The organism is Novosphingobium sp. 9U (assembly GCF_902506425.1).
Classification (GTDB): Bacteria; Pseudomonadota; Alphaproteobacteria; order Sphingomonadales; family Sphingomonadaceae; genus Novosphingobium.
In genome coordinates, this window is the sequence record NZ_LR732469.1 from 995,001 (window position 1) to 1,449,176 (window position 454,176).

General features: G+C 65.4%; 419 protein-coding genes, 7 tRNA genes, 1 other RNA gene, 3 pseudogenes and 1 riboswitch (2 of these 431 running past the window's edge). Of the genes and pseudogenes, 196 read left to right on the top strand and 234 right to left on the bottom strand.

Features of this window, described 5'->3' with window-relative positions; genetic code table 11:
- The 4 genes in view from GV044_RS04525 to GV044_RS04540 are tightly spaced (at most 11 nt apart) and all read left to right on the top strand, a layout consistent with a single transcriptional unit that may run on beyond the window.
- Positions 1–1,023: the 3' portion of an acetyl/propionyl/methylcrotonyl-CoA carboxylase subunit alpha gene (locus GV044_RS04525; RefSeq protein ID WP_159866015.1), read on the top strand. Its footprint begins 999 nt before the window's first position; 1,023 of the gene's 2,022 nt are visible here — the last part of the coding sequence; its start codon lies beyond the left edge, outside the window; its stop codon occupies positions 1,021–1,023.
- 1 nt (position 1,024) lies between these two features.
- On the top strand, positions 1,025–1,396 hold the full coding sequence (locus tag GV044_RS04530) for a tRNA-binding protein (protein ID WP_159866018.1): 372 nt from the start codon (positions 1,025–1,027) through the stop codon (positions 1,394–1,396).
- 11 nt (positions 1,397–1,407) lie between these two features.
- Entirely contained in the window at positions 1,408–1,833 is a 426-nt protein-coding gene (locus GV044_RS04535; RefSeq protein ID WP_159866021.1) for a molybdopterin-dependent oxidoreductase, read from the top strand.
- On the top strand, positions 1,830–2,597 hold the full coding sequence (locus GV044_RS04540; protein ID WP_159866024.1) for a thioesterase family protein: 768 nt from the start codon (positions 1,830–1,832) through the stop codon (positions 2,595–2,597). Before GV044_RS04535 ends, GV044_RS04540 begins: the two co-directional genes overlap by 4 nt.
- Positions 2,598–2,604: 7 nt before the next feature.
- On the opposite strand, the gene GV044_RS04545 is transcribed toward GV044_RS04540, so the two are convergent.
- The 4 genes from GV044_RS04545 to GV044_RS04560 form a co-directional block, all read right to left on the bottom strand.
- Positions 2,605–3,972 (bottom strand): peptide MFS transporter, encoded by a 1,368-nt coding sequence (locus GV044_RS04545; protein ID WP_159866027.1) that lies wholly within the window; start codon positions 3,970–3,972, stop codon positions 2,605–2,607.
- Positions 3,973–4,188: 216 nt separating this feature from the next.
- The gene (locus tag GV044_RS04550; RefSeq protein ID WP_159866030.1) at positions 4,189–4,557 is read right to left on the bottom strand and encodes a PRC-barrel domain-containing protein; all 369 of its coding nucleotides are present in this window, start codon (positions 4,555–4,557) and stop codon (positions 4,189–4,191) included.
- A gap of 92 nt (positions 4,558–4,649) precedes the next feature.
- Positions 4,650–5,756, bottom strand: a complete 1,107-nt coding sequence (gene aroB / locus GV044_RS04555; protein ID WP_159866033.1) for a 3-dehydroquinate synthase — start codon at positions 5,754–5,756, stop codon at positions 4,650–4,652.
- Positions 5,747–6,325, bottom strand: coding sequence for a shikimate kinase (locus tag GV044_RS04560; protein WP_159866036.1), 579 nt, complete (start codon positions 6,323–6,325; stop codon positions 5,747–5,749). The genes aroB and GV044_RS04560 overlap by 10 nt, the downstream gene beginning before the upstream one ends.
- Positions 6,326–6,382: 57 nt before the next feature.
- Here GV044_RS04560 and GV044_RS04565 point away from each other — a divergent pair, with 57 nt between their 5' ends.
- The 4 genes from GV044_RS04565 to GV044_RS04580 all read left to right on the top strand — a co-directional run bounded on the left by GV044_RS04565 (position 6,383) and on the right by GV044_RS04580 (position 10,884).
- Positions 6,383–6,541 (top strand): hypothetical protein, encoded by a 159-nt coding sequence (locus tag GV044_RS04565; protein WP_159866039.1) that lies wholly within the window; start codon positions 6,383–6,385, stop codon positions 6,539–6,541.
- Entirely contained in the window at positions 6,538–8,406 is a 1,869-nt protein-coding gene (locus GV044_RS04570) for a hypothetical protein (protein ID WP_159866042.1), read from the top strand. The genes GV044_RS04565 and GV044_RS04570 overlap by 4 nt, the downstream gene beginning before the upstream one ends.
- 2 nt (positions 8,407–8,408) lie before the next feature.
- The gene (locus tag GV044_RS04575; protein ID WP_159866045.1) at positions 8,409–9,326 is read left to right on the top strand and encodes a tyrosine recombinase; all 918 of its coding nucleotides are present in this window, start codon (positions 8,409–8,411) and stop codon (positions 9,324–9,326) included.
- A gap of 64 nt (positions 9,327–9,390) precedes the next feature.
- Positions 9,391–10,884, top strand: coding sequence for a M48 family metalloprotease (locus GV044_RS04580; protein ID WP_159866048.1), 1,494 nt, complete (start codon positions 9,391–9,393; stop codon positions 10,882–10,884).
- Between the two features lie 70 nt (positions 10,885–10,954).
- On the opposite strand, the gene GV044_RS04585 is transcribed toward GV044_RS04580, so the two are convergent.
- On the bottom strand, positions 10,955–11,128 hold the full coding sequence (locus GV044_RS04585; protein WP_159866052.1) for a Flp family type IVb pilin: 174 nt from the start codon (positions 11,126–11,128) through the stop codon (positions 10,955–10,957).
- A gap of 434 nt (positions 11,129–11,562) precedes the next feature.
- On the opposite strand from GV044_RS04585, the pseudogene GV044_RS22695 reads away from it, so the two are divergent.
- From GV044_RS22695 to GV044_RS04595, 3 genes and pseudogenes are all read left to right on the top strand, one after another.
- Positions 11,563–11,637: pseudogene (locus tag GV044_RS22695) on the top strand (DNA mismatch repair protein MutT); the annotation flags it as partial.
- Between the two features lie 158 nt (positions 11,638–11,795).
- Entirely contained in the window at positions 11,796–11,936 is a 141-nt protein-coding gene (locus tag GV044_RS22700) for a hypothetical protein (protein ID WP_236554961.1), read from the top strand.
- 347 nt (positions 11,937–12,283) lie between these two features.
- The gene (locus GV044_RS04595) at positions 12,284–14,695 is read left to right on the top strand and encodes a TonB-dependent siderophore receptor (RefSeq protein ID WP_159866059.1); all 2,412 of its coding nucleotides are present in this window, start codon (positions 12,284–12,286) and stop codon (positions 14,693–14,695) included.
- 97 nt (positions 14,696–14,792) lie between these two features.
- Here GV044_RS04595 and GV044_RS04600 read toward each other — a convergent pair whose 3' ends face one another.
- The gene (locus GV044_RS04600) at positions 14,793–15,434 is read right to left on the bottom strand and encodes a hypothetical protein (RefSeq protein WP_159866062.1); all 642 of its coding nucleotides are present in this window, start codon (positions 15,432–15,434) and stop codon (positions 14,793–14,795) included.
- A gap of 414 nt (positions 15,435–15,848) precedes the next feature.
- On the opposite strand from GV044_RS04600, the gene GV044_RS04605 reads away from it, so the two are divergent.
- The 3 genes from GV044_RS04605 to GV044_RS04615 all read left to right on the top strand — a co-directional run bounded on the left by GV044_RS04605 (position 15,849) and on the right by GV044_RS04615 (position 19,516).
- Positions 15,849–17,390, top strand: a complete 1,542-nt coding sequence (locus tag GV044_RS04605; RefSeq protein WP_159866065.1) for a phospholipase D-like domain-containing protein — start codon at positions 15,849–15,851, stop codon at positions 17,388–17,390.
- Positions 17,387–17,995 carry a GTP cyclohydrolase I FolE gene (gene folE, locus GV044_RS04610; RefSeq protein ID WP_159866068.1) on the top strand — a complete coding sequence of 203 codons (609 nt, stop codon included), beginning with the start codon at positions 17,387–17,389 and terminating at the stop codon, positions 17,993–17,995. The genes GV044_RS04605 and folE overlap by 4 nt, the downstream gene beginning before the upstream one ends.
- Before the next feature lie 102 nt (positions 17,996–18,097).
- The gene (locus tag GV044_RS04615) at positions 18,098–19,516 is read left to right on the top strand and encodes a hypothetical protein (protein WP_159866071.1); all 1,419 of its coding nucleotides are present in this window, start codon (positions 18,098–18,100) and stop codon (positions 19,514–19,516) included.
- A gap of 31 nt (positions 19,517–19,547) precedes the next feature.
- On the opposite strand, the gene GV044_RS04620 is transcribed toward GV044_RS04615, so the two are convergent.
- From GV044_RS04620 to GV044_RS04630, 3 genes are all read right to left on the bottom strand, one after another.
- Positions 19,548–20,228 carry an SDR family NAD(P)-dependent oxidoreductase gene (locus GV044_RS04620; RefSeq protein ID WP_159866074.1) on the bottom strand — a complete coding sequence of 227 codons (681 nt, stop codon included), beginning with the start codon at positions 20,226–20,228 and terminating at the stop codon, positions 19,548–19,550.
- Positions 20,229–20,297: 69 nt separating this feature from the next.
- Positions 20,298–20,777 carry a peroxiredoxin gene (locus GV044_RS04625; RefSeq protein ID WP_159866077.1) on the bottom strand — a complete coding sequence of 160 codons (480 nt, stop codon included), beginning with the start codon at positions 20,775–20,777 and terminating at the stop codon, positions 20,298–20,300.
- Positions 20,778–20,858: 81 nt separating this feature from the next.
- The gene (locus GV044_RS04630; protein WP_159866080.1) at positions 20,859–21,050 is read right to left on the bottom strand and encodes a hypothetical protein; all 192 of its coding nucleotides are present in this window, start codon (positions 21,048–21,050) and stop codon (positions 20,859–20,861) included.
- Between GV044_RS04630 and GV044_RS04635 the strand changes: the two genes are divergently transcribed.
- From GV044_RS04635 to trxA, 9 genes are all read left to right on the top strand, one after another.
- The gene (locus GV044_RS04635; protein WP_159866083.1) at positions 21,049–21,441 is read left to right on the top strand and encodes an S-adenosyl-L-homocysteine hydrolase; all 393 of its coding nucleotides are present in this window, start codon (positions 21,049–21,051) and stop codon (positions 21,439–21,441) included. The two genes, GV044_RS04630 and GV044_RS04635, sit on opposite strands and share 2 nt — an antisense overlap.
- A gap of 130 nt (positions 21,442–21,571) precedes the next feature.
- Positions 21,572–22,990 (top strand): adenosylhomocysteinase, encoded by a 1,419-nt coding sequence (gene ahcY / locus GV044_RS04640; protein WP_371741569.1) that lies wholly within the window; start codon positions 21,572–21,574, stop codon positions 22,988–22,990.
- Between the two features lie 125 nt (positions 22,991–23,115).
- A complete protein-coding gene (locus GV044_RS04645; RefSeq protein WP_159866089.1) occupies positions 23,116–25,470 on the top strand; it encodes a PAS domain-containing sensor histidine kinase in 2,355 nt (784 codons plus the stop codon).
- Positions 25,467–25,937 (top strand): tRNA (adenosine(37)-N6)-threonylcarbamoyltransferase complex ATPase subunit type 1 TsaE, encoded by a 471-nt coding sequence (gene tsaE / locus GV044_RS04650; RefSeq protein WP_159866092.1) that lies wholly within the window; start codon positions 25,467–25,469, stop codon positions 25,935–25,937. Before GV044_RS04645 ends, tsaE begins: the two co-directional genes overlap by 4 nt.
- On the top strand, positions 25,919–26,917 hold the full coding sequence (locus tag GV044_RS04655) for an aminoglycoside phosphotransferase family protein (protein WP_201299012.1): 999 nt from the start codon (positions 25,919–25,921) through the stop codon (positions 26,915–26,917). The genes tsaE and GV044_RS04655 overlap by 19 nt, the downstream gene beginning before the upstream one ends.
- Positions 26,914–27,630: a nucleotidyltransferase family protein gene (locus GV044_RS04660; RefSeq protein ID WP_159866095.1), complete on the top strand. Its 717-nt coding sequence runs from the start codon at positions 26,914–26,916 to the stop codon at positions 27,628–27,630. The genes GV044_RS04655 and GV044_RS04660 overlap by 4 nt, the downstream gene beginning before the upstream one ends.
- Positions 27,631–27,647: 17 nt before the next feature.
- Entirely contained in the window at positions 27,648–30,629 is a 2,982-nt protein-coding gene (gene addB / locus GV044_RS04665) for a double-strand break repair protein AddB (protein WP_159866098.1), read from the top strand.
- Complete coding sequence (gene addA / locus GV044_RS04670; RefSeq protein ID WP_159866102.1) at positions 30,626–34,108, top strand: double-strand break repair helicase AddA; 3,483 nt, start codon at positions 30,626–30,628, stop codon at positions 34,106–34,108. The genes addB and addA overlap by 4 nt, the downstream gene beginning before the upstream one ends.
- A 77-nt stretch (positions 34,109–34,185) precedes the next feature.
- Positions 34,186–34,506 (top strand): thioredoxin, encoded by a 321-nt coding sequence (gene trxA / locus GV044_RS04675; RefSeq protein ID WP_159866104.1) that lies wholly within the window; start codon positions 34,186–34,188, stop codon positions 34,504–34,506.
- A gap of 115 nt (positions 34,507–34,621) precedes the next feature.
- Here the strand turns inward: trxA and GV044_RS04680 are convergent, their stop codons facing one another.
- The 5 genes from GV044_RS04680 to GV044_RS04700 all read right to left on the bottom strand — a co-directional run bounded on the left by GV044_RS04680 (position 34,622) and on the right by GV044_RS04700 (position 38,452).
- On the bottom strand, positions 34,622–35,446 hold the full coding sequence (locus tag GV044_RS04680) for an inositol monophosphatase family protein (RefSeq protein ID WP_159866106.1): 825 nt from the start codon (positions 35,444–35,446) through the stop codon (positions 34,622–34,624).
- Positions 35,443–36,054 (bottom strand): glutathione S-transferase family protein, encoded by a 612-nt coding sequence (locus GV044_RS04685; protein ID WP_159866108.1) that lies wholly within the window; start codon positions 36,052–36,054, stop codon positions 35,443–35,445. Before GV044_RS04685 ends, GV044_RS04680 begins: the two co-directional genes overlap by 4 nt.
- A 4-nt stretch (positions 36,055–36,058) precedes the next feature.
- Positions 36,059–36,475 (bottom strand): GFA family protein, encoded by a 417-nt coding sequence (locus tag GV044_RS04690; RefSeq protein WP_159866110.1) that lies wholly within the window; start codon positions 36,473–36,475, stop codon positions 36,059–36,061.
- Between the two features lie 4 nt (positions 36,476–36,479).
- Positions 36,480–37,706: a bifunctional glutamate N-acetyltransferase/amino-acid acetyltransferase ArgJ gene (gene argJ, locus GV044_RS04695; RefSeq protein ID WP_159866112.1), complete on the bottom strand. Its 1,227-nt coding sequence runs from the start codon at positions 37,704–37,706 to the stop codon at positions 36,480–36,482.
- An 89-nt stretch (positions 37,707–37,795) separates the two neighbouring features.
- Positions 37,796–38,452 (bottom strand): alpha/beta hydrolase, encoded by a 657-nt coding sequence (locus GV044_RS04700; RefSeq protein WP_159866114.1) that lies wholly within the window; start codon positions 38,450–38,452, stop codon positions 37,796–37,798.
- Between the two features lie 125 nt (positions 38,453–38,577).
- On the opposite strand from GV044_RS04700, the gene GV044_RS04705 reads away from it, so the two are divergent.
- Genes GV044_RS04705 through GV044_RS04715 form a run of 3 tightly spaced genes read left to right on the top strand, consistent with a single transcriptional unit; the run spans position 38,578 to position 41,028 of the window.
- Positions 38,578–39,621, top strand: coding sequence for a cysteine desulfurase family protein (locus GV044_RS04705; RefSeq protein WP_159866116.1), 1,044 nt, complete (start codon positions 38,578–38,580; stop codon positions 39,619–39,621).
- Complete coding sequence (locus GV044_RS04710; RefSeq protein ID WP_159870867.1) at positions 39,618–40,694, top strand: cysteine desulfurase family protein; 1,077 nt, start codon at positions 39,618–39,620, stop codon at positions 40,692–40,694. Before GV044_RS04705 ends, GV044_RS04710 begins: the two co-directional genes overlap by 4 nt.
- Positions 40,695–40,698: 4 nt before the next feature.
- A complete protein-coding gene (locus tag GV044_RS04715; protein ID WP_159866118.1) occupies positions 40,699–41,028 on the top strand; it encodes a 2Fe-2S iron-sulfur cluster-binding protein in 330 nt (109 codons plus the stop codon).
- A 64-nt stretch (positions 41,029–41,092) separates the two neighbouring features.
- Here the strand turns inward: GV044_RS04715 and GV044_RS04720 are convergent, their stop codons facing one another.
- Positions 41,093–41,641 (bottom strand): type 1 glutamine amidotransferase domain-containing protein, encoded by a 549-nt coding sequence (locus GV044_RS04720; RefSeq protein WP_159866120.1) that lies wholly within the window; start codon positions 41,639–41,641, stop codon positions 41,093–41,095.
- 101 nt (positions 41,642–41,742) lie between these two features.
- On the opposite strand from GV044_RS04720, the gene parC reads away from it, so the two are divergent.
- Positions 41,743–44,025 (top strand): DNA topoisomerase IV subunit A, encoded by a 2,283-nt coding sequence (gene parC, locus GV044_RS04725; RefSeq protein WP_159866122.1) that lies wholly within the window; start codon positions 41,743–41,745, stop codon positions 44,023–44,025.
- A gap of 42 nt (positions 44,026–44,067) precedes the next feature.
- Here the strand turns inward: parC and GV044_RS04730 are convergent, their stop codons facing one another.
- The 3 genes from GV044_RS04730 to GV044_RS04740 are packed head-to-tail and all read right to left on the bottom strand — an operon-like array spanning position 44,068 to position 47,956.
- Entirely contained in the window at positions 44,068–45,639 is a 1,572-nt protein-coding gene (locus GV044_RS04730) for a HAMP domain-containing sensor histidine kinase (RefSeq protein WP_236554701.1), read from the bottom strand.
- Positions 45,636–46,343, bottom strand: a complete 708-nt coding sequence (locus GV044_RS04735; protein WP_159866124.1) for a response regulator transcription factor — start codon at positions 46,341–46,343, stop codon at positions 45,636–45,638. The genes GV044_RS04730 and GV044_RS04735 overlap by 4 nt, the downstream gene beginning before the upstream one ends.
- 14 nt (positions 46,344–46,357) lie before the next feature.
- Complete coding sequence (locus GV044_RS04740) at positions 46,358–47,956, bottom strand: DUF4153 domain-containing protein (protein ID WP_159866127.1); 1,599 nt, start codon at positions 47,954–47,956, stop codon at positions 46,358–46,360.
- Between the two features lie 253 nt (positions 47,957–48,209).
- Here GV044_RS04740 and GV044_RS04745 point away from each other — a divergent pair, with 253 nt between their 5' ends.
- Complete coding sequence (locus GV044_RS04745) at positions 48,210–49,748, top strand: VWA domain-containing protein (RefSeq protein WP_236554703.1); 1,539 nt, start codon at positions 48,210–48,212, stop codon at positions 49,746–49,748.
- A gap of 34 nt (positions 49,749–49,782) precedes the next feature.
- Here the strand turns inward: GV044_RS04745 and GV044_RS04750 are convergent, their stop codons facing one another.
- From GV044_RS04750 to GV044_RS04785, 8 genes are all read right to left on the bottom strand, one after another.
- A complete protein-coding gene (locus tag GV044_RS04750) occupies positions 49,783–49,965 on the bottom strand; it encodes a hypothetical protein (protein ID WP_159866131.1) in 183 nt (60 codons plus the stop codon).
- 119 nt (positions 49,966–50,084) lie between these two features.
- Positions 50,085–51,236: a lysozyme inhibitor LprI family protein gene (locus tag GV044_RS04755; RefSeq protein WP_159866133.1), complete on the bottom strand. Its 1,152-nt coding sequence runs from the start codon at positions 51,234–51,236 to the stop codon at positions 50,085–50,087.
- A gap of 68 nt (positions 51,237–51,304) precedes the next feature.
- The gene (locus tag GV044_RS04760) at positions 51,305–51,925 is read right to left on the bottom strand and encodes a TIGR02281 family clan AA aspartic protease (protein ID WP_159870873.1); all 621 of its coding nucleotides are present in this window, start codon (positions 51,923–51,925) and stop codon (positions 51,305–51,307) included.
- 180 nt (positions 51,926–52,105) lie between these two features.
- The gene (locus GV044_RS04765; protein ID WP_159866135.1) at positions 52,106–53,281 is read right to left on the bottom strand and encodes a CCA tRNA nucleotidyltransferase; all 1,176 of its coding nucleotides are present in this window, start codon (positions 53,279–53,281) and stop codon (positions 52,106–52,108) included.
- The gene (locus GV044_RS04770; protein ID WP_159866137.1) at positions 53,274–53,867 is read right to left on the bottom strand and encodes a CoA pyrophosphatase; all 594 of its coding nucleotides are present in this window, start codon (positions 53,865–53,867) and stop codon (positions 53,274–53,276) included. The genes GV044_RS04765 and GV044_RS04770 overlap by 8 nt, the downstream gene beginning before the upstream one ends.
- The gene (locus tag GV044_RS04775; protein WP_159866139.1) at positions 53,864–54,409 is read right to left on the bottom strand and encodes a DUF1285 domain-containing protein; all 546 of its coding nucleotides are present in this window, start codon (positions 54,407–54,409) and stop codon (positions 53,864–53,866) included. The genes GV044_RS04770 and GV044_RS04775 overlap by 4 nt, the downstream gene beginning before the upstream one ends.
- Positions 54,410–54,637: 228 nt before the next feature.
- Complete coding sequence (locus tag GV044_RS04780) at positions 54,638–55,153, bottom strand: GNAT family N-acetyltransferase (RefSeq protein WP_159866141.1); 516 nt, start codon at positions 55,151–55,153, stop codon at positions 54,638–54,640.
- Between the two features lie 41 nt (positions 55,154–55,194).
- Entirely contained in the window at positions 55,195–56,373 is a 1,179-nt protein-coding gene (locus GV044_RS04785; protein ID WP_371741570.1) for a PQQ-dependent sugar dehydrogenase, read from the bottom strand.
- A gap of 62 nt (positions 56,374–56,435) precedes the next feature.
- On the opposite strand from GV044_RS04785, the gene GV044_RS04790 reads away from it, so the two are divergent.
- The 5 genes from GV044_RS04790 (at position 56,436) to GV044_RS04810 (ending at position 61,225) form a co-directional block, all read left to right on the top strand.
- Positions 56,436–57,029, top strand: coding sequence for a ribonuclease HII (locus GV044_RS04790; protein ID WP_159866143.1), 594 nt, complete (start codon positions 56,436–56,438; stop codon positions 57,027–57,029).
- Positions 57,026–57,937 carry an oxidoreductase gene (locus tag GV044_RS04795; RefSeq protein WP_159866145.1) on the top strand — a complete coding sequence of 304 codons (912 nt, stop codon included), beginning with the start codon at positions 57,026–57,028 and terminating at the stop codon, positions 57,935–57,937. The genes GV044_RS04790 and GV044_RS04795 overlap by 4 nt, the downstream gene beginning before the upstream one ends.
- Before the next feature lie 165 nt (positions 57,938–58,102).
- On the top strand, positions 58,103–59,236 hold the full coding sequence (locus GV044_RS04800) for a site-specific DNA-methyltransferase (RefSeq protein WP_159866147.1): 1,134 nt from the start codon (positions 58,103–58,105) through the stop codon (positions 59,234–59,236).
- 343 nt (positions 59,237–59,579) lie between these two features.
- Positions 59,580–60,686 carry a dihydropteroate synthase gene (folP, locus tag GV044_RS04805; protein ID WP_159866149.1) on the top strand — a complete coding sequence of 369 codons (1,107 nt, stop codon included), beginning with the start codon at positions 59,580–59,582 and terminating at the stop codon, positions 60,684–60,686.
- Between the two features lie 194 nt (positions 60,687–60,880).
- On the top strand, positions 60,881–61,225 hold the full coding sequence (locus tag GV044_RS04810; RefSeq protein WP_159866151.1) for a hypothetical protein: 345 nt from the start codon (positions 60,881–60,883) through the stop codon (positions 61,223–61,225).
- A gap of 145 nt (positions 61,226–61,370) precedes the next feature.
- On the opposite strand, the gene GV044_RS04815 is transcribed toward GV044_RS04810, so the two are convergent.
- The 3 genes from GV044_RS04815 to GV044_RS04825 are packed head-to-tail and all read right to left on the bottom strand — an operon-like array spanning position 61,371 to position 64,064.
- Complete coding sequence (locus GV044_RS04815; protein WP_159866153.1) at positions 61,371–62,147, bottom strand: SDR family NAD(P)-dependent oxidoreductase; 777 nt, start codon at positions 62,145–62,147, stop codon at positions 61,371–61,373.
- Positions 62,144–62,605, bottom strand: coding sequence for a nuclear transport factor 2 family protein (locus GV044_RS04820; RefSeq protein ID WP_159866155.1), 462 nt, complete (start codon positions 62,603–62,605; stop codon positions 62,144–62,146). Before GV044_RS04820 ends, GV044_RS04815 begins: the two co-directional genes overlap by 4 nt.
- 34 nt (positions 62,606–62,639) lie before the next feature.
- Complete coding sequence (locus tag GV044_RS04825; protein ID WP_159866157.1) at positions 62,640–64,064, bottom strand: sigma-54 dependent transcriptional regulator; 1,425 nt, start codon at positions 64,062–64,064, stop codon at positions 62,640–62,642.
- Between the two features lie 200 nt (positions 64,065–64,264).
- Between GV044_RS04825 and GV044_RS04830 the strand changes: the two genes are divergently transcribed.
- The 7 genes from GV044_RS04830 to GV044_RS04860 all read left to right on the top strand — a co-directional run bounded on the left by GV044_RS04830 (position 64,265) and on the right by GV044_RS04860 (position 69,945).
- Positions 64,265–64,390 carry an aa3-type cytochrome c oxidase subunit IV gene (locus GV044_RS04830; RefSeq protein ID WP_159866159.1) on the top strand — a complete coding sequence of 42 codons (126 nt, stop codon included), beginning with the start codon at positions 64,265–64,267 and terminating at the stop codon, positions 64,388–64,390.
- 5 nt (positions 64,391–64,395) lie between these two features.
- Positions 64,396–65,529 (top strand): NAD(P) transhydrogenase subunit alpha, encoded by a 1,134-nt coding sequence (locus GV044_RS04835; protein ID WP_159866162.1) that lies wholly within the window; start codon positions 64,396–64,398, stop codon positions 65,527–65,529.
- 93 nt (positions 65,530–65,622) lie between these two features.
- Entirely contained in the window at positions 65,623–66,039 is a 417-nt protein-coding gene (locus tag GV044_RS04840; RefSeq protein WP_159866165.1) for an endonuclease domain-containing protein, read from the top strand.
- Positions 66,040–66,324 carry an NAD(P) transhydrogenase subunit alpha gene (locus GV044_RS04845; protein WP_159866168.1) on the top strand — a complete coding sequence of 95 codons (285 nt, stop codon included), beginning with the start codon at positions 66,040–66,042 and terminating at the stop codon, positions 66,322–66,324.
- A gap of 32 nt (positions 66,325–66,356) precedes the next feature.
- Positions 66,357–67,853, top strand: a complete 1,497-nt coding sequence (locus GV044_RS04850; RefSeq protein WP_201299074.1) for an NAD(P)(+) transhydrogenase (Re/Si-specific) subunit beta — start codon at positions 66,357–66,359, stop codon at positions 67,851–67,853.
- Positions 67,854–67,937: 84 nt separating this feature from the next.
- On the top strand, positions 67,938–68,627 hold the full coding sequence (locus tag GV044_RS04855; protein ID WP_159866171.1) for an aspartate/glutamate racemase family protein: 690 nt from the start codon (positions 67,938–67,940) through the stop codon (positions 68,625–68,627).
- A 157-nt stretch (positions 68,628–68,784) separates the two neighbouring features.
- Complete coding sequence (locus GV044_RS04860) at positions 68,785–69,945, top strand: deoxyguanosinetriphosphate triphosphohydrolase (protein WP_159866174.1); 1,161 nt, start codon at positions 68,785–68,787, stop codon at positions 69,943–69,945.
- 15 nt (positions 69,946–69,960) lie between these two features.
- Here the strand turns inward: GV044_RS04860 and GV044_RS04865 are convergent, their stop codons facing one another.
- Positions 69,961–70,572, bottom strand: coding sequence for a TetR/AcrR family transcriptional regulator (locus GV044_RS04865; RefSeq protein WP_159866177.1), 612 nt, complete (start codon positions 70,570–70,572; stop codon positions 69,961–69,963).
- A 184-nt stretch (positions 70,573–70,756) separates the two neighbouring features.
- On the opposite strand from GV044_RS04865, the gene GV044_RS04870 reads away from it, so the two are divergent.
- Positions 70,757–74,404 carry a PAS domain S-box protein gene (locus GV044_RS04870; RefSeq protein WP_159866180.1) on the top strand — a complete coding sequence of 1,216 codons (3,648 nt, stop codon included), beginning with the start codon at positions 70,757–70,759 and terminating at the stop codon, positions 74,402–74,404.
- Positions 74,405–74,530: 126 nt separating this feature from the next.
- Here GV044_RS04870 and GV044_RS04875 read toward each other — a convergent pair whose 3' ends face one another.
- The gene (locus GV044_RS04875; protein WP_159866183.1) at positions 74,531–74,887 is read right to left on the bottom strand and encodes a response regulator; all 357 of its coding nucleotides are present in this window, start codon (positions 74,885–74,887) and stop codon (positions 74,531–74,533) included.
- A 121-nt stretch (positions 74,888–75,008) separates the two neighbouring features.
- Positions 75,009–75,554 carry a sugar transporter gene (locus tag GV044_RS04880; protein ID WP_371741571.1) on the bottom strand — a complete coding sequence of 182 codons (546 nt, stop codon included), beginning with the start codon at positions 75,552–75,554 and terminating at the stop codon, positions 75,009–75,011.
- On the opposite strand from GV044_RS04880, the gene GV044_RS04885 reads away from it, so the two are divergent.
- Positions 75,553–76,089 carry a peroxiredoxin gene (locus GV044_RS04885; RefSeq protein WP_159866186.1) on the top strand — a complete coding sequence of 179 codons (537 nt, stop codon included), beginning with the start codon at positions 75,553–75,555 and terminating at the stop codon, positions 76,087–76,089. The two genes, GV044_RS04880 and GV044_RS04885, sit on opposite strands and share 2 nt — an antisense overlap.
- Positions 76,086–76,640: a 2'-5' RNA ligase family protein gene (locus GV044_RS04890; protein ID WP_159866189.1), complete on the top strand. Its 555-nt coding sequence runs from the start codon at positions 76,086–76,088 to the stop codon at positions 76,638–76,640. The genes GV044_RS04885 and GV044_RS04890 overlap by 4 nt, the downstream gene beginning before the upstream one ends.
- Positions 76,641–76,653: 13 nt before the next feature.
- On the opposite strand, the gene GV044_RS04895 is transcribed toward GV044_RS04890, so the two are convergent.
- The 6 genes from GV044_RS04895 to GV044_RS04920 form a co-directional block, all read right to left on the bottom strand.
- A tRNA-Met gene (locus tag GV044_RS04895) sits at positions 76,654–76,730 on the bottom strand.
- Between the two features lie 156 nt (positions 76,731–76,886).
- Positions 76,887–77,165, bottom strand: coding sequence for a hypothetical protein (locus GV044_RS04900; protein ID WP_236554707.1), 279 nt, complete (start codon positions 77,163–77,165; stop codon positions 76,887–76,889).
- A gap of 85 nt (positions 77,166–77,250) precedes the next feature.
- On the bottom strand, positions 77,251–78,720 hold the full coding sequence (dacB, locus tag GV044_RS04905) for a D-alanyl-D-alanine carboxypeptidase/D-alanyl-D-alanine-endopeptidase (protein ID WP_159866192.1): 1,470 nt from the start codon (positions 78,718–78,720) through the stop codon (positions 77,251–77,253).
- A gap of 57 nt (positions 78,721–78,777) precedes the next feature.
- On the bottom strand, positions 78,778–80,178 hold the full coding sequence (locus tag GV044_RS04910) for an efflux transporter outer membrane subunit (RefSeq protein ID WP_159866195.1): 1,401 nt from the start codon (positions 80,176–80,178) through the stop codon (positions 78,778–78,780).
- Entirely contained in the window at positions 80,171–81,379 is a 1,209-nt protein-coding gene (locus GV044_RS04915) for an efflux RND transporter periplasmic adaptor subunit (RefSeq protein ID WP_159866198.1), read from the bottom strand. Before GV044_RS04915 ends, GV044_RS04910 begins: the two co-directional genes overlap by 8 nt.
- Positions 81,372–84,578, bottom strand: a complete 3,207-nt coding sequence (locus GV044_RS04920) for an efflux RND transporter permease subunit (protein WP_159866201.1) — start codon at positions 84,576–84,578, stop codon at positions 81,372–81,374. Before GV044_RS04920 ends, GV044_RS04915 begins: the two co-directional genes overlap by 8 nt.
- Before the next feature lie 281 nt (positions 84,579–84,859).
- Here GV044_RS04920 and GV044_RS04925 point away from each other — a divergent pair, with 281 nt between their 5' ends.
- The 3 genes from GV044_RS04925 (at position 84,860) to acs (ending at position 88,330) form a co-directional block, all read left to right on the top strand.
- Positions 84,860–85,750 (top strand): LysR family transcriptional regulator, encoded by an 891-nt coding sequence (locus GV044_RS04925; protein ID WP_159866204.1) that lies wholly within the window; start codon positions 84,860–84,862, stop codon positions 85,748–85,750.
- 96 nt (positions 85,751–85,846) lie between these two features.
- The gene (locus GV044_RS04930) at positions 85,847–86,275 is read left to right on the top strand and encodes a heme-binding protein (protein WP_159866207.1); all 429 of its coding nucleotides are present in this window, start codon (positions 85,847–85,849) and stop codon (positions 86,273–86,275) included.
- A 108-nt stretch (positions 86,276–86,383) separates the two neighbouring features.
- The gene (acs, locus tag GV044_RS04935; RefSeq protein WP_159866210.1) at positions 86,384–88,330 is read left to right on the top strand and encodes an acetate--CoA ligase; all 1,947 of its coding nucleotides are present in this window, start codon (positions 86,384–86,386) and stop codon (positions 88,328–88,330) included.
- 246 nt (positions 88,331–88,576) lie between these two features.
- Here acs and GV044_RS04940 read toward each other — a convergent pair.
- Positions 88,577–88,653, bottom strand: a tRNA-Pro gene (locus tag GV044_RS04940).
- Between the two features lie 325 nt (positions 88,654–88,978).
- Between GV044_RS04940 and yajC the strand changes: the two genes are divergently transcribed.
- From yajC to secF, 3 genes are read left to right on the top strand one after another with little or no spacing between them, the layout of a single operon-like run.
- On the top strand, positions 88,979–89,320 hold the full coding sequence (gene yajC, locus GV044_RS04945) for a preprotein translocase subunit YajC (RefSeq protein WP_159866213.1): 342 nt from the start codon (positions 88,979–88,981) through the stop codon (positions 89,318–89,320).
- Positions 89,321–89,337: 17 nt separating this feature from the next.
- Positions 89,338–90,945: a protein translocase subunit SecD gene (secD, locus tag GV044_RS04950; protein ID WP_159866216.1), complete on the top strand. Its 1,608-nt coding sequence runs from the start codon at positions 89,338–89,340 to the stop codon at positions 90,943–90,945.
- A gap of 12 nt (positions 90,946–90,957) precedes the next feature.
- Positions 90,958–91,935, top strand: a complete 978-nt coding sequence (gene secF, locus GV044_RS04955) for a protein translocase subunit SecF (protein WP_159866219.1) — start codon at positions 90,958–90,960, stop codon at positions 91,933–91,935.
- 50 nt (positions 91,936–91,985) lie between these two features.
- On the opposite strand, the gene GV044_RS04960 is transcribed toward secF, so the two are convergent.
- Both GV044_RS04960 and GV044_RS04965 read right to left on the bottom strand, forming a co-directional pair.
- Positions 91,986–93,185 carry a glycosyltransferase gene (locus GV044_RS04960; RefSeq protein WP_159866222.1) on the bottom strand — a complete coding sequence of 400 codons (1,200 nt, stop codon included), beginning with the start codon at positions 93,183–93,185 and terminating at the stop codon, positions 91,986–91,988.
- A 7-nt stretch (positions 93,186–93,192) separates the two neighbouring features.
- The gene (locus tag GV044_RS04965) at positions 93,193–93,762 is read right to left on the bottom strand and encodes a helix-turn-helix transcriptional regulator (protein WP_159866225.1); all 570 of its coding nucleotides are present in this window, start codon (positions 93,760–93,762) and stop codon (positions 93,193–93,195) included.
- A 142-nt stretch (positions 93,763–93,904) separates the two neighbouring features.
- Here GV044_RS04965 and GV044_RS04970 point away from each other — a divergent pair, with 142 nt between their 5' ends.
- Positions 93,905–95,710, top strand: coding sequence for a DUF885 family protein (locus GV044_RS04970; protein ID WP_159866228.1), 1,806 nt, complete (start codon positions 93,905–93,907; stop codon positions 95,708–95,710).
- 42 nt (positions 95,711–95,752) lie between these two features.
- Here GV044_RS04970 and GV044_RS04975 read toward each other — a convergent pair whose 3' ends face one another.
- Positions 95,753–97,555: an ABC-F family ATP-binding cassette domain-containing protein gene (locus tag GV044_RS04975; protein ID WP_159866231.1), complete on the bottom strand. Its 1,803-nt coding sequence runs from the start codon at positions 97,553–97,555 to the stop codon at positions 95,753–95,755.
- A gap of 123 nt (positions 97,556–97,678) precedes the next feature.
- Between GV044_RS04975 and GV044_RS04980 the strand changes: the two genes are divergently transcribed.
- The 3 genes from GV044_RS04980 to GV044_RS04990 all read left to right on the top strand — a co-directional run bounded on the left by GV044_RS04980 (position 97,679) and on the right by GV044_RS04990 (position 100,158).
- On the top strand, positions 97,679–97,987 hold the full coding sequence (locus tag GV044_RS04980; RefSeq protein WP_159866234.1) for a PepSY domain-containing protein: 309 nt from the start codon (positions 97,679–97,681) through the stop codon (positions 97,985–97,987).
- Between the two features lie 91 nt (positions 97,988–98,078).
- Positions 98,079–98,756: a response regulator transcription factor gene (locus GV044_RS04985; protein WP_159870888.1), complete on the top strand. Its 678-nt coding sequence runs from the start codon at positions 98,079–98,081 to the stop codon at positions 98,754–98,756.
- An 85-nt stretch (positions 98,757–98,841) separates the two neighbouring features.
- Positions 98,842–100,158 (top strand): HAMP domain-containing sensor histidine kinase, encoded by a 1,317-nt coding sequence (locus GV044_RS04990; RefSeq protein ID WP_159866237.1) that lies wholly within the window; start codon positions 98,842–98,844, stop codon positions 100,156–100,158.
- Positions 100,159–100,201: 43 nt separating this feature from the next.
- Here the strand turns inward: GV044_RS04990 and GV044_RS04995 are convergent, their stop codons facing one another.
- The gene (locus GV044_RS04995; protein ID WP_159866240.1) at positions 100,202–100,528 is read right to left on the bottom strand and encodes a chorismate mutase; all 327 of its coding nucleotides are present in this window, start codon (positions 100,526–100,528) and stop codon (positions 100,202–100,204) included.
- Positions 100,529–100,618: 90 nt separating this feature from the next.
- Between GV044_RS04995 and GV044_RS05000 the strand changes: the two genes are divergently transcribed.
- Positions 100,619–101,635 carry a polyprenyl synthetase family protein gene (locus tag GV044_RS05000; RefSeq protein ID WP_159866242.1) on the top strand — a complete coding sequence of 339 codons (1,017 nt, stop codon included), beginning with the start codon at positions 100,619–100,621 and terminating at the stop codon, positions 101,633–101,635.
- A 206-nt stretch (positions 101,636–101,841) separates the two neighbouring features.
- On the opposite strand, the gene GV044_RS05005 is transcribed toward GV044_RS05000, so the two are convergent.
- The gene (locus tag GV044_RS05005; RefSeq protein ID WP_159866245.1) at positions 101,842–102,048 is read right to left on the bottom strand and encodes a hypothetical protein; all 207 of its coding nucleotides are present in this window, start codon (positions 102,046–102,048) and stop codon (positions 101,842–101,844) included.
- Between the two features lie 156 nt (positions 102,049–102,204).
- Between GV044_RS05005 and hrpB the strand changes: the two genes are divergently transcribed.
- The 8 genes from hrpB to GV044_RS05045 all read left to right on the top strand — a co-directional run bounded on the left by hrpB (position 102,205) and on the right by GV044_RS05045 (position 111,614).
- The gene (gene hrpB / locus GV044_RS05010) at positions 102,205–104,670 is read left to right on the top strand and encodes an ATP-dependent helicase HrpB (RefSeq protein ID WP_159866248.1); all 2,466 of its coding nucleotides are present in this window, start codon (positions 102,205–102,207) and stop codon (positions 104,668–104,670) included.
- A gap of 32 nt (positions 104,671–104,702) precedes the next feature.
- Positions 104,703–104,981, top strand: a complete 279-nt coding sequence (locus GV044_RS05015) for an ETC complex I subunit (protein ID WP_159866251.1) — start codon at positions 104,703–104,705, stop codon at positions 104,979–104,981.
- A gap of 54 nt (positions 104,982–105,035) precedes the next feature.
- Positions 105,036–105,130: signal recognition particle sRNA small type (gene ffs / locus GV044_RS05020), an RNA gene on the top strand.
- A 36-nt stretch (positions 105,131–105,166) separates the two neighbouring features.
- Positions 105,167–106,990: a DNA polymerase III subunit gamma/tau gene (locus GV044_RS05025; protein ID WP_159866254.1), complete on the top strand. Its 1,824-nt coding sequence runs from the start codon at positions 105,167–105,169 to the stop codon at positions 106,988–106,990.
- Position 106,991: 1 nt separating this feature from the next.
- Entirely contained in the window at positions 106,992–107,327 is a 336-nt protein-coding gene (locus tag GV044_RS05030; protein ID WP_159866257.1) for a YbaB/EbfC family nucleoid-associated protein, read from the top strand.
- Between the two features lie 14 nt (positions 107,328–107,341).
- The gene (locus GV044_RS05035) at positions 107,342–107,899 is read left to right on the top strand and encodes an MAPEG family protein (RefSeq protein WP_159866260.1); all 558 of its coding nucleotides are present in this window, start codon (positions 107,342–107,344) and stop codon (positions 107,897–107,899) included.
- 130 nt (positions 107,900–108,029) lie between these two features.
- Complete coding sequence (gene lon / locus GV044_RS05040; protein ID WP_159866263.1) at positions 108,030–110,438, top strand: endopeptidase La; 2,409 nt, start codon at positions 108,030–108,032, stop codon at positions 110,436–110,438.
- A 150-nt stretch (positions 110,439–110,588) separates the two neighbouring features.
- Complete coding sequence (locus GV044_RS05045; protein WP_159866266.1) at positions 110,589–111,614, top strand: aspartate-semialdehyde dehydrogenase; 1,026 nt, start codon at positions 110,589–110,591, stop codon at positions 111,612–111,614.
- An 84-nt stretch (positions 111,615–111,698) separates the two neighbouring features.
- Here the strand turns inward: GV044_RS05045 and GV044_RS05050 are convergent, their stop codons facing one another.
- From GV044_RS05050 to GV044_RS05085, 8 genes are all read right to left on the bottom strand, one after another.
- Entirely contained in the window at positions 111,699–112,337 is a 639-nt protein-coding gene (locus GV044_RS05050) for a hypothetical protein (RefSeq protein ID WP_159866269.1), read from the bottom strand.
- Positions 112,338–112,487: 150 nt separating this feature from the next.
- Positions 112,488–113,885 (bottom strand): dihydrolipoyl dehydrogenase, encoded by a 1,398-nt coding sequence (lpdA, locus tag GV044_RS05055; protein WP_159866272.1) that lies wholly within the window; start codon positions 113,883–113,885, stop codon positions 112,488–112,490.
- Positions 113,886–113,943: 58 nt separating this feature from the next.
- The gene (gene odhB / locus GV044_RS05060; RefSeq protein WP_159866275.1) at positions 113,944–115,191 is read right to left on the bottom strand and encodes a 2-oxoglutarate dehydrogenase complex dihydrolipoyllysine-residue succinyltransferase; all 1,248 of its coding nucleotides are present in this window, start codon (positions 115,189–115,191) and stop codon (positions 113,944–113,946) included.
- A gap of 8 nt (positions 115,192–115,199) precedes the next feature.
- Positions 115,200–118,040 carry a 2-oxoglutarate dehydrogenase E1 component gene (locus GV044_RS05065; protein WP_159870891.1) on the bottom strand — a complete coding sequence of 947 codons (2,841 nt, stop codon included), beginning with the start codon at positions 118,038–118,040 and terminating at the stop codon, positions 115,200–115,202.
- A 138-nt stretch (positions 118,041–118,178) separates the two neighbouring features.
- Complete coding sequence (sucD, locus tag GV044_RS05070) at positions 118,179–119,069, bottom strand: succinate--CoA ligase subunit alpha (protein ID WP_159866278.1); 891 nt, start codon at positions 119,067–119,069, stop codon at positions 118,179–118,181.
- A 106-nt stretch (positions 119,070–119,175) separates the two neighbouring features.
- Positions 119,176–120,138 carry a malate dehydrogenase gene (mdh, locus tag GV044_RS05075; RefSeq protein WP_159866281.1) on the bottom strand — a complete coding sequence of 321 codons (963 nt, stop codon included), beginning with the start codon at positions 120,136–120,138 and terminating at the stop codon, positions 119,176–119,178.
- 196 nt (positions 120,139–120,334) lie between these two features.
- A complete protein-coding gene (locus tag GV044_RS05080; protein ID WP_159866284.1) occupies positions 120,335–120,649 on the bottom strand; it encodes a hypothetical protein in 315 nt (104 codons plus the stop codon).
- Between the two features lie 116 nt (positions 120,650–120,765).
- Positions 120,766–121,920 carry a cell wall hydrolase gene (locus GV044_RS05085; RefSeq protein WP_159866287.1) on the bottom strand — a complete coding sequence of 385 codons (1,155 nt, stop codon included), beginning with the start codon at positions 121,918–121,920 and terminating at the stop codon, positions 120,766–120,768.
- Positions 121,921–122,091: 171 nt separating this feature from the next.
- Positions 122,092–122,284: riboswitch (cobalamin riboswitch) on the top strand.
- Between the two features lie 103 nt (positions 122,285–122,387).
- Here GV044_RS05085 and GV044_RS05090 point away from each other — a divergent pair.
- From GV044_RS05090 to GV044_RS05110, 5 genes are all read left to right on the top strand, one after another.
- On the top strand, positions 122,388–124,328 hold the full coding sequence (locus GV044_RS05090) for a TonB-dependent siderophore receptor (RefSeq protein WP_159866290.1): 1,941 nt from the start codon (positions 122,388–122,390) through the stop codon (positions 124,326–124,328).
- A 5-nt stretch (positions 124,329–124,333) separates the two neighbouring features.
- Positions 124,334–125,407: an ABC transporter substrate-binding protein gene (locus tag GV044_RS05095; protein ID WP_159866293.1), complete on the top strand. Its 1,074-nt coding sequence runs from the start codon at positions 124,334–124,336 to the stop codon at positions 125,405–125,407.
- On the top strand, positions 125,404–126,369 hold the full coding sequence (locus GV044_RS05100) for an iron ABC transporter permease (RefSeq protein ID WP_159866296.1): 966 nt from the start codon (positions 125,404–125,406) through the stop codon (positions 126,367–126,369). The genes GV044_RS05095 and GV044_RS05100 overlap by 4 nt, the downstream gene beginning before the upstream one ends.
- Entirely contained in the window at positions 126,366–127,112 is a 747-nt protein-coding gene (locus tag GV044_RS05105) for an ABC transporter ATP-binding protein (RefSeq protein ID WP_159866299.1), read from the top strand. The genes GV044_RS05100 and GV044_RS05105 overlap by 4 nt, the downstream gene beginning before the upstream one ends.
- A gap of 98 nt (positions 127,113–127,210) precedes the next feature.
- Complete coding sequence (locus tag GV044_RS05110; protein WP_159866302.1) at positions 127,211–128,260, top strand: N-acetylmuramidase domain-containing protein; 1,050 nt, start codon at positions 127,211–127,213, stop codon at positions 128,258–128,260.
- Between the two features lie 21 nt (positions 128,261–128,281).
- Here the strand turns inward: GV044_RS05110 and GV044_RS05115 are convergent, their stop codons facing one another.
- The 4 genes from GV044_RS05115 to GV044_RS05130 all read right to left on the bottom strand — a co-directional run bounded on the left by GV044_RS05115 (position 128,282) and on the right by GV044_RS05130 (position 131,596).
- Positions 128,282–128,476, bottom strand: coding sequence for a hypothetical protein (locus tag GV044_RS05115; RefSeq protein ID WP_159866305.1), 195 nt, complete (start codon positions 128,474–128,476; stop codon positions 128,282–128,284).
- 62 nt (positions 128,477–128,538) lie between these two features.
- The gene (locus GV044_RS05120; RefSeq protein WP_159870894.1) at positions 128,539–129,090 is read right to left on the bottom strand and encodes a septal ring lytic transglycosylase RlpA family protein; all 552 of its coding nucleotides are present in this window, start codon (positions 129,088–129,090) and stop codon (positions 128,539–128,541) included.
- Positions 129,091–129,236: 146 nt separating this feature from the next.
- Positions 129,237–130,877 (bottom strand): M28 family metallopeptidase, encoded by a 1,641-nt coding sequence (locus GV044_RS05125; RefSeq protein WP_159866308.1) that lies wholly within the window; start codon positions 130,875–130,877, stop codon positions 129,237–129,239.
- A 338-nt stretch (positions 130,878–131,215) separates the two neighbouring features.
- A complete protein-coding gene (locus GV044_RS05130; RefSeq protein WP_201299013.1) occupies positions 131,216–131,596 on the bottom strand; it encodes a hypothetical protein in 381 nt (126 codons plus the stop codon).
- 156 nt (positions 131,597–131,752) lie between these two features.
- Between GV044_RS05130 and uvrA the strand changes: the two genes are divergently transcribed.
- Entirely contained in the window at positions 131,753–134,662 is a 2,910-nt protein-coding gene (gene uvrA / locus GV044_RS05135; protein WP_159866311.1) for an excinuclease ABC subunit UvrA, read from the top strand.
- A gap of 185 nt (positions 134,663–134,847) precedes the next feature.
- On the opposite strand, the gene GV044_RS05140 is transcribed toward uvrA, so the two are convergent.
- The 10 genes from GV044_RS05140 to hisG all read right to left on the bottom strand — a co-directional run bounded on the left by GV044_RS05140 (position 134,848) and on the right by hisG (position 146,148).
- Entirely contained in the window at positions 134,848–135,516 is a 669-nt protein-coding gene (locus GV044_RS05140; protein ID WP_159866314.1) for a hypothetical protein, read from the bottom strand.
- 27 nt (positions 135,517–135,543) lie between these two features.
- A complete protein-coding gene (locus tag GV044_RS05145; RefSeq protein ID WP_159866317.1) occupies positions 135,544–136,170 on the bottom strand; it encodes a hypothetical protein in 627 nt (208 codons plus the stop codon).
- Between the two features lie 137 nt (positions 136,171–136,307).
- Complete coding sequence (locus GV044_RS05150) at positions 136,308–136,838, bottom strand: Panacea domain-containing protein (protein WP_159866320.1); 531 nt, start codon at positions 136,836–136,838, stop codon at positions 136,308–136,310.
- 1,539 nt (positions 136,839–138,377) lie between these two features.
- A complete protein-coding gene (locus GV044_RS05155) occupies positions 138,378–139,214 on the bottom strand; it encodes a transcriptional regulator (RefSeq protein WP_159866323.1) in 837 nt (278 codons plus the stop codon).
- Complete coding sequence (locus GV044_RS05160) at positions 139,211–140,353, bottom strand: GNAT family N-acetyltransferase (protein ID WP_159866326.1); 1,143 nt, start codon at positions 140,351–140,353, stop codon at positions 139,211–139,213. Before GV044_RS05160 ends, GV044_RS05155 begins: the two co-directional genes overlap by 4 nt.
- 135 nt (positions 140,354–140,488) lie before the next feature.
- Positions 140,489–142,654 (bottom strand): sodium-translocating pyrophosphatase, encoded by a 2,166-nt coding sequence (locus GV044_RS05165; protein ID WP_159866330.1) that lies wholly within the window; start codon positions 142,652–142,654, stop codon positions 140,489–140,491.
- A gap of 119 nt (positions 142,655–142,773) precedes the next feature.
- Entirely contained in the window at positions 142,774–143,742 is a 969-nt protein-coding gene (thiL, locus tag GV044_RS05170) for a thiamine-phosphate kinase (protein WP_159866333.1), read from the bottom strand.
- Positions 143,743–143,762: 20 nt separating this feature from the next.
- Positions 143,763–144,206, bottom strand: a complete 444-nt coding sequence (nusB, locus tag GV044_RS05175; protein WP_159866336.1) for a transcription antitermination factor NusB — start codon at positions 144,204–144,206, stop codon at positions 143,763–143,765.
- Positions 144,203–145,495 carry a histidinol dehydrogenase gene (hisD, locus tag GV044_RS05180; protein WP_159866339.1) on the bottom strand — a complete coding sequence of 431 codons (1,293 nt, stop codon included), beginning with the start codon at positions 145,493–145,495 and terminating at the stop codon, positions 144,203–144,205. The genes nusB and hisD overlap by 4 nt, the downstream gene beginning before the upstream one ends.
- Positions 145,495–146,148 (bottom strand): ATP phosphoribosyltransferase, encoded by a 654-nt coding sequence (gene hisG, locus GV044_RS05185; protein WP_159866342.1) that lies wholly within the window; start codon positions 146,146–146,148, stop codon positions 145,495–145,497. The genes hisD and hisG overlap by 1 nt, the downstream gene beginning before the upstream one ends.
- 53 nt (positions 146,149–146,201) lie before the next feature.
- Here hisG and GV044_RS05190 point away from each other — a divergent pair, with 53 nt between their 5' ends.
- Complete coding sequence (locus GV044_RS05190; RefSeq protein ID WP_159866345.1) at positions 146,202–147,263, top strand: DUF2332 domain-containing protein; 1,062 nt, start codon at positions 146,202–146,204, stop codon at positions 147,261–147,263.
- Here GV044_RS05190 and GV044_RS05195 read toward each other — a convergent pair.
- Entirely contained in the window at positions 147,260–147,535 is a 276-nt protein-coding gene (locus tag GV044_RS05195; RefSeq protein ID WP_371741573.1) for a BolA family protein, read from the bottom strand. The genes GV044_RS05190 and GV044_RS05195 overlap by 4 nt on opposite strands.
- Before the next feature lie 39 nt (positions 147,536–147,574).
- On the opposite strand from GV044_RS05195, the gene GV044_RS05200 reads away from it, so the two are divergent.
- A complete protein-coding gene (locus GV044_RS05200; RefSeq protein WP_159866351.1) occupies positions 147,575–148,165 on the top strand; it encodes a J domain-containing protein in 591 nt (196 codons plus the stop codon).
- Positions 148,166–148,226: 61 nt separating this feature from the next.
- Here the strand turns inward: GV044_RS05200 and GV044_RS05205 are convergent, their stop codons facing one another.
- The 10 genes from GV044_RS05205 to GV044_RS05250 form a co-directional block, all read right to left on the bottom strand.
- Complete coding sequence (locus GV044_RS05205; protein ID WP_159866354.1) at positions 148,227–149,201, bottom strand: RcnB family protein; 975 nt, start codon at positions 149,199–149,201, stop codon at positions 148,227–148,229.
- A gap of 150 nt (positions 149,202–149,351) precedes the next feature.
- On the bottom strand, positions 149,352–151,031 hold the full coding sequence (ettA, locus tag GV044_RS05210; protein ID WP_159866357.1) for an energy-dependent translational throttle protein EttA: 1,680 nt from the start codon (positions 151,029–151,031) through the stop codon (positions 149,352–149,354).
- 345 nt (positions 151,032–151,376) lie between these two features.
- Positions 151,377–151,931 (bottom strand): MarR family transcriptional regulator, encoded by a 555-nt coding sequence (locus GV044_RS05215; protein ID WP_159870900.1) that lies wholly within the window; start codon positions 151,929–151,931, stop codon positions 151,377–151,379.
- 188 nt (positions 151,932–152,119) lie between these two features.
- Positions 152,120–152,284 (bottom strand): hypothetical protein, encoded by a 165-nt coding sequence (locus GV044_RS05220; protein ID WP_236554710.1) that lies wholly within the window; start codon positions 152,282–152,284, stop codon positions 152,120–152,122.
- Between the two features lie 254 nt (positions 152,285–152,538).
- The gene (locus tag GV044_RS05225) at positions 152,539–153,504 is read right to left on the bottom strand and encodes an aldo/keto reductase (protein WP_159866363.1); all 966 of its coding nucleotides are present in this window, start codon (positions 153,502–153,504) and stop codon (positions 152,539–152,541) included.
- Positions 153,497–153,919, bottom strand: coding sequence for a 6,7-dimethyl-8-ribityllumazine synthase (gene ribH / locus GV044_RS05230; protein ID WP_159866366.1), 423 nt, complete (start codon positions 153,917–153,919; stop codon positions 153,497–153,499). The genes GV044_RS05225 and ribH overlap by 8 nt, the downstream gene beginning before the upstream one ends.
- On the bottom strand, positions 153,912–155,225 hold the full coding sequence (ribB, locus tag GV044_RS05235; protein ID WP_159866369.1) for a 3,4-dihydroxy-2-butanone-4-phosphate synthase: 1,314 nt from the start codon (positions 155,223–155,225) through the stop codon (positions 153,912–153,914). The genes ribH and ribB overlap by 8 nt, the downstream gene beginning before the upstream one ends.
- Before the next feature lie 399 nt (positions 155,226–155,624).
- Positions 155,625–156,458, bottom strand: coding sequence for a coniferyl-alcohol dehydrogenase (locus tag GV044_RS05240; protein WP_159866372.1), 834 nt, complete (start codon positions 156,456–156,458; stop codon positions 155,625–155,627).
- Between the two features lie 134 nt (positions 156,459–156,592).
- The gene (locus GV044_RS05245) at positions 156,593–158,638 is read right to left on the bottom strand and encodes a PQQ-dependent dehydrogenase, methanol/ethanol family (protein WP_236554712.1); all 2,046 of its coding nucleotides are present in this window, start codon (positions 158,636–158,638) and stop codon (positions 156,593–156,595) included.
- Positions 158,639–158,790: 152 nt separating this feature from the next.
- Entirely contained in the window at positions 158,791–159,870 is a 1,080-nt protein-coding gene (locus GV044_RS05250; RefSeq protein ID WP_236554713.1) for a YhjD/YihY/BrkB family envelope integrity protein, read from the bottom strand.
- A gap of 110 nt (positions 159,871–159,980) precedes the next feature.
- On the opposite strand from GV044_RS05250, the gene GV044_RS05255 reads away from it, so the two are divergent.
- From GV044_RS05255 to GV044_RS05265, 3 genes are read left to right on the top strand one after another with little or no spacing between them, the layout of a single operon-like run.
- Entirely contained in the window at positions 159,981–162,308 is a 2,328-nt protein-coding gene (locus GV044_RS05255) for an autotransporter assembly complex family protein (protein ID WP_159866379.1), read from the top strand.
- The gene (locus GV044_RS05260) at positions 162,308–166,561 is read left to right on the top strand and encodes a translocation/assembly module TamB domain-containing protein (protein ID WP_159866382.1); all 4,254 of its coding nucleotides are present in this window, start codon (positions 162,308–162,310) and stop codon (positions 166,559–166,561) included. The genes GV044_RS05255 and GV044_RS05260 overlap by 1 nt, the downstream gene beginning before the upstream one ends.
- Entirely contained in the window at positions 166,561–166,779 is a 219-nt protein-coding gene (locus GV044_RS05265; RefSeq protein ID WP_159866385.1) for a hypothetical protein, read from the top strand. Before GV044_RS05260 ends, GV044_RS05265 begins: the two co-directional genes overlap by 1 nt.
- Before the next feature lie 19 nt (positions 166,780–166,798).
- Here GV044_RS05265 and GV044_RS05270 read toward each other — a convergent pair whose 3' ends face one another.
- Together GV044_RS05270 and GV044_RS05275 are read right to left on the bottom strand one after the other, a co-directional pair.
- Entirely contained in the window at positions 166,799–167,536 is a 738-nt protein-coding gene (locus GV044_RS05270; protein WP_159866388.1) for a DUF72 domain-containing protein, read from the bottom strand.
- Between the two features lie 32 nt (positions 167,537–167,568).
- On the bottom strand, positions 167,569–168,933 hold the full coding sequence (locus tag GV044_RS05275; RefSeq protein WP_236554714.1) for an amidohydrolase family protein: 1,365 nt from the start codon (positions 168,931–168,933) through the stop codon (positions 167,569–167,571).
- 86 nt (positions 168,934–169,019) lie between these two features.
- On the opposite strand from GV044_RS05275, the gene GV044_RS05280 reads away from it, so the two are divergent.
- The 3 genes from GV044_RS05280 to GV044_RS05290 all read left to right on the top strand — a co-directional run bounded on the left by GV044_RS05280 (position 169,020) and on the right by GV044_RS05290 (position 172,587).
- Complete coding sequence (locus tag GV044_RS05280; RefSeq protein WP_159866390.1) at positions 169,020–169,916, top strand: LysR family transcriptional regulator; 897 nt, start codon at positions 169,020–169,022, stop codon at positions 169,914–169,916.
- A 127-nt stretch (positions 169,917–170,043) separates the two neighbouring features.
- Complete coding sequence (locus tag GV044_RS05285; protein ID WP_159866393.1) at positions 170,044–171,324, top strand: amidohydrolase family protein; 1,281 nt, start codon at positions 170,044–170,046, stop codon at positions 171,322–171,324.
- A gap of 42 nt (positions 171,325–171,366) precedes the next feature.
- Positions 171,367–172,587, top strand: coding sequence for a CaiB/BaiF CoA-transferase family protein (locus GV044_RS05290; RefSeq protein WP_159866396.1), 1,221 nt, complete (start codon positions 171,367–171,369; stop codon positions 172,585–172,587).
- 51 nt (positions 172,588–172,638) lie between these two features.
- On the opposite strand, the gene GV044_RS05295 is transcribed toward GV044_RS05290, so the two are convergent.
- Together GV044_RS05295 and GV044_RS05300 are read right to left on the bottom strand one after the other, a co-directional pair.
- Entirely contained in the window at positions 172,639–174,447 is a 1,809-nt protein-coding gene (locus tag GV044_RS05295; RefSeq protein WP_159866399.1) for an IlvD/Edd family dehydratase, read from the bottom strand.
- 20 nt (positions 174,448–174,467) lie between these two features.
- Entirely contained in the window at positions 174,468–175,634 is a 1,167-nt protein-coding gene (locus GV044_RS05300; protein WP_159866402.1) for an aldose epimerase family protein, read from the bottom strand.
- A gap of 158 nt (positions 175,635–175,792) precedes the next feature.
- On the opposite strand from GV044_RS05300, the gene GV044_RS05305 reads away from it, so the two are divergent.
- Positions 175,793–177,130 (top strand): sugar MFS transporter, encoded by a 1,338-nt coding sequence (locus tag GV044_RS05305; protein WP_159866405.1) that lies wholly within the window; start codon positions 175,793–175,795, stop codon positions 177,128–177,130.
- 183 nt (positions 177,131–177,313) lie between these two features.
- On the opposite strand, the gene GV044_RS05310 is transcribed toward GV044_RS05305, so the two are convergent.
- On the bottom strand, positions 177,314–178,054 hold the full coding sequence (locus GV044_RS05310; protein ID WP_201299076.1) for a FadR/GntR family transcriptional regulator: 741 nt from the start codon (positions 178,052–178,054) through the stop codon (positions 177,314–177,316).
- A 130-nt stretch (positions 178,055–178,184) separates the two neighbouring features.
- Between GV044_RS05310 and GV044_RS05315 the strand changes: the two genes are divergently transcribed.
- The 9 genes from GV044_RS05315 (at position 178,185) to GV044_RS05355 (ending at position 192,759) form a co-directional block, all read left to right on the top strand.
- Positions 178,185–179,711, top strand: a complete 1,527-nt coding sequence (locus GV044_RS05315; RefSeq protein WP_159866408.1) for an aldehyde dehydrogenase (NADP(+)) — start codon at positions 178,185–178,187, stop codon at positions 179,709–179,711.
- A 60-nt stretch (positions 179,712–179,771) separates the two neighbouring features.
- Entirely contained in the window at positions 179,772–180,767 is a 996-nt protein-coding gene (araD1, locus tag GV044_RS05320; protein ID WP_159866411.1) for an AraD1 family protein, read from the top strand.
- A gap of 3 nt (positions 180,768–180,770) precedes the next feature.
- A complete protein-coding gene (locus tag GV044_RS05325) occupies positions 180,771–181,697 on the top strand; it encodes a Gfo/Idh/MocA family protein (RefSeq protein ID WP_159866414.1) in 927 nt (308 codons plus the stop codon).
- A gap of 24 nt (positions 181,698–181,721) precedes the next feature.
- A complete protein-coding gene (locus GV044_RS05330) occupies positions 181,722–183,287 on the top strand; it encodes an alpha-N-arabinofuranosidase (protein WP_159866417.1) in 1,566 nt (521 codons plus the stop codon).
- On the top strand, positions 183,284–184,285 hold the full coding sequence (locus tag GV044_RS05335; RefSeq protein ID WP_159866420.1) for an arabinan endo-1,5-alpha-L-arabinosidase: 1,002 nt from the start codon (positions 183,284–183,286) through the stop codon (positions 184,283–184,285). Before GV044_RS05330 ends, GV044_RS05335 begins: the two co-directional genes overlap by 4 nt.
- A gap of 35 nt (positions 184,286–184,320) precedes the next feature.
- Entirely contained in the window at positions 184,321–185,760 is a 1,440-nt protein-coding gene (locus tag GV044_RS05340; protein ID WP_159866423.1) for a family 43 glycosylhydrolase, read from the top strand.
- 195 nt (positions 185,761–185,955) lie between these two features.
- Entirely contained in the window at positions 185,956–188,814 is a 2,859-nt protein-coding gene (locus GV044_RS05345) for a TonB-dependent receptor (RefSeq protein WP_159866426.1), read from the top strand.
- Positions 188,815–188,958: 144 nt separating this feature from the next.
- Positions 188,959–190,977 (top strand): glycosyl hydrolase family 65 protein, encoded by a 2,019-nt coding sequence (locus GV044_RS05350; protein ID WP_159866429.1) that lies wholly within the window; start codon positions 188,959–188,961, stop codon positions 190,975–190,977.
- Between the two features lie 183 nt (positions 190,978–191,160).
- The gene (locus GV044_RS05355; RefSeq protein ID WP_159866433.1) at positions 191,161–192,759 is read left to right on the top strand and encodes an MDR family MFS transporter; all 1,599 of its coding nucleotides are present in this window, start codon (positions 191,161–191,163) and stop codon (positions 192,757–192,759) included.
- A gap of 69 nt (positions 192,760–192,828) precedes the next feature.
- Here the strand turns inward: GV044_RS05355 and GV044_RS05360 are convergent.
- The 6 genes from GV044_RS05360 to GV044_RS05385 all read right to left on the bottom strand — a co-directional run bounded on the left by GV044_RS05360 (position 192,829) and on the right by GV044_RS05385 (position 198,752).
- Positions 192,829–192,904: transfer RNA gene (locus GV044_RS05360), tRNA-Lys, on the bottom strand.
- Between the two features lie 111 nt (positions 192,905–193,015).
- On the bottom strand, positions 193,016–194,128 hold the full coding sequence (gene rodA / locus GV044_RS05365) for a rod shape-determining protein RodA (protein WP_159866436.1): 1,113 nt from the start codon (positions 194,126–194,128) through the stop codon (positions 193,016–193,018).
- The gene (mrdA, locus tag GV044_RS05370; protein WP_236554715.1) at positions 194,128–196,203 is read right to left on the bottom strand and encodes a penicillin-binding protein 2; all 2,076 of its coding nucleotides are present in this window, start codon (positions 196,201–196,203) and stop codon (positions 194,128–194,130) included. The genes rodA and mrdA overlap by 1 nt, the downstream gene beginning before the upstream one ends.
- A complete protein-coding gene (mreD, locus tag GV044_RS05375; RefSeq protein ID WP_236554717.1) occupies positions 196,200–196,748 on the bottom strand; it encodes a rod shape-determining protein MreD in 549 nt (182 codons plus the stop codon). The genes mrdA and mreD overlap by 4 nt, the downstream gene beginning before the upstream one ends.
- Before the next feature lie 10 nt (positions 196,749–196,758).
- A complete protein-coding gene (mreC, locus tag GV044_RS05380; RefSeq protein ID WP_159866439.1) occupies positions 196,759–197,640 on the bottom strand; it encodes a rod shape-determining protein MreC in 882 nt (293 codons plus the stop codon).
- 65 nt (positions 197,641–197,705) lie between these two features.
- A complete protein-coding gene (locus GV044_RS05385) occupies positions 197,706–198,752 on the bottom strand; it encodes a rod shape-determining protein (protein ID WP_159866442.1) in 1,047 nt (348 codons plus the stop codon).
- Between the two features lie 184 nt (positions 198,753–198,936).
- Here GV044_RS05385 and mutL point away from each other — a divergent pair, with 184 nt between their 5' ends.
- From mutL to GV044_RS05400, 3 genes are all read left to right on the top strand, one after another.
- The gene (mutL, locus tag GV044_RS05390; RefSeq protein WP_159866445.1) at positions 198,937–200,730 is read left to right on the top strand and encodes a DNA mismatch repair endonuclease MutL; all 1,794 of its coding nucleotides are present in this window, start codon (positions 198,937–198,939) and stop codon (positions 200,728–200,730) included.
- Positions 200,731–200,801: 71 nt separating this feature from the next.
- On the top strand, positions 200,802–201,200 hold the full coding sequence (locus tag GV044_RS05395) for a hypothetical protein (RefSeq protein ID WP_236554719.1): 399 nt from the start codon (positions 200,802–200,804) through the stop codon (positions 201,198–201,200).
- A gap of 178 nt (positions 201,201–201,378) precedes the next feature.
- A complete protein-coding gene (locus GV044_RS05400; RefSeq protein ID WP_159866451.1) occupies positions 201,379–201,900 on the top strand; it encodes a hypothetical protein in 522 nt (173 codons plus the stop codon).
- Between the two features lie 171 nt (positions 201,901–202,071).
- Here GV044_RS05400 and GV044_RS05405 read toward each other — a convergent pair whose 3' ends face one another.
- From GV044_RS05405 to GV044_RS05440, 8 genes are all read right to left on the bottom strand, one after another.
- Positions 202,072–203,400 carry a hypothetical protein gene (locus tag GV044_RS05405; protein WP_159866454.1) on the bottom strand — a complete coding sequence of 443 codons (1,329 nt, stop codon included), beginning with the start codon at positions 203,398–203,400 and terminating at the stop codon, positions 202,072–202,074.
- 51 nt (positions 203,401–203,451) lie between these two features.
- Complete coding sequence (locus tag GV044_RS05410) at positions 203,452–203,757, bottom strand: hypothetical protein (protein ID WP_159866457.1); 306 nt, start codon at positions 203,755–203,757, stop codon at positions 203,452–203,454.
- Positions 203,758–203,833: 76 nt separating this feature from the next.
- Positions 203,834–204,643, bottom strand: coding sequence for a DUF1206 domain-containing protein (locus tag GV044_RS05415; RefSeq protein WP_159866460.1), 810 nt, complete (start codon positions 204,641–204,643; stop codon positions 203,834–203,836).
- Between the two features lie 99 nt (positions 204,644–204,742).
- Positions 204,743–205,843, bottom strand: a complete 1,101-nt coding sequence (gene ychF / locus GV044_RS05420; protein ID WP_159866463.1) for a redox-regulated ATPase YchF — start codon at positions 205,841–205,843, stop codon at positions 204,743–204,745.
- A 221-nt stretch (positions 205,844–206,064) separates the two neighbouring features.
- Positions 206,065–206,634, bottom strand: a complete 570-nt coding sequence (gene pth, locus GV044_RS05425) for an aminoacyl-tRNA hydrolase (RefSeq protein ID WP_201299014.1) — start codon at positions 206,632–206,634, stop codon at positions 206,065–206,067.
- A gap of 123 nt (positions 206,635–206,757) precedes the next feature.
- Positions 206,758–207,372, bottom strand: a complete 615-nt coding sequence (locus GV044_RS05430; protein ID WP_159866469.1) for a 50S ribosomal protein L25/general stress protein Ctc — start codon at positions 207,370–207,372, stop codon at positions 206,758–206,760.
- Positions 207,373–207,506: 134 nt separating this feature from the next.
- On the bottom strand, positions 207,507–208,367 hold the full coding sequence (locus GV044_RS05435) for a TraB/GumN family protein (RefSeq protein ID WP_159866472.1): 861 nt from the start codon (positions 208,365–208,367) through the stop codon (positions 207,507–207,509).
- A gap of 110 nt (positions 208,368–208,477) precedes the next feature.
- The gene (locus GV044_RS05440; protein ID WP_236554721.1) at positions 208,478–209,410 is read right to left on the bottom strand and encodes a TraB/GumN family protein; all 933 of its coding nucleotides are present in this window, start codon (positions 209,408–209,410) and stop codon (positions 208,478–208,480) included.
- A gap of 108 nt (positions 209,411–209,518) precedes the next feature.
- Between GV044_RS05440 and GV044_RS05445 the strand changes: the two genes are divergently transcribed.
- The 3 genes from GV044_RS05445 (at position 209,519) to ppdK (ending at position 215,448) form a co-directional block, all read left to right on the top strand.
- A complete protein-coding gene (locus GV044_RS05445) occupies positions 209,519–210,421 on the top strand; it encodes a glycine--tRNA ligase subunit alpha (protein ID WP_159866475.1) in 903 nt (300 codons plus the stop codon).
- The gene (gene glyS / locus GV044_RS05450; RefSeq protein ID WP_159866478.1) at positions 210,418–212,667 is read left to right on the top strand and encodes a glycine--tRNA ligase subunit beta; all 2,250 of its coding nucleotides are present in this window, start codon (positions 210,418–210,420) and stop codon (positions 212,665–212,667) included. The genes GV044_RS05445 and glyS overlap by 4 nt, the downstream gene beginning before the upstream one ends.
- Before the next feature lie 117 nt (positions 212,668–212,784).
- Complete coding sequence (ppdK, locus tag GV044_RS05455; protein WP_159870921.1) at positions 212,785–215,448, top strand: pyruvate, phosphate dikinase; 2,664 nt, start codon at positions 212,785–212,787, stop codon at positions 215,446–215,448.
- Positions 215,449–215,451: 3 nt separating this feature from the next.
- Here ppdK and GV044_RS05460 read toward each other — a convergent pair whose 3' ends face one another.
- Complete coding sequence (locus tag GV044_RS05460; protein ID WP_159866481.1) at positions 215,452–216,210, bottom strand: methyltransferase domain-containing protein; 759 nt, start codon at positions 216,208–216,210, stop codon at positions 215,452–215,454.
- Positions 216,211–216,303: 93 nt separating this feature from the next.
- Here GV044_RS05460 and GV044_RS05465 point away from each other — a divergent pair, with 93 nt between their 5' ends.
- On the top strand, positions 216,304–217,032 hold the full coding sequence (locus GV044_RS05465) for a ComF family protein (protein WP_371741574.1): 729 nt from the start codon (positions 216,304–216,306) through the stop codon (positions 217,030–217,032).
- Positions 217,033–217,393: 361 nt separating this feature from the next.
- Complete coding sequence (gene hisI / locus GV044_RS05470) at positions 217,394–217,765, top strand: phosphoribosyl-AMP cyclohydrolase (RefSeq protein WP_159866487.1); 372 nt, start codon at positions 217,394–217,396, stop codon at positions 217,763–217,765.
- On the opposite strand, the gene GV044_RS05475 is transcribed toward hisI, so the two are convergent.
- From GV044_RS05475 to tyrS, 5 genes are all read right to left on the bottom strand, one after another.
- Positions 217,762–218,469 carry a dienelactone hydrolase family protein gene (locus GV044_RS05475; protein ID WP_159866490.1) on the bottom strand — a complete coding sequence of 236 codons (708 nt, stop codon included), beginning with the start codon at positions 218,467–218,469 and terminating at the stop codon, positions 217,762–217,764. The two genes, hisI and GV044_RS05475, sit on opposite strands and share 4 nt — an antisense overlap.
- Complete coding sequence (gene cysK, locus GV044_RS05480) at positions 218,466–219,383, bottom strand: cysteine synthase A (protein ID WP_159866493.1); 918 nt, start codon at positions 219,381–219,383, stop codon at positions 218,466–218,468. Before cysK ends, GV044_RS05475 begins: the two co-directional genes overlap by 4 nt.
- The gene (locus GV044_RS05485; RefSeq protein ID WP_236554723.1) at positions 219,380–220,675 is read right to left on the bottom strand and encodes an MFS transporter; all 1,296 of its coding nucleotides are present in this window, start codon (positions 220,673–220,675) and stop codon (positions 219,380–219,382) included. The genes cysK and GV044_RS05485 overlap by 4 nt, the downstream gene beginning before the upstream one ends.
- A gap of 100 nt (positions 220,676–220,775) precedes the next feature.
- Positions 220,776–221,114, bottom strand: a complete 339-nt coding sequence (locus tag GV044_RS05490) for a PilZ domain-containing protein (RefSeq protein WP_159866499.1) — start codon at positions 221,112–221,114, stop codon at positions 220,776–220,778.
- An 88-nt stretch (positions 221,115–221,202) separates the two neighbouring features.
- Positions 221,203–222,432, bottom strand: a complete 1,230-nt coding sequence (gene tyrS / locus GV044_RS05495; protein WP_159866502.1) for a tyrosine--tRNA ligase — start codon at positions 222,430–222,432, stop codon at positions 221,203–221,205.
- Between the two features lie 46 nt (positions 222,433–222,478).
- Here tyrS and GV044_RS05500 point away from each other — a divergent pair, with 46 nt between their 5' ends.
- Positions 222,479–223,018 (top strand): DOMON-like domain-containing protein, encoded by a 540-nt coding sequence (locus tag GV044_RS05500; protein ID WP_201299015.1) that lies wholly within the window; start codon positions 222,479–222,481, stop codon positions 223,016–223,018.
- Entirely contained in the window at positions 223,015–224,214 is a 1,200-nt protein-coding gene (locus GV044_RS05505; RefSeq protein ID WP_159866505.1) for an exo-beta-N-acetylmuramidase NamZ domain-containing protein, read from the top strand. The genes GV044_RS05500 and GV044_RS05505 overlap by 4 nt, the downstream gene beginning before the upstream one ends.
- Positions 224,215–224,245: 31 nt before the next feature.
- On the opposite strand, the gene GV044_RS05510 is transcribed toward GV044_RS05505, so the two are convergent.
- Genes GV044_RS05510 through GV044_RS05525 form a run of 4 tightly spaced genes read right to left on the bottom strand, consistent with a single transcriptional unit; the run spans position 224,246 to position 227,555 of the window.
- Positions 224,246–225,049, bottom strand: coding sequence for a lipid II flippase Amj family protein (locus GV044_RS05510; protein ID WP_159866508.1), 804 nt, complete (start codon positions 225,047–225,049; stop codon positions 224,246–224,248).
- Between the two features lie 46 nt (positions 225,050–225,095).
- A complete protein-coding gene (locus tag GV044_RS05515) occupies positions 225,096–226,277 on the bottom strand; it encodes a VWA domain-containing protein (protein ID WP_159866511.1) in 1,182 nt (393 codons plus the stop codon).
- 4 nt (positions 226,278–226,281) lie between these two features.
- Positions 226,282–226,710, bottom strand: a complete 429-nt coding sequence (locus GV044_RS05520) for a GFA family protein (RefSeq protein ID WP_159866514.1) — start codon at positions 226,708–226,710, stop codon at positions 226,282–226,284.
- Complete coding sequence (locus tag GV044_RS05525) at positions 226,710–227,555, bottom strand: MoxR family ATPase (protein ID WP_159866517.1); 846 nt, start codon at positions 227,553–227,555, stop codon at positions 226,710–226,712. Before GV044_RS05525 ends, GV044_RS05520 begins: the two co-directional genes overlap by 1 nt.
- 162 nt (positions 227,556–227,717) lie before the next feature.
- On the opposite strand from GV044_RS05525, the gene GV044_RS05530 reads away from it, so the two are divergent.
- The 3 genes from GV044_RS05530 (at position 227,718) to GV044_RS05540 (ending at position 230,496) form a co-directional block, all read left to right on the top strand.
- Positions 227,718–228,920 (top strand): glycosyltransferase family 87 protein, encoded by a 1,203-nt coding sequence (locus GV044_RS05530; RefSeq protein WP_159866520.1) that lies wholly within the window; start codon positions 227,718–227,720, stop codon positions 228,918–228,920.
- A complete protein-coding gene (locus tag GV044_RS05535) occupies positions 228,913–229,728 on the top strand; it encodes an NYN domain-containing protein (RefSeq protein WP_159866523.1) in 816 nt (271 codons plus the stop codon). Before GV044_RS05530 ends, GV044_RS05535 begins: the two co-directional genes overlap by 8 nt.
- A gap of 90 nt (positions 229,729–229,818) precedes the next feature.
- Positions 229,819–230,496: a hypothetical protein gene (locus tag GV044_RS05540; protein ID WP_236554725.1), complete on the top strand. Its 678-nt coding sequence runs from the start codon at positions 229,819–229,821 to the stop codon at positions 230,494–230,496.
- A 45-nt stretch (positions 230,497–230,541) separates the two neighbouring features.
- Here GV044_RS05540 and parE read toward each other — a convergent pair whose 3' ends face one another.
- Both parE and GV044_RS05550 read right to left on the bottom strand, forming a co-directional pair.
- Entirely contained in the window at positions 230,542–232,536 is a 1,995-nt protein-coding gene (gene parE, locus GV044_RS05545) for a DNA topoisomerase IV subunit B (RefSeq protein WP_159866526.1), read from the bottom strand.
- A gap of 65 nt (positions 232,537–232,601) precedes the next feature.
- Entirely contained in the window at positions 232,602–233,777 is a 1,176-nt protein-coding gene (locus tag GV044_RS05550; protein ID WP_236554726.1) for a penicillin-binding protein activator, read from the bottom strand.
- A 40-nt stretch (positions 233,778–233,817) separates the two neighbouring features.
- On the opposite strand from GV044_RS05550, the gene rsmI reads away from it, so the two are divergent.
- From rsmI to GV044_RS05570, 4 genes are all read left to right on the top strand, one after another.
- On the top strand, positions 233,818–234,645 hold the full coding sequence (rsmI, locus tag GV044_RS05555) for a 16S rRNA (cytidine(1402)-2'-O)-methyltransferase (RefSeq protein ID WP_159866529.1): 828 nt from the start codon (positions 233,818–233,820) through the stop codon (positions 234,643–234,645).
- Positions 234,642–235,004, top strand: a complete 363-nt coding sequence (locus GV044_RS05560) for a YraN family protein (RefSeq protein ID WP_159866532.1) — start codon at positions 234,642–234,644, stop codon at positions 235,002–235,004. Before rsmI ends, GV044_RS05560 begins: the two co-directional genes overlap by 4 nt.
- A 140-nt stretch (positions 235,005–235,144) precedes the next feature.
- Complete coding sequence (gene gshB / locus GV044_RS05565) at positions 235,145–236,116, top strand: glutathione synthase (protein WP_159866535.1); 972 nt, start codon at positions 235,145–235,147, stop codon at positions 236,114–236,116.
- 19 nt (positions 236,117–236,135) lie between these two features.
- Entirely contained in the window at positions 236,136–236,753 is a 618-nt protein-coding gene (locus GV044_RS05570; protein WP_201299016.1) for a DedA family protein, read from the top strand.
- A gap of 12 nt (positions 236,754–236,765) precedes the next feature.
- Here GV044_RS05570 and GV044_RS05575 read toward each other — a convergent pair whose 3' ends face one another.
- The 4 genes from GV044_RS05575 to rph form a co-directional block, all read right to left on the bottom strand.
- Positions 236,766–237,674: a tyrosine recombinase XerC gene (locus GV044_RS05575; RefSeq protein ID WP_159866537.1), complete on the bottom strand. Its 909-nt coding sequence runs from the start codon at positions 237,672–237,674 to the stop codon at positions 236,766–236,768.
- Between the two features lie 24 nt (positions 237,675–237,698).
- Positions 237,699–238,850 (bottom strand): radical SAM family heme chaperone HemW, encoded by a 1,152-nt coding sequence (hemW, locus tag GV044_RS05580; RefSeq protein ID WP_159866540.1) that lies wholly within the window; start codon positions 238,848–238,850, stop codon positions 237,699–237,701.
- A 144-nt stretch (positions 238,851–238,994) separates the two neighbouring features.
- The gene (rdgB, locus tag GV044_RS05585; RefSeq protein ID WP_159866543.1) at positions 238,995–239,624 is read right to left on the bottom strand and encodes an RdgB/HAM1 family non-canonical purine NTP pyrophosphatase; all 630 of its coding nucleotides are present in this window, start codon (positions 239,622–239,624) and stop codon (positions 238,995–238,997) included.
- A gap of 116 nt (positions 239,625–239,740) precedes the next feature.
- The gene (gene rph / locus GV044_RS05590; RefSeq protein ID WP_159866546.1) at positions 239,741–240,457 is read right to left on the bottom strand and encodes a ribonuclease PH; all 717 of its coding nucleotides are present in this window, start codon (positions 240,455–240,457) and stop codon (positions 239,741–239,743) included.
- Between the two features lie 95 nt (positions 240,458–240,552).
- Between rph and hrcA the strand changes: the two genes are divergently transcribed.
- The 4 genes from hrcA (at position 240,553) to GV044_RS05610 (ending at position 243,746) form a co-directional block, all read left to right on the top strand.
- On the top strand, positions 240,553–241,608 hold the full coding sequence (hrcA, locus tag GV044_RS05595) for a heat-inducible transcriptional repressor HrcA (protein WP_159866549.1): 1,056 nt from the start codon (positions 240,553–240,555) through the stop codon (positions 241,606–241,608).
- A 16-nt stretch (positions 241,609–241,624) separates the two neighbouring features.
- Entirely contained in the window at positions 241,625–242,200 is a 576-nt protein-coding gene (gene grpE, locus GV044_RS05600; RefSeq protein WP_159866552.1) for a nucleotide exchange factor GrpE, read from the top strand.
- A gap of 125 nt (positions 242,201–242,325) precedes the next feature.
- Entirely contained in the window at positions 242,326–242,586 is a 261-nt protein-coding gene (locus GV044_RS05605) for a hypothetical protein (protein WP_159866555.1), read from the top strand.
- A gap of 767 nt (positions 242,587–243,353) precedes the next feature.
- Positions 243,354–243,746: a VOC family protein gene (locus GV044_RS05610; RefSeq protein WP_159866558.1), complete on the top strand. Its 393-nt coding sequence runs from the start codon at positions 243,354–243,356 to the stop codon at positions 243,744–243,746.
- A 161-nt stretch (positions 243,747–243,907) separates the two neighbouring features.
- On the opposite strand, the gene GV044_RS05615 is transcribed toward GV044_RS05610, so the two are convergent.
- Together GV044_RS05615 and GV044_RS05620 are read right to left on the bottom strand one after the other, a co-directional pair.
- The gene (locus tag GV044_RS05615) at positions 243,908–244,333 is read right to left on the bottom strand and encodes a vgr related protein (RefSeq protein WP_236554727.1); all 426 of its coding nucleotides are present in this window, start codon (positions 244,331–244,333) and stop codon (positions 243,908–243,910) included.
- Between the two features lie 68 nt (positions 244,334–244,401).
- Entirely contained in the window at positions 244,402–244,926 is a 525-nt protein-coding gene (locus tag GV044_RS05620; RefSeq protein WP_159866561.1) for a copper chaperone PCu(A)C, read from the bottom strand.
- A gap of 203 nt (positions 244,927–245,129) precedes the next feature.
- Between GV044_RS05620 and dnaK the strand changes: the two genes are divergently transcribed.
- The 10 genes from dnaK to GV044_RS05670 all read left to right on the top strand — a co-directional run bounded on the left by dnaK (position 245,130) and on the right by GV044_RS05670 (position 259,186).
- Positions 245,130–247,052, top strand: coding sequence for a molecular chaperone DnaK (gene dnaK / locus GV044_RS05625; RefSeq protein WP_159866564.1), 1,923 nt, complete (start codon positions 245,130–245,132; stop codon positions 247,050–247,052).
- A gap of 78 nt (positions 247,053–247,130) precedes the next feature.
- Positions 247,131–248,255 carry a molecular chaperone DnaJ gene (gene dnaJ, locus GV044_RS05630; RefSeq protein WP_159866567.1) on the top strand — a complete coding sequence of 375 codons (1,125 nt, stop codon included), beginning with the start codon at positions 247,131–247,133 and terminating at the stop codon, positions 248,253–248,255.
- Positions 248,256–248,508: 253 nt separating this feature from the next.
- Positions 248,509–252,183: an error-prone DNA polymerase gene (locus tag GV044_RS05635; RefSeq protein WP_159866570.1), complete on the top strand. Its 3,675-nt coding sequence runs from the start codon at positions 248,509–248,511 to the stop codon at positions 252,181–252,183.
- Between the two features lie 58 nt (positions 252,184–252,241).
- Complete coding sequence (locus tag GV044_RS05640) at positions 252,242–252,982, top strand: extensin family protein (RefSeq protein WP_159866573.1); 741 nt, start codon at positions 252,242–252,244, stop codon at positions 252,980–252,982.
- A gap of 179 nt (positions 252,983–253,161) precedes the next feature.
- A complete protein-coding gene (locus tag GV044_RS05645; protein WP_159866576.1) occupies positions 253,162–253,446 on the top strand; it encodes a hypothetical protein in 285 nt (94 codons plus the stop codon).
- A gap of 158 nt (positions 253,447–253,604) precedes the next feature.
- Positions 253,605–254,339, top strand: coding sequence for a response regulator transcription factor (locus GV044_RS05650; protein WP_159866579.1), 735 nt, complete (start codon positions 253,605–253,607; stop codon positions 254,337–254,339).
- The gene (locus GV044_RS05655; RefSeq protein WP_159866582.1) at positions 254,339–255,664 is read left to right on the top strand and encodes an ATP-binding protein; all 1,326 of its coding nucleotides are present in this window, start codon (positions 254,339–254,341) and stop codon (positions 255,662–255,664) included. Before GV044_RS05650 ends, GV044_RS05655 begins: the two co-directional genes overlap by 1 nt.
- 156 nt (positions 255,665–255,820) lie before the next feature.
- Positions 255,821–256,510, top strand: coding sequence for a carbonic anhydrase (locus GV044_RS05660; protein ID WP_159866585.1), 690 nt, complete (start codon positions 255,821–255,823; stop codon positions 256,508–256,510).
- Positions 256,507–258,066, top strand: a complete 1,560-nt coding sequence (locus GV044_RS05665) for a SulP family inorganic anion transporter (protein ID WP_159866588.1) — start codon at positions 256,507–256,509, stop codon at positions 258,064–258,066. The genes GV044_RS05660 and GV044_RS05665 overlap by 4 nt, the downstream gene beginning before the upstream one ends.
- Before the next feature lie 259 nt (positions 258,067–258,325).
- On the top strand, positions 258,326–259,186 hold the full coding sequence (locus GV044_RS05670) for a TorF family putative porin (RefSeq protein WP_159866591.1): 861 nt from the start codon (positions 258,326–258,328) through the stop codon (positions 259,184–259,186).
- A gap of 158 nt (positions 259,187–259,344) precedes the next feature.
- Here GV044_RS05670 and GV044_RS05675 read toward each other — a convergent pair whose 3' ends face one another.
- Together GV044_RS05675 and GV044_RS05680 are read right to left on the bottom strand one after the other, a co-directional pair.
- The gene (locus GV044_RS05675) at positions 259,345–260,049 is read right to left on the bottom strand and encodes a hypothetical protein (protein ID WP_201299018.1); all 705 of its coding nucleotides are present in this window, start codon (positions 260,047–260,049) and stop codon (positions 259,345–259,347) included.
- 6 nt (positions 260,050–260,055) lie between these two features.
- Positions 260,056–261,273, bottom strand: a complete 1,218-nt coding sequence (locus tag GV044_RS05680; protein WP_159866593.1) for a toxic anion resistance protein — start codon at positions 261,271–261,273, stop codon at positions 260,056–260,058.
- Between the two features lie 280 nt (positions 261,274–261,553).
- Between GV044_RS05680 and GV044_RS05685 the strand changes: the two genes are divergently transcribed.
- The 5 genes from GV044_RS05685 to GV044_RS05705 all read left to right on the top strand — a co-directional run bounded on the left by GV044_RS05685 (position 261,554) and on the right by GV044_RS05705 (position 265,679).
- Complete coding sequence (locus GV044_RS05685; protein WP_371741575.1) at positions 261,554–261,829, top strand: septum formation initiator family protein; 276 nt, start codon at positions 261,554–261,556, stop codon at positions 261,827–261,829.
- A gap of 121 nt (positions 261,830–261,950) precedes the next feature.
- Entirely contained in the window at positions 261,951–263,018 is a 1,068-nt protein-coding gene (gene pdhA, locus GV044_RS05690; RefSeq protein ID WP_159866596.1) for a pyruvate dehydrogenase (acetyl-transferring) E1 component subunit alpha, read from the top strand.
- Complete coding sequence (locus GV044_RS05695; protein ID WP_159866599.1) at positions 263,018–264,460, top strand: pyruvate dehydrogenase complex E1 component subunit beta; 1,443 nt, start codon at positions 263,018–263,020, stop codon at positions 264,458–264,460. The genes pdhA and GV044_RS05695 overlap by 1 nt, the downstream gene beginning before the upstream one ends.
- 40 nt (positions 264,461–264,500) lie before the next feature.
- Positions 264,501–265,181, top strand: a complete 681-nt coding sequence (locus GV044_RS05700) for a hypothetical protein (protein ID WP_236554729.1) — start codon at positions 264,501–264,503, stop codon at positions 265,179–265,181.
- A gap of 36 nt (positions 265,182–265,217) precedes the next feature.
- Positions 265,218–265,679, top strand: a complete 462-nt coding sequence (locus tag GV044_RS05705) for an EF-hand domain-containing protein (RefSeq protein WP_236554731.1) — start codon at positions 265,218–265,220, stop codon at positions 265,677–265,679.
- Positions 265,680–265,773: 94 nt separating this feature from the next.
- On the opposite strand, the gene trmFO is transcribed toward GV044_RS05705, so the two are convergent.
- From trmFO to gyrA, 3 genes are read right to left on the bottom strand one after another with little or no spacing between them, the layout of a single operon-like run.
- A complete protein-coding gene (gene trmFO, locus GV044_RS05710) occupies positions 265,774–267,096 on the bottom strand; it encodes a methylenetetrahydrofolate--tRNA-(uracil(54)-C(5))-methyltransferase (FADH(2)-oxidizing) TrmFO (protein ID WP_159866602.1) in 1,323 nt (440 codons plus the stop codon).
- 57 nt (positions 267,097–267,153) lie between these two features.
- Positions 267,154–267,504 (bottom strand): DUF952 domain-containing protein, encoded by a 351-nt coding sequence (locus GV044_RS05715; RefSeq protein WP_159866605.1) that lies wholly within the window; start codon positions 267,502–267,504, stop codon positions 267,154–267,156.
- Positions 267,501–270,314 (bottom strand): DNA gyrase subunit A, encoded by a 2,814-nt coding sequence (gene gyrA / locus GV044_RS05720; RefSeq protein ID WP_159866608.1) that lies wholly within the window; start codon positions 270,312–270,314, stop codon positions 267,501–267,503. The genes GV044_RS05715 and gyrA overlap by 4 nt, the downstream gene beginning before the upstream one ends.
- Before the next feature lie 331 nt (positions 270,315–270,645).
- Here gyrA and GV044_RS05725 point away from each other — a divergent pair, with 331 nt between their 5' ends.
- Complete coding sequence (locus GV044_RS05725; protein WP_159866611.1) at positions 270,646–272,025, top strand: hypothetical protein; 1,380 nt, start codon at positions 270,646–270,648, stop codon at positions 272,023–272,025.
- 75 nt (positions 272,026–272,100) lie between these two features.
- On the opposite strand, the gene GV044_RS05730 is transcribed toward GV044_RS05725, so the two are convergent.
- Positions 272,101–272,763, bottom strand: coding sequence for a carbonic anhydrase (locus GV044_RS05730; RefSeq protein ID WP_159866614.1), 663 nt, complete (start codon positions 272,761–272,763; stop codon positions 272,101–272,103).
- A 65-nt stretch (positions 272,764–272,828) separates the two neighbouring features.
- On the opposite strand from GV044_RS05730, the gene lipA reads away from it, so the two are divergent.
- A complete protein-coding gene (lipA, locus tag GV044_RS05735; protein WP_159866617.1) occupies positions 272,829–273,782 on the top strand; it encodes a lipoyl synthase in 954 nt (317 codons plus the stop codon).
- Positions 273,782–274,240, top strand: a complete 459-nt coding sequence (locus GV044_RS05740; RefSeq protein WP_159866620.1) for a type II toxin-antitoxin system RatA family toxin — start codon at positions 273,782–273,784, stop codon at positions 274,238–274,240. The genes lipA and GV044_RS05740 overlap by 1 nt, the downstream gene beginning before the upstream one ends.
- Here GV044_RS05740 and GV044_RS05745 read toward each other — a convergent pair.
- Genes GV044_RS05745 through GV044_RS05755 form a run of 3 tightly spaced genes read right to left on the bottom strand, consistent with a single transcriptional unit; the run spans position 274,201 to position 276,413 of the window.
- A complete protein-coding gene (locus GV044_RS05745; protein WP_159866623.1) occupies positions 274,201–274,704 on the bottom strand; it encodes a CinA family protein in 504 nt (167 codons plus the stop codon). The genes GV044_RS05740 and GV044_RS05745 overlap by 40 nt on opposite strands.
- A gap of 3 nt (positions 274,705–274,707) precedes the next feature.
- Positions 274,708–275,235, bottom strand: coding sequence for a hypothetical protein (locus tag GV044_RS05750; protein WP_159866626.1), 528 nt, complete (start codon positions 275,233–275,235; stop codon positions 274,708–274,710).
- An 11-nt stretch (positions 275,236–275,246) separates the two neighbouring features.
- Positions 275,247–276,413: a bifunctional 2-C-methyl-D-erythritol 4-phosphate cytidylyltransferase/2-C-methyl-D-erythritol 2,4-cyclodiphosphate synthase gene (locus tag GV044_RS05755; RefSeq protein WP_159866629.1), complete on the bottom strand. Its 1,167-nt coding sequence runs from the start codon at positions 276,411–276,413 to the stop codon at positions 275,247–275,249.
- A 76-nt stretch (positions 276,414–276,489) separates the two neighbouring features.
- On the opposite strand from GV044_RS05755, the gene dusB reads away from it, so the two are divergent.
- The 7 genes from dusB to hflX all read left to right on the top strand — a co-directional run bounded on the left by dusB (position 276,490) and on the right by hflX (position 285,854).
- Positions 276,490–277,506: a tRNA dihydrouridine synthase DusB gene (gene dusB, locus GV044_RS05760; RefSeq protein WP_159866632.1), complete on the top strand. Its 1,017-nt coding sequence runs from the start codon at positions 276,490–276,492 to the stop codon at positions 277,504–277,506.
- Positions 277,507–277,530: 24 nt separating this feature from the next.
- Positions 277,531–278,658: a nitrogen regulation protein NR(II) gene (locus tag GV044_RS05765; RefSeq protein WP_159866635.1), complete on the top strand. Its 1,128-nt coding sequence runs from the start codon at positions 277,531–277,533 to the stop codon at positions 278,656–278,658.
- Positions 278,655–280,070, top strand: a complete 1,416-nt coding sequence (locus GV044_RS05770; protein WP_159866638.1) for a sigma-54 dependent transcriptional regulator — start codon at positions 278,655–278,657, stop codon at positions 280,068–280,070. The genes GV044_RS05765 and GV044_RS05770 overlap by 4 nt, the downstream gene beginning before the upstream one ends.
- Positions 280,071–280,181: 111 nt before the next feature.
- Positions 280,182–282,389 carry an ATP-binding protein gene (locus GV044_RS05775; protein ID WP_159866641.1) on the top strand — a complete coding sequence of 736 codons (2,208 nt, stop codon included), beginning with the start codon at positions 280,182–280,184 and terminating at the stop codon, positions 282,387–282,389.
- Positions 282,390–282,411: 22 nt separating this feature from the next.
- On the top strand, positions 282,412–283,806 hold the full coding sequence (locus tag GV044_RS05780; protein ID WP_159866644.1) for a sigma-54 dependent transcriptional regulator: 1,395 nt from the start codon (positions 282,412–282,414) through the stop codon (positions 283,804–283,806).
- A 128-nt stretch (positions 283,807–283,934) separates the two neighbouring features.
- Positions 283,935–284,489: an RNA chaperone Hfq gene (gene hfq / locus GV044_RS05785; RefSeq protein WP_159866647.1), complete on the top strand. Its 555-nt coding sequence runs from the start codon at positions 283,935–283,937 to the stop codon at positions 284,487–284,489.
- 42 nt (positions 284,490–284,531) lie between these two features.
- Complete coding sequence (gene hflX / locus GV044_RS05790; RefSeq protein ID WP_159866650.1) at positions 284,532–285,854, top strand: GTPase HflX; 1,323 nt, start codon at positions 284,532–284,534, stop codon at positions 285,852–285,854.
- On the opposite strand, the gene mazG is transcribed toward hflX, so the two are convergent.
- The 10 genes from mazG to GV044_RS05840 form a co-directional block, all read right to left on the bottom strand.
- Positions 285,831–286,622, bottom strand: coding sequence for a nucleoside triphosphate pyrophosphohydrolase (gene mazG, locus GV044_RS05795; protein ID WP_159866653.1), 792 nt, complete (start codon positions 286,620–286,622; stop codon positions 285,831–285,833). The genes hflX and mazG overlap by 24 nt on opposite strands.
- A 61-nt stretch (positions 286,623–286,683) precedes the next feature.
- Positions 286,684–286,866 (bottom strand): hypothetical protein, encoded by a 183-nt coding sequence (locus GV044_RS05800; protein ID WP_159866656.1) that lies wholly within the window; start codon positions 286,864–286,866, stop codon positions 286,684–286,686.
- On the bottom strand, positions 286,863–287,642 hold the full coding sequence (locus tag GV044_RS05805) for an MBL fold metallo-hydrolase (RefSeq protein ID WP_159866659.1): 780 nt from the start codon (positions 287,640–287,642) through the stop codon (positions 286,863–286,865). Before GV044_RS05805 ends, GV044_RS05800 begins: the two co-directional genes overlap by 4 nt.
- Positions 287,639–288,415: a TatD family hydrolase gene (locus GV044_RS05810; protein ID WP_159866662.1), complete on the bottom strand. Its 777-nt coding sequence runs from the start codon at positions 288,413–288,415 to the stop codon at positions 287,639–287,641. The genes GV044_RS05805 and GV044_RS05810 overlap by 4 nt, the downstream gene beginning before the upstream one ends.
- Entirely contained in the window at positions 288,415–289,983 is a 1,569-nt protein-coding gene (metG, locus tag GV044_RS05815) for a methionine--tRNA ligase (protein WP_159866665.1), read from the bottom strand. The genes GV044_RS05810 and metG overlap by 1 nt, the downstream gene beginning before the upstream one ends.
- Before the next feature lie 26 nt (positions 289,984–290,009).
- Positions 290,010–290,987: a DNA polymerase III subunit delta' gene (locus GV044_RS05820; protein ID WP_159866668.1), complete on the bottom strand. Its 978-nt coding sequence runs from the start codon at positions 290,985–290,987 to the stop codon at positions 290,010–290,012.
- On the bottom strand, positions 290,984–291,622 hold the full coding sequence (gene tmk, locus GV044_RS05825) for a dTMP kinase (protein WP_159866670.1): 639 nt from the start codon (positions 291,620–291,622) through the stop codon (positions 290,984–290,986). The genes GV044_RS05820 and tmk overlap by 4 nt, the downstream gene beginning before the upstream one ends.
- Positions 291,619–292,752, bottom strand: coding sequence for a D-alanyl-D-alanine carboxypeptidase family protein (locus GV044_RS05830; RefSeq protein WP_236554733.1), 1,134 nt, complete (start codon positions 292,750–292,752; stop codon positions 291,619–291,621). Before GV044_RS05830 ends, tmk begins: the two co-directional genes overlap by 4 nt.
- Before the next feature lie 77 nt (positions 292,753–292,829).
- Positions 292,830–293,792, bottom strand: a complete 963-nt coding sequence (locus tag GV044_RS05835; protein WP_159866673.1) for an SPOR domain-containing protein — start codon at positions 293,790–293,792, stop codon at positions 292,830–292,832.
- Entirely contained in the window at positions 293,776–294,828 is a 1,053-nt protein-coding gene (locus GV044_RS05840; RefSeq protein WP_159866676.1) for a lytic transglycosylase domain-containing protein, read from the bottom strand. Before GV044_RS05840 ends, GV044_RS05835 begins: the two co-directional genes overlap by 17 nt.
- A 155-nt stretch (positions 294,829–294,983) precedes the next feature.
- Between GV044_RS05840 and GV044_RS05845 the strand changes: the two genes are divergently transcribed.
- Positions 294,984–295,073: transfer RNA gene (locus tag GV044_RS05845), tRNA-Ser, on the top strand.
- A gap of 181 nt (positions 295,074–295,254) precedes the next feature.
- Complete coding sequence (locus tag GV044_RS05850; RefSeq protein ID WP_159866679.1) at positions 295,255–295,584, top strand: SWIB/MDM2 domain-containing protein; 330 nt, start codon at positions 295,255–295,257, stop codon at positions 295,582–295,584.
- Between the two features lie 64 nt (positions 295,585–295,648).
- Here the strand turns inward: GV044_RS05850 and GV044_RS05855 are convergent, their stop codons facing one another.
- The 5 genes from GV044_RS05855 to GV044_RS05875 form a co-directional block, all read right to left on the bottom strand.
- Entirely contained in the window at positions 295,649–296,188 is a 540-nt protein-coding gene (locus GV044_RS05855) for a PRC-barrel domain-containing protein (protein WP_159870956.1), read from the bottom strand.
- 72 nt (positions 296,189–296,260) lie between these two features.
- Positions 296,261–297,391 carry a glycosidase gene (locus GV044_RS05860; protein WP_159866682.1) on the bottom strand — a complete coding sequence of 377 codons (1,131 nt, stop codon included), beginning with the start codon at positions 297,389–297,391 and terminating at the stop codon, positions 296,261–296,263.
- 106 nt (positions 297,392–297,497) lie between these two features.
- Positions 297,498–298,514: a YihY/virulence factor BrkB family protein gene (locus GV044_RS05865; protein ID WP_236554734.1), complete on the bottom strand. Its 1,017-nt coding sequence runs from the start codon at positions 298,512–298,514 to the stop codon at positions 297,498–297,500.
- Positions 298,515–298,539: 25 nt separating this feature from the next.
- Positions 298,540–301,590, bottom strand: coding sequence for a helicase-related protein (locus tag GV044_RS05870; RefSeq protein WP_236554736.1), 3,051 nt, complete (start codon positions 301,588–301,590; stop codon positions 298,540–298,542).
- Positions 301,591–301,829: 239 nt separating this feature from the next.
- A complete protein-coding gene (locus GV044_RS05875) occupies positions 301,830–302,024 on the bottom strand; it encodes a hypothetical protein (RefSeq protein ID WP_159866691.1) in 195 nt (64 codons plus the stop codon).
- 206 nt (positions 302,025–302,230) lie between these two features.
- On the opposite strand from GV044_RS05875, the gene GV044_RS05880 reads away from it, so the two are divergent.
- Positions 302,231–302,548, top strand: a complete 318-nt coding sequence (locus GV044_RS05880; protein WP_159866694.1) for a PilZ domain-containing protein — start codon at positions 302,231–302,233, stop codon at positions 302,546–302,548.
- Between the two features lie 21 nt (positions 302,549–302,569).
- Here the strand turns inward: GV044_RS05880 and lpdA (GV044_RS05885) are convergent, their stop codons facing one another.
- Genes lpdA (GV044_RS05885) through GV044_RS05900 form a run of 4 tightly spaced genes read right to left on the bottom strand, consistent with a single transcriptional unit; the run spans position 302,570 to position 306,139 of the window.
- Complete coding sequence (gene lpdA, locus GV044_RS05885; RefSeq protein ID WP_159866697.1) at positions 302,570–303,985, bottom strand: dihydrolipoyl dehydrogenase; 1,416 nt, start codon at positions 303,983–303,985, stop codon at positions 302,570–302,572.
- A 6-nt stretch (positions 303,986–303,991) separates the two neighbouring features.
- The gene (locus GV044_RS05890) at positions 303,992–304,405 is read right to left on the bottom strand and encodes an acyl-CoA thioesterase (protein ID WP_201299020.1); all 414 of its coding nucleotides are present in this window, start codon (positions 304,403–304,405) and stop codon (positions 303,992–303,994) included.
- On the bottom strand, positions 304,383–304,769 hold the full coding sequence (locus tag GV044_RS05895) for an acyl-CoA thioesterase (protein WP_159866703.1): 387 nt from the start codon (positions 304,767–304,769) through the stop codon (positions 304,383–304,385). Before GV044_RS05895 ends, GV044_RS05890 begins: the two co-directional genes overlap by 23 nt.
- A gap of 2 nt (positions 304,770–304,771) precedes the next feature.
- Positions 304,772–306,139, bottom strand: coding sequence for a pyruvate dehydrogenase complex dihydrolipoamide acetyltransferase (locus tag GV044_RS05900; RefSeq protein ID WP_159870959.1), 1,368 nt, complete (start codon positions 306,137–306,139; stop codon positions 304,772–304,774).
- A gap of 161 nt (positions 306,140–306,300) precedes the next feature.
- On the opposite strand from GV044_RS05900, the gene GV044_RS05905 reads away from it, so the two are divergent.
- A complete protein-coding gene (locus tag GV044_RS05905; protein WP_159866706.1) occupies positions 306,301–306,753 on the top strand; it encodes a universal stress protein in 453 nt (150 codons plus the stop codon).
- Positions 306,754–306,900: 147 nt separating this feature from the next.
- On the opposite strand, the gene rnr is transcribed toward GV044_RS05905, so the two are convergent.
- The 14 genes from rnr to GV044_RS05975 form a co-directional block, all read right to left on the bottom strand.
- Positions 306,901–309,189 (bottom strand): ribonuclease R, encoded by a 2,289-nt coding sequence (rnr, locus tag GV044_RS05910; RefSeq protein ID WP_159866746.1) that lies wholly within the window; start codon positions 309,187–309,189, stop codon positions 306,901–306,903.
- Positions 309,190–309,235: 46 nt separating this feature from the next.
- A complete protein-coding gene (locus GV044_RS05915) occupies positions 309,236–310,552 on the bottom strand; it encodes a M20/M25/M40 family metallo-hydrolase (RefSeq protein WP_159866749.1) in 1,317 nt (438 codons plus the stop codon).
- Between the two features lie 84 nt (positions 310,553–310,636).
- The gene (gene proS / locus GV044_RS05920) at positions 310,637–312,184 is read right to left on the bottom strand and encodes a proline--tRNA ligase (protein WP_159866752.1); all 1,548 of its coding nucleotides are present in this window, start codon (positions 312,182–312,184) and stop codon (positions 310,637–310,639) included.
- Positions 312,185–312,269: 85 nt separating this feature from the next.
- Positions 312,270–312,932 carry a twin-arginine translocation pathway signal protein gene (locus tag GV044_RS05925; RefSeq protein WP_159866755.1) on the bottom strand — a complete coding sequence of 221 codons (663 nt, stop codon included), beginning with the start codon at positions 312,930–312,932 and terminating at the stop codon, positions 312,270–312,272.
- Between the two features lie 52 nt (positions 312,933–312,984).
- Positions 312,985–313,440 carry an NUDIX hydrolase gene (locus tag GV044_RS05930; RefSeq protein WP_159866758.1) on the bottom strand — a complete coding sequence of 152 codons (456 nt, stop codon included), beginning with the start codon at positions 313,438–313,440 and terminating at the stop codon, positions 312,985–312,987.
- 3 nt (positions 313,441–313,443) lie between these two features.
- Complete coding sequence (gene phaR, locus GV044_RS05935; protein ID WP_159866761.1) at positions 313,444–314,001, bottom strand: polyhydroxyalkanoate synthesis repressor PhaR; 558 nt, start codon at positions 313,999–314,001, stop codon at positions 313,444–313,446.
- 98 nt (positions 314,002–314,099) lie between these two features.
- Positions 314,100–315,152 carry an alanine racemase gene (alr, locus tag GV044_RS05940; protein WP_159866764.1) on the bottom strand — a complete coding sequence of 351 codons (1,053 nt, stop codon included), beginning with the start codon at positions 315,150–315,152 and terminating at the stop codon, positions 314,100–314,102.
- Complete coding sequence (locus tag GV044_RS05945) at positions 315,145–316,803, bottom strand: MFS transporter (protein WP_159866767.1); 1,659 nt, start codon at positions 316,801–316,803, stop codon at positions 315,145–315,147. The genes alr and GV044_RS05945 overlap by 8 nt, the downstream gene beginning before the upstream one ends.
- Positions 316,804–316,842: 39 nt before the next feature.
- Positions 316,843–317,277, bottom strand: coding sequence for an iron-sulfur cluster assembly scaffold protein (locus GV044_RS05950; RefSeq protein WP_159866770.1), 435 nt, complete (start codon positions 317,275–317,277; stop codon positions 316,843–316,845).
- Between the two features lie 4 nt (positions 317,278–317,281).
- Entirely contained in the window at positions 317,282–317,833 is a 552-nt protein-coding gene (locus tag GV044_RS05955) for a CvpA family protein (RefSeq protein WP_159866773.1), read from the bottom strand.
- A 10-nt stretch (positions 317,834–317,843) separates the two neighbouring features.
- Positions 317,844–319,214 (bottom strand): DNA repair protein RadA, encoded by a 1,371-nt coding sequence (gene radA / locus GV044_RS05960; RefSeq protein ID WP_159866776.1) that lies wholly within the window; start codon positions 319,212–319,214, stop codon positions 317,844–317,846.
- Positions 319,215–319,292: 78 nt separating this feature from the next.
- Positions 319,293–320,870, bottom strand: a complete 1,578-nt coding sequence (locus GV044_RS05965) for a DNA polymerase Y family protein (RefSeq protein WP_159866779.1) — start codon at positions 320,868–320,870, stop codon at positions 319,293–319,295.
- A gap of 54 nt (positions 320,871–320,924) precedes the next feature.
- Positions 320,925–321,701 carry a hypothetical protein gene (locus GV044_RS22080; protein ID WP_236554738.1) on the bottom strand — a complete coding sequence of 259 codons (777 nt, stop codon included), beginning with the start codon at positions 321,699–321,701 and terminating at the stop codon, positions 320,925–320,927.
- Between the two features lie 152 nt (positions 321,702–321,853).
- Positions 321,854–323,416, bottom strand: a complete 1,563-nt coding sequence (locus GV044_RS05975) for an amino acid permease (RefSeq protein ID WP_159866782.1) — start codon at positions 323,414–323,416, stop codon at positions 321,854–321,856.
- A gap of 155 nt (positions 323,417–323,571) precedes the next feature.
- Between GV044_RS05975 and panB the strand changes: the two genes are divergently transcribed.
- Positions 323,572–324,441 carry a 3-methyl-2-oxobutanoate hydroxymethyltransferase gene (gene panB / locus GV044_RS05980; RefSeq protein ID WP_159866785.1) on the top strand — a complete coding sequence of 290 codons (870 nt, stop codon included), beginning with the start codon at positions 323,572–323,574 and terminating at the stop codon, positions 324,439–324,441.
- Positions 324,442–324,561: 120 nt separating this feature from the next.
- On the opposite strand, the gene GV044_RS05985 is transcribed toward panB, so the two are convergent.
- From GV044_RS05985 to efp, 9 genes are all read right to left on the bottom strand, one after another.
- Complete coding sequence (locus tag GV044_RS05985; RefSeq protein WP_236554740.1) at positions 324,562–326,280, bottom strand: tetratricopeptide repeat protein; 1,719 nt, start codon at positions 326,278–326,280, stop codon at positions 324,562–324,564.
- Positions 326,281–326,347: 67 nt separating this feature from the next.
- On the bottom strand, positions 326,348–327,724 hold the full coding sequence (gene prsR, locus GV044_RS05990) for a PEP-CTERM-box response regulator transcription factor (protein ID WP_159866788.1): 1,377 nt from the start codon (positions 327,722–327,724) through the stop codon (positions 326,348–326,350).
- Positions 327,721–329,832: an XrtA/PEP-CTERM system histidine kinase PrsK gene (prsK, locus tag GV044_RS05995; RefSeq protein ID WP_159866791.1), complete on the bottom strand. Its 2,112-nt coding sequence runs from the start codon at positions 329,830–329,832 to the stop codon at positions 327,721–327,723. Before prsK ends, prsR begins: the two co-directional genes overlap by 4 nt.
- Positions 329,832–331,217: a TIGR03013 family XrtA/PEP-CTERM system glycosyltransferase gene (locus GV044_RS06000; RefSeq protein ID WP_159866794.1), complete on the bottom strand. Its 1,386-nt coding sequence runs from the start codon at positions 331,215–331,217 to the stop codon at positions 329,832–329,834. The genes prsK and GV044_RS06000 overlap by 1 nt, the downstream gene beginning before the upstream one ends.
- 281 nt (positions 331,218–331,498) lie before the next feature.
- A tRNA-Leu gene (locus tag GV044_RS06005) sits at positions 331,499–331,582 on the bottom strand.
- A gap of 51 nt (positions 331,583–331,633) precedes the next feature.
- Positions 331,634–331,957 (bottom strand): hypothetical protein, encoded by a 324-nt coding sequence (locus GV044_RS06010; RefSeq protein WP_159866797.1) that lies wholly within the window; start codon positions 331,955–331,957, stop codon positions 331,634–331,636.
- A gap of 77 nt (positions 331,958–332,034) precedes the next feature.
- Positions 332,035–332,853, bottom strand: coding sequence for an inositol monophosphatase family protein (locus GV044_RS06015; protein WP_159866800.1), 819 nt, complete (start codon positions 332,851–332,853; stop codon positions 332,035–332,037).
- 42 nt (positions 332,854–332,895) lie between these two features.
- On the bottom strand, positions 332,896–333,324 hold the full coding sequence (locus GV044_RS06020; protein WP_159866803.1) for a hypothetical protein: 429 nt from the start codon (positions 333,322–333,324) through the stop codon (positions 332,896–332,898).
- Entirely contained in the window at positions 333,324–333,887 is a 564-nt protein-coding gene (efp, locus tag GV044_RS06025) for an elongation factor P (RefSeq protein ID WP_159866806.1), read from the bottom strand. The genes GV044_RS06020 and efp overlap by 1 nt, the downstream gene beginning before the upstream one ends.
- Positions 333,888–333,996: 109 nt before the next feature.
- Between efp and GV044_RS06030 the strand changes: the two genes are divergently transcribed.
- The 4 genes from GV044_RS06030 to GV044_RS06045 all read left to right on the top strand — a co-directional run bounded on the left by GV044_RS06030 (position 333,997) and on the right by GV044_RS06045 (position 337,048).
- Positions 333,997–334,404: a hypothetical protein gene (locus GV044_RS06030; protein ID WP_201299021.1), complete on the top strand. Its 408-nt coding sequence runs from the start codon at positions 333,997–333,999 to the stop codon at positions 334,402–334,404.
- 95 nt (positions 334,405–334,499) lie between these two features.
- A complete protein-coding gene (locus GV044_RS06035; RefSeq protein ID WP_159866809.1) occupies positions 334,500–335,312 on the top strand; it encodes an SDR family NAD(P)-dependent oxidoreductase in 813 nt (270 codons plus the stop codon).
- Positions 335,313–335,366: 54 nt separating this feature from the next.
- Complete coding sequence (locus GV044_RS06040) at positions 335,367–335,894, top strand: nuclear transport factor 2 family protein (RefSeq protein WP_236554741.1); 528 nt, start codon at positions 335,367–335,369, stop codon at positions 335,892–335,894.
- Positions 335,895–335,998: 104 nt separating this feature from the next.
- A complete protein-coding gene (locus tag GV044_RS06045; protein WP_159866812.1) occupies positions 335,999–337,048 on the top strand; it encodes an ABC transporter substrate-binding protein in 1,050 nt (349 codons plus the stop codon).
- A 167-nt stretch (positions 337,049–337,215) separates the two neighbouring features.
- Here the strand turns inward: GV044_RS06045 and GV044_RS06050 are convergent, their stop codons facing one another.
- The 3 genes from GV044_RS06050 to GV044_RS06060 form a co-directional block, all read right to left on the bottom strand.
- Positions 337,216–338,019, bottom strand: a complete 804-nt coding sequence (locus tag GV044_RS06050; protein WP_159866815.1) for a TauD/TfdA family dioxygenase — start codon at positions 338,017–338,019, stop codon at positions 337,216–337,218.
- A 448-nt stretch (positions 338,020–338,467) separates the two neighbouring features.
- Entirely contained in the window at positions 338,468–339,493 is a 1,026-nt protein-coding gene (locus GV044_RS06055) for a glycosyltransferase family 2 protein (protein WP_159866817.1), read from the bottom strand.
- 171 nt (positions 339,494–339,664) lie between these two features.
- On the bottom strand, positions 339,665–340,468 hold the full coding sequence (locus tag GV044_RS06060; protein ID WP_159866820.1) for an SDR family NAD(P)-dependent oxidoreductase: 804 nt from the start codon (positions 340,466–340,468) through the stop codon (positions 339,665–339,667).
- A gap of 96 nt (positions 340,469–340,564) precedes the next feature.
- Between GV044_RS06060 and GV044_RS06065 the strand changes: the two genes are divergently transcribed.
- Positions 340,565–340,780, top strand: a complete 216-nt coding sequence (locus GV044_RS06065) for a hypothetical protein (RefSeq protein ID WP_159866823.1) — start codon at positions 340,565–340,567, stop codon at positions 340,778–340,780.
- Positions 340,764–341,552, top strand: coding sequence for an SDR family NAD(P)-dependent oxidoreductase (locus GV044_RS06070; RefSeq protein ID WP_159866826.1), 789 nt, complete (start codon positions 340,764–340,766; stop codon positions 341,550–341,552). The genes GV044_RS06065 and GV044_RS06070 overlap by 17 nt, the downstream gene beginning before the upstream one ends.
- A gap of 6 nt (positions 341,553–341,558) precedes the next feature.
- On the opposite strand, the gene GV044_RS06075 is transcribed toward GV044_RS06070, so the two are convergent.
- The 4 genes from GV044_RS06075 to GV044_RS06090 form a co-directional block, all read right to left on the bottom strand.
- Entirely contained in the window at positions 341,559–342,503 is a 945-nt protein-coding gene (locus GV044_RS06075) for a cation diffusion facilitator family transporter (protein WP_159866829.1), read from the bottom strand.
- Positions 342,504–342,635: 132 nt separating this feature from the next.
- The gene (locus GV044_RS06080; protein WP_159866832.1) at positions 342,636–343,652 is read right to left on the bottom strand and encodes an acyl-CoA dehydrogenase family protein; all 1,017 of its coding nucleotides are present in this window, start codon (positions 343,650–343,652) and stop codon (positions 342,636–342,638) included.
- Positions 343,649–344,854: an acyl-CoA dehydrogenase family protein gene (locus tag GV044_RS06085; RefSeq protein WP_159866835.1), complete on the bottom strand. Its 1,206-nt coding sequence runs from the start codon at positions 344,852–344,854 to the stop codon at positions 343,649–343,651. Before GV044_RS06085 ends, GV044_RS06080 begins: the two co-directional genes overlap by 4 nt.
- A gap of 295 nt (positions 344,855–345,149) precedes the next feature.
- The gene (locus tag GV044_RS06090; protein ID WP_159866838.1) at positions 345,150–345,464 is read right to left on the bottom strand and encodes a non-heme iron oxygenase ferredoxin subunit; all 315 of its coding nucleotides are present in this window, start codon (positions 345,462–345,464) and stop codon (positions 345,150–345,152) included.
- 217 nt (positions 345,465–345,681) lie between these two features.
- Here GV044_RS06090 and GV044_RS06095 point away from each other — a divergent pair, with 217 nt between their 5' ends.
- Together GV044_RS06095 and GV044_RS06100 are read left to right on the top strand one after the other, a co-directional pair.
- A complete protein-coding gene (locus GV044_RS06095; RefSeq protein WP_159866841.1) occupies positions 345,682–346,839 on the top strand; it encodes an acyl-CoA dehydrogenase family protein in 1,158 nt (385 codons plus the stop codon).
- A complete protein-coding gene (locus GV044_RS06100) occupies positions 346,839–347,756 on the top strand; it encodes an acyl-CoA dehydrogenase family protein (protein ID WP_159866844.1) in 918 nt (305 codons plus the stop codon). The genes GV044_RS06095 and GV044_RS06100 overlap by 1 nt, the downstream gene beginning before the upstream one ends.
- A 239-nt stretch (positions 347,757–347,995) precedes the next feature.
- On the opposite strand, the gene GV044_RS06105 is transcribed toward GV044_RS06100, so the two are convergent.
- The 12 genes from GV044_RS06105 to GV044_RS06160 form a co-directional block, all read right to left on the bottom strand.
- On the bottom strand, positions 347,996–349,018 hold the full coding sequence (locus GV044_RS06105) for an alpha-ketoacid dehydrogenase subunit beta (RefSeq protein WP_159866847.1): 1,023 nt from the start codon (positions 349,016–349,018) through the stop codon (positions 347,996–347,998).
- Positions 349,015–350,013, bottom strand: coding sequence for a thiamine pyrophosphate-dependent dehydrogenase E1 component subunit alpha (locus tag GV044_RS06110; protein ID WP_159866850.1), 999 nt, complete (start codon positions 350,011–350,013; stop codon positions 349,015–349,017). Before GV044_RS06110 ends, GV044_RS06105 begins: the two co-directional genes overlap by 4 nt.
- A 389-nt stretch (positions 350,014–350,402) precedes the next feature.
- Positions 350,403–350,675 carry an HU family DNA-binding protein gene (locus tag GV044_RS06115; RefSeq protein ID WP_159866853.1) on the bottom strand — a complete coding sequence of 91 codons (273 nt, stop codon included), beginning with the start codon at positions 350,673–350,675 and terminating at the stop codon, positions 350,403–350,405.
- Between the two features lie 335 nt (positions 350,676–351,010).
- A complete protein-coding gene (gene rplS / locus GV044_RS06120; protein ID WP_159866856.1) occupies positions 351,011–351,382 on the bottom strand; it encodes a 50S ribosomal protein L19 in 372 nt (123 codons plus the stop codon).
- Positions 351,379–352,125 carry a tRNA (guanosine(37)-N1)-methyltransferase TrmD gene (gene trmD, locus GV044_RS06125; RefSeq protein ID WP_159866859.1) on the bottom strand — a complete coding sequence of 249 codons (747 nt, stop codon included), beginning with the start codon at positions 352,123–352,125 and terminating at the stop codon, positions 351,379–351,381. The genes rplS and trmD overlap by 4 nt, the downstream gene beginning before the upstream one ends.
- 7 nt (positions 352,126–352,132) lie before the next feature.
- Positions 352,133–352,516: a type II toxin-antitoxin system VapC family toxin gene (locus GV044_RS06130; protein WP_159866862.1), complete on the bottom strand. Its 384-nt coding sequence runs from the start codon at positions 352,514–352,516 to the stop codon at positions 352,133–352,135.
- A complete protein-coding gene (locus GV044_RS06135) occupies positions 352,513–352,788 on the bottom strand; it encodes a hypothetical protein (RefSeq protein ID WP_159866865.1) in 276 nt (91 codons plus the stop codon). Before GV044_RS06135 ends, GV044_RS06130 begins: the two co-directional genes overlap by 4 nt.
- A 122-nt stretch (positions 352,789–352,910) precedes the next feature.
- A complete protein-coding gene (gene rimM, locus GV044_RS06140; protein WP_159870971.1) occupies positions 352,911–353,417 on the bottom strand; it encodes a ribosome maturation factor RimM in 507 nt (168 codons plus the stop codon).
- An 8-nt stretch (positions 353,418–353,425) separates the two neighbouring features.
- Positions 353,426–353,896 (bottom strand): 30S ribosomal protein S16, encoded by a 471-nt coding sequence (gene rpsP, locus GV044_RS06145; protein WP_159866868.1) that lies wholly within the window; start codon positions 353,894–353,896, stop codon positions 353,426–353,428.
- Positions 353,897–353,926: 30 nt separating this feature from the next.
- Complete coding sequence (ffh, locus tag GV044_RS06150) at positions 353,927–355,363, bottom strand: signal recognition particle protein (protein WP_159866871.1); 1,437 nt, start codon at positions 355,361–355,363, stop codon at positions 353,927–353,929.
- Between the two features lie 270 nt (positions 355,364–355,633).
- Positions 355,634–355,709, bottom strand: a tRNA-Ala gene (locus GV044_RS06155).
- A gap of 143 nt (positions 355,710–355,852) precedes the next feature.
- Positions 355,853–356,173 carry a TIGR02300 family protein gene (locus tag GV044_RS06160; protein WP_159866874.1) on the bottom strand — a complete coding sequence of 107 codons (321 nt, stop codon included), beginning with the start codon at positions 356,171–356,173 and terminating at the stop codon, positions 355,853–355,855.
- Between the two features lie 222 nt (positions 356,174–356,395).
- On the opposite strand from GV044_RS06160, the gene aroA reads away from it, so the two are divergent.
- From aroA to gloB, 4 genes are all read left to right on the top strand, one after another.
- Entirely contained in the window at positions 356,396–357,730 is a 1,335-nt protein-coding gene (aroA, locus tag GV044_RS06165; RefSeq protein WP_159870974.1) for a 3-phosphoshikimate 1-carboxyvinyltransferase, read from the top strand.
- The gene (locus tag GV044_RS06170) at positions 357,727–358,341 is read left to right on the top strand and encodes a d(CMP) kinase (RefSeq protein ID WP_159866877.1); all 615 of its coding nucleotides are present in this window, start codon (positions 357,727–357,729) and stop codon (positions 358,339–358,341) included. The genes aroA and GV044_RS06170 overlap by 4 nt, the downstream gene beginning before the upstream one ends.
- A gap of 251 nt (positions 358,342–358,592) precedes the next feature.
- Entirely contained in the window at positions 358,593–360,323 is a 1,731-nt protein-coding gene (gene rpsA / locus GV044_RS06175) for a 30S ribosomal protein S1 (RefSeq protein ID WP_159866880.1), read from the top strand.
- Between the two features lie 250 nt (positions 360,324–360,573).
- On the top strand, positions 360,574–361,332 hold the full coding sequence (gloB, locus tag GV044_RS06180) for a hydroxyacylglutathione hydrolase (RefSeq protein WP_159866883.1): 759 nt from the start codon (positions 360,574–360,576) through the stop codon (positions 361,330–361,332).
- Between the two features lie 256 nt (positions 361,333–361,588).
- Here gloB and GV044_RS06185 read toward each other — a convergent pair whose 3' ends face one another.
- From GV044_RS06185 to GV044_RS06220, 8 genes are all read right to left on the bottom strand, one after another.
- Positions 361,589–362,179 carry a hypothetical protein gene (locus tag GV044_RS06185; protein WP_371741577.1) on the bottom strand — a complete coding sequence of 197 codons (591 nt, stop codon included), beginning with the start codon at positions 362,177–362,179 and terminating at the stop codon, positions 361,589–361,591.
- Positions 362,172–362,666, bottom strand: coding sequence for an ATPase (locus tag GV044_RS06190; protein WP_159866886.1), 495 nt, complete (start codon positions 362,664–362,666; stop codon positions 362,172–362,174). The genes GV044_RS06185 and GV044_RS06190 overlap by 8 nt, the downstream gene beginning before the upstream one ends.
- 101 nt (positions 362,667–362,767) lie before the next feature.
- Positions 362,768–362,992, bottom strand: a complete 225-nt coding sequence (locus GV044_RS06195) for a F0F1 ATP synthase subunit C (RefSeq protein ID WP_058735464.1) — start codon at positions 362,990–362,992, stop codon at positions 362,768–362,770.
- 44 nt (positions 362,993–363,036) lie between these two features.
- On the bottom strand, positions 363,037–363,825 hold the full coding sequence (locus GV044_RS06200; protein ID WP_159866889.1) for a F0F1 ATP synthase subunit A: 789 nt from the start codon (positions 363,823–363,825) through the stop codon (positions 363,037–363,039).
- Positions 363,826–363,899: 74 nt separating this feature from the next.
- The gene (locus GV044_RS06205) at positions 363,900–364,223 is read right to left on the bottom strand and encodes an AtpZ/AtpI family protein (RefSeq protein WP_159866892.1); all 324 of its coding nucleotides are present in this window, start codon (positions 364,221–364,223) and stop codon (positions 363,900–363,902) included.
- 139 nt (positions 364,224–364,362) lie between these two features.
- On the bottom strand, positions 364,363–364,764 hold the full coding sequence (locus tag GV044_RS06210) for a YdbL family protein (protein ID WP_236554743.1): 402 nt from the start codon (positions 364,762–364,764) through the stop codon (positions 364,363–364,365).
- Positions 364,764–364,919 carry a YnbE family lipoprotein gene (locus GV044_RS06215; RefSeq protein WP_236554745.1) on the bottom strand — a complete coding sequence of 52 codons (156 nt, stop codon included), beginning with the start codon at positions 364,917–364,919 and terminating at the stop codon, positions 364,764–364,766. The genes GV044_RS06210 and GV044_RS06215 overlap by 1 nt, the downstream gene beginning before the upstream one ends.
- 110 nt (positions 364,920–365,029) lie before the next feature.
- A complete protein-coding gene (locus GV044_RS06220) occupies positions 365,030–368,218 on the bottom strand; it encodes a YdbH domain-containing protein (protein ID WP_236554747.1) in 3,189 nt (1,062 codons plus the stop codon).
- 53 nt (positions 368,219–368,271) lie between these two features.
- Between GV044_RS06220 and GV044_RS06225 the strand changes: the two are divergent.
- Both GV044_RS06225 and GV044_RS06230 read left to right on the top strand, forming a co-directional pair.
- A pseudogene (locus GV044_RS06225) lies at positions 368,272–368,721 on the top strand (RadC family protein); the annotation flags it as partial.
- Between the two features lie 47 nt (positions 368,722–368,768).
- Complete coding sequence (locus GV044_RS06230) at positions 368,769–370,418, top strand: recombinase family protein (RefSeq protein WP_159866901.1); 1,650 nt, start codon at positions 368,769–368,771, stop codon at positions 370,416–370,418.
- On the opposite strand, the gene GV044_RS06235 is transcribed toward GV044_RS06230, so the two are convergent.
- From GV044_RS06235 to GV044_RS06260, 6 genes are all read right to left on the bottom strand, one after another.
- Complete coding sequence (locus tag GV044_RS06235; RefSeq protein ID WP_159866904.1) at positions 370,378–370,644, bottom strand: DUF6771 family protein; 267 nt, start codon at positions 370,642–370,644, stop codon at positions 370,378–370,380. The genes GV044_RS06230 and GV044_RS06235 overlap by 41 nt on opposite strands.
- Before the next feature lie 335 nt (positions 370,645–370,979).
- The gene (locus tag GV044_RS06240) at positions 370,980–371,312 is read right to left on the bottom strand and encodes a hypothetical protein (RefSeq protein WP_159866907.1); all 333 of its coding nucleotides are present in this window, start codon (positions 371,310–371,312) and stop codon (positions 370,980–370,982) included.
- A 203-nt stretch (positions 371,313–371,515) separates the two neighbouring features.
- Positions 371,516–375,340, bottom strand: coding sequence for a hypothetical protein (locus GV044_RS06245; RefSeq protein ID WP_159866910.1), 3,825 nt, complete (start codon positions 375,338–375,340; stop codon positions 371,516–371,518).
- Position 375,341: 1 nt separating this feature from the next.
- Complete coding sequence (locus tag GV044_RS06250; RefSeq protein ID WP_159866913.1) at positions 375,342–375,809, bottom strand: hypothetical protein; 468 nt, start codon at positions 375,807–375,809, stop codon at positions 375,342–375,344.
- Between the two features lie 26 nt (positions 375,810–375,835).
- On the bottom strand, positions 375,836–376,489 hold the full coding sequence (locus tag GV044_RS06255; protein ID WP_159866916.1) for a hypothetical protein: 654 nt from the start codon (positions 376,487–376,489) through the stop codon (positions 375,836–375,838).
- Positions 376,489–376,920: a hypothetical protein gene (locus GV044_RS06260; protein ID WP_159866919.1), complete on the bottom strand. Its 432-nt coding sequence runs from the start codon at positions 376,918–376,920 to the stop codon at positions 376,489–376,491. The genes GV044_RS06255 and GV044_RS06260 overlap by 1 nt, the downstream gene beginning before the upstream one ends.
- A 992-nt stretch (positions 376,921–377,912) precedes the next feature.
- Here GV044_RS06260 and GV044_RS06265 point away from each other — a divergent pair.
- Positions 377,913–378,788 (top strand): hypothetical protein, encoded by an 876-nt coding sequence (locus GV044_RS06265; RefSeq protein ID WP_159866922.1) that lies wholly within the window; start codon positions 377,913–377,915, stop codon positions 378,786–378,788.
- Positions 378,789–378,819: 31 nt separating this feature from the next.
- Here GV044_RS06265 and GV044_RS06270 read toward each other — a convergent pair whose 3' ends face one another.
- From GV044_RS06270 to GV044_RS06320, 11 genes are all read right to left on the bottom strand, one after another.
- Positions 378,820–381,147: a phage tail tape measure C-terminal domain-containing protein gene (locus GV044_RS06270; protein WP_159866926.1), complete on the bottom strand. Its 2,328-nt coding sequence runs from the start codon at positions 381,145–381,147 to the stop codon at positions 378,820–378,822.
- Between the two features lie 20 nt (positions 381,148–381,167).
- On the bottom strand, positions 381,168–381,458 hold the full coding sequence (locus tag GV044_RS06275; protein WP_159866929.1) for a hypothetical protein: 291 nt from the start codon (positions 381,456–381,458) through the stop codon (positions 381,168–381,170).
- Between the two features lie 14 nt (positions 381,459–381,472).
- On the bottom strand, positions 381,473–381,916 hold the full coding sequence (locus tag GV044_RS06280; protein WP_159866932.1) for a hypothetical protein: 444 nt from the start codon (positions 381,914–381,916) through the stop codon (positions 381,473–381,475).
- The gene (locus GV044_RS06285) at positions 381,916–382,212 is read right to left on the bottom strand and encodes a phage tail tube protein (protein ID WP_236554749.1); all 297 of its coding nucleotides are present in this window, start codon (positions 382,210–382,212) and stop codon (positions 381,916–381,918) included. Before GV044_RS06285 ends, GV044_RS06280 begins: the two co-directional genes overlap by 1 nt.
- 169 nt (positions 382,213–382,381) lie before the next feature.
- Positions 382,382–382,744, bottom strand: a complete 363-nt coding sequence (locus tag GV044_RS06290; RefSeq protein ID WP_159866938.1) for a hypothetical protein — start codon at positions 382,742–382,744, stop codon at positions 382,382–382,384.
- The gene (locus GV044_RS06295; RefSeq protein WP_256377245.1) at positions 382,744–383,190 is read right to left on the bottom strand and encodes an HK97-gp10 family putative phage morphogenesis protein; all 447 of its coding nucleotides are present in this window, start codon (positions 383,188–383,190) and stop codon (positions 382,744–382,746) included. Before GV044_RS06295 ends, GV044_RS06290 begins: the two co-directional genes overlap by 1 nt.
- Positions 383,190–383,507, bottom strand: a complete 318-nt coding sequence (locus GV044_RS06300) for a phage head closure protein (protein WP_236554751.1) — start codon at positions 383,505–383,507, stop codon at positions 383,190–383,192. Before GV044_RS06300 ends, GV044_RS06295 begins: the two co-directional genes overlap by 1 nt.
- Positions 383,504–384,004, bottom strand: a complete 501-nt coding sequence (locus GV044_RS06305) for a hypothetical protein (RefSeq protein ID WP_236554752.1) — start codon at positions 384,002–384,004, stop codon at positions 383,504–383,506. The genes GV044_RS06300 and GV044_RS06305 overlap by 4 nt, the downstream gene beginning before the upstream one ends.
- Positions 384,005–384,738: 734 nt before the next feature.
- Positions 384,739–385,866, bottom strand: a complete 1,128-nt coding sequence (locus GV044_RS06310; protein WP_159866947.1) for a phage major capsid protein — start codon at positions 385,864–385,866, stop codon at positions 384,739–384,741.
- On the bottom strand, positions 385,856–386,596 hold the full coding sequence (locus GV044_RS06315) for an HK97 family phage prohead protease (RefSeq protein ID WP_236554754.1): 741 nt from the start codon (positions 386,594–386,596) through the stop codon (positions 385,856–385,858). Before GV044_RS06315 ends, GV044_RS06310 begins: the two co-directional genes overlap by 11 nt.
- An 8-nt stretch (positions 386,597–386,604) precedes the next feature.
- Positions 386,605–387,825, bottom strand: coding sequence for a phage portal protein (locus tag GV044_RS06320; protein ID WP_159866950.1), 1,221 nt, complete (start codon positions 387,823–387,825; stop codon positions 386,605–386,607).
- A gap of 181 nt (positions 387,826–388,006) precedes the next feature.
- Between GV044_RS06320 and GV044_RS06325 the strand changes: the two genes are divergently transcribed.
- Positions 388,007–388,837, top strand: a complete 831-nt coding sequence (locus GV044_RS06325; RefSeq protein WP_159866953.1) for a hypothetical protein — start codon at positions 388,007–388,009, stop codon at positions 388,835–388,837.
- On the opposite strand, the gene GV044_RS06330 is transcribed toward GV044_RS06325, so the two are convergent.
- The 3 genes from GV044_RS06330 to GV044_RS06340 form a co-directional block, all read right to left on the bottom strand.
- On the bottom strand, positions 388,821–390,380 hold the full coding sequence (locus GV044_RS06330; protein ID WP_236554756.1) for a terminase large subunit: 1,560 nt from the start codon (positions 390,378–390,380) through the stop codon (positions 388,821–388,823). The two genes, GV044_RS06325 and GV044_RS06330, sit on opposite strands and share 17 nt — an antisense overlap.
- A 132-nt stretch (positions 390,381–390,512) precedes the next feature.
- Positions 390,513–390,827: a hypothetical protein gene (locus GV044_RS06335; RefSeq protein WP_201299022.1), complete on the bottom strand. Its 315-nt coding sequence runs from the start codon at positions 390,825–390,827 to the stop codon at positions 390,513–390,515.
- The gene (locus GV044_RS06340) at positions 390,824–391,240 is read right to left on the bottom strand and encodes a hypothetical protein (RefSeq protein WP_236554758.1); all 417 of its coding nucleotides are present in this window, start codon (positions 391,238–391,240) and stop codon (positions 390,824–390,826) included. The genes GV044_RS06335 and GV044_RS06340 overlap by 4 nt, the downstream gene beginning before the upstream one ends.
- Before the next feature lie 25 nt (positions 391,241–391,265).
- Between GV044_RS06340 and GV044_RS06345 the strand changes: the two genes are divergently transcribed.
- The 5 genes from GV044_RS06345 (at position 391,266) to GV044_RS06365 (ending at position 395,490) form a co-directional block, all read left to right on the top strand.
- The gene (locus GV044_RS06345; protein ID WP_159866959.1) at positions 391,266–391,778 is read left to right on the top strand and encodes a Pycsar system effector family protein; all 513 of its coding nucleotides are present in this window, start codon (positions 391,266–391,268) and stop codon (positions 391,776–391,778) included.
- 11 nt (positions 391,779–391,789) lie between these two features.
- On the top strand, positions 391,790–392,494 hold the full coding sequence (locus GV044_RS06350) for an adenylate/guanylate cyclase domain-containing protein (RefSeq protein ID WP_159866962.1): 705 nt from the start codon (positions 391,790–391,792) through the stop codon (positions 392,492–392,494).
- Between the two features lie 96 nt (positions 392,495–392,590).
- Positions 392,591–393,196: a hypothetical protein gene (locus tag GV044_RS06355; RefSeq protein WP_159866965.1), complete on the top strand. Its 606-nt coding sequence runs from the start codon at positions 392,591–392,593 to the stop codon at positions 393,194–393,196.
- Between the two features lie 156 nt (positions 393,197–393,352).
- Positions 393,353–394,471, top strand: a complete 1,119-nt coding sequence (locus GV044_RS06360; protein WP_159866968.1) for a hypothetical protein — start codon at positions 393,353–393,355, stop codon at positions 394,469–394,471.
- Positions 394,472–394,557: 86 nt separating this feature from the next.
- Positions 394,558–395,490, top strand: a complete 933-nt coding sequence (locus tag GV044_RS06365) for a glycoside hydrolase family 75 protein (RefSeq protein WP_159866971.1) — start codon at positions 394,558–394,560, stop codon at positions 395,488–395,490.
- On the opposite strand, the gene GV044_RS22705 is transcribed toward GV044_RS06365, so the two are convergent.
- Positions 395,475–395,846: an HNH endonuclease gene (locus GV044_RS22705; protein WP_159866974.1), complete on the bottom strand. Its 372-nt coding sequence runs from the start codon at positions 395,844–395,846 to the stop codon at positions 395,475–395,477. The genes GV044_RS06365 and GV044_RS22705 overlap by 16 nt on opposite strands.
- 140 nt (positions 395,847–395,986) lie before the next feature.
- Between GV044_RS22705 and GV044_RS06375 the strand changes: the two genes are divergently transcribed.
- Together GV044_RS06375 and GV044_RS06380 are read left to right on the top strand one after the other, a co-directional pair.
- On the top strand, positions 395,987–396,469 hold the full coding sequence (locus tag GV044_RS06375; protein WP_159866977.1) for a hypothetical protein: 483 nt from the start codon (positions 395,987–395,989) through the stop codon (positions 396,467–396,469).
- A 33-nt stretch (positions 396,470–396,502) separates the two neighbouring features.
- A complete protein-coding gene (locus GV044_RS06380) occupies positions 396,503–397,261 on the top strand; it encodes a hypothetical protein (protein WP_159866980.1) in 759 nt (252 codons plus the stop codon).
- On the opposite strand, the gene GV044_RS06385 is transcribed toward GV044_RS06380, so the two are convergent.
- On the bottom strand, positions 397,224–397,874 hold the full coding sequence (locus GV044_RS06385; RefSeq protein WP_159866982.1) for a hypothetical protein: 651 nt from the start codon (positions 397,872–397,874) through the stop codon (positions 397,224–397,226). The two genes, GV044_RS06380 and GV044_RS06385, sit on opposite strands and share 38 nt — an antisense overlap.
- 63 nt (positions 397,875–397,937) lie before the next feature.
- Here GV044_RS06385 and GV044_RS06390 point away from each other — a divergent pair, with 63 nt between their 5' ends.
- Positions 397,938–398,210, top strand: a complete 273-nt coding sequence (locus tag GV044_RS06390) for a hypothetical protein (protein ID WP_159866985.1) — start codon at positions 397,938–397,940, stop codon at positions 398,208–398,210.
- Positions 398,211–398,317: 107 nt separating this feature from the next.
- Here GV044_RS06390 and GV044_RS06395 read toward each other — a convergent pair whose 3' ends face one another.
- Positions 398,318–399,709: a HEPN domain-containing protein gene (locus GV044_RS06395; protein ID WP_159866988.1), complete on the bottom strand. Its 1,392-nt coding sequence runs from the start codon at positions 399,707–399,709 to the stop codon at positions 398,318–398,320.
- A 270-nt stretch (positions 399,710–399,979) separates the two neighbouring features.
- Here GV044_RS06395 and GV044_RS06400 point away from each other — a divergent pair, with 270 nt between their 5' ends.
- The 5 genes from GV044_RS06400 (at position 399,980) to GV044_RS06420 (ending at position 404,041) form a co-directional block, all read left to right on the top strand.
- A complete protein-coding gene (locus tag GV044_RS06400) occupies positions 399,980–400,270 on the top strand; it encodes a hypothetical protein (protein ID WP_159866991.1) in 291 nt (96 codons plus the stop codon).
- Between the two features lie 841 nt (positions 400,271–401,111).
- Positions 401,112–401,774 carry a hypothetical protein gene (locus tag GV044_RS06405; RefSeq protein WP_159866994.1) on the top strand — a complete coding sequence of 221 codons (663 nt, stop codon included), beginning with the start codon at positions 401,112–401,114 and terminating at the stop codon, positions 401,772–401,774.
- Positions 401,775–401,944: 170 nt separating this feature from the next.
- Positions 401,945–402,475, top strand: coding sequence for an HNH endonuclease (locus GV044_RS06410; protein WP_159866997.1), 531 nt, complete (start codon positions 401,945–401,947; stop codon positions 402,473–402,475).
- A gap of 414 nt (positions 402,476–402,889) precedes the next feature.
- Positions 402,890–403,348 (top strand): hypothetical protein, encoded by a 459-nt coding sequence (locus tag GV044_RS06415; RefSeq protein ID WP_236554759.1) that lies wholly within the window; start codon positions 402,890–402,892, stop codon positions 403,346–403,348.
- Positions 403,349–403,585: 237 nt separating this feature from the next.
- Positions 403,586–404,041, top strand: coding sequence for a hypothetical protein (locus tag GV044_RS06420; RefSeq protein WP_159867003.1), 456 nt, complete (start codon positions 403,586–403,588; stop codon positions 404,039–404,041).
- Positions 404,042–404,054: 13 nt separating this feature from the next.
- Here GV044_RS06420 and GV044_RS06425 read toward each other — a convergent pair whose 3' ends face one another.
- Positions 404,055–404,756, bottom strand: coding sequence for a hypothetical protein (locus GV044_RS06425; RefSeq protein WP_159867006.1), 702 nt, complete (start codon positions 404,754–404,756; stop codon positions 404,055–404,057).
- 24 nt (positions 404,757–404,780) lie between these two features.
- On the opposite strand from GV044_RS06425, the gene GV044_RS06430 reads away from it, so the two are divergent.
- The 8 genes and pseudogenes from GV044_RS06430 (at position 404,781) to GV044_RS06465 (ending at position 411,004) form a co-directional block, all read left to right on the top strand.
- Complete coding sequence (locus GV044_RS06430; protein ID WP_159867009.1) at positions 404,781–406,019, top strand: site-specific DNA-methyltransferase; 1,239 nt, start codon at positions 404,781–404,783, stop codon at positions 406,017–406,019.
- A 37-nt stretch (positions 406,020–406,056) separates the two neighbouring features.
- Entirely contained in the window at positions 406,057–406,482 is a 426-nt protein-coding gene (locus tag GV044_RS06435; RefSeq protein ID WP_159867012.1) for a hypothetical protein, read from the top strand.
- Between the two features lie 95 nt (positions 406,483–406,577).
- A pseudogene (locus GV044_RS06440) lies at positions 406,578–406,874 on the top strand (RadC family protein); the annotation flags it as partial.
- A gap of 1 nt (position 406,875) precedes the next feature.
- Entirely contained in the window at positions 406,876–407,604 is a 729-nt protein-coding gene (locus GV044_RS06445) for an NRDE family protein (protein ID WP_159867015.1), read from the top strand.
- Between the two features lie 30 nt (positions 407,605–407,634).
- Positions 407,635–408,951 (top strand): adenylosuccinate lyase, encoded by a 1,317-nt coding sequence (gene purB / locus GV044_RS06450; protein ID WP_159867018.1) that lies wholly within the window; start codon positions 407,635–407,637, stop codon positions 408,949–408,951.
- A 113-nt stretch (positions 408,952–409,064) separates the two neighbouring features.
- A complete protein-coding gene (locus GV044_RS06455) occupies positions 409,065–409,427 on the top strand; it encodes a lipopolysaccharide assembly protein LapA domain-containing protein (protein ID WP_159867021.1) in 363 nt (120 codons plus the stop codon).
- Positions 409,428–409,445: 18 nt separating this feature from the next.
- Positions 409,446–410,126, top strand: coding sequence for an orotidine-5'-phosphate decarboxylase (pyrF, locus tag GV044_RS06460; protein WP_159867024.1), 681 nt, complete (start codon positions 409,446–409,448; stop codon positions 410,124–410,126).
- A 125-nt stretch (positions 410,127–410,251) separates the two neighbouring features.
- The gene (locus GV044_RS06465) at positions 410,252–411,004 is read left to right on the top strand and encodes an SIMPL domain-containing protein (RefSeq protein ID WP_159867027.1); all 753 of its coding nucleotides are present in this window, start codon (positions 410,252–410,254) and stop codon (positions 411,002–411,004) included.
- A gap of 19 nt (positions 411,005–411,023) precedes the next feature.
- Here the strand turns inward: GV044_RS06465 and GV044_RS06470 are convergent, their stop codons facing one another.
- Positions 411,024–411,446, bottom strand: a complete 423-nt coding sequence (locus tag GV044_RS06470) for a DUF4019 domain-containing protein (RefSeq protein WP_159867030.1) — start codon at positions 411,444–411,446, stop codon at positions 411,024–411,026.
- A 48-nt stretch (positions 411,447–411,494) separates the two neighbouring features.
- On the opposite strand from GV044_RS06470, the gene GV044_RS06475 reads away from it, so the two are divergent.
- On the top strand, positions 411,495–412,136 hold the full coding sequence (locus tag GV044_RS06475; protein WP_159867033.1) for a phosphoribosylanthranilate isomerase: 642 nt from the start codon (positions 411,495–411,497) through the stop codon (positions 412,134–412,136).
- Between the two features lie 53 nt (positions 412,137–412,189).
- Here the strand turns inward: GV044_RS06475 and GV044_RS06480 are convergent, their stop codons facing one another.
- On the bottom strand, positions 412,190–412,672 hold the full coding sequence (locus GV044_RS06480; RefSeq protein ID WP_236554760.1) for a hypothetical protein: 483 nt from the start codon (positions 412,670–412,672) through the stop codon (positions 412,190–412,192).
- A 221-nt stretch (positions 412,673–412,893) separates the two neighbouring features.
- Here GV044_RS06480 and trpB point away from each other — a divergent pair, with 221 nt between their 5' ends.
- The 4 genes from trpB to GV044_RS06500 are packed head-to-tail and all read left to right on the top strand — an operon-like array spanning position 412,894 to position 416,458.
- On the top strand, positions 412,894–414,138 hold the full coding sequence (gene trpB, locus GV044_RS06485; protein WP_159867036.1) for a tryptophan synthase subunit beta: 1,245 nt from the start codon (positions 412,894–412,896) through the stop codon (positions 414,136–414,138).
- The gene (locus GV044_RS06490; RefSeq protein ID WP_159867039.1) at positions 414,135–414,374 is read left to right on the top strand and encodes a hypothetical protein; all 240 of its coding nucleotides are present in this window, start codon (positions 414,135–414,137) and stop codon (positions 414,372–414,374) included. The genes trpB and GV044_RS06490 overlap by 4 nt, the downstream gene beginning before the upstream one ends.
- A complete protein-coding gene (trpA, locus tag GV044_RS06495; RefSeq protein ID WP_159867042.1) occupies positions 414,371–415,156 on the top strand; it encodes a tryptophan synthase subunit alpha in 786 nt (261 codons plus the stop codon). Before GV044_RS06490 ends, trpA begins: the two co-directional genes overlap by 4 nt.
- A gap of 6 nt (positions 415,157–415,162) precedes the next feature.
- Positions 415,163–416,458: a folylpolyglutamate synthase/dihydrofolate synthase family protein gene (locus GV044_RS06500; RefSeq protein ID WP_159867045.1), complete on the top strand. Its 1,296-nt coding sequence runs from the start codon at positions 415,163–415,165 to the stop codon at positions 416,456–416,458.
- Between the two features lie 109 nt (positions 416,459–416,567).
- On the opposite strand, the gene GV044_RS06505 is transcribed toward GV044_RS06500, so the two are convergent.
- A complete protein-coding gene (locus tag GV044_RS06505; RefSeq protein ID WP_159867048.1) occupies positions 416,568–417,932 on the bottom strand; it encodes an MFS transporter in 1,365 nt (454 codons plus the stop codon).
- Positions 417,933–417,998: 66 nt separating this feature from the next.
- Between GV044_RS06505 and GV044_RS06510 the strand changes: the two genes are divergently transcribed.
- Both GV044_RS06510 and rsmD read left to right on the top strand, forming a co-directional pair.
- Complete coding sequence (locus tag GV044_RS06510; RefSeq protein ID WP_159867051.1) at positions 417,999–418,934, top strand: pseudouridine synthase; 936 nt, start codon at positions 417,999–418,001, stop codon at positions 418,932–418,934.
- 11 nt (positions 418,935–418,945) lie between these two features.
- The gene (gene rsmD / locus GV044_RS06515; RefSeq protein ID WP_159867054.1) at positions 418,946–419,494 is read left to right on the top strand and encodes a 16S rRNA (guanine(966)-N(2))-methyltransferase RsmD; all 549 of its coding nucleotides are present in this window, start codon (positions 418,946–418,948) and stop codon (positions 419,492–419,494) included.
- A gap of 190 nt (positions 419,495–419,684) precedes the next feature.
- Here the strand turns inward: rsmD and GV044_RS06520 are convergent, their stop codons facing one another.
- Positions 419,685–420,422: a hypothetical protein gene (locus GV044_RS06520; RefSeq protein ID WP_159867057.1), complete on the bottom strand. Its 738-nt coding sequence runs from the start codon at positions 420,420–420,422 to the stop codon at positions 419,685–419,687.
- A 112-nt stretch (positions 420,423–420,534) separates the two neighbouring features.
- Between GV044_RS06520 and GV044_RS06525 the strand changes: the two genes are divergently transcribed.
- Entirely contained in the window at positions 420,535–422,841 is a 2,307-nt protein-coding gene (locus GV044_RS06525; RefSeq protein ID WP_201299023.1) for an ATP-dependent helicase, read from the top strand.
- A gap of 165 nt (positions 422,842–423,006) precedes the next feature.
- Here the strand turns inward: GV044_RS06525 and GV044_RS06530 are convergent, their stop codons facing one another.
- From GV044_RS06530 to GV044_RS06545, 4 genes are all read right to left on the bottom strand, one after another.
- A complete protein-coding gene (locus GV044_RS06530) occupies positions 423,007–424,005 on the bottom strand; it encodes an SDR family oxidoreductase (protein WP_159867060.1) in 999 nt (332 codons plus the stop codon).
- A gap of 134 nt (positions 424,006–424,139) precedes the next feature.
- Positions 424,140–424,946 (bottom strand): sugar phosphate isomerase/epimerase, encoded by an 807-nt coding sequence (locus GV044_RS06535; RefSeq protein WP_159867063.1) that lies wholly within the window; start codon positions 424,944–424,946, stop codon positions 424,140–424,142.
- A gap of 41 nt (positions 424,947–424,987) precedes the next feature.
- Positions 424,988–426,370, bottom strand: coding sequence for a DEAD/DEAH box helicase (locus GV044_RS06540; protein ID WP_159867066.1), 1,383 nt, complete (start codon positions 426,368–426,370; stop codon positions 424,988–424,990).
- 158 nt (positions 426,371–426,528) lie between these two features.
- Complete coding sequence (locus GV044_RS06545; protein ID WP_159867069.1) at positions 426,529–427,098, bottom strand: hypothetical protein; 570 nt, start codon at positions 427,096–427,098, stop codon at positions 426,529–426,531.
- Between the two features lie 168 nt (positions 427,099–427,266).
- Here GV044_RS06545 and GV044_RS06550 point away from each other — a divergent pair, with 168 nt between their 5' ends.
- Positions 427,267–428,688, top strand: a complete 1,422-nt coding sequence (locus tag GV044_RS06550; RefSeq protein WP_159867072.1) for an FAD-binding oxidoreductase — start codon at positions 427,267–427,269, stop codon at positions 428,686–428,688.
- A gap of 131 nt (positions 428,689–428,819) precedes the next feature.
- On the top strand, positions 428,820–429,596 hold the full coding sequence (locus GV044_RS06555; RefSeq protein ID WP_159867075.1) for a SapC family protein: 777 nt from the start codon (positions 428,820–428,822) through the stop codon (positions 429,594–429,596).
- 193 nt (positions 429,597–429,789) lie between these two features.
- On the opposite strand, the gene GV044_RS06560 is transcribed toward GV044_RS06555, so the two are convergent.
- Complete coding sequence (locus GV044_RS06560) at positions 429,790–430,743, bottom strand: N-formylglutamate amidohydrolase (RefSeq protein WP_201299024.1); 954 nt, start codon at positions 430,741–430,743, stop codon at positions 429,790–429,792.
- Between the two features lie 183 nt (positions 430,744–430,926).
- Between GV044_RS06560 and cpdR the strand changes: the two genes are divergently transcribed.
- Both cpdR and GV044_RS06570 read left to right on the top strand, forming a co-directional pair.
- The gene (gene cpdR, locus GV044_RS06565; protein ID WP_159867081.1) at positions 430,927–431,301 is read left to right on the top strand and encodes a cell cycle two-component system response regulator CpdR; all 375 of its coding nucleotides are present in this window, start codon (positions 430,927–430,929) and stop codon (positions 431,299–431,301) included.
- An 87-nt stretch (positions 431,302–431,388) separates the two neighbouring features.
- Positions 431,389–431,463 (top strand) — tRNA-Val (locus tag GV044_RS06570).
- Positions 431,464–431,626: 163 nt separating this feature from the next.
- Here GV044_RS06570 and GV044_RS06575 read toward each other — a convergent pair.
- Positions 431,627–432,388, bottom strand: a complete 762-nt coding sequence (locus tag GV044_RS06575) for a crotonase/enoyl-CoA hydratase family protein (protein WP_159867084.1) — start codon at positions 432,386–432,388, stop codon at positions 431,627–431,629.
- Between the two features lie 134 nt (positions 432,389–432,522).
- Here GV044_RS06575 and GV044_RS06580 point away from each other — a divergent pair, with 134 nt between their 5' ends.
- The 3 genes from GV044_RS06580 (at position 432,523) to GV044_RS06590 (ending at position 436,100) form a co-directional block, all read left to right on the top strand.
- Entirely contained in the window at positions 432,523–433,746 is a 1,224-nt protein-coding gene (locus GV044_RS06580; protein ID WP_159867087.1) for an NADP-dependent isocitrate dehydrogenase, read from the top strand.
- A 199-nt stretch (positions 433,747–433,945) separates the two neighbouring features.
- A complete protein-coding gene (locus GV044_RS06585; protein WP_159871001.1) occupies positions 433,946–435,718 on the top strand; it encodes a cation:proton antiporter in 1,773 nt (590 codons plus the stop codon).
- Between the two features lie 217 nt (positions 435,719–435,935).
- The gene (locus GV044_RS06590) at positions 435,936–436,100 is read left to right on the top strand and encodes a hypothetical protein (RefSeq protein WP_159867090.1); all 165 of its coding nucleotides are present in this window, start codon (positions 435,936–435,938) and stop codon (positions 436,098–436,100) included.
- Positions 436,101–436,368: 268 nt separating this feature from the next.
- Here GV044_RS06590 and alaS read toward each other — a convergent pair whose 3' ends face one another.
- From alaS to smpB, 6 genes are all read right to left on the bottom strand, one after another.
- The gene (gene alaS, locus GV044_RS06595) at positions 436,369–439,035 is read right to left on the bottom strand and encodes an alanine--tRNA ligase (protein ID WP_159867093.1); all 2,667 of its coding nucleotides are present in this window, start codon (positions 439,033–439,035) and stop codon (positions 436,369–436,371) included.
- Between the two features lie 414 nt (positions 439,036–439,449).
- Positions 439,450–440,523: a recombinase RecA gene (gene recA / locus GV044_RS06600; protein ID WP_159867096.1), complete on the bottom strand. Its 1,074-nt coding sequence runs from the start codon at positions 440,521–440,523 to the stop codon at positions 439,450–439,452.
- A gap of 108 nt (positions 440,524–440,631) precedes the next feature.
- Entirely contained in the window at positions 440,632–441,309 is a 678-nt protein-coding gene (locus GV044_RS21800) for a transglycosylase domain-containing protein (RefSeq protein ID WP_201299025.1), read from the bottom strand.
- Positions 441,306–443,771, bottom strand: a complete 2,466-nt coding sequence (locus tag GV044_RS06610; RefSeq protein WP_159867099.1) for an ATP-binding protein — start codon at positions 443,769–443,771, stop codon at positions 441,306–441,308. The genes GV044_RS21800 and GV044_RS06610 overlap by 4 nt, the downstream gene beginning before the upstream one ends.
- Positions 443,768–444,358 carry a DUF2062 domain-containing protein gene (locus GV044_RS06615; RefSeq protein WP_159867102.1) on the bottom strand — a complete coding sequence of 197 codons (591 nt, stop codon included), beginning with the start codon at positions 444,356–444,358 and terminating at the stop codon, positions 443,768–443,770. The genes GV044_RS06610 and GV044_RS06615 overlap by 4 nt, the downstream gene beginning before the upstream one ends.
- The gene (smpB, locus tag GV044_RS06620; protein ID WP_159867105.1) at positions 444,355–444,837 is read right to left on the bottom strand and encodes an SsrA-binding protein SmpB; all 483 of its coding nucleotides are present in this window, start codon (positions 444,835–444,837) and stop codon (positions 444,355–444,357) included. Before smpB ends, GV044_RS06615 begins: the two co-directional genes overlap by 4 nt.
- Before the next feature lie 221 nt (positions 444,838–445,058).
- On the opposite strand from smpB, the gene GV044_RS06625 reads away from it, so the two are divergent.
- Positions 445,059–446,969: a S9 family peptidase gene (locus tag GV044_RS06625; RefSeq protein ID WP_159867108.1), complete on the top strand. Its 1,911-nt coding sequence runs from the start codon at positions 445,059–445,061 to the stop codon at positions 446,967–446,969.
- A gap of 21 nt (positions 446,970–446,990) precedes the next feature.
- Here the strand turns inward: GV044_RS06625 and dapA are convergent, their stop codons facing one another.
- A complete protein-coding gene (gene dapA / locus GV044_RS06630) occupies positions 446,991–447,872 on the bottom strand; it encodes a 4-hydroxy-tetrahydrodipicolinate synthase (protein ID WP_159867111.1) in 882 nt (293 codons plus the stop codon).
- 112 nt (positions 447,873–447,984) lie between these two features.
- Between dapA and GV044_RS06635 the strand changes: the two genes are divergently transcribed.
- The 5 genes from GV044_RS06635 to GV044_RS06655 all read left to right on the top strand — a co-directional run bounded on the left by GV044_RS06635 (position 447,985) and on the right by GV044_RS06655 (position 452,777).
- The gene (locus GV044_RS06635; RefSeq protein ID WP_159867114.1) at positions 447,985–450,015 is read left to right on the top strand and encodes a lytic transglycosylase domain-containing protein; all 2,031 of its coding nucleotides are present in this window, start codon (positions 447,985–447,987) and stop codon (positions 450,013–450,015) included.
- A 158-nt stretch (positions 450,016–450,173) separates the two neighbouring features.
- Entirely contained in the window at positions 450,174–450,659 is a 486-nt protein-coding gene (gene greB / locus GV044_RS06640; protein WP_159867117.1) for a transcription elongation factor GreB, read from the top strand.
- 70 nt (positions 450,660–450,729) lie between these two features.
- Positions 450,730–450,972, top strand: a complete 243-nt coding sequence (locus tag GV044_RS06645) for a hypothetical protein (protein WP_159867120.1) — start codon at positions 450,730–450,732, stop codon at positions 450,970–450,972.
- Between the two features lie 252 nt (positions 450,973–451,224).
- Positions 451,225–452,208, top strand: a complete 984-nt coding sequence (locus GV044_RS06650; RefSeq protein WP_159867123.1) for a TauD/TfdA family dioxygenase — start codon at positions 451,225–451,227, stop codon at positions 452,206–452,208.
- Between the two features lie 59 nt (positions 452,209–452,267).
- Positions 452,268–452,777, top strand: a complete 510-nt coding sequence (locus tag GV044_RS06655; protein WP_236554761.1) for a hypothetical protein — start codon at positions 452,268–452,270, stop codon at positions 452,775–452,777.
- Positions 452,778–453,003: 226 nt separating this feature from the next.
- Here the strand turns inward: GV044_RS06655 and GV044_RS06660 are convergent, their stop codons facing one another.
- A complete protein-coding gene (locus GV044_RS06660) occupies positions 453,004–453,666 on the bottom strand; it encodes an outer membrane protein (RefSeq protein ID WP_159867126.1) in 663 nt (220 codons plus the stop codon).
- A gap of 239 nt (positions 453,667–453,905) precedes the next feature.
- Between GV044_RS06660 and rlmN the strand changes: the two genes are divergently transcribed.
- Positions 453,906–454,176, top strand: the 5' portion of a protein-coding gene (gene rlmN / locus GV044_RS06665) for a 23S rRNA (adenine(2503)-C(2))-methyltransferase RlmN (protein WP_159867129.1). It continues 1,010 nt past the right edge of the window; 271 of the gene's 1,281 nt are visible here — the first part of the coding sequence; the start codon lies at positions 453,906–453,908; its stop codon lies beyond the right edge, outside the window.

Sequence of the window (454,176 nt, forward strand, 5' to 3'; positions counted from 1 at the left end):
ATCGATGGCTGGGCCATCGAGAACCGCGTCTACGCCGAAGACCCCTATCGCGGCTTTCTGCCCTCGACCGGGCGCCTGGTGCGCTACCAGCCGCCGGTGGAGGGCTGGACCGACGACGGCGAGGCCAACGGCCGTCGCGGCATCGATGGCGTGCGCGTCGACGACGGCGTCTACGAAGGCGGCGAAGTCTCGATGTTCTACGATCCCATGATCGCCAAGCTGATCACCTGGGGGCAGACCCGCGACGAGGCGGCTGACAAGCAGATCGCTGCGCTCGATACCTTCGAGATCGAGGGCCTGGGCCACAACATCGATTTCGTCTCGGCCATCATGCAACACCCGCGCTTCCGCTCGGGCGAGCTGACCACCGGCTTCATCGCCGAGGAGTACCCGGAAGGCTTCACGGGCGCTGCGGCTTCGCAGGAGACCAAGGTGAAGATCGCCGCGGTGGCTGGCTTCGTCGCCACGGCTCGCGCTGATCGCTCGCGCCGGGTCGACGGCCAGCTCGCGACCCCGCTCGCGCCGCCATCGCAGTGGACGGTGATGATCGACAAGGCCGTTTACGAGGTCGAGATCGACGAGGACGAAGTGCTGGTGAACGGCCAGAGTGTCGAACTCGCCATGGAGTACACGCCCGGCGATCGCCTGATCGAGGCGGAAGTGGATGGTGAACTGCTGGGCGTCCGGATCGAAACTACCCGCAGCGGCTTCAAGCTGACCACGCGGGGCGCGATCCACAAGGTCGGCGTGCTTCCCACCCGCCTCGCTCCGCTGTCCGCACACATGATCGAGAAGGTCGCGCCGGACCTATCGCGCTTCCTGATCTGTCCAATGCCCGGATTGCTCGTATCGCTGAACGTGGCAGAGGGCGACAAGGTCGAGCTCGGCCAGCCGCTCGCGGTGATCGAAGCGATGAAGATGGAGAACATCCTGCGCGCCGAGAAGTCGGGCGTTGTAAAGTCAGTCAACGCCGAGGCAGGCCAGAGCCTGGCCGTGGACGCGGTGATCCTCGAGCTGGAATAGAATGCACCTCTATCACGATCCGGAGGCGCAGGCGGCGGAGGAGATTGCCTTTGCCGACTTCCTCCGGGTCGACATCCGGGTCGGTACGGTCGTCGCGGCGGACGTCTACGAAGGTGCGCGCAAGCCCAGCTTTAAGCTGCGGATCGACTTCGGCCCCGGCATCGGCGAGCGCCGGAGCGTGGGCCAAGTCGCGGCACTCTATACACCCGAGGAGCTGATCGGGCGGCAGGTGGCCGCTGTCGTCAACTTCCCGCCGCGCCAGATCGGCAAGGCGCTATCCGAGGCCCTGACACTCGGGTTCGCCGACGAGGAGGGCAGGGTGGTGCTGTTCTCGCCCGACAAGCCGGTGCCCAACGGCTCACGCCTGTTCTGAGGAGTTTGCCCATGCCGTTCGCCTTGATCCTTGCCGCAGCCGCAGTGACGCCGCCCGCAGGGCCGGTCACCGTGACTCTCAAGTTGCTCGCCGATCTGCCGGTCACGACCGCCACGATCGACGCTCATGGCACCAAGCTGACCTGCAAGGGGCCGGCTCTGTCCGACGTGCTTGCGCGGATCGGCGCGCCGCAGGGCAAGGCCTTGCACGGCAAGGCGCTGACCAAGGCTCTGGTGGCTCATGCCAGCGACGGATACGAGGTCCTATTCTCGCTCGGTGAACTCGACGCGACGCTCGGCAACGAGCCGGCGATCGTCGCGACCGAGTGTAATGGCGAGAAGTTAACGGTCAAGGACGGACCGTATCGTCTCTTGCTGCCCGGCGACAAACGCCCTGCGCGATCGGTGCGACAGCTTCAGACGCTCGAGCTCCGGTGAGCTTTGCCCAAGTTCTGGCGAGCGGGCGCGACGGTTCGGTCGTTATCCCCGAAACCTGGCACCAGGGCCGGACGGCATATGGAGGCTTCTCATCGGCACTCGCGCTGGCCGAGGCGATGCGGGTCGGGGGCGACCTGCCTCCACTGCGCTCCGCCCAGATCGCGATGATGGCGCCGCTGTTCGGCGAAGTGCGGGTGAGCGCCAAGGTCATGCGCGTGGGCCGCAACGCCACCTGGATCGCCGCGGAGATCGCGAATGACAGAGGCGTGGGCACCAGCGCGAACTTCGTCTTCATGCGCCCGGTCGAGAGTGGCGTCAGCGTGCATGACGCTGCGCCGGCTGCCGACCTGATCCCGGTCGATCAGGCGCGCGAGTTCGTCAATCCGAACGCGCCTGCGTTTCTGCGCAACCATTTTGAGGTGCGCTTCGCGTTGCCGCGCACCCAAGATCGCACGGCCGACGTGTGCTGGTGGGTGCGCCTCAGCGACACCGAGGGTCTCGATCCCGCGGTGGCATTGCTGCTGACCGCCGATGGCCTGCCGCCCGCGGTCATGCCCCTGCTGACCGCCTTCATACCGGTGAGCACGATGCATTGGCAGGTCAACCTGCTGACCGCTACACCGCACACGCAGAACGGGTGGTGGCTGCTGCGCTCCACGGCGGACTTCGCGGAGCAGGGGTGCTCCAGCCAGCGCATGCAGTTGTGGAACAGCGCGGGAGAGCCGGTGCTGGCGGGCACGCAGTCCATCGCGTTGTTCGGCTGACCCTCGCTTAGTCCGCAAGCACGCGCCCGAGGGTCAGCTTCAGCACGGCGAACGCGACGAGGCCGATCGCAGCGGCGCCGACGTGGAGCAGCCAGAACTGCACCGTGTCCATGGTCGAGTACCAGCCACCGACGGTGCCGACGATCTTGTTGCACGCGAAAAAGGCCAGATAGTAGAGGCCGACGACCGTGCCGGTGAGCGCCTTAGGCGCGACCTTGGTGAACAGCGCCAGGCTGACCGGCAGCGTATGCGCGAAGCCGATCGAGTTGAGGATGTGGAACATGACCGGCCAGAACAGGCCGATCTTGCCTGTTCCCTGCGTCGCGGCGGCAGCCACGAGGCAGAGCGCGCCGGCGACGGAAAAGGCGCTGCCGATGATCATCTTGCCCAATTCGTCGGGCTCACGGCCAGTGCGATTGGCGTACCACTTCCAGGAGGCCGTAACCGCGACAAGCAGCGTGAAGCTGGCAGTTGCATCCAGGGTGATCATCCAGCTTGTCGGGACCGTGTGGCCGAAGAAGGTCAGCTGGAACTTCTCGTCCGCCCAGACAAGGTAGGCGTTGAAGATCTCCTGGTTGACCATCAGCGCCAGCGCCAGAATTGGGATCAGGACCAGCAGCACCAAGAGACGGGGAGCGTCGGCGCGCTGCAGCTTGTCCGCGGGTGACTTGGCCCTGGAGCTGGAGCGGCTTTCCGCTGGCAGCCATGGCTTGGCGTAGATGTAGAGCAGCAAGCCCGCGACCATTACTACGCCGGCGCAACCGAAGCCGTAGTGCCAGCCCGCTTCCTCGCCCAAGGTGCCGGAGACCAGCGGCGCGGCGATCACGCTGACCTGGATCGCGATGTAGAAGATCTGGAACGCCATGGCCCGGCGTGAGTCGTTGGGGCCGTAAAGCTCACCCACCTGGCTGGCGATGTTGCCCTTGAACAGCCCGACGCCGACCACCAGCGAGAGCAGCGCGAACAGGAACGCGCCTTCGAACGCCATCAGGAAGTGTCCGAGCGCCATAACGGCACCGCCCAGGATCAGCGTGGCGCGCCGGCCGAGCCAGCGGTCGGCGATGATCCCGCCCAGGATCGGCGTCAGGTAGACCAGCGCGGTGTAGTCACCGAATATTGCCGAGGCGAGAGGCTGGCCTTGCAGCCCGCCGTACCAGCCGTTCTGCAGCGCCTGCAGCCCGGCGACGTTGCCGATGTTCTGCGGCAGCAGCAGGTACTTGACCATGTAGAGCACCAGCAGCGTCTGCATGGAATAGTAGGAGAAGCGCTCGCAACCTTCGACGAAGGCGAGATAGCCCAGACCCTTGGGATGACCGAGGAAGGCACGGTCCGCTTTGTTCAGGTCGATTTCGGGCGTGGCTTCGGCTGCGGTCATGTCGGGTCCGGGTGATGGTCGAAGCGAGCAGGTCTAGGCCGGTGAGAGTGCGCTGTCATCATCGCAGGACCCGTTCGATTTAAGCCGCCAGCCCGCCTCGCCATCCAGCCCGGTCCATCAAAAAAGGCGGCAGGCCCGATGAACCTGCCGCCCCGTGCGCCTCCGGTCCGGAGGCACAACGGCCGCCCCCCGGTGGCAACTCTTGCCACGCTGCCGTCAGAACAGCGGGTATGTCATTCCATAATAACCATAAACCTGCTGTCCGTAGATCTCGTCCCACAGCGGATCGCGGTCGCGATAGCGTGGTGCGCCTTCCAGTCGGCTCTTGTCGAGATCGACGCAGTAGCCGCCCTGCTGCTCGTCATAGGCCAGCAGTTCCCACGGCAGCGGGTAGTATTCGTTGCCGACGCCGAGGATGCCGCCAAACTCCATCACCGCGTACTCGACACGGCCGCTGCGCTTGTTGACCATGAAGTTGCGGATGGAGCCAAGCCGCTCGCCCTGTCGATTGTAGACGCGCGTGCCCTCGACCTTGTCGGAGGAGATTAGCCGTTCGGTCTCGCTGATCGCGACGGGTTCGGTCATGGCGTGTTCCCAGGCGCTGCTTACACCGGGAAAACGTGCAGACTTGATGTGAGTTGCAAAGAGCTCGCGCCCCGCCGCGCCTTTGACACGCCTTAGCGGGCGAGTTCCTCGTCCATGAACACCGTCACGTCGGCAAGGTCGACCTGCCGATCGAGGAAAGCCTGGCCGATGCCGCGCATCAGCACGAAGGGCAGGGTGCCCGCGTCCATCTTCTTGTCGTGCAGCATGTGGCCGACGAGCACCCGGCCGTCGCAGTTCAGCCCCAGCGACGGCAATCGCGCCTGCAGGCCCATGCTCTCGATGTGACGCGCCGCACGCTCGGCTTCCTCGGGGGGCATCAGCCCCTTGCGCGCCGAGTAGCGTGCGGCGAGCACCATGCCGAGGGCCACCGCCTCACCATGCAGCAGGCGGTCGGAGAAACCGGTCTGCGCTTCGAGCGCGTGGCCGAACGTATGGCCCAGGTTCAGCAGCGCGCGGGTTCCGGTGCGCTCGAACTCGTCGTCGGCCACCACGCGGGCCTTGGCGGACACGCTATGCGCGACCGCGTATTCGCGTAGAGCCGCGTCGCCTGCAAGCATGGCGGCGCCGTTCTGCTCGCACCAGTCGAAGAACGCGGCATCGCCCAGCAAGCCGTACTTCACCACTTCGGCGTAACCTGCCCGCAACTCTCGCTCCGGCAGGGTGCCGAGCACGTCTAGGTCGGCCAGTACCAGCGAAGGCTGATGGAAGGCGCCGACCAGGTTCTTGCCCGCAGCTGTGTTGATCGCGGTCTTGCCACCGACGCTCGAATCCACCTGCGCCAGCAGCGAAGTCGGGATCTGGATGAAGTTGCAGCCCCGCTTGAGGATCGCGGCACAGAAGCCGGTGAGGTCGCCGATGACGCCGCCGCCGAGCGCCAGGACATGATCACCGCGTTCGACTTCGAGCCCCAGCAGCCAGTCGACGGTGGCGGCCAGCTCCTGCCAGCTCTTGGTCTGTTCGCCGGCCGGAAGAATACGCCAGTGCGGCTCGTGACCTGCGGCGCGCAAGGCCGTGTCGACCACCGCGCCCCATTGCGCATGAACGTTGACGTCGGTGACGATCGGCACCGCAGCCTTGCGCAAACGAGCCCCGCATTGAGCGACCAAGTCAGGCAGCAAGCCGGCGCCGACGCGAACCTCATACGGTCGGCCGGCAATGTCGACGGGGATCACAGCCATTGCGAGATCCCTTGCAGCACGCGGTTGACGGTCTGGGTGTGCGGCCCATTGGCGCTGACCACATGGACTGGGGCGTGCGAGTAATGCGGCTCTCGCTCGTCGCGCAAACGTGCCAGGATCTCGCGAGGATTGCCGTCGCGCAGCAGCGGCCGGTTGTCCTTGCGCGCTGTGCGCTCGACCAGAGTGTCAACATCGCTGTCGAGCCAGACGGCCAGGGCACGATCAAGGATCAGCGCGCGCGTCGCTTCGTTGCAGAACGCGCCGCCGCCGGTGGCGATCACCGTGCGCTTCCTCTTGTCGTCGGACAGCAGGCGCGCGATGACCCGCCGCTCGCCATCGCGGAAATAATCCTCTCCGAAGGTCGAAAAGATTTCAGGAATGGTCATCCGCGCGGACGCCTCGATCTCATCATCGGCGTCGACGAAAGGCCAATGCAGCATGGCGCCCAGGCGCTTGCCGACGCTGGACTTGCCTACTCCCATCATCCCCACCAGCACGACGGGACGATTGATGCGCCGGCTGAGCTGGGCGATCTCCGTCTCGGAAAAGCGGGGCTGTGGATGGTCCATTGCAGCGGCCCCTATAGTTGCGCTAGGTCGGCGCGCAAGCATCCTTGAGGAAGTCGAGTGAAGGGTCGCGCGGGTAAGCGGAAGGTGAAGCGAGTGGTGTTCCTGGTCGTGGCCGTCCCGGTTTTGGCGCTGCTCGGCTATGCCTGGACCGACGGGGGCCGCCAGCCGATGCGCGACATCGTCGAGACGGTTCCCGTCCCGGAGCACGCCAAGTGAGGGCGTCCTTGCTCGTCGCGGGCGCGGCGCTGGCGCTCACCTCCGCACTGGCGCTGGCGCAGGGTGCGCCGGAATCCTTGCTGCCGCCCGGGTTCAACGAACCGGCCGCCGCGCCGTCGCCGTCTCCTTCCCCGCGTGCGAGTTCCTCGTCGGCGCCTTCGCGTCCGCCCACGCCGGCGACAGCCACCCCGGTGATCCAGGCGCTGCCCGGCGAACCAAGCTTCTCCTCGCCGCTCGCCTCTGCAGCGAACGAGCCTGATCAAGAGGGCAAGCTCAAGCGCCTGCCGTCTCTCGACGAACTGGCGCACATGACGCCGGAGGACTTCCAGGAGCTGCTGGGCCTGAAGCCGGACTTCGATATGCCGGCCGGCGCTCGCCGCGCGATGTCGCAAGTCGGCCTGATCGACGCGCAGGAAGGTGGCCTCGATGGCAGCGCCATGGCCGGTCAGAACGGGCGGCTGATCCGCTTGGCGCTGGCCGCCAACCGCGGGCCGCTGGTCTCGCGTTGGGGGCACATCCTGTTGCGCCGCGCGCTCGCGACCCGGCTCGATGCGCCCCGAGGCATGACCCCTCAGGACTTCCTGGCGCTGCGGGTCGCACTGCTGCTGCGGATGGGCGAGCCGGAAGCCGCGCGCGCCATCCTGCAGGACATCGACGCTGGCAACTACACGCCCGACCTGGATGGCGTGGCGCTGGACACATACGCGGCCAACGGCGACTTCACCGGTATCTGTCCGGCACTGGCCACCCAGGGCGTTGCTCGCGACGACCCGCAATGGAACGTCGCCCGCCAGATCTGCAGTGCTTTCAAGGGCAATGGCGCAGCGGCGATCTCACAGCTGGACCGGTATCGCTATCGCGGCACCATGCCGCGGATCGACTTGCTGCTGGCGCAGAAGTACGCCGGTGCGGCAGGCAAGTCGCGCCGCGCGGTGACGATCGAGTGGGACGATGTCGATGACATGCCGGCGTGGCGCTATGGCCTCGCGAACGCCGTCGGCCTCAATCCGCCCGACCGCCTGATCGAAGCCAATCCGCAGCTGGCGCCGCTCACCGCCACTGCACCGATGGTGGGCCTGACCCGTCGCGCCGCCGCGGCCGATCGCGCGGCAGCCCTGGGCGTGCTCTCCAGCGCGGCGATGGTCGACCTCTATGGCCAGCTCTTCGCCGAGCCCGATGTCACCGGCGAATGGTCCGACAGGGCCGAGAAGCTGCGTGACGCCTATGTTCTGGAAGACCCAGCTGGCCGGCTGTCCGCAATCCGCTCGCTGTGGGACGGGGTGAAGACCGCGCCCCAGGACTATTCGCGCAAGGTGCTGACCGCCTATGCGGCCGCGCGCCTGCCCGTGAGCGAGAACATGGCCGACAGCGCCGCGCCGCTGATCGCCTCGATGCTCTCAGCGGGACTCGATGCCAACGCGATGCGCTGGGCCAATGTCGTCAACGCCGGCAGCCAGGGTTGGGCGCTGCTCGTACTCGCCGCGCCGTCGCGATCGTCAGAGGTCAGCAACTCCGACATCGACACCTTCGTGGATGGAGACACCAGCGAAGACCAGCGCAAGTCCGCCTTCCTCGTGGCGGGCCTTGCCGGCCTCGGCCGCATCGACACGGGCACTGCCGGCAGCTACTCGGCGAACATGAAGCTGGGCCTCGGCAGCAGCACTCGGTTCACGCAGGTGATCGACGGCGCTGCGCGCAACCGCGACGTGACCACCGTGGCGATCCTGGCCGGGCTCGGCATGCAGGGCACGCAATGGTCGCAGATGTCGCCGCGCTACCTCTATCACATCGTCTCGGCCTTGCGCGCGGTGGGCCTGGACGCCGAAGCCCGGATGATTGCCGCCGAGGCCGTGGCTCGGGCCTGAGCATGCGCGAGCCGGGGCCGCGCGGAGTGCAACGAACTACGGCAGATCCCCTCGAAACCTTCTTGAACATGCTGTCGGCCGAGCGTGGGGCCTCGCGCAACACCCTCGACGCTTACCGCCGCGATCTCGCCGCGGCACGCGAGGCGATCGGCGACCCGGCTCTGGCCGACGGCACAGCCTTGGCGACATTGGGTGAAGCATGGTCGAACCTCGCCGCGTCCAGCCTGGCACGGCGATGCTCGGCGCTGCGACAGTTCTACGGGTTCCTGGTCGACGAGGGTCTGCGGGAGGACGATCCCTCCAGTGCGCTGCCGCGGCCAAGCACGCGACGCCCGCTGCCGCGGCTGCTCGGCCATGAGGAAGTCGCGCGGTTCTTCGCGCGCTCGGAGCTGGAGGCCGAGGGAGATCGGCCCGATGCAGTGCGCCTGCTGTGCCAGCTGGAACTGCTCTATGGCTCAGGCCTGCGCGCCAGCGAACTGGTATCCTTGCCGTTGAATGCCGTCCCGCGCGACGCGCCGTTCCTGCATGTCAGCGGGAAGGGAGGCCAGCAGCGGATGGTGCCGGTGAGCACGCGCGCGCGCCAGGCGCTCAGCCGCTGGCTGCCCTTGCGCCTGGGCGACTCCCGCTTCGTATTTCCGTCGCGAGGTGCGGCGGGCCACATGACGCGTGTTCGCCTATTCCAGCTCTTGCGCGATCTCGCCGTGCGGGCGGACATCGACCCGACCCGCGTCTCGCCTCACGTGCTGCGCCATGCCTTCGCGACGCATCTGCTGGAAGGTGGCGCTGACTTGCGCGTGCTGCAAACGTTGCTCGGGCATGCGGACATCGCCACGACCCAGATCTACACGCATGTGGAGAGCTCGCGCCTGGTGGCGCTGGTCAACAGCCGTCATCCCCTGGCGAGACCTGCCTCCTCCTAGCCGAACGGGAACAAGGCACGCGCGGTGCCGTTCACCCGCGCAAGGCTTCGCGAAAGGGAGAAAGATGGCCGCCAAGCGCCACAGGATTGCACTCAAGTCTGCCGCCGCCGTGGCGGGCGCGTTGGTTGCCGGCGTAGCGGGCTTCGGGATTGAACCCGTCCGGGCCGCGGTGGAGAGTGCCGCCCAAGCCATCTCGCCGGCCGACAAGGCGCAGGGCGCCAAGGCGCACCCGGAGCTGGTGGCAGAATTCGGCGGCAAGCTCTCGGGCCCGCAGGCGAGTTATGTCGAGGGCGTCGGCAAGACTATCGCGCTGCAATCGGGACTGGGCAACGCCCGCAGCGACTTCACAGTCACTCTGCTGAACTCATCGGTGAACAACGCTTTCGCGATCCCCGGCGGCTACGTCTACGTGACGCGGCAGCTCACCGCGCTGATGAACAACGAAGCGGAATTGGCCGGAGTTCTAGGCCACGAAGTCGGCCACGTCGCTGCGCGACACTCGGCCAAGCGCCAGCAGGCCGCGACTCGCAACTCAGTCCTGGGCGCGCTCGGGTCGGTTCTGGCCGGGGCCGTTTTGGGCGACAGCGGCTTCGGGCGCCTGGGTCAGCAGGTCTTCTCCCAAGGCTCTCAGCTGCTGACACTCAAGTTTTCGCGCACTCAGGAACTGGAGGCGGACAATCTCGGCATCACGTATTTGCGCCGAGCCGGCTATGATCCGCGCGCGATGGCGACGGTGCTGGAGAGCCTGGCGCGGCAGAACGCGCTCGATTCGCAGCTGCGTGGCAGCGGAGCGGAAGTGCCGCAATGGGCTTCGACGCACCCCGATCCGGCCTCTCGCGTGCGCACGGCCCTGACACGCGCGGGCGCCGGCGCCACCGGGCTAACTAATCGCGACAAGTTCCTCGCCGGGATCGACGGGCTCACCTACGACGACGATCCGCATCAGGGCCTCGTCGAAGGCCGCAAGTTCACGCACCCCGACTTGCGTGTCAGCTTCGAGGCGCCGGACGGCTTCTATCTGGTGAACAGCACGAAGTCGGTCTCGATCAGCGGACAATCGGGCAAGGCGGAGTTCGGTTCGGCCGCGTTCGATGGTAATCTCGACCGCTATGTGGCCAGCGTCTTTGCCGGACTGACGAGTTCTAACTCGGCGCAAGTCAGCCCGCAGACGCTGGAGAGTGCGACCGTCAACGGCATACCGGCGCGCTATGGCGTCGCTCGCGCGCAGACGAGTAGCGGAACAGTCGACGTCACCGTGTTCGCCTACGACTTCGGCGGCGGCAAGGCGTACCACTTTTCGGCCATCACCCAGGCGGGCAATGCCGGCGTGTTCAATTCCATGTTCCGCTCGGTCAGGCGCATATCGACGGCCGAGGCGGGAGCCGTGAAGCCGCGGCGCCTGGCCGTGGTGACTGTGAAGGCTGGCGACACTGTCCAGTCGCTCGCCGCGCGCATGGCGTATCGTGACGCTCCGGTCGACCGGTTCCTGGTCCTGAACGGCTTGCAGCCCGATGCGCGGCTTACGCCGGGGCAGAAGATCAAGATCGTGACGTATTGATCTGCGTTGGACACAAGAAAAGGGCGGCGAGATTCCCCGCCGCCCTTTATCTTTTCAACTAAGCTGAAGCTTAGCCGTTCTTCGCCTGCAGCGTCGACGAGGTCTTCGTGAACGTCGAGGTCAGCGACGAACCGAGGCCAGCCATCGCGGTGATCGCGGCAACGGCGATGAGAGCGGCGATCAGGCCGTACTCGATGGCGGTCGCACCCTTTTCGTCGCGGCGGAACTTGTTGATGAACTTCATGTGCAGTCTCCTGGGATCTGATGTCTCTAGTGTACCCGGTCCGTTCAGCGCCTGCCCCCCGGACGACTTACTGATTACGAGTGAAACCTGAAAATATGTTTAATTGGTCTGCTGAGCTTTGGCGGCTTCTGTATTTACATGCGTCCACATTTTCAGTGTCTCACTGGCCACTCCGCTGATCGCCAACATGATGCCAAAGACGATGATGCCCAGGATAATGCCATACTCGACGGCCGAAGTGCCCCGTCGGTCACGAAGCAAGCGCTTGTAAAACCCTGATTTCCGCATTGCCCGCCTCGAAACTTCCCCAATTTGCCACAGGATGCCATGGCAGCGTGAAGACTCCCTTAAGGACTTTCTCCGCCTCTGAGGCCGGCCCAGCGCCGATCTGGGTTGTTGCGGTCGCTTTGGTTAATTCCGAGTGTAAGGTGCTGATGCAGCGGCGCCCTGGCGAGAGCGCGCACGGAGGTCTTTGGGAGTTTCCAGGCGGCAAGCTGGAAGCCGGTGAATCGCCTCAGATTGCAGGCGTGCGCGAACTGGCCGAAGAACTGGGCGTGATCGTCTCGCCTGGGGACTTGGTGCCGATCAGCTTCGCTGTGGGAGAGACGGCAGGCTCAGGGGCAGGGGCCAAGCGCCCACTGACCATCCTGCTCCATGCTTGCCGCACGTGGCAGGCACCCCGCAACCGTATGCTGCCAGTGAATTGGGCTGGTACGATATCGATGCGCTGCCGAGCCTGGACATGCCGCCGCTCGATTACCCGCTGGCAGACGCCTTGCGCAGGTTCTTCGGCTCCGCCGCGATCTGATCCGGGCCTGCCCGGCGCGCCGGACGGGCAGCGCTACCATGTCCCGGTCGGGAAAGCAGTGGGAAGCGGGTACACGACCGCCAGCGACGCGCTGCCTGACGGCATCGCTCCCCCGCCTTCCCAATCCCTACCCGCCGGGGAGGGGAGATGCGTGCGCCTTCCAACAGGTGACAGCTTGGTTGCGGAGGGGCGAACTGATCGTCAACGCCACGACACGCAGCCTGCCGCTTTTCGCAACCACGCTGCTCAGCATGGCCTCAAACGGCATAAGCCACAAACCTGTTGCTAATGAAAACGAGTCGCAATATCAGTTGCGGCGTTCATTTGGAACTTAGGGGCTTATCGTCATGGCATCGTCTGCAGCGGCCGCGCGCCGCACATTCCTCGCGCTCTCCTGCATCGCACCGGCATTCGCGAGCCCGGCTCATGCGCAGCAAGCAGAGCGTGCGCTCGGCGGCGTAACCGTGACGGACAGCGCGATCGTCGAGGAGCCGGGCCGAAAGCTCGAAAGTCCAAAGCGGACCCGCCCAGTGCGCGACACGCCGCAGACGATCACCGTACTCTCCAGCCAGGTTATCGAGCAGCAGAACCTGTTGACCTTGCGAGACGTGCTGTCGACGGTGCCCGGCATCACCTTCGGCGCGGGCGAGGGCGGTACCGGGCCGGGCGACAACATCACCTTTCGCGGCTACAGCGCCAGCAACGACATCACCATCGATGGCGTGCGCGATAGCGCGCAGATCACCCGCACCGACTCCTTCAACCTGGATCAGGTCGAAGTGACGAACGGCGCCAATTCGGTGATCTCCGGCTCCGGCTCCACGGGGGGCAACATCAACATCGTCACCAAGCGACCGAAGGCCGCCGACGCTTATGTCGCGTCGGCAGGCGTGGGCACCGACAACTATTACCGGGCTACGGTGGACCTCAACAGGCGGGTCAGCGACCTGGTCGCGTTTCGCCTCAATGCCATGTGGCACCGCAACGACGTGCCCGGCCGCGATGTCGAGGACTACAAGCGCTGGGGCGTCGCGCCGTCAGTCACCATCGGGATCGACAGCCCGACGCAACTGACCCTGCAGTACTGGCACCAGGAAGATGACAATATCCCTCAGTATGGCGTGCCATACTATGGCGGAACCGTGCCCGGCGTGCACCGCAGCGACTACTTCGGCTACCGCAACGTCGACAAGCAGAGGATCAACGTCGACCAGTTCACCGGTATCTTCGAGCATGCCTTTAGCGACGCGGTCTCGGTCCGCAATCTTGCGCGCTGGCAGGATACCCGTCAGCTCACGCAAGTGGATCCGCCGCAGGGGACCTACTGCCTGGCGTCGACCAGCCTTACGCCAACCGGAGCCGCTTGTACGGTCAACCTGGGCACGACTGCCGCGCCGATCAACGCGACCGTGCCGGCCGGCTATTACTACCCTACCGGTCCGCGCGGGACGACACGTGATACCCGCAACCAGTTGCTGTTCGACCAAGTGGACCTGAAGGCCGTGTTCAACACCAGCGCGGTGGAGCACACCATCGATCTGGGTGGCGCGGTGACCTGGGAGAAGTACAACCTCGACAACGGCAACGTGCTTCGCAATCCGGATGGCACCGCCGCCTTCGCGCGCTTGCCGCTGATCAATATCGATAATCCCGGCGGAGTGATCATCGGCCCGGCAAGCGCCTTCTTCACGTACGGCAGCAATGTCTACACTGGCCCGATCAACTTTATCCGTACCGGCCACACCGTAGGCGAGCAGACCAACGTCGCTGGCTATCTGTTCGATACGATGAAGCTGGGCAAGTTCGAGCTGAGCGCCGGCGCGCGGGTGGAGCGTAACGTCGGCACCAGCCGCGCCGACACGATCTCCGCCACACCCGCGACCCTGGGCCAGGTCACCACCGGTATCGTAGCCCGCAACGCCGACACGCTGTTCTCGTACCGTGTGGGGCTGAACTACAAGCCCATCGAGGCGGTCAGCCTCTACGTCGCCTATGGCAACTCGCAGACGCCCTCGAAGAACTCTGTCAACGGATCGTGCACCGCTGACACGCCGGGCGTGGTGAACACGACTTGCAACATCAACCCGGAGACGGCGAAGAATTACGAAGTCGGCGCCAAGGCGGAGCTGTTCAACGGTGGCCTGCTGCTCACCGCATCGGCCTTCCGCAACGAGCGCGACAAGTATGCGGTCGTGTCGGGAGATCCGACCGTGCCGAACCAGCAACTGGACGGCAAGTCACGCGTCGACGGCATCGCGCTGGGTGCTTCGGGCACGATCACGTCGGCCTGGACGATCACGGCCAATTACACGTACCTGAAGGCCAAGCTGATCCAGTCGGTGTCGGACTTCTGCCTCGCCAACCCCGGCGCGCAGACGACCAATCCGGTGCGCACCTGCACCAACACGGCCGCCAATCCGAACCCGGGAGCAGGACAGTTCCTTCCGCAGACGCCGAAGCATTCGGGAAGCCTGTTCACCACCTATCGCCTGCCGTTCGGCCTGACGGTCGGATACGGGCTGACGTATCAAGGTGGCTTCCTGCTCAGCGCCGCGACACCGACGACGGAAGCGATCCGGTCGGAGGACTTCCTGATCCACCAAGGTTATTTGGCTTACGACTTCAGCCCGAACTTCTCGGCGCAGCTCAACGTGAAGAACATCGGCGACAAGCTGTACTACACGCGCATCCGCAACAACGGTTGGGCGACCCCCGGCGACGCGCGCTCGGCGGTGCTGACGCTGACTGCGCGTATGTAACTAGAACTAGCGTGCAGATCGCTGGGTAACGCGCGCAAACGAAAAGGGCCGGGCGGTCGATGCCGCGCCGGCCCTTTCACGTGATCAGGCGTTAGCCTTAGTTGCCGGCGGGCGCGTCCGTGGCAGCCGCCTGCGTGTTGGTGTTCGCCTTGGCATCCGCGCCAGCCGGGGCCGTGGCGGCGCTCTGCGAGGCTGCAGCCACGGCCGACTTGAACTCAGCTGCGTTCATCGTCAGCGTGAGACTGCCGTCCGCGCCTGCGGTCAGGTACTGCTTGGTGACGGTCACCGGATTGCCATCTGCCAACGCCACGGTGACGTTCTCGCCCTCGACCTTCTGCACGGTGCCGACCGCCTGGCCGTCCTTGCTCTTGATCTTGGCATCAGCCACCAGCGCAGTGTCCAGGGCGCCGGCCGTCTTCGTCTCGGCAGCCGCAACGGCCGCTTCGAGCTGGGCCTTGGTCATGCTGATGACGAGGCCCTTGTCGCTCTTGGCGATGGCGGAGACGGGCAGGGTCGCGCGCTTGGTGCCGGTGAACACGACCGCGTTCGTACCATCGAGCTTCTCGATCGAACCCACTTCGCCGCCCTGCGTGTCGAATACCTTGGCGCCCACGGTAGGCGCAGCAGCGGCGGCCGGAGCGGCAGCGGGTGCAGCGCCGGCGGGCGCAGCCTGGGCGTGAGCGGCCAACGGGGTCATCGACACGGCTGCGAGCGAAGCGACGATCAGCGATTTCTTCATTGCGAACTCCTTGGTGAGACGGAAAACTTGGGATCAGTAACGCCGCACCCCGGATGGTGTTCCGATCGCGTCAGATCCAGGTGGCGCTGGAGTGGTGCCAGTTGCACTCAGATGTACCCCGGAACGCTTGAGCCTACATGAACAGCTCGTTGTGACGTGCGCAGGATAAGTGGAACTGAGTACTTCATCCCGATCACAGGATCTCGAACCAAGCCGCGTGATCATCAGCCAACTTGCACTTAGTTCGCGGACATAGAACCGCTTGAGGTTTTCTGAGCAAGCAGAATGGCCCGCTTACTCAGATCATCCAAGTTAGGCATTGTCCCATCGGTTGTCCTGGTGTCCCCTCCGCCTTAGGGAGGGAACATAGCTGCTGCTCATTGCTTGTAGCCGCGAGGACCGGGGTGGGATTTTATGGACGACACGGTGAGCGAAGAGGAGTCCACTCGCTCGGTGTGGCGCTATGCCATGGCCACCAAGGCGCACGTCGTGATCGACGCCGCCGACTATTTCGAGCTGATGCGCGATGCCATGTGCAAGGCGAAGCAGCGCGTCTTCCTCATCGGCTGGGACTTCGACACGCGCATTCTGCTCTCGTCTGGGCGCCGCTGGTGGAGCCTGAACAAGCGGGAGCGCTATCCGGCACGTCTCGGCTCCTTCATGCTCTGGCTGGCGCACCATACGCCGGAGCTGGAGATAAGGCTGCTCAAGTGGAACGTCGCGCTACTCAAGTCGGTGCTGCGCGGAACCATGGTCATCGACCTCGTGCGCTGGGCGATGAGCCGGTCGATCGACTTCAAGTTCGATTCCGCGCATCCGATCGGCTGCAGCCATCACCAAAAGATCGTCGTGATTGATGACAAGCTGGCGGTCTGCGGCGGCATCGACATGACCACCGATCGCTGGGACACGCGCGAGCACATCCACCACGACAAGCGCCGTCGCCGCCCGACCGGTCGCAGCTACGGCCCTTGGCATGACGTGACGATGATGATGGAAGGCGATGTCGCCGGGGCTTTGGGAGAGCTCGGCCGCGACCGCTGGAAGGTTGCGGGCGGCGAGGAGATGGCGCCATGCAAGCCGCAGGACGAGAGCGCCTGGCCCGACAAGCTCCATGCCGAGTTCGAGAATGTCGAGATCGGCATCGCTCGTACCCGCGCCGAATGGGGCGACTGCGCGCAAGTGTCCGAGATCGAGAATCTGTTCGTCGAGCAGATCGCCCGCGCCAAGCGCTTCATCTATGCGGAGACGCAGTACTTCGCATCGCGCCGGATCGCCGAGGCCATCTGCCAGCGCCTGACCGAGCCGGACCCTCCGGAGATCCTGATCGTCAATCCGATCACCGCCGATGGCTGGCTGGAGCAAGTGGCGATGGACTCCGCGCGTGCTCGCCTGGTTAGGGCAGTCGGCGAGGTCGATCATGCCGGGCGGTTCCAGATCGTCGTGCCGCATACCTCCGGCGGCACGCCGATCTACGTCCATGCCAAGCTCACCATCATCGACGACGAAGTCTTGCGCGTCGGCTCGGCCAACATGAACAACCGCTCGATGGGTCTCGACAGCGAGTGCGACGTGTTCATCGACACCGCGCGGCCTGCCAACCGCGATGTCGGGCCCAAGATCACCGCCTTGCGCCACTCGCTGATTGCGGAGCACTGCGGCATCGATGAGGACCAGGTCGCAGCGCTGATTGAGGAGCACGGCTCCATGGCGGCGATGATGCTGGCCATGCCGCGCGACGGCAAGCATGTGCGTCCGCTCGAACTGCCCGAGCTGAACGATGCCGAGAAGGCCCTGGCAGACAGCACGCTGCTCGATCCGGAACGCCCCGGCGAACTCTTCGAGCCGATCGACCGAAAAGGTTTGTTCCGTCGGCGCGGGGTGTTGCAGAAACCCGGTTTGCGTAAGCGCATCTCTGCCGTGAGGAAGCGCGTGACAAGGAGGAGAGTGGCATGAGCAGCCTGGCCGGGCCCGATGAAGACAATCCCACCGGCAAGCCGCCGGTGCCCGAGAACGTGCAGGACGCGATCCGCACGCTGATCGAATGGGCGGGCGACGACCCGAACCGTGAGGGCCTGCTCGATACGCCCAAGCGCGTCGCGCGTGCCTGGCGCGAGTACTGCCAGGGCTACGCCGAGGATCCGGCGGTCCACCTCGAGCGCATCTTCGAGGAAGTCGGTGGCTACGATGAGGTCGTGCTGCTGAAGGACATCCCGTTTCAGTCGCACTGCGAGCACCACATGGCGCCGATCATCGGCAAGGCGGCGATCGCGTATCTGCCACGCAACCACGTGGTCGGCATCTCCAAGCTCGCGCGCGTGCTGCATGGCTATGCGCGACGCTTGCAGATCCAGGAGCGGCTGACGGCAGAGGTGGCTCAGTGCATCTGGGAGAACCTGAAGCCCCATGGCGTTGCCGTCGTGATCGAGGCGAGCCATGCCTGCATGACCGCGCGCGGCGTTCGCACACCGGGCGTCGGAATGATCACCAGCCGAATGATGGGCACGTTCCTGGACGACACGCGCAGCCGCACCGAAGTGCTCAAGCTGATGGGCTACTGATCGAATCGCCTCCGGGCCCTTGAGCCCGGAGGCGCGATCCGGCAAGCGCGTCCCATGGCGCCGACCTTGCGACAGGATGACGATGCAAAGCAACCAGCGTCCGTGCCGGTTCAGCGCTCGGCGTCGCGCTGGTCGGGCTGGCTTCTGGCGCTGGTGCCGGCCGCGTGCTTGTGCGTCCTGCTTCTGCGTCCGGTGTGGGACGTAGACATCTTCTGGCAGCTCAAGCTGGGCGAGCTGATCCTGGCGAAGGGCGGCCCGGTTCACAGCGAGCCATTTGCAGTGACCCACCTCGGCCAGGCACTGCCTTCGGTTGCGTGGCTCGGCCAGGCGGTGTTCGCCTGGGTGCGACAGCTGGGCGGATGGACCGGTCTGCGGCTGTTCGATGCGCTGTGCTGGTGCGGCGGGTTCTGGGCCGTCGCCGCCGTATGCCGCCGCAGCGGAGCGCGGGCGGGCGGCGTGGCGCTCGCCCTGGCACTCAGCTTCTTGGCGGCCCTTCCCGCGGCGAGCATCAGGCCGCAGACCTTCGGCGCGTTGTGCTTCGGGCTGTTGCTGGCGCTCCTCAAGCTGCAACTCCGGACCTGGCAGACGCTTGCCCTTGGCACCGGGCTGCTGCTGGTCTGGCAGAACCTGCATCCTTCGGTGAGCATCGGCGCCCTCGCGTTGGCAGCGCATGCGGCGGGTGGCTGGACGGCCTGGCTGCGCCAGCCCTCCAGCCAGGATCGGAGCGCACCGCCGTGGTCGTCGACATGGCTGACGCCGATCGCGCTCGCCACCATGTTCGCGACACCCGATGGCCTTGCCATTCTTGCGGTCTCTGCCCGCAATGCGCAGGCTAGCATTGCCGTCGGCGCCAGCGAGTGGCTGCCTTTGTGGACCCCGGCGAACTTCAGCAATGCCGTGCCGGTCCTGGTCCTCACGCTGGTCGCGCTGAGGCTGGCCTGGCGCAACAAGGAGCGCGTGATCTGGAGCGATCTGGCGGTCATGCTGGCGCTGCTCGCCGCCACGGTCACTGCGTATCGCTTCGTCCTGTTCTGGGCAATCGCGACCATACCGCTCGTCGCCATGCGAGCGGCGCGCCGGGACGCTCCGCGCCCGCAGCGGTGGGCGGCCCTGCTCGGAGTGGCGCTGGTGAGCGTGTTGACCCCACTGATCCGCCCGACGCACTTCTCGGACAACCTGCCCCTTGCTGCCGTAGCGCGCTTGCAGGCGGCCCACGTGCGCGGAACGATCTTCACCGAGCCCGAGTTCGGCGGCGTGCTGATCGATGCCGGTTACCCTCGCTGGCGCGTCACGCTGGACGGGCGCTACTACCGCTACACCGACGGCGAGTGGAGCCGATACGGCGACGTTCTCGCGGGCACTTATACGCTTCGGCAGATCGAGCGGCGCTACCGCCCCGCTGCCTTTCTCCTGCGTCCCAGCCACACCACCGCGCTGTGCAATGCGCTGGACCGGCCCGGCAGCGGGTGGCGGCGGATCTGGCGAGACGATGGTGCAGCGGTGTGGGTGCCGCAAGAGTAAGAGGCGAGGGGGCCTGACCGCGCGTCCAGACTCAGCCGCCGCGCGACACCGGCACCAAGGCGCCACTGATCGCGCCCGCGTCCGCGGAGGCCAGCAGTACGATCACCTTGGCAACCGCCTCCGGGCTTACCCAGGTCGAGTTGTCGGCATCGGGCATGTCGGCGCGGTTGGTGGGTGTGTCGATGATGCTGGGCAAGATCGCGTTGGCCGTCACGCTTGTACCTGCGAGTTCCTCGGCCAGCGCTTCGGTGAGACGGTGCACGCCCGACTTGGAAGCCGCATAGGGCGCCATGCCCATCCCGCCCTTGACCGCGCCACCGGCACCGATGTTGACGATCCGGCCCGCACTGGATTTCTTGAGTTCGGGCAGGGCGAGCTGTGTGATTGTCGCGTTGGTAAGCAGGTTCATGGCATGCATGCGCGAGAACGAGGCGATCGAGCCGCCTTCCAGCGTCTCCCACGTGAACCCACCGGCGACGTTGACCAGCACGTCCAAGCCGCCTTGCGCTGCCGTGACCTGCTCCAGCGCAGCCTTGGTCGCGTCGGCATCCGTCAGGTCGACGCTGCCGATGTCCAAGGCGCCGGTCAGAGGCTTTGCGGCTTGAGGCGCGAAGTCGATCCGCGCCACCTTGTCGCCCAGCGCGGCAAATGCCTCCGCCACGGCCTGACCCAGCACTCCGAAGCCGCCCGTCACGATGATCGACCGCGCCATACCACTCACCCCCGTTATAATGTCGTTGAAGCGTGGGGTGCGACCCTTCGCCGCCCCCCACACTGATCCTCAGAGCTGGCCCAGCATGTAGTCGGCCGAGCTGACCTCGAACTGACCCGGCTGCTCGACGTTCAGCTGCTCGACCACGCCGTCGTTGACGACCATCGAGAAGCGCTGGCCGCGCTTGCCCATGCCGAAGCCCGAGCCGTCCATGACCAGGCCGACCGCTTCGGCGAGGTCGCCATTGCCGTCTGCCAGCATGGTCACGTCGTCGCTGCCCGAAGCCTTGTTCCACGCGCCCATCACGAACGCGTCGTTGACGGCGGTGCAGGCGATCTCGTCGATGCCTTTGGCCTTCAGTTCGCCCGCCTTCTCGACGAAGCCGGGCAGGTGCTTGGCGGAGCAGGTGGGCGTGAACGCACCCGGGACCGAGAACAGCGCGACCTTCTTGCCCGCGAAGTATTCCGAAGCCTGGACCTGCTCGGGACCGCTCTCGGTCACCTTGGTCAGCTTCACGTCGGGCAGCTTGTCTCCAACGGCGATGGTCATGGCATGTGTCCTTTTGCAAAAGTGAATCGCTTGGGGCGCAGATATACGGCGCTGTTGCCGGGCGGCAACGCCTGCTGGTGGTTAAAGCGGATTAGTTGCAGGCATTAAACTCCTGGTAACCATGTGCGGGTGATCGTGCAGCGCGAGCAGTAAGTTGTGCGGGAGCTTGAGGGAAATGCGAAAGAGGCCACGGGGGAAGAAGTTGCCGAGGCTGGCCGCGGCCCTCGCCTGCGGATTGTTCATCGCCACGAGGATGAGCCAGGCGGCGGCCATGCCCTCCGACGATGCAGCTGACCAGTTGCACCGGCTCGACGTGATGCTCCAGACTACCGGCAAGCATTGCAGCAAGACGCGCAGCGATTTCCGCCGCGACTATGCGGCCTTCTCGCAAGCGCATCGTGCCGCGCTGACGCAAGCCGCGCGGGAGATCCGCGGTGAGTTGGCGCAGCGCTACGGACGCGATCGCGCTACCAACGCCTTCGAGCGCATGAACATGCGGATCGCCACGCAATACCGCGGCGGTCACCCCTGGCTCGATTGCGAGGAACTGCAGACGGTTACGCGAGGGCTCGTGATGGTGCAGGGATCGGCGACCCTGGTCGAAGCTGCCGATCAGATCCTTCCGAAGCGGCGCGTTGTCAGGTTCGCCATGGCACGCAATTGAGCGGCTCACCCGGCAAAGGATATAAAGAAACCTTTATATTTGCCTCGCACTCTCGGCGTCGCTAAAGGGACGGTCATCCAAGGTGCGCCTCTCGTGCGTGCCGTCCCGACGACGTACCAGGAGTGTGCCCGTGGCTATTGCCGAGCTGACCAAGGACTATGCCATCGCCGACATCGGCCTGGCTGAATATGGCCGCGCCGAGATCGCGATCGCCGAAACCGAGATGCCCGGCCTGATGGCGCTCCGCCAGGAGTTCGGCGCTTCGCAGCCGCTCAAAGGCGCGCGCATCACCGGCTCGCTGCACATGACGATCCAGACCGCGGTGCTGATCGAGACGCTGGTTGCGCTCGGCGCCGACGTGCGCTGGGCGACCTGCAACATCTTCTCGACCCAAGACCACGCTGCTGCCGCCATCGCTGCTGCCGGCATTCCCGTTTACGCGATCAAGGGCGAGAGCCTCTCGGACTACTGGGACTACGTCGGCAAGATCTTCGACTGGTCGACTGAAGATGATGCGGATCTCACCGCCAACCTGATCCTCGACGATGGCGGCGATGCCACCATGTTCGCCCTCTGGGGCGCGCGCGTCGAAGCGGGTGAGGCGCTGTTCGAGCCTGGCAATGCCGAGGAGATCGAGTTCGTCCGCGCGCTAAACGCCTTCCTCAAGGCGAAGCCCGGCTACCTGACCGCCTCGGTCAAGGCGATCAAGGGCGTTTCGGAAGAGACCACCACCGGCGTCCACCGCCTCTATCACCTCGCCAAGGAAGGCAAGCTGCCGTTCCCGGCGATCAACGTGAACGACAGCGTCACCAAGTCGAAGTTCGACAACCTGTACGGCTGTAAGGAGTCGCTGGTCGACGCGATCCGCCGCGCCACCGACGTGATGCTGGCCGGCAAGGTCGCCTGCGTCGCCGGCTTCGGCGATGTCGGCAAGGGCTCGGCCGCGTCGCTGCGCAACGGCGGCGCCCGTGTCATGGTCACCGAGATCGATCCGATCTGCGCGCTGCAGGCGGCGATGGAGGGCTATGAGGTCGTCACCATGGAGGAGGCGGTGCAGCGCGCCGACATCTTCGTGACCGCGACCGGCAACGAAGCCGTGATCACCGCCGAGCACATGAAGGCGATGAAGCCCATGAGCATCGTGTGCAACATCGGCCACTTCGACAGCGAGATCGCGATCAGCGCGCTCGACAACTACAAGTGGACCGAAGTGAAGCCGGGCACCGACCTTGTCGAGTTCCCCGACGGCAAGCAGATCATCATCCTTGCCAAGGGTCGCCTGGTGAACCTGGGCTGCGCGACCGGTCACCCCAGCTTCGTAATGTCCGCCAGCTTCACCAACCAGACGCTGGCGCAGATCGAACTGTGGACCAAGTCCGAGCAGTACCAGAACAGCGTCTACGTGCTGCCCAAGCATCTCGACGAGAAGGTCGCCGCGCTGCACTTGGAAAAGCTGGGTGTGAAGCTGACGCAGCTTTCGCAGAAGCAGGCCGACTACATCGGCGTGCCGCAGCAGGGTCCGTTCAAGGCGGATCACTACCGGTACTGAGCGGAGTGGGAGCAGGATAGGAGATCCTATCCTGCTCCCTCGCGCGACACCTTTGGGGAAGCGTTGAGCATCCTTCTGCTCCGCCCCATTGTCTTAGCCGGCCACCCGCCGCATAGCCCGACAGAATGGATCAGGACCGCATCGTACCCGTTCTGCTCGGCCTGCTGCTTGCAAGCTGGACGATCGCGGCTGCCTGGACGATTGTCGCCGCGCGGCTGCGTCAAGGGCGAGCCGAGGCGATCCAGCTCTCCGGCCGCCGCCTCGCGCGCATGGTCGAGGAATCGCCAGCGCTACCGCTGCTGGTGCGCACCGATGGGCGGATCGAAGCATCACCGCGGCTTGCGCAATGGCTCGGCCTCGATGGTGTTCCCCAGTACCTCAGCGAGCTGGACAGCGGTTCGAGAGGCCTGACGGCAGACGCGCTTGCAGAACTCACGCAAGCGGTCCTGCGCACGCAGAAGACAGCCGCGCCCTTCCGCATGGTGGCGACGCCGCGGGGCTCGGACCGCAGCCTTGCGCTGCGCGGTCACCTGGCCGATCCACAAGTCTCGCCTGGCGGCGCGGCGCTGGTTTGGGTGTTCGACTTCAGCGACAGCGAGAGCGAGCTTGTCACGTTGCGCCAGGAAGCGGCGCAAGCGCGCGGCGACTTCACCGCGCTCGTTTCGCTGATCGAGGCGGCGCCGATGCCGATGTGGTTTCGCCGTCCCAACGGCGCACTGCGTCTTGTGAACTCCGCCTACGTCGCCGCAGTCGGAGGCGAGAGCGGGCCGCAAGTAGTCGAGGATGGAGTCGAACTGGTCGAGACCGTCGACGGCCTCACGGCGGCCCAGGTCGCACTCCAGGCCGCCGTCAAGGGCACGCCGATCGAGCGGCTCGTCTCGGTCACCATCGACAACCAGCGCCGCGGCTATCGCGTCCACGACCTGCCGCTCGGCACGGAAGGGATCGCCGGTTACGCCGTCGACGTCGAGGATCTGGAGGAGATGGCGCGCGCCTTCCGCGCCTTCCGCGAGGCGCAACGCGCGATGCTGGACCAGCTCTCCGCCGGCGTGGCCCAGTTCGACGCCAAGCGCCGCCTGACCTTCGCCAATCGCCCTTTCCAGAGCCTGTTCAAGCTCTCGCCGCAATCGATGATCGATCCGCCCGCGTTCGAGCGCCTGCTCGACGCTGCACGCGACATGGGCCGGGTGCCCGAAGTGCGCGACTTCCCGGCCTGGCGCCGCGAACGGGCCGGCTGGTTCGCCGCCAACGAGACCCAGGAGGAAGCCTGGCCCTTGGCTGACGGCACCCACTTGCGCATCGTCGCGCAGCCCGTCCCAGATGGTGGACTGCTGCTGATCGCAGAAGACCGGACGGAGCAACTCCGCCTCTCCGCCATGCGCGACACGCTGCTGCGCACCCGCACCGCGACGTTCGACAGCCTGTTCGAATCGGTGGCGGTATTTGCTCCCGACGGCCGTCTGCAGTTGTGGAATCGCCGCTTTGCCGCCGATTGGGGCCTCGACACCGACTTCCTCGATACCCACCCGCATATCGAGGCGCTGCTCGGCAAAGTGTCGCCGCGGCTGCGTGTGCCGGCTCAGGCCAAGACTGTGGGCGATGTGGTGCGCGCCGCCACGCTCGACCGGGCGCAGACGACGGGGCGCATCGCGCTCGCCGACAGCCGCGTGCTGGAATTTGCCGGCGTCCCGTTGCCCGACGGTAACGGCTTGCTGACGGTGCTCGACATCACCGCCTCGCAGAACGCCGAAGCCGCGCTGCGCGAGCGCAATGCCGCGCTGGAGGAAGCCGACGCGATCAAGACCCGCTTCCTCGCCAACATGAGCTACGAACTGCGCACGCCGCTGACCTCGATCGGCGGTTTCGCAGAGCTGCTGCAGGCGGGTGTAGGTGGCGAACTCAGCGAAGCGGGCACCGAGTACATCAAGGCGATCCTCGACTCCGCCGAACGTCTGGGCGAGCAGATCGAGACCATCCTCGATCTCTCGCAGAGCGAGGCAGGGCTGCTGCCGTTGGCCAATGACGACATCGAGCTGATGCCGCTGATCCGGTCGGTGGTGGAGGAACGCTCATCGCGGATCACCCGCGCCGGCCTCTCGCTAGACCTGCAGGGCAGCAACCTGATGGGCACGATCAAGGGTGACCGCCGTCGGTTGGCCCGCGCGATCGGGCATCTGCTCGACAATGCCATCGCCGCCACTCCGCGCGGAGGCCGCGTCCTGGTCCAGGTCGCGCGCCAGAAGCAGGGTGGGCGCAGCGTGGCGCAGATCGTCGTGTCTGACAACGGGCCCGGCATGGACCCTGAAGCGCTCGCCAGGGCGCTGGATGGGCTGAAGATCGGTGTGGATGGGGCCACCGTCGAGCGGCGCCAGGGATTGGGCCTTCCTCTCGCGCGCCAGCTAATCCAGGCGCATGGCGGCACGCTGCGGCTGCTCTCGGAGCCTGGACAGGGCACGGCCGCCATCGTCGAGCTTCCGTGAAGCTGGACCTGCCCGACCTCGCCGCTATGGCCCATCTGGGTGAGGTGATTGCCGGTAAGCTGCGCGCCGGTGACGTGGTCGCTCTGACAGGTGGCCTGGGCGCAGGCAAAACCACCCTGGCTCGTGCGATCATCGCCGGGCTCGGGCACACCGGCGAGGTGCCGTCGCCCAGCTTTGCCATCATCGAACTCTACGAGCCGCCGATGGTCCGCCTGCCGCTCGTCCATGCCGACTTCTACCGCTTGTCCCGTCCCGAGGAAGTCGAGGAGATCGGCCTCGACGATTACCGCGACGGCGCCGCGATGATCGCCGAGTGGCCCGAGCAGGCCGGCGGCTTCGCGCATGAGCCTGCCTGCCTCTCGATCCGCCTTGAACCAGGCTCGGAACCTGGGGGTGGGGGGCGGATCGCCATTGTCGAAGCGGGTGCCGATTGGCTAGGGCGGCTGCCATGTCCGACGCCTCTCTGAACGCGACGCTGCCTGCCGGCGTCGACACCTTCCTCGCCACGGCTGGCTGGCGCGATGCAGCGATCGAGCCGCTGCCCGGCGATGCCTCGTTCCGCCGCTACTTCCGCGTCCGTCGCGGTGAGGAAACCGCGTTGCTGATGGACGCGCCGCCGCCGAACGAAGACCCGCAGCCGTTCCTGCGCGCCGCACGCTGGCTTGATGCCAACGGCATGAGAGCGCCGCGCATTCTGGCCGATGAGGCGGAGAAGGGCCTCGTCCTGCTCGAGGACTTCGGCACCGCCCGCATGCGCGATTATCTCGACGAGTATCCGGCTGACGAGATGGACGTGTACAAGGGCGCCATCGATGCGCTGGTCGCGTTGCGCGCGCTGCCCGCCGGACCATTTCTCGATTATTCCATGAGCGAGTACATGCGCGAGGTGCGGCTGTTCACCGAATGGTACTGCCCGGCGCAGAACCTCTACGCCGATGCCGCCGGCTACACCGCGGCGTGGGAGCAGGTGCTCGCGCCGATGCTGCCGCGCCAGCGCCCGGGCGTGACCGTGCTGCGCGACTACCATGCGGAGAACATCATGCTGCTGGGCGCGCTGCACAAGCAAGGCTTGCTTGACTTCCAGGACGCGCTGGTCGGCCACCCCGCTTACGACCTCGTCTCGCTGCTTCAGGATGCCCGCCGCGATGTGTCGCCCGAAGTCGAGGCGGCGATGATCGACCGCTATGTATCCGCGACGGGCGAAGATCGCGAGACGTTCCTGGCCGACTACGCGCGGCTCGGCGCGCAGCGGAATGCCAAGATCGTCGGCATCTTCGTGCGGCTGTGGAAGCGCGACGGCAAGCCGCGCTACCTCGACCTGATCCCGCGTGTCTGGCGCCAGATGGAGCGCGATCTCGCGCACCCGGTGCTCGCCCCGGTCGCCGCTTGGTTCGACGCCAATGTGCCCGCGCGCTTGCGCGAGACTGCCGGAGGAACCTTCGCATGACGCTCGCCAGCGATACCGCAATGGTGCTCGCCGCAGGGCTGGGCAAGCGCATGCGCCCGCTCACCGCGACACAGCCCAAGCCGCTGGTCCGCGTCGCAGGCAAGCCGCTGATCGACTATGCGCTCGATCAGCTGGAGTCGGCCGGCGTCGCCAAGGCGGTGGTCAACGTCCACTACCTTGCCGATGCGCTGGAGGCGCACTTGCGCAAGCGGGCTCACGGGCCCGAGGTGACGATCTCCAGCGAGCGTGATCTGCTGCTCGAAACGGGCGGCGGCATGGCCAAGGCGCTGGACCTGTTGCCTGATCCGTTCTTCGCGCTGAACAGCGACAACGTCTGGCTGGAGGGCCCGCGGAACGCCTTTGCCGAGCTTTCCAGCGCATGGGACCCGGCGCGGATGGACGCGCTGCTGCTTCTGGTGCCGCATGCCCGCGCCCTCAACTACAAAGGGAAGGGCGACTTCCACCTCGATGGCCTGGGGCGCGTCTCGCGCCGCCGTTCCGGCCGCATTGCCCCGTTCATCTACTCAGGGATCCAGTTGGTTTCCCACCGTTTGATGCGTGGGGCACCGGAAGGTGCGTTCTCCACCAACGTCTTGTGGAACCGCGCGATCGAGGAAGGCCGCCTTTACGGTATTTCGCATACCGGCGTGTGGTTCGAGGTCGGCGATCCCCAGGCGGTGCGCGCGACCGAGGACTGGCTGACGCGTGTGTGAGGTAGGCGCGGCCCGACATGCCTGACCGTCCCGGCCCGCAAGTCTACTCCATCGCTGCCCACCGCGGCTTTGCCGACGCGCTCGTGGCCGGATTGCTGCCGCGCTATGCCGAGCCGGACTTCGGCCTTGCTCGATTGACCCTGCTGCTGCCGAGCCGTCGGACCGTGCGCACGATGACCGAGGCGCTGGTTCGGATCGGCGGCGCCGGCATGCTGCTTCCGCGCATGAGCGTGGTCGGCGATCTCGACCTGGACGAGACGCTCGGGCCGCTGCTCGATCCACTGGGTGCGGCCGACATCCCGCCCGCCGCCGATCTGACCCGCCGCTGGCTGCGTCTTGCCGAACACTTGCGCACCGTCGAGGGCGACGCCGCTGGCGAGGGCGCCGTGCTGCTGCGCCGCGCGTTTGAGATCGGGCGCACCATGGACCGGCTCGCGGTCGAAGGCATCGCCCCTGTCGATCTGATGTCCGAAGAGGTCATCGGCCTCGTCGGGGAACTTGCCGAACACTGGCGCGAAGCCACTCGTACGTTCCTGATGGTGCAGCAATACTGGATCGCCGACCTTGCCGCCCGAGGTGAAGTTGACGCGCCTGAGCGCCGGAATCGCCTCTTCGCCCATGCCACCGCGCGTTGGACTGAGGCGCCGCCCGAGCATCCGATCGTCGCGGCCGGCGTGACCAGCGCCTCGCCTGCGCTCGCGCAGATGCTGCGCGTGGTTGCCGGGTTGCCGCGTGGCGGCGTCATCCTGCCCGATCTCGATCTCAGCCTCGACAAAGAGGTGTGGGAGGCGCTCGGCACCGCGGGTGTTCCGGTCGAACCCGGCGATCCGCCGTTCGGTGGCGGCGATGCCGTCACCCACCCGCAGTATCACCTCAAGCTGCTGCTCAACCGCATGGGCGTGTCCCGCGATGAGGTGCAGCCCTGGCACCGTGCAGGCCTTGCCGCCTCGCCGCCCGAGCGCAGCCGCGCAATCTCGAACCTGTTCCTGCCACCCAAGCCCTCGGCGCGCTGGTCGCAGCTGCCCGCGAAGGAGCGGCACCTCGCGGGCGTGCGGCTGATGGAATCGCCTGCTCCCGCCGCGGAGGCGCAGGCGATCGCGGTGCTGATCCGCCAAGCGCTCGAAGTGCCGGAGCGGCGCGTGGCGCTGGTCACGCCCGATCGCGGGCTGGCCGGCCGCGTCGTCGCGCAGCTCGGGCGCTGGGGCATCGTCGCCGACGATTCCGCGGGGCGGCCCCTCCCGCAGACCGCTGCGGCGCGGGTTATGCTGCTCCTGGCCGAACTGATCGCCGAGTCCGCAGCACCCGTGCCGCTGATCGCCTTGCTCACCCATCCGCTGGTAGCTGCTGGCGAGGACCGCGCGCGCTGGCTGGAGCAGGCCCGTGCTCTTGACATCGCGCTACGCGGACCAAGGCCGGGGCCCGGGTTGGAACCGCTGCGCGCGAAAGCGGATGAGGCGCGGGTACTGGAGTGGTGGAATGGCGTCGAGGCCACCCTCTCACCGCTGCTGGCGCAAGGGGACGAGGCGCCGCTCGCCGCTCTGATCGATGCGGTTGCTGCGGCAGCCGAGGCGCTGTGCGAGGAGGGCCTGTGGAGCCGGCCCGATGGCCGTGCCTTGGCGCAGTTCGTCGAGGACCTACGTGAGGCAGCGCGCGAGACCGGCACGCGCCTGGCACCGACCGAGCTCCACGCGGTGCTGCGCGATGCGATGGAGCGCGTGTCGGTCCGCCCCCCCTGGGGCGGGCACCCGCGTGTCGCGATCTACGGCCTGCTCGAAGCGCGGATGAGCCGTGCGGACCTGGTCATCTGCGGTGGCCTGGTCGAAGGTGTCTGGCCAGCCAGCCCCACGCCTGATGCGCTGCTGCCGCCTGCCTTGTTGCGCGCGCTTGGCGTTCCGGGCGCGGACTTCCGCATCGGCCTTTCTGCGCACGATCTCGCCGCCGCGCTCGGCGCCCCAGAGGTGGTGCTCAGCTGGTCGCGCCGTGACGAAAGCTCCCCGGTGATCCCATCCCGCTTCGTGCTGCGGGTCAAGGCCATGCTGGGCGACAAGGCAGCCGAAGAGATGGTCGAGCACGATGCGCCGCGTCTTGCCCGCCTGCTCGACGACGGGGCACCGGCGCCGGCTTATCCAAGACCCAAGCCGATGCCCAGCGCCGAGCAGCGGCAGGTCGCGCTATCGGTCACCGGGCTCGATCGGCTGCGCGGCGATCCTTACCAGTTCTACGCGAATGCCATTCTGCGGCTGCGCAGCCTCGATCCGCTCGATGCCGAGCCGAGCGCCGCGTGGAAGGGCACGGCGGTGCACGCGATCCTCGATCGCTGGCACAAGGCCGCCGAGCCGCCCGCGATGCTGCGCAGCATTGCCGAGACGGTGATGGACGAGATGAGCGCGCACCCGCTGATGCGCGCGCTGTGGCGACCACGTCTGCTGGCGGCGCTCGACTGGGTGGGTGAGGAGATTGCCGGGCAGCGCGCGGCCGGTCGGCGGGTGCTGGCGACAGAGGCGCCGGGCTCGATTGAGTGGCGCGGCGTGAAGCTGCACGGCCGCGCCGACCGCATCGATCGCACATCCGAAGGCGCACTCGCGGTAATCGACTACAAGACCGGCCAGCCCCCATCGGCGCGCCGCGTGGAGGAAGGCTTCGCGTTGCAACTGGGTCTGATCGGCCTGATCGCCAGTCGCGGCGGCTTCGACGGCATTTCAGGCGAGGCGCAGCATTTCGAATATTGGTCGCTCGCCAAGCAGGCCGGCAAGGACCAGTTCGGCTACTGGAACGAGCCGATCTTGGAGGACAAGAAGAAGTCCGGCATCCCGCGCGATCGCTTCCTGGCCGAGACCGCGCGCTACCTCGATGACGCGCTCGATCGCTGGATCCTCGGCGCCGAGCCGTTCACCGCGAGGCTCAATCCCGACCTTCCCGGCTATGCCGATTACGACCAGCTGATGCGGCTCGATGAGTGGATTGTCCAGTTGGGCGGCCAGGCGGAGGATGCAGCATGAGCGGGCCGCACAAGCTGCACGGCAGCCAGATGCTCGCCGTCGCGCCGCACGACACGGTGTGGCTCTCGGCCTCGGCCGGCACGGGCAAGACGCAAGTGCTGTCCAGTCGCGTGCTGCGGCTTTTGCTGCGGCTTGAGGTCGACCCCTCGCAAATCCTGTGCCTGACGTTCACCAAGGCCGGCGCGACCGAGATGGCGGCGCGCATCAACGACAAGCTCGCGAGCTGGGTGAGGCTTGACGACGTGGCATTGACTGCGGAATTGCAGGCGATCGGTGCCGACTTTGGGCCCGCCGAGCGGGCGCATGCGCGCACGCTGTTCGCCTGCGTGCTCGATTGCCCGGGCGGCGGCTTGCGGATCGATACCATCCACGCCTTTTCGCAGTGGTTGCTCGCTGCCTTCCCGCTCGAGTCCGGACTGCTGCCCGGCACCCGGCCGATGGAGGATCGCGAGCGAACGTTGCTGGCCCGCCAGGTACTGGCCGACTTGCTGGTCGCTGCCGAGCAGGACCCGCTCGGCGATCCGCAGCTCCTCAACGCCGTGGCCGACCTGTCGCTGCGCCTGGGTCCGGACGCGGTGCAAGGCTTCCTGCTGCGCTGCGCATCGGCGCGTGAAGCTTGGTTCGGGCCGGGCGGATGGCAGGAGCCGATGCGCCCGAACGTGCTGCGCCTACTCGGCCTGCCGAGCGATGCCGACGAGGACTGGCTGGCGCAGATGCTGCATGACGAGGCGTTTGACGTCACCTCGCTGCGGCGCTGCCTGGAGGTCAACCGCGGCTGGAAGGCGGCGACCGGGCAGAAGGCGGCCGAAGCGATCGGCGCCTGGCTTGCCGGCAGCACTAGCGAGCGGCGCGAGGGGCTGGCGGCACTCGCAAATGTATTTCTGACGAAAAAGGGCGAGCCGCGCTCGACTACGTCGCTCGAGAAGCTCGATCCCGAGTACCCCACGCACTGCTCGCGGGTCGTCGCCGGGCTGTCGCAAGTGGGCCAAGCAGCGGCAATGCTTGATCTGGCCCATCGGCTGCTCCCCGCGCTGCGGCTCGGCCGCGCGTTCGCGCTCGCGTGGGAGGATGCGAAGCGGCGCGAGGGGCTCATCGACTTCGACGACCAGATCCGCCAAGCAGCCGCCTTGCTGGGCAGGGCGGAACTGTCCGACTGGATCCGCTACAAGCTCGACCGGCAGTTCGACCATATCCTGGTCGACGAGGCGCAGGACACCAACGCGGCTCAGTGGGACATCGTCTTCGCCATGGCGGAGGAGTTCTGGGCCGGCGAGGGCCAGCGCGAGAACCGGCTGCGCACGCTGTTCGTGGTGGGTGACTACAAGCAGGCGATCTTCCGCTTCCAGGGCACTAGCCCGGAGAACTTCCGCCGCGCTGCGGATCGCGTGCGCGAGACCATGCGGCAGGCGGCTGCTGGTGCGCAGTGGAAGCGCGAGGCCGAGCGCCCGCGCGAGTTGCAGGACCTAGGCCTCGATCGCAGCTTTCGCACCGCGCAATCGGTGCTCGATTTTGTTGACCGTGCGCTTATCGAGATCGGGCATGAAGGTGTGGGTCTGGACCGACCTGCCGAGCCACATGTCGGGCAGGAGCGCCCTGGATACGTGGCGTTGTGGCAGCCGATCGGCGCTGCCTCCGACGAGCCGGAGGATGAGGCGGAGGAGGGTGCCGAGACCTGGCTGTCGCGACCCGATCGCCAGCTGGCCGAGCGGATCGCGCAGCAGGTCAAGGCCTGGGTCGATCCGCACGGGCCCGGCTTTCGGCTGCACAAGGGCGGCGCGCGCCGGGCGGGGCCGGGCGACGTCATGGTGCTGGTGCGCAAGCGCAAGGAGCTGGCCGGTCTGATCGTGGCTCGGCTGCATGCGCTGGGCGTACCAGTCGCGGGTGTCGACCGGCTGCGGCTGGGCGCCCCGCTGGCGGTGAAGGATCTGGTTGCTGCGCTACGGTTTGCTGCGCAGCCGCTGGACGATCTCAACCTCGGCAACCTGCTGGTCTCGCCGTTGCTGGGCTGGAGCCAGCAGGCGCTGCTGGAGCACGGCTATCGCGAGCCCGGACCCAAGCGCGCCTTGTGGCAACACTTGCGCGCCTCGTCCGATCCTTTCGTGCGTGAGAGCGTGGCGCAGCTCTTCGCCGTGCTGGATCTCGCCGATTTCGATCCGCCGCATGTCCTGCTGCAGTGGGTGCTGTCGGGGCCATGGCAAGGGCGCCGCAAGCTGGTCGCGCGGCTGGGACGCGAGGCGAACGACCCGATCGACGAGCTGGTCAACGCCGCGATGGCCTATTCCGCCACTGGCACGCCCAGCCTCGCGGGCTTCCTCGCCTGGTTCGATGCCGGGGAGGGCGAGCTGAAGCGCGAGGCGGACAATGCCGCCGGGCTCGTCCGGGTGATGACCGTGCATGGCTCGAAAGGACTGCAGGCGCCGATCGTGATCCTCGCCGATGCGACCGGCAACCCCGACGAGAGCCGTGACCGCGGGCTCGACTTGCCCGACCCGGCCAACCCCGAGCGCCGCATTCCGCTGCCACCGTTGCGCAAGGAGGAGAAGTCCGGCCGCATCGCGCAGGAGATCGAGCGGGTGAAGCTCGCCGAGATGCAGGAGCATTGGCGGCTGCTCTACGTGGCGATGACGCGTGCGGAGGAGGCGCTGTTCGTCGGCGGTGCGCTCGGGCCCAAGGACAAGGGGCAGCCGGCGCCCAACAGCTGGTACGCGCGGCTGGAGGCGCTGTTTCCCGCCGACGCGGGTGTCGCCGATGCGATCTGGGACAGCCGCCGCGACTGGGGCTCGCCGCCGGAGCCGATGGCTTCAGAGGCGCCATCGCACGCGGCCGAGCTGCCGCTGCCCGATCCGCTGCCGGCACTGCTGCTGCGCGCGCCACCGGCCGAGCCGCTGCCACCGCGTCCGCTCGCGCCCTCGGCGCTGGGCGAGGAAACTGCACCCGATCCGCCGCTTCCAGCAGGTGCCGCGCTGGACGCGGCACGTCGCGGCACGCTGATGCACCGCCTGCTGGAGCGGCTTCCCGCAGTGCCGGGCGACATGCGTGAGGAGGCGGCGCGGCAATGGCTTGCCCGCAATGCCGCCGACTTCGACGAGGCGGAGCGCGCGGTCATGACCGGCGCCACGCTCGCCATCGTCGGCGACCCTGCTTGGGCGGAGCTGTTCGCACCGGGCAGCCTTGCCGAGGTCCCATTCTCCGCCATCGTCGGTGGGCAGGTGGTGGCGGGCACCGTCGACCGCCTCGTGATCGGCCCTGAACGCGTGCGCATCGTCGATTTCAAGACCGCGCGGCGCCCGCCTGCCACGCTGGCCGACATGCCGCTTGCGACCTTGCGGCAAATGGCGGCCTATGCCGCGGCGCTCGGGGCGATCTATCCTGGCCGTACAGTCGAGGCCGCGGTTCTCTACACCGCGACACCGCAGCTCATCGCCTTGCCGCAGGACGTGCTGGACCGCCACAAGCCCGCCTTGCGCGCTTCGGAGTAAACCTTTCGCAGGTGCGGCGTTGCTTGGCGCTCGATCGTGCCTAGATTGCTGTCCGACAATCCTTTGGAGAACCCCCAATGCCCACCGTAGCCGTGACCGACGCCAGCTTCGAGGCCGATGTCCTCAAGTCCGACAAGCCCGTGCTGGTCGATTTCTGGGCGGACTGGTGCGGCCCGTGCAAGATGATCGGCCCCTCGCTCGAAGAGATCGCCGAGGAACTGGGCGACAAGGTGACCATCGCCAAGATGGACATCATGGCGAACACCGATGTCCCCGGCCAGATCGGCGTCAAGTCGATCCCGCTTATGGTGCTGTTTAAGGACGGCAAGCCGGTCGCGCAGAAGCTCGGCGCGGCGCCCAAGTCGGCACTGAAGGGCTGGCTGGAAAGCGAGCTCTAAGTTGGCATCATTCGACTAGGCTGGGCGGCCTCCGGCGCGTTGGTGTCGGGGGTCGTGCTGGTTTTGGCTTAAATCTGGCGGTTGCGGGCGGGCACCGCGCCGTTGCCCGAGCCAATCACCTTGGCAATCGCGCTATCCGCTCGGCCAGTTCGTCCCACAGGCGAGGGGTTGAGGCGCCGACCATGCCGCGGCGATCCCACTCGTCCACACGGTACGCGCTGCCGTCCATACGAGCCGCGCGGCCGCCGGCTTCGTTGAGAAACAACACACCGGCGGCGTGGTCCCAAGGCAAGGTGCGGTTGAATATCGAGACGTCGTTCTGTCCCAGCACCAGCCGCGGGTATTGCTCGGCAGCGCAGCGCGGGATGTCCACGAGACAGTACTGCGGCGCGATGTGCTCGAGGACGGCGTCTCGCTCCTCGGGTTGCATGTAGCCAGTGGCGAGCGCTGCGATCGCCGGCTCCTGACCGGAAGGTCGCGCCATCACGCGCTCGCCACCGATGAATGCACCGCCGGCCGTGCTTGCGTGGCAGAACCGCCCGGTGAGGCAATCGAGGATCCAGCCGCCGATCGTCTCGCCGCTATCCGCCAGCGCCACCAGCACGCCGAACGGTGCCTTGCCCTGCGCAAAGTTGTTGGTGCCGTCGAGCGGGTCGACGATCCAGCACAACCCCTCTCGCAGTCGATCGAAGATGGCGGGATCGGCGGAGGCGGCTTCCTCGCCGACGATGGCCGCTTCGGGCAAGAGGTCTTCCAGAGCGGCGGCAAGGATCTCCTCACTGTCCTTGTCGGCTACGGTGACGACATCGTCCGGCGCCTTGCTGACGATCTCGGACGCGGCGAGTGTTTGATAGCGTGGCAGGATGGCATCTTGCGAGGCCTTGCGCATGATCGCCTCGATCTGCGCCGTGAAGCTGGCGTTCAAGTCCGGTCGGCTCATGACAGCGGGATCGCGACTTGCTCGGCAAAGCCGGGGCGCGTGCGGATGCGCTCGAACCAGGCTTCGACCACGGGAAAGGAAGGCCGTTCGATCGGCAGCGCGAACCAGGTGTTGACGTAGACGCCCATGGGAATGTCGCCGATGCCGAACGCGTCACCCGAGAGCCACGGCTTCTTATCGAGGTACCGCTCCATGACTGCGAGGTGCTTGGCACAAGCGTCGATCGAGGCGGCGATCAGGTCCGGGCGGCGTTCGGCGGCAGGCTTGCGCACGTTGTGCAGGAAGGCATCGCGCTGCGCATCGGCATAGGCGAACTGCCAATCCATCCACCGGTCCGCCGTCGCACGTTGCGCCGGATTGCTGGGCCACCAGCGCTCACCGCCGTGGCGGGCCGCCAGGTAGCGCAAGATCGCGTTCGATTCCCAGAGCGTGACCTCACCATCCTCGATCGTCGGGATCAGCGCGTTGGGGTTCTTGGCAAGGTAGGCGGCGTCCATGCCGAACTGGCCGCCGGTGTCGATCCGCTCGAACTCCAGCCCGAGCTCGACGGCGAGCCAGGCAACCTTCTTGACGTTGTGTGAGTTCAGTCGGCCCCAGATCGTCAGCATCGCCTCAGTTCTCCTTGCCGCGGGTGTCAGGCCGCCAGCCTTCGTGGCGAGGCAGGCGCGGGCTGTCCTTTTCCCAGCTGATCGCGCTGGCCGTGAAAATGTGGAAGCCGGGCTCCAGCGCATCCGGGTCGTCGAGCGAGGCTACGGTGACGTCGATGGTTTCCGGTTGAAAATCCACGGCGATCGTCAGCGGCGTGCCGCAGGTGCCGCAGAACTGCCGCTGGCCGAACTCGGTAGGGCGCGTGGTGCGGATCGCCTCGACGCCTTGCTCGACCACGAAGTCTTCGACCGGCACGGTGGTGAAGACCAGCGCGGGCGCACCGGAGATCTTCTGGCATACGCGGCAGTGACACCAGCCTGTGTCGAACGGTGCGCTGGCGAGGCGATAGCGCACTGCGCCGCAGGAACAGCCGCCTTCCATTCGCCTAGCTCCGATAGTCCGCGTTGATCGAGATGTAGCCGTGGGTGAGGTCGCAGGTCCAGACTTGCGCGCGGCCCTCACCCAAGCCGAGATCGACCTCGATCGTCACGTCCTGGCCCTTGAGGTGAGCGGCAACGGGTGCCTCGTCGTAGTCAGCGAGCGGCAGGCCGTCGCGCGCAGCCCAGGTGCCGCCGAAACCGATGGAGAGCTTGTCGCGATCGGCGGGCTCTCCCGCCTTGCCGACAGCCATGACCACGCGGCCCCAATTGGCGTCTTCTCCGGCAATGGCGGTCTTCACCAGGGGCGAGTTGGCGATGGCCAGGCCGACACGGTGGGCGCTCTCGTCCGAGACGGCGCCGGTAACGGTCACGGCGATGAACTTGCTAGCTCCTTCGCCGTCGCGCACTACCGCGTGCGCAAGCTGGCGGCACACGTCATGGATCGCGGCGGCAAAGGCATCAGCACCCGAATCGTCGAATGAGGTCAGCGCGGCATTGCCGGCCTTGCCGGTAGCAAAGGCCAGCACGGTGTCGCTGGTGGAGGTGTCGCTATCGACGGTCATGCACGAGAACGTGCGCGTGTTAGCGGCGCTCAGGCACTCCTGAAGGAACGCCGGCGCGACCGCCGCGTCGGTGAACAGGTAACCCAGCATGGTCGCCATGTCGGGCGCGATCATGCCCGATCCCTTGATCACGGCGGCGATCGTGACCTTGGTGCCGCCGATCATGGCTGTGGCGGTTGCGCCCTTGGGAAAGGTGTCGGTGGTGGAGATCGTGCGGGCGACCTCCTCCCAGCTGCATGCGGACGCGGTGAGCGCCGCGGTGACGCCGTCGCGGGCCTTGTCCTTCGGCAAGGGCACGCCGATCACGCCGGTGGAGGACACGAATACTTGCTCGGCCGGGCAGTCCAGGTGCTGCGCCACCTGTCCCATGATCTGCTCCACCGCCTCACGTCCGCGGTAGCCGGTGAAAGCATTGGAGTTGCCGGCGTTGACCACCAGAGCCCGCGCTTGACCCCGTGCGATGTTGGCGCGGCCGAGTTCGACCTCGCTGGAGCAGCAGACGTTCCGGGTGAACACACCGGCTACGGCCGTGCCCTCCACCAGCTCGACGTAGGTCAGGTCGCAACGTCCCCAGTTCTTGTACCCGGCGCGCGCGACGCGCGGGGTGACGCCGGCGATGGCGGGCAAGTCGGGGAAGGGCGTGGCGAGCGGGGAGACGGCATCGGACATGCGTCGCGCGATAGGCCGCGATGCGGCGCGGCGCAACGTATGGTGCGGGTAGACGATCCTCTCCCGGCGGGGAGAGGATGATCATGCACTCACTTGATCGGGCAGTCCGGCGCCAGGCGCATGTCGAGGTAGTTGTCGACCGAGCGCATCATGTCTTCGATCTCGTTCTCGAAGAAGTGATTGGCGCGCGGCACTTCGTCGTGATGGATTGTGATGTGCTTTTGCGTGCGCAGCTTGTCGACCAGCTTCTGGACCGCGTTGGGCGTCACCACCGTGTCGGAGGTGCCCTGGATGATGATGCCCGAGGCCGGGCAGGGCGCCAGGAAGCTGAAGTCGTACATGTTGGCCGGCGGCGCGATCGAGATGAAGCCACGAATCTCAGGACGGCGCATCAGCAGCTGCATGCCGATCAGGGCGCCGAAGCTGTAGCCGGCGATCCAGGTGGTCGACGCTTCGGGATGGATCGACTGCACCCAGTCAAGCGCGGCGGCCGCGTCCGAAAGCTCGCCGATGCCGTTGTCAAAGCTGCCCTGGCTGCGACCAACACCGCGGAAGTTGAACCGGAGCGTCGCGAAGCCGCGGTTCACGAACGTCTTGTAGAGGTGCTGCGTGATCCGGTCGTTCATCGTCCCGCCCGCTTGGGGGTGGGGATGGAGGATCATGGCGACGGGCGCGCGCGGACGGGTTGCGGGCTGGAAACGGCCTTCGAGACGTCCTTCGGGACCAGGGAAAATGACTGCTGGCATGTGATTCGCGAACCTGACTTGATGACCGGAGCGGCGCCTTAGCAGCGCGGAACGCTCCGGGGGTGCCAAATGATGGGTGTTCGCTATATAGAACTCACGCTCCCGAAAACAACTTAGTCGCTTGGATGCCACCGGAACCACTTTATTTCGATCATGCCGCGACGACGCCGCTGCTTCCGCAGGCGCGTGAGGCATGGTTGGAAGGCGTGGCGCGGTGGGCCAATCCGTCGAGCCCGCATGCAGCCGGACGGGCCGCGCGCGCGGCATTGGAGGATGCGCGCGACCGGGTGCGCACGGCGCTTGGCTGGACCGGCGAGGTACTTTTCACCTCCGGCGCGAGCGAAGCACTGGCGATCGGCTTAGGCCGTGCGAAGGTGGAACGGCGGATCGTTTCGGCCGTGGAGCACGACGCGGTGTGGCGCGCGGCGCCAGGTGCGGAGGTGATCGGCACCCGTGCGGGGGAGGTCGAGAGAGATGCCTTGGCCACATTGCTGGCGCAACCGGGGCGCGCGGTCGTGGCGGTGCAGTCGATCAACTCGGAGACGGGGACCTGCCTCACTTCTCGGGACTTGGGCGAGCAGGTTCGTGCAGCGGGCGGGCTGTTCCTCTCGGATTGCTCGCAATCAGCCGGCAAGATGCCGCTGCCGGACGCGGATCTGGCGGTCGTGTCGGCGCACAAGTTGGGTGGTCCGCCGGGTATTGGCGCGCTGCTGGTGCGTGACTTCGCCATGCTCGAACCTTCGGGCGGACAGGAGCGCGGCTATCGAGCGGGGACCGAGAACCTGCCGGGCGCGCTGGGCGTCGCCGCGGCATTGGAGGCTGGCGACATTGTCAGCTGGGCGACCACCACCGAGCAGCGGCTGGCGTTCCGCGAGGCACTGGCGCGGTGTGGCGAGATAATCGAACCCGGTCGCCAGTGCTCGCATATCTTCGCAGTCGCCGGACGCAGCGCGGCCAATACCATGCTGATCCGGATGGATTCCGCCGGTTTTGCGATCTCGGCCGGGAGCGCCTGTTCGTCGGGCACGCTCAAGCCCAGCCGGGTTCTGCAGGGCTTCGATCTCGACCCCGACGTGATCCGGCGCACCGTACGCGTCAGCCTGGGTTGGAGCACGACGCCTGCCGAGCTGGACGCCTTTGCCGACGCATGGGATCGCGCGAACCGATGATCTACCTCGACTATCAGGCGACCACCCCGCTCGCTCCGGAAGCGCGTGAAGCGATGCTGCCGTGGCTGGGTGGGCCCGAGACGATCGGCTTCGCCAATCCGCATAGCCCGCATCGGCCTGGTCGTGCGGCGGCGGCTGCGGTGGAACTGGCGCGCGAGCAGGTTGCGGCGCTCATGCCTCCGGGCGGCCGCGTGATCTTCACCGGCAGCGCGACCGAGGCGCTCAACCTTGCAATCCTCGGCAGCGGCGCCAGGCGGCTGGCGGTCTCTGCGATCGAACACGCGGCCGTGCTCGACACAGCGCGGGCGGCAGCAGGCGAGCTGCGTGTGCTGCCGGTCGATGCCGACGGCCTGGTCAACCCGGCAACGCGCTTCGACGACGTCGATCTCGTCTCGGTCATGCAAGTCAACAATGAGATCGGCACCATCCAGCCCGTCGAGCAACTGGCGCAGGCGGCGCACGCGGCGGGTGCGCTGTTCGTGTGCGACGCGGTGCAAGGGGCGGGTAAGCTGGCGCCGCCGGCGAACGCGGACATGATCGCCGTTTCGGCGCACAAGCTGTACGGTCCCAAGGGTATCGGCGCCCTGTGGGTGCGTGATGGCGTGGAGCTCAGCCCCCAGATGCACGGCGGCGGCCAGGAAGCCGCCCTGCGCTCGGGCACGCTGAGCCCGATGCTGTGCGCAGGCTTCGGCGCGGCGGCGCGCTTGGCTGGCGAGCGGAGGGAGGAAGACGCGGCGCATGTCGGAAGGCTCTGGCAGGCTGCGCGAGCCATCCTCTCGCGCTGGACGTTGAATGGCTCGCCGACAGAGCGCTGGCATGGTAATATCAACCTGCGGCTCGAAGGCTTGGACGTCGCGCGATTGATGTCCGAGGTGCGCGATGTGGCGTTTTCGGCGGGATCAGCCTGCGCCAGCGGCTCGGGGCGGACCAGTCATGTGCTCACCGCCATCGGATTGGACGCGCGGCAAGCGAAAGGCTCTATCCGTCTCGGCTTTGGAAGATATACTGGCAGCCGGGAATGTGAGGATGCCTGCGCACGCTTAGAGACCGCAGCCGCGGCGCAGGGAGTTTAATCGGTTGAACGTCCGCTTCGTTACGCCTCAAGGTGAGATCGTCACCACCGATGTCGAGCCAGGCTCGCGCCTGCTGGAGGCGGGCCAGGCTGTCGGTATGCCGTTGGAAGGCACGTGCGAAGGGCAGATGGCTTGTTCCACCTGCCACGTCATCGTCTTTCCAGAATGGTTCGAGAAGCTTGCGCCTGCTTCGGCGGACGAAGAGGATATGCTGGACCTCGCCGCCGGGGTGGCGCGCACCAGCCGGCTTTCGTGTCAGATCGAGCTCTCGGGTGAACTCGATGGCCTGACCGTCAAAGTACCGGGTGTCGCGCGCGATATGCAGTTCGGGTGAAGCACAACGTCGTCCCGGGCTCGACCCGGGACCACGCTGATATCGAGCGCTTACGCCCTGAGCATCAGGCCGGCACCGTCGCGTCCACGGCCTCGATCACAGCCTTGCTGAACGCCGGAATGTCGTCGGGCTTGCGGCTGGTGATGAACTGGCCATCCACCGCAACCTCCTGATCCACCACATTCGCGCCCGCGTTGCGCAAGTCGGTGCGGATCGAGGGCCAGCTGGTCACCGTCTTGCCCTTGACCACGTCCGCCTCGACCAGCAGCCACGGCCCGTGGCAGATCGCCGCGACCGGCTTGCCGCTCTCGACGAACTGCTTCACGAGGCTGACGGCCTTCTCCTCGAGGCGCAGCTTGTCCGGATTGATCTGGCCGCCGGGCAGCAGCAGCGCATCGAAGTCCGCGGCGTTCACCTCGTCGAGCGTCTGGTCGACCTTCACGCTGTCGCCCCAGTCCGTGAACTTCCATCCCTTGATCTCGCCGGGCTTTGTGGTCTCTTTCGGGCTGGCGACGGTGGTCTCGATGCCTGCGTCCTCCAGCGCCTTCTTCGGATCGGTCAACTCGACTTGCTCGAAGCCGTCGGTCGCGAGGATGAGGACCTTCTTGGCCATGCGTGTATCTCCTGTGTGGGGTTTGCATGAGGAATGAACGGCGCAAAACATCGGTTCCGCGCCTTCCGCTCGGCTCACGGTGTTGCTAGGGCGTTCCGGCCATGGTGAGCCCCACAGACGAGAAAGATCCCTTCGACGCGATCGTCGATGCGCCGTTCGATGCCGCGCTGTCCGAGCGGTACCTGGTCTACGCGCTCTCCACGATCACCGCACGATCGCTTCCCGATCTGCGCGACGGGCTGAAGCCGGTGCACCGCCGCCTGCTGTGGGCCATGCGTCAGCTGAAGCTCGATCCCGGCCAGGCCTACAAGAAGTCGGCCCGTGTCGTCGGCGACGTGATCGGTAAGTACCACCCGCATGGCGATGCTTCTGTCTACGATGCGATGGTGCGCCTCGCGCAGGATTGGTCGCTTCGCTATCCGCTGGTCGAAGGGCAGGGCAACTTCGGCAACATCGATGGCGATAACGCCGCCGCCTACCGCTATACCGAAGCGCGGCTGACCAAGACCGCGATCCAGCTGATGGCCGGGCTGGACGAGGGAACCGTCAACTTCATCCCCACCTACAACGGCGAGGACGAAGAGCCCGAGATCTTTCCGGGCCTGTTCCCCAACCTGCTCGCCAACGGTGCCACCGGCATTGCGGTGGGCATGGCGACCTCGATCCCCAGCCACAACGTCGCCGAGATCATCGATGCCACGCTGATGCTGATCGAGAATCCGGAGAGCACGCATGCCGAGCTGATGCAGGTGTTCAAGGGCCCGGACTTCGCCACCGGCGGTCTTGTGGTCGACAGTCCGGAAGCGATCAGCCACGCTTACGAGACCGGCAAGGGCGCCTTCCGCGTGCGGGGGCGTTTCTCGACCGGGCGCGTCGGAGCCGATTGGGAAAGCACGGGCATCGAGAAGCTGGGGAGCGGCCAGTGGCAGCTTGTCATTTCCGAAATCCCTTACATGGTCCCCAAGAGCAAGCTGATTGAGCAGATCGCTGCACTGATAGGCGACCGCAAGCTGCCGATCCTTGAGGACGTGCGCGACGAGAGCGATGAGGCGATCCGCATCGTCCTGATCCCCAAGAGCCGCAACGTCGACCCTGAGCTGCTAAAGGAAAGCCTCTATCGGCTGACCGACCTGGAGAGCCGCTTCACGCTGAACCTCAACGTGCTCGACGCACACCGCACGCCGGGCGTGCTGGGCCTGAAGCTGCTGCTGCAAGAGTGGGTCTACAGCCAGATCGACATCCTGCTGCGCCGCACCCGGCATCGGTTGGAGAAGATCGCGTCGCGGCTGGAGCTCGTCGCCGGGTACATCATCGCCTACCTCAACCTCGATCGCATCATCGAGATCATCCGCACCGAGGATGAGCCCAAGCCGGTGATGATGGCCGAGTTCGAGCTGACCGACCGCCAGGCCGAAGCCATCCTCAACATGCGGCTGCGCTCCTTGCGCAAGCTGGAAGAGATGGAGCTGCGGCGTGAGCATGAGGACCTGCTGAAGGAGCAGGACGAACTCAACAAACTGCTGGAAAGCCCCGCTCGCCAGCGCACCCGGATCAAGCGCGACCTGGCCGCGCTGCGCAAGGACTACGCCGAGGACACCCCGCTCGGCCGGCGCCGCACGACGATCGCGCAGGCGACGCCGACGGTCGCCTTCAGCATGGACGCGATGATCGAGAAGGAGCCGGTGACGGTGGTGCTCTCGCAGCGCGGTTGGGTGCGCGCCGCAAAGGGCCACGTCCCGCTCGACAGCGACTTCAAGTACAAGGAGGGTGACGGCCCCGCCTTCGCGCTCCACGCGCAGACCACCGACAAGCTGTTGATCGCTTTGGATAATGGCAGGTTCTATACACTCGGCGCCGACAAGCTGCCTGGCGCAAGGGGCTTCGGCGAGCCGATCCGCACGATGCTCGACATCGATGCCGAGGCGCATGTGGTGGCGGTGATCGTGCACCGGCCCAAGACGCAGTTGCTGCTGGCTGCCAATACCGGGCGGGGCTTTGCGGCCGAGACGGACGAGATCCTGGCCGAGACCCGCAAGGGCCGCGGCGTGATGAGCACGAAGCCGGGCGTGCGCCTCGCGGTGGTGCGCGAGATCCCGCCCGAGCACGACCACCTCGCGGTGGTGGGCGAGAACCGCAAGCTGCTGGTGTTCAGCCTGGAGGAGCTGCCGGTGCTGGCGAAGGGCCAGGGCGTCACCTTGCAGCGCTACCGCGACGGTGGGCTGTCCGATGCCGTGACGCTGAAGCTGGAGGACGGCCTGACCTGGACCATGGGCGGCGAGAGCGGCCGTACGCGGGTGGAAAAGGACCTGATGCCCTGGAAGGTCGCGCGGGGGGCGGCCGGTCGGCTGCCGCCTCAGGGTTTCCCGCGGGACAACAAGTTCTGAAGTCGCGGAATAACGGGTAAACTAAGACTTCGCCTGGCGGATTTACGCAGCCGGACAGAGCAACCGAAAGTGTGCCCCACGCTCTGACGGCACCAGCAGCAACTCGCCTCGATAAGCATCCAGCAGAGATCGCGCGATGGCGAGGCCGAGCCCGGTGCCGCCTTGCTCGCGCTTGCTGGTGAAGAATGGATCGAAGATCCGCGTGACATCGCCGGCCGGCACTCCCCGCCCATCGTCGACCAGATCGATCCGGACCATTTCACCCTCGACAGCAACCGCAATGTCGAGCCGGGTCGCCCCGGCCTGCCGCGCATTCTCTGCAAGGGTCGAAAGCACCGCTTCCAAGGCGCCTGCATCGATCGCAACCATGAGCGGCGTTTCGGCGGGATAATGCAGCACGGGGAAAGTCTCGCCCGAGAACGCGTCCGTCACCGAGGCCAGCACCTTGCCGGCGTCAGCGGTAGCGTCCGCTTCACCGACGAGCACGTCCGCCCGCGCCAGTTCCATGAGCCGGCGTACCAGGCGCGACAAGCGCTCGGCATCCACCGCCATGTTGGCGAGGAAGCGCCCGCGGTCCGCTGGCGCCATCGTCTCGCCGTGGTCCTGCAGCAACTCGATCGCACCCGCCATGGCGGCCAGCGGCGTCTTGAACTCGTGGCTGACCGAGGCGGCGAAGTCGCGCAAGTAGCGCGAACGCTTGCCGATGCTGTCGGCCATCTGCTCGAAGTCCTCGAACAGCGCCTGGATCTCGACCACGCGAAGCGAGGGTTGCTGTACCACCAGGCGCCGGCCGGACGAGAGCGCGCGCGTCGCCTCGCTCAACCGCTCGATCGGGCGCACGATGGCGCGGCTGAGCACTGCGGTGAGCACCACCAGCATCACGAAGATGATCACGACGCCGACCGCGATCTTGCCGCGGTCCTCGTAGATGCCGCGGAACAGCGCGCGGGGCGAGCGTGACACCAGCAGCAGGCCGACGACGTTTCCGTCGACGCTGATCGGTCTGGCATGATGCAACCGGATGTTTGCGGCGCGGCTCAGCCATTCAAACAGATGCCCGCTCGCGTAACCGCTGTTCTCCCGGAGCACCGTCACCGCGCGTCCGGCTTGTGCTGCCTGAACCTCCGGCAGGCGTGCGAGACTGCGGCCGGCATCCGGACCGTTGAGCACCACGCCGTGCTGGTCCAGCATCAGGATGGAGGCGAGCGTCGCAGCCTTGGTCTCCCGAAAGGCGGACATCATCTGCCGCGCCAGCACCAGCGCCGCATGATCCGGCGACTGGCGGGTGACGAGGGCCGCCGGCCGCGGCGGCAGGATCGGCGAGGATCGCAAGTCGACCTCCGTCACTGGGTCGTAGTAGCGATCTGGCGGCGGCGGAGCGGGACGATCGGGTATGCCGCGCGCGACGATCGCGGCACTGGCGGCGAGGGCGGCGCCTTGGGCCAGCAGTTCGGCCTCGGTGCGCCGCACCAGCGCATTCTCGTAGACGCGCAGACAGATCGCACCGAAGCCCGGCAGTGCTGCCACGAACAACAGCGTGCCCAGCAGGATCGTGCGCAGCCGCAGGATCGGCCAGTGCCGCGCCACCCGGGCCTTGGCGGCAGCGATCGTCAAGCGGCAGGTGCTCCGGAGCAGGCGCCCAGGCGATAGCCGATGCCGGCGCGCGTCTCGATCACGTCGCTGCCGCCGACTTCCGCGAACTTGCGCCGCAAGTTGCGCACGTGGCTGTCGACCGTGCGGTCGGTCAGCGCGAAGCCGGGGCCGCGGAACCGGTCGATGATGTTGTCGCGCGAGAAGATGCGCGATGGCATCGCCAACAGGGTGCGCAGGATGGTGAACTCGGTAACGGTGAGCGCCACCTCCTGTTCGCCCCAGCGCACTGTCCAGCTCTCCGGATCGAGCGTGACGCGGCCGTGGCGCAGGACCGCAATGGCCTCAGACTCGGGCGGCCGACTGGCGGTGCGACGCAGGATCGCCATCGAACGCGCGACGACCTCGCGAGGAGAGAAGGGCTTCACCACGTAATCGTCGCCGCCCAGCTCGATGCCGAGCACCCGGTCGATCTCATCATCCCGCGAGGAGAGGAAGAAGATCGGCACCTGGCTGGCCGCGCGCAGGCGGCGGCACACTTCCAGGCCATCCATGCGCGGCATGTTGATGTCCAGGACGACGAGGTTGGGCGCATGCCGCTCGACCTGTGCCAGCGCCTCTTCGCCATCCGCGGCCTCGATCGTGTCGAGCCCGGCCTTGCCGAACGCGAAGACGAGGAGCTGGCGAATGTGCGGATCGTCATCGACGACCAGGATCGTGCTGGGCATGGGGCACAAGACCATCAGCGGCTCCTGCCTGTCAACGCAGGGGTGGGTGTGGTTGTCGGGTGTGGGATGGGCGGTGCAGCCACCACCGGCGGCGGGGGGAGCAAAGCGCCGTCACAGCCGCGTGGTCCGGTACCGAGTTGGCGTGCCGGAAGTGACTGGACGCGTTCCCGGGCTTCGCTCAGCCGCCATTGCCGCAGCAGCGACCAATCCTTGGCTTGATGGCGATCGAGGTCAACGTACACCCTCGTGCGCACGCTCCGCACGCGATTGGCGAACTCCGTCGGCAGGCCGGGCCGTCTCTCTAGAGCCAGCATCGATAGCAACGCCGAGTCCTGCAGCTCGCCAAGGTAGCACAAGTCCAGCGCCGCGCCTTGGCCGCCGACCTCGCGGGCATGGGTCACGTTCCACCGTGCCGCGATGGCGCCAAGGTCGACGAAGCAGCACACGGTCAGCACCAGCGCGGCCGCACCCAGGTTGACGTTGATCAGCCACGGTGCGCTGCGACCGCGCAGCGTGCGCCAGCAGATCGCCGCAAGACCGAAGGCGACCAGTCCCATCCAGAGCAGCGCGGCGATCCTCAGCCGAGTGAGCGAGTAGGCCTCCACATAGTCGATGGTGCGCAGCATGGAGGAGCCGACGAGAAAGATGTTCTGCGCGATCCACAGCGTGACCAATCGCCGGATCGCTGCCGCTTGCGCCGTCGTCGAGCCGGGACGCAGCGCGACGAGCACGAACAGCGCCGCCAGCAGCGCAGTGACGATCAGCGGGTAGGCGCCGCGGTGCGCATACTGCGCCATCGTCATCCGCTGTGGCATCGGCGCGATGCCCCACAAGTAGGCGATGTCGAGCAGGTTTTGCGCGGCGAAGATCAGGTTGAACAGCACCAGCGATACGGTGACCGACGCCACAGACACACCGGGCAGACCTTGCTCGCCAATAGCCGGAACGCTCGACAGCAGACGGCGCGCGAGGCTCGGTCGCAGCAGGCTCCAGGCCATGATGAAGCAGACGCTCCACAGCATCGAGCGGGCGATGGCGGTGCCCAGGTTCCAGTCGTGCGGCACCAGAGTGGAAAGCGCGCTCTCGATCAGCGGATTGGCCGCGGCGAACAGCGCCAGGATCACCGCGCTTCCCGCCAGCGGCAGTGCGAGCACCGAGAAGGCGATACGCGCGCTCGTGCGGCGTGTCCTCCCCGCCGAGCGAAGTTTGGCGAGCCGCACTGCGTCGAGCAACGGACCGAAGGGCGCGCGCAGGGCTTGCCAGATCAGGCGCTGCGCCCAGCGCCAGCCATCGTCGAAGCGGGCGGTGGCCGGAAGCAGCGTGGCCATGCCGGCAGCGATCCAGAACAGAGCCCAGGCCAGCAGGCTCGGATCGTAGAGGAGCGCGATGCCGAACAGCGCTGCCCCAGCGGTTGCCGCCAAAGAGGGGCCCGCACGCAGGATGGCGCGGCGTCCCGCCACCAGTGCGGCGAGCAGGCCGAGCGCGAAGAGGCCGAAGCCGCCGGCGTAGAAATCGCGCTGGTAGAACAGCCAATCGCCCAGCGCGGCGACGAGGACGGCGGGCAGCAGTTTCCAGCGGAAACGGGCTGTCAGCGGCATGGCAGCGAGGCGCATCGTGATATCTCCCTGTTCGATGGAGAGACATTGCACCTGGGCCAGACCAGGCCGCTAAGTAGAGCGCGTGAATTGCTTGCGTGGATTCAGTGCAGATCTTGTGCAGATCGCTTCACATGCCGCAGTATTCGGCCAATCGCACGAGAGAGACTTACATAATTTGACAGCGACTGTCTGCATGAGCTTCGCAAGCGACTTGCTCAGACCGAAAGCATGGCTGTATCTAACTCTACTCACCAAGTGGAGGAACGAGATGAACTTGCGCGCCATGGTACCCGTTTCGCTGAGCGTCTGCCTCATGCTGGCGGCGTGCAGCTCCGAGCAGGCCTATGAAGCGTCGGCGGCAGACGAGGCAGCGGCTCCGGCCGAAGCCGGCGAGCGCTATGACGGCAAGGAGGTCAGCCCCATCCATCAGGTCTCCGCCGAGCCCGTCTCAACCTTTGCGGTCGATGTGGATACCGGCGCTTACGCGAACGTACGGCGCATGCTGCTGGGCGGCCAGAGCGTGCCGGCCGCAGCGGTGCGCACCGAGGAGATGATCAACTACTTCCGCTACGACTATCCCGCGCCCGCGACGCGCGATGCGCCGTTCAGCGTCTTTACCGACTTGGCCGCTACGCCCTGGAACCCTGGCACGCGGCTGCTGCGCGTGGGCTTGCGCGGCTACGATGTTGCGGGGGCAGAGCGGCCGCCGGCGAACCTGGTGTTCATGGTCGATGTCTCGGGCTCCATGAAGGACCCGGACAAGCTGCCGCTGGTCAAGCAGGCACTCTCGATCTTGGCCGACAACCTGGGTCCGCAGGACAGCGTCTCGATCATCACGTATGCTGGCTGGGTCGAGACGCTGGTGGAAGGCAGCCACGATTCCGCCGAGATCAAGGCGGCGCTGAGCGGGCTGGAGGCGGAGGGATCAACGGCGGGCGGTCCGGCGCTCGCGCTCGCTTACGATCTGGCGCGTGCACACCGGATACCTGGCGGGATCAACCGGATCGTCATGGCCACCGACGGCGACTTCAACGTCGGTCTGTCCGACCAGAAGGGGCTTGAGGACATGGTGCGCCAGAACCGCGATGATGGCATCACCCTCACTACGTTGGGCTTCGGGCAAGGGAACTACAACGACGCCATAATGGAGGCGATGGCGGACCTGGGCAATGGCAACCATGCCTACATCGACAGCGCCATGGAAGCCCGGAAGGTGCTGGACGAGGAGCTTTCCTCCACGCTGTTCACCATCGCCAAGGACGTGAAGGTACAAGTGGAGTTCAACCCGGCCGAAGTCAGCCAGTACCGCCTGATCGGCTACGAGAACCGCACGTTGCGCGAGGAGGATTTCGCCGACGACCGCGTCGATGCCGGGGAGATCGGGGCGGGGCACCAGGTGACGGCGCTTTACGAGATTGTGCCTGCAGGCCAGCCCGACTGGGTCGCGCCGCGCAAGTATGGCGCTTCGACGCCTGCGCCGGTCTCGGTGAGCGGAGAACTCGCCACCGTGCGCCTGCGGTACAAGCTGCCCGATGGCGAGAGCAGTCGACTGATCGAGACGCCAGTGGTGGGGCCGCTCGGCGCAGCAGGCGCACCGCAGGGTGACATGGCCTTCGCTGCCGCCGTCGCCGCCTTTGGACAGAAGCTGCGCGGCGATACCAAGCTCGGCAGCTTCGGCTACTCCGACATCGCGCGGCTGGCTGGGCCGCAGTCGGATTACTGGCGGCAGGAGTTCGTCAAGCTGACGACGCTCGCTGAAGCTGGGGGCGGCGGGGCAAGAGAGGGTACGCTAGGGCTGCGCCGCTGACGCGATCACTTCAGTTGACTAGCGCCCTCTCCTCTCAAGGTAGGAGGGCGACCTGCCGCCCCAGGGGCAACCGCATTTCGATCATCTCGCCGCCCTTGCGGGTAATGCCCCAGAAGTGGCCGGGCCCGCTCTCGTCCCAGTCTACGGCCTGACCCTCTGCCGCCATCGCGTATGTGCCGACGTGTTCGAGCGTCGCGCCAGCCTTGGGCAGGGTCACGGCGTGGAGCTCGGGCCTGTGGGCTCCTCTAAGTTCGATCGAGGATGACGCTGCGTCAGGATCGTTGCAGGACGGTGACAGGCTTAGCTGGCAGGGAACGCGAGGAAGCCTTTGAAGCTTCACCCGCCACACTCGTGCGCGTCGTCCAGGATCATCGCGATAGCAGAACGCGCCAGCGCTTGCGCCGTACTGACCGACTGGCCGAGGTAGCTCCGGTAATACGCTGCCAGTTCGACGCGCGCAGCTTCGATCTCGGCTGCACTCACGCCCGTGCGTTTTGGGACCGACTTGCGATTGGAACCCTCCACTCGCCCGAGCCTTGCCATCTGCATCGAAGTCTCGAACCCGCGATATGCGGCGAAGCGGATCGTGCCGTCGCACTCGGGCCAGGCCTTCAGCAGCTTGTCCGAGAGCGCGGTCAGCGCAGGCGTGGGCGGCAGGGTCTGCTCGCAATCGGCATCAAGGACGAAGTTGTCCATGGTCGAGCCGAACACCGGTCCGGTTGCCTGCAGCAAGGCGGGATGGCGGACGATGGCAGCGCAGGGCAGGGTGCGACGATCGTTGGTCAGCAGCGACCCGGCATCGAGTTCCGGAAGGTACGGGCCGAGCACGTTGAGGAAGTTCGCGAAGTGGCGGTCGGACACGAACAGGTCGTCGACGCTGCGCACGGCGACGCCGTCCGCGCCGGGTTCGGTCAGGATCGAGCGGCCGAACGACTGGTTTTCGTCATTCTGCATCGCGGCCATGTAGGGGCGCAGCAATCGGGTGATCGTGGCCCGCGCGCCACGGCGTGTCGCCGCCGACCAGTCCGCATCCACCGGCTCGGCCGCCCAGAGCGCCGTCGCCTCCAGCAGGGGCGCGGCGCCGGGATCGAGCTGCCGCAGCACGGGCAAGGCGGTATCGGGCGAAGCGACGAGAACGGCGACGGCGAGCTCGGCATTGCGCGTGGCATAAGCCGCGGCGATGCAGCGTTTCAGCGGTATGCTTTTGCCTGCCGTGCCACACGCGCGGATCGTGCGCAAAGCCTCACGCTGCGCAGGAAGCTGGTTCGACGGTCCGCGCCCGAAGGCACTCGTCTTCGCCAGCGCGAACAGCTCGGCCATCTTGCGGTCCGCGGCGGCGAGGTCTGCATCTTCGCAGATTGCCTGCTCGACTTGCGTGCGCGCCGCCGTGCACGCGAAGCTGGGCTGTTGCGGGGCAGCTGCCGTGGCGTGTGTTGGGGATAGCACGGCAGACACAAGAAGCGCCGCGGCGGCACCAAATTTCAGCATGTCGACACCTGCTCCTCGATCCGGTCCGGGCTTCTCGCATGCCTGCACCGGCCATCCAAGCGGCGAGGCTAACCGGTTTCGCCGCCATCTTGAGGATGGTGCGGCACCAGGATCAGCGTGCGGCCCTCCACTCGCCAGCTCGCCAGGCGCGAGAGCAGGTTCATGCCGATGACGTTCGCGTCACCCAGGCCGGGGGCGACGACAGCGTCGAGATCGCGCGCGACGACGTTGCCGAAGCGCAGCTCGTCCACCGTGGTGAGCTGGGCCTGGATGGTGCCGTTGGCCGTGCGCATCATCACCGCCTGCGGCAGCGGCTTGGGCTTGAGCCCTGCGGCTTCGGCGATGGCGGGCGAGATCGCGGTGAGGGTGGCGCCCGTGTCGATCAGGAAGCGTCCCTCGACGCCGTTCAGGCGCGCGGTAAGCCAAAAGTGCCCATCGCCGTCCATCGGCACGCGCGTCTCTCCACCCTCGACCGACTGTGCGGGCAAGCCAAGCTGTGGCAGCGCGAGATCGTTGCCGGTGGTGAAGCGCGTCACTTGCGCGATCGTCAGCAGCAAAGCCGCGACGAGCCCGAGATTGCCGACACCGCGCACGAAGCCGCCGAGGATCGGCAGCGGACGCCGCAGCATGCCGCCCACCGTCCCCACCAGAATCGAGACGATCGCTAGCGCGAGCAGCGGCTGCTGCATGAGGAATTGGATGAGGCCGGGGAAATCCACTGGTTTGCTCTAGCACGGGCAAGCTGACTGCTTGCTGTAGGGGTGATGTAGGATGCCAGGCCCAAAATTGCACCTGCGGGCAGCATGCCGCCGACCTCCGCACCTTCACCATTCCCGCTCTCGCGGGGCTGACGAGGTGAGGGTACGGCCCTAGCGCTCGCTTGTGCCTACCGTCTCATCCAGCATCGACAGCACCCGCTCGCGATCCGGGAACCCTTCCGCGATCCAGCGCTCCTCTATCGCGCGAAGGGTGCGGGCGACCTCTGGCCCAGCCTTGATCCCGCGCTCGACGATCTCGCCGCCTTTCAGCGGGAACTGAGGGATGTCCCAGCCCTCAAGCGGCGCGGCCGATCTACCCGCGATGAGCAGCCGGTCCAGCGCTTCGCTGCGGCCGAGGCGATAGGCGATGGCTCGCGGCTCATCGTCCGGCTCTGTCCGCGACGCCGCGGTGACCACGCGCTTCTTCTGCGCGGCGGAGAGCCGGAAGCGGGCGGCGACATGCTCTGCCAGCACCGGCTCGGGCGGGAGCAGCGCGGCGAGGCGGCGCAGGGGATCGGGCGCGATGCCCTCGGCCTGCTCTTGCGCGATGAGGTCTGCCAGCGCCTCGGCTCGCGCTTCGGGGAGGATCTGTGCCAGTACGCCGAGGTCCGCCATGCGCGCGATCGTGGGCGCCGGATCGGGCAGACCAAGGAGGTTCATCGTCTCCATGCCGATCCGCTCGCGCGAGAGGCCCTTCAGCGTCGAGGCGAGTTCGCTGCACGCGGCTTCCGCCTCTTTATCCGCAGGGAGGCTGCCGAAGCGCGCCTGGAAGCGGAAGTAGCGCAGAATGCGCAAGTGATCCTCGCGGATGCGCTCGCGTGCATCGCCGATGAAGCGCACGCGCCGAGCCGAGAGGTCGACCAGGCCGTCGAACCAATCCGAGATCTCGTGGGTGAGCGGGTCGGCATAGAGCGCGTTGATGGTAAAGTCGCGCCGGGCCGCATCCTCGCGCCAATCTGAGGCGAAGGCGACCGTGGCGCGGCGCCCGTCGGTGCTGACGTCGCGCCGCAAGGTGGTGATCTCGACCGAACCATCGGCGAGCACGGCCGTAATGGTGCCGTGCTCGATCCCTGTGGGCACGCTGCGGATGCCGGCCGCAGTCAGCCGCTCGACGACCTGCTCGGGCAGGAGCGGCGTGGCGATGTCGATGTCCTTGACAGCTACACCCAGCAGCGTGTCACGCACCGCCCCACCGACATAGCGCGCGTGACCCGGGCCGAGTGCCTCCACCAGCGCGAGCAGCGCCGGCCGCTGGGTCCATGGCGCAGCAGGCAGCCGTTCAGCCATGCCAGTGCAGCCGCCCCGCCAGGTTGTGCAGGATCGCGCCGGTGACGCCCCAGATCGCGTGGCCACGCCAGCCGACCTCGATGAACGCGTGCGTTCGGCCCTCGTGCTCCAGGCTCTTCTGCTTCTGGTTGGCGCGGTCCAGCACGAAGTCGACCGGCGCCTCGAACCAGCTGGCGACCTCAGCCGGGTTGGGCACGATCTCCACGTCTGCCGGGATGACGCCGAGAACGGGTGTGATCTCATATCCCGAGCCCGTCCGGTAGAGATCGCTGGTGCCGATTACCTGTACGACCTCGGGCGGGATGCCGAGTTCCTCCCATGCCTCGCGCAGGGCCGCCTCGACCGGCGTCTCGCCAGGATCGATCCGTCCACCGGGAAAAGCGATCTGGCCGGCATGCGCGCGCATGGTCGAGGGGCGGTGGAGGAACAGCATGCCCGGCCGTTCGCGCTCGGTGATGGCGATCAGCACGGCGGCGGGGGTGAAGCGCTCGATCTCGTGGATGCGCGGGTCCACCCACAGCTGCGGGGGGCTGGCGGCGTGGCCGGCCTCGAACAAGTCCGACACGCGATCGAACAAGGCGCTCATTCCGGCACCAGCGTGAAGGTCATGCCCATGCTCGCGACGCTGGTGCCATCGCCGGCAATGGCGATCTCGGCCAGTTGCGCCCAGGTGCTGCGGTTCAGGCGCGCCTCGGTGCCATGGCGGACGGAGAGGTAGACGGCGGGGTTGTCCGCATCGCCAGTGACGCGCAGCGGGTGGTCGGGTCCGGCGATCACGAGGTCGTCGGTGTTGAGCAGGAAGGCCAGCGCATCGCCGTCCTGCCGCACGTCGATGGCGATGAAGGCTGCGTCCTCGACCTCGATCGACAGTTTCTGCACGGGCGTGACCAGCCAATGCTGCCCTTGCTCATCGCGCATGAGCAACGAGGCGAACGCGCGCACTATGGCCGGACGGTTGATCGCGCCGCCTTGATGCGTCCAGCGCCCATCGGCGGCAATGCGCATCTCGCTGTCGCCGGTCTCCTCGGGCGACCACTTGTCGAGCGGTGGGAGTTTTCGCGCCTCCACCAGTTCGGCGATCTGGGCGAGGGACAGGCTGGCGAGTTCGGGAGGCGGTTCGTAGGGCATCGATCGGGCGATGCCAGATCGGGCGGCGGGCAACAATGGGGCGCGCGGGTGATCTGGCGAACCTGACAGCGAACGGGAAGCTCTACCGGTCCTCCCCTGCAAGGGGAGGTGGCAGACGCGAAGCGGCTGACGGAGGGGTGTCACCGCTCGCGGAGTGCTCGATCGAAAGGGTTACACCCTTCCGTCAGTCCTGCGGGCTGACACCTCCCCTTCCAGGGGAGGATCAAGTCATCGCAACCACGGACCCAGCGTACCTCGTTCCGGCAGTACCGCGGGATTGTCGCATCGCACCAACAGGCGGCTCTGGTCAAACGGACCGGGCAAGGTCCAGCCACCTGTCCGCTCGTTCGAAAAGCCCCAGAAGCGGCCGTAGTATTCCGCATCGCCGATCATCACCTGGGGCAAGGGTGCGCGGGCGTCGATGCCGGCGAGGCTGGCGGTGACCAGCGCCTTGCCGAAGCCGCTGCCTTGCTGCTCGGGCAGCACCGCGACCGGGCCGACCATGATCATCGGATGCGCGCGACCGTCCTCGGCATTCAGCGCCACGGGCCAGCACTGGATCGTGCCGACCAGCATCTCACGCGCATCCAGCGCGGCGAAGCTGAGCGCCGGGAGCCAATCCATGCCCTCGCGCACCTTGTAGGCAGTACGCTGATGGCGCGCGGGCTCGAACGCACGGTCGAGCAGCTCCTCGACGAGGGCGGGATCGACGTTGTCGAGCGGGATGATAGCGGCTTCGGACATGGCCGCGCGCCGATAGGGTCAGCGGTCGCGAATGTCGATGTTTATTGCGGCGTCAGCTTCAGCAGGCGCCCGGCTCCGGACTCCTGGCCATCCTCCAGCAGCCACACCGCGCCATCGGGACCTTGCTCGATCTCGCGGATGCGGTGCTCGACGGGGGTGCGGGCCACCTCGCGAGCGCTCTCGCCATCGATGGCGACGCGCACCAGCACGTTGGGCTTCATGCCGCCGATCAGCGCCTGTCCGCGCCAGCTGGGGAACACCGTCCCTGAGTAGAAGATGAAATCGCCCGGCGCGATCACCGGATTCCAACTGATCGCGGGCTGCGCAAGGTCAGGCCGGGTCTTGTTGCGCGGGATCGGCGTGCCGTCGTAATTGTCGCCGTCCGAAACCAGCGGCCAGCCATAGTTCTGCCCCGGCTTGACCAGGTTCAGCTCGTCGCCGCCCTTGGGCCCATGCTCCAGATCCCAGAGACGCCCCTGCGCATCGAACGCCAGGCCAAGCACGTTGCGGTGGCCGTAGCTCCAGATCTGGTTGGAGGGCGATCCCTTGGCGCCAAAGGGGTTGCCGGTCGCCGGCGTCCCATCGAGGTTGAGGCGCAGCACCTTGCCCAGATTGACCGAGAGATCCTGCGCAGGCGTGAACTTCTGCCGCTCACCCGAGGAGACGAACATGTACCGTCCATCGGGCGAAAACGCGATGCGGTGCGAGTAGTGGCCGTTGCCTTCCACCTTGGGCGTTTGCCGCCAGATGACCTTGAGATCCTGCAGCGAACAGGCAAGGGGCGTCGCGCAAGCCAGCGTGCCGCGACCGGCCACCGCGCCGCGCGTGGCGCCGGAGCCAGCCTCCGCCCAGCTGAGATAGATCGTGCGGCCATCGAGCGAGGTGCCGGGCCGGTGCTGGCCGGGCGCGAACACCACATCACCCAGGCCGCCCTGTCCGGCGTATGCGACCTTCGGGATGCCGCTGACCGCGCCGATCTTGCCGTCCGTAATGCGGAACTTGAGCGCGCCCTTGCGTTCGGTGACGAGCAGGATGCCGGTGCCGTCATCGAAGTCCATCGCCCATGGCTCGTCGAACTGCCCCATGACCTCGGTCCTGAACCCATCCGCAGGAGCAGACACCGCCTTTTCCCCCGAGGACGAAGCGCCACAGCTTGCGAGGCCGATCACGAGGGGCGATACTAGGGCGAGATAGCGGCCAGTGCCGTGCATGTCGGTCATAGTCCTTGGTAACGCACAACTCACCATCGGTTCCCGCTCCCTGGTACCCCGGTGCCGATTATGTGATCGGCGTCGATGAAGCAGGGCGTGGACCGCTGGCCGGACCAGTGGTCGCAGCCGCCGTCGTGCTGTGCAAGCCGCGCCCTGCGGGGCTCGATGATTCCAAGAAGCTCACGCGCGATCGCCGCGCCGTGCTGGAGGCGAGCATCAAGCGCCGCTGCCGTTGGGCGGTGGGTGTGGTCGAAGTGGACCAGATCGACGAACTGAACATCTTTGGCGCGACCATGCTGGCGATGACGCTGGCGGTGCAGGGCTTGTGCGAGCAACTCGGCACCACGCCGCGCGAGGTGCTGATCGACGGCAACCTGACGCCTGCCGGCCGCCGTCCCGAGTGGTGCTGGCAGGCACGCCCGATCGTCGGTGGTGATGGAATCGAGCCGTGTATCTCGGCCGCCTCCATCATCGCCAAGGAGCACCGCGACCGCCTGATGCGCGAGCTTGCAGAGGCGCATCCGCACTATGGCTGGGAGCGCAACGCCGGCTACGGAACGCCCGAGCATCTCACCGCGCTGCGCCGCCACGGCCCCACACCCCACCATCGCCGCAGCTTCGCGCCGGTGTCGCAGCTGAGCCTGGAACTGGAGACATTGTCATGAGCGGCTTCACGGCGAAGGACGTCCCCAGCCAGCGCGGCAAGTGCGTGGTGGTGACCGGTGCGAACACCGGCATCGGCTTTGCCGCCGCGCACGTCCTGGCAGAGCGCGGCGCACGCGTGCTGCTCGCCTGCCGTGACCGGGACAAGGCGCAGAACGCCATGGCGCGCATCCGCAATGCAGTACCCAGCGCCGACCTCGCCTTCGTGCCGCTCGATCAGGCGGACCTTGGCAGCGTGCGCGATGCGGCAGAGATCATCGGCTGGGAGCCGCGCGTCGACGTGCTCCTCAACAACGCGGGCGTCATGTTCCCGCCGCTCCAGCGCACGGTGCAAGGACATGAGCTGCAGTTCGGGGTGAACCATCTGGGCACCTTCGCCCTGACCGGGCTGTTGCTCGGCAAGCTGGCGCAGACGCCCGGCAGCCGGGTCGTGGTAACCTCCAGTTTGGCGCATGGCGGCGGCAAGATCGACTGGGACGACATCGACGCGTACCGCTCCTACAGCCGCACTCAGCGCTATTCAGATAGCAAGCTGATGAACCTGCTGTTCGCCTTCGAGCTCGATCGGCGGTTGCGCGCGGCGGGCTCTCCGCTCAAGGCGATCGCCTGCCATCCGGGCATCGCCGCGACCGAGCTGGTGCGGCACTTGCCGGCGATCGCACGCCTGAGCTGGCCGGTGATGACCATGGTCCTCAACTCGGCCGAGCAGGGGGCCTGGCCGGCTTTGCAAGCGGCCACGGCGTCCGGAGTCCAGGGCGGAGAGTACTATGGTCCGCAGCGGCTGCGCGGGGCGGCGGGTCCCTCCGGCCTTGCACGATGCAAGGACAAGGCACGCGACACCATTGCAGCGGAGCGGTTGTGGAACTTGTCGGTCGAGCTGACCGGGGTGGATCCGCTCAGCGGCAAATAAATTTCACCGCTACATCTAGCGCTGCAAACCCGCACAAAGACTCGACATCTTGCGTCGGACTCGTTCCGTTCGCATCCAAACTCCAGCTTTTCCGGCGAGTCGCCGCTTGACGGCGAGTCCATGAGGACTCATCCTAGGCGCTCAACCAGACGAGTGGAGCCAAGCATGGGACAGGTTCTGACAAGGGAGCGCATTCGGGCAAAAGCGCCCGCGCCGATCCCGCGCGAACTGCTGCCGCTAGGCCAAATCCTGGACGGCGACTGCATCGAAGCAATGCGCTCACTGCCCGATGCCTGCGTCGACATGGTCTTCGCCGACCCGCCCTACAACCTGCAGCTCGGCGGCGATCTGGCGCGGCCCGACGGCAGCCATGTCGATGCGGTGACGCAGGCCTGGGACAAGTTCGACAGCTTTGCCGCCTACGACCGCTTCACGCGCGAGTGGCTGATGGAGGCGCGCCGCGTGCTGAAGCCGAACGGCTCGCTGTGGGTGATCGGATCGTACCACAACATCTTCCGCGTCGGCGCAATGCTGCAGGACATCGGCTTCTGGATCCTGAACGACATCGTCTGGCGCAAGGCCAACCCGATGCCCAACTTCAAGGGCACGCGCTTCACCAACGCGCACGAGACGCTGATCTGGGCTTCGATGGGCGAGAAGGCGAAGTACACCTTCAACTATCGTGCGATGAAGACGCTGAATGACGAGCTGCAGATGCGCTCGGACTGGGTGCTGCCGATCTGCGGCGGGCCTGAGCGGCTGCGCAAGGACGGGCACAAGGTGCATCCGACGCAGAAGCCCGAGGCGTTACTCTACCGCGTGATGCTGGCGACGACCGAGAAGGGCGACGTGGTGCTCGATCCGTTCTTCGGCACCGGCACCAGTGGCGCGGTCGCCAAGCGCCTGGGGCGCGAATGGATCGGCTGCGAGCGTGAGGGCACCTACCGCGAAGCCGCGCTGGAACGTATCGAGATGGCGCTGCCTCTGGACGAGAGCGCGCTCAAGACGATGCAGAGCAAGCGCACCGCGCCGAAGGTCGCCTTCGGCACGCTGATCGAGACGGGCTGGATCGCGCCCGGCACGGTGCTGACCGACCGCACGGGCCGGTACTCGGCAACGGTGCGCGCCGATGGCTCGCTGGTGAGCGGCACGCAAGGTGGGTCGATCCACGGCCTGGGCTCGGCGCTGCAGGGCGCGCCATCGTGCAATGGCTGGACCTTCTGGCACTTGCAGCATGAGGGCGAGTTGAAGCCGATCGACGCGATCCGGCAGCTCTACATCCTGGCGACGGAGCCTTGAGGCCAGAGCTTTCCAATCAGGTCCTCCAAGAGCTGATGGCTATTGAGCTGCAGCTGGCGGCCGCACGTGATCGTGATCTCGAGTTCCTGGAGCGCCTAGATCGATTACTCGCGATGGTGAAAAGCATCGATCCGTTCGGTAAGTTTTTCTGAGTCACACCCGATGCGCGGCTGTGCAAGCTCTGGCAGCTTGATAGGCATGATGCTCGTTGCTCGCGCTCGTAAATGATATTCGTCATTCCCGCGAACGCGGGATTCCATCTCCGATCGTTGCGGAACAGGATAGGGCTCGAGATGGATCCCCGCGTTTGCGGGGATGACGAGTCCTTGTGGGAGCCGTTGTCTTGCGCCGTTTGTACATCCGTCCGATCGCATTCGCCGAGAGCCCGCAGAGCGAGCATGGCGAAGCGGTGCGTCTGGGCGGGTCGCTCGTCTGGGCGAGCCGCTTCGCACTGATCGTGCGCGAGAATGGCTGTGTCATATCGCACGAGCGGGTCTCGGCGAGCGACTTGGTCTCCGCGCTCGCCGCCTTGCCAGACGACTTGGCCGAGCAAGGCGAGGCGCAATACGCAGCTTTCCGCAAGGTCCATGCGCCGCTAGCGCTGGGAGCGCGGACGGTGCGGCTCGACCAGCCACAAGTGCTCGGCATCCTCAATGTCACGCCGGACAGCTTCTCCGATGGCGGGCAGTTCCTCGACAGTCCCGAAGCATCGGGTGAGCACGCCGCCGCGATGCTGGAGGCTGGCGCCGCGATCATCGACGTCGGCGGGGAATCCACTCGTCCGGGCGCCGCCGCGGTCTGGGAAGGCGACGAGATCAAGCGCGTCGTTCCCGCCGTCGAGCGGCTTGCCGCCATGGGCGCCGCGATCAGCGTCGACACGCGACGTCCTGCCGTGATGGAAGCAGCGCTGGCGGCCGGTGCGCACATGATCAACGACGTTTCGGCCCTGCGCCACGATCCGCGCAGCCTGGAGTTCGCCGCGCGGTCCGGCGCACCGGTCGTGCTGATGCATGCGCCGGGTGAGGGCGAAGACTTGCACGGTGGAGGCGACTACGCCGATGTCGTGCTCGACGTGTTCGATTGGCTTGAGGCGCAGCGCGACGCCGCTCTGGCTGCCGGCATCGCGCGCGATCGCATCATCCTCGATCCCGGCATCGGGTTCGGCAAGTCGATTGCCGGCAACCTCGCGCTGATGAACGCGCTGCCGCTGTTCCATGCCCTAGGCCAACCCGTGCTGGTCGGCGCGAGCCGCAAGCGGATGATCGGCGCTCTCTCCAACGAAGCGGCGGCGCATCAGCGACTGGGCGGGTCGCTGACCCTGGCGCTCAGGGCGCTCGATGCCGGAGTGCACCTGTTGCGCGTCCATGACGTGTTCGAGACGGTGCAGGCCATCCGGGTTTGGCGTGGCCTGCGCGATGCAGCCCTGACGGACTTCGCCCAGCTACCCTGATGCTAAACCTCGGGTGAACCACCGATTTCTCCCGGATGAACATGGCACCTGCCTTGTGTCCACCAGGTGACACAAGGCTCGGCCCGCCGCCTTGTCGGCGCCGTTCGTCTTTTCGCCGGGAGGGATTTGCCCGGTCGACACGTTGCTTGCTCGATGACCGGGTTCACTCCCGGCAAGCGAGAAGGAGATCGACCATGAACAAGAACCATCTGCTCGCCGCGCTGGCCCTCGTTGCCGCGCCGACCACCGCCATCGCGCTGCCGATGATGTACGAAGAGCAAGCCGCGCATGAGGAGGAGGGTCGCATCATCCGCGCCCCGATCGGCGGCGTGCAGAACAGCCGCTGGTTCGACTATCGCACCAACGTCAACGAGACGCGCAAGGAACTCGCCAGCGACTTGCGCCATGCGACCGATACCGAGGACCGCCGCGACGCCTGGGACGAATACGGCACGGAACTGCGCCACGAGCGCGTGACCTACATCTCGCACATGGCGAAGAAGGGTTACCGCATCCCGCAGGTCTACGTCGGCGGCTGAACCGAGTTGTCACGCGCTGCCCCTCCCGGGACGGCGAAGCGAGGGGGAGCGCCGTTGGCGCTCCCCCTTGTTCTGTGCAAAAGCCTTATCTCTAAACGCCCGAATGAAGCAAGGGGACGTGATGCAGGGCGGCTTGGCCGCACCATCACAGGCTGTATCCGCCATCGCTGACCAGCACCGTGCCGGTCACGTTCCACGCCGCATCGGACAGCAGGAACAGGATCTGCCCCGCCATCTCCTCGGCCGTTGCAAAGCGACCGAGCGGCGTGGTCTCCGCCGCCAACACGTCCAGTGCCGCCTGCCGGCTGCCGAGTTCCTCCACCATCTGCGCGAAATGTGCGTTGCGCGTCCAGATCGGAGTGTCGACTCGGCCGGGCGCGACGGCGTTGATGCGGATGCCGTCCTTGGCATGCTCGGCCGCGGCGATGCGGGCGAGATGCGCCACCGCCGCCTTGCTCGCGCCGTAAGCAGCCGTGCCTGCAACCGGCTTCACGCCCGCAACCGAGCTGGTCAGCACCGCACTGCGGCCTCGCGCCTGCCCATCTGCCGTCATGGCGCGCAGGGCGGAGCGCAGGCTTAGGAACATGCCGTCGAGATTGGCCGAGAGGATGCGGCGCCACTCGGCATGCGAAAGCCCCACGATCGGTGCGCCGTCCGCGACACCGGCATTAAGCACGGCGTGGTCGATCGTGCCGAGCTTGGCCTCGATGCTGTTCCAAAGCGCTTCGTCTGCGACATCGCCGGCCCAGCGCTCGACGGTGCAAGAGAGCGTCAGTCGCTCCATACCGTCAGCGTCCTGGTCGACGAGGAGGAGCCGTTCGATGCCCGCCGCGTCGAGCGCTAGGGCGACGGCCGCCCCGATCCCAGAAGCCGCGCCGGTCACCAGTGCCGTGCGGCCGGCAAAGCCGGCGAGATTCCTCATGCAACTTCGACCCGCAGCCGTTCGATGCGGGTAGTCTGCAGCAGCCAGCCCGTACCGGTGTTCGAATAGGTCTCGTGGTAGCGACCCCAGCCCGTCAACCGCTCGAACGCACCACCGGGCGGAATGAAGAAGCGGTCCGTGAACGACCAGATCGCGCTGGCATGCTGCGTATCCTCGATGGTGATGTCGGGGTCGTGCCCCTGGTGCACGGAGACGACCTGCACGCCGACCGGCTCGCGAATGGGCCAGCTTTCGCGCCCACGCATCACGATGTTCATCGCCGGCATGTGGTCGATGCCCGTCACCGGGTCGGTGCAGCAGCCCATGTAGTCGAGCACACAATCTTCGGCGAGGATGGAGCGGACCAGCGCTCCGTCACCGCTGTCCACGCCGCGAAAATAGCGAGACTTCACCTGCCGGATCGCCTCGATCGCCGCCAGCCGCTCCACCATGTCCATCCGCCTCTCCTCTCTTGCGTAGAGTCTGGATGGTTCAGGCGGCGTTGTCGATCCCGAGTTCGCTGAGCTTGCGGTACAGGGTCGACCGGCCGATCCCCAGCCTGCGCGCGACCTCGGTCATGCGACCGCGATAGAGGCCGATCGCCAGGCGGATCACGTCCGCCTCGATCTCCTCGAGCGGGCGCAGGTTGCCGTCGGCGGTGTAGAGCATGACGCCCGAGCTGCTCTGCGCCGGTGTGGATAACGCTGTGGATTGCGTGGGGCCAAGGATGTTGAAGAGCTGTGGAAAGTCGTCGGCGGTCAGCGCGTCGCCGTCGCAGAACACCGCGGCACGGAACAGCACGGCTTGTAGTTGCCGCACGTTGCCTGGCCAGTCGTAGGCGGCGAGCAGCGACAGTGCGCCATCGGTGATGCCCAGTTCGCGCAAGCCCGGCTGCTCACCGATGCGTGTGAGGAAATGGCGTGAGAGTGAAGGGATGTCGCCGATCCGCTCGCGCAGGGGCGAGAGAGTGACGGTCACTTGCGACAGCGCCTCGTGCAGCTCGGGCAGGAACAGGCCCTCTTCGACGAGTTCCTTCAGCGGCACGTTGCTGGCAGCGATCAGACGCACGTCGATGCGGAAACTGTGCCGCACGCCGATCGGTCGGACGTCGCCGCGCTTGACCGATTCCAGCAGCCGCTCCTGCACGGAGAGCGGCATACGATCGATCTCATCGAGCGCCAGGGTGGCGCCGTCGCAGTGCTGCAAGGCGCCGATCTGCCGGTCGAAGGCGCCGGGGAAGGCGCCTTTCTCATGCCCGAACAGCGCGGACTCTATGGTGTTGGCAGGCGTCCCGCCGATGTTGACGATGCGCAGCGGCATCTTCGCGCGCGGGCTGGCCGCGTGCATCGCGCGGATCAGCATTTCCTTGCCCGACCCGCTCTCGCCCTCAATCAGCACCGGACCGTGGCCCCGCGCAGCCTTTGCCGCCACCGCAAGCGCCTTGCGGAACGTCGGCGCCGCGCCGATCATGGATTCGAAGTCGGGCGTGGAGGGCATCTTCTCGGTGAGCGGAGCCAGTTCGTCGCGCGGGACCTCCTGCGTGGTCGCGACCCGCAGCGCCTGCATCAGCCGGTCGGGCGCGACGGGCTTCACCAGGTAATCCGTCGCCCCCGAGCGCATCGCCTCGACTGCCAGCAGCGGCGAGGTGCTGGCCGTGAGCATCAGGATCGGCAGCGCGGGCCGGCGAGACTTGAGTTCCGCGATCAGGGCGCAGGCATCGTCTCCCGGTACCCACTGATCGAGGATGATGGCATTGAGCTGCATGCCCTGACGCGTGCCCAGCGTGGCGATTGCCGTCTCCGCATCCCGCGCGATGATCGTGCGCCAGCCCTCGCGCGCGGCGAGTGCCGAGATGAGGCGGCTCTGCGCCGGCTCGTCGTCGATCAGCATCAGGAGGCGTGGTTCGAATTCGGCCATTGTCGTGTGCAGTGTCGCCCTCGCCCCTGACTGGGACGCCCACCGGCTTAGAGAGCCCGAGTAAAAACCGGATTAAGCGGGCCGATCTTTCTCGCCGACCTTCCGATTGCCCTTTAGTGCGCAGCGGGTCTTGAGCCGAACGGTAGGCGCGGCTAGAGCCGAAGCGACTTCAATTTAGCAAGCACAGGAATATCTCTCCCATGGCATCAGGCAACGACATGAAGGCCGCCACGCAGACTTACGGCGGCTTCCTGACGCTGGTGAAGATCGGAACCATCGCTTCGGTGATCGTCGCAGCCTTCGTCGTTCTGCTGATCGCGTCCTGACCGCCGTGGCCTCGGGCCGGCGGATCGCGGTTCTCCAGGAGCGCGCGCCCGGGGAAACCCGGGTCGCCGCCACGCCTGAGACGGTCAGGAAGCTGATCGCGCTAGGTGCTGCGGTCGCGGTGGAAGCCGGCGCCGGGGCTGCTGCCTCGATCGGCGACGAGGATTACCGCGCAGCCGGTGCCGAGGTCGGCCCTCTTGGCCAGGTCCTTGCAGGCGCGCAGATCGTGCTTGCCGTGCAGGCACCGCAAGCCCCGCTGCTAACCGGAGCCGCGCAGGGCGCCTGGGTGGTCGCGATCCATGATCCGTTCGTTCAGCGCGAGCGGGTCGATGCGCTCGCGGGCGCCGGGTTCGAGGCATTGGCGATGGAGCTGATGCCGCGCATTACCCGCGCGCAATCGATGGACGTGCTCTCCAGCCAGTCCAACCTCGCGGGCTACAAGGCGGTGATCGCGGCGGCCGACGTCTACGGCCGCGCTTTTCCCATGATGATGACCGCCGCCGGCACGATCAGCGCCGCCAAGGTATTCGTGATGGGTGTCGGCGTCGCCGGACTGCAGGCGATCGCCACCGCGCGGCGCCTGGGCGCGCAAGTCTCCGCCACCGACGTGCGAGCCGCCACCAAGGAGCAGATCCAGTCGCTCGGCGCCAAGCCGATCTTCGTCGAGAGCGTCGCCGGGATCGAGGGCGAAGGTAGCGGCGGCTACGCGACCGAGATGTCGCCAGAGTACCAGCGCGCGCAGGCGGAGCTGGTCTCCAGCCACATCGCCAAGCAGGACATCGTCATCACCACCGCGCTGATCCCCGGCCGCGCCGCCCCGCGCCTGGTCACCGACGCGCAGATCGCGACCATGAAGACCGGCAGCGTGATCTTCGACCTGGCGGCGCCACAAGGTGGCAATGTCGAGGGTACGATCGCGGATCAGGTGGTGGAGCGGCACGGCGTCAAGCTGATCGGCTTTGCCAACACGCCCGCGCACCTGCCGGCGGACGCCTCGGCCTTGTATGCGCGCAACTTGCTGAACTTCCTCACGGCGTTCTGGGACAAGGAGCAGGGCGGTCCGGTGCTCGATGCCGAGATCGGGGATGCGATCCGGCTGACGCAGGGCGGCAAGGTCGTGCACACGAGGTTGCTGGGGTGATTGAATTCGCCCTGCCGATCCTCCCCTTCGGGGGAGGGGAACCGCCGCGAAGCGGTGGTGGAGGGGGCGCGGCAGAGCGCAAGGGCGGCCGTGATGCGTGATCACACGGACAAAGCGCTGATCGCCGCCAAACGCCTGCGAACTGCTCTGTCGCTACCTGAAGTGCTTCTCTGGCGCTTGCTGAAGGAGAGCCCCCTCGGGCTCAAGTTCCGGCGGCAGCATCCCATCGGCGACTTCGTAGCGGACTTCTACTGCCATCAAGCGTTGACCATTATCGAGATCGACGGGCGAAGCCACGATATGGGCGATCGGCCTGCGCGCGATAAGCGGCGGGATGCTTGGCTGGTCGAACGTGGTCTCAAGGTGGTCCGTATTCCAGCGACCGAGGTCTTGCGTGATCCGCAGTCGGTCGCTCAGTCTGTCTCTATCCTGTGCTCTGCCGCACCCCCTCCGTCAGCGCTGCGCGCTGCCACCTCCCCCGAGGGGGGAGGATCTATGGATATCTCCTAAATGGACTTCATCTCCATCCTGTCGATCTTCGTCATGGCCTGCTTCGTAGGCTATTACGTCGTCTGGTCGGTCACCCCGGCACTCCACACGCCGTTGATGGCGGTGACCAATGCGATCTCCTCGGTCATCATTGTCGGCGCACTGGTCGCGGCTGCGGCGGAGGGGTCGCCGGTGGCCAAGTGGCTGGGCCTTGCGGCCGTGGTGCTCGCCAGCGTGAACATATTCGGTGGCTTCGCCGTGACGGAGCGGATGCTGGCGATGTACAAGAAGAAGGATCGCAAGTGAGCTTCGTCGGTCCGCTCGAAACCACGCCGTCAATGGCGCAAGTCGGCCTGGCTGAGCATGCGGTGAACCCTTGGGTCGCGTTCGCCTATCTGGTCTCGGGCGTGCTGTTCATCCTGGCGCTGCGCGGGCTCTCGTCGCCCGCGACCTCGCGCAAGGGCAATCGCTTCGGCATGGCGGGCATGCTGATCGCGGTGGTCACCACCTTGCTCACGCATCTGCCCTATTCCGCGCAGAACCCGCCGTGTCCCATTCTCGGCGACTGCACCGTCGTCAAGCATGTTTTCGGAACGGTCACGTTCGTCGAGATCCTGGCGGCGATCGCCATAGGCGCGGTCATCGGCCTGAGCACGGCCCGGCGCATCCAGATGACGGCGATGCCGCAGCTCGTCGCGGCTTTCCACTCGCTGGTGGGGCTTGCTGCGGTGCTGGTCGGGGTCGCGGCCTACTTCAATCCCGAGGCGTTCGGCATCCTGGACGCGTCGGGGCTCGACATCCTGACGCAGAGCCGGATCGAGATGGGGCTGGGCGTCGCGATCGGCGCGATCACCTTTTCCGGCAGCGTGATCGCCTTCGCCAAGCTCAACGGCAACATGAGCGGCTCGCCGATCCTGCTGCCCGGCCGCCACGTGATCAACCTGGGCGTGCTGGCGCTGATTCTGGTGCTGATCGGCCTGTTCCACTGGGACACGCCGGCGCTGTTCTGGGCCATCGTGCTGCTCAGCTTTGCGATCGGCTTCCTGCTGATCATCCCGATCGGCGGGGCGGACATGCCGGTCGTCGTCTCGATGCTCAACAGCTACTCGGGCTGGGCCGCGGCGGCGATGGGCTTCACGCTGCACAACACCGCCATGATCATCACCGGCGCGCTGGTGGGCTCTTCGGGCGCGATCCTCTCCTACATCATGTGCAAGGCCATGAACCGCAGCTTCCTGTCGGTGATCGCCGGCGGCTTCGGAGCCGAGGCGGGCGCAGGAGCAGGAGCGGCGAAGACCGACCGTCCATGGAAGCGCGGTTCGGCAGAGGACGCGGCGTTCCTGATGAAGGAGGCCGAAAGCGTCATCATCATCCCGGGATACGGCATGGCCGTTGCGCAGGCGCAGCACGTGCTGCGTGAGATGGGCGACCAGCTCAAGAAGCATGGCGTCTCGGTCAAGTACGCGATCCACCCCGTCGCCGGCCGCATGCCGGGCCACATGAACGTGCTGCTGGCCGAGGCCAACGTGCCCTATGACGAAGTGTTCGAGCTGGAGGACATCAACGGCGAGTTCGCGCAGGCCGATGTCGCCTTCATTATCGGCGCCAACGACGTGGTGAACCCCGCCGCCAAGACCGACAAGTCCAGCCCGATCTACGGCATGCCGGTGTTCGACGTCGACAAGGCCAAGACCATCTTCTTCATCAAGCGCTCGATGGGCGGGCAGGGCTATGCCGGCGTCGACAACGACGTGTTCTACATGGACCAGACGATGATGCTGCTCGCCGATGCCAAAAAGATGGTTGAGGACATCAACAAGGCATTGGCGGATTAAGGCGCCTACTTACGCTCAGCGTGCTGGACGGGGATCGTCCGGCCACGCTAGGCAGCACACCACGGCAACGGACAAGGACACCCTGTGCGCAAGATCGGCCTGATCGGTGGCCTCACCTGGTATTCGACGAAGACCTACTACGATCACATCCAGCGCGGCGTGCAGGCCCGCATGGGCAACCAGGCCAGTGCGCCGATGGTGATCGACAGCCTCGACAGCTCCAGCCTCATGCGGCTTTCCAGCGCCGAGGACTGGTCCCGAGCCGCCGGCGAGCTGTCGGACTCCGCGCGCAGGCTCGAAGGCGCCGGAGCGACCGCAATCCTGATCGGCGCGAACTCCATGCACAAGGTCTACGACGAGGTTGCGTCGGCCGTATCGGTGCCGATCTTCCACATCGCCGAGTGCGTTGCCGAGCGCATGGTGGAGAAGGGCGTCAAGCGCGCCGCGTTGCTGGGCACGCGCAACGTGATGCTGGAAAGCTTCTATCGCCAGAAGCTGATCGCGCGCGATATCGAGCTGCTGCCGCCGAACATGGGCCGCGTCGAGACGCTGGACCACATCATCTACGACGAACTCATGCTCGGCAAGGCGACCCGCCAAGCCGAGCGCGAGCTGAAGTCGATGATCACCGTGCTCGAGCAGGAGGGCGCCGAAGCCATCGTGCTGGGCTCCACCGAGCTGGAGATGGTGGTGGACGTCGATGCCAACGTGCTGCCGATCTTCGATTGCACCGCGATCCACGCGCAGAAGGCGGTCGAGTGGATCTGTTCGTGAGAGTGGGCGTGAGGATCCTCCCCTGCAAGGGGAGGGGGACCGCCGCGAAGCGGTGGTGGAAGGGTGTAACCCTTTCGGTCGTGCAATCCTTCCACGGTGACACCCCCCCGTCAGTCCTTTGGACTGCCACCTCCCCTTGCAGGGGAGGATCTGCCGCATGACCCTGGCCCCGTACGCTACCGACTGGACCCGCTCGCGTGGACGCGAGTTCGGGCTGGAGAACGCGCTCGCTCGCGGTCCGCGCAGCCCGTACCAGCGCGACCGGGACCGTATCATCCACTCGATCGCGTTCCGGCGGCTCCGCTACAAGACCCAGGTCTTTATCGCCCCCGATGGCGACCACTACCGCGTCCGCCTGACCCACAGCCTGGAGGTGGCGCAGATCGCGCGCGTGATCGCCCGCACGCTGGGCCTCGACGAGGACCTGACCGAAGCGCTGTCGCTGGCGCACGACATCGGCCACGCGCCATTCGGCCATGCCGGCGAGGAAGCGCTCCAAGGCGCGCTGCACAGCCACGGCGGCTTCGACCACAATGCCCAGACCTTGCGCACGCTGATGCGCATCGAATCTCCGTATTGCGAGCACGACGGCCTCAACCTGACCTGGGAGACGCTGGAGGGCCTCGCCAAGCACAACGGTCCGGTGAGCGAGCCAGGCTGGGCGCTGGCAGAGCTGGACGCGGCGTTCCCGATGGAACTGTCCACCTGGCCCTCGCTGGAGGCGCAAGTCGCCTCGCTTTCGGACGACATCGCTTACGACAACCACGACATCGACGATGGCCTGCGCGCCGGCTTCCTCGATCTCGACGAAGTGCTCGCTCACCCGTTCGTCGCCGATCACTGGCGCGAGGTGGAGCGCCGCTATCCCTCGGCGCCACGGGATCGGCAGGTCTCGGAACTGATCCGCAGCCAGATCGGCTTCATGGTCAACGACCTGCTGGCCGAAACCGCCAAGCGCCTCGACTCCATCGGCAGCCTCGCCGAGATCCGCAGCGCCAGCCGGGCGACCGCGGCCTTCTCCGACGAGCTTGCGGTGGCGGAGCGCGCATTCAAGCGCTTCATGTACGAGAAGCTTTACTACCATCCCGAACAGCTGGAGACGTCGAGGCGTGCGAAGGCGGTCGTGGCCGAACTGTTCAGCGCCTACTCGCAGCAGCCGGTGCTGATGGACGAGGAGTGGATCGACGGCCTGCCGCGACATGAGCCCGAGCGCAGCCGCCACATCGCCGACTACATCGCTGGAATGACCGATCGCTTCGCCATTGCGCGCCACGCCGACATCTACGGCGTCACGCCGGAAGGCTTGCGCAACGTCTAAGCTGTTAGTGGCGCCTCAGCGGCCCGGCCACATTGATAGGAAAGCGTCGACAGTGGCCTCCAGCTCCGGACGGGTCGTGCCATCCTGCGCCTTGATCGACAGCCCGCCCAGCACCGTGGTCAGGCAGCTGGCGAGCGCCTTCGGATCGACGCTTTCGGGCAGGTCGCCCTCCGCCTTGGCACGGGCAAAGCGCTCAACCATGGCAGCTTGCGAGGAGGCGCGGCGGGCACAGACATGCTCCCGGATCGACTCGGCTTCCGAGCATCCCACGACCGTGGCGATCACGCCCAGACAACCTTGCGGATCGCTGCCGCCGCAATGGGTTGCGAGCGCGCCCCGCAGCAGCTTTTCCGCAACCGCGCGAGCGGTCGGTTCCTGAAGTGCCTGACCGACATAGGCCAGCTTGTCACGCTCGTAGAGGTCCAGCGCCTTGCGAAACAGCGCTTCCTTGTTGCCGAAACAGGCGTAGAGGCTGGGCTTGGTGATGCCCATGGCCTCTGTCAGGTCCGCCATGGAGGCGCCTTCGTAGCCTTGCTGCCAGAACACCCGCAGCGCCGCCGCGAGTGCATCGTCAGGGTCGAATTCGCGAGGACGTCCGCGGACCGCAGTGGAGGCCGAACATTTCATACCGTCCGGTATCTAGTGATGGTAGGCCGCCACGTCCAGCACTCAGCGCGTGTCACTTTGTCGCAACATCCGCAAGTCTCGCCATAGGAACTTACTACGTCTAAGTGCGTTAGAGCGCAGCGGATTGGGGGAGCCGCTGTGTGCGCAAGAGCGGATCATGACGCCCCCGGAGAAACGGTGACAGATGCAGCCGCACCCGGGCTACGATATCCCGTTCGATTTTCTGAAGCGCGGTGGCGAGCTTGCCGGACGCATAGCAAGCTATGACTGGTCATCGACGCCCATCGGCGCGATCGACGGGTGGCCCGTCAGCCTGAAGCAAACCGTCGGCTTCATGCTCGCCAGCCCTGTGCCACTGGTGCTGCTCTGGGGTGAGCAGGGCGTGATGATCTACAACGACGCGTACTCGGGCTTTGCAGGCGGGCGTGACTCCAGCCTGCTTGGCTCGAACGTGCGCGAAGGATGGGGCGAGATCGCCGAGTTCAACGACAATGTCATGCGCGTCGGATTAGCCGGAGGCACCCTCAGCTACAAGGACCACGAACTCACGCTGGTACGCCATGGCCGTCCGGAGCCGGTATGGATGAACCTCGATTATTCCCCGGTGCTGGGTGATGATGGTCAACCAGGCGGTGTGATCGCGGTTGTCGTCGAGACGACCGAGATCGTCAGGACACGCATGGCGCTGGAGGAGAGCGAGGCACAACTGCGTTTCCTGGACGAGCTGAACCGGGCCAGCGCCGCCAGCCGCCAAGCCGACGATATCCTTGCGATCACCACCCGCATGACCGCGCAGCACCTGAAGCTCAGTAATTGTGCCTATGCTGACGTGGATGAGGATGGCGATGGTTTCACCATCCGCGGCAACTGGCACGCACCGACCGCGCCATCGATCGTCGGCCATTACAGCCTTGCCGATTTCGGGCCGCTCGCCGTGCAGGAACTGAACGCCGGCCGTCCCTTGGTCGTGCCAGATGTCATCGAGCTGGAGCCCACGGCCGCCAAGACCTTCCAAGACATCGGCATAGGTGCGACGATCTGCATGCCGCTGGTGAAGGATGGGCGGCTCACCGCCCTGATGGCGATCCATGACAACGCGCCTCATGCCTGGTCCGATTACGAACTCGGCGTCATTCGCGAGGTTACGGAGCGTTCCTGGGCCCACGTACAGCGAGTTGGTGCCGAAGGCGCGCTGCGCGAGCGAGAGGCTTACAACCGCCAGATCCTCGACAGCGCGATCGACTATGGCATCGTCGCCACTGACCTGGCGGGCCGCGTCACCTTGTGGAACCGAGGCGCCGCCGAGATGCTCGGGTGGAGCGAGCTTGAAATGGCGGGGCAGCCGATCGACACGTTCTTCACGCCGGAGGACCGCGCACTCGGCCGTCCGGAAGCCAAGCGGCGCGAGGCGCTAGACACGGGCCGTGCGCACGATGCGCGCTGGCACTTGCGCAAGACTGGCGAGCGCTTCTGGGGCTTGAGCGAGATGACGCCGCTGCGCGACGCGAACGGCGTCGCCATCGGCCTGGTCAAGCTGATGCGTGATCGGACCGCCGAGTACGAGGCTGAAGCCGCACTGCGTCAGAGCGAGGAGCGCTTGCGCCGGGCCCAAGCGGCCGGCGGCGTCGGCTTGTTCTCGATCGACATGACGACGGACCTTATCACACCGACCGAGGAGTTCTGCCGGATCTTCGGGCTCGAACCGAGCGAGAAGCTGCCGGCCGAGGCGGTGCAGAGCCTGGTGATCGACGAGGACCGCGCGCTCGTGTCCACCAGCGCGAGCCGTGCTGCGAAAGTCGCGCCACTCGACGTGGAGTACCGCATCCGCCGGGCCGACACCGGCGAAGAGCGCACCATCGCCCGAAAGGCGGACTACGAGTATGATGCGCGGGGCAAGCCGATCCGGCTCGACGGCGTGGTGCAGGACGTCACCGACCGCCTGCGCATCCAGCGCGCACTGGAGAAGAGCGAGGCGCAGTTCAGCGCGCTGGCGCAGAACATGCCCAACCAGGTCTGGACCGCGCGCGCCGATGGCTGGCTCGACTGGTTCAATGACCAGGTCTACGCCTACAGCCAGGCATCGCGCGGCAGCCTCGATGGCGACCGCTGGGTCAGGTTTGTCCACGCGGATGATCGCGAGGCGATGCAGGAACGCTGGCAGACGTCGCTGTCCACCGGCGTGCCGTTCGAGGCCGAGTTCCGCCTGCGCGACGCGGCGGGTGGCTATCGCTGGCACCTGGCGCGCGCGCAGCCGCTCACCGATGCGCGTGGGGAGATCACCGCGTGGGTCGGTACCAACACCGAAATCGAAGCACAAAAGCAGGCCGAAGCCGCCTCGGCGCAGGATCGCGAACGGCTCTGGACGATCAGCCAGGACCTGATGCTGGTGTGCGATTTCGACGGGCTCATCACGGCGGTGAATCCGTCGGGCGAACGACTTCTGGGCTGGAGTGAGGAAGAGATGGTGGGTGCCACACTCGCCGACTTCCTGCACCCCGACGACTTGCGCAGCACCGACGGCGAGGTCGGCAGGCTCTCAGAAGGGCAGACCACTTTTGCCTTCGAGAACCGCTATCGTACCCGTGAAGGCGCTTATCGCCTGATTGCGTGGACCGCCGTGCCCGACAACGGCCGCATCCACGCCATCGGCCGCGACATCACCGATCAGCGCGAGATCGAGGAGGCACTCCGCCAAAGCCAGAAGATGGAGGCGGTGGGCCAGCTGACCGGCGGCATCGCCCACGATTTCAACAACCTGCTGCAAGGCATCACCGGCAGCCTGGATATCATGCAGAACCGCATCGCGCGGGGCCGCACCGATGACCTCGGGCGTTGGCTCGAGGGCGCGCGCGGCTCGGCCGAGCGGGCCGCTGCGCTGACCCATCGGCTGCTCGCGTTCTCACGCCGTCAGCCGCTCGATCCGCGGCCGGTGCGCGCCAACCCGCTGGTTGCCTCGATGGAGGACCTGCTGCGGCGTACGCTGGGCGAGAACGTCGAACTGGCCATGGCGCTCGACGACAAGCTGTGGCTGACCCGGTGCGATCCCAATCAGCTGGAAAGCGCCATCCTGAACCTGGCGATCAACGCCCGTGACGCCATGCCCGATGGGGGCAGACTGACGATCGAGACCTGCAACACGCGGCTCGACAGCGGCTTTGCGGCGCAGCAGCACGATGTCAAACCGGGCCAGTACGTGTGCATCTCGGTCACCGATACCGGCACCGGCATGACCCGCGACACGATGGGCCGCGCTTTCGAGCCGTTCTTCACCACCAAGCCGACCGGGCAGGGCACGGGGCTGGGGCTGTCGATGATCTATGGCTTCACCCGCCAGTCGGAAGGTCATGCGCTGATCTATTCTGAAGTGGGCACAGGCACCACGATCAAGCTGTACCTGCCGCGCCATCGCGGCGAGGACGAGGGTGACTCCCTAGGCGACCAGCCGCAGGAGGCACCCGCCACTGACGCTGGCGAAGTGGTTTTGGTGGTCGAGGATGAGCCGGTCGTGCGCGGCCTCATCGTCGAGGTGCTGAGCGAACTGGGCTACCAAGCGATCGAGGCGGTGGATGGGCCCCAGGGCCTCGCCGTGCTCCAGGCGCCGGGCAAGATCGACCTGCTGGTGACCGACATCGGCCTGCCGGGGCTCAACGGGCGGCAAGTCGCCGATGCGGCAAGGCTCACGCGCAAGGATCTGAAGGTGCTGTTCATGACCGGCTATGCCGAGAATGCAGCGCTCGCTTCGGGCTTCCTTGAACCGGGCATGGCACTGATCACCAAGCCGTTCGCGATGGATGTGCTCGCCACCCGCATTCGCGAGATCATCGAGGGTTGATCTCGCACGCCCTCGTCCCAGGCGAGGAGAGGATACGTAAGCTTCGAAGCTCGCTTCCTAGCCGGAGTTGGCGAGGGGTTTGTGCCCGCCCAAGGTTCGGAAACCCCTCTCCTTATTTCAGCGTGCTCAGCCCAGCGTCGCCTTGAGCGCGTTCTCGACATCGCTGGTGGAAAACGGTTTGCCCAGCAGCCCGGCATGACCCAACCGGTCGGTCTCCGCACTCGCGCCGTACCCGGTCGCCAGCAGGAACGGCACGCCGCGCTCGCGCAGCAGTTCGGCCACCGGCGTGGAGACCACGCCTTGGCCCAGGTTCAGGTCGAGAATGGCGCAATCTAGTGCTTCGCTCTGCGCCAAGTCCATTGCTTGCTTGAGCGACGCGGCGGGGCCGACCACCTGGTATCCCAGATCGTCGAGCATGTCCTCCAGCATCATCGCCACTAGCATCTCGTCGTCGACGACGAGGACGCGCTTGCGCTCGCTCATGGGCGCACCTGCATGGTTGCGGTCTCGTCTGGCGATGTGTGTGAGCCGTTCAGCATGGCGCTCGATTAGGCTGCAATGTGCGCTTTGGGAAGAGCATGCGGCCGTGCCTGTCGCCGTTCGTTCACCGCCAAGCGCCTCTCGCCGTCTGCCGCCATGCATAGACCGCTGAGGCGATCGCGATCACCACGATCAACGCCGGAAAGATCAACGCATTCAGGCCCTTGTAGGACAGCAACCCGAAACCGAAAATCGTCCAACTGAACTGGAGGATCACCGCCACCGCCGAGACCGCGAACAGGATCCAGGCAACGCGCCGCCGCATCAGCAAGGCGACTGCACCGGCGGTGCCCGAGATCACGGCCAGCGCATAAGCGGCCCAGGCCCAAGCCGGCATGGTCGCAAAGGCGCGGGCCGTAGCCGGGTCACCCAAGCTTGCAGGGTCGGCCGTCGCCTGCATCACGAAGGCTGCGTCCCCGGCCAGGTTCCACAGCAGGATCAATACTGCCACCCACAGCGCGCGCTTCATCGTCCGTCCCCTCCCACCCGAGCGCTGGCAGCCATACACGCCGAACGCCAACCGGAACTTTGCCGCGCCCGGCGCCTTCTGACAATCGCTTGCCGCGCTGCGCCCGCGCGCTGCCACGGCCCATGCAGGAGATCCGTTCATGCTCGACAAACAGGTGCCCGACGTCACTCTCAAGACCCGCGTTCGCGACGAGAGCGTAGGCGGCCCCAACCCGTTCCGCTGGCAGGACCTGCCCATTCATGAGGCGTTCGCAGGCAAGAAGGTGGTGGTGTTCTCGCTCCCCGGTGCGTTCACGCCGACTTGCTCGAACGAGCAGTGCCCTGCGTTCGAGCGTCTCTACGACGATTTCCGCGCAGCGGGCGTGGACGAGATCTACTGCATCGCTGTGAACGACGCCTTCGTCATGTACCAGTGGGGCAAGAACCTCGGCCTCAACAAGGTCAAGCTGCTGCCCGACGGATCGGGCACCTTCACCCGCCGCATGGGCATGCTGATCAACAAGGACCACCTGGGCTTCGGCTTGCGCTCCTGGCGCTATGCCATGGTGGTCGAGGACAACAAGGTGACCGCCTGGTTCGAGGAGCCCGGCATCAACGACAGCGGCGAGGATGACGACCCCTACGGCGAGACCGCGCCCGAGAAGGTGCTGGAGGCCCTGCAGGCCGGCAAGGTTTGAGCGAGCCCCCGGCAACGGCACAGGGCGGCGGCGAGGCGGCTCCGGTCCGCCGCCCGCCGCTGCTGGTCACCGGCGAGCTGCCGCCGGACATCCTTGCCTGGGCCGATGGCTTGCGCCGCGCGCACTTCCCGCCCGAGCGCAATCGGCTGCGCGCGCATGTCACGCTGTTCCACGCGCTGCCCAATGGCGTGGAAGCGGAACTGCGCCAGGTGCTGGGCGAGTTGGCTGGCGCTCCACCGCCCGCGGCACAGATCTCCGGGCTGATGAAGCTGGGCGGCGGTACGGCGCTTGCGATCGACTGCCCTGACCTCGTGACGCTGCACGGCCGCATTGCCGATCGCATGCACGGCCTGCTGACGCGGCAGGATGCGCAGCCGCTCAAGCTGCACATCACGATCCAGAACAAGGTGACCTCGGAAGCCGCGCGCAAGTTGCAGGCGGAGCTTGGCCCGACGCTGGAGCCGCGCGCGTTCCGGTTCCACGGCTTCGGCCTCTACGCCTACGAGGACGGGCTCTGGCGACCCATCCGCAACTTCGCTTTTCGCGGCTGAAAGGGGGTTGGTCTGGTAGCGGAGGAGGGACTCGAACCCCCGACACGCGGATTATGATTCCGCTGCTCTAACCGGCTGAGCTACTCCGCCAGACCATGTGCAAGCCGCCGGGGCGGTGCAGGCCGCGTCCCTTAGGTCGAGCGTCGCGGCAGGTCAACTGCAAGTTGCAGGGTTCGGGTGCGCTTTTGCGTCCGGCCTATGCCGTCGAGGGTGCGGCCGATGTCGGCCGCACCCGCAGTGCAGCCCTCAGCCCTTCTTGGTGGCCGAGTTCAGGTTCTCCTGGCTCTTGACGTCCGTCTCGCCCAGCTGACCGGTGCCGTGGTACGCCGCCTCGCTCTGGCCGCCATGGAAGCCGCGCGACTTGCCGGCCTCTTCCTTGCCGGTGTGCGGGTTGGGGTAGGCGCCGCCCTGGCTTTCGCTCTCGGTACGACCGTGGGTGCCGGGGGCGCCGACGCCCTCGGCCTGTGGCTTGGGTCGGCCTTCGCCGCTGGCCTGCAGCGGGGTCTTGCCTTTTTCGTCGCTCATCTGCCTTGCTCCGTGTCCGTAGCGGGTTCTCCTGGGGACAACCGACGGGAGCCGCGATCCGTTCCGCCGAGCGGCTGCGAGCTGCTCAGGAGTGATCCGCGAGGTAGACCAGCGCCCGGTCCATCAGCGGCGTAGCGGCAATGCCGTCGGGCACGTCGTTGGCATAGATCGCGAAGGTCAGCCGCTTTCCGCTGCGTGCAGTAAAATAGCCGGCGAGGGCATTGCTGGCGTTGAGCGTGCCGGTTTTCGCCGTGATCTTCCCGTCCGCGAGCGAAGTGCCAAGGAAACGGCGCGAGAGCGTACCGTCCTGCCCGCCGATCGGCAGCGACGCGCGCCACTGCGCACCCCAGCTCTGGTGCGCGATCCAGCCTAGCAGCCGCACCATGCCGCGCGGCGCCACGCGGTTGTAGGTCGACATGCCCGATCCGTCCGACGCGCTGGCCTGCAACGGCGTGACGCCCGCTTGCGCCAGCATGGCCTTGACCACCAGCAGCCCGTCGCCGACCGAGCCCGACCCTTTTACCGCGCCCAGCTGCCGTAGCAGCAGCTCTGCATGCAGGTTCTGGCTGACCTTGTTGGTCAGCACGATGTCCTCGCTCGTAGGCGGCGGGCTGAGCGTTGCGAGGGCCGGCGGTTCGGCCCGCGCGGCGGGTGGCGGCGCGACGCCGCGGAGCTCCGGATCGTCCTGCGGCAAGGCGGCACGATGGCGGGCCGTGACTTTCCCGGTCACCTGCACGCCTGCTGCGTGAAGCAAGGCAGCGAAGCGCCAGGCGGTGAACTCGGCAGGATCGTCGATGCCCACGCGGATGTTGGCGACGCGGCCCGGGCCGACGGCTCCGGTCACCACCAACGTGCGCGAGCCGAGCAGGCGGTCGATGCCGATGGTGCTCGTCGGTTCCGCGACGGTGAGGGTGCGGTTGTCGATGGTGAAGTAAGCCGGCGCGTTGATGGCGGCCAGTTGTCCCGGCGTGGTGGCGGAGGCGGAGAGCCACTGCTCGTTGTTGTCAAGGGTGAGTGCGGAGACGCCGGTTCCGGAGCTGGTCTGGATGTTGTTCCAGCTCATGCCCGCACTCCAGCGCTGGTCGGGGAAGGCAGTGTCGTCGCCGATCACGTCGCGGACCTTGCGCACGCCAGTGGCGGCCACCTGCGTGGCGAGCTCGGCCAGGCAGTCCACCCGGCAATCGGGCGCGCTCGACATCTGCGCGTCACCGTGGCCGACCAGTACGACGTCGGGGGGCTGGTCGTCGGAAGCCTTGTCGAGGCGGACCGAGGTGCCTCGGGCACTCGCGGGCAAGCGCACCGGAGCCTCACCGGAGAGCGCCCAAGCCGCCGCCGCAGTGGTCAGCACCTTGGTGTTGGACGCGGGCAGGTATCGCCCCTCGGGATCGAGGGCGATCAGTTCGCGCCCACCCTCGTCCGCCACGACCATGCCCCAGCGTGTGCCGGGGCCAGCCTCAGCCAGGATCGCGGCGACGCCTTCGCTCAACGGATCGGCGCGCGCAGGCGAGGGCAGGAGGGCGAACCCGATCAGGACCTGCAAGGCGAGGCGCGGCATCGCTTCTTGCTAGCTCACTGAGCGGCGCGGACAAGGCGCGCACCCGCGTGGCAGACTTCAGCTTGCTCCGCCCATTGCACGGACCAGTGCCACGCTCGTCTGCATGCGCCGGGTCTGCACAGAGAGGTAGGCGCGCTGCGCGTCGAGCGCGTCGGTCTGCGCGGTGACCACGTCGAGGTAATCGGAAGCCCCGTCGCGATAGCGCACCATGGCGATCTCGCTGGTGCGCTGTGCGGCCTGTGCGGCCTGCAACTGCGCGGCCGCCTCTGACGAGAGATGATGGCTGGCGGCGATCGCATCTTCCACCTCGCGGAAGGCGGTCAGCACGGTGCTGCGGTAGTCCGCCGAGATCTCGTCGTACCGAGCGCGGGAGATGCGGACTTCGGCGCGGCGGCGGCCACCGTCGAACAGGTTCAGCACCGTCGAGATCGGGCCGAGCGCCCAGAAGCTGCTGGGAGAGCTGAGGAAGTCGCCTCCGGTCGACTGCCAGCCGCCCGTGGCGCCGAGCGTCAGCGACGGGAAGTAGGCGGCGCGCGCTACGCCGATCTGAGCATTAGCAGCGAACACCCGGCGCTCGGCGGCTGCGATGTCGGGCCGGCGCTGCAGCAGCTCGGAAGGAGTACCGATGGGCAGCGTCGGCGCGTCGAACGGCTGCACCCGCGGCTCGACCGCGAACTCGCTCGCGACCGCGCCGGTGAGCGCCGCCAACTCATGCTCGGTCGCGGCGCGCTGGTTGGCGATCGCCGCGACTTGCGCCTGCGCGTTGCCGAGGACTGTTCGGGCCCGGTTGACGTCAATGCCGGACACGATGCCGCCGCGATGACGCGTGTCGATCAGGTTGCGCGCACGGGTGAACGCGGCAACGGAGCGGTCGAGCAACTGCGCTTCGGCATCAAGGCCCCGCAAGCGGAAGTAGGCATCGGCGACTGCGGCCTGGAGGCTCAAGCGGGCGGAGGCGAAGTCGGCCTGGCTCGCTTGTGCCTCGGCGCGGTTGGCTGCGACCGTGTTGCGTATGCGGCCCCATAAATCGAGCTCGTAGCTGATGTCGCCACTCAGGACATATTCGTTGTACTTGGGCGCACTGCCCGTGCTCAGCGGCCGCTCGCGCGAGAGCCGGTTGCGCGAAGCATCGGCGCCGACATCGACTTGCGGGTAAAGGTCGGCCTGGCTTGACCGCACGGCCGCACGCGCCTGGTCGTAGCGGGCGAGCGCCGCCGCCAGCGTCGGGCTAGCCGCCTCGGCGCGCGATTCCAGATCGGTGAGGATCGGATCGTCGTAGGCCTGCCACCAGCTTCCGCGCGCCTCGGCATCGCGCGGGGTTGCAGCCGACCAGCCCGCGACCTCCTTGAACTGCGCGGGAGCAGTGGTCTGCGGCGGCGTGTAGTCGGGCGCCATCGAGCAGGCGGCGAGCGAGGCTGCCAGCGCGGCGATCGCGACCGAGCGGATGAGCCTAGCCATTGGCCTTGTCCGGCTTGGCGGGCGGGGCGATCTGAACGCGATCGCCGGTGCGGATCGAGTCCGGCGGCGAGTCGATGATCTTCTCGCCGGCGCGCAGGCCGACCGAGACGAGCACGGTCTTGCCCTCGTCACGCGCGATCTTGACGGGCCGCAGGGTGACGCGGTTGCCGGCGCCGACCACGGCCACGGTCGGCCCGCTGCCGCCGTAGATGACTGCGCTGCCGGGCAGGCGCATGCCGCTGGCGGCGCCCTGGAAGGCGAAGCGCACGTGGGTGTAGGCGCCGGGCTTGAGCGCACCGTCGGGATTGTCCGCCTGCAGCTCGACCAGCATCGCGCCCGAGGTCGCGTCGACGGCGTCGGCGCTGCGGGTGAGGGTGGCGGTGACTTCGCGGTCCGGGAACTCGGGCAGGCTGAGCCTGGCCTCCATGCCGGGGTGCACTTGCGAGGAGTAGACCTGCGGCACCCGCACGAAAATGCGGACGCGGTGCACGTCCGAGATCGTGAACAGCGGCTGCGTGGCGATGTTGCCTGCGACCACCAGGGCGCCGATCTGCGCCGAGCGGCTGGTGACGATGCCGGCGAACGGTGCCTTGAGCTGGGTAAAGCCGCGCAAGGCGTTCAGCTCGCGCACATTGGCGAGAGCGGCATTGGCGAGTGCGTTCTTGGCTGCAAGATCACCCGCCTTCTCGTCAGCCTCCTGGCGCGACACCGCGTCCTCGGCAAGCATCGACTGCCAGCGCCGGGAGGTGGTGGCGGCAAGCTGGCGGTTGGCGAGCGCAGTCTGATAATCGGCGCGCGCCGAGGCGAGCCGCTGGTCGAGTTCGGGCGCATCGAGGATCGCCAGCGTCTGGCCGGCTTGCACCCGGTCGCCGATATCGGCGAGCCACTTGCGCACATAGCCAGTCGTCCGGGCGTTGATCGCGGCGCTGTTGTAGGCCTGCACGTTGCCGGGGAGCACCAATCCGTCGCCGCCCTGGTTCGCGGTCGGGGTCACCACGGCCACCGTCGGGATCGCCGCTTCCTGCGACACGGCTTCGAGCTGATTGGTGGCGTTGATGCGCGAGGTGATCCCCACGCCCACGACGACAAGTGCGACCACGGTGGCGCCGATACCCACGCGCTTCAGGGTACGGCTGTCGGGGCCGTCGCTGGTGCCGGTGCTGGTGGAGGTGTCGATCTCGGGTGAGTGCTGGTCAGACATGGCTGGGCTGCAGTTCCATCGCGGGAGTTCCTTCGCGGCCGGTGTCCTGAGATGTCCGGCGGCGGTGCACGAAGCTGAAGATGGTGGGGACGAAGAAAAGCGTTGCTATCGTAGCGCAGATGAGGCCGCCGATCACCGCGCGGCCAAGCGGCGCGTTCTGCTCGCCGCCCTCGCCCAGGCCGAGCGCCATCGGCGCCATGCCGATGATCATGGCGAGTGCGGTCATCAGCACCGGGCGGAAGCGGACCATGCCCGCGCGCATCGCGGCTTCGAAGGCGTCGCCGGTCTCGGCCAGCTGCTCGCGCGCGAAGCTGACGACCAGGATCGAGTTCGCCGTCGCCACGCCCATGCACATGATCGCGCCGGTGAGCGCCGGAACCGAGAGCGTGGTGCCGGTCATGAACAGCATCCAGACGATCCCGGCAAGCGCGGCGGGCAGGGCGGTGATGATGACGAAGGGATCGACCCAGCTCTGGAAGTTCACCACGATCAGCAGGTAGATCAGGAAGATCGCCCCGACGAGGCCGAAGCCGAGCCCCGAGAAAGCGGTGTTCATGGTCTGGTACTGGCCGCGGATCGCCACGGAGGTGCCCTTGGGCAGCTCCTTGGCGAGAGAGTCGATCGCGTCCTGTGCCGCACCCGCCACCGCGCCGAGGTCACGCCCGCGCGTGGTCGCGTAGATGTCGATCACCGGCTGGATGTTGTAGTGCGACACTACCGGCGTCGTGCTGGAGAGCGAAATGTTCGCCAGCGCGCCCAGCGGCTGCGTGGAGGCCCCGCCGGCCGAGATCGGGATGTCCGACAGCGCATCGACCGAGCCGACCTGGTACTCGGGCGCCTGCGCCACCACGGGGTAGGAAACGCCGTTGTCGGGGTTCACGAAGAACACCGGCGCGGTCTGCGAGGTGCCGGCGAGCGAAGCGGCGAGGCCGCCGGTCACGTCGCGTTCGGTGAGGCCATATTGGCCGATGCGCGAGCGATCTACATCGACGTCGATCTGCGGCGCGCGCGCGGGCTGCTGGATGCGCAAGTCGGCGATGCCGGGGATCAGCGCCAGCTTGGTCATCAGCTTGTGCGTGTACTCGCGCACGGCTTCGGGATCCTTGCCGCTGACCTGGATATCGAGCGGCGAAGGTGAGCCGAAGTTCAGGATCTGGCTGGTAATGTCGGCAGGCAGGAACGCGAAGGTGGCGCCCGGGAAACGGCGTGGCAGCTCTGCGCGCAGCTTTTCGACGAACTCGTCGGTCGGCGCATGGCCTTCCTTCAGCTTAATCGAAACGTCGCCGTCCTGAGGGCCCAGGGTGCCGCTATTGTTGTAGATCGTGTTGATCGAGCTGGAGGACAGGCCGATGTTGTCGATCGTGGTGTCCAGCTGGTCCGCCGGGATGATCTCGCGCACGGCGGCGCTGATCCGCTCGAACTCGGCCGCCGAAGCCTCGATCCGGCTGCCGATGGGCAGGCGCACGTGCATGGCGATCTGGCCGGAATCGATTGCGGGGAAGAAGTTGCTGCCCAGGAACGGCAGCAGCCCGAACGAGAGCACGACGATCGCCAGGAAGCCGATCATGAACGCCTTGCGGGCCACCAATGCGCGGCGGAGCAGGCCGATGTAGCCGCTGCGCACCTTCTCGAAGCGCGCCTCGAACCCGCGTTGGAAGCGGACCAGGGGATTACGCGAGCCGGCGTGACCCGCGGCATGTTCGTCCTCGCCGGCCTGGTGTGGCTTGAGGAGGTACATCGCCATGGTCGGCACCAGCGTGCGCGAAAGGATGAACGACGCGATTATGGCGAAGACGACCGAGAGCGCCATTGGCACGAACAGGTAGCCCGCGACGCCCGGCAGGAAGAACATCGGCACGAACACGATACAGATGCAGAGCAGCGAGACGAACGCCGGCGTCACGATCTGCGCAGCGCCGTCGAGGATCGCCTCGATCACGCCTTTGCCTTGCTCGAGATGCCAATTGATGTTCTCGATGGTGACAGTCGCGTCGTCCACCAGGATGCCGACGGCAAGCGCCAGTCCGCCCAGCGTCATGACGTTGAGCGTCTGCCCGAACATGGCCAGCGCGGCGATGGCGGCCAGGATCGCCAGCGGAATGGAGAGGGCGATGATCACCGTCGAGCGCCAGGAGCCCAGGAACAGCAGGATCATCAGCGAGGTCAGTGCCGCCGCGATTGCGCCTTCATGGATGACCCCGTTCACCGCTGCCTTCACGAACAGCGATTGATCACCCACCGGCACGATCTTGAGCGTGGAAGGCAGCGTCGCCGCAATCTTGGGCAGCGCTTCCTTGACCCCGTCGACCACGGAGAGTGTCGAGGCCGCGCCGTTCTTCAGCACGGTGAGCAGCACCGAGCGCTTGCCCTCCACGTGGACGACGTTCTGCTGCGGCGCGCTGCCGTCACGCACGAAGGCGACATCGCGCATGTAGATCGTCGCGCCGTTGACAACCTTCACCGGCAGGTTGTTCAGCGCCTCGATCGAGTTGGGCGCGTTGTTCAGGCGCACGCTGTACTCGGTTTCGCCAATGCGCGCAAAGCCGGCCGGGTTGATCTGGTTCTGCGCGGCGATGGCGTTGCCGACATCCTGCGCCGACAGCCCGCGTGCCTGCAACGCTTGCGGGTTGAGATCGATCTGCACCTGGCGGCTCTTACCGCCGAACGGATAGGGCATCGCCAAGCCGGGGATCGTGACCAACCCCGTACGCACCTGCTGTTGGCCGATGTCCGCAAGCTGCTGCTCAGACAAGCCTTGGCCGGAAAGCGCCAGCTGCAGGATCGGCACGGTCGAGGCCGAGTAGTTGAGGATGAAAGGCGGGTTGATGCCCGGTGGCATCTGCTTGAGCACCGTCTGCGAGATCGAGGTCACCTGCGCGGTCGCGGTGCGGATGTCGACACCTGGCTGGAAGTAGATCTTGACCACGCCGATGCCCTGAAAGGACTGGCTCTCGATGTGCTCGATATCGTTGACGGTGGTCGTCAGCACGCGTTCGAACGGCGTGATGATGCGATCGCCCATGTCCCTTGGCGGCAGGCCGGAATAGGTCCAGGCGACTGCGATCACCGGCACCTTGATGTCAGGGAAGATGTCCACGGGAGTGCGCAGAGCCGCCAGCATGCCGCCGATGGCGATCAGGATCGCCATGACGATAAACGTCAGTGGGCGGTGCAGGGCGACTTTGACGATACCGATCATCGACTTCTCCGACCCTCTCGCCACGCTCGGGAGCCATCCCTTGCGATGCTGAAGACGATCCTTGCTCCAATTTCCTGATCGACGTTCCTGCAGTGCAGACCTGCGCAGCATGACGTCGGAACAACGAACAGGCCAAGCGCTTTCTAAAAGGAGCGTCGTAGGGCCGAGCCGTTGCGAGGGAACCCTCGTGCATTGCCGTTGCGCTGCTGGATCGTTTCAGTCCAATACATTATTCCGCTGGATCGATAGCTTTCGCGTCTTGATCATGGCAGAAGCTTCGCATGGACCTGCGACATCTGCGCTACTTCACTTGCCTTGCCGAGGAGTTGCACTTCGGTCGCGCCGCGGGGCGCCTGGGTATATCGCAGCCACCGCTCAGCCAGCAGATCCGCGCCTTGGAAGAGGAGCTGGGAGTGCAGCTGTTCGAGCGTACCAGCCGGCGGGTGCGGCTTACCGAGGCGGGGTGCCAGTTCCTCCCGGCCGCCCGAGCCACGCTGGCTCAGGCCGATGAGGCAGTGCAGATCGCACGCCAGGCGCATCGCGGCGACATCGGCCGCTTGCGTCTGGGCTTCTCGACATCGGTGCCCTTCATCCCGCACGTGATGGACGCGCTCTCCCGCTTTCGCGAAGCCTATCCGCACGTCAGCCTGGAACTGGACGAACTGCCGCGCGACGAGCAGCTTTCACGCCTTGAGCGCGGGCTGGTAGACATTGCCATCATGCGCAGCTTCTCGCCGTTGCAGTTGCCCGCACATGTGCAGCGGGTGTGCCTGCAGCGCGAGGGTGTCATGCTGGCGATGCGCAAGGACCACCCGCTCACCCGGCGCGAGGCTCCGCTGACGTTCGGCGATATTGAGGGCGAGCCGCTCATCATGTTCGGTGCAATCAACGGCGCTGGCTTCAACGAACGCATCATGGAGGAGTTCGCCGTGTTGGGCTTTCGCCCCAAGGTGGCGATGGAGGCCGGAAGCTTTGCCACGCTGCTGGGCCTGACAGCAGCCGGACTGGGCATCACGGTGCTCTCGCGTTCGCTGGCTCGCCTGAATGTCGATACGCTCGCATTCCGGCCGCTAGATGTGCCGTTCACCAGTGAGCTGCAGATGCTGCACATCGAACCGTCAAGCGCCCCCGCCACGAACTTTCGTCGGATCATCTCTGAGGCGCCCGCTTGAGATAAGGGCGAAGATCAATGCACAATGTATACAACGCTGCCCAATTGCGGCAGGCGCTCTGGCACACTTGCGTCATCATCGAATAGGATATCCCGCATGAGCCGTATCACCCTGAACCAAGCCAATGCTTGCATCGCCGCTGCACTCGTCAAAGGTGAGGAACTCGGCCTGAAGCCGCTGAGCGTGGCAGTCGTGGATGCCGGCGGCCATATGATCGCGTTTCAGCGGCAGGATGGCGCATCGTTCGGACGCATGCAGATCGCCCAAGGCAAGGCCGTCGGCGCGCTGGCCTTGGGTGTATCCTCACGCAAGGTTGGAGACATGGCGGTTGAACGGCCTTGGTTCGTCGGAGCACTCGCGGCATCGGCGCCGCATGCGGTGATCCCTGCCGCGGGCGGGATCATCGTCGTCGATGGGGCGGGCGAGGTAATCGGCGCAGTGGGTGTTACCGGCGATACCAGCGACAATGATGAGCTCGCCGCGCTGGCGGGTCTCGCCGCGGCGGGGCTCCAGGCTCAGGGTTGACGGCTCAATCCAAGCTCTCGCTTGCGCGATCCCGCCCCGGGCGTGCTAAGCCGCCGTGACGGAATCGCCCGGGCGATCTCCGCGACAAGAGTGCCAAGGAGAGAGCGCATGAGCCAGTCCGTCTATCCCGTTCCTGCGAACTGGGCAGCCGATGCGCTGATCGACGAGGCCAAGTACCATGCGCTCTACCGCCGCTCGGTGGATGATCCCGACGGTTTCTGGCGCGACGAGGCCGCGCGCTTGGACTGGATCAAGCCCTTCACCAAGGTGAAGGAGACCAGCTTCCACGAGGCGGATTTCGGCATCCGCTGGTATGGCGACGGCTCGCTGAACCTCTCGGCCAATTGCCTGGATCGCCACTTGGCCGAGCACGGGGATCAGGTCGCGATCCTGTGGGAGCCCGACAGCCCCAGCAATCCTGAGCGGCGCATCACCTACCGCGAACTGCACGAGGCGGTCTGCCGCTTCGCCAACCTGCTGCGCAGCCGCGGGGTCGGCAAGGGCGACCGGGTCACGATCTACCTGCCGATGGTGCCCGAGGCAGCGGTGGCGATGCTCGCCTGTGCGCGGATCGGCGCGATCCACTCGATTGTCTTCGCCGGCTTCTCGCCCGAGGCGCTCGCGGGCCGCATCCAGGACTGCGACAGCCGCGTCGTGCTCACCGCCGATGAGGGCCTGCGCGGCGGCAAGGCGATCCCGCTGAAGGCGAACGTCGACGCTGCTCTCCCGCACGCGCCGGGCGTGGATACGGTCATCGTCCTTGCGCATACCGGCGCCCAAGTGCCCATGCATGAAGGCCGTGACATCGATTGGGCCAGCGGCGTCGCCGACCAGCCGGCGGACTGCGCGCCCGAAGAGATGAACGCCGAGGACCCGCTGTTCATCCTCTACACGTCCGGCTCCACCGGCAAGCCCAAGGGCGTGCTGCACACCACCGGTGGCTATTCCGTCTGGGCGAGCATGACGCACGAGTACGTGTTCGACTATCGCCCCGGCCAGATCTTCTGGTGCGCCGCGGACGTGGGCTGGGTCACCGGGCATACGTATGTCGTCTACGGCCCGCTGCTGAACGGCGGGACGACCGTAATGTTCGAGGGCGTTCCCAACTATCCCGATCCCAGCCGCTTCTGGCAGATCGTCGACAAGTTCCAGGTCGAGATCTTCTACGGTGCGCCGACGGCCTTGCGCGCGCTGATGCGCGAAGGCGACGAGTGGGTGGCGAAGACGAGCCGCAAGTCGCTGCGCCTGCTGGGCTCGGTGGGTGAGCCGATCAACCCCGAGGCTTGGGAATGGTACTACCGCGTGGTGGGCGAGGAGCGCTGCCCGATCGTCGACACCTGGTGGCAGACCGAGACCGGCGGCGCGACGATGACGCCGCTGCCCGGCGCCACCGCGCTCAAACCCGGCGCGGCGAGCTGGCCCATGTTCGGGGTGCAGCCGCTGTTGCTCGACGCCGATGGCCAGGTGCTCGAAGGCGCGGCCGAGGGCAGCCTGGTGATCGCGGACTCCTGGCCGGGCCAGATGCGCACGGTATGGGGCGATCACGAGCGGTTCTTCCAGACCTACTTCACCACCTACAAGGGCTACTACTTCACTGGCGACGGCTGCCGCCGCGACGAGGATGGCTACTACTGGATCACCGGCCGCATCGATGACGTCATCAACGTCTCGGGCCACCGAATGGGCACGGCCGAGATCGAGAGCGCGCTCGTCGCCCACAGCAAGGTGGCCGAGGCCGCTGTCGTGGGCATGCCGCACCCGATCAAGGGGCAGGGCATCTACGCCTACGTGACCACCAACGCCGAAGTAGAGCCCGACGAAGCCCTGCGCGCCGAGCTGGTCAAGTGGGTCCGCACCGAGATCGGCCCGATCGCCACTCCGGACGTGGTCCAGTTCACGCCCGCCTTGCCCAAGACCCGCTCGGGCAAGATCATGCGCCGCATCCTGCGCAAGATCGCGGAGAACGACACGGGAAACTTGGGCGATACGTCGACCTTGGCGGACCCAGGTGTGGTAGACAACTTGCTCGCGAACCGCCCACAAGTGGAAGCCTGAGGCAATGAGCTAACGCAAACCCTGCTTCGCAACTATCCCTACTGGCCGCCCCCGCTGAGGCGGGGGGCCGCTTCTTTGTGTGAGCTCAAAAGAACAAGCGGGATCCCCGCCTTCGCGAGGATGACGTATTGTGGCATGTTGTGATGCGTTAAGAGCTGGCCCGATGCACCGGGCTTTAGAGCCGAGCATCTGCGCGCCGCACCTCTTGTAGAGGCGGGCAATCCATCCAGCATGTCAGAAGAAATTTGGTCGGGACGAGAGGATTCGAACCTCCGACCCCCACACCCCCAGTGTGATGCGCTACCAGGCTGCGCTACGTCCCGACCGGAGGCGCGCCTATAGGCAAGCCTTCGCCGGAGTGCAAGCACGCTTCGTCACCTCGGACGAAAGTGCGCCTTTGCAATCGTGGAGCGGGCGGCCACCGGGACAAGGAACATCCTCACCTCGCCACCGCCCACGCTGAGCCTGTCGCAGCATGCCACCCGATAGTGAGACCCACTCCATCGCCCCACCACTCGTTCGGCCCCACGCGTTGCACGCCTCGCGCGATGCTGCTAACCGCGCGCGCTGATCGAATATGTTCGCACCGGTCCGGCCCATGCGCCGCCACGGCGCGAGACCACAGTTTCAGAAAGCGTGCCTTCGCCCATGCCTACCACCGTCCTCTCGATGCTCGCCGCCGCTGGTGCAGGCGCCAATGCCGCGCCGCCTGCCTGGCTGAGCTACCTGCCGTTCGTGGCGATGGGCCTGATCTTCTGGTTTCTCATCATGCGCCCGCAGATGAAGCAGCAGAAGGAGCAGAAGGCCAAGCTGGAAGGCATCAAGAAGGGTGACGAAGTGCTCACCGGCGGCGGCTTCGTCGGTAGGGTGATCAGCGTCGACGAGAACTACGTCAACGTCGAGATCGCCCAGGGCGTGCGCGTAAAGGCGGTCAAGTCGACGATCGCCGACGTGATCCCGCCGGCCGGTTCGAAGCCGGCGAACGACTGAGCGAAGGCGCTGAACTGATGCTCGATTTTCCGACCTGGAAGAAGGCCTGGTACTGGGCGATCACCGCTTTCGCGATCGCCTGTGCGCTTCCTTCGCTGTTTTCCATCGCCAACGTGCGCTGGCCCTCAGCGCTGCCCAGCCCGATGGTGAACCTCGGCCTCGACCTTGCGGGCGGCAGCCATATCCTGCTCGAAGCCGACAAGCGCCAGGTCGCCAAGCAGCGGCTCGAGACCATGGAAGAGCAGGTGCGCACCAAGCTCAAGGCCGCGCAGCCTGCGATTCAGATCGGCGATATCTCGAGCCAGGGCGGCCGTCTTTCCTTCATGCTCCAGAATCCGGGGCAGGTGGACGCCGCGCGTGAGGCGATCGTGCCGCTGACCACCGGTGCCGGCCTCACCGGAGCGCGCGATTGGGACATTCAGGTCGTCGATGGCAGCCGCTTTGTCGTCACGCCGACGCAGCAGGGCATCGACCAGGCCGTCACCAACGCGATGGACACCGCGGTCGAAGTGGTCCGCAAGCGCATCGACGCGCTCGGCACCCGCGAACCGACGATCCTGCGCCAGGGTGACGAACGCATCGTCGTCCAGGTGCCCGGCCTGCAGGACCCTAGCGCGCTCAAGAAGCTGCTGGGCCAGACCGCCAAGCTGGAATTCAAGCTGGTCGACGTCAGCGCTCTGCCGGATGATGTCGCGAAGGGCATTGCGCCTCCGGGTTCCGAGATCCTGCCGTTCGCGGATGCCAAGGAGGGCAGGGGCCAGGCCGGCCTCGCCGTCAAGCGCCTGGGCGGCATCAAGGGCGACCAGCTCACCGACGCCAAGCAGGCCTTCGATCCCAAGTCGAACGCGCCGGTGGTGTCGATCACCTTCAACTCGGCGGGCGGCGCGAAGTTCGCGCAGCTCACCAGCGAGAACGTGAACCGTCCGTTCGCGATCGTCCTCGACAACAAGGTGCTTTCGGCGCCCAACATCAACGAGCCGATCCTGGGCGGCAGCGCGCAGATCTCGGGCAGCTTCACCGTGCCCGAGGCGACGCAGCTGGCGATCGCACTACGCTCGGGCGCGCTGCCGGTCGACCTCGCCGTGGTGGAGGAGCGCACCGTCGGGCCTGACCTCGGCGCCGATTCGATCCACAAGGGCCTCGTCGCAATGGCGGTCGGCTCGCTGGGTGTCGTGCTGGTGATGATCCTGGTCTACGGCCGCTTCGGCATATATGCGACGATCGCGCTAGTCATCAACGTGCTGATGATCCTGGGCATCATGGCGCTGATCAACACCACGCTGACGCTGCCTGGCATCGCCGGCTTCGTGCTGACCATCGGTGCCGCGGTCGACGCCAACGTGCTGATCTACGAACGCATGCGCGAGGAGCGCAAAAAGGGCCGACGCGTAGTCGCCTCGGTCGAGAACGGCTACAAGGAAGCCAGCCGCGCCATCTACGACGCGAACGTCACCAACGCGATCGCCGGCATCCTGCTGTTCATCTTCGGCACCGGCCCGGTGCGCGGCTTCGCGGTCGTGCTGATCATCGGCCTGTTCACCAGCGTCTTCACCGGCGTCACCTTGACCCGCATGTGGGTTGCCGACTGGCTGCGCAAAGAGCGGCCGACCGAGCTGAACGTCTGAGGGACGAGTCACATGAAACTGCTCAAGCTCGTTCCCGAGAACACCAACATCCACTTCCTGAAGTGGCGCGTGCCGTTCTACGTCATCAGCGCGCTGCTGGTGATCGCCAGCTGGACGCTCGTGTTCACGCGCGGCCTGAACTACGGCGTCGACTTTGCCGGCGGCCAGGAGATCAGCGCCACCTTCACCAAGGAGAGCGAGGCCCCGGTCAGCGAGTTGCGCGATCTGGTCGGCACGCTCGGCTATGGCGATCCGGTGATCCAGCGCTTCGGCAAGCCCAACGAAGTCTCGATCCGCACCAAGCTGCCCGAAAGCGCCGAGGGCAACCCCGCCGCCGCCGAGCAGATCAGCAACCGCATCATCGGTGCGGTGCGTAAGGCCTATCCGGACGTGCGCATCGACGGCATCGATACCGTCTCCGGCAAGGTTTCGGGCGAGTTCCGCGACAAGGCGATCTACGCGCTGCTCGCGGCGATGGCGGCGATCGCGATCTACATCTGGATCCGCTTCGAATGGCAGTTCGGCGTCGGCGCGCTGCTCTCGCTGGTGCACGACGTGTCGCTGACGATGGGCATGTTCGCCCTGTTCCAGATGGAGTTCAGCTTGCAGATCATCGCCGCGATCCTGGCGCTGATCGGCTACTCGCTGAACGACACCATCGTCGTCTACGACCGCATCCGCGAGGACTTGAAGAAGTACCGCAAGATGCCGCTGCCAGAGCTGCTCGACCTTTCGGTGAACGAGACGCTGGCGCGCACCTTGATGACCTCGGTCACGCTGCTGATCGCGCTGATCCCGCTGCTGCTGTTCGGGCCGGAGAGCCTGTTCGGCATGACCGCGGCGATCACGCTCGGCATCTTCGTGGGCACCTACAGCTCGATCTACATGGCCGCGCCGATCCTGATCTGGCTGGGCGTGAGCTCCAACAGCTTCGTCGCCAACGAGAGCGCGACAGATCGCCAAGAGCGCCTGGCGCGCGAGCGAGGGTGAATACCATGTCGACCCGGGTCAAGCCCGGGTCGACGCTGGATTTCGAACCTTCAGCGCACCGGCCGACCAGCCAGCACATCGCTCCAGAACCGCACGAGGTTCTCGGCATTAGCCTCCCAGCTGAACTTCTCTGCATTCGCCGCAACTTCGGCCTGAGAAGGTGGCTCAGCCAGGATAGAGCGCACGCCTTCGGCAATCGCCGCAGCGTCGCGCGCCACGATCCGGCCCGCTGAAGCTCCGTGCACCACCTCGCGCGCACCGCCGATGTCGGGTATCACGATCGGCGTGCCGCAGCCAAGCGCTTCGACCCAGGCGTTGGCCAGGCCCTCGCTGGCGGATGGCAGCACCAGCACATCTGCTGCACTGAGCAACGTCGGCAGCACCTCGTGCCCGACCTGACCAAGGAAATGCACGCGATCCGCCAAACCGCGTTGTCGCGCAAAGATGCGCAGCGCTGCCTCGTCCTCGCCCCCGCCGGCCAGCGCGAGCCGGGCGCCGGGCAGCTGTCCCAAGGCCTCGATCACCAGGCGCTGCCCCTTGCGTGCGATCAGCGCCCCGGTGGTGACCAGCAGCGCTCCCTCCTGCGGAACACCCAGGTCCGGTAGCGTCGCGATCTGGGCGCGCGCAGCTGCCCGCTCGGTCGGCCGAAAGCGGGCGCGATCAAGGCCGGTGTAGTGGACCCGAATGCGCTCTCCGGCCATTCCGAGCGCAATCATGTCCTGGCGCAGCGCCTTGCTGACCGCCAGGAGGCCGGCAGCCTGGTCCGCCGCCGCCAGGATTTGCGTCCGCGCTTTCGGGCGACCGGTCCAGTAGTGGATGTCGGCACCACGCGACTTGATCGTCAGCGGCAACCCGAGTTCCCGCGCAATGATCGCCGCCGCCGGACCATCCGGGAAGAAGAATTGCGCATCGACCAGCTCGAATGGCTGCTCGGCATGGAGCCGCCGCACTAGCGGCAGCACGGCACGGGCGATCCGGCCTGGGTTGCTGTCTCCCCCGAGCTTCGGGATCAGCGTGAAGCGCGGGTAGTGCACCGGCAGCCCCGCCGCGTCAGACACCTCCGGGATCGACCGCAGCCGCGCGTAGGGCTCCCGCACTGACAGCGGCCAGGGCGGCATGCCGATCGCGCTGACCACCGTCAGGTCGACATCGCCGCGCGCCCGTACCGCGCGCATCTGGTTGCCGACGAAGATGCCGAAGCCTGGCCGCACCGGGTTCGGGAACAGCGTCGCGATCGAGAGGACGCGCATCGCTGGGCTACAGCTTGCGCACCAACATCTCGGCCACCGCGATCCAGGCCGGATCCTTGACGGTGACGTGCTTCTGCCCGCTCGGCGGCAGCAGGGTCAGCGTGCCGCCCTCATGCTGGAGCAGGCGGCCGAAAGCAAAGCGCCCCGCAGGTTGCGGAGCGAGCACATCGCGGTTGAGGCCGCGGTTGACCTGGTCGAGCGGCAGCTCGCGCAGCCAGATCTGATCGCCGCTGCGGTACTCGCCGCTAGGCGCTTCGACGGCCACCACCCGCAGTGCGCCTTCGCTCGCAAGAGCAGTAGGCAGCAGCGCGTCTCCCCCCTTGCGCGGAGCATCGGCGCCATCGCTGGTCAGCACGGCGGTGACTTGCGGGTCACCAGCCGTCTCGCTGCGCAGCAGGACCTCCGGCTCGACGTCGAGCGCAGCCGCGATCTTGTTCATCCAAACCAGCGAGAGGTTGCGCATGCCCGTCTCCAGGCGCCCGATCGTCTGCGCGGTGGTCGGCGGCGTGCATGCGGCGGCGACTTGCGCCAGCGTCATGCCCTTTTGCGCGCGAATGTCGCGGATGCGGTTGATCATGGCGGCGCTCCTCTAACCATTGTGGTGCACGCGCTCTCTACCAAGCGCCGCCGGATGGCAAGAGGGTGTCCCGCAACCACGCGTGTTGCGCCCGAGTTGGCGAGGTGGCACCTCTCTCGTGGCAACTATGGCGGAGAACACAATGAAGCGGCGCGATTTCATGGCCACCGGCAGCGCGGCATTGGCGCTTGCGACCTTTCGTCCCGGCGCGCTCATGGCGCAGACGGCGGGCGACGCCAAGCTCGTCGCTGCGCTCGACCGCATCTTCTACTCCGACATCGACCTCCAGCCCGAGACTGCGACCGAGCGCGGCTATGACAAGGGTAGCCGCGCTGCGCTCAAGTCGCAGCTGGACGACAACAGCCCCGCCGGACGGGCCAAGCGCATGGCGCAGGACAAGAAATCGCTGGCCGAGCTGAAGGCGATCGCACCGTCTGGGCTCAGCCAAGCGGGCAAGCTGCAGCGCGAGGTGGCGCTCTACGTCGTCGGCCAGCGGCTCGTGCCTGAGAGCTTCCAGTTGGAATCGATCCGCCGTCCCTATCCGATCTTCCAGCAGGGCGGCGCCTACTTCAGCGTGCCCGACTTCCTTGACAGCCGCCACACGATCGAGACCAAGGCGGATGCGGAGGCTTACCTCTCCCGCCTCTCGGCGTTCGGCAAGGTGCTGGACGAGGATACCGCGTATCAGCGCGCGCTCGCTCCCCGCGGGGTGGTTGCGCCGGCCTGGTCGCTGGACCTGACGCTGGGGCAGATGCGCAAGCTGCGCGACGTTCCGGCGGCGCAGAGCACGCTGGTAGGCTCGCTGGAGCGGCGCGCCAAGGCGAAGGGCATCGACGGCGACTGGTCCGCGCGCGCAGCGAAGATCATGGAGAGCGAAGTCTATCCGGCGCTCGACCGCCAGATGGCGCTGATCACGCAGCTGCGCGGAACCACGCCGGCCGGCGACGGCGTGTGGCGCTTGAAGGGCGGCGACGCCATCTACGCCGCCGCGCTCAAGGACAGCATCACGACTTCGCTGTCGCCCGAGGAAGTGCACCAGATCGGCCTGCGCCAAGTGGCAGAGATCGGCGCGCAGCTGACCGAAATGCTCGACAAGGCTGGGTACAAGGGTGCGACGTTCGGTCAGCGTCTGGTCGCGCTGAACTCCGCGCCCGAGCAGCTCTACGCCAACACCGATGCGGGCCGCGCGGCGATGATCGAGAGCCTGAACGCAGGCGTTGCTCAGATGAAAGGCTTGCTGCCCAAGGCCTTCAGCCAGATTCCTGACGAGCCGCTAGAGATCCGCCGCGTGCCGCCCGAGATCCAGGATGGTGCGTCGAACGGCTACTACTATCGCGCGCCGCTCGATGGTTCGCGGCCGGCGATCTACTGGATCAACCTCAAGGACACGGCCGACTGGCCCAAGTACCAGCTGCCTTCGCTGACGTACCATGAGGGCATTCCGGGCCACCATTTGCAGCTGAGCTATGCGGGCAAGAGCGGCGAAGTGCCGCTGATGCTGCGCACGCTGTTCATCTCTGCCTATGGCGAGGGCTGGGCGCTCTATGCCGAGCAGCTGGCGGATGAGCTGGGCGGATACACCGGGCTGGAAAAGGCGGGTTACCTGCAATCATTCCTGTTCCGGGCCGCGCGTCTGGTGGTCGATACCGGCATCCACTCCAAACGCTGGAGCCGCGAGCAGGCGACGCAGTACCTGGTCGAAACCGTCGGGTTCTCCCAAGGGCGCAGCCAGCGCGAGGTGGAACGGTACTGCACGCAGCCCGGCCAGGCCTGCAGCTACAAGATCGGTCACAACAAGTGGACCGAACTGCGCCAGCGCGCACAAGGCAAGCTGGGTGACAAGTTCAGCCTGGCATGGTTCCACGATGTGCTGAAGGAAGGCCTGATGCCGCTGGAACTGCTCGAGCGCCGCGTGGACGAGCGGATCGCCGAGCGGATGCGAGCTTGACGGACCCGTCGTCCCGGACGCGATCCGGGACGACGCCTGTCTTCAGCCTTCGACCAGGCTCGCCAGGTCCAGCCAGCGCTCCTCGGCCGCATCCTTGTCGGCGCGCGCCTTGGCGATCGCCTCGGTCAAAGCCGCGAACTTCGCCGGATCTCGCGTGTAGAGCGCTGGATCGGCCATCGCCGCTTCGTCGCGTGCGATCGCCGCATCCAGCTCTTCGATCCGCTTGGGCAGCAGCTCGTAGTCACGCTGGTCCTTGTACGATAGCTTGACCTTGCCTGCGGGCGGCGGCGGAACGGCGGAGGCAGTTTCCTCCTTAGCCTTTGCCACCTTGCCTGGCGGCGTACGCTGGCGACGCTTGGCCTCCCAATCGGCATAGCCCCCGGCGATCACGTCGACATGGCCCGAACCATCGAGCCCCAGCGTCACCGTCACCGTCCGATCAAGGAAGTCACGATCGTGGCTGACGATCAGGACGGTGCCGTCGTAGTCGGCAATGACCTCCTGCAGCAGGTCGAGCGTTTCCAGATCCAGGTCGTTGGTTGGCTCGTCGAGCACCAGCAGGTTCGACAGCCGCGCGAACTCGCGGGCGAGCAACAGCCGCGAACGCTCGCCGCCCGAAAGTGTGCCGACTTTCGCCTCGATCATGTTCGGATCGAAAAGGAAATCCTTCAGATATCCCTGGATATGCTTGCGCACCCCACGCACGTCGATCCAGTCGCCGCCCTCGGCCACCACCTCCCGGATCGTCTTGTCGGGTGACATACGGCTGCGCTGCTGATCGATGACCGTCGCCTGCAGCGTATTGGCAAGCACCACCTTACCTTGGTCCGGCTGCAACTCGCCAGTCAGGATCTTGAGCAGCGTCGTTTTGCCCGAGCCATTCGCGCCGACAAGACCGATGCGATCACGGCGCTGCACGCGCAAGTTGAAGTCCTTGATGATCGTTCGGGTGCCGCCATCCTCCGTGTCGAAGCGCTTGGTGACGTGTTCGGCGACGATCACCGATTTGCTCTTGGCATCGTCCGAGCCGATCGCGAGCTTGGCGGTACCTTGTGGGCCCATCATCTGAGCGCGGGCGGCGCGCATCTCCCACAGCTTGGCAAGACGGCCCTGGTTGCGCTTGCGGCGGGCGGTGACGCCGCGCTCCAGCCAGTGCGCCTCGATCTTAAGCTTGGCGTCCATCTTCTCGGCCGCGCGCGCTTCCTCGGCGTAGACCTGCTCTTCCCAGGCATCATAGCCGCCGAAGCCCACGTCCTTGCGCCGTAGCGAGCCGCGATCGAGCCAGAAGGTCGCGCGAGTCAGGCGGGTGAGGAAGGTGCGGTCGTGGCTGATCACCACGAAGGCGCCGTTGTAGCGCTGCAGCCAGCCTTCGAGCCACTCGATCGCCGCCAAGTCGAGGTGGTTGGTCGGCTCGTCCAGCAGCAACAGGTCAGGTTCCGAAGCCAGCGCCCGACACAAAGCGGCGCGGCGCCGCTCGCCGCCCGAGGCGCTGTCGGCAGTTCGCGACAGGTCGATGCCGAGTTGCCCCGCGATCGCCTCGACCTCATGGCGCGGCGGCGCATCCTCGCCGTGGATCGCGAAGTCGAGCAGGGTGTCGAAGCCGGTGAAGAACGGGTCCTGCTCCAGCGTCACGATGCGGGTGCCGGGCTGGACCGAGCGCGTGCCCTTGTCCCCCTCCACTTGGCCCGAGATCAGCTTGAGCAGCGTTGTCTTGCCGGCGCCATTGCGCCCGATCAGAGCCAGCCGGTCGCGCGGCTGAATATTGAGGTCGAGGTCTTTGAAGAGCCAGCCGGAACCCTGGATCAAGCCCAGGCCTTCCCAGCTCAAAATCGGTGCAGTTGCCATGGTGGGCGCCCTACAAGGCTGGGTGCAGCCATGGCAAGCGCTGTGGCGCAGGGGCCACAGCTCGCCACCTTTCTGCCGTATTCACGGGCTGTTCAAGGGCTTGGCTCCACAAGCCGGAGCGTGATGAACAGCCAGACCCTGTCGCGAGCCGTTGCTCTTGCCCTCTGTGTCGCCGGTGTCGCGGCGGTGCCCGTCCATGCCGACCAGGTCAGCGAGCAAGGGCAATTGCGCAAGGAGCGTAAGGCCGGAACGGTGCGCTCGACCCGCGAGATCGAGCAGATCGTGCTGCCGCAGATGTCGGGCATGCAATACCTCGGCCCTGAATATGACGCTGCAGCAATGGCCTATCGCCTGAAGTTCATCCACAACGGCAAGGTCGTGTTCGTGGATGTGGACGCCCGTACCGGCCGCGTGATCGGCCGCAGCCGCTAGGAGTACCTTTCGAGGAGACGGAACCGTGGGCTTTCTTGACCATTCTGCGCATTCGGCCCATTTCAGCCCGGTACCTGAGGGAGAGACCGATTTGCGCATCCTGATCGTCGAGGATGAACCCACGCTCGGCAACCAGCTGAAGAACACGCTGGAGCAGAACGGCTATGCCGTCGATCTGTCCGTCGATGGCGAGGACGGCCACTTCATGGGGTCGACCGAGGAATACGATGCGGTGATCCTCGATCTGGGTTTGCCCGAGATCGATGGGCTCACCGTGCTGGGCATGTGGCGCAAGGAAGGCCGCAACTTTCCGGTGCTGGTGCTCACCGCGCGCGACAGCTGGTCGGACAAGGTGGCCGGCCTCGATGCCGGGGCCGACGATTACCTCGCCAAGCCGTTCCAGACCGAGGAGCTGATCGCTCGCCTTCGCGCGCTGATCCGCCGCGCATCCGGCAATACGTCGAGCGAGCTGACGGCGGGACCGGTGCGGCTCGACACCCGCTCCGGACGCGTCACCCTTGCCGGAGAGCCGGTGAAGATGACGGCCCAGGAGTACAAGCTGCTGGCTTACCTGATGCACCACAAAGGCAAGGTAGTCAGCCGCACCGAACTGATCGAGCACATCTACGATCAGGATTTCGACCGCGATTCCAATACGATCGAGGTGTTTGTTACGCGCATCCGCAAGAAGCTGGGTGCCGACGTGATCACCACCATCCGCGGCCTCGGCTACAGCCTCGACGATCCCGCCGACCAGCCGAGAGGCTAGTACGGAACCTGCGGCGACCATAACGCCAGACGCGGGCTCGCAGCGGAGGCGGCGGCCCCGTGGAACGGGTTCGCTCGCGCGGCGCATGATGCTGATCGCGGCCGGGTGGATATCGATCCTGCTGTTGATCGGCGGCGTCTTCCTCGATCGCACCCTGACTTCGCAGGTCACCCGCAGTTTCGACGAGCAGCTGGGCTACATGCTCACAGGCATGATCGGGTCGGCCGAGATCGGGCCGGATGGCGAAGTGTTCTTCAACCGGCCGCTTGGAGATCAGCGCTTCCTGGAGCCGAATAGCGGCCTCTACTGGCAGATCCGCGGCAAGGGGCACGAGGACTTCCCCTCCCGATCGCTGTGGGATCGCAGCCTGCAAGTGCCCGCCAATCACTTCGACACGCAGCCGCACACTTACGACAGCAAACAGTTCGCGGGTGAGCCGCTGCGCGTCATGGAGCGGTCGATCATCCTGCCCGGCAGCCAAACCGAGTGGATGTTCACCGTCGCCGCCAGCCGCGAGCAACTGGACGAGCAGTTGAAGTCGATCCGCTCGATCCTGTTCTACAGCTTCCTGGGGCTGGGCCTGGGTCTGATGGCGATGGCAGGGATCCAGACCTGGTACGGCCTGTTCCCGTTGCGCCATGTCCGGCGCGCGATCCGGCGCCTGCGCACCACTGGCGCCTCCAAGGTCACTGAGCCCTTGCCGCAGGAAGTGCAGCCCCTCGTCGAGGAACTCAACGCGCTGCTCGAACACACCGATCGCCAGGCCGAGGAGGCGCGCACGCACGCCGGCAATCTGGCGCATGCGCTGAAGACGCCGCTCACCGTCGTGATGAACGCGGCCACCGCGCGTGCGCCGGACCTTGGAGATACGGTGATCCGCGAGGCCGCCGTGATGCGCCGTCAGGTCGACCACCACCTCGCACGGGCGAGGGCGGTCGGGCGCCGTGCCGCCGGGCTCTCGCGCGCAGGTGTGTGGTCCAGCCTGGAGGCGGTGCTGCGCGCGGTCGAGCGTCTCCATGCCGGAACCCGCTTCGACCTTGCCGGCAACCATGACGCCATGGTCGGGCTGGAGAAGCAGGACTTGGAAGAACTGCTCGGCAACGTGATCGAGAACGCGGCCAAGTATGGGGGCGGCAGCGTCTTCGTCACCGTCGACGAGACCAAGGACCCGCGCTGGTGCGAAATCTGGATCGAAGACGACGGGATGGGTATCCCCGAAGCCGAGCGCACGCGGATCTTCGATCGGGGTGCCAGGCTGGACACGGGTAAGCCAGGGACGGGCCTCGGCCTTGCGATTGTGCGCGATGTGGCGGAAATCTACGGCGGCAGCGTCGAACTGGACGAGAGCGAGGATCTGGGCGGGCTGCTGGTAAAGCTTAAGCTGCCGCGGGCGGTGGGTTAGCGCTCGGTGGATCGGGGCTGACAGCTAGCCGACAACCCGAGCCTCAAACCCCAGCCTTGGCCCGTTCATGATGCCGGATCACCTCGTCGATGATGAACCGCAGGAACTTCTCGCCGAAATCGGGATCGAGTTGCGCTTCCTCGGCCAGCTTGCGCAGACGTGCGATCTGGCGTTCCTCGCGCCCCGGATCGGACGCGGGCAGGCTGGTCTGTGCCTTGTAGGCACCCACCGCCTGGGTGATGCGGAAGCGCTCGGCCAACATGTGGATCAGCGCGGCGTCGATGTTGTCGATGCTGGCGCGATAGCCGGCGAGCACCGGATCTGCTGCTGACTTCAGGGCGGGTTCGGGGCTGGACGCGGGCTCGCTCATGGGGCGAGCCGCTAGCATGGTCGCACGTGCAATTCCACTGGCGGCTTTCGCGCTTGCCATGCGCCCCTGTAGCCTCCATGTCGCACCGCAATGAGCGCTGAAGTCGTACCGCTGCGCACGCGCGGAGCCGAACCCTCGCTGTCGCCCATGCTTGCGCTGACCGCGCAAGGCATGAACAGCGTCAATGCCGTGATCCTCGACCGGATGCAGAGCGAGGTGCCGTTGATCCCGGCGCTCGCCGGGCACCTGATCTCGGGCGGAGGGAAACGGCTGCGCCCGATGCTGACCGTTGCCGGCGCAGAGCTGTGCGGCTACCAGGGCACGCGCCACCACAAGCTGGCCGCTGCGGTGGAGTTCATCCACACCGCCACGCTGCTGCACGACGACGTGGTTGACGGGTCCGACTTGCGCCGCGGCAAGGCGGCCGCCAACATCGTATTCGGCAACCCCGCCACGGTGCTGGTCGGCGATTTCCTGTTCACCCGCTCGTTCGAGCTGATGGTGGAGGACGGCAGCCTCAAGGTCCTCAAAATCCTGTCCAAGGCCGCTTCGATCATCGCCGAGGGCGAGGTCGACCAACTCGTCGCCCAGCGCCATGTCGAGACCAGCGAGGAGCGCTATCTCTCGATCATCGGCTCCAAGACGGCGGCACTGTTCGCTGCGGCCACCCGCATCGCAGCCGTCGTCGCGGAGAAGAGCGAGGCGGAGGAGAAGGCGCTCGACGCCTACGGCCGCAACCTGGGCATCGCGTTCCAGCTGGTAGACGACGCGATCGATTACGATTCTCACGCCGAGGAGAGCGGCAAGAGCAAGGGCGACGACTTCCGCGAGGGCAAGATGACCCTGCCGGTGATCCTCGCCTACGCGCGGGGTGATGCCGAGGAGCGCAAGTTCTGGCAGGACGCGATCGCCGGCTTCCGCACTGATGACGACGATCTCGCGCACGCGGTCAAGCTAATCAACCGCCATGACTGCGTGGAAGCCACGCGCGAGCGGGCTCGGCATTTCGCGCAGCGCGCGATCGATGCGATCGCGGGCTTTCCCGCGGGAGCGGCGAGGAACGCGATGGCGCAGGCAGCGTTGTTCGCGGTGGCGCGGCGGTATTGAGCGGGCGTTGCGGGCGGGCTTCGACGAGCTCAGCCCAGGCGGTGTGGGGGTAAACCGCTAGCAGGTTAAGACAAGCGCCTGCCTTCAACACCGCCAGGGCTGAGCCTGTCGAAGCCCGCCAGCCAACCCCTCGAACAGCGCCCAAGAAAAAAGGGAGCGGCAACACACCGCTCCCTCCTGAATTCCGAACCCGGATCAGCTCCGGCTCAGTCCTCTTCTTCTTCCTCTTCGTCGACTTCCAGCGCCTCTTCCTCGTCGCTGTCGAGGGCCTCGTCAATGGCTTCCGAGATGAGATCCAGCGCGTCGTAATCGGCGGTGTATTCGGCGGTGTCGCCGTTCGCATCCTCGATGGTGATGCGGTAATCCTCGCCCTTGCGGACGATGTTGAATGTCGCCAGTTCCTTGATGGCCATGCCTGCTCTCCGTGAAGGTGTCGTCCGGGAGCGTGAACCGTGGCGGGCGCGATTGGTTGCAGGCCGGCACGCGCAAATCGATGAAAGATCACGCATGTCCGTCCGGCTCGGCGCGGGCCTTGGCCGCGAGCGCATGCCTGTACTAGAGGCTGTCGCGTGAGCGACCTGCCGATCCATGCCGTGCTGCCCGATCTCCTCGCCGCCCTGGCCGAGCCCGGCGCGGCCGTGCTGGTGGCCCCGCCGGGTGCGGGCAAGACGACCGCGGTTGCACCTGCGTTGCTCGCGCAGCCCTGGTGTGCCGGGCAGGTCATCCTGCTCTCGCCGCGCCGGGTCGCCGCGCGCGCCGCGGCAGAGCGCATGGCGGAGGCTTTGGGAGAGAAGGCGGGCGAGACCATCGGCTACCTCACCCGCCTCGACAGCAAACGATCGGCGCGCACGCGCGTGCTCGTGATGACCGAGGCGATCTTCGTGGCGACGATCCTCGACGATCCGGAGCTCGCCGGCACTTCGGCAGTGCTGTTCGACGAAGCGCACGAACGCCATCTCGACTCAGATCTCGGCCTTGCGCTCGCCATCGAGTGTCGCGAGGTGCTGCGGCCCGACTTGCGGCTCTGCGTCATGTCGGCAACGATCGACGGCGCGCGGTTTGCCAGTCTGCTCGGCGGCGCTCCTGTGGTGGAAAGCGAGGGCAGGGCGCACCCGCTTGCGATCCGCTGGCTGGGGTCCGCGCCCGAGAAGCGCATCGACGACGCCGTGACCTCAGCGATCCTCGCCGCCTGGCGCGAGGAGCGAGGCGATATCCTCGCCTTCCTGCCCGGCGTCGGCGAGATCGGGCGGGTGCAGACGCAGCTTGGCGAGAAGCTGCCGTCGGCCTTGGTCCTGCCGCTCCACGGGCAATGCGAACCTGCCGCGCAACGCGCTGCAATCCGCCGCGATCCGGAAGGTCGGCGGCGGATCGTGCTGGCGACCGCAATCGCCGAGACATCCCTGACCCTGGACGGCGTGAGCGTGGTGGTCGACGCGGGCCTGTCCCGGCGTGCCGAATTCGACCGCGCGGCCGGCGTGACCCGTCTCGTCACCCATCGCGCCAGCCGGGCCGCCGCTGCCCAGCGTGCCGGTCGCGCAGCCCGCCAGGGTTCGGGCGTCGCGTACCGCCTGTGGGAGGAAGCGGCGCATCCGGGCCGGCCGGAGTTCGATCCGCCAGAGATCCAGACTTCCGACCTGGCCCCGCTCACGCTCTCGCTCGCGCAATGGGGCAGCGAGGATCCGGCGGCGCTCGCCTGGCTCGATCCGCCACCGCAGCCCTCGATCACCGCGGCCCGAGCGAAGCTGGAGGCGCTTGGCGCGCTGGAGCGGCGTACCGGTGGCGCCGGCTGGCAGATCACCGCCTTCGGGCGTGCGGTCGCCAGCCTGCCGATGGATCCCTCGCAAGCGGCCATGGTGCTGCGCGGTGCGGCGCTGGGCGAGGCGGACACCGCCGCGCGCCTCGCGCTGCTGCTACAGGAGAAGGGCCTGGGTGGTCGTAGCGACGACCTGGCTCAACGCCTCTCCCGCTGGAACGGCGAGCGACATGCGCGCGCCGATGCCTCGCGGAAATTGGCGGCAGGCTGGGCTCGTCGTGCGCGCGCGCTCGTGCAGCCCACCGCCCGCCAGGGCGAGGTGTCGCCTGCGATCCTGTTGGCGCTCGGCTATCCCGATATGCTGGCACGACGGCGCGATGCCGCTGGGGAGAACTGGCTTTCCGCGGGCGGGCGGGGCTACATCCTCGACCCTGTTTCCCCACTCGCGACGAGCGAGTGGCTGGTGATCGGCGATGCGCAGGGGCAGGCCAAAGGCGCGCGGATCCTGGCCGGCTTGCCGCTGACGACCGCCGACATCGAAGCCTGGCTGGCCGACCGCATCGAGCGGCGCTCCGTCCTGCGCTGGATCGACGAGGAGGGCCGGGTAGAGGCGCGGCTCGAGCGGCGGATCGGCGCCATCACGCTGGCCACCGGGCCCGATCCTGCACCCGATCCCGCAGCCATCCGCGATTTCCTGCTCGACCGCGTGCGCGAAGGCGGCCTGTCGCTGGTGCCGCTGGGCAAGGGCGCGCGGGCCTTGCTCGACCGTGCGCGCTACGCCGGGATCGAGGCGCTATCGACAGAGGCCCTGCTTCGTGACCTTCCGGAGTGGCTCGGCCCCTTGCTGGCCCGGCGGCTCGACGCCGTGGACGCCGGCGCCTTGCACCAGGCCTTGCGCGATCGGCTCACGTGGGAGGACCAGCAGCGCCTCGAGCGGCTCGCCCCGCCCGAGTTCGTCAGCCCGGCAGGCGCGCATCACGCGATCGATTACGAGGATGACGGCGGTCCGTCGGTCGAGGTGCGGGTGCAGGCGCTGTTCGGGCTCGATCGCCACCCCAATTTCGGCAGCCCCCCGCAACCTTTGCTGCTCAAGCTGACCTCACCTGCCGGGCGTCCCTTGCAGACGACGCGAGACCTGCCCGGCTTCTGGCGCGGCTCGTGGCGCGACGTCCAGCGGGACATGAAGGGCCGCTACCCCCGCCACCGGTGGCCCGACGAACCCTGGCGCGAAGACCCCAGCCTGAAGACGCGCAACGCGTTCGAGGCATCCAAGCGCTCTTGATTTGATCAGCGATTCCGGGGCAAAGCGGATGCATGAGTGCAAGCATCTACCAGCGCCCGAAGAACGCCATGCAGTCCGGCAAGGCCTTGATCGACCAGTGGGTCCTCGAGTTCGCGCCCGCCGAGGCGAAGAAGCCCGATCCCTTGATGGGCTGGGCCGGCTCTGGCGACACCCAGCAGCAGGTCACGCTTCGCTTCCCGACCAAGGAAGACGCGCTCGCCTATGCAGAGCGCTACGGCATCGAGGTGATCGTGCACGCAACCCCGCCGCGCCGCCTGAAGCTTCAAGCATATGCGGATAACTTCCGCTGAGGTCTTTCGGCTTGGCGCTCTGGACAAGCGCCGGCTGAGCCGCCATATGCGCCGCCGGGAGTCGGGTGGACGTTTGCGTTCGCCAACTTGGTCAGGTCCGGAAGGAAGCAGCCACAACGGATTGCGACGGGTCGCTCGGCTCCTTTTCCCCTGACAAGTCGGCCTCCAGGCCCTACCTTCCAGCGATGGACGAATCCCGCGACATGTTCGGCGACACGCCTCCCTGGGACACGGGCTCGGGACAGCCGGACGGTGACGCTGGCCCTAGTGCAGCCGAGTTGGAGGCAGCTGGACAGTCCTCGTTGTTTGGTGGCCCGGCACCAGCCGCTGCGCCTTCTCGGGTGGCCGAAAGCCCCACTTCGGTAGATCCAACGCCGCCTGCAACTTCGGCACCTGCTCAGCCCTACCGCGTGCTCGCGCGCAAATACCGGCCGCAGACCTTTGCCGAGTTGATCGGGCAAGAGGCCATGGTCCGCACCCTCGCCAACGCGATCAAGCGCGACCGGCTTGCCCACGCCTTCCTGATGACCGGCGTGCGCGGGGTCGGCAAGACTTCCACCGCGCGGCTGATCGCCAAGGCGCTCAATTGCATCGGTACGGACGGAAAGGGCGGTCCCACGATCGACCCGTGCGGCCAGTGCGAGCTGTGCACTGCCATCGCCGAAGGGCGGCATATCGATGTGATCGAGATGGACGCCGCCAGCCACACCGGCGTCGACGACGTGCGAGAGATCATCGAGGCGGTGCGCTACGCTGCCGTCTCGGCGCGCTACAAGATCTACATCATCGACGAAGTCCACATGCTGTCGCGCAATGCATTCAATGCCTTGCTTAAGACACTTGAGGAACCGCCCGCGCACGTGAAGTTCCTCTTCGCTACGACCGAGGTGGACAAGCTGCCGGTTACCGTCCTGTCGCGCTGCCAGCGCTTCGACTTGCGTCGGATCCCTTCACCGCTGCTGGCCGAACATTTCGCACATGTTTGCCGCAGCGAAGGCGTCAGCGCCGAGGACGAGGCGCTGGCGATGGTCGCGGCCGCTGCTGAAGGCTCTGTTCGCGACGGCCTGTCGATTCTCGACCAGGCGATCGCACACGCCGATCTTGATGGTGAAGGCCTGGTCCAGGCCGCGCGCGTGCGCGACATGCTGGGCCTCGCCGACAAGAGCGCACAACGCAGCCTGCTCGATGCCGTGCTGCAGGGTGACGGGCCGGGATTGCTCGAGCGCGTGGCGCAGCAGTTCGCGCTCGGAGTGGAACCGATCGCGCTGGTGCGCGGCGTGATGAACCTCGTGCACCGCATCACCGTGGCGCAAGTCAGCGGCAATGCCGCCGATGCGCCATCGGCGGAGGAACGCGAAGCGATCGAGGCCTGGGCGAAGGCGCTGGCCGCCGGGCAGCTTCATCGCCTGTGGCAGCTGCTGCTCAAGGGCCACGAAGAGGTCAAGTCCGCGCCCGACCCGCTGATCGCCGCCCAGATGGCGCTGCTCCGCGTCATGCACGCGGCCGACTTGCCCGATCCGGGCATGCTGGCGCGCAAGCTGGAGGAGATCGCCAGTCGTCCGGCTTTGGCCGCGCCGTCCGGAGAGAGCGGCGCCGCGCCCGCATCCCTGCAGCCGGCGATGGCCTGGGAGCCGCTAGTCGAACTCGTCGAACGCGAGATCGGCCTTGGCATGGCGACGACGATGCGCCTGCAGGTCCGCGTGGTCGAGCTTGGCCACGGTATACTCCGCTTCGCGCAGCCCCCCGGCTTCAATGAGGACATCGCCGGGATGCTCAAGAGCGCGCTGGCGAAAGCGACGGGTGCGCCATGGCAGGTCGAGCGCTGCGCCGAGGGCGGCGCCCCGACGCTGGAGGAGCAGAAGGACGCGCACAAGGCCGCTGCCGGAGAGGCGAGGCGCCGCGCGCCGATCGTCGCGGCGGCGCTGGCCGCCTTCCCCGAAGCCGAACTGATCGAACCGGATGACCGCCAGGCCGCAAGCGGCGGCGGCTTCCGCAATTGGAGACGTTGAAATGAAATCTATGGAAGAGATGATCAAGGCCGCGCAAGCCGCCGCCGAGACCATCCAAAAGCAAATGACCGAAACGCAAGGCAAGCTCGACGGCATCGAGGTCGAGGGCTTGTCGGGTGGCGGTCTGGTCAAGATCCGCTGCTCCGCCAAGGGTCGCGTGATCGGCGTGGCCATCGACGACAGCCTGATGCAGGCGAGCGAGAAGCCGATCCTCGAAGACCTGATCGCCGCCGCTTACAACGACGCCCGCGTGAAGGCGGACAGCGTCGCGGGCGAGGAAATGGCGAAGGCGCAGCAGGGCATGGGCTTGCCGCCGGGCTTCAACCTGCCGTTTTGATCACGCCATAGGCGATGCCGGGCGAAGGCTTGGAGCCGGCGGCGACCACGTCGTCGTTCAGGCGAGAGCAGCGCGGCGTCGCTATCGGCATGGGCGCAGCGCTGGGCATTGCGGTGATCGCCCTGGGCCTGGCGGTCTGGGCTGGCAAGGGCACTGCGGTCGATCCCTTCGCCGAACGGCTGCAATGGACGCTGCGCGCCGATGGCTTTGTCGTGATCTGGTTGGTCGCGACCGTTGCCAATGTCGCTCGCCAGCGCTTCTTCTCCGAGCAGGATATCGCCGGCAGCGGTTCGACCGATGCCTCAGACCGGGTGCGCATGGCAAGCGCGATCACGCAGAACAGTCTCGAACAGACCGTGATTGCAATCGGCGCTCATCTGGTGGTGACGGCCACGTTCGATGCGTCCCAGACGATTGTCGCGACCTTGGTGGCCTTGTTCTGCTTGGGCCGGCTCTTGTTCTGGGCCGGGTACAGCCGAGGCGCCCATGGAAGGGCGCTGGGTTTCGCGCTTACCTTCTATCCCAGCGTGCTCGCGCTGGTAGCAAGCCTCGGCGCTTTGACCTTCACCTAGATCAGCCGGATGGACGGCCGTGCCATCCACAACATGACGCACTGCGGCATTGCGTCATGTACCGCACCACACCATATCTTGCACGAACGCCGGATCCTGCCGGCAAGGTCCCGTCAAGGTACCTCCAGATATGGACAAGCCCGTGAACTTACTTCCCCTTCTTCCGCTTCGCGACATCGTGGTGTTCCCCGGCATGGTCGTGCCGCTGTTCGTCGGCCGCGAGAAATCGGTCGCGGCGCTCGAGGCGGCCATGGCCGGCGGCAAGGACATCTTCCTGCTCGCGCAGCTCGATCCTGGCACCGATGATCCGGATCGCGACGACCTCTACGACACCGGCGTGATCGCCAGCGTGCTGCAACTGCTCAAGCTGCCGGACGGCACCGTGCGTGTGCTGGTCGAAGGCCAGGAGCGCGCTCGCATTGAAAGCCTGCGCACCGAAACGACCGCCGAGGGCGAGATGCTGGTCGCGCAAGTCGACAAGGTCGAGCCGGTCGGCGCTTCGGGCACTGAAGTTGCCGCGATGATGCGCCAGGTGGTCGAGCAGTTCGGCGAATATGCCAAGCTCAACAAGAAGCTCTCGACCGACGCAGGCGAGACGCTGGGCGACATCGACGATCCGGCCAAGCTGTCCGACACGGTCGCCGCGCAGCTCTCCGCCAAGGTGGGCGACAAGCAGGCCGTGCTGGCCGAGCCCGACCCCTTGAAGCGCCTGGAGATGGTCTACGCCTTCATGGAGGGCGAACTCGGCGTGCTGCAGGTCGAGCGCAAGATCCGTGGCCGCGTGAAGCGCCAGATGGAGAAGACCCAGCGCGAGTATTACCTCAACGAACAGCTCAAGGCGATCCAGTCCGAGCTGGGCGGCGGCGACGGCGAAGAAGGCAACGAGATCGCCGAGCTTGCCGAGAAGATCGAAAAGACCAAGCTTTCGCGCGAGGCCAAGGAAAAGGCCACCACAGAGCTGAAGAAGCTCAAGGGCATGCAGCCCATGAGCGCCGAGGCGACGGTGATCCGCAACTACCTCGACGTGCTGCTGGGCCTGCCCTGGGGCAAGAAGAGCAAGCTGAAGCGCGACATCTCCGAAGCACAGGCGGTGCTCGATGAGGATCACTACGCTCTCGACAAGGTCAAGGACCGCATCATCGAGTACCTGGCGGTGCAAGCGCGCACCAACCGGCTCAAGGGTCCGATCCTGTGCCTCGTCGGCCCGCCGGGCGTCGGCAAGACCTCACTGGGCAAGTCGATCGCTAAGGCGACCGGGCGCGAGTTCATCCGCCAGTCGCTGGGTGGCGTACGCGACGAGGCCGAGATCCGCGGCCATCGCCGCACCTACATCGGCTCGCTGCCGGGCAAGATCATCACCAACCTGAAGAAGGCTGGCCGGTCGAACCCGCTGTTCCTGCTCGACGAGATCGACAAGCTGGGCCAGGATTTCCGCGGCGATCCGGCGTCGGCGCTGCTGGAAGTGCTCGACCCCGAACAGAACGCCAAGTTCCAGGATCACTACCTGGAGCTCGACTACGACCTGTCGGACGTGATGTTCGTGTGCACCGCGAACTCGCTGAACCTGCCGCAGGCGCTGCTCGACCGCATGGAGATCATCCGTCTGGAGGGTTACACCGAGGACGAGAAGGTCGAGATCGCCGAGCGTCACCTGGTCGCCAAGCAGATTGAGGCGCACGGTCTGAAGGCGGGCGAGTTCGTGCTGGAGCAGGGCGCTCTGCGCGACCTGATCCGCTACTACACCCGCGAAGCCGGTGTCCGCACGCTGGAGCGCGAGATCGCGCGTCTGGCCCGCAAGTCGCTGCGCCAGATCCTGGAAGGCAAGGCCACCACGGTCACGATCACGCCGGAAAACCTCCACGAGTTCTCGGGCGTGCGCAAGTTCCGCCATGGGGTCGGCGAGGAGGAGAACCAGGTCGGCGCGGTCACCGGTCTCGCCTGGACCGAAGTCGGCGGCGAGCTGCTGACGATCGAGGCAGTGACGGTGCCCGGCAAGGGCCAGATCAAGGCCACCGGTAAGCTGGGCGAGGTGATGAGCGAGTCGATCCAGGCCGCCTTCAGCTTCGTCAAGGCGCGCTCACCGGCCTATGGCGTGAAGCCCTCGCTGATCAACAAGCGCGACATCCACATCCACTTGCCCGAGGGCGCGGTGCCCAAGGACGGGCCGAGCGCGGGCATCGGCATGGTCACTTCGATCATCTCGACGCTCACCGGCATTCCGGTGCGCAAGGACGTGGCGATGACCGGCGAGGTCACGCTGCGCGGCCGCGTGCTGCCGATCGGCGGCTTGAAGGAAAAGCTCCTGGCGGCCTTGCGCGGTGGCATCACGACGGTGCTGATCCCGGAGGAGAACCGCAAGGACCTCGCCGAGATCCCTGCCAACGTGAAGGAAGGGCTGGAGATCATCCCGGTCAGCCACGTCGACGAAGTGCTCGCGCATGCGCTGACCGACAAAATCGAGGCGATCGAGTGGACCGAGGCGGACGAACTCGCCGCCGCGCCGCCGCACACTCCGGCTCCGAGCGCCACTGCGCATTGATCCTGCGGAGGTAGGTGAACAAACCACCTGCCTCCGAACGGAGTTCTCGGAACGCGAATTAGGCGGGTTCGCTTGCCATCATCGCCCCTCGCCGCTAACGCGCGCGCTCACGCGGCGTGATCGCGTGACATCGTTATAAAGGACCAAGAGATGGGTTACCGGGTAGCCGTCGTCGGTGCGACGGGCAACGTCGGCCGCGAAATGCTCAACATCCTCGCCGAACGCGAGTTCCCCTGCGACGAGATCGCGGCGGTGGCCTCCTCGCGCTCGACCGGGAGCGAGATCGAGTTCGGCGAGACCGGTAAAATGCTCAAGGTCAAGAACATCGAGCATTTCGACTTCACCGGATGGGACATCGCCCTGTTCGCGGCCGGGTCGGAGCCGACCAAGATCCACGCGCCGCGCGCGGCTGCTGCGGGCTGCGTGGTGATCGACAACTCGTCCCTCTACCGCATGGACCCGGACGTACCGCTGGTCGTGCCGGAGGTGAATCCCGATGCAGTAGCCGGATACACCGCGCGCAACATCATCGCTAATCCGAACTGCTCGACCGCACAGATGGTGGTCGCGCTCAAGCCGCTGCACGATGCCGCGACGATCAAGCGCGTGGTCGTCTCGACCTATCAGTCGACCTCCGGCGCCGGCAAGGCGGGCATGGACGAGCTGTTCACACAAAGTCGCGGCATCTTCGTCGGCGACTCCGTGGAACCGCAGAAATTCACCAAGCAGATCGCCTTCAACGTGATCCCACATATCGACAGCTTCCTGGATGACGGGTTCACCAAGGAAGAGTGGAAGATGGTGGTCGAGACCAAGAAGATCCTCGATCCCAAGATCAAGGTCGTCGCCACTTGCGTGCGCGTACCGGTCTTCGTCGGCCACTCCGAAGCGATCAACATCGAGTTCGAGAACGAGCTGTCGGCCGAAGCAGCACAGGACATCCTGCGCGAGGCGCCGGGTGTCATGCTCGTCGATAAGCGCGAGGACGGCGGCTACGTCACTCCGGTCGAGTGCGTGGGCGACGGCGCGACTTACGTCAGCCGCGTGCGCGACGATCCGACGGTCGACAATGGCCTGGTGCTGTGGTGCGTGTCCGACAACCTGCGCAAGGGTGCGGCGCTCAATGCGGTGCAGATCGCCGAATTGCTCGGGCGCCGGCACCTCAAGAAGGGTTGATCTGCGACCGCAGTCTGAATGCAAAAGAAAAAGCCCGGGAGGTCGCGCTGACCTTCCGGGCTTTTCTATCTTGAGGCGCCAGCGTCAGTTGGTGCCGGTGCTGACCGTCGTCGTGGTGGTCACCTTGCCGCTCGTCGAAGAGGTGGCCGGGCGGCTCACCTTACGGCGTACGACCTTGTGCGTGGTCTTCCGCGGTGCGCTGGTCGCCTGCTGGGTGGTCACTGTGGTCTCGACCTGAGCCGGCGGAGTGGCTGCGGCCAGCTGCGCTGCGTTGCGCGCCTCGGCGGCGGACTGCGCGGCCTGCTGGGCACGGGCGTTGGCGTCGGCGGCCTGCTGTTGGGCCTGCGCGATCTGGTCCTGCGCAACCGCAGCGGTGGTGGCCTGCTGATCACGCGCCGCGGCGAGCGCTGCGTCCTTGTCCTGCTGCATCAATCCGATCGCGGTGCTCGCCAGCGCTTCGGCGTGCGTCGCCTCCTCGATCGCCTTGTCCTTCTCGCCGTGCTTGAAGTCGTTCTGCGCCAACTTCAGCGCCTCGTCGGCTTGCGCGGACTCGGCGGGCAGGGCGCGTCCGGCACCGAGCGTATGCGCCGTCTCGATCTTGGCTTGCGCGGCCGCGATTGCTTTGCGGGCATCGTTGGCCTTGCCGGCGAAAGCGGGGCTGGCCATCGTCAGCGACAGTGCGCCCAGGGCGATGGCAGTGGCGATACCTGTCTTGTTCTTCATGTCCGTTACTCCTCGTTGGTGGCCACGGCGATAGTGGCGACGAAACGAGGGTCGGGAGCGCTACGTTCCTCCGGTGCGAACGCTTCGTCGCCCGAAGCAACTCAGGTCATCGTGTGTGAACGGCTAGAAAGGTTGCCTGCATCGCGTCGATCAGACGTGGATCGGCTTGCCGGTCACCGCCATTGCCGCTTCCTTGATCGCCTCCGAGTGCGTCGGGTGCGCATGGCAGGTGTAGGCGATGTCTTCGCTGGTGGCGCCGAATTCCATGGCCTGTGCAGCCTGCGCGATCATGGTGCCGGCGACCGAGGCGATGCACCACACGCCCAGCACGCGGTCGGTCTCGGCATCGGCAATGATCTTCACGAAGCCGTCGGGTTCGTGGTTGGTTTTGGCGCGCGAGTTGGCCAGCATCGGGAACTTGCCGACCTTTACCGCGCCGCGCTCTTTCGCCTGCTCTTCGGTCAAGCCGACGCCGGCGAACTCGGGCGCGGTGTAGACGACACCGGGGATCACGTCGTGGTTCACGATGCCGGTCAGGCCGGCGATATTCTCGGCGACGGCGATGCCTTCGTCCTCAGCCTTGTGCGCCAGCATCGGGCCGGGGATCACGTCGCCGATCGCCCACACGCCATCGACCTTGGTGGCGAAGTCGTGGTCGGTCTCGATCTGACCGCGCCCGTTCAGCTCCAGCCCGATCTTGTCGAGGCCCAGACCTTCGGTGTTGGCGCGGCGTCCGATCGAGACGAGCACGACATCGGCCTCCAGCGTCTCGGCGTTACCGCCCGCAGCCGGTTCGACGGTCACGCTGGCCGTGTTGCCCGCGACGGCCACACCCGTGACCTTGGTCGAGAGCTTGAGCGCCATGCCTTGCTTCTTGAAGATCTTGCCCGCTTCCTTGCGGACCTCTCCATCCATGCCGGGCAGCAGCTGATCGAGGAATTCGACGACGGTGACTTCGGCGCCCAAGCGCCGCCACACAGAACCCAGCTCCAACCCGATTACGCCGCCGCCGATGACGACCATCTTCTTGGGAACGGCCTTCAGCTCCAGCGCGCCGGTGCTGTCGACCACGACGCCCTTGTCATTGTCGATGACGATGCCGGGCAGCGGAGTGACGGTCGAGCCGGTGGCGATCACGATGTTCTTGGCAGTGACCTGCTTGTCACCAACCTGGACGGTGTGCGCATCCTGGAAGCTGGCATAGCCCTTAATCCAGTCGATCTTGTTCTTCTTGAACAGGAACTCGATACCGCCGGTGAGGCCCTTCACCGCATCGCGGCGCTGCGCGTGCATGGTGTCGAGGTCGAGCTCGGGCGTGACCTTGATGCCCATCTTCGCCATCGCGCCATTGGCGGCGGCGTCGAAATACTCCGACGCATGCAGCATGGCCTTGGACGGGATGCAGCCGACGTTGAGGCAGGTGCCGCCCAGCGTCTCACGGCCCTCGGCGCATGCCGTCTTCAAGCCGAGCTGCGCGGCGCGGATCGCAGCGACGTACCCGCCAGGGCCGGCACCGATGACGAGGACGTCGTAGTCGTATTCAGCCATGATTGGCTCCAGCTTCTTGTGCCCTGATCCCGGGTCTGCGGGATGGGGAGGGTAGGTCTTAGAGGTCGATCAGCAGGCGCGTCGGATCCTCGATCGCTTCCTTGATGGTCTTGAGCGCGGTCACCGCCTCGCGGCCGTCGATCAGGCGGTGATCGTAGCTGAGCGCGATGTACATCATCGGGCGGATCACGATCTCGCCATTGCGGACGACCGGGCGGTCCTCGATGCGGTGGAGGCCCAGCACCGCTGACTGCGGCGGGTTGATGATCGGGGTCGACATCAGACCGCCGAAGACGCCGCCGTTGGAGATGGTGAAGGTGCCGCCCTTCATGTCTTCCATGGTCAGCGTGCCGTCCTTGGCGCGCTTGCCGTAGTCGGCGATTGCCTGCTCGATGCCGGCGAAAGACAGCTTGTCGACGTCGCGCACCACCGGCACGACCAGGCCGTTCGGCGCCGAGACCGCAATAGAGATGTCGACGTAGTCGAAGTAGACGATCTCATCGCCGTCGATCTGCGCGTTGACGCTGGGGATCGACTTCAACGCCAGCACCGAAGCCTTCGAGAAGAAGCTCATGAAGCCCAGCTTGATGCCATGCTTCTTCTGGAACACGTCCTTGTACTTGTCGCGCGCCTCGATGACGGCGCTCATGTCGACGTCGTTGAACGTGGTCAGCAGCGCGGCCGTGTCCTGCGCGCTCTTGAGGCGCTTGGCGACCGTCTGGCGCAGGCGGGTCATGCGGACGCGCTCTTCGCGGCGTTCGCCACCCGAAGAGGCCGGAGCAGCGGCGGGCGCGGTGGCCGCCGGCTGAGCCTGCGCGGTCTTGGCCTGGGCCGCGGCGAGCACGTCGTCCTTGGTGATGCGGCCGTCCTTGCCGGTGCCCTTCACCTTGCTCGGGTCGATGCCATGCTCCAGCACCGCGCGGCGCACCGCCGGCGAGAGCACCGAGGAACCGCCGCTGATGTCATCCGCCGCAGCGGGAGCCGGAACCGCGGCCGCGGACGTCGCGGCCGGGGCAGCGCTCGGGGCCGGCGCAGGAACGGCCGCCTTGGGCGCCGCAGCCGCGCCGGTGCCGTCCTCTATCGTCGTGATCAATGCGCCGACGACCACCGTGTCGCCTTCCTTGGCGATGTGCTGGCCCATAACACCGGCTTGCGGCGCCATGACATCGATCGCGACCTTGTCGGTCTCGAGGCTGGCAATGGGCTCATCGGCGGACACCGCTTCGCCGGGCTGCTTGAGCCACTGGCCGATTGTGGCTTCCGAAACGGACTCGCCGAGTGTGGGAACTTTGACTTCGCTGGACATCGTGGATCTCAAGCCTTCTGCTTGCGACGGATTTCGGAACGGACCGAGAGGCCCAGGGCATCGGCAACGAGGGCGGCCTGCTCGGAGGCATGGCGCTTGGCGAGGCCGGTCGCCGGCGAGGCCGAGGAGGCCCGGCCAGCATAGCGCGGACGACCGATCTTGAGGTTCGACTGCTCGATCGCATCCTCGATCTGCGAGCCGACGAAGAACCACGCGCCGTTGTTGCGCGGCTCTTCCTGACACCACACCACCTCTTCGAGGTTCGGCATGCGCGACAGGCGTGCGGCCAGCGGCTCACCCGGGAAGGGGTAAAGCTGTTCGACGCGGATGATCTGGACGTCGTCGATCTCGGCGGCGTCGCGCGCCTCCATCAGATCGTAGGCGACCTTGCCGGAGCACAGCACGACCTTCTTGGTGGCTGTATCGGTGGGTGCCTTGGGGTCCGACAGCATGCGACGGAAGTGCCCTTCGCCCACGAACTCGCTCGCCGGCGACTTCGCCAGCGGATGACGCAGCAGCGACTTGGGCGTCATGATGATCAGCGGCTTGCGGAACGGGCGGTGCATCTGCCGGCGCAGGACGTGGAAGTAGTTGGCCGGCGTGGTGATGTTGCAGACCTGGATGTTGTCCTGCGCGCACAGCTGCAGGTAGCGCTCCAGGCGGGCCGACGAGTGCTCCGGCCCCTGGCCTTCGTAGCCGTGGGGCAGCAGCATGACCAAGCCATTCGCGCGCAGCCACTTGGCTTCGGCGGCGGCGACGTACTGGTCGATGATGATCTGCGCCCCGTTGGCGAAGTCACCGAATTGCGCTTCCCACAAGACCAGGGTCTTGGGATCGGCGCTGGCGTAGCCGTACTCGAAGCCGAGCACGCCATATTCGCTGAGCGTTGAGTCCAGGACCTCGAACCGGCCATGGGGCAGCGTGGTGAGCGGCACGTACTTGTGCTCGTCGGTCTGGTCGACCCACACCGCGTGGCGCTGGCTGAAGGTGCCGCGTCCCGAGTCCTGGCCCGAGAGGCGGACCGAGTATCCTTCGGAGACGAGGCTGCCGAACGCCAGGGCTTCCGCGGTCGCCCAGTCGAAGCCGTCGGCAGACTTGAACATCTCGCGCTTGGCATCGAGCACGCGGCCGAGCGTCTTGTGGATCGTCAGATCCTCAGGGACAGTGGTGAGCGTGCGGCCCAGGCTGTCGAACAGCTTGGCGTCGATCCCGGTGTCGACGTTGCGGCGCGAAGTCTCCGGGTCGGCCGGCTTGTTGAAGCCGCTCCATTGCCCGGCAAACCAATCAGCCTCGTTGGCCTTGTAGCTCTTGGCCGCCTCGAACTGCTCTTCCAGATGCTGAACGAACGTCGCTTCGGTCTCGGGCAGGAAGCTGTCGTCGATCACCCCCTCGCGCTTCAGGCGCTCGGCATAGATCGCGCTGACCGGCGGGTGCTGGCGGATCTTGGCGTACATCAGCGGCTGCGTGAAGCTGGGTTCGTCGCCTTCGTTGTGGCCGAAGCGGCGATAGCACCACATGTCGATCACAACATCGCGCCCGAACTTCTGGCGAAAGTCGATCGCCAGCTTGCAGACGAAGGTCACCGCCGCCGGATCGTCACCGTTGACGTGCAGGATCGGCACCTGAATGCCCTTGGCGACATCCGACGGATACGGCGAATTGCGCGCGAACTGCGGACTGGTGGTGAAGCCGATCTGGTTGTTGATGACGAAGTGGATGCAACCGCCGGTGTTGTAACCCTTCACGCCCGAAAGGCCGAAGCATTCCCAGACGATGCCCTGACCGGCAAAGGCGGCGTCGCCGTGGATCAGCACCGGCAGCACTTGCTTGTGCTTCGCGCCAGCTCCGATGTCGTCGCCGATGTCGTCCTGGATGACCTGATAGGCGCGCACCTTGCCCAGCACGATCGGGTCTACCGTCTCGAGGTGCGAAGGATTGGCCATCAGGCTCATGTGAACCTTGACGCCATCGAAGTCGCGATCGGTCGAGGTGCCGAGGTGATACTTGACGTCGCCCGAGCCGCCCACGTCCTCGGGATTGGCGCTGCCGCCGGAGAACTCGTGGAAGATGACCTTGTAGGGCTTGGCCATGACGTTCGCGAGCACGTTCAGGCGGCCGCGGTGAGCCATGCCGTAGACGATCTCGCGCACGCCGAGCTGGCCGCCGTACTTGATCACGGCTTCGAGCGCCGGGATCATGGACTCGCCGCCATCGAGGCCGAAGCGCTTGGTGCCGACGTACTTCTTGCCGAGGAACTTCTCGTACTGCTCGCCGCGGATCACCGCCTGCAGGATCGCCTTCTGGCCTTCCGGCGTGAACTCGATCTGCTTGTTGGGGCCCTCCATGCGATCCTGGAGGAAGCGGCGCTCCTCGGTGTCGCTGAGGTGCATGTACTCCAGGCCGACCTTACCGCAGTAGTTCGCCCGCACGATATCGACGATCTCGCCGACCGTGGCCCACTGCAGGTCTAGGAAGCCGCCGAGAAAGATCTTACGCTTCAGAGCGTCGCCGGTGAACCCATGGTATTCTGGCGTCAGGTCGGCCGGCAGCTCACGGGTGGAGACGCCCAGCGGGTCGAGATCGGCCGCGAGGTGACCGCGCACGCGGTAGGTGCGGATCAGGTTCATCGCGCGCAGCGAGTCCGATGCGGCCTGTTCGATGCGGGCTTCGTCGACCGGTGCGCCGGCAGTCTTGGCCGCCTTCTCGATCTTCGCCTTGAGCGTGGTCGGGTCCAGCGCCTGGGTCAGGTCGTCTTCGTAGTCGCCTCCGACCGGCGGCCAATTGCTCCGCTGCCAGCTGGGACCCGGTTGCGGGTCATCAGGGAAGAAGTCGAACGTTTCGTTGCCCATGGCATAGACCTTATCCGCGCCGGGACGCTGTCCCGGCGCTTGCATCAAGTATTCATGGCCTTGGCACGTTCCCGGGGAGGGAAGCCCATGCGTCGGCTGATGTTCCCGCCCCGACGCTTTGCAGGGCGGGGAACGGGATCAGGCGAGTTCCTTCAGCACGGCCTGAAGGGTCGTACCCAGTTCGGACGGCGAGGGCGAGACGCGGATGCCGGCCTCCTCCATCGCCGCGATCTTGTCTTCCGCGCCGCCTTGGCCGCCCGACACGATCGCGCCGGCGTGGCCCATGCGGCGGCCCGGAGGCGCCGTGCGTCCAGCGATAAAGCCGGCCATCGGCTTTTTGCGGCCGCGCTTCGCCTCGTCCTTGAGGAACTGCGCCGCTTCTTCTTCGGCCGAGCCGCCGATCTCGCCGATCATGATGATCGACTCGGTCTCGTCGTCGGCCAGGAACAGTTCGAGCACGTCGATGAAGTTCGTGCCGTTGACCGGATCGCCGCCGATGCCGACAGCCGTCGTCTGGCCGAGTCCTGCATTCGTCGTCTGGAACACGGCTTCATAGGTAAGCGTGCCCGAGCGCGATACAACGCCCACTGAGCCCTTCGAGAAGATGTTGCCGGGCATGATGCCGATCTTGCACTCGTTCGGCGTCAGCACGCCGGGGCAGTTCGGGCCGATCAGGCGCGACTTGGAACCGGTCAGCGCGCGCTTAACCGGGATCATGTCGAGCACCGGGATACCCTCGGTAATGCAGATGATCAGCTCCATCTGCGCGTCGATCGCTTCCAGGATCGCGTCCGCGGCGCCGGCGGGCGGCACATAGACGCACGAGGCGGTGGCGCCCGTCGCAGCCTTCGCCTCATGAACCGAGTTGAACTGCGGCAGCCCCAGGTGCTCGGTACCGCCACGGCCCGGAGTCACGCCGCCGACCATCTTGGTGCCGTAGGCGAGCGCCGTCTCGGTGTGGAAGCTGCCGGTCTTGCCGGTCATGCCCTGGGTGATGACCTTGGTGTTCTTGTCTACGAGAATGGACATAAGTCGATCCTATCCTTCATCACCCCGGGGAGGCTGGGGCCGCATCCATGATGCATGCGTGAAAATCATGTCGCCCCGCATCAGCGGGGCGACGGTATGCGGGAAATCAGGCCAGGCTCTCGTCGATGCCCTTGCACGCGACCAGCAGTTCCTTGACCGCGTCGATAGAGACCTGCAGGCCTGCCTTGGCCTTGTCGTTCAGTTCGATCTCGATGATCTCTTCCACGCCCTCGGCGCCGATCTTCACCGGCACGCCGACGTAGAGGCCATCCACACCGTACTGGCCTTCGAGGTAAGCGGCGCAAGGCAGGATGCGCTTCTGGTCCAGCAAGAAGCTCTCAGCCATGGCGATCGCCGAGGCGGCGGGAGCGTAGAACGCAGAGCCGGTCTTCAGCAGGCCGACGATCTCGCCGCCGCCGTTCGCGGTGCGCTTGACGATCTCGTCGATGCGCTCCTGCGTCGACTTGCCCATCTTGATGAGGTCGGGAACGGGGATGCCCTTGACGGTCGAGTATTCGACCACCGGCACCATGGTGTCGCCGTGGCCGCCCAGCACGAAGCTGGTGACGTCACGCACCGAGACGCCGAACTCCCAGGCGAGGAAGGTCGAGAAGCGCGCCGAGTCCAGCACGCCGGCCATGCCGACGACCTTGTTGTGCGGGAGCCCCGAGAACTCGCGCAGCGCCCAGACCATCGCGTCCAACGGGTTCGTGATGCAGATCACGAAGGCGTCGGGGGCGTTGGCCTTGATGCCTTCGCCGACGGCCTTCATCACTTTGAGGTTGATGCCGAGCAGGTCGTCGCGGCTCATGCCGGGCTTGCGCGGCACGCCGGCGGTGACGATCACCACGTCGGCGCCGGCGATCGCGGCATAGTCGCTCGAACCGGTGATCTGGGCGTCGAAGCCTTCAACCGGGCCGCACTGCGCAAGATCGAGCGCCTTGCCCTGGGGAACGCCGTCGGCGATGTCGAACAGGACGATGTCGCCCAGTTCCTTTTGCGCGGCGAGGTGAGCCAGGGTGCCGCCGATGTTGCCGGCGCCGATAAGGGCGATCTTCTTGCGAGCCATAGAGCCTGTCAGTCCTCTTCACACGAGCGGGGCAGCGGACGATGTGGCGGCCTGCTATGCCCCGTCGACGGCAGGCTCCGATAAGTTCCGCGCGTGCCTAGGCCTGTGAGGGGGCGATTGCAACCGCCAAAAGGCAAAAACAACCTCCGATCCAGCTGCTTAGATGATAACGGTTCGCAGTAGCAACAAGCGTGGATCAGCGCTCCGCAGCATGGCGCAGCCGGGCCGCGACCCGCTCCGCAAGCCGGCGGTCGAACTGCCGGCACACCGACAACCAGTGCTGCGAAGCGGCCGGATCGCCATGGTCGCGCGCAGCGGCGGCGTAGGCTCCGGCCTGCTCCGCCGCCGCCAGGCCGTGGTCCGCGAAGTGGCGCAAGGCGGAGACCAGCGCGGCGCTGTCGGTAAAGGTGCGCGTGTTGTCGTTGGCAGCGCAGAGCGGTGCCGATCGGCACCGCCACGCCCGTATCTGGCAATTGCCGCGGGTTCGGGCACCGGCAAAGCGGATGGTCATGATCGAAGCGGCCCTTGTGTCGTTATCGCGTGAGCCACGGATAACGGAACGCTCCTAAGCCTTTGATGATAGGCTATGGTTTCAGAGGCGTTGAGGATTGCCGCTCGTCGCGCCGATCAACCGGTCGGGCTCTGGATCCACTGCCCGGAGTTGCGATACTCGTCCTTCACGCCCGTGCCCTCAGGCAAGTTGCTGCCTTGGTAGAGGCCATCGCCGCCACGCTCCTTGAGCTCGCTGGTGTAGGCAGGCGGCGGAGCAGAGGCGGCCGTCGCGGTCAGCCCGCCGGGGTTCGCCACCAGACCGGCGGCGCGCGCGCGCTGCAGACCCTCGTCGTAGGCCTTCTGGATCGCCAGGGGATCGAGCGCTGCGCTGGCGGCAACGGCCACGGAAGAGTCATCATGGCGATGCGGCGCCGGCAGCGGCTCGCCGCCAAGATAGGCATAGCGGAACATGCGCGGCTGCCCGGCTTGCCCGTTGAAGCTGTAGAACCGGTGCGCCCCGATCGTCAGCAGGTAGTGCAGGCTGGGCGCCCAGTACGGGTGGACGGCCACCGTATGATAATGCGTCGCCAGGCCGACCGGTGCGTAGACGTATCCGGCCAGCGCCTGCCGCGCCACGCCGGCCGCGCGTTCCCAGAACAGCCGATTGGGCCGGCGCGCCAGCGAACCGTCGCAGGTGAAAGAGAACTGGCACCCGCTCGACCGCTCGGACCCTTGGTAGACGACACCGCACACCGTCTTGGGATAAGCCGGATGCGCCACACGGTTGAGCACCACTTGCGCGACCGCCTGCTGACCCGCGTCGGCCTCGCTCGCGGCTTCATAGTATATGGCCGCGGTCAGGCACTGTTCGGCGCGGGTGCGGTCGACGCCGCTGTTGTCGATCCGAAGCGATTGCGCGACCGGCGGAGGGACGATGCTGGAGCCCGGTGTGCCTTCCGCGTCCGAATGGATGCCCTCGCCAAGCCCGGGCTCGCGCTTGTCGAGCTCCAGGTAATAGAAGGCCGATCCCGGAAAGCTGTCGCCTGCCCGCTCGAACGGCAGGGGTTCGACAGCGACGCCCTGCGCCGTAGCATCGCCGACCGAAAACGCATCCCAGCTGCCGGGCGCGGCGAAGGCGGGGAGCGCGATCGCGCCTGCCACTGCCAAGGCCAGGCGCGCGCGATAGCGTCCGCGCGCCGCCCTCAGCCGCGCGCCGCCGTGTCCCACGCGCGCCACGAAGTCCCGCGGGCGCAGTTCGTCGAGGCAGATCGGAGCGAGGCGAGAGGTCATGCAGTCCTGGTCAGAGCCATGTCGATCTTGCGCCTACGCGCCCGCGTATGGCTTGGCAGCAGGGGAATGGCGTGCGTCCCGATTCGGTACATCGCTGCCCCATAGCCTTAATCGGTTAAGGACTTGCGTTGTCGATCGCGTGCCCTTGCCAGCGCCGGCGCGGGCGACTAGGGGCGCGCTCACGTCACGGGTTGACCGGGAAACCGGACCCAAGAGGGAATTCGGTGCAAAACCGAAGCTGCGCCCGCAACTGTGACCGGGGAGCCCTTCCTCAACCAAGCCACTGGCGCCTCAGGGTGCTGGGAAGGCGGGGAAGGGCAGCGATCCGGGAGCCAGGAGACCTGCCCGAAAAGACGGTCGTTCCGCATCGGGCGGGTGAACCGGTGCAGCGTGGTGCGTGCTTCCATGAGGGGAAGCGCGGGCCTCTCGCCATGAACGGCGCTTCGTTCAAGGTTGGAGGTTTGCACATGAAGTACCTGTTTTTGCTCACATCGGCGCTCGCGATCGCCACTCCGGCGCTGGCGCAACAGGCCGATACGGACGCCACCAACGAAGCGGGCTTCTACGACCCGACGTTGACCCGCGACCCTGACACCATCACGGTCCTCGCCACCGGCAGCCAGCTTCCGATCGACCGCACCGGTCAGCCGATCAGCGTCATCGGCACGCAAGAGATTGCCTCCATTCAAGGCCCGGACATCACCCGCGTGCTGGAGCGGCTCCCCGGTGTCACCTTCGCCCGCAACGGCGGCCTTGGTTCGACCACCAGCTTGTTCGTGCGCGGCGCCAACTCACAGCAGCTGCTGGTGCTGGTCGACGGCTTGCGCGTGGCGGACGTGGCGGCTCCGGGCGGCGGCTATGACTTCGGCAACCTGACCACCGGCGGCCTCGGCCGCGTCGAGCTGCTGCGCGGTTCCAATTCGGTCGTCTGGGGCTCGGAAGCGATCGGCGGCGTGCTGGCGCTCACCTCGCGTGACCTGAACGGCCTGGAAGCCTCGGCCGAGTACGGCGCGCGCGACACCTTCGACGGCCAGGTCACCGGCGGCGTCTCGGGCGACAACTACGGCGTGACCCTGAACGGCGGCTACCTCACCACCGACGGCCTGAGCCAGGCCGCGAACGGCGCCGAGCGCGACGGGTTTCGCCAGTACCGCGCCGGCGGCCGCGCCCATGTCGAACTGACCCCCGGCCTGACCGCCAGCCTCGTCGGCCGCTACACCCGCGGCAAGCTCGACATCGACGGGTATCCCGCGCCTCTGTTCGAATTCGCGGATACGCCCGAGTACCAGAAGACGCGCGAGATCGGCGGCCGCGCCGGGCTCGCCTGGACTTCCGATGCGCTGGACCTCAACGCCGGCTACCAGGTGTCCGACACCCGCCGCCGCTATTATGACCCGACCTTCGGCGACACCGACTTCAACTCGGAGACGCAAGGGCAGAGCCGCCGCGCGGAACTGGCCGGCACCTATCGCGCCAACCAGGAGCTGCGGCTCGACTTTGGCGCGGACCACGAATGGTCGCGCATCGATACCGTGTCCGCCTTCAGCCCGGCGGCGCGCTACAAGGCCAATCTGTCGAGCGGCCACGCGTTGCTGGGCTGGTACGGCGATCGCTTCACGCTTGCCGGTGGCCTGCGCTACGACGATCACTCGCGCTTCGGTGATCGCTGGACCTTCGGCGCCAACGGCAGCTTTGTCGTGACGGATCAATGGCGTGTGCGTGCCTCTTACGGCGAAGGGTTTAAGGTTCCGACGCTCTATCAACTCTTCTCCGAGTACAGCAATCCCACGACGACCCTGAACCCCGAGAAGAGCCGCAGCTACGACGCCGGGATCGAGTACGGCGACCGCAACGGCGATCTTCATCTCGCGCTCACCGGCTTCCGCCGCGACAGCCGAGATCTGATCGGCTTCACCTCGTGCTCGGGCGCGATCTGCGCCACGCGGCCGTTCGGCTACTACATCAACGTCGGCCGTGCGCGTGCGACCGGCTTCGAGCTCGAACTGGGCGCGCGCGTCAGCGAGACGCTGCGGGCGCAGGCGTCCTACACCTACGTGAAGTCCACCGACCGCACGCCGGGTAGCTTCGACGAGGGCACCGATCTTGCCCGCCGCCCGCGCCATGCGCTGACCGTCTCGACCGACTGGACGCCGGTGAAGTCGGGGCCGCTGAGCGGCTTTGCCCTGGGCGGCGACATCCGCCTGGTGAGCGACAGCTATGACTTTGCGGGCGAGTTCGGCCGTATCAAGGGCTACGTGCTCGGCACCGTGCGCGCGAGCGTGCCCGTGGGCGAGCACCTGGAAGTGTTCGGCCGGGTCGAGAACGTGACCGACGAGAAGTACGAGACGGCAGGCGGCTATGGTACGGCCGGGCGCTCGGGCTTTGTCGGCATCCGGGCAAAGATGTGAGATCGATGACGTTCCTGCCCCGGCTATGCCGGGGCGGAACACCGCTCGCTCGATATGGGGCGAGCGGATTGGCCGCTGTCGTGCTGGCGCTCGGTGGGTGCCAGGACGGCACGGCGCCGCCGGTCATCCGATCGGCGCGTCCGAGCGTGGTGTCGCTCAATCCGTGTAGCGACGCGATCCTGGCGCAAGTGGCTGCTCCCGGACAGCTGCGGGCGGTCTCGCACTACAGCCACGAACCGGGGTCCAGTTCGATGGGTGTGGCTGCGGCGCGGCGCTACCCCGCCGTCTCGGGCTCGGTCGAGGAGATCACCAAGCTGGCGCCTGACCTCGTCGTTGCCGACGTGTTCCTGCCCGCACCGACGGTTCAGGCGCTTCGTGACCTCGGCATTCGGGTGGTCACTATCGGCAGCGTGAACAGCGTGGCTTCCAGCGAGGCGCAAGTGCGGGAGCTGGCCGCCGCTACCGGGAATTCCGAGGCTGGTGAGGGACTTGTTCGCCGGATCGAGCAAGCGCTGAGAAGCGCTGCGCCCTCGAACGGCACGAAGCCGGCATCGGCGCTCGTCTGGGAGAGCGGCGGCATCGTCGCGGGCGACACCACTCTGATTGCCGACCTCATGCGGCGCACGGGCCTCGTCAACGCCGCGGCGGCACGGGGCATGCGCCAGGCGGATTACCTGCCGCTGGAAAGCATGCTGGCCGATCCGCCGGACGTGATCCTCGCCACGGGAACGCGGCAGTCGCAGGAAGATCGGCTTCTCTCGCATCCGGCCTTGGCAGCGCTGACAGGCACGCGCCGCGTGCATTTCGACAGCACTCTGCTGTGGTGTGGAGGGCCGACGATCGTGCGGGCGGCGGGTGAGCTGGCTCGAGTTCGGCGTGAGGTTCAAGCGGGTAAACCGCCGGTGGTGGGGGAGGGCTTCGACAAGCTCAGCCTGGGCGGTGTGGGGGCAATGTCCGCGCAACGCCGCGCCTCAGATAAGCAAGATCAACAAGTTACCTCCCTTATCAAAGAGTTTACCCCAACACCGCCCAGGCTGAGCTTGTCGGAGCCCGCCCGCAACACTCGCGACTTCGCATGACCCGCCGCCTCATCCTTATCCTGGTCCTAGCGCTAATCCTCGCAGTGCCGTTATCCCTGCTCGCCGGGCGCGTATGGATTGACCCGCTCGACCCGCACACCCGCAACGCCACCGTCATCCTGTTCCAGCTCCGCCTTCCGCGTGCCGTGCTCGCGCTGATCGTTGGCGGCGGGCTCGGCACCGCAGGCGCGGCGATGCAGGGTTTTCTGCGCAACCCGCTCGCCGATCCTGGCTTGTTCGGCGTGTCGTCCGGAGCGGCGCTGGGTGCGGTGCTGAGTTTCTGGACGGGCTACGCCGCCTCGGTCTACCTGCTGCCGGTGTTCGCCCTCGTCGGCGCCGGCGGGGCAATGGCGTTGCTCGCCCTCATCGCAGGCCGCGACGGCGGGGTGGCGCTGTTCACGCTGGCCGGGCTGATGATCGCCAGCCTGGCAGGCGCGCTGATGAGCCTGGCGATCAGTCTATCGCCCACGCCCTTCGCCATGAGCGAGATCGTCACCTGGCTGATGGGCGCGCTGGCCGACCGGTCCTGGCGCGAAGTGTGGATCGCCGCGCCGCTGACGCTCGCCGGCATTGCCGTTCTGGCGCTCGCCGCGCGCAGCCTCGATGCGCTCACCCTGGGCGAAGCCGCTGCGCGCTCGCTCGGCGTGGAGCCGCGCCGGCTTCAGGCGGTGATGATCGTCGGCGTGGGGCTGACGGTCGGCGCGAGCGTGGCGGTGGCTGGGATCATCGGCTTCGTCGGCCTGATCGTGCCGCACCTCGTGCGCCCGCTGACCGACCGCCGCCCATCCTCGCTGATGCTCCCGAGCGCCCTGGCCGGCGCGCTGCTGCTGTTGCTGGCGGACGTGCTGTGCCGCATCCTCCCGCTCGCGGGTGGCGAGTTGCGCCTCGGCATCGCGCTCAGCCTGATCGGCGCGCCGTTCTTCCTGCATCTGTTGCTCAAGATGCGGCGGGGCCTGGCATGAACAACAGCCTGGCGCTCGATCAAGTGACGGTGACCGGCCGCCTCGAAGCAGTGACGGCCAAGCTAAACCGCGGCGGCGTGAAAGCGATTTGCGGGCCGAACGGTGCCGGCAAGTCTACGCTGCTGTCGGTGCTCGCCGGGCTGCTGGTGCCGGACAGCGGCTGCGTACGCCTGGGCGGCACGCAGATCGACCGGCTGCCCGCGGCCGAGCGCGCACGCTTGCTCGGCTACCTTCCGCAGGCCCCCGAGGTCGCGTGGGACGTCTCGGTCGAGACCCTGGTTTCGCTCGGCCGGCTGCCTTGGCGCGGGGCTCCGGCGAGCGAGGCGCAAGCGGCGGTCGATGCCGCCATCACCGCCATGGACCTCGACCGTTATCGCGATCGCCCGGTTTCGCGTCTTTCGGGCGGTGAGCGGGCGCGAGCGTTGATGGCGCGTGTACTGGCGACGCGGCCCGATTGGCTGCTGGCCGACGAGCCACTCGCCAACTTGGACCTCGCGCACGCGGCCACGTTGATGCGCCGCTTCCGCGAGCAGGCGGGCGAGGGCAGGGGCGTGGTTCTGGTGCTGCACGATCTGGCGACGGCTATGAACCATGCCGACCGCGTGCTGGTGCTCGATCGTGGCCGTCTTGTCGCCGACGGACCACCGGGCCAGGCGCTCTCCGAAGCCGTGATCCGCGACGTCTGGGGCGTCGAGGCGCGCTGGCTTGGCGAGCCGGGCGCACGGGCGCTCGCGATCGGCTGAGCATTCGTCAGCCGCCACGGGGGTGGCGCAGAATAGACTTTCCTACAACCGGGATCTCACGATACTCTTCCACCTTCCTGAGGGGGAAGGCCACAAGCATGTCAGACGAATTCATCGGCGATCCGACGCCGCTGCGCGATGCCGACTACGAAAAGGCGGCGCGTGACTTGGGCTGTACTGTCGCGGCTGTGCGCGCAGTGGCGCAAGTCGAGAGCGCGGGCGGCGGCTTCCTGGCTGACGGCCGGCCCAAGATCCTGTTCGAGCGGCATATCTTCCACAATCGAACGGGCGGCAGGTACAGCGCCGCGCACTCCGACGTTTCGTGGCCCACGCGCGGCGGGTACCTGGGCGGAGCGCGCGAGTACGAGCGGCTCACCGCGGCATTGAAGCTCGACCGCAAGGCGGCGCTCGAGTCGGCCAGCTGGGGCAAGTTCCAGGTGATGGGGTTCAACTGCTCGAGCGCCGGGCACGCCAAAGTGGAGAGCTTCGTCAAGGCGATGGTCTCGGGCGAGCCGGCGCAGCTGGCCGGGTTCGTCGCGTTCATCAAGACCTGCAAGCTGGACGACGAGCTGATCCGGCGTGACTGGGCCGGCTTTGCGCGCGGATACAACGGCGCTTCCTACGCCGCGAACGCCTACGACCGGAAGATGGCGGACGCTTATGCGCTGTTCGCCAGCGGCGGCGCGCGGACCGAGAACCCGATGCCGCTGCTCAAGATCGGCGACACCGGGCAGGACGTCATGCACCTCCAGGAACTGCTGGGGCAGGTGCCCGACGGCGACTTCGGGCCGGGCACCAAGTCCAAGGTCATGGCGGCGCAGAAGAAGGCGGGCATGTACGCGGACGGCATCGTCGGGCGGCAGACCTGGGAGCTGCTGCTCTCTGCACCGGCGGCCAAGCCTGCCGATAAGCACGCTGCAAAGCCGGGCAAGTCACCTGCGGTAACGCCTGCCGAGCGCAGCCGCCCGCCGCTGCGTCAAGGTAATAAGGGCGAGGACGTAAAGCTGCTGCAGATCCTGCTCAAGCTGGAGCCGGATGGCGAGTTCGGACCCGGAACCAAGGCCGCGGTGGCCGCCTTCCAGAAGTCGCGCAGGCTCACGCCCGATGGCGTGGTGAGCGCCGGCACCTGGAAGGCGCTGCTGGCCTGAGACCCGGCGCCGGCGCGTGCGTCAGGTCACCTGGCCGCGCTTGAGCGGGTTGTCGCCCTTAGGCATGTCGTCGGTGGGGGACTGTTCGGGCACGCTCGCGGTTGCCTCGTCCAGATGGCGGTCGAACACCAGCGATCCGGTCTTCTTGTCGATCTGGTCGCGGCGAAACGGGATCTCGGCGCCGATCGAGGGCTTTTGCTGGTCGGTCTGGCTCATGGTTCTCTCCTCGTGTTTCCACATCCAACACACGAGCTCGAGCGGGAGTTCCGGCCTGCGCGTCAGAGCGCGCCGACGCCTGAGACGAACCGATCGCGCAGGGCCTGCAGCACCCGCGGCGGCAGCGGATCGAGCGCGCGGGCCGGTTTGCCCTTGCGCAGAGCGGCGCGGTCGGCCTGCGAGGGATCGGCGACGCGCACCCGCACCGCCGCCTGCCCCTTGGCCCGCATGCCGAGAAGTTCGGCTGCTCCGCGCGACAAGTCCAAGATGCGCCCGCGCGCCACGAACGGTCCGCGGTCGTTGACGCGCACCAGGATGCGACGTCCAGTGTCGAGCGAGGTCACTTCGACATAGCTGGGCAGGGGCAGGGTGGTGTGGGCCCCCGTGATCCAGGCGGGCCGGAACTTCTCGCCGTTTGCTACGCGGTTGCCGCTTTCGCTGCCGTACCATGAGGCATAGCCGAGCATGTCGTAGCCCGGCTGCGCCGCGGGCGTGTAGGTCGTGCCGCGCACCTTGTAAGGCGCGCCGATGCGAACCGGGGTGTCACTGACGGGGCGGTAGTGACCGCCGCAGGCGGAGAGGGCGAGGGCGGTCAGGATGGCGAGGGTGCGCAGTGCCCCTCCACCACCAGCCTGCGGCTGGCGCTCCCCCTCCGCGATACTAGCTGGGGGAGGATCAAGCGAGTGCCTATCCAAATCCTCCCCGAGCCCGCTCGGGGTGGGGGACCGCTCGCGCAGCGAGTGGTGGAGGGGCAGGACCCTCACCGCCGCACGCCGGCACTCCGGTCCCGCACCGCCTTGAACTCTGACCCTGCCTTCCACTCGGGCCAGCCGGTCGAGTTCGACAGCTCCTGCGCCATGGTCCCGACCAGCTCGATGTCCTGCACCGCGCCGGCGAGGTTCCAGCTGGCGTCCCAGGCGTCGCAAGCCTGGTGGTAGCACTGGCCGGTGTAGCGATCGATCCACGCCTGCCCCGCCGCCCGGCCGCCTTGCTTGAGGTCGGAGGCGCCGGCGATGCCCATCTGCAGCAGCACCGGCACGCCGCGCTTGGCAAAGGAGAAGTGGTCCGCACGGTAGAACAGCCCGCGCTCGGGCAGGCTCTCGGGCGTGACGGTGCGCCCTTGTGCCTTGGCGATGCGCGCCATGTCGTCTTCCAGCGTGTCCTGACCCTGGCCGACCAGCACCACGTCGTTCGCCGCGCCCGCCGTCTGCAGGATGTCGATGGCGAGGTTGGCGACCGTCTTTTCCATCGGATAGATCGGATTAGCGGCATAGAACTCGCTGCCGAGCAGCCCGCGCTCTTCCGCCGTCCAGAACGCGAAGACGACGCTGCGATCCGGCGCGGGCCCGGCCTTCAGGGCGCGGGCGATCTCCAGCAAGCCGCCGATGCCGAGCGCGTCGTCGTTGGCGCCGGCCCGGTACACGCGGCCTTGCGCATCGGGCGCGCCCTTGCCGTAAGCGTCCCAATGCGCGCCGAGCGAGACTACTTCGTCGGCCCGCTTGGCGCCGGGGATACGCCCGAGCACGTTGTGGCTGGCGATCTCTTCGTGGGTGACGGGCACGTCAGCGCTGAAGGTGACGCCCTTGAGTTCGACCGGCCGGAAGTCGGCGCGGCCTGCGGCCTTGCGCAGCGTCGTCAGGTCGAGCCCGGCGCGCGTGAACAGCGCCTGCGCCGCGCCGCCCTCGATCCAGCCTTGCAGGCGCAGGCTGGTCAGGTCCTCGGGCTTGCGGACGATGTCGTAGTTCTCACCGCGCGGGCTGGTTACGACGTTCCAGCCATAGCCGGCACCGGGCGTGTCGTGGACGATCAGCGCGCCGATCGCGCCGCGGCGGGCGGCTTCCTCGAACTTGTAGGTCCAGCGGCCGTAGTAGGTCATCGTCCGCCCGCCGAACTTGCCGGCGACGGCGTCGCCCGGCGTGGCGGCGAAGTCGGGGTCGTTGATCAGGATGACCGCGACCTTGCCTTTCAGGTCCTGGCCCTTGAAGTCGTCCCACTGGCGCTCAGGCGCAGAGACTCCGTAGCCGACGAAGACCAGCGGTGCCTTGTCGATCCGCGCGGCATCGTCAGGGCGCAGGGTGGAGACATAGATTTCCTTGCCAGGCGTGACCGGCGTGCCGCCGAAGCGCATCGTCCCCTGGCCCAACGTGGTGTGCAGCAGCGGCACGGTCTGCAGCCACTGGCCGTCGGGTCCGCCGGGCTCCAGCCCCGCCTCTTGCATGCGCGCGATCAGGTAGCCGATCGTGCGCTCCTCGCCCTTGGTGCCGGGCGCGCGGCCTTCGAACGCATCGGATGCGAGCGTCTTCACATCGCGCGTGATGCGCGCAGGATCGACGGTGACCTTGGCGTGTGCGGGCAGGGAGGTGGCAAGAAGGGCGGCGGCGAGAAGCAACTTGTGGTTCATGGGGTCATCCTAGCTGCGTGTGGGATGGCAGGACAACCTTGCTTACCTCGTCCCAGAGCGATTGCTGCTCGGAAGGCGGAGGCGATGTCGTCCAATTGGCCGATGCCGGGTCGGCGGCAAGTAAAGCCGCGCGATCGCTGGAGCCCTTGACAGGCTTGCGCTTTTGGCATGGAAGGGATCGCGCCCGATTGGTCCGTACAGGTCCAGCTCGCACTGGCTCAGCCGCAAACAAGCGGCCTCAATCCACACCGCTAGGGCTCAGCTTGTGGAAGCGCACCAACCAAGACCGCAGGTCACCTGAGTACTTACGAGTCGCTACGAGCGCACCTCAACCACGCTCAGTACCCGCAGTCGTACCCCGTCGGGCAGGCTGCGCGATCCTGCTCCCACTGCGCCATCTCACGATCATAGCGCCGGCGTTCTTCGCGATAACGGGCTAAGTCCTGCGCATAGGCCTGGCTGCGCGCACCATAATCGTCTGCTTCCTTAAGGCGCCGCTCAGGCCGTGCTTCAGCATAATCTTGCCAGCCACCCGCATAGCGCGCGTCCCGTTGCCGGACGTAGGCGAGCTGATCGAGGTTCATCTTGCGGATCGTCTCACGGTCGCGCGCGATCGCCTCGGGGGTCATCGTCGGATCATGCGGATTGTCCGCCAGCGCGCCTTGCGGCAGCATCGTCGCTGCGGCGCTTGCCGCGCAGAGCCAGGCCCCGATCCTCATGTCTTTTCCCCGCGATCCCCGTTGGTTGTGGCAGGAACATGCCTGCAAACGGGGCGCTCCGCAAAGCCATTGCGATGAGCCGAACGCACCCCATCTACTGCCCCGGACCGCCGCCCCGCTTGATCGGCGCGAACAAATCTGGAACAGACTTCCCGCATGAGCTTGACCCACATCACCGTGCGCGGCGCGCGCGAGCATAACCTCAAGGGCGTGGACATCGCGCTGCCGCGCGACAAGCTGATCGTCATCACCGGGCTGTCGGGCTCGGGCAAGTCGAGCCTGGCGTTCGACACGATCTATGCGGAAGGTCAGCGTCGCTATGTCGAGAGCTTGAGCGCCTATGCGCGCCAGTTCCTCGAGATGATGCAGAAGCCCGATGTCGAGCACATCGACGGCTTGAGCCCCGCGATCTCGATCGAGCAGAAGACCACCAGCCGCAACCCGCGCTCGACCGTCGCCACGGTGACCGAGATCTGGGACTATATGCGCCTGCTGTGGGCGCGGGTGGGAGTTCCGTATTCGCCCGCGACCGGCCTGCCGATCGAGGCGCAGACGGTCTCCAACATGGTGGATCGCGTGATGGCGCTGCCCGAGGGCACGCGCGCCTACCTGCTGGCGCCGGTCGTGCGCGGTCGCAAGGGTGAGTACCGCAAGGAACTGCTCGAATGGCAGCGCGCCGGCTACGCCCGCGTCCGCGTTGATGGCGAAATGTACCAGATCGAGGACGCGCCCGCGCTCGACAAGAAGTACAAGCACGACATCGAAGTGGTGATCGACCGCATTGCCGTGAAGGACGGGATACAGACGCGCTTGGCGGACTCGTTCGAGCAGGCGCTCAAGCTGGCCGAGGGGCTGGCCTACATCGACCTGGCCGACGGCAACGTGCCCGGCCGCGAAGGGGGCGAGGGCACTGCGCTGAAAGGCGCCGGCCTCCCCCCCAACCGCATCGTCTTCTCCGAGAAGTTCGCCTGCCCCGTCAGCGGCTTCACCATCGAGGAGATCGAGCCGCGCCTGTTCTCCTTCAACGCCCCGCAAGGCGCGTGTCCGGCCTGCGACGGCCTGGGCGAGAAGCTGCTGTTCGATCCCCAGCTGGTGGTCCCCAACGAAGGCCTCAGCCTCAAGCAGGGCGCGGTGGTGCCCTGGGCCAAGTCGAACCCGCCTAGCCCCTACTACATGCAGGTCCTCACCAGTCTCGCCGAGCATTTCGGCTTCAAGCTGGAGACCAAGTGGGAGGACCTGCCCGAGGAACACCGCGACGCCATCCTGTTCGGCACCAAGGGCAAGGCCGTCCCGCTCACCTTCAAGGACGGGCGCAAGAGCTACACCGTCAACAAGGCGTTCGAGGGCGTGATCGGCAACCTCAACCGCCGCATGCTCCAGACCGACAGCGCCTGGATGCGCGAGGAGCTGGGCAAGTTCCAGACCGCGCAGCCGTGCGAGACCTGCCACGGCAAGCGCCTCAAGCCCGAGGCGCTGTCGGTGAAGATCGCGCAGAGCGACATCGCCACCGCCGCGCGCCTCTCGGTGTCGGACGCGCACGCCTGGTTCGGCGAACTGGACGCCAAGCTCACCCCGCAGCAGAGCCAGATCGCCAAGGCCATCCTCAAGGAGATCAACGAGCGGCTGGGCTTCCTCAACAACGTCGGGCTGGACTACCTGAACCTCGACCGCACCAGCGGCACTCTCAGTGGCGGCGAGAGCCAGCGCATCCGCCTCGCCAGCCAGATCGGCTCGGGGCTCTCGGGCGTGCTCTACGTGCTCGACGAACCCTCGATCGGCCTGCACCAGCGCGACAACGACATGCTGCTCGCCACCCTCAAGCGCCTGCGCGACCTGGGCAACACCGTCATCGTCGTCGAGCATGACGAGGACGCGATCCGCGCCGCCGACTACATCGTCGACCTCGGCCCCGGCGCCGGCGTCCACGGCGGCGAGGTGGTGGCCGAAGGCACGCTCAAGCAGGTGCTGAAAAGCAAGACCAGCCTCACCGCCGCCTACCTCAACGGCACGCGCGAGATCGAGGTCCCGGCCAAGCGCCGCAAGGGCAACAAGAAGTTCGTCACCGTCGAGAACGCGCGCGCCAACAACCTCAAGGGGGTGACCGCCAAGTTCCCGCTCGGCACCTTCTGCTGCGTCACCGGCGTGTCGGGCTCTGGCAAGAGCTCGCTCACCATCGACACGCTGCAGGCCGGCGCCTCGCGTCAGCTCAACGGCGCGCGGGTGATCGCGGGCGCGCACGACAGGATCACCGGGCTGGAGAACTGCGACAAGGTCATCGAGATCGACCAGTCGCCGATCGGCCGTACCCCGCGCTCCAACCCGGCGACTTACACCGGCGCCTTCACCATCATCCGCGACTGGTTCGCCGGCCTGCCCGAAAGCGCCGCGCGCGGCTACAAGCCGGGGCGCTTCAGCTTCAACGTCAAGGGCGGCCGCTGCGAGGCGTGCCAGGGCGACGGCCTGATCAAGATCGAGATGCACTTCCTGCCCGACGTCTACGTCACGTGCGAGGAGTGCCACGGAAAGCGCTACAACCGCGAGACGCTGGAGGTGAAGTTCAAGGACAAGTCCATCGCCGACGTGCTCGACATGACGATCGAGGATGCCGAGGAGTTCTTCAAGGCCGTCCCCCCGATCCGCGACCGCATGCACATGCTGAACGAAGTGGGCCTGGGCTACGTCAAGGTCGGCCAGCAGGCGACCACGCTGTCGGGCGGCGAGGCGCAGCGCGTGAAGCTCGCCAAGGAGCTCGCCCGCCGCTCCACCGGGCAGACGCTCTACATCCTCGACGAGCCGACCACCGGCCTGCACTTCGAGGACGTGCGCAAGCTCCTCGAAGTGCTCCAGCGCCTCGTGGACCAAGGCAACTCGGTGGTGGTGATCGAGCACAACCTCGACGTCATCAAGGTGGCCGACTGGATCATCGACCTCGGCCCCGAAGGCGGCGTCCGCGGCGGCGAGATCGTCGCCACCGGCACGCCCGAGCAGGTCGCGGCCAACCCGGCAAGCTTTACCGGGCGGTATTTGAAGCCGTTGTTGGAGAAGGGCAGAGTGAACGCGGACTAGCCGAGCCCGTCGTCCCGGACTTGATCCGGGACCGGTTCCGCCATGCCGCGCCCTCTCGTGCGAACGCCGGAGAAGGACGGTTCACGTAGACGCGGAGACAAACAGGAAGATGCGAGGGCCATCGCCCTCGCGCTCCCAGAAATCGAAGCGAGCGACGCTCCGTGTGATCGCCGCAGCGCAGAGCTCTACGCCATCCCCTTGGGCGCAAGCCACAGGCTGAGCGCGGCGATCAGCAGGCGCTGGCCGACGAGGGTGCCGAGCAGCACCGCATTGGTGCGCCGGTTGCGCGCGCGATAAGTCGCGATCAGCAGCGGGAAGGTGGCGAAGACCAGCACCAGCATGAACGCCAGCAGCGCCGGCGGTGTCGGTGCGGTGTCGAGCACGCCCTTTTCGGCGCGGGGCACCAGCGCGTTCATCAGCAGCTGCGCCCCTTGCGTGAACAGCGCGAAGCCCAGCACCACGCGATTGTGCTCGTCGTAGTAGCGGTCAAAGTCGGGCCAGTCGCCCGGCTCCTCGGGAAAGATCAGCGTGGCAACGACGTAGTAGCCGCCCACCACCAGGGTGATCGCCAGCAGCCAGAACATGTTGGCCGGGATCGCGTTGCGATAGGCATAGGCGGCGGTGAAGAACGAGAGCTGGTCGAGCAGCACGAAGGCCCCGAGCAGCGGAACCAGCAGCCCCACCCGCACCGGCGGCGGCGCATCGTCGGCATCGTTGACCCTGAGCGCCCCCTTCGCCGCCGCCCGCTGCCGCGCCTGCAGCCGCAGGATGCGCGCAAAACCACTCAGCAGCTCGGCGATCGAGAGGCCGAGCAGCAGGCTGAGCAGGGCGAAGATGAGGTCGAAGTCAGTCATTGTTGACGATTCAACTAGTCATCAAGCTCATTCTGCAGGGGGGAACAAATCTCCCATGCCTCGATCCTTGGGCTTTTTCGGGCGTTCGACCTTGACCGCGTCAGCCATCTTCTTCGCAGCGACATAGGTCCTCACGTACTCTCCAAGGAGTTCATCAGAAATGTGAGGTAAATCGTCTTCAGACGTCACAACCGCCTGAACTTCGTTGCGGCCTTCAGAAGACAGATCAATCAATTCTGTACGAGCAGCGATCCAGTCCCCCTTGCAGTGCGCTTGTCGTCCTAAGGCTAGGTATACAGCACGTTTCTCTATGCTTAGTGGAGCTTTTCGGGGTTGAAGTAGCGGTATGACTGGCTGCCCTCGGTCATTGACATACCAGCAAGCTGCCTTGACTCGAACAAGGATATTAGGTCCCCATTCGATCATGCTGATGCTACGCAGCCCGGCGTCAGGAAAATCAGCAAAGGATCTACCTTCCACCGGACGTGAGATACCGAGTTCGAAAAGCGCGACGACGCAATCTATGATCCGGCGTGGGCGAGCCAAAATCATCTGTCGGATCGCAGCCGGCTCGAAGATACCTCGAAGTGCTTTCGGCATTAGATCCCAGGTGAAGTCGTGACTAAAGCCGAACCCGCCCTTGTCGAGTTCCATAATTTTGGAGGCTGTAGCTTCAACGTCACCAGGCTCTGTCACATTCGCAACAGACAATGCCAGGGGCGCATTCGAGCGGGACATAAACACACTCTCCGATCTGCCTACAGAAAACAGATCGGGAACGGATTTGTCAATCAGCTGAGCGGGCCCCGCTGGTGATAACGAATAATTAACTTTGCTGACATTCGCCGATCTGCATTCCGGCCTTCGTTAAACAAGTGGCGGGCCACAGCCCAAGGACCACGCGTTTCATGTGAAAGATCCGATAGAGCGGTCGCACTCGCGTGCTTGTAGATGTTGTATAATGACCGTAGTAACTTAAGGTCGCTATCATCAACCTTCGGCTCAGCAAGAACTCGTTCGCCAGTAGCCGGAACGAACTGCATGGCGCGGGTCTTTATCGGCGACTTGCTGCTACTCTTAAATTCGGCGAAGACGCTAGGTTCAACCGGTCCGTAATCCCAGGCTTCGAAATCTTGACGGACCAGAGGTTTCCCCATCGCCCGCAAATAGTCTGCATGACAGAAATATAGAAGCTTCTGGAGCTTCATAGGGGTCATTGTGATGCTCTCGGCGTCTGCCCAGTCGAGAAGCAAGTTCGCCAAGCCCTTGATATCATAAGGGGCTGAGGTCACGGGCGCTTGAATACTCCGTTGATCATCCATCCTATATAATCTCACAAATCCTCGCGCCCGCGTACGCCAAACTTGGAGTGCCAACGAGCGTTGACCTTTCACTATCCACAGAACGGCGGGACTACTTGTCCACAGTTGGCAAGCGCTTTTGCGTCAAGACTACGGAACAAGGCAAGAACATAGTCGCACTTGGAACGTCTGCCGCTTGTACAAAAACCATTTTCCTACAGCCCCTGATGTAATATAACCAACCTGGTTCACCTCGGCGCGCCGTTGGGCGGCGAGTCGAGGTCGCTCTTGCTCGCGAGGTGAACCATGTTCGACACATTCAATCCGCAGGGCCTCGGCGCTCGGGCGTCCGGTGGCTCCGGGGTGCATGAGGCTGGGGACGGCACTCCGGCGCGAGGTCCTACCTCATTCGGGCGGGGGTGGATCCCCGCCGATCGGGATATCGGGTTGCCGGGGGATGACTGCGCACCATCGCGCGCAGGAGGCTCCGGCGCTGCGCCTGGGGAGAGCCCCAACCCCAGCCCCTCCCCCGAAGAGGAGGGGCTCGCCACCGCTCCGCCTGCTCGCAATCACAACTCCTGGACGCCGGCGCGCAAGGCGGCGTTTTTGCATCATCTGGCCGAGACGGGGAACGTGCGCGCCTCGGCGGCGCGGGTGGGGATGACGCACCAGTCGGCCTATCTCGTGCGGCGGCGGGAGCGGCCGTTCCGGGCGGCCTGGGCGGCGGCGCTGGTGCTCGCGCGCGAAGTCGCAGCGCAAGTGCTCGCCACGCAGGCAATCGACGGGATCGAGGAACAGGTGTGGTTCCGGGGCGAGCGGGTCGGCGTGAAGACGCGGTATGACGCGCGCCTGCTGCTCGCCCACCTTGCGCGGCTCGACAAGGCGGCGGAGGCGGAGGACGCGGGCTTGCACGCCGAGCGCTTCGACGAACTGCTCGCCACCGTCGCGGGCGAGGGGCCGGAGGAGGGCTTGCGCGATCACGGCGAGACCTGGGCCGATCCCGACCCGCTGCTCCCCCATGCGCGCGAGGTCTGGGCCAACCGGACGGCCGATCGCGCCTACAACGACGCGCACCGGCAATGGCGCGAGGAGTTCGACGCCGCACTCGCCACGAAGGCGGATGAGCCTGAAACGCTCTACACGTCCTGGTTCGACGCCCCGCTCGCCGAGTGGGACGCCTGGCACCCACGCGCCTGCGCCGCCGTCGACACCGCAGTCGCCGCCGAGAGCCGGGAGGTGTTCCCCGACTGGGTCGAGGTGGTCGACGAGGCGGAGGAATGGGGCTGCGAGGACGAGCGCGACGAATGGGACCGGGTGCCGGACTGGAACGACCCGGTCTACCGCAACGATCCGCCGATGGAGTACAAGTCGATGGAGCTGGGGTTGCAAGGTCCTCCCCCTGTGGGGGAGGTGGCAGGCGCGTCAGCGGCTGACGGAGGGGTGTCACCGCTGGCGAAGTGCTCGGACGAGGGGGTTACACCCCTCCACCGCCTGCGGCGGTCCCCCTCCCCTTGCAGGGGAGGATCTGAGTTTCCTCAGGACACCGGCAATTGCGGCAACTCAGCCCGCTCCGAGCTTCCTCGCAACGCGCCAGCCCAGCGCCTTGGCGCGGTTGCTGGCGGGCCAGCGGGCGGGGCGGGCGGGGGACATGCCCCACTTGCGCATGAGGCCGTTGAAGGCGCGCGCATCGGCTTCGGCGAAGCTCCACTCCGAGCGCCAGGTGATCGAGAGCGAGACCGACGGCTCGGGTCCGTTGCGCACGAAGTGCGGCGCCATCACCGGCACGTAGACCGCCTCGCCGGGGCCGATCGGGTATTCGCGGCCGCCGGATAGCAGCTCCTCGCGCCAGGTCAGCTCGCGGCCGCCGCCGGTGTGGTAGGTCTCGTGCACCCGGTCCGGCGCGTAGCGCGGCTCGCCGGCGGGGAACTGGGTCATCACCTTGGACCCGCGGACCTGGAGCAGGATGTTGTGCTCGGGGTCGAAGTGGTAGGGTGTCATGCTGCCGGGCGAGCTGATGAAGACGAAGGCCTGCGTCTTGAGCATGCGGCCGGTGCGGCGCTCGATCGCCGGGGTCAGCTCGGCCAGCAGCTCGGCCAGCAGCGCGGCGTAGGGGGTGTGTTGCTCGACGTTCTTGAGCACCGCCCACGAGGCGCTGGTCTCGATCCGGCGGATGGTCTCGCCGATGGGAATGCCGGTGGGCGCGGGCTTGCCGTCGATGCCGATGGGCTGGTCGGCGGCGTTGTACTCGACGGAAGGTTCGGGGAGGGCTTCGGCGAGCTGCGCCAGCGCCTCGCGCTCCAGCAGCGGGTGGTGGTCGAGGCTGTGGGCGAGGATGTGCGGCACCTCGGGATAGGAGGCGGCGAAAGTCTCGCGGGAGGTTGGGGGGAAGACGGTCATCGCTTGACCTCGTGACGGACGATCTGGCGGAAGGCGAACCGGCGCGCCGCCCCGCCGATGGCGATGGAGATCCGTCCGACCTCACGCCGCTCGCGCCAGATGTGGTCGATCATCGGGTGGTCGGCTGCCGCGCAGCTGTCGGTCCAGGCGATCTCCGGGTTGCTCAGGATCGCCAGGTTCTCGCGCTGAAGCAGGACGCCGGGGGAGAAGCGGGCGAACCCCTCGTCGAACGCGGTCTTGAAGGAGAACGCGCCGGGCGGGCTGAGGAAGGTGGCGAGCATGGCGATCGGCCTGCCGTCCAGGGTTAGGGTGAGGCGTTCGAGGCGGCCGCGCTCTGCCGCGCCGGCGAGGCTTTCGGTGAACAGCGCGGCGGTGGCAGGGCTGCAGGCGAGGGCGGAGCCGGCATGGCCCTTCCAGCCGGCCTGTTCGAGGGCGAGGAACTGCGCGGTCCACAGCTCCAGCCCGGCGGCATCGGTGCAGCGGTGGAACTGCACGGCGCCCTCGTCGGCGAGACGGTTGGCCTGGCGGCGCAGTTCCTTGCGCTTCTTGCCCGACAGCGAAGCATCCCAGTACGCCTCGGGCGTGAGCTCGGAGGCGAGCAAGGCCCGCTCCTCGCGGTGCACGATCTCGGCCTGCCGGTTGGACGTGGCGAGCACGGCCTGGAGCGCAGCATGCAACGGACCGCCGAGCGGCAGGTCGCGCAAGTGGAGGAACAGCGCGGCACCGGCATTCTCGTCCGCCCAGCGCAGCACGGCCTGCCAGAACGGCACTTCCGCTCCGGCTGAGACGAGTGGCGCGCCGCAGAACGCGTTGGGGTGGAGCCAGTTGGCGAGGTTGGGGAACGGGTGGCGGTAGTAGCGGCTCTGGCGGACGATCGGCAGCAGCCCGGCGAGTTGGCCGGCGACGTCGACGCGGAGGACCTGGACCTGGCTTTCGGTGCCGAGGTGGCGGAGCGAGGGGAGGAGGTACCAGCTCTCGAAGAAGGGGTTAGGCTCGCTGGTCTGGGTTGCCAGCGTGTCCCAAGCGGCGACCTGCTCCGGTTCGGCAAGGGACTGCCAGGGCACGCAAGCGAGCGTGCCGGGGCCGCCGGTGAGCGGAGCCGGCTCGGCAGGGTGCTGGGTCTTCGGCCTTGTCGCCACGGTTAACCTTCGCCTGGCGCGCAGAGCGGTCGCGCGAAGTTCAGCTAGCAGGACGCAGTCAAGGAGGAGCTAAGGACGATGGTTAAAGAAAAGCCCCGCGCGGCGGACCGGCGGGGCTTGAGGCAGTCGAAGCGCTCAGGCGTGGCTGGCGAGTACGGCCAGGAGCAGCAGAGCGACGATGTTGGTGATCTTGATCATCGGATTGACGGCGGGGCCGGCGGTGTCCTTGTACGGATCGCCGACGGTGTCGCCGGTGACCGCGGCCTTGTGGGCGTCCGAGCCCTTGCCGCCGTGGTTGCCGTCCTCGATGTACTTCTTGGCATTGTCCCAGGCGCCGCCACCCGAGGTCATCGAGATGGCGACGAACAGGCCCGAGACGATGACGCCCAGCAGCATCGCGCCGAGCGAGGCGAAGCCCTGGCCTTGCCCTGCGACGGCGGTGATGATGAAGTACACCGCGACCGGCGAGAGCACCGGCAACAGCGAGGGGACGATCATCTCCTTGATCGCGGCGCGAGTGACGATGTCAACGGTGCGGGCGTAGTTGGGCCGGCTCGTCCCTTCCATGATGCCGGGGTTGGAGCGGAACTGCTCGCGCACATCCTCGACTACAGAGCCAGCCGCGCGTCCGACCGCAGTCATGCCGAAGGCTCCGAAGAGGTACGGCAGCAGCGCGCCAAGCAGCAGGCCGACGATGACGAAGGGGTTCGAAAGCGAGAAGTCCACCACGACGTCGGGGAAGAACTCCTTGAGGTCGGTCGTGTAGGCGCCGAACAGAACCAGCGCGGCGAGTGCTGCAGAGCCGATGGCGTAGCCCTTGGTCACGGCCTTGGTAGTGTTGCCGACGGCGTCGAGCGCGTCCGTCCTCTCGCGCACTGCGTCGTCGAGCCCGGCCATTTCGGCGATGCCTCCGGCGTTGTCGGTGACCGGGCCGTATGCGTCGAGTGCCACCACCATGCCGGCGAGGGCGAGCAGTGCTGTCGCGGCAAAGGCAACGCCGATGATCCCCGCGAGCTGGTAGGTCGCGATCACTGCGACGACGATCACCAGCGTCGGCAGGGCGGTAGACTCGAGGCTGATGGCGAGGCCCTGGATGACGTTCGTGCCGTGTCCCGTCTCGCTGGCTTTGGCGATCGAGCGGACCGGGCGGTAGTTGGTGCCCGTGTAGTATTCGGTGATCCAGACGAGCAGCCCGGTCACCGCAAGCCCGATCATCATGCACCAAAACAAGTCCAGGGCGGTGAACTCGGCCCCATCGCGGGCCGCGGTGCCGAGCGCGGCTTCGGTGGTCAGCGTGTCGGTGGCGGGTTGGAGGAAACCAGCACCGCCGATGACGGCGTTGAGGTCATGGAAGGCGTACTGGAACACGCCGTAGATGAAGAAGACCGAGAGGATGACGGTGACCCAGAAACCTTTGTACAGCGCGCCCATGATCGACGCTTTGGAGCCGAGCCGGACAAAGTAGGTGCCGATGATGGAAGCGACGATGCACACGCCGCCGACGATCAGCGGCACGGACATCAACGTCAGCAGGTCTGCGGTGGGCGCCTTCACCAGCAAAGCGATGGAGACCATCGTCAGGCCGATCGTAACGACGTAGGTCTCGAACAAGTCAGCGGCCATGCCGGCGCAGTCGCCCACATTGTCGCCCACATTATCGGCGATCACGGCGGGGTTGCGCGGGTCGTCCTCGGGGATGCCGGCCTCGACCTTGCCGACGAGGTCGGCGCCGACGTCCGCCGCCTTGGTGAAGATGCCGCCGCCAAGACGTGCGAAGATCGAGATCAGCGAGGCGCCGAAGGCGAGTGCCGTCAAGGCGTCGACGATCGGCCGGGCATTGGGCGTAAGGCCGGCAGGTCCCGTCAGATACCAGAACAGCCCGGCGATCGAGAGCAGGCCGAGCCCTGCCACCAGCATGCCGGTGATGGCTCCGGATCGGAACGCCAGCGTGAGGCCGCCCTGCAGCGAACCCCGCGCAGCCTCGGCCGTGCGTACATTTGCGCGCACCGAAATGTTCATGCCCACGAAACCGGCGACACCCGAGAGGATCGCGCCGATCAGGAAGGCTACTGTCGAAAGCGTGCCGAGTGTCAGGAACAGCACCACAGCTACGATTAAGCCGACGATGGCGATGGCGGTGTATTGGCGGCCGAGGTAAGCCTTGGCGCCTTCCTGAATGGCGGCGGCGATATCCTGCATCTTTTCGTTGCCGGCAGGTGCGCCGAGCACTTGTCTACTGGTGATGATGCCGTACAGCACGGCGACCAACCCCAGGACGATTGCGAACGTGATCAAGTCCACGCAACATCCCCTTTTCCCATTGTTATCTTTTATTAGGCAGCGTTGTTCGCTGCTCTAAAGACAAGGGCTATAGGGTGGTCGCGGTACTGGCAAGCCGGGATTGCGGAACTGTTCGGGAGTCAGTTCTGATGCTCGTAGCCGAGACTTGCAGGCGCGGGTACCGCCTGATCGTCGTAGGTAAGCTGTAAACCCTGTCCCACTGCCAGGCGCCCCACCCGGTAGAAGGAGCGGCCATGCTTCGCCGGCAACGCCGAGAGCGAATGTTCCTGCTCGGCTGGGGCAGCGAACAGGAGATGGTAATCGTCGCCCGCAGTCGAGGCGAACAGCCTGGCTTCGAGTGCCTCTCCCATTACCTGACAGAAGGCCGGAGATAGAGGCACTTGGCTCAAATCGATCTCGACGGCCAACCTGCTCGCCGCAGCGAGCCGCTTGGCATCGATCAGTAGACCGTCCGACACATCCATCATGGCACTGACGAGAGGTGCGATCGCAACTCCAAGTGGAGCACAGGGCTGCGGCTGGCGATAGGCTGAGATCAGGTTTGCCCGACTGGCAACGTCCGCGTCCCGCTCTCCACGCAGAATGGCGAGACCTGCACCCGCGTCACCGATCGGTCCGCTGACCCACAGGTGATCGCCAGCGCTGGCACCGGCGCGCGAGGGCACCGGCACACCGTCGTGCGGCTCGCCCAGCGCGACCAACGCGAAGCTACGGGCTGCCCCAGGAGGCTGCCGCACAGTGTCCCCGCCAAGGAGGGGGATGGCAAAGTGTTCACAGGCCGTTGCAAGTCCGGCGAGGAAGGCGGTGTCCCAGCCATCCTCCTGTGCCAGTGGATAGCTGAGCAGGCAGCCGCGCGGCTCTGCGCCCTTTGCCGAAAGATCGGAGACGTTGGTGGCGACCAGCTTCCACGCGACCGTTTCCGCAGGGTCATCGGGCAGAAAGTGTACTCCCTCGACGATGGTGTCCATGGTCAGGACAAGGCGCGTCTCGCCAAGTTGAAGCATCGCCGCATCGTCGGCAAGGCCGCGTGCTGCCGGGGACGTGGCGATGGCTCTCAGTGCCGCGATGAAAGCGGCTTCAGTGGTCATCACGCCGCATGTCGTTCACCTCAGCGAACCTGCTTGCCCACCGCGTCGAGCACACCGTTGACGAACTTGGCTTCGCGCGCATCGAAGAAGGCATGTGCGACATCGAGGTATTCGCTGATGGCACTGCCGGTCGGCACGTCCGCACGCGCCATCAGTTCCCAGGCGCCCGCGCGCAGGATCTGCAGCATCGTCCGGTCGAGTCGGGTAAGAGACCAGCCCTGTGCCAACTTGCTCGCCAGCAGATCATCGATCTCGTCACGACGTGCGAGCACGCCTTTGACCACATCGTCGAAGAATGTGACCTCGGCCTCGGCGTACTGGTCCTCGTCGATTTGCGCCCCGAGGCGGTGGCGGTGGAACTCATCAAGGAGCTGCGCCTGCGGCGTGTTCTCCATCTCATGCTGATAGAGGGCCTGCACGGCAGCAAGCCGCGCGGCCGAGCGCTCTCTCGGTTTGGCGGTCATATCCCCAGTCTCGTTTCGATCGAGCGCGCATGGGCCGGCAGGCCTTCGGCCTCGGCAAGCGCGATGGCGGCAGGCCCAATGGCGGCGAGCGCGCGCTCGTCCAGTTGGATGAAGCTGGTGCGCTTCATGAAGTCGAGCACCGACAAGCCCGACGCGAAACGCGCCCGGCGTCCGGTCGGCAGCACGTGGTTGGGACCTGCGACGTAGTCGCCCACCGCTTCCGGCGTGTGGCGGCCCAGGAACACGCTACCGGCGTGGCGGATACGGGAGAACAGCGCCTCAGGGTCTTCCGTGGCGATCTCGACGTGCTCGGCTGCCAGAGCATTGGCTAGCGCAGGCGCTTCGTCGAGGCTTTCGACCTCGATGATAACGCCGTGCTTCTGCCAGCTCTGGTCGGCCACGCGCGCGGTCTGCAACATGGCGATCTCGACCCCTACACGGTCGGCAACAGTGTCGGCAAACAGCGGATCGTCGGTGATGAGGATCGACTGCGAGGAAGGGTCGTGCTCGGCCTGACTGAGCAGGTCGGCGGCGATCCACTCGGGATTGTTGCGCCCATCAGCGATCACCAGGATCTCGCTGGGCCCGGCGACCATGTCGATGCCGACCACGCCGAAGAGCTGGCGCTTGGCTTCAGCGACCCAGGCGTTACCCGGTCCGGTCACGACATCGACGGGCCGAATGCGCTTCGTACCATAAGCCAGCGCGCTGATCGCCTGCGCGCCACCGACGCGCCAGACTTCATCCACGCCCGCCAGATAAGCGGCGGCGAGGACGAGCGGGTTGACCACGCCCTTGGGTGTTGGCGTCACGACCACCAGGCGCTCGACACCCGCAACCTTGGCCGGGATGGCGTTCATCAGCAGCGAGGAGGGGTAAGCCGCGCGTCCGCCAGGAACATACAGACCGGCTGCATCGACCGGCAGCCACTTGGCGCCTAGCCGCACCCCGGCATCGTCCGTGTAGTCCCGATCTTCGGGCTTCTGTGCCTCGTGGTAGGTCCGGATGCGCTCGGCAGCGAGTTCGAGTGCTGCGCGCAGTTCTGGCTTCAGCGTGTCGAAGGCATCGCGGCAGGCGGCAGGCTCGATCCGCCAGGATGCCTCATCGCCCAGGACATGGCTGTCGAACCGGCGCGTGTAGTCGACGAGAGCCTCGTCGCCACGGCTGCGCACTTGCGCCAGGATCAGGGCGACATCGCGCGCGACATCATCGTCGCTCTCGCGCCGCTCACGCACGAGGCGACCGAACGCGGCTTCGAAGCCGGGATCGCGGGTAGACAGGCGCAGCATCAGGCGGCCTCGCGCTCGCTGACGAGGGCACGGAACCGTTCCACCAATGCACCTACGCGCTCATCGGTCTTGAGCGCCGCGCGGTTGACGATAAGACGCGCCGAAATGTCGAGGATGCGGCTTGTCTCAACCAGGCCGTTCTCGTGCAGCGTGCGCCCCGTCGAGACCAGGTCGACGATGCGGCTTGCCAGACCCAGGCTGGGTGCCAATTCCATGGCGCCGTTAAGCTTCACGACTTCGGCCTGGATGCCCAGGCGCTCGTAGTGGCGACGGGTAAGGCTCGGGTACTTGCTCGCGACGCGCAAGTGCGAAGGCATCGCACCGGCCGCTTGGCCCTCCGGCTCGGCAACTGAGAGGCGGCAGTGGCCGATGTCGAGATCCACGGGCGCATAAAGATCGGGGTAGGCGAACTCTTCGACAACATCTGATCCGACGATCCCCGCCTGCGCGGCACCATGCGCGACGAAAGTGGCGACGTCGAAAGCGCGCACGCGGATCAGCCGCATCTGCGCATCCTCGCACGCAAACGACAGCGCGCGAGACTTCTTGTCATGGAATTCGGCTTCGGGCACCACTCCGGCACGCGCCATCAGCGGCAGCGCCTCGTCAAGGATGCGGCCCTTCGGCACGGCAAAGATCAGCGGAGCAGGCATGGCCGCGGGCCTTACGCGGCAAGCCGGCGAAGGGCAACACGGGAGCGCGCATTATGGACGCCGGTACCAGCTTCGATGGAGATGTGCAGAACGCTTTCGACAACCAGCTCGAGTACTGCAAGCGCAACGACGCCCCCATCACCGCGCGGATCGTACGCGCGCTGCGCGACGCCCTGGCTGCGGACGAAGGCGCGCCATTCCTGAACCGGATCCGCGACTGGCAAGGCGTGGCCCTTGCCGATGGCCTGCCGTTGCGAGCGGCGGGAGCACTGCACGGGCTGCACATGAGCGGCCGGGCTCCTGAGCTTGATGCGATATACGCCGGCGAACCGGCTGACGACGTCACCATCGTTCGCGCTGTCGCGAAGGCTCACTCGGACTGGCTGCTGCCGTGGCTGGAAGGGCCGCCACAGACCAACGAGGCAGGGCGCTCGTCGGGCTTTGCGGCCGGTATGCTATGGCTTGCGGATCAGGGCCTGCCCATCCGTTTCGAGCCCTTCGAGATCGGCTCCAGCGCCGGGATCAATTTGATGATGGATCGTTTCGCCTGGGGCCTGGGCGGTGTGCATGTCGGCGCGCGCGAGCCGCTGCTGTCGTTCACGCCCGAGTGGCGTGGTCCACCGCCGCCGCAGCATGCGCTCTCGATCGCGACGCCAGTTGGGTGCGACGTCGCGCCGGTTGATCTTACCAGCGCTGAACAGGCCTTGCGGCTCAAGGCCTACATTTGGCCGGAGCACACGGAGCGGTTCGCTCGGCTTGAAGCCGCCATCGCCGAAGCGGCGGTTCACCCCCCGCTGTTGACGCGTATGCACGCGGCCGATTTCGTGGAGCAGCACCTCGCGAGCCCGCAGGCCGAGGGGACGACGCGCGTGCTTGTCCACTCCATCGTGTGGCAGTACCTGCCAGCGAACGAGAAGGAGCGCATCACTGCAGCCATGGAAGCTGCGGGCGCGCGAGCGACGCAAGACCGAGCACTCGCCTGGATCGCGCTGGAAGCGGACCGCGTGGCGATGGCTCACGGATTGCAGGTGCGCTCCTGGCCCGGCGACGGCAAGGCTCACCGCCTAGCCGCCGCGCACGCACACGGTGCCTGGCTGGAGTGGCTGGGGGCTTAGCTCTCGCCAGGCGCCCGCAGCCGCAAGGCGAGGGCATGGACGCGCTGGCCCGGAATGTCGCCCAGTGCCGCATTGACCATCCGCTGCCGCTGCAAGCGCGACTGGCCGGTGAAGTGGGCACTTTCGATCTCGACGGTGAAGTGCGATTCGCCGCTGCCGTCATCGCCGGCATGGCCGTGATGCCGTGCGCTGTCGTTGGCGACATCGAGGTAGGTGGGGGCGAAGGCGTCGGTCAAAAGCCGTCGCATTTCCTGAGCAATCGGTCCGGTCATGCCTTCCATTTAGGGCATTGCTGTCCCATCTGAAAGCCGGTGAGCAGGGACAGATTTCACGGAAGATTCGAGGCCACGGGGCGCGAGTGCAACTGGCCAGGGTGCGATGATGCAGGCGAGTTTCGCGCGCCCGGCGGTCGGCCTTCAGGGTTCGACGGGCCGGGTGACTACCGCTGGTTTTGCCTGGAGCACGTGCGCCAGTTCAACTCCGGCTACGATTACTTCGACGGGATGAGCTCGGAGGAGATCTTCGAGGCGCAGTCGCCGCTGCATGGCTGGGCAGGCGCAACGCGCGCGTTCCGGCCCGACGCCGGAGTGGATGACGTGCCGCGCTGGGCCGACTTCTCCGATCCTCTGGAGGCGATCGGCGCCAGGGCTCGCGCGCATGTACGTGAGCGGCGCGAGCAGATGCGCGCAGAGGCGAGCGGCTTCAATCCGGCCGAGCAGCGCGCGCTGAACACCTTGGGCTTGGCGCTCGACGCCGACCGCAAGGGGCTGCGGCGGCGCTATACGGAACTGGTCCGACGCTTCCACCCCGATCACAACGGCGGCGACCGGTCGCACGAAGGCCGCCTGCAGCAGGTGGTCGATGCCTACCAGTTGCTACGGCGTGCGGCCGCGTTCGCTTAAAGAAAGAGCCTCAGCGAAGGGGTACCCTGAGGCTCCATTCTTCAGTCAGGCCGTCTTGGTATTACCAGAAGAAGTCGTAGATCGCGTCGACCACTTCGCCTGTGTACGTGTCGACGAGCAGCACATCGTCATAGTACCGGACCCAGCGATAGGGTCCATAGACCTCCGGCAGGCGGTACGCGTAGGGATCGTCGATCCAATAGCGCGAGCCATAGAACAGCGAGCCGAGCGACAGGCCTATGCCGACACGGCGATAGCTGTAGTTCTGATAGGGCGAGTAATAGCGTCCCGCCTGGAACACGCTGCGATTACGCGAGCGGTAGGACGACCAATCGTACCGGTTGTTGCTGCGCCAGCCACGATCCCAAGCGCGATTGTCACCGCCCCGCCAGTTGCCGTTGTCGCCGCGCCACTGACCATTGTTGCGCCAGGATTCGCGACCATAGTTGCCCTGGCGATCGTTCTGCCAGCGAGCCCGAGCGTCACGTCGGTTGTCATCGCGGCGACCCTGCCACTGCGCCTGGTCCCGGCGCTCCTCACGCTGGACCTGCCTATTGCCGCCACGATTATCCCCATTGCGGAAGGCATCGGTGTCCCGGCCCTCGAGCACTGCACCGCGGTAAGCTTCCCATTGTTGCGGGGTCCAGCCACGGGTATCGGGGCCATTGCGGTTGCCACGTGCGGCCTGCTGTCCTTCGCCGCGCCAACCACCATTGCGATTGCCGTTCCAGCCCTGCTGACGAGCCGCGGGCGCACTTGGGGCGTGCTGCTGCGCCACGGCAGGCGCCTGAGCTTGCGCTTGGGGGCGTTGTTGCCACTGACGCTCACCCTGACCTTGCGGCCGCGCTTTCACGCGATCGCCGCGGTTCTGCCAGCCTTGGCCGCCGCGACCGTCGCCACGTCCGCCGCGTTGACCTTGACCCTGGCTTTGGCCCTGATCCTGTGCCGATGCAATCGTCGGTGCGGCCAGCGCCATCATCACGACGGCGAGCGCACCGACACTGGTGGCATATCTCTTGATGAATGTCCTTGCCATCTGTCCCGTTCTCCAAAGGGACGGGTCGCACAGCGATCGTGGCCTGTCCTTGCAGACCTTCTATGACTTGCGCGCTGTCGCAAGTCTGAATTGGCATTGCGCCTTCCGTTCAGCTTTCGCGAAGTGCAGCTGAACGGAAGGCGGCAAGGCTTAGCGAGTCAACTTCTTGTAAGCGAGCGCGGTTGGACGGTCTGCCGCATCACCAAGGCGACGGCGCTTGTCCTCTTCGTAGGCCGCGAAGTTGCCCTCGAACCACTCGACATGGCTGTTACCCTCGAACGCCAGGATGTGCGTGGCGAGACGGTCGAGGAAGAAGCGATCGTGGCTGATGACCACGGCGCAACCGGCGAAGTTCTCGATCGCATCTTCCAGCGCGGCCAGCGTCTCAACGTCGAGATCGTTGGTCGGCTCGTCGAGCAGGAGGACGTTGCCACCCTCCTTCAGCATCTTGGCCATGTGAACGCGGTTGCGCTCACCGCCCGACAGCTTGCCGACGTTCTTCTGCTGGTCCGCGCCCTTGAAGTTGAACGCGCCGACGTAAGCGCGCGTCGACATGTCGTGGCCGTTGACCTTCATGTAGTCGAGCCCGTCCGAGACTTCTTCCCAGACGTTCTTCGCCGGATCGAGGTGGTCGCGGCTTTGATCGACGAAGCCGAGGTGCACGGTGCTGCCGATGTCGATCTCGCCCTCATCCGGCTGCTCCTTGCCGGTGATCAGCTTGAATAGGGTCGACTTGCCCGCGCCATTCGGCCCGATCACGCCGACGATGCCGCCGGGCGGCAGCATGAACGACAGGTTCTCGAACAGCAGCTTGTCGCCATAGGCCTTGGTAACGCCCTTGGCCTCGATCACCTTGCCGCCCAGGCGCTCGGGCACCTGGATCACGATCTGCGCCTTGCCTGGCTTGCGGTTGTTCTGCGCTTCTTGAAGCTGCTCAAACTTGCGGATACGCGCCTTGGACTTGGTCTGGCGCGCGGCCGGCGTCTGCCGGATCCACTCGAGCTCTTCGCGCAGGGCCTTGGAGCGGCCGCTCTCTTCGCGCTCTTCCTGGGCGAGGCGCTTGGCCTTCTTCTCCAGGTAAGTCGAGTAGTTGCCCTCGTAAGGGAAGTACTTGCCGCGATCGAGCTCCAGGATCCAGCTGACCACGTTGTCGAGGAAGTAGCGGTCGTGGGTGATCATCAGCACCGCCCCGGCGTATTCCTTGAGGTGGTTCTCCAGCCACTCCACGCTTTCCGCGTCGAGGTGGTTGGTGGGCTCGTCGAGCAGCAGGATCGACGGCTTCTGGATCAGCAGGCGGGTGAGGGCGACACGGCGCTTTTCACCGCCCGACAGGCTGGTCACCGGCCAGTCGCCGGGAGGGCAGCGCAGCGCTTCCATCGCCAGTTCGAGCTGGCTGTCGAGCGACCAGCCATCGACCGCGTCGATCTTCTCCTGCAGCGTGCCCATTTCTTCCATGAGCGCATCGAAGTCCGCGTCCTCCGGGGGGTCGGCCATGAGGTTGGAGATCTCGTTGAAACGATCAACCAGGTCGGCGACGTCGCGCGCACCGTCCTTGACGTTCTCAAGCACGGTCTTGCTGGCGTCTAGCTCGGGCTCCTGCTCAAGGTAGCCGACCGTGATGTTCTCACCGGCCCAGGCTTCGCCGGTGATATCGGTGTCGATGCCGGCCATGATCTTGATCAGCGTCGACTTGCCGGCGCCGTTCGGGCCGACGATGCCAATCTTGGAGCCTTGATAGAACTGCAGATTGATGTTCGAGAGCACCGGCTTTTGCGCACCGGGGAAGGTCTTAGTCATGCCCTTCATGACGTAGGCGTACTGGGCGGCCATCTAAAATCCTCTGGGATCTGGCGTGTAGGGGGAGTTGCCGGGTCCTCTACTAGCGCAGGCCGGTCACCGCAAGGCTCAGGGCGGCCGAGGGCAAGTGCGAGAGGCCGTCGCTTCGATTGGTTGGTCTCAGATGGGCTTATCTCTTGCTCGTGAACAGAGCGCGCTGCGACGAGTTGTCATACCAGCGCGCGGTGCCAAGCCCATTTCTATCCGGCAAAGACGATCTCGTATAAGGTAACCCGTCCAACACCGCATTAATCCAGATGGTACGCGACCGGAACTGATGCAGCCACCCACAGATAGTGTCGCACCACCCCAGACATCCGCGCTGAGCCACCCCCGTGATCAGCGCCGCTTGGCGACGTCAGGCGCACCCTCGTCGAGCAGGACGACGGATCGGCTCGACGCCGAGAAGTACTCGAGCATGGCCTCGTACCCACGCGGGCTCAGTCGAACGTAGACGCGCCGCGCGTCCCCGGGGTCGGCCTCGCGGCTGAGAAAGCCCTGGCGTTCCAGGATCGATATCCAGCGCAGCGCCGTGGTCGACGGGACCGCAGAACCGATGCAGGCGCTGGTCACTGACACCCTGCGCCGTTCCTTGGCCGCGATGAAAAGGTCCAGCATGATGTCCCAGGCCGGCTCACCGAACAATTCGTCCGATTGGAATATCTTGTTGCGCCGCCGTCGATCGTCGTACGTCTGACGCGCGAGTTCGACCCATACGGGGTGGTCCTGACCGGCCGTGGGCGTGGCATTTGGCGCGCCACCACCAGTTGAAGGCGAGCCATCGTCATGGTTCGTCATCTCGAGTTCGCGTGCCATGGCAAGGAGTTCGTTCGCGATCCCGATCAGGCGCATGGCCTTCGCGCGATTTCGCATAACCTGTTGCGATATTCCCATGAAGACAAAGCCCCCGCCCGCCGCCGTGCAGGCGTGGGATGCGATCAAAAACGCGGCAAGGTCGCGCACCCTTCCGGATACCCTTTACGACTGGGCGGACCGCTCCCCGTGCGATCCGCGGTCGCCGAAATGGCCGATCCGGTCTGGAGCAACTATAAGCGGGCAAGACGCGCGGCGTCTTCGACAGCTTAGTCCGTTGTGGAGATTTCCTCGGGAAGATTAAACTGGCGCCGCAACGCGTTAAGGGCGGCATCGAGGTGCGCAGCAGCTATGTTTGCACCAAGCTCATCAAGAGCGACGAGGCACGCTGCGAGGTCATCGGCAAGGTTCTTGGCACGATCGGAGTCGGACACTGGACTTGTCTCCACAACGCGAGGGGAAACCCTCGCGAACGTCCGCTGAAGCGGACCTATTTTTTCTTTGCGACCCGGATTCTTCCGGAGACTGTTCTTTGCGGCTTTGTATCCGAAATCGATGTTTATCGGAATACACCGTCTCCGTGGCATGATCCCGCAGCTTTGGGAACAACCTTCTCACCTTTGTTCTACAAGGACACAGTTCGGACCGGCTCGTTAATTCCGCAATATTGCCGACAACGTGTAAATACCTATCTTTGCTGCAAGCCAAGTGCGGTATTTCGCTCGCTTAGTTGCGCGAGCTGCGCAGGACTGAGGTTAATTGCCGTTGCGCCCACCAGTTCGCCCAATTGCTCTGGAGACGTCGAACTGGCGAGCGGAGCGGCGATGCCGGGCTGCGCGTTCACCCACGCGAGCGCGACCTGCGACGGCTTTGCGCCGATCTCTGCGGCTATCGACCGCAAGGTATCGAGAATTTCCCATCCGCCATTCGCCGCGGCATCATCGAGTGAACTGGCGCGCGCGTTGTCCTGCCACTGTGCTGCGCGCTCGTACTTGCCGCTCAGGAAACCGGCCGCGAGACCATAATACGGCAAGACCGCAATGCCTTGCGCAACGCAAAGGTCCTGCAAAGCGCCTTCGTAGCTATCGCGCGCAACGAGATTGTAGAGCGGTTGCGCGACCGTGAAGGGCTGGGCGCCGCGTGCGGATGCGGCCGCGTTAAGCTGCGTCAAACGCACGGGCTCGTAATTCGAAACACCGAGTTCCCGCACTTTGCCGGCGCGGAACGGCACGTCGAAGGCGGTGACGACTTGGTCGAGCGGCGTGACGCGATCGTCGCGGTGAATGTAGTAGAGGTCGACATAGTCGGTCCGCAGCCGCTCCAGCGAACCTTCAAGCGCAGACGCAACCGCCTCGGGCTGGAGCGCACCGGGAGGACCGCCCATGCCGGTCTTGGTACCGATCCGCATCTCCGACCGATTGCCGCGGCTCTCCATCCAGGCGCCGATTATGGTCTCGGACTCGCCGCCCTTGTTGCCGGGCACCCAGGAAGAGTAGCCTTCCGCGGTGTCGATCATGCGCCCGCCCGCCTCGTAGAAGGCGTCCAGCACGGCAAAGCTCTGGTCCTGGTCGATCGTCCATCCGAACACGTTGCCGCCCAGAACCAGGCGGATGCCGGCGATGGAAGGATGATCGACCGAACCGTTGCTAGCCACCAAATCGTTCCTTCAGTTCCAGCAGAGCGATCGCCGCCTTGGCAGCCTCACCGCCCTTATCCTTCTGCGCGGGGTCGGCGCGCACCAGCGCCTGTGCCTCGTTCTCGACCGTAAGGATGCCATTGCCGATGGCAAGGCCGTCCATGGTCATGGCCATGATGCCGCGCGCGCTCTCGCCAGCGACGATCTCGAAGTGGTAGGTCTCGCCTCGGATCACGACACCGATGGCGACAAAGCCGTCGTAGTCGCCGGATGCTTCGGCAAGGGCGATGGCGGCCGGGATTTCCAACGCGCCGGGCACGGTGATCGTCTCGCTCTTGTGACCCGCCGCCTTGAGCGCGGCGCGCGCACCCTCAACAAGCATGTCGTTGAGGTGATCGTAAAAACGCGCCTCGACGATGAGGAACTTAGCCATTGTGTTCGTCTCCGGCGCCGTCGATCGCATGCTCGCCGACGATGTTGATACCATAGCCTTCCAAGGCCACGAGCGAATGGTGTGTGTTGGTCAGCAGCACCATGTCGTGCACGCCCAGTTCGGCAAGTATCTGAGCGCCGACGCCATAGTCACGCAGCTCGTTCAGGTCCGGCTCCTCGCCAGCACGAACGCGCTGCTTGATGTCGAAGGTGCGCGACATCAGGGTACCCATTGGCCGGTTGATGAGGACGATGACGCCTGTCCCGGCCTCACCGATGATCTCCATCGAACGATGCAGCAGATCGCCGCGCGCGCCATGCGTCTCGCCCAGGATGTCGGCGAAGATCGAGAGGGTGTGCATGCGCACGAGGGTTGGCTTAGTCGGATCAATCCGCCCCTTGACCAGAGCCATGGTTTCGTCGCCGGTGGCCTTGTTGTAGTAAGTGCGGGCGGTCCAGTGGCCGCCGAACTTGCTTTCGAACGTAAGGTCCGCCTTCTTCTCGATCATGCGATCGTGACGTCGGCGATAGGCGATGAGATCGCGGATGGTGCCGATCTTGAGGTCGTGCATGCGGGCGAAGCTGACGAGGTCGTCCATGCGCGCCATGGTACCGTCGTCGCGCATGATCTCGCAGATCACGCCCGAGGGGTTGAGACCTGCCAGGCGCGAGATGTCGACGGCAGCTTCGGTGTGGCCCGCGCGGACCAGGACGCCGCCGGGACGCGCGCGCAGAGGGAACACGTGACCGGGAGTGACGAGGTCATCGGCGCCTTTGGTGCCGTCGATCGCGACCGAGATGGTGCGAGCGCGGTCGCCCGCGGAAATGCCGGTGGTGACGCCTTCGCGTGCTTCGATCGAGACGGTGAAGGCTGTCTCGTGCCGCGTGCCGTTCTTGGGGCTCATGGCTTCGAGGCCGAGGAGATCGCAGCGCTCGGACGTCAGCGACAGGCAGATCAGGCCGCGGCCATGCGTAGCCATGAAGTTGACCGCAGCAGGCGTCGCCATTTGCGCAGGGATGACGAGGTCGCCCTCGTTTTCGCGATCCTCGTCATCGACCAGGATGAACATGCGGCCATTGCGAGCCTCGTCGATGATCTCCTCGATGGGCACCAGGACGGGGCGTTCGTCGTTGGCGAAGAGGACGCGCTCCAACTTGTTGAGCGTGTCGGCGGTGGGGTTCCAGTCGGACTCGGTCAGGTCGCGCAGGGTATTGGCGTGGAGACCGGCAGCACGAGCGAGACCCGAGCGGCTCATGCCGCCGTCGGTCACCAGCTTGCGGACTTTCTCGATAAGGTCGGTAGCCATTCGGGTGTGCTCACATCACATTGGAGTGTGGGCGATGTAGGCGGCGATCACATTGCAGGCAAGCGCGTTTGTTGTTGCGAGTGGATCGCATCTGACTTGCCGCAGTTGCCGGTGTCCTAATGGTGAAGAGAGAAGGGCGTGCAAGTGGCAGAATTCGCGGGGCAAACCCATGGACTAACGACGCTATGCTGACATCGGAGTTGGCGCGGAGCATGCCTCGACTGAAGCATAAGTCGCGCTTGTAGGACAGCCGTCTTTGCCGATCTGGTTCGTTCAGGCAGCGTCGGCCCAGGCTTGACCCGGGACCGGTTACGCCATGCAGCAAGGTTGCCGGCCTGCGCGGCCAGGTTCAGCGATGCCGACACGAGTCCCGAGTCGAGCTCGGGACGCCGTGTATTTCTACGCCTGCTGCTTGGCGCCGCCCATCATCTTGCTGATGTCGACCTGCCCGGTGGCGAGGCCGCCCATGAAGCCGCCGTCGACCGGCAGGACGATGCCGTTCACCACGCCGGCCAAGTCCGAGTTGATCAGCACCAGCGGGCCGGCCTGCTCCGCGGGCGTGGTGTAGCGGCCGAGCGGCTCGGCGGCCGCGTCGACCACGTCCTTGCCGGAGGTAGCATGGAAGGTTGCCATCATCGGGGTTTGCGTGGGCGAAGGCAGCGAGCAGTTGATGCGAATGCCCTTCTTGATCAGGTGCGCGCCCATGAACTGGGTCCAGACGATCACCGCTTCCTTGGAGAACGCGTAACCTTCGGCAACTTGGTCGAGGTTGGCCTCGCACCATTCGAGACCGGCCTGGAAACCCTGGGTCTGCAGTAGCTGCATGTGTACGGGAATGCGGCGGCTCCAGCCCAATCCGCCGGTCGAGGCGATCGAGATGATCGCACCCTTGTCGCCCATCAGCGGCACGACTCGCTCGGTCAGGTGCCGCGTGCCGAGGAAGTTGACCTTCATGGTGTCGAGCGGCGGGAAGCCACCGCCTCCCGGCAGGCCTGCGCAGTTGAACAGCGCGTCGATCTTGCCGCCCACGGCAGCCACGCCCGCTTCGATCGTCGCCGGATCGCGCAGATCGACCTTGTTGAAGGATGCGAGCGGCAGGTCGACGTCCTTGAAGTCGAACCCGTGAACTTCGGCGCCGAGCGAGAGGAGCAGCTTGGCCGTCGCCTCGCCCATGCCCGAGAAGCAGCCGCTGACGATGACGCGCTTGCCCTTGTAGCCCAGAACGTCGCTCATGATCGTGATCCTTCCTCTCTGTCGCGGGTCGCGGCAATTTGTGCGTGGTAGCTACGCCGGGGCAGGGCGGGGCATCAACCGGGGTCCAGCGTGATCGCGCAGGCGATGTGGATGGGTCTCAAACGGGAGGGGGACTAAAGCTTCGGCATGGGCGCGGTCTTGTCCGCCGTGCGGGTGCCCAGAGCCTCCCGTGCCTTTGCCCGGATGTACGCATGCAACTGCCGGATCTGCTCGTCGGTCAGGTTCTCGAACCGCGGCATGCCTTGCTCCATCAGCGCGCCGGACTTCAGCAGCTGCGCGAAGCTGTCGAGCTTGAGCGCAATGCCGGACTCGCGAAGGTCGGGGCCAGGCGTGCCGGTCGCCTGCAGCCCGACACCGTGGCACGCGGCGCACTGGATCGACAGTCCGCGGCCTGCCGCAACGTCGGCTTCGTTCAGCTTGAGCTGCGGATCGTCGAGCGCGGCAACCTTGAACGTGGGCGGCGGGCTGGCGGGGAGGGTGGCTTTGCCACCCAGCGCAAAGGTCAGCAGCCGGCGCGGCTGGGCGCCAAACTTCCAGCCCATGTCCATGTACTTGCCGTAAGCCGCGGTGGTGCCGCCGTAGCCGACCAGGATCGAGACATACTGCTTGTCGTTCAGCCGATAGCTGATCGGCGCGCCGATGATGCCCAGACCTGCGTTGAACGACCAGACCTCCTTGCCGTCGGTGGCGTCGAAGGCCTTGAGGAAGCCATCGGCCGTGCCCTGGAAGACCAGGTTCCCGGCAGTCGCCAAGGTACCGCCGTTCCACAGCCCCTTGTGCTGGACGCGCCAGGCCTGCTTCTGCCTGACCGGGTCCCAGGCAACGAGGTAGCCGTGCCCGTCGCCCGCCTTCTCGACGATCGGCTCGAGCGTCAGCCCCATGACGTTGAAGGCATTCTCCGAGCCGCCCTTGCGCGAGAAGCGGGCGCCGATCTGCTGCTGCGGTATGTAGACCAGGCCAGTTCGCGGGCTGTAGCTCATCGGCTGCCAGTTGTGCCCGCCCACCGTTCCGGGCCAGATCTTGGTGAGCCCGGTCTCATACCGAATGTCGCGGTTCTCGATCGGCCGCCCCGTCTTGAGGTCGACGCCCTTGGCCCAGTTCATCTCGGCCGAGGCACCCGCAGAGATGACCTTCCCGGTTTCGCGATCGATGACATAGAGGAAGCCGTTCGTCGGCGCGTGCAGGATCACGTCGCGCGGTTTGCCGTCGAGGTTAAGCGTGGCGGTGACGATGTTGGGCGTGGCCTTGTAATCCCAACTGTCGCGCGGGTTCTCCTGGTAATGCCACAGGTACTTGCCGGTGCCGGCATCGAGCGCGACGATGCTGGAGGTGTAGAGGTCGTCACCACCGCCCGGATCGCGGACCTCGGGATCGTAGGGTCCGGCATTGCCCACGCCGATGTAGACACGGTTGCGGGCCGGGTCGAAGGTCATGCCGTTCCACACGGTGCCGCCTCCGCCGCCGGCTTTCAGGTGAGCAGGCCCCCAGGTCGCGGCCGCTTTCTCGAGCTCGGGCTGGTTGTTGTTGTCGCCCGGCTTGCTTGGCGTGGTGTAGAACTTCCACGCCAGCTTGCCCGTGGCAGCATCGACTGCAGTGACGTACCCGCGCGCGCCGAAGTCGGCGCCGCCGTTGCCGATGATGACCTTGCCATTCATCACCCGCGGTGCACCGGTGCTGATGTTGTAGGCGCCTTCCGACACCGTCTCAGTCACCCACAGCTGCTTGCCGGTCTTCGCGTCGAGGCCGAACAGCCGACCGTCGAGCGAAGCGAAGAACACGCGCCCGTTCTCGTAGGCCATGCCGCGGTTGGCGCCGAACGAGAAGTGCATGGCGGCCGGGTCGTGCTGCCAGGTCTTCGGATCAAAGGTCCACTTGATCTTGCCCGTGGCCGCATCGACGGCATAGGCCTTGGCGTAGCTGCCGGTGAAGTAGATCGTACCGGCGACTTCCAGCGGCGTCGCCTCCAACGTCACCTCACCGGGCAAGTCGAGCGACCAGGCCAGGCCGAGCTTGTCGACCGATCCGGTGTCGATCTCGGTCAGCTTGGAATACTGCGCTTCGTCGGCGCCGCCGCCCACGCCCGACCAGTCGTCGGTCGCGCCGAGGTTGGTGTCCGGCTGCTTGGGACCTTGGTGGCCACAGGCGGCGAGGGATGCCATCGCGAGAGCGAGCAGGGCACTCGCTGTCGGCTTTCGCAAGCGGAGCATGGTTGGCAATCGTCTCCCGATCTTATCGCTAATCGGCCGCTTAGATACCGTGATTCGATCCAATGTAAATCACAGCTGCAGCTAGTCGCGCGATCGGGAGAGTGTCAGGCAGGCTCGGGGCTTCCCGCTGCTCGTTCGGCCTTGCGCCGGACGTGCTCGGCGTGGCGACGCTTGCGCTTTTCCAGCGCTTCGAGAGAGGGGGCGCGCTCCTCGATCTGATCGGCCAGCACGGCGCCGCGCTCCCCAGGCGGCCGGGCGGGGCCGATCGTGGTGTCGCAATTGGTCTGCCGCTCGATCTCGGCATTGAGCAATGCGCCTAGCAGCACGCCATAGGCTGAGAGGAACAGCCACATCAAGAAGACGACGATCGCCGAGAGCGAGCCGTACGTCGCATTGTAGTCGCTGATGTAGGCCACGTAGAGCGAGAAGCCGAAAGAGACGAGGATCCACAGCACGGTCGCAAGCAGCGAGCCGGGCGTGAGCCAGCGCCACTTGGCCGGCCTACGATCCGGCCCATACCGCATGATGAGCGCAAAGCCGCAGGTGCCCAGTGCAACGGCGGCGGCCCAGGTCAGCAGCTTGAATAGCAGCGCCGTCGCGCCTCCCAGGAACACGCCGGTCTGCGTCTGCAGCCACGCGAACACGCCGCCCGAGAGAAGGCCGGTGAGCGCGATCAGCACCGCGGCCATAGTAAGGCCAGCGGCGCGCAAGGTCAGCTTCACGAACGAGCGCGTTTCGTGCTCCTCGTTGATGATGTTGAGCGCGCTAATCATGCCGCTGGCCGCGCGCATGCCACCATAGACGGCGAAGAACAGCGCGATCAGCAGCGCGAACCCGGTCACGCCGGTGCTGGTGGTGACGATTTGGAGCAGTTGTTCCTCGATCAGGCGGGCGGCGTCGGCCGGGACCACGCGCACGATCGCCTCCATTTGCGCCTGCACGCCCGCAGGGTCGCCGATCAGGCCGTAAATCATCACGGTGGCCGCAATCAGCGGAGTGAGCGCCAGGAACACGAAGAAGGCGAGACCTGCGGCCAGCAGCCCGAGCTCATGAAAGCCGATCATCACGTAGACGCGCTTGACGACTTGTACCCAGGCCGCGCGCGGCAACGACCAAGGCGAGGACGCGTGCGTCCCGGGCGGAGCTTCGGCCGTGATCGCAACGTCGGGCATGGCGTCGGTCACGCAGAAACCTCCATGTTCGGTGGAACTTTGTTGCTTGTCATGCGATTAGGGGGCGGACTTGGCTCGTGGACGCCTCGTTGTCGATCGGGGGGTTAAGCATTCCACTGCGCATGTCACAGCAAAGCTTCGAACACGGGCATGGTTCCCCGTGGCAGCTGAGGAATGCCCGGCTGGCTGGCGCGGCGACGATCGCGGTGACTTTGGCTCTGCTGAGCAGCCCGGCGCTGGCGCAGCAAGGTGGCACCACCACGACCGCGACTTCGCAGCAGGAAGCAGTGGCCGCTCCAACGTCTCAGGCGAGCGAGGACGCGATTCGCGCAGGTACCATTCCGGTGCCGCCGCCACCGCCGGGAGCCGCACTCCCGCAAGTCGATTCGATCATCCCCGATGCCGAATTCAACAGCGCCATCCCCTCGCTGGATCCTTCCGACGATCCGGCGATGAACCAGCCTCTGGAGTCAATCCAGAGCTTCGAGCGCCGCATCGCCACGCAGCAGAGCGGCGCCAAGCCGACCGAAGGTCAGGCTCCACCCGCGAATGATCCCGCCCTGGCGGATGGCGATGCTGTGGAGGAAGTCGGCGACGCGCCCGTGGCCGATGCCGAACTCGCCGCGCCGCTGCCGCCGCTCGACCATTTCGAAGTCGCGCCGGTCCAGTTCGCCGAGGATGAGGAGGCCGCCACCCGCGACTTGCGCGTGACGTATGCGGTGCGGCTGAACGGCCTCGATGCGGCGGACAAGGAGACCGCCGTCAGCCTCAAGAGCCAGTTCAAGGGGCTCTCGGCGCTCGAGAAGGGCGATGGTAAGGCTGACAACGTGGCGATGGCCTCGGCCCGCCTGACCGAGGATAGCGAGTTGGTGAAGACCATCCTCGCCTCCGAAGGCTGGTACGACCCCCAGGTGCGGACGCATCTCGACCGGACGGACGGCCCCAGTGGCCTACCGCTCAACGCAGTCATCGATGTGCAGCCGGGCAAGCGCTTCACCTTCTCCGAGATCAAGGTCGAAGCCGACCCGACCGTCCCGCCTACGCTCATCGCCGACAACCTCGCATTGAAGATTGGCGAGCCGATCGTCGCCGAGCGCGTGCAGGGTGCCGAGGCGCAAGTGGCGCTGGCACTGCCGGAGAACGGCTATCCTTTCGCCGCCGTGGGCGATCGCGATATCCTGCTCGACCAGGACACCGGCAGCGGCGCCTATACTTTGCCGGTCACCGTCGGTCCGCGCGGCAAGTTCGGCGGCTTCAAGACCGAAGGCGATCTCGCGTTCGACGTCGACCATGTCGAGACACTGGCCCGCTTCAAGCGCGGCGAACTCTACGATAGCCGCAAGGTCGACGATTTGCGCAAGGCGCTGGTCGCGACCGGCCTGTTCTCCACCGTCTCGGCCGAACCGCAGCGCACCAACGAGCCCGCGGGTGACGGCACCGAATACGTGACCATGCTCGTCAAGCAGGACGCCGGACCGCCGCGCACGATCGCCGGCAGCGCCGGCTATGCAGCTGGGCAGGGCTTCACGGTCGAGGGTACCTGGACCCATCGCAACATGTTCCCGCCCGAGGGCGCGCTGATCGTCCACGGCATCGCCGGCACCCAGGAGCAGGGCGCGGGCGTCACTTTCCGCCGCGCCAATGCCGGGCAGCGCGACCGCACGTTCGAGGCTGTGGCCGAGGGCCTGCGGAGCGACTACGACGCGTACAATGCCATTACCGGCCGCCTCGCGGCGCGCGTCAGCTACGATTCCACGCAGATTTGGCAGAAGCGGCTGACGTACGCCTACGGTGTCGAACTCCTGGGCACTGCCGAGCGGGCCTTCGACTTCGACGCGGGTGAGCGGCGCCGCCGCACTTACTACGTGGCCTCGCTGAACGGGCAAGTCGGTCTGGATACCTCGGACGATCTACTCAATCCCACCAAAGGCTTTCGGGTCACCGCACTGGTGCAGCCGGAAGGCTCGCTGGGCAACGGCTTCAACCCCTACATCCGCGCCCGCCTGGACGGATCGGCGTACTATCCGTTCGGCGACTTCGTACTCGCCGGCCGCGTCCGCTTCGGCACCATTCAGGGCGCAGCGCGTGACGACATAGCCCCTTCTCGCCGGCTCTACTCGGGCGGCGGCGGCTCCGTGCGCGGCTTCGGCTACCAGAAGCTCGGCCCGCTGGATCCGAACGGCGATCCGATCGGCGGGCGCAGCCTGAACGAAGGCGCGATCGAGGGGCGTTATCGCTTCGGCAACTATGGCGTGGTTGCCTTCCTCGACGCTGGCCAGTCGTACGAGTCCACCACGCCCAAGTTCTCCGACATGCGATACGGCGTCGGTATCGGCGGGCGCTTCTACACCAACTTCGGCCCGCTTCGCGTGGACGTCGCCACGCCGCTGGGACGCCGCAAGGGTGAATCGCGCCTCAATATCTATGTCTCGATCGGGCAGGCATTCTGATGGCTGATCCGCAAGACACACCGCCTGTGACGGCCGCCGAAGAGACGGTCATCATCAAGCGCCCGCGCCGCCGTTGGGGCTTGCGCATCGCCAAGACGCTGGCAGCGCTGGTCATCGGCGTGATCGTGCTGGCGCTGGCGATCGTACTGGGTCTCAACACCAGCCCCGGTCATCGCTTCGTCGCCGACCAGATTGCCGCCCTTGAATTCCAGAACGGCATGAAGATCCATGTCGGCCGGATCGAAGGCTCGCTCTATGGCAAGATGACCTTGCGCAACCTGTCGGTGCGCGATCCCAAGGGCGAGTTCCTGTTCTCGCCCGAGATCGACGTCGACTGGCGGCCGTTCGCCTATCTCAGCAACCATGTCGACGTCCGCTCGGCGACGGCGCAGCGCATGATCCTGCGGCGCACGCCCAAGTTCAACGTCACGCCACCATCCGATCCCAACGAGCCGTTGCTGCCCGATCTCGACATCGACATCGGCCGCCTGAAGGTCGATCGCTTCGTCATCGAGAAGCCGGTCACCGGCGCGCGCCGGATCGCGACCATCGACGCGCGCACGCACATCGCCGACGGCCGCGCGCAGATCGACGCCACCGGCGGCACTGTCGCTGCACAAGGTGTGCTCGGCGGCGACCGCTTCAAGATCAAGCTCGACGCGGTGCCCGCGAACAACAAGCTCGACATCGATCTGGATCTCAACGCACCGCGTGGTGGCGTCATCGCCAGCCTCGCAGGGTTCACAGAGCCGCTGGCGATCAAGGTCGGTGGCAAGGGTAGCTGGGCCAACTGGAACGGCCAGCTCGCCGCAAACCTGGGCGGCGGCGAACTGGCGCGGCTTGGCGTGACCGCACGCGACGGCACCTTCACCTTGCGCGGCCCGACCCGCATCGCCCGTCTGGTGACGGGACCAACAGCGAACCTCCTCGGGCCGATCACCAATCTCGACCTGACCGCCGCACTGGCGAACCGCCGCGCGACCGTCAGCGGCCGTGTGTGGAGCGATGCCTTCACCGCGACGCCAAACGGTGTCATCGACCTCTCCGACAACTCGTTCGAAGGCATGAAGCTGGCCTTCGTTCTGCTGAAGCCCTCAGCTCTGGCTGAGAACCTGAGCGGCGCCGGCCTGCGCGCCGCTCTGACGCTCGATGGGGCTTTCGCGACCCCTAAGGTCCAGTACGCCATCAACGCAAGCCGCATCGTCATGAACGACATGGGGCTGGAGAACTTCGCGGCCACGGGCGCCGCCACCGTCAACTCCGACCGTATCATGATCCCGGTCAGCGCCACTGTCCGCCGTATTACCGGCCTCGACACGGTGGCCGGCGGTACGCTCACCAACGTGCGGCTAAACGGCGACGTCGCCATCGATGGTCCGCGCATCCTTTCGGACAACATGCGAATCCGCTCGGATCGCATCGACGCCAAGCTGATCCTGCTCGCGGACATGAGTACCGGCCTCTATACCGGCGCCGTTGACGGGCGGATCGACAACTACCGGGTCGAGAGCGTCGGCGTATTCAACATCACGACCGACATGGACCTTAAGGCCAGGCGCGACGGCTATGCGCTCGAAGGCACGGTCCGCGCCCGCTCTACGCGGCTGCTGAACGACAGCCTGAAGACGTACCTGGGAGGCAACTTCGTCGCCTCGTCGCGCGTGAGCTATGGCTCGGACGGCATGGCGCGGTTCTCCGGCGTGCGGCTCGCAGCGCCCGACCTGCGGGTGACCGGCGGTAGCGGCTCCTACTCGACCAAGAGCGGCCAGATCGTCCTCAACGCCAACGGCACTTCGCGCCGTTACGGCAAGATCGGCGTGCGCGTCGCAGGCACCGTCGCCGATCCCAATGCGCATATCACAGCCGAGCGGCCGGACGTCGGCATCGGCCTCGCCAACGTCGATGCGCGCATCGACGGCGTGCGCGGTGGTTATAACCTGAACCTCACCAGCGACAGCGACTATGGCCCATTGCGCGCCGACGTGACGTTGGAGATGGGCAAGGCGCTGGCGATCCAGATCAACAGTGCGAACTTGTCAGGCGTCGATTTCGCAGGGCGCATCGTCCAAACCCCCGCCGGCCCGTTCAGCGGCCAGCTGACGGCGAACGGAAATGGGCTGGGCGGACTGGTTCGGCTCGGCGCTCAAGGCAAGTATCAGGCCGTCGATTTCAACCTGCGCGCCAAGGACACCGTGTTCCAAGGGCCGGCGAACCTGGCGATCGGCTCTGCCATCGTTGATGGGCGCGCTGTACTCTATGATCAGCCGCTGATCATCGCGGATGCGCAGCTTGCCGGCACCCAGTACGGCAGCCTCAACATCGCCGCCGCTCGCGTGCTGGTCGATTACCAGAACGGCCGCGGCAAGGCGAAGGCGCTGATCGAAGGCACAAGCGGCGTGCCGTTCCGGGTCAGTGCGAACGCCGATCTACAGCCCGAGCTGTGGCGCGTCGCCCTCGCTGGACGCGTGCGCGGGCTCGATCTAAAGACCACCACGCCCGCGCGGATCATACCGAAGAACGGCACCTACGAACTGCTGCCCACCAACCTCAATTTTGGTGGCGGTAACGTGAAGCTCGCCGGAACTTACGGCAACGGCATGAAGATCCAGAGCCGGCTCGAGAACATCGACATGGCGGTGATCAACGCGTTCATGCCCGGCCTGGGTATAGGTGGGCGCGCCAGCGGCAGCTTGGACTTCGCACAAGCGTCGTCAGATGCCTTCCCGCGCGCCGACGCTCGCCTCCACCTCGACGATTTCACCCGCACCACGGCCGCTTCGCAGAGCCAGCCCCTCGACGTGAACTTCGTCGGCAAGCTGCTGCCCGATGGTGGTGAGGCGCGTGCCGTGATGCGGCGCCGCGGCACCGTGATTGGTCGGCTGGTCGCCACGCTGCGCCCGCTTGGGCCGGGCGCGGGCTCGTGGACCGAGCGCTTGATGAGCGCGCCGCTGGGCGGAGGCATCCGCTACAACGGTCCGGCCGACACGCTGTTCTCGTTCGCGGGCCTGACCGACCAGCGTCTGACCGGACCGATCGGCGTTGCCGCGGACTTCTCGTGCCGCGTGCAGGAGCCGTGTCTCAACGGCGTGATCCGCGGTCAGAACCTTACTTACGAGAACCTGACATACGGCACCAAGCTGACGCAGATGAACATGGCCGGACGTTTCACCGGCAGCAGCCTGCAACTCGAAAGCCTGACCGCCAAGGCCGGCGACGGCACGATTTCGGCCAAGGGTCAGGTCAGCCTCGCAGCAGAGCAGGGCTATCCAATGGATCTGTCGGTGGATCTGAACCAGGCGCGTCTGGCTCGCAGTGATGCCCTGTCGGCGACTGCCACCGGGCAGATCCGCCTGACCAAGTCGGGCCCGCAACCACCTCTGCTCTCGGGAACGATCCGCCTGCCGGAGACACGCTACCAGATCGTTCGCGAAGGTGCGGCGCAAGTGCCACGGCTCACCGGCGTGCGCTTCAAGCCGCCGCGGGGTCCGCAGCGCATCACGGGTGACGAGCCCGCGCAGCCTGCGGGAAATGCGTTCTCCTCGGTGCGCCTCGACCTGCACCTGATCGCTCCGGAGAAGCTCTACGTCTCGGGCATGGGCCTGGAATCCGAGTGGCGCGCCGACTTCACCGTCAGCGGCACCAGCTCGGCACCGAGCCTAGCTGGTGAGGTTGAGCTGATCCGTGGCACGCTGGGCTTTGCCGGCCGCTCGTTCGAGTTGAGCGAAGGCTTGGTGTCGTTCACCGGCGGCAAGACGATCGACCCCACCGTGCGCATCGTCGCCACCGAGGACGTCGACGACGTGACCGTCAACGTGAACGTCAGTGGCCGGGCGATGAACCCGCAGATCACTTTCACCTCGACGCCGTCGCTGCCGCAGGACGAGGTCATGTCGCGCATCCTCTTCGGCAGTTCGGTGGCGAACCTCTCGGCGATCCAGGCGGTGCAGCTCGCCTCCTCGCTGAACTCGCTGCGCGGGACTGGTGGCGGGCTCAACCCGCTCGGCAAGCTGCGCTCCGCCGCCGGCATTGACCGCCTGCGCATCCTCGGCCCCGACGAGACCACCGGGCGCGGCACCTCGCTGGCCGCGGGGCAGTACCTGACCGACGACATCTACGTCGAGCTCATCACCGACGCGCGCGGCTTCACCGCCACGCAGCTGGAAGTCAGCCTCAACAAGTGGCTGTCGGTGCTCAGCCAAGCCGGCGGCTCGGGCGTCAACAGCGTCAACGTCCGGATCAAGAAGAACTATTGATGCGCGCGAGTGTCGCCCTTGCTCTGGCGGCGCTCGCGGCGCTGTCGGCATGCAAACGCGAGCCGAGCTTCGACGAGCGCTACGCCAGCGCGCAGAAGGCAATCCGGGACAAGGCCGGCGAACTCGACCGCGACATGGCGACCCGGGCAGCGGAGGCCAGCGAGGCAGCGCCAGATGCCGGCGGAGTGGTCGTCGATACGGTGGCCGGGCAGACGTAGGCCGGGGGCCGCGGCCGCTTCAGTTCGTCGGCTTGAGCATGCCCATCAGTTCCAGCGCGTCGACGGCGGCGGCTGATGACGCCGTGTTGTCGAACATGCACCAGACTTCCCGGCCTGACGTGAGATCGTGCTCGATCGCACTGGCATAGTCCACCAGACGATCCGCCTCGTAAGGTGAGCGGTACATGACAGGCGAGCCATGAAGCCGCCAGTAGCTCAAAGAGCGCCAACCTCCCGGCACGGCGGCTTGCGGTACGCGCGCGGGGTCCGCGGCGACCCGGGCCACGCGGCATTGGCGCAGCAGATCGTCCGCCTCAGCCTCGAACCATGATGCGTGACGTGGCTCGCAGGCGATCCTGGCATCAGATTGCGAGTGGAGCATGGTGAAGAACGTCTCGGCTACCGACGGATCCAACGCAAGGCTCGGCGGCAGCTGGACGAGCAGCACGCTCAGCTTGCTTCCAAGCGCATGTGCATCCTGGAGGAAGGCGGCCGCTAGGTCCTCACAGTCGACCAGCCTGCGCTCATGTGTGATCGCCTTGGGCACCTTCGCCGAAAACCGGAAATCCTCCGGCACGCTCGCGGCCCAGCGCTCCCAGGTCGAGCGGCGGTGCGGGCGGTAGAACGACGAGTTGATCTCCACCCCGGCAAAGCGCGCCGCATAGCGCTGCAGACCGCTGCCAGCGTCAGGCAAGGGGAAAGCCGTCGCATGTTGCCGCGGGATGGCCCACCCGGCCGTGCCGATGATCGCGCCCATGCCGGTGCAATGCATGGGCGCGGGCTCGGTGCCTAATTATACGCCTTGTGCACTACGCCGTGGCGCATGACCAAGTCGACCTTCTCCATGCGGGTGACGTCGTGGAGCGGGGAGCCGGACAGCGCGATGATGTCGGCCTCCTTGCCCGCTGCAAGCGTGCCGATCGTGGCGGATTGGCCGAGAGCCTCGGCCGCATTGACGGTCGCGGTCTTAAGCGCCTCGGCCGGGGTCATGCCGGCTTTCACCAGGAGGGCGAACTCCTGCGCGTTGTCGCCGTGCTTCGAGACGCCGGTATCGGTACCGAACGCGACCTTGACCCCGGCGGCGATCGCCTTCTGGTGGCTGGCGAAGGCGGCGGCGGCCGCTTCCTCGGCTTTGGGGATCACGGCAGGCGGCAGCATGCCGGCCCGCGCCTGCGCCACGGCGGCGAGGGGCGCCATCATCGTCGGCACCAGCCAGGTGCCATGCGACTTGAACAGCTTGATCGCCTCATCATCCAGGAACGAACCATGCTCGACGGTGTCGACCCCTGCCACGATCGCCGCCTTGGTGCCGGCGGCGGCGTGGCTGTGCGTCGCCACCTTGCGGCCCAGACCGTGCGCGGTGTCGATGATCGCCTTCATCTCCTCGTCGGTCATCGCGCGGCCTAGCCCGCCCGAGACGTTGGAGAGCACGCCACCGGTCGACATGTACTTGATGACCTGCGCACCCAGCGCGACCTGCTCGCGAACGGCGCGGCGGCAGTCGTCGGCTCCGTCGCATGTGCTCACCGTGTGCTGGTGCACGGCTTCGGCGTAGATCTCGCCCAGGCCGTTTGCCGGATCGGCATGGCCGCCGGTAACCGAGATTGCGGCGCCGGCGTTGACGATCGAGGGCCCTTCGATGTCGCCGCGCTCCACGCCTTCGCGAAGGGCGCGCATGCCGCGGGCATTGCCGCCCAGGTCGCGAACAGTTGTGAAGCCCGCCTCCAACGTCGTGCGGGCGTTGGATACGGCATACATCATGTCGTCCGCATCGTCCCGATTCAGCGCGGTGAGCCGGTCCTTCAGCGGGTCGCCGCCGATGCCCCACAAGTGCACGTGCATGTCGATCAGGCCGGGCATGACGAAGGCGTTCCTGAGATCGACCAGTTGCGCGCCGGCCGGCGGATCGACGAACCCATCGCGGATCTCGGCGATCTTGTCGCCCCGGATGATGACCGTGCTGTTGCCCCGCGGAGGCTTGCCCGGCTCTGCCAGGAGCGTGCCGGCGTGGATCACTACGACTTTCTCAGGCTCGGGAGCCTGCGCCAGCGCCGGCGTGGCTAGAGCGAGTGCGATGGCGGCGGCAACGGCGTGGCGCATGATGATTTCCCCCTTGTGTGCCATGATGTTGCCGGCGACTGCGGCCCGGTGCAAGCGCGATCGGGTGGGTAGCTCGTTTGCATGCCGCAACGTCATTCTCTAAGCTCGTACGACCGCATGCTCGGCCCTGAAAGGCACGAATGGACACCCGCAAGCTGCGCCACGCCGTCACGCTCTCGCGCGTGCTCAATTTCACGCGCGCCGCGCAGCAGCTGAACATCACGCAATCGGCGTTGTCGCGCAGCATTCAGGCGCTGGAGAGCGAGTGCCGATTGCAACTGTTCGACCGCACGCGGGGCATGGTCGCGCTGACACAAGCCGGTCACGAGTTCATCCGCCATGCCGAAGCCTTGCTGCGCAATGAGAATGCGTTGCGCAACATTCTGGAGCACGCGGCGGACGGCGAGGGGGGCGCGGTCACGCTGGGCGTCACCCCGCTGGTCGCGCGCATCTTCCTGGGACCGGTGCTGGCTGCACGCGTTCAGCGGCCGCACTTCCATGCCGAAGTGGTGCTGGGCGGCAGCAAGCAGATCCTCTCGATGGTGGCGCGCGAGACGATCGATCTCGGCATCTGCCGCGGTGACCCGCTGCTAGAGAACACCCACTTCGCGACCGTGCCGCTCGCACAGCTGCCGCTGTCGATCATCGTGCGACGCGGCCACCCGCTGACGGCAATGGCCGAATTCACCGCCCGGGATGTCGAAGAGTTCCCGCTGATCAGGTCGTCTCACCACAGCTTCGACCAGAGCGATGCCTCGTTCCTGGGCATGGTGCGCAATCTCCCGCCTGCAGTGACCATGGAGGATTATGGCCTGCTCAACCGCATCGTCGCGACCAGCGACGCTGTGTGGGTCACTTCCGCACTGGCGGCCGAGCCGAGCCTGCAGAATGGCGAACTCGCGCGATTGCCGATCGGGTGGCTGCCTGACGCCAGCATCTCGCTCTCCGCCTACGCGCTGGCAGGTCGAACATTGTCGCCGCTCGCGCAATCGATGCTGGACGAGTTCAGGGCGATCGGGGCGACGCTCAGCGCCTGACAATCCTCATTCCCTGTTTTCATAACTGAGCTGCAGAACTTGCATTGGACGTATGGTCCGGCGCGCGCCTAGTCTCAACGCAATAAGGCAGCCGGCGTCAGACCGGCAGAAGCGAGAGGCAGCGATCATGACGAGCGTAATCAAGGCCCGGGCCGACGACGCGAAGAGCTATTGGCTGGACGAAGGCCGCGGCTCCAAGGGCGGCTACGTGCGCGAGGTGGACTTCCAGGCCAACTCGCGCGGGGTCGATCCGCTGTTCGAAGGCATCAAGATCGTTGACTGCGACACGCACTTCACCGAGCCCGCGAACCTGTGGGTCGATAACGCCCCGGCGGGCATGAAGGACAAGATGCCGCATGTGCGCCGCATCGACGATGCCGACCAGTGGTACGTCATGGACAAGCACTTCGGCTCGCTGGGCGGCAACGTCATCGCCAAGGACAAGAACAAGCTGCTCGGCAAGCTATCGTACAGCACATACGACGAGATCGATCCCGGCTCGTTCAACCTCGACGCCAGGCTCGAGGCGATGGACGCCATGGGTGTGTGGGCGCAGATCTGCTATCAGAACGGGGGCGTCACGCAGGCGGGATCGCTGGTGGCGCTCAACGACGAACCGCTCGCCATTGCGATTACCCAGATATTCAACGATGCCTGCGCGGATCGCATGCAGGCGACGGGCGGCCGCATCAACTGCATGGGCACGCTGCCCTATTGGGACAAGGCGCTGACCACCAGCGAGATGCGCCGCATCATCGACCTCGGCGTCAAAGGCGTGGTGCTGCCCGACCGGCCTGAGCGCTTGTCGGAAGGCTACATCGCTCCCGGCGGCGGCATCAATCCGTTCTGGGAAGAAGTGTTCGAGATGTGCGAAGCCACCGGCACGCCGCTCAACTTCCACCTCAACGCCTCGCTCGATGCGAACAGCGCGATCTGGGACAACTTGGGCTTCGACCAGCGCCTGCCGATCCACGCCCTGATTCATCACATCGGCTGCGCAGCGACGATGTCGAACTTCATGGTTTCGGGTATCCTCGACAAGTACCCCAAGCTGAAGATCGGCCTCATCGAAAGCGGCGCGGGCTGGGTGCCGTTCTGGCTGGAGGGCATGGAACACCAGTTGTCCGAATTCCGCACCCAGCAGAACCGTAAGCTGCAGAAGACGCCCAAGGAGTACTTCCGCGACAACTTCTGGGTCACCTTCTGGTTCGAGGATGTCGCGCCGACCAAGCTGCTGAACGAGATCGGTGCCGACAAGCTGCTGTTCGAGACCGACTACCCGCATCCGACTTCGCTTTACCCGGGCGTGCAGGACAAGCTGGTCAGCGTGCTGGGCCAGTACGACTACGCCACGCGCAAGCAGGTGCTGCAGGACAACGCGGCCAAGCTGTGGAACCTGCCGCTCTAGGGCAGGACCTCCACCCTTCGACATTCACATCAGGGAGGACATATGTCCGCTCCGCTCTCCGGCGTTCGCGTCCTCGAGATCGCCAGTCATGTTTTCGTGCCAATCGCCGGGGGCGTCCTTACCGAATGGGGCGCCGAGGTGATCAAGATCGAGCATCCCGTGACCGGCGATCCCTATCGCGGGCTCGTCACCGCGGGGCTGCACAAGAGCTACAACGGCGTCGATCCCAGCTTCCAGTTCACCAACCGCGGCAAGCAGTCGGTGACCATCGACATCAAGCAGCCGGAGGGCCGTAATCTGGTTTACCGCCTAGCGCGTGAGTGCGACGTTTTCCTGACCAACTTCCGTCCCGACGCGCGCACCCGGCTCGGGATCGAGTACGAAGACATTCGCGAGCACAATCCCGGGATCGTCTACTTGCGTGGCTCGGGGTACGGCGCGCGTGGGCCCGACCGGCAACGCGGTGGCTACGATGCCGCAGCTTACTGGGCGCGGTCGGGCTTTGCGGAGATGTTCACGCCGCAGGGTGCCGAGTTCCCGGTTATGCAGCGGCCGGCGTTCGGCGACGTCGTGGGGGGGCTGACCATCGCCGGGGCCATCGCCGCGGCGCTCTACAAGCGGACGCAGAGCGGCGAGGGCTCCGTCGTTGACGTTTCGCTGCTGGGCATGGGCATGTGGCAGCTGCAGCCTGATATCACGCACGCGCCGCTCGAACCCGGCCATGATGCGCGCGGCGCGGTGCGCGATCGCAAGGCGACATGGAACCCGCTCTCCGGCACATTCCGGACCAGCGACGGGCGCTTCATCATTCTCGTGATGCTCGATGCGGACCGGTACTGGGCCGACTTCTGCCGGGTGGTCGGCCTGACCGAGCTCATCGACGATCCTCGCTTCGTCGATATGGACGCACGCAAGGCGAATGCGCGCGCCTGCGTTGAGATCCTCGACGATCTGTTCGCATCGCGGGACTATGGCGAGTGGTGCGAGATCCTCTCGCACCTGAAAGGCGTTTGGGCGCCGATGCAGGCACCCCGCGAGCTGCACGACGATCCTCAGGTGGCTGCGAACGGCTACCTGGCCGACGTCGAGATGGCGAACGGATCGCACCTCAAGCTGGTGACCTCGCCGGTGCAGTTTGATGAGGTCAGCGCCCGCCCGATGCGCGCACCCGAGCATGGCGAGCATACTGAGAGCACGCTCTTGAGTCTGGGGTTGAATTGGGAGGAGATCGCCGAGCTGAAGACGAGCGGCGCGATCGGCTAGGCTGTAGTATCTTAGGATGGCCGCTCCGGAACAAGCCGGGAGCGGCCAGCCTCAGTGGTTGTCGCGCGGCAAGCCCATGGTCTGGGCAATGCGCTGGTACTTCTCCGCACCCTCCAAGATGGCGCCGGTATCCATCTGGCCCACGACCGCGCGCTGGATTTCCTGCCAGGGCGTCTGCGAGGCCGGGTACTTGTACCCGCCTTGCGCCTCGAGAGCCGCGCGGCGCCGCGCAAGCTCCTCGTCCGAGACGAGCACGTCGACGCGGCCAGCCTTCAGGTCCATGCGCACCCTGTCGCCGGTCTTGAGCAGCGCCAGGCCGCCCATTGCCGCCGCTTCGGGGGAGGCATTGAGGATCGAGGGGCTCCCGGAGGTGCCCGACTGCCGGCCATCGCCGATGCACGGGAGGGCGTGCACCCCTTCGGTGATGAGGTAGGCAGGCGGCCGCATGTTCACGACCTCGGCCGCGCCAGGATAGCCGATCGGGCCGGCGCCGCGCATGAACAGCAGCGTTTCGGGCGTGATGCCGAGCGCCGGATCGTCGATCCTGTGGTGGTAGTCCTCAGGACCGTCAAACACCACGGCCGCGCCTTCGAACGCTTCCGGATCGTTAGGGTTGGACAAGTAGCGCTGGCGGAACTCGTCCGAGATGACGCTGGTCTTCATGATCGCGGCATCGAACAGGTTGCCGGTGAGCACCAGGAAGCCGGCTTCCTCGACCAAGGGCTGGTCGAAGGTCTTGATGACCTTGTCGTCCTCGATCGTCGCGTCGCGGCAGTTCTCGCCGATGGTGCGGCCGTTGACGGTCATGGCGCCTTCGTGGATCAGCCCCTGGCCGATCAGCTGGGCGACCACCGCGGGTACGCCACCGGCACGGTAGTAGTCCTCGCCCAGGTACTCGCCTGCGGGCTGCAGATTCACCAGCAGCGGGATCTTGTGGCCATACGTCTCCCAGTCCTTCAGCGGCAGTTCGACCCCGATATGGCGGGCGATTGCAGCCAGATGGATCGGCGCGTTGGTCGAGCCGCCGATCGCCGCGTTGACGACGATCGCATTGCGGAAGGCTTCCAGCGTCAGGATGTCCGAGGGCTTGAGGTCTTCGTGCACCATGTCGACGATGCGCTTGCCCGTACGCCACGCGCACTCCTGCCGGTCGCGGTAAGGCGCCGGGATCGCCGCCGAGCCGGGCAGCATCATGCCCAGCGCTTCGGCGAGCGAGTTCATTGTCGTCGCGGTGCCCATGGTATTGCAGTAGCCGGTCGACGGGGCCGAGGAAGCAACGAGCTTGATGAAGCCTTCCTCGTCCAGTTCGCCCGCCGCCATCAACTGGCGACCCTTCCACACGATCGTGCCCGAACCGGTGCGCTCGCCCTTGTGCCAGCCATTCAGCATCGGCCCGACCGACAGCGCGATCGCCGGGATGTTCACCGTGGCCGCCGCCATCAGCAGCGCCGGCGTCGTCTTGTCGCAGCCGGTGGTCAGCACCACGCCATCGAGCGGGTAACCGTATATCGCTTCGACCAGGCCCAGATAAGCCAGGTTACGGTCCAACCCTGCGGTTGGGCGCTTGCCGGTCTCCTGGATCGGGTGGACCGGAAACTCGAGCGCGATGCCGCCTGCCTCGCGGATGCCCTCACGGATGCGCTCGGCGAGAACCAGGTGGTGGCGATTGCAGGGTGACAAGTCGCTGCCGGTCTGGGCGATGCCGATGATCGGCTTGCCCGAGCGCAACTCCTCCAGGCTGATACCGAAGTTCAGGTACCGCTCCAGGTAGAGCGACGTCATGTCGATGTTGTCGGGATTGTCGAACCAGGCGCGCGAGCGCAGCTTGAACCCCGGGTTGGGCACGGTCTTGTCGGTCATGGTCTGTTCGTTTCGTTGGTTCAGCGCGGCGAGGTGGTGACGCGGTAGATCATCACATGGCGATATGGCTTGTCCGGATCGACGCGAGTGGACGCGAAGTTCGCATGGTGAGGGGCATCGGGAAACTTCTGCGGCTCCAGCGCGATGCCATCTCCCATGCGGTAGAGGTGACCCTGCTTGCCGACGTAAGTCCCGTCGAGGAAGTTGCCAGAGTAGAACTGGACGCCCGGCTCGGTGGTCAGCAGTTCGAGCACGCGGCCGGACACCGGGTCTTCCAGGCGAGCGGCGAGCTCCGGCGTCTTGGTCACGCCTTTGTCGAGCGCGAAGTTGTGATCGAAGCCGCGACCGTAGACGATCTGCTGGTCGCGTCCGTCGCGGATGCCCATGGCCACGCGCTTTGCCTGGCGGAAGTCGAACGGCGTGCCCGCGACCGCGCGCAACTCGCCGGTGGGGATCAGCTTGTCATCGACCGGCGTGTAGCGCGATGCGGGGATCGTCAGCACGTTGGTCGTCGCGTCGCGATCCGAGCCTTCGCCCGCCATGTTGAAGATCGCGTGGTTGGTGAGGTTGAGGACGGTTGGCTTGTCGGTCGTGGCGTCGAACACGATTTGCAGGTTGCCGGACTCGTCGAGCGAGTAGGTGACCTTGGCCTTGACCGTCCCGGGATAGCCTGCGTCGCCGTCGGGGCTGACGAGCGAGAACACCGCCGTTGCGACCTTGCCCGACTTGACCGATTCCAGCTTCCAGTTCTGCACGTCGAAGCCCTTGCCACCGCCGTGGAGCGACTGGCCATGATCATTTTGCGGCAGCGTGTAGGTCGTGCCATCCAGCTCGAACTTGCCGCCCGCGATCCGGTTGCCGTAGCGGCCGATGGTGCCGCCCCAAAAGTTCGGGCGGCTCTCGAAGTCGGACAGCTTGTCGTAGGCGAGCAGGACGTCGGCGACCTTGCCGTCACGGTCCGGCGCCTCGAGCTTCCATAAGGTGGCGCCGAACGTCAGGATCGTGGCCGAAACGCCGTTGTCAGCCTTCAAGGTCACCGCCGTCACCGCGCGCCCGTCCGAGAGCGTGCCGGCGCTGGCTTGCGTCGCTTGTGCAGCCTGCGCCGGAGCCGTGCCTGCGCAAGCCAGCGCCCAGATCGCCGCGGCAGATGCCGCCGTGGTCGCGAAAGTTCTGGCCGAGTTCCTCATTCCCTTGATCCCGCTCTTGTGTCTGGGCTGCGGCTCGCTCATCGTCTGGAAGGCTGCGCCCCATTGACGGAGCCGCTTCGCACATATAGTCCGACAAATAGAAAGAGTGCAAGCCGGTTCGCCGGGCATTGTGCAAGAGCTGAACTGAGAGGATCTCCATGCCCCCTGCGGTATCGACTTCGGCTACACCCATCGTGCAGGGCTCGTCGGGCGAAGTGCGCTATGGCCCCGCACTGACGCTGCTTGCCAGCTTGTTCTTCATGTGGGGCTTCATCACCGTCATCAACGGTACGCTGCTGCCGCACCTGCGCAGCGTGTTCGAGCTCAGTTACTTCCAGGCCGCGCTGATCGAGTCCGTCTGGTTCATCGCCTATTTCTTCGCCTCGATCCCCTCGGCGCTGCTGATCGAGCGGATCGGGTACAAGAAGTCGCTCGTCACCGGGCTGCTGATCATGGCCGCAGGCGCGGTCGGCATGACAATCGCGGCGATCATCCCATCTTACGGCGTGACGCTGCTGATGCTGTTCGTGATCGCCAGCGGTATCACCCTGCTGCAAGTGGCGGCCAACCCCTACGTGGCGGTGATCGGCAAGCCCGAGACCGCGTCGGCACGCCTCAATTTGGTGCAGGCGATGAACTCGGCCGGCACGATGCTGGCGCCGCTGTTCGGCGGCTACCTGATCCTGGGCCGCAGCCGCGGCGGCACGGCGGAAGCCGGTACGGTACTGACCCAGGCCGAGCGGCTGGCGGACTCGCAGTCGGTGATCCTTCCTTACCTGCTGGTCGCGGCGGTGCTGGTGGTTCTGGCCGTCGTAATCGGCCGCTTCCCGCTTCCGGCCCTCGGCGCGGCAACCCAGAAGGCCGCGAAGCACGCGAAGACAGGCTCGGCCGTCTCACGGTTCTGGAACCACCCCTTGTGGCAGCACCGCAACCTGACCCTCGGCGTGGTGGCGATCTTCATCTACCTGCTGGCTGAAATCGGCGTCGGCAACTTGTTCGTCAACTTCGTGGTCCGCCCCGAGATCGGCAACATGAGCGCCGCGCAGGCGAGCCGCTACCTGACGCTGCTCTGGGGCGGCATGATGGTGGGCCGTTTCGTAGGCTCAGCGATCATGGCGAAGGTCGATGCTGCGAAGGTCCTGGCGGTCTCTGCCATCGGCGCCTTCGTGGTTATGGCCATCACGATCTTCTCGACTGGTCACCTGGCGATGTGGTCGCTGATCGCGGTGGGGCTGTTCCACTCGATCATGTTCCCGACCATCTTCACGCTTGGAATCAAGGGACTGGGTCCGCTCACCGAGGAGGGTTCCGGCCTGCTGGTCATGGCGATCGCCGGCGGCGCGCTGGTGGCGGTGCAGGGCTGGATCGCCGACCACTACGGGCTGCAGACGTCGTTCCTGCTGACCGCGGCGTGCGAGCTGTACATTCTGTTCTACGCACTGTGGGGCAGCAAGCCGACCCATGCCGAGCCGGACGTCGTGCCTGTTGCCGAGTGAGGGACCGTCCAGTCGTCCGACATCCTCGCCCCGCCGGGGAGAGGATGGCGAAGCTTGCTCCGCAAGGAGCTAGCGCAACTTGGAGAGCGGTGCGTCCGCGCGCTGCCCTCTCCAACTGCGGCTAGCCAGCAAGCTGGCAAGCCTCCGTATCGTCTCCTCCGGCGGGGAGAGGATGGGCGCTCATCAGCCCTCCATCGACTCCCGCATGTCTTCCAGCGCGAGGTCGACCAGCACGTTCATCGCTTCTGCCGCCGCGGCGGGATCGCCAGCGGCAATGGCATCATAGACGCGCACGTGGTCGGGGATGGGATTGCGGGGCAAGGCGCGAGCGCGCTGCTTGAACAGCGTGGTCCAGTTGACCGCCGCACCGATCGATGCGCTCAGCACCAGCAGCGCGTCGTTGCGCGTGGCCTGCAAAATCGCCTTGTGGAAGTCGCGATCGGCGGCGCGGCCTGCCTCTGTGGTCAGCGTGTGCCGTCGCATGGCGGCAAGCGCATCCTTCATCTCGCGAATGTCGGCCTTGTCGCGGCGCTGCGCCGCAAGCCGCGCGGCTGCGGGTTCTACGATTGCGCGCAGTTCGAACAGGCTGCGGATGAACTCGCGATCGGGCTCGCCGCTGAAGGCCCATCCGAGCACTTCCGGGTCGAGCAAGTTCCACCGATCGCGTGGCAACACGCGGGTACCCGCCTTGGGGCGGCTGGCCACCAAGCCCTTGGCCGTGAGCACCTGGATCGCCTCGCGATAGGCGCTGCGCGAGACGTTGAGTTCTTCGGCAAAAGCGACTTCACCCGACAGGATGTCGCCAGGCGCATATTTGCCTGACAAGATCGCCGTTCCGAGCTTGTGAGCGATAGCCCCATGCAACCGCCGTCCCGGTCCACGTCCCCCGTCGCCCGCCTTAGCAGTGTTCTCTTCGGTCGACAGGCTGGTCTCGTATTCCGTCACGTTTGGCGGGTCCTCCTGCAAGGAACCTAACAGTCCTTCTCTGGAGAAGGAATACAAACGTTGCCTTTCTCCTGCAGGCGAAATATGTCGGAGTAAATAGGAGATACCGATGACCGAGTTCCGATCCGTCGTGGCTGCCACGGGCGAGTTCCATGGAGAGCCGATCGCCGTCAGCACCCAAGCCGATGTCGCCGCTGCCTGCGCCGCGGCCGCGGCCGCTTTCGACATCTACCGCGCTACTGATCGCGAGACCCGGGCCGCATTTCTCGAGCGAATCGCCGAAGAGATCCTCGCTATCGGCGAGCCGCTGGTCGACGCCTACATGGCCGAGAGCGGCCTGCCGCGCGCTCGCGGCGAAGGTGAGCGGGGCCGCACCGTCGGCCAGCTGCGCCTCTTCGCCGATGTCGTGCGCAAGGGCCAATGGCAGCAGCTGCGCATCGACCCGGCTCTGCCTGAGCGCGCGGTACCTCGCCCAGACCTGCGCCTGCGCATGATCCCGGTCGGCCCGGTCGCGGTGTTCGGCGCCTCGAACTTCCCGCTGGCGTTCTCGACCGCCGGCGGTGACACCGCCTCGGCACTTGCCGCGGGTTGCCCCGTCGTGGTCAAGGGCCATCCCGCGCACCCGATCACGGGATCGCTGGTCGCCGCCGCAATCATCAAGGCCGTCCGCGATGCAGGCCTGCCCGCGGGCGTGTTCGGCCACCTCGTCGGTCCATCGAACGAACTCGGCGCCGCGCTGGTTCAGGATCCGCGCATCATGGCGGTCGGCTTCACCGGGTCGCGTGCGGGCGGCCTTGCCCTGGTGAAGCTGGCGCAGGCCCGCGAAGTGCCAATTCCCGTCTATGCCGAGATGTCGAGCATCAATCCCGTCGTGCTGCTGCCCGAAGCGCTCAAGGCGCGTGGCGAGGCTTTGGGCGAGGCGTTCGTCGGCTCGCTGACGATGGGTGCCGGCCAGTTCTGCACCAACCCGGGTCTGGTCCTGGCGATCGAAGGTGAGGGGCTCGACGCCTTCGTCGCGGCGGCTTCGACCGGCGTCAGCGCGGCCAAGCGCCAGATCATGCTGACCGCAAACATTGCTGCCGCCTACACCAAGGGCGTCGCGGCGTTGGCGGCTCTGCCAAGCGTCGAGAAGCTGGCAGAGGGCGAGATCGGTTCGACCACGTGCGGCGGCGCGGTGCTGTTCCAGACCACGGCGGCCCAGTTCCTGGCCGACAAGGCACTGGGCGACGAAGTTTTTGGCGCCTCCTCGGTGATCGTGCGCTGCAAGGACGAGGCCGAGCTGCTGCAAGTGCTCGAAGGCATCGAGGGCCAGCTCACCGCGACGTTGCACCTGGACGCTGCGGACGAGCCGGTCGCCGCCAAGGTGCTGCCGGTGCTGGAGCGCAAGGTTGGCCGCATCCTCGCCAATGGCTGGCCGACAGGCGTCGAGGTCACTCACGCCATGGTCCACGGCGGGCCGTTCCCCTCGACTTCGGACGCGCGCACCACGTCCGTCGGCAGCCTGGCGATCGACCGCTTCCTGCGACCGGTCAGCTACCAGAACCTCTCGCAAGGTCTGCTGCCGCCCGAGCTGCGCGACGACGCCAGCTCCGACGGCACCCCGCGCCTGATCGACGGCGTGCTCACCATCAACTGAACCGCATCACGTTCCCGCGTCGCATCCCGCAAGAGGGTGCGTCGCGGCAGGGAGAGACCCATGACTTACCTTCGCCTGCTTCAGCATCTGAGTGCCGACAACACGCGCTCGGTGATCCTTGCCGAGGGTGATGCCGCCCACATCCTGCCGGGCGTTCGCACCGTGCGCGAGCTCGCGCTGCGGGCGATCGCCGCCGGCATCTCGTTAACGGATGCTGGGCGCGCGTGCGGGCAGGGCCCCTCCATCGACATCGCCGCCGAGTTCGCGGCGGGTCGTCTGCTCGCGCCGATCGACCATGAAGATACGGCGCACCTGCTGATGACCGGCACCGGCCTGACCCACCTGGGTTCGGCCGAGGGGCGGGACAAGATGCACAAGGCCGCCGCGTCCGGCGAGCATGTGACGGACTCGATGCGCATGTTCCTGGAAGGCCTCGAAGGCGGCAAGCCCGAGGCCGGCCAGGAAGGGCAGCAGCCCGAGTGGTTCTACAAGGGCGATGGCTCGCAGCTGGTTGGGCCCACCGATCCGCTCATCATGCCCGGTTTCGCCAAGGACGGTGGCGAGGAGCCCGAGGTCGCGGGCGTCTACCTGATCGACGAGGACGGCACGCCCTATCGACTGGGCTTCGCGCTGGCGAACGAGTTCTCCGATCACGTCACCGAGCGCCACAACTACCTCTGGCTGGCGCATTCCAAGCTGCGCCAGGCCGCGCTCGGACCCGAGTTGCTGCTGGGTGAGCCGCCCGCGCACATCGAGGGCACGAGCCGCATCCTGCGGGGCGGGGCCACACTGTGGGAGAAGCCTTTCCTCTCGGGCGAGGCGAACATGTCGCACAGCTTCCACAATCTCGAGCAGCACCACTTCAAGTACGACCTGTTTCGCCGCGGTGGCGACGTGCACGTGCACTTCTTCGGCACCGCGACGCTTTCGTTCGCCGACACGGTGCAGACGCAGGAAGGTGACGTGTTCGAGATCTCGGCCGCACCCTTCACACTGCCTCTCGCCAATCCGCTGGCGCGTGCCGCGGTGCCGGCCGTCACCGTCAAGGCGCTCTGAGCTGTGGACCCGATCCGCATAGCGGTGGTCGGCGTCGGCAAGATCGCGCGCGACCAGCATCTGCCGGCGATTGCCGGAAACAAGGCGTTCAGCCTCGCGGCCACGGTCAGCCCGCATGATCCCGGCGTCGAAGGCGTACCGCATGCCCGCAGCCTGGAAGAACTGATCGAGAGCGGGCCGGCTGTCGATGCCGTCGCGCTCTGCACGCCGCCGCAGGTCCGCTATGACCTGGCGGTGCAAGCGCTGCGTAAGGGCATGCACGTGTTCCTGGAAAAGCCGCCCGGCGCGACGCTCAGCGAGGTCGCCGCCCTTTCGAGCCGCGCCGAGCGAGTGGGGGTGACCCTGTTCGCCTCGTGGCACTCGCGCTTCGCCGGCGGCGTTGCGCCGGCGCGGGCCTGGCTTGCCGAGCGCAAGATCGAGCGAGTCTCGGTGATCTGGCGCGAGGACGTGCGCGTATGGCACCCAGGCCAGGCCTGGATTTGGGAGCCGGGTGGCCTTGGCGTGTTCGATCCCGGCATCAACGCGCTCTCGATTGTCACGCACATCCTGCCGCGCCCGGTGTTCCTCACCTCGGCGACCTTGGAGATACCCTCCAACCGCGCAGCGCCGATCGCGGCTGACATCCAGTTCCGCGACACCTCGGGCGCTCCGATCCACATGGACCTGGACTGGCGCCAAACCGGTCCGCAATCGTGGGACATCGTCGTGGAGACCGACGCCGGCACGCTCAAGCTGTCGAACGGCGGCGCGGTACTGACCTTGCCGACCGGCGCGGAGCACAGCGAGGACATGGAATACCCCGGCCTCTACGCGCGCTTCGCCAGCCTGATCCGCGGCGGTCGCAGCGATGTGGACGTGGCGCCGCTCCGTTTGGTGGCCGACGCGTTCCTGCGCGGCCATCGCAAAGCCGTCGAAGAATTTCACGACTAAGAACGCCCAGGGAGAGGGAAAACAATGATCACCATCCTGCGCCGCGCCGCACTGTCCACCCTGCTGGCGGCGACGGCGCTGTCCGCGCCTGCTTTAGCCGACACCGACGGCCAGCCCACGACTGCCACGATCCAGGCCGACAAGCCCGGTCCGGTCTACCACAAGGAAGTCTTCACCCAGTTTGCCGAGCACCTGGGCAACGGCATCTACGGTGGGCTTTGGGTGGGCAAGGGGAGCAAGATCCCCAACACCAACGGCTTTCGCAACGACGTGGTCAGCGCACTGCGAGACCTGTCGGTGCCCGTGATCCGCTGGCCGGGCGGCTGCTTCGCGGACGAGTACAACTGGCGCGAGGGCATCGGCCCGCAGAAGAACCGCCCGGTGAAGATCAACACCCACTGGGGCGGCGTTACCGAGCCCAACACGGTGGGAACGCACGAGTTCTTCGAACTGATCCGCCAGATCGGCGCAGAGGCCTATATCGCCGGCAACGTCGGCAACGGCACACCGCGCGAAATGGCCGAGTGGGTGGAGTACATGACCTCTCCGGCCGGTTCGCTGGCGGACCAGCGCGCGAAGAACGGCCACAAGGAGCCGTGGAAGGTCGCTTACTTCGGAGTCGGCAACGAGCTGTGGGGCTGCGGCGGCAACATGCGCCCTGAGTTCGCGGCGGACGAGACGCGCCGATATGCCACCTTCATCAAGGCGCCGGCCGGCACCAAAATCCTGAAGGTCGCCGCCGGGGCCAACGTCGACGACTATAACTGGACCGAGACGATGATGCGCGTCGCGGCGCCGCAGCTCGACGGTCTCTCGCTGCACTACTACGTCCACCCTGCGGGCGGCTGGCCGCCGCGTGCCCCCGCCATCGACTTCGACGAGAACGGCTGGGCCGATGCGCTCGCCGGCGCCCGCCGGATGGACGAGCTGATCACCAAGCACACCGCCATTATGGACAAGTACGATCCGGAGAAGCGAGTCTTCCTGGCGGTCGACGAATGGGGCGCCTGGTACGCTCAGGACCCGGGCACGCATCCAGGCTTCCTGCGCCAGCAGAACACCCTGCGTGATGCGCTGATCGCCTCGGTACACCTCGACATCTTTGCCAAGCACGCCGACCGCGTGCGCATGACCGCCATCGCGCAGATGGTGAACGTGCTGCAGGCGATGATCCTGACCGACGGCAGCAACATGGTACTGACGCCGACGTACCACGTCTTCGAAATGTACAAGCCTTGGCAGGACGCCACGGTTCTGCCGATCGAGATCAAGTCGCCCTGGTACTCGAAGGACCAGTTTACGATGCCCGCCGTCAGCGGCTCGGCGGTGCGCGGCAAGGACGGCAAAGTGCACGTCGCGCTCTCCAACCTCGATCCGAACCAGTCGAACTCGGTGACGATCAACCTGGCCGGCGTGAGCGCAACCAGCGTGAGCGGGCGCGTGCTGACGGCGCCGGCGATCAACTCGCACAACACGTTCGATGCGCCCGACGCTGTTCGGCCGACGGCGTTCACCGGCGCGAGCGTGCAAGGAGGGCAGCTCTCGGTGACGTTGCCGGCGAAGTCCGTCGTCGTGCTCGAACTGCAATGAAGGCGCTCAAGACCATATGCCTCGCCGCGCTGGCTGTCGCTGGCGCGTGCGAGGCACAGGTGCCGAACGCGCCGGCGACTTTGAATGCGCAGCTTACCGGCGACCTGACCGTACACGATCCGGTGATCATCCGCGAGGGTGGCACCTACTACGTGTTCAGCACCGTGGGTCGCTACGTCGGCATCCGCACCTCCAAGGACCTGAAAACCTGGAAGGATGCCGGCGCCGTGTTCAGCGAAATCCCGGCTTGGGCCAAGCAGGCGATCCCCGGCACAGAGGGCATCTGGGCGCCCGACATCTCGTACGTCGATGGCGAGTACCGGCTGTATTACTCCGTCTCTACCTTCGGCTCCAACCGCTCGGCGATCGGCTTGGCGACCAGCCCGACGCTGGGCGCCGGCGCCAAGTGGACCGACCACGGCTTGGTCGTCATGTCGACCAAGCAAAGCGACTTCAACGCGATCGATCCCAACTTCGTGGTCGATGCGCAAGGGCGGCACTGGCTTGCGCTTGGCAGCTTCTGGAGCGGCATCAAGCTGTTCCCGCTCGACAAGAACACAGGCAAGGTTGCGGACGGCACCAAGTTTTACTCGATCGCACGCCGGCCAGCGCCCGCAGGTGGGCCCGCTCCGGTCGAGGCGCCTTTCGTTATCCGGCACGGCGGTTGGTACTTCCTGATCGTTTCCTACGACTACTGCTGCAAGGGCGTGAACAGCACCTACTACACGGTCGTCGGCCGCTCGAAGGAGATCACGGGCCCTTACCTCGGCCGCGACGGCAGCGCTCTGATGCAGGGCGGCGGCTCGATCCTGCTGCGCGCCGACCTGCAGGAGCAGCAGCGCTTCCGCGGGCCGGGACACGCCGGCGCCTTCACCGACAAGGACGGCACCACTTACCTGGTGTATCACGCCTACGACAAGCAGGCGGACGGCAAGCCGACGCTACGGATCGCGCCGCTTCGCTGGGATGCCCAAGGCTGGCCAGCGGCGCAGTACTGATCGACCAGAACACAAGATAACTTCGGGAGAGGACCATGACCCTTCGCCTATCGCGCCGCAGCTTCGCAGCTGCCGGATCCTTGCTGCCGCTCGCCTGCACCGCACCGGGACGGAGCGCGGTCGAGAGCGCGCTCGCTCCAGCAGAGGGCAACGCCGTCCCGCTGGCGACAAACCCGCTGGTGAAGCAGCGCGCCGATGCGCAGATCTTCCGGCACGAGGACGGCTGGTACTACATGACCGGCTCGGTGCCCGAGTACGACCGATTGGTGCTGCGCCGGTCCAGGACTCTCGCGGGCCTCACGACGGCCGAGGAGCGCGTGCTGTGGCGGCATCAGGCTAGCGGACCAATGTCGGGTTTCCTCTGGGCGCCGGAACTGCACCTCGTCGACGGGCGCTGGGTCATGTACTTTGCCGCGGGCCCCAGCGGCGGCGGCGAGGACGTGTTCCGCATCCGCACCTACGCCGTGGTTTGCGACGGCGCAGACCCGATGACCGGCAACTGGGCCGTATTCGGCCAATTTCAGGCGCCGTGGGACAGCTTCAATCTCGACTCCACGATCTTCACGCATCGCGGCGTGCGGTACTTCGCCTGGGCACAGCGGGAGGCGGGGATCGACACCAACTCCAACGTCTACATTGCACCGATGAAGGATGCGCTGACACTGTCGGCCGCCCCGGCCCGACTGACAGTGCCGACGCTGGACTGGGAAGTGCGCGGCTTCAAGGTGAACGAGGCGCCGGCCTTCCTGGTCAAGAACGGCCAGGTCTTCATGACCTACTCGGCCAGTGCCACCGATGCGCGCTATTGCTTGGGCCTGCTCTCGATCGACGAGAACGCGAACCTCATGGACGCGCGCGCGTGGACCAAGTCGCCGCAGCCGGTGTTCGTCACCTGCCCCGAAACGTCGGTCTACGGGCCGGGCCACAACAGCTTCACGGTCGACGAACAGGGCCGGGATATTCTGGTCTATCATGGCCGTGACTACGAGGCGATCGAGGGCGACCCGCTGTTCAACCCGGATCGGCACACTCGCATCCAGCGCCTCTACACCGACAGTCGCGGCAACCCGGATTTCGGAGTACCGGTCGGCAATGGCCCTCTGCCTGAGCGGTTCAGCCCGGCCGTACATCGCAGTGCCAAGCTGGCGCACGAAGGCGATCGCCTGCTCGTCGGCGATGCACCCCTACCGCAGACGCAGTTCCGGTCACTCGGGCAAGAAGACGGCACCGTCCGGCTCTCGCCGATCCTAAAGCCCGCGCACCGCCTGGTCGCGAATAGCGATGGATCGATCCGCCTCCTCAACGCTGACGCACCGGCACCCGCAGGCGCGGATCGCTTCAGGCGCGAGGCTGGGCCCGGAGGAAGCGTTCGCTTCATCTCACAAGCCTTTGCGGGTAGAGCGCTGGCGCATTCCTCAGACAAGGTAACGCTCGCGCCGGTGGGCCAGCCCGAAAGCGCTTGGATGCTCGACTAGGCTTCGAGGCTGCAGAGCGTGGTGGCTCCGGCTCGGAATCTCCGATCCGCGCCATTTACGCGACGGTAGTCTGGCAATTCGACGATCTTTGACAGTGCGCCAGCTTTTCGCTTGCGTTCTAATTGTCCGACTAATAAGCAGGCGCGATACGACGGGGCATGGTAAGGGGCCAGCCTCACTTGGGAGGGTTGAACGATGGCCACGAAGCCATTTGCTCTTTGCACTGCATCCATTTTCGCACTTACCTTGGCCGGCGCTGCGCACGCACAGGACGTGCCGCTGAACACCAGCGGTGACGCCGCTGCTTCGGAGGACACCGCGGCGGATGCCGCCGAGGCTCCGGGTGATGCGATCGTCGTCACCGGCGTGCGTGCGTCGATCGTCGGCGCCATCAACAGCCGTAAGCAGAACGTTCAGATCGTCGACTCGATCGTGGCGGAGGACGTCGGCAAGTTGCCGGACAATAACGTCGTCGAGGCGCTGCAGCGCGTCACCGGCATCCAGGTCACCGATCGTGGCGGCGGCGAGGCTGGCGCCATCAGCATCCGTGGCCTCACCGATCCGCTGACCACCCTCAACGGTCGCAACATCTTCACCGCGGCGGGCACTTCGTTTGCGCTGCAGGATATCTCCGCCAACCTCGTCAAGAAGGTCGACGTCTACAAGACCCGCTCGGCCGACCAGATCGAGACCGGCCTTGCCGGCCAGATCGATGTTCAGACCCGCCGCCCGCTCGACTTTGACGGGTTCACAATCTCGGGCTTGGCGCGCGGCGTCTACAGCGAGTTGGCGGACAAGTATAATCCCAATGCCGCGCTGCTCGTCAGCGATCGGTGGGAGACCGGCATCGGCGACATCGGCTTCCTGATCAATGCCAGCTATACGCGCACCCAGTTCCGCAACCAGGTGCTGCAGTCGGGCGCGATGGTGCCGTTCGCGACGGAGAACCCGCCTGCGGGTTCGGGTCTTACGCCGCTGCAGCGTATTTTCCCTGGTGACCGCAACCAGAACTGGACGCCCGGCCTTGACGCCGGCCTGCCGACCGCGCCGGGCTCCACGCTCAACATCAACGGCGTGGCGACGCCTTACTATCTGTCGCGCGATGCCGTCATCAGCTCGGACTTGTACGGCAAGCGCACGCGCCCGGCGATCAACGCCGCGCTGCAATGGGCGCCGAACGAGGACTCGGTCTACACTGCTGAATTCTTCTACACTGGGTTCAAGCAAAAGACCTTCAACAGCCTCCACTTCAGCTTTGTCGATTGGTGGGGCAACCTCGGCGCCAACCCGGGTTCGACCTTCGAGCTGTATGACGGCACCAACATCATCAAGTCGCGCCAGGTGGGCGCCGTCGCCGGCTTCAACAGCGGCGACACTGCCACCAGCAAGACCGACAGCTTCGTCTACGCCTTCAACGCCAAGTGGAACGTGGGCGAGCATGGCAAGATTTCGGCCGACGTCGCGTACCAGGACAGCACAAACAAGACCTCGTTCTTCGCCATCCGCACCGACCGCGGACCGCTTGATATCGATGTCGATTTCAACGCTGGCGGTGGCTTGCCGTCCTTCAGCTTCGCCAACCAGGGCGTGCTGACCGACCCGTCAGCCTGGACCGTCGGCAACCTGTTCGACAGCGGCACCAAGAACACCGGCAGCGCGCTGACCATGATGCTCGACGGCGAGTATACCTGGGACGATGGCTTCCTGCGCCGGATCAAGGCGGGCTTCCGCTATGACGATCGTAAGGCCGCCAACTACGTGCGCGATCAGGGCGCCGGTGGCTTGGGCGTGACTCTTGCCTCGCTGGGCGCCGACGCAACCTTCACCAACAAGGGCTTCTTCGACGGCCAGGCTGATATTCCGACCAGTTGGGTTCTGGCCGACACGCGCAACATGGATCGTGACGAGATCCGCTCGCTCTACCGCTCGGTCGCGCCGGGGCTGCTGCTTTCGGATCAGCTCTCGTTCGGCCAGGTGTTCGGCATCAACGAGATCAACATGGCCGCCTATCTGATGGCCGATGGCGAGATCTCAATCTTCGGCCGTCCCTTGCAGCTGCAGGGCGGCGCCCGCTTCGTGACGATCGACACCAACTACAACTACTTCGATCGCGGCGCCGGCTTCGCGCAGACCCGCGTCGGCACGTCGTCGTCCAAGCTGCTGCCGGCGTTCACCGCCCGGTACGACATCACCGACAACCTGCGCATCCGGTTCAACTATGGCGAGACGCTGCGCCGCCCGGCCTTCGGTGACCTGAACCCGAACCCGATCCTGACCGGTGACCTCTCGCGCATCGGCTTCGGCAGCGCGAGCGCGGGCAACGCCAACCTGGGCGTGACGCACTCGAAGAACATGGACCTGGCCCTCGAGTGGTACTTCGAGCGGAATAGCGCGATCTACGTGACCGGCTTCCGTCGTGAGATCGACGGCCTCGTCGTGCCGCTGACCATCCGCGAGTTCATCCCGAACAACTACCTGCCGCGCAACGAGACCTACACCGAATTCTTCAACGTCACCCGGCCCGTCAACGCGTCGGACGGCGTGCTGAAGGGCGTGGAACTGGGCCTCACCTACTTCCCGACGTATCTGCCCGGTCCGCTGGACGGCCTCGGCTTCACAGGCAGCGCTACGGTGCTCGATTCCGAGCAGACGATCCCGGTGACCGACGCGGTCGGCAACATCACCGGCAACACCAAGTCGGCGTTCTTCGGCGTGTCGAAGCTGTCGTACAACGCGACGCTGGCGTACGATAACGGCCCGATCGGCGCTCGCTTGTCCTACGTGTGGCGCAAGGGCTTCCTGCGGCAGAACGAGGCGCGAGCGTTCGCAAACCCGATCGGCATCTGGCGCAAGCCCGAGAAGAGCCTGGACCTGCAGCTCACCTGGAACGTCAACGACGACATCGGCGTGACCTTCGACGCGGTGAACCTCACCAAGGCGAAGCAGCAGGAGTACTACAAGTTCGGCGACGCGGGGAACGCGCAGCAGTTCAACACCACCAACCTGCTGATCGACCGGACATTCGCCGTCGGCGTACGCTTCAAGTTCGACTGATCCGGTGCGACACCGGGCCTTGGCACAGAGCCAGGCCCGGTGTCGCGCTGAGGGCGGCCGCGCCTCTTCGCTCTTCCCCCTCCCTCCGGCGGAAGGCGCGGCCGCCTTGATTTTCCAGATAGCCTGCACAGCGGCGAGATAGCGATGCGCAAGAGCCTGCGAGCCTTCCTGGTTTCGGCCGCTCTGCTGATGCAGGCGCCAGCGGCAGTTGCTCATTCCGAGCCCGCACTCGATCGCGCCAGGATTGCGCACGAACGGTTCGGCAATGACGCCCCGTGGTTTGTCGAGCGCATTCCCTTCATCGAGACGGCCGATCCGCGGATTGACGCCGTCTACTACTACCGCTGGGGCTTGTTTCGCGCTCACCAGCGCGATCTGGGTGCGCAGGGATACATCACCACCGAGTTCGCGGACGACGTGGACTGGCAGCGCCAGCCTTACGCCAGCCTCAACGATGCCAGCGGTTTCCACATCGCGGAAGGGCGCTGGCTGAACGACCGCCGCTTTACCGCGGACTACGTCGACTTCATGTACACCGGCGGCAACGATCGCCATTTCACCGACTACATGGCAGACTCGGTGTGGGGCCGATATCTGGTCGACGGCGACCGTCAGGCCGTGCTCAAGCACCTGCCGGTCATGCGCCACATCTACCGGTTGTGGGACGAGAAGTTCGACTTCGACAAGGGCCTTTACTTCGTGGAGCCGCTGCTGGACGCGACCGAATACACCGTGTCCTCTATCGATGCGTCGGGCGGCAAGGACGGCTTCCGCGGCGGCGACGCGTTCAGGCCGTCGATCAACAGCTACATGTTCGCCAATGCGCGAGCCCTGGCGGAAATGGCGGCGCTTGCAGGCGACCAGGCCATGGCGCGCGAGTATGCCGATCGGACCGAGGCCATCCGCGCGAAAGTGCTGGCGGCGCTGTGGAACCCCAAGCTGGAGCACTTCGCAGACAGGCACCAGCTCACCAACGAACACGTCAAGTATTGGGACCCGATCCGCAATCGTGAGCTGGTGGGCTACGTGCCGTGGATGTTCGATCTGGTCCCGGACGATGCCGGGTATGCGAAGGCTTGGGCGCACCTTCTCGATCCGGCATCGCTGGCCGGCAAGGCGGGCATGCGAACGGTCGAGAACAACTACCCGTACTACATGCGCCAGTACCGCTATCTTGGCCCTCAGCCGGAGTGTCAGTGGAATGGGCCGATCTGGCCGTACCAGACCACGCAAGTGCTGACGGCAATGGCCAACCTGCTCGACCACTACCGGCAGCAAGGCCCCATCACGCGCGCCGACTGGATGCGGCTGCTGCGCCAGTACACCCAGCTTCACTACCAGGGCGACAAGCTCGACTTGGAGGAAGACTACGATCCAGAGACCGGCGCACCGATCGTCGGCCTGGATCGCAGCCATCATTATTTCCACTCCGGCTACGTCGACTTAATCCTCACCGGGCTCGTCGGCATTCGTCCCCGCGCGGACGACGTGCTGGAGGTTAATCCGCTGCTGCCACCGCAAGGCGATCAGGCGCTGCCGTGGTTCCGCATCGAGCGGGTGCCCTATCACGGGCACGAAATCGCGGTTCGATGGGACGCCGACGGCAGCCACTTTGGAGAGGGCAGGGGCCTCGCCATCATGGTCGACGGTCGTGAGGTCGCGAGCCGCGGCGACCTTGGCCGCTTACAGGTCCCTCTCGCCCGCAAGCGCAATGTCCCGATCATGCGCGAAGAGAACCTGGCGGTGCAGCTGGTGCGCGCTGGCTATCCGCGGCCCAGCGCGTCTTCCGGTGCAGACCCGGAGAAATTGCACGACGCGGTCGACGGGCGGGTGTGGTTCTATCCGGAACTGCCGAACGGATGGGACTCGGACGCCACGCCCAAGCAGCAGTGGTACGCGCTCGATTTCGCAAAGGCGGTCTCTGTGGGCCGCGTCGGACTGGCCTTCTACGAGGACGGCAAGCGCTTTTCCGCCCCCAAGCGGGTCTCGATCGAGCTGTGGCAGGGCGGCCAATGGCGGTCGGTTGATGAGGCCAAGCCAGTCGCCAACGGCGTGACCTCGCTGCGCTGGCCAGTTACGAGCACGACGCGGCTTCGCGTGCGCATGCTGCCAAGTGGCCGGGACGCGATCCGACTGGTCGAGCTGAAGGCGTTCGCCAGCTAGGCAGACCTAAACGGCTCGGACGTCGTATGCAGCGCCGATGGTCGCCACCGGAATCTACAAACATCGTGTCGAGCACTTTGCGACGACATGCTCGGGCATGATCGAGCCCAGAGAGCGGTCGCCAGAAGGTCAAACGTCCGTGCGTGCCTTGTAACTCTGCGATCGAGGACCAAGACGATCGGCATGGACTCTTTTTCCTCTCGTTTCAGGCCGCACCTGCTACGCCCGCGGCGCCGCGGCATCGCATCAGTCAACTCCGAAGTGCGCGACGGCATCGTGCCGGCCGCCGACCGGATCGCGCAAACTCCCCACACGGAAGATCGGGAGCCGCGAGGGGCCAACTACCGTACGGTGGCGCTCATCATTGCCTGCGCCATGTTCATGGAGAACTTGGACGCGACCGTGCTGGCGACGGCCTTGCCGACGATGGCCCGCGATCTGGGCGTCAAGGCACCGGAGATGAGCGTCACGCTCACCTCCTACCTTCTTGCGCTCGCCGTCTTCATCCCGGCATCCGGGGCTGCTGCGGATCGCTTCGGCGCAAAGAACGTGTTCCGCGCGGCGATCGCGCTGTTCGTAGCCGGCTCGATTGCCTGCGGGCTGGCGCCCAGCCTTGAGGGCATGACGATCGCCCGCTTCGTGCAGGGCATGGGGGGTGCCATGATGATGCCCGTCGGCCGCCTGGTGCTGCTGCGGTCCGTCGCCAAGCGCGACATGGTCTCCGCAATGTCCTGGCTGATCATGCCGGCACTGATCGGGCCTATCATGGGGCCACCGCTGGGCGGCTTCATCGTCACCTATCTGGACTGGCGCTGGATCTTCTGGCTGAACCTGCCGATCGGCTTCGCCGGCATTCTTCTGGTCGGCCGCTTCATCGCCGACGTGCGCGAGCCGCTGCAGCATACCTTCGACCGCGGCGGCTTCGCGCTTTCAGCTGTGGCTCTGGGCTGCCTGCTTGCCGGCTTTGAGATGGCGAGCCGGTCCGGCAGTGGTCGCCTAGCTGCATCGCTGATCACTGTGGGAGCAGTCGCAGGCGCGCTTTACCTACGCCACGCCAGGCGCGTCGATCATCCGGTCCTCGATACCTCGCTGATGGCAGTACCGACGTTCCGACTGTCCGTGATCGGCGGGTCGTTCACGCGGATCACCCAAGGTGCGCAACCGTTCCTGCTCCCTTTGATGATGCAGCTGGCATTCGGCCTCTCGGCTGCCGAGAGCGGGGCTATGACACTAGCGACGGCGATAGGTTCCTTCGGCATGAAGGGCATCGCACCGCGCCTGCTGCGACGGTTCGGCTTTCGGTCGAGCCTGATCTGGATGGGGCTTTTCGGCACGGCCGCCTATGCGGCCTGCGGGCTGTTCCGTCCCGAATGGCCGCTGCCCGCCGTGTTCGCGGTGATGCTCGTCTCAGGGTTCCTGCTGTCGTTCCAGTTCACGGCCTACAACACCATCGCCTACGACGAGATCGGCAAGGAGCGGATGAGCGCCGCGACGAGCTTCTACGCCACGTTCCAGCAGCTCATGCTATCCCTGGGCATCTGCATGGGAGCCACCGCGCTTCACGCCTCGATGACCCTGCGAGGCCATGCCAGGCCCGAGTTCAGCGACTTCTCCGCCGCGTTCTGGGTCGTGACGATGATGTCCATGCTCGCGCTGTTCGCGAACTTGCGCTTCGATGAGAAGCGCCGGAGCAGAGATCAGCGGACAAGGCGGGTGAACGTGCGTGATCAAGAGCCCGCAAGCGGAGAGCGCAGAGGCTCAGCGACTACTCAGGCTGCATAGCAGCAGCCGTGCCGAAGTTGGCCGAGGTGGCGAAATGCCGCCACTTTGATGACCTGAGAAGGGATAAGGTGGTGGACGCACTTGGGCTCGAACCAAGGACCCGCTGATTAAGAGTCAGCTGCTCTACCAACTGAGCTATGCGTCCACACTGCCGTTTCGCTGCGGCCTTTCGGCCACCCCGTTGCGGCGGGAGCGGTCCCTTTAGCGAGTTTGCCGCGGTTGGGAAGAGCTTTTTTGGCTCTCTCGCAAATTGTTTTCAGCTCAGCCCGCTGGGGCGGCGCTGCCAGCGGCTGACAGCCATGATCGTGCCCACGCAGATCATGTTCGTCATCATTGAGGAGCCGCCGTGGCTCATGAACGGCAGGGGAATGCCGACCACCGGCGCGAGGCCCATGACCATCATGAGGTTGATCGCGACGTAGAAGAAGATCGTCAGCGCCATGCCCGCGGCCAGCAGTCTTGAAAATCGGTCCGTGCTGTTGCGCGCCACCCTCAGGCCCCAACTGAGGAGGATGGCGAAGACAGTGAGCACGAACAACCCGCCCAGCATGCCCCACTCCTCCGACATCGTCGCGAACACGAAGTCGGTGTGGGATTCTGGCAGGTAGTCCAGGTGGCTCTGCGACCCGTTGCCGAAGCCCTTGCCGAAGAACCCGCCCGAACCGATTGCGATTTTGGACTGGGTGATGTGGTAGCCGGTGCCCAGGGGATCGCTTTCGGGGTCGAGGAAAACCAGCACGCGGTTGCGCTGGTAGTCGTGGAGCAGGGTGAAGAAGGCAATCGGGGCCACGACCGCCGCCGCGCCCACCGCGCTGAGGAACCACCAGAGCGGCAGTCCGGCCAGGAACATGGTGACCACTCCGCCGAAGCAGATCGCCAGCGCGGTGCCGAGGTCGGGCTGGATCATCACCAGCACCGCAGGCAAGCCGATCAGCGCTCCGGCCGGTACCAGGCCGCGCCAGCTGGCGGTGATCGAAGCGGGAAGGGTGTCGTAAAAGCGGGCGAGGACAAGGACGATGCCGGGCTTCATCAGCTCGGACGGTTGAAGCGTCATGAAGCCCAGGTTCAACCACCGCTGGCTGCCGCCTCCGACCGCGCCGAGCAACTCGACCAGCACCAGCAGGAACAGGATCGCGCCGTAGATCGGATAAGCGGCCAGCTTGAACAGATCGCGCGGCACCCGGCTGAGCATAACGGCGGCGAACAGAAACACGCAGAAGCGCAGGACGTGGTTCAGCGAGTACGGCTGCAAGTGCCCACCGGCTGCGGAATAGAGCACCGCCGAGCCGAGCGAGACGAGAGCGGCGAGCGGGATCAACACCTGCCAAGGCTGGCGGGCGATCGTATCGGGCACGATCGAGCGGCTCATCAGTCGGCTCCGGCTGGGGGTGCGATGTTGATGGCGGGTGCCGCGGCTTCGGTGTTCGGTGGCGTCGGGGGCAGCGCCACCGGCTCGGGCGGCGGCGTCTGCGCATCGTGGAGGATGGGCTGATTGGGATTGGGCGCCTGGTCCGCGGCCTGGACATTGGCGTCGGAGGGGGCTGCCGGTGCTCCACCGCCATAGGCTGCCGAGTAGGCGCGGTACTTGGCGTCGAGCCGCTGCTGCGCGGTGCCGCCCCACTGCTTCTCGTAGTCGTGCAGCACTTCTACCGCTTTGCCGGGATCGAAGAGGTAGGTCATGACATCGCGTGCAATCGGGTAGGCGGCGCCGGAGCCGCCGCCATGCTCGACCAGGGCCGCGACTGCATAGCGGGGCTTGTCGGCGGGGGCGAAGCAGATGAAGTGGCCGTGATCACGGTGCTTCCACAGGCCGCCCTTGCCGTTGCCGATGTTCAGGCCAACGACCTGGGCGGTACCGGTCTTGCCGGCGAGAAGGATGTCTTTCATCGGCAGCGCCGCCTTGTGCGCGGTGCCTGGCCCATTGACCACGTCCGACATCGCCTTGTGGATCAGGTCCAGGTGCTCTTGCGGGATGCCGAGTGACTGTGCCTGCGGCGGATGATCGGAGTGCAGCATGCGAGGCATCAGCTTGCGGCCCGAAGCAATGCGCGATGCCATGACCGCCTGCTGCAATGGATTGACCAGAAAGTACCCCTGGCCGATCGTCGCATTCACGGTGTCGTAGATTGCCCAATCACGATCGTACTTGCGCTTCTTCCAGGCCGGGTCCGGAACGGTACCATAGGACTGACCGACGACCGGCAACTCGAACTCCTGTCCGAGCCCTAAGCGCCTCGCCATGGCCGCGATCGGGTCCATGCCGATGCGCTGGGCGAAGTGGTAGAAGTAGACGTCGCAGCTCTGGTAGATGCCCTTCGACATGTTGACCATGCCGTGGCCGCGCCGGTTCCAGCAGTGGAACACGCGGTTGCCGACGCGCAAGCCGCCGCCGCAGAACACGCTCTCCTCTGGGTGGAGCCCGGCTTCCAAGAACGAGAGCGCCACCATCGGCTTCACCGTCGAGCCAGGCGGATAGAGCCCGCGCAGGACCTTGTTGCGCAAGGGCACGTGATCGTCGTCCGCCAGCATCTTCCACTCGATCCGGCCGATGCCATCGGAGAAGCTGTTGGGATCGTAGCTGGGCATCGATGCCATCGCCAGCACGTCGCCCGTGTGGCAGTCCATCGCCACCACCGCGCCGGACTCGAGACCGATCCGGCGCGAGGCATAGTCCTGCAGCGGGCCGTCGATGGTCAGCTTGATCGGCTTGCCCGGGATGTCCTCTCGCGTTTCAAGATCTCGCACTACGCGACCGCCGGCGGTCACTTCGACACGCCGTGCGCCGGGATAACCGCGCACTTCCTTCTCGAAGATCTTCTCCAAGCCGTCCTTGCCGACCTTGTAGCCGGGCGTGACGAGGAGCGGGTCCTTCTCCTTCTCGTACTCTTCCGCCGAGGCCGCGCCGACGTAGCCGACCAGATGCCCGACGCTGGGACCGGTGGGATAGAACCGTGAAAAGCCGCGCTGTGTCACGACGCCGGGCAGGTCGGGCAGGCGCACGCTGACGGCGGCGAAGCGGTCCCAATCGAGACCGGTCTTCACCTCGACCGGGGCGAAGCCGTGCGACTTCTCCAGCTTGTCCTTCAGGTCCTGGATGTCGACGGGTGTCAGTTGCAGAAGGCGCGACAGCTCGCCGATCGTCTGCGCCTCGTCGGTCATTCGATCGGGAATGACGTCGACGCGGAAGTCGGCGCGATTGGAGGCAAGTGGCGAACCATGGCGGTCGAGGATCCACCCCCGCCGCGGCGGGATCAGCGACAGGTTGACGCGGTTGCTCTCGGACTCAAGCTTGTACTTCTCGTTCTGCGCAATGGCGAGATAGCCGAGCCGGCTTGCGAGCAGGACGCCGATCCCGCCCTGGATGCCGCCCACGACCAAGCTGCGCCGGTCGAAACTGTTGCGCAGCGTCGCCATGCTCACATGGCGCGATCGGAAGAGGCTCATCGGATTTCCAGGAAGGGAGTCAGGCGCAAGCGGTCGGCCAGCGCCACGAAGCGGCCGACAAGAGGATATGCGAGGATGGAGATCACGATCTGCGGCCAGGTCACACGAAGGGGGGTGTGGGCGCCGTCCAGGTTCGCCAGCGCCAATCCGAACGCGGTATAGACGATGATCAGCCCGATCGCCACCAGCCATTCGGTGAGGAAGTTGCGCCAGGGCAGGCGCGCCTCGATCACATCCAGGGCTATCGCGGCGGCGGAAAACAGCAGCACTGCCGAGCCGAAGGGCTGGCCGGAGTAGAGATCGTCGAACCCGCCGAGCGGCAAGCCTGCCCACACCGGAAGCAGCCCAGGCCTCAGCTGCCGCCACGAGATGAACACCAGGAACCCGAATGGCGGCAGTACCGGCGCCGATGCGATCAGCGACAAGCCGGGCAGCAGCGAGGCGAGCATGACCGTCAGCCACGGCGTGCCGCGTGCGATCAGCGATGAGGGCTCGCGGTTGATCCGCGGCGCACGCTCGCGTCCGAAGCTGGGCCAAAGCCTCACTGCCAGCCTCTCACTGGCTATCCGGGATGGGGGCTATCGCGGGAGGCGGCACCGGCGCGAAGGGCTGGTCGACGAGCACGTAATCGGCATCGGACGGGTTCGCGAGCACTTGCGCGATCGCGCCGTCACGGGTCAGCCGCGCGGCGATCGCGATGGGCGTGCCCGGTCGATACAGCCCGCCCGACCCGGAGGTGACGAAAACGTCGCCTTTCTTGAGCGGATTGAGGCCCAGGCTGATCAACTTGATGCGGATGGTGCCATCACCCGTTCCTTGGGCAAAGGCCGGCACGCCATCGCTGGCGCGGCGAACGGGGACCAGGCTCTCGGTGTCGGTGATGAGCAGCACGCGCGCGCTGCTCTGCCCGACCTCCAGCACGCGCCCGAGCAGGCCCAGTTCCGAGCGGACCGGCATGCCCTTCTGCACACCGCTGTCGATCCCCGCGGCAAGCGTGGCGAAGCGGCGCGTGCTGGCGGCCGTGGAGCTGGTCAGGCGCGTGACGACGACAGGGGCAGGGTTCTGCCGCGACAGACCGAGCAGGGCTTTCAGCCGCCGGTTCTCAACCTGCGTCGCACGTGCCTCTACCAAGCGCGTCTTGGCGAGCGCGAGTTCGTGTTCCAGTCTGGCATGCTGGCTGCCTGCCTTGATGAAGCCGGCCACCGTGGCGAAAACGCCCTTGCTGGCGGCACGACCCGTCGCGGCGACATGGCCGGCAGGTTCGGTGACGTCGGCCGCCAGCGCGCGCATGCCGGTAAAGGCCTCGGGCTGCACGAACGAGACGACCAGCAGCACCACTCCCAGCAGCACGCCAGCGACGCCCGCGAAGTAGCTGATGAAGATCGTGTACTGCGCCCTGCGGGAAAAGCCCGTGCGCCGGTTCGCAGGCGGCGCCATGCGACGGTCCCTCCTTGTCGAGCGCGCGCCAGCCCCCTTGCGCGCGCTTGCCCCCGACTATGAGCTCAGGCGGTCATCAGAACGCCGCGGTAGATCGGATCTTCCATGGCCCGGCCAGTGCCCAGCGCCACGCACGACAGCGGATCCTCGGCGACGCTGACCGGCAGGCCGGTCTCCTCGCGCAAGTACTCGTCCAGCCCTTGAATAAGCGCGCCGCCGCCGGTGAGGACAATGCCCTGGTCGACGATGTCGGCCGCGAGTTCGGGCGCGGTGTTCTCCAGCGCGATGCGCACGCCTTCGATGATCGCGCCGATCGGCTCGCTCAGCGCTTCGGCGACATTGGCCTGGCTGATGGTGATTTCCTTGGGCACGCCATTGACCAGGTCGCGGCCCTTGATGTGGATCGTCTCGCCGATGCCGTCGGCCGGCATGACCGCGATGCCGTAGTCCTTCTTGATGCGCTCTGCAGTGGACTCGCCGATCAGCAGGTTGTGGTGGCGGCGCACGTAGGAGACGATCGCCTCGTCCATCTTGTCACCGCCCACGCGAACCGAAGTGGTGTAGGCGAGACCGCGCAGCGAGAGCACGGCGACTTCGGTGGTGCCGCCGCCGATATCGACCACCATCGAGCCGACCGGCTCGGTGACGGGCATGTCGGCACCGATCGCGGCGGCCATGGGCTCGAGGATTAGGTAGACCTGGCTGGCGCCGGCATTGCTGGCCGCGTCGCGGATCGCGCGGCGTTCCACGGACGTGGAACCTGACGGCACGCAGATCACGATCTCGGGGTAGCGGAACAGGCTCTTCTTGCCGTGGACCTTGCGGATGAAGTGCTTGATCATCTCTTCCGCGATCTCGATGTCGGCGATCACGCCGTCTCGAAGCGGGCGGATCGCCTCGATGTTATCGGGCGTCTTGCCCATCATCATCTTGGCGTCGTCGCCCACCGCCTTGACCTTCTTGACGCCGTGCAGCGTCTCGATCGCGACCACTGAGGGTTCATTCAAAACGATGCCGCGATCCTGCACGTAGACCAGCGTGTTTGCCGTACCCAGATCGATGGCCATGTTCTGCGAACCGAACTTGAAGAATCGCGACATCAACGTGGCCATCAGGAAATCCGTAGGTATTCTGCCGCTTGCCCGCAGCCCAAGATACGGGAAGCAATCAGGGGGTGACTGAGAAGGCGGTCCCTTAGCCTAGTTTGCAACAAAGGCCAAAATTTTGTGTCGACAGCCGTCCATGTTTTGGCGGCTCCGTCTCGAAATCGCGGCGCTTCGTCGCTAGAGATTGGTGATGCCCGAAATACGCCGCCTTCCCGACGATCTCGTCAACCGCATTGCGGCGGGAGAAGTGGTCGAACGTCCGGCATCGGCGCTGAAGGAACTGGTCGAGAACGCAATCGACGCGGGATCGCGCACGATCGCGGTGCGCCTTGCCTCAGGCGGGCTCGACCTGATCGAAGTGACCGACGATGGCTGCGGCATGGGCTCCGCCGAAATCGCGCTGGCGCTCGAACGCCACGCCACCTCCAAGCTGCCTGACGAGCGGATCGAGATGGTCGCCACGCTGGGCTTTCGCGGCGAGGCGCTGCCCTCGATCGCCAGCGTCGCGCGGCTCACGATCGAGAGCCGGGCGCGGGGCAGCGAGGAAGGCTGGCGGCGGGCCGTCGATCATGGCTCGGTCAGCGGCGATGGCCCGGCCGCCTTGCCCCCGGGCACCCGTATTCGTGTGGAAGACCTGTTCGGGCGCGTGCCCGCGCGGCGCAAGTTCCTGCGCAGCCCACGCGCGGAATACGCCGCCTGCCTCGATGTCGTACGCCGGCTGGCGATGGCACGGCCCGAGATCGGCTTCACGTTGGAGCACGATGGCCGCCGTGCTCTCGCAACGCAGCCGGAGGAGGCGCTGGCGGCTCGCGTGGCTCGACTGGTCGCGCGCGAACTGGCCGAGGACGGCATCGTCATCGAAGCCGAGCGTGGAGCGGCCAGGCTCACCGGCGTGGCGGGCCTGCCGACGTTCAACCGCGGCGTGGCCGACCACCAGTACCTCTTCGTCAACGGTCGGCCGGTGAAGGATCGGCTGCTGATCGGTGCGGTGCGCGGCGCCTATGCCGACATGCTGGCGCGCGATCGTCATGCCGTGCTCGCGCTGTTCCTCGACGTCCCGCCCGAGGAGGTCGACGTCAACGTCCACCCGGCCAAGACCGAGGTGCGCTTCCGCGACCCCGCCTTTGTCCGCGGCTTCGTGGTCGGCGCGCTCCGCCACGCGCTGGAGGGCCAGGGCCAGCGCAGCGCGCAGGCACCGGCTGCGGACGCCATGGCGGCCTGGCAGGTCGAGCCGTTCGTTCCGCCCACACCGTCGCTGCAGTCGCTGTTTGCTCGCGAACATGCTGCGACTGGCAACGCCGTGCGCGAGGAGAGCGCGGCCTGGCGCGGGTTCGAGCCGGCGGTCACGGCCCCGCCTGCCGCGCGCGCCGAAGCTGCCGCCCCCGAAGCTCCAGCGGCTGAGTACCCGCTCGGCGTAGCACGCGGGCAGGTGGCCGGCACCTACATCGTCGCTGAGGCTCAGGACGGCCTTGTCATCGTCGACCAGCATGCCGCGCACGAGCGGCTCGTGCTCGAACGGCTCAAGGCCGCGGGTGCCGAAGAGGCAATGCAGCGCAGCCAGGCGCTGCTGCTACCCGAGGTTGTCGAACTGGAAGAACCCGATTGCGACCGCCTGGAGGACAAGGCCACCGATCTCGCCCGCTTCGGGCTGGTCGTCGAACGCTTCGGACCTGGGGCGATGCTGGTGCGGGCGGTGCCCTCTGTGCTCGGGAAGGCCGATGCCGCTTCGCTCGTGCGCGACATCGCCGACGACCTTGCCCGCCACGGCGACGCGTTGCTGCTGGGCGAAAAGCTCGACCTCGTCCTGGCGACCATGGCCTGCCACGGCTCGGTGCGGGCGGGACGGGCTCTGTCGGTGGCGGAGATGAACGCCCTGCTGCGCGAAATGGAGCGCACGCCACGATCTGGCCAATGCAACCATGGCCGCCCCACATGGGTGAAATTACAACATTCGGATATCGAGAAACTCTTTGGGCGCAAGTGACGGCATTTTTCTAGCGGCGGCAGCTATCGCCCAATAGCAGACATCGCTGCTACCGCGTAGGAAAGACGATGTTGTCCGACAGCCTCCGTGCGCTACCTTATCTCGTTCATACGAATCGCGAGCTTGGCCTGATGCTGAAAGGCGTCAAGCCGATGGCGATGTTCAGCGACATCGTAGGGAGAGAGCCGGAATGCGCAATCCGGTATCTTCGATTGTTCGACCGCCATGTTGATGCAGGTCGCTTTGAGCGACGGATCGTGGACAAGCATGTCCCGCTTCGACCAGATTGGTTGTCGCGCCGCATCTTTTACACCCTGCCGGACGAGGCGTGGCGCATCGATGCCATGCTGGAGTTGGTTGTTCACTATGGCAGATGGACTAACGAGCATGAGCGCCGCTTCGGCACGCTCCTCGGCTATGAGGACTGGCAGAACGACATCTTGCTGGTCATCCGGTCGCAGGATGAGTGAACAGCAGCTATCCACCAATAGCAGACATCCTTCTCAAGCTGCTCGGTTTGGAGCCTCTTCGTGCCGACCGCGTTAAGCGGATCATGGGCACGAACAACCATACGCTTTGGCTTGCGTCTTATGCTGCTAGGTTGGTTAAGCTTGCCCATCAGGACATAGAGAAGCTGTTCGGGCGAAAATGATGAGAGCGTGGCTGGCGGTGCTGGGTGTGGCGGTCTTGGCGGGCTGCGATGGCAACGACGATCCCCAGCACAAGGCGGCCGACGACGCCCACGACGTCGCGCTGGTCGAGCGGCTGAACCAGCCTCCATTCAAGCCGGTGCTGCCGCAGGCGTTCACAACCGAGGACATTGCGCGCTACGACCTGGCGCGTGCCGGGTGCATGTTCCGGCCCGGCAACAAGGCCGACGAGGCCCCGCTGTTCGTGGCGCAGGAAGACCGCGGCTACCTGAAGATCGACGGCAAGCTGCGCCCTCTGGCGGTGAAGAGCGGCAGCGCCGAACTGCCCTCCGGCGCGCACAGCACCTATATCGGCACCTCCAATTGGATCGAACTGGTCGCGCAGGCCGGCGGCGAGGGCAGCGGACCGGGAGGTGCCAAGGCCTGGCCGAGCCGCCTGGTGATCCACGACGCGAACGAGCGCGTGGCCTTCGACTCGCTAGGTCAGGTGAGTTGCGCGGGATCAGCCGAGAAGGGTTGAGCGGAGGCCTCTAACCTCCACCAGCTTCCGTCCTCCCGGACTTGATCGGGGATCCCGCTTCTTGCCGCGAGCGCTCACCGGCGCGACGAAAAGCGGGGTCCCGGATCAAGTGCGGGACGACGGCTAGGGTTAAGTTGCAGCTGAACGTTAGGCCGGAACCCAGGGCGGCCATCAGCCGCCGAGCGTCAGCCTTGCAAACAGCGTATAGCCCCAGGGCTTGTCGCCATACTCCGCGTCTAGCGCGTCGGGTTTGAGATAGCCCGCCAACGATCCGCCCAGAGCCAACTCGAACGGCTCCAGCTGGAAGCGACGGGCATAGCCCGCCTGCAGCTTGGTCACGCGGAACTTGCGATCGTGAAGCGGGTCGTCGTGGTCCGGGAAGAGCTCATCGTTAGCGACGTTTTCCACGCGTCCAAAGAGGGTGTTGCCGCGGTCCAGGTCCCAATTCGCTTCGCCCAGCCAGGCGGTGAGGGTACCGCCTGGCACACGGTCCTTGGCGCTGAACGCTGCCATGGCAGAGAGCCCACCGCCATTGTCGTAATGCGCCGAGGCGGTGAAGCGCTTCTCGTTCTCGCCGGGGTGCAGTTCCTCGGGTTCCTTGATCCGGCCATAGCTTGCCTGCACCGCCCATTGCGGCTGCGGCGTCCAGGTCGCGCGCACGGACCATGAGTCCAGCTTGGGCGTCTCGATATTCCAGCGGTGCTCGTCGGGTTCGGCGCCGCGGAAGGCCGAGGCTTCCAGCTGCCAGTGCGACGCCGACAAGCCGCCCGTCACGACGCCGTATGTTATGTGCGTGGAGTCGAACCAGTGATGGGTGATCGGTGGCTCGGGATTGAGCCGGGCAGAGCGGCGCATCATGAACGCGCTGGGTCCCAGCGCAGGCTCTCCGACCGGGCCGCCGTAGAGGAACGCCGTGGTGCCTTCCCCCACGTTGAAGTCGACGCGCGCGGCGAGTTCCATGAAGAGGTCGTGCGGATGCTGGCGGTCCACCAGCGGCTGCCCGTCAGCCGTCTCGCCGGTGGCGAACAGATTGGGATAGCCGCGCGCGTCCATGGCCGGCTCCAGGCTGAACATGGAACGCAGCTGCACGCGGCCAAAGCCTGTCTCGCGCTCGGCCATGACCATCGCCATGGATGTCGAGTAGAGCTTGTCATCGCCGCGTGGGCCCGAGTGATCGGTGTACTGCGTGGTGACGAAGCCGTGGGCCATGAGCATCCACTCGTCGGCCATGAAGTGGAGGCCGGGCATGGCAAGCGCCGCACCGGGCAGGCGCGCAGTTCCCGAGCCGACCACGAAGGGCGCGGCCGCTTCGCTGTCGGTCGTGCCGTGGTTCATGCCGGCATGGTCCATGGAGCCGTGGTTCATAGTGCTGTCCGGCGGGCTGTCTGCCGGCATCGGCATGGCGTGCTCCATACCGGCGTGATCGTGCATCTGCGCGCGTGCGTGCACGGGTATCAGGGCCGCGCTTGCGAGCGCGACCGCAAGGGTCATCCTGGTCATCGTTGGTTCCTGAAGAGAGGGACACTCCACCGGATCGGTGGAACAGCATCTTCAGGCGCGGGGAGGCGGAACTTCAGGGCCTTCGCGCGGCAGGATCAGCGTCGTGCGCGACGGCGCGGCACCAACCATGCTCAGCAGCGGTGCGGATCGCGCGGGTGCGATCAGGCCGAGGTCGGGTAGGACGCAACCGATGCAGTCCCGCCGTTCCTGTTGGGGCGCGGGCGAGTGGTCGCCGCCGTGATGCGCCATGCCATGCATCTGAGGCGAGCGGGGCGGCTGTGCGCAATGCCCGCTCATGGCGAGTGCCGGCGCGGAGAGCGCGAGAAGCAAGAGCATGGCGAGCAAGCGGCGGAGCATGGCCCGCCTATAGCCTACACCGTGCGGACCGCGCCAGTGTCTGGTGCCAGTGTCTGGTGCATGTCTCCTGTTCGCCTCAGGCACGCCGCAGGGGAGAGCGCATGTTCAGCTTGGGATCGGGGTCGGGAATGATGCGGTAACGAGCGGTGATCAGGCTGAACACGCCGAACAGCGCGATACCCGCAGCGATGATCGAGAAGCCAAGTCCCATCTCACGCAGATCCAGCATGGCCTGGCCGAGCGAGCGGACTTCGCCGCTGCTGGCGAACCAGGCGGAGCGCAGCAGCGACCAGCCCATCAGCAGGAACACGATAGCGCGGGTCGCAAGACCGATGCGTCCGATCCAGCAGGTCGCAGGCGGCGCGTCGGACGAGATGTGCCGCATGAAGCTGCGGTCGTAAGCGCTCTTCGCCTGCGCGCCCGCGCCGATCAGCAGCGCCACGCCGGCGAGGCCGACCGCGGCCGGACCAAGATCGAAGGTGAGGGCAGTGGCAGCCAGTTCCTGGTTCTGGTTGCCGCTGCTCTGCCTGGTCCCTTGCGCCAGCTGAATCGCGGTCCACGACAAGGCTCCGTAGACCACGGCGCTGACGACGTAGGCGGCTCGCTTGGCAAGACCCTTCGCATCCGAGCCGATGTTCTCGGTATCGAACAGGCCGACGATCAGCTTGTAGACCGCGTATCCGATCAGCCCGAGCGCCGAGATGGTGAGGATCGCCGTGCCGCCTGGGATCGAGCGGATGTATTCGAGAGCACCCGTCGTTCCGCGGCGTACGTTGTCCTGCCCGGTGCTCGAGAGCGCCAGGTAGCCCAGGAGCAGGTAAACCAGACCCCGCACCGCGTAGCCCAGGCGGGCCAGCCAGACGATCTTCTCGGACTTGTCGACCATGCGCTGCGCTCCCCGTCTTTTGCGAGGTTCAATGCGCGAACAGGAAATATGTGCCGCTCAGCGACGTTCCGGAGGCACCGAACCTGGCAACCCGGCTGTTCAGACGTTGAACTTGAAGTGCATCACGTCGCCGTCATGCACCACGTACTCCTTGCCTTCCTGGCGCAGCTTGCCGGCGTCTCGTGCCGCAGCCTCGCCGCCGAGCGCGACGAAGTCGTCGTACGCGATAGTCTCGGCGCGGATGAAGCCACGCTGCATGTCGGAGTGGATCTCGCCCGCCGCTTCGGGAGCCTTGGCACCCTTGTGCACGGTCCAGGCGCGCGCTTCCTTGGGGCCGACCGTGAAGAAGGTCAGCAGGTCGAGCAGGCCGTAACCGGCGCGGATGATGCGGGCGAGGCCGGTCTCGTGCAGGCCCATCTCCTCCAGGAACGCCAGGCGCTCCTCGATGTCCATGCCGGTCAGCTCGGCTTCGATCGCAGCGGAGACGATCACCACGCTGGCGCCTTCGGCCGCCGCCTTCTCGAACACGCGCGCCGAGAAGGCGTTGCCCTCGGCTGCGGCCTCTTCCTCGACGTTGCAGACGTAGAGCACCGGCTTGGCGGTGATGAGCTGCGCCTGGCGGAACACCCGCGCCTCTTCCTCGTCGGCGGGCTTGGTCAGGCGGGCGGGCTTGCCCTGTCGCAGCAGTTCGAGTGCCTGGCCGAGCACGGCGGCAATGATCTTGCTTTCCTTGTCGCCCTGCGCCGCCTTCTTCTGGGCGGCGGGGACGCGCTTCTCCAGGCTTTCGAGGTCGGAGAGCAGCAGCTCGGTCTCGACTGTTTCGGCGTCCGCGATCGGGTCGACCTTGTTCTCGACGTGCTGGATGTCATCGTTCTCAAAGCAGCGCAGCACGTGGACGACGGCGTCGACCTCGCGGATGTTGCCGAGGAACTGGTTACCCAGGCCTTCTCCCTTCGACGCGCCGCGCACCAGGCCGGCGATGTCGACGAACGAGAGCTGCGTCGGCACGACCTTGGCCGAGCTGGCGATCTTGGCCAGCGTATCGAGCCGCGGATCGGGTACGCCGACTTGGCCGACGTTGGGCTCGATGGTGCAGAACGGATAGTTCGCCGCCTGCGCCGCCTGCGTCTCGGTCAGCGCGTTGAACAGGGTCGACTTGCCGACATTGGGAAGGCCGACGATGCCGCAACGAAAACCCATGGTATGCTCCGAATGTGTGTTGTGGCGCGCCATAGCGAGGAACGCGGCGGGTGCCATCAATTGATTTCTGCAGATTCTCCCCTTTGAGGGGGGGGACCGCCAGCGTAGCTGGTGGTGGAAGGGTGTAACCCTCTCGTCCGAGCACTCCGCGAGCGGTGACACCCCTCCGTCAGCCGCTGCGGGCCTGCCGCCTCCCCTTACAGGGGAGGATCAAGCGCTGCTCAACCCTGCTGTCGCAGGGCCACATCGTTCATGAAGCGGGTGCCGTCGCCCTTCGCCAACCACTCCGCCTCGGCGGCAATGGCCCCGAGCATGTCAGCAAGATCGTCCGTCTCGCTCTTCGCATAGTTGCCGAGCACATAGCCCGTCACTCGGTCCTTGTGCCCGGGATGCCCGATCCCGAGGCGTACCCGACGAAAGTCGGCACCCAGATGCTGATCGATCGATCGCAAGCCATTGTGACCGGCGGTGCCGCCGCCTTGCTTCACCTTCACCTTGAAAGGAGCAAGATCGAGTTCGTCATGAAAGACGGTCAGCGCATCCAAGTCGAGCTTGTAGAAGCGCATTGCCTCGCCCACCGCGCGGCCGCTCTCGTTCATGAAGGTGGCAGGCTTGAGCAGCAGCACCTTGTTGTTGCCGATGCGGCCTTCCTGCAGCCAGCCCTGGAACTTCTTCTGCACCGGGCCGAAGCCGTACACTTCGGCGAGGGTGTCGACGGCCATGAAGCCGACGTTGTGCCGGTGCATCGCGTACTGCGCACCCGGATTGCCGAGGCCGACCCAGAGCTGCATGGCCATCTCCCTATTCGCGGTGCTACGCCCAAGCCCCATGGCTCAGGCAACAAAAAACCTCGCCACCGCCGCTGAGAAGCAGAGATAGCGAGGTTTTGCTGTTCGACGGTGAACCGAAGCGGATTACTCCGCGGTCGCTTCCTCTTCCTCGCCGCCCTCGGAGCTCTTGAGCGCCGAAGGAGCGACGATGGTCGCGATGGTGAGGTCAGCGTCGTGCGAGCCGTCCTGCGCGCCCTGGGGCAGCTTCACCTGGCTGATGTGGATCGAGTCGCCGACTTCCAGGCCGGTCACGTCGATCGTGATCTCGTCGGGGATGTTGTTGGCGTCGACGATCAGGTCGAGCTCATGCGCCACGACGTTCAGCACGCCGCCGCGCTTCAGGCCCGGCGATGCGTCCTCGTTGGCGAACACCACCGGTACCTTCACGTGCACGGTCGCGTTGGCGGCCAGGCGCAGGAAGTCGACGTGGAGCGGACGGTCGTTGACCGGGTGGAAGGCAACGTCCTTGGGGAGCGTGCGCAGCTTCTGGCCGCCGACTTCGACTTCGACGATCGAGTTCATGAAGTGGCCGGTGCCCAGCAGGCGGACCAGTTCCTTCGCCTCGACGTGGATCGAGAGGGGCTCTTGCTTGTCGCCGTAGATAACGGCGGGGACGCGGCCATCGCGACGCAGTGCACGGGAGGCTCCCTTGCCAACCCCTTCACGCGTCTCGGCCGGCAGGTTCAGCGTATCGCTCATGGGTACGTGCCTTTCGGATGTCTCTTAAGTACAGGCCGCGACGCTCGTCGCCACGACCTCTCCCGCCACGCCTCCAGGGATGACCATGGCCGGGAAGCGCGCGCCCTTAGCGGCAGACGCGCCCAAACGCAAGCTTAGTCGAGGCGCGTCACGGTGTAGCCGGCCCGCGTCAGCATGGCGGCGAGCCCGTCGGGGCCGGCCATGTGCGCGGCGCCGACCGCTACGAAAGGTCGATGTCCGGATCGCACTTCTGCGACGATGCGTGTCGTCCAGCGCCGATTGCGGTCGGTGAAGAGGGCGGCGCGCACCGCGGGATCGGCAAGCAGCCCGGTACGCGTCTCCGCCTCGATCCGCGTCATGTCGCCCCGGCGCCAAACTTCCACCAAGTCCGCTTCGTCATCGAGCGCACCGGCGTCGGACAGCACGGCGCTGAGGAGAAAGCGTTGCTGGACTTCGGGCAGTCGATCGAAGATCGAGAGCTGCGCCGTCGCGCCTTCCAGCTCGATCACGCGCTTGTTCGGAGCGGCGGCAAGCACGGCACGATCGACGCCGTTCCGGCCATCCGATCCGTCCTCGGGCCGAGCGAGCATCAGTGCCACCGTCCAGGTCTCAACATCGCGCAAGTCTGACTCGGAGATGCCGCGCGCAGCCAGCATGCTGGCCAGGCTCGCTCGCCGGTCTGCGGGGACACGGGCGGCGACCGGCGGCAGGCCAGGTGTGCGCGACAAGGCGGTGAAGGCCTGGGCGACGGCAGCATCGTCGGAGATGTTGGCAACTTCGACCATGACCTCATCCGATCGGGCGAGTGCCTGTGCCACTGGCGGCGTGTTCCATGCGAGCGGGGCAGGGGCGGCGTGGATCGTGCCGAACAGCCACGCCTCCTGTTCACCGTGGCCGGTGACATGCCAGATCGCAGGCTGCGCTGGCTCTGGCTTGCCGCTGCAGCCGGCGACACTGAGGACGAGGCCGAAAAGCGCAGGCCAGATGCTCGTCATACCTGCGACATTGGAGACCCTGCTTCGAGCAACATGGCGCGCCCATTGAAGAACAAGCGGGGCTCCCGCTTGCGCGTGGGCGGAGCGATATGCCTTGGGTCGAGCCGCGCTCACCGCACGCGCGTGGTCTTGACCCGGTCGGCGGCGAGCTGCGCCTGGACACTGTCCTTGCCGGCGAGGTGCCCCGCTCCGACGGCAACGAACACGGTGCCTGGCTGCTTCAGGCGCTCTTCGATCCACTTGGCCCAGGCCTTGTTCCGGTCAACCAGCAGGACCTTCATCAGCGCCGCATCGCTCTCGTCCTCGTTCATCAAGCGCGCCAGTTCGTCGGCTTTGCCTGCCTTCCATGCCTCGACCATGGCCTTGATCTCGTCGCGGACCGTGGGGAAGCTTTCCAGCACTTCGCCCAGGTACTTGACCTGTGTGTCCTGCGGCAGGCTGTCGAACAGGCCGAGCTGCATCTCGGCCGTCTCCAGACCCAAGTGCTGCTTGCCCGCCGACTTCGCAATCAGCAGCGCCTCCGCGCCGTTCATGGTGCCGAAGCCGTCCTTCATCAGCGGCAGAGTCGAGAGCGCAACCGCCGCGTACCACGGATCGTTCGCATCGAAGGCAGACATGGGCAGCTGCAACGAGGTGAGCGCCGCCTCATACTGCTTGCGCACGTCGGAGGGCAGTTGCTCGCGCAAGTTGCGCGGCGGGTTGGCGAGCGCGATCTGGCCAATCTTGGCCTGGACTGCTGGATCGTTCGGCTCGACGATCTCGGTCACCAGAGTGTCGGAGCTTTCCAGCGCCTTGGCGATCGGCCCTGAGTACCACTCGATCCCGGCAGGCAGGATGTGGATCGTCCCGAACAGCCAGATCGTGGTATCCTTGTCCGAGACCTTCCACAGCGCCGGCTTGGCGACTTGCGCCTTCGTGACCTGCCCCGTCGGGGCCGGGGTCGGCTTGGCCGTCTGCGCCTCCTTGGCCGACCCGCAAGCCGGCGTCAGAAGCAGCATCAACGGGGCAAGCAGGGCGAGCGGCGAACGGCGCGGGAAGGTCATGCAGGGCCTTATAGGGGGCATTTCCCAAGCGTCGATGAACGATTGCGCGGCGCGGAACGCAGACTGCAATGTTGACCCGTTCCCGACCCTGCGCCAAAGCGCCGGACCATGCCAGATCCCGCCGCACCGCTCAGTTTCCAGGACATGATCCTCACGCTCCATTCGTTCTGGAGCCAGCAGGGATGCCTCATCCTGCAGCCCTACGACATGCGCATGGGAGCGGGCACGTTTCACCCGGCGACGACGCTGCGCGCGCTCGGCCCCGAGCCGTGGAAAGCGGCCTACGTCCAGCCCTCGCGCCGGCCGACCGACGGCCGCTATGGCGAGAACCCCAACCGTCTGCAGCATTATTACCAGTACCAGGTGATCCTGAAACCGAACCCGGCCAACCTGCAGGAGCTCTACCTGCAGAGCCTGGCGGCGATCGGCGTCGACCCGCTGGCGCACGACATCCGCTTCGTGGAGGACGACTGGGAGAGCCCCACGCTCGGCGCCTGGGGCCTGGGCTGGGAAGTCTGGTGCGACGGCATGGAGGTGACGCAGTTCACCTATTTCCAGCAAGTCGGCGGGTTTGACTGCAAGCCGGTCGCCGGCGAGTTGACCTACGGTCTGGAGCGTCTGGCGATGTACATCCAGGGCGTCGATCGCGTCTATGACTTGCGCTTCAACGACCAGGGCGTGTCGTATGGCGACGTGTTCCTGGCCAACGAGCAGGAACTGTCGAAGTACAACTTCGAGATCGCCGACACCGATCAGCTCTTCACCGGCTTCCGCCACGCCGAGGCCGAGGCGATGCGCTGCATCGAGGCAGGCATACCCCTGGCGGCCTATGACCAGGCTATCGAGGCGAGCCACTTGTTCAACCTGCTGCAGGCGCGCGGCGTCATCTCCGTCCAGGAACGCGCGAGCTACATCGGCCGAGTTCGTGACCTCGCCAAGGGCAGTTGCGAGGCCTGGATAGCGAAGAACGCCGATCGCTGGGCCAGCGAGTACGCGGGGTGGAGCGCATGACCGACTTTCTGCTCGAACTCCGCTCCGAGGAAATCCCGGCTCGCATGCAGGCCGGTGCGCGTGCCGACCTGGAAACGCTGTTCCGCAAGGAACTCGCCGCTGCCGGCGTCGAGCCTGGCGCGATCACCGTCTGGTCGACGCCGCGCCGCCTGGCGCTGATCGCTCGTGACTTGCCCGAAGCAACGCGGGCCGTGCGCGAGGAGACCAAGGGCCCGGCGCTCGGGGCTCCGACGCAGGCGCTCGAAGGCTTCCTGCGCAAGTCGGGGCTGACTCAGGACCAGCTCGAAGTGCGCGATCTGAAGGGCAAGGCGACCTACTTCGCCGTGGTCGAGAAGCCCGGCCGCGCGGTGTCGCAAGTGCTGGCGGAGGCGATCCCGGCGATCGTACGTGCGTTCCCCTGGCCCAAGTCGATGCGCTGGGGCGCAGCCTCGATCAGCACGGAGAGCACGCGCTGGGTGCGCCCGCTCTCCGGCATCGTCGCCATCTTCGGTGAGGAACTGGTGCCGTGCGAGGCAGGCGGCGTACAGAGCGGCTACGCAACCGTGGGGCACCGCTTCCACCATCCGAGACCGATCACGATCGGCGGCGCACACGACTACGCCGACAAGATGCGCGCCTGCCACGTCATCGTCAGCCACGAAGAGCGCCAGGACATCGTCCGCATGGGCGCCGCCGAAGTGGCGACGCTCGGCGGCCTGACGCTGGTCGAGGACGAGGGCCTGGTAGTCGAGAACGCCGGCTTGACCGAGTGGCCGGTGCCGCTGCTCGGGCGCTTCGACGAGGCGTTCCTGGAAGTGCCGCCCGAGGTCATCCAGCTGACCGCGCGCGTGAACCAGAAGTACTTCGTGTGCGAGAATGACGGCAAGCTCGCCAACGCCTTCGTGTGCACCGCCAACATCGAAGCGAACGACGGCGGCGAGGCGATTGTCGCTGGCAACCGCAAGGTCCTCGCCGCGCGCCTGTCCGACGCGCGCTTCTTCTGGGACACCGACCGCAAGACCACGCTGGCCGAACAGGCGGAGAAGCTAAAGCGCATCACCTTCCACGAAAAGCTCGGCACCGTCGCCGACAAGGTCGAGCGTGTCGCCAGGCTGGCTGAGTGGCTGGCGAGCGAAGGCATCGTACCCAACTGCGATCCCGCGCTCGCACGGCAGGCGGCAGAGCTGTGCAAGGCCGACCTCGTCACCGAAATGGTCGGCGAGTTCCCCGAACTCCAGGGCCTCATGGGCGGCTACTACGCCCGCGCCGAGGGCCTGCCCGACGCCGTCGCCGACGCCATCCGCGACCACTACAAGCCCGTTGGGCAGGGCGACGAGGTGCCGACTGCGCCGATCACCGTGGCGGTGTCGCTGGCGGACAAGCTGGATACGCTAGTCTGCTTCTTTGTAGAGCGGATGCCACCAACTGGCTCGCGCGACCCATTCGCTTTAAGACGTGCCGCCTTGGGTACGCTCCAGTTGATCCAGTCGAATAATCTACGCCTTAATCTCTTGGACGCGATCCTTTTTTCCGTTTCGATGAGGTGGGCTGACATGAGCGGTGAGCCATTCTCTCACTTCGCAGAAGATGTCAGATCGACGATCTTCAATGATCGGCTCTCGACGCGCGGAGAACTTACAGAGCAGCTAGCGGCACAGGCTGTTTTCGATCTTGTCGACTTCTTCGCCGACCGCCTGAAAGTCCAGCAGCGTGAAGCCGGCGTCCGCCATGATCTGATCGACGCCGTGTTCGCGCTCGGCGAGGAGGACGATCTCGTGCGCCTGCTCGCCCGCGTCCATGCACTCCAGGCGTTCGTCGGAACCGAGGACGGCGCCAACTTGCTCGCCGGCTACAAGCGCGCCGCCAACATCCTCAAGAAGGAGGACTGGCACGGCATCGAAGGCGAGATCGCCCGCACCGGCGAAGAGGACCCGCTCGCCGGCGTCGACGATCCGGATCTCGCGCCCGTCATCGCCGCGAAGATGGCCGAGCGCCACTCGTTGTCGTACGAGGCCGAGCCGGCCGAGCAGGCGCTGATCGACGCGCTCGCCACCGCCGCACCTCAGGCCGAGCGGGCCGTCGCGGCGGAGGATTTTGCCCGCGCCATGGCAGCGCTCGCCTCGCTTCGGGCACCGATCGATGCCTTTTTCGAGAGCGTGACCGTCAACGATCCCGACCCGGCAAAGCGCAACTCGCGTTTGGCCCTGCTTGATCAATTCCGTGCTGCAGTGCACAATGTTGCTGACTTCTCGCGCATCGAGGGGTGATCATCCGCACGAGTCCGTAAGCGCGATGATCTGATACGCGGGAAGACATAAGGCTTGTCCGAGGGCGACAAACCTCGCACGTGAGCAGAAGGGCACCAACCGATGAGCACCGATACTATGGTCAAGCAGGTCTACACCTTCGGCGGCGGCGTGAAGCACTCCGATCCTCGCTCACGTGACAAGGTCATCTGCGGCGGCAAGGGCGCGAACCTGGCCGAGATGGCCGGTATCGGCCTGCCGGTGCCCCCGGGCTTCACCATCACCACCGAAGAATGCGTGAAGTACCTGGCCGAGGGCGCTAACTTCTCCGACCAGCTGCGCGCCGATGTGGCCGAAGCGCTGACGCATATCGAGAAGACTGTCGGCAAGACGTTCGGCGATGCCGCCGATCCGCTGCTGGTCTCGGTCCGCTCGGGCGCGCGCGTGTCGATGCCCGGCATGATGGATACGGTGCTCAACTTGGGCCTCAACGACGAGACGGTGCAGGGACTGGTCGCTACGTCCGGCGACGAGCGCTTTGCCTGGGACAGCTACCGCCGCTTCATCCAGATGTACTCGGACGTCGTTCTGGGCGTCGAGCATCACCTGTTCGAGGAAGCGCTGGAGATCGCCAAGGAAGACAACGGCTACGAGAACGACACCGAGCTGTCGGCGGCCGACTGGCAGAAGATCGTCAAGGAGTACAAGGGCATCGTCGAGAGCGAGCTGGGCAAGCCGTTCCCGCTCGATGTCAATGAGCAGCTCTGGGGCGCCATCCAGGCGGTGTTCGACAGCTGGGATTCGGACCGTGCCAAGGTCTACCGCCGCCTGAACGACATCCCGGGCGACTGGGGCACCGCCGTGAACGTGCAGGCCATGGTGTTCGGCAACATGGGCGAGACATCCGCCACCGGCGTCGCCTTCACCCGCGACCCCGCGACGGGCGAGAAGGCCTACTATGGCGAGTGGCTCGTCAACGCGCAGGGCGAGGACGTCGTCGCCGGCATTCGCACTCCGCAATACTTGACCAAGGCCGCGCGCGAGCGTGCCGGGGCCAAGCCGCTCTCGATGGAAGAGGCGATGCCAGCGGCTTACGGCGAGTTGGCTGCCGTGTTCGAGCTGCTCGAGAAGCACTACAAGGACATGCAGGACATCGAGTTCACCGTTGAGCGTGGCAAGCTGTGGATGCTGCAGACCCGCTCGGGCAAGCGCACCGCAAAAGCCGCGCTAAAGATGGCAGTCGACATGGTGGCCGAAGGCCTCGTCGACGAGAAGACCGCGATCCTCCGCGTCGATCCCATGGCGCTCGACCAGCTGCTGCACCCCACGCTCGATCCCAAGGCCAAGCGCGATGTGCTGGGCAAGGGGCTGCCGGCATCGCCGGGCGCGGCTTCGGGCGCGATCGTGCTCGATGCCGACACCGCCGAGAAGCGCGCCGAGTTGGGCGAGAGCGTGATCCTCGTGCGCGTCGAGACTTCGCCAGAGGACATCCACGGCATGCACGCCGCCAAGGGTATTCTCACCGCACGCGGGGGCATGACGAGCCACGCCGCAGTGGTGGCGCGCGGCATGGGTCGCTGCTGCGTCTCGGGTGCTTCGGGCGTGTCGATCGACATGAAGAGCCGCACGCTCAAGATCGGCAATCGCGACCTCAAGGAAGGCGACGTCATCACGCTCGACGGCTCGACCGGCGACATCATGGCGGGCGAAGTGCCGACGGTGGAACCGGAGCTCGCTGGCGATTTCGCCGAGCTGATGACCTGGGCCGACAAGCACCGCCGCATGAAGGTGCGTACCAACGCCGAGACGCCGGCCGACTGCAAGATGGCCCGCCAGTTCGGCGCCGAGGGCATCGGCCTGTGCCGCACCGAGCACATGTTCTTCGACGCAAGCCGCATCTCGGCCGTGCGCCAGATGATCCTAGCCGAAGACGAGGCCGGCCGCCGCGCCGCGCTGGAGAAGCTGCTGCCCGAGCAGCGCGACGACTTCGCGCAGATCTTCATGGTCATGGCCGGCCTGCCGGTCACCATCCGCCTGCTCGACCCGCCGCTGCACGAGTTCCTGCCGCAAGGCGATGCCGAGTTCGCCGACTTGTCCGAGACGATCGGCATCTCCGTGGACACTCTCAAGCGCCGCGCCGACGAGCTGCACGAGGCCAACCCGATGCTCGGCCACCGTGGCTGTCGTCTCGGCATAACCTTCCCCGAGATTTACGAGATGCAGGCGCGCGCGATCTTCGAGGCGGCGTGCGACGTGATCGACAAGGTCGGCGACGCACCGGTGCCCGAAGTCATGATCCCGCTGGTCGCCACCAAGCGCGAACTCGCTATCCTGAAGAAGCTGGTCGATGAAACCGCCGCCAAGGTCTTCGCCGAGAAGGGCAAGTCGGTGGACTACATGGTCGGCACCATGATCGAGCTGCCGCGCGCCGCGCTGATGGCGGGTGAGATCGCCGAGGAAGCGAAGTTCTTCTCGTTCGGCACCAACGACTTGACTCAAACCACGCTGGGCGTCTCGCGTGACGACGCTGCGCGGTTCCTCTCGCCTTACGTCGACAAAGGCATCTACGCGCGCGATCCTTTCGTCAGCCTCGACATCGAGGGCGTGGGCCAGCTGGTGCAACTCGGCGCCGAGCGTGGACGCGCGACCCGCGCCGACCTCAAGCTCGGCATCTGCGGCGAGCATGGCGGCGATCCCGCGTCCATCGCGTTCTGCGAGAAGGTCGGCCTCGATTACGTCAGCGCCTCCCCTTATCGCGTGCCGATCGCCCGGTTGGCGGCGGCTCAGGCGGCTCTGGCGTAACGCTCAGCCACGCCAGCCCGAAAGGGTGAGAATCTCGAAGCGCTCCACCGTGCGGCCGTCCACAGCGGCTGCACGGTAGGCCTGCTCCGCTTGAGCCCGCGCGGCCTTGCCGAGGGGCTCGCCCCGGTCGACCAGGACGTTGCTGTGCCCTTGCGCGCGCAGGTCCGCCACCGCGCGTGAGAAGGAGCGGAACGCCACATCAAGGTGGCGTGAGTCGGCGACCGGGTTCGCGAAGCCCGTTCGCTGCACCAGCTGAGCACCTGCACGAACGTCTACAAGGGGATGAATGCGCGCCGCTGGCCGCTCGCCATCCGCTGCGAGCATGGCGGAACGCAGAACGGGCAGGCTGCCCGCGCCGGGAAAGCTGGCGATCATCAGGCCCCCCGTCTTCAGGGCGTTCCGGATGTGTACCAGTGCACCCGGCAGGTCGTTGACCGTGTCGAGTGTGCTCAGGCTCGCGATGAAGTCGAAATCGCCGACGGGGAAGGGTGCTTCCTCGTCGAACCCGCGGGCGGGCTCCACGCTGATGACATGCGTACCGCGACTCTCGAGCTGAGCGCCTAGCACGCCGGCAGTGTCGCCGATCAGCAAGGCGCGCTCGGGCTGGTGGCGCAGGAACGCCAGGCGCTCGAGTACGTCCTCGATCATATCGTCAAGCAGATATCGCGGCGCATCCGGCGCCTCTTGCGCGCGCAGCATGCGCCGGCGAGCAGCGATGCGACGGGCAGGATCGAAGATGCGGGGAGGGGTGGGGGAAGCCATAGCGCTCTCCTGCCGGAGCAGGACCGATGCCGCAATCTTCAAGGCGCTTGCCGATCCTGCCCTGCGGGCTACCGTCCGCTCGTGGTCTCCGCCGTGCTCGAACCTTTGATCGACTTCGTCTTCCCGCCTCGGTGCCCCCTGTGCGGCGCGGGCGTGAGCTCGCAGACGGGTCTCTGCGCCGATTGCTGGAGCGAGCTGGCGATCCCGGGCGAACCATGCTGCGACCTATGCAGCCGTCCGTTCGGCGAGGATGTGGCGACGGGATCGACCTGCGCGCCATGCCTGGCCGATCCGCCTCGCCATGACGGCATCGCCGCCGCCACACTCTACAACGACGCTTCGCGCAAGCTGGTCCTGGCGTTCAAGCACGGCAGCCGCCTGGGGCTGGCCAAGTTGATGGCGCGGCTGATGGCCGCGCGGCTCGCCAGTGAACCGCGGGGCGACTGGGTGATCGTGCCAGTCCCGCTGCATCGCTGGCGCTTGTGGCGGCGCGGCTACAACCAGGCGGCCATCCTGGCGCAGGAGCTGGCGCAGATCACCGGTGGCACGGTGTCGATCGACGCATTGGAGCGCCGCAAATCCACGGCCGCGCTGGGTGGCTTGGGCCGACTTGCACGTCGACGAGAGCTCAGCGGCGCGATTCGGCTCGCCGAGCGGCGCAGGCAGAGTATCCGCGGCAAGAGCGTGCTACTCGTCGATGACGTGCTGACCAGCGGGGCGACGAGCGATGTATGCGTGTCCGCCTTGAAGCGCGGCGGTGCATCACGCGTCGTCGTGACTTGCTTCGCCCGCGTCCTCGACGAAGCATTGGATCTAAGGTGACAAGTACAGTCGCCTGAACGACAAAGAAAAACGCCCGAGGCGGGCGCCTCGGGCGTTCTCGTGACGAAACTACTTGGACCCTGCAGAGCAGTTCGGCGACGCCCCTGTTCGTCGCCTGGTCCGATCCCTCATCTTCACCGGCCAACTCGCGTACTCGCGGATGCTGGCCTCTTCCCTGAACCGTTGGCGCTTGAACGTCAGCACCTGTCCGGTGTGTTTGCAGCCCCCCAGCTGCGAGTTACGTGTTCTCTCAAAGTGAGGTTCTTGAAAAGGGCGTTTGCAAGCTTGGCCGGATTTTGGTCTAGGCATGTGGTTATCGTGCAACATAGCGCAACATAGCGCGCAGCAGAGAAACCGAGCGATGAGCCACGACCACGAGCGCGAGACCGGAAGCGCCTTCATGCCGCGCTACGATGCGCAAGGATTGGTCACCGGCATCGCCATGGATGCGCGCACGCGTGAGGTGCTGATGGTGGCCTTCATGGATGCCGAAGCGGTCGCCCGCACGCGCGAGACCGGGCTGGCGCACTTCCACTCGCGCTCACGCGGGCGGCTGTGGCTGAAGGGTGAAAGTTCGGGGCACTTCCTGAAGGTTCAGGAAATCCTGGTCGATTGTGACCAGGATGCGCTCGTCATGCTGGTGGAGCCGCAAGGCCCCGCTTGCCACACCGGTGCGCGCAGCTGCTTCTACCGGCGCCTCGTCGACGATCGCCTGGAACCCGTTTCGGGTTAGGCGAGGATCTCGTCGAACAGGCTGCGCATCGCGGCCCAGCTCTGGCGATCGGCGCTGGTGTCGTAGCCTATCGCAGGAACGCCGCGCGCGTCGCTGCCCGGGTCAGTGAAGCCGTGCTTGACGCCCGAGTAGGCGTGGAAATGCCAGTCGGCGCCGGCCGCGTCCATCTCCTCCCAGAAGCGCAGGACCTGCTCGCGTGGCACGAGCGGGTCCGCATCGCCATGGCACACCAGCAAGCGCGCGTGGATCTGACCCGGTTCGGCGGGGCGATCGGTGGTCAGGATGCCGTGGAAGCTGACGGCGGCGAACAGGTCATGGCCATCGCGAGCAGCTTCCAGAGCGGCTTGTCCGCCCATGCAGTAGCCAATGGCGGCAACCGGCGACCCAACGGCTTCCGGCAAGCTCCGCAGAGCGTCGAGCGCCACGCCGATGCGGCCGCGATAATGCGCGACATCGGCGCGCAGCTTCTGCGCCAGCGGACCCGACGCCGCGAAGTCAGCCACGGGCTCGCCATAGAAGTCGGCAATCAGCGCCAGGTAGCCCAGATCCGCGAGCATCGCCGCGCGTCGCTCGACGGCCGGTGTGACGTTGGCGATAGTAGGTAATACCAGGATGGCCGCGCGGGGCACGCCTTGCGGACGCGCGAGCCAGCCTGTCAGTTCCACATCGCCGTGGCGGTAGGCGAGCGCCTCGAGCTGGCTCATTCGGGCAGGAAGTCCGGCACCGAGAGGTAACGCTCGCCCGTGTCGTAGTTGAAGCCCAGCACGCGCGAGCCCGCGGGCAGCTCGGGCAGCTTGGCTGCGATGGCCGCCAGCGTGGCGCCCGAGCTGATGCCGACCAGGATGCCTTCCTCACGCGCGCAGCGCCGGGCGAACTCCTTGGCATCGGCGGGATCGACCTGGATCGCACCGTCGATTGCCTGCGTGTGCAGGTTGGACGGGATGAAGCCCGCGCCAATGCCCTGGATCGGGTGAGGGCCGGGCTGTCCGCCCGAGATTACCGGCGAAAGCGTCGGCTCCACCGCATAGGCCTTGAGCGAGGGCCAAGCCTGCTTCAGCCGCTCGGCGCATCCGGTCAAGTGGCCGCCGGTGCCGACGCCGGTGATCAGCACGTCGATCGGAGTGTCGGCGAAGTCGTTCAGGATCTCGAGTGCAGTGGTGCGCACGTGGACGTCGATGTTGGCGGGATTGTCGAACTGCTGGGCGATCCACGCACCCGGCGTCTGCGCAGCGAGTTCGCGCGCACGCTCGATCGCGCCCTTCATGCCCTTTTCCTTGGGCGTGAGGTCGAAGGTCGCGCCGTACGCCAGCATCAGCCGGCGACGCTCCAGGGACATTGATTCGGGCATGACCAGGACGAGCTTGTAGCCCTTCACCGCGGCGACCATGGCAAGGCCGATGCCGGTGTTGCCAGAGGTCGGCTCGATGATCGTGCCGCCGGGCTGCAGGCTGCCGTCGCGCTCAGCCGCTTCGATCATGGCAAGCCCGATGCGGTCCTTGATCGAGCCGCCGGGGTTGCCGCGCTCGCTCTTTACCCAGACCTCGTGGTCGGGGAACAGGCGTGAGAGGCGGATGTGCGGGGTGTTGCCGATGGTGGCAAGGATGCTGTCGGCCTTCATGGGGCTGTCTCCCGTGTTCGGTCTTTGGGGCGATATTGAGGCGCGAAAGTACGGGCTCGGCGGATTTCCGGAAAGAGCTTCGACCACATAGCGGTCACGAGTATGGCAGCGGCGCCGCCGAACACAACTGCTCCCGTCGCGCCGAGCAGCGCAGCGGCGACACCCGACTGCATCTCGCCCAATTCGTTCGAGGCCGAGACGGCCAAACCGGAGGTGGCGGAGACACGACCGCGCATGTCGTCAGGCGTGTTGAGCTGGATCAGCGAGCTGCGGATGAAGACGGACACCATGTCGGCCGCGCCCAGCACGAACAGGAACGCCAGCGACAGCAACAATTCACGTGAGTAGGCAAAAACAATGGTCGCGACGCCGTAGACGCCGACGGCGGCCAGCATCTTGACGCCGACATTGTGCTCGAGCGGGCGGAACGAGAGGGTCAGGGCAACGATCGCCGCACCTACCGCTGGCGCAGCACGGAGCTGGCCCAGGCCTTCCGGCCCTACGTGCAGGATGTCGCGGGCGAACACCGGAAACAGCGCCGTAGCGCCGCCGAAGATGACTGCGAACAGGTCGAGTGTGATGCAGCCGAGCAGGAACCGGTCGTTCCACACGAACTGGAACCCACCCACGATCTGCTGCAGCGGATGGGCCTTGCGTGCGTCTCCCAGTGTCGGTGGGAGCGAGCGGATCGAAAGCAGGCTCGTGGCCGCGACCGCCATCAGCACCGTCGATGTCCAGTACGGCAGTGCGTGAGAGGAGGCGAAGAGGAAGCCGAAGCTTGCAGGCCCGATCACCGCTCCGGCCTGCCAGGCAATCGAGTTCAGGGCGATCGCTCGCGGGATCAGCGCTACCGGCACGATGTTGGGAGCGATCGCGCTCAGCGCCGGTCCCTGGAACACGCGGACCGCGCCATGAAGCGCCGCGAAGCCGAACAGCACGGGCAGGCTGCGGATACCCAGCGCCGTTACGGTACCGAGCCCGAGTGCTATGCACAAGTCGATGCTCATCGAAGTGGCAGCCACGTAGCGGCGATCGAAGCGATCCGCGACGACTCCCGCGATCGGAGTCAGCAAGAGGATGGGAATGAACTGCGCCAAGCCAAGTAGTCCCAGCTGGAACGAGGCCTGGCTGATGCTCATCGCGTATTCGCTACGAGCGACATCGTAGAGCTGGTACCCGATGATCACGACCATGCCATTGGTCGCGATCACCGCTGCGAAGCGCGCCAGCCAGAACTTGCGATAGTCCGGAATGGCCAGGGGAGTTGTCGGGGACGAGGTGGGTTGGCTCACCGGCGGGCCATGGCACTGCCGGCGCGATTCGCCAACCCTACTAATTTTGTGGACTTTGTGGCTGACCGGGAAAGTGGGCCCGGAAAAGTGGGCTTGGAATTCAGCGCTTCGGGCGTAACCGCGGGTTGGGCTGCATGGCATCCACGAGCTTGGCGAAATCATCGATGCGGATGATCCGCTCGAACTGAAAACCTGCACGTCCCTCGTGCGACCAGATCAGGTGCGCCTCGATACGCCCAACAACGGGCAGGCGCATCACAAGCCGTTCGCCACGCTCCATGTCGTCGACACCTGTCGCCATGAAGCCCTGCGCCGAAACGTTCACGATCGTCAGATGCACGTCGCCGCGCTGCTTGTGCTCGGCGATGACCTTGTAGTCGGCAGGGTGACGCGCGGCGCGGCGCTTGTCGGTTACCGTCAGCTGTGCGCCAGCACTCATGATGCGCCCCTTTACGTGCGTTTTGACCAGAGCGGCATCATGCACGAGAGTGGCAAACAAACCGTGAAGCGGACGGGTTAAATCTTGTTCAGGCGCCGCGCAGTACCCCGTGCTTCTTGCGCCCGAGGCTGAGCTTGCGTGAGACGCCGGACTCAATCGTAATCAGCAGGTTAGGATCGCTCACGGCTTCGTCGTCGAGCTTGACCGCGCCTTCGCCGATCTTGCGCTTGGCTTCGCCGTTCGAGGCGGTGAGGCCCAGTTCGGTGCAGGCGGCGACCAGCCGGATACCCTCGGCAGGAACAGTGATCGAGGGCAAATCTTCACCCATGCCGCCACCCGCGAAGGTCGCCTTAGCAGTGGCTTCGGCGTTGCGGGCAGCATCCTCGCCGCGGCACAGCCTGGTGGCCTCGTTGGCAAGGACGATCTTGGCGTTGTTGATCTCGCCGCCTTGCAGCGCCTCCAGCTTCGCGATCTCGTCGAGCGGCAGGTCGGTGAACAGGCGCAAGAACTTGCCGACGTCGCGATCGTCGCAATTGCGCCAGAACTGCCAGTAATCGAAGTTCGACAGCATGTCCTCGTTGAGCCAAATCGCGCCGGCGACCGACTTGCCCATCTTCGTGCCGTCCGCCTTGGTGATCAGCGGTGTGGTCAGCCCGAACACTTCGGCGCCATCCATGCGGCGGGAGAGCTCCACGCCGTTGATGATGTTGCCCCACTGGTCAGATCCACCCATCTGCAACTGCACGCCCATGGCTTGGCGCAAGTGGCGGAAATCGTAGCCTTGCAGGATCATGTAGTTGAATTCGAGGAAGGTCATTGGCTGCTCGCGCTCGAGCCGCAGCTTGACCGAGTCGAAGCTCAGCATGCGATTGACGGTGAAATGGGTCCCAATCTTCTGCAGCATCTCGATGTAGCCGATCGAGCCGAGCCAATCGTGATTGTTGACCATCACCGCGTCGGTGGGTCCGTCGCCGAAGGTCAGCAGGCGCTCGAACGCGGTGCGGATCGAAGCGATGTTCGCCTCGATCGCCTTGTCCGTCAGCATCTTGCGCACTTCGTCTTTGCCGGTCGGGTCGCCGATGCGCGTGGTGCCGCCGCCCATGAGCACGATCGGCTTGTGTCCCGCCTGCTGAAGCCGGCGCAGCAACATGATCGAGACCAGATTGCCCACGTGAAGCGATGGCGCAGTTGCATCGAAGCCGACATACCCGGGAACGAGTTGCGACGCCGCCACCTTGTCCAGGCCCTCTGCATCGGTAAGCTGGTGGATGTAGCCGCGTTCGTCGAGCAGGCGTAGCAAGGTGGAATCGTAGGTCATCACAGCGTCTTTCGTGGAAGCGGGCGCCTAGCACGGAGCTTGCCGGTTGCAAACGCACAGCCTGATTGCGCATCCAGACTTCTCGCCGGTGACGGTGCGAGAGGTCACGGCCCGGATCACACCCGATGGTGACTGGCTGCGGCTGCGCTGGCGGATCGAGGGCGCCTACAAGCTCGTTGTGCCGCCGTTTGCCGGCAAGGGCCGCGCGGACGGTCTATGGCAGACGACTTGCTTCGAGCTGTTCCTGCAATCGCCGGGCGAGGCGGGCTATACGGAATTGAACCTTTCTCCATCCGAACGCTGGAATGCCTACGACTTCAGCAGCTATCGCGAGGGAATGACGGAGCGGCCGTTCCCGCACGAGCCCAGCTGCACCATGCGCAAGGGTGAGGCACTGGCCATCTTCGACGCCGCCGTGCCCGCCTCGGCACTGCCGCCCGCGCTCTGGAGGTACAACATGACCGCCGTGATCGAGGAGGAGGGCGGCAGACGCTCCTTCTGGGGAGTGGCTCATCCGGTCGGCAAGCCGGACTTCCACGATGCCGCTTGCTTCACCGGCACGCTTGCGGCAGCGAACGGCGCATGAAGTTCGGTATCGATCGCCTGCTCGCCGACCCGGTCTTGCGCAAGCCGCTGGAGGGCCGCCGGGTGGCTCTCGTCGCACATCCTGCCTCGGTGACCGAAGGCCTCGTCCATTCGCTCGATGCGCTGATTGCGGCCGGCGTGAACGTGACCTCGGCGTTCGGCCCTCAGCATGGGCTGAAGGGGGACAAGCAGGACAACATGGTCGAGACCGGCGACGAGGTTGATCCGACCTATGGCATCCCCGTCTTCAGCCTCTACGGCGAGGTGAGGCGCCCGACCGAAGGGATGATGTCGACGGCCGACGTGTTCCTGTTCGACCTGCAGGACCTGGGTTGTCGCATCTACACTTTCGTGACGACGCTTCTCTACCTGCTCGAAGCCGCATCGGGCGCCGGCAAGAGCGTGTGGGTGCTCGACAGGCCCAATCCCGCCGGCCGCCCGGTTGAGGGCACGACGCTGCTGGCCGGGCAGGAAAGCTTCGTGGGTGCGGGGCCGATGCCGATGCGGCATGGATTGACGTTGGGAGAGATGGGGCACTGGTTCGTCCGGCAGTTCGACCTCGACGTCGACTATCGGGTGATTGCGATGGAGGGATGGCAGCCCGACCACGCACCCGGCTTTGGTTGCCCGACGGATCGCATCTGGATCAATCCCAGCCCCAACGCCGCCAACCTCAACATGGCACGCAGCTACGCCGGTACCGTGATGCTGGAGGGCACCACGCTTTCAGAGGGTCGCGGCACGACTCGGCCGCTGGAAGTGCTATTCGGCGCGCCCGACGTTGCAGCGGGCAGGGTCCTGGCTGAAATGCAGGCCTTCGCGCCCGACTGGCTTGCTGGCTGTGCACTACGCGAGTGCTGGTTCGAGCCGACGTTCCACAAGCACGCCGGCGCCCTGTGCAACGCGCTAATGATCCACGCCGAGGGACCGTTCTACGATCACTCCGTGTTCCGTCCCTGGCGCTTGCAGGCGCTGGCGTTCAAGGCGATCCGGCGGCTCTATCCCGACTACCCGATCTGGCGTGATTTTCCTTACGAGTACGAGTTCGACCGACTGGCGATTGACGTCATCAACGGTGGGCCGGCCTTGCGCGAGTGGGTCGACGATCCGGCGGCCAAGCCGGGTGACCTTGAAGCTCTGGCGAGCCGCAACGAGACGGCGTGGCGGGAAGAGATCGCAGACCTCCTCCTCTACTGACTGGCGCGAATGGGGAAGGGGGCGCAGAACCTCAAACGTAGTTGGCGATCCAGGCGACTGAGTGGGCCGCCGGAACGAACAGCGCCTGCGCCAGCAGCGTGCCTACCAGGCGGCTGATGGAGATCCACACGATCGTGCGCCGGAACCGCGCTTCGTCGATGCGGCCCTCTACGACGTCATCTGTCATCACCGACAGCTGCGGGTCGATCAGCGCGAAGAGCAGGATCGTCGCGAAGCCGTTCACCACTGCCGACAGCTGCGAAGCCGTGACGCGATACTGCGGGTTGAGGAAGCCCGCATAGAGCGAGGCCAGCACGCCCACCACGATCAGCGCCTGCGCCAGGCAGTTGGCCACCAGCACGCCCCAGCCGACGCCGCGGTCTTGCGCGAAGCCGCGCAAGTGGGACAGCGATGGCATTCGGATCGAACGGCGCACCGCATGGAACCCTGCGGGCGAGGCGAGGCGCATCACCAGCTTGCCGGTCGAGCGGTGGACCTGGAAGTAGCCGATCCCGGTCGCGAACAGGCGCTGGCCGGTCGGCACCAGCAGGATGCCGAGGAACACCGCGATCGAGGCGGAGGCAAGCACCAGCCGGAAGTCGCCCAGCAGCGCGTCGCCGCCGCCCGTCGCCAGCCGGCTCTCGATCCGCTTGGCGAGGAAGGGCCCGAGGAAACTGTTCGAGGTGCGCGACACCAGCACCAGGATGTTGAAGAGCGCAAAGCTCATGGCGATGCGGCGGGTGCGCACCCCGGCGATGCGCGCGGCGTAGGCCAACGTGCCGATGAGGTTGATCGCCGCCGTCAGCAGGCAGATGATGAGCAGTTGCCGGTCCATGGCGCTCGCCCCTAGGCGCTCGGGCGCGCAGGCGCCAGAGCCACCGTCACGCCTTCTTGCGCGTCAGTTCGCGCATCGCGTCTTCCAGGCCATCCAAGGTCAGCGGGTACATCTGGTCGTGCAGCAGTTCGCGCACCATGCGGGTGGATGTCGAGTACTCCCACTGGCGCTGCGGCGTGGGATTCAGCCACACCGTCGCCGGGTAGGTCTGCACGATCCGCTGCAGCCACACAGCGCCAGCCTCCTCGTTCATGTGCTCCACCGAGCCGCCAGGATGGCTGATCTCGTACGGACTCATCGCCGCGTCGCCGACGAAGATCACCTTGTAGTCGTGCCCGTACTTGTGGAGCACGTCCCAGGTCTTGTCCCGTTGCGACCAGCGCCGGCGATTGTCCTTCCACACGCCTTCATACAGGCAGTTGTGGAAGTAGAAGAACTCCAGATTCTTGAACTCGGCGGTGGCGGCGCTGAACAGCTCCTCCACCAGCTTGATGAACGGGTCCATCGAGCCGCCGACGTCGAGGAACAGCAGCACCTTGACCGCATTGTGCCGCTCCGGCCGCATAACCACGTCGAGCCAGCCTTGCTTGGCCGTGCCCTCAATTGTGGCGTCCAGGTCCAGCTCCTCGGCCGCGCCCTCGCGGGCAAACCGGCGAAGGCGGCGCAGCGCGACCTTGATGTTGCGCGTGCCCAGTTCCTTGGTGTTGTCGAGATTGGCGAACTCGCGCTTCTCCCACACCTTGACCGCGCGTCCGTGCTGGCCTTCCCCGCCGACGCGGATGCCTTCCGGATTGTAGCCCGAGTGCCCGAACGGCGACGTGCCGTTCGTACCGACCCACTTGTTGCCGCCGGAGTGGCGCTTCTGCTGTTCCTCGAGCCGCTTCTTCAGCGTCTCCATGATCTCGTCCCAGGAGCCGAGCTTCTTGACGGCGTCCATCTCCTCCTGGGAGAAGTAGCGCTTGGCCAGCTTCTTCAGCCAGTCCTCGGGTATGTCGACCGGCTGCTGGCCGTAGTCGGTAAGGATGCCCTTGAAGACCTTCTGGAACACCTGGTCGAAGCGATCGAGCAGGCCCTCGTCCTTCACGAAGGTGGCGCGGCTGAGATAGTAGAACGCCTCGGGCGTCTGCTCGATCACGTCCTTGTCGAGCGCTTCCAGCAGCGTCAGGTGCTCCTTGAAGGAGGCCTTGATCCCGGCGGCGCGCAGCTCGTCGACGAAGTTGAAGAACATGGCGCTATTGCCCCATTGCCGGTGCCGGCGGCTGCTGGTCCCAGCGCTCCAGCGCGGGATCGATGTGGGCCCAGGCCGGCGCGTCATCAAGCCAGATCGCCGCTGCCGGAGCAAGGCCGTGCCCTTCGTTCAGCATCCCCATGCGAATGGTACGCAAGTGCGGCCGCGCGCTGGAGTGGGCGAGCACGTGGCTGCCGCAAGTCGCGCAGAACTCGTGCGTGAGGGTATTGCCGCTGGCCGCTACGTAGCTGGACTGCGCCCGCGCGCCTGCGATCGTGATCGCCTCGAGTGGGAAGATCGCGTTGTTCGTCGGGCCACCGGCGGCGATCTTCTGGCACTGGCGGCACCAGCACTGCCGCGTGGTGACAGGCTCAGCGTCGATGGCAACGGTGACGCCGCCGCAGTTGCACCGGCCGGTGTACGGCGCGGTCATCAACTCCCCCGCCGCGACATGAACGCCAGCCGCTCGAACATCATCACGTCCTGTTCGTTCTTCAGCAGCGCCCCGTGCAGCGGCGGGATCGCCTTGCTGGCATCCTGGTTCTGCAGCACGTCGAGCGGCATGTCCTCATTCATTAGCAGCTTGAGCCAGTCGAGCAGCTCGCTGGTGGAGGGCTTCTTCTTGAGACCGGGTACTTCGCGCAAGGAGTAGAAGATCTCCATCGCCTTCGTGACGAGCGTCTTCTGGATGCCGGGATAGTGCACGTCGATGATCGACTGCATCGTCTCGCGGTCGGGGAACTTGATGTAGTGGAAGAAGCAGCGGCGCAGGAACGCGTCGGGCAGGTCCTTTTCGTTGTTCGAGGTGATGATGATGATCGGGCGCTCGGCCGCGGCGATGTGCTCGCCGGTTTCGTAGACGTCGAAGGCCATGCGATCGAGTTCGGCGAGCAAGTCGTTGGGGAACTCGATATCGGCCTTGTCGATCTCGTCGATCAGCAGGACGGGCAGGGTGGGGCTGGTGAACGCCTCCCACAGCTTGCCCTTGCGGATGTAGTTGGAGATGTCGTGCACGCGGCTGTCGCCGAGCTGGCCGTCGCGCAAGCGGGCGACCGCGTCGTACTCGTAGAGGCCCTGATGGGCTTTCGTCGTCGACTTAACGTTCCAGGTGATCAGCGGCGCGCCCAGCGCTTCGGCAATCTGCTCGGCCAGCACGGTCTTGCCGGTGCCGGGCTCGCCCTTGACCAGGAGAGGACGGCGCAGCAGCACGGCGGCATTGACCGCGACCTTGAGATCGTCGGTGGCGACGTAATTGCTGGTGCCTTCGAAACGCTGCATCGGCTGGTCCTGTCCTGACTTGTTGCAAGAACCGTAAGTTGTGCAGCGCAGCGAGGCAAGCGGCCGGTCGCAGTGCGCAGCCGCGCAAGCGATCCGTTCGCGCGGCCCACCCTGGTCCGAGCGCAGTGGACTTAGCCCGATGCGCACTGCACAAGCGGCGGCATGGGGCTGGATCTACGCAGGGCTGACTGGCTGACGGCGACGCGAGCCAAAGCCTATCTGTGGATCCTGGCGCTGCTGAACCTCGGCACGCTGGGTGCGCTGATGGCGAGTGCGCGCAACGGCGTGGACCGGAACGGCTTCCTGCTCGGCACCGACTTCCTCAGCTTCTGGACGGTCGGCCGCATGCTGCAGGGGCATGCAAATCCGTACGATCAGGCTGCACATATCGCCGCGCAGCAGGCGTACTTCACGCAAGCCGATGCCTTCACGGCGTTCTTCTATCCGCCTGGTTTTCTGCCATTTTGCTATCCGCTCGGTTGGCTGAGTTATTTTCCCGCGCTTATCGCGTGGCTGCTCCTGACCGGCGCGGCGTTTGCATTCTCGCTCCGGCGCTGGCTCAAGGCGTTTCCGATCGGCGCGCCATGGTGGCTGCTGCTGGCGGCGTTCCCTGCGACCGTGATCGAGATCACGCATGGGCAGACCGCGTTCCTGTCGTCCGCGCTGCTGACGCTGGGCATGTTGGTGGCCGGCACGCGGCCCTACCTTGCCGGCATTCTGTTTGGCCTTGCGACACTCAAGCCGCAGTTCGGCGTGCTGCTCCCTGTGGTGCTGCTGCTGACTGGACAATGGCGTGTCGGCGTGAGTGCGGTGCTGACGGCGGCCGCGCTCGGCGTCTTCTCGGCGGCCGTATTCGGCCCGCACGTCTGGGCCGACTGGTTCATGCTGACTCAGGCTGCGCAGGCCGCCATGGACGCCGGCACTGTGGGCTATGCCAAGATGGTCAGCCCATTCGCGGCGCTGATGCTGCTGGGAATTCCGCAAGGGCCTGCCTATATCGTTCACGCAGCGATCGCCATCGCCGTGGCCGCGATGCTCGCCACCGTAAGCTGGCGGCGGCGCTATACGCCGGAATTGGGCGCCTTGGCGCTGGCAGGGGCGGTGCTGGCTTCTCCCTTCGTGCTCGATTACGATATGCTGTTGCTGATGCCTGCGATGATCGTGGTCGGCTCGCAAGGGATCGCCGGTGGTTTCCGCGCCTGGGAGCGCCTCGCGTTGCTCCTGGCCTTTGCTGCGCCGGCGTTCGCAAGGCCGCTGGGCATGAACCTGCACCTGCCGATCATGCCTGAGATCGCATTCTTCCTCTTCTGGGTGCTATGGCGCCGTGCGCGCGCCGCCCCTCTCGAAAGTTCAACTCATGCCTGATAACTCTTCCAACATCGCGCTGCTGATCGACGCCGACAACGCCTCGCCCGCGAACATCGACGCCGCGCTCACCATCCTGGGCGACCTTGGCACGGTCAACGTGCGGCGCATCTACGGCAACTGGAGCAAGCCGGGCCTCAAGGGCTGGTCCAAGCTGATGCACCGCTATGCGCTGGAGCCGCAGCAGCAGTTCGACCTCACCAAAGGCAAGAACGCCACCGACATGAAGATGACCATCGACGCCATGGACTTGCTCTACGGTGGCCGCGTCGAGGGGTTCGGGCTGATGACCAGCGACAGCGACTTCATGCCGCTTGCCATGCGCATCCGCCAGAACGGCACGCCCGTCTACGGCTTCGGCACCGCGCGTACGCCCGAAGCCTTCCGCGAGGCCTGCACCCGCTTCATCGACCTCGATGCCGTGGTCGAGGATGAGGAGGACGAGCTGATCCTGCCTCCGGCGATCCGTCCTCGATCGGCAGCGAAGACGACGGCGGTAGAAGCCGGGTCAACGTCGGCGTCGAGCACTGCCGTGAAAGAAAAAACGGCCGCGCCCACTGCCAAGCCGCGGGAAAAGCCCGCCGTTGACGAAGCGTTGATCAAACTGCTCGGCGATGCGTGGAAAGCCAGCAAGCGCGACGAGCATGGGTTCGCAAGCTTGCAGGAAGTGGGCCAGCGCGCGGCGAACCGGTCAAGCTTCGATGCCCGCAGCTACGGCTTCTCGCGGCTCGCGGACCTGGTGAAATCATTGCCCAACTTCACCACAGAGAAACGCGAAAGCGGGTTGTTCCTGAAACGCGTCCGATAACGAACCATCCCGTCTGATTAAATTGACAATCGGCCGCCCGAACACTTAGTTCTGCACCAGAGATCAGGGGGTCTCTGGGAGGCAAACATAATGAAATTTCGTCTTTTGGCGGGCTGCGGACTGCTGGCCGTTTCGCCGGTTGCAAGCCAAGCACAAACGGTATCCGCGATAGGTGCTGGGCAGCCGGCTGTAGCTCAGGCAGCGGTCGTGTTGCCCGCGGCGCAGGAAAGTATCCTTCGCGCAGGCACTGAAGTCCCTCTGCTGCTGCGGGAAGAGCTCACAACCAAGAAGAAGGCTCTGCGAGTGGGGCAGCGCTTCCAGCTCGAAGTGGCCAGCAATGTCGAGAACGGAGGCGTGGTCGTCATCCCCGCCGGAACGCCTGCGGTCGGCGAAATAACCGAGGTCCGCAACAAGGGCATGTGGGGTAAATCTGGCTACATCGGCGCACGCGTCGTATCGCTGCGGCTTGGCGACCGGAACGTACGGCTAAGCGGCACCTTCGACGACAAAGGCGTCACGGGCACCGGTGGCGTCGTGGCGGCCGTCGTCTTCGTGCCGATCGCCGGATTCCTCACCACTGGCACGAGTGCGATGATCGCGTCCGGATCGAACGTGAAAAGCTTCCTGGATGAAGATATCGCCTTCAGAACGGTGGCCGTTCAACCTCGCCTTCTCGATGTTCCGGTCGCAGCGCCGGCACAAACGACTTCGGTGGCGACTGCAGCCACGATCGTGCCTGCTTCGGTGACCACGACCGTCCAGAAGTGAGTGAACTCGGGCCCGGCTGCTATGCGGTCGGGCCCGGGTCAGCTGCTAAGCATCGATTAGCTCCGGATCGATCTCGCCCGCGCGGTTCTGGATGAATTGGAAGCGGTGTTCGGGGTTGCGGCCCATCAGGCGGTCGACGAGGTCCTTCACCGCGGCGCGGCCCTCGTACTCGGGCGGAAGGGTGATGCGGATCAGCGAGCGGGTTTCGGGACTCATAGTGGTTTCGCGCAGCTGGCCGGGGTTCATCTCGCCCAAGCCCTTGAAGCGGCCGACCTCGACCTTCTTGCCCTTGAACTTCGTCTTCTCCAGCTCGGCGCGGTGGGCGTCGTCGCGGGCGTAGGCCGAACTTGCGCCCGACGTGAGTCGGTAGAGCGGCGGTTGCGCGAGATAGAGGTGCCCGCGCCGCACGATCTCGGGCATTTCCTGGAAGAAGAACGTCATCAGCAGCGTGGCGATGTGGGCGCCGTCGACATCGGCGTCGGTCATGATGACGATGCGGTCGTAGCGCAGGTTGTCCGGGTTGCAGTCCTTGCGGATACCGCAGCCAAGCGCGAGCTGGAGGTCGGCGATCTCCTGGTTGGCGCGGATCTTGTCGGCGCTGGCGCTGGCAACGTTGAGGATCTTGCCGCGGATCGGCAGGATCGCCTGGGTCTTGCGGTCGCGCGCCTGCTTGGCCGAGCCGCCCGCGCTGTCGCCTTCGACGATGAACAGCTCGGTCTCGCCCTTGCCCTCGCCCGAGCAGTCGGTGAGCTTGCCCGGCAGGCGCAGCTTGCGCGCGCTCGTCGCGGTCTTGCGCTTGATCTCGCGCTCCGCCTTGCGGCGCAGGCGCTCGTCCATGCGTTCCAGGATGGTGCCCAGCAGCGCCTTGCCGCGGTCCATGTTGTCGGTGAGGAAGTGGTCGAAGTGGTCGCGCACCGCGTTCTCGACCAGGCGCACCGCGTCGGGCGAGGTCAGGCGGTCCTTGGTCTGGCTCTGGAACTGCGGGTCGCGGATGAAGACCGAGAGCATGACTTCGCTGCCGGTCACCACGTCGTCCGGGGTGATGTCCTTGACCTTCTTGCCCTGGCCCACGAGCTCGGCAAATGCACGGATGCCCTTGGTGAGGGCGCCGCGCAGGCCCTGCTCATGGGTGCCGCCGTCGGGCGTGGGGATCGTGTTGCAATAGTACGAGTAGGCGCCGTCGGAGTAGAGCGGCCAAGCGATCGCCCACTCCACGCGGCCCTGCTCGGCGCCGTCTTCCTTGGGGAAGTCCTGGCTGCCTGAGAAGAACTGACTGGTGACGCACTCACGCCCGGCGATCTGCTCGGCCAAGTGATCGGCGAGGCCACCCGGGAACTGGAACACCGCCTCGGCGGGCACGTCCTCGGTCGCCTGCGACGGCGCACACTTCCAGCGGATCTCGACCCCGGCGAAGAGGTAGGCCTTGGAGCGCACCAACTTGAACAGCCGCGCGGGCTTGAACTGCTGGTCGCCGAAGATCTCGGTGTCCGGCGTGAAGCTGACCGAAGTGCCGCGGCGGTTGGGCGCGGCGCCGATCTTCTGCAGCTTGCCCAGCGTCGCCCCGCGCGCGAACTCCTGCGCGTAGAGTTCCTTGTTCTGCGCCACTTCGACGCGGGTGTGGCTCGACAGCGCGTTCACCACCGAGATGCCGACGCCGTGAAGGCCGCCGCTGGTCGCATAGGCCTTGCCGGAGAACTTGCCGCCCGAGTGCAGGGTAGAGAGGATCACCTCCAGCGCCGACTTGCCCGGGAACTTGGGGTGCTCTCCGATCGGAATGCCGCGGCCGTTGTCGGTGATGGTGAGGCGGTTGCCTTCTTCCAGCATCACCTCGATGCGGTTGGCATGGCCGGCGACCGCCTCGTCCATCGCGTTGTCGAGCACTTCGGCGGCAAGGTGGTGCAGCGCGCGCTCGTCGGTGCCGCCGATGTACATGCCGGGGCGGCGGCGGACAGGCTCGAGCCCTTCGAGCACTTCGATGGCGGAAGCGTCGTAAGCTTCGCCGGAGGCGGTGGGCAGCTTGTCGAAGAGATCGTCGGACATGTTCGCCTTATGGTCTCACCCCGGGGCGGGTGCAAGGTGAGGCGGTGCGGTTATAATCGGCGCCTTCAGCCCCCGAACTTGGTCGCCGCAGGGCTGACCACCTTCACCGCGCCGCCGCTGACCTCACGCACTTCCAAGGCTCGGTCGATCACGCCGTCCTTGTTGAAGCGGAACGCACCGTCGAGGCCAAGGAATCCATCGGTTGAGGTCAGGGCCGCAGTGGGAAAGGCGCGGCCGGGCTTCCAATCGCGCGCGACCCGCAGCGTCAACAGCACCGCATCATAGCCGAGGGTGGCGATACGATAGGGCGCCGCGCCAAAACGCGTGCGATAGCTGCTGACGAACTGCGGGAAGCGGCTGTCGGACACCGCCGAGAACCAGGCGCCGTTCAGCGCGGGTGCGGTGGTGATCGCCTTCTCGCCGCTCCAAAGCTCGGTACCGAGCAGGCGCGGCGTGGCGCTGCCGCGCGCCTTGAGCAGGCCAGCCGCCCGCGCCGAAAGCCCGCCGCTGTCCGCGATCAGGATGGCGTCGAAGGCACCGCGCGCTCGCAGCTTGGTGGCGGCCGCCGTGATCGAGGCCGTGCTGCGGTCGTAGCTCTCCATCGCCATGATCGTGCCGCCAGCCGCGCGCGCTTCGGCGATCAGCGACTGCGAGGCGCGCTCGCCATAGTCGCCCTTGGGCACAAGCGCGGCAAAGCTGGTGACGCCATGCTCGCGCGCATAGCGGACCGTACGGCGCACCGACGAGCCGGGCAGGCTGCCCATCACGTAGACGTCGCGCGCGGCGGCACTCTGGTCGTTAGAGAACGAGATCAGCGGCACCTTGGCGCTGCGAGCGGCCGCCGCGACCGCCGGGATATCGTCTGCCAGCAGAGGCCCGAGGATCAGCTGGTTACCGTCGGCGATCGCGCGCGAGGCGGCGACGCCGGCGCCGGCCGAGGTGTCGTAATTGGTGATGCGCAGGTTCTTCGCATTGGTGTCCATCAGCGCCATCGTCGCCGCGTTGGCGATTGACTGCCCGACTGCACCGTTGGCGCCGCTCATGGGCACGAGCAGGGCGATCCGGTGATGCTGCGTATCGGTGGGAAGTTCGCTCGTGGTGGGTGCCGGCGTGGGCCTAGGTGGCGGCGGCGCGACCGGTCCCTTGGGCACCACGGCGCAAGCGGCCAGCGTTGCCATCGCTGCCGCGGCAAGCAGGTTGCGCCGGGCCATTTTCATCTGCGCCAATCGCCGTTCGATCATCACTTGCCGTCCCCCTCAGGAATGGGCCATGGGTCGCTGCATGGAACAGCCGCTCTCGCCGGGCCTCTACATAGTCGCGACCCCGATTGGCAACCTTGGCGACATCACCGTGCGAGCCGTCGAGGTGCTGGGCGCGGTCGCGGTGGTAGCGTGCGAGGACACGCGCGTCACGGGAAAGCTGCTGAATCATCTCGGTTTGAAGAAGCGGATGGTGCGCTATGACGACCATGCCGATGCCGGGGCGCGCGATCGCCTGCTGGCCGCGATGCGAGAGGAGCCGGTGGCGCTGGTGAGCGATGCCGGCACGCCGCTGATCTCCGACCCCGGCTATCGCCTGGTGCGTGCGGCGCGAGAGGAGGGGATCGCCGTCACCAGCCTGCCGGGCCCGAGTGCGGCGGTGGTGGCGCTGACGCTGTCGGGCCTGCCGAACGACCGCTTCCTGTTTGCCGGGTTCCTGCCCAACAAGGTCAAGGCGCGCGAAGACGTGCTGCGAGAACTCGCGGCAGTGCCGGCGACGCTGGTGTTCTACGAGACGGCACCGCGGCTGCTCGATGCCTTGGCGGCGATCGGATCGGTACTGCCGGGGCGTGAAGTCGCGGTCGCGCGAGAGCTGACCAAGCGGTTCGAGGAATGCCGCCATGGCTCGCCCGAGGAGATCGCAGCGCACTATGCCGCGCATCCACCCAAGGGCGAGATCGTGTTGCTGGTCGGTCCGCCCCCAGACGAGCCCATGGGCGAGGTCGATGCCGACGCGCTGCTGTTGGCGGCTCTGGCCACCGAAAAGCCATCCCAGGCCGCGGCGCAAGTGGCCAAGGCAACCGGGCTGGACCGCAAGAAGCTCTATGCGCGCGCGCTCGAACTGAAGTGAGCCGGCGGCGCGAGGAAGCGGAGCGGCGAGGGCGACGCGGCGAGGCGTTAGCTGCCTGGTACTTGCGCCTGACTGGCTGGCGCATCCTGGCGCAGCGCGTGAAGACCGCGCGGGGCGAGATCGATCTTGTCGCCAGGCGAGGGCGCACGGTCTGCTTCGTCGAAGTAAAGTGGCGCGGGAGTGCGCGCGAACTCGGGCTTGCGATCGATGCGCATCGGCTTCGCCGGGTCGCGGCGGCGGCAGAGGCCGTGATGCCGCGCTATGCCGGACGGGGCGAGGACGTGCGGATCGATGTGCTGCTGCTCGCGCCGGGGTGCTGGCCGCGCCGGATCGCCAACGCGTGGCAACCCGGCGCCTGAGGGGCAGGGGAGCCCGCTCGAGCCACGACCGATCCCATGGGGCAAGACCCATCGTGTGGCCAGCACGTCCGAAACTACTCGCGAGGTCCAAGTTTTCGGCTAATGCGACACGCAGGAACGGCCCTTAGGCGAGGATTAGCATGGCTTTACGTGTCGCGGTCCAGATGGACCCGCTCGAGACGATCAACATCGCGGGCGACAGCTCGTTCGCGCTGATGCTGGCGGCGCAGGCGCGTGGGCACTCGCTGTTCCACTACGACGTGCGTTCGCTGGCCTACGACACTTCGGAAGGCGCGGGCGGGCGGCTGACGGCTTGGGCCTCGCCGATCACCGTGCAGCGGGTGCAAGGCGATCACTATACGCGCGACGACCCGCGGCTGATCGATCTCGCCACCGACATAGACGTCGTGCTGATGCGCCAGGACCCGCCGTTCGACCTGGGCTACATCACCGGCACGCACTTGCTGGAGCGCCTCGCCGGCACGACGCTGGTGGTGAACGATCCGGTCTCGGTGAGGAACGCGCCCGAGAAGGTCATGGTGCTGGACTATGCGCGGTTCATGCCGCCCACGTTCATCGCCCGCCGCGTCGAGGACGTGCGCCGCTTCCACGCTGCGCATCCGGGGGACCTAGTGGTCAAGCCGCTGCACGGCAACGGCGGCAAGGCGGTGTTCCGCGTTCCGGCCGACGGCTCGAACCTGGGCGCCTTGGCCGAGCTGTTCGGGCAGGTCTGGCCCGAGCCGTTCATGGTGCAGCCGTTCCTCCCCTCGGTCAGCGAAGGCGACAAGCGCATCGTCCTGGTCGACGGCGAAGTGGCCGGCGCCATCAACCGCCGGCCGGGTGAGGGGGAATTCCGGTCCAACCTAGCGGTTGGTGGCTCGGCCGAAGCGACCCAGCTGACCGCGCGCGAGGAGGAGATCTGCGCCGCCATGGGTCCGGAACTGAAGCGCCTCGGGCTGGTTTTCGTCGGCATCGATGTGATCGGCGGACAATGGCTTACAGAAATCAACGTGACCTCGCCCACCGGCATCGTGGCCATCGACCGCTTCAACGGCACCGACACGGGCGCGCTGATCTGGGAGGCCATCGAGCGGCGCCACGCGGCGATGTAGCGATCGCGGAGCCAAACGCGTGAGCACCTGGATCATCCACCTCATCACCGTGGGCGGCTACTGGGGCATCGCGCTGCTGATGGCGCTGGAGAACATCTTCCCGCCGATCCCGTCCGAGCTGATCATGGGCGTGGGCGGGCTGGCCGTGGCGCGCGGGACCATGCAGTTCGTCCCGCTGCTGATCGCAGGCACCATCGGTTCGGCCCTGGGCAACTATGTGCTGTTCCTGATCGCCGACCGACTCGGCTACGAGCGGTTGGAACCGTTCGTGAACCGCTGGGGGCGCTGGCTGACGATGGAATGGGAGGATGTCGAGACCGGCACCCGCTTCTTCCGCAAGCATGGTGGCGTGGTGGTCTTCGTGCTGCGCTTCATGCCGATGTTCCGCTCCGTGGTGTCGATCCCGGCGGGCCTGGCGCACATGCGGCACTGGCAATTCCTGCTCTACACCGCGGCGGGTGCGGCGATCTGGAACGCGCTGCTGATCATGCTCGGCCGCTGGGCCGGGCGTCGCTTCGGCGAGGCAGAGCAGTGGCTCGGCTGGGCGACCATGGCCGTGGCGGGGCTTACCGCGGTGTATTACGTGTACCGCGTGATCACCTGGAAGCCGAGAGACAAGACAACGGTCGGCCGCTGATTTCTCGCCCTGTTAGGTCGGGGTGTTGTCTGCATTCTCCCGCGGATGCGCGTTGCGGTAGACATCCAGCAGCGTCGCTGCATCGACTTGCGTGTAGATCTGCGTCGAACCCAGGCTCGCATGGCCGAGCAGCTCCTGCAGCGAGCGCAAGTCGGCGCCCGCGCCCAGCAGATGCGTTGCGAAGCTGTGGCGCAAGGCGTGCGGTGTCGCGGCGGGCGGCAGCCCGAGCGAGACCCGCGCGCGCGCCATGGCCTTTTGCACCATGCCTTGCGACAGCGGTCCGCCCTTGGCCCCGCGGAACAGCGGATCGCCCCGTCCGCAACCCCAAGGGGATTTGGCGAGGTAATCGGCGACACCGTCGCGCACCACCGGCAGCAGCGGCACCACGCGCTGCTTGCCGCCCTTGCCGGTTACCACCAGCGTCTCGCCCAGCGGCAGCACGGCGCCGGTCAGCGACAGCGCCTCGGCGATGCGCAAGCCGGCGCCGTAAAGCAGCAGCAGCACCGCGCGATCCCGAGCGCCGATCCAGGGCTCGCTCGCGTCTTCCTCTACCGCCAGCGCCAGGTTGACGGCCTCGTCGGGCGTCACTGGGCGCGGCAGACCTTTCTTCACGCGCGGACCACGCAGGCGCGGTGGCGCACTCTCACCCATCCCGGCCTGCTCGCGCGCGAAGATAAGGAAAGCCCTAAGCGCGGACAATTCGCGGGCAGCGGAGCTGTTGCCGATGCCCGCTTCGCGGCGGTCGGCCAGATGCCGGCGCAGATCGGTGGTGGTCAGCCGCGCGAGCCTGTCCCAGCTCATGTCGTCTTGGCCGATCAGCCGCGCAGCCGTCGCCACATACGCGCGAACGGTGTGCGGCGAGCGGCGGCGACCTTGCGCCAGGTACGCGCCCCAGGCTTTGAGGATGTCAGCGCGGGTCATGGAGCCCTGGTCACGCGGCCAAGGTCAGGCGGCGACCAGTGCCGCGGGCACCAGCTCGGCCAGCAACGCGTCGAGCAGGGGCATGCCGGCCTCGCTCACCCCAATTCGCTCCCCGCGCTGCCAGGCGAGGCCCTGCTCCGCGTAGAAGGCCAGCTTGGCCGGATCGTACAAGTCAGCGCCCGCCACTTGCAGCCGGCGCGATAGGGCGCCAAGGTCAACGCCTTCGCCTAGCCGCAGCCCCATCAGCATCGCCTCGGCCGCTTGCTCGCGCCGGCCGAGCGGGCGTGCCTCGGCGATGCCGTCGCCTTGTTCGGCGATGGCGGCAAGCCAGTTCTCCGGCTTGCGATGGCGCACCGTAGCTAGACCGCCGCGACGGCCATGTGCGCCGGGGCCGATGCCGCAGTAATCCTGGTAGCGCCAGTATGCGAGGTTGTGGCGGCTCTCCTCGCCGGGGCGGGCATGGTTGCTGATCTCATAGGCCGGCAGCCCTGCCGCCGCGGACATCTCCCGCGTCAGATCGAACAGATCGGCCGCGGCGTCATCGTCCAGGGGTGTGAAGACGCCTTTGCGCACCAGGGTCTCGAACCGCGTGCCCGGCTCGATCGTCAGTTGATAGAGCGAGAGGTGACCCGTTCCGAACCTCAGTGCCCGGGTGAGCTCGGCCTTCCAGCCATCCTCGGTCTGGCCCGGCCGAGCGTAGATAAGGTCGAACGTCACCCGCGCAAAGTGGCGCTGCGCGACGTCGAGCGCGGCCAATCCCTCTTCGGCATCATGCAGGCGGCCCAAGAAGCGCAACGTCTCGTTGTCGAGCGCTTGCAGCCCGAGTGACGCGCGGTTGATGCCGACGCTCGCCAGCGCGGCGTAGTTCGCCGCTTCGACCGAGGATGGATTGCCCTCCAGCGTGATCTCGATGCCGGGATCAAAGCCCCATAGGCGCTCGGCCTCGTACAGCAGTCGGGCGACCAGCGCCGGTGGCATCAGCGAGGGGGTGCCGCCGCCGAAGAAGATCGAAGTCAGCGTCTCGCCCGAGGCCAGCTCGGCTTCACGGCGCATGTCGGCGAGCAGCGCCTGTTCCCAATGGGCGTGATCGACGCGCTCGCGGACGTGGCTGTTGAAGTCGCAGTAGGGGCACTTCGCCAGGCAGAACGGCCAATGGATGTAGAGGGCGCGGGCCATGGGATGTGCTTAGCAGCTTTTGCTCGCGTCGTCCCGGACTTGATCCGGGACCGGTTCCGCCATTTCGCGAGCTTTAAGTCACGCGTTGCAAGGTCGCGCCATGGCGGCACCGGACCCGGGTCGAGCCCGGGTCGACGTCGTCTTTCAGCGTTTAAACTGGTCAGCGACAAGCTTGGCAAAGGCATCCGCCCGGTGGCTCATGCTGTGCTTTTCCTCCGGCGCCAGCTCGGCAAAGGTCACGTCGCGTCCGTTTGGCACGAACACCGGATCGTACCCGAAGCCCATGGTCCCGCGCGGCGGCCAGGAGTAGGTCCCGTCGACCCGTCCTTCGTAGACCGCCTCCTCGCCGTCCGGCCAGGCGATCGCCAGCACGGAAGAGAACCAGCACGAGCGATCGGCATCCGGGCCGATCTGTGCCAGCAGACCCTCGACCTTGCCCATCGCCATGTACCAGTCGCGGCCGGGATCGCCCTCGAACCACTGCCGCTCGGCCCAGTCGGCGGTGTAGACGCCGGGCCGGCCTCCAAGCGCGGCCACCGACAGGCCGCTGTCGTCGGCCAGCGCCGGGATCTGCGCGGCCTTGGCGGCGGCATGCGCCTTGATCAGCGCGTTCTCGACGAAGGTCGTGCCGGTCTCCTCCGGCTCGGGCAATCCGAGCGCGCCGGCGGAAATGCACTCGATGCCGTAAGGCGCGAGAAGGGCGCCGATTTCCTTGAGCTTGCCCGCGTTGTGCGTGGCGATGACTAGGCGGCTGCTGTCGAGTTTGCGGGTCAAGGCACTCTCCTCTCAACTTCACCCCTCGTCATTCCCGCGAACGCGGGAATCCATCTCCAGGTGGTTCGGTTTACGCGAGCTCAGGAGATGGATCCCCGCGTTCGCGAGGAGAGACATTACCGTCCCACAGCCTTCGCTTGCGCCGCGAAGATGTTGTCGCAGCCGATGCGCGCCAGGCGCAGGAGACGCAGCAGCGCTTCCTCATCGTACGGCGCGCCCTCGGCGGTCGCCTGCGCCTCCGCGATCAGGCCGCCTTCGAGCAGGACGAAGTTGGCGTCGGCATGGGCGTTGCTGTCCTCTATGTAGTCGAGGTCGAGCACCGGCGTGCCTTCATGGATGCCGCAGGAGACCGCCGCGACCCGCGCGGTGATCGGGTCTTCCTTGATCTTGCCCTCTGCCATCAGCTTGTCGACGGCGAGGCGCAGCGCCACCCAGGCGCCCGTGATCGAGGCAGTGCGGGTGCCGCCGTCGGCCTGGATCACGTCGCAGTCGAGCACGATCTGGCGCTCTCCCAGCTTTTTCATATCTACGACCGCGCGCAAGGAGCGCCCGATAAGCCGCTGGATTTCCTGGGTGCGGCCCGACTGCTTGCCTTTCGCCGCCTCCCGGCTGCCACGAGTGTGGGTGGCGCGTGGCAGCATCGAGTACTCGGCCGTCACCCAGCCCTCGCCCTTGCCGCGCAGGAACGGCGGCACCTTCTCCTCGACACTGGCGGTGACCAGCACGCGGGTGTCGCCGAACGAGATCAGCGCCGATCCTTCCGCGTGCTTGGTGAAGCCGGTGTGGATATCGATGGCGCGCATTTCGTCAGGCGCACGGCCGGAAGGTCGCATGGGGAGGTTTCCTCTGGAAGATATGTGCAAGATGTTGCGCGCGCCCTAGGCGCATTGGGGTTGAGCCCGCAAGGGTGATGGTTAGATAGGGAGCCGTGACCACGCCGCCGATCACCGAACTGACCACACGCGCCCGGGACATCTTCCGCCTGGTCGTGGAAGGTTATCTCGACACGGGCCAGCCGGTCGGCTCGCGCACGCTGGCAGGCGGCGGCGGCCTGAACCTGTCGCCGGCGTCGATCCGCTCGGTGCTCGCCGACCTCGAAGCGCTCGGGCTCCTGGCCGCTCCGCACACCAGCGCGGGACGCATGCCGACCGAGTCAGGCCTGCGCCTGTTCGTCGACGGCATGATGCAAGTGGCAGAGCCGACGCGCGAGGAGCGCGCGGCGATCGAGAGCCGGATTGCCGGGCCGGGCCCAATCGAAGCGGCGTTGGAGGCGACCAGCGCGATCCTCTCGGATTTGTCCGCGGGTGCCGGCGTCGTCATGGTCCCACAGCGAGAGGCGCGGTTGCGGCAGATCTCGCTGCTCTCTATCGCCGAGCGCCGGGTGCTCGCGGTGCTGGTCGGCGCCGATGGCTCGGTGGAAAACCGCATCATCGAATTGGCGGCTCCGATCCCACCGAGTGCGCTCGAAGAAGCATCGAACTACCTGACGGCGCACCTGACCGGTCGCACCCTCAGCGAGGCGGCGGCGGCGATGAAGGCCGACATTGCCTCGGGCCGCAGCGCGCTCGATGCCGCGAGCCAGGACCTCGTCCAGGCCGGCTTGGCCGTTTGGAGCGAGGACGCCGCCCGGCGCCGGGTCTTGATCGTGCGCGGTCAGGCGAACCTGCTCGACGAGACCGCCTTGTCGGACCTCGAGCGCGTCCGCTCGCTGCTGGACGACCTCGAGAACAAGCAGTCGGTGGCCGACTTGCTCGACATGGCGCGCGATGCCCGCTCGGCGCGCATCTTCATCGGATCGGAGAACCGCTTGTTCGCGCTGAGCGGGTCTTCCGTGATCGCCTCGCCCTATCGCGACCGCGAGGGCAGGGTGGTCGGCGTGGTGGGGGTTATCGGCCCCACTCGGTTGAACTATGCGCGCGTCGTCCCCATGGTGGACTTCACCGCTCAGAGCCTGGGCCAGAGCCTGAGCAAACTCATCGGATAGCTGGAACTTACACGACATGACCGATCAGAACACGCAGCCTGACAACAAGAGCGTGGCCGACGAACTTCAGGGCGTTCCTGAGGAGCTGCTCGAAAAGAACGCTGAGACCGCGGACCGCGGCGCCGAGGAACTGGCGCGCCTGCGCGAGGAGCTGGAAGTCGCTAAGCAGGACGTGCTCTACGCCAAGGCCGAGACGCAGAACGTGCGCCGCCGCCTGGAAAAGGACATCGCCGACACCCGCGCCTATGCCGCCACGGGCTTCGCGCGCGACATCCTTTCGGTATCCGACAATCTCAGCCGCGCGCTCTCCGCAATCCCCGCCGAACTGCGCGAGGACGAGAAGCTGAAGAACCTCGTCGCGGGCATCGAGGCGACGGGGCGTGAGATCGACAAGGTCTTCGCCTCGCACGGCATCAGCCGCATCGCCGCGGTCGGCCTGCCGCTTGATCCCAACCAGCACCAGGCCATGATCGAGCTGCCCTCCGCCGATGCCGAGCCCGGCACCGTGCTGCAGGAACTGCAAGCCGGCTACATGATCAAGGACCGCCTGCTGCGCCCCGCGATGGTCGCGGTGTCCAAGAAGCCCGACTGATCGTGCGTGCCCCTCTCCTCGGGAGGGGAGGGAGTGGCCGCGCCAGACACGAAAACTCACGGAACAAGCCTGCGCCTTCCCCGTTGACCCTGCACAGAACAAGTGTTGGGTCACGGAGAATAGTCATGCGTAAGTTCATCCTCCCCGTCATGGCTGCCGGCGTACTGGCACTCGGCGGCTGCGCATCCAACTACGGCGGCGAGGGCGCGCTGGTCGGCGGTGCCGTGGGTGCGGGCGTCGGCGCGATCGCCGGTGACGTCGGCGCAGGCGCCGCGATCGGCGCGGCTGCGGGCGCCGTCGCCGGCTCGCAAGTCGAGAAGGACCGCAACGGCGGCTGCTACCGCTACGACCGCGACGGTCGGCGCTACTACGACCGCGACTGCTGAGGCTGGTTTTAGCCTAGGCTTGGAAGAGGACGCGGACGCTTCGGCGTGCCACGCCCTGGGTCGTTAGAGAGCCGCCGGGCGGTGAGGCGGCAACGGACTATAAAACCTCGATCGATTCCGCGGTCATCCTGAACTCGTGTCAGGATCTATCGCGCTGACTAGCGCTGCCGACGCGGCCGAACATAAGGTGTGTGTCGCCAACTAAGCCATGAGCCACCCACGCGATGGCTCCTAAAAGCACCTTTAGGTAACGTCTGCTTCAGCTGGTTAGCTGCCGTAGATGCCTACCGCTCTGAGCCCAAAATCCACGGCAGGTGTAAGGCTCTAACCTGCGCCTGCAAGTGGGCGTGAGCAGCAGGTTCGCCAACGTCCGCAAGGGGCGGATGGCGGACGTTTCCATTATACACCCGACGCATGAGCATCATCGGCATTGGACAGACAATTCGGCATGTCCTCCTTCACACCCCTCCCATCATGGCTCTGCTGTTCTGGACGCGGATAGCTTTTGATGACGGCTACAACGCCGGTTGGACCGCCTCACAAGGATCGCGAAGCCACGCGCCGCTCGGGGACCCGACAACTTGGATTGTCTGTAGCGTTCTATCAGCAACAAGCCTTATCCTGGTGGCTCATGGGAAGCCAAAGATCGGCAACGCGCTCGCAGCTATCCTTTGCCTGCTTGCGAGTATGATCTGGATCGCAATGTCCCGCTGATGTCCATTATTGAGTTCTTGCCGTCGATCGTCGTCGGAGCATAATGCTCTGCCATGAACGCTGCTACGCTTCGTATTGCCCGTCCTAGCGATGACATAGAGGCCTTGGTTCCGTTCTACCGTGACGGGCTTGGGTTCGATGTTCTGTACCGATTTGCAGACCATGATGGCTTCGACGGTATAATGCTGGGAAGTCGCGGCGCGCCTTACCACCTCGAATTCACGAAAGCGCACGGCCACGCTGCCGGTCGAGCGCCCACGCAAGAGAACCTCTTGATCTTCTACCTTCCTGATCTGCCTGACTGGCAAGCGGCGGTGGATCGGATGGAAGCAGTTGGCTATTCGCCAGTTCCGGCTTTCAACGCCTATTGGGATCGGCATGGCCGAACCTTCGAAGATCCTGACGGCTACCGGATTGTGCTTCAAAACTCAGCTTGGGGCATCTGAGCATCGTCGGCTTTCGCTGGCAGCGTCAGGACGATTTCAGATCTGAGATTGGTGAGTCGCTGCCGCTCGCTCTTAGGGCTTTCACCCTCTTGCAAACACACCGTCACCCTGGTCTGCACCCCGGGGCTCTGCTTCTCTTTGCACGTAGGTATAACCCGAAGCTACGCCCTGAACGGCAACACCCCACGATAGCTCTCCAGCGGCGATGCCCCGGGCACATGCACCCCGCGCTCCAGCAAAAACACGTGCCGCACGATCTCGGCCTGCTGCTCCAGGCCATAGCGCTCCAACCGCCACCCCGGTCGCAGCACATAATCGTAGCGGCACAGCGGATGGCGCATCAGGGGCAAGTACCAGCGGCCGCGATGCTGGGTTTGCCAGACGTGCGTCATCTCATGCAGGAACAGCGCCTGCGCCTGCAGGCTAGCATGCGCAAAATCATCTACATAAAGCGACGAGCGCGGGTGGAAGTGGACGTGGCCGGTCGGTGCCATCAGCGTGTTCACCGGCTGGAACGGGAACCAGCGGCGGCGCTTCACCCGTACCGGCTTGCAGTCGATCTCTTTGCCGAAGACCGAGCGGATCAACGCGCGCTCGCCGGGGGTGAGCGGTCGCTGCCCGCCGGGCAGGCACGTGCAATCGGGCGCCGGCTCGCTCAGTGGTTCATCCCCGCCATGCCGCCAGCGTCGGCGCCCATGGCTTCAACTTTTGCCGGTATCGAGATCTTGTCGCCATCGGCAAAGGTCAGCGTCAGTTCGCTCTGACCGCCGGCCTTGAGGCTGGGATCGATATCGAACGCCATGACATGCAGCCCGCCCGGCACGAAGGCGATCGAAGCGCCCCCTGCGATGTCCACCGTCGCGACCGGCGCCATGTGGCCGCCCGACGTGCGGTGCATCTCCGCTTTGCCGACGCCTTGCACGTGCACGCCCGCCAGTGTGATCTTGCCGGGCGTGTTGTTGGCGACGCGGAAGTAGGCAACGCCCGGTCGGCCCGGCACCACCGGCAGCACCAGGCGGGCCGCACCCGCCGTCACGCCCGGCTTAGCGTCGGGGCCGAGGGCATCGGCGCTCTCACTCGCACCCGCGCTACCCTGCGCGTCGGGCGCCTGCGAGCCCTTGCACCCCGACAGCGCGGCAGCGGTGACCAGCAGCGCCGTCAGCAAGGTGGCACGGTGCATTCTCATGACGGTTACCCTCTGCATATTGGTGCGATTTCGGGCTGTCTCATGCCTGCACACCGCTCTTGTGCCAAGCAAAACCCGCCCTATATCGCCCGCCGACGACATGCCCGAGAGGGACGTCACCGAGCCGCCAAGCCGCCTTGCTCCGCAGGGGGAGGCGATCCGCGCGGTGTCTACATTTGACGTGAGGAATGGGGATAATGGCTAAAGTAATCGGTATCGACCTTGGCACGACCAACAGCTGCATCGCGGTCATGGACGGCGGCAAGCCCAAGGTCATCGAGAATTCCGAAGGCGCGCGCACCACGCCTTCGATCGTCGCGTTCACGCGTGACGGAGAGCGCCTGATCGGCCAGCCCGCGAAGCGCCAGGCGGTCACCAATGGCGACAACACGATTTTCGCGGTGAAGCGCCTGATCGGCCGCCGCTTCGACGACCCGGTGACCAAGAAGGACACCGAGCTGGTTCCGTACACGATCACCCGTGGCAAGAACGGCGACGCGTGGGTCAGCGCCGGCGGCGAGGACTACAGCCCGTCGCAGATCAGCGCCTTCATCCTGCAGAAGATGAAGGAAACCGCCGAGGGCTACCTGGGTGAGACGGTCACGCAGGCGGTCATCACCGTGCCGGCCTACTTCAACGACGCGCAGCGCCAGGCGACCAAGGACGCCGGCCAGATCGCGGGCCTTGAAGTGCTGCGCATCATCAACGAGCCGACCGCGGCGGCACTCGCCTATGGCCTGGACAAGCAGGACGGCAAGACCATCGCGGTCTATGACCTTGGCGGCGGCACCTTCGACGTCTCGATCCTCGAGATCGGCGACGGCGTGTTCGAGGTGAAGAGCACCAACGGCGACACCTTCCTGGGTGGTGAGGACTTCGACTCCAAGCTGGTCGAGTGGCTGGCCGACAAGTTCAAGGCCAAGGAGAACATGGACCTGAAGACCGACAAGCTCGCTCTTCAGCGCCTCAAGGAGGCGGCCGAGAAGGCCAAGATCGAGCTGTCGTCCACTGCGACGACCGAGATCAACCTGCCCTTCATCACCGCGCGCATGGAAGGTGGCAGCACCACTCCGTTGCACCTGGTCGAGACGGTCACCCGCGCCGATCTGGAGAAGATGGTCGCCGACCTGATCCAGCGCACGCTGGAGCCTTGCCGCAAGGCGATCGCCGATGCCGGCCTCTCGGCCAAGGACATCGACGATGTCGTGCTGGTCGGCGGCATGACCCGCATGCCTAAGGTCCGCGAAGTCGTGAAGGACTTCTTCGGCAAGGACCCGCACACCGGTGTGAACCCCGATGAGGTGGTCGCGATGGGTGCCGCGATTCAGGCCGGCGTGCTCCAGGGCGACGTCAAGGACGTGCTGCTGCTCGACGTGACCCCGCTTTCGCTGGGCATCGAGACGCTGGGCGGCATCATGACCAAGATGATCGACCGCAACACGACGATCCCGACCAAGAAGAGCCAGGTCTACTCGACCGCCGAGGATAACCAGCAGGCGGTGACGATCCGCGTGTTCCAGGGCGAGCGCGAGATGGCGGCGGACAACAAGATCCTGGGCCAGTTCGACCTCGTCGGCATCCCGCCGGCGCGTCGCGGCGTGCCGCAGATCGAGGTGACCTTCGACATCGACGCCAACGGCATCGTCAACGTGTCCGCCAAGGACAAGGGGACGGGCAAGGAGCAGCAGATCCGCATCCAGGCTTCGGGTGGTCTCTCGGACAGCGACATCGACCAGATGGTCCGTGACGCGGAGAAGTTCGCCGAAGAGGACAAGAAGCGCCGCGAGGGTGCCGAGGCGAAGAACAACGCCGACAGTCTCGTCCATGCGACCGAGCAGCAGCTGTCTGAGCATGGCGACAAGATCGACGCTTCGCTGAAGTCCGAGATCGAGGCGGCGATTGCGTCGACCAAGACTGCGATCGAGGGCGGCGACACCGCCGAGATCACGGCCAAGTCGCAGGCGCTGACCGAAGTGGCGATGAAGCTGGGCCAGGCGATCTACGAGAAGGAGCAGGCTTCTGCTGCTTCGCCGGCCGCCGAAGCGGCAGCGGCGCGCGCCGGTGGCGACGATGACGTGGTCGATGCCGAGTTCTCGGAAGTGGACGAGAACAAGGGCTGATAACCTGATGAAAACCCTGGCCGCCGCTGGTGCAATACGCGCCGGCGGCGGTTAGTGTTTCAGGTGGGGTGAACACACGTGTCAGCAACTGAAATCGATTTCTACGAACTGCTCGAGTGCGAGCGCACGGCCGACGACAAGACGATCAAGTCGTCGTACCGCAAGCTCGCCATGAAGTGGCACCCGGACAAGAACCCGGGCGACAAGGAAGCGGAGACCCGCTTCAAGATGATCAGCGTCGCCTACGATTGCCTCAAGGACCCGCAGAAGCGCGCGGCCTACGATCGCTACGGCCATGCGGCGTTCCAGAACGGCGGACCCGGCGGCGGCGGGCAGGGCGACTTCGGCGATATCGGCGACATCTTCGAGTCCATCTTCGGCCAGGCTTTTGGCGGCGGTGGCCGCCAGCAGGCGCGTCGCGGCGCCGACTTACGCTACGACATGGAGATCAGCCTCGAAGAGGCATTCCATGGAAAGAAGACGGAAATCGAGATCGAAGTCTCGGCCGTATGCGATCCGTGCCATGGCTCCGGTGCGGAGCCCGGCACGGGCTCGCGCCGCTGCACCATGTGCGGCGGCCACGGCAAGGTCCGCGCTCAACAGGGCTTCTTCGTGGTCGAGCGCACCTGTCCCACGTGCCATGGCCGCGGTGAGGTGATCGAGAAGCCCTGCCGCGTCTGCCGGGGCGAAGGCCGCGTCGACAAACCGCAGACGCTGGAGGTCGACATTCCGCCCGGCGTGGATTCCGGCACGCGCATCCGCCTGTCGGGCAAGGGTGAGGCCGGACCGTTCGGCGCACCTCCGGGCGACCTCTACATCTTCCTCCACGTCAAGCGCCATGCCGTGTTCGAGCGGGACGGCACAACGCTGGTCACGCGCGTGCCGATCACCTTCACGACGGCGGCACTCGGCGGCGATATCGAGATCCCCGGCATTGACGGTGAGCGCCTGGCGATCGACATCCCCGCCGGCATCCAGTCAGGCAAGCAGCTGCGCAAGCGCGGCGCCGGCATGCCGGTGCTCCAGGGCCGCGGTCGGGGTGACATGGTGATCGAGATCTCGGTCGAGACCCCCACCAAGCTTTCGGCGCGCCAGAAGGAACTCCTGCGCGAGCTGCAGGACACCGAGACGGGCGACGAATGCCCCGGATCGAAGGGCTTCTTCGAACGCATCAAGAGCGTCTGGGCTGGCTTGGCGGAGTAGGGCCGCTTCGGCCAAGGTCGTCCCGGGTTCGCCCCGGGACCGGTTCCAAGATCTCGCGAACTTGCGCGAAAGCGGCCTGGCGCGAGGTCGCGACATGGCTAAACCGGTCCCGGGTCAAGCCCGGGACGACGTGGCCTGCTACCTCTTCAATCACCTCCGTAGTGCTTGTGGATAAGCAGCCTCTCCCGCTCTAGCCTCGACCATCAACAGAACATATCAGGAACGATCATTCCTGAAATTCCGTTGATCGATCATGCCCGAAGCCCCGCTAACCCCTGACCGCCGTCGTATTGCCATCGATCCCGACACTGTCGGGCCACCAGAGCGTGCACCGTTCGTGGAGTTGGGCATCGCAAGTTGCTTCTCGTTCCTGCGTGGCGCTTCCGATGCCGCGCAGCTGGTCGAGCGGGCTCTGCAGCTCGGCTACGATGCAATCGGCATCGCTGACGTGAATTCGATGGCGGGTGTCGTGCGCATCCATTCCGAAGCCGTGAAATACAAGCGCCGCCCGGTAATCGGCTGCCGCATAGAAACCGTCGAAGGTCTCGCCTTCCTCGCCTATCCGTCCGATCGTGCCGCCTACGGCCGTTTAAGTCGATTGATATCAGCGGGTCGCATGGGAACGCTGTCTGGAGGATGGCAAGATAAGGGTGTCTGTGAGATCACGTTGGATATGCTCTCAGAGCACTCGGAAGGCTTGCACCTTATCCTGATGCCCCCGCGTGATCTGCAAGCGAGGCATGAACTTCACGTTCTTAGCAACGTGGTCCCAATCTCCGCTGACAGAGACGCCGAACATCTGCCCAGGCGCCAGCTCAAAACCTTGGCCTTTGATGAACTTGTGGCACATCTTGCCGTGTCATTACCCACGATGCGCCACATCGCGGCATCCTACGTCCACACGGGCGACGATCTTGTTCGTATTGAAACACTAGACGCCCTGGCGCGTGCCAACGGGCTTTGCATACTGGCCACCAATGACGTGCTATATCACGAACCTGAACGTCGGCCGCTTCAGGATGTGATGACGGCCATCCGTCACAAGACCACGGTGGCACAAGCAGGTTGGCTGCTTGAACCTAATGCCGAACGGCATCTTAAATCTCCCGAAGAGATGGTACAACTTTTTGCCCGGTGGCCCCACGCCATCCTTGCGGCACGCGAATTGGCCGATGCTTGCAGCTTCTGTCTGACGGAGTTGCAATACGAATACCCCGAGGAGATCTGCCCGGAGGGTCTCGATCCGCAAGCCTATTTGACAAAGCTCACTTGGGAAGGTGCTGCTCGCCGCTACCCCGCCGGCACACCTGAGGCCGTAACGGACTCGTTGGTCAAGGAACTTGCCTTGATCGCTCAGATGAAGCTGGCAAGATACTTCCTGACGATCAAGGAGATCGTTGATTTTGCCAGAAAATGCGATCCCCCTATATTGTGCCAAGGCAGAGGATCGGCTGCGAATTCGGCTGTCTGTTATTGTCTGGAGATAACGTCCGTCGATCCCGCGCAGCATTCGCTGCTGTTCGAACGCTTCATCTCCGCAGACCGGAACGAACCACCCGATATCGACATAGATTTCGAGCACGAGCGGCGTGAGGAGGTCATCCAGCACATCTACGAACGCTATGGCCGCGATCGGGCTGGCTTGTGCGCCACCGTCATTCACTATCGCCCGCGCATGGCCATTCGCGAGGTCGGCAAGGCCATGGGGCTGACCGAGGATGTCACAGCTGCCTTGGCGCGCACGGTATGGGGCGGCTGGGGCAAGGAGATCGGCGACAAGCACGTGACCGAAACCGGCATGGATGCAACTGATCCGACCCTACGCCGCGTACTGAAGCTTACGGAGCAAATGATTGGCATGCCCCGGCATCTTAGCCAGCATGTCGGCGGCTTCATCCTCACCAAAGGTCCGCTGCTCGAAAGCGTGCCGATCGGCAATGGCGCCATGCCGGATCGCAGCTTCATCGAGTGGGACAAGGACGACATCAATGAATTGGGCATCCTGAAGGTCGACGTACTGGCCTTGGGCATGCTGACCTGCATAGCCAAGTGCCTCGATTTGCTGGAGAGCCATCATAACCAGAGCCTGACGCTCGCCACAGTCCCGCGTGAGGATCCTGAAGTCTACGCGATGCTCCAGAAGGGGGACTCGCTGGGCGTGTTCCAGGTGGAGAGCCGGGCACAGATGAACATGCTGCCGCGCCTGCGCCCGCGCGAGTTCTACGACCTGGTCATTCAGGTCGCGATCGTGCGGCCAGGTCCGATCCAGGGGGACATGGTGCATCCCTATCTCAAGCGGCGGCGCGGGGGCGAGCAGGTGGTGATCCCTGCGCCGTCACCACAGCATGGGCCTCCTGACGAGCTTTCATCGATCCTGGGCCGCACGCTGGGCGTGCCGATTTTCCAGGAGCAGGCGATGAAGATCGCGCTTGATGCCGCCAAGTTCTCGAGCACGGAGGCCAACCTGTTGCGCAAGGCGATGGCGACATTCCGTTCGCGCGGCATGGTCGACAAGTTGCAGGAGCGGATGGTCGGAAGGATGATCGAGCGGGGCTACGATCCCGACTTTTCAGAGCGTTGTTTCAACCAGATCAAGGGATTTGGCGAATATGGCTTTCCCGAGAGCCACGCCGCCAGCTTCGCGCATCTGGTCTATGTCTCCAGCTGGCTGAAGTGCCACTTTCCCGCCGCGTTCGGCTGCGCGCTGCTGAATTCGCAGCCGATGGGCTTCTATGCGCCGGCGCAGATCGTGCGCGATGTGAAGGAGCATGGGGTGGCGGTGCTGCCGGCCGACGTGAATGGCAGCGATTGGGACTGCACGCTGGAGGGTAGGTCAGATCCTCCCCTGCAAGGGGAGGTGGCAGCCGCGCAGCGGCTAACGGAGGGGTGTAACCGCCAGTCGAGTGCTCAACCGCGAGGGTTACACCCCTCCACCACCAGCTACGCTGGCGGTCCCCCTCCCCTTGCAGGGGAGGATCAAGGAAGATTGGACAAGCACATCGCGCTTCGTTTGGGCCTGCGCCAGATCGACGGCTTTCCCGAAGCCGCCGCCGCGCGGATCGTCACGGCGCGGGCGGAGGGCGGTCCGTTCCGCGACGTGGGCGAGCTGCGCGAGCGGGCGGGAATCTCGCCGGCGTTGATCGAGCGGTTGGCCGCGGCAGATGCGTTCGGGTCCATGAACCTGTCGCGCCGGCAAGCCTTGTGGGACGCACGCAGCTTGATCGCCGCGCCCGACTTGCCGCTGTTCGCTGCGGCCGCAGCACGGGACGAGGGGGCGGAGAGGGCGCTCACCCGATTGCCAGCCATGCCGCTGAGCGAGGAAGTGGTGGCGGACTACCAGACCCAGCGGCTCAGCTTGAAGGCGCATCCACTCGCATTCCTGCGCGCAAGCCTCGCCGATCGCGGCTTCGTGCGGGCCTGCGACCTGCGCAGCCGCAAGTTCCGCTCCATGGTGCAAGTCGCGGGCGTGGTGCTGATCCGGCAGCGGCCGGGCAGCGCCAAGGGCGTGTGCTTCATCACCCTGGAGGACGAGACCGGCGTCGTGAACCTGGTGGTCTGGCCCGACCTCAAGGAGAAGCAGCGCCGCGTCGTCATGGGCGCGCGATTGATGGAGGTGCGCGGCCGGGTCGAGTACGACGACGAGGTGATCCACGTCATCGCCGCGCACATGACCGACGCCACGCACGAACTGCACCGCCTGTCCGAGGACCTGCTGCCGACCACGGTCGCTCGGGCCGATCACTGCAACAACCCGCTGCCCAGCAAATGGGGGCCACGCGATGATCTGCGCACCGGGAAGGACGATCCGTTCAAGCCGATCGAGTACGATCAGTGGACGCCGCCCGGACCGGGCAATCGCGAGTGCGGTTTCCATCAAGGACATCCCCGCGACGTGCGCGTGATCCCCAAGTCGCGCGATTTCCATTGAGCCCGCTGCCCCTCCGGCCATCCCCGCAGCCAAACCGCGCCCGGTGACTTGATCGCGCATGCGCTTTGCCCTCGATCGCTGGCTGCTTGCCGGACTAGTGCTGATCGCCGCCCTAGCCGGCGGGCGCCTCTGGCTTCGCGATCACCCGGCCTACGATCCCTGGGCGCCCTTGCGCCTGGCCGATGCGCCAGGCAGCTGGGTCACGACACGCAAGATTGCCGCGGTCCGCAGCGATCCTCAGGAGTGCCGCGCTTTCCTCCGGCGCAGTGGAGTTGCCTTCACCCGGCTCGATCCCACCGGGGAGGGGTCGTGCCGGCGTGAGGATCGTCAGGTGCTCGGCGCTGCCAATGCGCTTGCGGATGGTGCCGCTCCCGGCCTGGCGCTGCGACCCGCCGGCGCGCAGGCCACTTGTGCCATCGACGCCGCACTCGTGCGCTGGCTACGCCACGGCGTTCAACCTGCCGCCAAGCAAATCCTGAGCGCTCGCGTGGTCGCTGTGGAACACTATGGCACCAACAACTGCCGCCGCATCGGTGGCGGCAGGAACGGAAGCTGGAGCGAGCACGCCACCGGCAATGCGATCGACGTGGCTGCCTTCAAGCTCGACAATGGGCGCCGCATCGCGGTGCGCCGCGAATGGACGGGCGAGGGGCCAGCTGCGGCCTTCCTCCACCAAGTGCGCGATGCCGCCTGCGGTGAGTTCGCGACCGTGTTGTCGCCCGATTACAACGCCGCGCATGCCGATCACCTCCATCTCGACCAGGCGCAGCGGCCGTTCGCCCGCGGAGTGTGCCGGTAGACCTTGATGAGTAATCTGCAGCTCCTCCTCGCTTGAGGGCGGAAGACGTAAGAGGATCTGGTCCTAAACTTATGTTGCCCGCAAGCCCCTCGGGCAACATTTCGTCACGTGAAGGCAGGCGTGGCGACACGTAGCCGCACCAATGTTTGCTGCATCATTTCATGACATTGGAGACGCACATGATCACCGCTACGCTGCTTGCCCTCGCCAGCTTGTCCACCCCCGCGACGGCTCTGCTGCCGACTGCCAGCTATGCGCAAGACACCGTCCGCGCGTCTAAGGGCCACCCGAGCCTTCCGGCCCGTGCCGATGCTGGCAGGACCAGCGCCGCGCCTGCAGTCTGCCATCCTGATCCCAGCAAGGGCCGCGCCTGCCGCCATCATGTCGCCAAGAAGCAGGAAGCGCGCGCTCTGGAAAGGCGTCGGGCGGAGCTCGCCACAGCTGACGAGACGGCGCCGCGCTGATTCACCCGATAATTCCGAAAACACGATGGAAGATGCCTGTCTGGTGCGGCGCCATGCCGCACCAGACGGTCTGCTTGCAAGCCAGGTCCAATCTGCTTGGAAGCCAGGCAGCGCATGGCTAGAACCTTCCGCGGCGCCAAAGGCATAATCACGATACGATGACTTCACCGCAAACCATTCTGCTCGTCGAGGACGACGGCGCGCTGCGCACGCTGACGGCGCGCGCGCTGCGGCAAAGCGGCTTTCACGTTCTCACCGCAGCGACCGGCGCCGAGATGTGGATCACCTTGCGTGAGACCAGCGTCGACCTGATCGTCATGGACATCATGCTGCCCGGCACCAGCGGCCTGGACCTGTTCCGCCGGCTGCGACGCGAGAGCGACATGCCGATCATCTTCGTCAGCGCGCGCAGCAGCGAGGAGGACCGCGTCCTGGGCCTGGAGCTGGGCGCCGACGATTACCTGGTCAAGCCGTTCAGCACGCGCGAGCTGGCGGCGCGGGTCAGCGCGGTCCTGCGTCGGGGCAACAACGCGCTCGATAGTGTCACCGGGGACGGCCTGCAGGAGGGCCGCGGGCCCGACACGATCCAGTTCGATGGCTGGCAGGTCTCGCTCGCGCGCCGCGAATTGCGCTCGGCCAGCGGCGCGATCGTCGACCTGACCGGCGCCGAGTTCGACCTGCTCATCACCTTCCTGGGCTATCCGCAGCGCGTGCTCGGCCGTGAGCGGCTGATGGAACTGTCGCGCGCACGCATCGGCGACAGCTCCGATCGCAGCATCGACGTGCTGGTCAGCCGCTTGCGCCGCAAGCTACAGGCCGGCGGTTGCGAGGCGCCGATCGTCACCGTCCGCGGCGTCGGCTACATGTTCAAGGCCGAGGTCAAGCGCGGCTGATGGGGGGCAGGATCGTCGCCCTTGTCCGGCGCCTCGGCTTGCCGGAGCGGCTGCTGGCGGTACTGATCTTGGTCCTCATCGTCGATTTCGCCGCCAGTTCGTTCTTGTTCGAGCGGGTGAGCGCGTTCGAACTGCGCCGCGACGATGCCGAGCGCATCGCCGAGAACGTGGTGCTGGCGACACGCACCCTGGAGCGCACGCCTAAGCCCGAGCGCCTTCATGTCGCCGAGACGCTCAGCACCGGGCGCTTCCGCATGTCGCTCGCGCGGCCGGAAGAGCGCGAGCGCGGCTCGCTCGGCCTGGCGAACTTGCGCGCGCAGGTCGTGGAGATCGAGCCCGAGCTGGCGCTGGGCGATATCGAACTGCACCTCGAAGGCATTCCTGGGCGCGGCAACATCGGCGGCTCGATCCGCCTGGCCGATCGCAGCGTGCTGCGCTTCCACACGCATGCCAATGCGGCCTGGAAGCTGACGGTGGGACGGGTGATCAGCCTCGTACTGCCGACCTTGCTGCTGATCGCGCTGGGCTGGGTGCTGCTGCGCGCCACGCTGAAACCCTTGCGCAGCCTGATCGGCGCGACCCGCCAACTGGGCGCCGGGCCGCCCGATCCCGTCCCCGAGCGCGGGCCCGACGAACTACGCAGCCTGATCCGCGCGCTGAACGAGATGCAGGAGCGCATCCATCACTCCCTCGCCGATCGCACCCAGACTATGTTGGCGATCGGCCACGATCTCAAGACGCCGCTCTCGCGCATGCGGCTGCGGCTCGATGATGAGAGCATCGAGCCCGAAGTGCGCGACGGCTTGAACCACGACATCGACGAGATGCGCATGCTGCTCGAATCGATCCAGGCCTACGTCGAGAGCGACGGCCGTTCGATCCAGGCCGAGCGCATCGACGTGGCCGTCATGGCCGAGACGCTGGTCGATGCCGCCTCGGATCATGGCGCGCTCGCCCGCTACTCGGGGCTGTCGAGCCTTGAGATCGTCGCACGCCCCGTCGCCATCCGACGGGCGCTGTCGAACCTCATCGAGAATGCGATCCACTATGGCGGCAACGTCCACGTCCGGGTCGCACGCGATGGCGGCGGCGCCGAGATCGTGATCGAGGACGATGGGCCAGGCATCCCCGAGGACCGCGTCGCCGATGCGCTGCAGCCGTTCGTCCGCCTGGACACCGCGCGCACGCGCGACACCGCAGGGATGGGGCTGGGCCTTGCGATCGTCCGCAAGGCGGTGCGCGCGGAAAACGGCACCCTCGACTTGCGCAATCGTCTCGAGGGCGGGCTGCGGGCGACGATCAGGCTGCCGCTGCCGCCGACCTGACCTAAGACGAGGCGTGCCGCCGACACGATCGCGCCGCAATGCAGCAAAACTTCGTCACGCTAGCGCGAAAGGGGGGACAAGCACCGGCCGTACTTCTGGATGCATGACGCGATCCATGCGGGTTGCGCCCACGATCCATTCAGAAGGGTATTGCACGTGAACGAGTTGATCGGCCGCGTCTTCAGTTTCGAGAAGACCACTTTCCCCGCGAGCAGCGAACTGTTCAAGAAGCTCACCACCGAGGGCCAGGAGCCCAAGGCGCTGATGATCTCGTGCGCGGATTCGCGCATCGTGCCCGAGCAGATCATGCAGGCTGGCCCCGGCGACCTGTTCGTCTGCCGCAACGCGGGCAACATGGTCCCGCCCTATGCGACGCAGAACGGCGGCGTGACCTCGACGGTCGAGTACGCGGTCGTCGCGCTTGGCATCCGCGACATCATCGTGTGCGGCCACTCCGACTGCGGCGCGATGAAGGCGCTCAGCAATCCGGTCGGCCTCGATGGGATGCCCAATGTCGCGGCGTGGCTGAAGCACGGCAGTGCGGCGGAGAACGTCGTGACGACCTGCCAGCCGCACCTCAAGGACAGCGAGCGTGTTCGCGCGGTCAGCCTGGAGAACGTCAACGCGCAGCTCAACCATTTGCGCACGCACCCCTCCGTCGCCGCGGCCATGGCGCGCGGTGAGCTGGCGCTGCACGGCTGGTTCGTGGACATCCACGAGGGCCAGGTGCTGGCGCTCGACGGCGAGACGGGCGAGTTCGTGCCGCTGCGCGAAGACCGCGAACTGCCGGTTGCCATTCCCGCCCGCGCCCGCGCCGGCTACGCGATGCAAGAAGCCGCGGAATGACGTCTGCTCTTGCCAGCGGCCCCAACGCCAGCGGCGCAGTGGAGGGGCGAGCCGGCCCCTTCGCTCACCTGACGCGGGATTTCACCGCGTCGATCGTCGTCTTCCTGGTGGCGATGCCGCTGTGCATGGGCATTGCCATCGCCTCGGGCGTGCCGCCAGAGCGCGGCTTGGTAACCGGTATCATCGGCGGCATCGTCGTGGGTCTGCTGGCCGGCTCGCCCTTGCAGGTGAGCGGGCCTGCCGCCGGCCTGGCAGTGATCGTGTTCGAATTCGTGCGTGAGCACGGGATCGAGGCGTTGGGTCCGGTGCTGCTGCTCGCCGGTGTGCTGCAGCTCGTAGCCGGCGGGCTCAAGATGGGTGGCCTGTTCCGCGCAATCAGCCCTGCGGTGGTGCACGGCATGCTCGCCGGGATCGGCGCGCTGATCGTCATTGGCCAGTTCCACATCCTGTTCGACAAGAAGCCGATGTCGAGCGGGCTGCAGAACATGGCCGCTATGCCCGAGCGTGTGCTCGGCCTGAACTTCTCGGATGCAGCGGCAACAGAGCTGGCGCTTGGCCTGGGCGTACTGACCATCGTGGTCATGCTCGGCTGGGAGAAGCTGCGGCCCAAGTCGCTGTCGCTCGTTCCCGGTGCGCTCCTGGGCGTGCTCGCTGCGACGGCTGCTGCCTGGTCGCTGGGTCTGGGTGTGGCGCGGATCGAGGTGCCTGCCTCGCTCGCCGCTGCCTTCGCGCTGCCGACGAGTGCCGCCTGGTTTGCGCCTCTCGCCAATCCTTCGCTTCTGGTCGCGGCCCTGGCGATCGCCTTCATCGCCAGCGCAGAGACCTTGCTGTCCGCCGCCGCAGTTGATCGCATGCATGACGGCGTGCGCACCAACTACAACAAGGAACTGCGGGCGCAGGGCGTTGGCAACCTCTTGTGCGGAGCCTTCGGCGCGCTGCCGATGACCGGCGTCATCGTGCGCAGCTCGGCCAACGTGCAGGCGGGCGCCAAGACGCGCCTGTCGACGATCCTGCACGGCGTGTGGATCCTCGGCTTCGTGGCGCTGCTGCCCTGGATCCTGCGCGAAGTGCCAATGGCGGCGCTGGGCGGCGTGCTGGTCGTCACCGGTTGGCGGCTGGTCAGCCTCAAGCACGTGCAGCACTTGTTTAAGGCCCACGGTTACCTGCCGGCGGTGATCTGGGCAGTGACCTTCGTGCTGGTGGTGACCACCGACCTGCTCACCGGTGTGCTCGTCGGCCTCGCGCTCTCGCTGGTCGAAGTCCTGCCGCACTTGCGCGACATTCGCCTGCGCGTGCACGAGCACCAGGATGGCGAGGACACCCGCGTCGAGCTGAGCGGGGCGGCCACGTTCCTAGGGCTCACCCGGCTCAACGCCGTGCTGGAGAAGCAGCCGGCCGATCGCTCGGTGCACCTCGATCTCGGCAAGGTGAAGGCGATGGACCACACCACCGCAGAGACGCTGTCCGAGTGGATCAATCGTCGCCGCCACAGCGGCCGCGACGATCGCGTTACCGGGCCTGCAGAGGTCCTGCGTCCCCTTCCGGTCGCAGGCTGACAGGTTCTGGTCGCCGGCACCCTCACGCCGGACGGCCGCAAACTCCCGGGCGGAAGTCATCGCGACCTCCGCCCGGACCTTTGCGCCCTTTTCCGCAAATGCGATGCACGGCAACACTTCGTCATCGGCGCGCAAGCGTAGAGACAAGCTGCTGCTATATTAATGCCGCACTGCAGCGAAACGGGCCAGCCAAGCAGCCATGGCCCGGCGGTGCAGCGCAGGGCGGAACGCCACAAAGCAACATGAGGGTGTTCCAAGTATGAAAATGCGTCTTCTGGCCGGTGTGGCCGGCCTCGCTGCTGCGTTCCTCGCGTCCGCAAGTCCCGCTTTCGCGCAAGAAGAGCCCACGGGCCCGGTCACCGTAACGGGCAGCGTCGGCATCGTCAGCGAGTATCGTTTCCGCGGCGTTTCGCAGAGCGACAAGGAACTCGCCGTCCAGGGCGGCGTCACCGTCAGCCATGAGAGCGGCCTCTACGTCGGCACCTGGGGATCGAACCTGGCGGGCTGGGGCACCTTCGGCGGCGCCAACATGGAGCTGGACCTGATCGCCGGCTTTAAGACGCAGCTGGGCGAAGGCGCCACCCTGGACGTCGGCGCGACCTGGTACATGTACCCGGGCGGCTTCGACAACACCGACTTCATCGAACCCTACGCCAAGATCTCGGGCACCACGGGCCCGGTCTCGCTCACCGCGGGCGTCGCTTACGCGCCCAAGCAGGAAGCGCTGGGCGCCTGGTACGCGACCGGCCTTGACGCGGCCAACGGCGTCTACACCGATCCGGGCGACAAGAACGACAACCTCTACCTGTGGGGCGACGCTGCTGTCGGCGTTCCGAACACGGGCCTGACCGTCAAGGGCCACATCGGCTACTCGAACGGCAACAAGGGCCTGGGCCCGTTCGCCACCTCGGTCGCGCCCACCGGCGAGTACTGGGACTGGCTGATCGGCGCCGACTACGTCATCCCCGGCACGCCGCTGACGCTGGGTGTCGCCTATATTGACACCGACATCGGCAAGCGTGAAGCCGCCTACCTGCAGCCCAGCTTCTCGAAAGGCCAGGACGCCACCGGCCAGATCGCCGGATCGACGGTAGTGGCTTCGCTGACCGCAGCATTCTGACCTAAATCCTCTCCCCGCCGGGGAGAGGATACGCAGGCTTGGCAGTTTACTGCCTCGCCGAAGTTGGAAAGGGCAGCGGGCGCACGCAGCCCTTTCCATGTTGCGCTAGCTGCCCGCAGCAGCAAGCTTCGCTATCCTCCCCGGCGGGGAGAGGATCATCAAGAGCCAGGCGCGGCGATGTACTTGGTCTCGAGGAATCGCCCGCGCACCGCCAGCGCATCCAGATCGTTGCGCGACAGGTCGAGCGACATCGCCTCGATCTCCTTGGCGATCACGTGCAACCCTTCCGTGAGCTGCGCAGCAGGAGTGGAGCCTGCATGCTCCTGCGCCCGCAGCGACGAGGGGATGCGCGTGTAGCTGTTGACCAGCCCCGGCAGGTGCTCGGTCAGTAACTTGCGCACCTCGCGTGAGGCCGGAGCCGCGGGATCGAGCGTCTCCAGCTGCGGCGCGAGCTGCTCCAGCCGCACTCCAATAATGTCCACGGCATCGAGCGCGGGCGAGGGCAGGGCGTTACGCCGGCCCTCCAGCCACAACTCCGTCGTCGCGGCGAGTTCGCCCAGGTCGGCCTCTTCCAGGTCCTCGATCTTCGGCTTGGGGCTCGCCGGGTAGACCGCCAGCAGGCAGAACGCCACGAACGCTGACAACATCGCGAGCAGATAGAGGTTGTCGGGAAGCCCGCCCGGCATGATCAAGCCAACCGCGATTGTGACCAGCGCAATCGCGATCACCGCGCCGACGGCACGGCGCAGCCGGCGCATGCGCCACTCCCAGCGCTTCTGGCGCGCACGGCGCAGGCGTCCGGCGCGCTGCCGGCGTGCCTCGCGCAGCAAGGCGAGCGGAACGGGTCGACGGTCAATGGCCACGGCGGATCAGTCCAGAGCCTCGAGCAAACCCTTCTCGGCGCCCCCGCTGCGCACCTGCGTCGCACCGTCCGCCTGGCCTTGCGCGCGAGCGATGTAGGCCTTGGACTTGCCGACTTCACCCTCCAGCGCCGTCACCGTCTGCTTCATGCTGTCGAGCGCCTTGACCTTGAAGGTGTCGATCGAGTCCATCGTGTCGTAGATGTTCTGGAACGCGCGGCTCAGCGTCTCGAGCGGGATCGTCGCGCCCGCCGCCTGCTCGTGGATGCGCGCGGTGTTGTCCTTCAGCATCTGCCCGGTCGCGTCGATGATGTTGGCCGTCGTCGTGTTCAGCGCGGTGATCTGGTCGAGCACCAGCTTCTGGCTGGTCATCGCCTGCGCCACCGTGACCGCCGTGCGCAGCGCGCCGACGGTGGTGGTGCTCGCGCGGTCGACGCCCTTGATCAGCTCGACATTGTTCTTCTTCACCAGGTCGAGCGCGAGGTAGCCCTGCACCGAGACGGCCATCTGCGTAAGCAGGTCCTGCGTGCGCTGGCGGACGTAGAACAGCGCGGTCTCGCGCACCGCCTTGGCCTTGGCCGGATCGGTTGCATCGAGGTCGGCCGCGCGCTGCTCCAGCTCGGCGTCGAGCGCCTTGGACATGAAGATCATCTGCTCGAGACGCCCAAGCGCCTTCCACAGGTTCTGCCGCTCGACGTCGATCGCGGCATTGTCCATCAGCAGCTCGTCCTTGCCGCCCTGGAGCCGCGCGAGGATCGCGCTGATGTGGCTCTGCGCGCTCTGGTAGCTGTCGAAGTAGTTCTTCAGCTTGCTGCCGAACGGGATCACCCCGAACAGCTTGCGCGGCGCCAGCAGGTTGCCCTTTCGCGAGGGATCGAGGTCCTCCACGGTCCGGCGCAGTTCGGCCAAGTCGGCGCCGACGCCGCTGGTGCCGTCCATGGCGCGCACCGGGCGATCGAGAAAGCGGTTGGACTGGCCCGCGGCCGCCGCGATCTCGCGCCGGCCCATGTTGGTAATCTCGTCCACCCGCGCGCCGAACTCGGGCGAGTTGGCATCCTGCGCGACCAGCGCGTCGACGTACTCGGTCACGCGCACCTGCAGCTTGCTCTTCTGCTCGTCGGCCACGGGCACCAGCCCCGCCGCACGCTCGGGCGCGACGGCCGGGACTGGGTCGGGCGGCGTGAGCTTCAGCTCGTCCGCCACCGCCGTTTCAGTTGCCGCTGCCATGATCCGCTTGCACTCCCAAAAGGACACTTCGTGTGCCGGAGAATCTAGAGCGAGCGAGGCAAATCACAAGCGGTGTGCGCAAGCCATGCTCGCCGCGGATCGTAAGCGAGGTGGTGTTCGTCGATCATGCAGCGGCGCGGCAACTATTCGCGCGCTCGTGCATTGCGACGAACCGGGCGGCGGGCCGATCGTATTCTGTTGATCCAGCGAGGGTTTTGTGGCTTTATTCCGACGTATGAGAACCGGGCGGCGTGAACCTAAGTTTGTGAAGGATCGTGCAGTGCAGGCCGCTGCACTGGGTGCGCTGCTGCTCATGGCCGGCTTCGTCGTCGCCGGACCTAGCGGTTTCCTCGCCTGGAGCGAGAACGAGCACCTGCTGGTGCAGCAGCAGAAGCAGATCGAGCAGCTCAACTCAGAGCGCGATCACATGCGCAACCGGGTCAAGCTGCTCGACCCTGCGCATGCCGATCCCGATCTTGCCGGCGAATTGCTGCGCAGCAATCTCAACGTCGCGCATCCCGACGAAATGGTCATGCTGCTGCCCAAGCAGCCTTGAGGCAACGCTCCGAAGGACTGCCGACCGCCGCCTAGCGGCGAAAGTGCAATTCGACGGTTCCTCTGTGGTGCAGGCGACCCTATATCGCTAGCAGACTCACAGATAATCATGGACCTCACCATTGCCGAACGCTGAGCCGTCGCAGCCCGAGACGAACGAGCAGGATGAAGATTTCGCCCTGCGCAGCCTTGCCGAGGCGCATGCCGCCGACCGCCGCTACAAGGCGAGCAAGGAAGAGCTGCTGCATTTCTACGAGCAGATGCTGCTCATCCGCCGCTTCGAGGAAAAGGCGGGCCAACTCTATGGCCTGGGTCTGATCGGCGGCTTCTGCCACCTCTACATCGGCCAGGAAGCCGTCGCCGTCGGCCTGCAGTCGGCGCTGAAGGGTGGGCTGGACTCGGTGATCACCGGCTATCGCGACCACGGCCACATGCTCGCCTACGGCATCGATCCCAAGGTGATCATGGCCGAGCTGACCGGCCGCCACTCGGGCATCTCCAAGGGCAAGGGCGGCTCGATGCACATGTTCAGCGTCGAGCATGGCTTCTACGGCGGCCACGGCATCGTCGGCGCCCAGGTGCCGCTCGGATCCGGCCTGGCCTTCGCGCACAAGTATCGTGAGGATGGTGGCGTCTGCCTCGCCTACTTCGGCGATGGCGCGGCCAACCAGGGCCAGGTCTACGAAAGCTTCAACATGGCCTCGCTGTGGAAGCTGCCGATCATCTTCGTGATCGAGAATAACCAGTACGCCATGGGCACCGCGGTCAACCGCTCCTCGGCGGAGACGCACTTCTATCGTCGCGGCACCGCGTTCCGGATCCCCGGCATGCAGGTCGACGGCATGGACGTGCTCGAAGTGCGCAAGGCGGCAGAGATCGCGATCGAGCACGTGCGCGGCGGCAATGGCCCCGTGCTGATGGAGCTCAACACGTATCGTTACCGCGGCCACTCGATGTCCGACCCCGCCAAGTACCGCACGCGCGAGGAAGTCCAGGGCGTGCGCGAGAAACGTGACCCGATCGAGCATGCGAAAACCGAATTGATGGAAATGGGTGTGTCCGAAGCCAGCCTGAAGGAAATCGACAAGCGCGTGCGCACGGCCGTGGGCCAGGCGGCGGACTTCGCGGAAAGCTCGCCCGAGCCGGACGCGTCCGAACTCTACACCGACGTGCTGGTGGAGACGTACTGATGGGCGTGGAGATCAAGATGCCCGCGCTCTCGCCCACCATGGAAGAGGGCAAGCTCGCCAAGTGGCTGGTCAAGGAGGGCGACGAGGTCACCTCGGGCGACATCCTGGCCGAGATCGAGACCGACAAGGCCACCATGGAGTTCGAGGCGGTCGACGAAGGTACGGTCGGAAAGATCATGGTGGCCGAAGGTACCGAGGGCGTGAAGGTCGGCACCGTCATCGCAGTGATGGCAGGTGAAGGCGACGGTGCCGAAGCCGCGCCTGCTGCCGAAGGTCCGGACGAACAGCCTGCCCCTGCCAATATTGAGGACAAGGCGCCCAAGGCCGAGAAGCCTGAACAGCAGCTCAAGGCGGACGAGTCCAACGCCGACAAGGGTGACAGCAAGCTCGAGACCGGCACCACCCAGCTCGCTAGCGAGGTGAAGCCCGCCACCTCGGCCGAAGTCCCGCACGGCACCAACATGAAGTCGGCAACCGTGCGCGAGGCGCTGCGCGACGCCATGGCCGAGGAAATGCGCCGGGACGAGCGCGTGTTTGTCATGGGCGAGGAAGTTGCCGAGTACCAGGGCGCCTACAAGGTCACGCAAGGCCTGCTGGAAGAGTTCGGCCCCAAGCGCGTCATCGACACGCCGATCACGGAGTACGGTTTCGCCGGGATCGGCACCGGCGCTGCCATGGGCGGCCTGCGTCCGATCGTCGAGTTCATGACCTTCAACTTCGCCATGCAGGCGATTGATCACATCATCAACTCGGCGGCCAAGACCAACTACATGTCGGGTGGCCAGATGCGCTGCCCGGTGGTGTTCCGCGGTCCGAACGGCGCGGCGTCGCGCGTGGGCGCGCAGCACTCGCAGAACTATGGGCCATGGTACGCCTCGGTGCCGGGCCTGATCGTGATCGCGCCTTATGACGCCTCGGACGCGAAGGGCCTGCTCAAGGCGGCGATCCGCTCGGAGGACCCGGTCGTGTTCCTCGAGAACGAGCTGGTCTACGGCCGCGCGTTCGAACTGCCCGAGCATGACGACCACGTCCTGCCGATCGGCAAGGCGCGCGTCGTGCGCGAAGGCAAGGACGTGACGATCGTGTCCTACTCGATCGGCGTCGGCGTCAGCCTCGAAGCCGCCGAGCAGCTCGCGACCGAGGGAATCGAGGCCGAAGTGATCGATCTGCGCACGCTTCGCCCACTCGACAAGGACGCCGTGCTCGCCAGCCTCAAGAAGACCAACCGGCTCGTCGTCGCCGAAGAGGGCTTCCCGGTCTGCTCGATCGCCTCGGAAATCATCGCGATCTGCATGGAGGAGGGCTTCGACGACCTCGACGCCCCGGTCTTGCGCGTCAACAACGAGGACGTGCCGCTACCCTACGCCGCCAACCTGGAGAAGGCCGCGTTGATCGACGTGCCGCGCGTGGTCGAGGCGGTGAAAAAGGTCTGCTATCGCTGAGCCGGTCGGGCCGGCCGCCTCCCAAGAAGGCCGGTCCCACTTGGTTCATCAGACAATGGATCAGGACGATCCCCTCCTTGCCACGCTGCCAGCGGTGGCGCGATTGGCGCTGGTCTACGCGCCGGCGAGCGCGCGTGAACAGACGCTGGCGCTGCTCGCCCTCGACGCGCGCCTGGCCACGCTGATCCGCCGTTCAAACGAGCCGATGCTGGCGCAGCTGCGCCTGGCGTGGTGGAGGGAGTCGATCGGGCACGACCCGGCACATTGGCCGGAAGGTGAGCCGATCCTCGCCACCCTGCGCAGCTGGGGTGCCGACCACGCCCGGGCAACCGCGCTGGTGAATGCGTGGGAGGCGCTTACCGCACCTTCGCCGCTCGCGGCCGATGCGATGCTGGCCTTTGCCGACGGGCGCGGTGCGGCTGCCGCTGCCCTGGCGCAGGTCCTCGGCCGGTCGAATGAGGCGGAGCCTGCACGGCAGCTCGGCCGCATCTGGGCTCTCGAGGATCTTGCGATGCGGCTCGGACGCGAGGAGGAACGTGCGACGGCGGCCCGCCTCGCGGCCGAGCGACCCGGCAAGCTGCCTCGCGTCAGCCGCCCCTTGCGGCCTTTGCGCGTGCTCGCTGGCTTGGCGCGGCGACGCCGGCGGGCTGGGTCGGAGGAGGGCGCATCCTCGCCGGCAGCGATGCTCGAGGCGCTCAAGCTGGGATTGCTGGGGCTTTAACCGCCTGCTACCTCCGCGGGGCAGGGGGGCAAGTCATTGAAACGCATCGTACTGGGCGCGGCAGCCGCGCTGTTGTTCGTCGCCGCAGGATTGTTCTGGATGCAGGGCCGCGCCGAAGTGGAGCGGGGCGCGCCGCCGCCGATCCCGAACGCGCCAGCCAAGAGTGTGCCCGAGGCTCTACCCAGTGCCGATGTCGCAGGCCTTCGCGGTCCTGCGCCGCCCGAAGCGATCGAACTCACCAACGAGCAGAAGCGCTTCTCGCGCTACGACCGCAACAGCGACGGCCGGATCACGCGCACGGAGCTGCTGTCCACGCGCACCGCGGCCTTCCGCAAGCTCGACAAGGACGGCAACAACCTGCTGACGTTCGAGGAGTGGGCCGCCGCGACGGTCGACAAGTTCGGCCAGGCCGATGCCGACCATGACCTTGCGCTGACGCCAGCGGAATTTCGCACCACGGCGCCGCCGGTCCGGCCCAAGCCCAAGTGCGGGTGCTGACATTGACCCGGACTTGCTCCGGGTCCGGTTTCGGCATTGCTGAACTTCTCGGAGCGTCGCCGCCAGCTCGCGTCGTTACGAAACCGGACCCGGGTCAAGCCCGGGTCGACGTGATCCACGAACCCAAGTCCGCCTTCGCCCTCGCGGTGTAAGCCTCCTTGCGCTGCTTCTTCTTGACCTCGTGCAGCGGCGGAAAGAGGCCGAAGTTAACGTTCATCGGCTGATAGCTCTCCGCTTCCGCATCGCCTGTGATGTGCGAGAGCAGGGCGCCCAGCGCGGTGGTGCGGGGAGGCGATGACCAGAATTCGCCGGTGATCTCCGCGGCCGCCATCAGGCCCGCGACAAGCCCGACCGCTGCGCTTTCGACATAGCCCTCGCAGCCGGTGATCTGCCCGGCGAAGCGCACGTGCGGCGCGGTCTTCAGCCGCAGCTGGCGATCCAGCAGCACCGGCGAGTTCAGGAACGTGTTGCGGTGCAGGCCGCCGAGCCTTGCGAATTCCGCGTTTTCCAGGCCGGGAATGGTGCGGAACAGGCGAACCTGCTCGGCGTGCTTCAGCTTGGTCTGGAAGCCGACCATGTTCCAGATCGTGCCCAGCTTGTTGTCCTGCCGCAGCTGGACGACCGCATGCGGCCAACGTCCAGTGCGCGGATTGTCGAGGCCGACCGGCTTCATTGGGCCGAACCGGAGCGTGTCGAGCCCGCGCTCGGCCATGACTTCGATGGGCATGCAGCCATCGAAGTAAGGCGTGTTCGCCTCCCACTCCTTGAACGCGGTCTTCTCGCCCGCCATCAGGCCGGCGTGGAAGGCAAGGTACTGCTCCTTGTCCATCGGACAGTTGATGTAGTCCTTGGTCTCACCCTTGTCCCAGCGCGAGGCCATCCAGCACACGTCCATGTCGATGCTGTCGCGGTAGACGATTGGCGCAATCGCATCGAAGAACGCGAGGCTGTCGGCGCCAGTTGCGGCGCCGATGCTCTCGGCCAGGCTTGCGGCGGTGAGTGGGCCACTGGCGACGATCGCCAGTCCGCTGTCGGGCAGCACGTCTACGCGCTCGCGCACGATCTCCAGCGTCGGCTGTGCCGCCAGCGCGGCTTCTACCTCGGCGGAGAAGACGTCGCGGTCTACGGCCAGTGCCGATCCGGCAGGCACTTGCGCCTTGGCGGCGGCAGCCATCACCAGCGAATCCAGCTGGCGCATTTCGTGGTGCAGCAGCCCAACGGCGTTTTTCCCGTCGTCGTCCGAGCGGAACGAGTTCGAACAGACCAGCTCGGCCAAGGCATCGGTCTGGTGGGCTGGCGAGCGCTCGCCAGTTCCGCGCATTTCGGAAAGGCGGACGCGTACGCCCCGGCGCGCGAGCTGCCAGGCCGCTTCACTGCCAGCCAGGCCGCCGCCGATGATGTGGACTTGATGGGTCATCTTCAATTCAGCAACAGTGGATCACAACATCACCGTTCGTGTCGAGCGGATGCGGGATCATCCCGTGACCGGCAGCCGCACCTTGCCGTCCTCGGTGCGTTCCAGCGCGCTGTAGGCCACCACCGCAGAAAGCGGCAACGCGGCGTAGATATGCGGGAACAGGGCACCGCCACGCGAGGGCTCCCAATTCACCGCCTCGCCTAGTGCGTCCAGATCCACGGCCGCGATGTGCAGGTCCGACTGCCCGGCGAAGTGCTTGTCGACCGTCTCGTCGAGTTGGTCCGCGGTCGACAGGTGGATGTAGCCATCGGCGAGGTCGACAGGCGCACCGGCGAACGTGCCGTCCGCCTCCAGCTGCGCCATCTGCTCGGCGGTGAGCACCTTATAAGCGATCAGAGGCAGGCTCATGCGTCGTCCTCGTCTCTGGCGTCATCATCGTTCGGGTCGAGGTCGTCACGGTCGATCTCGGTCGGGATCGCGACCTCATCGGCGTTGCGTGCGATCATCTCCTCGACGATCGCCTCCTCGGCTTCGTTCTCGGGCTCGGCAGTGTCGTCGATGCGCACCGCGCTGACGACGTGCTCGTTCTTGCCCACGTCGAACAGCTTCACGCCGGCACTGTTGCGACCGATGACGCGCAGCGAGTCGAGCCCGATGCGGATCAGCTTGGCTTGGTCGGTGACGAGCATCAGCTGGTCGGCCTTGGTCGCGGCGAAGCTTGCGACGACCGGACCATTGCGGCCGATGTTGTCGATATTGGTGATGCCCTGGCCGCCACGGCCGGTGCGGCGGTACTCGTAAGCCGAGGACAGCTTGCCGTAGCCGTTGGCGCAGACGGTGAGAATGAACTGCTCTCCCAGCGCCAGCTCGGCATAGCGATCGGCTTCCAATTCGTGCTCGCCTTCACGTTCGGCTTTCCACGGCGCGAAACGCAAGTATGTCTCACGCTCCTCCGCGCTGGTGCCGACGCGGTGCAGGATGGAGAGGGAGACGACCTCGTCGTCCGCCTTCAGCGTCATGCCACGCACGCCGGTCGAGGTGCGGCTCTGGAACTCGCGCACGTCGTCGCCGGCAAAGCGGATGGCCTTGCCTTGGCGCGTGGCGAGCAGCACGTCGTCCTCGGCCCCGAGCAGCGCGACGCCGATCAGGCGATCCTCGCTGCCATCCTCGAAGCGCATGGCGAACTTGCCGTTGCTCGGGATGTTGGCGAACGCGTCCATGGCGTTGCGGCGCACGTTGCCCTTGGCCGTGGCGAACACCACGTGGAGCGCACCCCAGGTGCCTTCGTCCTCGGGCAGCGGCAGCACCGTGGCGATCGTCTCGTCCTTGTCGAGGGCGGGCAGCAGGTTGACGATCGGGCGGCCGCGCGTGGTCGGTCCGCCTTCCGGCAGCTTCCACACCTTCAGGCGATAGACCTTGCCGCTGGTCGAGAAGAACAGCACCGGGTTGTGCGTCGACGTGACGAACATCTCGGAGACGACATCCTCGTCCTTGGTCGCCATGCCGGCGCGGCCTTTGCCGCCGCGGTTCTGGGCGCGGAAGGTCGAGAGCGGCGTACGCTTGATGTAACCGTCCATGGTGACGGTGACGACCATGTCGTCGCGCTCGATCAGGTCCTCGTCGTCGATGCCATCGGCGGCGGCGACGATCTCGGACAGGCGCGGCGTGGCGAACGGGCGCACCGCCTCCAGCTCCTCGCGCATGACGGCATAGAGCTTCACCCGATCGGCCAGGATCGCGAGGTACTCCGCGATCTTGACCGCCAGTTCCTTGAGCTCGTCGCCGATCTCGTCGCGGCCCAGCGCGGTCAGGCGATGGAGGCGCAAGTCGAGGATGGCGCGAACCTGGATCTCGGACAGTCGATAGGTGCCGCCGCTTTCCTCGGCGCTCGGCTCGATCGCCTCGACCAGGCGGATGTAGGGCGCGATATCGCCGATCGGCCACTCGCGCGCCATCAGCTTGGCGCGGGCCTCGGCCGGGTTGGGCGAGCCGCGGATGATCCGCACGACTTCGTCAAGGTTCGAAACCGCGACGACCAGGCCAAGCAAGATGTGCGCCCGGTCCCGCGCCTTGTTCAGCTCGAACTTGGTGCGGCGGGTGATGACCTCTTCGCGGAACTGGATGAAGGCCTGGATGATGTCGCGCAGCGACAGCGTTTCGGGCCGGCCGCCGCGGATCGCCAGCATGTTGGCCGGAAAGCTCGACTGCGCGGGTGTGTGCCGCCAGAGCTGGTTGAGCACTACTTCGGGAGTCGCGTCTCGCTTGAGGTCGATGACCACGCGCACGCCGAGCCGGTTGGACTCGTCGCGGATATCGGCGATGCCTTCGATCCGCTTTTCCTTGGCCGCGTCTGCGATCTTCTCGACCAAGCCGGACTTGCCGACCTGGAACGGGATCGAGGTGAGCACGATCGAGCGCGCCCCGCGACTGGCGCCGCGACCGTCCTCGATCTCGTAGCGGCAGCGCATGATGATCGAGCCACGGCCTGTCAGGTAGGCGGAACGTGCGCCGGCCTTGCCCAGGATCAGTGGCGCGGTCGGGAAGTCGGGCCCGGGGATGATCTCGAGCAATTCCTCGGCGCTGATCGCGGGGTTGTCGATGTAGGCCAGACAACCGTCGAGCACTTCGCCCAGATTGTGCGGCGGAATGTTGGTCGCCATGCCGACAGCGATGCCGCCGGCGCCGTTGACCAAAAGGTTCGGGAAACGGGCAGGCAGGACCTGCGGCTCCTGGCGGGAGCCGTCGTAGTTGTCCTGGAAGTTGACCGTGTCCTTGTCGAGGTCGTCCAGCAGGAAGTTGGCGACGCGAGCCAGGCGCGCCTCGGTGTACCGCATCGAGGCCGGCGGATCCGGGTCCATCGAGCCGAAGTTGCCCTGGCCGTCGACCAGCGGGACGCGCATCGACCAGTCCTGCGTCATGCGCGCGAGGGCATCGTAGATCGAGCTGTCGCCGTGCGGATGGTAGTTACCCATCACGTCGCCAACGATCTTGGCGGACTTGCGGTACGGCCGGCCGGCGACGAAGCCGCCTTCTTGGCTGGCGAAGAGGATGCGGCGATGGACCGGCTTCAAGCCGTCGCGCACGTCGGGCAGGGCGCGCGCCACGATCACGCTCATGGCGTAATCGAGGTAGCTGTTCTTCATCTCGTCGACGATGTCGACGCGGGTGTAGTCGCCCGACGGGCCTTGCGGGTCCAGAATCTCGGTGTCGTCGCTCACGCGCTACTTATCGTTTCACTGTTGGCGGGGATGTGCGAACCCTGGCCCTAGGGCAAGCTGCGCAGGAATGCCAGTCACGCGGCCGTCGGCAGCGCCGGTGCCGACTGTTTTCCACACTTCGTAGCTGCGCCCGCGCGAACGCGCAGCTGCGCACATGCGAGCCTTTGTCATGCAACAAATCGCATTCAATCCGCGTTCACCGGGCGCGCTCTAGCTGGGGCGAACGGTTGCCAAGGCGTGCATTCGCCGTCATGACCGCATGGTTTTTTCGGCCCTGAGCCTCGACCGATCGCTCGGCGGGGCTCGCGGATCTTGAGAGGAGTTGGCCTGAATGGCTCGCAAGTTTCTGATTTCTCGTGTTGCTTTGGCCGTCGCGTTGTCGAGCGGCGTGGCCGCTGCGGTTGCCCCTGCGCCGGCTTTCGCTGCCAAGAAGGAGAAGGCCGCGGGCGGCTCTTTCTCCAAGGAGTTCAGCGCCGCTGCTGCCGACCTCGACAAGGCCGTTGCAGGTGCCAACACCAATCCCGCCGTCAAGGCGGCGAGCGACAAGGCCGCTGCCGCCAAGGATCCCGCTGCCAAGAGCGCGGCCGCTGCCGAGGTCGACGCAGCGCTTGGGGGTGCCGACGCCAAGCTCGCCGCGGCTGCCGCAGTCGCCACCACCCCGCTCGACAAGATCAAGCTGGGCGAGCTGACCCGCAATGTCGGCGTGCTGAAGAGCGATCCGGCGACGCAGCACAAGGGCTTGGTCGCCATGATCAACAGCGGCGCCGCACAACCCGATACCCTGGGCCAGCTGCAGTACCTTGCGGGTGTCACCGCCTACCAGACCGGCGACTATGCGGGCGCGATCCAGTACCTGAAGCCTGCCTACGATGGCGGCTACCGCGATCAGCAGGGCCTCATCGATAAGGTCCTGGCCGATGCCTACAAGCGCACCAACAATTCGGGCGCGGCGTTGCAGATGTCGCAGGCCGAGATCGAGAAGGCGCGCGCGGCCGGCGGCAAGCCTAGCGACGGTGCCCTGCGCACGGCGCTGCAGGCCGCCTACGACGCCAAGCAAGTCGGCCCGGCGACCGATCTGTCGGCGCAGCTGGTCGAGTACTATCCGACGCCGGCGAGCTGGACCTCCGCTTTCCAGGTCACGCGCTCGCTGAACCGACTCGGCGCGCAGGAGAACCTCGACATGATGCGCCTGATGGCGCGCACCAATTCGCTGAACTCGAAGGGCGATTACCTGTCCTACATCCAGGACGCCGATCCCCGCCGCCTTCCCGGCGAGACGCTCAAGATCATCGATCGCGGCGTTTCCGCAGGCACTCTGACAGCAGGCGATGTGGCCGAATACCGCAGCACCGCACAGGGTCGCGTGAACGCGGACCGCAACTCGCTCGCTGCATACGAGAAGGATGCCCGCTCAGCCTCGGCGACGTTCGCCTCGATCAACGGCGCTGCGGACGCCTACCTCAGCTACGATCAGCCCGCGAAGGCCGAGGAGCTCTACAAGCTCGCGCTGCCCAAGGCCGGCGCCGAGAAGGACCGCGTGCTGACCCGCCTGGGTATCGCGCAGGCCGACCAAGGCAAGTATGCCGAGGCACAGAGCACCTTCGCGCAAGTGACCAGCCCCGCCCGCGCGCCGGTGGCAAAGCTGTGGACCGCTTACGTCAAGGGCAAGGCCAATCCGGCAGCGCCCGCGGCAGCAGCTCCCGCGGGCTGAGCTTCCAGCTAAGCTGAAAATACGAAGGGCGCCGGGAGACCGGCGCCCTTCTTTTTGGGACCGAGTGCTGGCGGTTCAGACTGCCGGAGCGAATTTGCCGGTGTCTGTGTCCAGCACGTGGAGAATGCCATCGGAAATCGCGAAGTAGGCGCCACGCAAGGTCAGGCTGCCGTTCGCAAGCTTATCGGCGACGAAGGGGAAGGTCTTCAGGTTCTCGAGGCTTACCTTCACAGCGGCGAGTTCCATCGCGCGCTCGGCGTCGCGTCCTTCCGTCCCATGCTCGTGCGCGATCGACTCGCGGGCATCGTCCAGCAGCGAGATCCAGTTGGTGACGAAGCCACCCTGGCCCAATTCGGCGCCATGCAAGGATTGGGTGAGCGATGCCTTGCAGCCACCGCACAGGCCGTGACCCATGACAAGGACTTCCTTGACGTTCAGGACCTGAACCGCGAACTCGAGTGCGGCGGAAACGCCGTGATGCCCGGGGTTGGTCTCGAACGGCGGGACGAGCGCGGCGACGTTGCGCACCACGAAGATCTCGCCCGGATCGACGTCGAAGATCTGTGACGGATCGACGCGGCTGTCGGAACAGGCGATGACCATGACTTCGGGTTCCTGGCCCTCACTCAGAGTGGCCCAGCGCTCGCGCCTGGCTGTCCAGCCGGTCTCGCGGAAGCGGCGATAACCTTCGATGAGCCGTTGCAGAGGGGCGGGCGAGTCTTTCGGTTCGGTGGTCATGGGCACCTCATGGCTTCGGACATTGCCACTGGCAAGGGCGCTCGCATGCGACTATCTGGGCGGTCATGAACGACCTGTCCTCCGCCCCGACGCCTTTGTCCGACAGCCTACCCCGCGCGCGCAAGCCCGATTGGATCCGCGTCAAGGCGCCGACGTCCAAAGGCTACGGCGAGACGCGCCAGCTGATGCGCGATTTGAAGCTGAATACGGTGTGCGAGGAGGCGGCCTGCCCCAACATCGGCGAGTGCTGGACCAAGAAGCACGCGACCGTGATGATCCTGGGCGACACCTGCACCCGCGCCTGCGCCTTCTGCAACGTCAAGACGGGCATGCCCGGCCGCGTTGATGCCGATGAGCCGGCTCACGTGGCCGAAGCTGCGGCCAAGTTGGGCTTGGAGCACATCGTCATCACCTCGGTCGACCGCGACGATCTGCCCGACGGCGGCGCCTCGCAGTTTGTGAAGGTGATCGAGCAGCTGCGCGCCAACACGCCGCAGACCACGATCGAGATCCTGACGCCGGACTTTCGCGGCAAGATGCGCCGCGCGGTCGAGGCAATCGTCGCCGCACGTCCGGACGTCTACAACCATAACCTGGAGACGGTGCCGCGGCTCTATCCGACAATCCGGCCTGGTGCGCGTTATTACGCCTCGCTGCGGCTGCTTGAAGAGGTGAAGCGCCACGACCCCTCGATCTTCACCAAGTCGGGCGTGATGCTGGGCCTTGGCGAAGAGCGCCTGGAAGTGCACCAGGTGATGGACGACATGCGCTGTGCCGACATCGATTTCCTGACAATGGGCCAGTATCTGCGGCCGACGCCCAAACACACCGAGGTCATGGAGTTCGTCACCCCGCAGGCATTCGCGGCTTACGGAGCGATCGCGCGGGCGAAGGGCTTCCTGCAGGTCGCCTCCTCGCCACTGACCCGCTCCAGCTACCACGCGGGCAAGGACTTTGCCGAGATGCGCGCCGCGCGTGAGGCTCAGCTGGCCGAGGCGGCCGCAGCAGGGGCGCGCTGATGCCGGGTATCCGCGAGACGCGGCGAATGCCGTACTCGGCCGAGCAGATGTTCGACCTGGTGGCCGACGTTGACCGCTATCCCGAGTTCCTGCCCTGGGTGATCGCCACGCGCATCCGCTCGGACAGCGACACCGAAATGGTGGCCGACATGCTGGTGGGCTTCAAGGCGCTGAAGGAGAAATTCACCTCACGCGTCGAAAAGCATCGCCCCGATCTGCTGCGCGTGCAGTACGTGGACGGCCCGTTGCGCGATCTCGACAACAGCTGGACCTTCCGCAATGTCGAAGGCGGCTGCGAGATCGACTTCGCCGTGGATTTCGCGTTTCGCAATCCACTGTTCGAGAAGATCGCCGGCCAGTACTTCGACCGGGCTTTCCGCAAGATGGTCTCCGCTTTCGAGGAGCGCGCAGCGGCGCTTTACGGCAGTAGCAGCTCCAGCGCGACCAGCGTCGCCTGAAGCCGGATCTCGGCGCGGTCCTTGCCGTCGAGCAGCTTCTGCTCGGCGTTTATGCTCTCTTCCGGCTGATCGCGGTGCGCGCAGGCGAACACCACCGTTCCGACAGGCTTCATTTCGCTCCCGCCACCAGGCCCGGCGATACCGCTGATCGCGACGGCGACGTCCGCTTCGCTATTACGCAACGCGCCCTGAGCCATGGCCCAGGCGGTCGCGGGTGAGACCGCACCGAATGCATCCAGGATATCGTCGGATACGCCGAGCATCTGTTGCTTGGCCTCGTTGGAGTAAGTAACGAAGCCCCGGTCGAGCACGGCCGACGATCCGGCGATCTCGGTCAACGCCGCGCAAACCAAGCCGCCGGTGCAGCTCTCCGCCACGGCGACCTTGCGCTTGGCGGCGATATTCTCGGTCACCACACGCTCGGCGAGCGCGATGACCGCTTCGGACAGAATGGCTGAAGTCACGCGTCAGGCCTTGCAGATCGAGAACTTGTCCGTCTGCGCCTTGCCCGACTTGCCGGCGAGACCCAGGACCACCGCGATCAGGTCCGCGGTGTTCTGCGCCGGCAAAGGCGCAAGCAGGCCGACGATGCGGTCGATGTCGCCACACTTTTCGGTCGGGATCTCCTGCGCGACCATGCCTTCGATGATGGCATCGAGCATCTGCTGCAGCGAGGGATCGGGCAGTTGCCTTAGCAATTCGCTGCTCTGGTCCTTGCCGGCGCCGCCGATTTTGAAGAACGCCGTCTTGGCCATCGGCCAGTTCTGCGCCTTGCGCGCGCCATACCGGTTTGCCAGTTCGGCGCCGCCGCGTCGCAGGAAAGCGGTCGGTGACAGCGTCGGCGCGCAGCGCTTGGTCGTACCGCTGATCGCGGCGGGCAGGGCGTAGGCCGCGAGCGACGACGCCTCGGCAGGCGTCAGGCACGGTGCTGCCGCCTGGGCCACGCCCGGCAGTGTCGCCAGAGCCGCGGCGCACAAAATCGCGAGATTGCGCATGGTTATGACTTTCAGTTCCTGACGAGACTCACCACGGCCTGCGCCGCAATACCCTCGCCTCGCCCGGTAAAGCCGAGCTTTTCGGTGGTGGTTGCCTTGACGCTCACGGCGCGCTTGTCAACGCCGAGGATCGCCGCCAGCCGCTCCCGCATGGCATCGCGATGCGGGCCGATCTTGGGCGCCTCGCAGATGATCGTCAGGTCGGCATTGCCGAGCCGATAGCCAGCCGCTGCCACAAGGCCGGCGGCATGAGCCAGGAAGCGATCGGACGAGGCGCCGCGCCACTGCGGATCGGACGGTGGGAAGTGCTGGCCGATGTCACCCTCGCCCAGCGCGCCGAGGAGAGCATCGACCAGGGCATGGATGGCCACGTCGGCGTCGCTGTGCCCCGACAGGCCCTGATGATGCTCGATCCGCACACCGCACAGCCACAGCGCCTCGCCATCTTCCAGGCGGTGGACGTCATAACCCGAGCCGACCCGCAGAGGCGGCGCATCGCCTTCGAAGTCGTTCGCGAAAGTTAGTTTGTGCAGGGCTTCGTCTCCTTCGACCAGCGCGACCGAAAGGCCGGCGGCTTGTGCGACTTGCGCGTCGTCACCCGCAGTCGTGTCGCCGGCCCAGGCTCGGTGCGCGGCGAGGATGGCGCCGTAGCGGAACGCTTGCGGCGTCTGGACCCGCCGCAGAGCTTCACGCCGGGCAGGGGCGCCCATCAACTCGCCGTCGGCATGGGCAAGGCTGTCGACGACTGGCAGCACCGGGATCGCGCCCGGCGTGGCCGCGAGTGCCTGGCGCAGGCGCTCGATGACCTGGGCGGGGAGCTGTGGGCGAGCGGCGTCATGGATCAGCACGTGCTCCGGCGCGTTGCCGTCCAGCGCTTCGAGGCCGGCGCGAACAGAGTCCTGCCGATGAACGCCGCCCGATATTACCCGCACTTGGTCGCCCACGCCATTCAGCGCCCGAGCAGCCAGAGCCTCCGCGCCGGCAGGGATCACCACGACAATTGGCTTGACGCCAGCCGCCAGCAGCGCGTCGACCGAATGGCGCACGACCGGCTTGCCTCGCCAGAGCGCGAACTGCTTAGGCAGGGGCTGCCCGGCACGCAGACCCTGGCCCGCCGCGACGACGATAGCGGCTGCGGATAGGGCGGAAGCGGACGGGAAGGGGCTGTCCTCAGGCATGGCGAGTGCCGGTAATCACTTGCCCGTCACGGGGCAATCCACTATGCGCTGCCTGTTTTTTAGGCAGCACTGCACAATGACCGAGCTTCCCGTCCCTCCCGCTCTCAAGCCGATCCATGTCGGGTCGGTCGAGATCGCGTGCCCGGTGGTCCTGGCGCCGATGACGGGCGTCACCGACCTGCCGTTCCGCAAGCTGGTCCGTCGTTTCGGCTCGGGGCTGAACGTGACCGAGATGATCGCCAGTCCTGCTGCCATCCGCGAGACGCGCCAGTCGGTGCAAAAGGCGGCGTGGGACTTGTCCGAAGAGCCGGTCTCGATGCAGCTCGTCGGTTGCGAGCCGGCGCAGATGGCGGAGGCTGCCAAGCTCTCGGCCGATCGCGGCGCGGCTATCATCGACATCAACATGGGCTGCCCGGTGCGAAAGGTGACCAGCGGCGACGCCGGCTCGGCGCTGATGCGCGATCTCAAGCTGGCTGCGGCGCTGATCGACGCCTGCGTCAAGGCGGTCGACGTGCCGGTCACCGTCAAGATGCGGATGGGGTGGTGCCACGACAGCCTCAACGCCCCCGAGCTCGCCCGCATCGCCGAGGATCTCGGCGCCAAGATGATCACCGTGCACGGCCGCACCCGCAACCAGATGTACAAGGGCCAGGCGGACTGGGCTTTCGTCCAGCGCGTCAAGGAGGCGGTCTCGCTGCCGGTCCTCGTCAACGGCGACATTCTCGGGATTGAGGATGCGGCGACGGCCTTGGCGCAGTCGGGCGCCGATGGCGTGATGATCGGGCGCGGTGCCTACGGCAAGCCATGGGCGCTCGGGCAGGTGATGCACTGGTGGCGCACCGGCGGGCAGATGGCGTCGCCCAGCATCGGGGCGCAATTCGAGCTGATCTGCGAGCACTACCGCGACATGCTCTCGCTCTACGGCACCGACACCGGGGTCAAGATGGCGCGCAAGCATCTGGGCTGGTACACCAAGGGTCTGCCGGGCTCGGCCGAGATGCGCAACCGGATCAACTTCATCGACGATCCCGATGCGGTGCTGCAAACTCTCGCCGAGTTCTACGCGCCCTGGCGCGAGCGCATGGCCGCATGAGCTTGCGGGCATGAGAATCAAGGGATGAGCTTGGGCACGCGCGCCGCTCTGCCCGAAGCGCATCGCCAGCTGGCGAGCCTGCCGCACGCCGTGCTGCTGCTCGAGCCCGGACAGACGATCGCGTCGGCCAATCCAGCGGCCGAGCAGTTCCTGGGGCAGAGCTTGCGACGGCTTGCCGGGCGGCGGCTCGACAGCGTGCTGACACTGGCCGATCCGCGCCTGGTCGAGCGGATCGACGATGTCGAAACGCCGGTTTCCGCCCGCGAAATTGTCGTCGGCATCAAGGATCGCGGAACCCGCCGGATCGACATCAACGCCGCGCCGGTGCTCGACTGGCCGGGCTGGCAGCTGCTAACGATACACGACAACACGCCGACGGACGCCTTCGGAGCAGACTCGGGCGGGCCCGACAATGCCTCGCTGCGCGGACCCGAGATCATGGCGCACGAGATCAAGAACCCGCTTGCTGGCATCCGCGGCGCAGCCCAGCTGCTCGCCCGCAACGTCGACGACCGCGGGCGCGCGCTGACCGAGCTGATCACCTCCGAAGTCGATCGCATCGCCACCCTGATCGACCGCATGCAGCGCCTCAGCCGCAAGACGGCGCCGGAGGTGGAGGCGTGCAACCTGCACGAGGCCGCGCGCCGCGCCATCGACGTGCTGCTGGCGGGCGACTTGGTCGGCAAGGGTCCGCGCGTGGAGGAGGAGTTCGATCCCTCGCTGCCGGCCGTGCTGGGCAGCCCCGATGCGCTGGTCCAGGTGATGATCAACCTGCTGTCCAATGCGCGAGAAGCCTGCGCGCAGGGCGACAGCGGCCGCGTGGTGATCCGCACTCGCTTTGCGAGCGGGCTGCAGCTTCACGCCACCGACTCCGGCCGCTCGGTGCGCCTGCCGATCGAGCTGCGCGTCAGCGACAATGGCTCCGGCGTGCCGCCATCGATGCGCGAGCACATCTTCGAACCGTTCGTCACCACCAAGAAGTCCGGGCAGGGGCTCGGCCTGCCGCTCGTGCGCAAGCTGGTGCGCGACATGAACGGCCGGATCAGCCACGAGCGCGACGAGACCAGCGGCTGGACGCATTTCCGCGTACACCTGCCGCTCGCGCGGGAGATCAAGGCGCGCAGCGCACCCCGCAAAAAGGTCAGCGCATGAGCGTCCTGCTGGTCGAGGACGATGCATCGATCGCGATGGTCATTACCGCCGCGCTCGAGGCCGAGGGATTCGGCGTCACCCATTGCGAGACTATCGCCGAGCGTGACCGCCTGCTGGCGGAGCGGCCCTTCGCGGCCTTGGTGACCGACGTCATGCTCCCTGACGGCGACGGCATCGATACGCTCGCCCACGTTCACAGCCGTTTCGCGAAGATGCCGATCGTCATCCTGTCGGCGCAAAACACGCTCGATACGGCGGTCCGAGCGACAGACACGGGTGCGTTCGAGTACTTCCCAAAGCCGTTCGACATCGACGAGCTGGCCCGCACGGTACGCCAGGCGGTGGGCGCGAACGCATCGGCCGCGAAGCCGGGCGAGGAGCCGGCCGGCGAGGGGCTGCCGCTGGTCGGGCGCAGCGCCGCTATGCAGGCGGTCTACCGCATGATTACGCGCGTGCTGCGCAACGACCTGACCGTGCTCATCTTAGGGGAATCGGGCACCGGCAAGGAGCTGGTGGCTGAGGCGATCCACCAGCTTGGGCACCGCCGCACCGGGCCGTTCGTCGCGGTCAACACCGCCGCCATCCCCGCCGAGCTGATCGAGAGCGAACTGTTCGGACACGAGAAGGGCGCCTTCACCGGCGCGGTGGCGCGCAATATCGGCAAGTTCGAGCAGGCGGCCGGCGGCACGCTGTTCCTGGACGAGATCGGCGACATGCCAATGCAAGCGCAAACGCGGCTGCTCCGCGCGCTGCAATCGGGCACGATCCGCCGGGTGGGCGGGCGCGACGAGGTCCGACTGGACACGCGCATCGTCGCCGCCACCAACAAGGACCTGGAGCCGATGATCGCCGCGGGCTTGTTCCGCGAGGATCTCTATTATCGCCTCAACGTCGTCCCGATCAACATGCCGCCACTACGCGAGCGTCGGGACGATATCGAGGCGCTGGCCCGTCACTTCCTGCAAGTGGCCGCGTCTGAAGGCTTGCCGCGCCGCAGACTGACGCCGCAGGCCGGCGCGCTTCTGAGCCGTCAGTCGTGGCGCGGCAATGTGCGCGAGCTGAAAAACTTCATCTTCCGACTTGCGCTGCTGGCACGCGAGGAAATCATCGACGTCGACGCACTCGCGCCACTGTTGCCGATAGACCAGCAAGGCGATCCCCAAGCGGGGGAGCAGGCACCCGACCTGGACGCCGCCGTCCGGCACTGGCTCACCGCCGAGCAACCGGTGGCCGGGTCGATCTACGAAACCGCGCTGGCAGCCTTCGAACGCCCGCTCTTCGCCACGATCCTGCGGGAAACAGGTGGAAATCAGCTGCGGGCCGCGCAGGCGCTGGGCATCAATCGCAACACGCTACGCAAGCGCCTCGGCGACCTCGGTCTCGATCCGGAACACTTCGCTCGTCGGATCTGATCGGCTGCTCGTGGATTTACTCTTGCGCAAAAGCCACAGTGCTGTTGTGGTAATGCAACGATGAGCGACGCCCACCATCCCCGACGCACGTGGCCGCGATGGTGGCGGCGCATGCAGCTTGCGGCGCGCCGAGCCAACTTCTTCGGCATCGTCACCGTCGTTGCGATCGTCGCCTTCGTGATCATGACGAGCGTCACGTTCGTGGCGCTGTTCCGCAACGCCAGCAATGGCGAGTTCCTGTCGTCCAACATGACCGCAACGCTGCTGGTCGGCACGCTGGTGCCGGCACTGGCCATCCTGGTCCTGCTCGGCCGCTGGATGGCGCTGCGGAGGGCGGCGCAGACGATCGGCGGCAATGGGCGCATGCACGTGCGGCTCGTCTTCATCTTCTCGATCATCGCCGCGGTGCCGACGCTGCTGGTCGTCATCTTCGCCTCGTACCTCTTCCAGTCGGGCGTCGAATTCTGGTTCTCGGACAACTCGCGCGGACTGCTGGAGAACGCGAATAAGCTGGCCCGCGGCTACTACGAGCAAGCCCAGCGGGATGTCAGCCAGGAGTCGTTGGCGATGGCGAGCGACTTGCGGGGCTACCTCGGCCAGGAGTCGATCGGCTCGGCCGAGTTCCCGGAGTTCCTGGCGTTCCAGGTCCGCAATCGGCGACTGGACGAGTCCGCGATCCTGCAGAAGGGTCCTAATGGCCAGCTCGTCACTCCGGCGATCGTCAATCCAACCGGTGAGAACGCGGCGGCGGCCGTCGTACAGCCGGGCATGATCCGCCGCATCGACGCCGGTGAGCCGTTCGTGGTCGAGGCGAACGCCAACCGGATCGTCGCGCTCACCCCAATAGATCGCGCCTCGGGCGTGTACCTCTACACCTCGCGCAGTTCGGACTTGCTGGCCTTCAGCCAGGGCCAGCGCGCCGAGAACATCGTGCGCGGCTATGAAATGCTGACGAGCCGCGCGCGCCTCTACCAACTGCGCTTCAATGTTGCCCTGTTCATCGCCGCGCTGGCGCTTGTCGGCCTGTCCGTCTGGCTGGCGCTGCGGTTCGCCGACCGCCAGGTGAAGCCGCTGTACGAACTCGTCGATGCGGCGCGCCGGGTCGGCAGCGGCAACTTCGCTTTGCGGGTGGAAGGCCGCACGGGTGCGGATGAGATGGGGCTGCTCAACCGCGCGTTCAATCGCATGACCGCGCAGATCGAGAAGCAGACGCAAGCTCTGGTCGGTGCCAACGAGCAGATGCAGGAGCGCCGGGCCTTCATAGAAGCGGTGCTGGAGTCCGTGACATCCGGCATCATCTCGGTCGACGCGGCCGGGGCCGTCCTGCTGATGAACAGCACGGCACAAAAGCTCCTGCTCGACCGGGCCGTGCCCGGACCGCTCGGCGTGCCGCTGGCAGAGATCGCGCCGCAAATGGCCGCGCTGGTCTCCAGCGGCAAACCGGGCGGGGTCGTCCAGTACAACAACAAGGGCGGCGAACTGCTGACCCTGGCCGTCAAGATCGCGCGCGATGCGACGGGCTATGTCATCACCTTTGAAGACATCACTCGTCAGCTGCTAGACCAGCGGCAGGCGGCTTGGTCGGACGTCGCGCGGCGCATTGCGCACGAGATCAAGAACCCGCTGACGCCGATCCAGCTCGCCACCGAACGGCTCAGCCGCCGCTATCGCAAGCAGATCAGCGAGGACCCGGAGCTGTTCGAGGATCTGACCCGTACGATCATCCGGCAGGTGGGCGACTTGCGCAAGATGGTGGACGAATTCTCATCCTTCGCACGCCTGCCCAAGCCGATCTTCCGCCCTGAAGATCCCGCAGCGCTAACGCGTCAGGCCCTGTTTCTCCAGGAAGTCGCGCGCACTGACATTACCTTCGAGTACGAAGCGCAGGGCGACGTGCCGATGATCGACTGCGATCGCCATCAGTACGGCCAGGCGATGACCAACGTTCTCAAAAACGCCGTCGAAGCCATTGATGCGAAAGCCAAGGAGGCTGCGGCGGCTGCTGACGATGTCCACTATGCAGGCCGCATCAACGTCCAGCTGGAAGTGCTCAGCGCCGCCGTCCTCGTGCGGATCACCGACAACGGCATCGGCCTGCCGCAGGACCGCGATCGCATCATCGAGCCTTATGTCACCACGCGTGAGAAGGGCACCGGCCTCGGCCTCGCGATCGTCAACAAGATCGTCGAGGAGCACGGCGGCGAGATGACGTTCACGCCCGCGCAAGGCGGAGGAACCACAGTGACGATGCGCTTCGCCGTCGATCCGCTCGCGCCCGGTTCTTCGGAGCCGGGTCGCAGCTCCGAAGCGGCCGAATGATTAGCAGGATGATGTAAACACGATGCCAATCGAAATCCTGATCGTAGATGACGAGCGCGACATCCGCGAACTCGTGGCCGGCGTCCTCAGCGACGAAGGCTTCGAGTGCCGCACCGCTGGCGACAGCGAGAGTGCGCTCTCCGCGCTCGATGCGCGGCGGCCCTCGCTGGTGCTGCTCGATGTTTGGCTGCACGGCAGCGCGATGGACGGGCTCGAAGTGCTCGACGCCATCAAGGCGCGGGAGCCCGAGCTGCCGGTGATAATCTTCTCCGGTCACGGCAACATCGACACTGCGGTGGCCGCGATCAGCCGCGGCGCGGTCGACTTCATCGAAAAGCCGTTTGAGGCGGAAAAGCTGATCCACCTCGTCACCCGTGCGACCGAAACCGAGCGGCTGCGGCGCGAGAACGCGCAGCTCCGCCATGACTTCTCGAACGCCGAGGAATTCACCGGCAATAGCAGCGCCATCAACCAGGTGCGCGCGACGCTCAAGCGCGTGGCGAACACTGGCAGTCGCCTGCTGATCACCGGTCCGGCAGGCGTGGGCAAGGAAGTGGCTGCACGGCTGTTGCACTCCTGGAGCCCGCGTGCCGGCAGCGCCTTCGTCTGCGTCAACTCGGCCCGGATCACCCCCGAGAGGTTCGAGCAGGAGCTGTTCGGCGAGGAACTCGACGGCAGCCTGCTGCGTGCGGGCCTGCTGGAGATGGCCGACGGCGGCACGCTCTACTTCGACGAGATAGCCGACATGCCGCTCTCCACCCAGGCACGGATCCTGCGCGTGCTGACCGACCAGGCCTTCGTGCGCGTGGGCGGCACCCGGCAGATCCGCGTCGACGTACGCGTGGTCTCCTCCAGCTCGCGCGATCTGGAGAAGGAGATCGCCGAACGCCGCTTCCGCGAGGACCTTTTCTACCGCCTCAACGTGGTTCCGGTCATCGTGCCCGCGCTGCGCGACCGGCGCGAGGACATCCCGCCGCTGGTCGACCATTTCTTCACCCGCTTCGCTAGCGACCAAGGCGTGGAAGCGCCCGAGATCGGGGTCGATGCCATGGCCGCGCTGCAGGCTTACGAGTGGCCCGGCAACGTGCGCCAGCTACGCAACGTGGTCGAGCGTACGGTGATCATGACCCCGCGCGACAGGCTTGGGCGGATCGAGGCGGACATGCTCCCGCCGGAGATCTTCAACAGCCGCGGGGAAGGGGACTCGCGCGTCTCAGTGATGATGAGCGCGCCTTTGCGCGAGGCGCGCGAGAGCTTCGAGCGCGAGTACCTGCGCGTGCAGATCCGCCGCTTCTCCGGCAATATCTCGCGCACGGCCTCGTTCATCGGCATGGAAAGATCGGCGCTGCATCGCAAGTTGAAGCTGCTCGGCATGTCGGACCGGCGCGATGGTGAGCTAGAAGGCGAGGAGGGCTAACCACCTCCGCGCCGATTTTGGCGTTTACTGCGGTGCAGCAAAACACTAAACTGAGTCTCGAATGTCGGCCTCGTATGCGGCCAGATCGCGGCTGGCTTTGCCGGTCGCCAACAAACAGGAGACTCAACATGAGCGGTCGTACTCTCTCGGCTCGCCCCAAACCTGCCGCCGAGCCTGAGCCCGAGACTGCACCCGCACCGGCCGGTGCGAAGGGGCAGAACCTTCAGGACCAGTTCCTCAACCTGTTGCGCAAGAACAAGACGCCGGTGACCATGTTCCTCGTCAAGGGCGTGAAGCTGCAGGGCATCGTGACCTGGTTCGACAACTTCTCGATCCTGCTGCGCCGCGACGGCCAGTCGCAGCTCGTCTACAAGCACGCGATCTCCACGATCATGCCCAGCACGCCGGTGGATGCGCGCCAGTTCGGCGGCTCGGCGGACGGCAGCAAGAAGGTGCGCCTGTTGCAGGACGTGTTCCTGTCCAGCGTGCGCAGCGCCGGCGTGCAGGTCACCATGTTCCTGGTCAACGGCGTCATGCTGCAGGGCCGCATCGCTGCGTACGATCTTTTCTGCATGCTGCTGGAACGTGAAGGCTACGTGCAGCTTGCTTACAAGCATGCCGTTTCGACGATCCAACCGGTGACCCCGGTCGATCTCCAGTCACACGAAGAGGACGAGGACTGATAGCGGGGGCGCCAAGCCCTCGCATTCCACTCGCAAGAACATTTGAACGAAGAAGAACTCAAGGGAGAGGTAACGCGCGGTGCGCGGGCCTTGGTCGTCTACCCGCAGATGCGGGCCAACCGCGACCAGGACGCCGACGCGCGCCTCGAGGAAGGAAAGGGGCTGGCGCTCGCCATCGGGCTCAAGATCGCCGACGCTTTCACCATCCCCATCCGCGAACCTCGTGCGGCGACGCTGTTCGGTGAGGGCCAGATCCAGAACATCGGCACGACTTGCGAGCAGTCCGAAGCGGAGCTGGTCATCGTCGACGGCTCGCTCACCGCGATCCAGCAGCGCAACCTGGAAGAGAAGCTCAAGCGCAAGGTCATCGACAGGACCGGACTGATCCTGGAGATTTTCGGCGAGCGCGCAGCTACGGCCGAGGGTCGCCTGCAGGTCGAACTCGCTCATCTCGACTATCAGGCGGGTCGATTGGTTCGCAGCTGGACCCACCTTGAACGCCAGCGCGGCGGCTTCGGCTTCCTCGGCGGTCCCGGTGAGACGCAGATCGAAGCCGACCGCCGCCTCATTCGCGATCGGATGGCACGCATCCGGCGTGAGCTGGAGCAGGTGCGCCGCACCCGCGGGTTGCACCGCGATCGTCGCGAGAAGGCGCCTTGGCCGGTCGTCGCGCTTGTCGGGTATACCAACGCCGGCAAGTCGACGCTGTTCAACCGCCTGACCGGCGCCGGCGTCATGGCCGAGGACCTGCTGTTCGCAACGCTGGACCCGACCATGCGCGCGATCCGCTTGCCGGGTGTCGAAAAGGCGATCCTGTCCGACACCGTGGGCTTCATCTCCGACCTGCCGACACAGCTCGTCGCGGCGTTCCGCGCGACGCTGGAGGAAGTCACCGCGGCCGACCTCATCCTCCACGTACGCGACATCGCCAATCCCGAAACCGAAGCGCAGAAGCGGCAGGTTCTCGATGTACTTCGCGACCTTGGCGTCGTGGCGGAGGAGGGGGAGGAAGCGCCGATCCCGATCCTGGAGGTCTGGAACAAGTGGGACTTGCTGCCCGCAGAGGACGCCCAGGAATTACGCAGCTTCGTCGATGAGCGTGGCGAGGAGGGCGTGATCCCAATCTCAGCGCTGACCGGCGAGGGTTGCGAGGACCTTCTCGCCATCGTCGGTCACCGGCTGACCGCCGAAGCCAAGCTCTACACCTTCGTGGTGCCGGCCGAAGACGGCGAGCGGCTCGCCTTTCTGCATGCGCGGGGCGAGGTGGTGTCCGAGGAAGTGCAGGACGGCGGCGAAGAGGGGCCCAGCTTGCGCCTACAAGTGCGCCTCAGCAAGCGTGAACTAGGACGCTTCACCGCGCTCTGAGGCCTTGGCCGCGCGCCAGTAGCTCTCTTGTTCCTCGAGGGTAAGCGCGGCGAACTCGCGCCCGTCCTTTTGCGACAGGGTCTCCATGGCGCGGAAGCGACGCTCGAACTTCGCATTGCCGGCGCGCAAGGCATCTTCGGGCGCAATGCCTTGCGACCGCAGGTAGTTCACCACCGAGAACAGCAGATCGCCGGCTTCCATCGTGCGCTCAGCGTCACTTTCGGCGGCGGCGAGTTCATCCAGTTCCTCAAGTATCTTCGCCTTGGGACCTTCAGCGTCCGGCCAGTCGAACCCCACGCGAGCAGCACGCTTCTGAAGCTTTTCGGCACGCATGAGCGCCGGCAAGGCAAGCGCCACGCCGTCAAGCGCGCTGGTCGCACCCTTGGCGCTGCGTTCGGCATGCTTGATGGTCTCCCATCGCTGCGTCTGCGCGGTGGCAGACATATCATCGCCAAAGATGTGTGGATGACGCGCTTCGAGCTTGTCGGCGATCGCAGCCGCAACATCGGCAAATGCGAAGTGTCCGGCCTCTTCGGCCATGCGCGCGTGGAACACCACCTGCAGCAGAAGATCGCCAAGTTCCTCGCGCAAGTCGACCATGTCCGCGCGCGCGATCGCGTCAGCGACTTCGTAAGCTTCCTCGATCGTGTACGGCACGATGGTCTCGTACGTCTGGTCACGATCCCACTCGCATCCGTTCGCCGGATCGCGCAGGCGCGCCATGATCGTGAGGAGCCGACCGACTTGAGTTGATGTCGCTTCGTTCATGCCAGAATGATAATATGTATTATGTTAAATAACGGAGCTCGCAAAGTTCGCCTTACAAGGCTCATCGACCAACCTCCACGCCAAGCCCCTGGATGGCCACCACCACGACGACGATGATCGCGAGCCATGCCAGCGCCATCTTCGCGAGCTGCGCTGTTGGCAGCCTGCGCGCGGACAAGCCGCGCCATGCTAGGATCAGCGCCATGGCGATCGCAGCCAGGCTCGCGATCGTGGCGCTGGTCACGCGGTGACTTCCAGGCCGTCATACCCCACGACCACGTGCGCCGGGATCTCGGCACTGAGCGTCGCGTAATCCATGCTCTTGTCCAGATGCGTAAGCACGGCACGATCGACGTTAGCTGCGTCGGCCAGTTCGATCGCCATGCCAAGGTGCGCATGGGTTGGATGCGGCTCCCGCCTGAGGCAGTCCACAACCAGCACGTCGCAGCCATCCAGCAGATCGATCATTTCGCCCGTGATCTCACTGAAATCAGTGGCATAGCCGATGGACTTGCCATCAGCGTCGAACCGGTATGCCGTCGATTGCGCCGGTCCGTGTGGCATCTGGCAGGTGGTGACGCGAAAACCCTCGCAAATTCGCAAAGTTTGCAGGTCATCCAGCGAGACGATCGTCGGGTACCCGAACTGCCCGGCAAAGACATAGCCGAACCGCTGGCGAAGGCGTCGCACGGTCTCCGACGCAGCGTAGCCCGGGATCGGCCCGCCGCGGCCGTAGCGAAGCGGCCGCAGATCATCGATGCCATGGCAGTGATCCGCGTGGTCGTGAGTCCAGAATATGGCGTCCAGGCGCGTGATGTTGCGCTCGATCAATTGGCTGCGCAGATCGGGCGAGGTATCGACCAGCAGCCGCTTGCCCGCCTGGCTCTCGACCACGATCGACACGCGCGAGCGGCGATTGCGAGGCTCGGCCGGATCGCACAGTCCCCAATCGATGCCTTCGTCGCCGCCCAGGCGCGGAACGCCGGTAGATGTGCCGCTGCCTAGAAGCGTGACCTTCACGCCGCAGCCTTGCTGAACAGCTTGAAGAAGTTGCGCGTGGTGGCTTCGGCTAGCGCCGCCGGTTCTACACCCCGAAGCCGCGCCACGAAGCCCGCCGTGTCAGCCGTGAACGCGGGTTCGCAGGTGCGGCCGCGATGCGGCACCGGCGCCAGGAACGGCGCGTCGGTTTCGACCAGGATGCGGTCCTCAGGGACTTGGGCTGCGAACGCCTGCAAGTCCTTGGCGTTCTTGAAGGTCACGATGCCCGAAAGCGAGATCGTCAGCCCCTGCTCCAGCATGCGCCGGCCGAACTCAGCAGAGGCGGTGAAGCAGTGGATCAGCGCCGGGAAGGCGCCCTGCTCCATCTCATCCGCGATGATCCGGGCGGTGTCTTCCTCCGCATCGCGGGTATGGATGATGATCGGTAGTCCGGTCTGGCGCGCGACGCGGATGTGGGTGCGGAAAAGGTCCTGCTGCACCTGACGGTCCGACTTGTCGTAATAGTAATCAAGGCCGGTTTCGCCGATGCCGATGACCTTGGGGTGTTGAGCGGCTTCGAGCAGCGCCGCTTCACCGAGATCCGCGTGGGCGTCCGCTTCGTGCGGATGGATGCCGACACAGGCCCAGACGTCGGGCTCGCGCTCTGCCGTCTCGACGACCGCCTGCCACTCGCGCTGGCGTGTCGATATGTTGAGGAAGCCGCCGATGCCGGCCGCTCTCGCCCGGGCAAGTACGCCTTCGCGATCCTCGATCAGGCCCTCGTACTCGAGGTGACAATGGCTATCGATGAGCATCAGGAGCTGACCGCCTCGCCAACCTCTAGCATTTCGAGGCGCGGGAAGACACCGACAGGCTGAGCGATCCGGAACCCATCCTGCACGAGTGTCTCTAGCCAGGCGCTATCCGACAGCGCCGCATAGTCGCGCGCGTCGCCCAAGACTCCCATCTGGTCGAGCAGCTTGTCGATCGCTTGGGGCACGACAGGACGCACGGCAATGGCAAGGCTGCGCACGCAGCGCAGCAGGGTCATCAAGACCGCCTCCATCCGGGCAGGATCGGTCTTGCGCAAGGTCCAGGGCGCCTGTTCATCAACGTACTGATTGCACGCGAAAACCGCGCGCATCCATGCTTCGAGGCCATCGCTGAAATCGAGATCGAGGAAGGCTCGGCGAAGGCCGGTAATCCCCAGCGCCACCGCATCGCCCAGAGCTACATCCGCTTCCGTAAGCTCGTGCCCGGTGCGCAGTTCACCGCCCATGTTCTTGAAGATCATCGACAATGTGCGCTGGGCCAGGTTGCCGAAGCTGTTCGCCAACTCGGCATTAGCGCGCGTCACGATCGCCTCGGGCGAGTAGCTGCCGTCCTGCCCGAAGGCCACTTCACGCAGCAGGAAGTAGCGCAAGGTGTCGACGCCGAACTCGTCCGCGAGCGCCAGTGGATCGGTGACATTGCCGAGCGACTTGCTCTCCTTCTGCCCGCGGTTGAGCAGGAAGCCATGCCCAAAGACCTGCTTGGGCAAGGGCAGGCCAGCGCTCATCAGGAAGGCCGGCCAGTAGACCGTGTGGAAGCGGACGATGTCCTTGCCGATCAGGTGCATGTCGGCGGGCCACCACTTGGCGACGTCGCCGCCCTCCTCCGGGAAGCCGAGGCCAGTCAGGTAGTTGGTCAGCGCATCGACCCACACGTACATGACATGGCCATCGCTGCCGGGCACCGGAACGCCCCAGTCGAAGCTCGTGCGCGAGACGGACAGGTCCCGTAGGCCCCCTTCGACGAAGCGCATGACTTCGTTGCGGCGGCTCTCGGGGCGGATGAACTCGCTGGTGCGGTAGAGCTCCAGCAGCGGCTCCTGGTAGCGCGAGAGGCGGAAGAACCAGCTCTCCTCAACCGTCCACTCGACGGGCGTGCCCTGCGGCGAGAGCTTCTCGCCGCCCTCACCCGCGACCAGTTCGCTCTCGTCGTAGTAGGCTTCGTCGCGGACCGAGTACCAGCCTTCGTAACGGTCAAGGTACAAGTCGCCGGCCGCCTCCATGCGCCGCCACAGCTCCTGCGTGGCGGCATGGTGGCGGGGCTCGGTGGTGCGGATGAACACGTCATAGTCGATGTTCAAGGTATCGCACATATCCTTGAAATGGCCGGACATCTCGGTCGCGAGTTCGGCCGGGGTCACGCCCAGCTCCCGTGCCTTCTGCGCCATCTTCAGGCCGTGCTCATCCGTGCCAGTCTGGAACCGCACGTCGAAGCCCTCGGCTTTGCGATGGCGCGCGATAACGTCGGCGGCGATCGCCTCGTACGCGTGGCCGATGTGCGGTCGCCCATTCGGGTAGCTGATGGCGGTGGTGATGTAATAGGGCTCGGCCATGCGGCGTCGCGGCTTTCTCTGGCGTGTCAGTTCGGGCGAGCCGCATCTCTAGGCATCGCAGCCGAGGCCAGCAAGCCGCCAATCTCCAATATGAGAAGCCCGGCATCGAAATTGTAGGTCGGCGCCTGCGCGGCCAACCGCGTGAGCGCAACGTGCGCCTCGATCAAGGCGGCCTGGCGTCGCGGCGGGGCCTGCGGAAGTTCGCCCGCCAGCGCGGCGCGTGCGAGTTCTAAAATGGCGAGTTGGCGGTCTCGCGGAGGGCGCGCGCCGAGCGCCTCGGCCAGCGCACCGCGCAAGCGGAAGTGGGGATCGCCCTCTGCCAGGATCCGCCGCATCAAGCCGTGGATCTGGGCCAGGCCGTGCTCGGCAAAGGCGAGCGCCACGCCCGGTGAACCATAGGCCGCTCCGATGGCGGCATCGCGGAGGGCCGCATCGGCATCGGGAACGTCGCGGCGAATCACGGCATCGAGGTCATGCGCCGACAAGGAGGCGAAGCGCAACACGCGGCAGCGCGAGCGGATCGTCGGCAGCAAGCGTCCGGGCTGGTGCGTGACGAGGAGGAAGAACGTGCCGGCCGGCGGCTCTTCCAGCACCTTGAGCAGCGCGTTGACGGCGCCCTTCTCCATGTCATCGGCCGGGTCGATGACGATGGCGCGGCGGCTGCCCATGGTCGGCTTGGTCGACAAGCGGCGGATCATGCCGCGGATCTGGTCGACGGTGATGTTGCGCTTCGTCTGGTATGGCTTGCCGTCGGCCCTCTTCTTGGCTTCATCGTCGTTCGCCGGAAGATGGCTCAGCAGGTGGATGTCCGGGTGCGTGGCCGGATCGGGCAGGCTGGTGCCCGGCTCGCGCACCAGTTCGGCCGCGGCTGCGAGCGCGAACTTGCCTTTGCCCAGCCCTTTGGCGCCCGCGAGCAGCCAGCCGTGGTGCATGCGCTCCGAATCGACGGCATCCATCCATTCGCGCCAGGCGGCTTCCTGACCGATGAACTCCGATGCGTTCACAACAGCGGCTCGATAGCGCGCAGGACCTGAGCGTGAACGGCCTCAGCGTCGCCATCGCCATCGATCACGGCAAAGCGTGTGGGTTCTTGCGCGGCGAAACGCGCGAAGGCGTCGGCAACGCGGGAGTGGTAGGTCGCCGGTCGCGAGCCGATCGCATCGCTGCGGCCCAGGTCGCGGCGCTGCAGGCGTTGCTCGGCCACTACGGGCGAGACGGTGACCAGCACCGTCAAGTCAGGCAGCAGCCCGTCGCTGCCGATCTGGTGAAGCGTCCGGATCGCCTGGTCATCCAGCCCCCCTCCGCCACCTTGGTAAGCGCGGCTGGAGTCGAGGAACCGGTCGCAGATCACCCATTTGCCTTGCGCGAGTGTGGGCCGGATCAGCCGCTCGACATGGTCGGAGCGGGCCGCAGCGAACAGCAGCGCCTCGGCACGCGGGTTCCAGCCTTGCCCTTCGTGCGCGGCGCTGGCGTCTAGCACCAGGCTGCGGATCGCTTCGGCGCCCGGCGTGCCGCCAGGCTCTCGGGTCAGGACTGCGCCGATCCCTTGCGCTGCCAAAGCGTCGGCGAGCAGGCGCGCCTGGGTGGACTTGCCGGCCCCTTCCCCGCCTTCGAGCGCGATGAACCGCCCGGGACTCATCCGAAAAGGTTCATCAGACCATTGCGCATGCGCGCCAGCACGCCGGCGACGCGCACCTCCTGCGCCGCATAGAGCGGGATGCGCGAGGATTCGACGCCATCCACTTGCACCTCCAGATCCGCCACGCGCTCGCCCTTGGCGATCGGTGCCACGAGTGGTCCATGGTAGTGCAATTTCATGCGCACGTGCGAGCGCGAAGCGACCGGCACTGTCGCATAGAGCGCGCGGTTGGCCACGAGTGGAACCGACATGGCCGAACCGTCCTGCACCCGCGCGTGCGCCACCGTCGCCCCTTGCGCGAACAGGGGATAGGCACGCCACTGGCGGAAGCCCCACTCCAGCAGCGCCTTGGCCGCCTTATCGCGATCGAAGTGCGTGCGTGCTCCGGCGAGCACCATGACGAGGCGCCGCCCGTCGCGCACGGCAGAGCCCAGGAAGTTGTAGCCCGCCTCGCGCGTGTAGCCGGTCTTGATGCCGTCCGCGCCGGGGATCACGCCGACTGTCGGATCATGGCTGCGCATCGCCACGTCCTGGTAGCGGTAGGTCTTCTGGCCGGAGAAATGCTTGTAGAGCTGCGGATAGCGCATCGTCATCGCATCGGCGAGGCGCACCAGATCGCGGGCGCTGACGAAGGTCTGCCCGTCATCCATCCAGCCGTTAGGCGTGTTGTAGTGGCTGTGCGTCATGCCGAGCCGCCGCGCGGCATCGTTCATCATCAGCGCCCAAGTGTCGACCGTGCCCGCATAGCCCTGGGCCAGCACCATCGCCGCATCGTTGGCCGAGGCGGTCATCAACCCGTGCAGCAGCCCATCCGTGGTGACCACCTGGTTGGGCTTCAGGTACATCGTCGTACCCTTGGCGAACCAGTCGCGCGAGATCTCGGGGGGTACCACGAACTGGCGCTCGAGTGAAAGGCGGCCGGCGCCGATCTCCTCGAATGCGACATAGGCCGACATGACCTTGGTCACCGACGCCGGCAGGAAACTGACGTCTGCACGCCGGGACACCAGCACTTCGCCTGAGCCCAAGTCTACCAGCATGCCGACAGGCACGGTCGAGACTTCGGGCGGCACCGGCGGATTGGCAGCGGAAGCGCCGGCCGGAACCGCCAGCGCGAGAAGGAACGTCAACAACCGCTTCAAGACCCGCGAACTCCTGGTCACCGCTCCACCTGCGGTGCATCCAGCGTACTACGGCTCAGGCGACCTCAGTCCGCGCGCTGGATTCGCGCATCCCTATAGCCCGCAGCCTTGGCCTTCTCCAGCGCCGGAGCGGCTTCTCCACTGCCGGCGAAAGGTCCGAGACGGACGCGCCAGAGACGACCCGAAGCGCTGACCTCGCCCCCGAGCTGCGCGGCCACCTTGCGGGCACGTTCCGCGGTGGAGAAGGCGGCCACCTGGACGACGTGAGAACCGCGCGCGGCAGACTTCTTGAGTGCTGCAGCCGGAGCGGTTTGCGTCGGAGCAGGTGCGGGCTTCGGTTCCGGCTTGGCGACCTTGCGCACAGGCGTCGGAGCGGCCGGGCTGGGCTTGGGCGACGGCGCCGGAGCCGACGGCGAGTTGGGCTTAGCCGGTTCGGCAGCGGCAAGGCTCGACGGCATCTTGGGCGGCACGGATGGGGGCGGCATTAGCGGCGATTGCTCGGCCAGCTTGCGGCGCAGGACCTTCAGCAGCGAGTCTGGAGTGTCCATCCGCAGCGGCGCCGTGCCTCCGGTACGAAGCGCGGCCCGCTCGACCTCAGGCGGATTGACCCGCCGCACGCGCACCGACGAACGAGCGCCCGGCGCCAGGCCGAGCTGCGTCGCCGCCTCGGGCGAGAGGGAGACCAGCACATCGTTCACCATCGGCCCGCGTGCGACCAGCCGCACCAGGATCGTGCGACCACTGTCGAGCGAGGTGACCTCGGCATAGCTGGGCAGCGGCAGCGTCTTGTGCGCGCCGGAGATGCCGGTGAGGCCATCGGCGCTGACAGTCGCCACGCCTACGGCGTCGTAGTTGAGCTGGTCGGTCGGGGTCCAGGTGGTGCTGCCGATCGTGAACGGCTCGCCGACGGTGACCGGGTAGTCCGCCGCAGGGCCGCTCGGGGCTGCCGGAGCGGCATGCACGCCCCCTACCCCGCCGAGGAACAGCAACGCCGCAAGCGGCAGGGCATGGTTAACGGGCAATCTCATCGGCTAGCAATCCCACGGACAATGCGTAGTAGTTCGAGCAATTGTACTGCAGGATCACACGATAATTACCGGTTAACAGGTAAGCGGGCGTCCCCGGCCCATCGGGCTGGAAGAACGAGGCGAGGACGTCGTCGCCGATGGAGCCGAGGGGGGTGACGCCCTGTCGCCGCCACTCCGCAACGGTGAGCCAGCGCGAGTGGCGAGCATGGACGCGGTCGCAGCTGGGCGCCGCGAGCCGAGCCGCCGCGCTGCCGGCGGAAAAGCCGGATGACACGCTCGCGCGCACGCCCCAAGGCTGGCCGGGGCGCCAGCCGGCATCGCGAAAATAGTTGGCAATAGAGGCCAGTGTGTCCGCGTCGCTGCTCCAGATATCCGCATCGCCATCGCCATCCCCATCCGCTGCCAGGCGCAAGTAGACGCTCGGCAGGAATTGCGGGTTGCCGAAGGCCCCGGCCCAGCTCCCCTTCAAACGATGAGGCGGCACGCCGCGGTCCACCATCTTGAGCACCGCGATCAGCTCGCCTTCGAACAATGCGCGCCTGCGGCCCTCCCAAGCCAACGTCGCGAGCGAGCGGGCGAGGTCAAAGTCGCCGGTGTAGCTGCCGTAGTTCGTCTCATGCCCCCAGATCGCCAGCATGATCGGCCCGGGCACGCCATAGCGCCGCTCAATCGTCGGCAGCATGCCGGCATCCCGGCTATAGCGATCGCGGCCACGTCCGATCCGCGCGGCATCGACATGGGTGGCGATGTAGGGCGCGGTGGCGGGCGGCGTCGTGCTGCGCGAAGGCTGGCCGCCATCGAGCTGGATCACGCGCGAATTTGGCGTCAGGCCCGAGAGCATGCGCCCGATCGTCGCCTGGCTCACGCCTTCCCGAGCGGCACGCGCTCGCACCGTGTCGAGGTAGCTCTCGAAACTGGTGGCATTCGAATACGGCGCACCCGTGTATTGGGCCTGCACCGCCGGGAAAGGGAATGCGGCCAGGAGCGAGCATATCAGGCCCTGGCGCAGCAGGCGAAGCGGAAAGCGTCGTCTCATCATCCAGCGATCTCGCACAATCGCGTAGTCTTGGGAATGGGCGCGATGCTCGCATCGTCGCTTCGCCGGCACTCGTCCCCGCTGGCGCTTGCCAATCAAGCCCGGTGCCAGAGCCGGCTTGCACCGCGCGGCCATTCGGCTATGCGGCGCGTGCGGGACAGGTGGCAGAGTGGTCGATTGCTCCGGTCTTGAAAACCGGCGTGGGTGCAAGCTCACCGTGGGTTCGAATCCCACCCTGTCCGCCACTTCTCTTCACTCCCTTACCACACAGCGGTTCACATCCCGCTCGTGCCTGTTGCATTCGGCCAAATGCTTCGCTCTGTTGGTGAGCTCGGCAGCGTTGCTCGGCAACTTCTGCGGCGTTGCCGACTTTAGACCCGAAATACGTCTTAGAGCCGAACGATTTCAAAAGCAGAGGAACGCCACATGACGACACGTGAAGAGCGAGGCGAGAAGGAAACCAAGGCAGCCGCGGCCAAGGTCAAGAAGACGGGCAAGCCGGCAGGCGGCGCGCGTGGCGGTATCACCGCGCCGGTGCAGCCTTCGCCCGAGCTCGCCGAGATCGTCGGCTCCGACAAGCTGCCGCGCAGCGAAGTCGTGAAGAAGGTCTGGGACTACATCAAGAAGAACGACCTCCAGAACCCCAAGGACAAGCGCGAGATCCTGGCCGACGACAAGCTGGAGAAGATTTTCGGCGGCAAGAAGGCCACCATGTTCGAGATGAACAAGCACCTCGCCAAGCATCTCAAGGCCTGATCCCACCTCCCGCAGCACCGCACACAGCAGGGGCTGCGGGAGTTTTTTCCCTGCTCGCGCGCCCTCAGGCGCCCGCTGCTTCGGCGGGCCAGTGTCCGGGCTCCAGCACCGGCAGTGCCTCGAACGCACTTCGGTCGATGCGCAGCGACAGATGATCGCAGTTGAAATCCAACTGCTGGCGCGGCACCGCCCGCAGTCGCTCGTCGACACCGGCCAAGCCGCCCGACGCCACCACCACATAGCTGACGGCGCTCGTCGCGCATTCGATCAGTGCTTCCACCGCGTGCCCGATCTGCTCGCCCGCTTCATCGACCACGCTCATGCCGCCGATGCCCGTGGCGGTGAACAGCGTCGAGGATGAGGAACGCCGGCTCTCTTCCTGCGCGGCCTTGGCACCGTCCTCGTAGACCGCCTGCTTGCCCAGCCAGCGCCAGATCCCGACCAGGTTCACCAGAGTCAGAAAAGCGTTGGATGCGACCAGGTTCGTCTGCCCGGAGGTGAAGCCCACCGTCGTCCAGGCGATCGAGCCGACGGTGAACACCACAAAGCCCCAGCCCGTCAGCCGCGCGCCGAGGTTCGCGGCCGTCATCATCGCGGCGATCATGGTGGCGATCGGGGCAACCCAACCGGCGATTTCTTCCACAGACGACTCCTGAAAATGTGAGCGCGGCGGGGCTTAACCGGGCGCGAAGTGGGACTTGGGGATGTGGGTGATCCGGCAGGCGAGATCGGCCTCGCCCGAGGCGACGATGTAGTGATCGCCCCCATCGGCGATGCCGGTGGTGAAGACGATGTCGCGCACGTACATCTGGTGGTCGATCAGCGCCGTCAGCTCCGGGTTTGCCTCCAGCAGCGGCGCATGCTCGGTGCGGACCACCGTGCTGGGATCGTCGCGGTCGAGCAGCGACCAATAGGTGCGGTAAATCCCCACGATCTCGTGCGGCTCTACGCCGTGCCACAAGGTGAGCCAGCCCTCGTTGGTCAGGGTCGGCGGGGCGCCGCCACCCATGCGCGCGGTTGCGACAGTGCCGGCATGCGGGCGGATGCCGGGCTTGTCATGCGGCTTCCAGAACCGCGCATCGGGTGAGTAGGCGAGGTTGATCGAGGGGCCTGGGCGCCACTCGCTGCCGGGCGGATACGCGAAGTAGAGGTCGCCCAGCGGGCGGGTCTGCGCCCAATAGTGCCCGTCGATCAGGCCTTCGAAGATCAGCATGTCCTTGTTCTGGTGATCGAGGACGATGCCCTCGAACCTCCAGTTCAGCGCATCGTCTGAACTGTAGAGCGTCGTCGAGTGCCGCTCCGGGCTGACCGAGCAGGTCGTCATCAGGTACGTGTCGCCCACGCGGCTGATGCGAGCATCCTCGATGCCGTAGCACTGCAGGCTGCTGGTCGGCGCGATCGTCTTGTCGTAATGCTGGTCGATCACCTCCAGCCCATCGGGCGAAAGCTCCACCGGCAGCAGCCACGACAGGGAGGTGAGCGCCATGATCTTCCACCCACCGCCGCGCAGCATGAACTTGCGCGGGTCGGCGGTGTCCGCATAGTCGAGCGGCCAGGCGTCGAGCACGTAGCGGCCGCCGTCCGCCTCGTCCCAACGTATCGCGTGAACGTGATTATCGAACACCGGCTTGCGCAGGGCTTCGGCCACGCGGACCATCATCAGCAGGTTACCGTTGGGCAGCCGCGTCAGGCCGGGGTTGAACGCGCCCAGCACGTACGTCTCGGCATCGAGATGCCCCGCCAGCGGCGACCTGGACAGGTCGATGTCGTCGGGTACCAGAACAAGCTTGTCGACGTCATGGCGCATGGTCACGAGGTCCTTGGCTGAAAAGCGAAGTCGCCGCGCGGAGTGCGGCAAGGCTTGAAACGGCCGCGGTGCAGTACGTTCCGAATTGCAACGCCGCTGCGCACGATCACGCGGTGTCGCCGGCGTCGGGGTTGCGCTGAGCCTTGGTGTCGGTGCCGCTCGCCACGTGGTCGGCGGACCAGGCTCCCCGCTGACCAAGCGGAAGCTCGGGGCCGCTGGTGGTGTCGCGGCGGGTCTGGTGCTCCAGCTCGCAATTCAGTTCGGCGCCGAATACCAGCAGGTAGCTCGACAGGTAGAGCCAGGTCAGCAGGATCACCACCGTCGCAAGCGAGCCATAGGTGGCGCTGTAGTTTCCGAAGTTCGCCACGTACGTACCGAAGCCGACCGTCAGCCCAACCCATGCCAAGGCGAACAGCAGCGAGCCGGCCGACAGCCAGGTCCACCGCGCCTTTTCGCGCGAAGGGCCGAAGCGGTAGAGCAGAGCTGCGGCTCCGGCGGCCACGCCCACAAGCACAAGGTACGAGACGACCTGCAAGGCGAACGACACGAGCGGCGATGTCGGCAGGAATGTCTCCACCCGCGTCATCAGAGCAACCGCCAGCAGCGCCAACACCGCGACCACCACCGCCGCTGCCGTGATCGCCAGGGCAAGCAGGTTGACCTTGATGAAGCCCCGCGCCTCCTCTTCCTCGTAGGCGATGTTGAGCGCCGTCACGATTGCGGACGCGCCGTTGCGGGCGCTGAACAGCGCCAGCGCCAGCGCGATCAGGACGCCGAATCCCTTCTTGCCGCTGGAGCTCTGCACGACATACATCAGCTGCTCGCCGATCAGCTTGGCGATGTCCTGCGGCATGACCTTGGTCATCGCATTCATGTTGTCGAGCACGGTCTGCGGATCGGCGAGGATGCCGTAGCTCAGCACGATGGCACCCAGCAGCGGGAGCAGCGCCAGGAAGCTGTAGAACGACACACCCGCGGCGACGAGGCCGACGTTGTCGGACGAGGTTTCCTTGGCCGTCCGGACGAGCACGTCTTTCCAGCCCGCGAGCGACATCGCCCAAGGCGCCGGCGCGGCGTGGCGCGTGTCCTGTGCGTGATCCTCGGCCGATGCGGCAGCGCTCATGGCGGGGCTCCTCATTTGGTCGGTGTCAGACAAGGGACGAGAGTATCTCTTCGGTGCGGGCGAGTCGCACCTGCGGATCGGCAAAGTCACCCTTGCACACGTAACGCTCGCCCGAGCGGACCAGGCCCGCTCCCTTGAAGTCGGGCTTGTGGCCGGCGCGCGCCGTCAAGGCGATCGCGGCAGGTCCGGCGTCGACGCGCTCGATCCCGGCGGAACGAGCCAGGACGCGCAGTCGCGCATCGGCCAGCAAATCAGCAGCCTCGGCGGGCAGCTCGCCGAAGCGATCGAGCAGCTCCTCCTCGAACTGCGCCAGGCCGGATAGATCGCCGATCCGGGCCAGACGGGCATGGAGGGTGATGCGCAGGTCCAGATCCGGGATCCAGCTTTCCGGCAGGGTGCCGCTGAGCCCTGCATTCAGGACCGGCGACCAATCCTCGATCTCCTCGTCCCGCGCCCGTGCGATCGCCAGCTCCAGGAGGTGCTGGTAGAGCTCCACGCCGATCAGCTTGGCATGCCCGGCCTGTTCTTCGCCCAGCAGATCGCCAGCGCCACGCATGTCGAGATCGCGAGCGCTGATCGCGAAGCCGGCGCCAAGACGGTCGAATGCCGCAAGCGTGTTGAGACGTGCGAGGGTGCGCGGCGCGATCGGCTTTTCGGGATCGGTGAGCAGCAGGATATGACCACGCCGGCTCCCTCGCCCGACCCGTCCGCGCAGCTGATGCAGTTGCGAGAGGCCGAAGCGATCGGCGCGCCACACGATCATGGTGTTCGCACGCGGCACGTCGAGACCGGCCTCGATGATGTTTGTGGCGAGCAGCACGTCGCCGTCGCCCCTGGCAAAGCGCACCATGGTCTCGTCGAGGTCGGCGGCGGGCAGCTTGCCGTGCGCCTCCAGCACGGTCATCTCAGGGACGAGCCGCGCCAGGCGTTCGGCCAAACCGGCCAGGTCCTCGATCCGCGGCACCACCACGAAGCTCTGCCCGCCTCGGCTTCGCTCCCGCAGCAGTGCGATCCGCACTTGCGCGTCGTCGAACGCCGCGACTGTCGAACGGATCGGCTGGCGTCGCGCGGGCGGCGTGGCGATGATGGAAAGTTGTTGCAGCCCGACAAGCGCGCTTTGCAGCGTGCGGGGGATCGGCGTGGCGCTTAGCGTCAGGATGTGGTCGGCGCCCAAGCTCGCCAATTTGCCCTTGTCGGCCGCGCCGAACCTCTGTTCCTCATCGACGATTACGAGGCCGAGGTCGGCGAAGGTCACACCCTTGCCGGCGATCGCACCGGTGCCGATCACCACCGAAACACTGCCGTCAGCCAGGCCCTGCTTGACCGCCTTCTTCTCGGCCGCGCTGGACAGTCGCGACAGGCCGGCGACCGTGACACCTATGCCCTTGAAGCGGCGGGTGAACGTCTCGAGGTGCTGGCGCGCGAGAACCGTCGTCGGAACGGCAAGCGCGACCTGCTTGCCCGCAAGCACGGCGATGGCGGCCGCGCGCAGGGCGACCTCTGTCTTGCCGTAGCCGACATCGCCGACGACCAGCCTGTCCATCGGCCGGCCGGATGCGAGGTCGTCGCGAACGGCGTTGATCGCGCGGGTCTGGTCCGCCGTTTCGGTGAACGGGAAGTCATCGACGAAGCGCTCGTAGCGGGCCGGATCGGGTTCCAGCACGACTGCCTCGCGCTCGCGTCGTTCGGCGGCGAGCGTCGCCAGTTCGCGCGCCGTCTCCTCCAACGCCGCCTCGACCTGCCCGCGGCGCTTCTCCCAGCTCGATCCGTCCAGCTTGTCGAGCGTCACCGCATCTTCGTCGGTGCCGTAGCGCCAAACCCTGTGGGACTCGCTTGCAGGAACGAGCCGGCGCGCTTCGCCGGCAAAGCGCAGGACGAGCGCGTCGCCGCCATCAGGTGCGGCCTCCAGTCCCTCGATCACGCTGAGGCCATGATCCTGATGCACGACCACATCGCCGCGCCGCAGCTCGCCCAGCTGGAACGGGTCAATGTCGGCGTGGCTTCCTTCGCTCTCCTCGCGCTGCGCACGGCTGCCAAGCAGGTCCGCTGCCGACACCGCCAGTATGTCACGAAGCCGGAAGCCGCGCGGGATCGGCATGGCCATTGTCAGCAGCGATCCCGCCTCGGCAGCGACGACCTCCTGCCAGGATTGCACCTCCTGCGCGTCGCACTTGAGTGCGCGCGAGACGCGAGGAGCGAGGAAGCGCAAGTCACGACGCGTGCCGAGCAGGAGCACCTTGCCCTCAGCCAGCGCGACCTTCGCTTCCCGGGCGAACGCGCGCAATGGGTCGCGGGTCTCGGCGTAGCGTGCAGGCGGTTCGCCGAACTCGCCTTGGATGGGCTTAGTCGAGTGGCTCGCCAGGTTCTCTTCCCAGCGTTCCTGGTCGCAGACGCCGCGCAGCGGAGATCCCTCGCCGCGTCCGGCGGCGTCGGCGGCTAGGTCGAGGAAGGTCAGGCGACGCTTGTCGGCACCGCGCTCTGCCAGGAGGCGCGCTCCCGGCAGGTGGTCGAGCAGAGCCACGCCTTGCTCGTCGTCCGGCTCACGGGCGCGGCCGATCTCGAGACTGTCGCAGCTGCCGAGCGTCAGCTGGGTGATCGCGTCGTATGGGCGGATCGAGACGATTGCGCCCTCCGCCACTTCGATGCGGCGCGGCCCCCCCGCATCGGCGGGATAGATGTCGATGACGTTGCCGCGCATGGCGAACTCGCCCGGCTCGTCGACCCGCTCGTCGGCGAAATAGCCGATCTCTTCGAGCATGCCGGTCAGTTCCGCGGCATCGAGCTTGTCACCGCAGGCGAGGATCGGTGGCGCCGTATCGTAAGTGGCGGGACGGGCGTACAGCCGCGCGCAGCTCTCTCCGGTGGTCACCAGCGCGGTATGGCCTGCCTCCGCGCCCTCTTGGGCCAGGCGCAGCGCGCGCAAGGCGCTGGTGCGCTGCCCGGCATTCGCGGGCGTTGGGGGCGACTGGTCTCCGGGCAAGGCATCACTGCCAGGGCAAAAGACGATGCGGTGCTCACCTGCGGCGGCCTGGAGTGCCTGCGCCACCTCGCGTGCACGGGGCTCGTCGCGGGCCATGTAGATACAGTCGCCGGAAGCGAGTTCATCCAACAAGACCGCTACAACCTCGCCGACACCATCGGCTTCGCCTTCTGAGTTCCTGCTGTCCGCTTTCGACACGCGCGCCATTTGGTTCATGGCAGCCGAACCCGGGACAGCGCCTGCTTGTTCCGTGAAATCAAACGGATGTGGTGAAGATCGCTATAGCGCGAGCCGCGAGGCGGTGGATCGAGCGGGGATGCTCCAGCCTCCTGCCCTCAGGCGGGCAGGCGCAGGTTCTCCAGCTGGTCCTTATGCGGCAGGTTCTCGTATGCGGGCTCAAAGCCCAGGATCACGTACATCTCGCGGTCGAGATAAGGCGCGGCATCGCCGGCCCGCATGTCCACCCGCGCGCACTCGCCGATGCCGGGCAGCTCGGTTCGGAACAGTCCCTTACGTACCGATCGGGTCATGTTTCGCTCGTTTCGCATACGCGCAGCCCTGCCGAGGGCGTGAGGCCGGGGCAAGGCGGCGCAGGGCTTTGTCACATTACGATCATGTCACAGTGACAAATCGTGTGCCGGATCGGGACGCGCGTCGCCGGTGAAGCTCGGATCAGCGATCCGCTAAACGCTTCGTAAAGGCTTGGCGCGCAAGGCCAGGACATGGATCACACACAATGAAGCATGAGCCGATTGATCATGGCGCGGCAACGCCGGCGCGCTCTGCTCCGCGTGCAGGAATTACGCTGATCTGCGAAGTGCGCCAAGGTTCGCGGCCGTGGGCTCCGGCGCGACTCGAAGACTTGTCGCCCGGCGGGTTTCGCATCGCTCGACTTCCGGGCGCCCGTGCAGAGCTGCCGCTGCGCATGCGCATACCGGGCATGCAATTGTTGAGCGCCGAGATCCGTTGGATGCGTGACGGCGCCGTCGGCTGTGCTTTTGCCGAGCCGTTGCACGTTGCGGTGTTCGAACACATCGTGCGCAGCGCCGACTGAAACGCTGCGCACGACCAAGCATCACATGTGGATGACGCGGCCGTAAGCGGCAAGCACCGACTCGTGCATCATCTCTGACAGCGTGGGGTGCGGGAACACCGTGCCGATCAGTTCTGCCTCGGTGGTCTCCAGCGTCTTGCCGACGACATAGCCCTGGATCAGCTCGGTCACTTCCGCGCCGATCATGTGCGCGCCGAGCAGTTCGCCGGTCTTGGCGTCGAACACGGTTTTGATGAAGCCTTCCGCCTCGCCGAGCGCGATCGCCTTGCCATTGCCGATGAACGGGAAGCTGCCGACCTTCAGCTCGTACCCGGCTTCCTTGGCCTTGGCCTCTGTCAGGCCGACCGATGCGATCTGTGGGTGGCAGTAGGTGCAGCCGGGAATGTTGCTGCGATCGAGCGGATGCGGGTGGACTTCGGTGTTGCCCAGTTCCTGCGCGATCGCCTCGGCGGCGGTGACGCCCTCGTGGCTCGCCTTGTGCGCCAGCCAGGGGCCTTCCACACAGTCGCCGATCGCCCACACGCCCTTGACGTTGGTGCGGCCGAGCGGATCGACCTTGATGTGGAAGCGCTTATCCGGCTCGATGTTGAGCTCTTCGAGGCCGATGTTCTCAAGGTTCGGCACGATGCCGACCGCGACGATGACGTGGCTGAACTCGGTCGTCTCTTCCTTGCCGGCCTTGTCCTTGATGGCGACCTTCACTCCAGTGTCGGACTTTTCGATCGCCCCAACCGCAGCCTTGGTGAGAATCTTGATCCCCTGCTTGGTCAGCTGCTTCTCTAGGAACGTCGAGACATCGGCGTCCTCCACCGGCACGATGCGGTCGGCCATTTCGACCACCGTCACCTCGCTGCCCATGTCGTTGTAGAAGCTGGCGAACTCGATGCCGATCGCGCCCGAGCCGATGACCAGCAGCTTGGTCGGAAGCTCCTTGGGCGTCATCGCATGGCGGTAGGTCCAGATCCGCTCGCCGTCGCTCTTGGCCTTCGGCAGCTCGCGGGCGCGGGCTCCCGTTGCGATCACGATGTGCTTGGCTTCAAGCGTCTCACTGCCCTTCTCGCCCGTGACTTCGAGCTTGCCCGGCGCGACCAGCTTGCCGGTGCCCATGTGCACGGTGATCTTGTTCTTCTTCATCAGCCCGGTGACGCCACGGTTGAGCTGGTCAGCCACTCCGCGCGAACGCTTCACCACGGCCTCGAGGTCGGCGGTGATGTTCTCCGCCGCGAGACCATAGGCCTTGGCGTCCTTCATCTGGTGGAACACCTCGGCCGAGCGCAGCAGCGCCTTGGTCGGGATGCAGCCCCAGTTGAGGCAGATGCCGCCCAGCTTCTCGCGCTCGACGATCGCGGTCTTGAGGCCCAGCTGCGCCGCGCGGATCGCCGCGACATAGCCGCCGGGGCCTGAGCCAAGAACGATGACGTCGTAGGTGTCTGCCACTGAAATCTACTCCTGCTCGGATTCTTGATCGATTGGGCGAGGGCGACCCGCTTCGTCGATGGCGACGAAGGTGAACGTCGCCTCGGTTACCTTGACTTCCTCGTCCTCGGTGCGGTGCCGACGCCAGGCCTCGATGCCGATGCTCATCGAGCTGCGGCCCGTACGCTTCATCTCGGCATAGACCGACACCTCGTCACCTACCTTTACAGGGAGGTGGAACTTCATGCCGTCGAGCGCAATCGTCACCGCTCGACCGCGCGAGTGCCGCGCCGCCAGCAAGCCGGCGCCCGAATCCATCAGGCTCAGCAGCCAGCCGCCGAAGATGTCACCGTAAGCATTGGTGTCCGCGGGCATGGCGGTCACGCGAATGACCGGATCGCGTCGCGCCTCGGCCACCTCAAGCGACCTGGCTGAGCGCATCAAGCGGACAAGGACGATCGTTGGCGTCGAGCACCACGAAGGTGAAAGTACCGTTCGCCACCTCCACCTGATCTTCGCTCGCCCGCGCACGCCCGAAGCCACGCGTCTGGATCGTCATCGAGGTGCGACCCTTGCGCGCGATCTCGGCATAGACGTTGAGCTCGTCACCCACCTGCATGACGCCGGGAAACGCGAAATCCGTCGCGCCCACGACCACCGCCTTCAGCCCCGTCCTGCGGGTGACCTGCGAAGCGGCTCCGAGCGCCAGCTGGCTCATCAGCCAGCCGCCGAACACGCCGCCGTACGGATTGAGGTCCGTCGGCATCGCCGTCACACGGATGACGAGGTCGCCGGCTGGCTCCATCCTCAGGCCACCATGCTCAGCGGGTTCTCGACGTATTCCTTGAACGCCGTCATCAACTGCGCACCGCTGGCGCCGTCGACGGCGCGGTGGTCGAAGCTGCCGGTCGCGGTCATAATCGTGGCGACGCCGAGCTGGCCGTCGGGCATGACCCACGGCCGCTTCTCGCCCGCGCCGATCGCCAGGATCGTCGACTGGGGCGGGTTGATCACGGCGGTGAAGTGCTTGATGCCCATCATACCCATGTTGGAGATCGAGGCAGTGCCGCCCTGATACTCCTCGGGCTTCAGCTTGCCTTCCTGCGCGCGCTTGCCAAGGTCCTTCATCGCCTTGGCGATCTCGGAGAACGAGCGGCCGTTGGCATCCGAGACGATCGGGGTGATCAGACCATTGGGGATCGAGACCGCCACCGAAACGTCGGCGCGCGCGTACTTGATCATCTCGTTCCCGGCGAAAGTCACGTTGCACTCGGGCACGTCGATCAGCGCCTTGCCGAGCGCCTTTATCAGCATGTCGTTGACCGAGACCTTCACGCCCTGCTTCTCCAGCGCGGCGTTAAGTTCAGAGCGCATCGCCATCAGCTTGTCGAGGCTGATGTCCACGGTCAGATAGATATGCGGCGCCTGCTGCATGGACTGAGCGAGGCGGCGCGCGATGGTCTTGCGCATGCCCGTCAGCTTCTCGACGCTGTGCGGAATGCGCGCATCGAGCAGGGCGCGAGTGTCGTCCGCCATCTCGACGGTCGCAGGCGCCGGTGCCGGCGCGGCGGTGTCATTGGCGGGTGCCGGCGCTGCCGTAGCGGCCTTGGGCTTCGCCGAGCCCGGCTGCGCTGCCTCGATGTCGGCCTTGATGATGCGGCCGTGAGGGCCCGAGCCGGTCAGGCCATCGATGTCGACGCCCTTGGCGGTGGCGAGCCGGCGGGCGAGCGGGGAAGCGGCGATACGGCCCTCCTTGGGTTCGGATGATGCGGCAGGTGCAGCTGCAGCTGCAGGTGCCGGCGTCGGAGCAGGAGCCGGCGTCTCGGCCTTCTGCTGCGAAGGTGCGGGCTTCGACTCTTCCTTGGGCGCCTCTGCCTGAGGCGTCTCGGGCTTCGGTTCGGCCGGGGCTTCCGCTGCCTCGGAGGCATCCTCGTCTTCGCCCGAAAGCGTGGCGATCACGGTCCCGACCTTCACGCCTTCGCTGCCTTCGGGGATCAGAATCTTGCCGATCGTGCCTTCATCGACCGCCTCGAACTCCATCGTCGCCTTGTCGGTCTCGATCTCGGCCATGATATCGCCGGACGCGACCGTGTCGCCTTCCTTCACGAGCCACTTGGCCAGCTTGCCCTCTTCCATCGTCGGGGACAGGGCGGGCATCTTGATCTCGATCGGCATGGGGGCGAGCACTTCCTCTTGGCGACGTGTCTGGCTGAGCCCGTCCTTGGACAAATTGACCGCGAGGGGCAAGCCGCCAATCGCCCATCGGGCCGCCGAAAGGCTCGCTTGCGCGCCAGGCGAAACAATCCGATACGCAAGAGCCGCAGGAGGAGAGTTCGATGCGCGTCTATCTCGTCATCGTCGACGAGTCCGAAGAGGCTTTGGTCGCGCTACGCTACGCCGCGCGCCGCGCCGCGCAGACCGATGGTGTCGTCCACCTGCTCGCCCTCGTGCCGCCGCAGCCGTTCAATGCCTTTGCCGGGGTGCAGGCGACGATCGAAGAGGAAGCGCGCTCCCGCGCCGAGACGCTGGTGACGGCAGCCGCAGGCAACCTGCTCTCGCAAGGCGGCAAGATGCCCGCCATCGCCGTGCGCATGGGTGAGGATACCAAGGTTGTGCGCGAATACCTCGCCGAGCATCCGGAGGTCTCCGCGCTGGTGCTGGCGACGGCCAAGGATGGTGGGCCTGGGCCGCTGGTAGCGCACTTCACCAGCCTGGGCACGCGGATGCCCTGCCCGGTGTTCGTGATCCCCGGACACTTGGACGAGGGTGAGATTGACCGGTTGAGCTGAGCTGGTCGGCTCACGTCATCCCGGGCGCGACCCGGGACCGGTTTCGGCAGATCGCGACCTCACGTGCTCCGCTGAGCACGGGCGCTACGACGTCAGCGCGTGAGATGCCGCAACTGGATCGAGGTCAAGTCCGGGTCGACGCGATGCCTAACGCTTCTTTTTGCCCTGGTGCCGGATGTTCGATGGCCGACCGCGCTTCCCGACGAGGTGCTTGCCGCGCGGCTTGGACGGCAGCGGCTTGCCCCGAGGCTCAACGCCGCTCGAGCCGCCTTCGACAAGTTCGAACTTCAGCGCGCCGGTTAGCGGATTGGCTTCGGCCAGCTTGAGGGGCAAACGGTCGCCGCTGGCGTACTTCGTGCCGCTCTGCTCGCCCACCAGCACTTGCGCGCGCTCATCGTAGTGGAACCGCTCGTCGCCGAGCGTCGAGACGGGCACGAGACCATCGCCACCCAAGCCGATGATGGTGGCGAAAAAGCCGAACTTCTGCACGCCGGTGATCCGCGTCGGGAACGTCTCGCCCACCCTGCTCGACAGCCAGGCGGCGACATAGCGGTCGATCGTTTCGCGCTCCGCTTCCATGGCGCGGCGCTCGGCCTTGCTGATCGCATCGCTGACGCGGCTGAGATCGTCGCGGTCGCGATCGGACAGCCCTGAGGTCTTCGGCAGGTCGGCCTTCGGCGCAGGCTGCTCCAACCCGTAGGCATCGACCAGCGCTCGGTGCACCAGCAAGTCGGCATAGCGCCGGATCGGCGACGTGAAGTGCGCGTAGGAACCCAGCGAGAGGCCGAAGTGCCCGGCATTGCGCGGACCATAGTAGGCCTGCGTCTGGCTGCGCAGCACCGCCTCCATAACCAGCGCCTTCTCGCTCTCGTCCGCCACGTCCTTGAGCATGCGGTTGAAGAGGCCCGGTGTGATCACTTGGCCAAGCGCTAGTTTGCGGTCGAAGGTGGCGAGGTAATCCTTGAGCGCGATCAGCTTCTCGCGGCTTGGCGGTTCGTGCACGCGATAGACCACGGGCGCGACCTTCGCCTCCAGCGCCTTCGCTGCAGCGACGTTGGCCGCGATCATGAAGTCCTCGACGACGCGGTGAGCATCGAGCCGCTCGCGCACCGCAATTTCGGCGATGCGGCCTTGCTGGTCGAGCATAACGCGGCGCTCGGGCAGTTCCAGTTCCAACGGATCGCGATCGGCGCGCGCGGTGGCGAGCGCCTTCCAGGCCGACCAGAGGTTCTGCAGGACCTCCAGCGCAACCTCACCATCGGCAGCGCTCTCGTCGATACGCCGCTGTGCCTCCTCGTAGGCGATTACTTCCGCGATCCGCACCAGCGCGCGGGTGAAGCGCCACTCCGTCACCTTCCCGCGCCCGTCTATGCGCATGTGGCAGGCCATCGCGGCACGGTCCTCGCCCGAACGGAGCGAGCAGACATCGGCGCTCAGCACCTCGGGCAGCATCGGCACCACGCGATCGGGGAAGTAGACCGAGTTGCCCCGCTTCCTGGCCTCGCGATCGGTCCCGCTGCCCGGGCGGACGTAGAACGACACGTCGGCGATCGCCACCAGCGCGCGGAAGCCACCCTCGCCGTCTGGCTCGGCCCAGATCGCATCGTCGTGGTCGCGCGCGTCACTGGGATCGATCGCGACGATCGGCAGATGCCGCAAGTCCTCGCGATGCTCGGGGCTGAGCGGCAGCTTGGCGGCACGCTCGGCCTCGTCCAGCATCTCCTGCGAGAATACGTTGGGAATGCCGTGCTTGTGGATCGCAATCAGGCTGAACGCCCGCGGCGCCAGCGGCTCACCCAGCACTTGCGTGACCTTCAGCCCCGAGCGCATCGAGCGGCCCGCAGGCTCGGCCAGAACCAGCTCGCCCTTCTCCGCCCCGCCGAGGTCAGAGATCGGCATGGCATTGCGGATGCGCTTGTCGACCGGCGCGAGCCAGCCCTTGCCGGCCGCATCGATCTCCACGACGCCGAGCACCTGTTCCTCACGCGCCGCGATCTTCTTCATCGGATAGCCGCGCCAGTGGCCGTTGCTTTCCTCGGTGCGCGCCAGCACGCGATCGCCCTTCTTGAGCGCGGGCGCACGCTGGCTCTTCGGTCCACCCGGGCCCTTCTCGATCAGCCGGATGCGCGGCGGCGGCGTGGCGTCGTCGGGCTGCCAGCTGTCGGGCACGGCAATCGCCTCGCCATCGTCGATGTCGATGACCCGCAGCACCGTCACCTTGGGCACCCCGCCCATGCGGTGATAGGCAGTTCGCTTGCCGTCGATCAGGCCTTCCTCGGCCATGTCCTTCAGCAGTGCCTTGAGCTGGATCTTCTCCTGCCCTTGCAAGCCAAAAGCGCGGCTGATCTCGCGCTTGCCCGCAGGCTCGCTCGACTCCTGGATGAAGTCGAGGATCTGCTGACGGGACGGAAGGCCGGGGGCGCGCTTTGCTGGCATCCCCAGCATCTAGGCGGCGCGGGGCCCCGCGGCAATGGCAGTGCCGTTATTGGCCGAGCGGCACGAAAGCACCGCCGGGCACCGCCGCGGCGATCGGGCTTTGCGCGCCGCCGTCCGCCACGGCGCTGACGCCGAACAGCCAATCGTCGCCGCGCACGCCGGTGAGGCTCACCTTGGTGTCGGCAACGCCCGCACGCACCGGCTTGGCCTCCCACTCGGTCGCGTCGGTGCGCCGCTGCCAGACGTTGTAGCTGCGCGCGCCGGGCACCGCCTGCCAGGAGATGTCCGAGTTGGTGGAGAGCGCCGCCTCCACCTTGGGCGCGGGCGGCATCGGCGCTGCGGCAATCGCGGCCAGCGCCGCGATGTTGAGGCGTGTCACCTTGGCGAGGTACGGAAAATCCATCTCGTCGATCGTGTCACCGAATTTGGTGCCGTTTTCGGTGCGCAAGTCCTGGTGCTGGTGATCGTAGTCCTCGATCGCCACGGAGAAGCGGATCGCCGGGTAGCCTTTCTCCAGATAGGGCAAGTGGTCGCCGCCGCGCCCCATGCGGTCCGAGCGCCAGACCTGCCGCACCTCGAGACCCGGCTGCGCCAGGCCCGCAACGTAGCGCGAGAGGTTGCGGCTGGGGCTATCGTTCTCGCCGCCGAAGCGACGAGCATCGGCGCGGGTCTTGTCGGTCGCATCGGCGCGCGGCCCTTCGGAGAACACGCGCACGTGGGTGTCGTCGACCAATCCGTCCGAGCCGTGGGTGCCGCCGACGATGTCGTTGTTGAGGACGGCTTTGACCTTCCAGCCCTGCTTGGTCGCATAGTCGGCCAGCAGCTTGCCGCCGTAGAGCCCCTGCTCCTCACCAGAGAGCACGGCGTAGACGATGGTGGTCGGGAACTTGCGCTTGGACAGCATGCGCGCTGCCTCCAGCACCAGCGACACGCCTGAGCCGTCGTCGTTAGCACCCGGCGCATCCTTGGTCGCGTCCATGACACCGCTGACGCGGCTGTCGATATGGCCCTGCACGATCACAACCTCGTCGGGGCGCTCGCTACCGCGCTGGATCGCAATGACGTCGGCCAAGCGCACGGGCGTGGGGATGCGTGTGCCGCTGACTGTGGTCTCGGGCCGCGCGATCGTCAGGCAGCCGCCGCACGCCTTGGCAGAGCGGCGGAACTCGCCCTCCGCCCAGTTCAGCGCCGCGCCGATGCCGCGCTTGGGATCGGTCTGTGAGGATAGCGTGTGGCGCGTGCCGAAGCTGACCAGCTTTTCGATGTCGGCATGCTGGCGCGCTTCGGAGACCTGAGCCTCCTGCGCCAGGGCTGGGGTGGTGAGAAGCGCGCCGGCGACGAAGGGAATCAGGGACTTGTGCATGCCCGCAGGTTTGCCGCGTCCGCTTCCGAACGCAAGGGCGCTGAAGGACTACGTCGACCCGGGCTCGCCTCGGGTCGACGATACTTAATAAGACCGCGCCACGTAGATCCGCTCCACCGCGGGCTCGCTGGTGAACACGCACGCCCCGCTCACCGCCTCGCCGCCGAGTGGCGTGTTGCGGATCGTCAGCTTGAGTGCCTTCAACCGCTGCACCACGCCGTCCAGAGCCTCGCCGGTCGGCCGCGACCAGACGACTTCGGCCCAGCCGGGATAGCGCTTGTCTTCGGAGAAGAACGCAGCGAGCGCCTCGAAGCTGTCGACTTGCGCGATCTGCGCGTCGCGGCGAGCCTTGGCTTCGGCGTAGAGGGCCTCCTGGAACGCCTCCAGATCCGAGACAGCGCGCGCGACGAACTCGTCCTTGGCCAGCGCCACGAAGTTGGCCTTTGCCGCCTGGTTCCACAGCTGATCGCGGCGCAACATCGATACCTGGCCGTTGGCCGCGTCGCGCCCGCCGATCTCCAGGATGAGGGGCACGCCCTTCTTGACCCAGGCCCAGCGCTTCTGAGTGGCCTTGCCAGGCCGCTTGTCGAGCAGCACGCGCACCGGCTCGCCGAAGGCGGAGAGCCCGCTGAGCGCCTTGGTCAGCTCCGCGCAATAGGCGAGCAGCGCCTCGTCCTCGGCGTTGTCGCGCAGCATCGGCAGCACGACGATCTGGTGTGGCGCCACGATCGGCGGCACCCGCAAGCCATCGTCGTCGCCATGGGTCATGATCAGCCCGCCGATCATACGCGTCGAGGTGCCCCAGCTAGTGGTATGGGCATACTGCTGCGTGCCCTCCTTGTCCTGGTACTGGATCCCCGCCGCCTGCGCGAAGCCGGTGCCGAGATAGTGCGAGGTGCCCGCCTGCAGCGCCTTGCCGTCCTGCATCATGGCTTCGATTGAGTAGGTCGCGACGGCGCCGGGAAAGCGCTCGTTTTCCGGCTTCTCGCCCGCGACCACGGGCATCGCCAGCTCGGTCTCGGCGAAGTCGCGGTACATTTCGAGGGCGCGCAGCGTCTCTTCCATGGCGTCGTCGCGGTCGGCGTGGGCGGTGTGGCCCTCCTGCCACAGGAACTCGCTGGTGCGCAGGAACATGCGCGTGCGCATTTCCCAGCGCACGACGTTGGCCCATTGGTTGGTCATTAGCGGCAGGTCGCGCCAGGACTGCACCCAGCGCGCCATCGCGGCGCCGATCACCGTCTCCGAGGTCGGCCGCACGATCAGCGGCTCTTCCAGCTTGGCCTCGGGATCGGGGACCAGCCCGCCGTTCGGCCCTGCGATCAGGCGATGGTGGGTGACCACGGCCATCTCCTTGGCGAAGCCTTCGACGTGATCAGCCTCCTTGGCGAAGTAGGAGAGCGGGATGAACAGCGGGAAATAGCAGTTCTGCACGCCGGCCGCCTTGATGCGGTCGTCCATGCGGCGCTGGATGCGCTCCCAGATGCCGTAGCCCCATGGCTTGATCACCATGCACCCGCGCACGCCCGACTCCTCTGCCATCTCGGCTTCGGAGATCACCTCCTGGTACCACTGGGCGAAGTCGTCCTGGCGCTTGATGGTCAGGGCATGGCGGATCTGAGCGGGCTGATTCATGCGCGCGCTGTTAGCCGGAGTCGCGGGTGCGGCAAAGGGCAGTGTGGCCGGATCGAGCCTTTCGGAGCTTACCAGCCGAGCTGCGTCACTGCGACGGTGTCGCCTTGGCTGCCTTGTTCGCGGCTACCAGCGAGTCCCAGGTTGCCCAATCGATCGAGCGGCCCGGATAGGCCACTTTGGCGAACGGCCAGTCCTTGCGCACCCACTCGACAACCCACTTGTAGAGCTTGGCCTCGAAGCCGCTGTCGAAGTCGGCCTTTGTCACCCACAGCCTGACCATGGCATCGTAGCCCGGCACCGGGCTGGGCGAGACGTACACGCTGCCACGCTCGCGCTTGCCGTCGGGCGTCAGCACGCCGTAGGCAAAGGAGGTGCGGTTGCGGAACCTGCCTGCTTCGCCTTGCATGTCCTTCATCGCATCCTCGGACGTGATGCCGGCAGTCGGCCAGTTTTTGCTGCGCGAGAAGGTCTTCTGGAGGTGCTCGATCGACGACATGTAGGCGTCGTAATCGACCTGGACCAAGTCAGGCCCGAGCGGCACGAGCTTGAACCCCGGCCCTTTCGCCGCGACCGGAACCTTGAACCCGGGTGCGACGAGCGGCGGGCGCTTTGCCGGTGCCGTCGAGGCGACAGCAGGCGCCGCAGTGCCTGTGGCGGCGATGGTCTTAGGCGCTTGTGCCACGGCCGAGGCAGCCGGTATCGTGGACGCCACAAGTGCCAGCGCTGTGCGTGCCATCGATCGCTTCATCACGAGTTCCTCAGGGCTAGGTTGGTGAGACGCCATCCACGCGCGGCGGCTCTCATGCGAGCAGGTCGACCAGGTCTTCCGGGTACCAGAGCTCATCGAGCGCCGCGAGCTCCGCCCGGTCGAACCAGCGCCAACTGCGCATGACGCTGCGCTCGAGATCGGTATGGCCACCGGTGTCGATCGCTGCGCCGGGAGGCAGCGTGACGCGGAAGTAGCGTTCGTCCGCGATCACCGGGACCCCTTCGAGGGTCAGGAACTCGGCGGTCTTGCGCGCGATCTGCTCACCCGGCTCCGCGACGATGCCGGTCTCCTCGCGCAGTTCGCGGCGGGCAGCATCCTCGTAACTTTCGCCGGGATCGACGGCACCGCCGGGCGTGCACCAGAATGGCGGGCGATCGGCAGGGTCGAAGCGAAACAGCAGCACGCGGCCCGCCTCGTCCTGAAGCACGATCCGAGCCGCCGGCCGCGCGACCCGGACGACCTCGCCCGCCGATACGCTGCCGTCCATCAGCTACTTGCCGAGCGAGTCGAGCCGCTTCTGGATCTCGGCCATCTGGTCGCGCAGCGCCGACAAGTCGTCCGCCCCAGGCGCGGGCGCGGCCGGCGGCGGCTCTGGCTTTTCCGAGCCGGGCATGAACGCAGCCGCGGCAGCCTTGAACATCGCCATGTTCTGCTCTGCCAGCTTGGCCAGCGGGTTGTTGCCCAGGCTGTCCTCGAACGCCTTGTGCAGCTTGGCCTGGTTGGCGCGGAAATTGTCCATCGAGGCTTCGAGATAGTGCGGGATCAGCGACTGCATCGAATTGCCGTACATTCCGATCAGTTCGCGCAGGAAGTTCACCGGCAGCATCTGCTCACCATTGGACTCCTCCTCCATGATGATCTGGGTCAGGATCGTATGGGTGATGTCGTTGCCGGACTTGGCATCCAGGACTTTGTAGTTGATGCCTTCGCGCGTCATCGCAGCGAGGTGATCGAGCGTGATGTAGCTCGACGAGCGGGTGTTATAGAGCCGCCGATTGGCGTATTTCTTGATGATTACGGTATCGTCGTCGCTCGCCGCTTCAGCCATCGCACTGTCCCATCTTTTTCTCTGTCGTGCGAAGCTACCAGCGAAACGCTGCAGTGCAACAACTTTGCTGCGCAGCATGACTGCAAAAAGCGAGGAAATCAGCGGCCGAAGCGCCTGCCCAGCAACGTCAGCAGTTCATATTGGGACAATCCGGACGCGCTTGCAGCGTCGGCTAAGTGGTACTGCGTAGTGACCCAGTCACCCTCGCCCAGGTCCGGAGCTTCGCTGAGGTCGATGACGGTCATGTCCATGCTCACGCGGCCCAGGACGGGCAGCGCTTGGCCGCCCGCTTGCATCAGTCCCTTGCCCGACCAGCAGCGCAAATAGCCGTCCGCATAACCGAGTGCGATCGTGCCGACCCGCATCGTCGTGGGCGCGGTGAACGTGGCGTTGTAGCCGACTGTGTCGCCCGGCTGGATCGTGCGAACCTGCATGATCGCGGCTTCGGGACGCACGACCTGTTGGATGCTCCCCGCCAATTCCTCGCACGGAATGCCGCCGTAGAGCGCCAGGCCAGGACGCGTGAGCGCGCCGTGGTAGTCGGGCCCAAGCGCGATCCCTGCGCTGTTGGCAAGGCTGGCCCTGGCGTGCGGCACCTGCGCGCAAGCCTCCTGCCAGCGCGCCAGCTGTAGCGCGTTCAGCGGCGAGACCTCTTCAGCCGAGGCGAGATGCGAGAGCAGCACATCAATTCGGAGGGCGCGTATCACTTCGTCACCGAGGTCCCGCATCGGCAGACCCAGGCGATTGATGCCGGTGTCCACCATCAAGTCGCATGAGCCGCCCCCCGTGGCCGTCCAGCGACGCGCCTGCTCCAGAGAGTTGATCACCGGCTTTACCCCGAGCGCGCGCAGCCATGCGGCATCTTGGTCACGCAAGGGGCCGTGCAGCACGCTGACCTGCGAAGGTTCGACCATGGCGGCAACCTCGCGAGCCTCAAGCGGGTGCGCCACGAAGAAGTCGCGGCATCCCGCCACCGCCAGTTCCGGCACCGCGACCGACGTGCCGACGCCATAGGCATTGGCCTTGACCGCGGCGCCGGCCCGCGCGCTGCCGGACAGTCGATCGAGCGCCTGCCAGTTGCCGCGCAGCGCCTCACGGTCGATCGCCAATCGCAGCGCCGGGGATGGCGCCGCCGGGTCAGTCTCAGGCATCGTCTTCGAATTCTCGCGGCGGTCCGCCCTTGAGGCCCCACCAAGCCACCACCAGCGCCACCAGCACCACCGCCCAGGTGTACCATAGACCGGAGTAGGCATTGCCGGTCTTGGCGACGATGTAGCTGGCGATCAGCGGCAGGAACCCGCCAAGGTAGCCTGCGCCAATATGGTAGGGGATCGACATCGAACTGTAGCGGATCTTGGCCGGAAACATCTCCGTGAGCAGCGCCGCGACCGACGCATAAGTCAGCGCCGAAAGAGCGCCAAGCACGCACAACAGCCCGCCGATCAGCACGAGGCTGCCAAGCGGCGGCGTCTGCTTGGCGAAGTTGTAGCCAGCGCGTTCGAGCAGTCCTTTCAAGGTCTCGGTGCGTGCCTTCTTGTCGGCCCAGATTGCCGCCGTCGGTCCGCCGAGCTGATAACCACGACTGCCGATGGTAAGGCCCACCTCACGTTGATTGCCGTCCCGCACCAGATCGTAGCTCACGCCCAGAGCCGTCAAATCGGAAAGCAGCTTGCCGCAGTTCGTCGGTTGCTCGGAGGCGAAGGGATCGTAGGCGCAGTCGGGCCCGGCCACGGACACCGGCTCGCGTCGCGCCGCCTCGGCAAGGGCAGGGTTCGCGTAGTGGCCGATGCCCCAGAACAGCGGGAACAACAGCAGAAGCGTCAATGCATTGCCCCAGATGATCGGTTTCTTGCGCCCGACCTTGTCGGACAGCGCTCCGACGAACACGTAGAACCCCATGGCGACCAAGCCCGCGAGCCCGACGGTGATCTCGGCGGTGGTCTCGTCCACCCGCATCGGGCCTTTCAGGAACGAAAGGCTCGAGAAGAAGGCGGTGTACCAGATCGTCGTCAGGCCGCCCGTCACGCCGAACAAGGCGACGAAGATGCGCTTCTTGTTGCCGGGATAGGTGAAGCTCTCGACGAACGGATTGCCCGCGATCTCGCCCGCGGCCCTCATCGCCTTGAACACCGGGCTCTCGTTCAGCTTCAGACGCATGTAGAGCGACACCGCGAGGAGTGCGAGGCTGAGCACGAAGGGCAGGCGCCAGCCCCAATCGGCGAAGACGTCCGCGGGGATTAGGTAGCGGCATGCAAGTACGACGATCACGCTCAGCACGAAGCCGCCGACGACGCTCGCCTGTATGTAGCCTGTGTAGTAGCCGCGCTTGTTGGGCGGAGCGTGCTCGGCCACGTAGATCGCGGCGCCGCCATACTCACCGCCGAGCGCCAGGCCTTGCAGGATCCGCAGCAGGATGATGATCAGCGGCGCGGCGACGCCGATGCTGGCGGCAGAGGGGATCAGGCCGACGCCGGCCGTGGCGATGCCCATCAGTGTGACGGTGACGAGGAAGGTGTACTTGCGGCCGAGCTTGTCGCCCCAGTAGCCGAACAGGATCGCACCAAGCGGACGGAAGCCGAAGCCGACGGCGAAGCCCGCCCACACCAGCAGCAGCTGCAGCGTCTCGCTATCGGCGGGAAAGAAGGTCTTGCCGATGATCGAGGCGAGCGTGCCGTAGATGAAGAAGTCGTACCACTCGAAGATCGTGCCGGCCGAGGAGGCGGCGATCACCAGGCGGATGTCGGAGGCGCTGGGCTCCCCATGCGCTTGCACGTGCGCGCCGCCGGCGGCTGCTTCGACCATCGTTTCACGTCCCCCGCGAGTTGCCTTTGACAAAAGGCCTTAGCTTGCGTCCTTCGCAGAGGGAAGCAGTTGCAGGACGGCGGTCCACGGCAGCATCAGCGCACCGTGGCGGCCAGGATAGTCGCGCGCGACGGCGATGGTGGTGAGGCCGGGCCACTCGGGCATCGGCCCCTCACTCGCTACCCAGCGTGCCATCTCGCGTGCCGTTCGCGCCAGTTCCTCGCCGCTCTGGCCTTGCGCGGCTTGCGCGAAGATCGCGGCGGAGGCCTGCCCGATCGCGCAGGCCTGGCTGCGCAAGCCGACGCGGGTGACCTTGCCCTCGCCGTCGAGCGCGAGGCCTAGCGTCAGGGTACTTCCGCAACTGCGCGAACGGGCCTCGGTCCGCAGCGTCAGTCCGTCGTCCAGGCGATAGGCGGCGAGCCCTGTCGCGAGCGCCAGGACTTCGGGCGAGTAGAGAACCGCGGCGGAAGCCATCGCGCTATTCGCCGTCGCTGTCGGCGGAGGCGGTGGAGGTCGGCGCTGCGGCGGCAGCTGCCGCGGCACGGCGGCGTTCACCGATCATCTCGACCAGCGATTTGCTTGCGGCATCAATGAAGGGATAGGTGCGCGCCTGCGTGATCCAGGTCGGCCGGCCACCGACGCCCCAGACGGTGTCGTAGCCCAGCACCAGCACCGAGAAGCCGAGGACGACGATGATCACGCCCTTGACGCCGCCGAATCCGAAGCCGAGCACGCGGTCGATCGGGCCCAGCACCGAGCTGCGGCTCTTCTGACCGGCCCACTTGGCGATCATCTTCATCACGCCGTAGGGCACGATCAGCAGCAACCCGAAGGCGAGTACCGCGGCGCCGGACGAGGTGCCGATATGCGGCGTCAGCCAGGCGGCGAGTGGCGTGTGCAGGAGCCGGATCGCAAACACCGCGGCGATCCACGCGACGAGTGCCAGGATCTCGTGCACGAAGCCGCGCAGGAAGCCGGTGACGGCGCCCAGGCCCACGATCAGCAGCACTGCAATATCGAAACCGGTCATCCTCCGGCATCTAGGAAGCTGACAGAACCCGGTCAACGAGGTTCGGCAGCAAGGTCAGCCCGTCGTAGCGCAAGCCCTTCTCCGTGCTGGTGCCGGCGCTGGCCGGACCGTAGCCACGCCCAAAGCCCAGCTTCGCCGCCTCGCGCTGGCGAATGCCGGCATGGGCGACCGGGCGGATTTCGCCCGCCAGCGACACTTCGCCGAACCATACCGCATCCTTGGGCAGCGGCTTGTCGCCTAGCGCCGAGACCAACGCAGCAGCGACCGCCAGATCCGCGGCAGGGTCGGCCAAACGGTAGCCGCCCGCTACGTTGAGGTAGACTTCAGCGCTGGAGAAGTTGAGCCCGCAGCGCGCCTCCAGCACGGCCAGCAGCATGGCGAGGCGGCCGGAATCCCAGCCCACCACCGCGCGGCGCGGGGTTGCGCCGCTCTGTAGCCGCACGATCAGCGCCTGGATCTCGACCAGCACGGGGCGCGTGCCTTCCATCGCCGGGAACACGGCGCTGCCCGCCATCGGCTCCTCGCGGCCCGATAGGAACAGCAGCGAGGGATTGCCGACTTCGGCCAGCCCCGCGCCTTCCATGGCGAAGACGCCGATCTCGTCGACGGGTCCGAAGCGGTTCTTGATCGAGCGCAGGATGCGGTACTGGTGGCTGCGCTCGCCCTCGAAGCTCATCACCACGTCGACCATATGCTCCAGCACGCGCGGGCCGGCGATCGAGCCATCCTTGGTGACGTGACCGACCAGCACCAGCGTGACGCCGTTCTCCTTGGCGTAGCGGATCAGCTCGAACGCACAGCCGCGCACCTGGCTGACGGTGCCGGGCGCGCCCTCGATCTGGTCGGAGTGCATGGTCTGGATTGAGTCGATCACCAGCAGCGCCGGCGGATCCATGGTGCCCAGCGTGGTCAGGATATCGCGCACCGAAGTCGCCGCCGCCAGGTTCAGCGGCGCGTTGGATAGCCCGAGCCGCTCGGCCCGCAGCCGCACCTGCCCTGCCGCCTCCTCGCCGCTGACGTAGACCGCCGATGCGCCAGAGTTGGCGACGTTGGCCGAGGCCTGGAGCAGCAGCGTCGATTTGCCGATACCGGGATCGCCGCCCATCAGGATCGCCGAGCCGGGCACCAGACCTCCGCCGAGCGCACGGTCGAACTCGCCCAAACCGCTGGTGCGGCGAACCAGCCTCTCGCCCGGCGCATCCAGCGGCTCGAAGCGGATCGGGCGGCCGCCGGAAGACAAGTCGTGCTTGGCCGAGAACACCGTTTGCGGCGCTTCCTCGGCCAGCGTGTTCCACTCGCCGCAGTCGGCGCACTGGCCCTGCCAGCGGTTGGTGACGCTGCCGCAGGCTTGGCAGACATATTTGCGTTTGGGCTTCGCCATGCGGCGGGCTTAGCGGGAACATTGCAGGAACGCAAATGCGTGTTTGGGCTGGTTCTGAGAGGTGGGCTGGCCACTCGCCTACCCCCACATACCCTGCAGGAACCACTCGGGCATGCCGCCGCGACCATCACCGACAAGGCCGCTGCGGTAAACCCAGTAGCGGCACCCTTCGTCATCCTCGATGCGGTAATAATCCCGCAGGCGGGTGGTCGAGCGTTCGCGCCACCATTCCGGGGCGATCCGCTCCGGCCCCTCGGCCCGCGCCACCATGTGCGCCGCGCCGCGCCAACGGAAGGTGCGCGGCAGGCCGTCAGGCGTTTCGTAGATCACCTCGATCCGCTCAGGCTGGTCGAGCAGCTTCAAGGGACGGGCATGAAACTCCAGTTCGCCTTGCGCGGTCTTTTCCGGTTCCAGCGGCCCTTGCCATACCTGTGCACGCTCCGGGATGTAGCTGGCGCGCGGGACCGGGCGGCGCACCGCATCGGCGCCGAGGCGCACGGTCAGGCGGTCGATGCAGGCAGCGAGGCTGGTGCCGTGGTTCTCCGCGGACGCATCGAAGTCACGTTGCGCCAGGGTGAGCGGCTCCGTCCACGATGCGCGCAGGCGCACCATCTCGATCCCGAACCCGGCATCGATGCCGTCGAGCTTGCGGCCCAACAGATCGGCGAGGTGCGCCGGATCGCGGCTGGATTGCGAGACCTCCAGGCGGCGCACGATCACCTCGTTATCGACCTTCCACATGCCCAATTCGAGCCGCCGCGCGCCGAGCGCCTGCCCTTCCAGCACGCGCGCCATGTCGCTGCACAGATCGGCGACCACGCGCTCGAGCAGTTCGCGGTGGCGGATCGGCTCCATTAGCCGGCGCTGCACCAGCGGGGCTTCGGTGGCGAGCACCGGCAGCAGCGGTTCGGGCACGCGGCCGAGCAGCTGGTCCATGCGGATCAGCGGATTGGCGGCAGCCGAGCGACGATTGCGGAAGCGGCGTACCAGCGCATCACGATGCACGCCGTGCAAGTCGCCCAGACGCTTGAGGCCCAGGCGCTTGAGCAGCGTCAAGGTGTCATCATCGAGCCGTAGCGCGGCGACCGGCAAATGCGCCAAGCGCTGCGCCGGATCATCGGCGGAAGGCAGCACTGCGTCGGCCGGACCATGATGCGCCAGAGCCCAAGCAGCGCCCGCCGTAGGAGCAATGGCCAGCCGCACCGAGAGCCGTCGCCGCGTGAAGATCGCCCGCGCATCCGCCAGCAGGCCGGCCTCGCCGCCGAACAAGTGCGCAGCGCCGGTGACGTCCACGATCACGCCGTCAGGTGGGTCGAGCGCACTCCACGGTGCCCAGCGCTGGGACCATACGGCCAGTTTCTCCAGGAACGCGAGGTCGCCCGCAGGATCGGCAGGTGCGACCGCTAGCTGAGGACACAATGTCCGCGCATCCGCCAGCATGGTGCCGGGCTGTGCGCCGGCGGCGAGCCCGGCGGTGTTGGCAGCGGTAATGCGCGGCCCGTGCGCGGTCTCGGTGATCAGCGCGAGCGGCGCGGCATCGATGCCTTCACCTTCGGTCACCCCTTGCACCAGGCGCCATCGATCGATGGCCAAGCGGGCGCACCATATGGCCAGAACGCGGCGGAGGGGTGTGGGCGTAGGGGTAAGAGTAGGCATGGGCTCAGGCCTGACTACGATCCTCTCAATGCGGGGAAGATCGAGGCAGCATCGCTATTGCCGGGGTGATCGGTCGAACGGATAGACGCTGGCTGGAGAAAGCGGTTCACCCACCCTCTCCCGCTCCAGACCTTGAGGCCGCTCCGCCACCAGCTTGCCGTCATCACGCAGCACCCAGGTGCCCGGCGGATGGCGCCGCGCGCGAAAGAGTTCGGCCCGCCAGCTTGGCACGCCCGGCGCGGCAGGGTTCCAGCGCGGTTCGGGCGAGGCGGCGGCGCGCACGTCCCAGCGCTGGCGAGCAGACGACAAGTCGCGCTTGGCATCGAGCCGCACCAGCCAAAACGGCACACCATGCTTCTCCGCAGCCAGCCCCAGGCGGCGTGAGGCGGTCATATCGAGCGCCCGCGGATTGCCGGTGAGCTCACCGATGACAAACGCCAGTTCGCGGCAACGCAGGCCTTCCTCCAAAGCGAACAGCGCATCCTCTGGAGTGCGGGTGGCGACGTGGATCAGGCGGTGGCGCAAGCCGCGGGGCAGGCCGGGGCGATAGGGCCTGCCGGTACGCCGCAAGGCCTCACGGTCCTGCACCCACAGCCAGGGCCGCTCGTCCGGCGTGTCGGCCAGTGGATCGGGCACGCTCGCGCCCAAATGGTCGAGCGCGAAGGCGAGTGAAGCGGCAGCCCCGGAGGCATTGTCGGCAGGGGCGAATATCTCGCCATGGATGGGCCCTGATGGAGCCAGACCAGGGCTCCATTCGGCTGCCTGCGACGGGTGCAGAACCTGTGACGCGCGGATCAGGTCAGGCGGATCGGCAGGATTGGTAATGGACATCGAATCGCTTCCGACTGCAAGAACGTTCCTATTATGTTCTTGTCGGAAAGCGAGTGCAAGCATGCCCCTGTGGACAGGCCAGGGGATAAGCTGAGGATTCGGGCTCCTGGCGCACTGGGAGGCACTCGCAACGGCGAGTGCCTCCGCAATGATCAGGCAGCGGTACCCGGCGGGGGCGGGAAGTCCGCGTCATCCTCATGCACATCGACCAGCCCGCGGCCGACGTGGCTCTTGCGGTAGCCGTAGGCGAAATAGAGGACCAGCCCGATCGCGCCCCAGATCGGCAGCACCATCTTGGCCTCGTAGGGCAAGTTCCAGAACAGGAAGACGCAGCCGAACGCCGAGATCGGCGCGACCACCCACACGATCGGGGTGCGGAACGGCCGCACGCGGTTCGGATCGCGCACGCGCAGGATCAGCACCGCTAGCGACACCATGAAGAATGCGAACAGCGTGCCCGAATTCGAGATGTCGGCCAGCTGCCCCACCGGCAGCAGCGCCGCCGCGATCGCGACGAACACGCCGGTGATCAGGGTGACGATGTGCGGCGTCTTCCACTTGGGATGCACGGTCGCCAGCTTTTCAGGCAGCAGGCCATCGCGTGCCATGACGAAGAAGATACGCGTCTGGCCGTAGAGCATCATCAGGATGACAGAGGGCAGTGCGAGGTTGGCGGCCAAGCCGATGAGATCGCCTGCCCAGGTGTAGTTGATCGCGCGCAGCACATGCGCCAGCGCTTCGTTCGAGCAGACTAGCGGCTGCTGGCCCTGCTGCACCAATGCAGCACACTGCGCCGCGAACTCGGGCGAGCCGGGCTGGACACCTAGCGATGTCGGCTGCGCGCCGATCGCTCCGATCGCACCGGCGGCCACGAGCAGGTAGAACACGGTGCAGATGCCAAGGCTGCCGATCAGGCCGATCGGCACGTTGCGCTGCGGGTTCTTGGTTTCCTCCGCCGCGGTCGAAACCGCATCGAACCCGACGTAAGCAAAGAAGATCGAGGCCGCTGCGCCGACGATTCCCATACCGCTGGTGCCGGCGGGACCGAACCAGCCGTTCGGCGCGAAAGGCGCGAAGTGCTCGCCCTGAATGGCAGGCAGCGTCAGGATCACGAACATGGTCAGTGCCGCGACCTTGATCGCCACCAGGACCGCGTTGAACGTGGCGCTTTCCTTGGTGCCGCGCATCAGCAGCAGCGTCACGGCGAGCGCCACCACGATGGCGGGCACGTTGATGACGCCGGCGCTGAAATCGACTCCGTTCAACGACCAGGCCGGGCCGGCGGAAAGCGCCGCCGGTAATTGGAACCCCGTCAGACTTTTCAGCAGTCCCATGAAGTAGCCGGACCAGCCGACCGACACCGCGGAGGCTGCGACGGCATACTCCAGGATTAGAGCCCAGCCGACCATCCAGGCCAGCACTTCACCGACCACGGCGTAAGTATAAGTATAAGCCGACCCCGAGACCGGGACCATTGAAGCAAGCTCGGAATAGCAAAGCGCCGCGACTGCGCAGACGAAGCCTGCGATCACGAAGCTCCACATCATGCCGGGCCCCGCCTTCTGCGCGGCCGCGGCGGTGAGAACGAAGATACCCGTGCCGATGATGGCTCCGACACCCAGCAGCGTCAGCTGCACGGGGCCAAGCGAGCGATGAAGCGATTTCTTTTCCGCTGTCGCCAAAATGGCATCAAGCGGCTTTACGCGACCGAACATGCGGTGACCCCCAATAAATTCATCGCAAATGTGTTTCACTGCGCATTTTGCGCATGGATAACCGGACGCTAGCGGCAAGCCGTCGCTTGGCAAGAACAAAGGCGTGCATGTACCCGCCTTTGCGTCCGCAAGGTGCCGGCGCTAGAAGGCGCGTCATGTCCACGACCTTCCAGCTCGACACCGCGACCAGTCGCGCCAACCCCACTCCGACACCGATGAAGCGGCTGACCGTGCCGGCGATCCAGCGCCGCAAGAAGGACGGCGTCACACCTGAGCCGCTGGTGATGCTCACCGCCTACACCGCCCGCCAGGCGCAGCTGCTCGACCCGCACTGCGACTTGCTGCTGGTCGGAGATTCGCTGGGTCAGGTGATCTATGGCCTGCCCTCCACCCTGCCGGTCACGCTGGAGATGATGATCGCCCACGGGGCAGCAGTGGTGCGCGGCAGTTATCACTCGGTGGTGATCGTCGACATGCCCTTCGGCTCGTATGAGGCGAGCCCGCAAGCGGCGTTCGCATCCGCCAGCCGGATCATGGCCGAAACCGGCGCGGCCGGGGTGAAGCTGGAAGGCGGCGTTGCCATGGCCGAGACGATCGCCTTCCTGACCCAGCGCGGCATTCCGGTCATGGCGCATATCGGCCTCACCCCCCAGGCGGTAAACGCGCTGGGTGGCTATGCCGCACGTGGGCGCAGCGAGGCCGAGCATGCCAAGATCGTCGCCGATGGCGAGGCAGTGGCACACGCGGGGGCTTTTGCCGTTGTGATCGAAGGCGTGGTCGAGCCGATCGCGATCGCGCTGACGCAGACGTTGGCGATCCCCACCATCGGCATCGGCGCCTCGGCGCAGTGCGACGGGCAAGTCCTGGTGACCGAGGACATGCTGGGCATGTTCGAGCGGGTGCCGCGCTTCGTGAAGCGCTATGGCGACATCGCCGGCATGATCGGCGAGACCGCCGCGAAATACGCCGAGGAGGTGCGCGCGCGCAGCTTTCCCGGCGAGGAGCAGACGTACCAGCCGAAGTGAGCCATGTCGTCTCGGACTCGATCCGGGACCGATTTCGGCAGAGACGAGCCTCACGCCATTACTCGCCAGGGAACTCGGGTGATGGCGGAAGCGGTCCCGGGTCAAGCCCGGCGCGACGCCTTACCCCTCGCGGTTCAGCCGCACGCGGGCCTCGGCCAGAAGCGGATTGTCGCCCAGCATGCGCCGGGCCTTGTCGAGCAGCGCCACCGCCGCACCGCGGTGGATGGAGAGCGTTGCATAGCTGAGCGCCAGCGCTTGGGCGGCCGTCGGGCTGGCGCGCTGCAGGCGATATGCCTGGCCCGCCGCATCGGCTGCGGCATCGGGCGCGCCGGTGCCGAGCCGGACCAGCGCGAGGTCGGTCAGCAGCTGCACGTCCTGTTCGGATCCCGTGCGGCGCAAGTAGTCGAGGATCGCCGCTGCCCGTGCCGCATCGCCGGCCCGCGCTGCCAATCCTGCCTGCAGCCGCAGCGCGGTACGGCTGCCCGGGTTCTGGAGCAGGTAGCCTGCAACCATCTCCGCAGCGCCGCGCAAGTCGTTCACCGCGCCGTAGGCCTCGAAACGGCGTAGCAGCAGGCTTTCGGGCAAGCGCACCCGCGCCGCCGCCGCGTAGCGTTGCTGTGCGGCACCGGCATTGCCCAGGGCGAGCTGCACGTCTCCCGCCAGCGACTGGTTGTCGTAAGAACCCGGTTCGGCCTCCACCGCGCGGCTCGCTACAGCAACCGCCTCCTGCGAACGGCCCTGCGCCATCAGCGATCCGATCGCATTCCCCTGCCCGACGATACGTACGCCCGCACGTTCGGGCATGGCGGCACGGTCGAGCAAGGCGCCGGCCTGCACACGATCGCCCAGGATCTCGAAACTGCGCGCGGCCAAGGTCAGAATGTATGGCGAGGCGTCGGCACGCGCGATCTCGTCACGGAAGCGGATCGTCAGGTAGCGGTATTGCCCGCCCTCGAACAATGCGCGCGCCAGCAGAGGTCCGGCACGCTGGTTTTGCGGCTGGCGCTCTAGAACTTGCTCGCACAGTTCGGAGGCCGTCTGCTCGTTGCCGGCGGCAAGCTCCAGCACCGCTTCCAGCATCAGCGTCGAAGGCTGGTTATCGAGCTTGCCCCGGGTGCGTGCCAGCAGCCCGCGTGCCAGCTCATAGCGACCGGCACGTGCGGCAAGGACGGCTTGCAGGTAGTAGGCACGAGGGTTGCCGCCGCTGATCTTCAGCATGCGCCGGGTGACTGCGAGCATGTCGCTGCCCCGGCCCAGTTCGCCCAGCGTTGCCGCGTACTCGCCCAGCACCGACAGGTCTTCCGGCGCCTGTGCCAATGCCGCCTCGAACCAGGGGATTGCCGCGAGCAGGCCATAGCGGTCGCGCACCAATTGGCCGCGGAACTCCAAGGCGCGGACGTTGCGCGGATCGAGCGCGATGGCGTGATCGGCCGCCTCGATCGCAGCGATGTGCTCGCCGCCTCGGTAGCGCATCCGCCCGATCTCGACCCACAGACCGGCATCCCTGGGCGTGACTTGCAGCGCGCGATCATAGGCGTGGTCGGCGGCTGCGAGGTGGCCCTCGCTCAGCTCCAGTTGGGCCAGCACGCGAAAACCCTCGGCGGCGCTGTCCCGTGTGAAGGCGGCCGGAGCCAGCCACTTGCGCGCCCTCGCCCGGTCGCCCTGGCGCAAGTAGGCGCTGCCCAGGTACGCTGCGACCTGTTCGCGCGAGGCACCCCGCGCCAGCGCGCGCCGCAGCTTCATCTCGGCGTCGATGCCATCGTTGCGCACCAGGGCCTCTCGCGCCGAGGCGATCAGCGCCGCGCGCGGCTCCCCCTCGGCATGGCTCGCCAGCGGCATCAGCGAGAGCGCGACCGGCGCCAGCAGGGCGGCCAGCCAGCGACTCCAGCGGAGGCGCGCGCGCGGCCTAGCCGTGCAGGTCGTACTGCTTGAGCAGATCATAAAGGGTCGGACGGCTGATCCCGAGCATCTTGGCGGTGCTGGAAATGTTGCCTTCGCTGCGCGCCAGCGCATGGCGGATCACCTTGCGGTCGGCCGCTTCGCGCGCGGTCTTGAGGTTCAATGCGTTGAGCGCCTGTTCGTCGGGCCGTGCCAGGTCGAGGTCGGCGGCGTGGACCAGCTTCTCGTCGGCCATGATCACCGCGCGCTTCACGCGGTTCTCCAGTTCGCGCACGTTGCCCGGCCAGCCCCAACCGTCAATGGCCGCAAGCGCGTCGGCGGCAAACCCGCGCACGCTGGGGTTCATCTCCTTAGCGAAACGAGTCAGGAAGGTCTTGGCCAGCAGCGTGGCATCGCCCGGCCGCTCGGCCAGGCTGGGGATACGCACGACGATCTCAGCCAGGCGATAGTACAAGTCCTCGCGGAAGCGGCCTTGCGTGATCATCGCTTCCAGGTCCTGGTGAGTGGCGCAGACCACGCGCGTGTCGACCGGGATCGAAGTGCGCGAGCCGACCCGTTCGATCACCCGCTCCTGCAGGAAGCGCAGCAGCTTGACCTGGAGCTGGAGGGGGATGTCACCCACTTCGTCGAGGAACAGCGTGCCGCCCGCCGCCTGCTCGATCTTGCCCTCGGTGGTCTTGATCGCGCCCGTGAAGGCGCCCTTCTCGTGCCCAAACAGCTCGCTTTCGAGCAGGTTCTCAGGGATCGCCGCGCAGTTGATGGCGACGAAGGCGCCACCGGCACGGTCGCTCGCCTCGTGCAGCCCGCGCGCCAGCAGTTCCTTGCCGGTGCCGCTGGCGCCCAGCAGCATGACCGATACCTTGGTGTTGGCGACGCGCTCGATCGTGCGCGCCACCTTCAGCATCTCCGGCGCAGCGGTAATCATGCGGCCGAGCACCTTCTCGCCCTTCTCGACCCTGGCCGCCAATCGACGGTTCTCGTCCTCCAGCCGGTGCAGCTGCAGCGCACGGCGGACGATCAGGCCGAGCGCGTCGATGTCGACCGGCTTCTGGTAGAAGTCGTAGGCCCCGCGCGCGATCGCCTGCAGCGCGCTCTCCCGCGCGCCGTGACCCGACGCGACGATGACCTTGGTATCAGGCTTGAGCGCCATGATCTCGTCGAGCACGGCGAAGCCTTCGGTCACGCCGTCGGGATCGGGCGGAAGACCCAGGTCGAGCGTGACCACGTCCGGCGCCTCGGAGCGCAGCAGCGCCAGTGCGGAGGCGCGGTCGCCCGCGATCAGCACTTCGAAATCCTCGTAGGACCACTTCAGCTGCGCCTGCAGCCCGGCATCATCCTCGACGATGAGCAGCTTGGGCAGCGATGGGGTCTTGTCGTTGCTCATGCTACCTCCGTCCGGACCATGTCGGCGCCGCTGGTCTTGAGCGGCAGGCGCACGATGAAGCGCGAGCCGATGCCCTCGCGCGAGTCGACGTCGAGCCGCCCGCGCATCGCCCGCACCAGCTCGCGCGCCTCGAAGGCACCAATGCCGAAGCCGCCGCTCTTCGTGGAGACGAACGGCTTGAACAGGCGATTACGAACGAACTCGGGCGACATGCCCACGCCCGAATCGACCACCTCGATGCGTGCCTGCCCGTCCTGCGCCACCAGCGAGAGGAACACCGGGCTTCCCGGAGGACTGGCATCGAGCGCGTTCTGGACCAAGTGCGTGAGGACTTGCTCCAGCGAATGGCGACTGGCCGATGCGCGCAAGCGCTGGCACTCGGCCAAGCGCACCTGCGGGTTTCCGGCGAACCGCGCGACCACCGCCTGCGCGACTTCGTCGACAGCGATCTCCTCGATCCGGTCGACGCCGGTGCCATAGCGCGAGAGGCGGGCGATGAGCGCGTTCAGCTTCTCGGACGAGCTGCGCAGCGTCACCAGCATATCGTCGCGGAAGGCCTTCTTCTCGGCATGCAGCTCGGCATTGCGGGCAAGCAGGCTGAACTGGCTGGCCAGGTTCTTGATGTCGTGCATGACAAAGGCGATGCGGCGGTTGAAGTCGTCGAAGCGGCCAGCCTCGGCCAGCGCCTCCTGGCTGGCATTCTCGGCAAGGTAGCTGGCGAGCTGCTGGCCGATGACCCTCAGCAAGTCGAAGTCCTCCCAGTCGAGCTTGCGCTGGAACAACGGCCGGGCGAGCACCACGACGGCAACGAGACGATCATAGTGGATCAGCGGCACCAGCGCCCAGGCGCGTGGATCGTCGAGCAGCCAGGCCGGTGGGCGGGGACGTTCGGCCCTGGCGCCCCGCGCCTGGCGCATGTCGTCCAGTTCGGCGATGAAATTCTCGCGCTCCAGAAAAGTCGCGAAGTCGGGAGAGAGCGCCGCAGGGCTCTCCACCTCCATCCAGTTCCAACGCGCTGCCAGCGAAGGCTCGGCATTGTCGTCGCTGACCAGCAGCAGACCGGCGGGGCTGCCGGTCACGTCCGCCAAAGCCTTGATCACGCGCTCACCCAGTGGCGCAGCTTCGGAACCGGTCGTGCCAATCGTGCGGGTGAAGCGCAACCACTCCTGCCGGTAGTCGTAACGGTGCTGGAACAAGTGCTTCGTAATCACGACCTTGAGCCAGCTGCGCATGCGCCGCGATGGCAGCGCCAGAAGCGCGACGGCGCTCGCCACCGTGAGGAAGCACAGCTCGATCAGCCGCGCGAAGTCGCCGCCGACGTAGGACAGCCACTGCGCGATCAGCACCATCGCCACCAGGTAAACGCCGATCAGCAGCAGCGAGAACGTCTGGAAGGTCACCGCGCGCGAGGGGCGAAGCCGCAGCGCCTCACGGCCATGGGTGGCGCCGATCGCCAGCAAGCTGACGAGCCCGATGGTCGCTGCCCCACGCAGCGCAGCCATCTCGCGCGGCCAGCCCTGGGCCAGGTACGCGACGGTGTAGAGGTTCAGCTCGAACACCCACAGCACCGCGAGCGCGGCCGCCGACCACCGCAGCGACAGGCGGGCTTCGCGAGCCGCGCCGCCATAAAGATTGTGCACCAGCACCAGTGCGCCGACCGTGACCAGCAGGTGGAGCATGACGCCAAGGCTCCGCGCGACGGTGACGAGCTCGATCTCGGCGGAGAACTGCCCGATGACCAGATCGATGCCGAGCACCATCAGCTCCACGAACACCAGCGCCAGCAGGACGGGTCTGATCGGGGCGACACTGTCGTGGCGTCCATCGTCGGCGAACAGGCGGTAGATGACGGTCAGCCAGCCCAGATCGCGAGCCACTTGCAGCACGGTGGTAATCATGGTGTCGCGCAGTTCCAGCGCCTCTGCCAACGACCACAGCGCGGTTGCCAGCAGCGCAGCGACCGTCGCGGTGCCCGCGGTGCCCAGGCGCGCACTACGCGGCCGCAGCCAGATTGCCAGCGTCGCCGCCGCGATCGCCGCGGTGACGTGGAGCAGGAGCGCGATCACGCTCCAGAAATCGGCCGGAGCACCCGGACTGAGCTGCGGCATCAGCGCGCGCCTTCGCTCCACAGCACCACCCGCAGCGTCTGCAGCAGGATCAGCAGGTCGAGGAAGGGGGTGTAGTTCTTGGCGTAATAGAGATCGTACTCGAGTTTGTTGCGCGAATCGTCGATCGAGGCGCCGTAGGGATAGTTGATCTGCGCCCAGCCGGTGATGCCCGGCTTCACCATGTGCCGCTCAGCATAATACGGCAGATGCTCTTCCAGGTCGGCGACGAACTCGGGCCGTTCAGGGCGCGGGCCGACGAAGCTCATCTCGCCCTTCAGCACCGTCCAGGTCTGCGGCAGCTCGTCGATACGGACCTTGCGGATGAAATTGCCGATGCGAGTGACGCGCGGGTCATCCTTGCTGGCCCACTGTGCGCCCGCCGCTTCCGCATCGGTGCGCATGGAGCGCAGCTTGATGACATCGAAGCTCTGACCGAACAGCCCGACACGCTTCTGGCGGTAGAAAGCGGGACCCTTGCTGTCGAGCTTCACCAGGATTGCGAAGATCAGGATCACCGGTGCGGTGATCACCAGCAGCAGCGCGCTCGCGCCGATGTCGAACACGCGCTTCGCCGCGCTCGAGATCATCCGGCCGGACGAGAAACCGTCGGAGAAGATCAGCCAGCTGGGGTTCACGGTGCCTAGGTCGACGCGGCCGGTCTCACGCTCCAGGAAGCTGGAGAACTCATTGACGTGAACGCCTGCGGTCTTGATCCGCAGCAAGTCCTTAAGCGGCAGCGCGTTGCGGCGCTCTTCCAGGGCGAGCACCACTTCGCTAACGCCCAGGTTCTCGACATAGCGGGTCAGGTTGTGGATCGCGACGCGCGGGATCGCCTCTTCGATCACGGGTGCCGCCTCGCTCATGCCCACATAGCCCACAATGGCAAAGCCACTTTCCGGACGATCGCCGAGCTCGCGCAGGCGCTGCGCGCGGTTGCCGGCGCCCAGCACCAGCACGCGCCGGCGGAAGGCGGAAGTGCCCAGAAAGCCGCCCAGGATCAGGCGATCGGCGATCAGCAGGCAGAACGCGATCGCCATCGAGTAGGCCAGCGTCGAGCGCCAGAAGGTCTGCCCACCGATCAGGAAGTCCAGGAACGACAACGCGATGACGCCCAGAGAGATCGCCACCAGCAGCCGCGCGGCGGCAAATCGCATCGAACGCAGCGCGTCCGCGCCGTAGACGCCCACCGCGATCATGGCCGTGACCACCATCGCCGCAAAGCCGAAGTGCGCCCAGGCTCGATCCGTCATCGAGCCGATCTCGATCCCGATCTGCCCGGCGCGCAGGCGCCACGACATCTCGTTCGCAGCCACGAGCATCGCCAGGTCGACCAGCCAGAGCAGGACCACGGCATGCGGGATGTAGTGTTTGAACAAGCGGATCATCGGTGAACGTCGATCTTCCCGGTCCGGGATAGGACAGGACGCTTACCTAGGTGAAAGGCGTAAAATGTCGGTTACGCTGACAGGTGCTTGAAGCGAAAAAGGCGAATTTGCGCAAAAGTGTCAGCAGGAGCTTACAGCCAAGCGTTGTTCCGGACTTGATCCGGGACCGGTTGCGGCAATGCAAGCAGGCTTTCGTGAAGCGTCTCGCGGAGAGGATCGTCACTGGGGAAACCGGTCCCGGATCAAGTTCGTGACGAGGTGGCCCTTCGACCTCGATCGCGTGGTGCCCCTGGCCCGACTCGAACGGGCACGTCTTTCGACAATCGATTTTGAGTCGATCGCGTCTACCATTCCACCACAGGGGCACTGTGCGTGAGCCACCGCTTAGCGAGGTGCGCGCGCGGGTTCAAGCGTGCTTAGAAGTTCCAGTCCACACGAACATGGGCGAGCTTGGGCGAGCCCTTGCGGCCTCCGCCCAGCGCGCCGAGTTCGACGGAGGGTCCACCGTCGATCGGGCTATAGGTCCACTCAGGCTTGACCTTCTCGTCCCTGAAGCGCGGGGTGCGGTCGGACTGGCCCAGGCGAAAGCGCCGCTCGCGACCATGATTGCGCAACGTCTGCGCCAGATCGAAGTCGGCCGCAGCCGCGAACTCAGGCGCGGGTCGCGCGATCGCAAGGGGTGCGACGCCAGGTAATGCCGCGCCGCACAAGGAGCCGAGAATCAGGAAGGTGCGTGCCATCATGCCCATCCCGAACGACCAAACCTGCGAGAGGTTTCAGTCCGATCCGGACGATACGCACCTGATGCGCCGCCCGCTCATTCCTTGATGGCGGCGGCCAGCAATTTGTGCAAGCGCGAATGGAGCGCGTCATTTCCGGCGAGCACTTCCACGTCGCAGATCGGCGCCGAGCGGCCGCGGAAGTCGGAGACGAAGCCGCCCGCCTCGCGCACCAGCAGGCAGCCCGCAGCGCTGTCCCACGGCTTCAGCCCCTGCTCCCAGAACCCCTCGTAGCGTCCCGCCGCGACCCAGGCGAGATCGAGCGCGGCCGAGCCGAAGCGGCGGATGCCCGCCACTTGGGGCCCGATCGCGGCGTAGATCTTCATCCACTGCTGGGTGTCGCCGTGGCCCGCGAACGGGATGCCCGTCGCGATCAGCGCTTCATCGAGGTGCCGCCGCCCCGAGACGCGCAGGCGCCGGTCGTGCAGCCACGCGCCGCGGGTCTTCTCGGCCCAGAAGGTCTCGTCGGTGATCGGCTGGTAGACGACCCCGGCGGTGACCTCTCCCCAGCCCGAGCCGTCGAGCTTGGGCTCCTGCGCCGCGATCGAGATCGCAAAGTGCGGGATGCCGTGCAGGAAGTTGCTGGTGCCGTCGAGCGGATCGACGATGAAGCGCGGCTTGTCAGGCTCGCCCTCGATCACGCCGCCTTCTTCCATCACGAAGCCCCAATCGGGACGCGCCGCGCGCAACTCGTCCCAGATCGTGCGCTCGGCCGCGAGGTCCGCTTTGGACACGAAATCGGCAGGACCTTTCCGCGAAGCCTGCAGATGCTCGACTTCGCCGAAGTCGCGGCGCAGGCGCTGGCCGGCCTTGCGGGCCGCCTTTTCCATGACGCGGATGAGACCGGAGAGGGCCATGTTCTTCCTTGTATTGCGGCGGCGGCATCTCAGCCGCGCGCCTTACCTGCCCGCTGGGGCTTTGCTGGGAGTTGCCGCGGGACCTGCTGGCGCAGTGGCACCAGGCGCGCCGGCCGGGCGATAGCCGCAGACCGCCGCCAGGGCGCTGAGCACCTGGTTGGGTTCCTCGCGGCTGACCTTGCCCGGGTTCTCGGCGATCAGCTTGTCCATCGACTCGGTGATCTTGCCGAGCGAGTTGTTGTACAGGCAACCCACCAGGGCGCCCTTGACCGGCTGCTCCACTTTGTCCGACTGCAGCGCGCTGATCAGCACCTTGAGGTACAGCATCGCGTCCTGCACTTCGGCAGGCGCCTTGGCAGCCCCGGCGGGCGCCGCGACCGCAGGCTTGGCGGCCGTCTTCACGGGCTTTGCGGCCAGAGCCGGAGTGGCCGCCAGCGCGGCGCCGGCAGCAATCAGGGAAACGATACGCATCAATCAGCCTTTCGAACGTAGGCCTTCTCGTAGACATCGACGACGATCCGCGTGCCGCTCTCAATGTGAGGGGGCACCATCACGCGCACGCCGTTGTCGAGAACGGCCGGCTTGTAGCTCGACGAAGCGGTCTGCCCTTTGACCACCGCGTCGGCCTCAACGATGGTGGCCTCGACCTGCTCGGGCAACTGCACGGAGATGGGACGTTCCTCCCACAGTTCGAGCAGAACCTGCATGCCGTCCTGCAGGAACGCGGCGGCGTCGCCGAGGAGGTCGGCGGGCAGATTGATCTGGTCGTAGTTCTCGGTGTCCATAAACACCAGGTCCTCGCCTTCGGCATAGAGGAACTGGAAGTCCTTGGTATCGAGACGCACCTTCTCCACCGTGTCGGCGCTGCGAAAGCGGACGTTGGTCTTGCGGCCATCGATCAGGTTCTTCATCTCGACCTGCATGAACGCGCCGCCCTTGCCGGGCTGGGTGTGCTGGGTCTTGGCGACCTTCCAGATACCCTTCTCGTATTCGAGGATGTTGCCGGGGCGAATGTCGACGCCGCTGATCTTCATGGGATGAGCCTTACGGTGGAAAGAGCGATGCTGTTCGGTGAAGAACGGGGCCCTTAGCGCCTGCGCGCGGCTGTGGCAATTCCCCCGCGCGGGTGCTAGCGAGAGGGCCATGCCACGCGCCCTCTCCGTCTCCCGTCTCTCCGCTTATCTGGCGCCGGCCTTCCTGCTGGCTGGCGCTCCGTCAGCTTATGCCGCCAAGGCGCCGCCGCCGGTGCCGGGTGGGCTGATCGGCACGCTCGAACAGGGTAAGTACGCATGCGAGCTGCCCGGCGATGCCAGCGGACCGATCCGCGTTCAGGCCAGCGAGTTCGACTTCACGATCATCCACGGCTCCAGTTATCGCTCGGCCGGCCGGCGCGGCAGCTACCTGCTTACCGGCGACGTCGTGCAGATGACGGGCGGCAAGCTGAAGGGGCTGAAGCTCCACCGCATCTCCGACGGCTTTCTCCGCCGTATCGAGGCGGATGGGCAGGACGGTGAGATGCGCTGCGTGCTGGGAACTCCGGGCAACAGTTAAGCGCATCGCCTGCGTTCCGGGGTACGATCATCGCCCCCGCGGATTGCCGCTCGGGTAACTGGCTCTAAGCTCCCGCATCGAGAGGAGCGCCAGGCATGCAGTTGCACTTGAGCGGGAAAGTAGCGGTGATCACCGGAGCGACGGCGAACATCGGCCGTGCCATCACGCTCGAACTCGCCCGCGAGGGGGCGAAGATCGTCGCAATCGGTCGGGACGCGGAAGCCGGCGCCCGCTTGGTCGAAGACTGCCGTCAGGCCGGCGCGCCCGAGGCGGTGTTCGTTGCGGCAGACCTGCTCGATCCAACCGCGCCGCAGCAAATCCTGTCCCAGGCACAAGCGCTTGGCCCCATCGAGGTGCTGGTCAACAACGTGGGCGGCAACGTCGACCAGGGTCTGTTCGTCGACTCCGATCCCGCCAAGTGGATGGCCGACATCGACCTCAACTTCGGCACCGTGCTGCGCATGACCCATGCGGTGCTGCCCGGCATGGTCGAGCGCAAGAGCGGCGCGGTGGTCAACGTCGGCTCGACCGCTGCTTTGGTGGGCGATTACATGCTGCCGGTCTACTCGGCGGCGAAAGGCGCGGTGCACAGCTTTACCGTGGTGCTGGCCAAGGAAGTGGGCCAGCACGGCATCCGCGTGAACGCGATCGCCCCTTACGCGACGATCTCCACCGATCCTGCGGCCTTCAGCACAGGCAGCCGCTTCCATCCGGAGTCCGGCGTGTTCAGCGGAGGCGGAGAGAGCGTGAGCGAGGCGGATCGCGCCCTACGCCTGCGCCGCACCTTCGTAGGCAAGCCGTTCGCCGCGCCAGAAGAGCTCTCCGGGCTCGTCGCCTTCCTCGCGTCCCCGCGGGCAAGCTTCATCACCGGGCAGGTCTACCCCATCGATGGCGGCGCACTGCTGTAGGACATGCCTTCAAGCACCGGCAGCCCGCAACGTGGCGCCGATACGGGAGAGACAATGATGGACACTGGCGCGCTGCAGACGCTGATCGACAAGGAAGCGATCCGCGAGTTGGTGCTGCTTTATTCGCGCGCGATCGACCGGCAGGACGTCGCACTACTGCGCGACCTCTACACCGCGGACGCGACCGACACGCATGGCGACAGCTTCGACGGGCCGGCCAGCGCCTATTGCGACTTTATCGAAAAATCGCTGCCCTACATGCCGTACAGCGGGCACCACGTGTGCAACCATCTGGTCAGCGTCGAGGGCGATACCGCCAATGGCGAGGTCTACGCGCTCGCCTACCACGTGATCCCCGGCAGCGACGGCGGGCGGCAGGAAGACTTCATGGCAGTGCGCTACATCGACAACTACCGCCGCTGCGAGGACGGACGGTGGCGCTTCTCCAAGCGTGTGGTCACTTACGACCTTAAGATCCGGAGGCCATTCGACGGCGGAGGCCTGTTGGGGCAAGGGGCGGCCGATCCCAGCTATGCCGAACTCGATCAGCGGCTCTTCGCCCGCGGGGCACGCGCAACTTAACCGAAATCAGCATGGAGCCTGGTCGGCCGTGCAGCTTTCGCAGCGGTCGATCATTCTCCTGCGCGGCGGCAGCGATGATGCGATGGCCCGCCGGGGAGATCCCAATGCCGGACACCGTGCGTGTGGGCGTGCTCAACGACATGGCGGATCTCGGCCCGGGGCCGGGCGACATGACGGACTGGCTTGAGCGCGAGGTCGAACGGCTGGGCGCGCGGGGCCGCATCACCGCTCCGGTCGAGTTCGTGCACGCCTATGGCCTGGGACTGCCCTCCGGCACCGCCGAGGCCATCGAGAAGGCGTACCAGGAGTTGGTCGATCAGGATGTGGTGCTGATCGTCGGCCCCGCGATCGGCGATAACGCGCTGATCGCAGCGCCGCTGGCCGAGCGTGCGCGGGTGCCGACCATCAACTGGGCCGGAGCCGAGCGCGCGCGGAGCCGCTACATGTTCCAGCTGCAGGTCGGCAGCCACGAGGACGAGTCGCTGGTGATCGCGCGGCACCTCGCCCGTTCCGGCGCGCAGCGGATTGCCGTCGTCTACGACAACTCACCGATCGGCACGCGGCACCTCAAGCACCTGGATGACGAAGCCGCGATCCTGGGGCTACAGGTCGTGGCGCGCGCCGACATTTCGCCGCTCGCACACGAGGCGGAGCAGCAGGTCACGGCTGCGCTTGGCGGCGGGCCAGACGGCTTCGTCTACCTGGGCCTGGGTGTCTCGGCCCCGCCGGTGGCACAGGCGCTGACCCGTTCGGGCTGGACCGGGCCGCGGATCATGAACACGGCGGGCTTGCGCGGCTATCATGGCGACTTCGCCCAAGTGTGCGACGGCTGGATCTATGTCGACATGCACTCGGACGAAAACCGGACCTTGCAGGCGCTGAGGCAGGAAATGGGCCTGTCGGCCAGTGAGGCGCTGGCCGCTGCCAAGGGGCACGATCTCGGCCGCCTAGTCGCCGAAGGCATCGCCCGCGCCCGGGACATCAGCCGCGAAGGCTTGCGCGTCGGGCTAGAACAAGTGAAATGGCTGCCCGCCGCCGAGGGCGAGGAAGGCACTCTACTCGGCTTCGGCATCCAAGACCGCGGCGCCCTGCACGGCCGTTATCTCGTCGTGCGCCAGTGGGTTGATGGGCGCAGTATCGAGGTCGGCCCGTAGGTTATCGGGAGCCAGATCGTGCGGTGGTCGGCTGTTTTCTCGGCGGTCGCTTGTTCCTTGAGCCAGAACAGCACACTATCCTGTTGGTAGATAGGCTCACAATGCCGCGGAAGAGCAATGGGCGGCACACCCCTGACGCAGCTAAATTCGAGAATGAACGACTGACATCAGGACACATGCGGCGCCACGCCCCGTGTACCGACGATCACGCGCTGCAGGACTCGTTTGCCCACATGCTCCAGGTTGCCGCGCATGTGCTGGAGCGCGATGTTGTCCCAGATGATCAGGTCGCCGGTGCGCCAGCGGTGTTCGAGCTGGCGCTCCGGCGCGTAGAACGCATGGAACACCCGGTGCAGAATGGCGCGGCCGCTGTCCGTATCGAACCCGTTGAGGCGGGCAGTCTGCAACTCGCTCACCCAAAGGCATGGTCGACCATTGTGCGGGTTCGTCAGCATGGTCGGCCGCGTGGCGCGGCGGAGCGCATCGGCATGCTCGCGATCGCAGGCGCGGCCCGAAAGTCGGGAGTAATGGGGCGAGACCATCTCCTGCTCGCCCTCTTCAAGGATCTCCTGAAGGTCTGGCGGGAGCGCCGCCCAGCCCTGCTGCGCGCTGACGAAGCGGGTCGAGGACGCACCGTCGACCACATCGATCGCGTGCAGCGACAAGGCGTCGAACGGGTGATCGGTATAGGCCGCATCGGCATGCCAGGCGAGCTCCGCAGCACTGGGTCCGCCGCCCTGGTTCGACATCGTCCCCGCCTCGCCCTCGCGCTCGAGAATGGGACCTAACAGCCCGCAGAGTTCGCGCTGGCGCGCCATGGACAGGGTCTGACCACGCGCCAGGATCAATCCGTGCGTCCGGAACAACTCGGCCAAGTGCCACGCCTCGGATGGGCCGAGCGGCGACGCGAGGTCACGCTCGATCTCGACGCCGAACGGCTGCAGCAGCCTGTGTGGCAGGGTGACGGCCATGGCTCTCTCCCGATTTTGGAGGCAGGCTACGCTGGCGCCGAACACACGGCAATCGAGTGGGGCAAGCATCGGCGAGACGATAGCCGACAGATTTGAGGGCGGGAGCCGGTGCATCTGAACGAGCTAAGAAGGTGACGGTGCTCTAGCCACGGTCTTCCCCGCTGCACCGCTTGCTTGCTCCTCCTCCCTGAAGGGAGGAGGTTGGGAGGTGGGTGTACCCACGCCAGCGTGGACGCGCTTCCCGGCCGCATCGCTCCCCCTTCCCGCCGGGGAGGGGAGATGTGAGGTAGGCTGATCGCAGCTGCACTCCCAAGGTCGTGAAGGGTGCGTACGCTGCGTGTCACTGCTAGCTTTGCATCCCGCTCGACCGCCGCGCGAAGCCTTCGCCGCGCACTCCGCAGATCGCGGGACCCGGCTCTCGTCCTCGGTCGGTCGCCTTGAGAGCAGATCAAGCCCCGACCGGAACGCTGGCGTCAGCCACCTTGTACAACCTCTTGTGCCGCAGGCGTGAGGCAAAGCCATGCCGAAGCTCCCGCACGAACCGGCACCACAGCTCTGGCTTGCGAACCACGCGAGCAAGCAGTTCGGCCTTGCCGCACGTCGCCGTGTCGTGGCGGAAGGCGGAGTACTGCATCGCCATCTCGGTCGAGCGGCGACGCTGCAGCAGGAGCCGGCGCTCCGCGGGAGCGAGCGAGGTGTCCCGCGCCAGGATCTCGTCCACCGCATCCATCACGGACTGCCGATCCGCCACCGTGCGCGAATGAGGCGAACTGCGCCGCGAGATCGAGCCCAGGGGCTCGGTATAGAGGTACATCGCACGGTTCAGCAGCGCGAGCCGAGCACCGTGTCGCAGCAGGTCGTAGGCGAACAGGAAGTCCTCGCAATATCGGTACCGCGCCGAATAGCTGAGCCCGGTGCTACGCAGGGAGGCTGTGCGCATCACGAGCTTGACGAGCGAGATAGGCCGGTCCTCGCGCCAGAGCGCCTCCGCGACGCCGACGCGATAGGTCGTGGTGCGCAGATAGTCTTCCAGCGAGACCCGCTGAAGTCCCGGCTTCCTTGCATAGCCGCCCTCCCCCACTTCCATCCCGGCCACGTCGTCGAACAACACGATGTCGTCGCCGATCGCGTCCAGATCGTGCTGCGTGCCAAGTGCGCATAGCCTCTCCAGGCGCTCTGGCCGGTACGCATCGTCGGCATCAAGCAGCGCTGTCCAAGTGCCTGTGGCTCGTGCCAGTCCGGCGTTGCGCGCGGCTGACGGCCCGCCGTTACGCTGCTGCTGCACCAGCTGGATACGATGGTCGGCAGCGGCGAGGCGGCGCACGACGGCACAGGTTTCGTCGAGCGATGCATCATCGACCACGATGATCTCGAAGTCCTGCAACGTCTGCGCCTGCACCGAGTGGATCGCGCGCGCGATGCAGTGAGCCGCATTGTAGGCCGGGATGACTACGGTGACCGTGGGCGCCGCCATCACGCGCGACGCTCCACACACCGGCCCGGTAAGCACGACCATTCAACCGCAAGCGTCAGAGTCCTCCGCAAACTTCCGCACCTCCGCCGAGCCATGTGGCATGCGGCATACCGGAGTCAGTCGGGGCACGGCGCGAAGATGCTTCGGAAACGGTGGCGTTCGAGCCGCAGCTTACATCGACGGCGCGTAGCCGCCGTTGAGCGGATAAGTCTGGCCGGTGATCCACTCCGACGCTTGCGAGCACAGGAACGTCACCAGCGCGGCAACGTCGGCCGACTTGCCGTAACGGCGGATCGTGTAGCGCGAGAGCTGCGCCTTGGCGTGATCGCTTGCCATCACCTCGGCCAGCTTCTCTTCAGGCATGTCGGGGATCAGCGACGACAGCGACACTGCATTGCAGGTCACGTTGTAGCGCCCGAGTTCCTTGGCGATCGAGCGCACGAAGCCTTGCGCGCCCGCCTTTGCCGAGGCGTAGACGGCCAGCTTCGGCTCGCCCGTGCGGCCCGAATCCGAGACGATGGTGACGATCCGCCCGCGACGCGCCTCGACCATGTTCGGAATGAAGGCGTAGCAGCAGTTGTAGACACCATAGAGGTTGGTGCGCAGGTAGCGCTCCCAAGCGGAGGGATCCTCCTCCCAGAAATTGCGCGTGGGGCGCAGCGATCCGCCCGGGCCCGCCATGCCGGCGTTGTTGACCAGGATCGTCGCCGGGCCGAGCTTCGCCGTGATCGCCGCATCCGCCGCCTTGATCGCGTCGAGGTCGCCAACGTCGAAAGGGACGGCGATAGCAGGCACACCAATCGCCTCGATTTCGGCAGCAACTGCCTCTGCACGCTCGGCCACGAAGTCGTTCACCGCCACACCCCCGGCATTGTGCCGCGCGAGCTCCAGCGCAGTCGCGCGCCCGGCGTTCTGCCCAGCTCCGGTCACGATCGCCACCTGTCCGCCGAGATCGAGAAGGTCCTTGTCGCTCATGTCTTGCTCTCCCAAGCTTGCTATGCTGTTTAGACAGTGAACACCATCTAAGCAGAACCGGTCCTGCGTGCCAGCAGCCGAACGAGAGGACGTCGGATGAATCGTGCTTCCGATCCGCCATCCCCCACGCCGCTGGCCGCAACGCTGCGGGATACTCAAGGGGCAGTGAGAGGCTTTGCCAACAGCCGACAGCGCGACTTGCCCGGATATCGCGCCTACGTTTCCCGCCGGATCGTGGCGCACCTGAGCTATCGCGCCGAGGGCGTCGCGCAGGACAGCACCATAGGAGATCACGATGCTGGATGGATTTGATCTCAGCGGTCGGGTGGCCCTGGTCACCGGCGGCGGTACGGGCATCGGCAAGGCGATCGCGACCTTGCTGGCTCGCCGCGGGGCGGAGATCGCGATCGCCTCGCGCCGAGCCGACCGGCTCGAAGCGGCTGCTCAGGAGATCGCCGGCGCGACCGGCCGCACGGTGCGCGCCTTCCCGGCCGACGTAACCGACGCTGAAGCAGCGCGGACCATGGTCGATGCCGTTGCGGCGGCATTCGGGCGCCTGGACATCCTGATCAACAACGCCGGCAAGTCGAGCTACGGGGGCTATTCCACCTTATCGCCCTCGATCTGGGACAAGGACGTGTCGCTGAACCTCAACGCCGCCTTCTACTGCTCGCAGGCGGCGGTCCCGCACCTCAAGGCCAGCGGGCGTGGCGCGATCGTGAACATCTCCTCTCAGGCCGGCATCTCGGGCACTGCCGGTTGCGGCGCCTACTCGGCAGCCAAGGCCGGCTTGCAGATGTTCACGCGGGTCGCGGCGATGGAGTGGGGCGGCTCCAACGTGAGGGTGAATGCTGTCGCGCCGGGGATGACTGCTACAGACCTTGCTCAGGCAAGCTGGGCCAAGACCGGTTTCGATGCGCTCGGCGCGGCAGAGACAGCCTTTGCCCTCAAGCGACCGGGTACACCCGAGGAAGTCGCGCAAGCCGTGGTCTTCCTAGCCAGCGATGCGGCCAGCTACATCACCGGCGAGACCCTGGCGGTCAGTGGTGGGCCGGGGCAGAAGGGCATGATCGACGTCGACTGAAGCGGCTCAACCGATGAAGGCTTCCTCGCGCTTCTCGGGTCGGATGTAGATCGACGAGATCGCCGGCGAGAGGGCCTTCATGCGCTCTTCCAGCAGCTCGATCAGCGTCTCTGCCTCTCCCATCGAGAGGCTGTCCTGGAAGTCGGCACTCACCGCGACGAAGACGCTCTCGGGCCCGGTGTGGACTGTGCGCACGTGGTTGACCGACTCGATCTGCGGGTGACCGTCGAGGACGGCGCGCAGTCGCTCGATCAGCACCGGATCGGCTGCCTCGCCGATGATCAGGCCTTTGGCTTCGCGCGCCAGCAACACCGCGACGCCTGCCAGCACTGCGCCAATGAGGATCGAGGCAGCCCCGTCGATGCGCGGATCGGCGAAGTGGATGCTGGCCCACACGCCGAGCGCGGCGATGGCCAGGCCGATCAAGGCCGCCGAATCCTCGAACAGGACGATGAACCCTGGCGGGTCCTTTGAGCGGTGGATCGCCTGCCACCAGGTCTTGTTGCCAACATGCGCGCGGAACTCCTTTACCGCGATCGTCCATGAGCTTCCTTCGAGTACGAAGGCGATTGCGAGGACGATGTAGCTGATCGTAGGGTCCTCGATCGGGTGCGGGTCCTGGATGTGGACAATGCCCTCGTAGATCGACACGCCGGCGCCGACGGCGAAGATCAGGATCGCGACGACGAAGGCCCAGAAGTACAGCTCCCGCCCATAGCCGAACGGGTGCGAGGCATCGGGCGGGCGGGCGGCGCGCTTCTGCCCGTAGAGCAGCAGGACCTGGTTGCCGCTGTCGACCAGGCTGTGCACGCCTTCCGTCGCCATCGAGGACGAACCGCTGATGCCGGCCGCTATGAACTTGGCGATGGCGATGCCCAGGTTCGCAGCGAGCGCGCCGTAAAGGACGATGTTCTTGCGGATATGCGCGAATGCGCCTGAGCTTTCGGCCATGCGCGCTCAACGGGCGGCAGGGGTCAGGGTTGCGTGCTGGCGTGCAAACTCGCGCCGGTAAACCGCATGCTTGGCTGGCGTCAGTCCTGCGGACTGCCACCTCCCCTTGCAGGGGAGGATCTTGGAAGGCGCTTAAGCCGCCAGTGCCGCCCGGCCCACGCGTTCGTTCCACAAGTCGGGTGAGCCGCACAGTTGCAGGTTCAGCATGGCGCGCTTCATGAACAAGTGGATCTGGTGCTCCTCGGTCAGGCCAATGCCGCCGTGGAACTGGATCGCCTCTTCCGTGACCCACTGGTAGGCCTCGGCTGCGTAGGTCTTCAGCCCGCCCATCTGCGCCGGAGTCACCGTCTCGGCCGCGGCGCCAGCCCGGCTCCACAGCAGAGCCTCGGCGGGCACGATGCGGATCTTGCAGTCGGCCGCCCGGTGCTTGAGCGCCTGGAACATCGCGATCGGGCGGTCGAACTGCTTGCGCATCTTCATGTAGTCGACGCTCATGTCGAGCGCGGCGTTGGCGCCGCCGAGGCAGTCGGCCGCGACGGCAAGATGCGCCTCTGGCGAGATCGCATCGTGGATGGCAAGCGAGCCGGCAGGGTCTGCCAGCACCAGCGAGGGATCCGGCGCAAAGCCATCGAGCACCAGGTCGAACAGGCGCCGGCTCTTGTCCCAGATCGGACGCTCGACCAGGCTGACGCCTGCTGCATTGGTGGGAACGAGGGTGTAGCCGCCCGGCAAGTAGGCGATTACCGCCGCCGCCATGTCGCCCTCGAACACGCCCGACACGGTGCCGGACACTGCACCGTCAGCCCCGGTCTGCAGCTTGGTCGACAGCATGTGCAGCGGCACGTATTCGCCGCCCGCGATCCGCTCCAGCCAATCCTCGCGGCCGGGCAGCGCCTCGGCTTCGAGGATCGCATGCAGGCCCAGCTGGGCCGGGATCAGCGGCGCTGCCGAGAGCACGCGACCCATCTCGAAGTGGATCGTGGTGGAGGCTTCGCGACCCAGGCCAAGACCGCCCAGTTCCTCTGGGAGGCGGATCATCAGCCAGCCCATCTCGGCGGCGAGCGTCCAGGCGGCATCACGATCTGGGACCAGCTTGTCGGCCGGGAAGGCCTTGGTGGCGGCATCCTGCAGTTCGGAAAGTTCGATCACAGCTTCCATCCCTTGGGCTCGCGCGGCATGTCGAGCATGCGCTCGGCAATGATGTTGCGCTGCACTTCCTCGCTGCCGCCGGCGATGGTCCAGGCGTAGGAGTTCATGAAGTCAGCCATCCAGTTGCCGGTGTTGAGATCGCCGAAGGTGATCGGCTTGACGTACTGCTCGGCCATGCCACCCAGGCGCACACCCAGCAGCGAGTAGGCGCGCAACGCACGGCTGTAGCTGTTCTTGACGATCGAGGCGTCGCCGGCGCGCTCCACGCCCTTGATGCGGTTGTCGAGGAAACGGTCGGCGATCGCGCAGGTCGCGTCGACTTGGCTGACGAGCGTACCGAAGTCGCGCAGCACGCCAGCGTCGTTCTCAAGGCCGTTGTCGCGGATCAGCTCGGCGACGCGCGAGAGCGCACCGCGCATGCGGTAAGCCAGCTCCATCAGCGTCAGGCCACGCTCCGACGACAGTGTCGCCTGCGCGTAAGCCCAACCATTGCCTTCCTCGCCGACCCGCTGCTCGACAGGGATCACCACGTTGTCGAGGAAGATCTCGGCGAATTCCTCGTCGCCCTGGATCTGGTGGATCGGGCTGACGGTGACGCCAGGCGTCTTCATGTCCATCAGCAGGTAGGTGATACCCGCCTGCTTGGCGCCTTCACTGGAGGTGCGCACCAGCAGCAGGCACATGTCGGCGAACTGGGCCATGGTCGACCAGACCTTCTGGCCGTTGACGACATAGACCTCCTTGCCATCACGCGTCTCACGCACCGCCTTGCACTTGAGCGCGGCAAGGTCGGAGCCGGCGCCCGGCTCGGAGAAGCCCTGGCACCAGGTCTCCCCTTGCAGGATGCGCGGCATGTACTTCGCCTTCTGCTCGGGCGAGGCGCATTCGTGCAGCGTGGCGAAGGCGTGGTAGGTGGATACAAACGAGAGCAGCAGGCGCGGCGCATCAACGCGCGCGAGTTCCTCGTAGATGACCTTCTGCTCGGCCAGCGTGCGCCCGCCGCCAGGATATTCGGCCGGCCAGTGCGGGATGGCGTAGCCGCCCTCGACCAGCTTGGCGAACCAGTCGCGCTGGGTGCGCACGAAGTCTTGCTGGGTGCTGCTCGCCTCGCGCCAATTGCGCGGAGCGTTCGCTTCCATCCAGGCGCGAACTTGCGCGCGCAAGGCTTCGAGGTGGCCGTCGGGCGAGGCTATATCCGTCATGCGCGGCTTCTTGCACGGGTGCTGAACACTCGTCCAGACCTGCACGCGGGCAGACGCATCGCACGGGCGTGAAGTGAGGCCTGCATGCTCGTTTCGTGCATGAGCGCCGCATACACCGTCACCCTGAACTTGTTTCAGGGTCCATGCCTCAACGTAGGCCGGTGCGTCGCTTCGCCATCGGACGCCTCCGTTCAACCCGATAGGACCTCGAGCTTGGCGGCACGATGGACCCTGAAACAAGTTCAGGGTGACGAACGAGATAGCGAGGCGCTGGTTGTCTTCCGCCTTTGCCGCTTCAGACCGCGACTTCGATCGTATCGTCCACCACCCGCACCTCGAACGTGTCGATCGGCATCGAAGCCGGGGGGTTCATCGGCATACCCGTCTCCAGATCGAAGCGGGCGCCGTGGACCGGGCATGAGATCCAGCCGTTGCGCAGCCGGCCGCAGTCGAGCGCCTCGTAGGCATGGCTGCACAAGTTGCGCACGGCGAACACGCGATCCTTGGTGTTGCACAGCAGGATCTGGTTGCCGCCGGCCTCGACCAGCTTCTTGGCGCCGGCCGGCACTTCGTCGATCTTTGCCACGGCAACGAATGTCTTCTCGGTCATCGTCTCTTTCTGTCTCTTTACCTGCTCTTCCCATGCCGCAATCGCCGCGCCACGGCCAGCGCTACGGCATGAGTGTACCTGCGCGACGCACGCGCGATGCCTGCCGGGGCAGGCTCTCGCCGCCGCAAACCGCCCGCTGAACGCTTGTCCAGCAGGGTTACTCTAGCTAACGCAAGCCGCAAGCTGTTCAACACGGCTGTTCACTAGCGGGGATGCCATGAACTTCGAATGGACGCAGGAGCAGGATGCATTTCGCCAGACCCTGCGCGATTTTTTGGCTGCCAACCTGCCCGATAACTGGGAGAAGTTTTCAGAGCATGGCCCCGCTTCGCCCGCGCTGACGGCCTTTGCGCGCGAGTTCTGCGCCAAGCTGGCGGACGTCGGCCTCCTCTTCCCGCACTGGCCGGTCGAGATGGGCGGCGAAGGTCTCGGCCCCTGGGAACAGCAGATCCTGGCCGAGGAGATGTGGATCGCCGGCGAGCCGCGGGGCGGCCAGTACATGAACGTCAACTGGATCGGCCCGACGCTGGTCAAGTACGGCACGCAGGCGCAGCAGGACCGCTACCTGCAGCCGATCACCGAAGGCAAGTCGCTGTGGTGCCAAGGCTTCTCCGAGCCGGACGCGGGCTCCGACCTTGCTTCGCTGCGTACCCGCGCGACGCTCACGCCGAGTGAGTCCGGCGCCAACTACGTCATCAACGGCCAGAAGATCTGGACCTCCTACGCCGGCCTTGCCGACACCTGCTTCCTGCTCACCCGCACCAGCGACGATCGCAAGAAGGGCATCACCATCCTGCTGGTGCCGATGGACACGCCGGGCATCACCGTGCGGCAAATCCCGTCGCTCATCGGCGAAGGTGACATCCACGAGGTGTTCTTCGATGACGTGACCGTGCCCGAGGGCGCCCGCTTCGGCGAAGAGGGCCAAGCATGGGAGATCATCGCCTACTCGCTGCGCAACGAGCGCCTCGGCATACCGCGCTTCACCCTGGCGCGCGCCGCGCTCGATCGCGCCGTGGCCATGCTCAAGGACGCGGGCGACTTCTCACGCGAGGCGGTGCGGATCGAAGCCGCGCGGTGCGCCAGCTTGTGCGAGGCGGCCGCGACCGCGAACTACGCCATCGTCCAGAAGCGCGTCGACGGCCTCGGCGTCGGGCCTGAATCAAGCTCCGCCCGCTTCGCCACCGTCATGTGCGAACGTGCTGTGTGCGAATTCGTGGTCGAGTTCGTGCCGGAGGCGCTTGCCGGCTCATCGCCCTATCTCAAGATGCACCACCAGCGCGGGATCGTCGCGGGCGTCGCCTCCGGCGCGGCGGAGATCCAGCTCAACATCATCGCGAGCGACGTGCTCGAACTGCCCAGGGAGCCGCGTTGATGCAACTCTCGCTCAGCGAAGACCAGAGCCAAATCCTCGGGTTCCTGGATGGTCTCACCAAGCCTTATGCGTCCGTGCCGATGCACGACCACTCGCTGGCGCTGACCAGTGAATCGCTCGATGCGGAACTGGTCGAGGGCGCTTTCCTCGACGTCATGGCGGAGGAAGAGCTTGGGCCGGCAACCGCGGCCTTGGTGGTGGAGAAGCTGGCCCGCCTGCCGTTCGCCGTGGAAGCGGCCGCATCTGCCCTGGTACGCCCGCTCATCGATCCCGAACTGCCGCGGCCGCTTTGCCTGATCGAGGAAGGACAGCTGCGCAAACCCGTGCGCTTCCTGGCCGACGGAGCCACCGTCGTCGTCATCGGACCGTCCAGCGTGCGTAGTTTCACGGCGAGCGCGGATCTGATCCGGGCGCCGCAGCAGGACACGCTCTACGCCTATCCGGTCGCCTTCCTCACGGGCTTGCCCACGACGCTGATTACCCACGATGTCGATGCGGCAGAGATTACCCGGGCGTGGCGCGTGGCGATCGCCGCCGAGGCCGCGGGCTTGCTGAGCGCGGCACTGCAAAGCGTGGTGACCTACGTGTCGGAACGTAAGCAGTTCGGCCGTCCGCTCGCGACCTTCCAGGCTATCCGCCATCGTCTGGCCGAGGACCAGGTCGTGACCAACGGCGTGTACTGGCTGGCGATCCGGGCGGCCGCGACGGGGTCGCATGCCGATGCGGCCCTGGCCGCGCTCCATGCGCAGGAAGCCGCCAAGCGGGTGACCTACGACTATCACCAATTTCTGGGCGGAATGGGCATGACGCTGGAGCATCCACTACACTTGTGGACGTACCGGCTGAAGCTGCTCACCGCCGAGCTCGGCGGCCGCGGGGCGAACGCGCTGGCCGCGGCGGATGCACTCTGGGGCTGAAGGCGGAGGGCAGCTGGCGGCTAGCAGCGGGCTCACGCGTCGATGTCGGTGTGAATGTTGGCTACAGCGATGCTTACAGCTCGAGGGTTAGCGCTGTTCCCACACCGCTGACCAACACCGTCTATGCTAAGCCTATCTAAGCATCCCAGCTGCCGATGCATTCGATCCTGGTGCACTGACAATCAAAGGAGGACCCGCGCTACCGCGAGCCCTCCCTCAAGCTATAGCTCAAAAAGACTTCAGCCGATCGCGACGAGGCGCTTTGCCTCGGCGACGATCTCAGGAGGCTGCACAAGGAAGGCGTCCTCGAGCTTCTTGGCAAACGGCACCGAGCAGTACGGCGCACCAAGGCGGCCCACAGGCGACTTGAGCTTGCCGAACAGAGACTCCTGAACCGTTGCCGCGATCTCTGCACCAGGACCGAAGTTGCGGCCGGCTTCGTGGACCACCAGCAGGCGACCGGTCTTCTCCGCCGAAGCGAGGACGGTTTCCTTGTCCCACGGCGAAATCGTGCGCAGATCGACCACTTCAACCGAAACGCCCGCCTTGCCGAGTTCCTCGACCGCCTGCATCACGGTGAACATCATCTGCCCGTAGGAAACGATGGTCAGGTCAGTGCCGGGCATCACCACGTTGGCCTTGCCGATCGGGATCGGCCCCTGGTTGACCGGCGTGTCCATCGGCACGAACAGCGTCTTGCCGCTCTCGACGATGATGACCGGATCGGGATCCTGGATCGCCGAAAGGTAGAGCCCCTTGAAGTCTGCGGGTGTCCAGGGGATCACCACCTTGATGCCGGCGGTGTGGCAGAACCACGCCTCGTAGAAGTCGGCATGCTGGCCGGCGGTCTGGTTGCCCGCGCCGGTCAGGGTGCGGATCACCAGCGGTACCTGGCTCTGGCCGCCCGACATGAAGCGCAGCTTGGCTGCGTGGTTCACGATCATGTCCATCGCCACGGTCGTGAAGTTCATCAGCATGATTTCGGCTACGGGCTTGTAGCCCGCCATCGCCGCGCCGATCGCCGCGCCCATGATCGCCTGCTCGGCGATCGGCGTGGACCGCACGCGCATGTCGCCGAACTTCGTCGAGAGGCCGCGCGTGACGCCGATGACACCGCCGCCCTCACGGTCGGCGATGTCCTCGCCGAGCACCAGGACCTTGGGATCGGCTTCCATCGCCTCCATCAGCGCGGCGTTGATGGCCTGCATGCCGTTCATCTTCACCGTTTCGACGGCGGGTGCTTCCAGAGTGTCGGTGCTCATGCCGGAATCTCCTCGGCGAAGACGTCGCGACGCAGTTCGTCGTCCGACGGGTACTCACAAGCCATCGCGAACTCGATGGCGTCGTTGACCTCGGCCTCGATCTCGGCCGTCAGCTTGTCCAGTTCCTCGGCCGAGGCGACACCATCGTCGATCAGCTTCTGGCGGAAGCGTGGCAGCGGATCGGCCTCCATCGCAGCGGCTTTCTCTTCCTTGGTCATGTAACCGTCGGCGTCGCCGAAGACGTGGCCCATGAAGCGGAAGGTCTTGCATTCGAGCAAGGTCGGGCCCTGGCCCGCGCGGGCGCGCTCGATGGCAGCGTGAGCGTGGGCATAGACGTCGATCGGATCGTTGCCGTCGACGGTGTAGCCGGGCATGCCGTAACCGATCGCGCGCTTGGAGATCAGGTCGACCGAAGTCCCGTTCTCATAGCGGGTGTGCTCGGCAAAGCCGTTGTTCTGGCAGACGAAGATCACCGGCAGCTTCCACACCGATGCCAGGTTCAGCGCCTCGTGGAAGGCACCGATGTTGCTGGCGCCATCACCAAAGTAGGCGACCGTGACCTGCTTGGTGCCATCCAGCAGCGCCGCCCAGCCAAAGCCATTGGCGATCGGCATCGACGAGCCGACGATCCCGGTGGTGACCATCACACCCGTCTCCGGGTGGGTCAGGTGCATCGGGCCGCCCTTGCCCTTGCACGTGCCGTCGACGCGGCCGCAGATCTCGGCCCAGAGCGGGCGCAGCGGCATGTTCTTGGCGACCATGTCGTGGATGCCGCGGTAGATCGTGCAGATCTTGTCGTCATCGTTCAGCAGCGTGGAGATCGCCGAAGGAATGCACTCCTGCCCGCGTGCCGAGTAATACGGCGCGGTGATCCGGCCACGGCGGATCTGCGTGCGCGTGGCGTCGTCATTACGCTCGATACGGATCATCCGGCGATAGATGTCGAGCTGCGTGGCGGCATCGGGCGATGCCCTGTTGGTCAGCGTCTGGCTCATGGTCCCTCTCTCGATGGCCTCCGTCTCTAGAGCGGTGGTAAACACTCGTGTTCATTAGCTGTAGCGCGTGACGCTGCAAGGGCAAGGGCGGCGGTTGCGCAGCCATCGCCGGTGCGGTTCGGTGGTCGGGGCGATTGTGCGGGCATAGCGCCCAGCGACACGAGGCAGATGGCGTTGAGGCAAGCAAGCGTGCCTCGCTGCATTGGGAGGCGAGCGCCTGGAGACCCGGCTCGGGTACGCATCGATTCGCATCAGCGCGATGACGCTCGACCATCGCTCCGGAAACGAGAAACGCCGCATCTGCACGGGGGCAGATGCGGCGCACTATCTCTATCATGGTCCTGTTCGTGGCGGGGGAGTGCCCGCGCCCTTCACTCAGACCGGCTCGATCAGTTGACCGAGTCCTTCAGGCCCTTGCCGGCCTTAAACTTGGGCTGGCTCGAAGCCTTGATCTCCATGGCCTCGCCGGTGCGCGGATTGCGGCCGGTCGACGCCTTGCGCTTGGCAACCGAAAACGTGCCGAAACCGACCAGGCGCACTTCGTCGCCCTTCTTCAGAGCTTCGGAGATTGCGTCGAACACGCCTTCGACGGCCTTCACGGCGTCGTTGCGCGTCAAGCCGCTGGTGGTGGCGACAGCGCTGATGAGATCGTTCTTGTTCATTATGGGAACCCCCTAGCCTTTCAGTGGAAACCGCTCGTGGTGGTGAGAAACTTGGATTCGTCTTGCGAATGGGTCGGGAATTGAGCGTCTTTCCTGACCGGTGTCAAAGGCAAATGCCTCCCCAGATTGGCGGTTTGGCGCGTTTTCTCGACGTTTTCGCGACGGATGGCGATTGTGCATCGCAGCGACGCGCCATCGCGACGCGGGAACATCCCACGCCGGCATCGCAGCATTGCGGGCAGATGGAACTCGGTCGGAGACTCAAGTGAAAGGGGCCGGCACGCGAGTACCCGCCCCTTCCCTTGTCAGTCCAAACGCGCCGGCTTGAGGGTGCCTCAGGCTTCCTCGTTCCGGACGTCGCGACGCTCGGCGATGCGAGCGCGCTTACCGGTGCGGCCGCGCAGGTAATACAGCTTGGCGCGACGCACCACGCCCTTGCGGACGACGGTGATCGCGTCGAGGTTGGGCGAGTAGAGCGGGAACACGCGCTCCACGCCTTCGCCGAAGCTCATCTTGCGCACGGTGAAGTTGGAACCCATGCCGCGGTTCGAACGCGCGATGCACACGCCTTCGAAGTTCTGGACGCGGGTACGGGTGCCTTCGACGACCTTCACGCCGACGCGGACGGTGTCGCCCGGACGGAACGTGGGGATCTCTTTCGCAGCCTTGGCGATTTCCTCGGCTTCAATCTGCTGAATCAGGTTCACTTGCCTGGTCCTTCGTCTGTTCGCTGCGCGCCAGAGGCAGACTGAACCCGAACGCCATTGTGACGCTCCCAAAGGTCCGGCCTGCGTGACCGTGTGTCGATCTCAGCCTGTTGCTTTCGCCAGGCCGCGATCTTCGCATGATCCCCCGATCGCAGCACTTGCGGGATCGTGCGCCCCTCCCATTCGACTGGTCGGGTATAGTGCGGGTATTCGAGCAGGCCGTCCTCGAACGACTCCTCGGCCCCGCTGGAAGGCGCGCCCATTACGCCGGGAAGCAGCCGAATGCAAGCATCCAGCAGCATCAGCGCCGCAGGTTCGCCGCCAGAAAGGACGATGTCGCCGACGGAGACCTCCTCCACTTGGCGCCCCTCGAAGATACGCTCATCGAAGCCCTCAAACCGGCCACACAGCACCGTGACGCCCGGCCCTTGCGCCAGTTCCCGCACGCGTGCCTGCGTGATCGGCGTTCCGCGCGGCGTCATGGCGATGACGGGAGCCGCGGGGCTTAGCGAACGGGCGTGGTCGATGGCGGCCGCCAGCACGTCGGCCTTGAGCACCATACCGGCGCCCCCACCCGCGGGTGTGTCATCGACGGTGCGGTGCTTGTCGCTCGCGAAATCACGAATGTGCACGGGGTTGAGCGACCACTTGCCCTCCGCCAGCGCCCTGCCCGCGAGCGAGAAGCCGAGCGGGCCGGGGAACATCTCGGGATAGAGCGTGAGGACGGTGGCTACGAAGGTCATGGCTTGCTCAGACGGTCCAATTCTCGACGAGCAGACCGGGCACGTCGGCGAAGTCGCTCTCGTTGTTGGTAACGACGATCGCGCCGATACTCAGCGCGTGTGCAGCGAGCAACCGATCGAAGCGCGCGCGTTTGAACGGCAGGCGGGCGTAAGCACGGGCAGCCGCCTCGTCGAAAGGGAGAAGCGGAATTTGCGCCACGAACGCTTCTAGTATCTCAGGTGGAGGTGGCTTTCCGACGTACGTGCCATACGCCACTTCGGCATAGCTGATCACCGACATCGCGATCTCGCCCTCCTCACAGTCGGCGATGCGCGACACAAGACCATCATACCCGACGTCCATCGCGTACACGGCGGAATTGGCGTCGATCAGATAGCGCGCATGGCTCATCCGGGATCAGCGATCTGCTGCTTCTTTGCTGCGATCGTACTTGGGCGCTCTTCGAAGTCTTCGCGCGGTGCCAGGCGGATGCCCGGCGCCTTGCCCGCAAATCCGCTAACATCGATCTTGCGCTTAGCAGCCGGCTTCCTGCGCAAATGCAGTTCGCCATCAACTTGTTCGACGAGCCATTCGCAGTCAGGCTCAACGCCCAACGCCGCCGGAATACGGATCGCGACCGAATTCCCGGACTTGAAGCTTTTGGCGGTGTATTCCTGACCCATGCCGACCTCCGTATATACAGCAAGTATATACATCCACTGCCCGCGTGGCAACGTGTCTAGTGCAAGGTCGTCTGATCGCTATGGATCGATAGACCACATCGCACATCGGCCCTGATGACGGATCAATCCTCGGCGAAAGCAGCTGCGATGACCAGCCGTTGCCCATCCCAGTCGGGTACGGCGGCCGCATTCATCGGCACCATGAAGCGCTTACGTTTGCCACTCTCGTCCGGCGGACGCTCGATCTCGAGCACGTCGCCGGCGCCGTAGTTCTCGACGGCGATGCAGGTGCCCAGCGCCTGCCCTTCCATCGAGATCGCCGGCAAGCCGATGAGGTCGGCGTGATAGTACTCGCCCTCGTCCGGGTCGGGCATCTGCGAGCGCGGTACGGTCAGCGCCGTCCCACGCAGCTTCTCCGCCGTATTGCGGTCGGTCACTTCGGCGAAGCGGGCGATCGCGCCGCCCTTGCCGTCGTCCTTCAGCTTCGCGAGCGTCAGGCCGCCATCGTTGAAGGCGCGGTAGCGCTTGAGCGCCGCCACGCCTTCTCCGAACAGCTTGAGGCGCACCTCGCCCGTTATCCCGTGCGCGCCGGACACGGCGGCAAGGGTAACGGGACGGTCAGGCGACAGAGCCAAGATCAGCCCTCAGCGGGAGCCTCGCTGCTCTCCACACGGGGCTCTTCTGCGCCCGGGTTCTCGGCGCCTTCAGCCGGAGCTTCGGCCGAGGGAGCCTGTGCGGCGGCAGCAGCGGCGGCTGCGGCTTCTTCAGCCTCGGCGGCCTTGGCAGCCTTGTCTTCGGCGCGCTCCTTGGCCTTCTTGCCGGGCTCGGCCTTGTTCGGGTTGTTGGAAGCGGGACGCTCCTTGATGCCAGCCTTGTCGAGCAGGCGAGCAACACGGTCGGTCGGCTGCGCGCCGACGCCCAGCCAGTAGCGCACGCGGTCCTCGACCAGCTTCACGCGGTTCTCGTCATCCTTGGCGAGCACCGGGTTGTAGGTACCCAGCTGCTCAAGGTACTTACCATCGCGGGGCGAACGCGAGTTGGTGACGACGATACGGTAGTACGGACGCTTCTTGGCGCCACCGCGCGAGAGACGGATTGCTACGGACATTGCTTCAACCTTCCTTCTAGATTCTGATGCTTACTTCTTGAATTTGCTCATGTCGGGCAGGCTGCCGACGCCGCCACCCATTCCGCCGAGCGCATTGCCGAGGCCGGGCATCGCGCCCTCAAGGCCGCCCTTGCCGAACATCGCGGCCAGGCCCTTCAGGCCGCCCATCTTTTTGATCTGCTTCATCGCCTTGCCCATTTCCTGGTGCATCTTGAGCAGCTTGTTCACGTCCTGGACTTGTGTGCCCGAGCCCTTGGCGACGCGGATCTTGCGCTTGGCGTTGAGCAGCGCCGGGTTGACACGCTCCTTGATCGTCATCGAGCCGATGATCGCGTCCATGCGCAGCAGCACGCGCTCGTCCATGCCCGAGGCTGCCATCGCCGCCTTGGCCTTCTTCATGCCCGGCATCATGCCCGCGAGCGCGCCCAAGCCGCCCATGTTCTGCATCTGCTTCAGCTGCATGCGCAGGTCGTTCATGTCGAACTTGCCCTGCTCCATGCGCTTGGCGAGCGCTTCGGCGTCCTCCAGCTTGACCGTCTCGGCCGCCTTCTCGACGAGGCTGACGATGTCACCCATGCCGAGGATCCGGTTGGCGACCCGGGCGGGCTGGAACACCTCGATCGCGTCGAGCTTCTCGCCCGTGCCCGCAAACTTGATCGGCTTGCCGGTAACGGCACGCATCGACAGCGCCGCACCGCCGCGCGCATCGCCGTCCATCCGTGTCAGCACGACGCCGGTGAGGTCAACCTGCCCAGCGAACGACTGCGCGACGTTGACCGCGTCCTGGCCGGTCAGCGAGTCGACCACCAGCAGCACTTCGCGCGGGGTCGAGATGGCGGAAACCGCCTTCATCTCGTCCATCAACTGCTGGTCGACGTGGAGGCGGCCAGCGGTGTCGAGCAGCAGCACGTCGATAGCCTGCAGCTTGGCCGACTGCAGCGCGCGAGTGGCGATCTCGGTGGGCTGCTGCCCGGCGATGATGGGCAGGGTGGCAACGCCGACTTGCTCGCCGAGCACCTTCAGCTGCTCCTGCGCCGCCGGACGATTGACGTCCAGCGATGCCATCATCGCCTTCTTGCCGTGCTTCTCCTTTAGGAGCTTGGCGATCTTGGCGGTGCTGGTGGTCTTGCCCGAGCCCTGCAGGCCGACCATCATGATGACGACCGGCGGGCTGGCGTTCAGGTCGAGCTCGGGCGTGGTCTCGCCGCCCAGCGTCTCGATCAGGGCATCGTTGACGATCTTGATGACCTGCTGGCCCGGCGTGACCGAGCGCAGCACGTCCTGGCCTACGGCCTTCTCGGTGACCTGGTCGACGAAGCGTCGCACCACCGGCAGCGCCACGTCGGCTTCGAGAAGCGCGATTCGCACCTCGCGCATGGCATCGCGAACGTCCTGCTCCTTGAGCGCACCGCGCCCACGCAGCTTGTCGAACACACCACCGAGACGATCGGACAGGCTGTCGAACATGAGCAGTCCACTCCAGTTGCCGCGAGCGAAAACCCGCGAAACGCCAAAAACGCCGGCGGACGAAACCTCGTCAGCCAGCGTCTAAATAGTCACCCCCTCACAGCCCAAAAAAGCGCCGCGAAGGTATGGTGAGATTTGGTTCAGGCCGGAGCGAGAATGGTGGCCTTCCGAGAACCGGAGCGGAGCGACCTTCATGGTCGTGAGCACCGGAAGCGCAGGAGGCTGCCGTTCGCAGCCCGGCATGGACCAAATATCGCCATACCGAAAGAATGGTGGAGCCGAGGGGGATCGAACCCCTGACCTCTACAATGCCATTGTAGCGCTCTCCCAGCTGAGCTACGGCCCCGTTCCATTCGACCAGACCAACCCTGGGAGGCCGATCCGCCCCGAGGTCCAGCCCCGGGAGGCCGCCCCTCTAAGAGCGGTTCCCAAGGTTGGCAAGGGGGAAATTTCAGGAGCGGTCAGCCAAGGCGACCGCTCCCGAAGTGATCACGTATCGTGCTCGTCCTCGGTCTCTGCGCCCGGGATGCCGAGATCGTCGTCGCCGCCAAGGTCCACATCGTTGTCCGGCGAATCGCCGTCCTCGTCGATGTCCAGATCCTCCTCGGCGAGATCGGAATCCTCCTCCTCGACGACTTCCTTCTTCTGCACTTCCTCGAACTGCACGGGCTGCTTGGACTTGAGCACAGGCTCAGGGTTCCACTGGTTGCCGCACTCGATGCAGGTGACGGGGTCATCCTTGCCGAGGTCGTAGAACCGCGTGCCGCACTTCGGGCAGCCGTGCTTGGCGCCCCATTCCGGGTTGACCATGAAAATTCCTCGTCTGGCGGGTCCAGGAAGGCCCGCGCTGAAAATCTTGTACTTGATGGGTTGGCCCCGCTGCGAAATCAAGCAGCGCTGACCGCATCAGGGCGCGCGCCTTGCCATAGCCGGTGCCCCCTGTCAAAAGCCCGCCGCTCACCTGCCATCCAGCTTGCCACGAAAGAGCGACCTGTGACCGCCCACTCCTCTGCCGCCCACAGCATGACTGGCATGCGTCCTCGGCGCTTCCTGCCCAACGGAGCGCTGCGGGGCCGCGTGCGCGTGCCGGGCGACAAGTCGATCAGCCACCGCGCGATCATGCTCTCCTCGCTCGCGGTGGGCGAGAGCCGCATCACCGGCCTGCTCGAAGGCGAGGACGTCCTGGCGACGGCGGCCGCTATGCGGGCGATGGGCGCGCATGTCGAGCGGACCGGATCCGGCGAGTGGCGGGTCAACGGCGTCGGCGTCGGTGCGCTGCTCCAGCCCGAGCAGGCGCTCGACATGGGCAACTCGGGCACTTCGACGCGGCTGCTGATGGGGCTCATCGCCAGTCATCCGATCCAGGCGACGTTTGTCGGCGACGGCAGCTTGTCGAAACGTCCGATGGGGCGCGTGATCGAGCCGCTCTCACTCATGGGCGCCGATGTCACCTCCACTGTCGGCGGCCGCCTGCCGCTGATCCTGCGTGGCGCATCGCCCGCGGTGCCGATCCGCTACCGCCTCCCGGTCGCCTCCGCCCAGGTGAAGAGCGCGGTGCTGCTGGCCGGCCTCAACACGCCCGGGATCACCACGGTGGTCGAGCCGGTGCCGACGCGCGATCATTCCGAGCGCATGCTGCGAGGCTTCGGCGCGGACCTGAACGTCGAAGTGGACGATGACGGCGCGCGCGTGATCACTGTGCGCGGCGAGGCGGAACTGCGCCCGCAGGTGATCGACGTACCGGGCGACCCCTCCTCGGCCGCATTCTTCGTGGTGGCCGCGCTGCTGGTCGAGGGCTCCGACCTGACGATCGAGAACGTCGGCCTCAATCCCACTCGCGCCGCGCTGTTCGACGTGCTGCGCCAGATGGGCGGCAGCATCGAGGAAGTTAACCGCCGCGAAGTCGGTGGCGAGCCGGTCGCCGACTTGCTCGTGCGTCACTCGGCGTTGCGCGGTATCGAGGTCGACCCGTCGGTCGCACCCAGCATGATCGACGAATTCCCGATCCTGTTTGTCGCGGCCGCAATGGCGCAGGGCCGCACGACGACCAGCGGGCTCGACGAACTGCGGGTTAAGGAATCCGACCGGCTCGCCGTCATGGCCACCGCCCTTTCGGCTGCCGGCGCTCGCGTAGAGGAACGCGAGGATGGCCTGGTGATCGAAGGCACTGGCGGCGAGCTGCTGCGTGGCGGATCAAACCACCCCGTCGCAACCCACCTCGACCATCGCATCGCCATGAGCATGGCCGTCGCCGGGCTCGTCAGCCGCAGCGGTGTCGAGATCGATGATACTCGCCCGATCGCCACCAGCTTTCCCACGTTCGAAGGGTTGCTCGACGGCGCGGCGATCAGCGAAGCGCGCGCATGATCATCGCCGTCGATGGCCCGACCGCGTCGGGCAAGGGCACCATCGCCAAGGCCCTCTCGGTGCACTTCGGCCTGCCACACCTCGACACGGGCCTGCTCTATCGTGCGGTCGGCCGGCAATGCTTCCTGGATGACGGCAATCCGGACGACGGCGGCGACGCTCTGGCGGCGACAAGCTTCCCCGATGCACTGCTGGACGATCCCGAATTGCGCTCCGAAGCGAGCGGTGGGCTGGCGAGCCGCGTCTCGATCCACCCGTCCGTCCGCCAGGCCCTGTTCGACCGCCAGCGCAGCTTCGCGCTGCAAGCTGGCGGCGCCGTGCTCGACGGCCGTGACATCGGCACTGTCATCGCCCCTGACGCCGACGTGAAGCTGTTCGTCACCGCCAGCGTCGAAGCGCGTGCGCGCCGGCGCTACCTGGAGATGCAGGCACAAGGCCGCGATGTATCGCTCGACGACATCGCCGCCGATCTTGCGGCGCGGGATGCGCGCGACACGCAGCGCAAGGATGCGCCGCTGGTCGCGGCGGCCAATGCCGTGGTGCTGGATACGTCCGACCTCGACCGCGACGAAGCGGTCGCCGCAGCGATCGCCCTGGTACAAGGACGCTGATCCTCCTCGCCCCGCTGGGGAGAGGATGCTAGCGCCCAGCCCCCCAATCTCCTTGCTTTTCGCGACCCACAGGCATAAGGGCCGCCGGTCTAGCGGGGCGCAAACCTCGCCAGGCGCCGCGAACGGTATCCGGCCGCCGCGGCAGTTCGGCCCTTTTTGGCCCGCTTACGCAATGGTGCGGAAGGCGGAGGAAAGACCGGCGGAAACAACCGCCTGGCCGGAATACCAAACTCGAGAGAGACAACTCATTTATGGCCACTATGGCAAATCCCACTCGCGATGATTTCGCGAAAATGCTCGACGAGCAGCTCGGCGGCGCCGGCGAAGAAGGCTTCGAAGGTCGCGTCGTCAAGGGCACCATCACCGCGATCGAGAACGACAAGGCTGTCATCGACGTCGGTCTCAAGAGCGAAGGCCGCGTGCCGCTGCGCGAGTTCGCGCGCGGTGAAAACGGCGAGCACGGCCTGAAGGTCGGCGACGAAGTCGAAGTCTATGTGGACCGCGTCGAGAATGCCGACGGCGAAGCGATGCTGTCGCGCGACCGCGCTCGCCGCGAAGCCGCATGGGACAAGCTCGAGAGCGAGTTCGGCGAAGGCAAGCGCGTCGACGGCGTGATCTTCGGCCGCGTCAAGGGCGGCTTCACCGTTGACCTCGACGGCGCCGTGGCGTTCCTGCCCGGCTCGCAGGTCGATATCCGCCCGGTCCGCGACGTCGGCCCGCTGATGGACATCCCGCAGCCGTTCCAGATCCTCAAGATGGATCGCCGCCGCGGCAACATCGTCGTGTCGCGTCGCGCCGTTCTGGAAGAGACCCGCGCCGAGCAGCGCAGCGAGCTGATCGACAAGCTGACCGAAGGTCAGGTGATCGAGGGCGTGGTCAAGAACATCACCGACTACGGTGCGTTCGTCGACCTCGGCGGCATCGATGGCCTGCTCCATGTCACCGACATGAGCTACAAGCGCGTCAACCACCCGAGCGAGGTCATCAACATCGGTGACACCGTGAAGGTGCAGATCATCCGCATCAACTCGGAAACCCAGCGCATCAGCCTCGGCATGAAGCAGCTGGAAAGCGATCCTTGGGAAGGCGCAGCAGTCAAGTACCCCGTTGGCGCCAAGCTGCACGGCACCGTCACCAACATCACCGAATACGGCGCCTTCGTGGAGCTGGAAGCCGGGATCGAGGGTCTGGTCCACGTTTCGGAAATGTCCTGGACCAAGAAGAACGTCCATCCCGGCAAGATCGTCTCGACCTCGCAGGAAGTCGACGTGGTCGTGCTCGAGGTCGACTCCGAGAAGCGCCGCATCAGCCTTGGCCTCAAGCAGGCCATCGGCAATCCCTGGGAAGACTTCGCGGCTAACCACCCGGTCGGCAGCCAGGTCGAGGGCGAAGTCAAGAACGCCACCGAGTTCGGCCTGTTCATCGGCTTGGACGGCGACGTCGATGGCATGGTCCACATGTCCGACATCGCGTGGGGCATCTCGGGCGAGGACGCGCTGGCTCTGCACCGCAAGGGCGAGCAGGTCTCGGCCATCGTTCTCGACGTCGACATCGAGAAGGAGCGCATCAGCCTCGGCATGAAGCAGCTTGAGCGTGGTGCTCCGGCTGCGGGCGGCGGCGCGACGGCAGCAGCCGGCGGCGCGGGTGCCGGCGGTCTGCGCCGTGGTGAAGTCACCACCGTCACCGTGCTCGAAGTTCGCGACGGCGGCCTCGAAGTGCAGGCTGGCGACGATGGCGCCACCGGCTTCATCAAGCGCTCGGACCTCGGTCGCGATCGCGACGAGCAGCGTCCCGATCGTTTCCAGGTCGGCCAGAAGCTCGATGCGATGGTCATCGGCTTCGACCGCTCCAAGAAGCCCAACTTCTCGGTCAAGGCGCGTCAGCTCGCCGAAGAGAAGGAAGCGGTGGAGCAGTACGGTTCGTCCGACTCGGGTGCGTCGCTCGGCGACATCCTGGGCGAAGCGCTCAAGGGTCGTAGCTGAGCCAGGCTATTAGGCGACGTTTGCGCAGCAAACGGTAGCCTAGCCGCCGATCAGGCGAAGCTCGGCCGGCGGGTCGAAGAACCCGTCCGACGTCATGGGGTGCAAACCCCATGGCGGCTGAGCCAAGCACCGAACAGAAAAGCCCGCCCGGCACTCAGCCGCGGCGGGCTTTTTCTTGACCTCCGTTCGTGTCGAAGAAGGGGTGACATGCTCGGAGCACGCCGTAGATGGTAGCGCGAGGAGACCGCCCATGCTCGAAGTGCACCAGTTCCCCTGCCTGTCCGACAACTATGGCTTCCTGCTCCACGATCCGGTGAGCCTGGAAACAGCCTGCATCGACACGCCGGATGCCGACGCCTACTTGCGCGAGGCCGCCGGAAGAGGCTGGCAGATCACGCAGATCTGGAACACGCATTGGCATCCCGATCACGCCGGCGGCAATGCCGCGATCAAGGCCGCGACTGGCTGCGTCGTCGTTGCACCCGAAGTCGATGCCTCGAAGATCGAGGCGATCGATCGCATGGTGAAGCATGGCGATGTGGTGAGCCTGGGCGGCTACTCGGCGCAGATGATCGATGTCGGCGGCCACACCAAAGGGCACGTCGCCTACCATGTCCCGGAAGCAGGCATGGCTTTCGTAGGTGATGCTCTCTTTGCGCTAGGCTGCGGCCGAATGTTCGAAGGCACTGCACCGCAGTTCTGGGCCAGTCTCTTGCGCCTCAAGGCCCTCCCGCCGCAAACCATGCTCTACTGCGCGCACGAGTACACCGCCTCAAACGCTCGCTTCGCGCTACACGCCGATCCCGACAACCGCGAACTCGCTGCCTACGCCGAAGAGATCGCCACTCGCCGAGCCAAGGACCAGCCGACGGTCCCGACCAAGTTGGACCGCGAATTAGCCGCAAACCCGTTCCTGCGAGCCGACGATCTTATGCTACAAACACGCTGGGGCGGCGGAGATGCGATCGCGACCTTTGCTGCGCTCAGGGCTGCAAAGGACACGTTTTAGAAAAGCTTACTAGCGCACCGCGCATGAGCGAGCAGACAGATTGGCGATAAGCCTTCCCGCGCTCGGCTCGCCAGTAATCCCCGTAATTCGCGCCGCGCAGCTGATGATCGTGTGGCACATAACCACGTCGCCATACTGGATTGCCGAAGCGCCCAGGTGACGGCCACCGGCTCCTTCACATCAGCCCCCGAGCGCCGCAAACGAAAACCCCCGCACGATGGCGGGGGTCTGTAAGCTCAGCCTTGGACCGAAGCGATCAAATCGCGCCGATGGACTGGTCCACCAGCGCGCGGTCGGCGTCGGCGGAGTAGTTGTTGCGGATGAGGCCTTTCGCCGCCTCGGCCGCCGCGCGCGCAGCCTTGGTGCGCAAGTCGGCGACCGCGGAACGCTCGGCAGCGCCGATCTTGTCCTGCGCCATCTTCTCACGACGGGCGATCACCTCGGTGGTGTCGGCCTCTGCCTTGGCGACGATCGCTTCGGCTTCGTGGCGTGCATGCTCGATCACCGATGCCGCATCCTTTTCGGCATTGGCGATCTTGTCGGCGTACTCCTGACGGAGTGCCTCGGCTTCAGCGCGGAGCGACTTGGCCTGTTCGAGCTGGCTCTTGATGTCGGCGATCTTCGCATCGAGGCCGGAGGTGACCAGCTTGGGCACACCCTTCCACAACGCGATCAGGATCAGCACGATCATGGAGGTGCTGACGATGGCCACCGGCGGGGCAACGCCCAGCAACATCGGCTCGGCATGCTCCGTGCCGGCGTGGGTTACGGCATGGGCGCCAGCATCGGGCGCGTCGCCGGGAAGTCCGGAGACGTCCTGAGCTTCGGAGAGCGGTGCATCAGCCATGAGCGAGCTTCTCCTTCACGACCGAGCGGGCGGCGCCGTCATCGACGGTTATACCAGCAACCCGGGCCACCACGTCACGCGCAGCGTCGGTGGCGACGTTCTCGATCTCGGCGCTGGCAGAGGCGAGTGCTTCGGCGATGCGCGCCTCCGCTGCGGCGATCTTGGCGTCGAGTCCGCGCTGGGTCTCCGCCAACCGCCCTTCGGTGGCGAGAGCCGCCTTGGAGCGTGCGTCGGCAATCACGCCTTGCGCTTCGGCGCGGCGCGCGTTGTCACGCGCACGCCAGGCCTCTTCCTGGACGTCGGCTTCGCGACGGGCCTGTTCGGCCGCCGCGAAATCGTCCGAGATCTGCTTGTCGCGGTGCGCAACGGTGTCCATCACCTTGGGCACCATGCCGCGCCCGACGATGAAAAAGGCAAGGCCGAAGAACACGACCAGCCAGAAGATCTGACTGGCGTAGAACTCGCCCAGCTGTGCGATCTGTGGCATTCGTCAGCCCCGTTCCCTGATCTGCGTCTCAATGACTATCGTAAGTGCCGCGATGGCCGGAAGCGCCGCGAGGACGCTCCGACCTCAACGGCAGCGTGCGATCAGGCGAATATCAGCAGCGCGGCAACGACGAACGAGAGCAGGCCCAGAAGCTCGGCACCGGCGAAGCCGATGAACAGGCGGCCCTGCTGCGCGTCGGCAGCACCGGGGTTGCGCAGCGCGCCTTCGAGGAACTTGGCGAAAACCGAGCCCACGCCGATCGATGCGAGACCGCAACCGATTGCAGCGAGACCGGCTCCGAGCAGCTTTGCAGCATCTGCGTCCATTTTGAAAACTCCCTTTGGTAAATCAGTGGTCGTGGAAAGGATGATCAGTGCAGGTTCTCGGCGTCGTTCAAATAGACGCAGGTGAGAAGCGCGAAGACGTAGGCCTGGATACCGGCGACGAGCAGCTCGAGCGCGCAGATTCCGACCATCAGGACGAAGCTGGGCAGTCCGGCGATGGCGAACAGGCCGATGTTGGCGTTGCCGGTGCTGATCACGAAGCTGGAGAGCACTTCGAGCAGCACGTGGCCGGCCATCATGGCGACGAACAGTCGCAGGCCGAGGCTGAACGGGCGCACCAGGAACGAGATCAGCTCCACGCAGAAGATCAGCGGGATCATGACCACCGGAGTGCCGTGCGGCACGAACAGCGAGAAGAAGTGGAAGCCGTGCTTGGCGAAGCCGACGATGATGACGATCGCGAAGGTCACGACCGCGAGGACGCCCGTGGCCGAGAAGTGGCTTGTGAAGGTGAAGGCGTGCAGGCCAACGACGCCGAGCGGCAGCAGGCCCAGGAAGTTCGCGAACAGGATGAACATGAACAGCGTGAACATGTAGGGCACGTACTTCTTGCCTGCGGGACCGACGTTGGCCGCGAGCAGCCCGTCGATGAAGCCGGTGAAGCTTTCCACCGCCATCTGCCAGCGGCCGGGCACGAGCTGACGCTTCATGCCACCGGCGACGAACACCAGCATCAGCAAGGACGCCAGCGCCATCCACAGCGCGGAGTTGGTAAACGGAATATGGTAGCCCGCGATCTGCCAGCCATCGGTGCCGAACAACGGCTCGATGGTGAACTGGTGCATCGGATCGACTTTGCCCGCCTCGGCTGCCACGTCTGCCCTCTTTACCTGTCTCTACATGCGCGACCAGCGCCCCTTCATGGTCCCTACGGCTTGAAGCCGAAGGATCAGTCAGGGCGCCGGTTGGACATCCGGATGATGTTCCTGAAGGCGACGAAGATTCCGAGGAACAACATCACCAACAGACCCCAGGGGCGCGTGGCGGGGATGAATTGCTGAACAACCCACCCCAGAAACGCGCCGCCCACGATACCCCCGAGCAAGTCGGCGAGGACGCGGTTGCCGGCGCGATAGTTCGCATCGGCCTCCCCGCCCGCCACCGGCTTGGTGCGCTGCTCTTCCTGCTCGCGTGCGGCGCGGAGCCGCTCATCGAGCGCGTCGAGACGCGCATCCTCGCCCGAAGGGTCTCGTGCGTCAGGTTCGTCGTTCACGTCAGCCCCCATTTAGCGCAGGAACTTGCGACACGCTCGACGGCCTGCCCGCCGTAGGCATCGGCGCCTTAGGGTGGGGGCAATTTCGTGTCAACCGGTGCGGTTATGTTGCACGGCCTTATGCCCGGAGAGGCTCACCTCAGGGACAACGCGGATCTCTCTGCGGTGCGCCAGCGCCGCGGGTCTGCCAGCTGCCGTCGGGCGCCTGGTACTTCTCTCCCGCCGCGGTGCGCTGGATCAGGACGCAGCCTTGCGTGAAGGCGTACTCCTCGACCGTGGCGTTCTGCGAGGCCGCACGCTCGGTATAGTTGGCGCGGCGCTGGATGTTGATCTTGTCGGCAAGTGCCCGGACGTCGCCGCCACCGCCGATAACGCCGAGATAGCCATCAGTCTTTTCGCCCACCTGCCCCGAAGCGCGTGCCGCAGCGTAGGCGGGATCCCGGTCGGCCCAGGCCGGCGCGGCCACGCCCGCCAGCGCCAGCGCAAAGGCAGGCCCGGCGAGGGTCCAGGAGCGGATCAGAGTGCGTGCAGTCATGGTCATCAGAAAATGTCCGGGTTGGCTTCGATGTTCTGCTTCACGTCTTCGGCGAGGCGATAGATCACCTCCTGCTTAATGTTGATGTTCAGCTCTATCACGATCGGCTTGTCGGGTGCGTTCACTGAGATGCACCCGGCGAGACCCGTCGTCCCAAGCATCAACATCGCCAGCGCGGTAAGTCTACGCCGACCCGACCGGCCTGCTCCTTCGCTAGCCTGCATATCGAAGCTTGTTGCAGGCGAGACAAAGGCAGTCAATCGTGAGGACGTCATGGCATAGTCTCGCTTGCGGCAGGCTGAACGGAGTGTTTTGTGGGATCAACCGATTTCAGAGGTAAGCTCGGGTGAGGCAGCGCGCGCCCGTTCGCGTCGATCAGGCCGAGCGTGCGCGGATCGCGGACGAAGGCAGGATCGTACAGCGACTTGAACGAGGTCACGAGCTGGAAGAACGGAGCGCGTAGGTTCACGTTAAATTGGATTGGCAGCTTGGCGATGCGGCGGGTGAGAAAGTTCTTCGAAGCCCCCTGCCCTTGGGTCACGCCCGAGAAGCTGAGGCGCGTGACGATCTCACCTTCTAGGGCGCCGTTCATGCCGATGCTCATCTGCCGGTAGTCGAGCGATCGGAGAGTATCGAAGGCGAAGTTCGCCATCGTCGACAGGTCCTTGTACGTCAGCTCGCCCACGTAAGACACGTTACCACCCGGGGGGCGGGATTTGAGCAGCCCCCCTTCGATGCGGCCGCCGTTCTGGTCGAAGATCAAGGGAAGCGTGCCGTCGAACGTGCCGGTGGCGTTGAGATTCGCAAGCTCGAGCCGCTGCACGAACAGCGCAGCGTCGGCGCCGGTCACCTCCAGCGTGTAGTTCTGCACCGCGTCGGTGCCCACCGCCATGCGCGTCGGCAGCAGGCGCAGGGTGCCGCCGACGAAGGGCCAGGTACCGCCGTTCACCGCGATGACCAGGCCGGGCTGCAAGGCATAGGTGATCACGCCGTCGTTGACCTCGATGCCAGGGTTGATCGAGGCGACGCGCAGCTGCTGGTCGGGCGCGGTGACGAGGCCGAGCAGGTCGGTGAAGCGGATCGTACCGGCCACACCCTGCACCGGGCCGAACGCGGCGGCAAAGTCGAGCTTGTCGGTGGTAAAGCTGCCGGTGCTGGTGACGCCTGCGGCATCCCAGTCGATCCGACCGCTCCCGCGCACCGTGCCGCGGGTGTTGGCGACGACGCCGAGCGCGAGCCGGGTCAGCGTTTCCGGCTGCACCTTCTCATCGAAGGTAATGTCTTGGACGGCCAGGTCTGCATGTCCGCTGCCGCGTGACAGGTCGTGGCGGATAGTCGCGAGCACCACCGCGCGGTCGCTCGCCGGTTCACGCATGAGCGCAACGGCATCGATGACGTTGTTCCTGAGAGTCAGCGTGGCATCGCGGGCGATCACCGGCTGGAACCGGTCGACTTGCTCGCGATCCTCCAGGCGGAACGATCCCTGGCCCAGCGACAGCACGCCGCCGGCATAGCGCCAGGCGCCGCGCACCTCATGCAAATCGAGCGGCACGGCGTAGAGCGACACGTCCGAGCCGTCGAAAGTGCCGGCGATATCGCGCCCAGCGCGGGCGTTCAGATTGGCGATGCGGAAGTGCGAGGCAGTGGCCGCGGGCCCGAGCAGCACGTCGATGCCGCGCGCGGTGATAACGCCGGGATAGGCAAAACCGACGGGGCCGCTCGCCAGGCGAATCGGTGTGGCGCCCAGCCGCCCGGCAAGGTCGAGCGACGCCAAGCCGCCGGCGATGCTCAGACGACCATCGGCCAGGCGCAGCATCGGCCGGCCCCGCGCGGGGCAAAGCGTCAGCTGCCGCCGATCGATCGACAGCGAGGCCAGCGCCAGTTCGTCGAAGCGCACCTCGGCGCATGAGCGCCAGAGTTCGATCGTGTCGTCGTTCCAACGGCCGTCCACCGGCACCAGCAGGTTGCGCGCGCTGCCACCCGGCAGCGCTCCGCTCGCGAGGATACTTCCGGTGAAGCCGATCGCACCCGAGCGCGCCTGGACCACGGCCATTTGTGGCATCGCCAGGCTGGCGTCGCCTGCGCGGTACTCGGGCATCTGCGCACGCAAGACCAGGCTGCCGTCGTTCGCGCGCTCCATGCGCCCGCCAATGCGCGGCAGACCATCCCCGCCGGTGACGAAGTTGCCGCTGATCCGCGGCAGGCCCTGCGCGCGGGCGAGCACCTGAACCCGCGAAACTGCCAGTAGCGACTGCCCGCTGGTTCCCTGCAACGCTGCGCGCGGCACGACGACAGAGATCCCTTCCGAACCGCGGCGGGCCAGGAAGGCACCTTCGAGCGTGCTGGCGCGGGTCTCGCGCGCAAAGGCGCCGCGCATCCGGGCTAGCAGCGGCGCGACCAGCGTGCCCTCAGCACTTGCTTGCGCTCGCGCCAGCGCGCGATCGAGCATGGGACCGCCTGATAGCCCCGATCCCTTCACGTCACCTTCGACCTGAATGTTGGCGAAGTCCTGAGCCGAACGCAGCCGGCCGCTCACGGCAAGGCGCTCGGCCCTCGCTTGCGCGGCGGCGAGGCGACGCGCCTCCAACTCGAAGCGGGTGTTGAGTGCATGTGCGCGATAGGTGAAGGTCGCCTCGCCGTTCAAAGCGCCTTGCGCGCCTTGCGGCAACGCCCCGGCGCCGGTCACGAGCTGCAACTTACCCTCGCCACCGTCCAGCGCACGGTCGAACGTGATGTCGGTCGCCATTGCCGTCCGTTCCAGCCTTCCGCCCCGCTGCGGACAGGAAGCACGCGCCAGCCGCAGCGGGCCGACAAAGCGCGGCCGCTCGGACGCGACAGTCAGCCGGCCATAGATGCTCGCCTTCTCCACCGCGCAGCCCGCGACATCAAGGCGTGGAGCGATCGCCGCCAGTTCGCCGTCAAAGCCACCGCGCAGCTGGCCCTTGCCGTCAACCTTGATCCCGACCGGACCGAAATCAGTACGGATCAGCGCGCGGCCGTCCTGGATGCCAAGGTCGAGATCGGGCAGGCGGAACGGCGCCTTGCTGCCGGTGAACAGCACTTTGTCGAGGCTGCCGAAGCTGGGCTTGCCGCCATGCACACGACCGTAGAGCCTTGGACGCACCAGCGTGATGCGTCCGATGCCAGGGAAGCCAAATCGCAGGCGCGTCCTGACATGCACTTCCGCCACGGTCAGGTCGGGCCGCTCTTTCGGGCCGACGACCAGGTTGCGAATGACCTGCTCGTCCGGGCCGATCGCGGCGACTTCGTAGGTCGCAGGCAGGTCCATCTGCTCAAGCTGCGCAGCGATATAGTTGTCCGCGATCGACTTGCGCGTGACCCATACGTAGGCCAGCGCCAGCACGAGCACTGCGACCAGGCACGCAGCAGCGACGCGCCACCCGCGACGGGCCGGGCGCAAGGCGCTATCGTCTGCCGGCTGTTCGTCGTGCTGCACCATCGGTAGCATCACTTGCGCTGGCGAATCTTGAAAGGCAATGAATTCCCCCGACGATGGCCGACGATCCCTGCCTGTTCGGCGCCGCTGCGGCGCCCGCCTCTAAGCCCAACGTCGGGAACGATCCGTCCGGCCACCGCAGCCGGCTGCGCCAGCGATTGCTGGAAGGCAACGACGATGCCTTGCGCGACCACGAGGTGATTGAATTGCTGCTCATGCAGGCGGTGCCACGCCGTGACATGAAGCCGGTCGCCCGCACGCTGATCGATCGCTTCGGCTCGCTGGCCGCGGTGCTGACGGCGGACCCGCGCACCCTCGCCGCGCATCCCGGCATGGGTGAGGCGACCGCGGCGGCGCTCAAGATCGTGGTCTTGGCCGCGCGCCGGCTCGCCCGCCAGAAGGTGCGCGAGGCGCCGGTGATCGGATCGTGGCAGACGCTGATCGACTACCTGACGATCGACATGGCGCACCTCACCCGCGAGCGGGTCCGGGTCCTTTATCTTAACAGATGAAATATGGTTGTATGGATATGGCTCCGTTATAGGGCGTCACCATGCAAGCCATTTGTTATCATCGATATAGCTCGAAGCGCCAAGACCGAGGCTCGTCCATCGAGCGGCAAGTGGAGCGCACTGGCGACCTGTGCGCCCGCAAGGGATGGGACATTATCGAGACCATCGAAGATCGCGGGCAGTCGGCATGGAAGGGAGATCACCTTTCCGTTGGCAATCTTGGAAAGCTGCGCGCTCGGATCGATGCCGGGTTGATCTCACCGGGCACGATCTTGGTTGTCGAAAACATCGATCGCCTGTCGCGGCAAGATTATCGAACGGCTCGCCGATGGATTGAGGACGTGACCGATAGAGACATCATCGTGGCGGTCCACTCACCCGAGCTTATCCTTGACCGACATGCGATGTCGGGGGCGAATATAGGCGCGATGCTCCAGCACCTTTTGGAAGCGAACCGGGCCACAGCGGAGGGGAACCGCAAATCCTCGATGCAGAAAGCCACCATCGAAAAAGGATTGAAGCTGGCGCGCGAAGGCGTGGTCTACTCGCCGCGAGCGCCAGCGTGGCTGATCGCGAAAAAAGGTGAGGCCTTCCGCCTGAACGAAGATCGAGTGGCGACAATAAACTCGATCTACGAGTGGTCGGCGGCGGGCTTGGGCTACGAGACAATCACCAAGCGCCTGAACGCGACTGTGCCGCCTTGGACTCAAGGATGGAAGGACGGCGCTTCAAAATGGCGGATAGGTTATGTCCGCGACATCCTGTCATCGCCTGCCGTCGAGGGTGAATACCATGTCAGAACGGGACCGGGCCGCAAGCCCACCGGTGAAGTCATTCGGTCCTATTACCCGCGCATAGTCGAGGCCGAACTCGTAGAGCGCGCACGAGCGGCGATCAGGACGCGGATGGGTAGTGGTGGGGCTAAGTCTGGTGAGGCGCAAAACCTTTTCGGCGGTATCGCCTCCTGCTCCGTCTGTAAGGGCAGCGTGGGGCGCACGCTCACGGGAAACGGGCGCGGGAGGCGCTATGCCTACCTCGAATGCAGGAACGCCCGCTATGGCATTTGTAAGGCCAAAGGGAAGATACGCTACGATCACGTCGAAGCGTCTGTGCTTGAGAAGCTTCTTCATCTGGCGCTTGATGACACACACTTCATCGCCCCCGATGATGTTGCGCCACTGGCTTCGCGGCTGGCGAATGCTCGCAAACGTGCTGAAGAACTCACTCAGGAAGCCGCTAACCTTATTGCAGTATTGCGGAAGCTACCGGAAAGCGCCGCAACGTTGACGGCCTTGGCCGACATAGAGGCAGAGAAAGCCGCCACCGTTGCCGAGATATCGAAGGCCGAGATCGAACTTGATATCGCACGCGGCAAGGTGTCGCCGGGTGAGCACCTGATCCGAGTGAACGACGTGCGCGATTTGCTCACCGCCGAAGACGATGAGGCACGGTTCGCGGCACGGCTTCGAGTGAAAGCTGCCTTTCAAAACCTGATTGACGGGATCGAGTTCGATCCGCTTCGGGGCGTTGCGACGGTCAGATTGGTGAGCGGATTGGGCGCGATGCATATCACTTCGGACGGTCGGGCGGGCTTTCTCGATCTCGTGCGTGAAGGCCGCGACTACTCCGACACTCCCCTCGCCAAGGACTTCATTCGCCGTCGCGATGCGAAAAAGCCGCGAGCGCGGTAGAGCCTTCATTCGCTTGCACCACAGGACATAACTGAAGCGGCAGCATCATCTGACGAGCGTCTCGACAAGGCGGATCGGGAGCGTCGAGGTGCGAGTAGACCAGCGTGGCAAGCTCATCGGCGGCACGCTCCCGTAAACGCTCATCTGGCGCGGTCAGGCCAGCGCGACACCATCCGGGTGACTCTAAGAGTAGAAGCTCTGCGATGCGTTCTTGGCTGATGATCATGCGAATCCCCGTTCGACCTGATTAGAACATAACGGGAACGATTCAAACCCTCTAACAGCTTCGTTAAAAACGCATCGGATCGCGGGATCGCGGGTTGAAGGGATGACAGAACGTGCAAACGGCTCTGTTCATGAGGTGCGATGATGGACGAGCAGACAACCAAACAGGTCAAGATATTTGCGGAAGCTGGTGCGCTAAAGTCGGCACTTTTCGTGTCGGCGCTCGCACAGTTGCGGCAATTCCCTTGGAGCAGGATGCTCGCTGGCACGATAACGGCTTTGGCAGCAGCGAAGGCCACCCTTCCCCTACTTGTTAGGTAGCCTCATGATCTCCGCTCAAGCTGCCGTCACATCACTCCAGTCGATGCCGATGGCAACCGCGATCTCGGCGAGGTTAGAGGCAGTGCCGAGCGCGGCCTTTGCACCCATTCGCCGACCTTCGATCCGCGAGCCGATCATCGTCCATTGCTCGACCATCGCCATGACTTCGTGCGCCAGCGCGGCAACGGTCATGTCACGAGCGCTCGCTTCAGCCGATAGGAATGGGACAGCAGAGGAGTTATCGGCGATGTAGGCCCGCGCTTCCGCTGCCTTCGTGGTATAAGTTAGCATCTGCGCCGCCCCATCGCTGACAAAGCGTAGACGGACCATCTCGGCGGCGCGATCCACCTGCTTGGCGGCAAGAGCTTTGATCATCTCAATATCGAGATCAGCCCCCCGCAGCGCCCCTTGCGGGACTACCATCGTGGCGAGTCCGTCGTCGAGAACTTGGATTGCGGCAGAGCCCTCGGGCCCTTGTCCGCGCCATTTTACATCACCCGAAGCGTTGTCGAAAACTACATAATATTCCATTGTCCATTTAGGTGTCCAACTTAACGCTTAAATTCTTTAATGATGATTGTGCAGTCGATGAATCCGGGACCATCTTGGCTGGTTCCGTCCTGCCGGGTATCAAAAACGACGGTGACCGGAGATGAAGACCCACCAGCAAGGCGAGTTAGACTGTAGGTGTTCGACTGGTTATTTTTACCCAAGCGAATGCCTCCCGCAATCATATAATTGCCGATATAAAGATCGCCAAGTGCCCGTATCGATGTCCCTGCCGGAACATCGGCGATGCCCGATATCGTGACTTCCAGCAAAGACTCTGCGCTTCTTGGCTGATGGGACAGAGAAAACGATATTGGGAAGTTGCCGGAGCTTGTCATGGTGCTGGCGGCAGTGATGCCATTCTGCTGGATAGCTCCCGTAAGAACACTACCGCTGACAAGCACATTTCCAGAGACAGAAAGATCACCGATGATGTCCACACCAGAGGCGAGGTTCCCATTATTGTCGTAGGCATACACAGTAAGCTGAGCCCTGCCGTTTCCGGCAGTGGCCTCCTTGGACCATCTCGCGCCGCTCACCCGATCGAGCGCCGTCGCCGCGACTTGCTCGACAGTATTAAGCCGTGAGGTTTGCCCACCAGTCGTGGCCTCAAGATTATCCAGCCGTTGCGCTACAGCTTGGTTCGCGCTGGCAGCGGCTTCCTCGACTTGGCTGATCCTCGCGCTGGCATCGTTGGCGTATGACGCTGATAGTGACGCGCTTGTAGATGCCTGCGACGCCTTTTCAGTCGCAACGGCAGCCGCACCGGACGCAGTTGAGGCGGAGTTCTCTGCGTCGCCCGCCCGAATGCTCGCTGTGTTGGCGTGACCGGATGCCGCCGAGGCGTAGCTGCCCGCCTCACCAGCCTTGATCTCCGCATTGGAGTAGCTCGTGCTTGCCGCATCGGCAAAATCCTTAGCGCGACGCTCGGCTGTGATGTCTTCAATCCGAATGGATCGCCAGTTTACCCCGTGATCGCTCGCGTCCCATGGTCCATCCGACTGGAGGAAAGGTCGGGCGGCGACAGCACCCTGTGGCACGACGATTTCGCCGGAAAAATCAGCATAGCCCGCGTAGGGACCGCCCGCTGGGACCAGCGGATAGCGATGGCTACCATCAGGCATGAGACACTGAAGGCCAGCGCGTCCGATATAGGCTCCAAACGCGGCGGCATTACCAGAAACACGGAAGCGTCGATCCGACCAGTCGCCGGGGATGAACTCACCTTCGAAGACGTCACGGTTGGTTTGTTGCAGGACATAGAAGCCGCCCGCGCCGTCATCTCGTAGAACCTGTGCTTGTCCGTCCCACGAGCCACGGCCACGCTCGTCAAAGGCGCTACGGCCCACAATGTTATTGGTTGCACGTCCAGCCGCATCAAGGGCGAAGGTAGAAGCTCGCACCTGAGAAGTCTGTGCCGCCGATGCAGCGATTCCTGCATCATTGGCTTTTGCCGATGCTGTGCCCGCCGACGTGTTCGCAGCCGATGCGGCATTCTCAGCAGTTGTCCGGGCACTGGCGGCAAGATTGGCTTGCTCGCTTGCGGTCGCTGCCGAACCCGAAGCGTTGGCAGCAAAGGTGCTCGCCTGATTGCGGAAAGTCTCAGCCTGCCCCGCCTGAGTGAAGGAGCTTTGGTAAGCGCCCTCTGCCGCACTGCGAGCCGCGTCCGCGTTCTGCGCCGCTGTCTGCGCGTTCGCATCATGTTGTGCCGCTGAACTGGCGCTTGCTGCGGCAGATGCGGTAGTCCCATACACGCCAACAAGATCATTGATCGAACTCGTGAGCGAAGTCGTTAGGGTATTGATGCCGCCAATCGCCGCATGAGCTTGCTCGATCCGCTGAACGACCAAGTTGCCGGTGCTGGTCCCCACCACGGTATCGCCGGGTGCGCCAACCGTAGCGTTATCCTCGGGCTTCTTGTCACCGTAGACGCCGTTCCAGCTATTGAGATTGTTCGTGCTGGTGATGACATCGGAATTCGACCACGGCCCACGAACACCATTGTCCATGACATAGCGGGCACGAACATTGATCGCCGCGCCGCCGACTTCCGCGCTGAACAGATAGGTGCCCGTGTTCTCGATCCTGCCGCCCTGCTCCGTCCAGACATTGGAAGTCGCGAGCTTGGTGTTGATCTCAACTTCCGAGACGCGCGCGGACGTTGATGGCGTCCAAGTCACTTGAACAAAGGATGTCGTTACTCCGTTCGCGCCTTCCTGATTGAGCGTCGAAAGCGAGAGGCCCATCACGACTTCCGCAAGGGCAGGATCATATTCTTCGTTCAGCAGGTTCGCGGGTGGCGGTGTATACTCCTGTGAGTCCCACGCATAGATTTCACTATCGTCTTCGCGCAGCGACATCTGGAAGATCAGATCATGAGCTTCGCTCTGGCTGATGACGCGAAAGCGCTTGTTGTTCCAGCCATGGCGCGGGTGGGAAAGGGTGACGATATCGCCGACTTGGACCGCAAAAGCTCTTGGGCCGAACACACCTGTGAAGATGCCACCCCACTTCTCTGCATAGAGTCTTTGCTTGCTGATACGCTGGCAGGCTTCCGCGCTGTCGATAAGTCCGTAATCGATGCTGAGAGTTCGCGGGATATTGTCGAACATGGGATCAACTTCGATCCGCCCCCAATCTGCGAGCGTGTAGAGAGTCGAAGGATCGGCGAAGCGTCCCTTGATGATGTTAAATCGTTCGCGTGAGGTCGGCGATGGATTCCAGTTGTCGGTGCCGATCAAGTCATCATCGCTGAACGCGAACGGCACTGATAGCGTGTCGTCGTAGCCGCCAATCAAGTTGAACACGCCACCGGTATCGACCAGCACCGTGCTGCCCATCGTGGCGCAGATGGCGTTCACAACTGTCTCGTGGCTATCGCCGGTCGAGAAGATGCCATCTACGAGATACTTTGGCGTGGTTCCCCCAGCTTTGAGCGTCACCGGCTCTTCGCAAAGGTTGGCGTAGCGGATGAAGCTGGCGAAATCGATCTTCTCGGGCGGCAGGCCCCATCCCCAAGCGAGCTTCCCATTGATCCTGTAGCCGATGAGATATGTGATTAGCGCCAGCGCGGGATTGCGCCCGATGTCCACGCCACCGACTGTGAACGCCCACGTCGATTGATCACCGACGCGCATCGTGCCGCTACCGCCGCGCGTGCTGTCGCGGCGCGGATCATATACGAGACAACCATCAACGACGGTGGTGATGCGCGACGGCAAGCCATCAGGGAAAACCTTGGCCTTGTCCGTGCGGAAGGTGATGACCGAATATGCGCAGCCGACGAACGTGGAGGTGCTCGACCAGTAAGCCCCGGACCCGACCGCACGACCATTGCTCGGCGTGCCTTCCAAACACGTCGAGAGTTCGACGATACCGCTGGCGTATTTGCCGGTGACGCTCGCACCGTTGTGGCTCAACTCGTTGTTGAGGTAGACGGATCGAACCGCGCTAATCTTATGGCTGGCGTTTGCGACGACGAGGGAGAGGCGGTCCTTGTCCTTCCCCCAAGTCTCTTTGAAGCGGACATCCTGACCGGCGCTCGTGCGTCCAAAGACGATCTTGCGCGGAGCGGTCGTGTCGATGTTGAGGTTGAGCCGGTCAGCTCGGCTCTGGCTCGCTTTCGGAACCGGGAGCAGCAAACTCGATGCTGCCGCCAATGCCATCGAAATTCCGATGCTGACGAGCGTGCTCGATATTGCTGCCGCAGTGACGGTAATCCCGGCACTTGCCGCCGCAGTCGCGAGGAATGCGCCGATCTGCGGAGCAAAGACGACCATCGCGACGGCGGCGGCGACGATCAGGACGGTTTTGACAACCTTCGACACCTTAGTGGCCCACGAGCCAACAGCGGTCACATAACAGGGTTGGCCACGGGATCAGCCCTTCCCGGCTCTTGGTGATATCGTCGGGCGCAAGAGGCTGACCGAAGTCGTCGAGCGCGCCGACAAACAAGCTCATCGACCCCGCACAGATGCCGAGCGAGCCCTTGTGCATCACCACATCGCCACGCTTGCCGAAGGCGACGTGACGGTGCCGACCAAGGCACGCAGAGACTGTCTTCAAGAGTGTCCCGGCACCGTGCTCGCGAAGAACTACAGCGGCAGACTTAGCATTCGTGTAAGTGCCGCGAAGTTCGGCGGCGAAGTCGTGCCCCGTAATGCGCTGGACGGCACTCGCAGCGAAAAGTGTGCAGTCATGAATTCCATACTCGAACTTCTTCTCAGCGCACGTGTCGAGGTAGGTGCGAAGCCTGTCTTCCCAATCTTCGTATCTTTCGAGTTTAGTCTTGCCCATCGACTATTTAGCCGATGCGTGCTCCATCATTCCGAAGCTTGTCTGCCGCCATATCCATAGCCGATGGAAGCACTTGCGGATGAAACCTTACCCGGCTGCGCGTTCATGCTTGATGCCATGTAGTCTTGCGACGTGTCCGTGGCATCGAACCGCTTTTGATCACTGTAGGTGCTTTGCGTCGTGCTCGATGCCGCCGCTGCGTAAGCTTCAATCGTAAGTTTGAATGTCTGCCCGTCAGCGCCGTTCGAGACTTCAAGGTTGTCCATTTGTCCTGAACGGATGCGCTTGAACAGCCACTGCGAAGGTGTGCCGATGCCGGGTTTGGAGATCATGACCGCGCGCCAGATGGTGGCTGGTCGTGCCATATACTCGGCCTCGTAGACGGCAGCATTGGCGAGCGCCTGCGGAACAGAGTCGGGGATCGCCAGCGTCATCTCGAAAGCTTCCGAGCCGCTATAGCTATAGGCGTTTTCGCCCACCTCAGCGACGATACCTTGCGCGATGGGAAAGAAGGTCTTTCCGTTGAGCAGTGTGTCAGCGTTACCATTGACACTGATGGCGAAGCTACCTGACCAAACGCAGATGGTCTCACTGGCGAAGTCGAGCCGCGCCATCAGGGCGGTTTGAATGCCGCTCTTGGACAGAGCGTCGAGCCATGCCTGATCGATACCGGGGCGCATTACAGCGCCTCCACAGCCACAAGGGTCGAGAACTCCGGCGCTCGGTCGAAGTCCACCTGATAGCCGGTCCCACTCTCAGCCATCATCAGGCGGAAGATGCCACGCGGGTTGGATGTGTTGATCGTCGTGCCAACTGGCTTGCCCGCGCCTAGCGGAGGATTGAATTCGACCACCGCCCTCCCCTGACCATCTGCCGTGGCGGCCACTACGCTCAAGCGGACAAGCTGGTCAGCGATGCTGACAAACTGTCCCAGTAGTAGACCAGTCGGGGCGTTAGCTGCGAAGCCCGCAATGCTCACGATGTTCGACATCGGGAAGGCACCCGCAGCGAGGGTCAGCGTGCGAGGGATCGCCACCACACCTGTGTTGGGGCTGTAGAAGAACGTTCCCGTAGAGCCGTTCAACGAGTCGAGCCACGCGCTGTGCGCCATCGCCTTGTTAGGCGACATTCTCGGGAAGTTAAGTTCGAGCGCCCAATACGAGTAATTATTTACGACGCTGGTAGCGCCACTGTATGGTGACGCTTGAACCGATTGTTTGTTGACTAGCGCAAGGCGCTCGCTTGAAGGCGTAGCGGGTGTAAAGTTGATAGGATAGTTTGGCACGAACTATTTAGTGCCGCAGCTTTCGCTTGCCTTATTTCACCCCTGCTTGCCTTATTTCAGAATATAAATATGGCGGAGAGAACTGCTGCGGCGGTATACTCTCTCAAGATAATACCACCACCCGGAGTTACCATGAAGCGGATGCCGGGACCGCGAAGCTGCCTCGGGGTGATTGATTTCCTTGGAGGTGTAGTAGGTGGAACGGCGCGAGTGTCGAGCGCAGGCGGGAAGCCCCAACCAGTGACACCACTACGGGCGACTAGCGTTGGCCGTAGATGCAAATGACGGGCGCTCTATCCACGCTGATAACGCCCGGTTCCAAGATCGTCAGAGTTAACGGCGGCGGCTTGGGGCGATCCACCACCGTTGTTGATCTTCCCTGCCCATCCGTTTTGGGGGCAGCATAAGATCAGGTAGAACGCGATGAGGAAGGTATACCGGGCAACCGCCTTCCGCATAAGAACCTTCGCGAGCCACAGTCGTCAACCGAGCTAGGATGAGACAAATCTACTCCCCTGAATCTTGAAAGCATCGATCCCATGGGATCGTGGAGTGAGGTTGCTCACTCCTTTATATCAGCCTTTCAAGGTTCAGGGGGATAGAGTTGTGTCTTCCCTTCGCAGGATGAGTGATTAAGTGTATCCCTTGTATCTACTTCTTAAATCCGCTACTCATTGGTTCGTGAACGCGCAAGCGTGAACGGACCAGTAGATGTAGCAGGTCAAGCGCAGCTTGGCCTCACGACAAACAACAAGGCGGACTTCTCAAATTCGCTTTCACATAAACTCTCTGACAGCTAACACGGATTTGCTCTGACAATGAACATCGCTTTGCAGCCGGAGTTTGAGAGCTTCATTAGTTTCACTTGCCCCAAGTGTTCTGCTGAAAATAGAGACGTGATCAGTGTTCCGACTGCCGACTGGGATGACGAAGATCAAGGTCCCGTTGAAAGGTTACAATCCCACATTTGTGGGCGATGCCTAATGCAGCACCGGTTGCTCGTTAAGAACCTCAAAGACCGTATTATAATAAAGCTGGTTGAGTTTCCGCGCGTGGAGGTTAGTGCAAGCCAAGCCTATTGGTCTGAAGGCAGCGAAGAGGGCATCTACCCATGGGAACTGCCGAACGATGACGCTTACGACGTCTTCATGCTCGCGATGAAAGACGTGCTCGAACTTACCGAGTCTCCGCACGCAGAATTCTTCAAAAAGACACTCGCACGGATGGCCTTCGTCCAGTTGTTCGCTGCCTTGGAAGCCTACCTGTCGGACACACTCTTGACGCGGGTTTTCGACGACAACGAGTTACTCAAGCGTGTGGTCGCAGGCGTAAAGGGTATGAAGGAACTTAAATTTACTCTCGCGGATATCGTGGGCAACCCCGACTTTGTTAAGCACACGGTGGCATCGGCTCTCAACAAGATCAGCTTTCACAATCTTATAACTACTAATGAAAATTATAATATCGCCTTCGGGTTCAGTATTTTCCGCAACGATGACGAGCGGCGGCGATTAGTCGAAGCTGTCGAGATCAGGCACGATTGCGTCCACAGAAACGGTAAGACGGTGGACGGGAAAGAGCGAGACGAAGTCCATTTCGGATATGTGCGGCTCATCGCCATGCTATTCGAGAATATGGTTCTCCACATCGAAGGAGGCATTCACGGCGAAAACTTTCTTCCAGATGATTATTGATTAGATTGACTTGTGTTGCACAACGCGCCGATCACCGCATCTTCGGTCTGCGCACATCTCTCAAGGTTCGATCACTCGACAGCTTCGTCGAGACCGGCATAGCCGCCATGATCGACTCCTGCGACAGCCGCCTAACCATGTGCGGGTCATTCACGCCATAGACGGTGCTGTTCACGGTCATGGCTCGACTGCCACCCAAGCTCCTAATGGCATGGTTGGGTGTCACATTTGCGGTAGCGCCGATGTTGACAAGTTCGGGACCGCGTTCGCCGACGAGGTAGCTGCCCGCTGGCGTGTAGCCACCGTTGGCACGGGCGCCGACTTTTTTGCCGCCTCCAAACAGACTGGAGAAGAAGCCCCGTCCCCCGATCCCGGAAAGCGCCTTCCCGATTGGCTCGATGATGGCGGACTTGAGGGCGATCTTGATAATCTCCGAGATGACGAAGCTCGTCATATCCGCGAAGGCATCCTTCAGCGACCCCACACCCATCAGAGCATCTGTGAGACCATCGTTGAGACGTTCAAGCCCATTCGCCGCCACGCCTTCAAGAGCTTCATTGATCTCCGCTGCCGACTTGGGGATGTCATCAAGGTAGCTGGCGAGCGGCCCCATCGTGGAGCGGGTGACACTCGCCTTATCGTTGTCTTGCAGGGTGCCGAGGACCGCCAGCTTAGCCTTGGCGATCTTCTTCTCTGTCTCGGTCGTCTCGTGAGATGCGATGATGGCTTCTAGACCGAGGCGCTCGCGCTGATATTCGAGATCAACCAGACGCAGCCCGATCCGGCGACGCTCGTCCTGCGTGCGTGCCAGCGACTGCGCACCGGAGAGCACGGACTTCTCGTTGTCATTCGAGGCCAGAGCAAGGTCGAGACGCTCTCGCGCCAGTGCTTCGTTCTCCGAGCGATTGATGAGATCGGCGCGTTCATACGCCACCTTGTCCAGCATGGCGGTAAGCTGCGACTTCTGCGCGTCACTCATGTCATTTTCGGCAAGGATGTCGCGGCGCTTCGCTTCCGTTTCAATGTCGAGTTCTTCGCGCTGAAGTGCGGCACGTTCCACAACTTCCGTCTGTAGGTCTTCCTGCGCGCGCAAGAAATCGACATAGCCGCGCGATAGTCCGTCCTGAAACTTCCTCTCGATTTCGGCAGCCGTAGGACCGGAAGGCTTCGAAGCTTTTACTGGCTTGACCTTCGGTGCCGGGATGGTGCCGGTGCCGGTTGATGTTCCCGGTGCTGATGGCGCAGCCGCCATCGCCCTTGCCTGCGACATCAAGGCTTGCTGGCGCTTCAACTCGGTCAAGGAGTCCTTGAGTTCCTGACGACGCGCAACCGATCGATCCTTTGATGATCCAAGGAAGGTGGCAAACTGTGCGTCGGGCTTCTGTGCCTCCGCTCGCGCATTGTTGACCCGCGCAGTAGCTGCTTCGAGTTGCTTGGCGCGGTTGGGTAAGGACATATCGATTTCGTTGGCTTGCTGACGCGCACCATAGCCGAGCAGCCCGCCGCCCACGGCACCGATGGCTCCGCCGACCAGACCGCCTATTCGCGCACCGGCAAGTCCGCCCAAGATCGCCAAGGTGGCTTCAGGATTTGACTGCCAAAAGCGGAGTATCTCGCCTGTGAGTGTCGCCATCGAAGATGCGAGGCTGGCGATTGAGGTGGCGTTCTGTGCCACGGTGTTCGCCATCTGCGCCGACAGGATCATCTTCAGCGAGTCCATCTGGTCATTGACCTGACCGGCATTGCGCAGAACATCATCGGAGAGGACGATACCGAGCGTGTGTGCTGCGTTGGCGAGTTCTTCGAAGGCATTGCTGCCGCCGCTCAACAAGTTGGTGAGCGTGCCCGCACTCTTCCCGAACAAGGACATCGTGGCAGCGGATTGCTTCTGCTTATCGTCGAGCTTCTGAATGCCATCGGCGGCTTGTCGGATCGCGGTATCTATGTCGCCGCTGGTGATCCCGAGATCGGCGAAAGACTTGCGCATGGCTTCATTGCCCGACTTCGCCTCACCCATGCTTTTGGCAAACTTGGCTACGGCGGCGTCGGCGTCTTCAACGCTCGATCCGCTCAACTGCGCCGCGTATCGGAAATCTTGAAGGGTCTTTGTGCCCACGCCCGTTGCATCACTGAGATCGACAATGGCGTCTGCGTAGTCGAGGCTGGATTGCACCTGTCCCGCAAGCCAATCGACAGCGAACACGGCGGCAAGCCCCTTGCCGATATCGCCGATCTTCTGCATCGAACTTTGGATCGATGTAGTGGCGGCAGCGGTTCGAGCGCTTGCCTGCTGGATGCCTGAAAGGAACTGCCTGCTTTCGAGGCTAAGATTTACGAGAAGATTGCCGACGACTGCCATCAAGTATTTAGCGGCAGCGGCTATTCCTCCGTGTGCGGTAGTCCGTCGAAGAAGTCGTCGATCTTATCCGCAAGTGACAAGTCTGCCTGCGGCTTCGGATCGCGCTCAAAGAAGACGGGGATGTCTTGATCTTTCGATCGGTTCGCGGCGAAGATAAGCTGGCACAGAGTTTCGAAGTGTTGATCCGCAACCTTGCCGCCGAACGGTTCCAACTCGAAGAAGGCTATCCATTCTAGGAGATCATCGCGGGTGAGCGTGGCTTCAAGCTCTGCCTGTGTCTTGCCCAAATGCCCTGCGAGGCGCATGAACATCTGGCGTTCCGGGTTTAGTCGGAGCTTTTTTTTAGTTCCTCGACGTGCTCGCGATCCTCAACCGCAGACTTGAGCGTGTTGAGACCCACGACTTCGCGCCAGAGGTATTCAATCATCGGATGGGGGAGTTGCTCAAGCGCGTCGTAGTCCGTGATCGTGAACATGAGTTCGCCATCAAGGTCGGCGATGGAGAACAGGATGGTGAGCAGCGTGTGGTCGAAGCGCTTAACGGGATCGATCCCTTCGCGCTCATCCTGCGGTAGCTCCTGATCCGCCTCGTAGGCATCGACGGCGGTGATATTGGCGTAGAGGGCATCTTGCATGTCGAGCCGGGTGCGAAGGGTAAGCTGACGCAAGGAGATCGTGCCCTCGCCCAGAGGGTGCGGGACGGTGATGACGCGCGGCTTCACGGCAAGGAACTGCGCCTTGGCGAGCGCGCGCCGATCCTTCCGGTTCATTAGACCGCAGTGCCCTTCACGATGGAGCCGCTGATTTCCGCATTCACCGAGAGCGGGATGGTCTGATCCACGCTCGCGCCGATCTCGAAGGTGAGGATGTAAGCGGTGAACGTGCGCGTGACGGTGCCGGTGGTGATGCGTAGAGTCTTCATCGCGAGCGCACTGCGAGCGGTTTCCAGTGCTGTCTGGCCCGTATCCGTGGGATCGAAGTTGAAGGTGAAGCTCACCTGACCTTCGTCGGGGATGCCGATCATCTTCTCCTTAGCCGAGCTATCGAGATCAGTGATGTCGATCACGGCAGGCGAACCGCCACCAAGACCGCTAAAGTCCTTCAAACCCTTGACCTGCGTCCAAATCGGAGTGGCGGTCGAAGAAGTGTCGATTTCGAGCTTAACGCCCTTTGAGTGTGTAGCCTTAGCCATGAATCTCCAAACAAGCTGATGTTTGGAGTATTTAGTCTGCCGATTAGATGAGCGGCCCGAACACCTGCCAAGTCATACGGGTCGAGTAGAGCTTCTTCACCGTAGTCTTATCCAAGACATCCGTGATGCCTGCGGGATCGAGTGCTTGGAAGCTGGGATCACGCCACTGTTTGAAGTCTGCCATGATCTTCACCGCGAGTGCTCGTGCATCCTTGGCAGAAGCAGCGTAAGTGTCGATCCGGTAGATGGAAGTGGCAGTCCCATCCCAGCCATCGAGGTCGATGGTTGGATCGACATCGATGCGGGAGACGATTACGCATGGAAGCGAGTATCTTTCCGGTGCCTCATTGAGGTAGACGTTTCGGCACAAAGTCTTGAGGCGCAGGATGAGCGCTTGATCGAACATCATACGCCCTCCTTCGCGAGACGGCGCTCAAAGACTTTCGCCATCGCAGCTTCCGCAGCGTCGATGTTCGCGTTGAAAGCTTTACTCGCGAAGTGAGTGGGAGCGTTATGGATGCTTCCGCTCTCGGCAAAAGCGGCATGGTAAGCAGCGCCTGCGGTAAGTGCCGACGAGACCTTGTAGTCGCCCTGCACCTTGATCTTACGGACCTTCAAGCCGTCAACGATCTTGGTGTGCGTCTCTTGGACCTGCGCACCGCCCTTTCGGCGACGGGTGCGCGGCGATCCTGTGGCATCGGGACCAAATGGCGCTGCCGCCTTGGTGGCCTTTTGGATCACCACCATACCGGCACGAACCGCGCTTTGGCCGATCTTTGTCGCTTTCTTGGGATCGCCCATCGCGGCCAATCGGCGCTCAAGCTCGGCAAAGCCTTTCAGCGAGGAAGCCATTACAGCCCCTCCACGCTGATGATCATCATGGTGCGGCGATCCGGCTCATCGATGCCGGTAATGGCATAGAGCGTGCCGTCGATGGCAACACGAAGGTTCGTAGAGAGATCGTCGCGGTAGCGGATGAGGTAGCGTCCTCGTGCGACATCATCGGTGCCAGAGGTGCGGGCCACATCCACTGTGCGTAGTTCGAGGCGCTGTGCCCAGAAATTCGCTACCGCGCACCACTGCTCCAACACCTCGCCTATGTCGTTCTGCTTCATCATCGGCGCGAGAAGCTCGACGCGACGATCCAGTTTGCCTGACTCGATCCTCACCAGACGATCCTCCGGTGGGGGGCGCAGAGGCGCTCGACCGTGCGAATGGTCTGGTCGGAGACTTCCTCTCGGTTGTTGTAGGAGGCAGAGACCAGCACAGCGATGGCATGGCGGAGCGCTCCCGGGATCGAAGCTACATCTGTGCTGCCAGCCATGACAGTGACGACCGGAGCCGATGCAGGCAGAGCTTCGAAATGGACGATGCCGCTGGCGTAGCGCCAGCCCGTGAGGGGCTCACCATCAACTTCCACGCTCTCGACCGACAGAACCGGTGAGATCGGCAGCGAATAGCATAGGGCGCTACCAGCGAAGTCGATCCGGTAGCGAGCGGAGCCGAGCACGCGATTGGTCAGCCCCTCGACGATCTCCGTTGCGGACCCGACCAGTAGCGAGAGGGTCTCCGGATCGGAGCCGCAGTCTATGCGCAACCATGTTTCGAGTTCATCGGCGGATACGGCGGGGAAAGCAGGTGCAGTGATGCGTGTGGTTTGCATCACCTATTTAGGTCGCGTCACTGTTGACCGAGACGGCGAGAACTCGCTTGCTCTTACTCTTCACGCAGGCGCAGATGAGATGGCAGAGCGCGGGAGGCGATCACACGAACATGACGACGGTGAGAGGACAAAGGCCCAAGTGGCGAAGCATCGTTCTTCGGTCCATTGCGCTTCTAGGCGCTCCTTTGCTCCTTTATGTGCTGGGAAAGCTCCTGATCGAATATCTGCCCCGCCTTACACCAGCGCCTTGCGCCCTGACTGATGAGGTCACCACAACCGCGCATGGCATCTTGGTGGTTCTTCTTATCGCCGGTTTCTGGCTTCAGCGTCGCGCTTGGCGTGATGCATCCGCTTCCTATTCAATTGCCGCCATGCTTATCCCGTTGTTGGCTTGGTTGGTGCTAGATTGGACCGGTGATCGTGAAGCCGACCGGGAGCGCCAGTGCGTTACACGCCCGCTAACGGAGGCAGTGAAGGTATGTGGAGCCAACCCGGCGCATTACCGTTTGGGCAAGAGTAGGTATGGAACTGACACTCTCACCCTCACGGCTCCGGGCACAACGGATCAAGCATGGTCGTGTCTGGGGCGCTGGTCGGAGCACAATGGCTCTCTGTCCATAGAGGTAGATGAAAGCGTTTATCGGGAATACCGTCGCACTCGCTCGAAGACTGATAAAGCGAACTAGAAAGGCCGCAGGAATGCTCCCACGGCCCATCATTAGACGATTGTAGATCGATTACGCGCCAGTCTTGAGCAGCTTGTAAGCCGTTGAGTCCACCACGGTGCCGCCGACGCGCTTACGCGACTGGTATGCCACATATGGCGCGGCCACATACGGATTTACGAGCATCGAGGTGCCGACGCGATCCGCGATGACATAAGCTCGCGTGAAGTCGCCGAAAGCGATCGAGAGGCTACCGGCAGCGACGGTCGGCATATCTTCCGCTTCGATCACGGGGAAGCCTAGCAGAGTTGAAGGGACGCCTGCCTGAAGCGATGCCTGCCAGAGGAACTGGCCCGTGGTGTCCTGAAGCTTGCGCACACGGCCAAGGGTGTCGCGGTTCATCAGGAATACGGCATTCGAGCGATAACCGGCCTTGAGCGAGTGAACGAGGTCAATCAGCTTCAAGGCCGTGATGTCAGCAGCGGCACCGCTGGTGACATGCTGGACCTGACCAAACCCACGCGCGGCATCGGCAGTCAGAGCGGTAGTAACGGAGAGCAGACCGCGCGGCTTGTTGGTGCCATCGCCGTTGAGGAACGCTGCACCTTCCGCCTGTGCAAAGGTGTTCGCGACTTCACCAGCGACATACGAGGCGATGTCGAACTGAGAGTCTTCGAGAATGGTCTGCGTGACATAGGGGGAAGCGTAAAGCTCACCAAATGCGGGAACGATCTCGGTCAGCGACGGCGCGGCAGTCTCGGGACGAGCAGCCTTCTCACCAACCCAAGCTGAAGCAGCACCACCAGTCGAGACCGGGATGCGGAAGTCAGGGGTGGAAACGGAGACAACGCGCGCAACAGATCGCAGCGGCGAGATGTCGATCATCAGCTTGGTGATTGCGTTGTCGATGACCTTGGGGACAGTGTAGCCGCCCTCTGCCGGAACTAGAGCCGACATCGCCTTGGTCTCGGCCTTGTCGGCCTTGCGCAGATAAAGATCGAACGCCTTGCTCTCGGCTTCGGAACTCACATCACCAGTGATGGCGGGACGGTTCGCGGCGGTCTCGAAAGCCTTGATCTTGGCTTCCATGTCCGAGATCGCGGTGTTGAGGCGGTCGGTAGCGGCAGTGTCGGCGCGTGCAATCGCGCTCTTGAACTCTGTTTCGAGGGTCTTGAGTTCGGTGATTAGATTAGCGGACATGAATCTCCTTGGTTGTTTCAACAATGGCTTTGATGGCCGCTAAAACAGCCGCCTGATCATATTTAGCTTCTTCGATTTCCTGAGCGTCGGCACCCTCTACTCCATCATCTTCCAAGATTTCTTCTTCGACATCTTCGGCGTCGGCCTTGTTGCGTTTAGCGAGTAGTGCCTTGGCATCTTCCGCCTCGACACCAAGCTCATCGAGCTTTGCGAGGAAATCTTCATCAGTCATGTCATCTTCCTTGTTCTTCACGCTCGAAACACGTGCGAGATCGTTGCATGGGAAAGTCACCACACTGATCTCGATCAGCTTGGCTTCCGTGATGGTGCGAGTGTTGCCGTCGATCTCATACCCGGTGGCGATGTAGCCGATGCTCAAGCCGGTGACGGCTCCTGCTTTGACCGCCGCATAAGCATCACGGCCACCAGTCGTGTCGAGAAACTCGCCAGCGACTTTGAGTCCATAGTCGTCCTCTTCGAGCGAGACCCACTTTCCGATCGGCATCGAGTAGGCATCGTGGTTGAAGAACATCGCGACCGACGACCCAGCGGCTTTGTGCTCGCTGATCGTCTTTGCGAACGCTCCCGGAGCAATGATGTCTTGCGCGAAGTCCGTGTTGTTAAACACTGCACCATAGCCGGAGAAAGTCTTCTCAGCCGTTGCGCCGCCCGGTTCCGCTAGCTTAATCTCAATCTGGCCCGCACAGGCAAGCTTCTGCATCTTTGTCATGCGGGTATTTATTCCGCAGAAGCTTCCGGCCCGATGTTACCAAAGAGATTAGCGGCGGGAGTCAGGGTATCTGCCGAAGCGTCGTCGGAACGGTCGAAACCTTCCATCTCTCTGGCTTCATTGCGGGTGATAATGCCGCTTGCGATACCAAGCTGATAGTATTCCATGCGCTCCTTAGCCGTTCCGCGTAGGAAGTCTCGGTTATCGATCGAGATCGTGAGACCGCTCGCTTTCTCGCGATCCGTAAGCAGCGCCTTGTTCGCCGACTGCATAAACCGCGCTTGCCAGTGCGCGTCGGTGTCCTGATCGTGGGCAATATGCGCTTGCTCGACGCTAGCGTAGGATTGGCTTCCCAACGATTGAAAGACTTTGGTGGGCGAGACGCGGAAGAAGCGGCAGATTTCTTCAATCTGTAGGCGTCGAGCTTCGATCCACTGCGCATCGTTGGCGGTCGATCCCATGGGTTCATAGGTGATGCCAGCCGGTAGGAGGATGGTGCGGTGTGCATTGCCGACGCCAGTTGCTTGCGCGGTCCACATGGCCTTGAGGTTGGCGCTCTGTTCGGGCGTGAGCGGGGCGGTCGGCGACAGCAGGCCACCGGGACGAGCACCGTTCTTGAACAGATTAGCGCCGTAGGTCTCTGTGGCACGTGCAAGACCGATGGCGGAGCGTGCCTCCCGAACGGTGCTCTGCCCCTGCCATGACAGCCAGCTTGGACCCTTGAGGTGCCAGATGCTGCCGACTGGCATCGCCTGACCGTAGAGGAAGTAATCGACACGACCGCCGATTTGGGACTGGTCCACGCTGATCGTAACGGAGCCGGGATCGCAGGGGAGGAGTTCGAGCACCTGCCCCGTCGCAGAGGAGCGGTTCACCCAAACGAATGCGTTGCTGTTCAGTGCAAGGTGGTAGCCAAGCTGCTCCCGGAATTCGTAGCTGGTCTGCCGTTCGTTCGGGGAGTCGTGGAGCAGACGGTAGAGCGAGTGATCCTTGGCTAGCGTCTTGCCGCGTTCTGTCTCACGATGCAGGTAGCACGGCGGCAGCGCCAAGCCCTCCGCGATCACGCGCGCGCATGCAGCGACTGCGCTGACACGAAAATGGAGATCGCCGTCGCCGCTGGCTTCTCTAAGCGCTACCTCGATGGCCTCGGGCGAATGCTGCGGGATCGGCGAGGATTTAGTTTCTACAGGTCCGAGAACGAAGTCGGCAAAGGATGTCCAGAAGCTCATCCGATATTTAGCCGACCGGCGCTATCTCAGCTAGGCTGGAGATTTAACAGCGACTTTCAGGTTGCCGCTGGTGCGCGGTCAACGTCGTGGTCGGCTCGGAACCGGACTTCGTCGTTCACAATGCCCTAAAATTGCTCCAAAGCTCGCTCTCAGTTTTGCCGCTGTGCAGTAAGGCCCCGTGATGCCGATACCCATTGAGAAGGTCCTTGAAGCCGCGCAAAAAGCGGGTTTTGATAGCGAACTGAAAGTGGCTGCATGTTTATCAGTTGCAGGTTGGAACGCGAACCAGAATGTCTACTTCGTCGATAAAGACGAGGGAAAGGGTCGTGAGCTTGATGTCGCTGCTTATCGTATATTCAATGGCGTAGACGAGAAGCCCGAAGTCACATGCGTAATCAACCTTCTTATCGAGGTCAAAAAGACGGCTGATCCGTTTATCTTCTATAGTAACAAACCACGTTCTTACGAGGGGCCACGGGGCTTTGGTTTGTTTAACTGGTCAAATACTGAGCCTCCGGGACCGCTCGGATATAAGGGAATCGAGCGGTCGCGACCGTTTAAGAATCCGGAGCATCTTGCGCGATCATACGCAGCTTTCAGAGACGGGAAGACAAATCAGATACAGTCCGGAATTCTGTCGGCATTCAAGGCTGCGATCCACGAGCAGGAGAGATGCGACGAAACCTACTCCGATGTGTCCGGAGACATCTGCTTCTTTATTCCTATGATGGTAGTGGAAGGTCCACTTTATGAGTGCTTCTTCGAGGAAGGAGCAGACACCCTGAGCGCGCGCGAGGTTGATGAGGTGGTCTATATGCAGAATTACCACTCTGAGAACTACGGTAGAGTCAGTAACGGCGTCTTCATCATGACGCTTAGAGCTTTTCCCGCCAAACTCGTCGAGCTTACTCAGTGGGGTGAAAGCATGCTGGCAACAATGGTAGAAAACCGCGATAAGGTCAAAAGGAAGAAGCCTCTCGGATCGACGATTAGCCCTAATCCAGCGCAATAATCTCCAACTCCGCTGGGGGAGGCTCCGGCTCAGCCGTAGATGCCGCATAGGCCATCAGTGCCGCGACCATTCCGTCGATCTTTAAGTGATCCTGCCCGCTCGGCTTCACTGGCGAGCGCATGATGCCGCGCAACTTCACTGAGATGTTTGCCGCCATCCAGTTTAACACCGGATTGTCCGGGTGAACGATCCTCCCGTTCATCAAGTCGGCTTCGAAGTCCGTCATGGCTGGTGAAAAGTTTGAGGCGCTCTGCGCGAACTCCATCACTGTCATACCATCTGCGGCAAGGCGCTGTGACATCGAAGCTGACTGCCAAGGATCGAACAGGACGCCTTGGACATTGTAGGTGCGACATAGCTCGCGCACATGCTGCTCGACGGCTTCGTGATCGCTCGCAGAGCCCTCCGTCATAAGGATCGCGCCCCTCTCGACCCACTCCGCGTAAGCCTTCGAGTTCTTCGACCGCAGGAGCGCCCCTTCGGGCAGGAACAAGAACGGCACAATGGCGCGACGACCGTTCGGGAGACCTGCCACCAGCGTGACAGCAGTGATGTCCGTTTTGGTTGAGAGATCGACACCAATCCACGCCGGGGCGCTGGCAGGGATGGTGAGAGACGCATCGGCGGCATCTGCCCAATCCTTCTGGTTGAGCCAGCCGCTAGCGGAGTTGCACCAGACGTTGAGGTATTTCGTCAAACACTCGGCTTGCGCGCTCGGACTTTGAAGTGCGCGCTCATACTCTCGGCGAAGATGATCTTCATCGACGCTCACTCCATAGTTTGGGTTGGCCTTCTTCCAAACTTTGAAGTCTCTCCAAGAGTCCTCTTTGTCGATGGTGTAGATAAGCGCGAACTTAGCGTCGTCGGAGATCGTGCCGTTCAGCACTGACTCAAAATAAAGCTGCTCTTGCCGACAAACACCTGCCAAGTTTGTGCCAGCGGTTGAGATGATTAGAAGTAGTGGATCGGCACCGCGACGCTTTCCCATTCCGGTGCGAAAAGCCGTGATTTGTGTCCCATCAATGGCTTGGTGAAGCTCGTCCGCTATTGCCAGCCAAACTACGCCGCCATCCTTGGTTTGAGCCCTAACTGGCTTGAAGCTCGATCCTGTCGAAGGCTGGTAGATTGAACGTGCGGCGACTTCGATGCCAGCTAGCTCTTGAAGCTCTGGTGTCGACTGCACCATGGCTCGCGCTGGTAGGAACACGGCATTGGCTTGGTCGAGCGATGTAGCGCCGCTGTAACCTTCCGCGCCGCCCTGCCCGAGCATGAAAGTCATGTAGAGCGCAATGGCGGCAGCCAGCGTGCTTTTGGCATTGCCTCTCGGCAACAAGATAAAAGCTTCCCGGTATTTTCGCAGGCCAGTGTCGCGCTTTAGGAAGCCAAAGATGTTCGCAAGGATGAAGACCTGAAATGGTTCAAGCTTTATCGGCTCGCCTGATAGCGGCCCGATCACATGCGGTAGCGCGCCTACAAATTCACAAACCTTATCGACTTCCTCGACATCAAACACGAGATCAGCGCGCTCAAGATCGCGGAGCATCCTCTGACACGCGGCTCGCAGTTGCCAGCACGCTACAATCTTCCGGGCCACTACGCGCTTGGCGTAATCCACGGCAGTCCACGCGTATGATCCCTTGGTAAGTTTCTTCGCCACCAAGTATTTAGGTGACGGTCAGCCCTTCGAAGCCGCAGGCTCCACCCAAGCGACAAGCACCCATTCAATCCCGAGCATCAGCGCGGCGACGAACTCGTGTCTACCGTCCACGATCACGAAGCGATCCCCTTCCCAATGCCCGCGCGGGCACGGCCAAGGCTGGCGATCACCAAGCTGGAGACGCTTCTGGTAGGCGCGATCCACATCGCCGACTGCCATGCGAGCGCGACAAGCGAGCTTCACGGCATCGACATGCACGTAGTCGGTTCTGATCACATGACCGGGCGGGACAGCAATCGAGCGATCCTCTGCCGTGAAGACTGGCTCGATCATCGCTTGCGCACCGTGAAGGGTGATGGCTTGCCGTTCGGCTGTGCAGGTTGTGCCACGCGAGCGAGGCGGGACCGTGCCCCGGCGATGCCAAGCAATTCGGCGGACCTGCGCAATTCGGTGATCAGAGCGGCCTTGGGAAGCTCACCAGCGGCGATCAGGACGCGGAAGGCCGCTTCCATCTGGCAATAGCGTCCAAACATCGAGCTATCGGCTTCTGTTGCTCCGCAGCCCGTGACACGCGCGATCTCTTCGCTCCATACCTGCTTAGCGTCCGCCGTGAGATAGGCGGGTTGAGCGGGGGTATTCGAGGGCACGGCGGGGGCGATGCTCACCACATCAGCGTGACGATCCTTGCGGAAAGTCCCCGCGAGTTGCTGGGTGGAGGGATTGCCTAATTTAGCTCCGCGTTTCATGATGTATTTATTCTTGGAGCTTTGGATGACTGAAAAAGATCGGCTCGAACTGGCCGAGCGCCATTTAACCCTAATATCCGGCTTCTTCCCTCGAATCGATAGCAAGGTATCGGCGCTATTTGCCGTTGCTGCCGCCGAGCTTGCCGTCTTGTGCCTGAACATCACCAAGGTCAGTCTAGTGACGTGGTGGTCTGCTGTGCCACTAGCGATGACCGTGGCGGGCTTGGCCGTGGTCATCGTAAATCTTTATCGAAGCGCGTATCCACATCTCGATGGGGGACATAGCTCGTTGTTCTATTTCAAGGAGATCGCCAAGCGCACTGAAGCCAACTTCTCAAGCGAGTGGCTTTCATCAGACCGCGACAAGCTAACCGCCGACTTGCTCGGACAGGTTTGGCAAAATTCCAAAATCGTTGCGAAGAAATATGATCATCTTAAAAGCGCTACGGTGTTTATGGCTCTGTCGTTAATCCCATTTGCAGCTTTCTTAGCTGCATCTTCTTTTCAAACGTCAAAAGTTTTCAGCATTCCCGGTTAGGACGGACGCGAATGGCATGGGTTGATATACTTGGTGATGCAGTTGACAAGGTGTTTGACACGTCTCTAGTTGAGCGAAATGGGACCGTTGTCCCGACCTCAGATGATGTTACAAATAGTCAAGCTGTCAAGCTTGACGCAGTCTTCTTATATGCTGACCTAGCAGCAACAGCCAAGCTTACCAAGGTATGTCCTTGGGAAACTACGGCGAAAATCATCCGAGCTTATCTAGACTGTGCCACAAGGTTGATCCGCGCTTATGGCGGGGAGATCAGAAGCTTTGATGGCGATCGCGTCATGGGCGTCTTTTTAGGGAAACGCCGACACACCGAAGCCAGCTTCTGTGCCCGTGAAATCTTCTATACTGTAGAGCACATACTTGGTCCGAAGGCGACCAGTAAGTTTCAATCCATCAGAAACAACAGCATCAAACTAAAGAACTGCGTCGGCATTGATACTGGCGACGCACGGGCAGTTCGCGCGGGCATCAGAAACCACAATGACCTCATCTGGATCGGCAGACCTCCAAGTCTAGCCGCAAAATTGTCGGATGTTCGTAACTACCCGTCCTGTGTTTATATATCATCTGAATGCTACAGCCGTTTGGCCGACGATGGGAAGGTATCGGGGACGATCGACATCTGGACGAAACGCTCATTCGAGTTCGCCGGAGAGGCGCGCACCGTTTACTCCACTCATTACACCAAGAAGCCGTGAAATTCTAATCTGACATCAGAGATAAACACTTGGACGGCGGTTGGCGGGTAAGATGGTGCGGGATGATTTCACCCGCCCCCTCTGTATGAGAGAACGATGCAAGACACCGGACTCATCGCTTGGCACTCTTTCACATGGGACGCCTTCGCCACGCTTGCGGGAGCCGTGGCTACTCTCGTTGCGGGGATCGCTGCCGTCATTGCGGCAGTCATCATCGGCAAACGCCAAATGAAGATTAGCGAGAAGCAGACCGCCATCTCGGATCGCCAAACACGCATCCTCGAACGTCAGACGCAGCTTGCGGAGCTTACACTCCGCAGCGAGCTATATGAGCGTCGAGTGGAAGTTTACTCCGCCACTGATGCTTTTCTGACTGAAATAATGATGGTTGCCGATAGACCCTCACTAGAGGTGCAAAGACGCTTCCTCATCGCTCGCGAGGCCGCTCGCTTTCTTTTTGCCTCCGAAGTTGAGGCCGCGCTCAATGAAATCAACACCAAGGCGCACCTTCTCTTTGTAAGCCGTAGAGCCATCGCGGACATGAACGCCGGTAGAAGACCTATCAACGATGACTACATTTCTCGCGAAGAGAAGCAGATGGATTGGCTTGTAGCGCGGCACGGCGCTTTGGCTGAAATCTTTGGACAGGAACTCTCGTTGAGTATGCCACCAGATGCGCCCCCTCCTTCTCAACCAGCCTAGTCCTCAACTGCCCAAGTCCGCCCGCGATGAGTAGCAATCTGCGCTATTAGATCGGTCCCCGATCCCCTATGCTGTGTCGCGTCGAACGAGGCAGACCTTAGCGCGATGACGGACCATCTAGGCAAAGCATATCGAGACGCGCTCAAACATCAGCGTATGATCGACGAAGCGATGGGCTTGGGGACGCTCGGCACAATCGGCGGGTCGCGGGATCGATTTCGAGACGCCTTGATGGGCAGAGACCTTTTCTCTGAAGCCATGGGGATGAGCCGAAACGGCAAGATCGGGATTGCCTCTGGCGCGTTCGCAGCCTCGCAGCAGGCTATCAATGACGGCATAGCATCGGCCATGCCTAATACCCTTGGGATCGGACGCAGCTTGTCCGAACTCTTCTCGCAGGCGGTAAGTGGGACGAGCTTTGCGGCGTTGGGTCGCAACTCTGCGTTCGATGCTTTGATGCGCGAGGCGACGGAACACACTAGCACTCGCCTTGGCCGTGCTCTGGTTGGTAACTATCAAGATCACCTTGGCATGTTCTCGAAGGGACAAAGCGTCGGCCTAACCTCGATCAACGAGGCGCTGAAGCTTTCGCTAGATAAATATGATTCAGTTTTCAGCATAGCAGGAGAGATCGGTAAGCGATTTGCCTCCCAGCACCAAAGCATTGTAGATCAAATTGCTGGCATCCCGTCAGCGCAGACTGTCGAATTCGCTCGATTGCTGAAAGCGTTTGATGTCGGTGATTGGCGCGATGTCCGTGTCGATATAGATGCCAACGAAGCCAATGAAGCTGATGAGCTACGCTCGAAGCTCTTAGACATTCTACTACACATTATAGTCAGGCTTAATCCGGTCAAATGGGGTCCGGGTGAGTATCTGGCGATCTTGATGTTCGCCTATCAAATCATGGCTCCAGACTTTACGGAAGAAGACCACAAGAACCTTGTTGCTGCGAGGCGGGAAGCCACTGCCGCACACAGCACTGCTGAGCTAACTGTCAAAGGCATAAACGAACTTAAGGAAGGCGTAGCGGCTGAAGAAGCATACCTCGAACAGGTATCCGCTTTGCCTAAAGGCACCATCATAGGTCGCGGAATCGTTCGATCAGACCACTCGAAGTCCAGTCCACAAGTCGCGCTCTTGGCGCGCGATGACACAGTTGCGATAGCAGCACGGGAGGGAAAGTGGTTGTGCATCATCTACAGCGATCCGCTCACCAAGACCTTCGGGCAAGGATGGATATGGGGCGGGGCTGTGGATGCGTTTGACGAGTAGTCTGTTGCTTGACACCGGCACGAACTAAAAGCACCATCATCAAACAACAGGGTCGCGCTGGATCGTTCTTTTGGGGGAGAACTTCAATGCGTCGTGCAATCATCGTTTCTTTTCTGCTTCTTGGCAGCGCCGCAAACGCGCAGTCTGACGTTTGTGGGATGTCGTCGGCCTTTAGTCAGCCCGACGATGGCGGGAAGAAATCCGTTGCGGTCTGGTCGGATAAGAGCGGCAAGGCGCTCCTGTTTGCCGACACCATGAACATCAACACAGATGGCACGCGGCGCTCCTACAGCGTGGATGATTTCTGGGGCGAGAAGACCGCCTTGAACAATCTTTGCAATGCGATGTCGGATGGTTGTGCGGGTCTCACCAGCGATCAGCTTCGAACTCGTCGCATCGCCACGCAACAGGCGAAGGTAAACGGTTGGCCTGCTGCCCAGATTGCGGCGACGAAGATTTCGCCAAGCATCATATCGTTCAAGAATGGAAAGCCCTGCCCGGAAGTTGATGGCTACCTCGTCTCTGCGACGACCTTGCACAAGGCGGGCATTTCCAACGTCTGTGACATTTTAAACTATACCGATGCACTCGCAGTGCCCGCAATCGTTCTTCCAAAGCGAGCGAGCAAGGGTGTTGCTACGCCTTTCGAAAGTCGAGGTGCGCAGATCGGCGATCTCGTGGTCACAATGTCTGGTGATGGTAAACTTATCAGATACGCCGTGGCAGGAGACATGGGACCGTCGAAGTCGTTGGGTGAGATATCATTGGCTCTCGCAGCCGACTTAATTGGCAAGACTTCGTCCCCTGCCAACTACCTCGAAGTGCGTGGTAAGAAGCCCTATCAGGGTAAAGGCTGGCACGTTGGCAAGACCTTCACGCTGATCTTCCCGCGAACCAAGAACAGCGCCGAGCCATACATGACGCGGGAGCGCATAGAGCGCGATGCCGCAGCAGCGTTTCAGCAGTGGGGCGGTGAGAAGCGGCTGCGAGCTTGTAGTGCCGTTTACAAGCCCGGTTGAGCGGCAGCGCGCCTGATCCAACTGCCGAGTTCCACGTCGGCCATGATGTCACGAGGATGGAGGCAGCGCGCAAGGAAGCGCTGCTCCGCCTTCGCCTTCTCGGCATTGCACTCCTGACAGGCGGGAGCGAGGTTCGCCGGATCGTTCGCTCCGCCGAGCGACAAGGCTACGATGTGATCGAGGACCGTAGCAGCGGCGATCCGCCCTTCCGCTCGACAGTAGCGGCAGAGTGGCTCCTTATCGAGCAGAGAGCCTCTGAGGCGGCGATACGCGCGTGAATGGTCGCGCAGCGTGGCGGAACCTCCTCGGCGCTGTGCGGGGCTCCTGCGGCCAAATGTCGCGGGGATGTCGGGCATATCCGCTATTTAGGCAGTCGAGATGCGCCGAGAACTGCACGCCATCGCGTGAGCGGACATTCTCTGGTGTATGCCTGCCTGCAATCAGTCGTTCACCTGTCACCGATAAGGGGATGCTGGATTAGACGCGGAGGACGCCGATGCTGGTTTTGATGGTAGGTCTGCTATTTGCCGCCGCGTCCGATTTGACGGTGGACGAACCACCCACCCTCGCCTTTGGCGCTGCCATGTATTCCGAAGTGAAGTGCGCCGACCATCGGCAGAGGTATTGCGAAAACAAAGACACCAGAGTTGGTGTCTCTGCTGCGCCGTTCTACCTCTATGATTTCGGCGACGAAATCCGAATAATATACAAGACTTCAGATTGCGGTAAGGTCTCTTACTTCACCTACAAAGATATCGCGAAACGAAGCAATCTACAGAATGTGCTTCTCGGAATGCGTTGTGAGAGGCATAAAAATGAGGGCGTGAATGCCTCAATCTACAACCTAGACGAAATCTACGCTGCCACGCGCTACATGAAAACACGGGCGGCAGTGGTATTTGGACCTCTGAACAAGCGCTGCAAGGTTATTAGGTCAAGGTCAGGCTACCCTCTCGGCACTAAATGCCCACGAGGATGATGTTTTCTCGCCTAACACGCGGATAAATATCGGGTGAGCCACCCGCCTGCTTTTCTTCTCCTACTCGACTATCTTGAAGCTTTTGAACTACCACTTCGCCACCGGTTGCGAGAAGGCGAGATCGTTGGCGGGAAGACTCAATCTGCGGTGGCGATCCACTCGACGATCTACTGCAACGCTACCCAACCGTTGATCACCGGCTCGACGTCTGCGCACATCCGCATGGAAGCTTCTATCATCGGATGTCAGCCGGTCTGCGGCAATGTCGCGGCTGTTTCGAAGATCAGGGGAGCGGACCAACCACTTGCCCTTTCCCGTCCTCGTTCGAGGCCGAAAGCCCGCGCACGCAAGCGTAAGAAGGAACTCCCCGGCACACGACCCGCGCGATCAGCAGAGGCGATTGCTTCATCGGCAGCGAAGCTCCGGGAACAGCGTGCGGCAAGAGTTTCGGCTGTGCTGCCACTGGTTTCACAAGCTCGCGCTGAAGGGTGCGTGCTGCTCCGAGACATCTGCCTCTACCTCGACCGCATCGGCCACAAACCGCCACAAGGGGAGCGCTGGTCCCTCGGCACGCTCTCGACGATGCTCCCGCGAGATCAGGAGAAAAGAGATCGTGACGATACATCAGCGCGCCTAATTGGGCAGGCCAAGCTCGACGGCTCGACCACCAATCGCGAGATTGCCGGTTGGCTCAACGAAAGAGGCCACAGGACTGCTTACGACAAGGAGTGGACTGCCGGTAACATCAGCCGCTTTATTCGGGACCGTGCGCGGGGAGATTGCGAGCGGTGATCGTCTGCGTTCGGATCAATTGCGTCGCGAGATTGATGATGGCGCTGTGGATCGGCGCGAGCGATGCCGGTGTGACGATCTTGTCAGCGCTCGTGCCGGTTTCGACATCTTCGACGGCAGCGAAGTCGAGGAACGGAGGAGGCGCGCGGTTGGATACGATCACGCGCCGGGTCGGCAGAACCGTGAGGCGGTCGGTCGAGGCAGGCGCTCCGTCTGCATCGGTCATCGAGATCGGTCCCGCGCTTGCGAGCACGCGCAGATTGCCCGCCACCCACACGTCCTTCCCGTTCGGCAGTATCTCCGCCATCTCCAGACGGAGCGCCTTGTCGGCTTGCGCGTAGAGCGTCTCCGTGGTCGTGCCGCTAATGGTGAAGAGCACGTGCGGATCAGCGCCCTCGATCACCGCCCCTGCCGTGCTGTGGACCACCGTGCGGTCGTGCTTGCGGAAGATGGTCAACGCGAAGGTGCGGCCAGTGAGCGCGATTGGATGTTCGTCGCCATCGGCGAATGCCAGTTCAGCGCTGAAAGCCTCACCAGCAAAGAGGGTGGCATCACCGGAGAGCGAGAAGCGCGAGTTGATCATGATGAAGGTATTTAGGAAAGCACCCGCCATCGAGTTGCGCCTTGCATTATAGGATTGCCATCGCATCTCCTGTGCTCACAGAGGGGAGCGAACATGGTCAACTTTGACACACCAGAACAGCCAATCTGGACGATAGAAATCTACCGGCAGGATTATGGTGATGTAGGTTTCTCAGGAAAACCCGCGTTCGAAATCCCGGGTGAAGCGCAATTATGCGAACTGCTTGTCGATTACTTCGAAAATCCTAAGCCACGGACCAAGCCACCCCATACCGCTGATGTGGTGGATCAAGGTGGACGTGTCATTATGCGTGCGCATATGATTTCACAGACCGAAGCGCGCGTCGTTCCTTTGAGATCGTCATAGATGAAAACGTCGATGTCGTAGCGTCGAGCGACCTACCCGTTTCGCTCATCTGCATCTTTGATGAAACGGAGCCATGAGGTAGACGATCTTTACGCGCGCACGCCGTGTTACTCACGGATTGAAGGTGTGTCCTCCACCTTCATAACGCCCACGGTTTCATCAGACTTACATACGACGATGATCTCTTCGAACCATCCTCTAAGTTTAGCAGGCGTGAACTTAGTCAGTTCGAGGTTTTCAGCCCCCCAATTGAAAAGTGCGCGCAAGAGTGCGATTTCCGCATAATCCCCTGCCTTGCCCACCACGGCGATAACCTTCGGATCGGTTGGCGAGATTGTTCCATGGGCTAGTTCTGATCGGACGGTATAAATCTTCTTGAAGAGTTTCTTGCTCGGGTAGAATGTAAGATTATCTATCTGGCCTATGGTAAGCGCAGCCACCCGTTCGGAAACACTTTCAGCGATGTCTTCGACCTTTTCGGTAAGTGTCAGGCGCTCTATCGCGGTTATGAACTTGACCACTCTAGTGCTTGGCGAGGGGTCTCTTACGGCTTCCCCAAACCATTGCGCGACATCGAGAAGCCGCTGAGAAACCGGTCGAACAAGATCAGGATTAACGCGAGACTGAAGTATGAGGCCCGCTTGTTCGAGCCCGTGATCCATGTCTCTGGCAAGTTGATCCGGCCAATCGTCGGGAAGTGTGCCGCCACGCATTCGCCAACCAGTTGTGATTGACAGTCCGCCCGTTGGTTCGTTGCGCGCTATGGCTGCTGTGCGGTCGAAGTGGCCGAACTGCCCAGCTACGGACATCTCCCTTGCGCCCCGCCAACCTATTAGCGCCTGAAGTAGGTCTAGGGCGGATGATGCGGCAGTAAGCGCGATCTCCTCCGAACGAGAGGGAGCACAATCAGCGACCGTGACTTGTGCGAACCATTGATAGCCTTTGTAGTGCGCAAGCGCGCGGCTGATGTGATCACGGTCCCTTTTATCCTTTGTGAATTCGCCTGATCTTTCCCGATCAAGCGCCACCTTTAGCGCGCTCTTTGCCTCTCTCCGACTTATGAAGCGCACAGGCCCAAGGCTCACGCCACCGCCCTTCGAAAAGGTTGATAGTTGGCAAGGGATGAAGTGAGTGCGGCTTACAAACTGCTTTTTAGATAGCTTGACAGTTTCGCTCAACGCACGAGAAACATTCTTGTGATTGACTTCGATGCCCTCGGTGCCAAACTTTGGCATCAGCACAGTCTCCAGTATTCTTCTGGTCGCCGTGTGATCCGCTCTTAGAAGAATCCGTCCAGACTTCATTGCGGATGCATTCAGGGCCGATAACGCCTCCCAGCCATCGTCACCTGTGTAAAAGAAGCCGCTTCCGGGCGGACCATCTATCTTCTTAAACCAGTTATCTTTGTTTGGCCGCTGCCCCGCCCTAAATGCTTCACGTTCGCGGATGATGCCAGCGAACAGAATCTTGACGTTCTGAACATCGGTTGGCTTGGTCATTGTTGATCACCTAGCTTCTTGGCAGATTCCATAGGGTGAAACCATTTGTCCAAACGCGCAAGCCCTGCTGCGCTTGACCCATGTCGCGGGGTCTAACTCACGATCCTCGCGGTAGACCAGTCGTGTAGTTGCCGCCCTATGGGACGGCTAACTCCGTAATCCAGATGTAAGGCGGCAAGGCCGTAGAATGCTAACCATTTCGAAAGTTATGCCGTCGATGTTAGCCTCGTTTGTCCGCTGATACAGCCAGACAGCATGGAGAATAACTAGATGTTCGAGGCCATCGACCAACTCGCTCGCATCGTCGGCTATGGGACGATCATCGTTGGCATCATCTGGTTTCTCGGCAAGGTCGCGGATGATAAGGCTGCTCACAGAGCGGCAATGGCGGATCGAGAATATCTGAATGAGATGCGGAAGCGCGATCCGGCTGCGTATGACAAGGAAATGTGGTGGCGCGACAACATGCGACGCAAAGAACAGGGGCTGATGACGGACCCAGAGTTCGAGCGGCAAGGTAGGAAAATGGCACAGAGCCTTCGCGAAAACGGGCTGCTCTGAAGCTTTCGCCGTGATCGTAAGGCTGTGTAGATCGTCGTCTAAATGACGGCGGAGATGGCGTAGCTTCGAGCAAGCTTACGCGCTTCCCGCTCTCTGCCTTATTTCGTTCTCTCTGCCTTATTTTGGAAGATGAATATGGCAGGGAAGATCGCGAGTGCGGTATTCTCACCTTTACATACCACCACACGGAAGAATGCGGATTACCGTGACCGCGAACCTGCCTCGGAGTTTGAAGCTGAAAGGCGACTTTGGAGGGGATGTTAGGTGGAACGGCGCGAGTGTCGAGCGCAGGCGGTCAAGCTGCCGATCAGGGACACTGTTGCGGAGATTTGTCGTCTGCCGCAGCACCAAGACGTGCGCTCTATCTATCGCTGATAACGCACGGTCCCATGATCGTCAGAGTAAACGGCGGCGGCATGGGGCGATACACCACCGTTGTTGATCTTCCTGCCTATCCGTGTTGGGGGCGGGACACGATCAGGTAGAGTGCGAAGAGGAAGGTATACCGGGCAACCGCCTTCCACATAAGAACCTTCGCAAGCCACAGTTTCGACCGAGCTAGGATGAAATCATCTACCCCCTGAATCTTGAAAGCTTCGATCCTCAGTGATCGTGGAGTGAGGTTGCTCACTCCTTTATATCAGCCTTTCAAGGTTCAGGGGGATAGAGTTGTTTCTTCCCTTCGCAGGATGAGTGATTAAGTCTTAACTCTGTGTCTTTATAGTTTATCTTGAACTCGCTACTCAATGGTTCGTGAACGCGGCAGCGTGAACGGACCAGTAGATGTAGCAGGACAAGCGTAACTTGGCCTTCGGACATACAAGTCAGCAATCGAGAACTAATGGCATCCAAGTTGTTCCTCTTTGCCCTTGGCCTCATATCGCTCTTCTGTGCTGTAGCGGCCCATGGCTGGTGGAGTGCGCCGTTTGTCGCCACTGGCTTCGTCGCTGCCTTCCTCATTGAAAACTCAGTTCGGCAAGGTCGCTTCGACGACTGGAAGACCTACTTAGGAGTTCCAGTCGTCTGCTTCGCCATTCTTGCGATCGGTGTTCCTTCGATGTTCAAAAGCGACAACGAACACGACGCGCACATCACCGCTTTCGATAAGCTCAAGGTATCCGAGGGCATTCTCAAGAAGGGCACCGCAGGTGATCTCACTCTCATCAGAGATCACCAGTCGAGCTTGTCGTTGCTATGTGCAGATAACGCGGGGAAGGGATCGTATCAAACATGCATTCGGGACGGCTTACAACAGGCGTTTGGAAAGCGCGTGACTGTCTATCACGAACCCGAATTTCAGAGAGTAGTGCGGCGAGCGAAAATCTATGAGGTGCGCTACGAGGGTCGAAAACTGATCCGTTATGACAAGATGGCGGAGAACATCATCTATCGTAGAGATAGAAACGCGAAGTCAGACCATGACTTTATGATAATGATCTTCTTATCTTTGATCTGCTCACTCATATATGTCGCACTTAGGCGAACGTTGCAGCTTGCCACCTGATAGTGCGCTCGCCCTGATCGGCCATATCTAGGAAGAATGAGCGTCGGCTAGGTGATGGACTACCCGAGGCTCAAGGTGGTCGAAATTCGACCTCAAACGCCGCTTGTGGAGGCGTCAAGATAAATACCTCGTAGGAAAGTGATGAGGCTCTCCTACGAGGAGTCTTTCATGTGTTCCACCAATCTATCACCGTCGCCAACGCGACCGCAATATTCACTTGCCTACCCATACCCGGTCATCCCGGCTATTTCGCGGACGATCTCGGAAACATCTACACGAACAAGCGCGGCAAACTAAAGAAGCTTATCCCGGCACTCGACCGCAGCAACGGCTATCTCAAGGTCAACATCTACGAGCAAGGTCGCCGTCGAAACCGATATGTCCACCACCTGATCGCCCTCACGTTCATCGGCGAGCGTCCTGCGGGTTTGCTGGTCTGCCACAATCCCGATCCCCGTAAGACAAACAATCGGGCAGAGAATCTCGTTTACCAGACCCGGCTCGACAATGCCGCAGATAGCATCAGGGACGGCACCCTGCCCCGTGCTCGGCGAAAACTTGATTACTCGAAGGCAGAAGCGATCCGTGCCTTGCACGACGATGGTGTGAGCACTGTCGAGATCGCCCGCCGCTACGATGTCAGCACGGATTGCATCCAGAAAGTGATCTCATGGCGCTCGTGGCGCGGACAGAAGCCGTGATCGGTTCCGACATCGCGACAGCCGTGGCTCTGCTGGTCGCTGCAATATCGCGGCTGCAAGTTCGCTATTGGAGAGATCGCGCGATCCGTGCGGAGAACGCGCTTAGGTCGATCGAGACGACGATCGCGGAATGCGACACAGAGATCGCCTCTTTTCTAGGATCAGAAGCTCCGGCACAGAAGCGATAGTTTCTTATACCGGAGAAATGCGATGCTGCCGACGTGGGCGGGCAATTTGCACACGCTGATGTGGTTCGGGTTGGCCTCGTTTATAGCAGCCCACCTCTTACTCCTAATAACTAGGTCCGAGATGGCTCACCGAGCGATCAACTACGTCGCTGTAGCTAGCGGGGGTGTTGCTCTGATAGCCACGGGCTTCCAATCGCGTGCGCAGCTTGCGGACGTGCGATACGAGATGACAACCGGGCAGTTCGACGCTGAGCGTCGCTTTATCGTCGATAGTCTGGAGAGTGTCCGCCAACTCACCTGCGACATCCACTACAAACGGTCGTCGGACTCGCCGCCTTACTTCGATCAGCTTGTTCGGGAGCAGGATGTGGACTGCAAAGCAGCGCGAAAGATGCTCGCGACGCGGGGGGACTGGCTAAAAACCTCTGATGCATCTGCGGTCCTACCGAACTACGGCCAAGGTAGCGTGAGCAAGCAGTTCGCCTCCGAGAACTTCAAATTTGTGAATGATGCAGTCGAGACTTATAACAAATCTGCCACAAAGAGACGTTTATACAAGAACCACAAAGCGACGACATCACTTGAGGTGACGGTAACAATGTTTGCCCCTTACCTTGCTGCCGTAGCATTGTCTCTGGCGTTGGCAGGCTTAGCGATCAGGCCGCGCCAATCAGCGGAGCGCTAATGCGATGCTCAAGACATACGCCTCAAATCAGTGGCGAAGATAAATAATATCGTCCCTCTATGGTCGCGCAGCATGGTGCGCGGGATGATGGACTCTCCGGTTCGATACCAAAGCGCCGGAATGCTCAGGGGTGGCGGGAAGCTTAGTAAACTCGCCCGTCACTCCATCACTCGTCTAAAGTTGACAATCTTAATAGTTCGGTCTTACCCGTTTTCCATCGAACTATGGAGACGGAAGATGGCTTTGAAAGATTTGCTCGCACTCGCTGACGACAAGCTTCACGAAGTTTTCAGCAGCAAGCCGCACGATCCCTCGAAGGCGCGTGCGCCGATCTTGAAGGGCATCGACCGCACTGCTGAGCAGTTCGCGCAGACCGAACCGGCTCGTGGACGGAAGTGGTTCAAGGTCGCAAACAGCGTCGTGGAACTCAACCTTCCCTTCGCCATCTCGGGCAAGTCCACCTTCTACATCCCGAGCGAACGCTTCCCCGACTTCTTGTCGAAGTTGAAGGCAACCGTGGAATCTGGCGAACTCGATAAAGAGATCGACGCTGGCGCAGGCACGACGCCACCACAAGGTAAAGCGCGTAAGCCGCGCAGTGATGCTGGTCAGGGTCGCAATGGCTGGTCAGAAGAGCGCCGAGCTAAATTCGCTGCGACGGTCGCCGCGCGGAAGGCTGGCGCAGAGAAATAGTTTTGCGCACCAGTCAGGTGCGGAAGACGCGCCTGACTGGCCGCGAAGGCTTGTAGTCCTTCCAAAGACCTTCACGAGCCGCCATCGTGCTCTGTCGCCCCTTTCGCTGCTCTTGTGCAACCTCAATCGCCGCCGCTCTGGCTTCTGCCATCAGCATTTCGTGAGGCGCGGGAAACTCACCTCTAAATCGTCTCCCTAACGCCAACGCTTCCGCGATATAGGTGATATACTTAATTTCTAGCCGATCCACAGCAGCATCCGCAGTCTCGAAGTCTGCCGATAGTGCCATCGCTGTCATTCGCGTTCGGCATTCGAAAACGCAGTGACTGACATAGTTCGGTATTTGCTCATTGAGGATGCGCGAGAATAGCTGCCTGCTGATGCCACGGTGACCGTCCACGGATCGAGCGCCTTTGGCATTCAGCCAACGGGCCAGTGCTTCGTCGCTGTCAAAGCGCTTCCCAGAGTTCCGATCTTCAGGTGACTGGCTGGCTTCAAGCGCTTGCCGCGCTCGCTCGACTTGTGGAGCCATCCGCTTCGCCCACTCGAATGCTTTTTCACGCTTGACGGCCTGACCAGTGATGGTCCGCTTTAGCCGCCTCACATATTGATAACGCGGGCTATCTAGTTCTGACAGTTCAACATTTTCGTCATCCATGACGAGCAATCTTGCAAACCCCCGAACTTGGATCAAGGTATGAAAAAACAGGCTCATCGAAACGCACCGATGAGGCCACAAATGATCCATCTCGCTACCGCCACGAAGACCGCTCGCCAAGTCTCCGGCGACGTCCCTGACGAAACCTTCGTCGCCGCGCTGGACTTCGAGTTCCGCAACGCTCCCACCATCGCTCGCCACATGCTCATGGCTGGCACGCCCGCTACGCTGATGATGATCCGCCAGCGCATGGCTGAGTTCGTCACCGAAAGCCCTTACATCGAAGCTGGTGACGATGCTTGGCGCATCGTGGCGACTTCGCCGACGATCCCCCCGCAGCCTGCTAACGACGATCACAAGATCGAACTTCCCACGGCAGTCGGCCAGCCCGTCCTGATCGATGGCTGTGGTTTGGAGATGCTGCGCGGCCTTCCCGACGCCAGCATCGATCTCGCGTTGCTCGATCTTCCTTATGGCATCACCCGCACCAGCTTCGATCCCGTCATCAACGTTGACGCTCACATGGAGGAGCTTCGCCGCGTCGTCACTCCCACTGGCGCGATCGTATGCTTCGCCACTCAGCCCTTCACCACCAAGCTGATCAACGCCGCTCCCGATCTCTTCAAGCAGGCTCTGGTGTGGGAAAAGCCCGGTGTCACTGGCTTTGCTCAAGCTCGCGCTCGCCATCTCAAATGCCACGAGGACATCCTGATCTTCAGCAAGGGCACCATCATCGGCAAGCGCTCGAAGCGTCAGATGACCTACAACCCGCAAGGCGCGGTCGAAGTCGCACGCGTGCTGCCAAAGGGCGGCAATACAAAGTATATGGGTAACACTCAGGTTGATCAGGGCGGCAAGAAGTATGTCGGCCTCGCCAACTGCCCTCGCTCGGTGCTCCGCTTTGCCAAGGACTCGAAGGGGCACTCGTTCGCCAAGCCTATCGCTCTGCTCGACTATCTGATCCGCACCTTCTCCAACGACAACGAAGTTGTGCTCGATCACACCATGGGAAGCGGCTCGACGGGCGTTGCCGCCCATCGCGCCGGTCGCCGCTTCATCGGTGCGGAGAACGGCTTCCTCGAAGATGGCCGCTCGATCTTCAAGATCGCTGAGGGCCGCATCGGCGCGGAACTGACGGGACAGGACAATCTGGCTCCCGCGCCTTCCGACGACGACCTTCCGCCCACTCCTCCGAAGCCCCGTGGTGGCAAGCAGACCAAGAAGCGTCGTGAATGGTCGCCGGAGCAGCGCGCGAAGTATGCTGCGACGGTAGCAGCAAAGAAGGCAGCGCCGCTTGCGAAGCCCCTGTCTCGGCGATAGCCACAGTTTCGATGAAGCATGTGTTCTGGGGAATGAGATGGGACGATCTGCCGCCTTGCTCGCGATTGGCATTCTCTCAGCATGCTCGCAGAAAAACGACTCCGCCGACACGACAGTGAGCGCCGCAATCGAACCCACGGTCAAGGCGACAGCGCCGCCAGCCGAAACGGGTAAGCCCTTCGATGTCGCGAGCGATCCTAACGCGAGTTATTTGTTGCTGAAGGTCGAACGCGGGAAAGGCGACAACATCGTTGCCACAACGCGGAGGTATAGCTCCAAGTCAGGAGCGAGCTACTCAATCCGCGAAATCGACTGCGCCGATCGGCTGTTCCGCTATCTTGGCTCCGCCGACACCCTCGGACAGGCGAAGCAGGGACCAGCAGACGAGAAAATGGCCGATCTCGTTCCGGGTTCAATCGCTGATGTTACCGTCACTGTAGCTTGCGCTCATGGCGTGGATTGAAAATGCCCGATTATCAGATTGAGCCATCCTCACAGTGCCGTGTGCCCGACGCAGGTTTTTGTGGTGATGCGGATACGATAAAATGCCATACAACCATCTTCCGCTTGAACGCGCGCAACATGCTGATCCTGGACGAGCACGTCGGCGACGGCTCGATCGACGAAGCGGCAATCCACCCGCGCGAGGTAATCCGCCGGGCGCTGGACCTCGGCGCAACGGCGCTGATCCTCGTCCACAACCATCCCAGCGGCAACGCCCAGCCCAGCCGCGCAGACATCGAGATCACCAACCGCATCGCAGAGGCTGGTAGGCTGCTCGGCGTTACCGTGCACGACCATGTCGTGATCGGGCGCGAGGGGCACGTCTCATTGAAAGCCAAGGGGCTGATCTGAGATGTGCGTTGCCGCCGTCGCCTGGAACGCGCATCCGCGTTGGCGGCTGGTCGTCGCCGGCAATCGCGACGAGTTCCACGCCCGCCCCGCCGCACCGCTCGCGCGCTGGGATAGCGGCATCTTGGCCGGCCGCGATCTCACCGGCGGCGGCACCTGGTTGGGCGTGCATGAGGCCGGCCGCTTCGCGCTCGTCACCAACTTCCGCCAGCCGGAAGGTCCACGGGCAAACCGGCCTTCACGCGGGAAGATGGTGGCGGACCTGTTGCAGGGCCGCACGCCCGAGCACCTTGCCGAGATGAACACCTTCAACGTCATCCACTCGGACGGCGATCAAGCAGGCTTTCTTACCAACCACCCCGAAGTGCGCTTCGTGCCCTTGGCGAGCGGCATCCACGGCTTGTCAAACGGTGGCTTCCACGACCGCTGGCCCAAGACGCTTCAGCTGGAGACGGCGCTCGCCGGGTGGCTCAACGAGGAAGCGGGCGATCCGGCGCTGCTCCTTGATGCTCTGCGCGCGGAGACGCCCGACCCTGCGCTCGCCCGACCGAGCGAAGGACCGGAGCCCCGCTTCGCGCCGGTGTTCATCCGCGACGAAACTTACGGGACGCGGTGTTCAACGGTGATCGCGGTCGACCTCCAGGGCTTCGGAACGGTGATCGAGCGCCGCTTCGACCCACAAGGCGCGGCAACAGGGGACACCCGGCTGGACTTTCGCTGGCCCGCCCCTTAGCGGCTCCCCGCAATCTTAGAGGAGTTCGCCATGGTCCCCCGCTACGCCCGCCCCGCGATGACCGCGATCTGGGAGCCCGAGGCGCGCTACCGCATCTGGTTCGAGGTCGAGGCGCACGCGGCGGTGAAGATGGGCGAGCTCGGCGTCGTGCCGCCCAGCGCCGGTCAGGCCCTGTGGGACTGGTGGGCGACCAACCCGACGATCGACGTCGCCGCCATCGACGCGATCGAAGCGGTGACCAAGCATGACGTCATCGCTTTCCTGGACTGGGTGGCGCAGCAGGTCGGCCCCGAAGCGCGCTTCATGCACCAGGGCATGACCAGCTCCGACGTGCTCGACACCACGCTCAACGTCCAGCTGGCGCGGGCCGCCGACTTGCTGCTGGAAGACCTCGACCAGCTGCTCGCCGCGCTCCAGCGCCGGGCCGAGGAGCACAAGTACACCCCCACGATCGGCCGTAGCCACGGCATCCATGCCGAGCCGGTGACCTTCGGCCTCAAGCTGGCGCAGGCCTATGCCGAATTCGCCCGCTGCCGCAAGCGCCTGGTCGCCGCGCGCGAGGAGATCGCGACGTGCGCGATCTCGGGCGCGGTCGGCACGTTCGCCAACGTCGATCCGTCAGTGGAGGAATACGTCGCGGAGAAAATGGGCTTGGAGGTCGAGCCGATCTCCACCCAGGTCATCCCGCGCGACCGTCACGCGATGTTCTTCTCGGTGCTCGCCGTGATTGCCAGCTCGATCGAGCGCCTCGCCATCGAGGTCCGCCACCTGCAGCGCACCGAAGTGCTGGAGGCTGAAGAATACTTCTCGCCCGGCCAGAAGGGTTCGAGCGCGATGCCGCACAAGCGCAACCCGGTGCTGACCGAAAATCTCACGGGCCAGGCACGCATGATCCGCTCCTACGCGCTGCCCGCCATGGAGAACGTGGCGCTGTGGCATGAGCGGGACATCTCGCACTCGTCGGTAGAGCGGTTCATCGGCCCCGACGCGACGATCACCCTGGACTTCGCGCTGGCGCGGCTCACCGGCGTAATCGACAAGCTGCTGATCTACCCCGAGCGCATGCAGAAGAACCTCGACCGCATGGGCGGCCTGGTCCACTCGCAGCGGGTGCTGCTGGCGCTGACCCAGGCCGGTCTCAGCCGCGACGAGAGCTATCGCCTGGTGCAGCGCAACGCCATGAAGGTGTGGGAATCGGACGGCCAGCTCTCACTGCTCGAACTGCTCAAGGCCGATCCCGAAGTCGCCGCCGCACTGCCCGCCGCAACGATCGAGGACAAGTTCAACCTCGACTACCACTTCAAAGAAGTGGACCGCATCTTTGCGCGCGTGTTCGGGGCTGACTGACCTTCGCGCAACGGGCGCCGCCCAAGGGGCAAGGATCAATCCGCAGCCTCAGGCTTTCCTCCCGCACCAAACCGTCCTAGCATCGCCGCCAAGCGCGGGAGGGGAGCAAACGCATGCAGATCATCCGCACGATCTTCTGGGTCATCCTGACCGCCATCCTGGTCGCCTTTATCGCCATGAACTGGACCCGGGTGCCGGTGAACATCTGGCCGGTCGAGGGCGGCAACTACCTCCACTTCGAATGGCCGGTCGGCGTAATTGCGCTGGTGTTCTTCCTGGCCGGCGCGCTGCCGATGTGGCTGGTGCACCGCGCCGGACGCTGGCGCCTCAACCGCCGCATCCACTCGCTGGAGAACACCGTCGCCACCACGAGCGCTCCGGTGAGTACCGCGCCGGTCGTCACCCATGAGCCTGCGCCGGTCATCACGACCGAGCCGGTGCCGCCGCGCACCACACCGCTCGACCCGCTACCCTGACTTCTGCGAAAGCCATCGATGAACCACAATCCCGTCTATCTCGCCCTCGACCTGCCGCGCCTGGATGCCGCCGAGGCACTCGCTCGCAAGGTCTCGGGGCACATTGGCGGGATCAAGCTGGGACTCGAGTTCTTCTGCGCACATGGGCACCACGGCGTGTTGGAGATGCACAAGGTCGGCCTGCCGATCTTCCTCGACCTCAAGCTGCACGACATCCCCAACACCGTCGCCTCGGCCATGCAGGCGATCCACGTGCTGGAGCCCTCGATCGTAACGATTCACGCGGCGGGCGGCCGCGCGATGATGGAGGATGCCAAGGCTGCCGCGGGCGAGCGCTGCAAGGTCGTTGCAGTGACGGTGCTGACCAGCCTGGACGAGGGTGACCTATCCGCAACCGGCGTCGGGGGCACTGCGCACGATCAGGCGCTCCGCCTCGCCGAACTGGCGCACTCGGCCGGGCTCGACGGGATCGTGTGCTCGGGCCAGGAGGTCGCCGGAGTCCGCAAGCAGTGGAAGGACGGCTTCTTCGTGGTACCCGGCCTCCGCCCCGCCAACGGCAAGTCCAACGGCGACCAAAAGCGCACGGTCACTCCGCGCGAGGCCCGCGACGCTGGCGCCTCTGTGCTGGTGGTCGGCCGCCCGATCAGCCGGGCGGAGGACCCCTTGGCGGCGGCGATCGCGATCGAGGCGACGCTTTAGCTCACGCGTCCTCTCAGGACGACGTAGGCTCAACAAAGATCAACCTGCTTCACTCAGTTCATCCTTGCGCAACCTCGTTTCATCCAGATCGTTCGGCACCCCGAGAGGATGAAAGGACACCGTTGATGAAGCAGTTCACCTACGCCGCAGCAGCCGCTCTGGCTGCGATTGCGACGCCGGCGCTGGCGCAAGTCTCCGTGTCGCCCACGCTCGCGCCCGGCCACACGCTGCTGACGGTCAGCGCCGAGGGCACTTCGACGCAGCAGCCCGACCTCGCCCTGTTCAACGCCGGTGTGACCACGCAAGGCGACAGCGCCAGCGCCGCCTTGGCCGAGAATTCGCGCAAGATGACGCAGGTCATCGCCGCGCTGAAGCGGGCCGGCGTGGCGGATCGTGACATTCAGACCAGCAACCTCAACCTCAATCCCGTCTACGCGCAGCCGCGCCGCCTGCCCGATGGCAGCGTCGAGGAGCAGACGCAGAAGATCGTCGGCTACCAGGTGAGCAACCAGGTTTCGGTCAAGCAGCGCAAGCTGGACGATTATGGCAAGGTCATTGACGCGCTGGTCGCCTCGGGCGCCAACCAGGTCAACGGCCCCAATTTCATGCTGGGCAAGCCGCAGGGCGCGTTGGACGAAGCCCGGAACGCCGCGATCAAGACCGCGCGTGAGCGGGCCCAGCTCTATGCCCAGGCGGCGGGCCTGCGCGTCGTCGGCATCCTCTCGATCAGCGAGAGCGGTGGCTATGCGCCGCAGCCAGTGATGTTCCGCCGCTCGGCGATGATGGATGTGGCTGCTGCTCCCCCGCCCGCGCCGATCATGGCCGGCGAGTTGGAAAGCAACGTCAACGTGACGGTGCAGTTCGAACTCGCGCAGTAAGACGCACGCGGGGCCTGGCTCAGTTGAGCATCATGTCCTGCGATTGGATGTTATAGCCGGCCAGCCGCGGGCGCTGGTCGGCCTGCTTGGTGAATAGCAATTGCTCGGTGCCGGTCCCGCGCTCGAACGTCGTCTCCATTGTCACGGTCAGGAAGGTGCCGGAGGTGCTCGCATTGGCGTTCCAGCCGACCTGCTTGCTTGCCTTGACCTTGCCCAGCTTGGCATGAACTGCGGCGATCAGACGATTGAACTGCGCGCGCGGCGTGGCGCTGCGGAACTGCGGATCGGCATCGTCCCAGATGCGCTGGGCATCCCCATGGTCCAGCGCCTGGTGAAAGCGGCCGACCTCGCGTGAAGCGTCTTCGAAGCCCTGCTTCATCCCGCAACCGGCAAGCATTGCCACGGCCGCCACAGGCATGAGATAGCGCGCAATCCGGTTCATCTGCGTCCTCGATCTGTCGGGACGCGAAGTTTAGGCGCTTGTCCCGATATGCCAACAGCGGCGATCAAGATCTGTGGCATCAGCACTCCCGCCACGCTCGATGCGGCGATCCGCGCACGCGCCGATCACGTGGGCTTCGTGTTCTTCGCGCGCAGTCCACGCTTTGTGGCGCCCCCAGATGCCGCAAGCCTGGGCGCACGAGCCGAGGGGCGGATCGGTAAAGTTGGCTTGTTCGTCGATGCGGATGATGCTCTGCTTGCAGAAGCCGTCAGCGCGGCCGGTCTGACCGCCCTGCAGCTCCACGGTTCCGAGACGCCGGAGCGAGCGGCGCAACTGAGGACGCGCTTCGGTCTGCCGGTGTGGAAGGCTCTGTCCGTCACCACGGCCGAGGATGTCGCGCGGGCGAACGCCTACGCCGGCGCCGCCGACCTCGTGCTGTTCGATGCGAAGACCCCGGCGGGCACCCTGCCCGGCGGCATGGGGCTGAGTTTCGACTGGTCGCTGGTAGCGGGATGGAAGGGCCCGCTGGCCTGGGGCCTCGCTGGTGGCCTCACGCCAGGCAACGTCGCCGAAGCCGTGCGCCTGACCGGCGCGCCACTGGTGGACACCTCTTCCGGCGTCGAGAGCGCGCCGGGCGTAAAGGATGAGGGCCTGATTGCGGCGTTCTGCTCGGCCGTTCGCGCAGGTTGAACGGAAAAGGGCGGTCCTGGTAGACCGCCCTTCCGTATGCTCCTGATCCCCGATCAGAAGCGCATGCCGAGGCCTGCAACCACGGCATTGTAGTCGGGCAGATCGTCGCCAACGAAAAAGTGGCGGTACTCGACCTTGCCGTAAAGCTTTCCAAACGCGTGCTGGTAGCCGGCGCCGAGGCTGACCGACTCCTCGCAATAACGGCAGGGCTTTGTCTGGTACGCCGCTGCCGCATAGAGCTTGCCGTTCTCGCCCAGCTTCATGCCGGCACGACCGCCGAGGCCAAATAAAAAGCGAGTGTCGTCGGTCAGGATCTTGTCGGCCGAGACTTCGGCCCCAACGAAGCCGGAGCCGCCGAGATCGAAATCGTAGCCGGCAGCGACGCCGGCGATCGCTTCGCTGTCGCCGGCGGCCCAGACCACGCCGCCCCGTGCTTCGATGCGAGCCTCGTTGGCAAGCGCCGGAGCGCTCAGCACCGCGCACGAGCCCAAGGTCGCCGCGGCGATCGCCACGGCGCGGATGATTTGCGTCTTCATTACAGTAATTCCCTGTCTATTCTGTTTGTTAGGCCGAGCGGCCATCACTCCCGTTTGGGTGGAGCGCTGCTACGGCTGAGCAAAATTGGGCACAAGTGACGCTCGTCGCAGACGAAGCGCTTGGTCATCGCCGGTCAGCCGTTCGTCGAAAACGAGCACTCGCCCACGCACTTCAGGGCCGTGGACAGCCCGGGCGCATTGGCTTAGGCGCTGGAGCCACGATGACCCTACACACTCCGCAAGCCAACAGCTTCCGCAACCAGCCCGACGAGCAAGGCCACTTCGGCAAGTTCGGCGGCCGCTACGTCGCCGAAACGCTGATGCCGCTGATCCTCGACCTGGAAAAGGAATACCGCGCGGCGAAGGCCGACCCGGCGTTCCAGGCCGAGTTCGACGATCTGCTGGAACACTTCGTCGGCCGTCCGAGCCCGCTCTACTATGCGCCGCGCATGACCGAGCACTACCGCGCACTCGCGCCGGACGGAAAAGGGCCGAAGATCTACTTCAAGCGGGAGGAGCTGAACCACACCGGCGCGCACAAGATCAACAATTGCGTCGGCCAGATCCTGCTCGCGATCCGCATGGGCAAGACCCGCATCATCGCCGAGACCGGCGCGGGGCAGCATGGCGTCGCCACCGCCACCGTCGCCGCGCGCTTCGGCCTGCCCTGCACGATCTTCATGGGCGCCAAAGACGTCGAGCGGCAGAAGCCCAACGTGTTCCGCATGAAGCTGCTCGGCGCCGAAGTCCGCCCGGTAACGAGCGGCGCGGAGACGCTGAAGGACGCCATGAACGATGCGCTGCGCGACTGGGTCGCCAACGTGCACGACACCTTCTACATCATCGGGACCGCCGCCGGCCCCCACCCCTACCCCGAGCTGGTCCGCGACTTCCAGAGCGTGATCGGCACCGAAACGCGCGCGCAGATGCTGAAGGCGGAGGGCCGCCTGCCTGACATGCTGCTGGCGGCCGTAGGCGGCGGATCAAACGCGATCGGCATGTTCCACCCGTTCCTCGACGATCCCGAGGTCGGCATGATCGGTATCGAAGCTGCGGGCCATGGTATCGAGAGCGGCCAACACGCCGCCAGCCTGATGGGCGGCAAACCCGGCATCCTCCACGGCAATCGCACGTACCTGCTGCAGGACGAGGATGGTCAGATTACCGAGGCACACTCGATCAGCGCCGGCCTCGACTATCCCGGCCTCGGCCCCGAGCACTCCTGGCTGCACGAAAGCGGCCGGGTGAAGTACGTGCCGATCACAGATACCGAGGCGCTCGAGGCGTTCCAGCTGTGCTGCAAGCTGGAGGGTATCATCCCGGCGCTGGAAAGCGCGCATGCGCTCGCCGCTTTGCCCGAGGTGACCGCGCAGATGGGCGAGGACCAACTGCTCGTCGTCAACGTCTCGGGCCGCGGCGACAAGGACATCTTCACCGTCGCGGAGCACTTGGGAGTCGAGATGTGAGTGGAGGGCGCGTCGATCGTCTCAAACTCGGCAGCATCGCAGCCGTGATCGTCGCGATCGTGCTGGCGCTCCTCTCCAGGCCTGGTGAGCAGGCGCTGACCAGCGACCCGCGCACTGCCATTTGCGGCGCCGACTGCTTTCCCGTCTCCCATCCCTGGCTGCTGATCCTGGCAGCCGTCCTAGCCATCGCCGGCCTCATCGGCTTGCGCAAGGCTTACAAGAGCACAGGCCGATGACCCGTTTTGCCGCCGCTTTCGCCAAGGGCCCTGCGCTCGTCTGCTTCATCACCGCAGGTGACGGTGACACCACCGCCAACCTCGACGCGCTGGTCGCGGGCGGAGCCGACGTGATCGAGCTGGGCATGCCGTTCACCGATCCCATGGCGGACGGCCCGGCGATCCAGCAGGCCAACATCCGCAGCCTGGCCGCTGGCACGCGCACCGCCGACATCTTCCGCATCGCCACCGAATTTCGGGCACGCCACCCGCATGTGCCGCTGGTCCTGATGGGCTACTCGAACCCGATGACGATCCGCGGCCCCGAGTGGTTCGCCGCCGAGTGCGGCAAGGCCGGTGTCGACGGCGTCATCTGCGTCGACATCCCGCCCGAGGAAGACGCGGACCTTGGCCCCGCCCTGCGCGAAGCTGGCGTTTCGCTGATCCGCCTTGCGACGCCGACCACCGATACCGCGCGCCTGCCAGCCGTGTTGGAAGGATCGTCCGGGTTCCTCTACTACGTCTCGGTCGCCGGCATCACCGGCACGCAAGCGGCGGCGCAAGCCTCGATCGACGAAGCCGTAGCGCGCATCAAGGCGGCCAGCAGCATCCCGGTCGCAGTCGGCTTCGGCGTACGCACGCCCGAGCAGGCCGGCCAGATCGCACGCGTGGCCGACGGCGTCGTCGTCGGCTCGGCGCTGGTCGACCTCGTCAAACAGCACGGCCCCGATGCTCCCGAGGTGATCCGCCGTTACACCGCGTCGCTGGCCGAGGCGGTCCACAAGGCGCGCGAGATTGCCTGAGACTACGTGAAGGACTTCGCTTCTTCCGATTCGCCCGAAGTCCAGCGCCAGCTCTATCGGCTTGCTGCGCTCTCGCTCCCGCAAGGCCGCTTCGGGCTGGAGACGATCACCACCCTGCTCGCCAGGCTGGATGACCCGCAGACGCGTATCCCGCCGGCCTTCCACGTCGCGGGCACCAACGGCAAGGGTTCGACCTGCGCCTTCCTGCGCGCGATGCTGGAGGCCGAAGGCCTTCGCGTCCACACCGCCACCAAGCCCCACCTTGTGCGCTATAACGAGCGCATCCGATTGGCTGGCGAGCTTATCTCCGACCAACTGCTCGCAAAGTTGCTGGCGGAAGTGCTCGACACATCGGAGGACCTCGGCCCCAGCTTCTTCGAGGTGACGACAGCCGCCATGTTCCTGGCGTTCGCGCGCGAACCGGCGGATGCCTGTGTGATCGAGACGGGTCTTGGCGGGCGCTTCGATGCCACCAACGTCCTGCCGCACCCCGCCGCCGTCGGCATCGCCACGCTCGGTATCGATCACGAAGCGTTCCTGCTGCGACCCGAGGAAGGCACGCCCGACGAACCGCTGTCTCGCATCGCCTTCGAGAAGGCGGGGATTATCCGCCCTGGCTCGCCGGCCTGCACCCTCGTCTACCCCGAAGGCCCGACGCTGGAGATCGAGCGCGCCGCGCTCGCCGCAGGCGCCCCGTTGCACATGCGCGGCCACGATTGGGACGCTACCTTCGTGGACGTGATCGAGTACAGCGACCGGCACGGGGCGCTCACTTTGCCGGCGCCGCGGCTCTCCGGATCGCACCAGGCCGATAACGCGGCGCTTGCAGTCGCCATGCTGCGCCACCAGGATCGCGTAACTGTCTCGCCCGAGGCGCTGGCGCGCGGGATCGAGGAGGCAAGCTGGCCGGCGCGGTTGCAGCTATTGGCCGCCGGTCCTCTGACGGCTCACGCGCACGGCCGTGAGGTTTGGCTGGATGGGGGACATAACGCCGATGCCGGCCAGGCAATCGCGCGGCACTTCGCGGGTAGGCGGTTGCACCTGATCGTCGGCATGCTCGCCAATAAGGACCCGCAGGCGATCGTCGCGCCGATCGCGCCATGGCTGGCAAGCATCCATGCCGTCCCGGTGCCCGGCCAGGACTGCCACCCGGCGCCAGCCTTCGCTCCTGGCGCCCGCGACGCCATGAGCGTTCGCGAGGCTCTCGCCGGATTGCCGGACGATGGCTTGCCAGTGCTGATCGCCGGCTCGCTCTACCTGGCAGGCAACGTTCTACGCGAGAACGATCAAGCGCCTACCTGAGGGGGCCGGCTACTTCGCCTGTGAAATGCCGCGGTCCTGCGAATCTTGCGCTGACGCTGGGAAGCGGGTCATCTCCGTTCAGGCATTGGGCTACCAAGCCTCACACCGCTCAGTCGCGTGCATCGCCCTCGCCGACCTCCCCCGCCGTGCCCATCGCGGCATCGACGAGGCCCGTGCGCATCATCCACCAGAACAGCACGATGCCGGGCACTGCCACCACGGTCGTAAGCAAGTAGAAGTTCACATAACCGAACGTTTCGATCAGCGATCCCGCGGTCGTTCCGGTGAGGAACCGCCCGACGATGCTCGCGCCCGCGGAGATCAGGGCGTACTGCGAGGCCGTGAACCGCAAGTCGCACAGCGCCGAGAAGTATGCCACGACCACCACTCCCCCATAGCCGCTTGCCACGTTCTCGAAGCCAATCGCGCCAGCCATGCCGATGTTGGAATGCCCGGCTGCGGCGAGCGCCGCAAAGCTCAAGTTCGACACGGCCATTAGGATCAGCGCGACTAAGACGGACCGCTTCAGCCCCAACTTCGTGTACGCGATGCCGCCGATGAAGACACCGATAAGGTAAGCCCAGAAGCCCAGCCCGACGTCGTAGATCGCGATCTCATCATTGCTGAAGCCAAGGTCGTCGAACAGCAGGCGGAAGGTCAGGTTCGCCAGCGTGTCGCCGATCTTGTGGACCAGAATGAAGGCTAGCACCAAAATTGCGCCTGCACGGTTGAAGAACTCCACAAAGGGGCCGACGATCGAGGCCCAGACTTCGCCCGGGCCGCGTCGTTCCAGCACCACCTGGCGGCGTTCCGGCTCGCCGAGCAGAAGCCCTGTCGCTATGGCCGGCATCGCGAACATGGCGCAGGCCATATACGCCGACTGCCAGCCGTATCGACCTGCAAGAACTAGGGCCAGTGCACCAGCGCCAGCGGAGCCGACACGCCAGCCGTACTGACTCATCCCGGACCCGGTGCCGAGCTGGTATGGCTTGAGCGTCTCGATCCGGTAAGCGTCGATTACAATGTCGAAGCTGGCACCCGCCGCGCCGACCAGAACGGCCGCGAGCACGACGGCCGGCAAGTCCGATGCGGGATCGGCAAGCGCCAGGTTGATGGTGGCCCCGATCACTAGCAGGCCCGTCACCAGTAGCCACGACACACGCTGCCCCAGACGTCCGATCAACGGCAGACGCACGCCATCGATGATCCACGCCCACAGAAACTTCAAGTTGTAGACCAGGAAAGCCAGCGTGAAGGCCGTGATGGTCGATTTCTGAATGTTGTCTTGTGCCAGTCGGGTTGTCAGCGTTGCGCCGATCATCGCGAACGGAAATCCGGAGGACACGCCCAGCGCAAAGGCCGCGAGTGACTCCTTCTCCAGGTACGGCCGGATCGAGCCCCGAACGCCCGTCCGTTCCGTCTCGTCAGCCCTCGTCGCTTCGGCCACCCACTCGTCCTCCCGCAAAGTACGCATGATTAGCGGGCGAGCCAGCGATGGGAAGGCTGGATGATCGCAAGATCAACAGCTATGCGCAAGCGGATGTCCCAACCTCCCAGAAAGCCCGGCGGTCGATCCGGCGACAGGCGCGGCCCTCCTCGTGGTGACACGCCCTCGCCGCGCGGACCCTTCGCCCGTCCGCCCGCGCCGCGCGTGAAGCGGCCCTCCACGGCGAATCCCAATGCGGCGCCCAAGCCGTCCAATCCGCTGCGCCAGGACGGTCAGGAAGGCGAGCGCATCGCCAAGCTGCTCGCGCGCGCCGGGGTCGCAAGCCGGCGCGAGGTCGAGCGGATGATCGTCGAAGGCCGGGTGAAGATCGGCGACGAAGTGGTCACCACGCCCGCGATCCTGCTCAAGAACCTGCGCGGCGTCAGCGTCGACGGCAACCCCGTCAAGGCAGCCGAGGCGACGCGGCTCTTCGCGTTCCACAAGCCGGCGGGCCTGATCACCGCCGAAAGCGATCCGGCCGGGCGCCCGACGATCTACACCGCGCTGCGTAACGCGCTGCCACCGGGTTCGGGCCGGCTGATGCCCGTCGGCCGCCTCGACTTCAACACCGAGGGCCTGCTGCTGCTCACCAACGATGGCGAGTTCAAGCGTCAGCTGGAGCTGCCCGCGACCAAGATCCCGCGCACCTATCGCGCCCGCGCCTTCGGCTTGGTCACTCAGGCGCAGCTGGAGGAACTGATCGAGGGCATCGAGATCGAAGGCATGCGCTACGGCCGCATCGACGCCAACATGGAGCGCAGTGCCGGGCGCAACCAGTGGATCCAGATGTCGATCACCGAGGGCAAGAACCGCGAGATCCGCCGCGTGCTCGAACATCTCGGGCTGGAAGTCAGCCGGCTGATCCGCGTCGGCTACGGTCCGTTCGCGCTGGACGAGCTGCCCAAGGGCGCCGCTGTCGAGATCCCGGCCAAGCAGGTCGAGAACTTCCGCAAGTCGCTCGCCGGTCGCCCGCCAGCACAGCCGAAGTAGGGGCACCGCCGATGCGAATCGTCGCCGGTGAATGGCGAGGCCGCCCGCTTGTGGCGCCTGAAGGTGTGGCGACAAGGCCGACGTCGGACCGCACGCGCGAGACTCTGTTCTCGATGCTGATGAGCCGGCTCGGATCGTTCGAGGGCCTGCGCGTAGCCGATCTGTTCGCCGGATCTGGGGCGCTCGGTCTCGAGGCCCTGTCGCGCGGGGCCGCGCACTGCATGTTCGTCGAACAGGACCCGGCGGCGATCCGCGCCTTGCGTAAGAACATCACCAACTTGCGCGCGCAGGAGCAATGCGACGTGCGGGCCACATCGGTCATGGCGATGGGAGCTCTGCGCGGCGAGCCGCTGGACCTGGTCCTCCTCGACCCGCCTTATCAGACGGGAGCGGGTTCGGTGGCCATCGACAAGCTGACGCGTCTGGGCTGGATCGCACCTTCGGCTTGGGTCAGCCTGGAGACCAGCCACAAGGAGGACGTGAGCGTAAAGGGCTACGAGGTCGAGGCGACGCGCGATGTCGGCAAGGCGCGGCTGCACTTGCTGCGCGCGGCGGGGTGAGCCGAACCGGCAGACCGGGAAAGCCCTGCCCTGCACCCAGGTTCTTGCCCCGACACCGCCTAGCTTGAGCTTGTCGAAGGCTGCCAGCTGGCTCCGGGTTCAAATAAACCCAAACGCGACGGCGACCGGCGCAATTCGACAAGCTCAGTGCAAGCGGTGTCTGAGAACGACGGGCCCTTCTGTTTCGCCCTCACTTCCCGCCGCGGTTGCGGCAAGCGTCGGTCACCGTCTTGCTGCAAACCGGATAGCTCTTGCTCATGGCATCGGCAGGCGGCGGCGTCAGGGCACCCTTGTAGGGTCCACCCTGGTAGCCCTCATCGGCGGGCATGGCCGGCTGCGCCGCCTGATTCGCCGCCTGAGGGTTCGGCACGCCGGCAGTCGGGATGCCTTGTCCCGGAGGGTTCGCCTGACCGGCCGGCGTGCTCGGCGTCTGCCCGGCCATCTGCTCCTGGATCGACTTCCACGCAGTTGCGCGCTGTTCGGGCGACATCTTGTAGATCTGGCCACGCTGGTCGTTGGTCAGCGCCCAATAGCCTTCCTGCTGTTGCGGCGTCAGGGTCCAATAGTAGGTCTGGTAATCGATCGGCCACGCCTCGTAGTCGGTCTTCCGCTGCGACGGCCAGGTCGCATAGGTGGTCTTCTGCTGCACCGTCATGGCGTAGGGCTTGTTCTTCTGCGCCATGTCGGTGGAGGCGGAGCCCGCCTGCGCAGAGGGCTTCGCAGTGGTCGTCTCGGTGGTGGTGACGGTCGTCGTACCATCGGGTACCGGGGCCGGCGTGGTCGTGTCGGGTGTCGGTGCCTTGGGCTCGGGCGAAGTGCTGTCGGCCGGCGGCTGCATGGTCGTGGCGCCGGTATCCTGCGCGAGCAGAACGGACGGCGCGGTGGTCAGCGCGAGGACGGCGGCGCCGGCCATGAGGAACTTGCGCATGTCACTCTCCTAACATCGGTTATGTTCGAGCGACGCACGGGCATGCCAAATGTTCCCCGGAGAAATCCGAGCGGCCTTGCGCTGATGCAGTCCGTTCCCTAGCTGTTCACGGGTGACCGGCTCCTCCACACCTCTCGCCAATGCGCCGCAAGACCCGTTGATCGACGGGCTGAACGCTCCGCAGCGCGAGGCGGTGCTTACCACTGAGGGTCCTGTGTTGATGCTGGCGGGCGCAGGCACGGGCAAGACCGCCGCGCTCACCGCGCGCCTCGCGCATCTGGTCCGCGCGCGCCTGGCATGGCCATCCGAGATCCTGTGCGTCACCTTCACCAACAAGGCCGCGCGCGAGATGCGCGAGCGCGTCGGCCACCTGATCGGCCCGGCGGTCGAGGGCATGCCATGGCTCGGCACCTTCCATTCGATCGCGGCCAAGATGCTGCGCCGGCATGCCGAACTGGTAGGCTTGCAATCGAACTACACGATCATCGACACCGACGATCAGCTGCGCCTGCTCAAGCAGCTGATCCAGGCAGAAGGGATCGATGACAAGCGCTTTCCCGCTCGCCAGCTGGCCGGCTGCCTCGACAGCTGGAAGAACCGCGGGCTCAACCCCGATCAGCTCGATGCGGGTGAGAGCGAGGCCTATGCCAATGGCAAGGGCCAGCACTTCTACCTCCTCTACCAGGCTCGCCTAAAGGCGCTGAACGCATGCGACTTCGGCGATCTGCTGCTGCACATGGTCAACATCCTGCGGAACAATCGCGAGGTGCTCGAGCAGTATCGCCAGCGCTTCAAGTACGTGATGGTGGATGAGTACCAGGACACCAACCAGGTCCAGTACCTGTGGCTGCGACTGATCGCGCAAGGTCGCCAGAACATCTGCGTGGTCGGCGATGACGATCAGTCGATCTACTCCTGGCGCGGCGCGGAAGTCGCGAACATCCTGCGATTCGAAAAGGATTTCGCAGGCGCCAAGGTGATCCGGCTGGAGCAGAATTACCGCTCCACCCCGCAGATCCTGGCGGCGGCATCGGGCCTGATCAACGAGAACAGCCAGCGGCTGGGCAAGACCTTGTGGACCGAACGCCACCCTGGCGATCCAGTGCGCATCATCGGCGTGTGGGACGGGCCGGAAGAAGCGCGCCGCGTCGGCGAAGAGATCGAGCGGCTGGAGCGTGAGGGCCTCAGCCTGGCGCAAGTCGCCATCCTGGTCCGCGCCCAGTACCAGACGCGCGAGTTCGAAGACCGCTTCATCCAGATCGGCCTCAACTACCGTATAGTCGGGGGTTTTCGCTTCTACGAGCGCGCCGAGATTCGCGATGCGCTGGCCTACTTGCGGGTGATCGCCCAGCCGGCCGACGATCTGGCGTTCGAGCGCATCTACAACGCACCTAAGCGGGGCCTTGGCGCCAAGGCGCTGGAGAAATTGCACGTCCTTGCCCGCCGGCGGTCCATCCCGCTTGCCGCCGCGGCATTGGAGATCGCCGACAGCGATGAACTGCCGGCACGGGCGCGCAACACCTTCATCGCGCTGATGCGAGACTTCGGCCGGTGGCGCGACATGGCGGGCACGGACAGCCCCGCCGACCTGCTGCGCACGGTCATGGACGAGAGCGGCTACACCGACGCGCTCCAGGCCGAGAAGACGGCGGAGGCAGCCGGCCGGCTGGAGAACCTGGCCGAACTCGCGCGCGCGATGGAGGAATACGATACGCTGGGTGACTTCCTCGAACACGTCAGCCTGGTCATGGACAACGAGGCGGCGGACGAGAACGAGAAGGTCACCATCATGACCATGCATGGCGCCAAGGGACTGGAGTTCGACCACGTTTTCCTGCCCGGTTGGGAAGAAGGTGTGTTCCCCTCTCAACGCTCGCTCGATGAGGGAGGACTTGCCAGCCTGGAGGAGGAGCGACGCCTCGCCTATGTCGCGATCACCAGGGCGCGGCGGCGCTGCACGATCCTGCACGCGGCCAACCGGCGTATCTATGGCCAGTGGTCCAGTTCCATCCCCTCGCGCTTCATCGCCGAGCTGCCCGCCGAGCACGTGGTGCAGGAAACCACCATGAGTGGGGGCGCCTCGCTCTGGCGCGCGCAGTGGTCGGAGCACTCCGATCCGTTCGCGCATGTGGCGCAGACACAGCCCTCGCGCACGGCGACGCGCGGGCCCGGCTGGCAGCGGGCTGCCTCGCAGCAGTTCGACACGACGCCGCGTCGCGTGGCCGAGAACACCCGCTCTGCCGCAAGCTTCGCTGCGAAGCCTCGCACCGATGTGTCGATTGGTGCGCGCGTGTTCCACGACAAGTTCGGCTACGGCACGATCGCTGCGCAAGAGGGCAACAAGTTGGAGATCGACTTCGAGCAGGCCGGCCGCAAGCGCGTAATCGACAGCTTTGTCAAACCGGCGGAAAGTGCTTAGCGAGCACCCTCCTCTCCCCGCCGGGGAGAGGATATGGAGGCTTGAGAGCGAAGCGAACTAGCCGGAGTTGGAGAGGGTCGTTGGCGCGCGCTGCCCTCTCCAAGCTTCGCTAGCTCCTGGCGGAGCAAGCTGCGCTACCTCTCCCCGGCGGGGAGAGGAGCAAGATCAAGGACTGCCTTTGCCGCCGTGCGCACCCACAGCGGTGCCGGTGCTGAAGCTCGCTTCGTCGGACGCCAGCATTACGTAAAGCGGCGCCAGCTCGGCCGGCTGCCCCGACCGCCCCATCGGCGTCTCCTTGCCGAACTCGCCCATCTTGCCCGGTAACTGCCCGCCAGCGACCTGCAGCGGCGTCCAGATCGGCCCTGGTGCCACCATGTTCACGCGAATGCCCTTCTTGGCGAGCTGCTTGGCCAGACCCTTGGTGAAGATCAGGATCGCACCCTTGGTGCTGGCGTAGTCGAGCAGCTCCTCGCCCGGATCGTACGAGTTCACCGAGCCGGTGTTGATGATCACCGATCCGGGCGGCATGTGCGGAATCGCCGCCTTGCTGATGCGGAACATGGCGAAGATGTTGGTCTCGAACGTGCGAACCATCTGCTCGTCCGAGATCTCGCTGATATCCGCCTTGCTCTGCTGGTATGCGGCGTTGTTCACCAGCAGGTCGAGACCGCCCAGCCCTTCGATCGCTTGCGCGACCAGCTTCTTGCACGCCGCCTCGCTGCGGATGTCGGCGGGGATCGCGATCGCCTTGCGCCCGGCTGCGCGGATCAGGTCGACCACTTCCTTGGCGTCCGGCTCTTCGCTCGGATAATAGTTGATGGCGACGTCCGCACCCTCGCGCGCGAAGGCGATGGCGGCAGCGCGACCGATGCCGCTGTCGGCACCTGTCAGCAGCGCCTTGCGTCCGGCGAGCCGGCCCGAGCCACGATACGTGGTTTCGCCATGGTCCGGCCTCGGGCTCATCTTGCTCGCCAGCGCCGGCCAGGGTTGCCTCTGCTCTGGGAACGGTTCGGTCGTGTACTTGGTGCGCGGGTCCTTCAGCCCGGCTGGAGCGCCGCCGCCGCCACCCTGCTGCTGGCCGGCGACGGGCGCCGCCACCATTGCCAAACCCATAGCTCCCGCTCCGCCGAGCACCATGCGCCGCGACGCGCCTTCGTCTGCCATTCGATTGCTCCACCTGTTTGAAAAGCCTGCATGAAGCCAACGGCGCAGGCGCGATCGGGTCGATTGCCCCATGGTGAAGGTACGGGTTGATCGCGGCAGAGCGTGGGCGAAAGGAGGCGAGACGAAGCCGCCGGTCAGACGCCCCAACCCTCCAGGCGTTCCGAGAGCCAAGTCACGCCCCGCGCGATGGCGGAAGCATAGCCTTCCTGCTCGATTGCAGGCCCGAGATACTCAAGGTCGAAGTACCCGCCGTAGCCGGCATCCAGCAGGTGGGCGAGAAGCCACTCCAGCGGAATCGAGCCATCGCCCGGCACGCGGCGGTTGAACTTCAGCTCCTCGCCCAACAGGAAATCGCTGACGTTGACGATGGCGAACCGGTCGTGATGCGTGGCGAACAAACGCGGCAGCCCGCGCTCGTACCAGCAGTTCTGCAGCTCGACGACAACGCCGACGTCTGCCTCCTCCGCTAGCCAGCAAGCATCGGCCAAGGTGTGCACGAAGCCGAGCTGGCGCGTGGCGATCGAGCTGTTCTCGATGGCAAGACGCACGCCACGCTCTCGCGCCGCTGCATCTGCCGTGGGCAGGCAGGCGATCAGGCGCGCGAAGCCATCGTCCGACGGCATCAATGCCGGCGTCGGTCCGGATGGCGCGAAGGCGCAGGGACTACCGAGATCGGCCGCGGCTTCGATCACCGGCGTCAGGCGATCGAGCGTCAGTTCCGGGGTGTCGATCAGCGACAGCCCGCCCGTGCCGACCGAAACGACCTGCATACCGCTTGCCAGGATTTGCGATACCGCCTCGGCACCAGCAGCCAGTTGCGAGCCGGTGACCGAGATTGCGCCGACACCCAGGCTGGCGAGGTATTCCAGCGATTGTGCCAGCGGCCAGCGCCCGGCGCTGATCAGGCTGACGGAAACACGGGGATGGACAGTGCCGCTCATCGGGCCAGCCTACGACAGCCGAGCCCGCTTGCGAAGCGCCGTCAGGCCAGCGCGGAAACGCCCAGGAAGCTTGGCACCGGACCATTCCAGCCCTCGTCCGGGCTGTCCTGCTCGTCCCGGCGGGGCCGGCGTTCACGGCGGGGCGCGCGCTCTGCGCGTTCGTCGCTCGGCTTGGCTTCGGTCTTCGCCTCGGTCTTGGGCTTCGTCTCGGCTTCCGGCTTTTCGGCCTCGCGCTCTTCACGAGCCGGGCGCGGGCTACGCTCGCGCTTCTCGCGCACCGGCTTGGCCTCGGCGGGCGCATCCTCGCCCACTTGCGCGTCGTAGACCGGGATGGCGCCGCCGGTCAGCTTTTCGACGTTCTGGATCGCCTCGGCATCTTCCGGTGCGACAAACGTGAAGGCCCGGCCCAGCGCTCCTGCGCGACCGGTACGGCCGATGCGGTGGACGTAGTCGTCAGGGTGCCAGGGCGTGTCGAAGTTGAACACGTGGCTTACGCCCTTAACGTCCAAGCCGCGAGCGGCGACGTCGGAGGCGACCAGGATGTTGATCTTGCCGTCCTTGAACCGCTGCAGCTCGGCAATGCGCGCCGACTGGTCCATGTCGCCGTGAATCTCACCGCTCGAAAAGCCGTAGCTGTTCAGGCTCTTGTTGATCTCGCGCACCGTCGTCTTGCGGTTGCAGAAGATGATGCCGGTCTTGACGTCCTCGGTCTTGAGCAGTTGGCGTAGCACATCGCGCTTCTTGCGCGCGGGCACTGCCACCTTGAACTGCGCGATGTTTACGTTGGCCGTCGCCGGCCGCGCCACCTCGATCGACTTGGGATTGGTCAGGAAGCGGTCAGCCAGCTTCTTGATCGGCGGCGGCATCGTTGCCGAGAACAGCAGGGTCTGGCGACTGGTCGGCAGCTTGGTGCAGATATTCTCGATATCGGGGATGAACCCCATGTCGAGCATGCGGTCCGCCTCGTCGATGACCAGCATCGAGCAGCCGGTCAGCAGGATTTTGCCCCGCTCGAACAAATCCATCAGGCGGCCCGGCGTCGCGATCAGCACGTCGACGCCTTCGGTCAGCGCCTTGACCTGGTCCCCCATCTGCACGCCGCCGATCAGCAGCGCCATCTTCAGGTTGTGGTTCTTGCCGTACTTCTCGAAGTTCTCGGCCACCTGAGCGGCGAGTTCGCGCGTCGGCTCCAGGATCAGCGAGCGCGGCATCAGCGCGCGGCGGCGGCCGTTGGCCAGGATGTCGATCATCGGCAGCACGAAGCTGGCGGTTTTGCCGGTGCCGGTCTGGGCAATGGCGATCAGGTCGCGCATCATCTGGACCTGCGGGATCGCCTGCGCCTGGATCGGAGTCGGCGTGGTATAGCCGGCTTCCACGACCGCTTTCAGCAATTCGTCTGACAGGCCGAGATCGGCAAAGTTCATAGGCTTCAGTATGTCCGGAAAAAAGGTCGGGTCCGCGCGAGCAAGCAGGGCCGGTGATCACCGCCCCCGCGCAGCATCGGGCGCACGCTTGAGGCGCCCTATGCGGGATGGCGCGTAAAAGTCAAGCTTTCCCGCGCATCTTGAGCACGGCGGAGGCGTCAGTCGTCGTCATCGACCAGTTGGCGGATGCGCGACAGCTTGCACGCGGAGCCGCTGCGCGACAGCAGCGTATCGCGATCGACGCAAACCATTCCGTCGATGCTGCGGGACAGATAGAAGCCGGAATAGAACGCGCGCGAGGGACAGCTGCGCTCAAGCTGCGCAGTCACGAGCCGGCGATCGCGCATGAACAGGATCAAGCTGTCAGGCCCATTCGGCTCGACGCCGGCGATCCCGGCGATCGGCAGGCACTTGCCCATCTTGCGTTCCGATATGCGCTGGCGCTGAGGGCGCTTCGGCACGCCGGCGAGAGGGTCCCGCGGCATGGGAACGTTGGCGCGAGGTGCCACGCGGATCGTCATGCGCTGCTCGATGTGGACCTGCCAGGCACTATCGGGCACGAACGAGCGCACGGCGCCTGTGGGCCACTCGGATGCCGCAGCCGGTATCGACTGCTCCGGGTAGACTTGCACCGATGGCTCCGAGACAGCTTCGCCCTGCTCCTCGTCACCACTCACGGCCGAGATCAGCAGCAGCAGTGGCGCAAGCAAGGCAGCAGTCGGATTCATCAGTTCGGCCAGTCCCCTAAATGCTTGCCCTATGTGCCTGAAAGCAGGTCGCTCGCTTGAGGGCAAGAGATTGAACCCGCGCTTAACTCCCAAGTTTCCAAGGCGAACGTTCGTTTCCGGCTGCATCGAGTAGGCAGGGAGGCGCCCATTGTGCCATAGACGCACACCATGAGCGAACAACAAGCCTTCCTGGAGGCGGCGAAGGCCACCCTCGGCGCACGCGGCCTGACGCAAGATGCCGAACTCATCGAACCGTGGCTGACAGACTGGCGTGGGCGCTTCAAGGGCCGTGCCTTCGCCATGGCGAGTCCGGCATCGACGCAGGAGCTGTCCGATCTGGTGCGGCTCTGCGCGCAGCACCGGGTGCCGATCGTACCGCAAGGCGGCAACAGCGGCATGGCCGGTGGCGCAACGCCCGATGACAGCGGGCAAGCCGTCCTGCTTTCACTGCGACGCATGAACACCATCGGCGAGATCGATGTGCAAGGGCGTCAGGTCACCTGCGGCGCCGGCGTCATTCTCCAGACCTTGCACGAGGCGGCCGAGAGCAAGGGGCTGCGTTTCCCGCTGACGCTGGGGGGCAAGGGTTCGGCGACGGTGGGCGGGCTGATCTCGACTAACGCTGGTGGCACCCAGGTGCTGCGCCATGGCTCGATGCGCGCGCTCGTCATGGGCCTTGAGGCGGTGCTGGCGGATGGGCAGGTCTTCTCGATGCTGACCCCTCTCAAGAAAGACAACCGGGGCTTCGACCTGAAACAGTTGCTGATCGGCTCGGAAGGGACGCTGGGTATCGTCACCGCGGCGACGCTCAAGTTGGTGCCGGCCATCGCCGAGCGCGTGGTAATCTGGGCCGGCGTGCCGTCGGTCCAGGCCGCGCGCACGCTGCTTCTGCACTGTGAGGACAGCGCGGGCGAGGCGCTGGAGGGCTTCGAGATCCTGCCACAGGAGTCTCTCGATGCGGTAATCGCCCACATGCCCACCGTGCGCACACCGCTTGCAGGTGCCCATCCCTGGCACGTCCTGATCGAAGTGGTGGCGGACCGCGCCGGAGCCGATCGCTTGCGGGAATCGTGCGAGGCCATGCTGGAGCAGGCGTTCGATCACGACTTGCTCGTCGACGCAGTGTTCGCTGCGAACGAGAGCCAGGCCGAGGCGTTCTGGCTAATCCGGGAATCGATCTCTCCCGCCGAGCGCGCGCGCGGTCCGGCTGTGCAGCACGACATCTCGGTGCCGGTCGACAAGATGCCGGACTTCATCGACGCCGCCGTCGCGCAGATCCAATCCGACTGGCCAGGCACCGAGGCCATCGCCTTCGGCCACTTGGGCGACGGCAACGTGCATTTCCACGTGATCGCGCCGCAGGGGTCCGACGGTACCGTTTGGCAGCGGGGAGACGGCAAGGCGATCAGCCGCCAGGTCAACGATCTCGTCGCCGCATGGGGAGGCTCGATCTCGGCCGAGCACGGCATCGGTCAGCTCAAACGGGACGATCTTGCCCGGCTCGGCGATCCGGTGGCGCTCGACATGATGCGGCGCGTCAAGCAGGCACTCGATCCTCAGGGGCTGCTGAACCCGGGCAAGTTGCTCTAGCGCAACGCCCCCGCCCCGGTTGGCCGGTCAGTTCGTCCGCCTGTCTTGCGCGCTATCGGGGCAGTCCGTAAAGGAGCCCGCTACAAGGACGAAGGCGCGCCGCACAGCCGCGCCCCATGCGGAGAACCACGATGGCCAGCGCGCCGCAGAGTGTTGCACTACCCCTGTTCTACAACGACCTCGTCCTGCTCAGCTCTCAGGAGCACGCGGGCTGGAAGAGCCGCGCAACCGACAAGGCGACGTGGCTCAAGGACGTGAACACGGTGCCGCTGACGGTCGAGGAATTCCCGCTGGCGCAGCGTAACTTCCCGATCGTGTTCTCGGCCGGCGAAGGCTCGTTCCCGATCGCGCTGATGGGCATGAACGAGGGCGTGAACGTCTTCGTGGACGAGGACGGCTCGGTCAACACGCCGATCTACATGCCGGCCTACGTGCGCCGCTATCCCTTCCTGCTCGCGCGCGTGCAGCCCGATTCGGAAGAGCTTTCGCTCTGCGTCGATCCTACCAGCGACCTCGTCGGTGAGTTCGAGGGCGAGGAAGGCCAGCCGCTGTTCGATGGCAACCAGCCCAGCGAAGCCTGCAAGAATACGCTCTCGTTCTGCGAGCAGTTCGAGATCGCCGGCCAGAAGACCGCCAGCTTCATGGCTGAGCTGGAAAAGCACAACCTGCTCATGGACGGAGAGCTGAACATCGATGTCGGCGGCGGCCAGCCCTTTAACTACCGCGGCTTCCGCATGGTCGACGAGAACAAGCTGCGCGACGTGCGCGGCGACATCCTGCGCACGTGGAACCAGAACGGCCTGCTCGGGCTGATCTACGCGCACCTGTTCTCGCTGGACCTGGTGCGCGACATCTTCAGCCGCCAGGTCGCACAGGGCAAGGGCCCGCCAGTTCCGCAGGCGGCTTAACGAAATCGGCATGATCTGACTGAGTGCGCGCAGAGGGTTGCAACCGGCGCCTCGACGGATTATGTTGCAACTGCTTCGCCAACGCTGCCCTCATGGCTTGGCGAAGTTGGTGCACTTTGTGCACCTCCTCCCTGAACCTTGGCCACCTCGCGCATAGCGCGGGGTGGTTTTTTATGTGCGTTGCGAAACCCGCCTATTCGGCGGCGAGCGGCCAGCTTTCACCGCCTGAAGCAGTGGCCAGGTCGAGTACGCTCTGCGCCAGCCGTCGGATCATCCCGGTCAACAACTGCGCCACCTCGTCAAAGCCGGCACCCGGTTCCGCCAATCGCGAATCCAGGTAGGCGCTCCGGTCGACTTCGACCTGCATGGCGTGGATGCCGCAGCGCACATTGGCATGGCGCTCCAGTACGTAGCCACCGGCGTAGGGCCGATTGTGCGCCGCCGGGCGGCCCGCCTGGGCCAGATGCGAGAACGCCGCACCGACAAGGCTGCCGTGGCAGGTGGTACCGAACCGGTCGCCGATCACGAACTCGGCCGCGGGCTGGCCGGCCCGCGCGACGAGTGGCGGCATGGAGTGCAGGTCCACCAGCAGCACCGCACCCCAGCGCTCCTGGTGCGTCTTCAACATCGCACCCAGCCGCGCATGGTACGGGGCATGAATTTGCGCGATACGCTCGGCGAGTTCCACCTCTTCGTGCCGTCGACGCCAGAGCTCGCCGATGCCGGGCAGCCGACGCGGGATGAGGCCAAGCCCGGTGCGCGCGCGTCGGTTTGCCGGATCGGGGCGCGGCTCCGATCGAGCGGACCGTCCGAACATCTCCCAATCGACGTCTTCCGGCGCGCGATTGAGATCAATCATCGCGCGCGGGGCTTGCGCCACCAGCAGCGCCGCGCCGGTCTCCTGAGCAATCGCGCGCCCCAGCCGGTCGACGTAGCGATCCTCCAGCTTGAGCGCCGACGATTCGGGATGACGCATGTCGCGCAGCAGAGCACGCGGGTAAGCGCGGCCCGCATGAGGCACCGAGAGCACGATGGGCAGTGACGATGGCTCGTCGCCCCATACGCGGAACGCCGCGACGCCGGGTGATCCAGGGATCCGTCCGCCGAGAGGTTCGTGCGACTCGTGCTCGGCTGCGTCTTCACCCATGCTCGTCATAGCTGTCCTGTTCGCTCACGCATGTCAAAGCGCTGCTTGGATAAACTGCCGGAGCAAACAGGCGTGCCGAAGCGGATCACGTATTTGGTCTGACGAGAATTTTAACTCCTGCCGCCTTATATCAGTGCTGCGGCCGATCGCGGCTGCAGCATGCTATTTTCAGGACCTTTCGCGATGATCCGCATCCTGCTTGCCGAAGACGACCAAGCCATGCGCACCTACCTGGCGCGCGCTCTGCAGAATGCCGGATATGACGTGGTGTCGGTCGATCGCGGCACCGACGCCCTGGCCTTGCTCGAGGCCGAGCTGTTCGACCTCCTGCTCTCCGACATCGTCATGCCCGAGATGGACGGAATCGAACTGGCGCAGCGCTGCAACGAGGTCTCCCCACAGACCAAGGTCATGTTCATCACTGGCTTTGCCGCAGTCACCCTGCGCGCCAGCCGCGAGGCACCGCAGGCGCGCGTACTGTCAAAGCCGTTCCACTTGCGCGACCTGGTGCTCGAAGTGCAGCGCGTCTTCGGCCTGGCCGAACATGCGCGTATTTGACCTCTCAAGAGGGCTTGCATCGCATCGGGGCCGCGGTTAAAGGGCCCTCCTCCGGCGGGTAGCACCACCGGATAGCAGATGGTGTTCGGGCGTATAGCTCAGTGGTAGAGCACTATGTTGACATCGTAGGGGTCGCAAGTTCAATCCTTGCTACGCCCACCATCTGAAGAGCCCGCTAGCCATCTGGCTTAGCGGGCTTTTTCGTGTTTGGCGCCGATGTTGGGGGCGGCTTCGACAGCTCAGCCTGAACGGTGGTGGTCGCCGGTCTCCCGAACAACGACAGCCTGGGCTGAGCCTGTCGAAGCCCGCCATCAGTCCTCTGCGATCAGCGCCCCTGCCACTGTGGTTCGCGCTTCTCGGCAAAGGCCCGAGCGCCCTCCTTCGCATCCTCCGACGTGAAGACATGCGCCAGGTAAGGGTTCTGGTGCGCGTTGACTTCTTCGACCGGCCAATTCCAGGACTCGCGAACGATCGCCTTGGAAGCCGCCAGCGCCAGTGGCCCATTGCGCACGATCGCGCGAGCTAGCTCACGAGCGGCCTCGATCGCGGGGCCGCTCGTCACACGGTTGATCAGGCCCAGCTCCAGGGCGCGGCGCGCATCAATCGGCTCGCCCGTCAGCACCAGCTCCAGCGCCAGCGCGCGCGGCAGCAAACGCGGCAGAACCACGCAGGCGCCACCGCCCGCCACCAAGCCGCGCTTCACCTCGGGCACACCGAAGCGCGCACCCTCATTCGCGACGATCATGTCGCAGGCGAGCGCCAGCTCGAAGCCGCCCGCCAGCGCGAACCCGTCCACCGCGGCGATGACGGGCTTGCTCGGCGTCCACGTCGTCAGCCCGCCAAAGCCGCCGCGTGCATCCACCGGGAGTTCACCGGTCAGGAATCCCTTGAGGTCCATCCCTGAGCAAAACGTCCCCCCTGCCCCGTTCAAGATCGCGCAGCGCAACTCGACCTCGCGCTCCAGCCGGTCCATTGCTGCGGCGATGGCCTCGGCAACGGCCTTGGTCATGGCGTTACGGGCCTGGGGACGGTTGATCGTCACTTCCAGCACGCCATCAATCGCTTCGACCAGAATGTCTTCGCTCATCTCCTGCTCCCTCTCCATCGCGTGATTGGGCGGCACCTTCAGCGCCGCCCCGATTACCGCGTTACTTGCCTTGCTAAGCGTCTTTGCGCTGCCTAAGAAACCGCAAATTTTCCCCACCCCAGGAGCGTTTTCGAATGGAAAAGATCAAGGTCAAGAACCCGGTCGTCGAGATGGACGGCGACGAGATGACCCGCATCATCTGGCAGTGGATCCGTGAACGCCTAATCCTGCCCTACCTCGACATCGACCTGAAGTACTATGACCTGTCGATCGAAAACCGCGACGCCACCGACGACAAGGTGACCGTCGAGTGCGCCAACGCGACAAAGGAATTCGGCGTCGCCGTTAAGTGCGCCACGATCACGCCTGACGAGCAGCGCGTCGAGGAATTCGGCCTCAAGAAGATGTGGAAGTCGCCCAACGGCACGATCCGCAACATCCTGGGCGGCGTCGTCTTCCGCGAGCCGATCGTGATCTCGAACGTACCCCGCCTGGTTCCGGGCTGGACCGACCCGATCGTCGTCGGCCGCCATGCCTTCGGTGACCAGTACCGCGCCACCGACACGCTGATCCCCGGCCCGGGCAAGCTGCGCCTGGTGTTCGATGGCGCCGACGGCCAGTCAATCGACCTCGACGTGTTCGACTTCCCCTCTTCGGGCGTCGCCATGGCGATGTACAACCTCGACGACTCGATCCGCGACTTTGCGCGCGCCTCGTTCAACTACGGCCTCAACCTGGGCTGGCCAGTGTACCTGTCGACCAAGAACACGATCCTCAAGGCCTATGATGGCCGCTTCAAGGACCTGTTCCAGGAAGTGTTCGACACCGAAGGGTTCGCTGAGCAGTTCAAGGCCAAGGGCATCGTCTATGAGCACCGCTTGATCGACGACATGGTCGCCTCGGCGCTCAAGTGGTCGGGCAAGTTCGTCTGGGCTTGCAAGAACTACGACGGCGACGTGCAGTCCGACACCGTGGCGCAGGGCTTCGGCTCGCTCGGCCTGATGACCTCGGTCCTGCTCTCGCCCGACGGCAAGACGGTCGAAGCCGAAGCTGCGCACGGCACCGTCACGCGCCACTACCGCCAGCACCAGCAGGGCAAGGCGACCTCGACCAACCCGATCGCCTCGATCTTCGCCTGGACCCAGGGCCTCAGCTATCGCGGCAAGTTCGACGACACCCCGCAGGTCGTGAAGTTCGCCGAGACCATCGAGCGCATCTGCATCGAGACTGTCGAGAGCGGCAAGATGACCAAGGACCTCGCGCTGCTGATCGGCCCCGATCAGAGCTGGATGACGACCGAGCAGTTCTTCGAGGAAATCGTCAAGAACCTCGAGACCGAGATGGCCAACTGGGCCTGATCGAATGAATCGAGCCGGTCTGTCCGCGCAGTCGTGTGCGGACAGACCGGTGCTTCCAGGTCGTGGCGGCAGCCGACGGCCTTCGGTAAGCTCAGATCGGCAATTCAAAACCGAGCAGTTGGACCCTCTACCCAGCTCGACGTAAGAAAACCCCGGCCTGCCCGTGACATTGTCGGCCATGCTGCCCATAGTGCGCGGCATGGCTGCCAATGGTGAACTCTACTCTCCCCTCGTCTCCGATGCTCTCGTGATCCTGGGCGCTGCCGGCGCCGTGATCCCCATCTTCGCGCGGTTCCGGATCACGCCGGTGATCGGCTTCATCCTCGTCGGCCTGCTCGTCGGACCTGCCGGCCTGGGCCGCCTGGTGCCGAGCCAACCTTGGCTCTACCACTTCACCATCTCCGATCCCGCCGGGCTCGACCTGTTTGCCGAGTTCGGGATCATCCTGCTGCTGTTCTCCATCGGGCTGGAGCTGTCGTTCGGCCGGCTGTGGCAGATGCGCCGGCAAGTCTTCGGCCTTGGCTCGCTGGAGCTGCTGGGCATCGGCGCCGCGATCACCGGCGTGCTGGCGCTGGTCGGCCACAGCCTGGGCGGAGCGCTCGCACTCGGCCTGGCGCTGGCCCTGTCCTCCACGGCTCTGGTACTGAAGATCACCAGCACCGCGACACCGGTGGGGCGTGCAGCCTTGGCGATGCTCCTGTTCGAGGACATCGCGCTGGTCCCGATCATCTTCCTGCTCGGCGCGATGGGGCCCAATGCCGAGTCCGGCTTCAGCGCCATCGCCGGCACCATCGGGCTGGGCTTTGCCGTCGTCGCCGCGCTCCTGGTCGGCGGACGCTTCGTGCTGCCGCCGCTATTCGCGCAAGCCGCCCGCACCAAGAGCCCCGAGCTGTTCCTCGCAGCCTCGCTGCTGGTCGTGATCCTGGCTTCGCTGGCGACGGCGGCGGCCGGCCTCTCGCCCATCGTCGGCGCGCTCATCGCGGGCCTACTGATCGCCGAGACCGAGTACCACGTCGAGGTCGAGCACATCACCGAGCCGTTCAAGGGTCTGGCCCTCGGCGTGTTCCTGATCACGGTGGGCATGAGCATCGACTTTGCCGTTGTCGCGCAGAACATCGTCGCCATCCTGGTCGCGACCGTCGGCGTGATCGCGCTCAAAGCAGTGGTCACCGGACTGATGCTGCGCGTCATGGGCGCGCGGCGCGGCACCGCGATGGAGACCGGCATCCTCATGTCGAGTCCGTCCGAAACCACGCTCATCGTGCTCACCGCCGCGACTGCGGCCCAGCTCATCACCCCGAACACCGAGCAGTTTTGGCAAATCGTCACCGCGCTCGGACTGACGATCACGCCCTTGCTGGCCTTGGCTGGCCGCTCTCTGGGCCGAAAGCTGGACGGTGCCCTGCCCTCCGCCGCGCTCCCCGACGAGCAAGTGCCGCGCGCTATCATCGTCGGGTTCGGTCGCGTCGGGCGTCTGGTCGCCGACATGCTCCAGGCGCACGGTAAGCCCTATGTCGCGGTCGACAGCGACACCGACCTCGTCACCGACGGCAAGCACCAGGGCTATGCCGTGACCTTCGGCGACGCGGCACGCGGCAGCGCGCTCGACCGGCTCGGCGCAGACAAAGCGACGGCTGTCATCCTGACCATGGACGAGCCGGTGGCGACCCAGCGCCTGGTCCGCAAGCTGCGCGGGGAATACCCTGAATTGCCGATCATCGTACGCGCGCGGGACACCACCCACGCAGCCGAACTCTACCGGGCGGGCGCCAGCCAGGCAGTGCCCGAGACCCTCGAAAGCTCGCTCCAGCTATCCGAAGCCGTGCTCGTCGACCTCGGCGTCCCGATGGGCCCGGTGATCGCCTCGATCCACGAGAAGCGCGACGAACTGCGGATCAAGCTGATGGAAGAGGGCGGGCTCAAGGAGAAACCAAGCCTGCGCAGCTCCAGCCTGCGCGAACGACCGGCCTGAGATCGCGGTTCATCGCTTGCGTCGGAGCATAGCCGTGCACGCCGGCGCCCTCGGATAGTCTCCGCCGGACAGCCGATCCCGACCGCCGCTATGCCTCAACTGCTTCGCACTTGGCAGACCATCCAGCACCTGCTGCCGGGCTCGAGTGCCCCGCCTTTGCGGCAAGCCGGGTTACCGGCTCTCTGCCCGATGGTTTCTCTTGTGAAGGAGAGAGCATATGGATCACCCCAGCAACAAGCCCGACAAGAGCCCGCTGACGCAGGATGACCAGCCCGACGCGGGCAGTATCAAGGGCGTGAGCAAGAGCGGCAACGATGGACGCAACCGGAACCTCTCACAAGGCTCGGAGCCGGAGACGCGCGGAACAAGCCGCGGTAGGTGAATTTGGTCGCTGGAATTGCTCTGAGAGCCTGATCCCGGTCCTGAGTGCTACTCGGATCAAGCTTAGGAGCCTCTTACTGCAGGAAGCTCATCAAGCGGCACTTCGGATTAAGCAGACGAGGGCACCTGGCAAAGTGCTCACGAGGGCAGCGACACCGTTGTGAGTGATCGACATCGCTGCGGCTCAACGGCACGATGCGCCAGCCTTCCCCATATTCTGGCGAGACATCGCTGCTTGAGCGCCCATTGAGCCGTGATGGGCGATCGGTTTAGCCGGCCAGCACCGCGCGAACGGCTGCAAGCGCCTCCCGGCTCTTTTCCCCGTCCGGCCCACCGCCTTGCGCCATGTCCGGACGGCCGCCACCGCCCTTCCCGCCAAGCGCCTCCACGCCGGCACGAACGAGTTCGACCGCGCTGACCCGGCCGACCAAGTCCTCGGTCACCGCCGCGGCAATGCTAGCCTTGCCCTCATTCATCGCGATGATGGCCGCAACGCCCGAGCCGAGCCGCTGCTTGGCTTGATCGAGCAAGCCGCGCAGCTCCTTGGGATCGAGTCCTTCGAGCACTTGCCCGTAGAACTTGATGCCGCCCACGTCCTCGTCGGCCGGTGCGGAAGATGCAGGACCGCTGCCAGCGAGCGCGACAGCGCGTTTGGCTTCGGCCAGTTCGCGTTCCAGTTTGCGGCGTTCTTCGAGCAGTGCGGCGACACGGGCCTCCACGTCCTCGGGCGTAGTGCGCAGCAAACTGGCCGCGTTCTTGAGCGCGTCCTCACGACCCACAAGCCAGCGCCGGGCGCTTTCGCCGGTCAGCGCCTCGATACGGCGCACGCCGGATGAAACCGCGCTTTCCGAGACGATGCGGAACACACCGATGTCGCCGGTCGCTTCAACGTGCGTGCCACCGCACAGCTCGACCGAGTAGTTGCGGCTGCCGGTCAGGCGCCCCATCGAGAGTACGCGCACTTCGTCGCCGTACTTTTCGCCGAACAACGCCATGGCACCCGCCTCGATCGCCTCGTCGGGGCTCATCAGGCGCGTAGTCACGGGTTCGTTGTGACGAATCTCGGCGTTCACTTCCGCTTCGATCGCAGCGATGTCCTCGGGCAAGAGCGGCTTGGGGTGCGAGAAGTCGAACCGCAGGCGATCCTGTGCGACGAGCGAGCCCTTCTGAGTCACATGGTCGCCTAGGCGGCCGCGGAGCGCAGCATGGAGCAGGTGCGTGGCCGAGTGATTGGCACGGATCGCCTCACGGCGTTCGATATCAACAGTCTGCAGCACGGTGTCACCAACCGTCACCGTTCCAGCTTCGACGCGCCCGTGCATGGCGTGAAGACGGCCGAGCGGCTTGGCCGTATCGCGAATGGCGATGCGCAATTCACCAGAGGCGCTGCCGGGCGCGCCGGTGATCAGGCCGGCGTCGCCCACCTGCCCCCCACTCTCGCCGTAGAACGGCGTCTGGTTCGCCAGCACGGTAACCTCGTCACCAGCCTCGGCGAAGCGGACTTCCTTGCCGTCACGCACAAGAGCCACAACGCGGCCTTCGGCGCTTTCCGCATTGTAGCCGGTGAACTCGGTAGCGCCCTCGCGCTCGGCGATGTCGAACCAGACTTCGCTGTCGGCGGCCTGACCCGAGCCCTTCCAGGCCGCGCGTGCCGCTGCCTTCTGGCGAGCCATCGCCTCGTCGAAGCCAACGCGATCGACGGCGATGCCTCGCGAGCGCAGCGCGTCTTCGGTCAGGTCATAGGGGAACCCGTAAGTGTCGTAGAGGCGGAACGCCGTCTCGCCAGGGAGCTCACCGCCGTCGGTAATAGCGGCAGTTGCCTCGTCGAGCAGCCGCAGACCATTCGACAGCGTGCGCCGGAACTGCAGCTCCTCGCGCTGCAGCGTCTCCTCGATGAGTGGCTGCGCGCGGCTCAGCTCGGGATAGGCTTGCCCCATCTCGGCGACCAAGGCGGGCACCAGGCGGTGCATCAGCGGGTCCTTGGCGCCAAGCAAATGCGCGTGACGCATGGCACGACGCATGATTCGGCGCAGCACGTAACCGCGGCCTTCGTTGGACGGGAGCACGCCGTCCGCCAGCAGGAAGCCGGTAGAGCGCAGATGGTCGGCGATCACACGGTGGCTGGCGCGCTGTGCACCCTCCGCCGGAACGCTGGTCAGGCTTTCGGAGGCGGCGATCAGCGCCTTGAAGGTATCGGTGTCGTAGTTGTCGTGCACGCCCTGGAGCACGGCGGACACGCGCTCGAGCCCCATGCCGGTGTCGATCGAGGGTCGCGGCAGGTTGCCGACGATCTCGCCCCCGACCTGCTCGAACTGCATAAACACCAGGTTCCAGATCTCGATGAAGCGATCGCCGTCCTCGTCGGGCGAGCCTGGAGGGCCGCCCGGTATGTGCGCGCCGTGATCGTAGAAGATTTCCGAGCAGGGGCCGCATGGACCATCGTCACCCATCGCCCAGAAGTTATCTTTGGTGGCGATGCGGATGATGCGGTCTTCGGGAAGTCCGGCGATCTTCTTCCACAGCTCGAAGGCTTCGTCATCAGTGTGGTAAACAGTGGCAAGGAGTTTGTCGGCCGGCAGGCCCCAGACTTTGGTCAGCAGGGTCCAGGCGTGAGTGATCGCCTGTTCCTTGAAGTAGTCGCCGAACGAGAAGTTGCCGAGCATCTCGAAGAAGGTGTGGTGGCGTGCGGTGTACCCGACGTTGTCGAGATCGTTGTGCTTGCCCCCGGCGCGTACGCACTTCTGCGAGGAGGTAGCGCGCGGCGTCTCTCGGGTCTCAAGGCCGGTGAAGACGTTCTTGAACGGCACCATCCCGGCGTTGACGAACATCAGCGTGGGATCGTTGTACGGCACCAATGGCGCAGACTGCACCACATCGTGGCCCTGTGAGCCGAAGTAATCGAGGAAAGACCGGCGGATTTCGTTCGTGGAGCGCATGGGGTCAGCCGATAAACCGGGGGTTCCGTTGCGGCAAGCGCGAAGGCGCGCTGACAGTCATCGGAAGGTCCGCCGATTGGGTATCGCGAGGAACAAGAAAGAAGAGAAGGAATTTCGCGCGCAGAGGCGCAGAGGCGCAGAGGCGCGAAGAGGAAGGGAGAGGTCGCGTTTGCGGCGATGCTGCTCTCGATGTTAGCATCTCGCCCTACGCGAGGACGGATAAGAAAAGGGCCTTGCGGCCAGGAACCATGCTCCCCCTTCTCTTCTCCGCGCCTTTGCGCCTCTACGCGCGTATCTCACTTCCTGCTTTTCTACGCATGTCCGCGTGAAATGCACGAGTAGCAAGGCGCTACACTCGCGCCGCGAGCAGTCCCTTCCCGTTCCACTGCACGGAACGGGAAGGGCCCTTGAGGATCAGACGTCGTCCTCTTCCGAGGGGCCGGCCATCATCTCTTCGGCAAGACCGGCGGTACGGTCGCGGATGGCCTTCTCCAGACGATCGCAAACTTCCGGGTTGGCGCGCAGGTAGTTCTTCGAGTTCTCACGCCCCTGCCCGATGCGGATCGAATCGTAGCTGAACCAGGCGCCCGACTTCTCGACCAAGCCGGCCTTCACGCCGAGATCGAGGATCTCGCCGATCTTGGACACGCCTTCACCGTACATGATGTCGAACTCGACCTGCTTGAACGGCGGGGCGACCTTGTTCTTCACGACCTTCACGCGGGTAGCGTTGCCGATCACCTCGTCACGGTCCTTGATCGCACCGGTGCGGCGGATGTCGAGGCGGACCGAGGCGTAGAACTTCAGCGCGTTGCCGCCCGTGGTCGTCTCCGGGTTGCCGTACATGACGCCGATCTTCATGCGCAGCTGGTTGATGAATATCACCATGCAGCGCGAGCGGCTGATCGACCCGGTGAGCTTGCGAAGCGACTGGCTCATCAGGCGGGCCTGGAGGCCAACGTGGCTGTCGCCCATCTCGCCCTCGATCTCGGCCCGGGGGACCAGTGCGGCGACCGAATCGACCACCAGCACGTCGATGGCGTTCGAGCGGACAAGCGTGTCGACGATCTCCAGCGCCTGCTCACCGGTGTCGGGCTGCGAGACGATCAGTTCGTCGATGTTGACGCCCAGCTTCTTGGCATAGACCGGATCGAGCGCGTGTTCGGCGTCGATGAACGCTGCTGTGCCGCCGGTCTTCTGCGCCTCGGCAATGCAGTGCAGCGCCAACGTGGTCTTGCCTGAGCTTTCCGGACCGTAGATCTCGATCACGCGACCGCGCGGCAAGCCGCCGACGCCCAGCGCGATGTCGAGCCCGAGCGAGCCGGTGGAGATCGCCTCCACTTGCATCGCCTCCTTCGAGCCGAGCTTCATCGCGCTGCCCTTGCCGAATGCGCGATCGATCTGCGCCATCGCGGCTTCAAGGGCCTTTTGACGGTCCATTGCGTCCTTTTCCTTGCCTTCCTGGATCAGCTTGAGCTGAGCAGCCATGTCTCTTTCCCTTCGCTACCGGGCTGACCGGAAAGGTCAACGTCATGCGCCGCAATGTATGCGGTTTGTTCTACGTGAACAAGTAGAGAACGCAGGGGTTACAAAAATTTAAGTAGCGGCGCAGCCCTTGAGCCAGAAGTCGCCCGCATTGGCGCGGGCGCATGTGCCCGCTAGCAGACGCTCCACGCGGTCGACACGCTCATCAAGCGCAGGATCGCGCCCTTCGAGGCGGAACTTGGTGGGCGCGGCGACCACGGCGACGAGGCGCAGGAACTGCCTGTCGGTCAGCTTAGCCGGAGGGCGGTTGTAGACGACCCGGCTGGCCATGAAGAAGCCTTTCATCCAACCATCGCTCGCCCTGCCCATTTCCACAGTTTCGAGCCAAAGCGCGAAGATCTGCCGCTTGGACAAGCGCTCATCCAACCCGCGCGCGTAGGCACGATGCCGAATCCTGGCGACGCCGGGGTAGAAGCCATCGAAGTCGAGCCGCTGGGCGAGCGACCGGGTGATCGCGGTCATGCCGCCGCCCGGCGTATCCATGTCGACGCCTTGGCGCGCGGCGAAGCCCGGATCGACGACAGCGAGCAGCATGGCCTGGCGGTCAGGGCCGAGCCCCTCCCCTGACTGGCCGCGCGCGATCAGCTTGTCTGCGAGACGGATCAGATGGGGCGAGTCGTCGATCGCGTCGGCATGACCCAGGCCGTAGTAGGCCAGCAGCCCGGCCGAAGCGCCAAGCAGCGCCAGCACGGCCACGAAGACCGCGTTCCTGAGCGCGATGCGGTTCACGCCCCGGCCCGCGCGCCGGCAGGCTGCGCCGTCTGCGCCAGCACGTCGCCGACCTTCTCGGAAAGCTGCTGCACGGAGAAGGGCTTGGGCATGAACCATGCGTTGGCGATGCCAATCTCTTTGCGCAACTGCTCCTCGGCATAGCCCGACATGAACAGTACAGGCAGCTGAGGCGCAATCTCCCGGATGTGGCGGGCCATGGCCGGGCCATCCATGGTTGGCATCACGACATCGCTGACGACGAGATCGAACTGGCCGCCCTGCTGCACCAGATCCAGCCCTTCTTCGCCGTCGCGCGCCGAAGTCACTTCATAGCCTTGCCGGGTCAACGCCCGTTCGGCCACGACTCGGACCGGATCTTCATCCTCCACCAGGAGAATGCGGCCGCCACCAGCCCACTGCTTGGGCGCCTCAGTCGGCTTGGCGAGCGCACGGGCGTTGCCGGGACTCGCATGGTCGACCGGCAGGTAGACGGTGAAGCGCGTGCCGCGGCCGACCTCACTATCCGCGAAGATGAAGCCGCCGGATTGTTTGACGATGCCGTAGACGGTGGAGAGGCCCAGGCCGGTACCCTTGCCCTGCTCCTTGGTGGTGAAGAACGGCTCGAAAATCTTGCCCAGGTGTTCAGGCGGAATGCCGCTGCCGGTGTCCTCGACCACCAGGGCCGTGTACTCGCCGACCGGGATGATCTCGCTGCGCATCGCCCGCACGTCGGCCGCGCTGACGCGGCGGGTGGCCAGCGTCAGACGGCCTGAGCCGTCGCGGTTGCCCGAGGCGGATTGCATCGCATCGCGCGCATTGACCGCGAGGTTGACGATTACCTGCTCGAGCTGCGTCGGATCGGCGCGCACCGGACCGAGATCGCGGTCGTGGGTGACGATGAGCTGGATCTTCTCGCCGATCAGCCGCCGCAGCATCTGCGAAATATCCGCGACCACATCGGGCAACTGCAGCACTTCGGGCCGCAGCGTCTGCTGGCGCGAGAAGGCGAGCAGCTGGCGGGTCAGCGAGGCCGCGCGGTTGGAGTTGGCGCGGATCTGCTGGATGTCATCATAGTCGGAATCGCCGGGGGTATGGCGCATCAGCATGAGGTCGCACGTACCCAGGATCGCAGTGAGCACGTTGTTGAAATCGTGTGCGACGCCGCCGGCCAGCTGCCCAACCGCCTGCATCTTCGTGGCCTGGGCGACCTGGCGCTTGAGGCGCGTTTCCTCGGACGAATCGGTGAGACCCAGCAGCACCGCCGCATCGCCAAGGCCGCGCACGCCTGCCAGGCTGAGCGAGACCGGATCGTCGGGCTGCGCGGCAAGGCGCACGGCGATGTCGCCGGCGGCGGCAGGCCCTTGCGCAAAGCGGCGAATCGCTTCGGACAAGGCGCGCTTGTCCTCCTTGACCACCATGTCCGTCGGGTAAGTGGGCGGGTTCTGACCCTCGCGCCCAGCAGCCCGCATGAAGGCGGCATTGGCGAAAAGCAGACGGCCGTCGCGGTCCGCCATCGCCAGGCCCAGCGGAAGCTCTCCGAGCAGCGCTTCCAGGTGCGGCACGGCAGCTCCGCCACCCTCGCTTGCGCCCAGGCCGAGGCCGGCATCGACGACCAGCATCAGCGAGGGCGTCGTCAGCGGATCAGGCTGGCCGGGCAGATCGGGGTCGACCACAGGGACATGATAGAGCGTGATCGGGCTCGATTGCTGGCTGTCGCGCGCCCAGGCGATGCGATCACCCTCCTCCTCTCGCAGGAGGAGTACGAAGTCCTGACCCACGACATCGGTCTGGGCATCGCCGGTGGCGCGCTCGGCAAAGCCGGCGCTGACGGCACGGATCTGGCCATCGGGGTCGACCAGCGCGGCCACGATCCCGGCACCGGCGAGCGCGCGGCCGAGCTTGCCGTCGAGATGGCTGACCAGTTCCGAGACCGGATCACCTTGGACTTGGGGAGTGAAGCGCCAGACCATGAAGTCCTCGCCCCGGCCCGCACGATGTGCTTGTGCCTGCCAACGCTGCGCGCCGATCGCCGCGCCGCTTAGGCCGTAGCTGGAGAGCGAAAGCCGCGCCTCGCCGTCGCGCCATGCGACGCGCACAGCTTCTGCCAGCGCCTCGCGTGAGGGATCATCGAGCGGCAGGTCAGGCGGCGCGCTGCCGGCGCCGAACCAGGCCTCGAACCGTGAGTTCGCGCAGACCAGGCGTCCGGCTCGGTCGGTCACCGCAATCGCGGCGTCCGTCTGTTCGATCGCCGCAACGGTCACCGACCAATCTGGGCCGGCAAACTCCTGCTCCACGTCGCGCGGTCGCCGGCGAACGAGCGCGATGGCGAGCGCCCCTAGTGCAACCACGCCCGCGGCATAGACGCCGACTGACACCGGATCACGCGTCGCAAACCAAACGAGCGCGATGCTGGCGACCAGCGCGAGGGCGACGACGAGGAGTTCACCGGGCCCGCGTACCGGGACCCCGGCTTCGCTCATACGCCCGCCTCGGTGCAAACCGCCGGGACTGCGGCAGTCCGCCGCGGCCGCAGCTGGCGAGCGCGATGCTTGCGGCCGATCCAGCCGCGCCAGAACCAGATGGAGAGGAAGTAGCCGATCACGGCGCCGACCACGGAGATGACGAACAAGCCGATGACCAGCGAAGGCGCCGCGTCTGACAGCAGCCAGTAGAGCCACGACTTTATGCCCGCCCCGCTCTCGTAAAGCGAGTAAAAGGTCGAGAGATCGGCGTGGAAGCCCAGGTGGTTGCCGATCCAGATCGAGGCGGCGAGAATAAAGGGCGTCGTCGCCGGGTTGGACAGGAAGGTCATGGCGGCGGCCAGCGGAATGTTGCCGCGTACGGGCACGCACATCAGCGCCGCGCCGATGATCTGGATGCCCGGGATCATCGCGAAGATGCCGACGAAGATCCCGGCCGCCACACCGCGCGGCACCGAGCGGCGAGTGAAGCGAAACAGCTCCTGCCGACGCGCGAACGGCGCGGTGTACCGGTTCGCCGCCAGCTGCTCATGGGTCGGCATCTGACCGTGAAACCACTTGGCGAGACGGGAAAACAGCGTGCTCATCCGTGGTCTCGCATGATCCTGCTTTGTTCGCGCTTCCAGTCGCGCTCCTTGATGGTGTTGCGTTTGTCGGCTGCATTCTTGCCGCGTGCAAGCGCGAGTTCCACCTTTGCGCGCCCTCTGCCGTTGAAATAGATCGACAATGGAACAAGCGTCATGCCCTTGCGCTCGACCGCGCCGTGCAGCTTGGCGATCTCGCGCTCCTTGAGCAGCAGCTTGCGCGGGCGCTTGGGCACGTGGTTGAAGCGGTTGCCGTGGCTGAACTCGGGCACGTTGGAGTTCACCAGCCAAACCTCGCCGTTGGCGACCTCGGCATAGGATTCGGCGATCGAGCCCTCGCCGAAGCGCAGGGACTTCACCTCGGTGCCGGTGAGCATGATCCCGGCCTCGTAAACGTCATCGATGAAGTACTCGAAGCGCGCGCGACGGTTCTCCGCGACGATCTTCGTTTTTTCGAATTCTTTGTGCTGAGGGCGGGCCATGAGGGGGCATGTAGGTGCACGGGCCGCCAAAATAAATCATGAACGGGCCGGTCATCGAAATAGATCGTGCGCCGGACTGGTGCGCCAGTGGGTCCGCAGGGGTCTGAGCACATGGCACCTTGTCATGCGGCGGCGACTAGGCATTATTCCCCAAGGGCATCGTGGGGGCATCAGTGCAGCATAGATCGATTTGGCGAGCGCGGCGGGTCGCCCTCGCCAGCATGGCGGCGCTCCTCGCGCAAGTGAGCGTGGCACACGCGGCACCGCCGCCGCTGGAAGCATACGGCAATCTGCCCGCGGTCGAAGCCATGGCAATCTCCCCAAGCGGCGATCTCGCCACGGTGTCGCGCATCAAGGGCTTGCGCAAGCTTCTCGTCGTCGGCGCCGATGGTTCGATCAAGACGCAATCGGACCTTGGCGACAGCAAGGTCCGAGGCTTGGAGTTCCCGAGCGATGACACCGTGCTCCTCCACAACAGCGCCGCCTCGTCGCTTGGTCCGGAGTTCACCTCCACGCTCTACGAGTTCAGCGGTGTCCTGATCGTCCACACGTCACCCGGCCAGAAGCCGTCGCTCGTGTTCGGCAACTCGCGCGATGTCGGAGACGTGGTCTTCGGATCCTACGGTCTGCGGCATCCGGGCGGCGTGCTGAAAGGCTACTACGGCGGTGTGGAGCTGGACATACGCGGCGTGGGGGCGACGTTCGTGCATGGTCGCCCATTCCTCTACGAAGTGGATCTTGCGCACAATTCCGCGCGCAAGTTGGCCAGAGCCGCTGCCGAGGGCCACAACCGCTCATGGCAAGTCGACGAGAACGGGCAGGTTGCCGCGACGCTGGACATCGATCACTCGAGCGGACGCTGGAACATCCTCAACTCCGGTGACCGGCCGATTGCCACCGGAGTCGATCAGACCGGGGACGTCGACATCGTCAGCCTGGGTCGGGACGGTAGCACCCTGATCTACTTGCTACGCGACGCAGAGGGCACGCAGCGCTACTTCGAGGTGCCTCTGGCTGGTGGGACCGCGAAGGAGATATTCACCGACCTTGGCCTCGCCAGGTTCCTGTTCGACCCTGCCAACGGCCGGCTGCTCGGCTACTTGAACGACGACGACGGCAAGCAGGTGCCGGTCCTGTTCGACCCGGCCAAGCAGGCAGCGGCGAGCAAGATATACAAGGTCTTTGCCAAGTTCCGCACGGAACTGATCGACTGGACGCCCGACTTCTCCCAGGTGCTCGTCCGGACGAGCGGCAATGGCGATAGCGGCACGTTCTACAAAGTGGACGTCAAGGCGCTGAAGGCCGACGCGATCGGGTTCGAGCGGCCGCTGATCGAGCCCGAGCAAGTCGGGCCGATCGCGCGCATCGCCTACAAGGCCAGCGACGGGCTGGAGATGGACGGCATCCTGACGCTGCCCTCCGGGCGTGAGGCACGCAGCCTGCCGGTGATCCTCATGCCTCATGGTGGCCCGCACGCTCGCGACGAGCCAGACTTCGACTGGTGGGCACAGGCCTACGCCTCGCGAGGGTACGCCGTGTTCCAGCCGAACTTCCGCGGCTCGACCGGGCGGGACAGCGCGTTTCGCAACGCCTCGGCGAACCAGTGGGGCCGCAAGATGCAGACCGACATCTCGGATGGTCTGGCCGAGCTGGCACGACGCGGCATCGTCGACCCCAAGCGCGCTTGCATCGTCGGCGCCAGCTATGGCGGCTATGCGGCGCTTGCCGGTGTCACGCTGCAGAGCGGCATCTACCGTTGTGCCGTCGCCGTCGCTCCGGTCGCCGACCTCGAGATGCTGTACAACACCGAAGTGCGCGAAAGCGGCTACTCGTCCATGACCTGGCGCTCGCTGCGCAAGGGCCTGGGCGATCCGAAGGGCTATGACGCCGTCTCACCGCGCAAGCATGCGGCGAATGCGGATGCGCCGGTGCTGCTGATCCACGGCAAGGACGATACCGTCGTCCCGTTCCAGCACTCCAGCGCGATGGCAGGCGCCTTACGGGCAGCGGGCAAGCCGGTCGAACTGGTGGTGCTGCGGCACGAAGATCACTGGCTGTCAATCAGCGACACGCGCCTGCAGATGCTCACCGAATCGCTGAAGTTCCTGCAGGCGCACAATCCGCCCGAGTAGGTCGGGCTCGGCCAGGCGCACTCACAACAGTCCGGCATGCTCCAGCGCCGCGTCCACGGCTGCGCGGGCCTTGTCGTTGCAGGGGACCAGCGGCAGGCGAAGCTCGTTCTCGATCCAGTCGTGGACCTGCGCCAGGGCGTACTTGCACGGCCCCGGCGAGCTGTCCTCGAACATGGCGTAGTGCAGCGGATAGAGCTTGTCGTTGAGGTCGCGCGCGCGCTCCAGGTCGTTGGCGGCGCAGGCGGCTTGGAAATCGGCGCAGAGCCTGGGCGCGACATTGGCGGTGACCGAGATGCAGCCGATCCCGCCAGCGGCGTTGAACGGCAGCGCCAATTCGTCGTCCCCCGAGAGCTGGGCGAACTGCTTGCCGATGCCCATCCGGTGATCGGTGACGCGGCTGAGGTCGCCGCTCGCATCCTTGATGCCGACGAAGGTGGCGGGGAACCGGCGCGCCAGTTCGCACACCGTCTCGGGCTGCAGGTCGGTCACAGTGCGGCCGGGCACGTTGTAGAGCACGATCGGCAGGTCGCTATGCTCCGCCAGGTAGGAGAAGTGAGCCAGCAGCCCCTCCTGGCTCGGCCGATTGTAGTAAGGTGCGACGACCAGCGCGGCGGCGGCGCCGGACTTCTTCGAAAAATTCATGTGGAGAAGTGCGTTCATTGTGTCGTTGCTGCCGCACCCCGCGATCACCGGCACGCGGCCTGCAGCCTGCTCGACGCAAACTTCGATCACGCGGTGGTGCTCGGCGTTGGAGAGGGTGGAGTTTTCGCCCGTGGTGCCGCACGGAACCAGCGCCGACGAGCCGTTCTCGATCTGCCATTCGACCAGCTTGCGGAACGCGCCCTCATCAAACGCGCCGTCGCGAAACGGGGTAACGAGTGCCGGTATCGAACCCGAGAACATGGACTTGGCCTTTGCTGTTGGTCATCAAGGCGGCACAAGCGCCTGCCAGCAACGGCAAGCGGCCACCGTGAGACTTGATCATTCAGGGCCTGATAAGGAGCCTTTCCCGAAAATGTCCAGCATGCTGCGCGCCTCTGCCTGTCTTCTGCTGACATCCGCCTTCTGCTTCGCGAACTCGGTTTCGGCGCAAAGCACGTCCATGGGCACGCCCCCTGGCATGCCGATGGGTACGACCATGGCATCGGGCATGTCGACCGGGGGCGCCGAGTGGGACCGTGCCCGCGCCGCGCAGATGCAGGTCCATGATATGTCGACGCACCAGTCGGTCGATCGCTGGAAGCTGCTGACCTCCAGCGACCGGATGGGGTTCGACGCCTATTCCTCGTTCCTGATGACCTACCCCGGCTACCCGCAGGAGGAGAAGCTGCGCGGGTACGCGGAAAAGGCGCTGGCCAACGAGTCGCCCGATCCTTCCCGCCTGATCGCCTTCTTCGATCGCTTTCCGCCGCTGAGCAGCCAGGCCGCGGGCCGCTATGCGACGGCCCTGACCTACACCCGCCGCGCCGATGCGGCACAGCGCGCAGCACTCGCCTGGCGCCTGGGTTCGCTGACGCCCAACGACGAGGCGACCCTGCTCTCGTTCTACCGCGATCGCTTCACCAGCGACGACCACGATGCCCGCATGAACGCGCTGCTCTGGCAAGGCGAGACCGCGCAGGCCGAGCGGCAGATCTCGTTCGTCTCGGCCGCACGCCGTAGCATGTACATGGAGCGGCTGTCGCTATTGCAGGGCGCCGCGCCGGGCTCGCTAGGCATGCCGATCGGTCCCGACCTGCTGCGCGATCCCGGCTACATCTACAACCGCGCGGTGCAGGCGCGCAAAAGCGGCAACCTGCCCGCCGCGATCAGCCTGCTGGCTACGCGAGCGCCCTTGTCGCAGCCAGTGCCCGAGCCTGAGAAGTGGGTGCGCGAGCTGCTGACCGCGGCCAAGGGCGCCGGAGCGGACCCGGCGGTGCGCATCGCGTCTTCGATCGACGATGCCTTCGCGCCCGGCACCGACGTCTCCAAGCTCTCGTTCCGGGTGCGGGACGATTACACCACGCTGGTCTGGCTGGGCGGCACCAAGGCACTGTGGGAGCTGCGCGACCCGCGCCGCGCGGCGCCGCTGTTCTATCGCTACGGTGCGGCCGCACAAACGCCGGGCACCCGTTCGAAGGGCTTCTACTGGGCCGGGCGAGCCATGGCACAAGGCGGTGATATCGCGGGCGCAAACCGCTATTTCGAGATGGCAGCGCGCTACCCCGAGGCGTTCTACGGCCAGCTTTCGCTGGAGCGGCTCGGCCGGCCGATGCCGAACCTCGACGTCATGCCGCAGTCGCGCCCGACCAGCGCGGAACGAGCTGCCTTCCACGCCAAGCCGATCACGCGGGCAGTGCGCGACGTCGCGCGCGATGGCGACTGGCGCACCGGGGTGCAATTCTACCGCGAGATTTCCGACCAGGCGCAGTCCGAGGCGGACCACGTGCTGGTCGCCGACCTGGCGCGCGAGATCGGGCGGCGCGACCTGGGCGTCATCCTCGGCCAGTCGGCACATGCGGACGGCTACACTAGCTTCGGACGCATCTCCTTTCCCGAGATGCCGGTGCCGCCCGGCGCCAACTGGATCATGGATCACGCGCTCACTCGGCAAGAGAGCCAGTTCGCGCAGAACGCCGTCAGCCACGCGGGCGCACGCGGGCTGATGCAGCTGATGCCCGGCACCGCGCGCGAACAGGCGGGCAAGCTGGGGATCGGCTACGACGACCAGGCGCTGATGTCCGACCCGGTCTATAACGTGCGCCTGGGCGACGGCTATTACGGGCGGATGATGGACTACTTCGGCGGAGCGACCCCGCTGGCTGTGGGCGCTTACAATGCCGGTGCCGGCAATGTGAACAAGTGGCTGCGCGCAAATGGCGACCCCCGTACTGGCGCCGTGGATTGGATCGACTGGATCGAGCGCATCCCCATCTACGAGACCAAGAACTACATCCAGCGCGTGCTGGAGAACGCGGTGGTCTACCAGAGCATGCACCCTGAGCGCGGGTACTATCGGGGCAGCACACCATTGAGCAACCTGCTGGGGAAGAGAACGCCGGGCTGAGTTGAGGCCGCTACCTTCTCCCCTCCCGCTTGCGGAAGGGGTCGGGGGAGGGCATGTGACCCACCCTGCCCTCTTCGTAAAAACACGCCCTCCCCTAGCCCCTCCCGCAAGCGGGAGGGGGATCCGGTGACTGGCTACTTCGTGCCACGGATTTCTCGATGACTCCTTCAGGCCCTCCCATCTCTCCAGCCGGCATGGCCGCCTTGCGCGCCCGCTACGATCACCTCCTTAGCAAGGAGCGCCCCGAAATCGTCGAGATCGTCAGCTGGGCCGCCGGTAACGGGGACCGATCCGAGAACGGCGACTATCTCTACGGCCGCAAGCGCATGCGCGAGATCGACCGGGAGCTCGCCTACCTCGCTCGACGCATGAAGGCGCTGCGCGTCGTAGACCCGGCGCGCCAGGACGAGCGCAGCAAGGTCTTCTTCGGCGCCACCGTCACTCTCGCCGACGAGGATGATGTGCGCCTGACGGTGACGATCGTCGGCGACGACGAGCAGGACGCCGCTGCCGGCCGCATCGGCTGGAGCGCTCCGATTGCGCGCGCGCTGCGCGGCGCGCAGGTCGGCGACTTGCGCACGGTGCGCCTGCCCGCCGGTGAGAAGGAGTGGGAGTTGCTGGAGATCAACTATCCTGATCTTTGAACGAAGGGACACTTGGCCAATCGCCTGACCACGCGTATGAACATTCTCGGGTACGCGGGGAAAAACTTCCATGACTGACAAGACCGAGCAGGATCTGCGCCACGCGCTGGGTAATGCGCGCGCAGAAACCGAAGCGCTCAAGAGCATGCTGACCAAGGCCGCCGACCGCCTCGAAGACATCGTCGAGGCGAACTGCTCCGATGAAGAGCAGGACAAGGCGCTCGCCACCGCGCAGCGCCTGCGCAAAGTGATCGAGCGCACCGGCGGCAAGAGCGATGGCGCAGCCGACGGAGCAACCCTGCCCGCGGCTTGACCGGTCTGCCTGGCTCTCCGGGCATCTGCCTCCTGCCGCAGCGTGACTGGTTCGCGCACTTGCGTTCGCGCTAGTCGCGGATGCTCACCGACGCGCGACGCGATCCCACGTTCCGACCACCTCCTTGCTAAGCACCCGCTCGAATTTATGTCTTGGCGCCCATCGCTCACTCAAGCATAGTTGCACAGCAAGCTTAGCAATCCCCCGCGCCGCGGCTCAACAAACGCGCGTGAGGAGGAAGAGGAGAGAGCCATGCCCAACATCACCATCCGCAACTTGCGCGACGACCTTAGCTTCGGCGCACTGGTCGAGGGTCTCGACTGGTCCAACATGGAGGACGAGGCGACGCGCCAGAGCTTGCGCGACACCTTCGTCGAGCGCGGCATGATCGTGTTTAAGGACATGGAACCTAGTGCCCGGATGCAGGTCGCGGTGAGCAAGGTGTTCGGCCCGCTCAAGGATCACCCTACCAAGACCACTCCGCGCGACAAGGAGACGGGTGACGAGGCCGCAGGCGTGATCGACATGCACTACAAGCCCAACCTGGAGAACCCGGAGGCGGGCGAAGGTCTGGTCGAGTACAAGGGGGAAGTGCTGGCACGCTACTCGCCCTGGCACTTCGATCATTGCTACAACGACGAGCTCAACTACGCCGGTGTGCTGCGTGCACCCATCAACGCACCAGTCGGCGGCCGCACCGGCTTCATGGACGGTATCGAGCTTTACCGCCGACTCCCGCAGGCGCTGCGCGATAGGCTGGAGGGCAAGAACGTAATCTATACGCTCGACACCCGGCTTTCCAAGATGAAGTACGGCGTCAACTTAGCGCCTCTGACCGAGAACAGCGGCAACATCGCCCTGCTGAAGGAAGTCGCGATCTTCCCGCGAGCCATACACCCGGCCGTTTGGGAGCGTGAGACCGGTGAGAAGGTCCTGCACTTCGGCCCCTGGATGGCCGTTGCGCTGGAGCACGACGAGACGGCTGCGGGTGACGCCCTGCTCGACGAAGTCGCGCACGAGATGAACCGTCTCGGCGAAAGCACCGCCGCCTACTGGCACGACTGGTCGCCCACCGACATGGTGATCTGGGACAACCACCGCATGCTCCACGCGGTCGAAGGCTGCAGTGCCAGGTACGAGCGCCAGACGCTGCGCACCACGATCAAGGGCGACTACGGCCTGGGCTACTTCGAGGACGGCAAGAAGATCGGCGAAGTCTACCGCGAGGTCGCCTGACCGCTTGGACAAACGATGGGACTTGCCGGCACGCCCCGCGATCTGCGAGTGAGCGCCGCGTGTCCCATCGCCCTGCCTTGCTTGCCGGCCTGATCGCCGCCCTCGCCCCGCTGGCCTTCGCCACTCCGGCGGCGGCGCGCGACAGCCTGGGTCTTTACGCCACCTGGGGCGCCTTTCGCGATCCCGTCTCGCCGCGCTGCTATGCCATCGCCATGGCCGAGCCGAGCGCGATGCGGCGCGACTACCAGCCCTACGCCGCGATCGGAACCTGGCCACGCCGCGGCGTGCGCAACCAGATCCACTTCCGCCTTTCGCGCCGGCTCGCCCCTGGCCGTCCGATCCTCCTAACGATCGGCGACAGGCGCTTTCAATTGACCGGAGGCGGCGGCGACGCCTGGGCGGCGAACAATGGCGACAACGCCGCCATCATCGCCATGATGCGCTCGGCGTCCACGATGCGGGTGAGTGCTCGCGACGCACAAGGCCGCAACTTCGGCAACAGCTGGCCGCTCACCGGGGCAGCCTCGGCGATGGACGCGGCGTCGATCGGATGCGCGCGGGTGGATTGAGTCCAAAGCACACCGACGAGATCCTCCCCTGCAAGAGGAGGTGGCAGACGCGAAGCGGCTGACGGAAAGGTGTCACCGCCCGCGTGGTATTCGACCCGGAGGGTTACACCCCTCCACCCCCGCCTTCGGCGGCGGTCCCCCTCCCCTCACAGGGGAGGGTCTGACGACAAAAGAGAAAGGGTAGGAGCCGAAGCCCCTACCCTTCCCTACGCATCAAACCGAAACCTCAGAACCGATAGCCGACGGCCGCCACGATCTGGTGCCGGTCGAGATCGACGTTGAAGCGATCGCTGTCGGGAACGTCGTCGCGGAAGTCGGCTTCGGCCTTCGAGTAGTTCGAATAACGGTATTCGAGCTTAGCAAAGGTGTTGGTGCCGAACTTCTGCTCGACACCGGCGCCCAGGCGCCAGCCGTCCGCATCCAGGTTGATGCGCGAGGAGTCGGTGCCGTCGCTCGCCAGGACGCCGAAGCGGGCGTTGGTGTAGCCGCCCTTGACGTAGAGCAGCGTGCTCGGCGCCGCCTTGAAGCCGGCGCGGGCGCCGACGTAGAGGTCACGCTTGGCGTTCACGCTGCCCAGGCCGAAGTTCTCCGGCGTGCCATCGTCGAAGCGCGTTTTGGCGGTGCTGTCGGTGAACTCACCTTGCACGCCCAGCACGACCTTGCCGAAATCGTAGTCGTAGCCGGCGCCGACGCCGTAGAGGAAGCCGTCGGCCTTGTCGTGCGCGTTGGCGCTCACCGTGTCATCGATGCTGCTGCCGGCCTTGTTGATGTCGTACCCGGCGATGGCCTCGACATAGGGCCCGGTGAAGGACGTGTCGGTGCTTTGCGCCATGGCAGGGACGGACATCGCTGCGGTGCCGCTTGCGAGGATGACGAGAACTTTTTTCATGATCAACTCCATAGTCGGTCGGTTTGGTGCCGCCGGACCCTTGGAATGCGCTGCAGTGCAACGTAGTTTCATGAACCTAAGACAACGAAAACGTTGATGTTTTCTCGCAACAGTGAAGGGACGAGCTGAGTTCATGCTGCGGTCGCACGTGGCAACCTCGATCCGGTCAAGCCGTTCGCGAGTGCCCGTAGGCGCGTGACTTTCATGTCGTGGGCCGATGCCCTATATGGCGGGCAACCATGGCCGACACACAACTTATGACGATCCCGGGTCTTGTCGATCCGGTCCCGCTGCCGCGTCCCGATCTGGTCGAGGGCGTGACCCCGCGCGAGGATGGACGCACCGACCTGATCGGCTTGCCCAAGAAGCGCATCGCTGAACTGTTCGCGTCCGCCGGGCTCGACGCCAAGCAGGCGAAGCTGCGCGCGAAGCAGGTCTTCCACTGGCTCTACCATCGCGGCGTCACCGACTTTGCCGAGATGACCGACATCGCCAAGACCATGCGTCCCT

Excerpts from the sequence above, each read along its gene's own strand:
- GV044_RS04530 (WP_159866018.1), top strand. The coding sequence starts at position 1,025 with ATGCACCTCTATCACGATCCGGAGGCGCAGGCGGCGGAGGAGATTGCC.
- GV044_RS04535 (WP_159866021.1), top strand. The coding sequence starts at position 1,408 with ATGCCGTTCGCCTTGATCCTTGCCGCAGCCGCAGTGACGCCGCCCGCA.
- GV044_RS04545 (WP_159866027.1), bottom strand. The coding sequence starts at position 3,972 with ATGACCGCAGCCGAAGCCACGCCCGAAATCGACCTGAACAAAGCGGAC.
- GV044_RS04550 (WP_159866030.1), bottom strand. The coding sequence starts at position 4,557 with ATGACCGAACCCGTCGCGATCAGCGAGACCGAACGGCTAATCTCCTCC.
- aroB (WP_159866033.1), bottom strand. The coding sequence starts at position 5,756 with ATGGCTGTGATCCCCGTCGACATTGCCGGCCGACCGTATGAGGTTCGC.
- GV044_RS04560 (WP_159866036.1), bottom strand. The coding sequence starts at position 6,325 with ATGGACCATCCACAGCCCCGCTTTTCCGAGACGGAGATCGCCCAGCTC.
- GV044_RS04575 (WP_159866045.1), top strand. The coding sequence starts at position 8,409 with ATGCGCGAGCCGGGGCCGCGCGGAGTGCAACGAACTACGGCAGATCCC.
- GV044_RS04580 (WP_159866048.1), top strand. The coding sequence starts at position 9,391 with ATGGCCGCCAAGCGCCACAGGATTGCACTCAAGTCTGCCGCCGCCGTG.
- GV044_RS04585 (WP_159866052.1), bottom strand. The coding sequence starts at position 11,128 with ATGAAGTTCATCAACAAGTTCCGCCGCGACGAAAAGGGTGCGACCGCC.
- GV044_RS04595 (WP_159866059.1), top strand. The coding sequence starts at position 12,284 with ATGGCATCGTCTGCAGCGGCCGCGCGCCGCACATTCCTCGCGCTCTCC.
- GV044_RS04600 (WP_159866062.1), bottom strand. The coding sequence starts at position 15,434 with ATGAAGAAATCGCTGATCGTCGCTTCGCTCGCAGCCGTGTCGATGACC.
- GV044_RS04605 (WP_159866065.1), top strand. The coding sequence starts at position 15,849 with ATGGACGACACGGTGAGCGAAGAGGAGTCCACTCGCTCGGTGTGGCGC.
- folE (WP_159866068.1), top strand. The coding sequence starts at position 17,387 with ATGAGCAGCCTGGCCGGGCCCGATGAAGACAATCCCACCGGCAAGCCG.
- GV044_RS04620 (WP_159866074.1), bottom strand. The coding sequence starts at position 20,228 with ATGGCGCGGTCGATCATCGTGACGGGCGGCTTCGGAGTGCTGGGTCAG.
- GV044_RS04625 (WP_159866077.1), bottom strand. The coding sequence starts at position 20,777 with ATGACCATCGCCGTTGGAGACAAGCTGCCCGACGTGAAGCTGACCAAG.
- GV044_RS04635 (WP_159866083.1), top strand. The coding sequence starts at position 21,049 with ATGCCCTCCGACGATGCAGCTGACCAGTTGCACCGGCTCGACGTGATG.
- GV044_RS04630 (WP_159866080.1), bottom strand. The coding sequence starts at position 21,050 with ATGGCCGCCGCCTGGCTCATCCTCGTGGCGATGAACAATCCGCAGGCG.
- GV044_RS04645 (WP_159866089.1), top strand. The coding sequence starts at position 23,116 with ATGGATCAGGACCGCATCGTACCCGTTCTGCTCGGCCTGCTGCTTGCA.
- GV044_RS04655 (WP_201299012.1), top strand. The coding sequence starts at position 25,919 with ATGTCCGACGCCTCTCTGAACGCGACGCTGCCTGCCGGCGTCGACACC.
- GV044_RS04660 (WP_159866095.1), top strand. The coding sequence starts at position 26,914 with ATGACGCTCGCCAGCGATACCGCAATGGTGCTCGCCGCAGGGCTGGGC.
- addB (WP_159866098.1), top strand. The coding sequence starts at position 27,648 with ATGCCTGACCGTCCCGGCCCGCAAGTCTACTCCATCGCTGCCCACCGC.
- addA (WP_159866102.1), top strand. The coding sequence starts at position 30,626 with ATGAGCGGGCCGCACAAGCTGCACGGCAGCCAGATGCTCGCCGTCGCG.
- trxA (WP_159866104.1), top strand. The coding sequence starts at position 34,186 with ATGCCCACCGTAGCCGTGACCGACGCCAGCTTCGAGGCCGATGTCCTC.
- GV044_RS04680 (WP_159866106.1), bottom strand. The coding sequence starts at position 35,446 with ATGAGCCGACCGGACTTGAACGCCAGCTTCACGGCGCAGATCGAGGCG.
- GV044_RS04685 (WP_159866108.1), bottom strand. The coding sequence starts at position 36,054 with ATGCTGACGATCTGGGGCCGACTGAACTCACACAACGTCAAGAAGGTT.
- GV044_RS04690 (WP_159866110.1), bottom strand. The coding sequence starts at position 36,475 with ATGGAAGGCGGCTGTTCCTGCGGCGCAGTGCGCTATCGCCTCGCCAGC.
- argJ (WP_159866112.1), bottom strand. The coding sequence starts at position 37,706 with ATGTCCGATGCCGTCTCCCCGCTCGCCACGCCCTTCCCCGACTTGCCC.
- GV044_RS04700 (WP_159866114.1), bottom strand. The coding sequence starts at position 38,452 with ATGCCAGCAGTCATTTTCCCTGGTCCCGAAGGACGTCTCGAAGGCCGT.
- GV044_RS04705 (WP_159866116.1), top strand. The coding sequence starts at position 38,578 with ATGCCACCGGAACCACTTTATTTCGATCATGCCGCGACGACGCCGCTG.
- GV044_RS04710 (WP_159870867.1), top strand. The coding sequence starts at position 39,618 with ATGATCTACCTCGACTATCAGGCGACCACCCCGCTCGCTCCGGAAGCG.
- GV044_RS04720 (WP_159866120.1), bottom strand. The coding sequence starts at position 41,641 with ATGGCCAAGAAGGTCCTCATCCTCGCGACCGACGGCTTCGAGCAAGTC.
- parC (WP_159866122.1), top strand. The coding sequence starts at position 41,743 with ATGGTGAGCCCCACAGACGAGAAAGATCCCTTCGACGCGATCGTCGAT.
- GV044_RS04735 (WP_159866124.1), bottom strand. The coding sequence starts at position 46,343 with ATGCCCAGCACGATCCTGGTCGTCGATGACGATCCGCACATTCGCCAG.
- GV044_RS04740 (WP_159866127.1), bottom strand. The coding sequence starts at position 47,956 with ATGCGCCTCGCTGCCATGCCGCTGACAGCCCGTTTCCGCTGGAAACTG.
- GV044_RS04745 (WP_236554703.1), top strand. The coding sequence starts at position 48,210 with ATGAACTTGCGCGCCATGGTACCCGTTTCGCTGAGCGTCTGCCTCATG.
- GV044_RS04755 (WP_159866133.1), bottom strand. The coding sequence starts at position 51,236 with ATGCTGAAATTTGGTGCCGCCGCGGCGCTTCTTGTGTCTGCCGTGCTA.
- GV044_RS04760 (WP_159870873.1), bottom strand. The coding sequence starts at position 51,925 with ATGCAGCAGCCGCTGCTCGCGCTAGCGATCGTCTCGATTCTGGTGGGG.
- GV044_RS04765 (WP_159866135.1), bottom strand. The coding sequence starts at position 53,281 with ATGGCTGAACGGCTGCCTGCTGCGCCATGGACCCAGCGGCCGGCGCTG.
- GV044_RS04770 (WP_159866137.1), bottom strand. The coding sequence starts at position 53,867 with ATGAGCGCCTTGTTCGATCGCGTGTCGGACTTGTTCGAGGCCGGCCAC.
- GV044_RS04775 (WP_159866139.1), bottom strand. The coding sequence starts at position 54,409 with ATGCCCTACGAACCGCCTCCCGAACTCGCCAGCCTGTCCCTCGCCCAG.
- GV044_RS04780 (WP_159866141.1), bottom strand. The coding sequence starts at position 55,153 with ATGTCCGAAGCCGCTATCATCCCGCTCGACAACGTCGATCCCGCCCTC.
- GV044_RS04785 (WP_371741570.1), bottom strand. The coding sequence starts at position 56,373 with ATGACCGACATGCACGGCACTGGCCGCTATCTCGCCCTAGTATCGCCC.
- GV044_RS04795 (WP_159866145.1), top strand. The coding sequence starts at position 57,026 with ATGAGCGGCTTCACGGCGAAGGACGTCCCCAGCCAGCGCGGCAAGTGC.
- GV044_RS04800 (WP_159866147.1), top strand. The coding sequence starts at position 58,103 with ATGGGACAGGTTCTGACAAGGGAGCGCATTCGGGCAAAAGCGCCCGCG.
- GV044_RS04810 (WP_159866151.1), top strand. The coding sequence starts at position 60,881 with ATGAACAAGAACCATCTGCTCGCCGCGCTGGCCCTCGTTGCCGCGCCG.
- GV044_RS04815 (WP_159866153.1), bottom strand. The coding sequence starts at position 62,147 with ATGAGGAATCTCGCCGGCTTTGCCGGCCGCACGGCACTGGTGACCGGC.
- GV044_RS04820 (WP_159866155.1), bottom strand. The coding sequence starts at position 62,605 with ATGGACATGGTGGAGCGGCTGGCGGCGATCGAGGCGATCCGGCAGGTG.
- GV044_RS04825 (WP_159866157.1), bottom strand. The coding sequence starts at position 64,064 with ATGGCCGAATTCGAACCACGCCTCCTGATGCTGATCGACGACGAGCCG.
- GV044_RS04830 (WP_159866159.1), top strand. The coding sequence starts at position 64,265 with ATGGCATCAGGCAACGACATGAAGGCCGCCACGCAGACTTACGGCGGC.
- GV044_RS04840 (WP_159866165.1), top strand. The coding sequence starts at position 65,623 with ATGCGTGATCACACGGACAAAGCGCTGATCGCCGCCAAACGCCTGCGA.
- GV044_RS04845 (WP_159866168.1), top strand. The coding sequence starts at position 66,040 with ATGGACTTCATCTCCATCCTGTCGATCTTCGTCATGGCCTGCTTCGTA.
- GV044_RS04850 (WP_201299074.1), top strand. The coding sequence starts at position 66,357 with ATGGCGCAAGTCGGCCTGGCTGAGCATGCGGTGAACCCTTGGGTCGCG.
- GV044_RS04860 (WP_159866174.1), top strand. The coding sequence starts at position 68,785 with ATGACCCTGGCCCCGTACGCTACCGACTGGACCCGCTCGCGTGGACGC.
- GV044_RS04865 (WP_159866177.1), bottom strand. The coding sequence starts at position 70,572 with ATGAAATGTTCGGCCTCCACTGCGGTCCGCGGACGTCCTCGCGAATTC.
- GV044_RS04870 (WP_159866180.1), top strand. The coding sequence starts at position 70,757 with ATGCAGCCGCACCCGGGCTACGATATCCCGTTCGATTTTCTGAAGCGC.
- GV044_RS04875 (WP_159866183.1), bottom strand. The coding sequence starts at position 74,887 with ATGAGCGAGCGCAAGCGCGTCCTCGTCGTCGACGACGAGATGCTAGTG.
- GV044_RS04885 (WP_159866186.1), top strand. The coding sequence starts at position 75,553 with ATGCTCGACAAACAGGTGCCCGACGTCACTCTCAAGACCCGCGTTCGC.
- GV044_RS04880 (WP_371741571.1), bottom strand. The coding sequence starts at position 75,554 with ATGAACGGATCTCCTGCATGGGCCGTGGCAGCGCGCGGGCGCAGCGCG.
- GV044_RS04900 (WP_236554707.1), bottom strand. The coding sequence starts at position 77,165 with ATGAGCGACGAAAAAGGCAAGACCCCGCTGCAGGCCAGCGGCGAAGGC.
- dacB (WP_159866192.1), bottom strand. The coding sequence starts at position 78,720 with ATGCCGCGCCTCGCCTTGCAGGTCCTGATCGGGTTCGCCCTCCTGCCC.
- GV044_RS04910 (WP_159866195.1), bottom strand. The coding sequence starts at position 80,178 with ATGGCTAGGCTCATCCGCTCGGTCGCGATCGCCGCGCTGGCAGCCTCG.
- GV044_RS04915 (WP_159866198.1), bottom strand. The coding sequence starts at position 81,379 with ATGTCTGACCAGCACTCACCCGAGATCGACACCTCCACCAGCACCGGC.
- GV044_RS04920 (WP_159866201.1), bottom strand. The coding sequence starts at position 84,578 with ATGATCGGTATCGTCAAAGTCGCCCTGCACCGCCCACTGACGTTTATC.
- GV044_RS04925 (WP_159866204.1), top strand. The coding sequence starts at position 84,860 with ATGGACCTGCGACATCTGCGCTACTTCACTTGCCTTGCCGAGGAGTTG.
- GV044_RS04930 (WP_159866207.1), top strand. The coding sequence starts at position 85,847 with ATGAGCCGTATCACCCTGAACCAAGCCAATGCTTGCATCGCCGCTGCA.
- acs (WP_159866210.1), top strand. The coding sequence starts at position 86,384 with ATGAGCCAGTCCGTCTATCCCGTTCCTGCGAACTGGGCAGCCGATGCG.
- yajC (WP_159866213.1), top strand. The coding sequence starts at position 88,979 with ATGCCTACCACCGTCCTCTCGATGCTCGCCGCCGCTGGTGCAGGCGCC.
- secD (WP_159866216.1), top strand. The coding sequence starts at position 89,338 with ATGCTCGATTTTCCGACCTGGAAGAAGGCCTGGTACTGGGCGATCACC.
- secF (WP_159866219.1), top strand. The coding sequence starts at position 90,958 with ATGAAACTGCTCAAGCTCGTTCCCGAGAACACCAACATCCACTTCCTG.
- GV044_RS04960 (WP_159866222.1), bottom strand. The coding sequence starts at position 93,185 with ATGCGCGTCCTCTCGATCGCGACGCTGTTCCCGAACCCGGTGCGGCCA.
- GV044_RS04965 (WP_159866225.1), bottom strand. The coding sequence starts at position 93,762 with ATGATCAACCGCATCCGCGACATTCGCGCGCAAAAGGGCATGACGCTG.
- GV044_RS04970 (WP_159866228.1), top strand. The coding sequence starts at position 93,905 with ATGAAGCGGCGCGATTTCATGGCCACCGGCAGCGCGGCATTGGCGCTT.
- GV044_RS04975 (WP_159866231.1), bottom strand. The coding sequence starts at position 97,555 with ATGGCAACTGCACCGATTTTGAGCTGGGAAGGCCTGGGCTTGATCCAG.
- GV044_RS04980 (WP_159866234.1), top strand. The coding sequence starts at position 97,679 with ATGAACAGCCAGACCCTGTCGCGAGCCGTTGCTCTTGCCCTCTGTGTC.
- GV044_RS04990 (WP_159866237.1), top strand. The coding sequence starts at position 98,842 with ATGATGCTGATCGCGGCCGGGTGGATATCGATCCTGCTGTTGATCGGC.
- GV044_RS04995 (WP_159866240.1), bottom strand. The coding sequence starts at position 100,528 with ATGAGCGAGCCCGCGTCCAGCCCCGAACCCGCCCTGAAGTCAGCAGCA.
- GV044_RS05000 (WP_159866242.1), top strand. The coding sequence starts at position 100,619 with ATGAGCGCTGAAGTCGTACCGCTGCGCACGCGCGGAGCCGAACCCTCG.
- GV044_RS05005 (WP_159866245.1), bottom strand. The coding sequence starts at position 102,048 with ATGGCCATCAAGGAACTGGCGACATTCAACATCGTCCGCAAGGGCGAG.
- GV044_RS05015 (WP_159866251.1), top strand. The coding sequence starts at position 104,703 with ATGAGTGCAAGCATCTACCAGCGCCCGAAGAACGCCATGCAGTCCGGC.
- GV044_RS05025 (WP_159866254.1), top strand. The coding sequence starts at position 105,167 with ATGGACGAATCCCGCGACATGTTCGGCGACACGCCTCCCTGGGACACG.
- GV044_RS05030 (WP_159866257.1), top strand. The coding sequence starts at position 106,992 with ATGAAATCTATGGAAGAGATGATCAAGGCCGCGCAAGCCGCCGCCGAG.
- GV044_RS05035 (WP_159866260.1), top strand. The coding sequence starts at position 107,342 with ATGCCGGGCGAAGGCTTGGAGCCGGCGGCGACCACGTCGTCGTTCAGG.
- lon (WP_159866263.1), top strand. The coding sequence starts at position 108,030 with ATGGACAAGCCCGTGAACTTACTTCCCCTTCTTCCGCTTCGCGACATC.
- GV044_RS05045 (WP_159866266.1), top strand. The coding sequence starts at position 110,589 with ATGGGTTACCGGGTAGCCGTCGTCGGTGCGACGGGCAACGTCGGCCGC.
- GV044_RS05050 (WP_159866269.1), bottom strand. The coding sequence starts at position 112,337 with ATGAAGAACAAGACAGGTATCGCCACTGCCATCGCCCTGGGCGCACTG.
- lpdA (WP_159866272.1), bottom strand. The coding sequence starts at position 113,885 with ATGGCTGAATACGACTACGACGTCCTCGTCATCGGTGCCGGCCCTGGC.
- odhB (WP_159866275.1), bottom strand. The coding sequence starts at position 115,191 with ATGTCCAGCGAAGTCAAAGTTCCCACACTCGGCGAGTCCGTTTCGGAA.
- GV044_RS05065 (WP_159870891.1), bottom strand. The coding sequence starts at position 118,040 with ATGGGCAACGAAACGTTCGACTTCTTCCCTGATGACCCGCAACCGGGT.
- sucD (WP_159866278.1), bottom strand. The coding sequence starts at position 119,069 with ATGTCCATTCTCGTAGACAAGAACACCAAGGTCATCACCCAGGGCATG.
- mdh (WP_159866281.1), bottom strand. The coding sequence starts at position 120,138 with ATGGCTCGCAAGAAGATCGCCCTTATCGGCGCCGGCAACATCGGCGGC.
- GV044_RS05080 (WP_159866284.1), bottom strand. The coding sequence starts at position 120,649 with ATGACCATCCGCTTTGCCGGTGCCCGAACCCGCGGCAATTGCCAGATA.
- GV044_RS05085 (WP_159866287.1), bottom strand. The coding sequence starts at position 121,920 with ATGACCTCTCGCCTCGCTCCGATCTGCCTCGACGAACTGCGCCCGCGG.
- GV044_RS05090 (WP_159866290.1), top strand. The coding sequence starts at position 122,388 with ATGAAGTACCTGTTTTTGCTCACATCGGCGCTCGCGATCGCCACTCCG.
- GV044_RS05095 (WP_159866293.1), top strand. The coding sequence starts at position 124,334 with ATGACGTTCCTGCCCCGGCTATGCCGGGGCGGAACACCGCTCGCTCGA.
- GV044_RS05100 (WP_159866296.1), top strand. The coding sequence starts at position 125,404 with ATGACCCGCCGCCTCATCCTTATCCTGGTCCTAGCGCTAATCCTCGCA.
- GV044_RS05105 (WP_159866299.1), top strand. The coding sequence starts at position 126,366 with ATGAACAACAGCCTGGCGCTCGATCAAGTGACGGTGACCGGCCGCCTC.
- GV044_RS05110 (WP_159866302.1), top strand. The coding sequence starts at position 127,211 with ATGTCAGACGAATTCATCGGCGATCCGACGCCGCTGCGCGATGCCGAC.
- GV044_RS05115 (WP_159866305.1), bottom strand. The coding sequence starts at position 128,476 with ATGAGCCAGACCGACCAGCAAAAGCCCTCGATCGGCGCCGAGATCCCG.
- GV044_RS05125 (WP_159866308.1), bottom strand. The coding sequence starts at position 130,877 with ATGAACCACAAGTTGCTTCTCGCCGCCGCCCTTCTTGCCACCTCCCTG.
- GV044_RS05130 (WP_201299013.1), bottom strand. The coding sequence starts at position 131,596 with ATGAGGATCGGGGCCTGGCTCTGCGCGGCAAGCGCCGCAGCGACGATG.
- uvrA (WP_159866311.1), top strand. The coding sequence starts at position 131,753 with ATGAGCTTGACCCACATCACCGTGCGCGGCGCGCGCGAGCATAACCTC.
- GV044_RS05140 (WP_159866314.1), bottom strand. The coding sequence starts at position 135,516 with ATGACTGACTTCGACCTCATCTTCGCCCTGCTCAGCCTGCTGCTCGGC.
- GV044_RS05145 (WP_159866317.1), bottom strand. The coding sequence starts at position 136,170 with ATGGAACTCGACAAGGGCGGGTTCGGCTTTAGTCACGACTTCACCTGG.
- GV044_RS05150 (WP_159866320.1), bottom strand. The coding sequence starts at position 136,838 with ATGGATGATCAACGGAGTATTCAAGCGCCCGTGACCTCAGCCCCTTAT.
- GV044_RS05155 (WP_159866323.1), bottom strand. The coding sequence starts at position 139,214 with ATGACCGTCTTCCCCCCAACCTCCCGCGAGACTTTCGCCGCCTCCTAT.
- thiL (WP_159866333.1), bottom strand. The coding sequence starts at position 143,742 with ATGACCACTGAAGCCGCTTTCATCGCGGCACTGAGAGCCATCGCCACG.
- nusB (WP_159866336.1), bottom strand. The coding sequence starts at position 144,206 with ATGACCGCCAAACCGAGAGAGCGCTCGGCCGCGCGGCTTGCTGCCGTG.
- hisD (WP_159866339.1), bottom strand. The coding sequence starts at position 145,495 with ATGCTGCGCCTGTCTACCCGCGATCCCGGCTTCGAAGCCGCGTTCGGT.
- hisG (WP_159866342.1), bottom strand. The coding sequence starts at position 146,148 with ATGCCTGCTCCGCTGATCTTTGCCGTGCCGAAGGGCCGCATCCTTGAC.
- GV044_RS05190 (WP_159866345.1), top strand. The coding sequence starts at position 146,202 with ATGGACGCCGGTACCAGCTTCGATGGAGATGTGCAGAACGCTTTCGAC.
- GV044_RS05195 (WP_371741573.1), bottom strand. The coding sequence starts at position 147,535 with ATGACCGGACCGATTGCTCAGGAAATGCGACGGCTTTTGACCGACGCC.
- GV044_RS05205 (WP_159866354.1), bottom strand. The coding sequence starts at position 149,201 with ATGGCAAGGACATTCATCAAGAGATATGCCACCAGTGTCGGTGCGCTC.
- ettA (WP_159866357.1), bottom strand. The coding sequence starts at position 151,031 with ATGGCCGCCCAGTACGCCTACGTCATGAAGGGCATGACTAAGACCTTC.
- GV044_RS05215 (WP_159870900.1), bottom strand. The coding sequence starts at position 151,931 with ATGGGAATATCGCAACAGGTTATGCGAAATCGCGCGAAGGCCATGCGC.
- ribH (WP_159866366.1), bottom strand. The coding sequence starts at position 153,919 with ATGGCTAAGTTCCTCATCGTCGAGGCGCGTTTTTACGATCACCTCAAC.
- ribB (WP_159866369.1), bottom strand. The coding sequence starts at position 155,225 with ATGGCTACCGACCTTATCGAGAAAGTCCGCAAGCTGGTGACCGACGGC.
- GV044_RS05240 (WP_159866372.1), bottom strand. The coding sequence starts at position 156,458 with ATGAGCGACGTTCTGGGCTACAAGGGCAAGCGCGTCATCGTCAGCGGC.
- GV044_RS05245 (WP_236554712.1), bottom strand. The coding sequence starts at position 158,638 with ATGGCATCCCTCGCCGCCTGTGGCCACCAAGGTCCCAAGCAGCCGGAC.
- GV044_RS05255 (WP_159866379.1), top strand. The coding sequence starts at position 159,981 with ATGTCACAGCAAAGCTTCGAACACGGGCATGGTTCCCCGTGGCAGCTG.
- GV044_RS05260 (WP_159866382.1), top strand. The coding sequence starts at position 162,308 with ATGGCTGATCCGCAAGACACACCGCCTGTGACGGCCGCCGAAGAGACG.
- GV044_RS05265 (WP_159866385.1), top strand. The coding sequence starts at position 166,561 with ATGCGCGCGAGTGTCGCCCTTGCTCTGGCGGCGCTCGCGGCGCTGTCG.
- GV044_RS05270 (WP_159866388.1), bottom strand. The coding sequence starts at position 167,536 with ATGGGCGCGATCATCGGCACGGCCGGGTGGGCCATCCCGCGGCAACAT.
- GV044_RS05280 (WP_159866390.1), top strand. The coding sequence starts at position 169,020 with ATGGACACCCGCAAGCTGCGCCACGCCGTCACGCTCTCGCGCGTGCTC.
- GV044_RS05285 (WP_159866393.1), top strand. The coding sequence starts at position 170,044 with ATGACGAGCGTAATCAAGGCCCGGGCCGACGACGCGAAGAGCTATTGG.
- GV044_RS05290 (WP_159866396.1), top strand. The coding sequence starts at position 171,367 with ATGTCCGCTCCGCTCTCCGGCGTTCGCGTCCTCGAGATCGCCAGTCAT.
- GV044_RS05295 (WP_159866399.1), bottom strand. The coding sequence starts at position 174,447 with ATGACCGACAAGACCGTGCCCAACCCGGGGTTCAAGCTGCGCTCGCGC.
- GV044_RS05300 (WP_159866402.1), bottom strand. The coding sequence starts at position 175,634 with ATGAGGAACTCGGCCAGAACTTTCGCGACCACGGCGGCATCTGCCGCG.
- GV044_RS05305 (WP_159866405.1), top strand. The coding sequence starts at position 175,793 with ATGCCCCCTGCGGTATCGACTTCGGCTACACCCATCGTGCAGGGCTCG.
- GV044_RS05315 (WP_159866408.1), top strand. The coding sequence starts at position 178,185 with ATGACCGAGTTCCGATCCGTCGTGGCTGCCACGGGCGAGTTCCATGGA.
- araD1 (WP_159866411.1), top strand. The coding sequence starts at position 179,772 with ATGACTTACCTTCGCCTGCTTCAGCATCTGAGTGCCGACAACACGCGC.
- GV044_RS05330 (WP_159866417.1), top strand. The coding sequence starts at position 181,722 with ATGATCACCATCCTGCGCCGCGCCGCACTGTCCACCCTGCTGGCGGCG.
- GV044_RS05335 (WP_159866420.1), top strand. The coding sequence starts at position 183,284 with ATGAAGGCGCTCAAGACCATATGCCTCGCCGCGCTGGCTGTCGCTGGC.
- GV044_RS05340 (WP_159866423.1), top strand. The coding sequence starts at position 184,321 with ATGACCCTTCGCCTATCGCGCCGCAGCTTCGCAGCTGCCGGATCCTTG.
- GV044_RS05345 (WP_159866426.1), top strand. The coding sequence starts at position 185,956 with ATGGCCACGAAGCCATTTGCTCTTTGCACTGCATCCATTTTCGCACTT.
- GV044_RS05350 (WP_159866429.1), top strand. The coding sequence starts at position 188,959 with ATGCGCAAGAGCCTGCGAGCCTTCCTGGTTTCGGCCGCTCTGCTGATG.
- GV044_RS05355 (WP_159866433.1), top strand. The coding sequence starts at position 191,161 with ATGGACTCTTTTTCCTCTCGTTTCAGGCCGCACCTGCTACGCCCGCGG.
- rodA (WP_159866436.1), bottom strand. The coding sequence starts at position 194,128 with ATGAGCCGCTCGATCGTGCCCGATACGATCGCCCGCCAGCCTTGGCAG.
- mrdA (WP_236554715.1), bottom strand. The coding sequence starts at position 196,203 with ATGAGCCTCTTCCGATCGCGCCATGTGAGCATGGCGACGCTGCGCAAC.
- mreC (WP_159866439.1), bottom strand. The coding sequence starts at position 197,640 with ATGGCGCCGCCTGCGAACCGGCGCACGGGCTTTTCCCGCAGGGCGCAG.
- GV044_RS05385 (WP_159866442.1), bottom strand. The coding sequence starts at position 198,752 with ATGGCCACGTTGATGTCGCGATTCTTCAAGTTCGGTTCGCAGAACATG.
- mutL (WP_159866445.1), top strand. The coding sequence starts at position 198,937 with ATGCCCGAAATACGCCGCCTTCCCGACGATCTCGTCAACCGCATTGCG.
- GV044_RS05400 (WP_159866451.1), top strand. The coding sequence starts at position 201,379 with ATGATGAGAGCGTGGCTGGCGGTGCTGGGTGTGGCGGTCTTGGCGGGC.
- GV044_RS05405 (WP_159866454.1), bottom strand. The coding sequence starts at position 203,400 with ATGACCAGGATGACCCTTGCGGTCGCGCTCGCAAGCGCGGCCCTGATA.
- GV044_RS05410 (WP_159866457.1), bottom strand. The coding sequence starts at position 203,757 with ATGCTCCGCCGCTTGCTCGCCATGCTCTTGCTTCTCGCGCTCTCCGCG.
- GV044_RS05415 (WP_159866460.1), bottom strand. The coding sequence starts at position 204,643 with ATGGTCGACAAGTCCGAGAAGATCGTCTGGCTGGCCCGCCTGGGCTAC.
- ychF (WP_159866463.1), bottom strand. The coding sequence starts at position 205,843 with ATGGGTTTTCGTTGCGGCATCGTCGGCCTTCCCAATGTCGGCAAGTCG.
- pth (WP_201299014.1), bottom strand. The coding sequence starts at position 206,634 with ATGCAGCTCTGGGTCGGCCTCGGCAATCCGGGTGCGCAGTACGCGATG.
- GV044_RS05430 (WP_159866469.1), bottom strand. The coding sequence starts at position 207,372 with ATGAGCGATACGCTGAACCTGCCGGCCGAGACGCGTGAAGGGGTTGGC.
- GV044_RS05435 (WP_159866472.1), bottom strand. The coding sequence starts at position 208,367 with ATGACGAGCATCTGGCCTGCGCTTTTCGGCCTCGTCCTCAGTGTCGCC.
- GV044_RS05440 (WP_236554721.1), bottom strand. The coding sequence starts at position 209,410 with ATGACCTTCCCGCGCCGTTCGCCGCTCGCCCTGCTTGCCCCGTTGATG.
- GV044_RS05445 (WP_159866475.1), top strand. The coding sequence starts at position 209,519 with ATGCCAGATCCCGCCGCACCGCTCAGTTTCCAGGACATGATCCTCACG.
- glyS (WP_159866478.1), top strand. The coding sequence starts at position 210,418 with ATGACCGACTTTCTGCTCGAACTCCGCTCCGAGGAAATCCCGGCTCGC.
- ppdK (WP_159870921.1), top strand. The coding sequence starts at position 212,785 with ATGGTCAAGCAGGTCTACACCTTCGGCGGCGGCGTGAAGCACTCCGAT.
- GV044_RS05460 (WP_159866481.1), bottom strand. The coding sequence starts at position 216,210 with ATGGCTTCCCCCACCCCTCCCCGCATCTTCGATCCTGCCCGTCGCATC.
- hisI (WP_159866487.1), top strand. The coding sequence starts at position 217,394 with ATGAGCCACGACCACGAGCGCGAGACCGGAAGCGCCTTCATGCCGCGC.
- GV044_RS05475 (WP_159866490.1), bottom strand. The coding sequence starts at position 218,469 with ATGAGCCAGCTCGAGGCGCTCGCCTACCGCCACGGCGATGTGGAACTG.
- cysK (WP_159866493.1), bottom strand. The coding sequence starts at position 219,383 with ATGAAGGCCGACAGCATCCTTGCCACCATCGGCAACACCCCGCACATC.
- GV044_RS05490 (WP_159866499.1), bottom strand. The coding sequence starts at position 221,114 with ATGAGTGCTGGCGCACAGCTGACGGTAACCGACAAGCGCCGCGCCGCG.
- tyrS (WP_159866502.1), bottom strand. The coding sequence starts at position 222,432 with ATGACCTACGATTCCACCTTGCTACGCCTGCTCGACGAACGCGGCTAC.
- GV044_RS05505 (WP_159866505.1), top strand. The coding sequence starts at position 223,015 with ATGAAGTTCGGTATCGATCGCCTGCTCGCCGACCCGGTCTTGCGCAAG.
- GV044_RS05510 (WP_159866508.1), bottom strand. The coding sequence starts at position 225,049 with ATGGACCGGCAACTGCTCATCATCTGCCTGCTGACGGCGGCGATCAAC.
- GV044_RS05515 (WP_159866511.1), bottom strand. The coding sequence starts at position 226,277 with ATGTTCTTCAACTTCGTCGACGAGCTGCGCGCCGCCGGGATCAAGGCC.
- GV044_RS05520 (WP_159866514.1), bottom strand. The coding sequence starts at position 226,710 with ATGACCGCGCCGTACACCGGCCGGTGCAACTGCGGCGGCGTCACCGTT.
- GV044_RS05525 (WP_159866517.1), bottom strand. The coding sequence starts at position 227,555 with ATGCAGCGTTTCGAAGGCACCAGCAATTACGTCGCCACCGACGATCTC.
- GV044_RS05530 (WP_159866520.1), top strand. The coding sequence starts at position 227,718 with ATGGGGCTGGATCTACGCAGGGCTGACTGGCTGACGGCGACGCGAGCC.
- GV044_RS05535 (WP_159866523.1), top strand. The coding sequence starts at position 228,913 with ATGCCTGATAACTCTTCCAACATCGCGCTGCTGATCGACGCCGACAAC.
- GV044_RS05540 (WP_236554725.1), top strand. The coding sequence starts at position 229,819 with ATGAAATTTCGTCTTTTGGCGGGCTGCGGACTGCTGGCCGTTTCGCCG.
- parE (WP_159866526.1), bottom strand. The coding sequence starts at position 232,536 with ATGTCCGACGATCTCTTCGACAAGCTGCCCACCGCCTCCGGCGAAGCT.
- GV044_RS05550 (WP_236554726.1), bottom strand. The coding sequence starts at position 233,777 with ATGATCGAACGGCGATTGGCGCAGATGAAAATGGCCCGGCGCAACCTG.
- rsmI (WP_159866529.1), top strand. The coding sequence starts at position 233,818 with ATGGAACAGCCGCTCTCGCCGGGCCTCTACATAGTCGCGACCCCGATT.
- gshB (WP_159866535.1), top strand. The coding sequence starts at position 235,145 with ATGGCTTTACGTGTCGCGGTCCAGATGGACCCGCTCGAGACGATCAAC.
- GV044_RS05575 (WP_159866537.1), bottom strand. The coding sequence starts at position 237,674 with ATGACCCGCGCTGACATCCTCAAAGCCTGGGGCGCGTACCTGGCGCAA.
- hemW (WP_159866540.1), bottom strand. The coding sequence starts at position 238,850 with ATGGCCCGCGCCCTCTACATCCATTGGCCGTTCTGCCTGGCGAAGTGC.
- rph (WP_159866546.1), bottom strand. The coding sequence starts at position 240,457 with ATGCGACCTTCCGGCCGTGCGCCTGACGAAATGCGCGCCATCGATATC.
- grpE (WP_159866552.1), top strand. The coding sequence starts at position 241,625 with ATGACCGATCAGAACACGCAGCCTGACAACAAGAGCGTGGCCGACGAA.
- GV044_RS05605 (WP_159866555.1), top strand. The coding sequence starts at position 242,326 with ATGCGTAAGTTCATCCTCCCCGTCATGGCTGCCGGCGTACTGGCACTC.
- GV044_RS05610 (WP_159866558.1), top strand. The coding sequence starts at position 243,354 with ATGAACGCTGCTACGCTTCGTATTGCCCGTCCTAGCGATGACATAGAG.
- GV044_RS05620 (WP_159866561.1), bottom strand. The coding sequence starts at position 244,926 with ATGCACCGTGCCACCTTGCTGACGGCGCTGCTGGTCACCGCTGCCGCG.
- dnaK (WP_159866564.1), top strand. The coding sequence starts at position 245,130 with ATGGCTAAAGTAATCGGTATCGACCTTGGCACGACCAACAGCTGCATC.
- GV044_RS05635 (WP_159866570.1), top strand. The coding sequence starts at position 248,509 with ATGCCCGAAGCCCCGCTAACCCCTGACCGCCGTCGTATTGCCATCGAT.
- GV044_RS05640 (WP_159866573.1), top strand. The coding sequence starts at position 252,242 with ATGCGCTTTGCCCTCGATCGCTGGCTGCTTGCCGGACTAGTGCTGATC.
- GV044_RS05645 (WP_159866576.1), top strand. The coding sequence starts at position 253,162 with ATGATCACCGCTACGCTGCTTGCCCTCGCCAGCTTGTCCACCCCCGCG.
- GV044_RS05650 (WP_159866579.1), top strand. The coding sequence starts at position 253,605 with ATGACTTCACCGCAAACCATTCTGCTCGTCGAGGACGACGGCGCGCTG.
- GV044_RS05655 (WP_159866582.1), top strand. The coding sequence starts at position 254,339 with ATGGGGGGCAGGATCGTCGCCCTTGTCCGGCGCCTCGGCTTGCCGGAG.
- GV044_RS05665 (WP_159866588.1), top strand. The coding sequence starts at position 256,507 with ATGACGTCTGCTCTTGCCAGCGGCCCCAACGCCAGCGGCGCAGTGGAG.
- GV044_RS05670 (WP_159866591.1), top strand. The coding sequence starts at position 258,326 with ATGAAAATGCGTCTTCTGGCCGGTGTGGCCGGCCTCGCTGCTGCGTTC.
- GV044_RS05680 (WP_159866593.1), bottom strand. The coding sequence starts at position 261,273 with ATGGCAGCGGCAACTGAAACGGCGGTGGCGGACGAGCTGAAGCTCACG.
- GV044_RS05695 (WP_159866599.1), top strand. The coding sequence starts at position 263,018 with ATGGGCGTGGAGATCAAGATGCCCGCGCTCTCGCCCACCATGGAAGAG.
- trmFO (WP_159866602.1), bottom strand. The coding sequence starts at position 267,096 with ATGACCCATCAAGTCCACATCATCGGCGGCGGCCTGGCTGGCAGTGAA.
- GV044_RS05715 (WP_159866605.1), bottom strand. The coding sequence starts at position 267,504 with ATGAGCCTGCCTCTGATCGCTTATAAGGTGCTCACCGCCGAGCAGATG.
- GV044_RS05725 (WP_159866611.1), top strand. The coding sequence starts at position 270,646 with ATGGCTCGCAAGTTTCTGATTTCTCGTGTTGCTTTGGCCGTCGCGTTG.
- GV044_RS05730 (WP_159866614.1), bottom strand. The coding sequence starts at position 272,763 with ATGACCACCGAACCGAAAGACTCGCCCGCCCCTCTGCAACGGCTCATC.
- lipA (WP_159866617.1), top strand. The coding sequence starts at position 272,829 with ATGAACGACCTGTCCTCCGCCCCGACGCCTTTGTCCGACAGCCTACCC.
- GV044_RS05740 (WP_159866620.1), top strand. The coding sequence starts at position 273,782 with ATGCCGGGTATCCGCGAGACGCGGCGAATGCCGTACTCGGCCGAGCAG.
- GV044_RS05750 (WP_159866626.1), bottom strand. The coding sequence starts at position 275,235 with ATGCGCAATCTCGCGATTTTGTGCGCCGCGGCTCTGGCGACACTGCCG.
- GV044_RS05755 (WP_159866629.1), bottom strand. The coding sequence starts at position 276,413 with ATGCCTGAGGACAGCCCCTTCCCGTCCGCTTCCGCCCTATCCGCAGCC.
- dusB (WP_159866632.1), top strand. The coding sequence starts at position 276,490 with ATGACCGAGCTTCCCGTCCCTCCCGCTCTCAAGCCGATCCATGTCGGG.
- GV044_RS05765 (WP_159866635.1), top strand. The coding sequence starts at position 277,531 with ATGAGCTTGGGCACGCGCGCCGCTCTGCCCGAAGCGCATCGCCAGCTG.
- GV044_RS05770 (WP_159866638.1), top strand. The coding sequence starts at position 278,655 with ATGAGCGTCCTGCTGGTCGAGGACGATGCATCGATCGCGATGGTCATT.
- GV044_RS05775 (WP_159866641.1), top strand. The coding sequence starts at position 280,182 with ATGCAGCTTGCGGCGCGCCGAGCCAACTTCTTCGGCATCGTCACCGTC.
- GV044_RS05780 (WP_159866644.1), top strand. The coding sequence starts at position 282,412 with ATGCCAATCGAAATCCTGATCGTAGATGACGAGCGCGACATCCGCGAA.
- hfq (WP_159866647.1), top strand. The coding sequence starts at position 283,935 with ATGAGCGGTCGTACTCTCTCGGCTCGCCCCAAACCTGCCGCCGAGCCT.
- mazG (WP_159866653.1), bottom strand. The coding sequence starts at position 286,622 with ATGAACGAAGCGACATCAACTCAAGTCGGTCGGCTCCTCACGATCATG.
- GV044_RS05810 (WP_159866662.1), bottom strand. The coding sequence starts at position 288,415 with ATGCTCATCGATAGCCATTGTCACCTCGAGTACGAGGGCCTGATCGAG.
- metG (WP_159866665.1), bottom strand. The coding sequence starts at position 289,983 with ATGGCCGAGCCCTATTACATCACCACCGCCATCAGCTACCCGAATGGG.
- tmk (WP_159866670.1), bottom strand. The coding sequence starts at position 291,622 with ATGAGTCCCGGGCGGTTCATCGCGCTCGAAGGCGGGGAAGGGGCCGGC.
- GV044_RS05835 (WP_159866673.1), bottom strand. The coding sequence starts at position 293,792 with ATGAGATTGCCCGTTAACCATGCCCTGCCGCTTGCGGCGTTGCTGTTC.
- GV044_RS05840 (WP_159866676.1), bottom strand. The coding sequence starts at position 294,828 with ATGAGACGACGCTTTCCGCTTCGCCTGCTGCGCCAGGGCCTGATATGC.
- GV044_RS05850 (WP_159866679.1), top strand. The coding sequence starts at position 295,255 with ATGACGACACGTGAAGAGCGAGGCGAGAAGGAAACCAAGGCAGCCGCG.
- GV044_RS05855 (WP_159870956.1), bottom strand. The coding sequence starts at position 296,188 with ATGATCGCCGCGATGATGACGGCCGCGAACCTCGGCGCGCGGCTGACG.
- GV044_RS05860 (WP_159866682.1), bottom strand. The coding sequence starts at position 297,391 with ATGCGCCATGACGTCGACAAGCTTGTTCTGGTACCCGACGACATCGAC.
- GV044_RS05865 (WP_236554734.1), bottom strand. The coding sequence starts at position 298,514 with ATGAGCGCTGCCGCATCGGCCGAGGATCACGCACAGGACACGCGCCAC.
- GV044_RS05870 (WP_236554736.1), bottom strand. The coding sequence starts at position 301,590 with ATGGCCCGCGACGAGCCCCGTGCACGCGAGGTGGCGCAGGCACTCCAG.
- GV044_RS05875 (WP_159866691.1), bottom strand. The coding sequence starts at position 302,024 with ATGACCCGATCGGTACGTAAGGGACTGTTCCGAACCGAGCTGCCCGGC.
- GV044_RS05880 (WP_159866694.1), top strand. The coding sequence starts at position 302,231 with ATGAAGCATGAGCCGATTGATCATGGCGCGGCAACGCCGGCGCGCTCT.
- GV044_RS05890 (WP_201299020.1), bottom strand. The coding sequence starts at position 304,405 with ATGCGCTCAGCCAGGTCGCTTGAGGTGGCCGAGGCGCGACGCGATCCG.
- GV044_RS05895 (WP_159866703.1), bottom strand. The coding sequence starts at position 304,769 with ATGGAGCCAGCCGGCGACCTCGTCATCCGTGTGACGGCGATGCCGACG.
- GV044_RS05900 (WP_159870959.1), bottom strand. The coding sequence starts at position 306,139 with ATGCCGATCGAGATCAAGATGCCCGCCCTGTCCCCGACGATGGAAGAG.
- GV044_RS05905 (WP_159866706.1), top strand. The coding sequence starts at position 306,301 with ATGCGCGTCTATCTCGTCATCGTCGACGAGTCCGAAGAGGCTTTGGTC.
- rnr (WP_159866746.1), bottom strand. The coding sequence starts at position 309,189 with ATGCCAGCAAAGCGCGCCCCCGGCCTTCCGTCCCGTCAGCAGATCCTC.
- GV044_RS05915 (WP_159866749.1), bottom strand. The coding sequence starts at position 310,552 with ATGCACAAGTCCCTGATTCCCTTCGTCGCCGGCGCGCTTCTCACCACC.
- proS (WP_159866752.1), bottom strand. The coding sequence starts at position 312,184 with ATGAATCAGCCCGCTCAGATCCGCCATGCCCTGACCATCAAGCGCCAG.
- GV044_RS05925 (WP_159866755.1), bottom strand. The coding sequence starts at position 312,932 with ATGAAGCGATCGATGGCACGCACAGCGCTGGCACTTGTGGCGTCCACG.
- GV044_RS05930 (WP_159866758.1), bottom strand. The coding sequence starts at position 313,440 with ATGGACGGCAGCGTATCGGCGGGCGAGGTCGTCCGGGTCGCGCGGCCG.
- phaR (WP_159866761.1), bottom strand. The coding sequence starts at position 314,001 with ATGGCTGAAGCGGCGAGCGACGACGATACCGTAATCATCAAGAAATAC.
- alr (WP_159866764.1), bottom strand. The coding sequence starts at position 315,152 with ATGCCTGAGACTGACCCGGCGGCGCCATCCCCGGCGCTGCGATTGGCG.
- GV044_RS05945 (WP_159866767.1), bottom strand. The coding sequence starts at position 316,803 with ATGGTCGAAGCAGCCGCCGGCGGCGCGCACGTGCAAGCGCATGGGGAG.
- GV044_RS05950 (WP_159866770.1), bottom strand. The coding sequence starts at position 317,277 with ATGGCTTCCGCCGCGGTTCTCTACTCGCCCGAAGTCCTGGCGCTCGCG.
- GV044_RS05955 (WP_159866773.1), bottom strand. The coding sequence starts at position 317,833 with ATGACCGGTTTCGATATTGCAGTGCTGCTGATCGTGGGCCTGGGCGCC.
- radA (WP_159866776.1), bottom strand. The coding sequence starts at position 319,214 with ATGGCGAAGCCCAAACGCAAATATGTCTGCCAAGCCTGCGGCAGCGTC.
- GV044_RS05965 (WP_159866779.1), bottom strand. The coding sequence starts at position 320,870 with ATGCCTACTCTTACCCCTACGCCCACACCCCTCCGCCGCGTTCTGGCC.
- GV044_RS22080 (WP_236554738.1), bottom strand. The coding sequence starts at position 321,701 with ATGTCCATTACCAATCCTGCCGATCCGCCTGACCTGATCCGCGCGTCA.
- GV044_RS05975 (WP_159866782.1), bottom strand. The coding sequence starts at position 323,416 with ATGTTCGGTCGCGTAAAGCCGCTTGATGCCATTTTGGCGACAGCGGAA.
- panB (WP_159866785.1), top strand. The coding sequence starts at position 323,572 with ATGTCCACGACCTTCCAGCTCGACACCGCGACCAGTCGCGCCAACCCC.
- GV044_RS05985 (WP_236554740.1), bottom strand. The coding sequence starts at position 326,280 with ATGCCGCTGGCGAGCCATGCCGAGGGGGAGCCGCGCGCGGCGCTGATC.
- prsR (WP_159866788.1), bottom strand. The coding sequence starts at position 327,724 with ATGAGCAACGACAAGACCCCATCGCTGCCCAAGCTGCTCATCGTCGAG.
- prsK (WP_159866791.1), bottom strand. The coding sequence starts at position 329,832 with ATGCCGCAGCTCAGTCCGGGTGCTCCGGCCGATTTCTGGAGCGTGATC.
- GV044_RS06000 (WP_159866794.1), bottom strand. The coding sequence starts at position 331,217 with ATGATCCGCTTGTTCAAACACTACATCCCGCATGCCGTGGTCCTGCTC.
- GV044_RS06010 (WP_159866797.1), bottom strand. The coding sequence starts at position 331,957 with ATGGCACGCACCTTCCTGATTCTCGGCTCCTTGTGCGGCGCGGCATTA.
- GV044_RS06015 (WP_159866800.1), bottom strand. The coding sequence starts at position 332,853 with ATGGCCCTCTCCGGTCTCATCCGCGTCATGGAAAAGGCGGCCCGCAAG.
- GV044_RS06020 (WP_159866803.1), bottom strand. The coding sequence starts at position 333,324 with ATGCGTATCGTTTCCCTGATTGCTGCCGGCGCCGCGCTGGCGGCCACT.
- efp (WP_159866806.1), bottom strand. The coding sequence starts at position 333,887 with ATGAAGATCAGCGGCGTCGACATTCGCCCCGGCAACATCCTCGAATAC.
- GV044_RS06030 (WP_201299021.1), top strand. The coding sequence starts at position 333,997 with ATGCCACGCGCCCTCTCCGTCTCCCGTCTCTCCGCTTATCTGGCGCCG.
- GV044_RS06035 (WP_159866809.1), top strand. The coding sequence starts at position 334,500 with ATGCAGTTGCACTTGAGCGGGAAAGTAGCGGTGATCACCGGAGCGACG.
- GV044_RS06040 (WP_236554741.1), top strand. The coding sequence starts at position 335,367 with ATGATGGACACTGGCGCGCTGCAGACGCTGATCGACAAGGAAGCGATC.
- GV044_RS06045 (WP_159866812.1), top strand. The coding sequence starts at position 335,999 with ATGCCGGACACCGTGCGTGTGGGCGTGCTCAACGACATGGCGGATCTC.
- GV044_RS06050 (WP_159866815.1), bottom strand. The coding sequence starts at position 338,019 with ATGGCCGTCACCCTGCCACACAGGCTGCTGCAGCCGTTCGGCGTCGAG.
- GV044_RS06055 (WP_159866817.1), bottom strand. The coding sequence starts at position 339,493 with ATGGCGGCGCCCACGGTCACCGTAGTCATCCCGGCCTACAATGCGGCT.
- GV044_RS06060 (WP_159866820.1), bottom strand. The coding sequence starts at position 340,468 with ATGAGCGACAAGGACCTTCTCGATCTCGGCGGACAGGTGGCGATCGTG.
- GV044_RS06065 (WP_159866823.1), top strand. The coding sequence starts at position 340,565 with ATGAATCGTGCTTCCGATCCGCCATCCCCCACGCCGCTGGCCGCAACG.
- GV044_RS06070 (WP_159866826.1), top strand. The coding sequence starts at position 340,764 with ATGCTGGATGGATTTGATCTCAGCGGTCGGGTGGCCCTGGTCACCGGC.
- GV044_RS06075 (WP_159866829.1), bottom strand. The coding sequence starts at position 342,503 with ATGGCCGAAAGCTCAGGCGCATTCGCGCATATCCGCAAGAACATCGTC.
- GV044_RS06085 (WP_159866835.1), bottom strand. The coding sequence starts at position 344,854 with ATGACGGATATAGCCTCGCCCGACGGCCACCTCGAAGCCTTGCGCGCG.
- GV044_RS06090 (WP_159866838.1), bottom strand. The coding sequence starts at position 345,464 with ATGACCGAGAAGACATTCGTTGCCGTGGCAAAGATCGACGAAGTGCCG.
- GV044_RS06095 (WP_159866841.1), top strand. The coding sequence starts at position 345,682 with ATGAACTTCGAATGGACGCAGGAGCAGGATGCATTTCGCCAGACCCTG.
- GV044_RS06100 (WP_159866844.1), top strand. The coding sequence starts at position 346,839 with ATGCAACTCTCGCTCAGCGAAGACCAGAGCCAAATCCTCGGGTTCCTG.
- GV044_RS06105 (WP_159866847.1), bottom strand. The coding sequence starts at position 349,018 with ATGAGCACCGACACTCTGGAAGCACCCGCCGTCGAAACGGTGAAGATG.
- GV044_RS06110 (WP_159866850.1), bottom strand. The coding sequence starts at position 350,013 with ATGAGCCAGACGCTGACCAACAGGGCATCGCCCGATGCCGCCACGCAG.
- GV044_RS06115 (WP_159866853.1), bottom strand. The coding sequence starts at position 350,675 with ATGAACAAGAACGATCTCATCAGCGCTGTCGCCACCACCAGCGGCTTG.
- trmD (WP_159866859.1), bottom strand. The coding sequence starts at position 352,125 with ATGACCTTCGTAGCCACCGTCCTCACGCTCTATCCCGAGATGTTCCCC.
- GV044_RS06130 (WP_159866862.1), bottom strand. The coding sequence starts at position 352,516 with ATGAGCCATGCGCGCTATCTGATCGACGCCAATTCCGCCGTGTACGCG.
- GV044_RS06135 (WP_159866865.1), bottom strand. The coding sequence starts at position 352,788 with ATGGGTCAGGAATACACCGCCAAAAGCTTCAAGTCCGGGAATTCGGTC.
- rpsP (WP_159866868.1), bottom strand. The coding sequence starts at position 353,896 with ATGTCCGTAGCAATCCGTCTCTCGCGCGGTGGCGCCAAGAAGCGTCCG.
- ffh (WP_159866871.1), bottom strand. The coding sequence starts at position 355,363 with ATGTTCGACAGCCTGTCCGATCGTCTCGGTGGTGTGTTCGACAAGCTG.
- GV044_RS06160 (WP_159866874.1), bottom strand. The coding sequence starts at position 356,173 with ATGGTCAACCCGGAATGGGGCGCCAAGCACGGCTGCCCGAAGTGCGGC.
- aroA (WP_159870974.1), top strand. The coding sequence starts at position 356,396 with ATGCGTCCTCGGCGCTTCCTGCCCAACGGAGCGCTGCGGGGCCGCGTG.
- GV044_RS06170 (WP_159866877.1), top strand. The coding sequence starts at position 357,727 with ATGATCATCGCCGTCGATGGCCCGACCGCGTCGGGCAAGGGCACCATC.
- rpsA (WP_159866880.1), top strand. The coding sequence starts at position 358,593 with ATGGCCACTATGGCAAATCCCACTCGCGATGATTTCGCGAAAATGCTC.
- gloB (WP_159866883.1), top strand. The coding sequence starts at position 360,574 with ATGCTCGAAGTGCACCAGTTCCCCTGCCTGTCCGACAACTATGGCTTC.
- GV044_RS06185 (WP_371741577.1), bottom strand. The coding sequence starts at position 362,179 with ATGGCTGATGCACCGCTCTCCGAAGCTCAGGACGTCTCCGGACTTCCC.
- GV044_RS06190 (WP_159866886.1), bottom strand. The coding sequence starts at position 362,666 with ATGCCACAGATCGCACAGCTGGGCGAGTTCTACGCCAGTCAGATCTTC.
- GV044_RS06195 (WP_058735464.1), bottom strand. The coding sequence starts at position 362,992 with ATGGACGCAGATGCTGCAAAGCTGCTCGGAGCCGGTCTCGCTGCAATC.
- GV044_RS06210 (WP_236554743.1), bottom strand. The coding sequence starts at position 364,764 with ATGACCATGACTGCACGCACTCTGATCCGCTCCTGGACCCTCGCCGGG.
- GV044_RS06215 (WP_236554745.1), bottom strand. The coding sequence starts at position 364,919 with ATGCTTGGGACGACGGGTCTCGCCGGGTGCATCTCAGTGAACGCACCC.
- GV044_RS06220 (WP_236554747.1), bottom strand. The coding sequence starts at position 368,218 with ATGGTGCAGCACGACGAACAGCCGGCAGACGATAGCGCCTTGCGCCCG.
- GV044_RS06230 (WP_159866901.1), top strand. The coding sequence starts at position 368,769 with ATGCAAGCCATTTGTTATCATCGATATAGCTCGAAGCGCCAAGACCGA.
- GV044_RS06235 (WP_159866904.1), bottom strand. The coding sequence starts at position 370,644 with ATGATCATCAGCCAAGAACGCATCGCAGAGCTTCTACTCTTAGAGTCA.
- GV044_RS06250 (WP_159866913.1), bottom strand. The coding sequence starts at position 375,809 with ATGGGCAAGACTAAACTCGAAAGATACGAAGATTGGGAAGACAGGCTT.
- GV044_RS06255 (WP_159866916.1), bottom strand. The coding sequence starts at position 376,489 with ATGCGCCCCGGTATCGATCAGGCATGGCTCGACGCTCTGTCCAAGAGC.
- GV044_RS06260 (WP_159866919.1), bottom strand. The coding sequence starts at position 376,920 with ATGGCGCACAGCGCGTGGCTCGACTCGTTGAACGGCTCTACGGGAACG.
- GV044_RS06265 (WP_159866922.1), top strand. The coding sequence starts at position 377,913 with ATGAACATCGCTTTGCAGCCGGAGTTTGAGAGCTTCATTAGTTTCACT.
- GV044_RS06270 (WP_159866926.1), bottom strand. The coding sequence starts at position 381,147 with ATGGCAGTCGTCGGCAATCTTCTCGTAAATCTTAGCCTCGAAAGCAGG.
- GV044_RS06275 (WP_159866929.1), bottom strand. The coding sequence starts at position 381,458 with ATGTTCATGCGCCTCGCAGGGCATTTGGGCAAGACACAGGCAGAGCTT.
- GV044_RS06280 (WP_159866932.1), bottom strand. The coding sequence starts at position 381,916 with ATGAACCGGAAGGATCGGCGCGCGCTCGCCAAGGCGCAGTTCCTTGCC.
- GV044_RS06290 (WP_159866938.1), bottom strand. The coding sequence starts at position 382,744 with ATGTTCGATCAAGCGCTCATCCTGCGCCTCAAGACTTTGTGCCGAAAC.
- GV044_RS06295 (WP_256377245.1), bottom strand. The coding sequence starts at position 383,190 with ATGGCTTCCTCGCTGAAAGGCTTTGCCGAGCTTGAGCGCCGATTGGCC.
- GV044_RS06310 (WP_159866947.1), bottom strand. The coding sequence starts at position 385,866 with ATGTCCGCTAATCTAATCACCGAACTCAAGACCCTCGAAACAGAGTTC.
- GV044_RS06315 (WP_236554754.1), bottom strand. The coding sequence starts at position 386,596 with ATGACAAAGATGCAGAAGCTTGCCTGTGCGGGCCAGATTGAGATTAAG.
- GV044_RS06320 (WP_159866950.1), bottom strand. The coding sequence starts at position 387,825 with ATGAGCTTCTGGACATCCTTTGCCGACTTCGTTCTCGGACCTGTAGAA.
- GV044_RS06325 (WP_159866953.1), top strand. The coding sequence starts at position 388,007 with ATGCCGATACCCATTGAGAAGGTCCTTGAAGCCGCGCAAAAAGCGGGT.
- GV044_RS06330 (WP_236554756.1), bottom strand. The coding sequence starts at position 390,380 with ATGCTCCGCGATCTTGAGCGCGCTGATCTCGTGTTTGATGTCGAGGAA.
- GV044_RS06335 (WP_201299022.1), bottom strand. The coding sequence starts at position 390,827 with ATGATCGAGCCAGTCTTCACGGCAGAGGATCGCTCGATTGCTGTCCCG.
- GV044_RS06340 (WP_236554758.1), bottom strand. The coding sequence starts at position 391,240 with ATGAAACGCGGAGCTAAATTAGGCAATCCCTCCACCCAGCAACTCGCG.
- GV044_RS06345 (WP_159866959.1), top strand. The coding sequence starts at position 391,266 with ATGACTGAAAAAGATCGGCTCGAACTGGCCGAGCGCCATTTAACCCTA.
- GV044_RS06350 (WP_159866962.1), top strand. The coding sequence starts at position 391,790 with ATGGCATGGGTTGATATACTTGGTGATGCAGTTGACAAGGTGTTTGAC.
- GV044_RS06355 (WP_159866965.1), top strand. The coding sequence starts at position 392,591 with ATGCAAGACACCGGACTCATCGCTTGGCACTCTTTCACATGGGACGCC.
- GV044_RS06360 (WP_159866968.1), top strand. The coding sequence starts at position 393,353 with ATGATCGACGAAGCGATGGGCTTGGGGACGCTCGGCACAATCGGCGGG.
- GV044_RS06365 (WP_159866971.1), top strand. The coding sequence starts at position 394,558 with ATGCGTCGTGCAATCATCGTTTCTTTTCTGCTTCTTGGCAGCGCCGCA.
- GV044_RS22705 (WP_159866974.1), bottom strand. The coding sequence starts at position 395,846 with ATGCCCGACATCCCCGCGACATTTGGCCGCAGGAGCCCCGCACAGCGC.
- GV044_RS06375 (WP_159866977.1), top strand. The coding sequence starts at position 395,987 with ATGCTGGTTTTGATGGTAGGTCTGCTATTTGCCGCCGCGTCCGATTTG.
- GV044_RS06385 (WP_159866982.1), bottom strand. The coding sequence starts at position 397,874 with ATGGCGGGTGCTTTCCTAAATACCTTCATCATGATCAACTCGCGCTTC.
- GV044_RS06390 (WP_159866985.1), top strand. The coding sequence starts at position 397,938 with ATGGTCAACTTTGACACACCAGAACAGCCAATCTGGACGATAGAAATC.
- GV044_RS06395 (WP_159866988.1), bottom strand. The coding sequence starts at position 399,709 with ATGACCAAGCCAACCGATGTTCAGAACGTCAAGATTCTGTTCGCTGGC.
- GV044_RS06400 (WP_159866991.1), top strand. The coding sequence starts at position 399,980 with ATGTTCGAGGCCATCGACCAACTCGCTCGCATCGTCGGCTATGGGACG.
- GV044_RS06405 (WP_159866994.1), top strand. The coding sequence starts at position 401,112 with ATGGCATCCAAGTTGTTCCTCTTTGCCCTTGGCCTCATATCGCTCTTC.
- GV044_RS06415 (WP_236554759.1), top strand. The coding sequence starts at position 402,890 with ATGACAACCGGGCAGTTCGACGCTGAGCGTCGCTTTATCGTCGATAGT.
- GV044_RS06420 (WP_159867003.1), top strand. The coding sequence starts at position 403,586 with ATGGCTTTGAAAGATTTGCTCGCACTCGCTGACGACAAGCTTCACGAA.
- GV044_RS06425 (WP_159867006.1), bottom strand. The coding sequence starts at position 404,756 with ATGAGCCTGTTTTTTCATACCTTGATCCAAGTTCGGGGGTTTGCAAGA.
- GV044_RS06430 (WP_159867009.1), top strand. The coding sequence starts at position 404,781 with ATGATCCATCTCGCTACCGCCACGAAGACCGCTCGCCAAGTCTCCGGC.
- GV044_RS06435 (WP_159867012.1), top strand. The coding sequence starts at position 406,057 with ATGGGACGATCTGCCGCCTTGCTCGCGATTGGCATTCTCTCAGCATGC.
- GV044_RS06445 (WP_159867015.1), top strand. The coding sequence starts at position 406,876 with ATGTGCGTTGCCGCCGTCGCCTGGAACGCGCATCCGCGTTGGCGGCTG.
- purB (WP_159867018.1), top strand. The coding sequence starts at position 407,635 with ATGGTCCCCCGCTACGCCCGCCCCGCGATGACCGCGATCTGGGAGCCC.
- GV044_RS06455 (WP_159867021.1), top strand. The coding sequence starts at position 409,065 with ATGCAGATCATCCGCACGATCTTCTGGGTCATCCTGACCGCCATCCTG.
- pyrF (WP_159867024.1), top strand. The coding sequence starts at position 409,446 with ATGAACCACAATCCCGTCTATCTCGCCCTCGACCTGCCGCGCCTGGAT.
- GV044_RS06465 (WP_159867027.1), top strand. The coding sequence starts at position 410,252 with ATGAAGCAGTTCACCTACGCCGCAGCAGCCGCTCTGGCTGCGATTGCG.
- GV044_RS06470 (WP_159867030.1), bottom strand. The coding sequence starts at position 411,446 with ATGAACCGGATTGCGCGCTATCTCATGCCTGTGGCGGCCGTGGCAATG.
- GV044_RS06475 (WP_159867033.1), top strand. The coding sequence starts at position 411,495 with ATGCCAACAGCGGCGATCAAGATCTGTGGCATCAGCACTCCCGCCACG.
- GV044_RS06480 (WP_236554760.1), bottom strand. The coding sequence starts at position 412,672 with ATGAAGACGCAAATCATCCGCGCCGTGGCGATCGCCGCGGCGACCTTG.
- trpB (WP_159867036.1), top strand. The coding sequence starts at position 412,894 with ATGACCCTACACACTCCGCAAGCCAACAGCTTCCGCAACCAGCCCGAC.
- trpA (WP_159867042.1), top strand. The coding sequence starts at position 414,371 with ATGACCCGTTTTGCCGCCGCTTTCGCCAAGGGCCCTGCGCTCGTCTGC.
- GV044_RS06505 (WP_159867048.1), bottom strand. The coding sequence starts at position 417,932 with ATGCGTACTTTGCGGGAGGACGAGTGGGTGGCCGAAGCGACGAGGGCT.
- GV044_RS06510 (WP_159867051.1), top strand. The coding sequence starts at position 417,999 with ATGTCCCAACCTCCCAGAAAGCCCGGCGGTCGATCCGGCGACAGGCGC.
- rsmD (WP_159867054.1), top strand. The coding sequence starts at position 418,946 with ATGCGAATCGTCGCCGGTGAATGGCGAGGCCGCCCGCTTGTGGCGCCT.
- GV044_RS06520 (WP_159867057.1), bottom strand. The coding sequence starts at position 420,422 with ATGCGCAAGTTCCTCATGGCCGGCGCCGCCGTCCTCGCGCTGACCACC.
- GV044_RS06530 (WP_159867060.1), bottom strand. The coding sequence starts at position 424,005 with ATGGCAGACGAAGGCGCGTCGCGGCGCATGGTGCTCGGCGGAGCGGGA.
- GV044_RS06535 (WP_159867063.1), bottom strand. The coding sequence starts at position 424,946 with ATGAGCGGCACTGTCCATCCCCGTGTTTCCGTCAGCCTGATCAGCGCC.
- GV044_RS06540 (WP_159867066.1), bottom strand. The coding sequence starts at position 426,370 with ATGAACTTTGCCGATCTCGGCCTGTCAGACGAATTGCTGAAAGCGGTC.
- GV044_RS06545 (WP_159867069.1), bottom strand. The coding sequence starts at position 427,098 with ATGAATCCGACTGCTGCCTTGCTTGCGCCACTGCTGCTGCTGATCTCG.
- GV044_RS06550 (WP_159867072.1), top strand. The coding sequence starts at position 427,267 with ATGAGCGAACAACAAGCCTTCCTGGAGGCGGCGAAGGCCACCCTCGGC.
- GV044_RS06555 (WP_159867075.1), top strand. The coding sequence starts at position 428,820 with ATGGCCAGCGCGCCGCAGAGTGTTGCACTACCCCTGTTCTACAACGAC.
- GV044_RS06560 (WP_201299024.1), bottom strand. The coding sequence starts at position 430,743 with ATGGGTGAAGACGCAGCCGAGCACGAGTCGCACGAACCTCTCGGCGGA.
- cpdR (WP_159867081.1), top strand. The coding sequence starts at position 430,927 with ATGATCCGCATCCTGCTTGCCGAAGACGACCAAGCCATGCGCACCTAC.
- GV044_RS06575 (WP_159867084.1), bottom strand. The coding sequence starts at position 432,388 with ATGAGCGAAGACATTCTGGTCGAAGCGATTGATGGCGTGCTGGAAGTG.
- GV044_RS06580 (WP_159867087.1), top strand. The coding sequence starts at position 432,523 with ATGGAAAAGATCAAGGTCAAGAACCCGGTCGTCGAGATGGACGGCGAC.
- GV044_RS06585 (WP_159871001.1), top strand. The coding sequence starts at position 433,946 with ATGGCTGCCAATGGTGAACTCTACTCTCCCCTCGTCTCCGATGCTCTC.
- GV044_RS06590 (WP_159867090.1), top strand. The coding sequence starts at position 435,936 with ATGGATCACCCCAGCAACAAGCCCGACAAGAGCCCGCTGACGCAGGAT.
- alaS (WP_159867093.1), bottom strand. The coding sequence starts at position 439,035 with ATGCGCTCCACGAACGAAATCCGCCGGTCTTTCCTCGATTACTTCGGC.
- recA (WP_159867096.1), bottom strand. The coding sequence starts at position 440,523 with ATGGCTGCTCAGCTCAAGCTGATCCAGGAAGGCAAGGAAAAGGACGCA.
- GV044_RS06610 (WP_159867099.1), bottom strand. The coding sequence starts at position 443,771 with ATGAGCGAAGCCGGGGTCCCGGTACGCGGGCCCGGTGAACTCCTCGTC.
- GV044_RS06615 (WP_159867102.1), bottom strand. The coding sequence starts at position 444,358 with ATGAGCACGCTGTTTTCCCGTCTCGCCAAGTGGTTTCACGGTCAGATG.
- smpB (WP_159867105.1), bottom strand. The coding sequence starts at position 444,837 with ATGGCCCGCCCTCAGCACAAAGAATTCGAAAAAACGAAGATCGTCGCG.
- GV044_RS06625 (WP_159867108.1), top strand. The coding sequence starts at position 445,059 with ATGGCGGCGCTCCTCGCGCAAGTGAGCGTGGCACACGCGGCACCGCCG.
- dapA (WP_159867111.1), bottom strand. The coding sequence starts at position 447,872 with ATGTTCTCGGGTTCGATACCGGCACTCGTTACCCCGTTTCGCGACGGC.
- GV044_RS06635 (WP_159867114.1), top strand. The coding sequence starts at position 447,985 with ATGTCCAGCATGCTGCGCGCCTCTGCCTGTCTTCTGCTGACATCCGCC.
- greB (WP_159867117.1), top strand. The coding sequence starts at position 450,174 with ATGACTCCTTCAGGCCCTCCCATCTCTCCAGCCGGCATGGCCGCCTTG.
- GV044_RS06645 (WP_159867120.1), top strand. The coding sequence starts at position 450,730 with ATGACTGACAAGACCGAGCAGGATCTGCGCCACGCGCTGGGTAATGCG.
- GV044_RS06650 (WP_159867123.1), top strand. The coding sequence starts at position 451,225 with ATGCCCAACATCACCATCCGCAACTTGCGCGACGACCTTAGCTTCGGC.
- GV044_RS06660 (WP_159867126.1), bottom strand. The coding sequence starts at position 453,666 with ATGAAAAAAGTTCTCGTCATCCTCGCAAGCGGCACCGCAGCGATGTCC.